Raw genomic sequence first — 437533 nt, forward strand, 5'->3', positions numbered from 1 at the left:
TCGGTGGTCTCGTACTTCTGGCGATCGATCCACCACAGGCCGCCGCCCACGGCGACGACCACCGCGGCCACGCCGCCCGCCGCGATCGGAACCAGACGGCCCTTCGGAATACCGGCCATGACATGCCCCCACTCGGGAAAATTGGACGCAACCGTCCATCGTCAAACTCGAAATAGGCGCAGGTCCCGTTACCGGCAAGTGAAGAGTGGACGACTTCGTCCATTTTATATCCGGTCGCCCGTCATCGCGCTGGACGGCGCGCCGGGTTCGTGGCCTATCCGCCGCATGAGCCAGGACGTTGACGTCATCATCGCCGGCGCGGGCGTGGCAGGCGCCACGCTGGCGCTCTCGCTCTCCCGGGCCGGGCTGACGCCCGTGCTGGTCGACCCGATGCCCTTCGAGGCCCAGCTGGCCCCCACGTTCGACGGCCGCGCCTGGGCGATCGCCTACGCCGCCTTCCGCCAGTGGAATGCGCTGGGCCTGGCGGAGGCCCTGGAGCCGCACGCCCAGCGGATCGAGCAGATCCTGGTCACCGACAACTCCACGCCGGGCGCCGCCACCGGCGGCGCGCCGCCGTTCTTCCTGCGCTTCGATTCCGAAGAGATCGCCGATCGCTCCGATGGCGAGCCGCTGGGCTACCTTCTGGAGAACCGGCACGTCCGCGCGGCCCTGGCGACGGCCATCGCCGAGGCGGGGATCGAGGTGCTGGCGCCCGCCCGGGTGGCCAAGGCCGCCTTCACCCCGCGCGAGGCCCAGGTGACGCTGGAAGACGGCCGGGTGCTCCGCGCGCCGCTAGCCGTCGGCGCCGAGGGCCGCGGCTCGGTGATCCGCGAGGCCGCCGGGATCGGAGCGATCGGCTGGGACTATCCGCAGGTGGGCGTGGTGGCGACCGTGCGCCTGGAGCAGAGCCACCAGGGCGTCGCTTACGAGCACTTCCTGCCCGACGGCCCGTTCGCCATCCTGCCGCTGACCGACAACCGCGCCAGCCTGGTCTGGACCGAGAGCCCGGCGAACGGCGCGGCGCTGAAGACAGCGCGGCCGCAGATCTTCCAGGCCCACCTCGAGCGCCGGTTCGGCGACTTCCTGGGCGAGATCCGCGTCGAGGGACCGATCTTCACCTATCCGCTGAGCCTGCAGCTGGCCGAACGCTTCATCGCGCCCCGCGCGGCCCTGCTGGGCGACGCCGCCCATGGCGTCCACCCGATCGCGGGGCAGGGGCTGAACCTGGGCCTCAAGGGCGCGGCAGCCCTGGCGGAGGTGCTGGTCGACGCCCTGCGCGTGGGCGAGGACATCGGCTCGGAGGTGGTGCTGGAGCGCTACGCAGCCTGGCGGCGGTTCGACACCGTGACGCTTTCGGCCGGCATGGACCTCTTCGTCCGCCTGTTCTCCAACGACCATCCGCTGCTGCGCACGGTCCGCGGCATGGGCATGGCGGCGGTCAACCGCATCGGCCCGGCCCGGCGGTTCTTCATGCACGAGGCCGGCGGCGCGGTCGGCGACCTGCCCCGGCTGCTGCGAGGCGAGGCGCTTTAGTCTCCCTGCCCAGAACGGAGGGGAAAGGGCTCGGCCCTACTCCCCTTCGCCCAGCTCGCGGGCTTCCTCGGGCAGCATGATCGGCACGCCGTCGCGGATGGGGTAGGCGAGGCGGGCGCCCTTGCTGACCAGTTCGGCCTTGTCGCGGTCGTAGGTCAGCGGCCCGTGGGTCACCGGGCAGATCAGGACTTCCAGCAGGCGCGGGTCGACGTCGGCCAGCAGAGGTGCGGGTTCGCTCATGGGGTCCCTCTACTGCAGAGAGGTGTGCTCGTCATCCGGATCGGACGCGTCGATCTCGAGCAGGGTGGTCAGCACCTCGAAGCGGCCGGCCAGGTCGGGCGCCTCCAGGAACGCCTGTTTCTCGGCCGGCTCGAACGGCAGGCCCATGCACAGGCTGTTGACCAGCGCCTCCAGAGGCGCGTCGTTGGCCGTCGCCCAGTCGATGTCGAGCTCGCGGTGGTTGAGGTATCGCTTGAGGGCCGTGGCGAAGCGGCTGCGGGCTGCGGCGCTCACCTCGGCCTCTTCATCCTCGCCCAGATCGTCGCCGAACCGCTCGTACTTCGCCCGCACCTGGCGATAGGGCAGGCGAAGATCCAGCTCCTCACCCGTATCGAAACGGCAGAGGCCGGTCAGGGTGATCAGGTAGCGGCCGTCCGAGGTCTCGGCATAGCTGGTGATCCGGCCCAGGCACCCAACGGGCGACAGGATCGGCCGCGCGCGCGAACCGCCGCGGGTCTGCAGCATGCCGATCACCCGGTCGCCCGCCATCGCGTCATCGACCATGTTGAGGTAGCGCGGCTCGAAGATCTGCAGCGGCAGCTCGCCGCCCGGCAGCAGCAGGGCGCCGTCCAGCGGGAAGACCGGGATCAACTGCGGCAGTTCGGAAACTGTGCGGTAGGACGCCATGCAGCCCCTTCTTAAAGGCCTAACTGAACAGGATGGATGACAGCTTGCGTCGACCTTGCTTGGCGACCTCCGACATGTGCCCGGCCGCCTCGAAAATAGTCAGCAGCTGCTTGCGGGCAGCCTGATCGTTCCACTCGCGGTCGCGCCCGATGCTCTCGATGAGTTCGTCGACGGCTTCATGCATCTTGCCGGAAGCGGCCAAGGCCTTGGCGAGTTCCAGGCGAGCCTCATGGTCGTCAGGGTCGCGAGCCAGCCGCTGCTCGAACTCGGCCGTCTCGGAGGGCGCCTCGGCGGCCAGCGCCAGGGCTGCGCGCACCGCGTCGATGTCGGGATCCTTGGCGTCCGGGGGGGCCAGCTCCAGCACCTCGCGGGCCTGCTCCAGGTCGCCGGCCTGCTGCAGCACCCGCGCCATGCCGCCGATGGCCTTCACGTTCGTGGGGTCCATCTGCAGCACCTGGGCGTAGGCCTGGGCCGCGCCGCCGGGATCGCCCAGCTCCAGCGACTCCTTGGCCATGGCCAGCAGCTCATCGGCGGGCGAGACACCGGCGCCCGACTTCGCCAGGCGGTCGACGAACTGCTTCACCTGGCTGTCGGGCAGGGCGCCCATGAATCCATCGACCGGCCGGCCGTCCACGAAGGCGAACACCGCCGGGATGGACTGCACCCGCAGCTGGCCCGCATAGGCGGGGTTCTTGTCGATATCGATCTTCACCAGCTTCACCGCGCCCTTGGCGGCGGTGACGGCCTTTTCCAGCGCCGGGCCCAGCTGGCGGCACGGGCCGCACCAGGGAGCCCAGAAGTCCACGATGACCGGGACCTCCTTCGACGCCTCGACCACGTCGGCCATGAAGCTGGCGTCGGTGGTGTCCTTGATGAGGTCGCCGGCTTGGGTTGCGGCCAGCTGGCCTTGGGTTCCCCCGATCAGGGTCATGCCCGGAATTCCTTGTGTCGAAGCGTTCAATCTACTCGCGCCAAAAATGGGCGCCGTCGAGGCCTGGCGCTAGTTCACGACCTGCATTGCGGCGAAATCGACCACCATCGGCGTCACGCCGATCCCCGAGAGGAACGTCCGGAACCCCTCGCGGGTGACCGTGGTGGTGGCGGTGTTGGTCAGCGGGTGGAAGTTCACCAGCTCGGCCTCCGCGAGGGTCCGATCCAGGATAAAGCGCACCCGCCGGTCAGTGTCGTTGATCAGGCCGAACGCCGTCACGGACCCCGGCGTCACGCCCAGGGTCTCGGCCATCAGCTCGGCGTTGCCAAACGACAGCCGCGCCGAGCCGATGACGGTGTGCAGCCGCTTCAGGTCGATCTGCGCGTGGCCCTCGGCCGAGATCAGCCAGAGCTGGCCCTTGGCGTCCTTGAGGAACAGGTTCTTGGTGTGAGCGCCCGGGATCCGGGCCTTGATGTCCTCGCCCTCGCCCACCGTGAACACGGCCGGGTGGTCCATCGTCTGGTGGGACACGCCCAGGCGGTCGAACAGGGCGAAGAGGTCGGTGCGGGTCTGCATGCCTCGCCATACTCAACATGGTGACCAGAGCGAAGAGCCCACGACCGCGAGGGCGACTCAACGAAACTCAAGTCCCTGTGTTTTCGTCAGAAATCTCAAAAAAACGCGTTCTGGGCGAATCCGGTTCGGTGACCCATAGTGGTGAAAGTATGATTAACGTTGATGAACGGGAAGGCTCCCGGGGTATGGGGCCTGTTTTACCATTGGGGATGCCTATGAAACTTCGTTCGCTCATGGCGGCGTCGGCCGCTGTTGGCCTCCTGGCAGCCGCCTCGGCCGCCAATGCCGCCATTGTGGTCTCGTCGGCCGTGAGCAATCAGCTCTACACGACCAACGAGGGCGTGATCCTCGAGGACTTCGACGCCATCGACAGCCCGCTCACCACGTTCACCGGCAATGTCGTGGGCCCGTTCACCGAGAACGGTGATGGCGACTTCGACGTCTCCAACAGCGCGCCGCCTCCGTACACCGGCGACGGCTCGATCACCGTCTGCTGCCAGGGCGGCAACACCTACGAAGGCGACCCGACCCGCTACGCGTCCGTGCAGGGGTCCGGGCTGTCCACGTTCTCGGTTGCGCCCGGGTACGTGCTGAAGAGCTTCAACTTCTACATGGGCTCGCCCGACAGCTACAATAAGGTGACCTTCAACCTCCTCAACGGCGGTTCGCAGGTGTTCTCCGGCGATGCGATCTGGGGCGGCAACGGCGTGCTCGGCAACGGCGACCGCACCAAGGGCTTCCGCGTCTACTACGACTTCAACGGCGCCAAGGTGTCTTCGATCACCTTCCAATCCGGCTCGGACGCGTTCGAGTTCGACGGTCTGGCGGGCAACGTGGCCGCCGTTCCCGAACCCGCGACCTGGGCCATGATGATCCTGGGCTTCGGCGCAGCCGGCGCGATGCTGCGCTCGCGCCGCCGGATGGTCGCCGCCTAGTTCTGCGACCGATCACTTGCGGAAGGGCCCCGGCTGCAAACGCAGGCGGGGCCTTTTCATGTCTGGGGGCGGGCGCGTAAGGGTCTTGGCGCAGAGGCCAGCCGAGCGAGACCCGATGGAACTGGAGTGCTACCCGACCGTCAGCCGCGACGTGACGCCGCCCGAGATCGTTCCGGGCCGCCAGCCGCGCGCGTGGATGGACAACTTCCTGGCCCGCCACCCCTATCGGTGCCTGCCGCTGAACATGGCCAACACCTCGGGCTGGGAGATCCTCTGCCCCGTCAGCTTCACCGCCGAGTGGAACGGCGGGCTGATGCAGGAAGATATCAAGCTCACGCCCGACCGCCCGCACCCGCACTTCCACCACTATGTCTCCAGCCACTTCAGCCACGGCGTGGTGACGTTCCACGTGGGCTACATGTTCCGCACCCCGCCGGGCTGGTCGATGATGGCCATGGGCACGCCCAACCACGTCAAGGACGGCATCCAGCCCCTGGCCGGCGTGGTCGAGACCGACTGGCTGCCGTTCCCCTTCACGATGAACTGGCTCTTCACCCGCCCCGGCAAGGTGCGGTTCGAGAAGGGCGAGCCCTTCTGCTTCATCACGCTGCTGCAGGACCACCCGCTGCACGAGATCCAGCCGGTGATCCGCCAGCTCGATTCCAACCCCGAGCTTCGCCACCAGTACGACGTCTGGGAGAAGCATCGCTCGGAGTTCAACAAGAAGATTTTCCGCGGCGATCCCGAGGCCACCAAGGAGGCCTGGCAGCGCTACTACTTCAAGGGCGAGTTCCCCGAAGAGGCCGGCGCCGCCGCCCCCGAAGGCCACGTCAACAAGCGCCGTCTGAAGGCCCCGCGCATCGGCCGCTGAATCAGCTGTCGCAGCCCGCTTGCAAAGCCGAAAGCGGTCTGCCATAAGGCCGCCTCTCGCATTTGGGGGCGTCAAAAACCCCTACGGAGCGCGGGCGTAGCTCAGTGGTAGAGCACAACCTTGCCAAGGTTGGGGTCGAGAGTTCGAATCTCTTCGCCCGCTCCAATTTTCCAGACCGTCGAAGCGTCTAACGGCCCTCCCGGGGGCCGCGCTCGCGCGTCTGAGGCGCGACGGACTGTAACAATCCGATGCTAGGCGGGCGGGTCGCAAACGGATCCCCGCGCCATGGGCTACGACTGGTTCTACTTCGCCAAGAAGGCCTACGCCCTCTATCCGGGCGTCGTCGCGCCCACGTCGGGCCCCTTTCTCGCCGCCCACTATGCGCGGCGGCGGGCGCGGCGCGGACCGCTGCGGGCGGCGCTGGATGCGCTCGTGGGCCTGGGCTTCCAGGCCTGGGTCCCGTTTCGCGCCGCCAAGGTGCAGCGCAAGTTCGGGCTGGATGAGGCGTGGCGGCGGCAGGCTGTGGCCATCGCCCGGGCCCGCTTCGCCGACCCGCAGGACATCGCGCTGTTCCGGATCGAGCGCGCGGACGAGCTCGGCGCCTACATCCGGCGCTTCGAGGACGCGGCCCTGAACAAGCGGATCAACCCGCGGGGCTGGACCCGCGGCTGCGCCCTTGCCGACAAGGCCGCGTTCTATGACCGCTGCGCCGCCGCCGGCCTGCCCCACCCCCAGACCTTGGCGATGTTCGCCGACGGCCGGCTGACGTCCTACGCGGAGCCGGCCGGGCGCGAGTTGGTGGCCAAGCCTGTCGATGGCGAAGGCGGCGACGGCGTCCTCCTGCTGGGCGCGTGCGGCGATGGTCCGGCCATCGCCCGCGCCCTGGCCGGTCGGCGTGGGACATTGGTGGTGCAGCCGCGCATCGCCACCCACCCGGATCTCGCCGACCTGGCGCTGAACGCCCTGCCCACGGTGCGCGTGGTGACCATCCTGGACGAGGTTGGCCGGCCCGAGGTGGTGAGCGCGACCTTCCGCTTCGCCTCGGTCGCGCACGCCACGGTCGACAACATGAAGGCGGGTGGACTGATCGCCGCCGTCGACCTGGCGACGGGCGCCCTCGGCGTCGCGTGCAAGGGGTATGGCGGGGAGGATCACGCTGCCCATCCCGTCACCGGCGCGACGATCGTCGGCCGCGAACTGCCGGACTGGCCCCAGGTGAAGGCGCTGGCCGAGCGCGCGCACGCCGAAGCCTTCGGCGACTACGCGCTGATCGGCTGGGACATCGCCATGACGCCCGAGGGGCCCGTGCTGATCGAGGGCAACGGCAAGCCGGGCGTGCTGATGCCCCAGCGGGCCGCGCGGCGCGGACTGGGCGACGGCCGCTATGGCCAGCTGCTGGCTCATCATCTTGCCACCAAAGCGTATCGGGGCCGTCACGCGACGCAGCTAACTCTCCGACCCGGCTCAAGGGGAGAGACCACCATGGCCGGTTCCAAGGCCCCGCGTCGGCTGTCCGCCGCCGCCCGCCGCGCGCTGCGCATCCTGTTCATCGCCAAGCACGCGCGATGGGAGGGCGGGGTCCATCCCGAGGATGGCACCCATGCTGTATACCACCGCGAGATGCGGGGCGTTCTGGAGGAGATCGGCCTCAACCTCGAGATCGCCAACGACTATCGTGTGCTGTTCGAGCGTCCCTGCGCGGACTTCGTGTTTCCGCTGCTGAACCGAGGCGGGTTCCTGAATTCCGAGATGCTGCTGCCGCTGCTCTGCAACCGGCTGGGGCTGCCCTACCTGGGCGCCTCGCCCATCCTGCGGGGCCTGGCCGACGACAAGCACCTGGCCAAGCTCGCGGCCGCCGCCCGCGGCGTGCCGACGGCGCCCTGGACGGTCTATCGCCGCGGCGCGGCGCTCGATGCCGCCCTGTGCCCGAAGGCGGCTCAATACGTGATCAAGCCCAACGCCAGTTCGGCCAGCTGGGGCGTCAGCGAGGCCGGCGACTGGGCCGGCGTGCGCAACGCCGTGATCCAGCTGCACGACGAGGGCCACGACGCGATCGTCGAGCCGTTCATCGTGGGCCACGACATCGAGGTCTCGGTGGTGACCCTGCGCGGCGAGCCCTTGATCCTGCCCACCCAGATCGTCGAGCAGGCCGATCCCGGCAGCCTGCGCACCTACGCCGAGAAGCGAAACCTCATCACCGCCCAGGGCTACGAGATCCGGCCGATGGCGGCGGGCCGCGAACTGGCCCTGGCCGAAGCGCGCGCCCGCGAGGTAATGCGCGAGTATATGCCCTTCGACTACGGCCGCTTCGAGTTCCGCCTCGACGTGCGGACGGGCGAGATCCTGTTCCTCGAGGTGAACCTCAACTGCAATCTGTGGTCCCGCAAGACGATCGCCATGGCCGCCGCCCAGATCGGCTGGAGCCACCGCGACCTCATCGAGACCATCCTGGCCGAGAGCCTGGCCCGCCAGGGCCTCCTGACCCGCGAGGAGGTCGACGTTGCGGCCTGACCGTCCCTTCTGCGCCATCGTGCTGGCCGCCCAGCGCGCCGGCCGCACCGATCCGCTGGCCGACGCGCACGGCGTCGCCAACAAGAGCCTGGTCCAGATCGGCGGCTTCCCGCTGATCCGCCACGTGACGGACGCCCTGGCGGCGACGCCGGGCCTCACCCGCCTGCGCATCGTGGCCGAGCCCGAGGCCGAGGCGGCGCTTCGCGGGGTGCTGCGCGCGCCCTTCGAGTTCGTCCCGGCCGCCGACAATCTGGCCGACAGCGTCTACGCGGCGGCGCAGGGCGTGGCCGAGCCGATGCTGATCACCACGTCGGACAATGTCCTGCTGACGCCGGGCGCGGTCGTCGAGACCCTTCAGGCCCTGGCCGACGGGGCGGACGTCGCCCTGGCCCTGGCCACCGAGGCCTCGGTGAAGGCGGCCCATCCCGACGGCCAGCGGCGCTTCTACCGCTTCGTCGACGACGCCTATTCGAACTGCAATCTCTATGCGCTGTCGGGCGCGGCGGCGACGCGGGCGGCCGAAAGCTTCCGCAGCGGGGGCCAGTTCGCCAAGAAGCCGCTGCGCATGATCGTCCACCTGGGCCCGATCAACCTGGCGCTCCTGCTGCTGGGCAAGCTGACCCTGCGCGGCGCCCTGACACGGCTGGGCCGGCGGTTCCGTCTGACGGTCGCGCCGGTGATCCTGGCCGACGGCGCCCACGCCATCGACGTGGACAATACCCGCACCTACGCCTGCGCCGCCGAGCTGCTGCGCCGCCGGCGCGACCAGGAGCGGGCGGCCGCCTAGAGCCTGTTTCCATCAGGCGGAATCGCCTGATGGGAGCAAACAGGCTCTAAATCAAAAGCTTGAGCGCGTTTCGGCGCGGAAAACCGGTACCCACTTTTCCGCAACGCGCTCTAGAAGCGCCCGGAGACCTGGAAGCCGACGGTTCGCACGCCCTCGGGCCCGCCCCGGGCGTCGCGCACCTCGACCCGCTGGACGACGCCCGACGCCCGGCTGCCCTGGTAGAAGGTCCGCGTGCGGGTCTCGTCGGGCGACAGCAGATTGTTGACGAACAGGCGCGCCGTCACCGGCTTGATCTGCGTGGTCTCGACGAACAGGTCCAGGCGCGGGGCCGGGCGGCGGTAGGTGATCGCCTCGATCCGGCGATACTCCTCACGGCCCGACCATCCGACCACGCTGGCGCCCCACGACGCCTTCAGCTCCGGCAGGTTGTGGCGGTAGGTGACGACGTAGGCCCAGTCCTTGTTGCCGGTGTTGAAGGTGGGCGAGCCGCCCGGCGTGCCCTGGCGTTCGAGCGGCACGGAGAAGCTGCGCTTGTCGCCGGTGATCGGATCGGTCACCTGGGTCTGCTGCCAGAGCGCGGTCACCCGCAGTTCGGCGTTCGGCAGGCCCACAACGGTCAGCGGCGTGGCGCCCCGCACCTCCACGCCGATGCGCCGGCCGCGGCCGATGTTGCCGAAGGCGTCCTGGCCGGCGATCTCGACCAGGTCGTGCACGTCGTCCACCCGGTCGGCGAAGGCGGCCACCGTCAGCGCCGTGCGCGGCGCCAGGCGCTGCTCCCACTCGGCGCGCGCCTTCCAGGCCTTTTCCGGCACGAGGTTCGGATTGCCCTGGGTTGTGGCGGCGTTGATGAAATCGACCGTGCTCGAGAACTCGGCGAAGTCCAGCTGGGCGACGTCGCGGGTCAGGCTGAAGCGCAGGGTGCTGTTGGGGTTCAGCACGTGGGTGGCCGTGGCGCGGGGTTTCACATAGCGGAAGCTGCGCTCCTTTCGCTGGTCGCCCGACTGGGTGATGCGCGAGGCCTCGACGTTCAGGCCGTACTCCAGGGTCCAGGCCGGCGAGAGCGTCCAGATGTCGGTGGCGAACACCTCGCCGCGCGTCTCTTCCACGCGCGCGTTCGACACCGCCAGCGGGACGCGGACGGGCGCGCCGCCCCGGGGCTGGTTCACGATGTCCAGGGTGGTGTCACGATAGTTGAAGGCGCCCTCGGCCCCGAACTCCAGGGTATGCGCGGAACTGGCGGTCCATTTCAGCCGCGCCCGCACGATGCGTTCGCCATTCCGGGTCTCGCGGGACTGGGTGCGGGTGAGGAAGCTGGACGGGAAGGTCTGGATCTCGAAGACGTCGCGCTGGTCGATGCTGCCGTTCGACAGCAGGCCCACCAGCTTGAGCGACAGCGTGCTTGAGATCTGGTGATCCCAGTCGGCGCCCAGCTCGGCGGTGTAGTTGTTGTCGTAGTCGGTGTCTCCGACCAGCAGGCTGCGCGGCGCGCCCGCGCCGGTCACCTCGGCCTGGATGGTCTCCAGCACGTTGAAGTTGGGCGCTGCCTGGATGTTGGCGTTGACCCTGTCGTTGGGGCCGGGCCGCCAGCGCAGGCTGGCCGAGCCCTGGACGCCGATGTTCTGCGGCTTGCCCAGCACGCGCCGCGCGCCTGTGACCGCGCCCGTGTTGCTGAGCAGCACGTCGCGACTGTCGCCGCGGCCCAGCAGGTTCGGGAACTGTATGTCCACGGCCAGGTCGGCGTTGGGCGCGAGCTGGAAGTTGCGCGACGCCTGCACCAGCCAGCCCACGCGGTTCGAGTACTGCAGGTGGCGCAGGCCCAGCGAATAGGTGGTGGCCGCCGTCCGCTGCGTCGAGCGGGCGACGATCACGTTGACCAGCTGCGACTGCCCCCGCACGTCGAGGCCGGCCTGGGCGCCCGAGAGCAGCTCGATGCGGGTGACGGTGTTGGCCGGAATCCGCTTCAGGAGCTCAGCGGCGGACGTCTTGGAGCTGGGGCGCTCGCCGTTGATCAGCAGGTTGCCGGCCGAGGCGAACCCGCGCCGCTCGTCGCCGTCGCGCAGCTCGAAGCCCGGCACGCGGGCCACCATGTCGGCGGCGGTGACGGGGTTGTAGGGGGCGAAGAAGGCGGCCGGAAAGGTCGTGGCGCCGTCAGACCGGGCCGCCGCCGGGGCCTCCTGGGCCCATGCCGCGCCGGTCGCCGCCCAGGCCATCACCAGTCCGGAGGCCGCATATCGCGCCCAGTTCGCCATGTTTCATCCCCCTGGACCTCTTGCGCGAGTCCACTTTATGGACCCACTATCGACGCCCGTTCTAGGGACGTCAACGAACGAAGGCGGCGCAGGCCAACCGATGCGGTGGAACGAGCTGGAGAGCGACGATTGTCCGGTGGCGCGGGCCCAGGCGGTCCTGGGCGACCGCTGGACGATCCTGATCCTGCGCGACGCGCTGCGCGGCGTGAGCCGGTTCGACGTCTTCCATGAGCGGCTGGGATGCAGCCGAACGCTGATCGCACGGCGCCTCGCGCACCTGGTCGAAGAGGGCGTGCTGCAGGCCGAGCCCTATCAGGCGCGGCCGCCGCGCCACGACTACCGCCTCACCGATCAGGGTCGGGCTCTGGGCCTCGTCGTGATGCTGATGGCCCAGTGGGGCGAGACCTGGCGGCCGAAGGCGGGCGCCAAGCCCCTGCGCCGCCGCCACAAGGCCTGCGGCCACGAGTTCCAGCCGAGGGTGGTCTGCTCGGAATGCGGCGACCCCGTCGGCAAGGACGGGGTCGAGTATCCTGGCTACCCGAGACCCACGCGTTCCAGCAGCGCATAGAAGATGGTCTCCTTGCGCTGCGCCGCCTGGATGTCGGTCATCAGGGCCGAGAGGCGGCCCTTGCCGTTGTCGCGGGCAGCGATGACCGACTGGTTGTAGGCGCGGATATTGGTGGGACCCTGGACGGCCGGCGGCGGGGGCGCGGCCTTGGCCGGGGCGCCCTTGCCGCGTCCGGCGGCGGCGGCCTTGCCGGTCGGCGCGGGGGCGGCGGGGGCCGATCCGGGCGGGCCCAGGTCGGCGGCGCGGACGTAGCCGGTGGTGGCGCCCACTTCCACTTCGTACCAGCCGCCGTCCGGCCCCGACTTGGGCGTGATCGCGCGGCCTACCGGCAGATTCGTCACCGCCGCGGCCGACGCCACGGGCGCCGAGCGCACGGCGGTGGCGCGGATCGCGACCATATTGCTGGGCGGCGGGGCGGCCTGCGGCTGCGGGTTGTTGACCTGTTGCACCTGGGCCTGCTGGCCCGCCTGGGGCATGGCCAGCCTGGTCGTGTTGGCGGCCGTGGCGTAGGCCGGGGCCTGGTTGCCCAGCACCTCGGCCTCCGAAGAGCCGTCAGTCATGGCGCGGCCCTGCGTGAAGGTCTTGGACATCCCCGTGTGCTGGTCGACCACGCCGCCGGTGACGTCGATGTCCTTCTTCAGGGCTCCCAGAAGGTCGGTGCGCTCGCGACGGATCGCCTTGCGGTCCTTGTCGGTGCTGGCGCTGGCCAGGCGGGTGTTGATGTCGGTGAGCTGGGCGGCCCGGCATTCCACAAGCGCGTTGCCGTTGTCGACGATCGAACGGGTGACGGCGAGCTGGCGGCCCGCGTCCTGGTCGATGTTGAACGAGGCCTTCTTCAGGTCGCCGCCGGCTTCCTGTTCCTTGAGCTTCGCATAGGCGTCGGCCGTCGCCACGATGGCCACCAGCACCGCCAGGGCGGCATAGGCCTTCATGTTGTCGCCGCCGCCGAAGCCGACGTTGCTGACGCCCGGCACGTTGAGGCCCATCGCGCCCGACAGCATGTCGGGTCCGAACAGCGTGGCCGACGGGGCGGGCTGGGCGCCGCCGTTCTGCGCCGTCTGCTGCTGGGCCGCGCTCTGCATGGCCATGTTGGCGACGCCGCCCATCAGGCTGCTCATGCCGCCCATGCCGCCGAACCCGCCGCCGCCGCGGCCGCCGATGCCGCCGCTCATCACGCCCTTGGCCAGCACCATGGCGCCGGTCTTGAGGCCTTCGCCAATCGCGGCGCTCATCTTCGACTTCTTGAGGTCGTCGTATTCCTTGTCCAGCTTCACCAGCGGCGCGCGCTGGGCCTCGCAGGCGTTCAGGATCGCGTCCTTGCCGCCCTTGCTCTGGGCCCAGAGCGGCTGAACGCTGAGGCCGAGCAGCGCGATGGCGCTGACCGTTGCGCGGAATTGTCGAGACTTGAGCATCCTAACCCCCATCGCCTACTGCGCTCCGAGCCGCGCCAGCTCGTCACGCGAAGCTTCATCGCCGCCCTGTGCGGCCTTGCGGTACCATTCGATCGCTTTCTTGCGGTCGGCCCGAACACCCTGACCGCTCTCGTACATGATGGCCAGATTGCGCATGGCCAGCGGGCTGCCGCGGTCGGCGGCGGCCTGGAAGAGACGAACGGCCTCGGCCGGGTTCTGGCGCACGCCCGCGCCGCGCGCGGTCATGCTGCCCAGGCCGAGATAGCCGCGGGCGTCGCCGGCGTTGGCCGCGGCCCGGTAGTATTCCGCGGCCCGCGCATAGTCCTGCGGCAGGCCGGTCCCGGTCTCCAGCATCACCGCCAGGCTGGACATGCCCTCGGAATTCCCGAGTTCGGCGGCGCGCTGGTACCAGGTGGCGGCCTGGACCTCGTCCTTCATCACCGCCTCGCCGTCCTCGTAGGCATAGCCCAGGCGGACCATGGCATCGGTGTCGCCGGCCGTGGCGGCGCGCTGGTAGAGGCTGAACGCGCGGCGCGGGTCGCGCGGCACGCCCTGGCCCTGTTCATAGAGATCGGCCAGCTGAGCGATCGACGGCCCGTCGCCCGCATCCACCGCCTTCTGCAGCCAGCCGGCCGCCTGGCGGGCGTCGGCGGCGGCGCCGCGGCCCCGCAGGTAGGCCTCGGCCAGCATCCCCATGGCGGTGGCCGAGCCTTTGTTGGCCGCCTGCTGCAGGATGCGGAAGCCGTCGGCCTCGTCCTTGGCGGTCCCGAAGCCGTTCAGGCGGCAGAGCGCCCAGTTGACCATCCCGCCCGAGTGGCCGGCGTCGGCCGACGCCTTGAACCAGCGCGCGGCGGCGGCCACGTCCCTGGGCGCGCCCTTGCCGGTCAGCGACATGACGCCGAGGTTGTACATGGCCGCGCCGTTGCCCAGTTTCGCCGCCGCGTTCCAGTCGCGCGCGGCGCTGGCGTAGTCGGCGCGGGAGAAGGCGTCGCGCGCCGAGGTGACCAGCTCCTGGCCGGGCGTGGCCGAGCGCGAGGCCACCTGGAACGAGCCGGCCGGCAGCTTCTCGAGCGCCTTGATCCGGTTGAACGCCAGCTTGCGGAACGAGCCGGTGATCTCGCCCCGGTCCTGGGCCTCCATGTAGGCCCGGAAGTCGGCCGGATCGTCCGAGTCCTTGATCGACGTCCAGAAGACCTGGTCCTTCTCCCACTTGATCTTCGTGGGGTCGGCGCCCGGCGCGGCGGCGGCGACCTGCTTGGGCGGGCCGTTGGGATCGAATGTCCAGTTCACATTGCGCCAGATGCCCTGCAGGTCGGGCGTCTGCTCGCCCTCGGTCATCCGCTCGACCTCGGCCTGCACGTAGCCGGGCAGCTCGCCGACGGTGGCGCCCGGGCGCGTCATGCCCTGGGTCAGGGCGATGGCGAAGGGACTGTTGGCGGCGCCTGCGACGCCGTCCTGCGCCACCTGTCCGGGGGCGGCGGCCATCAGCGTGACCACCGAGACGCTGGTCGGGCCGGTCTCGCGCGCCAGGCCGCGGGTGTTGCCGCCCAGGCTGCGGGTGGCGGTCGGGTTGTTGCGGCAGGCGTCCAGGATGATCAGACGCACCGACTTCGCGCCCGACAGGGCCTGGCCCAGACTGGCGGATTCCAGCGAACTGGCCGTCAGGGTCGTCTTGCTGGTGGAGACCGCGTCCTTGGGCAGCAGGTAGTTCACGCCGTCGATCATCGCGCCGTGCCCGGCGTAGTAGATCACCGCAGCTTCCGAGCCCTTCGCGGCCTCTTCGAACGCGCCCAGACCTTCGAGCAGCTGCATGCGGTTGGGGTCGGTGAGCGTGGTCACCTGGAAGCCCAGCTTCTGCAGCGTCGCCTGCACCAGCTTGGCGTCCTTTGCCGGGTTCACCAGCGCCGGGACCTTGTCGTATTTCGAGACGCCGATGATCAGGGCGACGCGCTGGGCCGCCCACGCGCCGCCGGCGAACGACACGTTGACCGCCACGGCGACCGCGATCGCCGTCCAGCCCTTCTGACATCGGTGGGTCCGATCCACCCGACGCATGCGCACACCCTCCAGCACCTGCACCGCATGATACTCCAAAAACGCCAGACGACACCGCAAAGGTCGGATCAGGCAAAGCTCCGACACATACCTATTCGTCGCCCGCCACGGCTTGGACGCGCATCCACGCAAGTTCCCGGCGCGGCCGCGGAACGCCCGAGCCACTCGCGGAATAGTCAAGCTTCGTCCGCGCGTTAACTCTACATTGTACCGGCTGCATCTACCGTAGCGGAAAGAAGAATACAGGGGGGCGTCGTCGTCGTGCTGGGGCGACTGTTCGACGAGAGGTTCAAGGCGGCCGCGGCGGGCATCTTCGCCTATGCGCCCGTGCGCCTGCTCATGTGCGCCTTTGTCTTTGGCTTCGTGGGCCTGGGCGTCGGCTGGCTGCCCGCAATCTTCTGGGCGTCTGCGGCCCTGTTCAGCGAAGCGGTGATGCTGATGGTCACCCGCAGCGTGGCCCGCGCCCAGACGCTGTCGCCGGGTCAGATCGCCGCCTGTGTCGCCGTCTACGCCGTCGCCGTGCCGATCTGGAGCCTGGCCGGGGTGCTGCTCTGGGCCGACAGCAGCGCGGCGTGCCAGCTGGCCGGCGCCGGATTCTTCGCGGGCCACCTGCTCTACATCCAGGCCCTGCACGCCCACTCGCCGGGCGCGGCGCTGCCCACCCTGCCGTCGGTGGTGGTCCCGATGGTCATGCCGATCGTGACGCCGCACTTTACCGGGACCGACCAGCTGATCGTCTGCATTGCGATGGCGGCGGTCTCCAGCCACGCGCTGCTCTGCATGTGGGTCAGCCTGACGAAGTCGCGGGCGCTGCAGGAGGCGCAGTTCGCCATGCAGGCCGCCAGCCTGGCCAAGAGCGAGTTCCTGGCGCGGATGAGCCACGAGATCCGTACGCCGCTGAACGGGGTGCTGGGCATGGCCCAGGCGCTGTCGGCCGAGCCCGACCTGAAGCCCGGCCATCGCCAGAGCCTGTCGGTGATCCGCCAGTCGGGCCAGAGCCTGCTGACCATCCTCAACGACGTGCTCGACCTGTCCAAGGTCGAGGCCGGGCGGCTGGAGCTGGAGGAGATCGCCTTCGACCTCGAGGCCACCGTGCGCGGCGCCCAGGAGGCCTTCGCGCCTCAGGCCGCCGCCAAGGGCCTGGCCTTCCGTCTGCACCTGGATCCTACGGCGCGCGGCGGGTTCCGGGGCGATCCCACACGGGTGCGCCAGATCCTCTACAACCTCCTGTCCAACGCCGTGAAGTTCACCGAGGCGGGCGAGATCGGCCTGACGGTGGCCGCGCCCAACGATGTGCTGACCGTGGTCGTGACCGACAGCGGCATCGGCATCGCGCCCGCCGACCTCGCGCGCCTGTTCAGCCGCTTCCAGCAGGTGGATTCCTCCACCACCCGCCGCTACGGCGGCAGCGGCCTGGGCTTGTCGATCTGTCGAGAACTGGCCGAACTGATGGGCGGGTCGGTCACGGTGGAGAGCCAGCCGGGGCAGGGCAGCCGCTTCGTCGTCACTCTGCCGCTGCCACGCGTCGAGCAGGCGGCCGCGGCCCCGGCGGCCGACACGCTGGACGCCGGCCTGGCGGACAGCGACGTCTCGCTTCGGGTGCTCGCCGCGGAAGACAATGCGGTGAACCAGCTGGTGCTCACCACCCTGCTGGGCCAGGTGGGCGTGGCGCCGGACGTGGTGGGCGATGGGGCCGCGGCGGTCGCCGCCTGGCGGGACGGCGAGTGGGACGTGATCCTGATGGACGTCCAGATGCCGATCATGGACGGCGTCGAGGCGGTCCGCGCCATCCGCGCCGCGGAGCTCGCGCAGGGCCGCCCGCGCACGCCCATCCTGGCGTTGACCGCCAACGCCATGGCCCATCAGGTGTCAGAGTACCTGGACGCGGGCTTCGACGGCCACGTGGCCAAGCCCATCGACGCCGGGCGGCTGTACCAGGCGATCGCCGAGGCGGTGAGCGTGGACGACGCTGGGGCCAAGACGGCGGCGGCTTAGCATTCGCAGATCCGGGCGCGGCTAGTCGTACACGCGCGCCAACCGTCGCGCCGCCTCCGCCATCGCCAGGCGCAGCTCCGGCGGCTCCAGCACCTCGACCTGGTCGCCCAGCCGCAGAAGCGTGGCGACGGCTTCGCTGCCGGTCTCGATGGGGATGGTGATGTCCCGGCGCCCGCGGTCGTCGGGCGCGCCGGCGTCGCGGACCGCCAGCGCGATGGCGGCGCTTTCGCGCGCGAGACGGCGCAGCGCGCTGTCGGTGGCCAGGAGGCGCGCATGGCCGGTCTGCATGCGGGCCTCGTATTCTCGGCAGAAGGCGGCCCAGAACGCGGCGAGGTCGAACCCCGCGACTGGCTGGGCGGGTTGGTCCAGCACCTCCAGGGCCTGGATGCTCGCGACGCGATAGGTCCGAGGCGCCCCGCCCACCGCGGCCACCAGGTACCAGACGCCCGCCTTGAGCACGACGCCCAGCGGGTCGACCTCGCGATCGACCACCTTGGCCCAGCTGTCGTAGCGCAGCCGCACGCGCCGGCCGCTCCAGACCGCCACGGCCAGCTCGGGCAGCAGGGCCTGCTCGTCGGCGCCCCTGAACCAGGAGACCGGATCGACATGAAAGCGCGCGCCGACCCGCTCGGCGTCGCCACGGGTCTGGTCGGGCAGCGCGGCCAGCAGCTTGAGCCGCATCCGCTGCAGCGCCTCGCCCAGCCCCAGCTGCGCCGCCGCGCCCGGCAGGCCGGCCAGGAACAGGACCTCGGCCTCGTCGCGGTTCAGGCCGGTCAGGCGGGTGCGATAGCCATCCAACAGCCGGAAGCCGCCGTTCCGCCCCTTCTCGGCGTAGATCGGCACGCCGGCGGCCGAGAGCTCGTCCACGTCGCGATAGATCGTGCGCACCGACACCTCGAAGCGCTCGGCCAGCTCTCGGGCGGTGGCCTGCCCCTTGGCCTGTAGGGTCAGCAGGATCGAGAGGAGACGGCTGGCGAGCATCTTTCCGACAATGCCAGAAAATAGCTGACAGCGGATGGCGCCTTTTCTGGCGCACCCTCGTCCCGCACGGCTTGGAGTAACGGCCATGAAGACTCTCGGGATGGCGTTGGGCGCGCTGGCGCTGAGCGCGAGCATCGCGTCGGCCCAGGTGCTGGAGCTGCGGCAATACCGTCTGACGCCGGGCGGCCGCGATGGCTTCGTGGCGCTGTTCGACCGCGAGTTCGTCGAGACCCAGGAGGCGGTGGGGATCACGCTGCTGGGTCAGTTCCGCGACCTGGACGACCCGAACCGCTTCACCTGGATCCGCGCCTTTCCGGACATGCGGTCGCGGGAGCAGGCGCTGACGGCCTTCTATTCGGGCGACCATTGGAAGGCGAAGCGCAACGAGGCCAACAGCTTCATCCTCGACAGCGACAACGTGCTGCTTCTCAGGCCGGCCGGGCACGGTTTCGCGGCCCCGCCGCCAAGGGCGAAACCCGGCGCGGCGTCGCCGTCGGGTGGCCTCCTGATCGCCAACCTCTGGCCGCTGTGGGCCGAGCCGGACGCAGAGTTCACGGCCTTCTTCGAGACCACCGTAAAGCCCGAACTCGAGGCCTCCGGGTTGCCCGTCACGGCGACGTTCCTGCCGGTGCGCGAGGCCAACAGCTATCCGCGCCTTCCGGTTCGCGAGGGCGAAAAGCTGTTCGTCTGGTTCACCAGGGCCGAAAGCCCCGAGGCCTACAGCCAGGCGTTACGCCGCCTCGAGGCGCGCCCCGGCTGGAAGACCGGGGTCGCACCCGAGCTGGCGGAACGTCTGGAAAGCCGGCCCGTGGTGCGCCGGCTCTCACCGACGCCCCGCTCGGCGCTGCGTTAGATCAGCTCTTCGGCTGCGGGTACTGGACCCGGGGCCTGAGGTTGTCGATCACCGCGCGGGCGTCGAAGGCCTTGGGGTCGGCTTCGGGCTTGGGGCCCTTCTGCATGACGATCTCGGCTGAGGCCTCGTAGCGCTCGATGGTGCGCACATCGACGCGGTCGGCCCAGAAGGGGTCGCCCCAGAAGGGATCCCAGCCGCGCCAGCCGTAGAGGCGGCCGTAGTAGCGCCACGACGGGCGCCAGAAGCCGTAAGAGCCGTACCACGGGCGATAGAACGGGTCGGGCTCGACATAGGTGCGGCTCTGCTTGTCGGTGTCGCGATCCACGACGGCGAACCAGTCGTAGCCGTTCTGCACGGTCAGCTCTGCCGCCCGGAACAGCAGGTAGCCCTCGACGGTCTCGCGGGTGGTCAGCGAGTTGCCGGCGAAGTTGACCCGGAAGCGGTTGGGCTCGACGCGGATCTCGGAATAGCCGCCCGACGCGCTCTGGCCCTTCAGGTTGGGCTGGTACGGCGTGGGCGTCGCGCACGCGGCGAGACCCGCGCTGAGCGAGGCTGCCGCGGCGAAGGTCATGAACTTCCTGAACATCTGACGGTCTCGAACTCGAGGTCCCCTGCTGGGAACGTATGTTTCACAACACTTCGCCGCAATTGTGGTTGCCGCGTGTCAGGCCCCGGTGACGGCCAGCACATAGATCAGCCGGCCCAGGGACCCGAACAGAAGTACGGCCACGGCCAGCGCCTGGATCAGGAAGCCCGCCTCCCGCTTCTTGGGATCGGCCACATAGCCCAGCTGGTAGAGCACCCGCCCGACGATCCAGACCAGCCCCACGATGGCGGCGATCAGATCGCTCCAGTAGATCGCGAACAGCCACAGCGGGACCAGGAACAGCGGCAGCCATTCCAGGGTGTTGTAGTGAGCGCGGATGGTGCGCTCGAGCACGGGATCGCCCGTCATGGCCGGCGCCGCGATGCCGCTCTTGGCGCGCGCCCGGCCCACCTGCAGGCCCATCCAGAAGTAGGTCAGCAGCGCCAGCAGCGTGACAATGGCGACGTAGGCGTGAGATGGCATCTTGTGGTTCCCCCGATCGGCCGTTCGACAACCGCGGCCTTAGTACGGGTGACCTTGGCGCCATCCGCGCCGAAGGGGAACCGGCCGACTTCCCTCCCTTGATGGGGAGGGACAGGCCGCGCCAGCGGCCAGGGTAAGGGCGTGAAGGCCAGAACTCAGAGGGTGGCGAGGATCGCGACTCCCTCACCCTGGCGGCTTCGCCGCCTGTCCCTCCCCACAAGGGGGAGGGGCGGGGCGTGAACCTACCCCCGCTTGTCGCGCTTGGCCGCCACGCGCAGGCGCAGCGCGTTGAGCTTGATGAAGCCCGCCGCGTCGCGGTGGTCGTAAGCGACCTTGCCTTCCTCGAAGGTGACCAGCTCCTGGTCGTACAGCGAGTAGGGCGAGGTGCGGCCGATGACGGTGACGTTGCCCTTGTAGAGCTTCACCCGGACTTGGCCGGTCACCTTCTTCTGGCTGTAGTCGATCGCCGCCTGCAGCATCTCGCGCTCTGGTGCGAACCAGAAGCCGTTGTAGATGAGCGACGCGTACTTCGGCATCAGCTCGTCCTTCAGGTGCATGGCCCCGCGGTCCAGCGTGATCGACTCCATCCCTCGGTGGGCGTGCAGCAGGATCGTGCCGCCGGGGGTCTCGTAGACGCCGCGCGACTTCATGCCGACGTAGCGGTTCTCGACGAGGTCGAGGCGGCCGACGCCGTTGTCGTGGCCCAACTGGTTCAGCTTGGTCAGCAGCGCCGCCGGCGACAGCTTCTGGCCGTCGATGGCCACGGGGTCGCCGTTCTCGAAGTCCATGGTGAAGACGGTCGGCGTGTCGGGCGCGGCCTCGGGGCTGATCGTGCGCATGTGCACGAACTCGGGGGCCTCCACCGCCGGGTCTTCCAGCACCTTCCCCTCGGACGAGGAGTGCAGCAGGTTGGCGTCGACGCTGAAGGGGGCCTCGCCGCGCTTGTCCTTGGTGATCGGGATCTGGTGCTTCTCGGCGAAGTCCAGCAGGGCCTCGCGGCTCTTGAAGTCCCACTCGCGCCAGGGGGCCACGACGCGGATGTCGGGCTCCAGCGCATAGTAGGCGATCTCGAACCGGACCTGGTCGTTGCCCTTGCCGGTCGCGCCGTGGGCGACGGCGTCCGCGCCGATCTTGCGGGCGATCTCGATCTGCTTCTTGGCGATCAGCGGCCGCGCGATCGAGGTGCCCAGCAGGTACTGGCCCTCATACACCGTGTTGGCGCGGAACATCGGGAAGACGTAGTCGCGCACGAACTCCTCGCGCACGTCCTCGACGAAGGCGTACTCCTCCTTCACGCCCAGGGTCATGGCCTTGCGGCGCGCGGGCTCGATCTCCTCGCCCTGGCCCAGGTCGGCCGTGAAGGTCGCCACTTCGGCGCCCAACTCGGTCTGCAGCCACTTCACGATGGTGGAGCTGTCGAGGCCGCCGGAATAGGCGAGGACGACCTTCTTGGGCTTGTCGGCCATGTCGATGGGAGCCTTCAGGTAGGAGTGTCGGAAGTCGCGCGCCTTAAAGGGCACGCGGGGCCCCCGTTCAAGAAGAAAGGGCGGTTCAGGCGCGAACCGCGCCTTCGTCCTCGAGCGTTCGCAGGCTGCCTCGGAGCCAGGTCAGGCAGACGGTCGCGAAGGCTCCCGCCAGGGTAACCCGCAGCAGGAACAGGATCAGCGCACTCTGGCCGTCCAGCCCGCCCGCCGACGAGGTGGCCGAGAGGCCCAGCCCGATCAGCAGCGGGGCGCCGAACATGATGCCCAGCGCCAGGTTGCGGGCCAAGCGCACGCCGCCCCACATCGGCATCTTCACCGTCGCCGGCACGCGCTTCAGCGCCCCGTGGCTGGTGGAGGCGATCAGGGCCATCGCCAGGATCCACATGGCGTCGGCGACGTAATGCAGGACGGTCAGCATGTCAGACGGTGACCTGCGTCCCCATCTCGACCACGCGGCCGGGCGGGATCTTGTAGAAGTCGGTGGGGTTGGCGGCGTTCTTCATAAGGAAGATGAACAGCTTGTCCTGCCACAGCGGCATGCCCGACTGCGCCGAGGGCACGACCGAACGGCGACCCAGGAAGAACGACGTCGCCATGATGTCGAACTTCAGGCCCAGCTTGCGGCACAGCCCCAGCGCCTTCGGCACGTTCGGGCTCTCCATGAAGCCGTAGCCGATGATCACTTTCTTGAAGTCGTCGTTCACCGGCTCGATCCGCACCCGGTCCTCCTCGCGGACCCGCGGCGTTTCGGCGGTGTGGATCGTCAGGATGATGTTCTTCTCGTGCAGCACCTTGTTGTGCTTGAGGTTGTGCATCAGCGCGACGGGGGCGGTGTCGGGATCCGAGGTCAGGAAGATCGCCGTGCCGGGCGCCCTGTGCGGAGCGCGGGCCTTGAGGATGTCGGCGAGCTCCAGCAGCGAGACCGAGTCCCGGCGGGTCTTCTCCGACAGGATCTGCGCGCCCCGGTTCCAGGTCCACATCATGACCACCAGGGCCGCCCCCAGCACCAGCGGCAGCCAGGCGCCCTGCGGGATCTTCAGCAGGTTGGACGAGATGAACACCATGTCGAGGAAGCCAAAGGCGGTACAGGCGCACACCGCCTGCCACAGCGGCCGCTTCCACATGTAGCGGATGATGTAGAAGAACAGCAGCGTGTCGACGAACATCGCCCCGGTGACCGCGATGCCGTAGGCGGCGGCCAGATTCGACGAGGTGCGGAACATCACCAGCAGCACCAGCACGCCGACCAGCAGCACGGTGTTGACCATCGGCACATAGATCTGCCCGGCCTGGGTCTCCGAGGTGCGGCGGATGTCGATGCGCGGGAACAGGCCCAGCTGGACCGCCTGCTGGGTCATCGAGAAGGCGCCGGTGATCACCGCCTGGCTGGCGATCACGGTGGCGGCGATCGACAGCAGCCAGACCGGCCAATAGGCGATCTCCGGGATCATCAGGAAGAAGGGGTTGGCTCGCGCTTCGGGATTGGCCAGCACCAGCGCGCCCTGGCCCAGGTAATTCAGCACCAGCGAGGGCAGGACCAGCGCCACCCAGGCCATCCGGATCGGCTTTTTCCCAAAGTGACCCATGTCGGCATACAACGCCTCGGCCCCGGTGACGGCGAGGAACACGCTGCCCAGGATGATGAAGCCCAGGAACCCGTTGTCGATCAGGAACGCCACGCCGTAGTGGGGCAGAAGAGCGCGGAAGATCGACAGGTCGTCGCCAATGTGGATCAGGCCCAGGACGCCCAGGGTCACGAACCAGAGCGCGGTGATGGGCCCGAACAGCCGGGCCACGCTGGCGGTGCCCCGCGACTGGATCAGGAACAGGGCCACCAGGATGGCCGCCGCGCCGGGCAGCACGAACTTGCCCAGCTGATCCCCGATGCCCGGGATTTCCTTCATCCCTTCCATGGAGCCCAGAACCGAGACGGCCGGGGTGATGATGCCGTCGGCGTAGAACAGGGCGGCGCCGAACATCCCCAGCAGGAAGATGACCAGCGAACGGCCGCCGGGGCTGACCCGCTGGGCCAGCGCCATCAGGGCCAGCGTGCCGCCTTCGCCCTTGTTGTCGGCCCGCATGAGGAAGACGACGTACTTGACGGTGACGATCAGGATCAGCGCCCAGGTCACCAGCGACACGACGCCCAGGACGGCGGCCTCGCCGCCCCCGCCGCCGCGGGCATGCCCCAGCGCCTCGCGCATCGCGTACAGCGGACTGGTGCCGATATCGCCGAACACGACGCCCACCGAACCCAGCGCGAGGGCCCAGAATCCCTCCTTGCCATGTCCGTTGGCGTGCCCGTTGGCGTGCGACGTGTCTTCGGACGCCTTGGCGTCGACGGCCGGATCAGCCATCAAAATTCTCCGGGAGGCCGATAGGCTCCCAAGGCGGCCCGATGCCGTCGCGGCGGGCGCCAATACACCCGATCCCGACGGCGTTCAACGTTGCGGTCCTTGTCGCGGGAGCGGCATGCAACCGCAGCTTTGAACAGATCTCTACGGGCCCCAGTTTCGAGGCGAACGCAAGGACCGGGAATGGAACGCAGGCTGGCTTTGGTGACAGGCGCCTCGGCGGGCATCGGCGCCGCCTTCGCGCGCAGTCTGGCCCGCCGCGGCTACGACCTCGCCCTGACAGCCCGGCGGATCCCGCGCCTGGACACGCTCGCCGCCGAATTGAGAGCCGCCTATGGCGTGGATGTGCTGACGATCGCCGCCGACCTCGCCCTGCCCGAGGCCCCCAAAGCCCTGCTCGACGCGATCGCCGACCAGGGCCGTCACGTGGACGTCCTGATCAACAATGCCGGCTACGGGCTGCCCGGCGTCTATGCCGAGACGACCTGGGCCGATCAGGCCGCGTTCGTGCAGGTGATGGTGACGGCCCCCTGCGAGCTGGCGCACGGTGTGCTGGGCGGGATGCGGGCGCGGCGGTTCGGCCGGATCGTCAATGTCGCCTCGGTGGCGGGTCTCGTGCCGCCAGCCGCGGGGCACACCTTGTACGGGGCGTCGAAAGCCTTCCTGGTCCGCTTCTCCCAGAGCCTGCACCTGGAAGCCGCCCCGGACGGCGTCCACGTCAGCGCGCTTTGCCCCGGCTTCACCTATACCGAGTTCCACGATGCGAACGGCACGCGCGAGCGCGCCGCCAGCTCGACGCCGAAGTGGATCTGGATGTCGGCCGACGACGTCGTGGAGGCCGGATGGCGCGCGGTCGAGGCCAACCGCCTGGTCTGTGTCCCGGGCGCGACCTACAAGATCGTCACCAGCCTCGCCCGCCTGGTGCCCGAGAATCTGGCCCTCAAGCTGATGGCCAGCCAGGGCGGACGGGTGCGGAAGACGTAGTCAGTGCCCGTAGGGGTTGGCGACGCCGGGGCGGATGAAGCCCGTGGTGCTGTCAGCGAACCCGGCCAGGATGAACTGCACGGCCAGGGCGCAGAGGATCAGGCCCAGCACGCGGACCACGATGGTCAGGCCGATACGGCCCAGGATGCGGCTGATGATCGGCGTCGCCAGGAACGACAGCAGGGTCGCCAGCGCCACTGCGCCGATCACGCCCACGCCCACCGCCGCCCCCTGCAGGCCGAAGGCGCGCGCCTGGCTGGCGTAGATGACCACCGTCGAGATCGCGCCCGGCCCGATCAGCAGCGGCATGGCGAACGGCACGATCATCCGCTCGAACCGCTTGCGCGCGAAGGCGCGGCCCGAGCCCACGGGGGCGTCGGCCGCCTCCGCGTAGGTGGCGGTGAAGTCGTCGCGGGCCATCTCGAGGCCCAAAAGGAACAGGATGACCCCACCCGCGATCCGGAACGCCGGCAGCGAGATGCCGAAGAACTCCAGCAGGCTGAGGCCCGAGAAGTAGAAGAACGTCAGGAAGCCCAGGACGAAGAGCGAGATGTACAGCGCGATCCAGGCCCGGTCCCGCGACTTCGCGCCCGCGGTCGAGGCGGCGAACAGGGGCACGTTGCCGATCGGATCGATCAGGGCAAACAGCGCGACGAAGAAGTTGACCGCGAACTCGGCCTGGCTCATTCCCCGGTCTTAGCCCAGATTCATTAAGGCGGAACACCCCGCCCCGAGGCCTTCCGGCCATGACGCCGTCATGGGCGGGCGAAAGGCCTCGGAATCCAAACTGCGAGCACGTTCCCCCGGCCTGCCGGCCGGGACGGGCTCTAGCCGGAGCCCCTCGCCATGGCCGCCGAAGCCGCGCTCGCGCACCCCGCCGTCAAGCCCGACCCGCGTCTGATCGTGCCGCTCGACCTGCCCACGGTCGACGAGGCCCGGGCGATGGTCGAGACGCTCGGGGACTCGATCAGCTTCTACAAGGTCGGCCTGGAACTCTTCGCGTCGGACGGGATGACGCTGGCGCACGAGCTGAAGGCGGCCGGCAAGCAGGTGTTCCTGGACTGGAAGCTGCACGACATCGGCACGACGGTGCAGCGCGCGACCTCGGTCTTGGCGCAGTCGGGCTGCGACTTCCTGACGGTGCACGGCGAGCCGCAGGTGATGGCGGCGGCGGTGCGCGGCAAGGGCGGCTCGAACCTGAAGGTCCTGGCCGTGACGGTGCTGACCAGCTTGTCGGACGAGGACCTCATCGAGACAGGTTACCACGAGACCGCCCGCGCGCTGGTCGAGCGGCGCATCCATCAGGCGATCGCGGCCGGCTGCGACGGGGTGATCTCCAGCCCGCACGAGGCCGCGCTGGCCCGGGCCCTGGGCGGCAGGGACTTCCTGGTGGTGACGCCCGGCGTGCGGCCCGACTGGTCGGCCAAGAACGACCAGGCCCGCGCCGCCACGCCGCTCGACGCCCTGAAGGCCGGGGCCAGCCACATCGTCTGCGGCCGCCCGATCACCGCCGCCAACGACCCCCACGCCGCCGCCCGCCGGGTCGCCAACGAGATGAGCGGCGCCTGACACGGGTCGATTGCCTCGTTTGACGAACGGCCTAAGGTCGCGCCAGGGGTCGGGGGAGATCTTCATGGCGCATCGACGGACGCGGCGGCTGGCGGCGCTTTCACTCGCGGCGAGCTTGATGGCGGGCGCGGCGGCGGCGCACGAAGGTCACGACTGTACCAGCGCCCCGGGCGGCGCCGCGCCGGCGCACGCCGCGGCCAAGGCTTTTCTCGACAGCCTGGGACCGATCCAGGGCATGACCGCCGTGCGCACCCACAGCAAGCAGGCCGCCACCCGCTGGTCGAACCTGCCGCTGGCCCTCGCGCCTCGGGTGGGCGTGCGCCTCGGCGACCTGAACGAGGCGCAGACCAAGACGGCCAATGCGCTGCTGAAGACGGCGCTCAGCAGCTGCGGGATTCAGCTGCTGGACGACATCCGCGCTGCCGACGCCGCGCTGAAGCCCCTCGACCGGGACGCGATCGGCTGGGATGCGGCCAACTACTTCGTCGCCTTCATCGGGGAGCCGTCGGCCGATAAGCCGTGGAGCCTCAAGGTCGACGGTCACCACATCGCGCTGAACATCACCTTCAACGCCCCCCACGTCAGCGCCACGCCGCTGTTCGACGGGGTCGAGCCTGTGGAGTTCAAGTTAAGCGACCGCGCCTACGAGCCCCTGGCGCCCCAGGCCGGCGCCATGCGCGCCGTGGCGACGGCGCTGGTGGGGACCCCGGCGGCGAAGCTGGACGGCGAGTTCCGGGACGTAACGCGCGGCTCCACGCCGGACGGCGACACGGACTTCCCGATCACCTATCCGCAGGGGGCCAAGGGTCGCGGGGTCGCCTATAGGGCCCTGCCGCCCGCCCAGCAGGCCCTGGTCCGCGCGGCGATGGGGCGATGGGTCGAGCTGCCGAACGATGCGATCGCGAAGCCGCTGATGGAGGACTACACCTCGCCCTCGGCGCTGGCCCAGACCTATGTGGGCGTCGCCGGCGCGGCCGACCTGTCGAAGCCCGGCTCGTACGTCCGCATCGACGGGCCACGCGTCTGGATCGAGTTCATCGTCCAGCCCGCCGTCGCCGACGAGACCAAGGTTCACTACCATACAATCTGGCGCGACAAGCTGGCCGACTACGGCGGCGCGTTCGCCCGCTGATGCGGCGGCGAGGCCTGCTCGGGCTGCTCTGTACGAGCGCCTTCGCACCGACCGGCATCTGGGCTCACGCCATGCCCCATTCGACGGTCGTGGCGCAGGTGAGCCCCGGCGGGGTCCAGCTCGTCGCGGACCTGCCGATCTCGGAACTCAAGGCTGCAACCGACGACCGGCCCGCCGCCGATGCCGGCGACTATATCCTGCGGCACGCCGACATCGTGGGGGCGGACGGCCGGACCTGGCGCAAGCGGGCGTCAGCGGCGGAGGCTGGGGCCCGCGACGGCGTCGCGGTGATGACGGTGACCGTGACGTTCACCGCCCCGCCGGGCGGCGCTGTCCAGGCGCGGCGGTTGCGCTACGACGCGATCCTGCACCGGATCGCCAGCCATGTGGTTCGGGTCTATCGCCGCGAGGGCGAGGCGTTGATCCCGATGTCGAGGCTGCAATCGCCGACTATCGAGCTTGATCTGCCCTAGAAGTCGATCGCCAGGCCCTTGCGCTCCCAGTCGCCGAAGCGGGTGGGCTCAGGGCCCTTGGGGCCACCCTCCTCAGGTTCCCGGGCGGCGGCGTCCGCCTCGGCGGCCTGACGGGCGGCGGCCTCCTCCAGGGCGCGGCGGGCGGCGGGCGAGAGCTCTTTGCCGGGGGCGGCGTTGGGCGGAAGATCGTCCATGCGCCTGATCTAATCCCTTGCGCCGCCGGCTCCAAGCGGGCACGCCGCCCGCCGTGAGCGAAACCGACGACATCCGCGGCCTTCCGGCCCGCGCCGCCGCCCTAGATCTGCTCGGAACGGCGCTGTCGCGCCGCGCCGGCCTGGACGAGGGCCTGAACCATCCCGCCATGGCGGCGCTGGAGCCGCGCGACCGCGCGTTCGCCCGCGCCCTGGTCATGGCGACCCTGCGCCATCTGGGCCCCATCGACACCGCGCTGCAGTCGCGGATCAAGAAGGCCCCGCCCGAGCGGATCGTGAACGTGCTGCGTCTGGGCGCCGCCCAGCTGCTGGTGCTGAAGACCCCGGCCCACGCCGCGGTGGGCGCCACTGTCGACCTGGCCGCGGCCCAGAAGGGCGGCGAAGTCTTCAAGGGGCTGGTCAACGCCGTGCTGCGCGGCTTCACCCGCGAGCCGGTGGACCTGGACGAGCCAGAGCTGATGCTGCCCACCTGGCTGGCCGCCCGCTGGCGCGCCGCCTATGGGCCCGAGGCCGCGCGCGCCATCGCCGCCATGGTCGCCGCCGAGCCCGCGACCGACGTCACGTTGCAGGACCCCGCCGACGCCGCCGAGGCGGCCGCCGAGCTGGAGGCGACCGTTCTGCCCGAGGGCCAGCTGCGCGCCGGCCTTAAGGGCGAGATCTCGACCTGGCCCGGCTTCGACGCCGGCCGCTGGTGGGTGCAGGACGCCTCGGCCGCCGTCCCCGCCCGCCTGCTCAAGGTCCAGCGCGGCGAGACCGCGCTCGACATGTGCGCCGCCCCCGGCGGCAAGACGCTGCAGCTCGCGGCGGCCGGCGCCAAGGTGGTCGCCCTCGACCGCTCGGCCGGCCGCATCAAGCGGGTCTCGGAGAACCTCAGCCGCACGGGCCTGGGCGCCGAGGTGGCCGTGGCCGACGCCGCCGAGTGGCGCGACACCCGCGAATTCGACGCGGTGCTGCTGGACGCGCCCTGTTCGGCCACCGGCACCTTTCGCCGCCACCCCGACGTGCTGTGGGTGGCCAGCCCCGCCGACATCCCCAAGCTGGCCCAGGTGCAGATGAAGCTGCTGGACTCGGCGGCGCGCCGGGTAAAGCCGGGCGGACGCCTCGTCTACTGCGTCTGCTCGCTGGAACACGAAGAGGGCGAGGGGCAGGTCGCCCACTTCCTGGCGCGCCACAAGGCCTTCACGCTGGACCCGATCGCCGCCGGCGAGGGCGGCTCGCCCGAGGCCTCGCGGCGCGACGACGGGACGCTCCGGATCCTGCCCCATCATCGCGAGGGCGGGACCGACGGCTTCTACGTGGCGCGTCTGCGCAAGGCCTGACGCCCGTCGAGCTTAGCGCCCCCTCCACCGCTACGCGGTCCCCCTCCCCCGCAAGCTACTCCGATCACGAGCCGAGATTGGCAGTCGGCCCCGCATCGCGGTAAGCGGGGACATGGCCAAGCCTGTGATCATCGCCCCGTCCATCCTCGCCTCGGATTTCGCAAAGCTGGGCGAGGAGGTCGCCGCCATCGAGGCGGCCGGCGCCGACTGGGTCCACGTCGACGTGATGGACGGCCACTTCGTGCCGAACATCACCCTGGGCCCCGACATCGTGAAGGCGCTGCGCCCGCATGCGAAGATTCCCTTCGACGTCCACCTGATGATCAGCCCCGCCGACCCCTACCTCGAGGCCTTCCGGGCCGCGGGCGCCGACTACATCAGCGTGCACCCCGAAGCCGGGCCCCACCTGAACCGCACGCTGAAGCAGATCCGCAAGCTCGGGGCCAAGGCGGGCGTGGTGTTCAACCCCTCGACCGACCCCGGCGTGATCCAGTGGATGATGGACGAGATCGACCTGATCCTCGTCATGTCGATCAACCCCGGCTTCGGCGGCCAGACCTTCATGCATTCCCAGCTCCGCAAGATCGAGGCGCTGCGCAAGATGATCGACGCCGAGGGGCGCGACATCCCGCTGGAGGTGGACGGCGGGGTCACGCCGGAGACCGCGCCTCTGTGCATCGCCGCCGGGGCCACAGCCCTGGTCGCCGGCACGGCGGTGTTCCGCGGCGGCCCGGAGCGTTACGCCGCCAACATCGCCGCCCTCCGGGGCTGACCGTCGCGATGGCCGGGCTCCCAGCGCCGCGCCTGCCCGGCCGCCATCTGGCCCTGGCGCTCGCCGTCGCGACCGGCCGCGCCCTGTCCGAGGAATGGCGCGCCTCGCGCCCCTATCGCTGGGCGACCACCGGCCCGCGCCCAGACGGCTTCGGCATCCAGGCCCGCGACTACCGCCCGGTCGACCGCGACGCCGGCGAGGCGATCCTGGCCGGCGCGTTCGTGCTCGCGGGCCAGTCGCTGGCGGTCGGCGTGCGCGGCGACCCCTGGGACCGCCCCAGTCCCAGCCGCGGCTTCGCCGAGGCGCTGCACCGGTTCGACTGGCTGCCGCACCTGATCGCCACGGGCCCCGAGGGCGCCGCCGAGGCGCTGCGGCTGGTGCTGGAATGGCGTCGCCTCTTCGGCAAGTGGAACAGCTTCGCCTGGGCGCCACAGGTGATGGCGCGGCGGGTCTACAACCTGGCCTGCGCCGGGCCGCTGCTGGCGGCCCGGGCGTCGGAGGCCGAGACGGCCCAGCTGGCGGCGGACCTCGCCCGCCAGGCCCGCGACCTTCTGTTCCCCGGCGACGTCGCCGAGAGCGCGCAGCGCAGCGTCGCCGCCGCCGTGGCCGGCGCGGCCCTGCGCGGCCCGGCCGGCCGCAAGCTGCTGGCCCGCGCCCTGGCGCGCCTGCCGCGAGCGCTGGATCTCACCGTACGTCCCGACGGCGGCCACGCCACGCGGCGCGCCGACCTGGCGCTGGACCTCCTGTTCGACCTGCAGACCCTGGACGACGCGCTGATCCAGAAGGGCCAGGCGGCGCCCGACGCGGTCCAGCGGGCCATCGACCGGCTGGCCGTCGGCGTCCGGTTCGCCACCCTGGCGGACGGCGCCCTAGCCGCTTTCCACGGCGGCCGACCGCGCACCGCCCCTTATGTCGCCGCCGCCCGCGCCCAGGACGAGACCGGCGATCGCCCGACGCCCACCGAACTGGGCGGCGTCCAGCGGCTGGACTCGCGCGGGCTGCAGGTGATGGTCGATGTCGCGCCGCCGCCCGCCGGGCCCTGGTCACTGACCGCCGCCGCCCAGCCGCTCGGGCTCGAGGTTCTGGTGGGCGGCCACCGCCTGATCAGCGGGACGGGCCGTGCGTTGGCCGGCGGGGCGACGGTCGAGGTGGGCGAGACCGGGCTGGGTCGTGTCCTCGGCGGCTTTGCGGCCCGCGCGCTGGGGGCGCGGCTGGTGGACTGCGACGCCGCGGTCGATGTCCAGCGCCACGAGGCGCCCGATGCCCTGTGGATCGACCTCGCCCACCACGGCTGGATGCGCGGCCACGGTCTGATGCACCAGCGCCGGCTCTATCTCGACCTCCGCGCCGGCGAGCTGCGGGGCGAGGACCGGCTGACGCCGACTGCCAAGGCGCAGGGCCCCGACGGCCGCCACTTCGTGCCCTATGTCCTGCGCTTCCCGCTGGCGCCCGGCGTGCGCGCCCTGGTCAGCCAGGACCGGCGCAGCGTCCTGCTGCGGGTCGAGGGCGTGAGCGACGGCTGGATCCTGCGCAACGACGTGCTCGACATCAGCCTGGAGCCCCTGGCGCGGCGCGGCCGGCCAGGGTCGCAGCTGGTGCTGACCGGCCAGCGCCGCGCCGATTCCGGGGCCCGGGTGCGGTGGAAGCTCGCGCCGGCGAGCCAACCGATTGACCCGCCGCCCCGGGCGGCGTAGCACCCGCCCATCCCGCGTGACTGGCGACTAAAGGTGGGCGACCACCGGGGAGCGCTGGGACCACATCCGCCGCGCGCCTGGGCATTTCTTCCTTCGTTTCCTTAAGGAGAATGCCGTGCCCGCCGCCCCTGATTTCCCGCCCGCCCCCGACAAGGTCACCGTCCGCCGCGCCTTGCTGTCGGTCTCGGACAAGACCGGTCTCGTCGACGCCGCCAGGCAGCTGGCCGCCCTGGGCGTCGAGCTGGTCTCGACCGGCGGCACCCGCAAGGCCATCGCCGACGCCGGCCTGCCGGTGAAGGACGTCTCCGACCTGACCGGCTTCCCCGAAATGATGGACGGCCGGGTGAAGACCCTGCACCCCGTCGTCCACGGCGGCCTCCTGGGCGTGCGGGACGCGCCGGCCCACAAGCAGGCGATGGACGCGCACGGCATCGGTGCGATCGACCTGGTCTACGTGAACCTCTACCCGTTCGAGGCCACCGTGGCCGCGGGCGGCGACTACGCTGCCTGCGTCGAGAACATCGACATCGGCGGCCCGGCGATGATCCGCTCGGCGGCCAAGAACCACGGCTATGTCGCCATCTGCACCGATCCGGCCGACATGGCCGAGGTGCTGGCCGAACTGGCTGACGGCGGCGCCACCTCGCTCGACCTTCGCAAGCGCCTCGCCGCCCGCGCCTACGGGCGGACGGCCTCTTACGACTCGGCCATCTCGGCCTGGTTCGCCCAGCAGCTGGGCGAGACCGCGCCGGCCCGCAAGTCCATCGCCGGCGAGCTGGCGCAGACGATGCGCTACGGCGAGAACCCGCATCAGGCGGCCAGCTTCTACCGCTTCCCCAACCCGCGGATCGGCGTGGCCACCGCCACCCAGCTGCAGGGCAAGGAGCTCAGCTACAACAACATCAACGACACCGACGCGGCCTTCGAGTTGATCGCCGAGTTCGATCCCGCCGCCGGGCCGGCCTGCGCGATCATCAAGCACGCCAACCCGTGCGGCGTGGCCACCGGCGCCTCGTTACTGGAGGCGTATGAGCGGGCCCTGGCCTGCGATCCCACCAGCGCGTTCGGCGGCATCGTGGCGCTGAACAGCCGCCTCGACGCGGCGACCGCGGCCAAGGCGCTGGAAATCTTCACCGAGGTGGTGATCGCCCCCGAGGCCGACGAGGACGCCATTGCCCTCTTCCGCAAGAAGAAGAACGTGCGATTGCTGGTGACCGGCGGCCTGCCCGACCCCTTGGCCCCCGGCGAGACGTTCAAGTCTGTCTCGGGCGGCTTTCTGGTTCAGAGCCGCGACACCGCGCGCCTGACCGCGGCCGACCTCAAGGTCGTCACCCAGCGCGCGCCCACCGAGGCCGAGGTCCGCGACATGCTGTTCGCCTTCACGATCGCCAAGCACGTGAAGTCGAACGCCATCGTCTACGCCCGTGACGGGCAGACGTTGGGCGTCGGCGCGGGCCAGATGAACCGTAAGGACTCGGCGCGGATCGCCGCGCTGCGGGCCGCGGACTTCGGGCTCGACCTGAAAGGCTCGGCCTGCGCGTCGGAGGCCTTCTTCCCGTTCCCGGACGGGCTGATCCAGGCGGCCGACGCCGGTTGCACGGCGGTGATCCAGCCGGGCGGATCGATCGGCGACGACAAGGTGATCGAGGCGGCCGACGAACGCGGTCTCGCCATGGTCTTCACCGGCGTCCGCGTCTTCCGCCACTAGGCGCCGCAGGCAATAGCGAGAAGACCACGGAAAGCACGGAATGACACGGAAGGGGCCTGGGCTGCCTTCCGTGTATTCCGTGTCGTCCGTGGTTCAGGTCTTCAGGGCGCCGACGCGCCTCAGGCTTGCGCCGTCACGCCCAGGCGGCGCGGGGCCGACGGGGCGGCGGGGGCCGACTTGAACTCGGTGAGCGCCTGGTCCAGGCGGCTCATCTCGGCGGCCAGCGCCTCGCGGCGGGCCTCCAGCTTGCGCATGGCGCAGTCGCGGCCGCTGGCGCCTTCGTCCTCGGCGTGCAGCACTTCCTCGATATCGGGCAGCGAGACACCGGCCTTGCGTAGGCGCGAGATCCACTCAAGCCGACGGCGCGCCGCCGGGTCGTAGAAGCGGGCGTTCAGCCGGTCGCGGCGAGCTTCGACCAGGCCCTTCTCCTCATAGAAGCGCAGGGCGCGGGCCGTCAGGCCGAAGAGACGCATGGCGCCGGCCATGCCGAGGCGGGGCAGATGATGGATGTTCTCGACAGTCATGGGTCCTGTCCGTTGGAGCGTTCCTCACGCCTTCGCCGGGCGATCCGTCCACAGGTCCGCAAAGTTGCGTTGTGGAGCTGAGGAGGATCACGTTCCGTGAGGCGCGACCGGGAGGGAGCCTCGTTTTCCTTCGCGCGACAAGGAAAAGCGTGCGAAGAATTGGCCTCCTGCGGACCCCCGTTTGTGAAATTGCAAAATGCGCTACAAGCTTTTTGTGGGACCGAAGGTGCGGGCGCTGCGGGCGCGGCACGGGTGGCGGCTGGAGTCCTGCGCGCGTCGGCTGGGCATCTCGGTCAGCTATCTCTCGCAGATCGAGGCCAACCAGCGGCCCGTCACCGACCGTGTGCTGATGGGGCTGATCGAGACGTTCGGCGTTCCCGCGTCGACCTTCGAAGCCGATGACGACCAGCGCCTGATCGCCGACTTGCGCGAGGCGGTGGCCGACGTGGCCGGGGATGACCCGATCCCCCTGTCCGAGCTGCGCCAGGTGGCCCAGCAGTCGCCGGCCTTGGCCCGGCGGTTCCTCGACCTGCACCGCGCCAATCACCGGCTGGGCGAACGCCTGAAGCTGACCGAGGAGGCGGTGTCGCTGGACGAGGCCACGGCCGCCAGCTCGCTGCTGCCCTACGAGGAAGTCCGCGACTTCTTCCACTTCAAGGACAACTACGTCGACAGCCTGGACCACGCGGCCGAGGACCTGGCCCAGGAGATCGGCCTCGACGCGTCCGGTTCGCCCGACATGCTGATGGAGATGTACCTGCGCGAGCGCCTGGGCGTGCGGGTGCGCTATGCGGCGCTGGGCGACGTGATGCGCCGCTACGATCCGGCCACCCACGAGCTGTGGATCAACGCCAGCCAGCCGGCCGCCACGCGGGCGTTCCAGATGGCCTTCCACGTGACGGTGGCCAACCTGTCGGACGTCATCGAGAACGAGCTCAGCCAGGCGCGGTTCAAGAGCCGCGAGGCGGTGGATGTCTGTCGCGTGGGGCTGGGCAACTACGCGGCTGGCGCGCTTCTCACCCCCTATCGGCGCTTCTCGGCCTCGGCGCGCGAGCTGCGCCACGACGTGGAACAGCTCGCGGCCCTGTTCGGGGCCAGCCTCGAGCAGGTGTGCCACCGGCTCTCCACCCTTCAGCGGCCCGGCCAGCGGGGCGTGCCGATGTACTTCGTGCGGCTGGACTACGCCGGCAACATCACCAAGCGCCACAGCGCCACCCGCTTCCGCTTCGCCCGCTTCGGGGGCGCCTGCCCGCTGTGGAACGTCCACGACGCGGTGGCCTCGCCCGACCGGTTCCTGGTGCAGGTGGCCGCCATGCCCGACAACGTCCGCTACCTGTGCGTGGCGCGCGCGGTGGTAAAGCGGTCAGAGAGCTACCTGACGCCCGACCGGCGCTACGTCCTGGGCTTCGGCTGCGAGATCGAGCACGCCCACGAGCTGGTCTATTCCGAAGGCCTGGACCTGAAGGGCCCGGCGGCCCCCATCGGCACCAGCTGCCGCATCTGCGAACGCGACAACTGCGCCCAGCGCGCCTTCCCCCCGGTGGACCGCCGTCTCAGCGTGCCGCAGCACGAACGGCGCACGGTACCGTTCCGATTGGGATCGTAGACGAGCTGGGGGCGGAACTTCCTGCGCCCCTCCCCCTTGCGGGGAGGGGTCGGGGGTGGGGGTGCGAACTTTCGGGCTCAGAGCCGACAACCCCCACTCCCAACCCTCTCCCCGCAAGGGGGAGAGGGTTTTGAGCAACGACCACGGCCCTGGCTAACGCTTCCGCAGGTCCGCGATGATCGCCGTCACCTGCTCTCGGGCGTGCTCCAGCCCCTGGCCGGTATCGACGACATAGTCGGCCCGCGCCCGCTTCTCGGCATCGGGGGTCTGCTGGGCCAGGATCGCCTCCAGGCGTTCGGGCGTCATGCCCTCCCGCGCCAGCACACGGGCCCGCTGCATTTCGGCCGGGGCGGACACCACGATCACCTTGTGCATGTTCTTCTCGCCGCCGGTCTCGAAGATCAGGGGCACATCCAGGACCACCATGTCGGCCCCAGCCTTCTCGGCCTCTTCGAACACCGCCGCACGCGCCCGGCCCACGATAGGATGGACGATGCCGTTCAGCACCTTCAGCGCCTCAGGATTGCCCAGCACGCGCTTGCGCAGTTCCTCGCGGTCGACCTTGCCGTCCTTCACGACGCCCGGAAACGCCGCGCCCACCGGCTCGACCGCGGCTCCGCCCACGTCGTAGGCCTTATGCACCTCGGCGTCGGCGTCATAGACCGGGATCCCGGCCTCGCGGAACATCGCCGCCGTGGTCGACTTGCCCATGCCGATCGAGCCGGTCAGGCCGATGATCTTCATTGCCCTATAGCCTCCAGCGCCAGCGCGCGCACATCCACATCTGCCGGCGGCCACGCCCCGAAGAACGCCTCGAACGAGGGCTCGGCCTGGCCGATCAGCATCTGCAGCCCGTCGACGATCGGCCGGCCCAGGCCCTGAGCCTGCTCCAGGAACGGCGTCACCACCGGCTTGTAGAACATGTCCATGACCACGCAGCCGTCGGGCGTCGCCTCCAGCGGCAGGTCCAGCCCGGTCCCGGCGCCCACGCCGGCCGAGGTCGCGTTGATCACCGCGGTCGAATCCCGCAGCGCGCCCACCGCATGCAGCAACGGCAGCGGCTTCACCTGCGGCCCCAGCGCCTGGGCGATCGCCTCGGCCTTTTCGAGCGTCCGGTTGACCACGAACACCTTGGGCGCCCCGGCCGCGAGCAAAGCCGCCACCGCGCCCCGGGCCGCGCCGCCCGCGCCCACCACGGTCACCGGTCCCCGGTCGGCGCTCCACTTCGGCGCCTGGACCGCGAAAGCCCGCATGAGGCCCACGCCATCGGTGTTGTCGGCCAGGATGCGGCCGTCCGGTTCGAACACCAGCAGGTTCGCCGCCGCCGCCCGCTCGGCCAGGTCGGTCCGCCGGTCAGCCAGTTTCAGCGCCTGTTCCTTGAAGGGCAGGGTGACGTTCAGCCCACGGATGGCCCCGCCGCGGAAGCCCTCGACCAGCCGCTGAAACCCGTGAGCCCCCGGCGAGAACGGCACATAGACCCCATCGATCCCCGCGGCCGCGAGCCAGGCGTTGTGCAGGCGCGGCGACATGGAGTGGCTGACCGGGTGCCCGACGACGCCCGCGACCACCGTCTTCCCGGTGATCATGCCGTCAGCTCCCCATGGCGCCGCAGCAGGTCCAGCAGGCCCATCAGCGGCAGGCCGAGGATCGCGAAGTAGTCGCCCTCGATCTTGGAGAACAGCTGCGCGCCCGGACCCTCCAGGCGGTAACAGCCCACCGATCCCAGCGCCTGCTCGCCCTCCTGCGCCAGATAGTCCTCGAGAAATGCGTCCGAGAAGTCGCGCATCGTCAGGCTGGCCGTGACGATCTCGCGCCAGATCGGCGTCCCTTCCTTCGCCACCACCACCGCCGAGTGCAGCTTGTGGGTCCGGCCGCGGAGCAGCCTCAGGCGCTCGCGGGCCGCCTCCACGCTCTCGGCCTTGTCATAGAGCCGGCCGTCCAGGTCCAGAGTCTGGTCCGAACCGATCACGAAGTCAGGCCGCCCCGCCGATACCCGGATCGCCTTCAACTCCGCCAGCGCGTCAGCGATCTCCCGCGGGCCCGCCCCCTCGGCCAGCAGCGAAGCCTTCGCCGCGTCCTCGTCGACGCCGGCGACGCGCGCCTCGTAGCGGACGCCCGCGCCGTCCAGCACCGCGCGTCGGGCCGCGCTCTTCGACGCCAGGATCAGGCTCACCCCAGCACCTCGACCTGGCCGTGGCCCTTGTGCAGCAGGTTCAGCACCGCGGCCGCCGTCTCCTCGACCGAGCGGCGGGTCACGTCGATGGTGGGCCAGTTGTTGCGCTCGTACAGCCGCCGCGCCGCGATGATCTCTTCCCGCACCGCTTCCTGCTCGGTGTAGCTGGTGTCGCGGTTTTCCTTCAGGCTCAGCAGGCGGTTGCGGCGGATCTGGATCAGCCGGTCGGGCGAGATCAGCAGGCCCACGATCAGCGCGTTCTTCAGCGTCATCAGCTTTTCCGGCAGCGGCCGGCCCGGCACCAGGGGCACGTTCGCCGCCCGGATGCCGCGGTGCGCCAGATAGATGCAGGTCGGTGTCTTCGACGTCCGCGACACGCCCAGCAGCACTACGTCGGCCTGGTCCAGATCCTGCCCGCCCTGGCCGTCGTCGTGGCCGATGGCGTAGTTCAGGGCGTCCATGCGGTTGAAGTAGTCGTTGTCCAGCCGCAGGTGCGCGCCCACCCGCGTGGTCGTCGCCGCCCCCAGGTAGCGCTGCATCGCCGCCACCAGCGGGTCCAGCGCCGGTAGGCACGGCATGTCCATCCGCCGGCACCCTTCCTCCAGCGCCGCACGCAGCTGGTCGTCGACGATGGTATGCAGGACGATGCCCGGCGCCTCCTCGATGTCGCCCAGCGCCCGGTCCAGCTGACGCTGGGATCGCACCAGGGCGTAGATGTGCTCGATGGGCAGCACGTTCTCGAACCGTGCGCAGACGGCGCGCGCCATGGCGTTCAGCGTCTCACCGGTCGAGTCCGACACCAGGTGGACATGGAAGTAGGTGGCGAGCCTGGGCGGGGCTGAGTTCGGCAAGCGGACGGGCTCCGAAAATAACCTTGGGGACGAAACCTGTGGACGTCTGTTTAGCGGCTGTGTCTCGCGATGGGGATAGAGAGCGCCGCGCCGGCCGTCGAGCGCGACGCAAAGGAAACACGAGGACAGTTCGTGGCGTTAACCTCTCATTAACCCCCAGCCTGATCCGCCGGGGCGCCGTTTTCGAGCCGCGCTCGGGGAAGGCCGGGACATCGCCGGCGGCGCCCGGGACTGTTCCCGGCCCCGCGCTGCCAAAATCCAATCGCTTCAAGCCGAGCGGCCGTCAGTCCCCGGGACTCACAGGCGTTTCACACCTGCGTCGCAAATCTGGGACGGCCTGTGGGCGAGCTGTTGGCCGTCAAGGGATTGTCAATCTTTTCCCCACTGTCGGCAGGCCTAACCTCTCCTGCTTCCATCCTTTCAAGATTCCTTTTGATTAGAAGAGAAGAAGGTCTGGCTGGCCGGGCTTGAGCCTTGCGGGCCAAGGGGCTTTAAGGGGCCGATGACGACCGAGACGCCCCGCCTCCTGCGCACCCTGGCCGGAGAGACCCTGGATCGCCCGCCGGTGTGGTTCATGCGCCAGGCCGGCCGGTCCCTGCCCGAGTACCGGGCGTTGCGGGCGACGACCAGCGACTTCATCTCGTTCTGCTTCGATCCCGAGAAGGCGGCCGAGGCGACGCTGCAGCCCATGCGCCGCTTCCCGATGGACGCGGCCATCGTCTTTGCCGACATCCTGCTGATCCCCCAAGCCCTGGGCCAGGAGGTCTGGTTCGAGGCGGGCGAGGGCCCCCGCCTGGGCCCGCTGCCCCGCATCGGAGACCTGCAGGACGCCATCGACGGCTCGACCGCCAAGCTGGCCAACATCGGCGAGACGTTGAGCCGGGTCCGCGCCGAGCTGGAGCCCGAGCGCGCCCTGATCGGATTCGCCGGCGCCCCCTGGACCGTGGCCACCTACATGCTGGAGGGCCGCGGCTCCCAGCGCGAGGCGGCCCGCACCTACGCCTACCGTCACGCCGACGAGCTCGACGCCCTGCTGGACGTTCTGGTCGAGGCCACTGCCCGCTACCTGGTCATGCAGTCGAAGTCCGGCGCCCAGGTGCTGAAGCTGTTCGAGAGCTGGGCCGACAACCTGGCCGAGGACGTCTTCGAGCGGATCGTGATCGGCCCCCACCGGCGCATCATCGAGAAGGTCCGCGCCGCCGGGGTCGACACCCCCTTCATCGGCTTCCCCCGCAGCGCCGGCGCCCTGGTGGAACGCTACGCCGCCGAGGTCCCGGTCCAGGCCGTCGCCCTCGACACCCAGGCCAGCGCCGCGCTGGGTCGCCGGATCCAGGCCGGGGGCCAGGCGATCCAGGGCGCGCTCGACAACCTGCTGCTGCTCTCCGGCGGGCCGGCGCTCGACGCCCGCGTCGACACCCTGCTCGAGCAATGGACCGGCGGCCCCTACATCTTCAACCTGGGCCACGGCGTCATGCCCGACACCCCGATCGAGCACATCGCCCGCGTCGTCGAACGGGTGACGGGAAAGAAAGCCACAGCGATGGCCGCCGCGTGAAACTCGCTGTCGTTCTCTTCAACCTGGGCGGACCCGACAGCCTGAAGGCCGTGCGGCCGTTCCTGTTCAACCTGTTCCGCGACCCGGCGATCATCCAGTTGCCCGCGCTGGCCCGCTACCCGCTGGCCGCCCTGATCTCGACCACGCGCAACAAGCCGGCCCAGGCCAACTACGCCATCATGGGCGGCCGCTCGCCGTTGCTCCCCGAGACCGAGGCCCAAGCGAAGGCGCTGGAGGCGGTGCTCAAGGCGCAGGGCCACGAGGCCCGCGTCTTCATCGCCATGCGCTACTGGAAGCCGTTCGCGGCCGAGACGGCCCGCGAGGTCGCCGCCTACGGGCCGGACGAGATCGTCCTGCTGCCGCTCTATCCGCAGTTCTCCACCACCACGACCGGCTCGTCGGTGAAGGACTGGGAGAAGGTCTACGCCGGCCCCGGCCGCACCCGCACTGTCTGCTGCTACCCCACCTCGGACGGGGTCGCCGAGGCCCACGCCGCCGAGATCCGCAAGGTCTGGGAAGCGGCCGGCAAGCCCGCCAACGTGCGCCTGCTGTTCTCGGCCCACGGCCTGCCGCAGCAGGTGGTCGACGGCGGCGACCCCTACCAGGCGCAGATCGAGGCCACGGCCGCCGCGGTCGCCGCCCGCCTGCCCGAACTCACCGACTGGCAGGTCTGCTTCCAGAGCCGGGTGGGGCGCCTCAAGTGGCTGGAGCCGTCCACCGAGACCGCGATCCTGGCGGCGGGCCGCGACGGCAAGGGGGTGATCGTCTCGCCCATCGCCTTCGTATCCGAGCACGTCGAGACCCTGGTCGAGCTGGACCACGAGTACGCTGAGCTCGCCCAGACCCACAACGTCGCGCCCTACCTCCGCGCCCGCACTCCGGGCGTGCAGCCGGCCTTCATCGGCGAACTGGCCAACGCCGTGACCGCCGCCCTGCCGCGTGAGGGCGTTCAGCCTCACGGGGCTTGGCGCTGTCCGGCGGCGCATGGCAAATGCCCGTGCAAAGGGGGCGCGAAATGAGCTGGCCGGAATCCTTGAGCTTCGACCTGCTGCGCGGGCTGCACATCATCGCGGTGATCGCCTGGATGGCGGGGATGATGTACCTGCCCCGGCTCTACGCCTACCACACCGAGACGGCGCCGGCCGGCAGCGAGTTCGACGCCCACTTCCTGGTCTGGGAGCGCAAGCTCCTGAAGATCATCATCAATCCGGCGATGATCCTCACCTGGATCCTCGGCGTCAGCCTGATCGTCTGGCACGTCTACGGCGCCAGTGAAGGCTGGGCGTTCCTGGGCCAGCCCTGGATGTCGGTGAAGCTTGCGGCGGTGATCTTCCTGTCAGGCTGGCACGGCTTCCTGGCCGGCTCGTACAAGAAGTTCCTGGCGGGCCAGCGCCCCAGGACCTCGAAGTTCTGGCGCGCCACCAACGAACTGCCGTTCCTGGCCGCCGTCGTGGCGGTCCTGGCCGTAACCCTTCAATTCTGGGCCCGCTGATCCCACATCAAGATTGACCGCGGCCCATGTTCCGTGGTTCCCCTCACCCACGCGTCGGACTCCGGCGCGCCCCGCCTTTCACCGGTCCTGCCAGCCCTGGCCCGCAGATCCACCGGTCTCCACGAAACCAAATCGGCGCTCCCCAGCGCCCACATCGCTTCCAGACCGCGCCCGGACTCCGTCCTGGCGTGCGTCAATCTCAAGTGAAATCAAATGACTGACCAAATCGAAGACAACGAACCGACCGGCGAAGACGAGGTGGTGGCGGACACCGCCGAAGCCGTCGAAGCCGACGTCGACACCCTTGAAGCCGGCGCGGAAGCCGAAGCCGAGGGCGATGACGAACCGGAAGAGCCTAGCCAGGCCGCCAAGGCGATCGCCGCCATGGGCCTTACCCGCATGTCGCTGCAGGAGCTGAAGGACAAGTCGTCCGCCGACCTGCTGGCCTTCGCCGAGCAGATGGAGGTCGAATCCGCGAACTCCATGCGCAAGCAGGACATGATGTTCGCGATCCTCAAGACCCTCGCCGAAGAGGGTGTCGAGATCGAGGGCTCGGGCACCCTGGAAGTGGTGCAGGACGGCTTCGGCTTCCTGCGCTCGCCCGAAGCCAACTACCTGCCGGGCCCCGACGACGTCTACGTCAGCCCCTCGCAGATCCGAAAGTTCGGCCTGCGCACTGGCGACACCGTGGTCGGCGCCGTGCGCGCACCGCGCGAAGGTGAGCGCTATTTCGCCCTGGTGAACGTGCGCCAGATCAACTTCGAGGCGCCCGAGAACGTCCGCCACAAGGTGATGTTCGACAACCTCACGCCGCTTTATCCCGACCAGCGCCTGACGATGGAAATTCAGGACCCGACCCTGAAGGACCGCTCGGGCCGGGTCATCGACATCGTGGCGCCGCTGGGCAAGGGCCAACGCTGCCTGATCACCGCCCCGCCGCGCGTCGGTAAGACGGTGATGCTGCAGAACATCGCCAAGTCGATCGAGACCAACCACCCCGAGTGCTACCTGATCGTGCTGCTGATCGACGAGCGCCCGGAAGAAGTCACCGACATGCAGCGCACGGTGAAGGGCGAGGTGATCTCCTCCACCTTCGACGAGCCCGCGACCCGTCACGTGCAGGTGGCCGAGATGGTGATCGAAAAGGCCAAGCGCCTGGTCGAGCACAAGCGCGACGTCGTGATCCTGCTGGACTCGGTCACCCGCCTGGGCCGCGCCTACAACACCGTGGTCCCGTCGTCGGGCAAGGTGCTGACCGGCGGTGTCGACGCCAACGCCCTGCAGCGCCCCAAGCGCTTCTTCGGCGCGGCGCGGAACATCGAGGAAGGCGGCTCGCTGACCATCATCGCCACGGCCCTGATCGATACGGGCTCGCGGATGGACGAAGTGATCTTCGAAGAGTTCAAGGGCACCGGTAACTCGGAAATCGTCCTCGACCGGAAGGTGGCCGACAAGCGCATCTACCCGGCCATCGACGTCCTGAAGTCCGGCACCCGGAAGGACGAACTGATCACCGACAAGGTCAACCTGCAGAAGACCTACATCCTGCGGCGGATCCTCTCGCCGATGGGCGCCCAGGACGCGATCGAGTTCCTGCTCGACAAGCTGCGCCAGTCGAAGAACAACGACGACTTCTTCCAGTCCATGAACACCTAGGAGCGCCTCGGCTCCTCCCTCCCCTTCATGGGGAGGGTGGCTGGAGCCGAAGGCGACAGTCGGTTGGGGAAGTGTCGGGCGGAGCGCGGCGACGGAAGGTGACCGACCTTTTGGCGCCGCTGTCGCAGCATAGCGGCCCCAAAAACCCCAACTAAATCAAAGGCCCGCGACCAAAATTGCCCCTGTGGCGAATTGAGCGCCGCCGGTCGTATCTGTGGCCGCCTCGCTGCGCGACAGAGCCAAACTGCGACGCCGGGCCGCAGGCCTGACTGGCCATACCCTGGGGACGAATCAACGGCCCTACCGGTATGGCTAGCTTCACTGTTTCACGTGAAACACCCGCTTGCGGGCGCTACCCTCTGCGTGCCGATGTTCCAGTTCCTCCCCCGTAGGGGGAGGGGGACCGCGAAGCGGTGGAGGGGGCTTCCGCCCAAGCGGTGGATGAAGCCCCTCAGTCAGCTTCGCTGCCAGCTCCCCCAGAGGGGGAGCAACTAAGGCTACGGGATCAACAGGCTCGCCCCGACCGTCGCGCGGCTCTCGAGCGCCTCGTGGGCCTTGCGGGCGTCGGTCAGTGCAAAGGTCTGGCCGATCTCGATCTTCACCTTGCCCGACGTCACGACGTCGAACACCGCGGCGGCCGAGGCGTCCAGCTCCTCGGGCGTGACGATGTAGTCGAAGAGAGTGGGGCGGGTCAGGTACAGCGAACCCCCCGCGGCCAGCCGGGCCGGCGGGAACGGCGGAACCGGGCCCGAGGCGTTGCCGAAGCTGACGAACAGGCCACGCCGCGCCAGGCTGCCCAAGGTGCCCTCGAAGGTGTCCTTGCCCACGGAGTCGTACGCCACCGGCACGCCCTTGCCGCCCGTGATCCGCCGGACCTCGGCGGCCACGTCCTGTTCGCGGTAGAGGATGACGTGGTCGGCGCCCAGCTCGCGAGCTTTCGCCGCCTTCTCCTCGGATCCCACCGTGGCGATCACCTCGGCGCCCAGGGCCTTCAGCCACTGGGTCATGATCTGGCCCACGCCGCCCACGGCCGCATGCACCAGCACCGTCTCGCCGGCCTTCACGGGATAGGTCCGGCGGATGAAGGCCTCGGTGGTCATGCCCTTCAGCAGGATCGCCGCGGCGGTCCGGGTGTCGATGCCCTCGGGCAGCTTCACGGCCCGGTCGGCCTGGACCACGTTGGCGTCGGCATAGGCGCCGAACCCGCCGGAATAGGCGACGCGATCGCCTGCCTTCAGCCGCGTGACACCTTCCCCCACCGCATCGACCACGCCCGCCGCTTCCCCGCCCGGGATGCAGGGCAGCTTCACGGGGTAGAGGCCGGTGCGGTGGTAGGTGTCGATGAAGTTGATGCCGATCGCCTCATGGCGCACCCGCACCTGGCCGGCCTTGGGCTCAGGGGTCTCGACCTCGACGACTTCGAAGACCTCAGGCCCACCCGTCTTCTCAAACCGAACCGCGCGCATCAGCCGATCGTCCTCTGGAAGAATTGCAGGGTGCGGCCGCCGGCGAGCTTGGCGTCGGCCTCATGATAGTGCTCGCCCCCCTCGCGGGCGAAGGCGTGGTCGCGGCCGGGATAGGTGTGGATCTCGATCTGCGGGTGGTCCTTCAGCGCCTGCTGGATGATGGCCTGCGCCTCCTTCGGCACGAAGGCGTCCTCCTCGGCGATGTGCATGAGGAGGGGCCGCGTCAGCTTCTCGGCCTCGGCGACCAGCGTCTCGATGCCCACACCATAGTACGAGACCGCCGCGTCGGCGTCGGTCCGCGTCGCCGTCAGGTAGGCCAGCTTGCCGCCCAGGCAGAAGCCGACCGCGCCCACCTTGCCGTTGCCCTGGTGATCGGCGCGGGCCGCCTTGATCGTCGCCTGGATGTCCTTGACGCCAAGGTCGGTATCAAACGCGTTGAACAGCTCGAACGCCCGCTTCCATTCGGCTTCGGACTGGTCGGTGATGTCGATGTCGGGCTCGATCCGCCAGAACAGGTCGGGGCAGATGGCCAGGTAGCCCTGGGCGCCGAGCCAATCGGTGATGTCGCGCATCACCTGGTTCACGCCGAAGATCTCCTGGATGACGATGACCGCGGGAGCTTTCTCCGCCTTGGGCCGCGCCACATAGGCCGAGAAATCGCCGTCCGGCGTCTGGATCCTGATACGCTCACCCATCATCGTGTCCTTTCGTTGTGGCCGCGCCACGCCTTGACCGCTTCAGGGTCCTCACCCGCTTGCGGGGAAGGGGAGCGCGAAGCGGCGGCGGGGCGCTGTCGCCGATGTCGGTCACTGAACGCTCTAGCGCAACGGACCGGCTCACGGCCATATGAGGGGCCACTATAGAAAGGGCCAGTTGTCATGAAGATGACCATCGAGGTGGACTGCACCCCGGAGGAAGCCCGGCGGTTCATGGGCCTGCCAGACGTCAGCGGGTTGAACGATCACCTGGTCAGCGAGATGACCAAGCGCATCGACGCCAACATCAACATGCTGAATCCGGAGGACTTCATGAAGAACTGGATGTCCTTCGGCACCGGCGCCCAGGAACAGTTCCGCAAGTTCATGGAAGTCGCCACGACACCCCGAAAATGACCGACACCATCTACGCCCCGGCCACGGCGGCGGGCCGGGCGGCGGTGGCGGTGGTGCGCGTGTCGGGGCCCAAGACCCGCGACGTCCTGGACGCCCTGTGCGGCGGCGTTCCGCCCGCGCGGCGCGCCACCCTGCGGGCCCTGCAGGACGAAACCGGCGAGGAGATAGACCGGGCGCTGCTCCTCTTCTTCGAGGGGCCCGAGAGCTACACCGGCGAGGACGTGGTCGAGTTTCACGTGCACGGCGGCGCAGCCGTGATGACGGCGCTGCTGAACGCGCTGGCCGGGCAGGGGCTGCGACTGGCCGAACCCGGGGAATTCACCCGTCGCGCCTTCGAGAACGGCAAGCTCGACCTCGCCCAGGCCGAAGGCGTCGCCGATCTGGTCGACGCCGAGACCGACGCCCAGCGCCGCCAGGCCCTGGACCAGCTGGGCGGGCGCCTGTCTCAGGTCCATGCCCGCTGGAGCGACATGCTGGTCGAGGCGCTGGCCATGCTGGAGGCCGCCGTCGACTTTCCGGACGAAGAGGTGCCCCAGGACGTGGCGGCCCGCGCACGGCCCGCCCTGGAGCGCCTCGTGGCCCAGCTGGAGCAGGCCGCGGCCGACGCCGAGAGGGGGGAGCGCGTGCGGGAAGGCTATCGGATCGCGCTGATCGGCGCACCGAACGCCGGCAAGAGCACGCTGCTGAACGCGCTCGCCGGTCGCGAGGCGGCCATCGTCACCGCCACGCCGGGCACCACGCGCGACATCATCGAGGTTCCGATGGTGTTGGCCGGCTACAAGGCGCTGCTCGCCGACACCGCGGGCCTGCGCGAGACCGGTGACGAGATCGAGGCCGAAGGCGTGCGCCGCGCGCGCGCCTGGGCCGCCGGCGCTGACCTGCGGCTCTGGCTGGTCGACGGATCCAGCGACGCGGCCATCCAGGCGCCGATGGAGCTGCGCGCCGGGGATCTCTGCCTCATCACCAAGCGCGACCTGCCGTCCGGCCCGATGGGCGCCTGGGCCGCCCAGCAGGCGAGGCGCCTGGGTCTGGGGACGGCCGAGATGACGTCCAAGGGTCCCGGCGACCTGGCGTGGCTGAAGTCGACCCTGGAGGAGCGCATCGTCGACGCCCTGGCCGGCGCCGAGCCCCCGGCCGCCACCCGCCTGCGGCACCAGGAACTCCTCAGCGAGGCCGCCGACCGCCTTCGCCACGCCTTGGGGCAGGACGAACACCTGGAACTCGCCGCCGAAGACGTCCGCCTCGCCGCCCGCGCCCTCGACCGCATCACCGGCCGCATCGACCCCGAACAGGTCCTCGGCCGCATCTTCTCCACCTTCTGCATCGGCAAGTGAGCCGATGGAGATTGTCGCGAGCGGGCTTGCTCTGGGTCTTGTCGCGGCCTTCCTGTGGGGGCGACGGCCGGCGCTGGGGATCGTGCTGTGGCTGCCCGCCATTGTCTTCGCGGTCCTCGTAGCCCTTTCGCTGGCCGCGGACTTGAGAGATGGGCTGCTGCTCGGCAGCCTTCTTGTCTCGGCGGGCATCTGCCTCCTTATGCTCGTCAGCGGATGCGGTGGCGTTGCGGCGGGGCTCCTGCTGCGGTTTGTCCTCAGGATCCCGATGAGCGGGAGCATATGGAAGCTCTACTTCCCCGCGCGACGCTGACTTATCCCAGTTCCTCCCCCGCAGGGGGAGGGGGACCGCGAAGCGGTGGAGGGGGCTTCCATCCCCCCAACTGTTTCACGTGAAACCGCGGGCCTTTTCCCCTATATGCCGCGCACCATGACCACCTGGGACGTCATCGTCATCGGCGGCGGACACGCCGGATGTGAAGCCGCCGCGGCCTCGGCCCGCTTCGGCGCGCGCACCCTGCTGCTCACCCACAAGGTCGAGACCATCGGGGAGATGAGCTGCAACCCGGCCATCGGCGGCCTGGGCAAGGGCCACCTGGTCCGAGAGATCGACGCCCTGGACGGCGTCATGGGCCGCCTGGCCGACGTGTCGGGCATCCAGTTCCGGATGCTGAACCGCTCGAAGGGCGCCGCGGTCCGAGGGCCACGCAGCCAGATCGACCGCAGGCTCTACCGCGAGGCCATGCAGGCCGAGCTCGCCGCCACCCCGAACCTCACGATCAAGGCCGAGGCGGTCGAGGACCTCAACGTCACAAACGGCCGGGTCACCGGCGTCGTGGGGGCCAGCGGCGAGACCTATGCCGCCGGCCGCGTCGTCCTGACCACCGGTACCTTCCTCAAGGGCGTGATCCACCAGGGCGAGCTGCGCATCCCGGCCGGCCGAATCGGCGACGCCCCCGCCATCGGCCTCTCCGACCGTCTCTACGCCCTGGGCGCCAAGATGGGCCGCCTCAAGACCGGCACTCCGGCCCGCCTCGATGGTGCGACCATCGCCTGGGACCGCCTGGAGATGCAGGACGCCGACGCCGAGCCCATCCCGTTCTCGTTCCTGACCGACCGCATCACGGTTCCGCAGATCGCCTGCGGCATCACCTACACGACCGCTGAGACCCACCGGATCATCGCCGAGCGCCTGGGCGAGAGCGCCGTGTACGGCGGCCGCGCCACCGGCCGGGGTCCGCGCTACTGCCCATCGATCGAGGACAAGGTCGTCCGCTTCGCCGACAAGACCAGCCACCAGATCTTCCTCGAGCCCGAGGGCCTCGACGACACGACGGTCTATCCGAACGGCATCTCCACTTCGGTCTCGGCCGAGACCCAGGATCTGTTCCTGCGGACGATCCCGGGGCTCGAGACCGTCCACGTGAAACGCCACGGCTACGCGATCGAGTACGACTACGTCGATCCCCGCGAGCTCTATCCCACCCTCGAGGTCAAGCGCCTGGCGGGCCTCTACCTCGCCGGCCAAATCAACGGCACCACGGGCTACGAGGAAGCCGCCGCGCAGGGGCTGGTCGCCGGCCTCAACGCCGCCCGCGCGGCCTCCGGCGCTGAGCCGGCCCAGTTCGCCCGCGACGAAGCCTACATCGGCGTGCTCATCGACGACCTCGTCACCCGAGGCGTCACCGAGCCCTATCGCATGTTCACCAGCCGCGCCGAGTTCCGCCTCACCCTGCGCGCCGACAACGCCGATCAACGCCTCACCGCCAAAGGCGTCGACCTCGGCGTGGTGGGCTCAAAACGCCGGGACGTGTGGCAAGTCAAACATGGCCAGCTCGCCGACGCCCGCACCACGGCGCGCGCGCTGACCCTGACGCCCGCCGCCGCCGCCAAGGCCGGACTGCCCGTGAAGGCCGACGGCCAGCGCCGCAATGTGCTTGAGCTGCTGGCCTACCCCACGATCAGCTTCGAAAACCTCGCCCGCATCTGGCCCCCGATCGGCGACTGGGCCCCGGCCGTGCGCGAGCAGATCGAGATCGACGCCTCCTACGCCGGCTACCTCGACCGCCAGGCCGCCGACGCCGAGGCCTTCCGCCGCGACGAAGATCTGCGGCTGCCGGCCGAACTCGACTACGCCGCCATCGGCGGGCTCTCGAACGAGGTCCGCGAGAAGCTGGCGACCGTTCGCCCGCTCACCCTGGGCCAGGCCGCCCGCATCGAGGGCGTGACCCCCGGCGCGCTCACGGCCCTTCTCGCCCACGTCCGTCGGCGCGCGGCCTGAGCGTGGCCGTCACCGACGCCCAGAGCTTCGCGAAAGCCGCCAAGGCCACGCCCCAGCAGACGGCCGATCTCGGCCGCTTCCTCGAGATGCTGACGGCCGGCAACGAGGTCATGAACCTCGTCGGCCCGGCCACCATCCCCGACTTCTGGAACCGCCACGCCTGGGACTCGGCCCAACTCCTGCGCCTCGCCCCCGACGCCTTGACCTGGGCCGACCTGGGCGCCGGCGCCGGCTTCCCCGGCCTGGTGCTGGCGATCCTCGGCAAGGGCCGCGACGGCGTCCACATCCACCTCGTCGAGAGCATGGCCAAGCGCTGCCGCTTCCTGGCCGACGTGGTCGCCGAACTCGACTTGCCGGCCACGGTTCACAACGAAAGGGCGGAGAACCTCTCGCTCATTGTGGACATCGTCACCGCGCGGGCTTGCGCGCCCCTTCACAGACTGTTGGGGTATGCCCGGCCATACTTGTTGGCGGGTGCACAAGGCTTGTTCCTCAAGGGACAAGATGTAGTAGCTGACATGTCTGAGGCCGCAAGATATTGGGAGTATGAGGCGGACGTCATTCCGTCTCTCAGCGACGAGCGAGGTCGCATCGTGCGTGTGAGGAGGCTGGGGCGTGCCCGTAAAGTCTGACCGCGGACTACGCGTGCTCGTCGTCGCCAACCAGAAGGGCGGGGTCGGCAAGACGACGACGGCCATCAACCTGGGCACCGCGCTCGCGGCGGTCGGCGAGAAGGTGCTCCTGATCGACTCCGATCCGCAGGGCAATGCCTCCACCGGTCTGGGCGTCGGCCGGGCCCTACGCAAGAACACCCTCTATGACGTGCTGATGGGCGAGAAGCCGCTGCTGGACGCAGTGGTGAAGACGTCGGTGCCGGGTCTCGACCTGACGCCGTCCGACCCCGACCTCTCGGGCGTGGAACTCGAGCTGGGCCAACAGGCCCGCCGGTCGTTCAAGCTGCGCGACGCGTTGAGTCCCCTGCGTGATGCCCGGAGCTACACCTACGTCCTCATCGACTGCCCGCCGTCGCTGAACCTGCTCACCGTCAACGCCATGGCCGCGGCCGATGCGGTGCTGGTCCCGCTGCAGTGCGAGTTCTTTGCCCTGGAAGGCCTCAGCCAGCTGATGCGCACGATCGACCTGGTGCGCGGCAGCCTGAACCCGGCGCTGGAGCTGCAGGGCGTGGTGCTGACGATGTACGACCGGCGCAATGCGCTCTCGGGCCAGGTGGCCACCGACGTGCGCGGCCATTTCGGCGAGGCCGTGTACGAGACAGTCATTCCCCGTAACGTCCGCGTCTCCGAGGCGCCGTCCTTCGGCAAGCCGGCGCTGGTCTACGATCTGAAGTGCGCGGGCAGTCAGGCGTACCTGAAGCTGGCCCGTGAGGTGGTGCTACGCGAACGCAAACGCCGCGCCGCAGCGCCCGAGGCGGCGCTGCTATGATGTTTGAACAAAAGCGTGCGTCGGGCGCGGAGTCGCGTCCTGCTCCGGCGGCGCGCGGCCAGTTGGAATTGAACTGATGGCGGAGAATCGCAGAGGACTGGGGCGCGGTCTGTCGGCCCTGCTGGGCGAGGCCGAGGAAATCACCCATGCGGGCGATCCGGCGACAGGTGTCCGCGAGATCCCGATCGAGCTGATCCATGCCAACCCCGACCAGCCGCGCCGCAATTTCGCCGAAGCGGAGCTCGCCGAGCTGGCCGAGTCGATCCGCGACAAGGGCGTGCTCCAGCCCGTGCTGCTGCGCCCGTCCCGGCACGAGGGGCAGTACGAGATCGTGGCGGGCGAGCGCCGCTGGCGCGCCTCGCAACTGGCCGGGCTCAAGGCGCTGCCGGCGCTGGTGCGCGAACTTGAAGACGCCGAGGCGTTCGAGATCGCGATCATCGAGAACGTCCAGCGCGAGGACCTGAACGCCATCGAAGAGGCGCGTGCCTACGCTTCGCTGATGAGCGTGATGAAGATCACCCAGGACGAGGCAGCCAAGCGGGTCGGCAAGTCGCGCAGCCACGTCGCCAACACGATGCGCCTCACCCAGCTGCCCGAGAGCGTGCAGGAGCACCTGATCGCGGGCCGGCTGACCGCCGGTCACGCCCGCGCGCTGCTGTCGACCGACGACGCCGGCGCCCTGGCCGACCGCGTCGTGTCCGAGGGCCTGTCGGTGCGTGAGACGGAAGCTCTGGCCCGCGACAATCCCGGCAAGCCATCGAAGAAGGCGCCCGGTCCGCGCAAACCGCCCAAGGACGCCGACACCGCCGCCCTCGAAGGCGATCTGGAAGAGGCGCTGGGCATGAGCGTCGAGGTCGTCGACCGCGGCGGCGTCGGCGAGGTGAAGATCAAGTACGCCACACTGGAACAGCTGGACGAGATCTGCCGGCGCCTGACCCGTCTGTGATCGTCGCCCAGGGTGAGCGAGTCGCGCTTCGCCGCATCGAGGCCAGCGATCTGCCGCAGTGCGCACCTCACATCTATACGCTGTCGATCCAGGAGCCGTTGACCGACCTGACGCGGGTGGAGGCGGTCTTCGCTGAAACCGGGTTCTGGACGGAGGACGCCGGCGCGGTTGGCATAGCGGTGGACGTCCGGCTTGTTGGCACCCTGCAGTTCTACCGGGGCGGACCAGGCTTCCACGGCTACGAGATTGGCTACCTGATCCACACCGAGGCCGATCGCGGACGCGGCTATGCGTCAGAAGCCCTCCGGCTGTTCGGCGACCTGATCCTCCGTGAGCGGCCGACGTGCCATCGCCTGCAGCTGATCATCGAGACCTGGAACAACGCCTCGGCCCGCCTGGCCGAGGCCTGTGGCTACGTCCGGGAGGGCGTCATGCGCCGCGCCGGCTACAGCGCCGAGCTGCCCGAGGACTGCTGGCTTTATAGCCGAATCCGACCTTAATTCTACATACGTGGATGAGCGACCCTGATCCGTGGACGGGGTCGACTCGAGTCCGGATCGGAGCCTAGCTGCCCTCTTCCTCTTCCTCGCCGCCCTGCGCCGCGCGCTGGTCGATGTTGGTGGGCGCTGTCTTCACGCCCGAGCGCTCCTCCTCGCGAGCCCCGGAGAGGATGTTGGCCAGCCCGTAGTTGCCTTCGTGGCAGGCGTATTCGTACAGCTGGCCGCTGATCCGGCTGAACTCGTATTCGCCGCCCCAGGGCTGGGAGAAGACCGTCGGATCCTCGACCCAGAAGCCATAGTGCATGCGCTCCGGCCCTACCCGGGTGAACCGTTCGGTGACCTTGAGGTGTTCCGAGGCGCCGCGGAAGACCTGCTGCGGGTGATACCCCGTCGTCTCGACCACCAGCGTGTCGCCGTCCCACCAGCCGATCGAGTCGCCCAGCCACGGCCGCACGCCGTCGGTCCGGTGCTGCGCGTTGAGCCGGACGATGCGGGCGTCGTGGACCATCTCGACCACGATCGCCACGTGGTCGGCCGTCTGAACGAACTGATAGGTGTTGTTGTAGAGGCCCGGGATCATGACCGGCCCTGACGAGTTGCCGAACGAGAGCAGGCAGCGTTCGCCGGGCGAGCGGCTCTCGGGGTTGTCGTTGATTTCCAAACCTGGCGGCAGGCGTCGCCCGAAGGGGCTGACCTGAATGTCCTTGCGCATCGGCACGCGGCCATCGAGCGTGGAGGTTATGTACCCGCTGCGGGGTTGGCCCGCGACGCGCATCACCGTCGAGCCGGGATCTGTCCAGGCGGCGTTGTAGTTGCAGTCGACGCCGCGGCCGCCGGAACAGTCGGCCGGCAGATCGGTGACCTTGGCGTTGGGATCGGTGGGTTTGTCGCCCAGTTCGATCAGCTTCCTGTTACGGCCTTCGATCCTGGCGACATCGGCCTCGGTCAGCACCAGGTCCTTGCCGAAGCGGGGGTTGCGCTCCAGCCGGGTCATCGAGCTGTTGGTCCAGACGCCCTCAAGGCTGGCGCGGCCGTCGCCAGCGCGCGGCGCCTTGTAGGACGTGACCGGGCGTGGGGCCTGATCGGCAGCAAGCGCCGGCGACCCGACCAGCGCCGCAGCCGCTAGGATAGCCCTGAGCATACAACGCCTCCCACCACTTCGCGTCTGCGCGCGAATTCAAAGCTAGGGTATGGAGCGTAGCGTAAAGCGTCAGGCTGTCACCCCTACCGCCAACGGCGCGGGCTAAAGCCCCAACCGCCTCGCGCGGCCCGCGATGGTCAGCGCCAGCCGCTCCGCGATCAGGCGATCCGGCGACCCCGCGGTCTTGCAGGCGCGGTCGGCGTCGAGCACCTGGGGCTGGATGCGGTCGAGCTCCTCCAGGCTCCAGCTGCGGATCTGGCGCAGGAACTCGCGCTCCTGTTTCCAGAAGACGCCCGACGCCTTGGCCGCTTCCTGCGGTCCGGCGCCGGCCTTGATGAGGGTCAGCGTACGGCGGAGCTTGCCCAGGTGCATGCCGATGGCGCGCACGGCGGCGGGTCCGCTTTCGCCCTCCTGGGCCGCGCGCCGCAACCCGGCCTGGGCCTCGCCCAGCTTGCCCCCGAAAGCGTCGGAGGCCGCGTCGAACAGCGAAGACTCAGGCTCGACGCCCAGGAAGGGCTCCAGGTCGGCCGGCGTGGCGGTCGCGCCGCTGCCCGGGCCCAGGTAGAGCGCCAGCCGCTCGATCTCCTGGCGCGCGACACCGCGCTCCTTGGGCAGGCGCTGGACGAACACCTGCAGGGCGTCGGCGTTCAGCGAGACGCCGTCCCTCGCCAGCAGGTCGCGCACCAGCCGCGCCACGTCGCCGGGTTCGTCCTCGTAGCAGGCGATGGCGGCGGCGGCGTTGGCCTTCTCGGCCACTTTCCGCATGGCCGACTCGCGGCCCAGGTTGCCGGCCTCGATGAGGAAGAAAGCGTCCGGGTTGAGCTCGCCCTTGGCGTGGCGATCCAGCGCCTCGGCGGCCAGCTTGTCGGCCGCGGGCTTCTCGGCGGTCATCCGCAGCCGGACCAAGCGACGGCCGCCCACCAGGGACTGGGCCGCGAGCTCGCCCTCAAGGCGTCCCCCATCGTCGGCCAGGTCCTGTTCGGTCAGCAGGGCCACGTCGAAGGGATCGTCGGGATTGGCGACGATCTTGGCGGCGAGCTGGTGGCCGCGGTCACGCACCACCCCGATGTCGCGGCCATAGATCAGCACGGCGCGGATCGCGGGATCAGGCCGGCCCAGGAAGCGCTCGATGTCGGGGCGCTTGCTGAGGATCATCTAACGCTGGGCGACCTTGGCCCCGTTCGCGAGCCAGACGGCGAGCTCCAGCTCGATGCGGCGGGCCGCCTCGTCGGCGGCGCGATCCTGAGCGTCCTGCTGGGCAGAGATCGAAGCGTAGGGCTGGTCGGCGCTGTCGTAGGTGAGCTCGACCCGCACCGAGCCCCGCTTGGCCAGCGCGCCCGACGGCAGGGACTTCAGGATGTAGTTGGCGGTCAGAACGTACTCGTAGCGGGTCGCCACGTTGTCGATCCGAACACCACGGGGATAGCGCGCCTCGCCCAGCTGCAGGTCCATGGCGTAGGCCGGCGCTACCGCGTGGTCCTTGGCGAAGGCGTCGTCCAGGTGCTGGCGGATCAGGTAGCCGGTGCGTCCCGACGGCGCGTTCACCTGGATCGAGGCCAGGTTCTTCACGACCTCGGGCTGGGCATAGAGGGGCTGGAAGCCCGTGCAGCCGCCGAGGGCCAGGGCGGTCGCTGCCGCCGCGAGGATCACCAGACGCTTCATGCGGCCACGATATTCACGATCCGGTCCTTGACCACAATGATCTTGCGGATCGTCAGGCCTTCCAGTTTCGCGGCGATCTCGGGATCGGCCATCACCAGCTTCTCCACGTCGGCCGGTTCGGCGCCTGCTGGGGCAGAGATCTCGCCGCGACGCTTGCCATTGACCTGAACGGGCAGGACCTTGGTCGCATCCTCGGTCAGGGCGGGATCGAAGTCGGGCCAGGGCGCCGCCACGCACATGCCTTCGCCGCCGATCCGCGCCCAGCACTCCTCGGCCAGGTGGGGCGTGAAGGGGGCGACCAGCCGCGCGAACGCCGACAGCGCTTCCTGACGGGCGGCCAGGATCGCCGGGCCGGCGTCCTTGGCCGGGTTGGCCTTCAGCAGGTTCAGGAACTCGTACAGCCGCGCGATACCCGAGTTGAACCGGAAGCCGTCGATGGCCTCGGTCACCTGCTTGATCAGCTTGTGGGTGGCGCGCCGCAGTTCGGCGTCGGGCTCGGCCGCGCTCGCCGTCTCGGGCTGGCTGTCGAACTCGTCCCAGACACGGTTCACGAACCGCCACGAACCTTGCACGCCGCCGGTCGTCCACTGCACGTCGCGCTCGGCCGGGCTGTCGCTCAGCACGAACAGGCGGGCGGCGTCGACACCGTAGACGTCGAAGATCTCCTCGGGGGCCACGGTGTTCTTCCTGGACTTCGACATCTTCTCGATGTCGCCGATCACCAGAGGTTCGCCGCTGCCGCTCAGCGTCGCGCGGCGGGTGCTCCCCTCGGCGACGATCTCCACGTCCTTGGGCTCGACCCATTCGCCGCTCTGCCGGCGATAGGTCTCGTGCGTGACCATACCCTGCGTGAACAGGCCCGCGAACGGCTCGCGCACGCTCAGCTGGCCGGTGTCGGCCAAGGCCTTGGTGATGAAGCGGGCGTACAGCAGATGCAGCACCGCATGCTCGATGCCGCCGATGTACTGGTCGACCGGCAGCCAGTAGTCGGCGTCGGCCTTGTCGATCGGCTCGGCCGCCCACGGATTGGCGAAGCGGGCGAAGTACCAGCTGGAGTCCACGAAGGTGTCCAGCGTGTCGGTCTCGCGCGTCGCCGGGCCGCCGCACGTCGGACAGGTGGTGTGCTTCCAGGTCGGGTGGCGCTCCAGCGCGTTACCCGATTTGCCGAACTCGATGTCGGCGGGGTGAGCGACCGGCAGGGCGGACTTGGGCAACGGCACGACGCCGTCCGTCGGGCAGTGGACCACCGGGATGGGGCAGCCCCAAGCGCGCTGGCGCGAGACGCCCCAGTCGCGCAGGCGGAACACGGTCGCGCCCTCGCCATCACCCTGGCCCTCGATCTTCTCGATCGCTGCGGCCTTCGCCGCCTCGATATCCAGGCCGTCCAGGAACTGCGAATTGTAGATGACGCCAGGACCGGTGTAGGCCTCGTCGCCCACCTCAAAGGTCGCCTGATCGGCCCCGGGCGGCAGAACCACTGGCTTCACTGGCAGATCGTACTTGCGGCAGAAGTCGAGATCGCGCTGGTCGTGGGCGGGGCAGGCGAATATCGCGCCCGTGCCGTATTCCATCAGGACGAAGTTCGCGATCCAGACCGGCAGCTCCCAGCTGGGATCGAACGGGTGCTTCACCCGCAGGCCGGTGTCGTACCCCTTCTTCTCCGCCGTCTCGATCTCCGCCTCGGTCGCAGCGCCGCGGCGGCACTCTTCGATAAAGGCGGCCGCGGCCGGATCCTTGGCGGCGACGGCCTGGGCCAGCGGGTGGTCCGCCGCCACGCCCACGAAGCTCGCGCCATACAGAGTGTCTGGGCGCGTCGTGTAGACTTCCAGGCCCTCGGAGAAACCGGCGGGCCCGCCCGCCCGGGCGTCCTCGACCTCTTCACCCGCCCGCGTATTGGCGAAATGGAACCGGAACTTCAGCCCCTTGGAGCGGCCGATCCAGTTCTCCTGCATCACGCGGACCTTGTCGGGCCAACGGTCCAGGGTGGCCAGGTCGTCAGTCAGCTGGTCGGCATAGTCGGTGATGCGCATCGACCACTGGTTCAGCTTGCGCTTCTCGACCAGGGCGCCCGAGCGCCAGCCGCGGCCGTCCACCACCTGCTCATTCGCCAGGACGGTCTGGTCGACCGGGTCCCAGTTGACGGTGCTTTCCTTGCGGTAGATCAGCCCGCGCTCGAACAGGTCCAGGAACCAGGCCTGCTGCTTGCCGTAGTACTCGACGTCGCAGGTGGCGAACTCTCTGGACCAGTCGATCGACAGGCCCAGCTGCTTCAGCTCGTCCCGCATGCGGGCGATGTTCTCGTAGGTCCACGCCTTGGGATCGACCCCGCGCTCCATGGCGGCGTTCTCGGCGGGCAGGCCGAACGCGTCCCAGCCCATCGGATGCAGGACGGAAAAGCCGCGGGCGCGCTTGTAGCGGGCGATGACGTCGCCCATCGAGTAGTTGCGCACGTGGCCCATGTGCAGGCGTCCCGACGGGTACGGGAACATCTCCAGCACGTAGTATTTGGGCTTCGACCGGTCGGCGACGGCGCGGAACGCCTCGGCGTCAGTCCACGCCTTGCGCCACTTGGGTTCGGTCTCTTTGGGATTGTAGCGGGCCATAATTGGGGGCCTTTGACGGGGGATTGAGTTCCGGTCAACGGCCCCGAGACTTTCTCGGCCTCCCGGCCGAGGAAGTCTCAGCCCTTTTGAGGAGGGATTCTGACATCGCGGTAGCGATGTCAGGGGGCAATCACGGCGCGTCGACAGTCGAAGTCGAGAGCTGAAATCAGCCCTTGATGTTCGAAAGTCGAAGCTGGCGCGCGCGGGTCAGGATCGAGTTCTCGATATCGGTCTCGGTCTGGCCGGCGGTGGGCGCATCCACCCAGTTCCCGGAGCCGTCGCGGTTCTGCTTGAAGACGGCCACGTTCAGGCCGTCAGCGCGCAGGCGCGAATCCAGGATGTAGACGGTGCACTTGAAGCGCTCGTCGGGCTTTTCCGGATTGGTGTACCAGTCGGTGACGATGACGCCGCCGTAGGGGTCGGCCGACTGCAGCGGCATGAACGACAGGGTGTCCAGCGTCGCACGCCACAGGTAGCCGTTGACGCCGATGGCCGCGGCGTTGTCGCCCGAGGCCCGCACCTTGGCGTTGTCTCCGCCGCCCAGAGGGTTGGGGATGCTCCCACAGGCCGACAGGCCCATGACGCTGACCGCCGTGGCCGCGAGGATCAGGCCACGCATCCGGTTACCGCGCAAAAACGGCATCTACACCCTCTCAAATCGTTATCCGCGACACGAGCACGCGCCACGGCGCCGCCCCGCGCCGGTTGCCTCTATAACAACGCCGTGTTGGTCGCCAAACAGGAATCGCGTGGCCGGCGGGTCACACCCGTCACGCAACTTGTCACAACGTGAACCCGTATCCCTAGAGTCCCGTTGACCCGGGAGGTTTGCGGGCCTTAATCGGCTGGCAATCGCGATCACGTTTACTCACGCTTGGTCGCAATTGGTGACCGTTGGGGCCATATAGGGCTGAGATGTCCACTCGTCGCATCAGCGTCGCTCTCCTGGTGACCGCGCTTTTCAGCGCGGCGGCCGGCAGCGCCTGGGCGGCTGACAAGCCCGCGAAGCCCGTCGACTTCACTGTTCGCTCCGAGCCTGCCGCCGCCGCGCCCAACTCGGGCCGGTCGGTGAAATTGGACGCGAGCCGGGGCCGCTTCGGCCTCACCCTCGACGTCCAGCAGCCCGACAGCCGCGCCGTCATGCCGAATGACGTCTCGGCGGGCGCCTACTTCCGGATCACGCCGTCTGTTCGGGTCGGCGGGGCCGTCTCTCTGGGCGAGCAGGACCTGACCCTTCAGCGCAACGCCGCGCGCCCGGCCGACCAGCCGAAGGTGCGGCTCGAGACCCGCTTCAAGTTCTAAGGCCGTCCACGGCCGCCAGACCGATCAGGCCCGCGTCGATGAGACGGCGGGCTTTTTTGTTGTCCACGCCTCCCAGCGCATAGGCAGGCCGTCCCGCCGCGCGGACCAGCGCGGCCAGGCGCACCGGACCCAGCGCCCTGGACCCGGCGGCTGAGGTGCTTCTCGACGGAAACACCACGGAGATCACGACGGCGTCCGCTTCGCCCCGCCGCGCCGCGGCGAAAGAGTGGGCTGCGCTGGTGACGATCCAGCCAGGACGGATTTGCTTTAGGCGCCTCGCCTGGTAGGCGTGGCGTTCGGGCAGGTGCACGCCGTGTGCGCCGATCCTCGCGGCCAGGGTGGCGTCGGCGCCGATCAGCAGCTGCAACTTCCGCAGGCCCGCGATGGCCAGCAGGCGTCTGGCCCGGGCCTCCGCGTCGGGCGCCCCGAAGTGGCGATAGACGATGGCCGATCCCGCTGGCAGCCTCGCGGCGATCGCTTCTGGATCGGGCGTCCGGACCGGGTCGGTGAAGAACAACAGCGCCGGCAGGGCCTTCCGCAGGCGCCGCCGCGCCGGTAAGAGCCGGGCTGTCCGTTCCAGGGTCCAGAAAGCCGAGATGTCCGCCGCTCCCACCGCCGAAGGTTATCTCGACGTCGTGGCCCGGATCGCCCGCGCCGCGCAAGCCGCCGGTCGGGATCCGGCCCATGTGACCCTGGTTGCGGTCTCGAAGACCCAGCCCTGGGCGGCGATCGAGCCCGTGCTGGCCGCGGGTCAGCGGGTGTTCGGCGAGAACCGAGTGCAGGAGGCGATGGCGCGCTGGGAGGGCAAGGCTGACGCCCTCGAACTGCACCTGATCGGGCCATTGCAGAGCAACAAGTCTCGCGAGGCGGTGGCCTTCTTCGACGTCATCGAGACCCTGGATCGCGAGAAGCTGGCCCGCAGCCTGGCCGATGAGGTGCAGAAGCAGGGCCGGACGCCCCGCCTCTACGTCCAGGTGAACACCGGCGAAGAGGAACAGAAGGCCGGAATCCTGCCCGCCGACGCCGACGCCTTTATCGCGGCGGCCCGCTCGACGTACGGCCTGACCCTGGAGGGCCTGATGTGCATCCCGCCCGCCGACGAGCCGCCGGGTCCGCATTTCGCCCTGCTGCGGAAGATCGCCGAGCGCAACGGGCTTTCGAAGCTCTCGATGGGCATGAGCGGCGACTTCGAGACCGCCATCCGCTTCGGCGCCACCAGCGTGCGGGTGGGCTCTGCTGTGTTCGGGGCGCGCCACTGAGGCGTCCGGCCCACATGCGCCTGGCGCGATCTCACGGCGGTCGAGAGCTTGATCAGGCTGCGGGCCTGACCCACAGTCGATCGACGGGCTTGCCCAACACCTTTGCGGCGGCGGGGTGCAGGCGCGCGGGTGAGAGCTTGCCGGTCTTGGCCGCCTCGCCCAGCCAGCGCTCCAGATTGCCGCCGGTCTTGTCGTAGCCCTCGGCCTTGAGGGTTTCGTACAGCCCGGCCGCCAGAACGTGCATCCCACCGTCCGCCAGAAACCAGCGCTTGCTGGCCGGCTGCGCCACGCCCAGGCGTTCCGAGACGATCTGGTCCAAGGCCTGGCAGATGTCCTCGTTCAGGAGCCCCTCCAGCGAGTTGTAGCCGAACGACTTGTCGTGCTCGGCGACGATGCGCGCGAAGAGCTCATCGCGGCCCAGCACGTTCAGGACCGCCTTCGCCACGCGACCGTCCATGGGGATCGGCGGGTGCAGCACCTCGTGGGCGGCGATGCTGACGACGTTGCCGTCCGGATAGTCCACGTGGCTGAGGAAGCGCTGTCCCTGGACCCGAACGCCGTGGGGCTTCGAGAACCACATCAGGACGATGTCGATGGTGCGCGACATCAGCGGCCGGCCTAGCAGGCGTTCCTGTTCGGCGACCACGTCGTATCGGGCGAGGTAGGTGGTCAGGGTCGCGATCCGAGGCTCCAGCCGGCCCGCCAGCAGTTTCTGGCGGAAGGCCACAAAGCCCCCGTCGCGCAGACCGCCCAGCACCACGCGCAGGTCCGATCGTTCCGCCATGAACGTGTCCCAGGATTCCTGATCCCAGTGTTCCGACCCCTTGTACGGCGCCTTCAGCCTGGCGTCGGCCTGGTCTATGGCGTCGATCAGTTCGTCGAGGGTATCGATCTTCGCGCCGGAAACGATTGTCGAGAGCGCCGGCCACAACAGGTTGCCACGCGCCTCCGAGTTCGACTGCAGCCGATCGAGCGCCGCCTGGGCGGGCGCTGGGAACACCGGCCGGAACTCGGCCAGCTCCTTGGCGTAGAAGCGGGCGTACAAAACCTTGCCCGAGAGCGGGCCCAGGAAGCCAATGGCGTCGAAACCCTCTGAACCCGTGACGTTCCAGCGGGTGCGGACGGCGGCGAGCGCGGGCGGCGGGGCAGCAACGGCTAGAGAGGCGAGGAGGAGCTGGCGTCGGTTCATGAGAAATCAGATGGGCCAACCTCGCCGTCAGGTCTTGAACGGAATTGACCTCAGGGATCCTGGCGCGCGGCCGGTGAGGGCACGCACGCTGCGCGTCATGTGCGCCTGATCGGCGAAGCCGTGCGCGGCGGCCACCTCGGCCAGGGAAGCCGGTCCAGCGATGTCGCCCACGGCGGCGCGGGTGCGCGCTTCCAGGCGATAGCGTTGGGGCGTGACTCCGAAGACCTTGCCGAAGCCGCGGGAGAGGTGCTCGGGCGAGATTCTGAAGGCGAGGGCCCAGTCGGCGAGCGGCGTCGCGTCACCCTGCGCCAGGGCCGCGGCCAGCAAATCGGGCCAGTCGGCGCGCCCGGGGGCGAGGGGCTGGAAGCTCTGGGCCAGGAGGTGTGTCGCCTCGTCGGCGTCGCGCGATGCGGCGCGAATGAGGCCGTCCACGTCCTCGATCCGCCCGAAGGCCGAAAGCGTGCAGGCAGGCAGCCTCAGGTTGAGAACCTGGGCGCCCCTGAACGGGGTGCGATTGAGGTGGGCCTCCCAGGCCTGGTGCACGACCACATCGCCCGGGACGACTTGCCGCCGGCCCGCGTCCCCCGCCTCCTCGTAGGCGCCGGCGATCACCACTGCGGCGTAGCCCTCAGCGTGACGGTGGCGGTGCAGCCGTCCGGGCTCTACGGTCTGGCGGGCCGGCGGATGGGTCACGGGACCGGTCGGATCTCCACCGCGTCGCCGGGGCGGACGCGGTCGAGCAGTTCTTCTAGGTCGGCCCGCGCGATGGCGACGCAGCCCTCGGTCGGCGGGAAGCCGGGGCGGCAGATGTGCAGGAAGATGGCTGAGCCCATGCCCGGAACCGGTGGATCGTCATTGTGACCCAGGACGACCACGATGTCGTAGACCCCATCCTCGCGCCACAGCCGCTCATGGCTGGCGGGGTAGGGCAGCGTGACGTGGGTGTTGTAGGCTGGGTCGGCCGGGTCGTCGCACCAGCCGTCCTCCGGCGTCATGGCGTGGACGCGGACCTCGCAGGCCGGCGGCGGGCCGCGATCGGGCCGGTACCAGACCTCGCGGATCGGCCAGACGCCGGCGGGCGAGGCGCCGTCGCCTTCACGCTTCGCCGACGCCGGGATTACGCCCGCGGGCCCGAGCGCGCAGCGGACGCGGCGCTCGCCGATATCCAGCCAGCCGTCCGACGTCGCCAGGTAGTTCACGTTCCAACGAACCGCATTTTGGCGAAACCTTTTGCCGCGAACCCAACAGATGGTGTTTGTTGCCGCTTATGGCTCAACGCAAGACCCTCCTCATCGTCGACGACGACCAGGACCTTCGCGGCGCGATCGCCGAGCAACTGCAGGCCGAGAACTTCGACACGGTGGAGGCCGAGACCGCCGGCGAGGGCGTACGCATGGCGCGCGAGGCCAAGCCCGACCTGATCCTGCTGGACGTCGACCTGCCCGACATGGACGGCCGCGAGGCCTGCAAGCGCATGCGCCAGGACGGCGTGGCGACCCCGGTGATCATGCTGACGGCGGCCGACACCGACGCCGACGAGATCAAGGGCTTCGACAGCGGCGCAAACGACTACGTGACCAAGCCCTACAAGTTCGCCGTGCTGCTGGCCCGCATCCGCGCCCTGCTGCGCGACTACGAACACTCCGAAGGCGCCGTCTTCCGCCTGGGCGCCTATGAGTTCCGGCCCGCCGCCAAGCTGCTGGTGGACGAGAAGGCCAAGAAGATCCGTCTCACCGAGAAAGAGACCAACATCCTGAAGTACCTCTACCGCGCCGGCGAGAAGGCCGTGTCGCGCGAGGAGCTGCTGGCCGAGGTCTGGGGCTACAACGCCGGCGTCACCACCCACACGCTCGAGACCCACGTCTACCGCCTGCGCCAGAAGATCGAGCCGGACCCGGCGAATGCCCGCCTGCTGCTGACCGAGGCGGGCGGGTACAGGCTGGCGCCTTGAGCTTGCGACACACCTCCACCGTCCTGCGTGCCGAACCCGAGATCGCTGCTCGTGTTGGATACTTCTTTGCGGAGTTTGCCGCGCTAGAATGGGAGATGGATGCTGCCTTCGGCGCGGTGCTAGCCATCCACGAGCCTGTGAAGGACCTCTTCTTCCGCGACCGGGATGGAGCCACGCAGAAGGTCAACGTCATCCGAAGGGTCGTTGAGGAGCTCGCTCCAGCCTCTGAAGTTGCGCTCACCCTGAAGTCTCAGAAGGCGGAACTCGAGGCTGTCGTAACTTTCCGAAACTCGCTAGCCCACGGAATCTACGGAGCCTTTGGGCGCGATCTGCGGCTGACGACGCCTGATCATAAGCGTCAGTACCCACTGACCGTTCAGGAGATGGACAAGTGGCTCGACCGGCTGGAGGCGGTGGCTGACGAGTTCAATTTCGCGCGCAAGCGAGAGTGGGCGAAGCGGGGCTCCTAGAGAATCAGGTCGGCGCTGACCGGCGCGTGGTCGCTCGGCCGTTCCCAGCCTCGTACATCCTCATATACGCGGCTCATCGGCGCGCCGAGGCGCCAGGCCGCCTCCCGAAGGCCGGGAGACACCAGAATGTGATCCAGCCGCAGGCCGCGATTCGACTGGCGAAAGTCCTTGGCGCGGTAGCTCCACCACGAGGCGATCTTGGTGGGCTCGGGAGCCGTAGCCCGGGTCAGGTCGATCAGGCCGATGGAGGCTTCCATCGCCCGGAACGCCTCGACCTCGGCGGGTGTGTGGCTGACCACTTTCGACATGTACCTGTGGTTCCAGACGTCGAACTCGCCGGGCGCCACGTTCAGGTCGCCCACGATCGCTAGAGGCGCTTTCGGGTCGCGCGTCTTCAGTCCGGACGTCAGCTTCTCGTAGAAATCGAGCTTGTGGTCGAACTTGGGGTTGGTCTCACGGTCGGGGATGTCGCCGCCGGCCGGGATGTAGAAGTTGTGGATGTCGACGCCGGCCACCTTCGCCGCCACGCAGCGGGCGTGGCCCTCGCGGCAGGCGTCCAGGGGCTGGGCGTCCTCGATCGGCAGGCGGGAGGCGATCGCCACGCCGTGCCAGCCCTTTTGCCCCGCGATCCGGATGTGGGGGAGGCCCATCTCCTTGAACGCGTTCACCGGAAACTCATGCTCGCGGCACTTGATCTCCTGGAGGCACAGGACGTCAGGCGCCTGTTCCGCCACGAAGCGGGCGGCTTGTTCGGCGCGCAGACGGACGGAGTTGACGTTCCAGGTGCAGATTCGAAGGCGCATCGCCGGTCTTTAGACGAAAGAAGGTTCGGGCGCTCTGCTGCGCCCGGCCAGACACCAAACGAAAGAAGGCCCGGGCGCTTGGCGTGCGCCCGGGCCGTAAGAGTTGTCTCTCATGCCGCCGCCGGGAGGGGATAGGTTCCGGCACGGACTCGTCGACATAACCGGTATACCGACGACTAGTGGCAATATCGCAACACTAAGACGGTTTGTCAAAGGAAATTCGCAAAGACTATTGCGTGTGTTTCGAAAGCCACACCGTGCGGGCGTCAGACTTTTCCGCGGCCGGGGTTCTTCGGGCGGGGGTCCTTCAGGACGAACAGCGACTTGTCGAGGCCGGCGGCGCGCTCCAGGCCCTGGAGCTGCACACGTGTAGGTCGTCCTTGCGCATCAGTAACCGTCCAGCCTGTAAGCGCAAGAGGCGTGTTGCTGAACGTCAATGCGATCTGGCCGGCCGTCTCTCTTTTGGCGTCGCGGGCGGTGATCGTGAAGCCGTCGGCGAGGCGCTGGACCCGACTGATGCTGACGCCGCGGTCGAGGCGGATGGTGCGCGCCAGGAACAGCGACAGCGGCGTCGCGCCCAGCGGGTACTGGTCGAACGTCTTCAGGCGCGTGTCCTGCACTGAAACCACCCCGCCGTCAGACACCACCAGCAGGCCCGATGGCGCGTCATAGGCGAAGCGCGCCTTGCCGGGGCGCTTCATGTAGAGCGCGCCGGTGGTGGCGCGGCCGCGGTGGTCGGTCTGAATGAACCGCCCCTTGGCCTCGGTCAGGCCTTCGAGGTAGGCCACAGCGCGGTCGACCAGGGCCTTGTCGGCGGCGCTCAGCGGCGCCTGCGCAAGCGCAGACGTGACCAGGCCCATCTGGGCGAAGGGCGCGGCGGCGAGGGCGAGGGTAAGGCGGCGTCGGGACAGGGTCATGTGGGCTCCGTAGCTTGCACATACCCTACCGCACGTGAACGGCGGCAATAGGGCTGGGACAGGGCGGGGCAACGCCGAAGCTTCAGGAGACGTTCCGATGTCCATGATCGACGATCTGGAGCGCCGCATGCGCGAAGCCGCCGAAGCCGGCGACTTCGAAACCGCCGCCCTGCTGCGTGATTCCATCGCTCGCATCCGCTCGGGCGAGAGCGGCCTGACCGAGCAGCGGCCGGGGAAGATGGGCCTGGGCTCGAGCCAGGAGCGCTACAAAGGCTCGGGCAAACCGCTCCCGAAGAAGCCCGACCCGATGACCAGCGGGTACAAGCCGGGCGGGCGCCGGTCGAGGTAGAGCGTCAGGGCGCCGCGCTCACCAGGATCTCGCGCTTGCCCGCGTGGTTGGCGGGACCCACCACGCCCTCCTGCTCCATCCGCTCCATCAGTGAAGCGGCGCGGTTGTAGCCGATCTGCAGGCGGCGCTGGATGTAGCTGGTCGAAGCCTTGCCGTCGCGGGTGACCACGGCCACCGCGCGATCATAGAGGTCGTTGCTCTCGTCGCCGCCGCCGAAGCCGCCGTCATCGCCGCCGCCGTCCTCATCATCGCCGCCGGCGGTGACTTCCTCGAGGTAGCTGGGCGTGCCCTGGTCGCGCAGGAACTTGGCCACCGCCTCGACCTCGCCGTCGCTGACGAACGGGCCATGGAGGCGGGTGATGCGGCCGCCGCCGGCCATGTAGAGCATGTCGCCCTGGCCCAGCAGCTGCTCGGCGCCCTGCTCGCCCAGGATGGTGCGGCTGTCGATCTTGGAGGTGACCTGGAAGCTGATCCGGGTCGGGAAGTTGGCCTTGATGGTGCCGGTGATCACGTCCACCGACGGCCGCTGGGTGGCCATGATCAGGTGGATGCCGGCGGCCCGCGCCATCTGGGCCAGCCGCTGCACGGCGCCTTCGATGTCCTTGCCGGCCACCATCATCAGGTCGGCGACCTCGTCGATGATCACGACCAGGTAGGGCATCGGCTCGGGCCGGATCTTCTCGCTCTCGTAGGTGGCGCGGCCGGCTTCATCGAACCCCGTCTGCACCGTGCGTTCAAAGTGCTCGCCCTTGGCCAGCGCCTCGCGGGCGCGCTCGTTGAAGGAGGCGACGTTGCGCACGCCGATCTTCGACATGCGGCGATAGCGGTCCTCCATCTCGCGCACGGTCCACTTGAGCGCGACGATCGCCTTCTTCGGATCGGTGACGACGGGCGCCAGCAGGTGCGGGATGCCGTCGTAGACGCTGAGCTCCAGCATCTTCGGGTCGATCATGATCATCCGGCACTGCTCGGGCGGCAGGCGGTAGAGGATCGACAGTATCATGGCGTTGACCCCCACCGACTTGCCCGAGCCGGTGGTGCCGGCGATCAGCAGGTGGGGCATCTTGGCCAGGTCGGCGATGTAGGGCTCGCCGCCGATGCTTTCGCCCAGGGCCATGGGCAGGGTCTGGCCGCCGCGCTCATATTCTGAGGCCGCCAGCAGGTCGCGCAGGTAGACAGTCTCGCGACGCTGGTTGGGCAGCTCGATCCCGATGGCGTTGCGGCCGGGCACCACCGAGACGCGGGCCGAGGCCACGCTCATGGAGCGCGCAATGTCGTCGGCCAGGGCCACGACCCGCGCCGACTTCACCCCGGCCGCGGGCACCAGCTCGTAGAGAGTGACCACCGGGCCTGGCCGGATCTGGTCCACCTGGCCGCGGACACCGAACTCGGCCAGGACGCTTTCCAGCAGCTGGGCGTTCTGGCGCAGCGCGCCCTCGTCGTACTGGGCCGCCCGGGGCGGCGCCTTGGTCAACATCGCCAGTTCGGGCAGCTGGAAACCGCCCTCCTGGGCGAAGGCGAATGCGCCCTGCTTTTCCTTGGCCTCGCGGGCGCTCTCCTTGGGCGCCGCCTTGGGCGCCTTGACCTGCAGTGTCGGGGCCTCGGCTGAAATGACGGGCGCCGGCGCGGTGGCGGGGGCGTCAGCGTCGAGGGCGGCGTCCGGGATCACCGGATCCGCCGTCTTGCTGCGGCGCGCCACCTTGGGGGCTTTGGGCTCAGGCTTGGCGGCCTTCAGCTTGGGCTTGGGAGCCAGCGCGTGGGTCAGGCCGTCGCCCAGCCCGCGGAAGTCGACCCGGCTCAGGCCCAGCCCGTAGCCAAAGGCGATCACGCCGGCCACGGCGAAGACGGCGCCGGCGATCGGCGTGCCGCTGGGCAGCCGGGCGTATTCGATCAGCCCGGCGAACCCGCTCAGCAGCGCGTCGCCCCAGAAGCCGCCCAGGCCCTTGGCCAGCGGCCAGGCGGCGGGTGTCGGCGCCCAGGCCAGTGCGCCGGCGAGCGCCAGCAGGCCCAGCGTGCCGATGGCGGCCCGCAGGCGCAGGCGGCCGCGGCTCTGATCCGGCTCGGGATCGGCCACGCGCGCCAGGCCGCAGGTCACCACCAGCAGCGCGGCCAGCCCGGCCACGACGCCCAGCGATTGGACCCCGATATCGGCCATCACCGCGCCGGCCCCGCCCAGGGCGTTGGCGGGCGCCGCCGGGCCGGCGGCGTTCAGGCTGGGATCGGCGGCGTTGTAGGTCGCGAAGGCGGCGGCGAGCGCGACACCAAATGCGGCCGTCACACCGCCGCGCAGCCGGGCCGTCGCCGGGTGGTCCCAGGTCAGCCTGGCGATGTGGAGAAACAGTTCCCCACCCGTTTTCCGCGCCACCCGCGCCATACCCAAATCACCTCAAGCCGGTCGAACCCGACATGTCTGGCCCGGGGATCGTTAATCCCGCGTTTACCGTGATTTTTTCCCCGCCCCATCAAGGGCGGGACGTCTTCCTTGCGCCGCGATAGGCGACTAGGTTCCGTCCATGAACTGGTCCATGCCCCGTCCCGTCCTGCAGGTCGTCGCCACCGGCTTGGGCGCGGTGTGGCTGGGCGCCTTCGCCCTCGCGGCCTTCACGGCTCCGCCCCGCGGCAAACTGCCCGGCGAAGGTCCGCAGGCCGCCAGCGCCGCGGTGCTTGAGGCCACTGAGGCCAAGCCGCTGGTGGATGAGCGTCTGAGCGGCGCGCCCGAGCCTGAGGAACTGACCGAGGAAGAGAAGGCCGCGCTGGAAGCCGAGAAAAAGGCCAAGGCCGAGGCGGATGCGCTGGCCAAGGCCGAGGCGGCCAAGGGCGCGCCGGCCGGCCCAGAGGCCCTGGTTCCGGTCGCGCCGCCCGCCGCCGCCAAGGTCGAACCCGCCGCACCGGCGCCTCCGCCGCCGAAGGTGGAAGAGCCGGTGTTCTAAGGAATCCGCTTCCCACTCGGGGGGGGGGGCGGGATCAGACCCCGTTGGCCTTGAAGAAGGCGAGCATCTTGGCCCAGGCGTCGGTCGCGGCCTCCTTGTTGTAGGAGGGGCGATAGTCGGCATGGAAACCGTGCTGGGCGCCGGGATAGACCGTGATGCTGCTGGTCGTCTTTCCGGCCGCCTTCAGCGCCGCCTGCATCTTCTCGACGTCGCTCAGCGGGATGCCGCTGTCCTTCTCGGCATACAGGCCCAGCACGGGCGCCTTGAGCTCGCCCACCAGATCCAGCGGGTTCTTGTTGCTGGCGTCATTGGGCGACATGCCGCCGGACAGGCGGCCGTACCAAGCCACGCCGCACTTGAATTCCGAGAAGCGGGCGACGCCCTCCCACGTCACCGCTCCGCCCCAGCAGTAGCCGGTGATCGCGATGCGCTTGGCGTCGGCGAACTTCTGGGCCTTCAGCCAGCTCAGCGCCGCGGCCACGTCGCCGGTCACCTGGGCGTCGGTCGAGGTGGCCACGATCTTCATGATCGCCGGGAAGTCCGTCATCGTGGACGGATCGCCGGCGCGCACGAAGAAATCCGGGGCGATGGTGACGTAGCCTGCTTTGGCAAGGCGTCGCGCGGTGTCGCGGATGTACTCGTGCAGGCCGAAGATCTCGGAGATCAGGACTACGCAGGGGTGCTTCCCGGCCTTGGCGGGGCGGGCCACGAAGGCCGGGATTTCGCGGTCGGGCGCCTTGATCTGCACGGTCTCGGTCACGAGGCCGGCGTCGTCGGTCTTCACCGGCTGGGCCTCGGCCGACCAGGCCGCCAAGGCATAGCCGCCGGTCAGCGCCAGGGTCAGCCCGCGTCGCGACAGGTGCAGGTCTTGCGGCTGGGTGCCATCGGGGCGGGTCAGGGTGACCATGGGTGGTTTCCTCGGACGTCGGTTGCGGTGATGTTGCGGGCCTCAACCGAAGCACAGCGCCGCTGGACGTCAACCGCCGATGGCCTCCGATCCGCAGAAACCGCGCCGCATGAAGCCCTTGGCGCTGCGATGGCTGACGGTGGGCGAGCAGGCGCTGGTGCGGGAGGTTTTCGGCGCGGGGATCCGGTCGGAACGGGTGCGGATCTTCGCCCAGCCGGTCTTTCCGCGCCCCTTCACGCCGGGCTCGGCGGGGATCGTCTATCCGGTGGCCGAGTCGCTGACCGACTTCTCGCAGGGCGACCTGTCGGATCAGGCCACCTTCGTCCACGAGATGACCCACGTCTGGCAGGCCCAGCACGGCGTCATACTGCCTCTGGCCAAGCTGCGCGCCGGCGACAGCGATGCGGCCTATCGCTACGACCTGGACCGCCAGGCTTTCCCGCAGATGAACATCGAACAGCAGGCCAGCCTGGTGGAGCACCACTTCGTGCTGCAGCGGCGGGATACGCTTTTGACAGGGCGCAAACCGCCCTTCGCCGCCCCGCGCTACGAAGCGCTCAGGGGCTGGTGGTTCACGCCGTGACCGTTTGTCCACACCGGGATTACGGACATTCGCCCTTGCAGCGGGGCCAACTTCTCCCATATCGGCACTCGACTGCTGGGTTCCGCGAACGGAAAGCGGAACTGCAGCGGGACCTTAATCGAACCGGGGCCGTCGCTTTTCCTCGGGCGCTTCTCTAGAAGGCCCACCCGCGGCGTCCGCCAACATGGAGCGAGCAAGACTTAGGCTATGAGCAAGATCATCGGCATTGACCTCGGCACGACCAACTCGTGCGTGGCCATCATGGACGGCAAGACGCCGAAAGTGATCGAGAACGCCGAAGGCGCGCGGACTACGCCTTCGGTCGTGGCTTTCATGGATGACGGCGAAAAGCTGGTGGGCCAGCCCGCCAAGCGCCAGGCCGTCACGAACCCGACCAACACCCTCTTCGCGATCAAGCGCCTTATCGGCCGCAACTTCGCCGACCCTGTCGTGGCGAAGGACAAGGGCATGGTGCCCTATGAGATCGTCAAGGGCGGCAACGGCGACGCCTGGGTTCGCGCCCACGGCAAGGATTACTCGCCCCAGCAGGTCTCGGCCTTCATCCTTCAGAAGATGAAGGAAGCCGCCGAGCAGCACCTCGGCGAGAAGGTCGACAAGGCGGTCATCACCGTTCCGGCCTACTTCAACGACGCCCAGCGCCAGGCCACCAAGGACGCCGGCAAGATCGCCGGCCTGGAAGTCCTGCGCATCATCAACGAGCCGACCGCGGCCGCGCTGGCCTATGGTCTCGAGAAGAACGACGGCAAGAAGATCGTCGTCTACGACCTGGGCGGCGGCACGTTCGACGTCTCGGTGCTCGAGATCGGCGACGGCGTGTTCGAGGTGAAGTCGACGAACGGGGACACGTTCCTGGGCGGCGAAGACTTCGACATGCGCATCGTCGACTACCTGGCCGATGAGTTCAAAAAGGAAAACAGCGTCGATCTGCGCAAGGACAAGCTGGCCCTGCAGCGCCTCAAGGAAGAGGGCGAGAAGGCCAAGAAGGAACTGTCCTTCACCACGCAATACGAAGTGAACCTGCCCTTCATCTCGATGAACGCGTCGGGCCCGCTGCACCTGAACATCAAGCTGTCGCGCGCCAAGCTGGAAGCCCTGGTCGAGGATCTGATCGCCAAGACGGTCGGCCCCTGCGAACAGGCGCTGAAGGACGCCGGCCTGAAGAAGGGCGACATCGACGAGGTGATCCTGGTCGGCGGCATGACCCGCATGCCCAAGGTCGTCGAGACGGTGAAGGCGTTCTTCGGCCGTGAGCCGCACACCGGCGTGAACCCGGACGAGGTCGTGGCGCTGGGCGCCGCGGTCCAGGCCGGCGTGCTGGGCGGCGAGGTGAAGGACGTGCTGCTGCTCGACGTGACCCCGCTGACGCTGGGCATCGAGACGCTGGGCGGCGTGTTCACCCCGCTGATCGAGCGCAACACCACGATCCCGACCAAGCGCAGCCAGACCTTCTCGACCGCCGACGACAACCAGTCGGCCGTGACGATCCGGGTCTTCCAGGGCGAGCGCCCGATGGCGGCCGACAACAAGATGCTGGGCCAGTTCGACCTGGTCGGCATCCCGCCGGCGCCGCGCGGCGTGCCGCAGGTCGAGGTGACCTTCGACATCGACGCCAACGGCATCGTCAACGTCGCGGCGCGCGACAAGGCGACGTCAAAGGAGCAGTCGATCCGCATCCAGGCCAACGGCGGCCTCTCGGACGCGGACATCGAGGCGATGGTCAAGGAAGCCGAGTCCAACAAGGCCGACGACGAAAAGCGGAAGGCTGCGGTCGAAGCCAAGAACCAGGCCGACGCCGTGATCCACTCGTCCGAGAAGGCCCTGGCCGAACACGGCGACAAGGTCTCCGAGGCTGAACGGTCCGCCATCCAGACGGCGCTGGACGACCTGAAGGGGTCGCTGGAGTCGGGCGACGCCGAGACGATCTCGGCCAAGACCCAGACCCTCATCCAGGCTTCGATGAAGCTGGGCGAGGCGATGTACAAGGCTCAGCAGGGCGACGACGGCGCTGCCGACGCTGCCGGGCCTGACGCCGGAAGCTCTTCCGACGACGTCGTTGACGCCGAGTTCGAGGAAGTCGACGGAGACGGCAAGAAGCCCAACTAAGGCGACCTGGCGTGACAACGCGCCCTATGGATTTGGACCGCACCCGATGCGATTCAGGTCCATGGGGACGTCGCCGCCGCCTTCGCGGGACGGAGCGCACCGGGCAAAAGTGGAGTCCGGTTTTGCCGCTGGGTGCGCTCTTTCGCAGGGAATGGACGATCTTCGTCCGAAGATCGTCTGGAGGCCTCCGTCCGCTCGGTGTAAGCCTTGCAGCCGGGCGGGGGCCCACCCACTTCAATCACAACAGATTTTTGAGCGCCTGACGTATTCATGCGGGACTATTACGAGATCCTGGGCGTGGACCGCGGCTGCGATGACAGCGCGCTGAAAGCCGCCTTCCGCAAGATGGCCATGGAGCACCATCCTGACCGCAATGGCGGTTGCGAGGAGGCGTCCGGCCGCTTCAAGGAAGTCAACGAAGCCTATTCGATCCTGTCGGATCCGCAGAAGCGCGCCGCCTACGACCGCTTTGGCCACGCCGGCGTGAACGGCCAGGGCCCCGGCGCGGGCAACGGCCAGTTCCACGACGTGCACGACATCTTCAACGAGGTGTTCGGCGACGTCTTCGGCGACATGTTCGGCGGCCGTGGCGGTCGCCAGCAACGCGGCGGCCCGGCCCGCGGCAACGACCTCCGCTATGACCTGGAGATCACCCTCGAGCAGGCCTACGCCGGCGCCGAGGTCGAGCTCACGGTGCCCGCGACCCTGACCTGCGAGACCTGCGAAGGCTCGGGCGCCAAGCCCGGCACCAGCCCCACGCAATGCACCACCTGCCATGGCGCGGGCCGCGTGCGCGCCAGCCAGGGCTTCTTCTCGATCGAGCGCGCCTGCCCCCGCTGCGGCGGTTCGGGTCGCATGGTCATGGATCCCTGCAGCGATTGCCGGGGCCAGGGCCAGATCCGCAAGAACCGCACGCTGGCGGTCCGCATCCCGGCCGGCGTCGACGACGGCGCGCGCATCCGTCTTGCCGGCGAAGGCGACGCGGGCCAGCGCGGCGGTCCGCGCGGCGACCTCTACATCTTCATCTCGGTGGCCCCGCACGAGCTGTTCGAGCGCGATGGCCTCGACCTGCTCTGCACCGTGCCCGTGCCCATGTGCGCCGCCGCGCTCGGCGGCCAGATCGAGGCGCCCTGCCTGATGGGCGGCGAAAACTGCGACGGCGAGTGCAAGATCGAGGTCCAGGTGCCCGAAGGCGCCCAGACCGGCCGCACCGTGCGCGTGAAGGGCCGCGGCATGCCGTCCCTGCGCGGGCGCGAGCGCGGCGACCTGGTGGTCGAGCTGTTCGTGGAAACGCCCACCAAGCTCACGGCCCGCCAGAAGGAGCTGATGCGCGAGATCGCCGATCTCTGCAGCGAGCAACAGCACCCGAAGGCCGCCGGCTTCATGGGCAAGGCCAAGCGCTTCTGGGGCGCGGCGACAAAGTCGGCGTAACTTCCTCCCCCTGATGGGGAGGGACATATCGCGAAGCGATCAGGGCGAGGGAGTCGCGATCCTCCCCGCCCTCTGAGTCCTGGCCCTTACTCCCTCACCCTGGCGGCATTCGCCGCCTGTCCCTCCCGATAAAAGGGAGGGGTAGTCACCGCTTCGGCCGGAGCGCCACCAGCACGTTCCCCCCGGCCTGGCCGAAGCTGGCGTAGCCCGAGTTCACGAATACCATGCCGTCGCCGGCGAACAGGCCGGCCGCGTCGATCGAGCCGCCGGCCCCGGGGATCTTGTTGACCGGCTGATAGGCCGTGGCCGCGGTGTCGACCATGTGCAGCACCTTGCCGGTGGCCGCCTCGAACACCCATAGCCGCCCGTCCAGCGAGCCCGCCAGCAGCGCCCCGTCGATCACCAGCGGCGCCGCCGAAAGGCCGTGCCGGCCGCCGCAGACCGTGGTGAGCCGGGCCCGGGCGCCTGTGCAGTCCGGCGCAGACCGCCACTGCCAGGCGACCTTGCCGGTGGCTACGTCGACCGCGTGCATGCCGGCGGCGGACTGCTCCTTCGGCACATTGGGGTCGCTGATCGGGGCGAAGACGCGCACGCCATCGGTGGCGATGCCCCAGTGGACGCCGCCCAGGGGCGAGCCCTTGCCGAACTGCTGGCGCCACAGGACCTTGCCCGTGGCCGGGTCCAGCGCCCAGACGTCGCCCGACTTCTGGCCGCCCAGGATGACGTCCTTCCCCATTTTCCCGCGGAAGATCAGCGGCCCGGCGCCGAAGTCGTGGTCGAGCAGCACGCTGCCCTCCGCCGCAAAATAGCAGTTCGGACCCACCGGCCGGCCTTGCGCCGTCGGCGAGCCCACCGGGCAGCTCATGTTCCAGACGTCATTGGCCAGCGCCTGGAAGACCCACTTCTCCTTGCCGGTCGCCAGGTCCATGGCGACGATGGCGTCCGACGTCTTGGTGGCCGGCGGCGAGGTGTTCTCGCCGGTCGAGGCGTAGACGATCCCACGCTTCACATCGACCGACGGCGACGACCACACCGGCGCGCCCGACGGCCCGTACGCCGCGGCGCCCGCGCTGGTCTTGCGGCCCAGCGGCTTGGCGTCTTCCATGGTGTGCCACGTCCACAGCACCTTGCCGTCGCGGGCGTCCACGGCCGCCACCGCGCCATGCCCCTTGCAGCACTCGTAGACCGGTCGCATCGCCGCGCCGACGTCGCTGCCCGAGATCGGCACGATGATCTTGCCGTCGTGGATCAGCGGCGAGCCCGACAGGGGCGCGGTCTTGTCGTGGCGCGGGTCGGCCCGCCACAGGATCTTGCCGGTGGCGGCGTCCAGGGCGATCAGGTTTCCGCTGGCCTCGCCGCCCACCAGGCCCATCGGCCCGCCCTTGCCCAGCTGGCCATACGCCAGGCTGTTCCGCACCTGCGACGGCGTGGGGGTCGCCCACTTCACGCAGCCGGTCTTGGTGTCGAGCGCCACGATGTGCCCGGCCTGTCCGGCGGGGTAGAAGACCGTCGAGCCCACCACCACGCCCGAACCCCGCAGGCCCGAAGTGCGCGGCATGGCGAAGGTCCACGCCACCTCCAGCTTCGCCAGGTCGGCTGTCTTCAGCCCCGCCTGGGCGGCGCTCATCCGGCGGCTGTTGTCGTGATCGACGCCGAAACCGGTCTGGGCGGCCTTGGCCGACAGGTCGACGGTCTTGTCGGCGCAGCGGTTGTCGTCGAGCCAGGCCGTGCCGACCGGCGCCTCGGGCTTGGCCAGATACGCGACCACCGCGCGCAGCTGCTCGCGGTCCAGCCCGTCGCCGACAGGTTTCATCACGCCCGTGGTCAGCGCGGCGCTCAGCGTCTGGGCGCTCATCGTCCGCAGAGAGGCCACAGGCGCGGCCCGACTGCCGGCCTCCGGGGCGTTGTGGCAGGCGGCGCAGAAGGTGTCGTACACCGCCCTGCCGGGATGCGGCGGCTCATCGGGCGCCTGCGCCTGGGCCAGGCCGCCCAGCCCGAAGCCTGTGATGGCCAGGACGGCCACGACCGCGCCGCCGCCCGCCAGCTGCTTCCAGAGACCCATGCGCTTCCCCCGCGACCGTACCGGTCCTTCGACCGTGTTCTGGTGCGGAACCTAACCCTTTCGGGCCCGCGCGCGAATTGCCTTGCTGAAATCCGCCGCGCGCCTTCAGGCGAAGTGGATTCCGGTTCGCCGCCCGGAAGGCGCGCTCTTCCTGTCGAGCGCCGCCCGGGCGCAAAATCGGACCCACTTTTGCTGGCGGCGCTTTGCCGGTTTGCGGCCGGCCGTCCTTTCCGCTAGAGACACCGCTCCGCTGAAGACGCACCCGTAGCTCAGCTGGATAGAGCGTTGCCCTCCGAAGGCAAAGGTCACACGTTCGAATCGTGTCGGGTGCGCCAGCCGGTCTTTCCGGTTTTCATTGATTGACGCGCGCGGCGCTTGGCTAACCTCGTTCCAGCGTCGAGGGGAGTCGCGCATGCCCGGGACGAAGGTCGCCTATTCGGCGGAAGGGATTGAGTTCATCGGCACGGTGTTCGCGCCGCCCGGATCGGGGCCCGCGCCGGGCGTGCTGGTGGCCCATGAGTCGCCCGGCGTCACCGCGCACACGCTGGAGGCGGCGCGCCGGCTGGCCGGATTGGGATTCGTGGCGATGGCGACGGACTACCAGGGCGGCGGTCAGGTGGTGTCCGACCGGGCCGAGATGGGGCGGCGCTTCCAGGCGTTCCTGGCCGACCCCGGCTCGATCCGGGCCCGGATGGAGGCGGCGCTCGAGGCGCTGAAGGCTCAGCCGCGGGTGGATGCGGGTCGGCTCGCGGCGGTGGGCTATTGCTATGGCGGCGCGGCGGCGATCGAGCTGGCGCGCGGCGGGGCCGACCTCAAGGCGGCGGTGGGCTATCACTCGACGCTGACGACCGTCCGGCCGCAGGACGCGACGCAGATCCGTTGCCCGGTGCTGGTCCATATCGGCGCCGACGACCCGGCGGTGCCCGTCGAACAGCGCACCGCCTTCCAGGCCGAAATGACGGCGGCGGGCGTCGACTGGCGGCTGATGCTGTATGGCCGGACCGGCCACAGCTTCACCAATCCCGAGGCCGACGGTTGGGGCATGCCGGGATTCGCCTACTCGGCGGCCGCCGACCGGCGATCGTGGGCGGCGACGCAAGATCTCTTCGCGGAAGTCGGGTTGCTCTAGTTTCTGTTGCCATCGGGCAACAATGTTCGCTCGTCGCGCGACGAGCGGCACGCGCGGCCTGCCCTTGTGACGCTTTTTTGAATACCCCTGCCTCCGAACCAAGCAGCGCAACAAGCTGCGGTTGCGGAAGGAGTCCTCCCTATGACTAACCGGAAGTTCGTGCTCACGGCACGAGCCAGCGCTCTCGCCTTGCTTATCGGCGCTCCCATGCCGGCCTTTGCCGCCGAGGCGGAAACCTCGGTGGAGGAACTGGTCGTCACGGCGCGGAAGCGCGACGAGCAGCTGATCGACGTGCCGTTCTCGGTGGCGGCGCAGAGCGAGTCGGTGATGCGCAATCGCGGCATCACCAACGTCGAGGAGCTGTCGCGCACGGTCGCCAGCTTCACCGTCCAGAACCTGGGCCCCGGCCAGAGCCAGGTCGCCATCCGCGGCATCTCGGCCGGCCAGATCGTCCGCGACCAGCCGGGCGTGAAGGAACAGGTCGGCGTCTATCTCGACGAATCGGTGATATCGCTGTCGCTGTTCACCCCCGACCTCGACCTGTTCGACCTGAACCGCGTCGAAGTGCTTCGCGGCCCGCAGGGCACGCTGTTCGGCTCGGGTTCGCTGTCGGGCACGGTGCGCTACATCACCAACCAGCCTGACCTCGGCGCCTTCCAGGGCGTGGTCGAGGCGACTGGTTCGAAGGTCCAGGGCGGCGATGTGGGCTGGGACCTGAAGGGCTCGATCAACGTGCCCCTCAACGACCAGATGGCGCTGCGCGTCACGGCCTACAACACCCAGTACGCCGGCTTCATCGACGCCGTTCAGCCGACGGGCGTGAAGAGCGACGTCAACGACGGCTACCGTCGCGGCGTCCGCGCGTCGCTGCTGATCCAGCCCACCGAGGACCTGACGATCACGCCCCGCGTGCTCTACCAGAAGATTGACGTGGACGGGTTCAACCGCGTCGACATCTACAACATCCTGGGCAACCAGTTCTCGACCACGCGTCCGCGCGTGCAGCTGGGCGGGCTGAAGCAGTACACCCAGCTGAAGGAGAAGTTCGAGGACGAGTTCTTCCTCGCCGACCTGTCGCTGAACTACGACCTGGACGGGGTGCGCGTCACCTCGATCTCGTCGTTCACCGACCGCGAAGTGCTGGTGCTGCGTGACGCGACGGCCCTGACGGCCTCGATCACGGGCGGCTCCATCGGCCTGCCGCCGGCGGTCTACAACATCGACTCGCCGCTGGCCGACACCACCGACCTGCAGACCTTCACCCAGGAGCTGCGCCTCACCTCGACGGGCGAAGGCCCGCTGCAGTGGGTGGCCGGTGCGTTCTACTCGCACATCGACCGCGACTACGCGCAGGACCTGTTCGTGAACGGCTTCTCGCGGCTCTCGGGCATCCCCTCGGCCAGCGACGTTGCCCCCACCGACCACCTTTACTTCTCGACGGTGCCCTACAAGCAGAAGCAGTTCGCGGTGTTCGGCGAGGCGACTTATTCGGTCGCCGATCGCCTGGACATCACGGCCGGCCTGCGCTGGGCCGACTACAAGGAAAACCGCACGCTCACCTTCGACGGGATCTTCGCCGACAAGACCATTGCGGTCCCCGGCAAGACCAAGGCCGATGCGTGGGCGCCGCGGGTGATCGTGGCCTATGAGGCGACCGACGACATCACCCTGAACGCCCAGGTGTCGAAGGGCTTCCGTCTCGGCGGCATCAACGACCCGCTGAACCGTCCGCTCTGCACGCCCGCCGACTTCGCGACCTTCAACGCGCTGTCGCAGCCCAGCTTCAAGAACGAGACGGTGTGGAACTATGAAGCCGGCGCCAAGGCCCGGTTCGCCGGCGGCGCGGGTTCGCTGACGGTGGCCGGCTTCTATGCCGACATCAAGAATCTGCAGGCCACGATCGACGCGGGCAGCTGCTCGTCGCGGATCATCGCCAACGTGGATTCGGCCAAGTCGGCCGGTTTCGACGCCGAGCTGTCCTACCGCCTGACCGAGAACTTCGACATCTCGGCGGCCGCCTCGTACAACGACGCCAAGCTCACCTCGAGCCTGGTCGACGCCCGCGGCGCGCCGATCCAGGGCCTGCGCGACGGCAACCGCCTGCCAACCGTGCCCAAGTTCCAGGGCTCGATCAGCGTGGGCTACGAGCGTGAGATGGAAAACGGTCTGGAGGCGTTCGCCAACGTGACCGCCCAGCACGTCGGCAAGCGCTACACGCAGGTCTCCGACCAGGAGAACAACCCGCGCACCGTGGCCACCTTCCCGAACCTGGGCGGCCAGACGGCGGCGTCGCTGATCTTCCCGCTGGAGCTGCCGTCGTACGAGATCGTCAACCTGCGCCTCGGCGTCCGGGGCGACGGCTTCGAGGTCGCGGCTTTCGTCAACAACCTGGGCGACGAACGCGCCAAGCTCGCCATCGACCGCGAGCGGGGCCTGCGCGCCCGCTACGGCTTCCTGACCAACGCGCCGCGCACCTACGGCGCGACTCTCCGGAAGGAATTCTAGGACTGCGGATGAGGCGCGGCAGCCTGCCGTCGCGCCTCGCCACGACTTCAAAGCCGCGGTATGCCGGGCCCATGGGGAACGGCGTATCGCGGCTTTCTTGTTTCGGGCTGCCGGCCCTGGTCCTGGCGCTGGCCTGGGCCGGAACGGCTTTGGCCCACAACATCGGCGGGACCGACGCGGCCTTCGTGGCGGCGGCCCATCGGCCCGACCCGATCCCCTTCGCCTACCTCGGCGCCAAGCACATGGTCACCGGCTACGACCACCTGCTGTTCCTGGTAGGTGTGATCTTCTTCCTGTTCCGGCTGCGCCAGATCGCGCTGTACGTCAGCCTGTTCTCGCTGGGCCACTCGATCACGCTGTTGGCCGGGGTGTTCTTCGACCTGCATGTCGATCCGCACCTTGTGGACGCGGTCATCGGCCTGTCCGTCGCCTACAAGGCCTTCGAGAACCTGGGCGGGTTCCGTTCGGTGTTCGGCGTTCAGCCCGACCCGCGCATCGTGGTCCTCGGCTTCGGCCTGATCCACGGCTTTGGGCTGGCCACCAAGCTGCAGGCGCTGAACCTCAATCCCGAGGGGCTGCTGGTGAACCTGGTGGCGTTCAACGTCGGCGTCGAGATCGGGCAGGTGCTGGCGCTGAGCCTGATCCTGGCGGCCATGACGCTGTGGCGGCGGACGCCGGCCTTCGAGCGCACGGCGGCGGGTGCGAACATCCTCCTGATGCTGGCCGGCTTCGTCCTCGCGGGCGAACAGCTGGCCGGCTACCTTTTCGGCGGAGCGGTCTCATGAGCGCGAACAAGCAACCCACCCGCCCGATGGCCAAGGGCCGTCTGATCCTGGCGACTCTGGGAGCCGCCGCCCTCGCGGCGCTGATCGTGCTCGGCGCCATCCTGCCGGCCGAATTCAACCGCGACCCGCTAGGGCTCGGCCAGCTCTCGGGGCTATCGCGGTTGTGGGCCCCAGAGGACCAGAAGGTCGACACGACCGCCGGAGCCGCGCGGGCGCGGGAGTACGACACCCCGTTCCGCGCCGATGTGATCGAGATCCCGCTGGGCGACTTCCTGGCCGGGGCCGACCGGTCCGAGCTCGAGTACAAGGTGCGGATGAAGAAGGACGCCACGCTGATCTACTCGTGGGAGGTGATCGGAACGACCGAACCGCGCGACGTCCATTTCGACCAGCACGGCCACACCACGCCGAAGCCGGGTGAGCCCATGGCGGTCTCGACCTGGAAGCAGGCCTTCGGGTTGAAGCAGCAGGGGGCGCTGACGTCGCCGTTCGACGGCATCCAGGGCTGGCAGTTCTCGAACTCGAGCGAGAAGCCGGTGGTGGTGCGGCTGCGGCTGGCGGGGTTCTACGAGCTGATCCCGGCGGGCCAGCCCGGCAATGAGGCCGGCATCGTCGCCAATGTGCCGGCCGCCCAGGCGCGCCCGGGGCCATGAGCCTGCAATACGTTCGCCGCATTTGCCGCGCCTGATGTCGGGACAAGGAGTTCCGCATGCGTGTTGCTTTCGCCCCCGTCCTCGCCCTTGCCGCCGCGGCACTGATCGCCTCGCCCGCCCTTGCGGCCGATGAGCCCGTCGCGACCGCCTCGCAGACCCCGGCCCCCGCGGCGGCCACCACGTCAGAGCAGATCGACGCCTTCATCCGCAGCTCGCCGGCCGCCTCGGTGGCCGAGCCCGGCGAGGTGAACGGCGTGGTGTCGCGCGACGACCGAAAGGTGCACGGCGAGGTGTCGGTGGGCGTGGGCACGGGCGGCTATCGCAGCGTCTATGTGCGCACCGACATGCCGGTGGGCGAGACGGGGCGTGTCAGCCTGGCGTTCGAGGATACCCGGTATGGCCGCGGCGGCGGGCCTTATGGCCGCCACCCCTCCGCCCACGGGGCGGGCGCGCTCGCAGGTTCGATCGATCGCCAGCGCTGCGACCTGGAAGAGATGAGCGCGGGCCGCCCCCTCGACAGGATCGGCGGGCCCCACGGCCGCTGCGTCGGCCGCGGGCGCTAGGGTCGATTAGTTCTTCTCCTTAACCTCAGGCAGCGGATCACCCTTCGCCGGGCCGTTCGCCTTGAGGTCGGGCTGGATGACGAACTGCTCGTGGCAGGCCACGCAGACTTCGTAGACCTTTGCGCCTTCCTCGAAGACGGCGGCCTTGTCGTGCTTCTCCGCCGCGGCGCGGGCGATCAACGCCCGGTCGCTCAGCATCTGGGCGTACTTGTTCCAGTCGGCCTCCGGTGCGCGGACGCGGCCCGGGAGTTGCAGCACGTTGCCGGCTTCCACCAGCATGGTCGCGCCGGTGACCAGGACGTCCCAACCCTCGTCGGTGGTGGGCGTCAGGTCGTGCTCGCCCTTCTCATCGACGACGGTCCCCGAGTTCTTCCAGTACATGAAGGCCGCCGGATCGACGAAGTGGCCCATGAACTCGCTCATGGGGATATCGCTGTTGAACTTGGCGTCGGCCAGCGCCTTGGCGCCCGGCTTCTGCTGTTGGCAGCCGACGAGGGCGACAGCGCAGGCGGCGAGGACGAGATACTGTTTCAAGGGCCGGACTCCGAACCACTGACGAAGAGCGGCGCCATACTAGCCGCGCGAAAGCGCCACGCTACGTACGGAACGGTTACAGAGAGCCTTCAGCACGGCGTGCGCCGTCATCGCCGCGCCGGACGCGCGCAACGCGTCGGCGGTCGACGGCGTTCTTATCGGGCTGGACCGCCCGCCCCGAATCTCGCCCGACTCGCCGTGGCGAAAGGTGGGCCGACGGTGTGAAACTGGACTGATCTTGCTCGACTGAACCGGGAAACGGGTTGTCCGTTTCCCTTTCGGCCGGTGAGGCGCAATATGCGTTCCGTCTGAATCAGGATGCTCGCTTGACCACGCTGCCTCTCCCGCCCCCGGCGGACACCACCCTGGACCTCATCGGCCGCACGCCGATGGTGGAGCTGATGGGCTTCGACACGGGCCCCTGCCGCCTCTTCGTGAAGCTGGAGAGCGCCAACCCCGGCGGATCGATCAAGGACCGCATCGCGCTGTCGATGATCGAAGCGGCCGAGCAGGACGGGTCGCTGAAGCCGGGCGGGACCATCGTCGAGGCTACCGCCGGCAATACCGGCCTGGGCCTGGCCCAGGTGGGGGTCCTGAAGGGCTACAAGCTGCTGCTGGTGGTGCCCGACAAGATGGCGCGGGAGAAGATCCAGCACCTGCGCGCCATGGGGGTCGACGTGCGGATCACTCGCAGCGACGTCGGCAAGGGTCATCCCGAGTACTACCAGGACATGGCCGCCGCGATCGCCGCCAAGATGAACAACGCTGTCTACATCAACCAGTTCTCGAACCCCGCGAACCCCCGCGCGCACGAGACCACCACGGGCCACGAGATCCTCGAGCAGATGGGCGGTGACCTCGACGCGGTGGTCGTGGGCGTGGGATCCGGCGGCACGCTGACCGGGCTGGGCCGGTTCTTCGCCAAGGCCTCTCCGAAGACGAAGATGGTTCTCGCCGACCCCGTTGGCTCGATCCTGGCCCCCCTTGTGGAGCGGGGAGAGAAGATTGAACCCGGCTCGTGGGTCGTGGAAGGCATCGGCGAGGACTTCATTCCAGACAATTGCGACCTGGCGCTGGTGGCCAAGGCCTATGAGATCCCCGACAGCGAGAGCATCGCCACCGCGCGGATGCTGCTGACCAAGGCGGGCATCCTGGGGGGCTCGTCATCGGGCACGCTGCTGGCCGCCGCCCTGCGGTATTGCCGCGACCAGACCGAGCCCAAGCGCGTCGTGACCCTCGTCTGCGACACCGGCAGCCGCTACCTGTCGAAGGTCTACAACGACAGCTGGGTCGTGGAGCAAGGGCTGGTCGACCGCAAGCTGCACGGCGACCTGCGCGACCTGATCGCGCGCGCCGGCGACACCGTGACGGTCGGGCCGGAGGACGCGCTGCTGACCGCCTACAACCGCATGCGCGCCGCCGACGTCAGCCAGCTTCCGGTGTTGGACGACGGCCGCCTGATTGGCCTGATCGACGAGAGCGACCTTCTGGAAGCCGTCGAGGACCGCAACCAGAACCAGCGGTTCAAGCAGCCGGTCTCCACCGCCATGACCGCGAAGCTGCACACCCTGCAGGTCGGCGAGCAGTTGGACGCTCTGCTCCCCATATTCGAACGTGACGAGGTCGCGATCGTGATGGAGGGCAAGGAGTTCCTGGGCCTGATCACCCGCATCGACCTGATCAACTATCTGAGGCGCGCGGCGTGAAAGACGACAACTCCCATGGAAAGAACCGGCTGGAGTTCGCCACGCGGGCGATCCACGGCGGCCAGGAGCACGACCCCACCACCGGCGCGGTGATGGTGCCGATCTATGCGACCTCGACCTACGCCCAGACGTCGCCCGGGGTGCACAGCGGCTTCGAGTATTCGCGCAGCCAGAATCCCACCCGGTTCGCGCTGGAACGCGGCCTCGCCGACCTGGAGAGCGGGACCAAGGGCTATGCCTTCGCCTCGGGCCTGGCGGCGATCGCCACCCTTCTGGAGGTGTTGGACGCCGGCGACCACATCATCGCCAGCGAAGACCTCTACGGCGGCTCGTTCCGGCTGTTCGACAAGGTACGCACCCGGACCCAGAACCTGCAGGTGACCTACGTCGACCTGTCGGACCTAGCGGCGATCGAGGCGGCGATCCAGCCGCGGACGAAGATGGTGTGGGTGGAGACGCCCACCAACCCGATGCTGCGGCTGGCCGATCTGGAAGCCATCGCGGCGCTCTGCCGAAAGCGCGGCCTGATCGCGGCCGCCGACAACACCTTCGCCAGCCCCTACGTGCAGCGCCCGCTCGAGCTGGGCTTTGACGTGGTGATGCATTCGACCACCAAGTACATCGGCGGCCACTCCGACGTGGTCGGCGGCGCCCTGGTGGTCGGCGACAATGCGGAGCTCCGCGACCAGCTGACGTTCCTGCAGAACGCCATCGGCTCGGTGGCCTCGCCGTTCGACAGCTACCTGACCCTGCGCGGCATGAAGACGCTGGCGCTGCGGATGGAGCGGCACTGCCAGAACGCCCAGGCGGTCGCCGAATGGCTGGAGGCCCGCGGGGGCGTGGCCACGGTCATCTATCCAGGGCTCAAGAGCCATCCGCAGCACGCCCTGGCGAAGAAGCAGATGGCGGCGCCCGGCGGCATGATCACCGCCGTGCTCGACCGGAACCTGGCCGGCACGCGCGAAATGCTGGAGCGGACACAGCTGTTCACCCTGGCCGAGAGCCTGGGCGGCGTGGAAAGCCTGATCGAGCACCCGGCGATCATGACCCACGCCTCGATCCCCGCCGAAACCCGCGCCCGCATCGGCATCGCCGACGGGCTGATCCGGTTGTCGGTCGGGGTGGAGAACGTCGACGACCTGATCGCGGATCTTGATCGGGCGCTGGGGTAAGCCCAACGCCCCCTCCACCACTTCGTGGTCCCCCTCCCCCATCTTGATGGGGGAGGAACAGACAGGCCGGATCGCCCCAGTTCCTCCCCCGCTGGCGGGGGAGGGGGACCACGAAGTGGTGGAGGGGGCGTTGCCACGGCGCGGCCCTACAGAAACAGCTCCGCGCAGGCGTCGACGATGGCGTCCACGTCCAGGCCGTAGTGGCGGTAGAGGTCCGGCAGGTCGCCGACCTGGCCGAAGCTGTCGAGGCCGAGGGATGACACCCGCTGGCCCTTCACCCCGCCCAGCCAGGACAGGGTCGCGGGCGAGCCGTCCACCACGGTGACAAGGCCGGCGCCGGCGCCGAGCCGGCCCAGCAGGGCCTCGGCGTGGCTCTCGCGGCGGCCCTGGCCATTCCAGCGGGCGCGGCGGCTGGCCATCCAGTCGCGGTGGAGCAGGCCGGGCGAGACCACGTTCAGGACGCCCAGGTCGGGGATGTCGTCGGCCAGCGCTTCGGCGGCGGCCAGGACCTCGGGGGCGACGGCGCCGCAGAAGGCGATCGCGGCGTCGGCGCCCGGGCCGGGGGCCTTCAGCCAGTAGGCGCCCTTCAGCGCGTCGTCGCGCCAGGCGTCATCGGTCCGCTCGACCTGAGCCAGGGCGCGTGTGGTGAGTCGCAGGTAGACCGAGCCGCCGTCGTCGGCCTGCATGTGCTGGAACGACCAGCGCATGACCTCGCTGAGCTCGTCCACGAAGGCCGGTTCGAAGTAGGTCAGGCCCGGCTGGCCGATGCCGATCAGCGGCGTGTAGATCGACTGGTGTGCGCCCCCTTCGGGCCCGAGCGTCAGGCCGGACGGCGTGGCCACCAGCATGAAGCGGGCATCCTGGTAGCAGGCATAGTTCAGCGCATCGAGGCCACGGCTGATGAAGGGGTCGTAGACGGTGCCGATCGGCAGCAGGCGCTCGCCATACAGGGGCGCCGACAGGCCGAAGGCCGCGAGGTTCAGGAACAGGTTGTGCTCGGCGATGCCCAGCTCGACGTGCTGGCCCGCCGCCTTGCCCGCCCAGCGCTGCGGCGAGGGAATCTTGGCGTCGCGGAACACGTCGGCGGTCTCGCGGCGGCGAAACAGGCCGCGCTGGTTCACGAAGCCGCCCAGGTTGGTGGAGACCGTGACGTCCGGGCTGGTGGTGACGATGCGGTCGGCGATCGGGTGGCCGCTCTTGGCGAGATCCAGCAGGATGCGGCCGAAGGCCTGTTGCGTGGACTGCTCTGCGCCGTCCGGGCTGGGGAACTCGGCGCGCGAGGGCACGGGCACAGCCGGCGCGGCATGGCGGCGCTTCGTGGGGTGGGCGAACGGCGCGGCGTCGACAAAGGCGCGGACCTCGGCGGCATCTTCGGCGGACAGGCCGGCCAGCGGCTCCCATTCCTGGCCCTCGGCCACACCCATCGCGACGCGCAGGGTCTCGACCTGGGTGGGGGTCATCAGGCCGGCGTGGTTGTCCTTGTGGCCCTGCAGCGGCAGGCCGAAGCCCTTGACTGTGTAGGCGATGAACAGGGTCGGCGTGTCGTCCTGGGCAGCGTCGAACGCCTCGGTCAGCGTCTCGATGCAGTGGCCGCCCAGGCCGATCATCAGCTGGTGCAGGTCGTCGTCGGAGAAGCTCTCCAGCAGCGCGCGGACGCCGGCGCCCCGGCCGATGTCGGCCATCAACCGCGCCCGCCACGCGGCGCCGCCCTGGTAGGTGAGGGCGGCAAAATCGGCGTTGGGGCAGGCCTCGATCCAGTCGCGCAGCGCCTTGCCGCCGGGCCGGGCGAAGGCGCGCATCTGGGCCTTGCCCCACTTGAGCGTCACCACCCGCCAGCCGGCGGTTTCGAAGATGTCGTCGAAGCGGTCGAACATCCGGTCGGCGGTCGTGGCGTCGAGGCTCTGACGGTTGTAGTCGACGATCCACCAGCAGTTCCGGATGTCGTGCTTGTAGGCCTCGATCAGGCACTCGTAGATGTTGCCCTCATCCAGCTCGGCGTCGCCCAGCGTGGCCACGAACCGACCGCGCAGCTCGTCCGCCAGCCAGCCGTGGCCCGACAGGTAGTCCTGCATCAGCGAGGCGAAGGCGGTGATCGCCACGCCCAGGCCGACCGAGCCGGTGGAGAAGTCGACGTCGTCCTTGTCCTTGGTCCGCGACGGATACGACTGGGCGCCCCCAAAGCTGCGGAACGCTTCCAGCTGCTCGCGGGTCTGGCGGCCCATCAGGTACTGGGCGGCGTGGAAGACCGGGCTGGCGTGCGGCTTCACCGCCACGCGGTCTTCCGGCTTCAGCGCATGGAAGTAGAGCGCCGTCATGATCGACGTCATCGAGGCGCACGACGCCTGGTGGCCCCCCACCTTCAGGCCGTCGCGGCTGTCGCGGTTGTGGTTGGCGTTGTGGATCATCCACGTCGCCAGCCAGCGGAGGCGCGTGTCGATTCGGTCGAGGATCTCGATCTGGCGACGGGCGCCGCGATTGTGACCGGCGGGAGAAGCCGTCTGGGGCTGAGGCATGGAAATCTCGACTTTCCGGCATCTCGGGGGAAGACGTAGCGCCGCAGTGACGGCGCCGGGGTAAGCGGCGCCCGCATTTAACAGACTTTGGAGTTGGGCGTCAGGGCGGCATCCGGTCGCTACAAGTCACGACTCGCTCTCGAAGGCACGGTACGCTCGGATTGACGCGTGCTTCTATCTCGGTTCAGTCTGATCGCTTCAGCGCGCCACCTAGAGCGCGCCGGGAGGACACGGCGATGACCCACACCGCGCCCGGCGAGGCCGAGCGGCTGCCGCTCAGGACCAAGCTCGCATTCGGCATCGGCAGTGCGGCGGAGTCGATCGCGCTCTACTCGGTCTCGGCGTTCGGCCTCCTGTTCTACAATCAAGTTCTGGGGGTGCCGGCGCATCTTGCGGGCTTGGCGATCTCGGCGAGCCTGTTCCTCGACGCCCTGTCGGACCCCATCGTCGGTTCATGGTCGGACCGGACCCGTTCCAAGCTGGGCCGCCGCCACCCCTACATGTACGCGGCCCCGATCCCGATCGCGCTGAGCGTCTATGCGATCTTCAACCCACCCGTCGGGATGGACCAGACCGGCCTGCTGATCTGGTTCGCGGTCTCGGTGATCATGCTGCGACAGGCGATGACCTTCTTCCATACGCCGCACCTGGCGCTCGGCGCGGAGCTCTCGACCCACTACATCGAGCGTTCGAAGGTGATGGCCTACAACAGCTTCTTTGCGTGGGCCGGCGCAGCCTTCACCACCACGCTGGCGCTGCGGATCTTTTTCCCGTCGACGCCGGAATTCCCGCGCGGCGTGCTGAACCCGGAACCCTGGTCGGTGTTCGCCATGTCGCTCGCCATCGCCACGCTCCTGATCTTGTTCGCGTCGGCGTGGTTCACGCGGGACCGGATTCCGTTCCTGCCGCCGCCGGCCAAGGACGAGACCGGCTTCAGTCCCGCAGCCTTCATCAAGGACGTCGGACGGGCGCTGACCAACATCAACTACGTCTGGCTGCTCGTAGCCTACTTCTTCCTGGCGCTGATGCTGGGCCTGCGCGAGTCGCTCAGGATGTACACCAACACCTTCTACTGGGGCCTCAACTCCGAGCAGCTCAGCCTGTTCATCATCGGGAGTTTCCTGGGTTACGCGGCGGCCTTCGTGATCGCGCCGCGCCTCCACGGAAGGACCGACAAGCGCCGCACCATCATCGTCGCCTGCCTCATCTACGCGCTCGTGCCCCCCATTCCGCTTGTGCTGGGACTTATGGGCGTGTTGGGCCCTGGCGACCCCTTCCTGCTTCCGATCCTGATCGCATTCGCGGGGATCGGGTATCTGACCGTGAGCATCCTGCAGATCAGCGTCATGTCGGCCTTGGCCGATATCGCCGACGAGAACGAGCTCAAGCACGGGGTGCGCCAGGAGGGTGTGCTGTATTCCACCCGCGCGCTGGCTGCCAAGCTGGACCAGGCGATCGGCGCGGCGCTGGGCGGCTTCGTGATCACGGCCATCCAGTTCCCGATCAAGGCAACGCCTGGCGAGGTCGCGCCGACGGTTCTCAACAAACTGGCGTTCGCAGACGGCGTGCTGGCGGCGATCCCCGGCCTGATCGCGGTCGGCTTCTATGCCCAGTACAGGATCAATCGGGCGAAGTTCGACGAGACGCGCGCGGCGCTTAACGCGCGAAAGGCCGCCGCCGCGCCAGCGCTCGCCGAGTGACTACTTGGGCAGCGGCGGCGGCATCCCGGCGATCAGCGCCTCCATGAGGCTGCCGGTGTAGGCGGCGTGGCCCACATGGGTCAGGCGCGCCTCGAAGTCGGCCCAGATCTCGCCGCCCAGGTCCCGCCAGCGGCGGCAGAAAGCGTAGTCTTCCGACAAATACTGTCCGGTTTCCGGCTCGACCATGGTGTCGAACACCATCACCGCCTCGGGCGCCAGCCTATCGCCCATGTCGCCCATCTTGGCGCGCAACTCGGGGTGGGCGTCGCAGATCCGCTGCATGGCGGCCCGCTCGATCATCAGGAAGCCGGTGCCGCCGTAGGCCACCTTCGCGAAGCCGTTCTCCACCTGCACGCTCTTGTCGGCGGTCGGCAGGAAGCGGACGACATAGCCGATCGAGGCGGCCTGCAGGTCGGCCACGCCGCGCTGGACGGCGGCGCGGGTCTTCTCCCAGTCGATGCTCTTGAGCGGACAGACGGCGGCGATCACCTCCTTCTTCGCCTCGAGCAGGCGGAACACGTTCTGCGGCAGGAAGCCGATGTCGGCGTCGATGAACAGCAGGTGGGTGGCCTCGCCGTGCGCCAGGAACTGGGCGGCCAGGCGCGAGCGGGCGCGGGTAATCAGGGCGTCGCCGCCCATCAGGTCGATGTGGAGGCCGATGCCCTTCTCGCGGCAGGCCTCCTGCAACGCCAGCATCGAGCGGACGAAGAACAGATTCAGGTTGCCGCCGTAGCAGGGCACGGCGAGATACAGATACGGCTTGGGCGCTTCGGACATGGCGCGGACCATAATCGGCTGCCTAGATGGCGTCGATGACCCTCGCCGACACCCTGCGAACCAGCGGGAAGACGAGCACGGCCAGCGCCACGCCCAGGGCGTCGGCGACGAAGTCCTGCCACTCGCCGTGGCGACCGGTGGGGGTCAGCCGCTGGACGACTTCAACCAGCACGCCGTAGGCCAGGGCGAAGGCCGGAATGGCGATCCGGCGGTTGGGCGCGAGGACGTAGCCGGTCAGGGTCAGCACGAACCAGGCGACCAGGTGATGCACGCGATCGCCGGCCGGGGCGTCGGGCAGGTCCTGTTGCGGCACGACGCACAGCACCATCAGGATGGCGGCGGCGAGGGCGAACAGGGCGAGGCGCGCGGGGCGCGGAAACCGGTAAGGCATCATCGGCCTTACTTGCACGTCCGATTGCGTCTCTCTAGCGTCCGGCGGCTCAAGAACATGTGCAGGAGCGGCGTAGTGGGCATCGAGGCGGTGATCTGGGATTTCGGCGGGGTGTTCACCTCCTCGCCCTTCGAGGCCTTCAACCGGCTCGAGGCCGAACGGGGCGTGCCAAAGGACCTGATCCGAACGGTGAACGCCACAAACCCCGACACCAACGCCTGGGCCCTGTTCGAGCGCAACGAGATCAACGCCGCCGAGTTCGATCGGCTGTTCCTCGAGGAATCCACCGCCCTCGGTCACCCGATCCGAGGCGCCGACGTGCTGCCGCGCCTGTCGGGCGAACTGCGGCCGCGGATGGTGTCGGCGCTGAAGGCGTGCAAGGCGGCCGGCTTCAAGGTGGGCTGCATCACCAACAACGTGGTCTCGGAGCATTCGCCCGGCCAGGACGGCGCCCAGAAGGCCGCCGGCGCCATGGGCCAGGTGATGCCGCTGTTCGACGCGATCATCGAGAGCAGCAAGGCCGGCGTGCGCAAGCCCGACCCCCGCATCTACCTGATGATGTGCGATATTCTGGCCGTGCAGCCCGACGTCTGTGTCTACCTCGATGACCTGGGCATCAACTGCAAGCCGGCGGCGGGCCTGGGCATGAAGGCGATCAAGGTGATCGGCGTCGACCAGACCCTGGGCGAGCTGGCCGCGATCACGGGCCTGACGTTCGATGCCGAGGCGTCCGCGTGACCCGGCCGACCCGGATCGGCGCCGAGGCGGCGCTGGCCCGGCTCTCGGGCTGGAGCCGGCCCGAGGGCGAGCGCGACGCCATCCAGAAGACCTTCCGCTTCAAGGACTTCAACGCGGCGTTCGGGTTCATGACCCGCGTCGCCATCCGGGCCGAACAGCTGGACCATCACCCGGAGTGGTTCAACGTCTACAACCGCGTCGAGGTTCTCCTGGCCACCCACGACGCTGATGGCGTCACCGAGCTGGACGTGACGCTTGCCGCGTTCATGGACGAAGCCGCCGGCGTCTAGCCCGCGTTCTTCGTCTGGAAGGGGACGACCACGGCGGCGTCCTCCGCGAGGCGCTGGCGGCCGCGTTCCTCCGTCTGGCGGACGATCTGCTGAATGTGGGGCGCCATGAAGTCGATGAAGGCGCGCACCCGCGGGGTGTCCTTGAGATCGCGGCGGGTGACGATCCACGAGCTGGCGCGGGCCTCTTCGATGCAGTCCGAGCAGCGCAGCAGGTCGCGGTCGGGATCGGCGATCGTGCAGGGAAGGGCCCCGATGCCAAGGCCCGCCTTCACCGCATGCACCAGGCTGCCCATGCTGTTGGAGCGGGTGATCGGCGGCTTGCCGCCGGAGTGCCGCATCATCCACGTAGCGCCCGGGATCTCGCCCATGTCCATCGAGACGTCGATGAGGTCGTGGTCGGCCAGATCGTCGGGCGACGACGGCACGCCACGGCGCGCGGCATAGTCGCGGCTGCAGTACAGGGCCATGTCATGGTCGGCGACCTTGCGGGCCACAAGGTCGGACTCGGCCAGCGCCTTGCCCGTGCGGATCGCCAGGTCGGCCTCGCCGCTCTGCAGGTCGAGCGCGCGGTCGGTAATCACCAGATCCACCTGGACGTCCGGATGCACTTTCCGGAACTCGACCAGGGCCGGGATCACCATGGTGTTGGCCACGAGCTCATTGGTGGTGAGCCGCAGGGCGCCTGAGACGCCGCGCATCTGGATCGCGGCCTGGTTGGCGAAGCGTATCGCCGCGCGCTCGACGTTCTCGGCCTCGGGGATCAGTCCTTCGCCGGCCTCGGTCAGCCGGCTGCCGGTCTGGCCACGCTCGAACAGCTTGAAGCCCAGGTCGTTCTCCAGGCTCTCGATCCGCCGCGCCACCGTCGTCTGGTTGACGCCCAGCGCCTTGGACGCCGCGAGCGTCGAGCCGCCGCGCGCCACCGCCAGGAACGCCTTCAGGTCATTCCAATCGAACATGCCCTCATTCTGCGGTTGCGCAGAGCCAACCTGCAAGAGCGCTGATGACCCCGCGGCGCCTTTCGCCCGTATCTCCGCCGTCCCCCGAGGAAGAGGGCCGCCCCAACGGCCCCGAACCGCGAAGAAGGTGTGTGTCTATGAAGCTTTACTGCGACCCGATCTCGACGACCTCCCGGCCCGTGCTGATGTTCATCGCCGACCAGGGCCTGGATGTGGAGATCGTGAAGGTCGACCTGATGGCGGGCGGCCACCAGGATCCGGAGTTCCTGGCGCTGAACCCGAACGGCATCGTGCCCTTCCTGGTCGACGGTGACTTCAGGCTGGGCGAGTCGATCGCGATCCTGAAGTACCTCGCCATCCGCGCCCACTCGACGGCCTACCCCGAGAGCCTGAAAGGCCAGATGAAGGTGGACGAGGCGCTGTCGTGGTTCGCGACCCAGTTCCACGAGACCTTCTGCGTGATGGTCTGCTACCCCCACATCGGCGTGCCGCACGACATGACGCCGGGCCAGTACGCCGACCTGATGGCCTATGGCCGCGAGCACTGCCCGCGCTGGCTGAAGGTGCTGGACCGCTGGATGCTGGCCGGCCAGCCCTATGTCTGCGGCGACCAGGTGACCCTCGCCGACTATCTCGGCCTGTCGTTCGTCCTGCTGGGCGGCCTCGCAGACTACGACTTCTCGCCCTACCCGAACATCCGGGCCTGGGTGGCGCGGATGCAGGCGCGGCCGTCCTACGTCCCCACCTACGCCGCCTTCGACACCATGGTCGCCTTCATGCGCCAGCAGAAGGCGGCCTGACGTTCCTCTCCCCGGTCCCCCTACGGGGCTGAGGAACGAATGCTTGCGAGGTTCCCCAGATGACAGCCTCGTAAGCTTCCCGTGTCCCGGTTGGGTGCTATGGACTCCCCTACCTAGCCCCAATCGGGATGCCCCATGCTTCGTACCGTTCGCGCCGCCGGCCTGGCGCTGCTCTTTGCGACCTCCGCACTCGCCCCTGTCGTCATTGCGCGCCCCGCGGCGGCCGCCGAGGTGCCGCCCATCAAGTTCACGCAGCGCACGCTGTCCAACGGCCTGAAGGTGTTCGCCTCGGTCGACCGCTCGACGCCCAACGTCTCGGTGCAGGTCTGGTACGGGGTCGGTTCGAAGGACGACCCCCAGGGCCGCTCCGGTTTCGCCCACCTGTTCGAACACCTGATGTTCAAGGCCACGCGGAACATGCCGGCCGAGACGTTCGACCGGATGACCGAGGACGTGGGCGGCTTCAACAACGCGTCCACCGCCGACGACTTCACCGACTACTATCAGGTCGTTCCGGCCAATCACCTCGAGCGGCTGATCTGGGCCGAGGCCGATCGGATGAGCACGCTGGTCGTCGACGAGGCTGGGTTCAAGTCCGAGCGTGACGTGGTCAAGGAAGAGCTGCGCCAGCGCGTCCTGGCCTCGCCGTACGGCCGGCTGATGGCGCTGTACCTGCCCCAGGCCAGCTACACGGTCCACCCGTACAAGCGCCCCGGCATCGGCTCGATCGAGGAGCTGGACGCGGCCACGGTCGACGACGTGCGCGCCTTCCACCGCACCTACTACCGCCCCGACAACGCCGCGCTGGTGGTCGTGGGCAACTTCGACGAGGCCCAGCTGAATGCCTGGGTCGACAAGTACTTCGGCCCCCTCAAGAAGCCCGACCAGCCGCTGCCCAGGGTGTCGGTGAAGGAGCCGCCGCGCACCGAGCCCGGCGTGTTCGACGGCTACGGCCCCAACGTGCCCCTGCCGGCGGTGGTGCTGTCGTGGCAGGGCGCGGCGGCGTCTGATCCCGACGCGCCGGCGCTGAAGGTGCTGGACGCCATCCTGTCGGCCGGCAAGTCGTCGCGGCTCTACAACAGCCTCGTCTACGACAAGCAGATCGCGGTCGAGGCCTTCAGCCAGGCCGACCTGCCGCAGGACCCGGGCATGGTGCTGGTGGGCGCCATCATGTCGAACGGCAAGACCCTGGCTGAGGGCGAGGCGGCCCTGCTGGCCGAGGTGAAGCGCCTGCGCGACGCCCCGCCGTCGGCGGCCGAGCTCAATGAAGCCAAGAATGAACTGCTGGCCTCGGCGCTGCGCGAGCGCGAGACCATCGAGGGCCGGGGCAGCGCCCTGGGCTACGCGCTGATCGTCGACGGCGATGCGGCTGCGGTGAACACCGAACTGGCCGAACTGCAGGCGGTGACCGCCGCCGACGTCCAGCGGGTGGCCCGCAAGTACATGGCCGAGGACCGGCGGATGACCATCCGCTACCGCCCCGAAAGCGAGCGGCCCAAGGGCGAGGCCCAGGCCGCCCAGCCCGCGCCCCCGAAGCAGGTGGCCACCTACGACGGGCCGGTCTTCACCCTGGCCCCGGAGGCCGAGCGGGTGAAGCCGCCGGGCATCGGCGAGCCGGTACAGCCCGTGCTGCCCAAGCCCGCCGAGACCACGCTGCCGAACGGCCTGCGGGTGATCGTGGCGCGCTCGTCCGACCTGCCGCTGGTGACCGCCGACCTGACCGTGAAAGCCGGCGCCTGGGCCGATCCGCAGGGATTGGCCGGCGCCGCCAACATGATGGCCGGCATGCTGACCGAGGGCACCAAGACCCGTTCGGCGCAGCAGATCGCCAGCCAGATCGAGAGCCTGGGCGGCTCGCTGAGTTCAGGCGGCGGCCTGGAGAGTTCGTCGGTGACACTCAACGTCATGCCCGACAAGCTGAAGGCCGCCATGGCGATCATGGCCGACGTGGCCAGGAACCCCGCCTTCGCCGGCGAGGAGCTGGACCGCCAGCGCGAGCAGGCCCTGGACGGCCTGCGCGTGGCCTACCAGCAACCGGGCTCGGTCGCGGGCTTCGCCGCAGCGCCGGTGGTGTACGGCGGCACGCCGTTCGGGCACGTGGCGGCGGGCACGCCGGCGTCGCTCGCGCGGCTCAAGCCGGCCGATCTGGCCAAGCTTCACGCCACCTGGTTCCGACCCGACAATGCGGTGCTGGTGCTGACCGGCGACATCTCGGCCGAGGATGGCTTTGCCTTGGCGCGGCAGGCGTTCGGCGACTGGAAGAAGCCCGCCGGCCCGCTCGCCCCCGCACCCACGATCTCGCCGTCGGGCAAGCCGCGGGCGGTGGCCATCGACATCCCCGGCACCGGACAGGCCTCGGTCAACGTCATGAAGCCCGCGATCGCGCGCAATGACCCCGACTACTATCCGGGCATCGTGGCGGCGACCGTGCTGGGCGGCGGCTACTCGGCGCGCCTCAACCTGGAGATCCGCGTCAAGCGCGGTCTGTCCTACGGCGCCCGAGCCACGCTCTCGACGGCGCGGACTACAGGTTCGTTCCGGGCCAGCGCCCAGACCAAGAACGAGTCCGCGGTCGAGGTGCTGGACCTGATCAACGCAGAGATCGCCAAGCTGGCGTCCGCGCCGGCCGGGCCGGACGAACTTAAGGCCCGCAAGTCGGTGCTAGTGGGCGACTACGGCCGCGACCTGGCGACATCGGGCGGCCTCGCCGACATCCTGGGCGACTATGCGCTGTACGGCGTGCCCCTGGACGAGGTGGGCCAGTACACCGCGAAGGTCGAGGCGGTGGACGCCGGCCAAGTGCAGGCCTTCACCAAGCGGGTCTTCGATCCGGCGCAGATGAGCGTGGTGGTCGCCGGCGACGGCAAGACCTTCGCCCCGGCCCTGAAAGCCAAGCTGCCGGCGCTGGAAGTGATCCCGGCCGACCAGCTCGACTTCGACAGCCCGACGCTCAGGAAGAAGTAGGCTGCCCTTCCCTCCCCTGCGGGGAGGGAAATGTTCATCCTGCCCGCATCGTCCAGCGTGACAGGTCGCGTTCCCGCGCCATAAGGGCCAACCCCGCGGCGATGGACTCCAGCTCGGCGCCGGTCTCGATGCGGTCGCTGGCGAAGCGACGGTGGAAGATGGCGCGGACCGCCGGCACCAGCGACGAGCCGCCGGTGAGGAAGATGCGGTCGATGCCCTCGGCCGGCAGGTTGGCGTCGGCCAGCGCGGCGTCGACGGCCGTCTCGATCTGGGTGAGCTCGGGCGTGATCCAGCCTTCGAAGGTGGCGCGCGGCACGTCGCGGACGATGGAGATCGACCCGGCCTCGAAGCGGAACTCGGCGGACGTGTCGCGCGACAGGGCCTCCTTCAGCTTGGAGACGGCGCGGTAGAGGCGGTAGCCGTAGTTCTCGTCCAGCACCTCGATGAGGCGGCGGATCTTCTCGGGGTCCTTGGCCTCGCGCTCGAGGGCGCGGATCTCGCGCATGTCGCGGCTGGCGCGCAGCAGGGCCAGCTGATCCCAGCGGGCGAAGGCGGCGTAGTACTTGTAGGGAATGGGCAGGGTCTTGCCGAACGAGCCGTAGTCGCCGCCCTTCCCCAGTTCGGGCGAGACCAGGTTGTCGATGATCCGGTAGTCGAAGGCGTCGCCCGCCACGCCCACGCCGGCGCGGCCCAGCGGAATGGCGCGCACGTCGCCGGCATGACGCTCGAAGCGGATGATCGAGAAGTCGGATGTGCCGCCGCCGAAGTCGCCGACCAGGACGGTGGCGTCCTGCTTCAGTTCGCGGGCGAAGAAGAACGCCGCGCCGACGGGCTCGTAGGCGTACAGCACCTCCTTCACGCCCATGCGGTGGAAGGCGGTCTCGTAGCGGCGCAAAGCCAGGGCCTCGTTCGGCGAGGCTCCGACGAACTTCACGGGCCGCCCCACGATCACCCGCTCGGGCAGGCTGGCGAGCTCGGCGCCCGCGTAGTCGCGCACCTTCAGCAGGAAGGTCGAGAGCAGGTCTTCGAAGCGGTAGCGGCGGCCCAGGATCTGGGTCTCGGAGAAACTCTCCTGCGCCGAGAAGCTCTTGAAACTCTGGATGAACCGCGTCTCGGCGGGGTCTTCCACATAGGCCTCGATCGCCCACGGCCCGGCCGCGATCGAGCGCTCCTGCGGCAGATCGGGCGGCGCGTAGAACGACAGGCAGGAGCGGAAAGCGAAGAGTTCGCCGTCCTGAGCCGGGAACTTCACCAGGTGGGCCGGGCCGGATTCGTCGGCCAGGGAGAGGACCGTGTTGGTGGTCCCGAAGTCGATACCGAGACTGTAACTTCGACCGTTCATGGCCGCTGCGCCTTCTGCCGGGGAGGGACGACGGATCGCCCGCTCCCCGAAAGGCGCGCGACCCTAGTGGCTGAGCATCGCGCCCCGCGTCATTCGGCCAGCTCCACCAGCGGGCGGTCGTAGGCGCAGACGGTGGCCATCTGCAGGATCCGCGACACCGACGCGCCCAGCGGGCAGATCTGCACCGGGCGGTCGAGGCCCAGCAGGATCGGGCCGATCACCTCGGCGCCGCCCAGGGACTGGATCAGCTGGGTGGAGATCGCCGCCGAGTGGATGGCCGGCATGACCAGGACGTTGGCCGGGCCAGTGAGGCGCATGAACGGATAGGCGCCGCGCGAGGTGGGATCCAGCGCCAGCTCGGGCGGCATCTCGCCCTCGTACTCGAAGTCGATGCCGTCCATCTCGTCCAGCATGGCCACGGCCTGGCGGACGCGTTCCGAGCGCTCGCCCATCGGGTTGCCGAAGGTGGAGTAGCTCATGAAGGCGACCTTCGGCTCGTAGCCGAGGGTCTTCACGGCGCGCGCCGCCTCGATGGCGATCTCGACCAGCTCCTCGGCCACCGGCATCTCGGTGACGTTGGTGTCGGCGATGAACAGCGTGCGGCCCTTGGCCATCACGATGCTCATGCCGATGACCCGGCCGTCCGGCGCGGGGTCGATGACGTTGAGCACCTCTTCCAGCACCTGGTCGAAGTTGCGGGTGACCCCGGTGACCATCCCGTCGGCATGGCCCAGGGCGACCATCGCCGAGGCGAAGGCGTTGCGGTCCTGGTTGATCAGGCGCTGGACGTCGCGGCGCAGGAAGCCCTCGCGCTGAAGGCGCCCGTACAGGTAGTCGACCGCGGCCTCGTTCCAGTGGGACACCCGCGCGTTCAGCACCTCGATGCCCGCCTCGGCCGGGTCGAGGCCGGCGGCGCGCATGTTCTCGTGGACCAGGTCCTCGCGGCCCACCAGCACGGCCTGACCCAGCCCCTGGGTCTGGAAGGCGTAGGCCGCGCGGATGACGCTCTGCTCCTCGCCCTCGGCGAAGACGATCTTTTTGCGGGGGCCGGTCAGCACGGCGCCCTGCAGCTTCTGCAGGAAGGCGGCGGTGGGATCGAGGCGACGCGCCAGCGAAGCGCGGTAGGCGTCCATGTCCTCGATGGGCTTGCGCGCGACGCCGGTGTCCATGGCCGCCTGGGCGATGAACGGCGGAACGTACGACAGCAGGCGCGGATCGAACGGCGTCGGAATGATGTACTTCGGCCCGAACTTCAGCGCGGCCCCACCGTAGGCGGCGATCACCTCGTCGGGCACGTCTTCGCGCGCCAGGGCCGCCAGCGCGCGGGCGCAGGCGATCTTCATTTCCATGTTGATCCGCCGGGCGCGCACGTCGAGCGCGCCGCGGAACAGGTAGGGGAAGGCCAGGACGTTGTTGACCTGGTTCGGATAGTCCGAGCGCCCGGTGGCCACGATGGCGTCGGGGCGGACCTCGTAGACTTCCTCCGGCGTGATCTCGGGGTCTGGGTTGGCCATGGCGAAGATGATGGGCTGCGGCGCCATCGTCTTGATGTGCTCCTGGCTCAGCGCGCCCTTGGCCGACACCCCGATGAACACGTCGGCGCCGTCCAGCGCCTCGGCCAGGGTGCGCTTGTCGGTGTCGATGGCGTGGGCCGACTTCCACTGGTTCATGTCTTCGGGACGGCCACGCCACAGCACGCCCTTACGGTCGACGGCGATGACGTTCTCGTGGCGGACGCCCATGGCCTTCATGAGGCCCAGGGTGGCGATGCCGGCGGCGCCGGGTCCGTTCAGGACGACCTTCACCTCCTCGATCTTGCGGCCGGTCATCTCGCAGGCGTTGATCAGCCCGGCGGTGCAGATGATCGCGGTGCCGTGCTGGTCGTCGTGGAAGACCGGGATGTCGAGCAGCTCCTGCAGCTCGGTCTCGATGCGGAAGCAGTCGGGGCTCTTGATGTCCTCGAGGTTGATGCCGCCGTAGGTGACGCCGATGTTCTTGACGACGGTGATGACCTCGTCGGGATCGGTGCAGCTCATCTCGACGTCCAGCGCATCGACGTCGGCGAAGCGCTTGAACAGCACGCCCTTGCCTTCCATCACCGGCTTGGACGCCAGGGCGCCCAGGTTGCCCAGGCCCAGGATGGCGGTGCCGTTCGAGATGACGGCCACCAGGTTGCCCTTCGACGTGTATTCGTAGGCGAGCTCAGGGTCCTTCGCGATCGCCAGAACCGGCACCGCCACGCCCGGCGAATAGGCCAGGCTGAGGTCGCGCTGGGTGCTCATCGGCTTGGTGGCCGTGATCCCGATCTTCCCGGGCGTGGGATACCGGTGGAAGCTCAGCGCCTCCTCGTCCGTGAAGGTGCGTTTCTCGACCTGGTCCATGCGTGCGCCGCCCGTCCCCCAAAGTGGGCCACAACGTGCCCAACCCGTATTGAAGGGGGCCAACCTACAGAGACCCATCGGTAGGGACAACGTCCCGCGGTGACAGCCTGTCGCAGGGGGACCCGGCGGGGCCGTAGGAACAATGAAAACGGTGGTGGGTTGTCTCGTGCCGGGCGCGGGGGCGCGCATATCGGAGGCTGCATGCCCATGACACAACACTTCGCCCTCGCCGCTGCGGCGATCCTGGCCCTTTCCGCCGCTCCCGCCCTGGCCCAGCCGGGCCGAGCCGCCGCTGATCCGGCCAGCCCGCCGACCTCCTCGGCGGCCACTCCGCCGGCCGCCACCACGCCGTCTACGGGGGCGCCGGCTACGGCGCCTGCCGACGGGCCGGCCGACACGCAGGCCAGCACGAGCGGTGCGGCCAGCGCCTCTGCGGCCGGCGCGGACGTGGCCGTGAGGACGGGCATGTCGGTGAAGGACAACACCGGCGCCACGATCGGTCAGATCAGCGACGTCAAGACCGGCGCCGACGGCAAGATGACGGCCACCATCAAGATGGGCGCCGACACCTTCGCGGTCGACACCGCCAGCCTGGCGGTTTCGGGCGAGGCGGCGACCGTCAACGCCACCCAGGCCGACATCAAGAAGATGCTCAAGAAGTAGCGTCGAGAGACGCAGGGGCGGCCCCGCAACGGCCGCCCTTTCTGCGGCCTGACGCGCGCGCGTTCAGGCGCCGCAGATCATCGTCACCGCGGCGTGGGCGATCGCCTTCAGGTCGGCCTCTCTGGCGCCTGTCCGCGCCCGCACCGCCAGGGTGTGGAACGTGCCGCTCGCCATCGGCGCGGCCCCAGCCGGCGTCACCCCTGGCGCGAGCGACGCGGCGTCCCGCTCGAACCGGGCGCGGAACAGCCCATCGGTTTCGGAGATGAACGCGGCCAGCAGCGCCCGCGCCTGGGGGTCGTCAACCGCCTGCGTCACCGCCGTCCCGACCAGGAAGCAGCCGCGCTGGCCCTCTTCCCCGCGGCGATAGATGTCGACGGTGCGGTCGAAGATCGTCTGCAGCACCGCGCGCAGCGGCGCCTCGGTGGCCAGCGCCGCGCCCAGGGCCGTCGTGGCCTCGGTTCGCGAACGGTCCAGGGCGGCCATGTACAGCGCGTGCTTGTCGCCGAACGCGGCATAGAGGCTGGGGCGGTTCAATCCGGTCGCCGTCGCCAGGTCGTCCAGCGAGGTCGCCGCATAGCCCAGGTTCCAGAATACCGCCCTGGCTTTGTCGAGCACCTCGTCCGGGTCGAACGACCGCGGTCTCCCCCGTGGCCTAGGCTCTTTTTGTACCATTTCGCAAGAAATCCTTGACCGCCGCCATTCTGTGCGAAACGGTATGAATATCAATCCAACCCCGGGAGGTTCCCATGGACGTCTACTTCTCGCCGCTTGCCTGCTCTCTGGCCAGCCGGATCACGCTGTACGAGGCCGGCCTGGAGGCCACGTTCCACCGCGTCGACACCAAGACCGGCAAAACCGCCTCCGGCGAGGACTACCGCGCGATCAATCCGAAGAATCTGGTGCCGGCGCTGCGCACCGATGACGGCGCGGTCCTGACCGAGAACGCGGCGATCCTCCCCTATCTCGCCGACCGTCGGCCCGACGCCGGCCTCGCGCCGACGGGCTTCGCCCGCTACCAGCTGCAGCAGTGGCTGAGCTTCATCGGCTCGGAGCTGCACAAGTGGGTGTTCACGCCGCTGCTGTCGCCCACCCTGTCGGCCGAGAGCAAGGCGGTGGCCAAGGAGGCGGCGGCCTCGCGGCTGGCCTACCTCAACGACCATCTGACCGGCCGCGACTGGCTGCTCGACGACTTCAGCGTCGCCGACGCCTACCTGGCCGCGGTGCTGAACTGGAACCAGGCCGTGAAACTGGATTTCAGCCCCTACCCCGCCATCCAGGCCTATCAGGCTCGCCTCATGACGCGGCCTGCCGTGCAGAAGGCGATGGGCGAGGAGTTCGCGCTGTACCAGGCGGCATGAAAAAGGCGGCGCTGAGCGCCGCCTGATTGAACCACGGAAGGCACGGAAAACACGGAAGCGGCTGGGACACCCGGGTCTCTTCCGTATCCTTCCGTGTTTTCCGCGGCGTCTCGCCTTCGGCTTAGCCCAGCATGTCCTTCACGGTGTCGCGCTCGCCGACGAGTTCGTCGTTGGTGATCTTGATCTTCGACTTGGCGAAGTCGTCCATCTCGTAAGACGTCAGAACCTCGTAGGCGCCCGGCGCGGTGGTCTTCACGGGCATGCCGGCCCAGACGCCGTCGGCGAAGCCGTAGCGGCCCTCGCTGGGCACGGCGACCGAGTGGATCGCGCCGACGGTAGACAGGTCGCGCACGTGGTCGATCAGCGCGCCGGCCGCCGAGGCCGCCGAGCTGGCAGCCGCGGGCCTCGATGATCGCCGCGCCGCGCTTGCCCACCGCCGGAAGGTACTCGTTGTCGAGCCAGGCGCGGTCGGTGATCACGTCGGTGACGGCCTTGCCGCCGATCTTGGCGTGGGTGAAGTCGGCGAACATCGTCGGGCTGTGGTTGCCGTAGATGAACAGGTCGGTGACGTCGGTCACCGGCACGCCGGCCTTCTTGGCCAGCTGGTTGCGGCCGCGGTTCTCGTCCAGGCGCACCATGGCGGTGAAGCGGTCGGGCGTCAGGCGCTTGGCCTGGCTGGCGGCGATCATGCAGTTGGTGTTGCAGGGGTTGCCGACCACGGCGATGCGCGCGTCGTCAGCGGCGACGCGATCGATCGACTGGCCCTGGGCGATGAAGATCTTGCCGTTGTCCTTCAGCAGGTCGGCGCGCTCCATGCCGGGGCCGCGGGGCTTGGAGCCCACGAGCAGGCACCAGTTGGCGTCCTTGAACGCCACGTCGGCGTCGCCGGTGAGCACCATGTCCTGCAGCAGCGGGAAGGCGCAGTCTTCCAGTTCCATGGCGACGCCCTTGAGCGCCTTCTGCGGGCCTTCCACCGGAATCTCCAGCAGTTGCAGGATCACCGGCTGATCCTTGCCCAGCATTTCGCCCGAGGCGATGCGGAACAGGAGCGCGTAGCCGATGTTGCCGGCCGCGCCGGTGACCGCCACGCGGATGGGCTTCTTCGCCATGGGAACTGCTCCGTCGATTGTATGATGTCGCGGGCGCTCTAGCGCGTCGTCAGGCGAAGTGGAAGTCGGTTCGGCGTTCGGACGAAAATCTCGCGCTGCCGATGAGCTGTTGGCGCCGCGCCGTTGACGGCCATCCTGCAATGCCGCAGGCGCTAGGGGCGATGTTCGAGCTGCACCCCGCCTTTCTTCCGACCTCCGTGGCGCTCGGCGATCTGGCGCTCTGCCATGCCCGCCTGCAGCTGGATTCCCGCTATGCCTGGATCGTGCTGATCCCCCGGATCGCGGGCGCCGTGGAGCTCGAGGACCTGACGGGCGCGGACCGGGGCGCGCTCATGGCCGAGGTGGTGCAGGCCGGCGTCGCCGTGCGGGCCGTCGGCATGGCGCTGGGCCGGCCGGTCGCCAAGCTGAATGTCGGCCAGCTGGGCAACGTCACCCCGCAGCTCCACGTCCACGTGGTGGGCCGCCGTCCCGACGACGCGGCCTGGCCAGGTCCGGTCTGGGGCGTCGGGACGGCGCAAGCCTATGAGGCCGACGCGCTGGACCACGCCGTGGCCGCGGCGCGTACGGCGCTGGCTCTCTAAGGCGCCCGCCGCGCCAGGGTCGCCGTTTCGCTCCTTCCGCCCTCGGTGAGCTTTCCGGTCCAGCGCCCGTCGGCGGCGCGCAGCACGGCGACGATCCCCGTGGTCAGGCGGATGGTCATGTCGCCGGCTGTCCGCTGCACGTCGTCGATATATCCCGAGCCCTCCAGCGCGCCGGGCCGCCGCAGGTCGCGCCACGATCCGTCGATGAAGCCGCCACGATCGACCAGTTGCAGCGCATAGAGGGCCCGCCCGTCCGCCGAGAGGGTCCAGGCGCCTTCCATCGGCCCCTGGAACCCCCGCACTGCCGCGGCCGACGCCCGCAGGCGCGAGTCGTAGGCCTGGTCCGCCGCGGTGGGCGGACCGTCGGGGCTCTTGTTCGTCTCGTGGATGAAGACCGGCTCGGTCAGCAGGGGCCGCGGCGGGACGTAGGGCTGAGGCTGGGTCGGCAGGACGGGGTCTGGATCGACCCGTGAGCCGTTGGAGGCGGTGTCGGGCTCGTCCGGGTCGACCGCCTTCTGGCGCAGCAGGGCGTCGATGACGTCGGCGGGCGGCGCGGGCTGGGCGAGCGCCGGCGCGACGCCCAGCGCCCAAAGCACCGCCGCGATCCGCCCGCTCCGCCGCATCAGGCCGACTCGCGCGCGGCGATGGCCTCGGCCACGCCGATCAGGCGTTGGGCTTCGGAATAGTGCAGGCGTTCCACCATCCGTCCGTCCACCTTCAGCACGCCCTTGCCGGCGCTCTCGGGCTGTTCGAAAGCGCTCACCACGGTACGCGCCCAGGCGACCGCGGACGCATCGGGCGTGAAGGCGGCGTTGGCGGCGGCGATCTGGCTGGGGTGGATCAGGCTCTTGCCGTCGAAGCCGAAGGCGGCGGCCTGGGCGCACTGGCGCGCCAGCCCGCCCTCGTCGCCGATGTCGTTGAACACGCCGTCGATGATCGTCAGCCTGTGCGCGCGGGCGGCCATCAGGCTGAGGCTGAGCGCCGTGATCAGGGGCTCGCGGTCGACGGTGAGCTGGCAGCGCATCTCCTTGGCCAGGTCGTTCGAGCCGATCACCCAGGCCTCGACGCCCACGTTGACCGACTCTGCCCCCAGCGCGTCCAGACGGAACATCGCCGCGCAGGTCTCGATCATCGCCCAGATCGGCAGCTCGCCGCCCAGGGTGGTGCGGATCACCGCCAGGTCCTCGGGATGCGAGACCTTGGGGATGAGTACGGCGTCCGGCCGGACCTTCGCCGCCGCCGCAAGGTCGTCGGCGCCCCAGGGCGTATCAAGGCCGTTGGCGCGGATCACCACTTCGCGGTCGCCGAACCCGCCGGCCCGCACGGCGGCGATCGCGCTCTCGCGCGCCTCGGCCTTGGCGTCGGGGGCGACGGCGTCCTCGAGGTCCAGGATGACCGTGTCGCAGGCCAGAGACCGGGCCTTTTCCAGCGCCCGGGCATTGGACGCCGGCAGATAGAGAACGCTGCGGCGGGGTCGGGACGCGCGAGACATGTGGACGACGGCTCCTCGGCGCATTGGCCAGGCCCGAGTCTTAGCGTTTAGGATGGGGGCATGGCCACACGTCCGATCCGCTACGACGCCGACGCCCGCAATGTCCTGGGCGAGGAGCTGGTTCCGTGCTCGCTGGACCCCGTCACCGGCTTCTTCCGGAACGGGTGCTGCGAGACCGGCCCTCACGACGTCGGCATGCACACGGTCTGCGCCGTCATGACCGCCGAGTTCCTCAGCTATTCGAAGAGCGTCGGCAACGACCTGTCGACCCCGCGCCCCGACCTGGGCTTCGACGGCCTGAAGCCCGGCGACCGCTGGTGCCTCTGCGCGCCCCGCTGGAAAGAGGCTCTCGACGCCGGCGCCGCGCCCCAGGTGGTGCTGGAGGCCACCCACGAGGAGACCCTCGCCATTGTGCCCCTGGGCGTGCTGAAGGACTACGCCGTGCGGGCCTAGTCCCTTCTTCTGCCACTGCGTGGGAAAGGAAGCCTCTCAGAGCCGGTACTCCGCCTCCAGGCGGTAGTGGGATCCGTCACGGCCCATGTGGCTGGAGTAGAGGCCGAAGCGGTCCACCGTGATCGGCGGCGAGCGCAGCAGGTTGTTGCCCTGGATCCAGGCCGCGACCTCCGCGGGGTCCGGACGGCGCAGGTAGGCCAGGGTGACGTGCGGCCGGTAGTTGCGCTTCTCGGGCTTCATCCCCACGCGCCGGGCCGCGGTCTCGCAGGCTTCGGCCAGCCGTCGCAGCTCGGCGTTCTCGGCCACGCCCGCCCAGACGGCGTTGATGTCGTCGCCGTCGGCGAACGAGCCTGCGCCCGCCAATTCGATCTCGAACGGCCGCCCGGTGATGGTCATCAGTTCGGCGTCCAGGTCGCGCGCCACGTCCTGGCGGATCTCGCCGTAGAACCGCAGCGTGACGTGCAGCGCCTCGAGGGTGCGCCAGCGGGCGCCCTCGATTCCCGTCTGGCGAGTCTGCAGCGCGCGGCCGATTTCAGGGGGTATGGCCAGGGCGGCGAAAAGGCGAATCATACATGTATCTCGACGCGTTCACCGTATCGTGGCTCGGAAGGCCTTGCTAACGGCACGGTCTGACACGATATTTCTCTCGCGTCCGCTTTGCGACGCGCATCTTAGGGTCTTGCTCAAATGAGCGACTACAACCGCGACTTCGCGCGCACGATCCCCGTGGATCGCGCCGACATGTCGGTGGACGCGGGCCTGCGGAGCTTCATGCTCGGCGTCTACAACAAGATGGCGCTGGGCCTCGTTCTGTCGGCCGCTCTGGCCTACCTGACCAGCTCGGTCCCGGTCGTCCGCGACATGATGTTCACCGTGGCCAACGGCCGCGTGGGCTACAGCATCCTGGGCATGGTCGTGGCCTTTGCGCCGCTCGGCGTGCTGCTGTTCTCCGGCTTCGCGCTGAAGAACCAGAGCCCGAAGACGGCCTCGATCGTCTACTGGACGGTCGTCAGCCTGATCGGCGCGTCGATGGGCGTGCTCGCCCTGCGCTACACCGGCACGTCGATCGCTTCGACGTTCCTGATCACGGCGACCGCCTTCGGCGGCCTCAGCCTATTTGGCTACTCGACCAAGAAGGATCTGTCCGGCATGGGCAGCTTCCTGATCATGGGTGTGATCGGCCTGCTGATCGCGGGCCTGGTGAACATCTTCCTGCAGAGCTCGATGATGCAGTTCATCATCAGCGTCCTGGGCGTCCTGATCTTCGCGGGCCTCACCGCCTACGACACCCAGCGCCTGAAGATGACTTACTACGAGCTGGGTGGGAACCAGGCGGCGATGGGCGTGGCCACCAGCTATGGCGCGCTCAGCCTCTACCTGGACTTCATCAACATGTTCCAGTTCCTCCTCGCGCTGTTCGGCGACCGCCGCTAACCGCAAGACGAGCGACAGACTCGAGACCCCGGCGGGCGACCGCCGGGGTTTTTCGTATGCGCCTGTTTCGCATCGGACGACGGGCAGGCTAGCTTCCCGGACCATGTTCGACACCAACCTGGCCTTCATCGCACGGACCCGCCCGCGCGCTCTTGCGGTGCTGACGTCGCGTCGGCGCGCGACCTACGCCGAGTTCAATGCCGACATCGACCGCTATGCGGCGGGCCTGCGCGATCTGGGCGTGGGCCCCGAACGCGGGATCGTCTCGATCGCCACGGCGGTCACGTATCGCCGGTTGGTGATTCTGGTGGCGCTGGCCAGGCTGGGTGTGGCCACGACGGCCGGAAGCGACGCGCGCGCCGATCTGCGGATCACCGACCGGGCGGGCGGCGAGGAGCCGGGCCTGCTGCGCCTCAGCGCGGATTGGCTGCAGGCGGTGGAAGCCTCGGTCCCCAACCCCGTCGACTCCGCGCCACGCGACCCGGACGCCATCGCTCGCGTCACCCTGACTTCGGGCTCCACCCGCACGCCGCATCGCGTTGGGATGACGTGGCGGCGGATCGAAACCGGCAGCCTGAACGCGCTCACCGCCTACGCCGGAGGCAAGCTGGGCGTCTATGTGCTGCGGACCAGCATCGAGTCGTCGCTGGGCTTCAATATGGCCGCTCTCGCCTGGTCGACCGGCGCGGCCGTGGCCTGCGACTACGCCAGCGCCGACATCCCCCACGTCATGGAGCGGCATCCCGAAGGCATGATCGGCCTGAATCCGTTGATGCTGCGCGAGCTGATGCGCCGCCTGCCCCCTGGGTTCGAGATCAAGCCGGGCTGGCGGCTCCTCGTGACCGGCGGCGTGCTGCCGCCGGCCTATGCGCGCGAGGCTCGCCAGAGGATCACGCCCGACATCCACATCATCTACGGCTCCACCGAGGCCGGCCGCGCTACGGTGGGTCCCGCCCGCGACGTCGAGGCCCATCCGGGCGCGGTGGGCTATGCCGTGCCGGGCGCGACCGTCGAGGTGGTGGGGCCGGACGGCGCGCCTGTCCCCGATGGCGAAGTGGGCGAGATCCGCATACACGGCGAGCGCAACGCGGGCCGCTATCTGGACGACCCGGACGCCAGCGCGAAGATCTTCCGGGACGGCTGGTTCTACCCCGGCGATCTGGGCCGCCGGCTACCCAGCGGGCTATTCATCATCGAAGGCCGGACCGACGAGCGCCTCAACATCGCCGGGTTCAAGCTGATGCCGGCCGTGCTGGAGAACGCGCTGCTGGAACACCCTCAGGTGCTCGAGTCGGCCGCCTTCGCGGTGCCGGGCCCCGAAGGCATCGATCAATGCTGGGTCGCCGTCGTGGTGGAGGGAGAAGTGAGTCGCGAGAGCCTGCTGGAGCGTATCCGCCAGGCCGGATTGCCCAAAGTGCCGGTCCGCTTCGCCTGGGCCGAGGAGATTCCGCGCACCGAGGCGGGCAAGGTGGATCGCAAGGCCCTGCGCGCGCAGACCCAGGCGGCCCTGGAGAAGAACTCGTTCTGAGGGGCTTACTCGACCACCGAGAAGCGGCCCTTGTCGAAGAAGCGCAGCACCTGATCCAGGTCATGGCCGCGTCGCAGGACCTGGCCCGCCTGTCCCACGATCGCCCAGGCGCCCTGCTTGCGGGCCAGGGCCGGGTTCTTCTCGATGCGATAGAGCGGAGCCTCGGACGAGCGCCGAAACACGGAGAACACGGCGCGGTCGTGCAGGCCGTCCATCCCGTAGTCGCGCCATTCGCCGGAGGCGACCATGCGGCCATACAGGCGCAGGAGACGCTCGAGTTCGCGCCGCTCGAAGAACACTCCGGCCTGGCGCGGGGCCGAATAGCTCGGGTCGAATGCCATCGACACGAAGCCTGTATGAAATTTTTGAGTCACGCCACCCCCCAAGAGCTCGTCCGTGCTCGTTGGTTCATGGTCGGAGGGATGCGCTCGGCGGCCCCGCATCTTGTGGGGTCACGCCGCAAAAGGACCTTATTTCGGTCCAGCGCCCGCCTGATAGGGCGCCGATATTGGCATTGTCGGTTGGTCGAAGACCTCTGGTTCCAGACCCTGAACAGCCCCCCCAGCCCCCTGGGATCGGCGGTTGGCCAACCGACACTCCAATCCCCAGCCTAGCTTTGGCCCGCGCAGACCCTCTCCAGCTGCGCGGGCTTTCGCATGCCTATTTCGCAGGCGCGCCGTTTGGCTGCTGGGCCACGCCCAGGACGCGGCCGCCGCGCGGAACCTGGACGATGACGGCGGTCCGTAGGCCGTCATCTGCGGCCGCCGGCACGCGATAGGCCTGGGGCCGCCCGCGCCATACGCCCAGCCGCGCGATCTGACGCACGACGTTGCGCTGGACGACCGTCTCGCCGCGATTGTCGCCGGCCCGCACGGCCACCTCGACGGCGCGTGGATCATAGCGCACCAGCCAGACCTCGGCCCCGCCGCGGGGCGCGCGCCCGGAACCCACGTCGACGCGACGCCGGCCGACGAAGCGCATATCCGGCGCATTGCGAGGGGCTGCGGCCGCGGCGCGGATCAGGCGGTCCACTTCAGGCGCCTTCAGCCCCTGGGCCTCCTCCTGGCCGTCCACGACGACCTGAGGCGTGTAGGGCTCGCGCAGCTTGAGGCGGGTGACATAGGCCTTCTGGCGCTCGGCGTACTCGGGCCGGGCGAAGGTGTCGGTCCAGCCGAGGTAGTCCCAATAGTCGACCGAGAACGTGAGGACCAACACGCCAGGGCGCTCGGCCAGCCGGTTGAGATGTTCGTTCGCGTCGGTGCACGAGCGGCAGCCCTGCGCCGTGTACAGTTCCACGAGGACGGGGGGCTTGGCCGCCGCCGCGCTCGCCGGCATGGCAAGCAGGATCAGGCTGATGAGCGCGGCCGTCCGCATCGCCTCCGACTTAAGGGGTGTTCCGAAGACTGACAATCACAAGAAGGCGTGAGCTACAGACGGGCGGCCCCCAGGATGGCGCCGCCGTCCTTGCCTTGCACCAGCACGACCGCCCGCAGGCCGGGCGCAGCCGAGGGCGCCGCGAACGTCGCCGCCTGGCCCCGCCAGTCGCCAAGGCGCTTCAAGGCGCGGACCACGTTGCGCTGTGGCAGGGTCTTGCCGGTGTTCTCGCCGGCCTTCACCGGCACCTGGATCGTGCGCGGGTCGTAGTGGAGGAGCCAGACGTCGGCGCCGCGGCGGGGCGCGACGCCGGCGGCCACGGTGACCCTGCCGTCCGCGGCCGTGACCGAGGTGGTGGGCTGGGCGCGCCCTTTGGCGATCAGGGCGTCCACCCGGCCCGGCGTGTTGGCGACGGCGTCGACGCGGCCGCCGGCGACGACCTCCGGTGTGAAGGGCGCGTCGTGACCCAGCGCCTTGGCGTAGGCCACCTGCCTGGCCGTGAACTCGGGCCGCGAGAAGGTGTCCTTCCAGCCCAGGTGGTTCCAGTAGGTGACGTTGAAGCTGAGCGCGATCACGTCAGGCCGGTCGGCGACCCCCGCCACGGCCAGGTCGGCCGGCGGGCAGGACGAACAGCCCTGGCTAGTGAACAGCTCCACCACCACAGGCTGGGTGGGGGCGGGCGCGGCGGCCATCAGCGGCAGGGAAAGGGCGACGGCGAGGGGGGCTAGTAAGATCTGGCGCATGATGAGCCTGAACATGGGGGCGCTTGGTCCCGGTGTCCATACTATCAGTATGATGCCGCTTCGGCATCGTCGCCACGGTGCTGATCGCACGAAAAAGGCCCTCGCTTTCGCGAGGGCCTCTGTCGTCTTCGATGATGCGAAGGCTATTCCGCCGCGAGGGTCTCGGGCTTGGCCAGGCTGCGCAGGACGTAGTTCAGCACGCCGCCGTGCTTGAAGTACTCCAGCTCCATCGGCGTATCGATGCGGCAGCGGACCGGGAAGCGGGCGATGCGGCCGTCCGACGGACGGTACATCTCGACGATCAGCTGCTTGCGGGGCGCAAGCTCGGTCAGGCCGCGGATGGTGACGATCTCTTCGCCCGTCAGGCCCAGCTTGTGCCAGCCTTCCTGCAGGAACTGCAGCGGCAGCACGCCCATGCCCACCAGGTTGGACCGGTGGATCCGCTCGAAGCTCTCGGCCACCACGGCGCGGACGCCCAGCAGCTTCGTGCCCTTGGCGGCCCAGTCGCGCGACGAGCCGGTGCCGTATTCCTTGCCCGCGAACACCACCAGCGGGCGGCCTTCGCCCTGGTAGCGCATGGCCGCGTCATAGATCGACATCTGCTCGCCGGACGGGAAGTGCTTCGTCACGCCGCCTTCGACTTCGGGCGTGATGCGGTTGCGGATGCGGATGTTGGCGAAGGTGCCGCGCATCATCACCTGGTGGTTGCCGCGACGGGCACCGTAGCCATTGAACTCGGACGGCGGCACCTGGCGGTCGACCAGGTACTTGCCGGCCGGGGTGGCCGCGCGGAACGAGCCGGCAGGCGAGATGTGGTCGGTGGTGATCGAGTCGCCGAAGACGCCCAGGATGCGGGCCTCGACGATGTCGGTGACCGCCTTGGGCTCCATCTCGAGCCCTTCGAAGTAGGGCGGGTTCTGGACGTAGGTCGAGCCCATGTCCCAGTCATAGGTCTGGCCGCCCTTCACCTTGATGGCCTGCCAGTTCTTGTCGCCCTTGAAGACGTCGCCGTAGCGGCTGGCGAACATCTTGCTGGTCACGTGCTTGCGCTGGAGGTCGGCGACCTCTTTGTTCGTGGGCCAGATGTCCTTGAGGTAGACGGGCTTGCCGTCCTTGCCCTCGCCCAGCGGCTCGGTGGTGATGTCGATCTGCATCGAGCCGGCCAGGGCGTAGGCCACCACGAGCGGCGGCGAGGCCAGGTAGTTGGCCCGCACGTCCGGGTTCACGCGGCCTTCGAAGTTGCGGTTGCCCGAGAGCACCGAGGTGGCGACGACGTCGTTCTTCTGGATCGATTCCGAGATCGCCTCGGGCAGCGGGCCCGAGTTGCCGATGCAGGTGGTGCAGCCGTAGCCCACCAGGTTGAAGCCCAGCGCGTCGAGGCTCTTATCCAGCTTGGCCGACTTCAGGTAGTCGGTGACCACCTGCGACCCGGGGGCCAGCGAGGTCTTCACCCAAGGCTTTACCTTGAGGCCCTTTTCGACGGCCTTCTTGGCCACCAGGCCCGCGGCGATCAGCACGCCGGGGTTCGACGTGTTGGTGCACGAGGTGATCGCGGCGATCACCACGTCGCCGTTGCCGATGTCGAAGTTCTCGCCTTCCACCTTGAAGCGGTCGCCCAGCGTGCCCGGCTTGGCGAAGACGTCGCCTTCCATGGCGGCCTTGAACTCGGCGGCGGCGTTGTTCAGCTCGACGCGGTCCTGCGGACGCTTCGGGCCGGCCAGCGACGGCACCACCGTCGACATGTCGAGGTGCAGCGTGTCGGTGAACACCGGATCCGGATCGGTCGGCTCGCGCCACATGCCCTGGGCCTTGGCGTACGCTTCGACCAGCGCCACGCGCTCAGGGGCGCGGTTGGTGGCGGCCAGATAGTCGATGGTGGCCTGGGTGACCGGGAAGAAGCCGCAGGTGGCGCCGTATTCCGGAGCCATGTTGGCGATCGTCGCCTGGTCTTCCAGGGTCATGTTGGCGAGGCCGGGGCCGTAGAACTCGACGAACTTGCCGACCACGCCCTTCTTGCGCAGCATCTGGGTGACGGTGAGCACAAGGTCGGTGGCCGTCGTGCCTTCGGACAGCGCGCCCTCCAGCTTGAAGCCGATGACCTCGGGGATCAGCATCGGGATCGGCTGGCCCAGCATGGCCGCCTCGGCCTCGATGCCGCCCACGCCCCAGCCCAGCACCGCCAGGCCGTTGATCATGGTGGTGTGGCTGTCGGTGCCGACGACGGTGTCGGGATAGGCCACTTCCGGGCCCTCGTCCGAGTTCGTCCAGACGGTCTGGGCGAGGTACTCGAGGTTCACCTGGTGGCAGATGCCGGTGCCCGGGGGCACGACGCGGAAGTTGTTGAACGCCGACGAACCCCAGCGGAGGAAGTTGTAGCGCTCGATGTTGCGCTGATACTCGCGCTCGACGTTGTCGCCGAAGGCCTTGGCGTTGCCGAAGTGGTCCACCATCACCGAGTGGTCGATGACCAGGTCGACGGGGTTCAGCGGGTTGATCTTGTCGGGGTTGCCGCCCAGGGCGGTCATCGCATCGCGCATGGCCGCCAGGTCGACGACGGCGGGCACGCCGGTGAAGTCCTGCATCAGCACGCGCGCGGGGCGGAAGCTGATCTCGTGCTCGACAGAGCCGCGGTTCTGGGCCCAGGCCGCGATGGCCTTCAGGTCGTCAGGCTGGACGGTGTCGCCGTCTTCGTTCCGCAGCAGGTTCTCCAGAAGCACCTTCATGGAGATCGGCAGGGTCGAAATGCCGGAAAGTCCCGCTTCCTCCGCCGCCGGGAGGCTGTAGTAAGCGTAGGTCTTGTCGCCGACAGTGAGTTGCCGGCGCGTCTTCAGGGTGTCCACGGACGCCATATTCGGGAGATCCTTCTCTGTTCGCCGCCGCCCTGACACCGGAGAAGGTTCGCGCGCTCTCTCAGAGACGGACACACAGCGTTCGTCCCCGCGCGGCGTTGCTCTCCCCAAGCGTCGGCGGCCGGGGTTACATAGACCCGACATTTCGCGCCGTCCATGCACTGCACGGCGACGGTTCCGCAAAGCGGCGTTTTGCGGCGTGCTCTTCGGTTGTCACCGAGGCGTTGGGTTGATCTCGCAGCTGGTCATCAGGGACGCGGCGATCCGGCGGGGCGGGCGACTGCTGTTCGAGGGGGTTTCGCTGGACCTTGCGGCAGGCGAGGCCTGCGCGCTGACGGGGCCGAACGGGTCCGGGAAAACCAGCCTGCTCAGGGCTGTGGCCGGTCTGGTGCGGCTCGAGGCCGGTGACATCGGCTTCGGCGGCGTCGATCCGGCCGATGCGCGCGGCGGGGCCATTCACCTTCAGGGGCACGCCGACGGCCTGAAGGCGTCGCGCACGGCCCGCGAAGAACTCACCTTCTGGACCGTGTGGGGCGGCGGCTCGGAGGCCGCGGTGCGGGAAGCGGCCCGCGACCTAGAGCTGACCGGCCTGCTCGACCTGGAAGTTCGCCGGCTCTCGGCCGGTCAGAGGCGCCGTCTGGCGCTGGCGCGGCTGGTGGCGGCGCCCCGGGCGCTCTGGCTGCTGGACGAGCCGCTCTCGCCCCTCGACGCCCGCTGGCGCGACGGCTTCTCGGCGATCATGCGCCGCCACCTGGACGGCGGCGGCCTGATCGTGGCGGCCATGCACGACCCCCTCCCGGTCGCGACCCGCAGCCTGGAGCTGACCGCATGAGCCGGATCGGCGCCCTCATCGCGCGCGAGACCACCCTGGCCTGGGGCCGGGGCGGCGGGCCGCTGGTGGCCGTGGGCTTCTACGCCGGGGTCGCCACGTTCCTGCCGCTGGCCATCGGCCCCGAGCCCGAACGTCTGCGCGCCATCGCCCCGGGCGCGGCCTGGGTGGCGCTGGCGCTGGCCTCACTGCTGTCGCTGGAGCGGATGTTCGAGCGCGACTACGAGGATGGGGCGCTGGATCTGCTCGCGCTCTCGCAGACGCCGCTCGAGATCACCTGCCTGATCAAGTGCCTGGGCCAGTGGCTGGCCACGGGGGCGCCGCTGGCGCTGGCGGCGCCTGTCGCGGCGATCGCCCTGGGGGCCAGCCCCTCGCTCGCCCCGATGATCTTCGCCTGCGCGCTGATGGGCGGGATCGCGTTTTCGTTCATGGGCGGGATCGGCGCAGCGCTCAGCCTGGGCGCGCGGCGGGGGGGATTGCTCACCGCCGTGATCGTGCTGCCGCTCTTCGTCCCGCCGGTGATCTTCGGCGGCGGCGCGCTGGACGCCTTCGCCAACGGCCTGCCGTGGACCAGCGGCTTCGCCTTCCTGGGCGCCTACGCCGCCTCAGCCCTGGCGTTTGGGCCGCTCGCAATGGCGGCCGCCTGCCGCAACGCGCTCAGCTAGCTTTTCGGCTTCGGATACCAGAGCGCGTTGACGATCACCCAGCGGTCGCCGAAGCGGCCCAGGTGGAAGTAGTCGACGAACCAGGGGGTCTCGACGCGGGCCACAGCGGCGTTGCCGGCGATGTCCAGCACGCGGACCGAACGGCTCCACTGGTCCTTCGGCGTCTTGAGCGCGCCTTCCCGTGTCAGCTGGACCAACTCGGCCTTCGACATGCGGCGCAGCGCCAGCTTCTCGTCGGGGTCGGTCGTGACCGCCCGCTTGGCGAGGTCCGGGTGCAGCGAACGGGCGACGCGCGCCGGATCGCCCTCCAGCTGGCCGTCGACGTAGTCGTAGGCCACGGCCTCGATGGCCTTCACTTGCGCGGGGTCCAGGTCAGCGGGCGCGGGCGTGGCGGCGAGGGCCGCGGCAGCGAAGAAAGCGGCGAACATCGGAGCAGTCTCCCAGGGGCTGAAGCGCCGCCGTATGGCGCGGCCAACCCGCGGACGCACATGAAGAAAGCTTAATCCCCTCCGCCGCTTTTCCGCCCCAAGCTGAGCCTGAGCTTCTCTTCGAAGGGAACACTCAAGCGGGAGACAGACGATGTCGAAAACCCTGACCCAGTTGCTGGCCGGCGCCGCTGCGCTCACGCTCTTCGCCGGCGGGGGCGTCGCCGTCGCCCAGGCCCCTGAGGACGCAGCCCGCCAGGCCGCGGAAGACGCCCGCGCCGCCGCCATGCATGCGCGAGATACCGAGCGCGAAGCTCGTGACACGGCTCGCGAAGCCCGGGACGCAGCCCGCGAGGCCCGAGAGCGTGCGCGAGACGCCGACGACGTCCGCCGCGAGGTCCGCATCTATCGTGGCGGCGACAACGACAAGCAGGTCTTCGTCTTCAGAGGCGGCGACCGCGAGGAGCACCTGCGCACGATGCTGCAGCTGCGCGCCGACCAGGAGCCGGCGCTGAAGGCCTATTTCGAGGCCGTCGGCCGCGGCGGGCCGCACGGCGATCACATGGTGCGCTTCGATCGTCGCAGCGACAGCCCCCTGACCACGCCCGAGCGGCTGGCCGCGATGGAAGCGAGACTGGCCGAGCAGCAGGCCGCTACCCGCCGGCGCATCGAAGCCACCAAGGCCTTCTATGGCCAGCTCGACGAGAAACAGAAGAAGGTCTTCGACAGCCTGCCGATGCTGATGTTCGCCGGGCACGGCGTCGGCCCGATGCTGCTGCCCGCCGACCACCGCCCGCCCAAGCCGCCCGCCCCGTCGTCTCCGCCCAAGGCGCCGATGCTCTAGTCTTGCCGCGCGGGCGCTCGAACTCTATGCGGACTGTATGAGCTGGGCGCCCGCCTTCCTGTCGAATCCCGAACGCTTCATGGCGTTCTCCCGCTGGGCCGCGCCGATGTTCGGCGTCATCGCGGCCCTCCTCGCCGTGGCCGGTCTCTACCTGGGCTTCACGGCCCCCGAGGACTACCAGCAGGGCCAGACCGTCCGGATCATGTTCATCCACGTGCCGGCGGCGCAGATGAGCATGTTCGCCTACGTCTGCCTCGCGATCGCCAGCTTCCTGGCCCTGATCTTCCGCCACACCCTGGCCGACGCGGCCGCCCAGGCCGCAGCGCCGATCGGGGCGGCCTTCACGTTCCTGGCCCTGGTCACGGGCTCGTTCTGGGGCCGGCCCATGTGGGGCACCTGGTGGGAGTGGGATGGCCGGCTGACCTCGGTGCTGGTGATGTTCCTGCTCTACATCGCCTACATCGCGCTGCGGGCCTCGATGGACGACGAGCAGAAGGCGGCCCGCGCCGCCGCGATCCTCGCCCTGGTCGGTTCGATCAACCTGCCGATCATCCACTTCAGCGTCGAATGGTGGAACTCGATCCACCAGGGCAGCTCGCTGTTCCGCAAGGGCGGGCCGGCCATGCCGCCGGTCTTCTGGGTTCCGCTGCTGCTGATGGCCCTTGCCTATATGTCGGCGTTCGGCTCGCTGTGGCTGGTGGGCATCCGGGGTGAGCTCTGGCGCCGGCGCGCCGAGGCCGCGGCGCTTCGTCTGGCGAGAGGCTGATGTTCGACTTCAAGTACGCCGAATTCATCATTCCGGCCTTCGTCATCACCGGGGTCGTATTCGCCGGGCTGACCTGGTTCACCCTGAGCCGCGCCCGCCACTGGAAGAAGCGCTTCGAGGAACTGTCGGACCAGAGCCCCAAGTGAACCGTGGGCTGGCCTTCCTGCCCCTGATCGCGCTCGTCGCGCTGGGCGGCCTCTTCTACTTCTATGCCCTGCGCCGAGACCCCCAGGTGCAGCCCCAGGCGATGGTGGGCAAGCCGATGCCCGACCTCACCTTGCCCACCCTGCGCGGCGGCCAGCCCGTGCGCCTCCGAGCGATCGCCGCCGAGGGGCCGATGGTGGTGAACTTCTTCGCCTCGTGGTGCGCGCCCTGTGAGATCGAGCACCCGGTGCTGATGGGTCTGAAGGGCCGCGGCGTGCGGGTGATCGGCGTGGCCTACAAGGACGCGCCGTCCAACACCGAGGCCTTCCTCACGCGGATGGGCGACCCGTTTGTCAACGCTGTGGTCGACCGCGACGGCGCCGCCGGGGTCGAGTTCGGTGTCACGGGCGTGCCGGAGACCTATGTGGTGGGCCGCGATGGCCAGATCCGGGCCAAACATACGGGACCCCTAGGCGACGCCGACGCCGAACGGCTGGTCAAGGCGCTGCGTTAACCGCTCGTTGAGGACGAACGGGCAGTTTGGACCCGTCCGTTAACCATATTCGGCCCGCATCCCTTGTCGACGATCCGTCCCAATCCCTTCCCGCAACAGGCGCCCCTGGGCGGCCAACGTGACGACGCGGGCCGGGCGGCGGCGCAGCGGGCCTTCTTCAACGCCGCCATGGGTCAGACCCAGGCGACGCAGGCCCCGGCGGCCTCGACCGTCGCCGCGCCCCAGACCGTCAACCGCATCGCCGAGGCCACCGCCGCCGAGGCGCCGCAAAAGATCCTGCGACCGGGGTCATTGCTGGACATTCGCGTCTGATCACTTCGGACTCTGCGTCTAAATCTCCGGATTAACTGTAGTTTATCCGGGAACGCAGTACCGCGCCCATGGGTTTCTGGCGGTGAAGGACAGCGCCATGCCGGGTCGAGACGACAAGATCTACGAGGAAGCCGCCGCGCTCTGGCGCGCGCTCTACAACGAGCCGCCGCCTGCGGTTGCCGACGGCAAGATCATCCTCGACCTGATATTCGACAGCCAGTCGCCGACGGACTACGACCGCCTGGCGACCCCGCACCTGCGGCGCACCAACATCACGTTCCCGAAGTACTAGAGCGCATCCCGCCGAGGATGAGGCGCCGCAGGCGATAAGGATGCGCTCCAGCAGGAAGACGACGAGCCCGTTTCTCCCGGTTGGCTTGATTCAAGCCAACCGGGACGGGCTCTAGGCGCCGTCCGTCCGGGGCGGCGGCGGGACTTCGGCGTCTTTCAGGTGCTTCATCAGCAAGGGCATCTGGGCCAGGCCAAAGGCGGCGCTCAACACCCGGATGCCGATCGTGTCCCAGGTGACCCACGTGGCCTCGGTCTGGGTCATCCAGACGATCAGGTTCAGGGTGCCCAGCACCACCGAGAAGATCGCGTAGCGCAGCTCCAGGGTGCGCCACACCTCGACCGGCAGAGAGAACGCCCAGCCCAGCACCGCCTTGATCGGGTTCTTCTTCAGGATCAGGCCGCCGAAGAAGATCAGCGCGAAGGCGTAGTTCACGAAGGTGGGCCGCAGCTTCAGGATCCAGTCGGCCTGAAAGATCAGGGTGAGGCCGCCGAAGATGATCCCCAGAACGCCCACGATCAGCGGCATCCAGGCCAGCCGCCGCTCGACCAGGAAGCCGAACGCCAGCGCGATGATCGCCACGACCACCGACACGCCAGTCGCCAGCATGAAGTCGCGGCCGAAGAAGAAGTAACTGATCAGCAGCGAGAGCGGCGCCGAGAAGTCGATGACATACCGGACCCAGCCGCGACGGTTCTGTTCGTTCACGCCGCCGACTCCTCGAGCCCCACCAGGGTGCGGGCAAAGGCCCGCGCATTGAACGGCTGGAGATCGTCCACGCCCTCACCGACGCCGATCAGCTTGATCGGGCTGTCCGACGCCTGGGCCACCGGCACCAGAACACCGCCGCGCGCGGTGCCGTCCAGCTTGGTCATCACAATCCCGGACACGCCGATCTGGTTGCCGAAGATGTTCTCCTGGGCCAGCGCGTTGCGGCCCACGGTGGCGTCCAGCACCAGAAGGGTCTCGTGCGGGGCGTCGGGATCGATCTTCTTCACCACGCGGATGATCTTCAACAGCTCGTCCATCAGGCCCTGCTTGTTCTGCAGGCGGCCGGCGGTGTCGACCAGGACGACGTCGTAGCCTTCGTCCTTGGCCTTCTGCACCGCGTCGAACGTCAGGCCGGCCGCGTCCGAGCCGGTCGGGCGGCCCATGAAGTCGGCGTTCGCGCGCTCGGCCCAGATCTTCAGCTGTTCGACCGCGGCGGCGCGGAAGGTGTCGCCGGCCACCACCAGCACCTTGGCGCCCTGCCGCGTCAGGTCGGTGGCGATCTTACCCAGGGTGGTGGTCTTGCCCGAGCCGTTCACGCCGATGAACAGCACGATGTAGGGCTTGGGCCCCGACAGCGGGTCGAACGCGCCGGCGCGGGTCGCCAGTTCGTCGCCGATCGCCACGCTGAGGGCTTCGCGGATCTCGCGCTCGTCGACGTCCTTGCCGAATTTTTCGGACGCAAAGCGCTCGGTGATGCGCGCAGCCGAGTGCGGACCGAGGTCGGCCTCGATCAACATCTCCTCAAGCTCGTCGAGCTTGGCCTGAGTAAGCGGCTCCTTGGCGACGAAGACCTGGGCGATCTGCTCGCCCATCTGCTTCGAAGATTTGGTGAGCCCCTCGGTGAGGCGGGCGAACCAGCCGCGTTTGGGTTCTGACATGAAGCCCGCTTCTAGCCGGAGGCTTGCGGCGCGTCACGCCCCACCGCATCAAGGGGACGATGCCGCCCATTGAAACCGCCCTCACCGTGCTGGACTACGCCGCCGTGGCGGTCTTCGGCGCGTCGGGGGCGCTGGCGGCGGCGCGGGCCCGGCACGACATCATCACGTTCGGCTTCTTCGCGGCCGTGACCGGCGTCGGCGGCGGCACGCTGCGCGACTTGCTGATCGACGCGCCGGTCTTCTGGGTGGCGCGGCCGCAGTACATCGTCGTTTGCGTGGCCGCGGCCGTGGCGGTCTGGATGCTGGGGTGGGGGCGCAGCCGCGACCGCCTGCTCCTCTGGTCGGACGCCCTGGGCATGGCCGCCTACGCCAGCGTGGGCGCGCTGAAGGCCACGTCGCTGGGCGTGCCACCCGTCTCGGCGGTGATCATGGGGGTGCTGACGGCCACCTTCGGCGGCGTGATCCGCGATGTCCTGGCCAACCAGCCCTCGGTGCTGCTGCGTCGTGAACTCTACGTGACGCCGGCGCTGCTGGGCGCGGCCGTGTTCGTGGGGCTGCACGCGATGAGCCTGCCGCTGGCGGTGAGCGGCGGCCTGGGTTTCCTGGCGGCGTTCAGCGTGCGCGCCGGGGCCATCCTGTTCGGCTGGCAGATGCCGGGGTTCCCGGGGCGGGCCTGACCGTCAGGTATCGTGGTCGGGGTGCTGCAGGCTCTCGATGCTGGCCAGGTGGGCGGCCGCGCGAGGTTCGGTCGGTTCATGCACCGGCAGGCCCGGCAGGTCGTCGACCCACGGCAGCTTGCTGGCGCTGCCCAGCTGTTCGGTAACCCGCACGGCGGCCGGATCGTCCAGCACGCCGATCGCCAGCGCCACCGGCCCGGCCACGTGCTCCCAGGTCAGCGGCGTGCCGCACGCCTCGCAGAAGCCGCGCCAGACCTTGTTCGAGCTCTGGAAGCGGCGGCGCTCGCCGCGGGTCCAGGTCAGGCCCTCCGCACCCACATAGGGGCCGAACAGCCCGCCGGTGGCCTTCTGGCACATCCGGCAATGGCAGATGCTGGCCTCGCCCAGGGCCTCAGCCCGGAAGCGGATCGCGCCGCACTGGCAGCCGCCGGTGATGCTCATGCCGCTTCGGCCTCCAGCACGGTCGCCAGGACGCGGCGGCCGTCGTGGCTCGTGACGCGCAGGGCCGCCACCTCGCCCACCGTCGCCTCGCCCGAGAAGGCGATTTCGGTGAAGTCTTCGGCGCGGGCCACGCCGGGCCGTTCGACCAGCCCGTTCAGGGTGCGGCCGACCTGGGCGGCCAGATGCCGGGCCAGGGCCGCGTCGCCGGCGGCGCGCAGGCGCGCGGCGCGGGCCTTCACGGCGTCGCCCTTCACCTTGGGCATCCGCGCGGCCGGGGTCCCTGGCCGGGCGCTGAACGGGAAGACGTGCAGGAAGGCCAGTCCGGCCTCCTCGACGAGCCTGAGCGTGTTCTCGAACATCGCCTCGGTCTCGGTGGGGAAGCCCGCGATCAGGTCGGCGCCGAAGGCGGTGTCAGGCCGCACGGCGCGCACCTCGGCCACCAGCTTCAGCGCGTCGGCGCGCAGGTGGCGGCGTTTCATGCGCTTGAGGATCATGTCGTCGCCGGCCTGCAGCGACAGGTGCAGGTAGGGCATCAGCCGTGGCTCTTCGGCCAGGCAGCGCAGCAGGTCGGCGTCGATCTCGGCCGCATCGATGGACGACAGGCGCAGGCGCGGCAGGTCGGGGACCAGTTTCAGGATCCGCGCCACCAGCTGGCCCAGGGTGGGCTGACCGGGCAGGTCAGCGCCCCAACTGGTCACGTCCACGCCGGTCAGCACGATCTCGCGATAGCCCTCGGCGGTCAGGCGGCGCACCTGCTCCACCACCTCGCCGGCCGGCGCCGAGCGCGAGTTCCCGCGGCCGTAGGGGATGATGCAGAAGGTGCAGCGGTGGTCGCAGCCGTTCTGGACCTCGACATAGGCCCGCGCCCGATCCTTGAGGCCGTCGATCAGGTGCCCCGCTGTCTCGCGCACACTCATGATGTCGTTGACGCGGACCCTCAGGGGTTCCGCCCCTGGAGGCATAACCTGAGGCGCGTAGGAACCCGCCTGACTCTTCTCGGCATTGCCCAGGATCAGGTCCACCTCGGGCATGGCGGCGAAGGCGGCGGGGTCGATCTGGGCCGCGCAGCCGGTGACGATCAGCCTGGCGCCGGGCCGCTCGCGCCGCGCCTTGCGGATCGCCTGGCGCGCCTGGCGCACCGCCTCGTTGGTGACGGCGCAGGTGTTGAACACGACCGCGTCGCTGAGCCCGTCCTCGGCCGCGCGCTTGCGGATGACCTCGCTCTCGTAGGCGTTCAGTCGGCAACCGAAGGTAACGATGCGCACGTCCCCGTCGCCAGTTGAGGCGTCGCCGGCCGTGGCGTCGGCGGCGAAGTCGGGATCGAGGGCGTCGGGCGTCACGTCCTTCATGGCTGACGGCTCAGGTCCTGGCCGACAGCCGTGGGCGCGCTGCCGGTGGCCGGATGCGGACCATAGGTGCGCACCACCATGTTGAACATCGTGAGCAGGATCCACGGCACGATGTAGACGATCGCCCGCGAGGCGCCTGTGCGGGGCGGGGCCTTGGTGGCGAGCCACGCGGCGTGTGCGCCGACCGCCAGGGCCAGGACGGCCGCGCCGATCAGCAGTCCGTTCTGGCCGAGGTCGTCGGCGACCGCCGGCCACCGATGAAGCGCCTCGGGCAGGGCGAACGCGCCCAAGGCCATGAGGGCGCAGAAGGCGGCGAGGGTGCGCCAGGCGCCCACGTAGGCATAGCCGGTGGGCGCGAAGAGCGCGTTCAGGATCAGCGCCAGCCACCAGCGCCGCGGCCGTCCCTCCGCCGGGGCCTGACTCACGGCAGCTCGCCCGCGAAGTCCACGGCCGCGGGGCCGGTCATCACGACGTGGCCGTCCCCCCGCCACTCGATGAACAGCTCGCCGCCGTCCAGCACCATCGTCGCGTGACGACCGACCAGGTCGCGGCGCGAGGCGGCCACCAGGGCGGCGCAGGCGCCGGTGCCGCAGGCCTTCGTGAGGCCGGCGCCGCGTTCCCAGACGCGCAGGCGGATACGGTCGCGCTCCAGGATCTGAGCGAAGCCGACATTCACGTGCTCGGGGAACAGCGGATGTGTCTCGACCGCGGGGCCGATCTTTGCGATCGGCGTCGCCTCGACGTCAGGGACGAAGAACACGACGTGCGGATTGCCCATCGAGACGCAGCCCGGAGGCGCCATGACATCGGCGTGGTGGTAGAGCGCCACGTCGAGGGACGCAGTGTCCTGCGCCGAGGCCAGCGGAATCTCCTGCCAGTCCAGTCGCGGCGGGCCCATGTCGACGCTGACCAGCCGATCGCCCGCGCGAGTGGCCACCAGCCGGCCCGCCTGGGTGTCGATCACCGCCTGGTCCTTGCCGGTGGACTGCATCAAGAGCCAGCCGACGCAGCGGGTCCCGTTCCCACAGGCGCCGACCTCTTCGCCGTCGGCGTTCCAGAAGCGCACGCGTGCATCGGCGTCGGCCTCAGATTTCTCGATCACGATCAGCTGGTCGCAGCCGACGCCGGTCTTGCGGTCGGCGATCGCGCGCACCTCGTCCGCCGTCGGATCGAAGGGACCGGACCGAGTCTCGATCACGACGAAGTCGTTGCCGAGGCCATTCATCTTGAGAAAGGGGCGCGTCATGGGCCGCGGTATATAGGCGAAACCGAGCGGCGCCGCACCTGCGGGGGTCTGGAAGCACGAAGCGGCCCAACACCCCGGCCCGCGCAGCGGCTATTCGATCCTTGGAAGGATAGAACCACGGAAGGACACGGAAAACACGGAAGGTGAAGCCGCGCTTCCGTGTCCTTCCGTGTTTTCCGTGGTTCTCAAACCCGTACGGCGCCGCTTCGCGGCCTCTGAGGCGAACCGCCTCTTCGTTCCGTGGTTCCCAAAGAGAAGGGCCCCCGCGCGAACGCGGAGGCCCAGGGCGAAGAGCGTCGGGGAGGATCAGCTCTTTTCGATTTCGGCGGCGGTGTCGTCGATCATCTGGACGATGCGGTCGAGCTGCTCGGCGGTCACAGGGCGTTGCATGCGGTTCTTGAGCGCCATGCCCAGGTTCATCATCGCGCGGCCCACGCGGGGGCGGCCGGGTCCGGCGTGGCGGGCCGCCTCCTCCATCCGGGCGAACAGGCCCTCGACGGCGGTGCGGTGCTTGTCGAGTTCGGCCTTACCCGCATCGTTGATCTGGTAGAGCTTGCGTCCGGTCTCGCCGCCGGCCTGAACGACGAAGCCTTCGTCCTCCAGCAGCGACAGCGTCGGATAGACAACGCCGGGCGAGGGGCGGTAGGCGCCGCCGGTGCGCTCCTCCAGTTCCTTGATCAACTCATAGCCGTGGCGCGGCTGCTCCTCGAGCAGCGCCAGCACGACGAAGCGCAGGTCTCCATGCTCGAAGAACCGGCCGAACCGGCGATGGCGACGCTCGCCACGCTCGCCGTGACCCTCACCATGGCGGCCCATGCGGCCGCCCCAGCCGTGCCGGCTGCGATGAAGTCCGCGCTCGTGGAAGAAGTGTCGGTGCATGTGTGTTTTAGACTCCTTTAGATATGTCTAAATTTTAGATACATCGAAATCGGTTTCGGCCGCAAGCGGTTTTTAGATACAGTCGAAATCGTATCGAAGACGGGCTCTCAGCCGAGCCGCATCGACAGTTCGACGTCCTCGCCGAAGGGGATCGACAGGTAGCCGTTCGACGGCAAGCGCACGCGCGCCAGGTACTCCGGGCAATGGTCGGCGTTGTCGGCCACGATCAGCGCGCCGGGCCGCAGACGGCTTTCCAGCAGGCTGAGGATGTCGCTGTAGAGCGCCTTGGCCCCGTCCAGCAGGACGAGGTCGATGGCCTCGGGCAGATCGGCCGCCAGGGTCTGCAGCGCGTCGCCCTCACGGATCTCCACGAGGTCGGCGACCCCGCCGTCGGCCAGGTTCAGACGCGCCCGGGCCGCCTTCGACGGCTCGAACTCAGTGGTGATCAGCCGCCCGCCGCCGTTGTCGCGCAGCGCGGCGGCCAGGTGCAGGGTCGACAGGCCGAACGACGTCCCGAACTCGACGATCGACCGCGCGCCGCCGCTTCGGGCCAGCATGTAGAGCAGGGTCCCGGTCTCCCGCGAGACGGGCAGCGGATAGTCCTTCAGGGCCGCGTACAGGACGGCGTAGTCGGCCTTGCTCTGCATCAGGCGCGCGCGTTCCTCGGGCGGCACGGACGCGAAGGCCGGGCTGTCGGCCGGCGAGGCGGCGTCGGCCTCTTTGAACAGGCGCGCCAGCAGCGGCGCGACCGGGACGGTGGTCAGGGTGGTCATGGGCAAACTCCGGTCCAGGCGCGTCCTTGCGCCGACCGGAAAAATGCGACTAATTCGTCGCGTTCGATATTCGCATTGCCCGCGAGCGCCATGACCGGCCGCCCAAGCCCCCGAATTTCCTCGCGAAAGACGCCGAAGCAGGCGCGCTCAACGGAGCTGGTCGCCGCGATCCTGGAGGCCGCGGCTCAGGTTCTCGCGAAGGAGGGCGCCCAGCGCTTCACGACCGCGCGGGTCGCGGAGAAGGCCGGCGTCAGCGTGGGGTCGGTCTACCAGTACTTCCCGAACAAGGCGGCGATCCTGTTCCGGCTGCAGACCGACGAGTGGCGCGAGACCACTGACCTGCTGCGCGAGATCCTGGGCGACCGCAGCCGAACGCCCCCCGAACGCCTTCGCGCGCTGGTCCACGCGTTCATACGCTCCGAATGCGAGGAGGCCGACATGCGCGTGGCCCTGAGCGACGCCGCCCCGCTCTACCGCGACGCGCCTGAGGCGAAGTCGGTTCGCCTGGCGGGCCACGAGACGGCCCAGGCCTTCACGCTTGAGGCCCTGCCACAGGCCGACGCGGCGACCCGCGCGCTGGCCAGCGACCTCATCACCACAACGCTCAGCGCAGCGGGCAAGGCCTTCTCCGAAATCCCGCGGACGCCAGACGAGATCACCGCCTACGCCGACGCGATGGCCGACATGTTCTGCGCCTACCTGGAGACGCTTGGGCGACCCTGAGCTCAGACGTCCTTGAGCACCTCGGCCAGCAGGCGGCCCTCGGCGCGGCGGTTCGAGCCGGCGCGCCAGGCCACGACGATCTCCCGCGAAGGATGCTCGGCGTCGATGGGGCGGATCGCGACGTCGGCCGCCTTGGCGAGGCCCGCGCTCACCGCCATGCGCGGCAGGAACGTCACGCCCAGGCCCGAGCCCACCATCTGGACCAGCGTGGGCAGCGAGGTGGCGGTGAACGGCTCCTCGCCGTTGCTGGTCTTGGGCGGCCCCAGCTTGCAGGCTGACAGCGCGTGCTCGCGCAGGCAGTGGCCGTCTTCCAGCAGGATCAGGTTTTCGCGCTCCATCGCCTCGGGCGACGCCGACGCCAGCTTGGCCAGGGGATGGTCGGCCGGCAGCGCGGCCAAAAGCTCGTCGTCGGCCACGTGCGCCCACTCCAGTCCTCCCATATCGAACGGCAGGGCGATCAGGGCCGCATCGAGCCGCCCGGCCTTCAGCTGGGCGATCAGGCGCTGGGTCAGGTCCTCGCGCAGGAACAGCTTCAGCTTGGGAAACTTCTGCCGCAGCAGGGGCAGGGCGCCGGGCAGCAGGAACGGCGCGATGGTGGGAATCACGCCCAGCCGGAAGCGGCCGGTCAGCGGCTGGCCGGCGTTCTTGGCCGCCTCCAGCAGTTCCTCGGCCTCGTTGAGGATGACCGTTGCGCGGCGCAGCGCCTCCTCGCCCACCGGCGTCAGGATCACCCCGGTCCGCGCGCGATCCACCACCGGCGCGCCCAGCGTCCGCTCCAGCTCCTGGATGCCGGCCGACAGAGTGGGCTGGGTGACGTGCGCCGCCTCGGCCGCCTTGCCGAACGCGCCGTGCTCGGCGAGCAGCTTGAGGTACTGGAGCTGGCGGATGGTCGGCAGCATGGCTCACTCGGGTGTCTGCCGTCGACTATAGACGCGTTCTATTCGAATCTCAAAAACTATCAATTGGGACTCTGGGCCGTGACCCCCTATCTCCGCGCCTCGGCAGTCACTCCTCCCCGACCCGCCGACCACAAATCACTAGGAGAGTTTCAGTATGCTGGGTGTTGGCCAGACGCTTCCCGACTTCAAGATCGTGGGTGTGAAGCCCAAGTTCATGCGCCACGAAGAGAACGGCGAGAGCGCGTTCGAGACCCTGACCAAGGACAGCTTCAAGGGTCAGTGGAAGGTCATCTTCTTCTACCCGAAGGACTTCACCTTCGTATGCCCCACCGAGATCGCCGAGTTCGCCCGCCTCAACCGCGAGTTCGCCGACCGTGACGCCGTCGTCCTCGGCGGCTCGACCGACAACGAGCATTCCAAGCTGGGCTGGCGCCGGGAACACCCCGACCTGCACAACCTGGCCATCTGGAACTTCGCCGACAACGGCGGCCAGTTCGCCCGCGACCTGGGCGTCCTGAACCTCGAAGAAGGCGTCGCCCAGCGCGCCACCTTCATCGTCGATCCGGAAAACGTCGTGCAGCACGTCTACGTGACGAACCTCAACGTCGGCCGTAACCCGCAGGACACCCTGCGCGTGCTGGACGCGCTGCAGACCGACGAGCTGTGCCCGTGCAACCGCTCGGTCGGCGGCGAAACGCTGAAGGCCGCCTAACCCGCAAGGCGACGCCGGCCACGCGCCGGCCCTCGCCGCCGCCGGACCCGGCGAGCGCTCTGGCGGCCGCGCTCACACCCGCGGACTGCCAGCTTTGCCCAGGGGCGCGCACGCATCTCCCTCCCCGCTGCGCCCCTGGGCATTTTCTTTCCTTTCCCGGAGACCGACATGTCCCTCGACACCCTGCGCGACGCGCTGCCCGCCTACGCCAAGGACATCAGCCTGAACCTCGGCAGCCTGGCCTCCGAGACGGTGCTGAACGACCAACAGAAGTGGGGCGCCTTCGTCGCCTCGGCTCACGCCCTCGGCGTGCCGGCGGTCGTCACGGCGATCGAGGCCGCCGCCGATGCGGCCGGCCTCTCAGCCGACGCCAAGACCGCCGCCAAGGCCGCAGCGGCGATCATGGGCATGAACAACGTCTACTACCGCTCGCTGCACCTGCTCTCGAACGGCGAGTACAAGACCCTCCCGGCCCGCCTGCGCATGAACATCCTGGCCAATCCGGGCGTCGACAAGGTGGACTTCGAGCTGTGGTCGACCGCGGTCTCGGCCGTGAACGGCTGCGGCATGTGCCTCGACGCCCACGAAGCCGAACTGAAGAAGCACGGCGTTCCGGCCCAGCAGATCCAGGCCGCCCTGCGCATCGCCGCGGTGGTGAATGCGGCCAGCCGGATTATCGCCTCGGAAGCGGCGCTGGCGGCCTAGGTCCCCAGCGCCGAAGCCAGGCGCGCGACGCCCGCGTCCATCCCCTTCGCCGGAAACCCGGTAAAGCCTAGGAGCAGGCCCTGGCGGGGCGGCGAGCCTCGGTACAGCGGGCTGATCGCGCGCGCCATCAGGCCCTTGGCCGCCGCCCGGGCCTCGGCGTCCAGATCCGAGCGGCCGTCCTTCAGATAGGCGATCAGGTGCATCCCCTGGTCAGGGACATCGACGTCCAGGACGTGCCCCAGCCGGCGCGTCAGAGCCTCGGCCAAGGCGTCGCGCTGCCCACGATAGGCCAGCCGGCGGCGGCGGATGTGGGCGGCGAACTGGCCGCTCTCCAGGAAGTCCAGCGTGATGGCCTGGGTCAACGTCGGCGGCTGGCGGTCGGCCAGGCGGCGCAGCGCCGACAGCGGCTGCACCAGCGGACGCGGGGCGACCATGTAGCCCAGGCGGATGCCGGGGAAGAGCGACTTGTTGAAGGTGCCGACATAGATCACCCGCTCGCCGCCATCCAGGCCCTGCAGCGAAGCCAGGGGCGCGCCCTCGTAGCGGAACTCCGAGGCGTAATCGTCCTCGACGATCCAGGCGCCGGCCTGCCGCGCCCAGGCGATCAGCTCCAGCCGCCGACCCATCGACATCGCCAGGCCCAGCGGGAACTGGTGGGACGGGGTCACGAAGGCGGCGCGCGCGTCGGGCGCCGCCTGCACGCCCGCCTGGACGACGAGGCCCGCGCGATCCACGGGCACGAAGCAGGTCGCCGCGCCGGCCGCGTCCAGCGCTTGGCGGGTCTGCAGGTAGCCCGGGTCCTCGAGCCATACCTTGTCGCCGTCCCGCAGCAGCAGCCGCACCGCCAGGTCGACCGCGTGCTGGGCGCCGGCGGTCACGATCACCTGCTCAGGGTCGCAGACCACCCCCCGGGCGGCGCGGACATAGTCGGCGATGGCGCTGCGCAGACGCAGGTCGCCCGCCGGCTCGGCATAGCCGAAATGTTCCGGGCCCAGCGTGCGCAGCGCCCGGCGCGTGGAAACCGACCAGGCGTCCAGCGCGCGGACGTCCATGAGCGTGCGGCCGTTGGAAAACATCTGCGGCGCGGCCGGCTGGGCGGCCACGGGCACGTCGGCCAACTCCAGCGCGCGCGCCGGCAGCCTGGGCGCCGCGGCCGGTTCGGCGCTGCGGCGCGGCGCCTTGAGGTCCAGCACGCCCGACAGATCTTCGGAGACATAGGTGCCCGAACCGGTGCGCCCCTCGGCGTAGCCTTCGGCCAGCAGCTGGTCATAGGCCGCCACCACCGAGGCCCGCGCCACGCCCAGGCGCACCGCGAGGTCGCGGCTGGACGGCAGGCGGCCGCCAGGCTTGAGCGCCCCTGCGTGAATAGCGCCGCGCACCTGGTCGTAGACCTGCCGGATCACGGGGCGGCCCGCCTCCGGCGCGGCCCAGGGGTAGACGTCGGCCCAGCTCATGGCTCCCTCAAGTGGTCTGTCCACAGCGTTTCAAGTGGACCTATTCAGCAGACCACATACGGCGTAGCTCGCCAACCCGAAAGGAGGCGGACCCCATGCCCATGACCCCGAACCTGACGATCGAGACCCTGCGCCGCCTCCTGGTGGCGGCCCTGGCCTATGCGGTGGCGGTCGCCGTCGTCGCGGGCGGCGTGCTGCCGACCGTCCTCAACTCGGACCCGGTGGCGAGGCTCCTCCCCAAGCCGCCGCCGACCGTGGCGCGCAGTCCCCACGCTGCGCCGCTCGTGAGGGCCGCGCTGTGACCCCGCCCCCAGAGGGGTCCGGCGCGGCCTTCACCCCCACCGCCCGTGCGCAGGTGCGGCGCAGGCCGCAGCGCGCGGCTTACGACGAGGCGACCGTCTACGGCATCCTCGACGCCGGAATCATGGCGCACATCGGCTATGTCATCGACGGCCAGCCGTTCGTCACGCCCACGGCCTACTGGCGCGAGGGCCGCAAGCTGTATTGGCACGGCGCGGCCGCCAGCCGGATGCTGGCCACCGTCGCCGAGGGCGCGCCGGTCTGCGTCACGGTCAGCTTCCTCGACGGCTTCGTCGTGGGCCGTTCGGGCATCACGCACTCGCTCAACTATCGCTCGGTGATGGCCTACGGCCGCGCGCGGCTCGTGTCGGACCTGGCGGTGAAGCGTGCGGCCATGGACGCCTTCATCGACCGGCTCTACGCCGGGCGGCCGGTGAAGCTGCGGCCCACGACCGACCAGGAGCTGATGCAGATCGCCGTCGTCGAGATGGAGATCGAGGAGGCCTCGGCGAAGGTGAAGAACACCGGCGTCACCGAAATGGCCGCGGACGAAGGCTGGGCCGGTTGGTTCGGGGTGTTCCCGGTGGAGACCCGGATCGGCGCGGCCCTGCCCGACCCCCGTGTCGATGTCCCGATCTCCGACGACCTGTCGCCCTATGCGCCCGGACGCCGGCTGGATGAGGCGCTGGCCTACGGCGCGGGCTTGCCGGTCTCGACGTAGCGTTTCAGCCGGCCGACCGCTTCACCCAGCACGCCGTCGATGGCCGGGGCCGCCGAGACGACGAAGTCGCGCGCGCCGCCGACATGGTAGGTGACGGTCAGTTCGGTCCCGCCGTCCCTGGCCTTCAGGTTGAACGCCAGCGCCGCGCCGACGCCCTCGTCCTGCAGCGGCCCCAGCGCGGCGTCCACGCGCACCAGCGTGTTGGGCATCACGGCTTCGACCACGCCGTGACGCACGCCGCCGCCGGGCAGCGCCTCGCAGAAGCAGGCGTCGGGGCGGAGCGGCATCGTCATGTTGGCGGCCTTGCCCGAGTACGTGTGGGCGTCGCTCCACCAGCGCCCGATCTCGCCGATGGCCTTGAACACCCGGTCGGGCGGGGCGGTCACCTGCTGGGCGAATTTCAGGCGAAAGCCATACGCGCCCTTGTCGACGACCTCGGCCCGCGCGGCGCCGGACAGGGAAAGCGCGGCCAGCGCCGCCAGCGTCCAGACCCGCATGTTTCGCCTCCCGCTAGACCGGCTCGAAGCTTAGCGGTCCGCCCCAGAAGGTCTCAACCAGGCTGTTCTGCGCGCCGGGCTGACCGGTGGTGAGAAAGCGACGAACGGCGCCGGTTCCCGGCTGGAACTCGGGATGCCGGGCGAAATAGCGCTCCAGAGCGTCGGCGGTGGCGTCGGGCTGGCGGATCAGAGGCGTGCCCGGCGGCAGCGCGGCCTGGAACAGGTCGGCCACGATCTCGTAGTGGGTGCAGCCCAGGATGGCGCGGTCCGGCGGCCGTCCGATGCGGGTGGTCAGCGCCTTGACGTGGCCCGCGATCACCTTTGCTAGCTCGTCGCGCGGCGCGTTCTGCTCGATCATCCGCGCCAGGTCCGGGCAGGGCTCGGAGAACACCGCCACATCCTGTCGGCGCTTGTCGATCTCGATCTCGTAGACCCGGCTCTTCGCGGTCGCCGGGGTGGAGAAGACGCCCAGGATCTCCAGCTTCTCGGCCTTCTCTTCCTTCCACTGGGCCTCGTGCTCCCAGGGCAGCCCAGTGGCCGCCTCGATGGTGGGCACCACGATCCCCAGAACGTTCAGGGGCCGCCCCACCTCGCGTCTGTAGCCGGGCAGCCACGTCTGCTGCAGGCGACGGAGCGCCACGGAGGCTGCGGTGTTGCAGGCGAGGACCACGATATCGCAGCCCGCCTCGAACAGGCGAACGCAGCCGGCCTTGGTCAGTTCGACGATCTCCTCGCCTGGCCGTCCGCCATAGGGCGCATTGGCCTGGTCGGCGAGATAGATGAAGTCGGCCTGGGGAAACCGGTCCACAAGGCGGTGGTGGACAGTCAGGCCGCCCACGCCGGAGTCGAACACACCGATGCTCATGCCCCGGTGTTAGCGAGCGCCGCGGGGCCTGTCGACGGCGGGTCCGTGGAAGGCGCCGGACCCTGGCGCCGCCTGCGTCGAAACTGCACGGCGGCTCGCTAGGCCTGTGCGGACATTCCGAAGGCGGGGAGGGATGATTGTCGCCGATCGATGGGGTTCTGCTGGCGGGCCTGCTCGCCGCCGCCGCCTGGCGGCTGGCCTGGCCCGGACGCTGGCGACCGACAGGACCGTGGGTCTGTCTCGCGCTCATGGTTCTGGCGTTCGCTCAGGCGTTCTGGCTGGGCTTTACCTGGCAGTTCGTCGGCGGCTATGCGCTGCTCATCGCGCTCGTCCTGCCATGGCGCGCCAGGCGCCGCGGGAGCCGGCTGATCGGCGCCGTCGGACTGGCGGGGCTGATGCTGGCCGCCCTGGGACCTTGGGCGATCCTGCCGTCGCCTGATCTTCCCGCCCCACGAGGACCTCACCCGGTCGGCTCGACGATCTATCGCTGGGTCGATGGCGGTCGCGCCGAACTCGCGACCCCTGACGCCGCCGATCGACGCCACGTGATCGCCCAGGCCTGGTATCCGGTCGCCTCGGCGCGCGGGCGGAAGGTCGCCTACATGGACGGGCTGGGCCGGCTGCCGGGTTCGGTCTACGGCCTGCCGCGCTTCATCTTCCGGCGGTTCGGCGAGACCGACACCCATGCCGCCCTCGACGCCCCGGTCTCCGCGGCCCAGGCCCGCTGGCCGGTGGCGATCTTCTCGCCCGGCTATGGCGCCCCGCGCGCTGTCTACGCCGGCCTCCTGGCCGACCTCGCCAGCCGGGGCTACGTCGTGATCGCCCTCGACCACCCGTATGAATCAGCGATCGTCCAGCTAGCCGACGGCCGCGTCGTCGGCCCGGCGTCTTTCAGGGCTCGCGGCGACACCGGCGTTCCGCACATGGAGCGTCAGGTTGTCGTGCGGGCGGCCGACGTCCGCTTCGTCCTGGATCGCCTCGTCCGTGGCGACAGCCTCGGACCGCTGTCCGGGCGCCTCGACCTGACCCGTGTCGCCGCGATCGGCCACTCGTTCGGCGGCGCCACCGCCGTGCTGACGGCCAGTCAGGACGCCCGGATCCGCGCCGCCGCCGACATCGACGGCATGCTGTACGGCGACGTGCGCGGCGCCGGCCTCAGAGGCCCGCTCCTTCTCCTCGAGAGCGGCGGCACGCAGCAGATGCCGCGCTATGCCCGGGCGACCCGCGCGGTCATGGCCGAGGTTCCCGCCGGCGGATGGCGCTTTGCGATCGGCGGCTCGAACCACCTGAGCTTCACCGACACCGAGCGGTTCCTCAGCCCGCCCTCGCGTTGGCTCGCCGCCCGCATGATTCACGGCCCGCGCGGCGCGGCCGACACCCAGGCCGTCACGGTGGATATCCTGGACGCTTTCCTGAGCGGTCCGCTGAAGGGCGAGCCAACCGACGCGTCCGCCGCCGCCGCCCGCGCGCGAGACGTCCGGAGCGGTCGCGAACGCTAGGCGAGGCCCTTCCTAGCCGAACAGGTCGGCCTGGGCGGCGGCCTTCGCGCCCTCGATGGCCAGCAGCTTCATCTTGGTGTTGACGCCGCCGCGGGCCGAAAAGCCGCCGGGCTTGCCGCCCGCCGCCGTCACGCGGTGGCAGGGTACGACGATGGGCCAAGGGTTCTTGCCCAGCGCCTGGCCCACGTCGCGCGCCAGCAGCTTGTCGCCCAGCTGCACGGCGATCTCGCCATAGGTCAGGGTCTCGCCGGGCGGGATGGCGCGGGCGATATCATAGACCTTCGCGTGGAACTCGGGCGTCCGCGACAGGTCCAGCGGCGCCCCGGACAGATCGGCCTTCTCGCCGCGCATCAGGGCGCGGATGCCTTCGACGGTGGCGGCGATCCGGTCGGGAACCTGGGCTTCTGTCGCCTCGGGGAAGCGACGCAGGAAACCGCGCCGCGCGGTGTCGGCCTCGGGCTCAGGCAGATGGCAGGCCACGAGACCGGCGTCGTTCCAGGCGACGCCGGCGACGCCGATGGCGGTGTCGAACAGGGCGAACTGGGTCATGCTCCGCAAGATAGGTCAGTTCGCCGGCGAGCGCTGGCGGCTTTCGGACATCGTTGAAGGAGGGCAGATGCCCCGCCTCGCCTACGTGAACGAGCAGGCCGGGGAGGCCAGGGTGGTCATCCAACCCTGGGCGCACGCCACCCGCGTCGCGCCGGGCGGACGGATCGACATCGTCTTCGATACGAAGGGCGTCGCCGACCCGGAGATCCGGATCGCGCACCGGGCCGAGGGCGAGGTCGAGATCGTGCTGCGCGTGAACCTGGTGTCGATCTCGGGCGACGGCGTCGAGGGGTTCAAGCTGGCGAGCGATGGCGTTCGACCCCCACTTCCTTGACCTAACAGCGTCTTTCGCCCATAAGCCCGCGCTTCCGGCGCCAACCTCGGTCAGCGCCCTCTACCGCCACGACCCCCACACCTTATGTGGGACGAGGGCGGCGAGGCCCCCCGTCCACGCAATCGTGCACGGGGGTCGACTGCGTTTGGGCTAAAGGAGTTTTGCGTTGTTTGACGCGCTGACAGATCGGCTTTCGGGCGTATTTGACCGGCTCTCCGGCAAGGGCGTGCTGTCCGAGAAGGACGTCGCCGAGGTGATGCGCGAGATCCGCGTCGCCCTGCTCGAGGCCGACGTCGCGCTGCCGGTCGTCCGCGACTTCATCGCCAAGGCCACCGAGGCCGCGACGGGCGAGGCGGTGATCCGCTCGGTGCGTCCCGCCGATCAGGTGGTGAAGATCACCTACGACGGCCTGGTCGATATGCTGGGCGGCGGGAAGGAGCCTGAGGGGCTCAACATCTCGCTGAACCCGCCCACCGTGATCCTGATGGCCGGCCTGCAGGGCTCGGGCAAGACCACCACCGCCGGCAAGCTGGCCCTGCGGCTGGTCAAGGACCGTAAGAAGGTCCTGCTGGCCTCGCTCGACACCCGCCGTCCCGCCGCCATGGAGCAGCTGGGCATGCTGGCCGAGCAGGCGGGCGCCAACTTCCTGCCGATCGTCCAGGGCCAGGCTGCCCCGGACATCGCGCGCCGCGCCATGCAGGCGGCGAAGCTGCAGGGCTTCGACATCCTGATCCTCGACACCGCCGGCCGCACGACGGTCGACGAGGCGATGATGTCCGAGGCGGCCGAGATCGCGAAGATCTCCAACCCCTCCGAAACGCTGCTGGTCGCCGACGCCCTGACCGGTCAGGACGCGGTGCGCACGGCCAAGGCCTTCCATGAGCGTCTGCCGCTGACCGGCCTCGTGCTCACGCGGGCCGACGGCGATGGCCGCGGCGGCGCGGCGCTGTCGATGCGGGCCGTCACCGGCCTGCCGATCAAGTTCCTGGGCGTGTCGGAAAAGATCGACGGCCTGGACGCCTTCGACGCCGAACGCGTGGCCGGCCGCATCCTGGGTCGCGGCGACGTCGTCGCCCTGGTCGAGAAGGCCGCCCAAGAACTCGACATGGCCCAGGCCGAGGCCACGGCGCGCAAGCTCGCCAAGGGCCAGTTCGACCTCGACATGATGGCCGACCAGCTCAAGCAGATGAAGCGCATGGGCGGCATGGAAGGCATGATGGGCCTGCTGCCCGGCGTGCAGAAGATGAAGAAGCAGATCGCCGAGAGCGGTCTGAACGACAGGATGTTCGACCGCCAGGTGGCGATCATCTCGTCGATGACCAAGCAGGAGCGGAAGAAGCCCGACATCCTGGCCGCCTCGCGCAAGCGCCGCATCGCCGCCGGCGCGGGCGTCGACGTGGCCGAGGTGAACCGCCTGCTGAAACAGCACCGCCAGATGGCCGACGCCTTCAAGGCGCTGTCGAAGAACGGCGGCAAGGGCTTCGGCCAGATGGCCAAGATGCTGGGCGGCGGCAACATGGACATGGGCAAGATCGCCCAGATGACCGGCCAGCCCGCGCCCACGCCCGAGCAGATCGAAGAGATGCAGTCGAAGCTGAAAGGCCTCGGCGGTCCCGGCGGAGCCGGCGGTTTCAAACTCCCCGGACTGGGCGGCGGCGGCCTCCCACCCGGATTCAATCCCTTCAAGAAATAGCTTTCAGACCAAGGACTTAAGACAAATGCTGAAGATTCGTCTCGCCCGTGGCGGCGCCAAGAAGCGCCCCTACTACTCGATCGTCGTCGCCGACAGCCACTCGCCCCGCGACGGCCGTTTCATCGAGAAGGTGGGCTCGTACAACCCGCTCCTGAAGAAGGACGACCCGAACCGCGTCGTGCTCAAGCAGGAGCGCATCGCCGAGTGGATCGCCAAGGGCGCCCAGCCGACCGACCGCGTAGCCCGTGAACTGGGCAAGCTCGGCATCGTGAAGTGGGAAGCCGGCAACAACCCGACGAAGGCCGAGCCGGGCAAGAAGGCCAAGGAACGCGCCGAGGAGAAGGCCCAGAAGGAAGCCGACCGCGCCGCCGCCGCCGCCGAAGCCGCCGCCAACCCGCCGCCGGTCGAAGAGCCCGTCGCCGAGGAAGCCCCGGCTGCCGAAGCCGCGGCTGAAGAGGCCCCGGCCGCTGAAGCCCCCGCCGCCGAAGGCGAAGCGCAGGCCTGAGGCTGACGACGGATGGGCGCTGACTCCGACAACACGGGCGGCCTCATCCAGGTGGGTCGCGTCGCGGGCGCCTTCGGGGTCCGCGGCGAGGTCCGCATCACCAGCTTCACGGCCGAGCCGCTGGCGCTGGTGGACTACAAGACCCTGGTGCGTGAGGACGGCTCGCCCGGCCTCACGCTCACCTCGGGACGCGCGACCAAGGGCGGCGTCGTCGTCCGCGCGAAGGAAATCGAGACCCGCGAGCAGGCCGAAGCCCTGCGCGGCCTCAAGCTGTTCATTCCGAGAGACCGCCTCCCCGAGCCCGAGGAGGACGAGTTCTACGTCACCGACCTGGTCGGCCTGACCGTGCAGACGGCTGAGGGCGAGGTGCTGGGCGTCGTGAAGGCCGTCCAGGACTTCGGCGCCGGCGATCTGCTGGAGATCGCCCCCGCCGCCGGCGGCGCAAGCTGGTACCTCCCCTTCACCCGCGAGGCCGTGCCCGAGGTCCGGATCGCCGACGGCGTGGTTGTTGCGGTGCCGCCGGAAGAGGTGGAGTAGCTTTCCCTCCCTTAATGGGGAGGGACAGATCGCCGAAGGCGATCAGGGTGGGGAAGTGTGAGCCAAGCGCTGCGCTGCGCGTCTGGCGCCCTCCGTCATCGACGCAGCTTCCAGCGTCCCGACAATCTGATCCATCACCCAATCGAGTTCGTACCGCACGTCGCTGGCCCAGACTCGAAGCACCCGAAAGCCGTGTCGCTCCAGGACGCGGTCTCGAACGGCGTCGTGATCAGCCTGCCGGTCTTCGCCGTGCTGATACCCGTCGACCTCAATGACGACGCGGCGGGCGTAGCAGACGAAGTCCAGGTAGTAGCCCTTGAACGGCGCCTGACGTCGGATGTGGAAGCCCCGCTCGCGCAACCGCTTGAGCCGGCTCCAGAGGATGACCTCCGGCTCGCTCATGGCGCTGCGCATCTGCCGAGCGCGGTCGTGTTCGGGCCTCATGACCTATCATGTTCTTTATTTGTTCCGACCACAAGCGCTGAGATTGTGCCCGGACTTCCCCACCCTGCTCGCCTTCGGCGAGCTGTCCCTCCCCATTAAGGGAGGGAAATCAGGCCTTAAGCTTTCTCATACGCATCAGGCCTTCCTGGGCGCAGCTGGCCACCAGCGCGCCGTCCGAGGCGCGGTAGATGTAGCCCAGGTTGAAGCCGCGGCCGCCCGACGCCGAAGGGCTTTCCTGGGCGTACAGGTGCCACTCGTTGAAGTCGGTCGGGCGGTGGAACCACATCGCGTGGTCCAGGCTGGCCGACTGGAAGCCGGGGGTGCGCCAGGACACGCCGTGCGGGCGGATGGCGGTGCCCAGCAGACTCATGTCTGACGCATAGGCCAAGATCACCTGATGCATGTGCTGGTCCGCGCCGATCGGGTGGCGGGCCCGGAACCAGACCTGCTGGTTGGGCTCGCGCGGGTCGGGGGCGGCGCTGTCGAAACGGCCGCCGACGGTGCGCATCTCGATGGGCTGCTCCCGGTCGATCCAGTCCTCGTCGTCAGGGGCGAGGGCGGCCAGGCGCTTCCGCACCGCCGAGTCGTCCTCGACCTCGTCCCAGGGCGGCACGACGGGCTGGTCGGACTGGTGCTCATAGCCGTCCTCGGCCACCTGGAACGACGCGGCCAGGTTGAAGATCTGCTGGCCGTGCTGGACGGCGATGACCCGCCGGGTGGTGAAGCTGCCACCGTCGCGCGAACGGTCCACCTCGAAGACGATCGGCACCTTCGGGTCGCCGGGCCGGATGAAGTAGCAGTGCAGCGAGTGGCAGATGCGGTCCTCGACCGTCTCGTAGGCCGCCAGCAGCGATTGCGCGATCACCTGGCCGCCATAGATGCGGTGCCGCTGCTCCTTGTCGGGCGTCGTGCCGCGGAAGAGGTTCACCTCGAGACGCTCCAGCCCGAGCGTCTCGGCGAGTGTCACTTGGTCCATGGGGCGCCCGTAATGCTGCAACTGCGAAGGCGTTGCGCTTACGCCTGTGCCGGAAGCGGAGCAACCCTTCCCTCCCCACAAGGGGGAGGGGAATCACTTCGCCGGCTTCATCCGCATCAGGCCTTCCTGCGCGACGCTGGCGACCAGCGTGCCGTCCTCCGCGAAGATCTGCCCACGGATCAGGCCGCGGCCGTCCGAGGCCGAGGGGCTGTCGTGGACGTAGAGGTGCCACTGGTTGAAGTCGGTCGGTTTGTGGAACCACATCGCATGATCCAGCGAAGCCGACTGGAAGCCCGGGGTCTGCCAGTGGACGCCGTAAGGGCGCATCGCCGTCGACAGCAGGTTCATGTCGGACGCGTAGGCCAGGATCACCTGGTGCATGTGGGCGTCGTCGCCGATCGGCGTGCGGCAACGGAACCAGTTCTGCGACACCGGCTCCTTGGGCTTGCCGTCCAGCCAGTAGGTGCGCGCGTCCTGCGAGCGCATCTCGATCGGCGGCATCCGCGACAGCCACTTCTTCGCTTCGGGCGGCGCGTTCTTCATCATCTCGCGCATGACGTCCATCTGGTCGGGGAGCTTCGACCAGTGGGGCCCCTTGGGCATCCCGGCCTGATGGAAGAAGCCCTCCTCCGGATCCTTGAACGAGGCGGCCAGGTTGAAGATCTGCTTGCCCCGCTGCACAGCCACCACGCGTCTTGTCGTGAAGCTGCCACCATCGCGGCTACGATCGACCTCGAACACGATCGGGACGGTCGGGTCGCCGGGGCGGATAAAATAGCAATGCAGCGAGTGGCAGACACGCGCCTCGACGGTCTCATAGGCCGCGAGCAGCGACTGGGCGATCACCTGGCCGCCGAAGATGCGCCCGGGCGAGTTGTCGGGCGTGGTGCCGCGGAACAGGTTCTCCTCGATCCGCTCCAGCTGCAGCGTTTCGACCAGGGTGTCGTCCTGGCCCTCGGTCTCGGGAACTTCCGTCTGGCTCATGGCCGCCGCTTACGCGGCGGCCCGGCGCGGGGCAAGATGTTGCTTCCGCGGACGAAGCCGCCACATCCTGCGGCATGGGGGAGATGAGCGTCACCGACAGGCCGATCTGGCGCACGCCGCTCGCCGTGGCGATCGTCGCCTGGATGGTCATGGCCCTGTCCGTGACCCTTGCGGCCGCGCGCCTGATGGAGGTGACCCCCGAGGGTTCGGCGCCCATCGTCATCGCCGCCATCTACATCGTCCCGCCGCCGCTGCTGCTGGGCTGGAGCTTCTGGGCGATGCTGCGCGAACCGGTGACGGGCTGGCTGGCGCCCACCGTGCTGATGACGTTCGTCGGCGGCTTCGTGCCGCTGTTCCAGCCGCTCTTCCAGACGGGCGTTCGGCTGAACTTCGAGCAGCGTCGTCCGGCCTACGAGGCGATCGTGGCCGATGCTCAGGCCGGTCGGCTGGTGGGTGTGGGCAATCCGCAGGGCTGGGTGACCGGCGAACGCGGCGACATCCGCTTCCGCTATCGCCCGACCGACCCCGGATTCATCGACTTCGTCTGGACTCGCGCCTACGGCTTCCGCGCCGGCGTCCTCTACGACGACACCCCCTGCGTGGCCCGCAAGGGCTACAGTTGCCTCTCCCGCGGCGACCCTCTGGACGCCCGGTATTCGTACTACGCGCGGGTGTTCTGAGACTTGACGCCGGGACCTTGAGCAGCGCTCAAGACCGCCATGTCGTTCGACTGCACAGTCCTCACCATGTTCCCGGACGCGTTTCCGGGGCCGCTGGGCGTCTCCCTGATCGGGACGGCGTGGCGAGAGGCCGCGCTTTGGACGTTGGAAACAGTGGACATTCGGGCCTTTTCCACAGATAAGCGCGGCTTCCTCGACGACACCCCTGCGGGTGGCGGTCCGGGACAGGTGATGCGGGCGGATGTGATCGCCTCTGCGCTCGATAGCGTGGAGCGGCGCGGACGCGCGCTTTTGTACATGAGCGCCCGGGGTCGCCCCCTGACCCAGGCGCGCGTGAAAGAGTGGGCCCAGGCGCCTGGGCTGATCGTCCTCTGCGGGCGGTTCGAGGGGGTGGACCAGCGGGTGCTCGACGCCCGGGGGTTCGAGGAGGTCTCCGTCGGAGACGCGGTGCTCGCCGGTGGCGAGGCGGCGGCGATGGTGGCGATCGAGGCGTGCGTACGGCTGGTCCCGGGTGTGCTGGGGCAGGCCGAGAGCTTGAGTGAAGAAAGCTTCGAGGACGGGCTCCTCGAGCATCCGCAGTACACGCGACCGCGGGCGTTCGAAGGCCACGACATCCCCGAGGTGCTGCTGTCCGGGAACCACGCGCATGTTCGCAAGTGGCGCCAGGATCAGCGGGAACAGACCACGCGCGAGCGGCGACCCGATCTCTGGGCCGCCAGGACCGCCAATCAACAGGCAAAGGGCGCCCCTCCGGGAAAAGAGGGCAAGCCCAGTAAGGATGAAGACCGATGAACGTGATCGAACAGCTCCGTAAGGAAGAAGCCGACCGCCTCCTGGCCGCCCGCAAGGTTCCCGAGTTCCGTCCGGGCGACACCGTGCGCGTCAACGTGAAGATCAAGGAAGGCGAGCGCGAGCGCGTCCAGGCCTACGAGGGCGTCTGCATCGCCCGCGCCGGCCAAGGCGTCGATGAGAATTTCACCGTCCGCAAGATCTCGTTCGGCGAGGGCGTGGAGCGGGTGTTCCCGATCCTGTCGCCGATGATCGAGTCGATCGAAGTGAAGCGCCGCGGCGTCGTGCGTCGCGCCAAGCTGTACTACCTGCGCGACCGTCGCGGGAAGTCGGCCCGGATCGCCGAGCGCCAGATGTCGGCCCGTCCGACGGCCGAAGCGGCCGCCGAGCCCGCCGAAGGCTAAGCCCGAAACCAGGCTACGAAATTCAGGCGGCGGCTGGAGCGATCCAGCCGCCGCTTTGCGTTCGGGGTATTCCCGCGTCCCCTAAGGGCGGGGCACATAGCTCTCGACGTCCTGGTCGAGGCCGTCGTCCAGGCTGAGCCAGGCCACCTTCGCCGACGTCCAGATGTGGACCGTAGGCGTCAGCGCATCGCGGTCGTCACAGGTGGCGACGCCCACGCCGATCCGCGCCGGCGCGTCGTTCGGGCAGCTGAACAGCGGCGTGCCGCAACGGGCGCAGCTGCGGCGCACGACCCGCGGCGACGTCTGCGCGCGGGTGGTCTCGCCGGACCATTCGAACGCCTCGGCCAGGAAGATCGCGCGGGCGAAGAACGGCGCGCCGGTCCAGCGCTGGCACAGCCGGCAGTGGCAGACCCGAACATTGGCCGGCTCCGACGTCGCCCGCCACCGAACCTGGCCGCACAGGCAGCCGCCCTCGTAGGGCGCGCTCACGCCACATCGCCGGCGTAGGCGGCGAACTCTTTCGCCAGATGGTCGAACATCAGGCGCATGCGCGGCGACCCGCGCAGCGTCTCGTGCATGCAGATCCAGATGGGCAGGGTGAACCCGAACAGCTCCGGGGCGACGGGGACGAGGCCCGATCGGCGCGCGATCTGGATCTGGCACACCCCGATGCCGACGCCGGCGCGCATCGCGGCCAGCTGGGCCACATCGTTGTCGGTGCGATACGAGAAGAGATCGCGGGTCACGGGCCGGTCCAGGCCGCCGCCGATGGCCAGGCCATCGACGATCTCGGGGAAGGCCCGGTCGAAGCCGATCAGGGTGTGCTTCTGAAGGTCTTCGAAACTGGTCGGGACGCCGTGCGCCTCCAGGTACTCCGGCGTCGCGTGGAACCCCAGCCGTAGGTCGCCCACCTTCTTGGCGACGAGGCTGTTCTGGGTGGGACGCGCCATCCGCACGGCCACGTCGGCGTCGCGACGGGTCAGGTCGGCGTTCTTGTTGTCCAGCGCCAGTTCGACGTCGATGCCGGGGTGGGCCCTGCGGAAGCTGGCCATCATCGGCGGGATGACCTCGATGCCCACGATCTCGCTGACCGTGACGCGCACCACCCCGCCCTCGCCGCTGACCAGCCCATCGATGTCGCGCGCGGCGGTCGCGGCGGCGGCGGCCATGTCGCCCAGGTGCTGGCGGAAGGCCAGGGCCAGGTCGGTGGGTTGCAGGCCGCGCGGGCTGCGCAGGAACAGCGGCGCCCCCAGCTGGCGCTCCAGCTGGTCGATGTGTCGGCCCAGGGTGGGCTGGGTCAGCCTTCGGATACGCGCGGCGGCCGAGAAGCTGCCCGCTTCCAGCACCGCGTGAAGGCTTTGCAGAAGGTCCCAGTCGGGCGTTGCGGCCATACGAGAACGAATATCTGTTCTGCGGGCAAAGGCAATTCCGTCGGGCCGTGTCCGGGCGCACCTCTGATCGACAAGAGGAGCCCGCCATGACCACACCCCGCCAAGCTCTCGTCATCGGCGCCACCGGCGGCGTCGGCGGCGCGATCGCCGATCGCCTGCTGGCGGACGGCTGGCAGGTGCGCGCCATCAATCGCGATCCCGCCACCGCCGCGCAGCGTTCGGGTCGTTCGGGCCTGGAGTGGGTCCGCGGCGACGCCATGGTCCAGGCCGACGTCGTGGCGGCCGCCCAGGGCTGCGAGATCATCGTCCACGGCGCCAACCCGCCCGGCTACAAGAACTGGGCCGGCCTCCAGATGCCGATGATCCGCAGCACCATTGCCGCGGCTCAGGCCACGGGCGCGCGCATCCTCTTCCCGGGCACGGTCTACAACTATGGTCCCGACGCTTTCCCGCGCATCGACGAGCGCTCGCCCCAGACTCCGCGCTCGCGGAAGGGCGCGATCCGGGTGCGGATGGAGCAGGCGCTGCGCGATGCCGGCGTCCCGGTCCTGATCGTCCGCTGCGGCGACTTCTTCGGCCCCCGGCCCGGCAACAACTGGCTGAGCCAGGGGATCGTGCGTGCGGGGCGCCCGATCACCTCGGTGATGGCGCCGGGGCCGATGGATGTCGCCCATACCTGGGCCTATCTGCCCGACGTGGCCGAGACCTTCGTGCGCCTGCTGGACACCGACCTCGGCGCCGTCGAGGTGGTCCAGATGAAAGGCCATGAGATCACCGGGCGGGAACTGGTCGCGGGCCTCGAGGCCGCTGCGGGCCGCAAGCTCAAGGTCAACCGGCTGCCCTGGCCGGCGCTGATGCTGGCGGCCCCGTTCAACGAGAGCCTCCGCGAGATGCTGGAGATGCGCTACCTCTGGAACGAGCCCGTGCTGCTGGACGACACCGCCCTGGTCGCCCGCCTGGGCGCCGAGCCCCGCACGCCCCTGGTCGAGGCCCTGCGCACCGCGCTGGCCGGTCAGTCTTCCCTCCCCGTCGGGGAGGGACAGCTCGCCGGAGGCGAGCAGGGTGGGGGAGTGTCGATCCTCCCCGCCATCTGAGTCGGGACCACACTTCCCCACCCGGGCGGCTGCGCCGCCTGCCCCTCCCCGACAGGGAGGGAAGGGCGCGGCGCTTGGGGAAGAATTTTGCGCCGATCTCAACCCCGATGCGGCGCCGCAGCACTAGACTTGCGCCCGGGGGCCGACCTACATGCGGCCCATGCCCGGCAAGACCCTTTACGACAAGATCTGGGACGCTCACGTCGTCGACACGCCTGAAAGCAAGGGCGGGGGGGACGGCGAGGCGATCCTCTACATCGACCTGCACCTGATCCACGAGGTGACCACCCCGCAGGCGTTCGCGGGCCTTCGCGCCAACCGCCGCGCGGTGCGCCGCCCCGACCGTACGCTGGCGGTGGCTGACCACAATGTGCCGACCGAGGGCCAGGCCCTGGGCGTCGACGCCGTCGCCGACGAGGAGGCCCGCCTGCAGCTGCAGACGCTGGGCAAGAACGTCGAGGACTACGGGATCGAGTACTTTCCGATGGGCGATATCCGCAACGGCATCGTCCACGTGGTGGGGCCCGAACAGGGCCGCACCCAGCCGGGCATGACCATCGTCTGCGGCGACAGCCACACCTCGACCCACGGCGCGTTCGGCGCCCTCGCGCACGGGATCGGCACGTCCGAGGTCGAGCACGTTCTGGCCACCCAGACGCTGCGCCAGAAGAAGGCGAAGAACTTCCGCGTCCGCATCGAGGGCGAGGCGGCGGCGGGCGTCGGCGCCAAGGACTTCGCCCTGGCCGTGATCGGCGAGATCGGCACCGCCGGCGGCACCGGCTATGTCATCGAGTACGCCGGCTCGGCCGTGCGGGCGCTGTCGATGGAAGGCCGCATGACGCTGTGCAACCTCACCATCGAGGGCGGCGCGCGGGCGGGCCTGGTCGCGCCCGACGAGACCACCTTCGAATACCTCAAGGGCCGCCCCGCCACGCCCAAGGGCGGCGGCTGGGAGATGGCCCTCAGCTACTGGAAGACCCTGTTCACCGATGACGACGCGGTGTTCGACCGGGAGGTCGTCATCGACGCCGCCGCCATCGCGCCGACCGTCACCTGGGGCACCAGCCCCGAGGACGTGGTCGCGGTGACCGGCAAGGTGCCCTCGCCCGACAGCTTCGCTACGCCCGACAAGCGCGCCTCGGCCGTCCGGGCGCTCGAGTACATGGGCCTGGAAGCCGGCCAGCCGATCACGGAGGCGAAGATCGACGTGGTCTTCATCGGCTCGTGCACCAACAGCCGCATCGAGGACCTGCGCATCGCCGCGAAGATCGCCGCCAAAGCCTTGGAGGGTGGCCGCCAGGTCGCCCCGGGCGTCCGCGCCATGGTCGTTCCGGGCTCCGGCCTCGTGTCGGCCCAGGCCGAGCAAGAGGGCCTGGACGAGATCTTCCGGGCCGCCGGCTTCGAATGGCGCGAACCGGGCTGCTCGATGTGCTTAGGGATGAACCCCGACCGTCTGACGCCCGGCCAGCGCTGCGCGTCGACGTCCAACCGCAACTTCGAAGGCCGCCAGGGCCGCGGCGGCCGCACCCACCTGATGAGCCCCGCCATGGCCGCCGCCGCCGCCATCGCCGGCCACATCGTGGACGTGCGCGACTATCTCTGAGGAGCTGCGAATGATCACCGCTCTCGACCACGTCGCCCTCGTCGTCCGCGACCTCGACGCCGCCGTCGACGGCTACACGCGCATGCTGGGCGTCGCGCCGAACTGGATCGGCCGCGGCGGCGGCGTGCGCCAGGCCTGGTTCCAGTTTCCGAACATGGCCCTGGACGTGATCGCGCCTGAGGGCGAGGGCGCGTTCGCCGACGGCATGCGCGCCCATCTGGACGCCAGGGGCGAGGGGCAATGGGCGGTGGCGTTCACAGCCGAGAACATTGAGGCGTTCGCCACCCTGCTGACCCGCCGCGGTCTTCCGACCACGACGCCGGCGCCCGTCAGCACCACGGCCGACGACGGCCGCACGCGCACCTGGCTGGGCGCCAACATCTCGGCCAAGTCCACGGGGGGCCTGCAGTATCTGCTGATTGCTCCGCCCACCGACGGCGCGTGGCCGCTGTCGGAACCGACCGGCCCCGGTCCGATCGCCAAGCTGGACCACGTGGTCGTCACCAGCGGCAACGTCGACCGCGCGCTGGGCGTCTACGGCGCCAAGCTGGGCCTCGACCTGCGCCTCGACCGCGAGAACCCGCAGTGGAACGCGCGCCAGCTGTTCTTCCGCTGCGGCGACGCCGTCTTCGAGATGGCCGCCAAGGTGGGCGAGCCCGACCTGGAGGCGCTTGCCAAGCCCGACCGCTGGGGCGGCCTGGCCTGGCGAGTCACCGATCCCGACGCCGCCCAGGCCCGCATCGCCGCCGCCGGCTTCAACGTCTCGGAAGTCCGCGCGGGCCGAAAGCCGGGCACCAAGGTCTTCACCGTCCGCGACGCGCCCGCCGGCGTGCCCACGATCATGATGAGCGCCGAACCCAGGCTGGAAACCGCGTGAAGGCTCTGGGCCTCGCCATTGCGCTGGCCGTCGCGCCCGCTGCCGCCTGGGCGGTCGACCTTCCGGTGAAGCTCGGGGGCGGCGCGACCTGGATCCAGACCAGCATCCACACGCGGACGGACGTCCGTGACGGCGCCACCCGCGCCACGACCGCCACCAGCGTGATCAAGGCCACCTACCGCAAGGACGGCGACGCCGGCACGCTGCGCCAGGAGTTCGTGTCGTTTGATATCGAGGGTATCGGCGGCGAGCAGCGCAAGGCGCTCACGACGCAGGCCGGGATGATCTATCCGGCGGTGCTGGACGTGGACGAGGCGTTGCTGCCGACGCGGGTGCGCGACTGGGATCGGATACGCGAACTGATCTTCAAGGCCGCTGCGGCCGCAGGCCCGCAGGATCCCCGCGTGGTCGAGGGCATGCGGGCGATGTTCGGCGGCATGACGGATGCGCAGGCCGCCACGCTGTTCCGCGAGCAGGGCCTCGTCGCCCTGGGCCAGGGCACAGACCTGGAGATCGGGACGGCGCGCACCTACGACAGCGAGGTCCCCAACACCATGGGTGGTCCGCCGATCAAGGCGTCGGGCGCCTTCCGCCTCGAGTCGATCGACAAGGCCAAGGGCGTGGCGCGGGTGACATGGTCGCAGACGCCCGATCCGGCCTCGCTGGCCGCCAGCCTCAAGATCTCGATCGACGCGATGCTCGCCCGGGTGGCGCCGGACAAGCAGGAAGAGGCCAGGGCGCAGTTCGCGACCATGACGATGCAGCGCGAGGAGGGCTGCCGCTACGAGATCGACATCAAGACCGGTCTCGCCACGACGACCGACTGCACCGTCGAGATCAAGACCGGCCTCAAAGGCCAACTGGCGCAGCGCACGGAGCGCTGGGTCATCACCCAAACCCCGCCGGAATACCCCTGATGGAAGCCTTCACCCGTCTCGACGCCGCCGCGGCCCCGCTGCCGCTGGCCAACATCGACACCGACCAGATCATCCCGAAGCAGTTCCTCAAGACGGTGGAGCGGGCGGGGCTGGCCAAGGGCCTGTTCTACGACTTCCGCTTCGACGAGCAGGGCGTGGAGAAGCCCGACTTCGTGCTGAACCAGCCGGCCTACAAGAACGCGGGCGTCCTGATCACCGGCGACAACTTCGGCTGCGGATCGTCGCGCGAGCATGCGCCGTGGGCGCTGATGGACTTCGGCATCAAGGCGGTGGTGGCGACCAGCTTCGCCGACATCTTCTACAACAACTGCTTCCAGAACGGCCTGCTGCCCGTGGTGCTCAAGGCCGAGCAGGTGGCCCAGCTGATGGACGAGGCCCGCGGCGGCAATCACGTGGTCTCGATCGACCTGGAGACCCAGACCGTGACCTCGCCTTCGGGCGCCGTGTTCAGCTTCGAGATCGACCCCCAGCGCAAGCAGAAGATGCTCCAGGGCCTGGACGCCATCGGCGAGACGCTGCAGGCCGCCGGCTCCATCGACACCTACGAGATGAAGCGCGCGCTGAGCCAGCCGTGGCTGGAGGGCGCGTGACCATCATCATCGCCGGCACGGTCCGCGTCCCGCCCGAGAATGCCCAGGCGCTGCTGCCGCACATGGAACGCCAGCTGGCGGCCAGCCGGGCCGAGGACGGCTGCGTCACCTATTCCTACGGCTTCGATGTCGAGGACCCCGGCCTGATCCGAGTGTTCGAGGTCTGGCGCGACCAGGCCGCCGTGGACGCCCACTTCAAGGCGCCGCATCTGCCCGTCTGGCGGGCCGCCGGCGCCGAGCTTGGGGTTTTCGATCGCAGGCTCAGCCTGTACGAGGTCGCCTCCGAGCGCGCCCTCTAGCTTCAGGACTTCCCATGACCGACCTCCTCCTCCTGCCCGGCGACGGGATCGGGCCGGAAGTGACCGCGCAGGTGCGCCGCGTGGCCGAGGCGCTGACGCCAGATCTGACCCTGGACGAGCGCCCCTTCGGCGGGACCAGCTACGACCAGCTGGGGACGCCGCTGGCCGATGGGACGCTGGCCGCCGCGAAGGCGTCGCGCGCGGTGCTGATGGGCGCCGTCGGCGGGCCGCAGTGGGCCGGGGTTCCGCGCGACAAGCGCCCCGAGGCGGGGCTCCTGAACCTGCGCGCCGGCATGAACGTCTTCGCCAACCTGCGCCCGGCGCTGTGCTTCGGCCCGCTGGCCGACGCCTCCAGCCTGAAGCGGGAGCTGGTGGAAGGCCTCGACTTCATGTTCGTCCGCGAGCTGACGGGCGGCATCTACTTCGGCAAGCCGCGCTACATCGAGGACCTGCCCGGGGGCGGCAAGCGGGCCGTGGACACCCAGGTCTACACCACCGCCGAGATCGAGCGCGTGTCGCGCGTGGCCTTCGAGCTGGCCCGCGGCCGGCGCAACAAGGTGGCCAGCGCCGAGAAGTCGAACGTGATGGATTCCGGCCTGCTCTGGCGCGAGGTCGTCACCGACCTGCACAAGCGCGAGTACGCCGACGTCGAGCTGACCCACATCCTGGCCGACAACGCCGCGATGCAGATCGTGAAGGCGCCCAAGCAGTTCGACGTGCTGCTGACGGACAACCTGTTCGGCGACATCCTGTCGGACGCCGCGGCCCAGCTGACCGGCTCGCTGGGCATGCTGCCCTCGGCGGCGCTGGGCGAGCCGGGGACGCCGGGCCTCTACGAGCCAATCCACGGCTCGGCGCCCGACATCGCGGGCCAGGGCGTGGCCAATCCCCTGGCGGCGATCCTGTCGTTCGAGATGGCGCTGCGCTGGTCGCTGGATCGCGCTGCCGACGCGGACCGGCTGTTCGCGGCGGTGAACACGGCGCTGGAGGCCGGCGCCCGCACGCGCGACCTGGGCGGGACGCTGTCGACCGTGGAAATGGGCGACGCGGTGCTGAAGGCGCTCTCCCTCCCTTGATGGGGAGGGACAGGCCGCTGTCCTGCCCGGATAGAGAGGTGACAGACCAGCCCGGATAGAGGGGTAACAGTTCTCGCTTTGGGGGCTGTGCGATGCCGTGGCTTGAGGCGTTCGCGATGGATCAGCGTCTTCGGTTTGTGGGTGAGTGTCTGGCGGGCGAGGCTTCGATGACGGAGCTTTGCGAGGCGTACGGGATTAGCCGGCGCGTGGGCTACAAGTGGCTGGGTCGGTATGCGGCGGAGGGTCCGGCGGGGCTGGCGGATCGCTCGCATGCGCCGTTGAGGCATGGCCGCTCGACGTCGCCGGAGTTGGCTGAGAAGATCGTGGAGTTGCGGCGGGCGCGGCCGCACTGGGGGCCGCGCAAGATCGTGGCGCGGCTGGAAGCGCTGCATCCGGACCTGGCGTGGCCTTCGCACTCGACGGCCGACGAGATCCTGCGCAAGGCGGGGCTGGTGAAGGGCCGGCGGCTTCGGCGGCGGGCGCCGGTGCGGGCTGGAGCGCTGGTGACGCCGGAGCGGCCCAATCAGGTGTGGGCGGTGGATCACAAGGGTTGGGTGCGACTGGGCGACGGGTCGCGCTGCGAGCCGCTGACGCTGGCGGACGCCTACAGCCGCTTCCTGCTGACGGTCTCGGCCGGCGGCGGGACGTCGGCGGCCGAGGCGCGGCCGGTGATGGAGCGGGCCTTCCGCACCTATGGTCTGCCGCAGGTGATCCGCTCCGACAACGGCCCGCCCTTCGCCACCGCCAGCCCCACGGGCCTCTCGGCGCTGTCGGTCTGGTGGATCAAGCTGGGCATCCAGCCCGAGCGCATCCTTCCTGGCCGGCCGCAGGAGAACGGTCGCCTGGAGCGCCTGCATCTCACCCTGCTCGAGACGCTCTCGCCGCCGGCCGCCGATCGAAAGGCTCAGGCCCGGCGCTTCGCCGCCTTCCGCGCGGAGTACAATCACGACCGGCCTCATCAGGCGCTCGACCAGCTCACCCCCGCCCGGTTCTACAGCCCCTCGCCCCGGCCCATGCCCCGCCGCCTTCCGGAGCCCGAGTACGGATCAGACCTCGCGGTCCGCAAGGTGCGCACCACCGGCGAGATCAAGTGGCGCGGCGAACTCGTCCAGATCAGCCACGCCCTCGCCGGCGAGGGCGTGGCTATCGAGGAGATCGACCACGGCTGGCGCGTCTGGTTCTACCGCCAACCCATCGGCCTCATCGATCCACACGGCCGCAAACTGTTACCTATCCAACCGGGCTAATCTGTTACCCATCAATCCGCTAGACACCGCGAAGCGGCCAGGGTGAGGGAGTGTCGATCCTCCCCACCCTCTGAGTTCTGGCCCCGACTTCCTCACCCTGGCCGCTGGCGCGGCCTGTCCCTCCCCATCAAGGGAGGGATAGCCGCCAGGTCTCGGACACCTCGGGCTTGCCGAAGTCGTCGTGCACCCAGGTCTTCTCCAGTTCGAAGCCCCGGGCCGCGTAGATCGCCCGCGCGGCGGTCAGCACCTCGTGGGTCCAGAGCACGATCTCGCGGTAGCCCGTCTCGCGGGCAAAGCTGATGCATTCGTCCACCAGCCGCTGGCCCAGCTTCTCGCCGCGCGCGGCAGCCTCGACCATCAGCAGGCGCAGGCGCGCCACGCCCGGCTCGGCGTCCTTGACGATGAACACCGATCCCACGCGCTCGCCGCCGCGCTCGGCGATCCAGCAGCGCTCCATCTCGGGGTCGAAGTTGTCGAGGAAGTCGGCGCAGATCCGCGCCGTCACCGCCTCGATCTTCGGCGCCCAGCCGTAGGTGACGCCGTAGAACACGCCATGGCGCTCGGTGACCCAGCCCATGTCGCCGGTCTGGTGGCCGCGCAGCACGATCGGCGGCTTGTCTGTTCGTGGCTGCATCAGGGTCTGGGCGGTGTCGAGCGCGCCCGCCAGCCGCGCCTTGTCGGGCGCCGAAAGCCCGCCGATCAACTCGTGGACGCGGTCGATGGTCCGGGCGTTCAGGTCGGCGAAGTAGGCCTGGCCGCGCGGTGTCAGGCGGAGCGTGACGCTGCGCCCGTCGCTGTTCGAGCGCCGACGTTCCAGCATCCCGTCGCGCTCCAGCTTCGACATCATCCGGCTCAGATAGCCGGCGTCCAGGTCCAGCGCGGCGGCGATGGCGGACGGCGTGACCATCTCGCCGTGGCTGATCTCGTACATCACCCGGTTCTCGGCCAGGGTGTAGGGCCCACCGAGATAGCCGCGCTCCAGCACGCCGATGGCGCGCGTGTAGAAGCGGCTGAAGCGCCGGACGGCGGCGACGGTGTCGAGGGCTTCGCTCATGTCTCCAATGCACGGCAATTGATTGACTGAGTCAACTATATCCAGATCTGGCCGGGTAGGCTGGCGTTAAGCGACTTGCGGCAGACTGGGGCCGTGATCGAGGATCAGGACGAGTCCGCGCCCAAGAAGCCGCACCGCCGCGCCGGCGACGCGGACGTGCTGGCGCTCGCCGAAAGCCTGCTGCTCACCATCCAGAACACCTTCGACCGCGGCGACCTCGAGGTCTTCAAGACGGTGGTCGAGAGCTATCCCGACGTGGGCCGCGATGGCGCGGGCGACGTGGTGGCCAGCCTGATCGGCCTGCTGGACGATTTCCTCGACCAGGAGACCTGCGATCGCATGGCCATCGCGGTGCATATGCGCGCCTGGCGCTTCATGGTCAGCCGCAAGCCCGACAAGGCCGAGCGGACGCGCATCCTCAAAGGCCTGAGCGATGTGCGCGACGTCTACGCGACGGCCGGCGCCGCCTGACCCGTTGACGCCCGTGCGCCGGGCCCCACATCGTGGGGCCAAGCCCGGAGGAAGCCCCGTGTCGTCATCGTACTGGCTCGTGAAGTCCGAGCCGTCCACCTACAGCTACGCCGACCTGGAACGCGACGGGAAGACCGTATGGGACGGCGTGCGCAACTTCACGGCCCGTGGCCACCTCAACGAGATGAAGGTGGGCGACCCGGTGTTCTTCTACCATTCACAGGACGGCAAGGCGGTCGTCGCCATCGCCGAGGTGTCCCGGGAGGCCTTCCCCGACGCCAGCGATGAAACCGGCCGCTTCGTGGCGGTCGAACTGAAGCCCAAGCGGGCCTTGAAGTCCCAGGTCACGCTGGAGGCCATGAAAGCCAACCCGGCGCTGGCCGACCTGAAGATGATCCGCCAGGGCCGCCTGTCGGTCTCGCCGGTCACGCCGGACGAGTGGCGGGCGATCCTGAAGATGGCCGGGGAATAGGCTCAGCCCGGGAAGATCGTCATCTGGGTCTGGATCACCAGGGCCAGCAGCTTGCCGTCGGCGTTGGTGATGCGGGTCTGCCAGACCGACGAGCGGCGGCCCACGTGCAGCGGCGTGGCCTCGCCCTCGAGGGTCGAGCCCACCGGGGCGCCGCCCAGGAAGTTGGTCTTGCTTTCCAGGGTCGTCGTTCGCGCGCCGTCGGCCAGGTTCATCACCGCGCCGGTCGCGCCCAGGGCGTCGGCGAAGGCCATGTACGCGCCGCCGTGGCAGATGCCGCCCGCGGTGCAGAGGTCCTCGCGCACGACCATGCGGCCGCGCACGCGGTCCTTCGTCCGCTCCAGAACCTCGACGCCCATCAGGTCGGAAAACGGCATGCCGGTGGTCATGGATGAATCCTCCTCGCGTCGCGGACGGTTTAGGCGCCGCGCCCGCACATGGCCATGACCCCATAGGTCATAGACGTCATGCAGCCGGCGTCCGCGAGCCGTTCGAGAGCCAATCTGATGAGGTCTTGAGGATCGCTCGGTTGCACTGCGGGACGGCAGGGCGTAACGGGACGCTCCCCAAGTTTTAGGAGACGACCGATGGGTTATCGGGTCGCCGTCGTGGGCGCCACGGGCAACGTGGGCCGCGAGATGCTGAACATCCTCGAGGAAGTGAACTTCCCCGTCGACAAGATCCACGCGATCGCGTCGCGCCGCTCCATCGGCGTCGAGGTCTCGTTCGGCGAGAAGATCATCAAGTGCGAGGACGTGGAGCAGTTCGACTTCTCCACCGTCGATCTCGTGCTGATGAGCGTGTCCGGCAGCTTCTCCAAGGAATGGTCGCCGAAGATCGGCGCCGCCGGCCCCATCGTCATCGACAACTCGTCGGCCTGGCGGATGGACCCCGACGTGCCGCTGGTGGTGCCGGAAGTGAACCCCGACGACGTCGAGTGGGCCAACAAGAAGAACATCATCGCCAACCCCAACTGCTCGACCGCCCAACTGGTGGTGGCGCTGAAGCCGCTGCACGACCTGGCCAAGATCAAGCGCGTGGTTGTGTCGACCTACCAGTCGGTGTCGGGCGCCGGCAAAGAGGGCATGGACGAGCTGTGGGACCAGACCAAGGGCGTCTTCGTACTGGGCGCCCCGCCGCCCAAGAAGTTCCCCAAGCAGATCGCCTTCAACGTCATCCCCTTCATCGGCGCGTTCAACGAGGACGGCTACACCGACGAAGAAGCCAAGATGTGGAACGAGACCCACAAGATGATCGACCCGGCGATCAAGCTGACGGTCACATGCGTGCGCGTGCCCGTCATGGTGGGCCACTCCGAGTCGGTGAACATCGAGTTCCACAATCCGATCGACGAAGACGAGGCCCGCGACCTCCTGCGCGAGAGCCCCGGCCTGAACGTGATCGATAAGCGCGACTCCACCGGCTACATCACGCCGAAGGAGGCCCAGGGCGAGTTCCCGGTCTACGTCAGCCGCATCCGCAAGGACCCGACGGTCGACCACGGCCTGAACCTCTGGGTGGTCGCCGACAACCTGCGCAAGGGCGCGGCCCTCAACGCCGTCCAGATCGCCGAGCTGCTCCACGCCCGCGGCCTGATCAAGCAAAAGGCGCTCGCCTAGGATGTCTCCGGTGTCGGCGCCCGGCGGAGACAACCGCCTGGCGCTCGGCGCGGGGCTCTCCTGCTATCTCATCTGGGGCTTCGTGCCCCTGGTCTTCCAGGCCATCGGCGCGCTGGGCGTCGGGCCATGGGAGATCCTGGCCCACCGCATCGTCTGGAGCATCCCGACGGCGGCGCTGTTCGTCTGGCTGGCCCGGCAGGGCCCGCAGGCGATGGCGGTGCTGCGCCAGCCCAGGACTCTGGCCTGGCTGTTTCTGTCGTCGCTGCTGATCGCCACGAACTGGGTGGTCTTCATCTGGGCCGTGACGTCGGGCCGGCTGCTGGAGAGCAGCCTCGGCTACTACATCAACCCGCTGGTCAGCATGGCCGCCGGCGCGCTGCTCTTCCGCGAGCGGATCGACCGGATCGGCATGGCCGCCATCGCGCTGGCCCTGGTCGGCGTGACCGTCCAGGCCATTGCCCTCGGGCATCTGCCCTGGGTGTCGCTGGTGCTGGCCTTCAGCTTCGGCGGCTATGGCGTGGTGCGCAAACAGGTCGCGGCCGACGCCCAGACCGGCTTCCTGGTCGAGACCCTGCTCGTGGGGCTGGTGGCCGCAGGCTACATCGCCTGGCAGGCGGGCCAGCCGGGCGCGAGCCACTTCTCCGATCCGGTCACCGCGGCCTGGCTGATCGCCTGCGGCCCGATCACGGCGATCCCGCTGGTGCTGTTCTCCTGGGCCGCGCGTCGCGTGCCGCTGTCGGTGATGGGCTTCATGCAGTTCCTCTCGCCCACCATCAGCTTCTTCATCGGCCTGTTGCAGGGCGAAGCCTTCACGCCGTTGCGCGCCCTGTCGTTCGCCTTCATCTGGGGCGGGGCGGCCGTATTCCTGTACGGCGCATGGCGCCGGTCGCGGGTCATCCAGGCGCAGATCGACGCGGCGACCCAGTAGAACCTCTTCCCTCCCTTGATGGGGAGGGACGAGCCGCGTCAGCGGCCAGGGTGAGGGAGTGTCGATCCTCCCCGACCCCACAGTTCTGACCTCTACCGCCTCACCCTGATCGCTCCGCGATCTGTCCCTCCCCATCAAGGGAGGGAGGGGCCATGCGCAAACGCATAGCGATCAGGCGAATTCGCTGATCTGTGCAGTGTTCAGATGCTGGTAGATAGAGGTTGTCCACACGGACGGCCCCGCTCCCCCGGGGCTCCCCACCAGAACCTGAAGGACCACGCTCATGACCCTCTCGCAAATCGAACGCCAAGCCGACCGCCTCGCCCCCGTCGCCCTGCTGGTCATCGGCCTGTTCACGGCCTTCGCGACCGCCGGCCTCGGCATCTGAACCCCGTCCGATCTCGACCTTCGGACAAGGGCCCTTCGGGGCCCTTTTTCGTTTTCCCTCCCCGCCGTGGAAGGAGATGCGCAAACGCATAGCCGTCAGGCGAAATCGCTGATCTATGCAGTGTTCAGATAGTGCTAGAACCAGCTTGTCCAAACGGACACCCCCGCTCCCCCGGGGGCCACCAAGACCAAGGACCACACCAATGACCTTCGCCCGCTTCGAAGCCTCCTTCGACCGTTTCGCCCCGATGTTCCTGATGGCGCTGGGCCTGTTCGCCGCCGTCTCGACCGCCGGCCTCGGCATCTGATCTCACGTCCGACCCAGACCATTCGGACGAGGGCCCTTCGGGGCCCTTTTTCGTTTTCCCTCCCTTGATGGGGAGGGACAGGCCGCGCCAGCGGCCAGGGTGAGGGAGTGGCGATCCTCACCGACCTCAGCACTTAGGCCCACACCGCCTCACCCTGATCGCTTCGCGATCTGTCCCTCCCCATCAAGGGAGGGAAGCGTAGGCCGCTTCGATCAGCCGCTTCGGCCGCGTGTCACCCATCAGGGCCACGCCCTGTTTGTTCATTGTGTAGGCCCCGCCCAGCCGCCGCTCGGGATCGGCGAAGGCGCACGATCCGCCCCATCCCGAATGACCGAAGCTCTGCGTCCCCGGCCCCCAGGGGAAGTTGATCTCATTCCTCATGAACCCCGCGGCCCAGCTCATCACATAGGGCAGAACCAGATCCTGGCCGCGGATGCGCTCGCGGCTGGCCTCGGCGATCAGGGCCGGCGACAGGATCTCGCCGCCGTCCAGCCAGCCGTCGTTGGCCAGCGCGCCCATCAGCTTGGCGAAAGCCTCGGCGGTGGCGTAGCCGTTGGTGGACGGCACCTCCATGCGCCGGTAGTCGGCCCCCGCCTTGCCGGCCGCCGACGACCAGGGCGCCAGGAAGGCTGCCCGCGTCGCGTCGTTGATCTCGCCGAAGTCGGGCAGCGCGCTGGGCCGCACCAGTTCCGCCACGCGATGTTCGTGTTCGGCGGGCAGCCCCACCCAGAGGTCCAGGCCGAATGGGCCGCCGATGTCCTCGCGGAACGCCGTGCCGATGGTGCGTCCGTCGACGCGGCGGAAGATCTCGCCGGCGACATAGCCCACCGTCACGGGGTGATACCCACTGGCGCTGCCCGGCGGCCACATCGGCGCCATGGCGGCCAGACGCGTGCAGATCGCGTCCCAGTCGACCCAGAGGCCGGGGTCCATCGGCTCGGGGAAGCCCGGCAGGCCCGCCTGATGCGAGATCGCCTGCTCGATGGTCACCGCGCTCTTCCCGGCCTGGGCGAACTCGGGCCAGACGCTGGCGACGGTCTGGCCGTAGTCCAGCCGCCCAGCGTCCACCAGCCGCGCGATCATCAGGGCCGACACCGACTTGGTGGTCGAGAACACCGGGACCAGCGTGTCCTCGCCGAAGGGGACGGTCCGCTTGCGATCGGACCAGCCGCCCATCAGGTCCAGCACCACCTCGCCGTCCTCGACGAGGGTGAAGCGGGCGCCCAGCTCGTCTCCGGCCTCGAACGCCCGGGCGAAGACGTCCTTGACGCCCGCGAACCGGGCGGGCGCGAAACCTGTGATGTCGACCATGAACCTGGACCGTGGGCCGTTCTGCGAAGCCGCGTTGTCCCGGCATATACCGTTCCACGGCCGACACGACAGCCGCCGATGCGCGGCGCCGTCAGAGGACCAGGGTCCGGACCTCGACGTCGGGGTTCGCCAGCCGGTCGGCGATGCCGACGATGGGCAACTCGGTGGCGCGCCAGGCGCGGGCGGCTTCGACCGCCATCCGGGCCGCACGCGCCGCGCGGTGGGCGGCGTCGCGAGGCGCCAGGCCCTCGACGAGGCCGGCGCCGAAGCTGGCCGTGACCAGGTCTCCGGTGCCGTTGGGGGCGCTCTCCTGACGTGGATGCGCGAACAGCACCGCCTGGTCGGCGTCGACATACAGCAGGCCGATCTCGCCGGGATCGGCCGGCGCCGAGGTGATCAGCGCCGGCCGGCCCAACGCGCGGGCGGCGTCTCTCGCCTGGGCCAGCGTCTCGACCGGCCTGTCGGTCAGGAAGCCCAGCTCCCACAGGTTGGGCGTGATCCAGTCGGCGAGGGGCACGAGCCGCTCCTCGACCTGCTCGGCCACCTCGTATTTCACGTAGAGGCCCTTGGGTGCGTCGCCCAGGATCGGATCGACGATGACCAGCGGGCGCTTGGCCCCGCCGTTCTGGCCCGTCCGCTCGGCGTCCCGGACCCGCTCGATGACCCCGGCGGCGATCTCCACCTGCTCGGGGTCGGAGAAGTGCCCGGTGATGATCAGGTCGACCATGCCGAACAGCGCGTCGGCCTCGATGTCGCCCAGCATGCGCCGGAAGACGTCGGGCTGTGTGATCTCGCCCTTGCCGCCCCGGGCCGGCGTGCGGCCGAACATCACCGTGGGCGCCAGCACCGGATCGATCTTGTGCGCGGCCAGCACATACTGCTGCGCCGCCCCGCCGATCCGCGAGGCCGCGACGAACGATGAGAGGATCAGGGCGAGCGGCACAGCCTTCGGCCCTAGCTCAGATAACATGGCGCTGCCAGAAGATTTCTACTGGGGATGGTAAACGTGGCCGCGATTTCCACCACCAGTGGTGGCGTCGCGAGACGCAAAAAGGGGCGGGCCTTGCGGCGCCGCCCCTCGTCGTTCCGGCGATGCGGTTCGCCTAGTAGCGATAGTGCTCGGGCTTGAACGGGCCCTGCTGGGTCACGCCGATGTAGTCGGCCTGCTCCTTGGACAGCGTCGTCAGCTGGGCGCCCAGCTTCTCGAGGTGGAGCATCGCCACCTTCTCGTCGAGGTGCTTGGGCAGCGTGTAGACGCGCTTCTCGTACTTCGCGCCGTTCACCCACAGCTCGATCTGGGCCAGCGTCTGGTTGGTGAAGGACGCGCTCATCACGAACGACGGGTGGCCCGTGGCGTTGCCCAGGTTCACCAGACGGCCTTCCGACAGCACGATGATCTTCTTGCCGTCCGGGAATTCCACGTGGTGGACCTGCGGCTTGATCTCGTCCCACTTGAAGTTGCGCAGGCCGGCGATCTGAATTTCCGAGTCGAAGTGGCCGATGTTGCAGACGATGGCGTTGTTCTTCATCGCCCGCATGTGGTCGACGGTGAGCACGTCCTTGTTGCCGGTGGCCGTGCAGAAGATGTCGCCCTTGTCGGCGGCATAGTCCATCGTCACGACCTCATAGCCTTCCATCGCCGCCTGCAGGGCGCAGATCGGGTCGATTTCCGTGACCATGACGCGCGCGCCGCCGTTGCGGAGCGAGGCGGCCGAGCCCTTGCCCACGTCGCCGTAGCCCAGGACCACGGCCACCTTGCCGGCCAGCATCACGTCGGTGCCGCGGCGGATGGCGTCCACCAGGCTCTCGCGGCAGCCGTAGAGGTTGTCGAACTTCGACTTGGTGACGCTGTCATTGACGTTGATGGCCGTGAACGGCAGCTCGCCGCGCTCGTGCATCTGGTACAGGCGGTGCACGCCCGTGGTGGTCTCTTCCGACACGCCCTTACAGGCGTCGCGGATGGCCGAGTAGAAGCCGGGCTTTTCCTTGAGGTAGCGCTTCATCACCGCATAGAGCGCTTCTTCTTCCTCGTTCTGCGGGTTGTTCAGGACCGACGGGTCCTTCTCGGCCTTGGGGCCCAGCACGCAGAGCAGGGTGGCGTCGCCGCCGTCGTCCAGGATCAGGTTCGGATAGCCGCCGTCGTGCCACTCGAAGATCTTGTGGGCGTACTCCCAGTACTCGACCAGCGTCTCGCCCTTGATGGCGAACACCGGCGTGCCCTTGGCCGCGATGGCGGCGGCGGCGTGGTCCTGGGTCGAGAAGATGTTGCACGACGCCCAGCGGACCTCGGCGCCCAGCGCCTGCAGGGTCTCGATGAGCACGGCGGTCTGGATGGTCATGTGAAGCGAGCCGGCGATGCGGGCGCCCTTCAGAGGCTGGGCCTTGCCGAACTCGGCGCGCGTGGCCATCAGGCCCGGCATCTCGGTTTCGGCGATCTCGATCTCTTTGCGGCCCCAGTCGGCCAGCGAGAGGTCTTTCACGACAAAGTCGGTCATTTCATTTCCTGCGATCGGCGGAATTCGTTGGCGGCCCTATAGCCGGAGGCGACCTCTGTAGCAACCAACACATAAAGAAATCCTTATGCGACCATTAACGCCGCGGTGGTGACGTAAGGGAAAGGCGGATTGCCCGCCCCGGCGTGACCGTCGTATCCGGGCGCCCCCAAAAAGCTCCCCCAAGTCCCCCGGAGTCCCGCATGAACGCCCCCGTCCGCATCGCCGATCTGGCGACCCCCCGACATGACTGGACGCGGGAGGAGGTGGAGGCGCTGTTCGAGCTGCCGTTCACCGAACTGGTGTTCCGCGCCGCCGAGGTCCACCGGCGCTGGTTCGACCCCACCGAGCTGCAGCTTTCTCAGCTGTTGTCGGTGAAGACCGGCGGCTGTCCCGAGAACTGCGGCTATTGCAGCCAGTCGCAGCACTTCAAGACCGCCACGACGGCCTCGAAGCTGATGGACGCCGACGCCGTGATCGCCCAGGCCGCCGAGGCCAAGGCGGGCGGCGCGCAGCGCTTCTGCATGGGCGCCGCCTGGCGCGACCTGAAGGACCGCGATCTGCCGAAGGTCGCCGCCATGATCTCGGGCGTGAAGGCGCTGGGGCTCGAGACCTGCGCCACGCTGGGCATGCTGACCCCCGATCAGGCCCGGGCGCTCAAGGCCGCGGGCCTCGACTACTACAACCACAACCTCGACACCGGCCCGGACTACTACGACCAGGTGGTCACCACGCGGACCTACCAGGACCGCCTCGACACCCTGGCCGCCGTCCGCGACGCCGGCATGTCCACCTGCTGCGGCGGCATCGTCGGCATGGGCGAGAGCCGCCGCGACCGCGCGGGCCTGCTGCACCAGCTGGCCATCCTGCCCAGCCACCCCGAGAGCCTGCCGATCAACGACCTGATGCCCATACCTGGCACGCCGCTCGGCGCGTCGGACCCGGTCGACCCGCTGGAGTTCGTCCGCATGATCGCCGTGGCCCGGCTGGTCTGCCCCAAGTCGATGGTTCGCATCGCCGCCGGCCGCGAGCACATGAGCAACGAGCTGCAGGCCCTGTGCTTCCTCGCCGGCGCGAACTCGATCTTCGTCGGCGCCCGCCTGCTCACCACCGACAACCCCGGCCGCAACAAGGACGACGCTCTGCTGGCCGACCTGAAGATGAAGCCGATGGCGTCCCGCCCTATCGCGGGGCGCGACGCGCCCTGCTGACAAAGGCGGGCAATGTGGTGCGATAGATCGTCCGTTGTCGGACGGTGACTAGCTCCGCCGTCCTCCGGGCCCTATCTGGTTGGCCCCAAGGGAGAGCGCGTGCAGCCGATCATTTCCATCCAGGGCCTGGCGAAGACCTACGCCGGCGGTTTCCAGGCCCTGAAGGGCGTCGACCTCGAGATCCGGAAGGGCGAGATCTTCGCCCTCCTCGGGCCGAACGGCGCCGGCAAGACCACTCTGATCGGCATCGTCTGCGGCCTGGTCCGGATGACCGACGGGCGCGTGATCGCCGACGGACACGACATCCAGAAGGACTACCGCGCCGCGCGGATGAAGATCGGCCTGGTCCCGCAGGAGATCTCCACCGACGCCTTCGAGAAGGTCTGGGACACGGTCAAGTTCAGCCGCGGCCTGTTCGGCAAGGCCCCGAATGACGCCCACCTGGAGAAGGTGCTGAAGGACCTCAGCCTCTGGGACAAGCGCAACGAGAAGATCATGGCGCTCTCGGGCGGCATGAAGCGCCGGGTGATGATCGCCAAGGCGCTGAGCCACGAGCCCACGATCCTGTTCCTGGACGAACCCACCGCCGGCGTCGACGTCGAGCTGCGGCGCGACATGTGGGAGATGGTCCGGGGCCTGCGCGAGCAGGGCGTCACCATCATCCTGACCACCCACTACATCGAGGAAGCCGAGGAGATGGCCGACCGGATCGGGGTGATCTCGAACGGCGAGCTGATCCTGGTCGAGGACAAGGACGTCCTCATGCGCAAGCTGGGCAAGAAGCAGCTGACCCTGCAACTGCAGGAGCCGCTGACGGCCATCCCCGCGGGCCTGGAAGCCTATCCGCTGGAGCTGGCCGCCGAGGGCGCCGAGCTGGTCTACACCTTCGACGCCCAGGCCGAGACCACCGGCATCGCCGAGCTGATGAAGCGCCTCGCCGAACGCGGCGTCGACTTCAAGGACCTCCGCACCCAGGAGAGCTCGCTGGAAGACATCTTCGTCAGCCTGGTGAGGGCCCGCGCATGAACCTGCACGCCGTCCGCGCCATCTACCTCTTCGAGATGCACCGCTGGGTCCGGACCATCGTCCAGAGCGTGGCCGCCCCGGTGATCACCACCTCGCTCTACTTCATCGTCTTCGGCGCCGCGATCGGCAGCCGGATGCCAGAGATCAACGGGGTCAGCTACGGCGCCTTCATCGTGCCGGGCCTGCTGATGCTGTCGATCCTGACCGAGAGCATCTCCAACGGCTCGTTCGGCATCTACATGCCGAAGTTCGCAGGGACGATTTACGAGGTGCTGAGCGCGCCCGTCTCGGCCGGGGAAGTGGTGATCGGCTATGTGGGCGCGGCCGCCACCAAGTCGGTGATCCTGGGCCTGATCATCCTGGCCACGGCGCGGATCTTCGTGCCGTTCGAGATCAACCATCCGTTCGTCATGGCGGCGTTCCTCGTGCTGACCTCGGTCACCTTCGCCCTGTTCGGCTTCCTGACCGGCATCTGGGCCGACGGGTGGGAGAAGCTCTCGATCATGCCGACGCTGGTGGTGACGCCGCTCGCGTTCCTGGGCGGCAGCTTCTACTCTATCGACATGCTGCCGGGGACCTGGCGCACGATCGCCCTGTTCAACCCCGTGGTCTATCTGGTCTCAGGCTTCCGCTGGAGCTTCTACGGCGTGTCGGATGTGGGCGTGGGCGTCAGCCTGGCGGCGACGCTGGGCTTCCTGGCCCTGTGCCTGGCCGCGGTCACGGTGATCTTCCGGACCGGCTGGCGGCTGAAGACCTGACCTGTGAAGAACGTTCTCTTCGTCTGCAGCCAGAACCGCCTGCGCAGCCCAACGGCCGAGCAGGTGTTCGCGGACCGGGAAGGCGTCGAAGTGCTGTCCGCAGGGCTCGACAACAGCTGTGGCAACCCCGTTACGCCTGAGCTCGTCGAGTGGGCCGACATCATCTTCGTGATGGAGCAGTCTCACCGGAACAAGCTCGGGAAGAGATTTCGCGAGTCGCTGTCGTCGCAGCGCGTCATCGTGCTGGGGATCCCGGACGACTACGAGTTCATGGACCCGGAGTTGGTGCGCCTCCTGGAGGCGCGCGTACCGCGCTTCCTGCCCTAGGCGTCCCCCGCTTCAGACGTCGGGTCTGGTCGTGACTTCCCCACCCTGACCGCTTCGCGGTCTGTCCCTCCCCGGCGGGCAGGGAAAAGGGTGCGCCCCTACTCGTCTTCCTCGAATCGGGCCTGGACCAGTTCGACCAGCGCCTGGACGGCTTCCTCGGCCTGATCGCCCTCGGCCTCGATGGCGATGGAGCACCCTGGCGAGGCGGCCAGCATCATCAGGCCCATGATCGAGCGGGCGTCGACGGTCTGCCCGTCCTTCGAGACCCTCACCTCGGCGTCGAAGGTGGCGGCGAGTTTCACGAACTTGGCGGACGCCCGCGCATGCAGGCCGCGCTTGTTGATGATCTCGACGGTCTGGTTGGCGGGGGTCAGCTATTTTTCTCCGGCCAGGACGTAGGAGGCCACGGAGATGTACTTTCGCCCGGCTTCCTGCGCCGCGGCAACCGCCTCTTCGAGGGTGAAGCGCGTGCGCACGCTGGCCAGCTTGATGAGCATGGGCAGGTTCAGGCCGGCGATCACCTCGGCCTTGGTCTGCTCCATGACCGAGATCGCCAGGTTGGACGGGGTGCCGCCGAACATGTCGGTGAGCAGGACGACGCCCGAGCCGGTCTCGACGCGGCCACACGCGGCCAGGATATCCTGACGGCGCCGCTCCATGTCGTCTTCGGGACCGATGCAGATCGCTTCGACCGCAGCCTGCGGCCCCACGACGTGCTCCATCGCGTAGACGAACTCTTGCGCCAGCCGGCCGTGCGTGACGATCACGAGGCCGATCATGCCTGACAATCCAAGGGGTATCCCCACCCGCGAACACACGCCTGATCAGGGGCGCGAGCGGAGCTAGATACGCCTCTTGTGCGCCGCGTCAAAGGACTCCATCGCGCGGCTTAGTTTCGCAGGCGCGGAGGTTTCGAATGGGTCTACCGACAGTAGTGGCACGTCGAGCCCAAGGATCGCTTCGGTTGCGGAATCGGGCATCCGTTCGGGCGCGGCCAGCCGAGCCAGCATCGTGATCTCGCAGAACGCCAGGGCCGCCACCGGCGTCACGCCCACCCCCCGCACCTCGAGCAGGCCATGCAGCACCTCGGGGGCGCGGCCATACAGCCGGCCGGCGTCGACCCAGACCTGCACACGGTCGTCGGCTACGAGGCGGAAGCCGTGGTCCAGCGCCCGCAGCGCCAGGTCGCTCTTGCCCGCGCCGGACGGGCCCTCGATCAGCACGCCGCGCCAGAGACCCCCGACGCGCCGCGCGATCAGCCCGGCGTGCCGGATCACGGCAGCGCCGGCAGCGTCAGCGTGAACATGGCGCCCAGCACCTTGCCCTCGGCGCCCGTGCGGTTCTCGGCGCGCAACGTGCCGTCGTGGGCGGCGGCGATCTGGCGGGCGATCGACAGTCCGAGGCCCGAGTTGCCCCCGAACGCCGCGCCCTTGGGCCGCGAGGTGTAGAAGCGCTCGAACACGGTCTCGAGATTCTCGGGCGGGATGCCGGGGCCGTCGTCCGAAACGGTCACGATCGCCTCGCCCTTCATCCGCACGAGTCCGACCGTAACCACGCCGCCCGGCGGGCTGAACGAGCGGGCGTTGTCGATCAGGTTGCGCACGATCTGGCTCAGCGGCCCTTCGCGGCCCAACACCCGCGAGGCCTCGACCCCCTGGTGCGGGACGAAGGCCACCTGGACCTCACCGTCGCGCGCGGTGGCCTGGTAGAGGCTGACGATGTCGCTGATCAGCCGTCCCAGGTCGATCGGCTTGGGCTGGTCGCGCGACAGCTCGGCGTCCAGGCGCGAGGCGTTCGAGATATCGGTGACCAGCCGGTCCAGCCTCTGGACGTCGTTCTTCAGCACGTTCATCAGCCGCTCGCGCGCCGTCGGATCGCTGACGATGTCCAGGGTCTCGACCGCCGAGCGCAGCGACGTCAGCGGATTGCGGATTTCGTGCGCGACGTCGGCGGCAAAGGCCTCGATGGCGTCCATCCGCTCGCTCAGCGCCTGGGTCATGTCCTCGAGGCTGCGGGTCAGGTCGCCCACCTCGTCGTCGCGCTTGGCCAGATCGGGCAGCGAGATGGCCCGCGCCCGGGCCTGGCGCACCCGGTCGGCCGCGCGGGCCAGCCGCAGGACAGGCTGGGCCACCAGGCTGTTCAGCAGCAGCGACGAGGCCACCGTGACCAGAACGGCGATCAGGATGAACGGGATCAGCGCCCGGCGCTCCTGGCCGATGATGGCGTCGACGTCGCTGGCCTCCAGCGTCACCACGCCCAGCACCGCGCGCACGTGCTGGATCGGGATCGAGACCGAGACCACGCGCTTGCCGCGGTCGCCGCGGCGCATGCCCGACTGGGGGCGTCCCTGCAGCGCGGCCTTCACCTCGCTCTGCAGCGCCGCCTGCACCTCGTGACGCGTGGGGGGCGTGGCCCGGGGCATCAGCTGGAATCCGGGACCGTTGTCGGCGCGGTCGCGGGCGGGCGGCAGGTCGCGCTGCTCGACCTCGTCGGCCATCCACTCGCTGTCGGCGACCAGCCGGCCCTCGGCGTCGAACAGGCGCGCCCGCTGGGCCCGCGGGTTGGACAGGGTCTGCAGCAGTTCGGTCGCCAGGGCGGCGTCCATCTGCGGCGTGGGTTCCCCCACCGTTGCGGCCTGGTTCAGGATCGAGGCGATCAGCTCGCCCTGCGTCGACAGGCTGTCGATGCGGGCGTTGACCAGCCCCTGGCGCACCTCGTTCAGGACCAGCGCGCCCACGACGAGGATCGCCAGGCCCAGCAGGTTGAGGGCCAGGATCAGCCGCCCCAGCCGCGACCCCGGCAGACCCCGATAGCGGCGACGGGCCGCGCGCTTTTCCAGCGCGACCCGCTCCAAGCTTGGCCGATCAGGGCTCAGCCGGTCCGGCGCCTGCGGATCAGGACTCGCGGTATCGGTAGCCGACGCCATAGAGGGTTTCGATCGCGTCGAACTCAGGATCCACCTCGCGGAACTTCTTCCGCATGCGCTTGATGTGGCTGTCGATGGTGCGGTCATCGACATAGACCTGATCGTCGTAGGCCGCGTCCATCAGGTTGTCGCGGCTCTTCACGAACCCCGGCCGCTGGGCCAGCGACTGCAGCAGCAGGAACTCGGTGACGGTCAGCTTGACCGGCTTGCCTTCCCACAGGCTTTCGTGGCGGGCCGGGTCCAGGGTCAGCTTGCCGCGCTTCAGGGCGCGGGCCGCGACGTCGGCGGCCGCCAGCGAGGGCCCGGCCACATCGTCGGTCTCGCCGCGGCCGGAGCGGCGCAGCACGGCCTTCACCCGCTCGATCAGCAGGCGCTGACTGAAGGGCTTGTGCATGTAGTCGTCGGCCCCGAGATTGAAGCCGAGGATCTCGTCGATCTCTTCGTCCTTCGACGTCAGGATGATTACCGGGATGTCCGAGGTGCGGCGCAGGCGGCGCAGCACTTCCATGCCGTCCATGCGCGGCATCTTCACGTCCAGGATCGCCACGTCCGGCGGGTCGTTCTCCAGCGCCGCCAGGCCCGAGGCCCCATCGTAGTAGGCCTTCACGGTGTGGCCGTGGCTCTCGAGGGCCAGGCTGACCGACGTGACGATGTTTTCGTCATCGTCGACGAGGGTGATCTTCGCCATCTGAGGTCGGGTTCTCCTTGGAGCGTTATGCGCGAGCGTATTGAGCCTTCACCGTGGCCTCAATGGGGCCGCTGCGCCGCCAAACAAAGTCAACTTAGCCTTAAGCTTATTCATCGAACGTCGCTCTCTTCTCGCGGGGGTGAGACAATGGACGGCTACCGGGTGCATTTCGAGGTCTACATCCGCAAGATTCCGGGCGGACCGTGGGTGCTCGATCTTGCCACCGAGAATCGCGCCGCGGCCATCCAGCATGCTGAGGAACTGATGAAGGAGGGCCGGGTTGCGGCCGCCCGTATCAGCAAGGAAACGTTCGACGAAGAAACCCGCGAGTTCCAGACGGTCATCATCCAGAAGTTCGGCCAGGCCGACACCGTCGCCAAGGCGCGTCCGAAGGAGGAGCCGCAGCCGCTCTGCGTAACGCCGCAGGACCTTTATACGCTCCACGCCCGCGAGCGGATCGGGCGGCTGCTGGAGGGCTGGCTCGAGCGCAACAACGCAACGCCCTTCGAACTGCTGCACCGGCCCGACCTGGTCGAAAAGCTTGAGGCGTCGGGCATCGACCTGCAGCACGCGATCCAGAAGATCGCCGTGCCCGAGGCGCACGCCCGCAACATGTCGGTGCATGAGCTGATCCGGGTGTTCCAGGCCCTGATCGAACGCGCCGTCGAGCGTCTCATGAAGGACTCGCGAAAGGGCAACCTGCCCAACCTCGACAAGGAAGGCTTCGCGGCCGCGGCCGAGCGGCTCGCCGGGGACCCCGAGCGCGGTTACCTCCTGGGCGCCGGCGTCGCGGCGTCGATCGCGCCCGCCGGCACGTGGTCCGACAAGGTGGACCGGCTGCTCGACCTCGCGGACGCGGCGCCGGCCAAGGGGCCTGGCCGAGGCGCGGCCCTGTCCACCATTCAGCAGCCCCTGGCCGAGATCCTAGAAGCCAAGCCGGGCATGACCGACGTTCTCGGGAAGGGCGAGGACCTCGGGGCCAATCTGGCCGCCATGACCCGCCTCGCAGCCTACGACTCGGTCGAGGCGCTCATGCGCGTCGAGAAGTCGGTGCAGAAGATCATGCCCGAGCTGTCCGAGCTGGCGATGCGCCTGGCGCATTGGCTGTCGGGCGACACCTTCCAGGACACCCGCGCCGCCATCGGTCGCCGCATCCTGAGGGAACTTGCCGGCCCCCGGCGGCTGTGCCCTGGCGACGCCGAACGCGAGATCGACGTGCTGCGCGCTCTGGCCATGTCTCTGACCGCCGCCGCAGGCAAGCTGCTGCCTCTGGAAGAGGTCCAGTCGGTCTTCACCGTCCGCTCCAAGATGCTGGTGACCGGCGACTTCGTCGAAGCCTATCTGGGCCAGGGCCAGACCGCGCACGCCGAGGCCGAGGCCCTGATCTGGCTGACCGAGAACATCATCGGCGCGGCGAACAAGCGTCAGGCCGCCGGTTGGATCAAGGCCATCGTGGCGTCGCTGCGCTTCGAAAAGGAAATGACCAACGGCGACGAGAACCCCGCGGCCCGGCTGGCGCAACTGGCTGCCCTGCATCGGTCGATCGGGCGTTGCGGCCTGGTGCCCGGCGACTTCGAGCCGATCCAGGAGAAGCTGGGCGACATCGGCGGCGAGGTCGAGAGCCGCTCCAAGTTCACCGCCCTCGTGGCGCGTGCGAACGCGCCGCTGATGCACCGGCTGGTGATGCTGCTGAGGCTGGCCGCCGGCGAGGCGGCCCCGATCGGCCCGGCCGCCAATCGCGCCCGGAACGAGGCCATCCGCCTCTTCCGTCAGGACGAAACGCGCGCCGCGCTCGCCGCGTCCCCCGAGCACATGGCTCAGGTCCGCACCCTGATCCAGCAGGCGGGGATGGCGGCTTAGGGGCTCCTACAGCCCCAGTACATCCTTCAACGCCGCCGCGACCGTCGCCACGTCGCCGTCTTCCATCCCGGGATACAGAGGCAGCGACAGGCAGCGCGCGTACCAGGCCTCGGCGCCGGGCAGGTCCAGCTCGCCATAGAGCTTGCGATAGTAGGGTTGGCGGTGGACCGGGATGTAGTGGACCTGGGTTCCGACCCCGCGGGCCTTCAGCGCCTCGACCACGTCGCGGCGGCTCTTGCCGACGGCTTCGAAGTCGATCAGCGCCACCATCAGGTGCAGGACCGGGTCGCTCCAGGCCGGCTGGTCGGCGATGCGCACCACAGGCGCCAGCGGCGCCAGGGCCTCCGCATAGGCCGCGCCCAGCGCGCGGCGCCGCGCGGCGAACCGCGGCAGCTTCTTCAGCTGCGACAGGCCCAGGGCGCAGAGGATGTCGGGCAGGCGATAGTTGAAGCCTGGCTCGGGCATCTCGTACCACCACGGCTCACAGCCCTCGGGTCGAACCATGCCGTGCGAGCGCAGGACCTTCAGCCGCGCCGCGATGGCCGGGTCGTTGGTGGTGATCATGCCGCCTTCGCCGGTGGCGATGGTCTTCACGGGGTGGAACGAGAAGGTGGCCATGGCCGAGTGACGCACGTCGCCCACGTTCTCCGCCGTGTTGCCGAACGTCATGGTCGTGCCCAGCGCATGCGGCGCGTCCTCGACCAGCACGGCGCCGGCGTCCCGCGCCAGCGCCTCGAGCCCCGGCAGGTCGCACGCATCGCCGCGCAGGTGCACGGGCAGGACGGCCCGCAGCCGGCGCTCGCCGACCCGCGCGATCGCCTGCGCCAGGGTCTCCGGCGTCATCAGGCCGGTGTCGGGATCGACGTCGGCGAACACCACGTCGGCGCCGACGTAGCGGGCGCAGTTGGCGGTCGCCAGGAAGGTGATCGAGGGCGCAATGACTGCCTCGCGCGGCTTCACGTCCAACGCCATCATCGCCAGGTGCAGCGCCGCGGTGCCGTTGGAGCAGGCCACGGCGTGACGCGCGCCCACGGTCTCGGCGAACGCGACTTCGAAGGCCTCGACGGTGGGGCCCGTCGTCAGGAAATCGGCCTTCAGCGCCTCGGCGACCGCGGCGATGTCGTCGTCCTCGATGGTCTGTCGGCCGTAGGGCAGCATGGCCAAGTCCTTGCCCTCAGTCGCCCGCCCGCCGGCGGCGCTCCTTCGGCTTGTCCTCGTCCAGCATCTTCAACAGGCCCGGGCCGTCCAGCCATTCCGGGTTGGTGTCGCTGACATAGCTGAATTCGTCGTTCAGTCGCCCGCCCTTCAGGGGCTCGCGGGTGTATTCCACGAAGGCCGGCTCGATGGCGTAGCGGTCGCCCAGGTCGACGGTGTTCCGCGCGTCGTCCGCCGAGATCATCATCTCATGCAGCTTCTCGCCCGGACGGATCCCGACCACCTTCTGGGCCATGCCGGGCGCCAGCACCTCGGCCATCTCGGTGATCTTCATGGACGGGATCTTCGGCACGAAGATCTCGCCGCCGTGCATGGTGCTGAGCGACGACAGCACGAAGTCGACGCCCTCGCCCAGGGTGATCAGGAACCGCGTCATCCGCGGGTCGGTGATCGGCAGCTCGGTAGCGCCGCGCTGGATCAGGCGGTTGAAGAACGGGATCACCGAACCGCGGCTGCCCACGACGTTGCCATAGCGCACCACGGCGAAGCGCGTCCCGATGTCGCCCGACAGGTTATTGGCCGCGACGAACGTCTTGTCCGACGCCAGCTTGGTCGCGCCATACAGGTTGATGGGGTTGCAGGCCTTGTCCGTCGACAGCGCCACCACCTGTTTCACCCGGTTGGCGAGGCACGCCCGCACGACGTTCTCGGCGCCCATGATGTTGGTGTGGATGCATTCCGACGGGTTGTACTCGGCGGCCGGCACCTGCTTCAGCGCCGCGGCGTGGATCACGATGTCGACGCCGCGGAACGCCAGACTGAGTCGCTCCCGGTCGCGCACGTCGCCCAGGAAGAACCTCATCGCCAGCATCTGGTCAGGGCTGAAGCGCTCGGCGAAGTCGATCTGCATCTCGCTCTGCTTCAGCTCATCGCGGGAATAGACGATGAGTTTCCGAGGCTTGGCGCGCGTCAGCACCGTCTCGATGAAGCGGCGACCGAACGAGCCGGTGCCGCCGGTGACGAGAATGACCTTGCCGTCGAGGTCGAGGTTGGTCGGCTCAAATCGGCCCAAGGGGCTCTCCGCATCCATGCGAGGTTCACCCTGTCTTCGCAGGCGCACGTAAATGGAGCGCTAACCATAATGTGTGATCTTGCCGCACGTGATGGATCGCCGCCGCTTCCTCAGTCTCGCCCCGCTCGCCGGCCTGTTGGCCGGGCCGGTGGTCGCCCATGCGGCCGGCGCCGAGAAGAAGAAGTCGGGCGGCGGCAGCTACGTGCCGGTTCAGACCCTGCTGGGCACGACCATGCGTGGCGTGGGGCGGCGCGGCGTGATGTCGGTCGACTGCGGCCTGGATGTGCCTGACGAGGCGCTGCGCACCCGCGCCGAGCAGTCGGTGCCGCGTTTGCGCGCCGCCTATCTCCAGGTCGTCCAGGGCTACGCCAGCGGGCTGGCCCCCGGGGCCCTGCCCAACGCCGACTACATCGCCCAGAGTCTGCAGCGGCAGACCGACTTTATCCTGGGCCGCCCCGGCGCCCGCGTCCTGCTGGGCGCCATCATCGTCAACTGATCGCCCCGCGACCCAGGGGCCGCGAGGGGATCAGGAACGGACGCTAGGCGACGCTGAGCTTCACGTCGGCGCCGGCGCGGGTCAGCTGCGAGTAGGGGCAGACCACGTGGGCCTTGGCCACGATGTCCTCGGCCGCGGCCTTGTCGAGGCCCGGGATCGCCACGTTGATCGCCAGCGTCAGCTCGAAGCCGCCGCCGTCGGCGCGCGGGCCGATGCCCACGTCGGCTGTGACCGTCGTATCCGCCGGGATCGCCACCTTCTCGCGGCCGCCCACGAACTTCAGGGCGCCCAGGAAACAGGCCGCGTAGCCGGCGGCGAACAGCTGCTCGGGATTGGTGCCCGCGCCGCCGGCCCCGCCGAGCTCCTTCACGGTGTCGAGCGCGACGTCGAGGTGGCCGTCCGAGGACTTGGCGCTGCCGGTGCGGCCGCCCGTGGCGGTGGCTTGAGCGGTGTAGAGAACGGGCATGAGGGGTCTCCTGTGATTGGCGAGCGATAATGTTTATCGCGATAAGTAATAGCTAGGCGCGGCCCTGACCCTTGTCAAGATATCTTTTATCGCGATATCTATCTGCATGACCCAGACCCGCCAGCAGCCGCTCGATCGCCAGCTCTGCTTCTCGATCTACGGCGCGGACCTCGCCATCAACCGGACCTACAAGCCCCTGCTCGACCAGCTGGGCCTGACCTATCCGCAGTACCTGGTGCTGCACGCGCTCTGGGAGACAGACGGTCTCACGATCACCGGCATCGCCGACCGTCTGGCGCTGGAGCCCAGCACGATCACACCGCTGGTGAAGCGCCTTGAGCTGGCGGGCTTCCTGACCCGGCTGCGCAATCCCAGCGACGAGCGGCAGGTCCAGGTCAGCCTGACCGACAAGGGCCGCGACATGCGCGAGGAGAGCGCGTGCCTCGGCGAGGCGCTGCTGAAGAAGGCCGGCATGAGCCTGCAGGAGTTGGGCGACCTCAACCGGCAGATCCAGCGCCTCAGGGACGCGCTGAGCGGCGGCTAGAGCGCATCCCGCCGAGGATGAGGCGCCGCAGGCGATCAGGATGCGCTCCAGCAGGAAGACGACGAGCCCGTTTCTCCCGGTTGCCTTGATTCAAGCCAACCGGGACGGGCTCAAGTGTCCCGATTCCGAGGTTCGCAGGCGCAGGCGGCGAACTCGGACGAACTTCGGAATCGATCAGGACACTAGCAAGCCTATGCTTCTCGTGTGCTTCTTGGGTCTGAAGTTCGCTCCGAGCCCGATCCAACAAGACGGCGAACTTCAGATCCAGCCCACTAGGTCCTGTGGACACTTATCGTAGCCACAAGACGATGGCGGCGAGGGTGACGATGGCGAGGTAGTTGCGGGCGGTCTTCTCGAAGCGGGTGGCGACGCGGCGGAACTGCTTGAGCCTTGAGAAGCAGCACTCGACCAGGTGGCGCTGAGCATAGAGCTGGGCGTCGAGGGGGTGCTTGATCGCGCGGGATGGGTTGTTCGGTATGACGGCGATCGCGCCCTTCTCAGCGATCTTCTGGCGCAGGCGATCTGAGTCGTAGGCGGTATCGGCCATCACTACGTCGGCGGCCAAGCCTTCGATCAAGGGTTCGGCCTGGGGTGCGTCGCCACGATGGCCGGCGGTGAGGCTGAACCGGACAGGACAGCCCAGGCCTCTGACCGCCATGTGGATCTTGGTGCTCAGGCCGCCGCGGGAGCGGCCAAGGGCCTGATCTTCAGACCCCCCTTTTTCGCGCCCGCCGCATGCTGGTGGGCGCGCACGATGGTCGAGTCGACGATCAGGTACTCGAAGTCCGGATCGTCCGAGAGCGCCTCGAAGATGCGCCACCAGACCCCTTTGGCGCTCCAGCGGCTGAAGCGCCGAAAGACCGTGTTCCAGTCCCCGAACACCTCGTGCAGGTCACGCCAGGGCGAACCCGTCCTGACGATCCAGAGCACGCCCTCGACGAACATCCGGTTGTCCCGACCCGTCGAGCCCTTCTGATCCGGCCGCCCGATGATCAGCGGCGCGATCCGCTCCCACTGCTCATCGCTCAGCACCAGTCGATCCATCACACCCAAGACCGCCTCCAAAAAGCAGTCTTGAATCACGCTTCGGACCCAGCGTGAATCCTAAGAGTCCACAGCTCCTAGAGCGCGTCGCCCCAGTCCAGGCGCCGCGCCACGGCGTGGGCGGGCTTGTCGCGGCGGGCGACGAAGCGGCGTTCCAGGGCGCCGGCTTCGGTGCACAGCTTGAGGTCGATGCCGGGCTTGCCGACCTTGGGGCGCGCCAGCACGCGGGGCGTCCGGGCCGGCGACGCCACCCCCGGCCGGGCGGCCAGCAGATAGGCGTACTTCTCGTCCTCGAACGGCGCGTCGGCGCCCTTGGCCAGTCTGTGATCGCGCGAGCGGGGCAGGCGGACGCTGAAGTGACACCAGTCGGGCGCGGCCAGCGGGCAGCCCTGTTGGTGCGGACAGGGCGCCAGGATCTCCGCCCCCTCGGCGATCAGCGTGTCGCGGGCGCTCAGCAGCCGCTCGTAGCCGGCCGGCGTGCCGGGCTCGACGATGGCCAGGACGCCTTCGGCGGCCGCCCACAGCTGGGTCACGACCTGCCCCTGCGCCGCCGCCGGAATCTCGGCCAAAGCGTAGCTGGCCAGGACGAGGTCGGCCGTCGAGAACGGGCCCGCGGTCAGGTCGCCGCGGATCGCCGTCGCCGCGAGGTCGTCGCCGGCGAGGCGCCTGGCCAGCTCCAGGAATGGCGCGCTGGCGTCGAGCCAGGTGATGTCGGTCAGCGAGCTCCACGTCTCGCGGGCCGCCCAACTGCCGGTGCCCGGGCCGCAGCCGGCGTCCAGCAACGTGCGTGGCGCGAAGCCGGGGGCCATGCGGGCGGCCTCATCGAACACCGCCACGCAGGCGGCATAGGTCGCCGGCATCCGGGCCAGCGCATAGGCCAGGGCGTCGTCGCGCCCCTTGATCACCGACGCCGAGCCAAGGCCCGCGCGATAAGCCTGGCTCGTCGCCGCCGTGCGCTCCGCCAGATCGCGGCGCGAGGCGCCCGCCAGCTCACGCGCGATGGCGGCCTGGAGCGCCGCGGGCAGCATCAGGTTCCTTCCGCGCTCAAGAGAGCGCTTCGGCCCGCCGCTGCACCAGCGCCGCCGGAACTGCGGGATCCTCGAGGCCGGTCGTGTCGCCGGGCTCTCCGGTCTCGGCGATGCGCCGCAGGACCGGGCGCAGCACTTCGCCGGCCGGGGTCTTGGGCAGGGGTCCGAAGATCACCATCGACGGCGCGGCATGGTCGCCCACTTCGCGGCGCATGAAGCCCTTGATGTCGGCGGCCAGCACGTCCGAGGCCAGGATCGCGGGGTCGGGGGTGACGAAGGCCCAGAGCGCCTCGCCGCGGCCGTCGGGCGCATCGATCGCCACGATGACGCCTTCCGAGACCGCGTTGTGGTCGGCCAGCGCGCCTTCCAGCTGCAGGCACGAGACCACCTTGCCGCCGATGTGCGCCTCGTCGTCGCCGCGGCCCGCGCGGTTCTTCACCAGGTCGTCGACCACGGCGGGCTCGGCCAGGGTGGAAGTGTCGCCCAGGTTCGTGAGGTCGTCCTCGGCGATCTTGCGCAGGATGCGGCGCATGATCTTGCCCGACCGGGTCTTGGGCAGGCCGGGGGCGAACTGGATGACGTCGGGCGCCGCGAACGGCCCGATCTCGCGCCGCACCCAGCCGCGCAGATCGGCCTGCAAGGCCTCGGTGGGCTCGATCCCGATTTTGAGCGTGACGTAGCAGTAGATGCCCTGGCCCTTGATGTCGTGCGGGTAGCCCACGACGGCGGCCTCGGCCACGGCGGTGTGACCCACCAGCGCGCTCTCGATCTCGGCGGTGCCCAGGCGGTGGCCGGACACGTTGATCACGTCGTCCACCCGGCCGGTGATCCAGTAGTAGCCGTCGGCGTCGCGCCGGGCGCCGTCGCCGGTGAAGTACTTGCCGGGATAGGTGGTGAAGTAGGTGTCGATGAAGCGCTGGTGGTCGCCATAGACCGTGCGCATCTGGCCAGGCCAGCTGTCGGTCAGGCAGAGGTTGCCGTTGATGGCGCCGTCCAGCACCAGGCCCTCGGCGTCCACCAGCTGCGGCTTCACGCCCGGCAGCGGCAGGGCGCACGAGCCGGGCTTCAGCGCATGCGCGCCGGGCAGCGGCGTCATCAGGCAGGCGCCGGTCTCGGTCTGCCACCAGGTGTCGATGATCGGGCAGCGGCCCTCGCCGACCACGCGGTGATACCAGAGCCAGGCCTCGGGATTGATCGGCTCGCCCACGGTGCCCAGCAGGCGGATCGACTTGCGGCTGGTCTTCAGCACGGGGCCGTCGCCCTCGCGCATCAGGGCCCGGAGCGCCGTGGGCGCGGTGTAGAAGATCTCGACCTTGTGCTTGTCGCAGACCTCCCAGAACCGCGAGTGGCTCGGATAGTTGGGCACACCCTCGAACATCAGGCTGGTCGCGCCGTTGGCCAGCGGGCCATAGACCACATAGCTGTGGCCCGTGACCCAGCCCACGTCGGCCGTGCACCAGAACACCTCGCCCGGGCGGTAGTCGAAGATGATCTCGTGGGTCCAGCTGGCCCAGGCCAGATAGCCGCCCGTGGTGTGCAGCACGCCCTTGGGCTTCCCTGTCGAGCCCGACGTGTAGAGGATGAACAGCGGGTCCTCGGCGCCCATCGGCTCGGCCGGGCATTCGGCCGACACGGTCTGCTTCAGGTCCGAGAAGTACTCGTCGCGGCCGGCCGTCATCGGCACGTTCCCGCCGGTGCGCTTCACCACGATGACGTTCGACACCCCGGGGCACGACTTCAGCGCCTCGTCGACGTTCAGCTTCAGCGGCACGATCTTGCCGCCGCGCAGCCCCTCGTCGGCGGTGATCACCACCTTGGAATCGCAATCCTGGATCCGTCCGGCGATGCTGTCGGGCGAGAAGCCGCCGAACACCACCGAGTGGATGGCGCCGATGCGCGAGCAGGCCAGCATCGAGGCCGCCGCCGCCGGGATCATCGGCAGGTAGATGGTGACCCGGTCGCCCTTCTGGACGCCCTTGGCCTTGAGCACATTGGCCCAGCGGCAGACGTCGGCGTGGAGCTGGGCGTAGGTCAGGGCGTCACTGGTCTTGCCGTCGTCGCTCTCCCAGATGAGCGCCACCTGGTCGCCGCGCTCGGCGAGATGACGGTCCAGGCAGTTGGCGCTGACGTTCAGGACGCCGTCGGCGAACCAGTTGATGTGGAAATCGGCCTTGTCGAACGACACGTCCTTCACCTGGGTGAAGGGCTTGATCCAGGTCAGCCGCTGGCCCAGCTCGCGCCAATAGCCCTCGGGGTCGCTCTCGACCCGCTGCACCGCCGCCGCATAGGCCTCGGCGTTCATGTGCGCCGTCTTGGCCCACTCGTCGGGAACCGGGAAAACCTCGCCGTCGGACACCAATCACCTCCCGATGGATTTCCCTGACGCAGTAGGCGTTGAGCGGAGCGCGCGCAACACGCGCCCCGCCTGTCGCAAGGGAAGAGTCGGCCCTTCTATTGAAAGCTGGCGCGCTGCGCCGACATGCGCGCTTGATGCGACTCACCGAGCGGAACAGGTTCCCGGCATGTTGCGAGTCGTCCCCGTCCTCCTGGTCGCCGCCATCGGCCTCAACGGCTGCGGCGCGGCTGCGCCGAAGGGCGCGATCGACAGCGCCGCCCGCTTGTTGGCTGCGGCGCTCAGCGGCGACAAACAGGCCTTCGAGGCCCAGATCGACCGCGCCGCCGTCCGCGAGGATGTCCGCCGCCAGGTGACCCAGCTGGCCAAGGCCGCCGCGCTGGACGTGGAGGGCGGCCCGTCCGAGTTCGCCCTGGACCGCATGATCAGCCCCGCCGCCGTGCGCGTGGTCGACCGCTCGGGCGCTGCGCTGACCGCCGCGCCCTCGCCCAAGCAGGTGGCGCCCCTGATGCGCAAGGTCGACGGCCAGCGCGCCTGCCTGAAGGACGCCGACGGCCAGGACTGCGTGCTCACCTTCGCCAAGCGCAAGGACCACTGGCGCCTGGTCGGCATGCGCGCCATGGACCCGACGGTCCACGTCGCCGGGGTTTGAGTCCACACCCCTGACGGTCCGCAGAGTTTCGAATACTGTCGCTGGCGATACCCCCCAAGCTCTTGAGGACGCTGCCCGGATGCTGCTGCACCTTTCCACCTGGCCCGAGGTCGAAGGCTTCCTGAAGCGGTCCAAGACGGTGGTCATTCCCATCGGGTCGAACGAGCAGCACGGCCCCACGGGGCTGCTGGGCACCGACTGGCTCTGTCCGGAGATCATCGCCCACGAGGCGGAGAAGACCGGCGACATCATCGTGGCGCCGACGTTCAACATCGGCATGGCGCAGCATCACCTGGACTTCCCGGGCACCATCGCGCTGCGCCCGTCCACCTTCATGCTGGCCATCGGCGACTGGTGCCGCAGCCTGAGCCATGCGGGCTTCGAGAAGCTGTACTTCCTGAACGGCCACGGCGGGAACGTCGCCACGATCGAGGCCGCTTTCTCGGAACTCTACGCCGAGGCCAGCTACGCGGGCCGCAACCGCGGCTTCGCCTGCAAACTGAAGAACTGGTGGGACCTTTCGGGCGTCACCGCGCTGGCCAACCGCCAGTTCCCCGTGGGCCACGGCAGCCACGCCACCCCGTCCGAGATCGCGGTGACCCAGTGGGGCTATCCCGACAGCATCAAGTCGGCCAACTACGCGCCCCAGATCGCGCCGACCGGCCCCATCCGCGAGGCCCACGACTTCCGCGCCCGCTACGCCGACGGCCGCATGGGCTCGGACCCGGGCCTGGCCACGCCCGAGAAGGGCGGCGAACTGGTGAAGACCGCGGCGGCGGCGCTGCTGGAGGATGTCGCCGCCTTCGGGCGCGAAGCTAAGCCGTAAACACCTCGCCGTCGCGCACCTCGACCGGCCACGCCGCGATGCGCTCGCCATGGCATGGGCCGGCGAGGCACAGCCCCTCCAGGTCGAACAGCGCCCCGTGGCCCGCGCAGAGGATGTGGGCCTTGTCGCGCGTCAGGTAGCGGTCGTCGAGCGGGGCCAGAGGCCAGCCGGCATGGGGGCAGGAATCGACGAATCCGGTCGCCGTCTCGCCGCGACGCAGGACGAAGCCTGCGAACATCCGGCTCCCTTCCCGGAAGCGGAAGCTTTTGCCGCCGGGATCCTCGATCTCGGCCAGGGCGCAAAGCCGAACGCCCGGCGCCGGGCGGGCCGGGTTGTCGGGTTCAGAGACTGCCAATCGAGGCCTTGAACGGCTTGATGTCCACGCGCTCCCAAAGGCCCGCCTTGGTGTAGGGATCCTCGGCGTTGAAGGCCTTGGCCTCCTCGATGTCGTCGCACTCCATGACGATCAGCGATCCGGCCATGTCGCCCTTGGCGTCCAGCAGCGGGCCGCCCAGCTTCATCTTGCCGCCGAAGCCGCCGGCATAGGCCAGGTGGGCCTGACGCGCGCCCATCCGGACCTCCAGCGCGTTCGGCTTGTCGACGCAGAACAGGACGAAGAGCGGCATCTTTATTCCTCACGCAGGGGTCGGGAGAGCAGGCCTCGGATGGCGTCGTCGACGCCGACCTGACCGGCCAGGATGGCGGCCACGGCCTCGCAGATGGGGGTCTCGACGCCCAGGCTGGCGGCGAGTTCGCGCACGGCGGGCGCGGAGGCCACGCCCTCGGCCACCGAGAGCTTGCCGGCCAACGCCTGGTCCAGCGTCTGGCCCTGGCCCAGCGCCAGGCCCACGCTCATGTTGCGCGACTGGGGGCTGGAGCAGGTGAGCACCAGGTCGCCCAGCCCACAGAGCCCGGCGACGGTCTCGGCCTCGCCGCCCAGGGCGATGGCCAGCCGGGTCAGCTCGGCGAAGCCGCGGGTGATCAGCGCCGCGTGCGCCGAACGGCCCAGGCCGCGGCCCTCGACGATGCCGCAGGCGATGGCCAGGACATTCTTCACCGCCCCGCCGGCCTCGGCGCCGATCATGTCGGTGGCGAAGTAGGGCCGGAACGTCGGCGTGGCGATCGCCTCGGCCAGGCTCTCGGCGCAGCCGGGGTCGGGGCAGGCCAGGGTGACCGCGGTGGGCAGGCCGCGGGCCACCTCGCCGGCGAAGCTGGGGCCCGACAGCACGGCGGGCGCCGCCTGCGGCACGGTCTCGGCCAGCACCTGGGTCATCAGCTTCAGCGAGCCCTGCTCGACGCCCTTGGAGCACAGGAGGATCGGGACGCCGTCGCGGGCGTGGGGGGCGAAGGCGGCCAGCGCGGCGCGGGTGTGCTGCGCGGGCGCGACGGCCAGGACCAGGTCGCTCTCGGCAAGGTCGCCGAGATTGCCCGTGGCGCGGATCAGCGGATCCAGCGGCACGCCCTTCAGGAAGATGGCGTTCTCGTGGGTGGTGTTGATCGCCTCGACCACGTCGGGCTCGCGCGCCCACAGCGTCACCTGGCGTCCGGCCCGCGCGCAGACCTGGGCCAGGGCCGTGCCCCAAGCGCCGCCGCCGATGATGCCTGCCTTACTCATGCCTTCGCGCCCTTGCGGCCGGCCTTGTGAGTGGGGGCCGCCGCCGCCGCCGCGGCGTCCAGCGGCCAGCGCGGCCGCGCCACGGCGTCCAGCGGATCGGAGATCCCGGCCGCCAATCGCTCGGCCCCAGCCAGCGCGATCATGGCGGCGTTGTCGGTGCAATAGGCCAGGGGCGGGGCCGCGAAGCTGAAGCCGTGCTTCGTCGCCGTCGCCTCCAGCCGGTCGCGGACCGCGCGGTTGGCCGCCACCCCGCCCGCGACGACGAAGCGCAGGCCCCGGCCGGGATGCGCCTGCGCGTAGGCCTTCATCGCGCGGTCCGACTTCTCGGCCAGTTGCCCGGCGATGGCGGCCTGGACGGCGGCGGCCAGGTTGCGGCGCTGATCGTCGGTGGTGACGCCTTCGGCCAGCCGGGCGGCGGCGGTCTTCAGGCCCGAGAACGAGAAGTCGCAGTCCTTCCGGCCCAGCAGCATCCGTGGCAGCTCATAGGCCGTCGCGTCGCCGCCCTGGGCCAGTTTTTCCAGGGCCGGGCCGCCGGGATAGGGCAGGCCCATCGCCTTGGCGATCTTGTCGAAGGCTTCGCCCGCGGCGTCGTCGATGGTCGAGCCCAGTCGTGTGCAGGCGCCGATGCCCTCGACGCTCAGCAGCTGGCAGTGCCCGCCCGACACCAGAAGCAGAAGGAAGGGATAGGCCAGCTCCGCGCCCAGGCGGGCCGACACGGCGTGGCCCTCCAGGTGATTGACCGCCACCAGCGGCAGGCCGCGGGCCAGGGCCACCGCCTTGCCAAAGCTCAGGCCCACCATGACCCCGCCCACCAGCCCGGGCCCCGCGGTGGCGGCGACGCCGGTCAGGTCCTCGTAGCCCAGCACCGCCTCCTCCAGCGCCGCCTCGGCGATCGCCTCGATCGTCTCGACGTGGGCGCGGGCGGCGATTTCCGGGACCACGCCGCCGAACGGCGCATGGGCGGCGATCTGGCTGCCGACGATCGAACTCAGCACCTCGGCGCGGCCGTCGGCATGCAGCCGCACGACCGCCGCGGCGGTCTCGTCGCAGCTGGTCTCCAGGCCTAGAACGGTTTGAGTGATGGTCATCCGGTTGCCGGGGGCGGCCCGCTCCTGTAGCAGGCCTCACGTTTCCGCTCCCGAGGTAGACCGCCCACCGTGCCTTCGCAACCGCCCGCCAACCCCGGCCAGGTGCGTATCGGCGCCCGCGGCTCCAAGCTCAGCCTGGCCCAGGCCGGCCATATGCAGCGCCGCATCGCCGCGGCGCTGGGGGCCGATCCGTCGAATCCGGCGGACGTCGAGCGTGTCGCGCCGCTGATCGTCATCACCACCACGGGCGACCGGATCCAGGATCGCCGCCTGCTGGAGATCGGCGGCAAGGGCCTCTTCACCAAGGAAATCGAGGAGGCGCTCATCGAGGGCCGCATCGATTGCGCGATCCACTCGATGAAGGACATGCCGGCGCTCTTGCCCGACGGCCTCTGCATCGCCGCCGTCCCCGAGCGCGAGGACCCGCGCGACGCCTTCCTGAGCCGCGGCGCCGAGCAGCTGGAAGACCTGCCGCTGGGCGCGAAGCTGGGCACCGCCAGCCTGCGGCGTCAGGCCCAGTCGCTGCACCGCCGCCCCGACCTGGACGTCCAGATGCTGCGCGGCAACGTCGACACCCGGCTGGCGAAGCTGGCGGCGGGCGAGGCCGATGCGATCCTTCTGGCCTATGCCGGCCTGCGCCGCCTGGGCCTCGGCCACGAAGTGAAGAGCCTGATCGACCCCAAGGCGGTCCCGCCGGCGCCCGGCCAGGGCGCGCTGGCCATCGAGACCCGCGAGGCCGACCGCGACCTGCCCTGGGTCGTCTCCCTGCGCTGCGAGCCTACGACCCTGTGCGTGGCCGCCGAGCGGGGCGCGCTGACGGCCCTGGAAGGATCGTGCAAGACGCCCATCGGGGCGCACGCCTGGTTCGAGAACGGGTCGATGCAGCTGATCGTCGAGGCCCTGTCGCCGGACGGCAAGCAGCGGTTCCGGAAGGAGGGCTCGGCCGAGCTTTCGCAGGCTTCGGATCCCCGCGCGGCGGCCCACGACCTGGGCGTCTCGCTGGGCGTGGCGATCAAGGCGGAGGCGGGCGACGCCATCGTGCTCTGAGCCGTAAGGCCAAGCCGCACTTTCGCTCCCCCAATCGCCCCGGTTCAGCTAACAGCATCCCGCATGGCGACCCGTCGGCAGAGGATCTGGATCACCCGCGCGCAGCCCGGGGCGGACGTCACCGCCGAGCGGGTGCGGGCGCTGGGGCATGACGCCATCGTGGCGCCGCTGCTGCAGGTGAGCGTGCTGTCCGACGTGGCGGTCGATCTGCAGGGCGTCGCGGCGCTCGCCTTCACCAGCGCCAACGGCGTGCGCGCCTTCGCCGACGCCAGCGGCGAACGCAGCCTCAAGGTGTTCGCGGTCGGCGCGGCCACCGCCCAGGCGGCGCGACAGGCCGGGTTCAAGTCGGTTCTCTCGGCCGACGGCGACGTCGAGGCGCTGGCCGAAGGGATCGCGGCGCGGCGCGGCGAGCTGCGCGGCGCGGTGCTGCATCCGGGCGCGGCCGAACCTGCCGGCGACCTGGCCGGGTCGCTGGAGAAACACGGGGTCGAGGCGCGCCGGCTCATTCTTTACGAGACCGCGCCGGTCGAACTGGGCGCCGCCCAGGCCGAGACCCTGGCCCGGAGCGACGCGGTCCTGCTGCATTCGCCGCGCGCGGCCCAGGTGCTGGCCCAACTGCTGAAAACCCACCCGGCGCCGGAGCTGCGGGCGCTGGGTCTGTCGAAGGCGGTGGTGAAGCCTCTGGCGCGGACGAAGCTGGCGGCCAGGGCCTTCCCGCCCTTCCCGCTGGAGGCGGCGCTCCTCAATCTTATCGATCGCCGGCCATGAGCGAGCCCGACGACGACGGCTATAGGCCCAAACCGCTGATGGGGCGCTCATTCTGGATCATGATGGCGATCAGCATCATCTGCGTCGTCGCCGGCGCGGCGGTGGCGTGGCTGCTGCCGGCGCTGCTGGGCTAGGCTGCTAGGGCGATGACCGCGCCGCGGGCGTAAAGGGGGGACGGTGCCGAAGCTGGTTTTCCTCATGCCGTCGCCCACCGCGCAGACAGGCGGCAACCGCACGACGTGCCGACACGTGCAGGCCCTGGTCGAACTGGGCTACGACGCGGTCGTACGGCTCCCGCCGGGTCAGGTTCTCCCGCAGTGGTTCGACCATGCGACGCCGAGCGAGGTCTCGACCTGGCCGCCGGCGGCGGACGAGATCCTGGTGATCCCTGAGGATGCGATACGTGTGCTCGCGGCCTGTGCGGAGCTGCCCAACCGCAAGGTCATCCACTGCAAGAACCCGTACAACGCCGCCGCCGTCGCGCTGTCGCGCCTATCGCCGGCCGCGCGCGGCGCCTATCGCGACTTCATCGCCTGCAGTGACGGCGTCGCCGCCTGGATCGCCCGCTTCTTCGACCACGACGTCGTCGCCGCCATACCGTGCTTCGTCGACGCCAACCGGTTCCAGCCGGCCGAGAAATCCCGCGTCATCGCCTGCATGCCGCGCAAGCGGCCGATGGAGATGGCGGCCATCCACGGCATGTTCCGCCGGCTGACGGGCGATCGCGACGACTGGACGTGGGACGCGATCGAGGGGCGCACCGAAGCCGAGACCATCACCGCGCTCTCGCGCGCCGCCGTGTTCCTCAGCCTCGCCCGCTTCGAGGGCATGTGCACCTCGATCCTCGAGGGCATGGCAAGCGGCTGTCTGGTGGCGGGATTCACCGGGCTCGGCGCGCGGGAATACACCACATCGCTGAACGGCCTCTGGGTGGAGGAAGACGACTGCGAGGCGGCGGCGCGCGCCCTCGTGCGGGCGGTCGAGATCCATGACGCGGCCGGCGTCGAGGCCGCGCTCATGCGCGAGGCCGGGCGCTGGACGGCGGAGAGCTGGAACGAGGGGGTCTTCCGCGACGCGCTCGCCCGGTTCTGGCGCGATCAGATGGGCGTGACGCCCTGAACCCTGCGGCAGACAGGGCGCTTTGCAAATCGAGGCTGTTCGCGTAAAAGCCGCCGTCCCCGGACAGGAGCCGCCTTAGCTCAGCCGGTAGAGCGGCGCATTCGTAATGCGTAGGTCAGGTGTTCGAGTCACCTAGGCGGCACCATTCTTCCCCAATGTGAGTTTTCTCGACGCCTCTGCGCCCGGCCTGCGGCCATAGGGCGCTTGGCGTTTCGGCGCGAGTGTTCATAGAGTCATGTTCTGTGAGCGATGTTGTCGGCGCTCGCGACGGCGGGGTGTGCTTCTCAGCCCCGGAGGGACGACGAATGCGGTGGTGGCCGCGGCTGTGGGTGTCGCCAGTTCGCAAGGAACTGGAGCGGCTGCGCGAAAGCGAGGCGCGCTACCGACTCATGGCGGAGCACGCCCACGATATCTTGCTGCAGTACGATCCTGCAGGGGTGGTGCAGTATGTCTCGCCTTCGGTCGCCCGCCTCGGGTTGCGGCCCGACGACCTCATCGGCAAGACCCTGGCGCAGCTGACGCCCCCCGACGACCCGGCGCTGGCGTCGGCGGAGGGGAAGGCGGGGCCGGACGACCCGCCGCTTCGGCGGGACGACAGCCTCCTTCTGCGGTTGCGGTGCGGCGACGGCTCGTGGCGGTGGCTGCAGGGCAATCCGGCCGCGATGCTCGGCGACGACGGGCGGATGCTCGGTTCGGTCTCGATCATGCGCGACGTGACCGACCAGCGACGGGTGGAAGATCAGCTGCGCGAGAGCGAGACGAGTTATCGGCAGCTCGCCGAGTCCGCCGGCGACATCATCGCCCGCGTCGACCTGAAGGGAATCATCGAGTTCATCTCGCCCTCGGTCGCCGCCCTTGGCTATCGCCCCGAACAGATGATCGGGCGCAGCACGAACGACTTCGTCCATCCCGACGAGCAGACCGGCGCCGTGCTCGCTGCGATCCGCGCCGGCAGGCCGCCGCCGAGTGGTCGCGACAACGAGTTCCGGCTCCGCCGCGCCGATGGCGGCTGGGTCTGGATGGAAGGACGTCCCGCCGCGATCTGCGATGCGGTGGGCGAGCCGGTGGCGATGGTCACGGTGCTCCGCGACATCACCGAGCAGCGACGTCTGGAGGACGAGCTGCGGCGGAAGGAGGCCGAGGCGCAGGGGGCGGCCATCGCCAAGTCCGAGTTCCTGGCCACGATGAGCCACGAGATTCGCACGCCGCTGACCGCGGTGGTGGGCTTCGCGGGTCTGCTGGGCAAGATGCAGGGTCTGCCCGAAAAGGCCCTGACCTACGTCGACCGTATCGCCCGTAGCGGCGAGGCGCTGACGTCGATCGTCAACAATGTGCTCGACTTCTCGAAGATCGAAGCCGGCCAGGTCGAGTTGCGGCCAGAACCGCTGGAACTGCGGGCGTTCGTCGATGACGTGCTCGGCGTTTTGCAGGACAGCGCCGAGGCCAAGGGCTTGAGGCTGTCAGGCGAGGTCGTTGGGCCTCACCCCAGCGCGGTGTTGGCGGATGCGGGACGGCTGCGCCAGGTGGTGCTCAACCTCCTGACCAACGCCATCAAGTTCACACATCAGGGCGAGGTGTCGCTGGAGGTGCGCTGGCGGCAGGGCGCGCTTCTGGTTTCGGTGCGCGATACCGGCATCGGCATCGCGCCCGAGGCGGCGACGCGCCTCTTCCAGCGCTTCTCGCAGGTCGACAGTTCGAACGCCCGACGCTTCGGCGGCGCCGGGCTGGGTCTGGCCATCTCGCGCGGACTGGTCGAGCTGATGGGCGGCGAGATCGCGGTGGAAAGCGTCGAGGGCCGCGGCTCGCAGTTCTGGTTTCGAGTCCCGGCCAAGTCGGCGGGCGCCAGCCGGCGGGCGGCCGAGCCCGAGGCGGCCAAGCCCCCCGCGGGCGCGCGGGTTCTGGTGGTCGATGACGCGCGCGCCAACCGTGAGCTCATCATGGCCCTGCTCGGCCCCTTCGACCTGCAGCTGACCGAGGCCGCCGACGGGCTCGAGGCGCTGGAGGCCGCCCGGCAGACCACGTTCGACCTGGTGCTGATGGACCTGCAGATGCCGGGGCTGGACGGCATCGCGGCGACGCGAGCGATCCGTGGCGGCTCGGACCTGAACCGCGACACGCCGATCCTGGCCGTCAGCGCCAGCGTGCAGCCGGCGGACGTCGATGCGTGCCGCCAGGCCGGCATGGACGACCACATCGCCAAGCCCATCAACGCTCGGGAGCTGGTCGGAAAGGTCGCACACTGGATCGGCGCCCCGAGAGGTCCTGGATCGCAACGCGCGACGGGTTGACGTGACTTCCGGCTATGCCGCGACGAGCCCGCCGCGGACGGTCACCTGGGCCTGGAAGAGATAGCCGCCGCCGCGCAGCGTCTTGATGAATTCGCCGGCCCCGTCGCAGGCCGACAAGGTGCGCCGCAGCCGGGCCACCCGCGCGTCGATCGAGCGTCCGCCGGCCACGCCGACGCCGCCGTGCAGCAGACCCACCAGCACCTCGCGGGGAAGCACCACGCCGGGGCGGTCGACCAGCGCGCGCAGCAAGGCGGCGTCGGCGGGGCTGAGCCGGACCGTGCGGCCCGAGGGCGATGTCACGTAGCCGAGCTCGGCGTCGAACCGCCAGGTCGCGAGCGCGGCCGCTGCGGCCTGCCGCGTGTGACGGGCCGCCCGGCGGAGCAGCGCGCGCACCCGCGCCAGCAGCTCCAGCGGATGGATCGTCTTGGGCAGAACGTCGTCGGCGCCGAACTCCAGGCCCGCGACGCGGTCCAGCGTATCGGCGGCGCGGGCCACGACCAGCACGGGGGCGGCGTCGGCTTCGGAGAGCCGGCGGCAGAGGGCCAGGCCGTCGGCGTCCGACAGCGCGGTCTCCAGGATCACCAGGTCGGCGGCGGCCGCGTCCAGCATCGGCTGGGCCTCGGCGGCGGTGTCGGCGCGGGCCACCTGGAAGCCGTGGCGGCGCAGCATGTCTATGCCCGGCTCGATGGCGCCTGAGTCGGAGTCGATCCAGAGCACGCGGGGCGATCCGGGCGCTTGACCCGGCCGGGAGGGGGCGGTTCCGGCGGCGAATTCGAAGGCGACGGCGGTCATGGCGATCCTCGCTGAGCGCCGTCGGCCTGAAGCGGCCATGACGCAGGCCTGATCTTACATATGCGCGCCGATTATTCGTGACGACTTCTTGTCATACTTCACATGAAGCGTGTTCATGTATCAGAGTGCGGCGACAATTGTGACGCATGTCGACGGATGTCTTCTTTTTGCAACATTATTCCGCGAACGACTTTCCCCCGGATTGATCTCGGCGCATCGGGCGTTGCCCGAGAGCCTTGCCGAGTTGTCTAATAAGCGAATGTATTTATTGCAATAATGTGCTGACCACGGCGCTGGGAGCCTTCCCAGGAAGGGGCGCTTCATGAGATATGTTCATGATTGTCACAAGACAAATTCAGTAAAGACGCACTGCACGCGACAATAGTTTTTCTCCAGCGGCGCTCAGGCGCGTGGCCGGTTCGCCCGGCGGCGCGTGGGCCGGCTTTTCATTGTGGGGATCGGCCCCTGCGACGCGCGCGTCGCGGGCCGTTGGAGGACTTAGACCTTGAACACCAAGCATACGCGGACGCGCCTTCTGGCGTCGTCGATGATCTGTGGCGCGGCCCTTGTCGGGCTGGCCGGCCCCGCCGTCGCCCAGACGGCCGACGACGAAGTGGCCGAGGTGGTCGTCACCGGCACCCGCATTCCCTCGCCCAACCTGGAAAGCGTGAGCCCGGTGCAGGTGGTGGGCGCGCAGGAAGTGGTGCTGGGCGGCCGCCCGGTGACCGCCGACATCCTGAACCAGCTGCCGCAGGTGAGCCAGAACGGCCAGACCGGCTTCTCGACGACCTCCAACCCGCTCTCCAACCCGGGCGGCACGGCGACGGTCGACCTCCGCGGCCTGGGCCAGCAGCGCACCCTGGTGCTGGTGGACGGTCGCCGCCTCGGCATCGGCGACCCCGATACCGGCAACCCCAATCCCTCGCCCGACCTGAACCAGATCCCGTCGCAGCTGATCCAGCGGGTCGACGTGCTGACCGGCGGCGCGTCGGCGACCTACGGCTCGGACGCCGTGGCCGGCGTGGTCAACTTCATCATGAAGCGCGACTTCGAAGGCGTTGAGATCGACGCCCAGTGGGGCGTCTACCAGCACGAACAGCACAACGAGTTCGTCCAGGGCCTGCTGCCGGCCCGCCGCGTGACGCCGCCCAAGAAGAACGTCTGGGACGGTGAGTCCAAGGACATCTCGATCATCATGGGCGCGAACTTCGAGGAAGGCCGCGGCAACGTCACCGGCTACTTCACCTATCACGACCAGAAGCCGGTCACGCAGTCCAAGCGCGACTACTCGGCCTGCCAGGTGGTGCTGAACGCGAACGGCACGGTCAGCTGCGCCGGCTCGACCAACTCGAACCAGTTCGTGCTGGCCGCTGGCGGCGGCTTCAACCTGCCGGGCGCGCCGACGCAGGTCGCGGTGGTCGGCAACACGTTCGCCCCCTGGAGCGGCACGGCCAACACCACGCCGCCGCCCTTCTTCAACTCGAACGACTACGCCTACCTGATCCACCAGGGCACCCGGTACACGGCCGGCTTCCTGGCCCGCTACGAGGTGAACAAGCACCTCGAGTTCTACGGCGACTTCGGCTTCATGCAGGATCGCTCGAACGTGCAGATCGCGCCCACCGGCCTGTTCCAGGGCTCGGGCGCCTCGCCCAACGGCGGCTTCCTGGTCAACTGCAACAACCCCTTCCTCAGCGCCCAGCAGCGCGGCGTGATCGGCTGTTCGGCGGCCGACATCGCCTCGGGCGCCAGCAAGGACCTGCTGATCGGGCGGCGGAACATCGAAGGCGGGGGCCGCAACCAGGCCTACAACCACACCAACTACCGCGCCGTGTTCGGCGGCCGCGGCGAGATCGCGGGATCGTGGAAGTACGACCTCTATGGCTCGTACTACTACACCGAGCTGAACAACGCCGCGCAGAACTACCTGTCGATCTCCCGGCTGCAGAATGCGCTGCAGGTCGTGCAGACGCCGACGGGGCCGCAGTGCATCTCGGGCGGCGGCTGCGTGCCCTACAACATCTTCCAGGACGGCCAGGTCTCGGCCGCGGCGCTGGCCTACCTGGATATCGAGGGGACGTCGCGGGGCTCAATCGCCGAGCGGATCGTCGAAGGCACGATCACCGGCGACCTCGGCGACTATGGCGTGAAGTCGCCCTGGGCCACCGACGGAGTGGGCGTGGCGTTCGGCTTCCACAATCGCCGCGACCACCTGGAGTACCAGCCCGACGCGGCCCGGCTGTCGGGCGACCTGTCGGGGTCCGGCGGAGCGTCCACCCCGATCGACAACAGCCTGCGGGTGAACGAGGGCTTTGCCGAAGCCCGCGTGCCGCTGGTGCAGGACAGGCCTTTCGCCGACGACATCACGGCCGAGCTGGGCTTCCGGTACTCCGACTACTCGACGGGCATCAACGCCGAGACCTGGAAGATCGGCCTGTCGTGGGCGCCGACCCCGGACTTCAAGTTCCGCGGCTCGTACAACAAGGCCATCCGGGCCCCGTCGATCCTCGAGCTCTACACGCCGCAGGCGGTGACCAACACCAGCCAGGTGTCGGAAGACCCCTGCGCCGCCGGCGCCGTGGCCCCCGCCTCGCTGGCCGCCTGCCAGAACACCGGCGTCACGGCGGCCCAGTACCGCAACATCCCGCAGTGCCCGTCCGGCCAGTGCGCGGTGCTGAACGGCGGCAACACCAACCTCGGCCCCGAGACGGCGAAGACCTTCACCATCGGCGCCACGGCCCGCCCGGCGTTCATCCGCGGCTTCACCGCCAGCGTCGACTACTTCCGCGTCGACCTGAAGGACATCGTCGGGGCCATCCCGCTGGGCGTGATCCTGACCCGCTGCCTGAACACCGGCGACCCGACCTTCTGCTCGCAGGTGGTCCGCGCCCAGAACGGCATCCTGTTCGGCACCACCGCGGGCGCCGGCGGCTACATCAACGGGACCAACACCAACATCGGCGCCGGCGTGACGTCGGGCGTCGACCTGCAGGCGAACTACGTCCTGCCGATCGAGGACTGGGGCCTGGAGGACTGGGGCAGCGTCTCGGTGAGCCTAACCGGTTCGTACCTGCTCAAGGCCACGGTCACGCCACTTCCGGGCGTCGCCGCCTATGACTGCGCCGGCCTGTTCGGCGCGCAATGCCAGACGCTGAACCCGCGCTGGCGTCACACGATGCGGGTGACCTGGGCCACGCCGTGGGACGTCACCACCTCGCTGACGTGGCGCTACATCCACGACATGACCTACGAACAGGACACCAACGAGCCCACGATCGGCCGCGGCACGCGCAACGCCTTCAACCACAAGCTGCCCCAGCGCAGCTATCTGGACCTGTCGGCGCAGTGGGTGATCAACGACATGTTCGCGGTGCGCGGCGGCATCAACAACATCCTCGACCAGGATCCGCCGCTGGTGAACAACCGGATCTCCCAGACCGGCTCGCCCAACTCCTACCCCACCTACGACCTGCTGGGTCGCCGGATGTTCGTGGGCGTGACCGCGAAGTTCTAGCGCTCGCTCTCACCAGAGAGGCCGTGCCGTCAGGGGCTCCCGCGCAAGCGGGGGCCCCTTTCTTCGTGTTGGCGAGCGACAATCTTAGCGGAACCCCGCAGCCGTCCGGCTGGTCGCGATGCTCCGGTCTAAACATCCCGCCAAGAACCGGACCTCGTGAACTTCAGCGAGGGGTGGAAAGGGGACCTCGCACGGCTAAGCTCCCCGCATGGAAAAGTTAAATCTCAGGCCTGCGTTACAGCGCATGGAGCGCTTCATTGGCTTCACGATCCCTCGAAACGGGACCTTCTATGTCTGCGACCATGACGAGGTTGTGCGGATATCCTTCGACGGCTCGATCTCCGCCGAGGTGACTGACGAACACCCCTACAGGTTCGTTGAGAACAACGCCGATTTCCTAGGTCTCGTCTTCGACGGCTTGTCGGCGAACGAGCCCGTCTTGCGGGTAGGATCGACAATCGTCTCCTACAACCTTGATCCCACGAAGGACTTCGTCAGCGTGAATTGCGAAATCGCAGGCCAGAAGGAAGTGTTAGAGTTCCGCACATTGTCTGGCGATTGGTTCGTGGCCTCACTTTCTGAGGGTGGAAGGCACCTTGTTCTGGCGGAACCATACGAGGTCGCGCTGTATCAATTGAGGTGACTGGAAGATTTCGACAATCCCATCTGGCTCGGGGAATGTCTGAGGAGGGTCGATCTCCGGTGTCGCGACCACGCCGCGTAGCGGACGTTCGCGAGTCGCGCCCAGAGGGGACCTCCTGAAGGTCGGAGACGGGTCGGTTGCGGGCTTTACCTCCTCCGCGAAGCGGCGGGAGGTAAGGGTCATCTAAGGGTGCGATCAGGCGGCGTGCAGCGTCGGCGCGGGGGCGGGCGGCTCCAGGGCGCCGGCCAGCCAGTCGACGAACGGGCGGATCAGGTCCGCGCGCGGCGAGGCGGGGTTCCAGACGGCCGTGTAGTCTTCGCGCAGGGTCGCCTCGGCCTCGAACAGGCGGACCAGGCGGCCGGCCTTGAGGTCGTCGCGCACCAGCAGGCCCCGGGCCAGGCAGACCCCCGCGCCGCTGCGGGCCAGTTCCAGCGCCGCCAGCGGGCTGTCGGCGGTGAGCGTGGCGTGCACCGGCAGGTCGGACAGGCCCACCTGTTCCAGCCAAAGCCGCCACGGATGCTCGGGCTGGGCGATCAGCGGCGCGCGGACCAGGTCCTCGGGCCGGCGTGGGAGGTCGACCCCCGGGGCGGCCACCGGAAACAGCGCCTCGCCGGCCAGGCGGCGCTGGGTCAGGCCCGCGCAGGCGCCGGCGCCATAGAGGATCGCCACGTCGGCCTCGCCGGCCGAAACCTCGCCGACGCCGGTCACCGTGCGCAGCTCCAGCTCGCGGTCCGGCTGGGCGGCCATGAAGCCCGAGAGCCGGGCCGACAGCACGCGCTCGGCGATGCCGGCGGTGGACGCGACCACCAGCCGCGCCCGGCCCGGCCGCGACGGCGCCTCGAAGGCCTCCGAGATGAGATTGAGCGACAGGCGCAGGCGGCTCACGAACGCGCGGCCTGCCTCGGTGAGGGCCACGGTGCGGCCATAGCGCTCGAACAGGTCGACGCCCAGACGCAGTTCCAGGGAGCGGATGGCGTGGCTGATGGCGCTCTGGGTCAGGTTCAGCTCGTCGGCGGCCTTGGTGAAGCTCTCATGGCGCGCGGCGGCCTCGAACGCAGCGATGGCCCTCAAGGATGGCGGTCGCACCGGCACGGCAAAGCTCCCTCACGCACACTTCGCGAGCCAGGATGCCGCAGCCTCGACGGTCTTCATGGAAAATGCGGCGAAGGGCCGCAGCGGCGGCGCTCAGCGGCAGGTTTTGCGGCGAACGGCCGCGATGCGTCGACAAGCGGCCTTGGACCGGCGACGCTTTTCACGAGAATGTCCGAACATCCCGGTGAACGGCGCGTCGCCGTTTGCCCAAGCTTTTGCAAGGATCTGACCGTTCGGCGTTGCGCCTTGGCCCGCTCCGGGCCCGAACGATCAGGGAGAGGCCCCTGGTGCGCCTACCGCGTCCGAACAACTATCTCGTCGCGAACTTCGTCCTCTGGACGCTGACCTACGTCATCGTCACAGCGCGGATGCTCGCCGAGCCGATCCCCCATGCCGGCGACATGGCGCTTCGCCGACTGGGCATGGCGGTGTTCGGCTTCCTCGCCTGCCTCGTGATCGGGCGACTGCTGTCGGCCATCGCCGAACAGCCGATGTGGCGGCGCATCGTGGCGGCGGTGGCGATGTCGGTCGTCGGCGGTTTCGCCTATTCGATCCTCAACTATGCGGTTTTCTACCTGGTCAATCCGCTCTGGAAGGTGGAGCCGCTCAGCCCGATCTCGGCGGCCTTCACCGCCTCGATGTTCTTCTGGACCTTCATCAGCTGGTGCGCGCTCTACTTCGCCATCCGCTATGAGGAGGAACTCAAGGAGAAGAACCTGCGGTTGGTGGCCAGCCAGGCCCTGGCGATGGACGCGCAGAACCGGATGCTGCGCTACCAGATCAATCCGCACTTCCTCTTCAACACCCTCAACGCGCTGTCCTCGCTGATCCTGGCCAAGGAGAACGAACGGGCCGAACGGGTGGTCCTCTCGCTCTCCAGCTTCCTGCGCCACACGCTGGAAAAGGAGCTGCCCGACAAGGCGCCGCTCTCCGATGAGATCGAGGCCCAGCGCCAGTACCTGCTGATCGAGCAGGCGCGTTTCGAGGACCGGCTGAACTATGTCGAGAACATCCCGGCCGAACTGCGCGACGCCCTGGCGCCCAGCCTGATCCTGCAGCCGCTGGTCGAGAACGCGGTGAAGTACGGTGTGGCGCGGTCGAACGCGCCGGTGACCATCGAGATCACCGCCACGGCCGACGCCGGCCGCCTGCGGCTCACCGTGTCGGACGACGGCGGCGACGGAGCCGGCTCGCAGGCGCCGCCCAAGCTGGGCCTGGGCCTGGAAAACGTGCGTCGGCGACTGGACCTCATCTACGGCCGGGCCGCCGAGCTCACGGTCGGCCCGCGCCGCCCCAACGGCTTCCTGGCCTCCGTCGAGATTCCCCTGGAGCGCGCATGAGCGACGGAACGTCCACCCTCACCCGCCCCCTCCGCATCGCCATCGTCGATGACGAGCCGCCGGCGCTGCGCCGGCTGCAGATGGCGATCGACAAGGCCGGCGACGCCGCGGTGGTGGCCCAGGCCACCAATGGGGAAGAGGCGCTCGCGCTGATCCGCGAGGGCGGGCTGGACGTGGTGCTGCTGGATATCCGCATGCCCGGCATCTCCGGCCTGGACCTGGCGCGCGCCATCGATCCCAAAGAGGCGCCGGTTTTCATCTTCGTCACCGCCTTCAGCCGTTTCGCCGCCGATGCGTTCGAACTGGCGGCCGTGGACTATCTGCTGAAGCCGGTGGAGTTCGAGCGCCTGCACGAGGCGCTGGAACGCGCGCGGCGGGTGCTGGAGGGCCGTGAGGCCCGGCTTCGGATCGCCGCGCTGGAACAGGTGGTGCAGGCGCTGCGCGCCGTCGACGCCGAGGCGCCCGAGTCCGGATTCGCCGAGGAGATCTGGGTGCCCGACCGCGGCGACCGCCTGCGGCTGCCGGTCAGCCTGATCGACTGGGTCGAGGCCGAGCGCGACTACGTGCGCATCCACAGCCGGGGCCGCAGCTTCCTGGTCCGGAAGGCGATCTGCAAGCTCCAGGCCGAGCTCGACCCCGAAGACTTCCTGCGCGTCCACCGCGGCGCCCTGGTCCGCCGCGACCGCATCGTGCGGCTGGCCCGCCGTCCGGGCGGCCCCTCGGCTGTGGTGCTGCAGTCCGGCGCCGAAGTCCCCGTCGCCCGCCGCCAGGCCGCCCAAGTCCGCCGCATCGTCGGCGTCCGGGTTGCCGGTTGAGAGCGCCTAGAGCGGGGCGCAGCTCGACATGTTGACGGGCTTGGACTCGGTGCGGGTCCAGCCGTTGGCGTCCTTCGAGAAGAGCATGAACGAGGAGCCGGACTTGCCGGTGGAGCCGTCGGGGTTGCGTCCGGCGAAGGTCATGGCCGCGACCACCTGGGTGACGACGCCCTTGGCCTTCTCGGCGGCGTCGATCTCCTGGTAGGCCTTGCACATCACCTGGAAGTCCTGGCAGCCCTTGCCCTCGACCTTGCTGGCGCACGCGGGGTGCTCGGCCTCGACGGCGGTGCGCCACGCCAGGATCTCCGAGTCGAGACCCGCGGTCGGGTTGCTGGCGTCCGCTTTTTCGCCCGAACTGCAGGCGGAGACGAGAAGGGCGGCGAGCGCGGCCACGGCGGCAGGTCTGATCACTGAAGGCTCCGAACGAGAATCCGGGCAGCGCATAGCCCAATGATCGCGGCAGGTATGTGACCAAATCGCCGCGGCGGAGCCTGTCGCGGAAATTAGTTGGGCCCCGCCTGGTTGGCAGGCGCCGCTTGCGTCATCACCGGCCCGATCTCGTCGTGTAGCACCAGGTCGGCATACTCATCGATCTCGGTGGGCTCGCGGTTGACGATGGCCAGGCGCGCGCCGTTGCGCTTCGCCACGAGGGGGAAGCTCGCCGCCGGATAGACCACCAGCGACGACCCCAGCACCAGGAACAGGTCGCAGGCCAGGGTCTGCGCCTGCGCCCGCGCCATGGGCTCGGCGGGCATCGCCTGGCCGAACGAGATGGTGGCGGTCTTGACGATGCCGTCGCATGCGCGACAGGCGGGCAGGTCGCCGGTGGCCTCGTACAGCGCCTTCAGGTCGTCCAGCTCATGGCGCAGGCTGCATTCCAGGCAGGTGGCGTAGCTGGCGTTGCCGTGCAGCTCGATTACCTTCTCGGCCGGCACGCCCGAGGCCTGGTGCAGATTGTCGACGTTCTGCGTGATCACCGCGCTGGCCTTGCCCGAGTGGATCAGCCGGGCGACGCCCATGTGCCCGGCGTTGGGCTCGCGGCCCACCCAGCCCGCGCGGCCCGAGAACGCGCGGGTCCAGGCCTCGCGGCGCTTGTCCTCGCTGCCCACGAACTCCTGGAAGTAGATCGGCTTCATCTTGCTCCAGACGCCGCCGGGGCTGCGGAAGTCGGGAATGCCGCTTTCGGTCGAAATGCCTGCGCCCGTAAAGACGACCACCCGGCGGGCGTCGGCGATCATCCGGGCGAGGTCGGCCCGCGTGGGCTCAGGGCGACTGGGCATGTCGCGAGCTTACCCGAGCGTTGAGACGTGATGAAGGGCGGGGGAGCGGATCGGCCCGGCCGTTGGACGGGGGGATGCCAGGGGGCCGGGCCGATCGCGACCGCTCGTTGAGCGGTCGCGGAAGGTAACAGCCAAGCGAGTCTAAGGTTCCGTCCCGAACGCGCGCGCGATGTCGGAATCTTCGACGCCGTCCAGCTCCAGGCGCTTCACCCGCGAGGTCTCGCCGGATGCGATGCGCACCGCAGACTTCGGGACGCCCAGCGCCTTGGCCAACAGGGCGATGACGGCGGCGTTGGCCTGGCCGTCGGACGGGGCCGAGGACACGCGCAGCTTCAGGACCGGCTGGCCGGCCTCGTCGCGGGCCCACCCGTCCACAGCATCGCGGCCGCCCTTGGGCGTGACGCGGACGGTCAACCGATGAGGCCGAAGAGCGGGCGGAACAGCCATGGCAGCAGGTATCCTCGCACGCCTTGCAGCAGCAGGATCACGATGATGGGGCTGATATCGACGCCACCCAGCGGCGGAATGAACCGCTGCACCGGCCGCATGACCGGCGTCGTCACCGCGTCGAGAAAGCGGGCCACGCCGTACACGAACGGATTGCGCAGGTTGATGACGTTGAACGCCACCAGCCACGAAAGCACTGCGCTCACGATGATGGCGAGGATCAGAAGCCCGATCAGGGCGTCGATGATGTAGTAGAGAAAGCCGGCCATAGCCCCGGTTCTACCGGCCTTTGTGGCCGTGACAAGGTGAAGCGTCGGACCCGCCTGACGCAGGGCGCCTTGACAGAGGGCCGTCCAATCGAGTTATTCCGCGCCTTCCTGGGGCCGTAGCTCAGTTGGTAGAGCGCCTCGTTCGCAATGAGGAGGTCAGGGGTTCGACTCCCCTCGGCTCCACCAGGAACCTTTCGCCATGACCGGACCCGCGCGAATCCACGCCCCTTCGACGGGCGGGCGGCTGGTCTACGCCGTCGGCGACATTCACGGCCATGTGGACCAGCTCGACAGCCTCCTGGCGCAGATCGCGGCTGATGCCGTGGCGTCGGCGACGCGCGAGCCGCCGCTGCTGGTGTTTCTGGGCGACTACGTCGACCGCGGCCCGCACAGCCGTGCGGTCATCGACCGAATCATCGCCGTGGCCGCCGACGACCGTTTCGAGGTGGTCGCGCTCAAGGGCAATCACGAGGACGCCATGGTTCGCTTCCTGTCGGACCCCGGCTTCGCCCCGGCATGGATCGCCAATTGGGGCCAGGCGACGCTGGCGTCATATGGCGTGGCGCCGCCCTCGGCATTCGATCCGGCGGCCTGCGAGGCGGTTCAGGCCCAGCTGGCCGCGGTGCTGCCCGACAGCCACCGCGCCTTCATGGCCGGACTGCGCCTCAGCTTCGAGGTCGGCGACTACCTCTTCGTGCATGCCGGCGTGCGGCCCGGCGTGCCCCTGGACGCCCAGGCCGAACGCGACCTGATCTGGATCCGATACGACTTTCTGGAGTCGGACGCGGCGTTCGGAAAGGTGGTGGTGCACGGTCATACCCCGTCCGATCGTCCGGAGCGCAAGCCCAACCGCATCAATGTCGACACCGGCGTCTACTTCAGCGGCGTTTTGACGGCAGTTCGCCTGGAAGGCGAGCAACAAGGATTTATGCAATCTTACGCCTAGCTGCGACCTCGCGTCATACGCGAATCTCCTGCGACACCATTGCGCCTTTAGACTGACGCAACTCATGTCGTACCAAAGAACAATCGGGACGGACTAAAGTCTCCGACAGCAGGGGATACATAAGAACATCATCAAGCTTGACCATTGGCTCGCTCCGAGCACTTCTGGTCATGGCCGCAGTTTGACCGAAATGTGTCAGGTTGTTGATGTTCGCGTGTGCGACCGACGGCGGAAGCCGTTGGCCGGGCGCCCCGGTCGGGACGGCGGTCATGTTCGAGTAAGAACAACGGGACGCTCTCATGGCCACCATCAACGTCAGCACGACCGCCGCGCTCAGCACGGCGCTCAAGGCCGCCAAGGCCGGAGACACGATAGTCCTGTCGCAGGGGAGCTATACGCTCAGCGCTTCGAACCTGAAGTTCGCAAGCGAGGTCGTCGTCACCTCGGCCGACGCCGGCCGGCCGGCCGTGATCACCAACCTGTCGATTACAGGCTCGTCGGGCCTCACCCTGCGCGACCTGGACCTCAGCGCCTCGCCGACCGGCATGGAAAGCCCTTTCCAGATCAAGGCCAGCGAGAACATCCGCCTTGAACGTCTGGACGTGCACGGCACGGTCAACAACGATCCCTCTGACGACGTCTCCGGAATGCTGATCCGCGGCTCCAGGAACGTCACCGTCGTCGATTCTGAGTTCCACGACCTGGCCGACGCACTGACGCACGTGGATTCCTTCGGCCTGACGATCGCCCGCAACACCTTCCACCACCTTCAGTATGACGGCGTCCGTGGAGGCGGAACGTCGAACATCACCATCAGCGGAAACCTGTTCCGCGACTTCTTCCCGAAGGCGACGGACCATCCCGACGCCATCCAGTTCTGGACGACCAACACGACGGCGTCGGCCAGCAATATCGTCATCACGGACAATGCCTTCCTCCGCGGTGAGGGCGGGGCCGCGCAGGGCATTTTCATGCGCGACCAGGTGGGCAACCTGCCCTACGAAAACGTCACGGTGACGGGCAATGTGATCGCGGGCGCCACGTATCACGGAATCTCGGTCACGGCGGCCCGGAACGTCACGATCGACAACAACATCGTGCAGGGCTTCACGGGCATGAAGTCCTGGATCCTGCTCTCGAAGGTCCAGGGCGCGACCGTCACCAACAACGGCGCCAACGAAGTCATCGTCCAGCTCTCCGGGAACGTCTCTCAGACCGGCAATCAGGTGATCGGCCTGGCCACCGACAGCGGAGCCTGGGCCTTCGGGCAGTGGCAGCCACCCGCCAACGACGGCGCCGGCGGCGCGGGTCCGGGCGCCGGCGCCGTGTTGGGCCAGGTGCTGACGGGCGACGCGGGCGCAAACACCCTCAGCGGCGACGCCGGCGCCGATACGATCGACGGCCGGGGCGGCGCCGACCTGCTGACGGGCGGCCCGGGTGACGACGTCTTCATCGTGACGCCCAGCGCCAAGGTCGTCGAGCTTGCCGGGGGCGGCGTCGATCTTATCCGGACCGGAGAGTCGCTGAGCCTGCCCGCCAATATCGAGAATCTCGAGATCCTCGGCACGAAGACCGCGTCGGCGGGCGGCAACGAACTCGACAACACCATCATCGGCAACGCTGGCGGCAATTACATGCGGGGCTATGCGGGGAACGACACCCTGGATGGCCGGGCGGGCAGCGACATGCTCCTGGGCGAAGCTGGCGACGACCGGCTGATCGGCGGCGCCGGGAAGGACACCTTCGTCTTCAAGCCGGGCGGCGGCTCCGACACCGTCGCCGACTTCTCGGCGGGCGACACCCTCGACGCCTCGGCGCTGTTGCTGGCCGGCGCGCGCGCCACGCTCACCGCGGGCGCCGGCGGCGTCACGATCAGCTTCAGCACCGGCGAAAAGATCATACTGTCGGGGCTGGGTCTCGATGACCTCACCGCCACCCCCACCGGCTGGATCTTCGGGTAGCGTTTTCCTAGTGCGCGTCGTCCCAGTTGGGGGCGGCGCGCGCCTCCACCACCAGCGGCACGCTGATCTGGAGCGCCGGCTCGGCCGCGCGCTCCATGATGCGCTTGGCCACGGCGATGACCGCGTCGGCCTCGGCCTCTGGGGCTTCGAAGACCAGTTCGTCGTGCACCTGCAGCAGCATCTTGGCCTTCAGGCCCGCGTCCGCCAGCGCCTGGGGCATGCGGATCATCGCGCGGCGCATCACGTCGGCCGCCGCGCCCTGGATCGGGGCGTTGATGGCGGCGCGGTCGGCGAAGCTGCGTTCGGCCTGGCTCTTCCCGCGGGCGGCCGGGATATGCACCTTGCGGCCGAAGATGGTGGTCACGAACGCCTCTGAGCGCACCTGCTGCTGCATGCGGTCCATGTAGGTCCGGATGCCGGGGAAGCGCTCGAAGTAGGTCTTGATGTAGGCCCCGGCCTCTTCCCTGGGGATGCCCAGCTGGTTGGCCAGCCCGAACGCCGAGATGCCGTAGACGATGCCGAAATTGATCGCCTTGGCGCGGCGGCGCGTGTCGGCCGGCATGCCCTCGATCGGCACGCCGAACATCTCGGACGCCGTCATGGCGTGGATGTCGAGGTTCTCGGCGAAGGCCTTCTTCAGCTGCGGGATGTCGCCGATGTGGGCCAGCAGGCGCAGCTCGATCTGCGAATAGTCGGCGCTGATCAGCACGTGGCCGGGCTCGGCGATGAACGCCTTGCGGATCTTGCGGCCTTCTTCCGTCCGGATCGGGATGTTCTGCAGGTTGGGATCGGTGGACGCCAGGCGGCCCGTGGTGGCGGCGGCCAGGCTGTAGCTGGTATGAACCCGCTGGGTCCTGGGGTCGATCGCGGCCACCAGATTGTCGGTGTACGTACCTTTCAGTTTCGACAGCTGCCGCCAGTCCAGCAGGATGCGCGGCAGCTCGTGGCCCTTGGCGGCCAGATCTTCCAGCAGCGACGCGTCGGTCGCCTGGGCGCCGGTGGCGGTCTTCTTGCCCGACTCCAGGCCCATCTCGCCGAAGAGGATGTCGCCGATCTGCTTGGGACTGCCCAGGTTGAACGGCCGGCCCGCGACGCGGTGCGCCTCGGCCTCCAACTCGACCATGCGCACCGAGAAGTCGTGGCTGAGCTGCTGCAGGATCTGCGTGTCGACCTTGATGCCTTCCAGCTCCATGCCCACCAGCGTCTGCGGCATCGGGCGCTCCAGGCGCTCGTAGACCGTGGACATGCGCTCGTGCGCCAGGCGCGGCTTCAGGTGTTCCCAGATGCGCAGCGTGACGTCGGCGTCCTCGGCGGCGTAGGCGGTCGCGGCGCTCAGCTCGACGTGCTTGAAGCTCTTCTGCGACTTCCCCGTGCCGGCGACCGTCTTGTAGGCGATCGGCTCGTGGTCGAGGACGCGCTTGGACAGCTCGTCCATCCCGTACTTGTTGTGGAGCCCGCCTTCGAGCGCGAAGGCCAGCAGCATGGTGTCGTCGATCGGCGCCACGGTGATGCCGTGCCGGGCCAGCACCGCGATGTCGTACTTGGCGTTGTGCGCCACCTTCAGGACCGAGGGATCCTCGAGCAGCGGCTTCAGCTTCGCCATTGCCACATCGAGCGGGATCTGCTCGAGGCCGGCTGTAGGTTCGCCGAACAGGCCGCCCTCGTCCTCGCCGGCGTGGCCCACCGGGATGTAGCAGGCATGTCCGGGCGCGGTGGCCAGCGAGACCCCGCACAGGTTCGAGCTGAGCGCGCCCAGCGCGTCGGTTTCGGTGTCGAACGCGACGACGCCGGTGGCGTAGGCCCGCGCGATCCAGGCCTCCAACGTGGCGACGTCGCGCACGCAGGCGTAGGCGGTGGTGTCGATGGCGCCATGCGCCGGCGCGGCCGGCCCGGACGCCTTGGTTTCCGCCATGACCGACTGCACGGCCGCCTCGCGGCCGGGGGCGGTGGCGTCGCCCACGCGGCGCGCCAGGGTGCGGAACTCCATCAGCTCCAGGAAGGCCTGCAGCGCGCCGTGGTCGGGCTCGCGCACGGCGAGGTCGTCGACGGGTTCCGGCAGGGGCGTATCGCAGTCCAGCCGCACCAGCTGGCGCGACAGGCGGATCTGGTCGGCGAACTCGATCAGGGTCTGGCGGCGCTTCTCCTGCTTGATCTCGGAGGCCCGGGCCAGGAGCGTATCGAGGTCGCCATACTCATTGATCAGCGCCGAGGCGGTCTTGATGCCGATGCCGGGCGCACCCGGCACGTTATCGACCGAATCGCCGCAGAGCGCCTGCACATCGACGACCTTGTCGGGCGTTACGCCGAACTTCTCGGCGACCTGATCAATTCCGATCTTCACGTTCTTCATGGTGTCGAGCATCGACACCCGCGGACCGACCAGCTGCATCAGGTCCTTGTCGGACGAGACGATCACCACCTCGCCGCCCATGTCGCGGACCTTGCAGGCATAGGCGGCGATGATGTCGTCGGCCTCGTAGCCGGGCAGCTCCAGCGAGGGTACGCCGAACGCGCGGGTGGCCTCGCGGACCAGCGGGAACTGCGGGCGCAGGTCCTCCGGCGGCGGCGGGCGGTGGGCCTTGTACTGGTCGTAGAGCTTGTTGCGGAACGTGTCCTCGGAGTGGTCGAAAACGACGGCCAGGTGGGTGGGCGCGTCGGCCTGGGCCTTCATGTCGACCAGCAGCTTCCAGATCATGTTGCAGAAGCCGGCGACGGCCCCGACCGGCAGGCCGTCGCTCTTCCGCGTCAGCGGCGGCAGGGCGTGGAAGGCGCGGAAGATGAAGCCCGAGCCGTCGACAAGGTAGAGCCGTATCGCCGGGCCGTCCTGGGTCGGCGGGCGGTCGGTGTCGGGGAGCGGCGGCGCTTCGGCGTCGAGCGTATCGGTCATGGCGGCAAGATAGGGGCTGGGCGTCGCAAGGTCATCTGCGGAGACGGTCAACATCCGCAGCTCAGGCGCCGGCTGCGTGGCGCGCCACCGTTCGTCATGCCACGGTCGGGGCGCTGGCGATTTGGGGGTGCGCTGTGATTCGAGGGATGCTGGCCGTCCTGGCTTGGCTGCTGGTAGTCAGTGGCGTCGCGGCGGCGGACCTGCCGGCCGACAAGATCAACAGCTTCCGGAAGGGCGTGACCACCCGCGAGCAGGTGCGTGCCGAATTGGGTCCACCCGTCATGGAGCGGAGTGTTCCCGGTGGCCGCTTGATCGACCGGTATGACTTCGACGTTCCCGTCAGCGACAAGGTCGAGAAGGCCCACAAGCTGATCGTGCTGTTCATCTTCGATCGGAAGGGGCTTCTCCTCGGCGCCGACTTCTTCGCCAACAACGATGCACCTGCATCGGGAGCGCGACCCGCCACCGAACCCCTTCGCGACGAGAACCTGCTCACCCCTTTGGAGGAAGGCTTCAAGGTCGCTTACCAAGCTCGACAGGGTCAGGTCGGCATTAGCGAGATGACGCCGAAGGACGAGACGGTCGAGGCGTGGTCGCGGATGGTGACCGCGCACACCTACTTCGGGCGCCGCCATGCCGATCCCGACTTGATCCCGAAGGGGATGGTGAAGTCGTGGGCGGAGGCATGCCCCGGCGGCACAGGCGAGCGCATTCAGAGCGGCACGGAGAACGGTTATCCAATGTCGCTCTGGGCCTTCCGTTGCTCGCACAATCCGCAGACGGGCAAGCCTGAGACCATGTGGATGAAGACGATCAGCGGCGCCGACGCGCTGTACGGGGTGCAGTACGCCTACCGCCGCGCCTATGGCGAAGACATCGCACAGGCCGCTCAGTCGTTCCTCGCCCGCGTCAGCGCCTGCGACACGCGGGATACAGACCATCCCTGCCCGCAACTGACGCCAGGCCGCTAGGCGGCGTTCGTCCGCTACACAGAGAACCGCTTCTGCAGCGCGGGCGCGCCTTCCGAGGCGGCGAAGACGGCGCCCGAGTCGCCCTGGGCCAGGAAATCGGCGGCGGCCTTAGCGAGGGCGGCGAAAGCGATGTTGAACGTGCCCGTCCCGGCGCTCAGCCGGCGCACGCCCAGCGCCTTCAGCCCCGCGGCGTCGGGCGCGCCCGGCCAGGCCAGGATGTTGAGCGGGGCGGGGATCGCCGCCGCCAGCCGGCCGATCAGCCCCGCGTCGGCGGCGCCGGGCACGAACACCCCGTCGGCCCCCGCCGAGACATAGAGCCTGCCGCGCCGGATCGCCTCGGCCTCGGCGGCGTCCCCGGTCGCCAGCTGCCGCAGGTAGATGTCGGTGCGCGCGTTGATGAACAGCGGCACGTCGGCCTTCTCCGCCGCCTGGCGCGCGGCGGCGATCTTTCGGGCATGGAGGTTCGGATCACGCGACCCGTCCTCGAAGTTGATGCCCACCGCGCCGGCCTCGATCACCCTGGTGATGTTGCGGGCCAGCTGGTCCAGGTCGTCGGTGAAGCCGCCCTCGAAGTCGCAACTCACCGGCAGGTCGGTCACCCGGCCGATCGCCGCCACCACCGCGCAGGTGTTCTCCACCGCCAGGATGTCGCCGTCCGCCTGCCCGAACGTCCAGGCCACCGCGGCCGACGAGGTGGCCACAGCCTTGGCCCCCGCATCGGCGACCACGGCGGCCGAGGCCGCGTCCCAGGCGTTGGGCAGGATCAGGACCTCGGGGCCCTGATGCAGCTGGTGGAACAGGTCGGCTTTCGCAGTCTGGCTCATGGGTCCCTCACGACATGTGCGGGTCCGCATATGGGGTCACTGCTGACAGCGTGCTGGCGGTATCCGGACACGAACGGATAATGGTGAGGCTCTGAGTCATGCTTCCCGGCCGCGCCATTGTCGGACCCCGTCGGCGCGCCTATGTCGGGCCCGTGGCCGCCCCTCTCTCCGTTCCGCGCGTGACCGTCTGGTACGACGGCGACTGTCCGCTGTGCCGGCGGGAGATCGCGGTGCTGCGGCGGCTCGACCGCCGGGGCGCGGTGGCGTTCGTCGAGGCGCACACCGCCGACTCCTGCCCCATCGATCGCGCCGAACTGCTCGCCCGGTTCCACGCCCAGGAGGGCGACGGGCCGGTCGTGACGGGCGCCGCCGCCTTCGCGGCCATGTGGCGCGCGCTGCCGCTGCTTCGCCCGCTGGGGCTGGCGGCGCGGTCGCCGACGATCCTGCGATGTCTCGAGGCCGCCTATCTCCTTTTCCTGCGCATCAGGCCCCGCCTTCAGCGTCTGGCGGGCGGCCGCGCATGACGCCGCGCCCGGCCATTCCCCGCGTCGTCCTCGGCTACGGCCTCGCCGGCCTCATTCCCTTCTGGGCGCCCGCCGCGGCCGGCCTCGCCTGGCCTGAAACCCGCGAGATCGGGGGCCTGCTGCTGGCGGCCTATGCCGCCCTGATCCTGTCGTTCCTGGGCGGCGCACGCTTCGGCCGCGCAGTGCTGGGCGAGCCGCCCTCTGTCGCCACCATCTCGCTGTCGATGCTGCCGACGATCGCAGGCCTGGCGCTCCTGGCCCTGCCGTCGTCCCTGCGCACCGTCCAGCTCCTGGCGCTGGCCGCGGCGCTGGCGCTCCACTGGCTCTGGGACCTGCGCGACACGGGCGCGCCGGCCTGGATGCCGCGGCTGCGGACGATCCTGACGGCCGGCGCCGTCGCGGGCCTGGCGGTCGGGGCGGTGGTCCTTGGCGTCTGACACACCCCTGGGCGTCGTGGTCGGCGCCGGCGGAATCGGCCGCGCGCTCGCCCAGGCCATGGCGGCCGACCCGGCCTACGACCGCGTGCTGGTCATCGCGCGCCGCCCCGTCGAGACGCCGGGGGCGGAGCTCATCCTGGCTGACCTGCTGGACGACGACGCCATGGATCGCGCCGCCCAGGCCATCGCCGACGCCGGCCGCCCCAGCCGCGTGATCGTCGCCACCGGCGTGCTGCACGGCCCCGGCCTCTCGCCCGAGAAGACCATGCGCGCGCTCACCGCCGAGGCCCTGACCGAGGTGCTGCGGGTCAACGCCGTGGGTCCCGCCCTGGTCGCCCGCCGCCTGCTGCCCCTGATGCCGCGCGACCGGCCCAGCGCCTTCGCGGCGATCTCGGCGCGGGTGGGGTCGATCGGCGACAACCACCTGGGCGGCTGGTACGGCTACCGGGCCTCGAAGGCGGCGCTGAACATGCTGATCCGCACCCTGGCGGTCGAGCATCGCCGCACCCACCCCCTCGGCCTCTGCGTCGCCCTGCATCCCGGCACGGTCGACACGGCCCTCAGCGCCCCGTTCCAGCGCGGGGTCGCGCCCGAGCGCCTGTTCACGCCCGAGGTTTCGGCGGCCGCGCTGATGCAGGTGCTGGACGGCCTGGGCCCGGACGCGAGCGGCGGCTTCTACGCCTGGGACGGCGCCGAGATCCCCTGGTGAGCCGGGGCGGGAAAGCCGCTAAACCCCCTAAGTGACCGCTTCGGCCCTGACCCGCATCGCGCTGCGCGACTTCCGATCCTACGCCGACGCCGAGGTGAGCCTCGACGGCCGCCCCGTCTGGCTGGCCGGCGCGAACGGGGCGGGCAAGACCAACCTGCTGGAGGCGGTCAGCTTCCTGATCCCGGGCCGCGGCCTGCGCGGTTCGGCCCTGGCCGAGGTGGGCCGCCGGATGCCGGGCGAGACCGCCGGCCGCGCCTGGGCCGTCGCGGTGACTGTCCGCGCGGGCGACGACGAAACGCGGCTGGGCACGGGGGTCGAACAGGCCGGCGCCGCGCGCCGCGTCGTCCGCGTCGAGGGCGAGCCCACGCCCCCCGGCCGTCTCGCCGAACACGTCCGTCAGGTCTGGCTGACCCCCGCCCAGGACCGGCTGTTCCTGGAGGGCGCCGCCGACCGTCGCCGCTTCTTCGACCGGCTGGTGTTCGCCGCCGAGCCGATGCACGCCGCCCACGTCCAGGCCTACGAGAAGGCCCAGCGCGAGCGGATGCGCCTCCTGACCGATGGTCCCGCCGACCCCGCCTGGCTGGACGCGCTGGAGGCCCAGCTGGCCGAAGCCGGGACGCTGATGGCCGAGGCCCGCGCCCGCACGCTGGCCGCCCTGGCCGACGAGATCGCCACCCGCGGCGAGCGCCCGTTCCCGCAGGCCCGCCTGTCGCTGACCGGCGACTGGGAGCGGATGGCCGCCGAGGGCCGGGCCTCCGCCGCGATCCAGGCGCTGCTGGCCCAGGCGCTGAAGCAGGCCCGCGACCGCGACGCCGCCGCCGGCCGCGCGCTGACCGGCCCGCACCGCGGCGACCTCTCCGTCATCCACGCGGAAAAGGACCGCCCCGCCGCCGAATGCTCCACCGGGGAACAGAAGGCCCTGATCCTCAACCTGGTGCTGGCCCAGGCGGCCCGGCTGGCGCGCGCCGATGCGCCGTCGCCGATCCTGCTGCTGGACGAAGTGGCCGCCCACCTCGACGCGCGCCGCCGCGCCGCCCTGTTCGACGAGATCGAGGCCCTGGGTCTCCAGGCCTTCCTCACCGGGACCGACGAGATGCTGTTCGACGGCCTGGCCGGCCGGGCCCAGGGCTTCCGGGTGGATGGCTCGGGCCTGACGCGCGTGGGCTGAACCGGCGGATCGCCCACCAGACGGGCGGAATGCGAATGCGCCGCACGGCCGGCCCCTGAGTCGTTGACGCCCCCGCCTGCCGCCTCCAGCGTCAGGAAAAGACGCCGGGGAGGGGTCGCGATGCGGATGCTGCTGGTCTCGGACCTGCACTACGCGCTGAAGCAGTACGACTGGACGGCGGCCGCGGCCCCGGCGTTCGACCTGGTCGTCATCGCGGGCGACCAGCTCGACATCTCGAGCAGCCTCGACGGCGGCGTGCAGGTGCTGGTGATCCTCAAATACCTGCAGCGGCTGGCCCGCTCGACCCGGCTGGTCGTCTCGTCGGGCAACCACGACCTGGATCGCCGCGACGACGACGGCGAGCGAGTCGCGACCTGGATGGAGCGGGTCCGGCGATTGGGCGTGCCCACCGACGGCGACAGCCTGACGCTCGGCGACACCCTGGTCACCATCTGCCCCTGGTGGGACGGCCCGAAAGCCCGCGAGGCCATCGCCCGCCAGCTCGCCCGCGACGCGGCTGCGCCCAAGCGCCTCTGGATCTGGGTGTACCACGCCCCGCCCGAGGGCTCGCCCACCGCCTGGGACGGCCGCCGCTGCTGGGGCGACGCCGAACTCTCGGCCTGGATCGATCTCTATCGCCCCGACATGGTCCTGGCCGGCCACATCCACCAGGCGCCGTTCAAGCGCGACGGCTCGTGGGTGGACCGCATCGGCGACACCTGGGTCTTCAACTCGGGCCAGCAGATCGGGCCCGAACCGCCGCACATCGTGATCGACACAGACGAGCCGGCGGCCGCCTGGTTCTCGCTGGCGGGTGTGGAGATGGTGCGCCTGGACGAGCCGCTCGTCCGCCCTGTCGATTCCCTGTCGCGTCTGCCCGACTGGGTGCCGTCTATCCCGGGTCCCGATCCGATCCCGGCGTGAACGCCGGCCCCTGCGAATGGACGAGGCTCTCCAGGATCTCGTCGACGAACCCCAGGTGGCTCTGGTCGTCGGCGAACTGGCGCTTCAGGTCGACGAGGTAGCTGGTCACGCCGTTCAGCCGCTGCGCCAGGGTGCGGGCCAGGTGATGGGCGATCTGCGGGTGCTCCCGCAGGAAGGCCTCGCCGTCGTCGCAGCGGTGGGCCCGGCAGGCGGTGAGCGCGCGCACCGTGGCCATGTGCGGCATGCCCAGCAGCACCGACATCTCGCCGAAGATGGCGCCCGCGTCGCCCACGACGTTGATCTGGAAGTCGCCCTTCAAGATCTCGACCTCGCCCGCGACCAGCACGTAGAGGCGACCCGTCGTCAGGCCCTCGTCGAGCAGGACCCCGCCCGGCTCGAAGTCTGCGATCGGCAGGTCGCGGCAGAGGGCCAGCAGTTCGGCGGACATCGACGCCACCGTTAGCCGATCCCAGTCGTCGGAGGCGCGCTGTTTTCAGCTCGCAGGCGCATCCCGGAGACCGGCGCCTAAAAAGTAGGCGCAACAAGATGAAGCCCCGTGGGCGCCGGACTTGCGCACCCGCGTGGCGCGGCGGTCAGCCTGTCGGGCTCAGGGCGTCCGGGCGGATGGCGCGGGCGAATCCCTTCCCGTCCCGGGCGGAGGAGGAGCCGTGCAATCGTGCGCCCCGCAGTAGATCGTACGAGCGTCGGCCGCCACCTGACTGGACAGCCGCGCCATGGCAGGCGACTCGCCCGTAGGCCGGGGCTTCATCAACGCTTGCGTGGTCGGATTCGCAAGGAATCGCGTCACCTCCGCGATCTGGGCCTGGGAGTACTTCGTCGCGAGAGCGTCAGCGATCTCGTCGACGACCCGATCGACGGTGCGACGCATCGCGACGCGCACGCCGTCCTCGATCGCCCTGGCCGTGGCGGCGTCGTATTGCGCCGCCAGACCAGCGGCCATCTGGCTCAGCTGCGGTTCGAGCTGCTCGGTCATCTGCTGCATCGGCTGGAAGGTCATGACGAGGTCTCTCGCCGCGGCAGACGCCGCCGGGGGAGCTGACCGGGGTTTGGTCGCGACCGGCGTGATGGGGGCCGCGGGAAACGAGACTCGCACCGTGACAGAGGCGTCGACCCCTGCCGGCGCCTCGTAGGCCGTCGCGAGTTGCAGCGCCGCCTTGCCGAACGTCCAGCCTGCCGGCGCCTCGGCGTCCACGCTGCACCCGGTAAGCTTGCCCTCGGCGGTGGTCCGGCACGTTAGCCGGGCAGAGCCGGGGACCCCAAGGGCCCCGGCCAGGCGAGGCGTGACGCGCGCAAGCCTGGCCTCAGACGGTGTCACCGTCCACGTCGTCACCTCTTCCGCCGCGGCGTTGCGGCTCGCGACGAGCTGCGTCTCCTCCGGTGTGGCCTGGCAACGCAAGCGCTCGCAGATCGCCGTCCGCAGCTCGGCCAATACGATCTGCCCCATCCGCGCGTCGGAAAAATCCATGCTGGCTCCGACATCCTCTCCACCCCGAAGCAGCGCCGCTGCCGGGGACTCCGCGAACGCGACGATCCACGACAGGTCCGCCGCGCTGTAGACTTCCGCCAGGGAGGTTGCGAGGGCGAGCCGGACCTCGGCGCGCCGCTCGCCGATCGCGGTGCGCACGGCGGTCGCGGCAGCTGTCCGCGGGGCTTGGGGCACGCTGGGCGTTGCGCTGCGTTCCGCCGCGCTCAATTCCGCTTCATGGGCGGCAAGGAACGACTCCGTCAGGCCCATGGAGTCCACGATCCGCTCGGCGATAGTCACCGAAGCGGCCGGCGGCGGGGCGCCTTGTGGAAGCGGGGGGAGCACGAAGCGAAGAGGAATGCACACAACCCCCTCGACGGGCTTCCCGTCCACGGTCTGGGGACGCATCCGGAATGCCCGGCTCATTCGGATCGCCGCCGCGCCGAAGCCCATCTCCGACGGCGTCTCGGAGTCGACAGTGCAGTCCTTCAGACGCCCTTCCGCCGTGACCGCGCAGGTGATTACCGCTCGCCCACCCTGGTCGAGGAACGCCGCCAGCTTTGGATAGTTTTCAGTGAGCATGTCGGCGGTCGGCATCTCGGCCCAGTCCGGCGCCGTGATCGTGGGCGTTCTCGATTGGGCAAGCGCCATGCCCGGCGCCAACCACAGGACCGCGAACAGCAACCAACCCCGCATTGCGCCCCCGCGATCCACCCTTGAAGCGTGAGCTTAGCCGTTCGGCGGCTCGAACCAAGCCCCCCCCCGCAACCCGCGCCGAACAATGTCGGTGTCGATCGGCGACACCCCATGCGACCGCTTTTGTCGTAGGCGCGTGTTTCCCTCCCGATCATGTCCGATGGCCCCACCCGCGATGAGGAGATTCTCGCCCGCCTGGCGGAGCGCGACCTCGCGGCCGTGGAGCGGACGCACGACAAGCTCATGGCGGCGGAGGACGCCGCCGAGATCGCCGAACTGGGCCGCACCTACACGCGGATGGCGCGTTCGCTGCGCCAGACCCTGGCGCTCAAGGCCAGGCTCGCCCGCGAGCGGGAAGCGGCGGCCGTCAAACGGCCCAGGCCGCCCGAACCCGAACTGGTCCATGAGGGTCTGCGCACCGTCAACGCGGACCAGCGCGTCCAGATCGAGCGCGCTCGCGACGCCGTCCTTCTCCGCTTCGACGTCGAGCGGCCCGACTGGGACGAGCTCGACGAGGCCATGGTCTACGACATCCTGATCACCCTGGCCGAGGAGGACGAGGACTTCCTCGAGGCGCCCGTCGAGACCCTCGTCGCCCAGGTCATGGAACTCATCGCCGGCCTGGAGGACGACGCCGAGCCGGGCGACCGTCCCGATGAAGACCGCGCCCCCCACGACTCCGCCTGACCGCCGGAGTCGGCCTGAAATGTCCCTCGCCTGTCATGGATAGGTCCTGACCCGCCCGCCGCCTTCGCTGCGGCGCCGAAACGCGTGCAGAATCAGCCGCGAACCCTATATAGGGAGGCATGGATTTGTAGGCTCCGCGCCTGGCGCGCGGGGCTTCGAGAAGGCGCTCCGGATCCACGGGGTCCGAACCCACCTGCAGGCGCCTCAACTGGACGCGACATGAGCGAAGACAACATCGAGACCAACGGCCCCGATTCCAATGGCCCCGACTCCACCGGGGCGGCCGAGTACGGCGCGGATTCCATCAAGGTGCTGAAGGGCCTGGACGCGGTGCGCAAGCGCCCGGGCATGTACATCGGCGACACCGACGACGGGTCGGGTCTGCACCACATGGTCTACGAGGTGGTCGACAACGCCATCGACGAAACCCTGGCCGGCTGGGCCACCCGCGTCGAGGTGATCCTCAACGCCGACGGGTCGTGCACGGTCACCGACGACGGCCGCGGCATTCCCACCGATATCCACGAGGGCGAAGGCGTCTCGGCGGCCGAGGTCATCATGACCCAGCTGCACGCCGGCGGTAAGTTCGACCAGAACTCGTACAAGGTCTCGGGCGGCCTGCACGGCGTGGGCGTCTCGGTGGTGAACGCGCTCTCCGACTTCCTGAAGCTGAAGATCCATCGGGGCGGCGACGTCCACGAGATGGAGTTCAATCTGGGCGACGCGGTCTCGCCGCTGGTGGTCACCGGCAAGTCGCCGCTGCGCGAGAACGGCGAGCCGCTGACCGGCACCGAGGTGACGTTCCTGCCGTCGCTGGCCACCTTCAAGTTCATCGAGTTCGACCTGAAGACGCTGGAGCACCGCCTGCGCGAGCTGGCGTTCCTGAACTCGGGCGTGACCATCTGGCTGAAGGACCATCGCGGGGCCGAGCCCTACGAGGAGGTCATGCACTACGAGGGCGGCATCGAGGCCTTCGTGCGCCACCTCGACAAGGCCAAGACGCCGCTGATCAAGACGCCGATCGTGGTGCGCGGGAAGCGCGAGAACGTCGAGCTGGACCTGTCGCTCTGGTGGAACGACGGCTACCACGAGAACGTCCTCTGCTTCACGAACAACATCCCGCAGCGCGACGGCGGCACCCACCTGGCGGCCTTCCGCTCGGCGCTGACGCGGATCATCACCAACTACGCCGAGAGCTCGGGCGCGGCGAAGCGCGAGAAGGTCTCGGTCAGCGGCGAGGACGCCCGCGAGGGCCTGACCTGCGTGCTGTCGGTGAAGGTGCCCGACCCCAAGTTCTCGTCCCAGACCAAGGACAAGCTGGTCAGCTCCGAGGTGCGTCCGGCGGTCGAGAATCTGGTCAGCGAAGGTCTCGCCACCTGGTTCGAGGAGCATCCCGTCGAGGCGCGGATGATCGTCACCAAGATCGCCGAGGCCGCCGCCGCGCGCGAGGCGGCCCGCAAGGCCCGCGAACTCACCCGCCGTAAGTCGGCGCTGGATATCACCTCGCTGCCCGGCAAGCTGGCCGACTGCGCCGAGAAGGACCCGGCCAAGTCCGAGATCTTCCTGGTCGAGGGCGACTCGGCCGGCGGCTCGGCCAAGCAGGCGCGCAACCGTGACAACCAGGCGATCCTGCCCCTGCGCGGCAAGATCCTGAACGTCGAGCGCGCGCGGTTCGACAAGATGCTGTCGTCGGAACAGATCGGCACGCTGATCATGGCGCTGGGCGCCGGGATCGGCCGCGACGAGTTCAACATCGAGAAGCTGCGCTACCACAAGATCGTCATCATGACGGACGCCGACGTCGACGGCGCCCACATCCGGACCCTGCTGCTCACCTTCTTCTACCGGCAGATGCCCGAGGTGATCGAGAAGGGGTACCTCTATATCGCCCAGCCGCCGCTCTATAAGGCGTCGAAGGGCAAGTCGGTCCGCTACCTCAAGGACGATCCCGAACTCGAGATCTACCTGATCGACGAGGGCGTGGATCAGGCTGCCCTGGACCTGCCGTCGGGCGAGCGCCTCACGGGCGCCGACCTGCTGGCTCTGGTCCAGACCGCGCGCGGCGCCAAGGCCAACATCGAGCGGCTGGCGGCCCGCGCCCCGGCGTTCGCGATCGAGCAGGCGGCCCTGGCCGGACTGCTGGGCGAGGATGGCGATCCGGCCGCGGCCGCGGCGCGCCTCAACCTCTATGCCGAGGAAGGCGACGGGCCCTGGACCGGCGAGAAGGCGGCCGGCGGCGGCTATGCCTTCAGCCGCATCAAACGGGGCGTGTCGGAAAAGGTGGTGCTGGACGACCTGCTGCTGCACGCCGCCGACGCGCGCCGCCTGTCGGAACGGTCGAAGGACCTGGCCCAGGTGTTCTCGGGCCTCGCCACCTTCACCCGCAAGGACCGCACGGCCAAGGTGCGCGGCCCCCTCGACCTGGTGGCCGCCGTCATGGACAACGGCCGCCGCGGCCTCTCCATCCAGCGCTACAAGGGCCTGGGCGAGATGAACGCCGAGCAGCTGTGGGAGACCACGCTCGACGTCGAGGCCCGCACGCTGCTCCAGGTCAAGGTCAACCACCTGGAAGACGCCGACGACCTGTTCGCCCGCCTCATGGGCGACGTGGTCGAACCGCGCCGCGAGTTCATCCAGGAAAACGCCCTGGACGCCGAGGTCGACGTCTAAATCGGCGCCGCTGGTCGCAAAACGAACGGTGTTTTCTACACCTGGTAGAATCGACACAACCAGCGGGTGAACTCGTTAGGTCGGTGTTTACGGTTCAGCAACTCTGTTGGCGGGCCGCGCGGACGGATTCGCGCCACTGGGGGCAGTTGTATGATGGGTATCCGCAAGTTTCTGGCCGTGGGCGCCGCGGCGATGGCCCTTCTGACGGCCGGCGCCGCCAACGCCGCCATCGTTTTCGTGGGCAGCTGGGAGCTGAACAGCGGTGTCGACGACAGCCCGCTGACCGGCCAGCAGGCCGCCGCGCTGATCTTCGGCGGCGACGCGTCCGACTACATGATCTCGACCAACGGGTCGGACGTGAGCCAGATCAACTTCCGCGCCTGGTACGCCTTCATCGGCCTGCCCGACACCGTGGGCGTGGACGCCCAGGACGTGAACAGCGCATTCGGCTTCGACCTGTCGGCCTACGTCAACGACGGCTCGCTGGGCAGCTACGTGAACTACGCCTTCAAGGACGACGGCCGGGTGGGCGGCGTGCCCGAGCCCGCCACGTGGGCGCTGATGATCGCAGGCTTCGGCCTGGCCGGCGCAGGCCTGCGCCGCCGCGTCATCGTGACCTGAACAACGTCGGCCGTCCCTGGACTGTTGCGCTTCGATCACGCGCGAGCGCATTAATGTGACAGCGTTCTTGGAGTGTGACCGTTCGGCGACGTCATGGTGTAGCCATTCCCCCGCAGGGCGACTCCCACGCCTGCTGCAATGAGGGATTCCACATGATGACGTCCGCGTCGCTTCGCGCCCTGTTGGCCGCCAGTGTCTCTGTGACCGCGTTCGCCCTGGCCGCTCCGGCCATGGCTCAGACCGCAACCGCCGATACCGAAGTGGGCGAGGTGCTGGTCACCGCCCAGAAGCGCTCGGAAAACATCAACGACGTCCCGCTGGCCGTGACCGCGGTGAGCGGCGAGAAGCTGGACGCCATCCGCTCGTCGGGCGGCGACATCCGGGTGTTCTCGGCCCGCGTGCCCAGCCTGACCCTGGAAAGTTCGTTCGGCCGGACCTTCCCGCGCCCCTACATCCGCGGCTTGGGCAACACCGACTTCGACCTCAACGCCAGCCAGCCCGTGTCGTTCGTCTACGACGAAGTGGTCATGGAAACCCCGGTCCTGAAGGGCTTTCCGCTCTTCGACATCGACCAGGTGGAAGTGCTGAAGGGCCCGCAGGGCACCCTGTTCGGCCGCAACACCCCGGCCGGCGTGCTGAAGTTCGACAGCGCCAAGCCGACCCAGACGTTCGAGGGCTACGCCCAGGGCTCGTACGCGACCTACGACACCATCAACCTCGAGGGCGCGGTCTCGGGCCCGATCGTCGAGGGCGTGCTGGCTGGCCGCCTGTCGGCGCTGTACCAGCGCCGCAGCGACTGGGTCGATAACCTGCGGGGCGGCGATAAGAACGACAGCGAGGGCTACAAGCAGTTCGCCATCCGCGGCCAGCTGCTCTGGACGCCCACCGAGAACCTCGATGCGCTGCTGAACCTGCACTACCAGCACCTGAACGGCACGCCGCGCGTCTTCCGCGCCAACATCATCCAGAAGGGCACGAACAACTTCGTCCCCGGCTTCAAGCGCGACGAAATCAGCCAGGACGCCCAATCGCGCGCCGTCCAGAAGATCGAGTCCTCGGGCGCCAACCTCAAGATCACCTACGACTTCGGCGAAGGCCTGCCCGAGCTCACGTCGGTCACCGCCTATGAGCGGGTCGACGCCTACTCGCGCGGCGACATCGACGGCGGCTTCGGCGCCTCGTTCGCCCCGCCGTTCGGCCCCGGCTTCATCCCGTTCCCGGCCGAGAGCGCCGACGGCATCCCGTTCCACCGTCAGTTCACCCAGGAGCTGCGCTTGGCCGGAAACAGCGGGCCGGTGGGCTACACGGTGGGCGCCTACTACTTCAACGAAAGCATCAAGATCGACAGCTTTGACTACAACACCCTGGGGGGCGGGGCTCTGCAGGGCTACGCCTACCAGAACCAGAAGTCCGAGAGCTGGGCGCTGTTCGCCAACGTCGACTATGACGTCTCGGAGCAGCTGAACATCGGCGGCGGCATCCGCTACTCCGACGACAAGAAGGACTTCCTGGCCCAGCGCACGCGCTCGCCGTTCGGCGCGCCGGCCACGGCGATCCTGCGGGCCAACCCCGACACGAGCGAGGTCAGCTTCAACCTGAACGCCACCTATGCGGCGACCGACGACGTGAACCTCTACGCCCGCGTCTCGCGCGGTTATCGCGCCCCCTCGATCCAGGGCCGCCTGGTGTTCGGCGACACGCTTTCGATCGCCAACAAGGAAACCGTGATGTCCTACGAGGCGGGCATCAAGGGCAAGGTTCCCGAGATGCGGCTCCGCTACGACGCGGCGGTCTTCTACTACGACGCCAACGACCTGCAGATCACCGCGGTGGGCGGCGGCGCGAACTTCAACCGCCTGCTCAACGCCGACAAGGCGGTGGGCTACGGCTTCGAGTTCAACGCCGAGCTCGAGCCCGTCGACCGCCTGCTGATCACCGCCGGCCTCTCGTACAACAACACCGAGATCAAGGACTCGGCGCTGTTCACCCAGCCCTGCGGCGGCGGCTGCACGGTGCTGGATCCGGCCGGCCCGATCGCCGGCACGGTGCGGATCGACGGCAACAGCCTGCCCAACGCGCCCAAGTGGATCGCCAACGTCACGGCGGGTTACTCCTGGCCGATGGGCGAAGGCGAGCTGTTCGTCTTCACCGACTGGGCCTACCGCTCGAAGGTCAACTTCTTCCTCTACCAGTCGGCCGAGTTCAACGACTCCAAGCTGCTGGAAGGCGGCCTGCGCCTGGGCTACCGCGCCCCCGAGGCCCGTTGGGAAGTGGCCGCCTTCGGCCGCAACATCACCAACGACAAGTCGCTGGAAGGCGGCATCGACTTCAACAACCTGACCGGCTTCGTCAACGACCCCCGCATCCTGGGCGTCGAGGTGAAGACCAAGTTCTAAGTCGCACCTGAAACGGGGCCGCGCCGAGTGATCTGCGCGGCCCTTTTCGTCAGGCGAAGCCGCCCACCACTTCCAGAACCGCCTCGCCGTAGTGGGCGAGCTTTGCTTCGCCGACGCCGTTCAGGCTGGCCAGCATGGCCCGGGTGCCCGGCTTCACCACGGCGATCTCGGCCAGGGTGCGGTCGTGGAAGATCACATAGGGCGGCACGTGCTGGGCCTTGGCCGCCGCGGCGCGCCAGGACCGCAGAGCTTCGAACAGCGGCCGGTCGGTCTCGCTGACCGCCATGGCCTCCTTGCTGCGCTTGCCGCGCCCGCGGGTGGAGCGGGCGGCCTCCGCGCCCTCGGGATGCTTGCGCATGGTCACGGCGCGCTCGCCCCGGAAGACCGCCCGCACGGCTTCCGCGTCGCCCAGGCCGACCAGCGGGCGCCCGTCGTTGGGATCCTCCCGGAGCAGCCCCTCGAACAACAGCTGCTCGGTGAGGTCGCGCCACTGGGTCGCCGACAGCTCGGGCCCGATGCCCCAGGTGGACAGCGACGACTCCCACTCGCTGACGTCCTTGGTCTTGCCCAGCAGGTGGTCGACCACGCGGCCCCGACCGAAGCGGCCGCCCAGCCGGTGGACCGCCGACAGCGCCTTCTGGGCCGCCTGGGTGGCGTCGGTGGTCTCGACGGTCCCGAGGCAGAGGTCGCACTGGCCGCAGGCCTCGACGCCCTCCTCGCCGAAGTAGCGACGCACGGTGGCGGCGCGACAGCCCGCGCCGTCCAGCAGGGTGTAGAGCTGGCGGACCTTGCGGGCCTGGACCTGCTTGGCCGCCTCGTCCATGTCGCGCTCGGCCACGCGCTTCAGCGCCCAGGCCATGTCGGCGGCGCCATAGAGGGTGATGCCTTCGGCCGGCTCCCCGTCGCGCCCGGCGCGGCCGATCTCCTGCCAGTAGGCCTCGATGGACCCCGGCGGATCGGCGTGGATCACGAAGCGGACGTCCGGCTTGTCCACGCCCATGCCGAAGGCGATGGTCGCCACCATCACCGCATGGTCGGCCTCGAGGAACTCCTCCAGCCGCGTCTCGCGCAGCCGCTTGTCGAGGCCGGCATGATAGGCGACCGCGGGCACGCCGGCGCCTCGCAGCGCCTCGGCCAGCTTCTCGGTCTTGTCGCGCGAGCCGGCGTAGACGACCCCCGATCGGTCGGGCCGTGCGGTCACCAGCTCGACGACCCGCTTCTCCGCGCTGCCGCGCTTGCGCTCGGCCGACAGGATCAGCTCAGGACGGGCGAAGCTGGCCACGAACTCGGCGGAGTCGGTCAGCCGCAACTCGGCGCGGATGTCGTCGCGGGTCCGGGCGTCGGCGGTCGCCGTGACGGCCAGACGCGGAACACGGGGGAACAGCTCCGCCAGCCGGCCCAGCATCCGATACTCGGGCCGGAAGTCGTGGCCCCACTGGCTCACACAGTGGGCCTCGTCGATGGCGATCAGCGCCAGAGGCGTCCGGCCGAGGCGGTCCAGCATCCAGGGCTGCATCAGCCCTTCGGGCGAGACATAGAGGATGTCGAGCTCGCCCGCTTCGATCCGCCGCCAGGTCTCGGCCTTGGCCTCGGGCTCGATATTGGAGTCCAGCCGCGCCGCCGCCACGCCGGACTGCACGAGCCCGGCCACCTGGTCGGTCATCAGCGCGATGAGCGGCGAGACGACGAGACCCAGGCCGGGCCGAACCAGGCTCGGGATCTGGTAGCAGAGGCTCTTGCCGCCGCCGGTGGGCAGCACGGCGAGCGCGTTGCGTCCGGCCAGGACTTCTTCGATCACGTCGGCCTGCAGGCCCCGGAACTCGGCGTGCCCGAACGTGCGCCGCAGGATCTCGCGCGCGGCGTCCAGGGGCGAGAGCTCGGCCTCGGCGAGTGCGGCGGGAAGCATCCGGCCCTTATGCCGTGGGTCGGCGCTTGGCGTCCACCCGGCGTTCCGGATTTGATCCGCGGGCGACGCGAGGTTCCTGTTGAGGACCTGGCTTTTCGCAGCCCTGGAGCGCTGTGCGGAGCTTGAGACCGGTGTTCCGCGCCGGCTCTAGGCCGGCGTGAGGCGCGGCGCGGGGAGCTTGATGGCCCTGTCCGCGGCGTGGGCGACCATGCGGCCGGCCACATCGCAGACGGGCTCGACGACGTCCAGCTGTCGGACCCATTCGTGCGGGACGCTGTCGAGCCCGTGGATCACGCCCCAGAGCTGGGCCGCGATCGAGGCGGTGGTGTCGCTGTCGCCGTCGTGGATGGCGGCGATGCGGATGGTCTCTTCCAGGCTCCGGCCGCGGAGCACGGCGTAAACGCCGATGGCCAGCGCCTCCTCGCCCACCCAGCCCTCGCCGAGTGACGCGAGCGCGGCCAGCGGCGGGGCGCCGGCGTCGGCGAGACCGCGAGCCAGGCGCACGGCCGTCAGCGTTTCCTCGGACCCGGGCGCGGCTTCGAGCCGGGTCTCCATCCGGGCCAGCGCCGTGGGCATCGGGATTTCGTCCAGCAGGTCGCGCAGCAGGCTGGCGAAGGCCGCCGCGGACAGGCGGCCGGACGGATGGCCGTGAGTCAGCGCGGCGGCGGCATGGGCCAGGCGGAACGCTTCGTCGGCGTCGATGGACGGGACCAAGCCCAAGGGGGCCACCCGCATCACCGCGCCACTGCCTTTGGAGTCGTTGATCGGCTTGGCGATCGTGCCGCGGGCGCCGGCGTGCAGGGCGGCCAGGCAGGTGCTGCCGGGCGCGCGCACGGCCCACAGCTCGCGGTGCTGGCTGAGTCCGGTGGCGTTGGGCGTCCAGTCGTCACGCTGGGTGCGGAACCAGGCGAGATAGGCGTAGCGGATGCGCGCCAGGACCTGCTCGGATCGCTTCGAACCCTCGCCCGTCAGGGCGGTCATCAGGCCGTCGGCGGTGAAGAGAGTCATCTGGGTATCGTCGCTGGCGACCAGCCGACCCTTCGGTTGGGTCAGGCCGGTCTCCCCATACTGCTTCTGGATCGCGGCCCGGGTCTTGAACTCGACCTGGTAGCCCAGGGCGTCGCCCACGGCGCCGGCGAACAGGCCGCCCAGAATGCGGCTGGCCACGTGATGGTCGGCCATGGGCCGTCGCGGGATCACCGGCGGTGGGGTCGCCAGCGGTCGCAGACGGGCCTTCGCCACCGCCTCGCCGGGCGCGACGCCCAGTTCGGTCAGCAGGCGGGCCGCAGCCCATCGGGCGCGGGCGCTCCCGTCGTCGCAGTGGATCAGCACCATGCCACCACGACGAAGGAGCGCCCGCAGCCGATGCCCTGTGTAGGTCCAGAGGCGCTCGAACCGCGCATCTGGCGCGCCAGATGCGCGCAGGGGGACGTGATGCCATTGCGGCGCCAGGCCCGGCAGGAGGTCGGAAAGATCGGATCGCCCGAGGGTCTTAAGCTCGTGCGCTGACAACAGCGTGACGACCGCGTCCGGGCGGAACGCGGTGATCGCCGCCAGGTCCTGCGCCAGCGTCGTGGCTCCGGCGCCCGGGCACGCGGCGACCCCGATCGCGCCACGGCCGTGGGCGATCACGTCGATGCGGAACGGAACAGGCGCGCAAGCGAGCCCCATGGCGAAACCCTCGTTGACACAGGGGGGAACTAACTTAGTGTCGAATTAACACTTAGCAGGGGCGACTTAGTGTCGTCAATACACGAACATGCCCTTCACGTACGAATATCCGCACCCCGCCGTGGCGACCGACATCGCGGTGTTCACCCTACGCCGCGGCGCTCTGAACGTTCTCCTGATCGAGCGGGCGGCCGAGCCGTTCCGGGGCGCCTGGGCGCTGCCGGGGGGGTTCCTGCAACCCGACGAGGAACTGGACGCCTGCGCGCGGCGCGAACTGATGGAGGAGACCAGCGTCGACGCCGACCTGCTGGTCCACTTCGGCAACTTCAGCGCGCCGGGGCGCGATCCGCGCGAGCGGGTGATCTCGGTGGCCTATCTGGCGCTCCTGGCCTCGGACGAGCTGCGGATCGCGGCCGACACCGACGCGGCCCAGGCGCGGTGGTTCCCGATCGACGGACTGCCGGAGCTGGCCTTCGATCACGCCATGATCCTGCGCCGGGCGCTGGAGGCGCTGGGCTCACGGGCGCGACAGATCTCGCCCCTGTTCGCGCTCTTGCCGCCCCGCTTCACTCTCAGCCAGCTGCAGGGCGCCTATGAAGCGGTGATCGGCGAGGAGGCCGAGAAGCGCAATTTCCGCAAGATGGTGGCCAGCCTGGAGTGCGTGCGAGAAACAGACGACTTCGTCCACGGCGCGCACCGGCCGGCTCGGCTCTACGAGCCGACCCAACCCCAGCACGAGCCCGACGCCCTCACGCCTGCTTGACGGCCTTGCTCTGAAAGCCGGCGATGCGGTCGGCCATGTCGGGGCCGCGGCCCTCGCCGCGGTAGATCTCGTGGCTGAGTCCGGCGCCGATCGGGAGGCCGTCGGTCTCGCGAACCAGGCGCTTGTTGGCGCGGTGGCTGAACCAGGAGTTGGCCAGGATCTGGTCGGCCAGGGCCTCCAGCTTGGCGTCGAACTCGGCGTCCGGCACGCAGAAGTCGGCCAGGCCCAGGTGGGCGGCTTCCGGCCCCATCACGGTGCGACAGGTGAACATCATCTCGCGCGCCCGATAGGTCCCGACCCGGCGCGGCAGCCGCTGCGACAGGCCCCAGACCGGGGTCAGCGCCCACTTGGCGTGGGTGTCGGCGAAGCGTGCGCCCTCCGCGGCAAAGACGATGTCGCCGGCCAACGCCAGCTCGAGCGCGCCGGTGTAGCAGTGGCCGTGCACCGCGCTGATCACCGGCTGCGGCAGGTCGGCCAGCCGCTCGATCACCCGCGACTGGAAGAACGGCTCGGGCAGCTTCTCGCCCGCGGCGATGTCCGAAAGGTCATGGCCGGCCGAGAAACAGCGGCCCGCGCCGCGCACGATCACCAGGCCCACCGTCTCGGTCTCGGTCGCGAGCTTGCGGGTGTGCGCGTCCAGCTCCTTGAAGAGATCGACGTTCAGCGCGTTCAGCTTGTCGGGCCGGTTGAGCGTCAGGGTCGCGGCGCCGTTGCGGTCCGAGCGGGTGACGAGGGTCATTGGGTCTTGGCCTCTCCGGGGGCGTCCATGCGGCTGATGGTGAGCTTGCTGGCCCAGTGCGTGCCCATGCGGTTGACGAACTGCGCCGGGCGTTCGGCCAGCACCTCGGTCTCGAGCCACAGGCGCTTCAGGTGGCGGACTTTCCCCGCGGCGCGGTCGTCCTCGTAGGACGTGCGGCCATGCAGGACGTGGAAGTTGTTGATGAACTGCATGTCGCCGGGCTGGAAGTCCATGATCACCGAATACTCGCCGCCCTCGGCCATGTCCTGCATCCAGGCCAGCGCCTCGATGGCCTTGTCGGTCAGGCGCGGGGCGTCGGCGTGGCGCTGGCTCGCCAGGATGTAGGGCCGGATCAGGCGGGTGAAGAGCCGGCCTCCCAGGCGGTTGAACACCGGCATCAGGTACCAGCCCGGCTTCCCGGGCGCCTGTTCGCCGCGATAGTCGAACGGCTGCGGCTTGTAGAGCTCGGCGGCCAGGTCGGGCCGTTCGCGGACCAGGCGGTTATGCAGGGCAACGGAGTTGCAGACCGCCGACTGCCCGCCCGAGACGCCGGTCTGCAGGCACATCAGGCCGACGAGGTCGCTGCCATCGCAGTGGAAGTCGAGGCCGACCAGCCCGATCTCGTTGCCGCGGCTGGTGGGATCGCCCGGCGCCTTTCCGTGGTCGGTGACGTCGCCCAGCAGGTGGCCCTTGGCGTTCTGTGGCCACGGCCTGCCCAAGTGCATGCCGACGCCCCAATAGGCCAGGCTCATCTGGTCGTTGGTCCAGCGCTCGCGGGGCAGGCCGCGCAGCAGCACGAAGCCGCGGCCGTCGATCAGCTCGCGCTCGATCTGCTTCAGGCGAGGCCCGAGCGTCGGTAGCGGAAACTGCGCCTTCCCGATCGCCAGGAAGTTCTCCGAGACGCCCTGGGCGTGGGCGACCGCGGCCTCCAGCTCGGCCACCTCGGCCGGCGACAGGCGTTCGGTCCAGCGTGCGGGGTCGGCGACCTCGGCCGCCGTCCATTCGCAGGCCGTTTCCAGCACCTCGGGGACAAAGTCCGGCGTGACCGCGTTCATGGCCGCGTTCTCCTGTTCGTCTTCCGCTACTCCGCCGCCATCCGCTGCGGCGCGCTCTGCGCCCCGCGCAGCAGCCGTCCGGGCAGGGCGTCGGTGGGCGCGCCGTCGCGATAGGTGGTCTGGCCCGCGACGATGGTGGCGGTGTAGCCCTGGGCCCGCTGGATCAGCCGGCGCCCGCCGGTGGGCAGGTCATAGGCCACCTGCGGCGCCATCAGGGTCAGCCGGTCGTAGTCGATGACATTGAGATCGGCGCGATAGCCGGCCTGCACCAGGCCGCGGTCGAACAGGCCGACCGTCTCGGCGGTGTCGCGGCACTGGCCCTTGATCATCCGCTCCAGGCTGAGCCTGGGGCCACGGGTGCGGTCGCGGGTCCAGTGGACGATGTTGGTGGTGGGGAACGACCCGTCGCAGATCATGCCCACATGCGCCCCGCCGTCCGACAGGCCGGGCACCACGCAGTCGTGGCCTAGCATGGTGTGAACGTGATCCAGGTTGCCGTCCGCATAGTTCAGCAGCGGCAGGTAGAGGATCCCGCGCCCGTCTCCGGCCCCGCCGTCCAGCATGTGGTCCAGGGCGACCGCCCGGGGATCGACCGCGCGGCCGGCGGCGATGGCGGCGATCGAGCGGTCCTGCGTGATCTCGTAGTCCGGGCTTTCCAGGCCCATCGGATAGATGCGGTCCCAGGCCCGGGCCGGCGACAGGCCGGGCGCGCGGCCGCTGTCGGGCTCCTGGGCCAGCAGGGTGGCGCGGAAGTCCGGGTCGCGCAGGCGGGCGACCCGCTCGCTGAGCGGCAGCTTGGCGATCTCGCGATAGGCCGGGTAGGTGCTGAACGGATTGGCCGTCAGCTCCAGCCCGAACAAAACGCCCACCGGCCGGGTCGCCACCTGGGCCCGCATCTGCAGCCCCGCGGCCTTGGCGTCGCTCATGTAGCGCAGCATGTCCTGCCACTGGGTCGGGTCGCGCGGGCTCTGCAGCAGCGAGAACGACAGCGGCCGGCCCGAGCGCTCGACCACGCGGCGCAGCATGGCGAACTCTTCGGCCGGGTCGTTGAAGTCGGAGACCACCTGCAGGACGCCCCTACCCGCCCCGTTGTTGGCGGCGGCCATGCCCAGGGCGATGCCGGTCAGCTCGTCCTCGCCGGCGGTCAGGGTGGCGATCGGCGAGCCGTCGGAACTGCGGTGGTTCAGCGTGCGCGAGGTGCCGAAGCCCAGGGCGCCGGCCTCCATCGAGCGCTTGGCGATGGCGGCCATGGCGTGGATGTCGGCCTCGGTCGCCGGCTCGCGGTCGACCCCGCGCTGGCCCATGACGTAGACGCGCAGCGCCGCGTGGGGCAGCTGGCTGCCGATGTCGACGTCGAAGCGCCGCGCGGCCAGCGCGTCGAGGTACTCTGGATAGCTTTCCCAGTTCCACGGCAGGCCTTCGGACAGCACGGGGAAGGGGATGTCCTCTACGCCTTCCATCAGCTGGATCAGCCGGTCGTGATCCTCGGGGCGGCAGGGCGCGAAGCCGACGCCGCAGTTGCCCATCACCACAGTGGTCACGCCATGCCACGACGAGGGCTGCATGCGTCCGTCCCAGGTCGCCTGGCCGTCGTAGTGGGTGTGGATGTCGACGAAGCCCGGGGTGACCATCTGGCCCCGCGCGTCGATCTCCTCGACGCCCGATCCGGCGATCCTGCCCACCGCGGCGATGACGCCGTCCTTGACCGCCACATCGGCGTCGAAGGCCTGTGCGCCTGTGCCGTCGATCACGGTTCCGCCCCGGATCACGAGGTCCCAGGCCTTCTCTTTGTTAGGGGCCTTCTCCATGGAGCGTCTCCCGTACCGTGTTTTCCGGGAGAGTAGCGCGCTGCCGCAACGTCCGTGAATGAAATTAACCCTGACGTTTCCAGCAGGCTTAACCGTCGAGGCGGCTTCTGGCGGGCGAAAGCTTGGCCTTGGAGCACCCCATGTTCGTCGCAATGGACCTGACGATCAGCCTCGAGAGCGAACTGGCCGCCCTGCTGGCGGACTACGACGCCTTCGTCGCGGCCGAAGACACCCTGCTCGCGACCGACCCGGGCCTGGATGGCTCAGTCGTCGCCGATCCTGCCTCGGTCGATCCGGTCGACCCGCTGACCGAAGAGCCGCCGGCCCCGGAGGTCACGGCCACCGTTCCTACCGCGACCGACCCCGTCGATCCGGCTCCTGTCGAAGGCGGCTCCGATCCGGCGGAGAGCTTCAGCGATCCGGGCTTCGATCCCGCCCCGTTCGACTTCGTCCTGATCTCCGATGAACTGGCCTTCGACCTCAACGAAGCCGCTCTCGTCGGCCGTCGGTTCGGCGGTGAATTCTTCGACTTCGCCTAGGTCTCTCAGCGCCGACAAGATTGACCACGAACCACGCGAACCACACGAACGGAGTCCGCTGCTCGCAAGGCCTCGAAAGCGCAGGCGCGTTCGTGTGGTTCGTGTGGTTCGTGGTTCAACAAGACAGCGGCCTGCGGCGCGCTGAGCCTTAACTCCCCTCGCGAGGCAGTTCGGCGGTCTTCGCGGCGCAGCCCGTCAGGACCTGGTTCGGCAGCACGACCTGCGCGCTCATCGGGTACTTGAGGTCGCTCATCCCGTCCGAGCAGGCCGCCATCTTCAGGCTGATGGTCAGCTGTTCGCCCTTGGGGCTCTTGGCGACCCAGGTCGCGCCGCCGGGCGAGATCGCCGCGCCCGGCGCCTCGGCCAGCAGGTCGGGCTGATCGGGGCGGGTCAGACGGAACTTTACGCCATCGGTGATCTCGACGGCCCAGAAGGGTTCGGTCCCGCGCGCGGTGATCGGCTGGCCGATGTCCATGCCGCCCGAGGACGCCGCGGGCGTGGCGGCCGCGCTCGCGGCCGGCGCATCCGCGGGCGGGGCGGCGGGATGGCCCTCGGGGTCCTGCGGCTGGCAGGCGGCCAGGGCCAGGAGCGCGAGGGCGCTGGCGGACAGAAGGGCGATACGCGACATCGGGTCTTCCTGCACTGGATCGGCGGCAAATCAGGCTAGCGTCGCGACGTGGCAGCGTCGCTCACCTTCTACGAGTTCTTCGCCGGGGGCGGCATGGCCCGCCTGGGTCTCGGCGACGGCTGGTCCTGCGGTTTCGCCAACGATTTCGACGCCACCAAGGCGGCCGCCTATCGCGCCAACTTTTCCGACGCCGAGGCGCACTTCCGCCAGGGCGACGTCTGGGCGCTGTCGGCCGAAGATCTGCCCGGCCGCGCCGATCTGGCCTGGGCCTCCAGCCCCTGCCAGGATTTCAGTCTCGCCGGCGGACGGGCGGGTCTGAAGGGCGGTCGCTCGTCGGCGTTCTTCGGCTTCTGGCGGTTGATGGAGGCGCTGGACGACGCCGGCCGCTCACCCCGGCTGATCGTGGTCGAGAACGTGGTGGGCCTGCTCACCAGCCACGGCGGCGCCGACTTCGCCGCCCTGGGGGCCGCGCTCAGCGCCCGCGGCTACCGGTTCGGCGCGCTCGAGATCGACGCGGCGACCGTGTTGCCGCAGAGCCGGCCGCGGGTCTTCGTCATCGCCGCCCGCGACGTCCCCGCCGGCCTCACCGGCGACAGTCAGTTCCACACCCGCGCGGTGAAGGCGGCGCATGCCGGCCTGCCGCCCGAGGTGGCCCAGCACTGGGTCTGGTGGCGTCTCGCCGCGCCGCCCGCGCGCAACACCCACCTGGCCGCGGTGCTGGAGCCCGACGACGCCGTGGCCTGGCACACGCCGGCCCAGACGGCGCGCCTGCTGGACCTGATGGGGCCGCTGCACCGCGCGCGGGTCGAGAGCCGCAGCGGCCGGTCCGTGGGCGCCGTCTTCCGCCGCAGCCGGCCGGAGGATGGCCGCACGGTCCAGCGGGCCGAGGTGCGCTTCGACGGTCTGGCCGGCTGCCTGCGCACGCCGCGTGGGGGCTCGTCGCGCCAGTCGATCGTGATCGTCGAGAACGGCCGCGTCCGCTCGCGCCTGATAAGCCCGCGCGAGGCCGCCCGCCTGATGGGCCTCCCCGACAGCTATGTCCTGCCGAAGACCACGACGGGCGCCCTGCACGTAGCTGGCGACGGCGTCGCGGTCCCGGTCGTGCGCTGGCTGGCGCAGGAGCTGCTGGAGCCGCTTCTAGGTGGGCGCCTTCCCTCCCTTGATGGGGAGGGACAGCTCGCCGTCAGGCGAGCCGGGTGAGGGAGTGACGATCCTCCCCGGCCTCTGAGTTCTGGCCTGCACTCCCTCACCTTGGCCGAGGAAATCTATAAGCGTCGCAAGGGCTGACCGCTTCCAATCGTCGTGGGAAGGCTTAGGGTCTGGGGCCTGATCCAGACCTGGGACCACGACCATGGACGCCACCCCCGACAAGACCTACGACGCCGAGCGCTACCGCCGCTCGGGCCGGGGCAAGATCTTCGACTCCGTGCTGGACCTGATCGGCGACACGCCGCTGGTGCGCCTGCCGCACCTGACCCAGGCGCTGAAGCCCAAGGGCGAGGTGCTGGCCAAGCTCGAGTTCTTCAATCCGCTGGCCTCGGTCAAGGACCGGATCGGCGTGGCGATGGTCGAGTACCTTGAGGCCAAGGGCCTGCTGAAGGAAGGCGGCACCGTCGTCGAGCCCACGTCGGGCAACACCGGCATCGCGCTGGCCTTCGTCTGCGCGGCCAAGGGCTACAAGTGCATCCTGGTCATGCCCGAGAGCATGTCGATCGAGCGCCGCAAGATGCTGGCGATCCTGGGCGCCAAGCTGGAGCTGACGCCGCGCGAGAAGGGCATGTCGGGCGCGGTCGCCCGCGCCGCCGAGATCGTCGAGGCCACGCCAGGCGCGGTGATGCCGCAGCAGTTCGACAACGTCGCCAATCCGCTGATCCACCGGGTCTCGACGGCGGAAGAGATCTGGAACGACACGGCCGGCGCGGTCGACGCCGTCATCGCCGGCGTGGGCACGGGCGGCTCGATCACCGGCATCGGCCAGGTGCTCAAGGCCCGCAAGCCGTCGGTGAAGATGATCGCCGTCGAGCCCACCGCCTCGCCCGTGCTGTCGGGCGGCCCGCCCGGGCCGCACCCGATCCAGGGCATCGGCGCGGGCTTCGTGCCCTCCATCCTGGACCGCGGCATCATCGACGAGGTGGTGCAGGTGGCCGCCGACGACGCCATGCAGATGGCCCGCCGCGTCGCCCGCGACGAGGGCATTCCGGTGGGCATCTCGTCGGGCGCGGCCCTGGTCGCCGCCTTCGACGTGGCCAGCCGCGATGACATGGCGGGCAAGACCATCGTCGCCATCATCCCCAGCTTCGCCGAACGCTACATCTCGACCGCGCTGTTCGAAGGGCTGTGACAAAGCCCTCTCCCCCTTGCGGGGAGAGGGTTGGGAGAGGGGGTGTCGACGCCGCGTCTCCTGGTCCAGCACCCCCACCCCCGACCCCTCCCCGCAAGGGGGAGGGGAGTGATGTGTTCGACGCCGCCAAGCGCTCGGCGGTCATGCGCCAGGTGAAGGGCCGCGACACCACGCCCGAGATGAAGGTCCGCAAGGCGCTGACCCGCCTGGGCGCCCGCTACCGCCTCCACCGCAAGGACCTGCCCGGCAATCCGGACATCGTCATGCCGGGCCGCAAGCTGGCGATCTTCGTCCACGGCTGCTTCTGGCACGGCCACGACTGCGCGAGAGGCTCCCGCGTGCCCCAACAGAACCGCGACTACTGGGTCGCCAAGGTGGGTCGGAACGTGGCGCGGGATGCCCGGAGCGCCGAGGCGCTGGCGGCGCTGGGCTGGCGCGTCGAGGTGATCTGGGAGTGCGAGCTTAGGGACGGCCTCGAAGCCCGCCTTCAAGATCTCCTCTCCCCCGAGACGAAGTCCGAGGGGAGAGGGTAGGGAGAGGGGCGGCGATGGGCTCTCAGCGGGCAAGCTGGTCCAGCCATGATCCTCGGGGAGCTCCCCTCCCACTTCGTGTGGGGGAAAGGAGGTCTAAGCCGGCACGACCTCTTCCACCACCACCTCGGTCTTCACCGAATTGGCGATGAAGCACTCCTCGTGGGCTTCGTGGTGCATCGCATCACGTTCGGCGTCGGTGGGGCGCTTGCCGGCGTAGGTGATCTCCGGCCGCAGGGTGACGCGGGTGACGGCCATCCGTCCCTCGGCGTTCTTCTCCATCACGCCCTCGGCCGCATCGCGGTAGCGGGTGATGACGAAGCCCTTCAGGCGCGCGACGTGCAGGAAGGTCAGCATGTGGCAGTTGGACAGCGAGGCGACCAGCATTTCCTCGGGATCGACCGCGCCGGGCGCCGCCCACTTGCCGACCACGTGCTTCGAGGCCGTCGCCGGCACCACGTGCTCGGCGAAGCTGACGGTGTGGCCACGACTGTAACGGCCGTTCGTGAAGTCCTCGCCGTCGTTCAGGCGCCACTCGATGGTCGCGCGATAGGTGGCCATGGCGAGGGCTCCTCTAGAAGGCGTCGGCGGGCAGCTTCATCAGCAGATCGGAGCCGGTCTTCAGCTTCGCAAGGCGGCTGGAGGTCTCGGGCAGCACGCGTTCGATGTAGTAGCGGCCGATGGTGAGCTTGGTCTCGCAAAAGCTGTCGGTGTCGCCCCCGGCGATCCGCGCCAGCGCCGCCTTGGCCTGCAGCGCCCACATGTAGGCCAGCGCCGTCAGGCCGAAGAGGTGCAGGTAGTCTGTGGAGGCGGCGCCCGCGTTGTCGGGGTTGGCCAGGCCGTTCTGCATCAGCCACATGGTGGCCTCCTGCAGCTCGGCCTTCGCGGTGGCCAGGCCGGTCACGAACGGCTTCATGTCGGCCGAGGTCTCGGCGTCGATGAAGGCGTCCAGCTCGGCGAAGAAGCTCATCACGCCGCGCCCGCCGTCGGCCGCGAGTTTCCGCCCGACGAGGTCCAGGGCCTGCACCCCGTTGGTGCCCTCGTAGATCAGCGCGATGCGCACGTCGCGCAGGTACTGGCTGGCCGGGAAATGCTCGGTGAAGCCCGAGCCGCCGTGCACCTGCATGGCGTCGGAGCAGACGTTGAAGCCGCGGTCGGTGAGGAACGCCTTCACCACCGGGGTCATCAGGGCCATGTAGTCGCGACCCTTCTGCCGGACGGCCTCGTCGGGGCTCGCGTGGCTGAGATCGCCATGCAGGGCGGTCCAGGCCATGAAGGCGCGGCCGCCCTCGACGATGGCGCGGGCGTCCATCAGCATCCGGCGCACGTCGGGATGGACGATGATCGGGTCGGCCGGACCGTCGGCGTTCTTGGGGCCCGTAAGAGAGCGGCCCTGCAGCCGGTCCTTCGCGAACGCGGCGGCGGCCTGATAGGCGGCCTCGGCCTGGGCGATGCCCTGCAGGCCCACGCCGAGGCGGGCTTCGTTCATCATCACGAACATCAGGGCGAGACCCCGGTTTTCCTCGCCGATCAGCCAGCCGGTGGCCTCCTCGTGGCTGATCACGCAGGTGGCGTTGCCGTGGATGCCCATCTTCTCTTCGAGACCCAGGCACTTCACCGAGTTGCGGACGCCCGGATTGCCGTCGGCGTCGGGGATGTACTTCGGCACGATGAACAGGCTGATGCCGCGGGTGCCCTGCGGCGCGCCCTCGATCCGGGCCAGAACCAGGTGGACGATGTTTTCGGTCAGGTCCTGCTCACCGCCGCTGATCCAGATCTTCTGGCCGGAAATCTTGTACGTGCCGTCCGCCTGTGGGACCGCCTTGGTGCGCAACAGGCCGAGGTCGGTGCCGCAATGCGGCTCGGTCAGGTTCATGGTGCCGGCCCACTGGAACGAGCACAGCTTGGGCAGGTAGAGGTCCTTCTGCTCCTGGGACCCACCCGTGTGGATCGCCGAGTAGCAGCCGTGCGTCAGGCCCGGGTACATCGAGAAGGCCATGTTGGCCGAGCTGCTCATCTCGGAGAACGCCACGTTCACGACGTGGGGCAGGCCCTGGCCGCCATAGGCGGGGTCCGAGCCCAGGGCGGGCCAACCGCCCTCGACCAGCTTGGCGTAGGCGTCCTTGAAGCCGTCGGGCGTCTTGACGGTGTGGTCCGGGCTCCAGACGCAGCCCTGCTTGTCGCCGACCGTGTTCAGGGGGGCCAGCACCTCGGAGGTGAACTTGCCGGCTTCCTCCAGGATCGCCTCGACGGTGTCCATCGAGGCGTCGGCGAAGGCGGGCAGGTTGGCGTAACGCTCGAGCTGCAGCACGTCGCGCAGCAGGAACGTGTAGTCCCGCACGGGGGCCTGGTAGGTCATGGGTGCTCCGCGGTCACGCGTTAGGACGATCAGACTCGCCTAAGCCGTTCGCGATGAGCTGTCATCCCCCACCGAGGGCAGGGGACGAAGGCAGACGCCCTAAGCCTCGGCTCCGTCCAGTCGGTGACGGAGCACCTGGTCGTAGGCGTCGGCGCGCGGCAACAGGTCGGGGCGCGTCTCGGTGAGGCGCTTTTCCATCGCCGACACGCCCGTCTGCAGCTGGGCGATGGCGTCGTCGATGTCCTTCTTCTGCTGTTCCAGTGCGACGATGCGCTCCTGGAACTTCTTGAGGCTCTTGGCGGCCTGGGCGGCGCCGCTCTCATCGGCCTCGTAGAGGTCGAGGATCTCGCCGATTTCGGAAAGCGACAGGCCGACGCGCTTGCCGCGCAGGATCAGCACCAGCCGGCCGCGATCCTGATACGAATAGACGCGGTTCATCCCGTCGCGCGCGGGGTTCAGCAGGCCCTTGTCTTCATAGAAGCGCAGGGCGCGCGGGGTGCATTTGAACTCAAGGCACAACTGACGGATCGTGTAGGTCCGGGCCGGACGACGCAGGTCGTGGGGCATGGTGCATCCTCCTTGTCTTATCGTTGATAACAAACGTGCTCCCCGTTTCCGTTTACGTCAATGCCGGTAACCCAACGTCATCTGCACGCGGCGGGGTGTTTTTTTCAGCCTCCGCCCGGATTGCGACAGCATCAGGACAGTGGCGCTGGAGAACGCCGCCGGTCGCCTCTAGGCTCGCGCAAGTGCAGTCGCGGGGGTGTCAAGTGAAGACGAGATTGTGGGTCGGCGCGGCCGGGGCGGCGCTGCTGGCGATAACGCCTGTCGCAGCCATGGCGGCCAAGCCCGCGCCGTCGGCCACCGCGGGGCTGACGCTCAAGGAAGGTCTGGTTCCCGTCTATGTGGACGCGGCCAAGGGCCGGATCCTGGTCTCGCTGCCGGCGCCCGACCGCGACGGCGTCGCCGGACGCTATCTCTACGTCTCGGCGCTGAAGACCGGCCTGGGCTCGGCGCCCGTGGGGCTGGACCGTGCGCGGCTGGGCGACACCCAGGTGCTGGCCTTCCGGAGGGTTGGCGGCAAGGTGGTGGCCGAGTTCGAGAACCCGCGGTTCCGCGCCGTTGGGGCGCCCGCCGCCGAGCAGACCGCCGCGCGCGAGGCCTTCGCCACCTCGGTGGTCTGGGCCGGCAAGATCGAGGAGGTGACCGCCGACGGCCGCCTCCTGGTCGACCTGTCGGGCTTCCTGGCGCGCGACGTCATCGGCATCGCCGACGCGCTGAAGCAGGCGGGCGAGGCGGGCTACAAGCCCGTGGCGGACCTGACCCTGGCCGATCCTGCGGCCGTAAAGGTGTTCCCCGAGAACGTCGAGTTCGAAGCCCTGCAGACCTATGCCTCGGACACGCCGGGTCCGGAGACGCGCAACATCGCCCCCGACCCGAAGCTGATCACGCTCACGGTGCGCCATAGCCTGGTGAAGCTGCCCGAACCCGGCTTCCAGCCGCGGACGTTCGACAACCGCTCGGGCGCGTTCGACCGCGTGGTGCTGGACTACGCCGCCCCGCTCGACCGCGACATCGTCCAGCGGCTGGCCGTGCGCTTCCGCCTCGAGAAGACTGACCCTTCCGCCGCCGTCTCGACGGTGAAGAAACCGATCGTCTTCTATGTGGACCGCGCGGCGCCCGAGCCGATCCGCACAGCGCTGCAGGAAGGCGCCCAGTGGTGGGCGAAGGCGTTCGAGGCGGCGGGCCTCAAGGACGCCTACCGGGTGGAAATCCTGCCCGAGGGCGCCGACCCCCTCGACGTCCGCTACAACGTCATCAACTGGGTCAACCGCGCCACCCGGGGCTGGTCCTACGGTCAGGTGGTGGCCGACCCGCGCACCGGCGAGATCGTGAAGGGCTCGGTGCTGCTGGGATCGTTGCGAGTGCGCCAGGACATGCTGATCTTCGAGGGCCTCGTCGGCGCCGACGAGAGCGGCAAGGGCGGTCCGAACGATCCCATCCAGGTGGCGCTGGCGCGCATCCGCCAGCTTTCGGCGCACGAGGTCGGCCATTCCCTGGGCTTCGCGCACAACTTCGCCGCCTCGAGTCAGGATCGCGCCTCGGTCATGGATTATCCCGCCCCGCGGGTGAAGCTGACCGACGGCCGGATCGACCTCTCGGACGCCTATGGCGTGGGCGTGGGCAAGTGGGACAACTTCATCGTCGACTGGCTGTACGGCGACGGCGATCCGACGGCCAAGGCGAAGGCCGGGCTGGCGACCCTGCGCTACATCGCCGACTCCGACGCGCGGCCCGTGGGCTCGGGCCAGCCGCATGGCGCGATCTGGGACGATGGCGCCGACCCGGTGGCCGAACTGGCGCGGGTGCTGGCCGTGCGCCGCGTGGCCATCGACCGGTTCGGGCCCCATGCGCTGCGGCCCGGCGAGGCGGCCCAGGCGCTGAAGCGCAAGTACGTGCCGATCTACCTGCTGCACCGCTACCAGCTCGAGGCGGCCGCCAAGGTCCTGGGCGGCGTGGACTTCAGCTATGCGGTGAAGGGCGATGCGGCGATGAAGGCCGAGGTGGTTCCCGCCGCGCAGCAGCGCGCCGCGCTGGCCGGCCTGCTGGCGGCGATGACGCCCGAGGCGCTGGACACGCCGGACGCGCTCATCCCGCTGATGTCGTCGGGCCAGTCGGGCGACAACGACCGTCAGTACGACATCGAGGTGTTCGACGGCGCGGGCGGTCCGGTGTTCGACGCGCTGAACGCCGCCGACGTCGGCGCCGGCATGGTGCTGGACAATCTGCTGGCCCCGGCGCGCCTGGCGCGGCTGACCGAGCAGCACCGCCGCGACGCCGCCCAGCCCGGTGTGGGCGAGGTGGCGGACAAGCTGATCGCCCAGGCCTTCTCGCCGGCGACCGGCCGCTACGCCGAAGTCGCGCGCCGCATCCAGACCCGCACGGCGCTGGAGCTGGCCGCGGCGGCGCGTCGGCCCGACGTGTCGCCCGCGGCCAAGGCCGAGATCGCCCAGCGGCTGACCGACCTCGCTATCCGATTGAAGGCTCAACCCGGCGCTGACCCCTCCGACCGCGCGCACCGGCTCACTCTGGCGGCGCTGCTGCAGGACAAGGAAGAGCTCGTGCGCGTGCTGGGTCAGCCCAAGCGCCGCCCAGAGGCGCCTCCGGGCATGCCGATCGGAAGCGACGAGGACTGAGCTGCACCTTTAAGCCATCATCCCACGGGCAGCCGAAGGCTGAACCGGGGGACCCAAGCCGACTCAAGACAGACTAGACTCAGTTTGGGTCCCCCGGATCGCCCTTCAGGCGACCGTGGGATGACGAACGTTTTTGGCTATGCGACCAGCTCGCCGGCCAGCGCGCGTTCGATCAGCGCCACGGTGCGGTCGACGCCGAAGATGGCGACGAAGCTGCCGAAGCGAGGCCCCTGGCTCTGGCCCAGCAGCACCTCGTAGAGGGCCGAGAACCACGCGCGCAGGGGTTCGAAGCCGGCGGCCTTGCCCACCTCGAACACCTCGTTCTGGATCGCCTCGGCATCGGCGCCCGCGGGCAGGGCTTTCAGCTTGGCGACGAGGTCCAGCATCGCGGCGCGTTCCTGGTCCGTGGGCGCGCGGAACCGCTTCGCGGGCTTCACGAAGTCCTCGTAGTAGTTGATCGCGAACCCGGCCAGGCGGTCGAGCAGCGGCTCGCTCTGCGGCGTCGCGCCCGGCAGGTAGCGGGCGATGAAGGCCCACAGCAGGTCCTTGGTCGAGGCGTCGGCCGCCGAGACCAGGTTCAGGAGCAGCGAGAAGCTGACCGGCGAGCCCTTCTCGGGCGGGTGGCCCCGGTGGACGTGCCAGGCCGGGTTGTCCAGCTGGGCGGCGTTGTCGCCCTCGGCCTTCTTGCGGATCAGGGCGTCCAGCTGCTGGAGATACTCGTCGGTCGCCTTGGGGATGACGTCGAAGTAGAGCCGCTTCGCCGACTTGGGCGACTGGTACATGTAGTAGGTCAGGCTCTCGGGCGCGCCGTAGCGCAGCCACTCCTCGATGGTCAGGCCGTTGCCCTTGGACTTCGAGATCTTCTGGTTGTTCTCGTCCATGAAGAGTTCGAAGTGGAAGGCCTCCGGCGGCTCGGCGCCTAGGGCCTTCACGATGCGGTTCGAGACGCGGACCGAGTCCACCAGGTCCTTGCCCGAGGCCTCGAAGTCGACTTCCAGCGCCGTCCAGCGGGCCGCCCAGTCGGGGCGCCATTGCAGCTTCACGTGGCCGCCGGTGACCGGGACCTCGGTGAGTTCGCCATCCTCGTCCGGGAAGGTGATCGTGCCCTTCTCCACGTCCCGGCCGACGGTCGGGGCCTGCAGCACGCGGCCGGTCTTGGGGCTGATCGGCAGGAACGGCGAATAGGTGGCGCGGCGTTCCTCGCCCAAGGTCGGCAGCATGATCGCCTGGACGGCGTCGAACCGCGCCAGGATGCGCAGCAGCACCTCGTCGAAGCGGCCGGACTTGTAGGTCTCGGTCGAGCTCATGAACGTGTACTCGAAGCCGAAGCCATCGAGGAACGCGCGCAGGCGGGCGTTGTTGTGGGCGCCGAAGCTCTCGTACTCGCCGAAGGGATCGCGGACAGACGTGACCGGCTTGTCGCGGTCCTCCTCCAGCATCGCCTTGTTGGGCACGTTGTCGGGGATCTTCCGCAGGCCGTCCATGTCGTCGGAGAAGACGATCAGCTGAGTCGGGATCGCGTCCTCGGTCAGCGCGCGGAAGGCGTTGCGCACGATCGTGGGCCGGGTGGCCTCGCCGAAGGTGCCCAGGTGGGGCAGGCCCGAGGCGCCGTAGCCGCACTGGAAGACGACGGGCTTCGCCAGCGCGGGCAGCGTCTGCACCGCCTCGGCGAACTTGCCCTGGGCGAACAGCGTGGCGGCCAGATCGCGCTCGGCGTCGGTGAGGCGCAGACGGGTGATGCGGTCGAGCAGCAGGCGCGCCTGCTCGAACGGCCAGCTCTTGGCGTCGCGCGCCTGTTGGGAAAGTCCTTGAAGGGTCGGGCCTTGGGGCATGGCGGGCGGCCTAGCGCTCATGGCCGCTGCGCTCAAGTGCTATCCGCCGCGTCGCCGCGTCTCAGACGGGCGCCCCTGCGCGGGTGTTGGGCGCCGGCGGCAGGCCTCCGGGACAATAATCCGCAGTGTCACAGGGCGTTCGCGGAGTCGTCGCGGCCCTGTCATCCAGCCTGCTTAAGCGCGCCCTCAAATCCAACTGGGGGACTCCATGACGCTGCCCAACCCGAGCCGCCTGCCACGGCCTGACGTTCTGATGTCGGCCTCCATCCTGGCTCTTGCCGCCGCCATCGCCGGGCCGGCGTTCGCGGCCGAGGCCGATGCGCCGGACGGGCCGGCGGTCGAGGAAGTGGTGGTCACCGGACAGCGTGAAGCCCAGCGCGCCGCCATCGCGGTCAAGCGGGACGAGTTCGTCGTCTCCGACGTCGTCTCGGCCGACGACATCGGCAAGCTGCCGGACCACAACACCGCCGCCGCGCTGCGCCGCATCCCCGGCGTCTCGATCATGGAAGACCAGGGCGAGCCGCGTTTCCCGACCATCCGCGGCCTGCGTTCCACCTACAACCGCACAACCGTCGACGGCGCCGTCGTGGGTTCGGTCGACGAGAGCGGCCGCACCGTGCCGCTGGATATTGTCCCCTCGGTGATGGCGGGCCGCCTCGAGGTCATCAAGACGGTGACGCCGGAGAACGACGGCAACGCCATCGGCGGCGTCGTCAACGTCACGACCCGCAGCGCCTTCGACGCCGGCCGCCCGTTCCTCAACGCCATGGCCTCCTACGGCCACTACGAGCGCCACGGCGACGTGCGCAATGACAAGCCCTCGTTCCGCCTCGCGGCCGCCGCCGGCCGCACCTTCGGCGCCGAGGACGAATGGGGCGTGGTGCTGGGCGTTTCGTTCGAACAGCTGGACTACGACATTCCGCAGGTCGAGAGCCAGGACCCCTCGGTTCGCGAGTACACCGCCGCCGGCGCGCCGGTGAGTTCGGGCGCCCCCACCGGCAACGGCATCCAGGTGCCGGCCTTCCAGCGCCTGTTCTGGTACAACAACACCAAGCAGCGGAAGGGCGTGAACGGCAAGGTCGAGTACCGCCCCACCGACGACTTTCGCGCCGAGATCTCGGGCCTCTACGCCAAGATGGAGGACGACGAAGAGCGCATCGAGAACCGCATAGAGCCGCTCGGAAACGTCGCCAACCAGACGCCGACCTCGGGCGCCTTCGCGCGCGGGCGCGGCGTCATCCAGCTGAACCAGCCGATCACGACCCGCGAAGTGGATATCGGCCGCGCCGGGTTCACCTGGCTGTTCGCCCCGGCCTGGACCGCCGACGGCGACCTGATCGTCTCGGAAGCCGCCCTGGACGTGCCGAACCACTCGGTGGAGTTCCGCACCGTGGACGCGCAGGGCGCCAACTACGCGTTCAATTACGACACGACGAATCCGCTCTTCCCGGTGTTCCGGCCGATCAACGATGCGGCCTTCCGCACCCCGGCCAACTACAACCTGCAACAGCACCGGGACGCCCTGACGGCCACGAACGAGCAGTCGTACCAGGGCCGGTTCAACCTCGCCTTCGACCAGGACCAGGGCGACAACAACCTGAAGGCCAAGGTCGGCGGCGTGGCCCGCTCGACCCTGCGCAAGTTCATCTCTCGCCAGACCAACTACACGGTCAACCAGGCGACCTTCCCCTACACCCTGGCCGCTGTCGCCGGCCAAGGTCCCCGCCAGTTGATCGCCGACCGCTATCTGCTGACTCCGCGCATCGACGCCGATCTGGCGAGGACCTTCTTCGACACCAACCGTGCGCGCTTCAACACCGCGGTCAACGCGCCCACCGGCGACTACAAGGTCAAGGAAGACGTCCTGGCCGGCTATGCCCAGGCCAGCTACGAGTTCGGCCCCTTCACCGTGCTGGGCGGGGTCCGCTACGAGCACACGGACATCCGCGCCAACGTGAAACGTGTGGCCGCCGGCGTGCTGACGCCGGTGACCAATGACGGCGGCTATTCCAACTGGATGCCCAGCGCCCACCTGCAGTGGAAGCTGCGCGACGACCTCATCGTCCGCGCCGCCTGGACCAACACGATCGGCCGCCCCGATTTCGGGCAGCTGGCCGGCGCGGAAAACGTCACCTTCGACGGCGCCCAGGCGATCCTGACCCGAGGCAACCCCGACCTGAAGCCGCGCGAGAGCGAAGGCTTCGACCTTTCGGTCGAGTTCTATCCGCCGGACGGCCTGATCTCGCTGGCCGTGTTCCACAAGGACATCAAGAACGAGATCTTCACGCTGACCTCGACCGAGCAGCTGAACGTCGGCCGTGGCGTCGAGTCCGTGCAGGTGCGCACCGCGCGCAACGTCGAGAGCGTCAAGCTGAAGGGCCTGGAGTTCGGCGTCCAGCAGGCGTTCACCTTCCTGCCCGCGCCCTTCGACGGCTTCGGCTTCAACGGCAACGTCACGCTCGTCGACAGCGACGCGACGTACATCACCAGCGCCGGCCGCCGGAAGCGGGGACTGTTCCAGCAGCCCGAGATCACCACCAACGAGTCGGTCTACTATCAGCGCGGCCCCTTCGAGGCCCGTGTCTCGCACAACTATATCGGCGGCTTCCTGGAGACGATCGTCGACGCCGTCCCGAACTCCGACCAGTACTGGAAGGGCCGTCACAGCTTCGACGCCTCGGTCAGCTGGCGCGTCCGCGAGAACTTCACGATCTTCGCCGAAGGCCAGAACCTGTCCAACACAGGCCGCCAGGAAGTCACGGGCCCCAACCAGCGGAACCTGCAGGAGTGGGCGAACTACGGCCGCACCTACTGGATCGGCCTGGCGGCGTCGTTCTGATGCTCCGCCTGGCCGGCTTCCTGACGGCGGTCTTCGTGCTCAATGCCGGCGCGGCGGCGGCCCAGCCGTCGGCCGCGCCTGAGGCCGCTGCGGCTCCGATGCTGCAGGCCGAGGTCGTCCGGCGCTGGAAGGCGCCGGAGGCGACGCAAGGAGTGGCGGTCGACGCGCGCCACTTCTACGCCGTCGCGAACTCGCGGATCGCGAAGTACGACAAGGCGACGGGGCGCAAGCTGGCCGAGTGGGTCGGCGACCGCGCCCGCTTTCCCCACATCAACTCGTGCGAGATCATCGGCCGCGAGCTGGTCTGCGCCAACTCGAACTTCCCCGAGACGCCGATGACCAGCTCGGTGGAGATCTTCGATCCGTCGAAGATGGTCCACCTGCGGACCATCTCGCTGGGCCAGCAGGTCGGCTCGCTGACCTGGGTGGACCGCAAGGACGGCGTCTGGTGGGCGGCCTTCGCCAACTATGACGGCAAGGGCGGGGAGCCGGGCCGTGGCCACCAGTACACTCAGCTGGTGCAGTTCGACGATCAGTGGCGCCGCCTGCAGGGTTGGTCGTTCCCGCTGTCGGTGACCGAGCGGTTCCGGCCGATGAGTTCGTCCGGCGGCGGCTTCGGCCCCGACGGGCGCCTGTATGTCACCGGCCACGACCATCCTGAACTCTATGTGCTGGAGCTGCCGAAGGGCGGGTCGAAGCTGGACCACGTGGCGACTATCGCCGCAGCCATCGAGGGCCAGGCGGTGACCTTCGACCGGAGCGAGCCGGGCGTCCTCTACGGGATCAGCCGGCCGAACCGCGAGGTCGTGGTCCTGCGCCTGCCGTCCCTGCCGAAGAGATGAACCTGCGAACGGCGCTTGCCGGCGCCGGCCCGCCAAAGCCAAGGTAGCGCATGCACACTCCCTCGCGACGCCACCTCCTGGGCCTGACCGCCGCAGCGGCGAGCGTCGGCCTCGCGCCCGCGATCTGGACGCGCGCCGCCGCGCAGGCGCAGATCGGCGAATACCCCTTCAAGCTGGGCGTCGCGTCCGGCGAGCCGCTGCCCGACGGCGTGGTGCTGTGGACCCGTCTCTCCACAGACCCCCGAGCGCTATCGGGTCTGGGCCCGCGGTCGTTCGACGTCGCTTGGGAGATCGCCGAGGACGACGGGTTCCGGCGCGTGGTCGGCAAGGGCGAGACCAAGGCGCGTGCGGCGGACGGCCACGCCGTCCATGTCGAGGTCGCCGGCCTGAAGCCCGGCCGCGAGTACTGGTACCGCTTCAACAGCGGCGGCCACGCCAGCCCGGTCGGGCGCACCCGCACGACGCCCGAGCGCGGCGCACAGGTCGACCATCTGCGCCTCGCCTATGGCTCGTGCCAGAAGTGGGAGACCGGCTACTACGCCGCCCACCGCCACCTGGCCGCGGACAACCCCGATCTCGTCCTGTTCCTCGGCGACTACATCTACGAGGGCGCCCTGGGGCGTGACGAGGTGCTGCGGCCGCATCCCGACGTCGTCGCCCGCGACCTCGACAGCTATCGCCAGCGCTACGCCTGGTACAAGCAGGACGCCGACCTCCAGGCGGCCCACGCCGCCGCGCCCTGGGTGGTCATGTGGGACGACCACGAGGTCTCCAACGATTACGGCGGCGACGCCGACCGTACGCCCGCGACACCCGAGCAGTTCCTGCGCCGCCGCGCCGACGCCTACCGCGCCTACTGGGAGAACATGCCGCTGCGCCGCGCCGCGCACCCGGACGGGCCGAAGATGCGCCTCTACAGCAGCCTCGACTGGGGCCGCCTCGCCCGGCTCGCCGTCGTGGACGACCGGCAGTACCGCGGCGCCCGCACCTGCAAGGCGGTCGAGGAGAAGAAGCGTATCCCCTACGACTGCCCCGAGCGCCTGGACCCGAAGCGCTCGCTGCTGGGCGCGGACCAGGAGAAATGGCTGGCCGGCCGGATCGCCGACAGCCAGGCCCAGTGGAACCTGCTGGGTCAGCAGACCCTGATGGGTGAGCTGCGGCTGCAGGAGGGCAAGGTCAGCAACGACGGCTGGGACGGCTATCCCGCCACACGCCGCCGCATCCTGGAGACGTGGCGCGACGCCAAGGTCGCGAACCCCATCGCGCTGGGCGGCGACGTCCACTGCTTCTTCGCGGGGGATCTCTCGGTCGAGCGCGGCCAGCCGCCGGTCGCCACCGAGTTCGTCGGCGGCTCGATCAGCTCGCTGGGCGAGACCAACGCCAACCTGAACGCCGCCCGGTTCGTGAACCCGCACCTGAAGTACGCCGAGGGCGAAGTCCGGGGCTACGGTCGGGTCGACCTGACGCCCAAGGGCGCCACGGTCACGTTCCGGGGCGTGAACGGGCTCGACAAGGGCTCGCCGGTCCGAGACCTGGCCAAATTCGTGGTCGAGAACGGCAAGGCCGGGGTCGTCCGTGCTTGAGGCGCTGATCGGGTTCGCCGCGCTGGTGCAGGCCGAGACGCTGTCGCGCCTGCCGGCGCCCGAGGCGAACCAGGGCGTCGCGGCCGACGGGGCCTATGTCTATGCGGTCGGCAACTCCGAGATCGGCAAGTACGACCGCGCCACCGGCCAGCGCGTGGCGCTGTGGACCGGCGACCCGGCGACGTTCCCCCATCTGAACTCCTGCGCCGTGATCGGTCCCGAGCTGGTCTGCGCCAGCTCCAACTATCCCGCTGTGCCGATGACCAGCACGGTCGAGGTGTTCGATCCGGTCAACATGGTCCACCTGCGATCGGTCGCGCTCGGCAGGCAACCGGGGTCGCTGACGTGGATCGACCGCAAGGACGGCGCCTGGTGGGCCTGCTTCGCCAACTACGACGATCGCGGCGGCGAGCCGGGTCGTGACCACCGCTTCACCACGTTGCTGCGGTTCGACGACAAGTGGCGGGTGACGGGAGCCTGGACGTTCCCCAGGTCGGTATTGGACCGCTTCAAGCCGCGCAGTTCCTCGGGCGGCGCCTGGGGCGCGGACGGGCGGCTGTACGTCACCGGGCACGATCTGCCGGAAGTCTATGTCCTGGAAATCCCGCGGCTGGGGAACGAACTGCGCCACGTCGCCACGCTCGAGGTCCCCATCGAGGGCCAGGCGATCGCGTTCGACCGCACCCGGCCCGGCGTGCTCTACGGGATCAGCCGCGCGAAACGCGAGGTGGTCGAGATGCAGCTGCCGCCCGTGGAGGGGAAATGAACCGCCGAGTGATTCTGGGCCTGGCCGCCGCGCTGGCTCTGGCCGGCTGCGGGCAGCCGAAGGGCGGGGAGCCCGAGCGCAAGGAGCTGGTGTTCTCGATCCTGTCGGCCGAGAGCCAGTCCAGCGCCGAAAAGGACTGGCAGCCGTTCCTCGACGATATGGCCGAGGCCGTGGGCCGGCCGGTGAAGGCCTACTATGGCTCGAACTACACCGCGCTCGTCGAGGCCATGCGCTTCAAGCAGACCGACCTGGGCTGGTTCACCAACCAGTCGGGGCTGGAAGCCGTGCGGCGGGCGAACGGCGAGGTCTTCGCCCGCTCGGTGAACCCCACGGGCGTCGACGGCTACGAGGCGGTGATCATCGTGCCGAAGGGCTCGGGCCTGACGCTCGACAAGCTCCTGAGCTGCGACAAGTCGCTGAACGTCGGCATGGGCGATCCCAAGTCGACGTCAGGCACCCTGGCGCCGATGACCTACCTGTTCGCGCCCCGCAACATCATGCCGGACGCATGCTTCAAGACCGTGCGCTCCGCCAACCACGAGACCAATCTGTTCTCGGTGTCGGGCAAGCTGCTGGACGCGGCCACCAACAACACCGCCTCTATGGACCGCCTGAAGCTGCTGGACACCGACGTGGCGCGCCGGACCCTGGAGAATGTCGAGATCATATGGCGCTCGCCGCGGATCCCCGAAGACCCGCTGATCGTGCGCAAGGACCTGGATCCCGAGCTGCGCAAGAAGGTGATGAACTTCATCTTCAGCTACGGGGTCGGCGACACGCCCGAGGCGGCCCGGCAGCGCAAGATCCTGGAGCAGATCCAGACCAAACCCTTCATCCCCGCCGACGCCAGCCACTTGATCCCGGTGCGCGAGATGGAGGCCACCGGCCAGCTGCTCGAGGCGAAGAACCGCAACGACACCGCCGCGATCGCCAAGGCGGAAGCGGCGCTGGCGCAGATCGCCAAGGACAAGGCGCCGGTCGCGAGGTAGGGGGCTACGCCTCGTCGCTCCGCAGCAGGAAGTGGCCGGTCATGCCGGCGACGGGCTTGGCGCGGCTTTCCTGCCAGGCCTCGACCTGCACGTTCGCGACGCGGCGGCCCACCTTGCGCAGGATGGCGCGGGCATAGACGTCCCGCGGGCCGGCCGAGCGCAGGTACTCGATCGTGATGTCGATCGTCTTCGGCACCCGGCGCGCCGGCTCCACCAGGGACAGCTGGGCCAGCGCCGTCAGCTCCAGGAACGCGCCGATCGCGCCGCCGTGGATCGCGGGCAGCATCGGGTTGCCGATCAGATGCTGGCTGAACGGCAGCACCGTCGTCATCTCGTCGCCGGCGAGCTCCACCCGCATGCCGAGGAAGCGGACGTAGGGCACGCGCTGGAAGAAGGTGTCGAGGCCGTGGATCTCGCTCACGACTTGGCTCCCAGCGGTTGCGCGCGGGTGTTGAGCATGAAGGCGGCCTGGGCCGTCGCGACCAGGTCGCCGCGCTCGACGTCCCAGGCCTCGGCCCGCACGAACCCCACCGTGCGGGTCAGGCGATACGCGTGCGCCTCGGCGGTCAGCCCGGTGCGGGGCGCAGCCGGCCGCAGGTAGTCGATGCGCAGGTCCAGGGTCGCGATGGGGACCATCTCATCCATGGCGGAATTGATCGCCAGTCCGCATGTGTGATCGATCAAAGCCGTCACCACGCCCGAGGCGATGACACCGGACTCGGGGTCGCCCACGAACTCCTCGCGCCAGGGGACCGACATGATCCCACGCCCCTTCTCGATGGAGACCAGGTCCATCCCGAGCGCGGCGGCGTGCGGCGACATGTTCATCTTCAGGTTCAGGGGCGCGTTGTCGAAGTCGGACATTTGCCTTGGTAGACGCCCTGCCGCTCGCGGAAGTCAATCGTGCGGAGCCTTCGTCGCGCGCCTACATTGAACAGGCATGATCCGTCCCCAGGACCTTCTCTGCCCCCGCCCCGAGGGGCTCTATTGCGCGCCGGGCGACTTCTATATCGACCCCGTTCGTCCGGTGGACCGGGCGGTGATCACCCACGGCCACTCCGATCACGCGCGGGCCGGCCACTACAATGTGCTGGCGACGCCCCAGACCCTCGACATCATGAGGGAGCGCTACGGCGCCGAATTCGCCCACACCACCGAGGCGGCGGCCTATGGCCAGACGGTGACGCGCAACGCGGTGGAGGTGACGCTGGTCCCGGCCGGACACGTGCTGGGCTCGGCCCAGGCGGTGGTGCGGTGGAAGGGCCTGACCATGGTGGTGTCGGGAGACTACAAGCGCCGGCGCGATCCCACGTGCCCGCCGTTCGAGCCCACGCCCTGCGACGTGTTCATTACCGAGGCGACCTTCGGCCTGCCGGTGTTCCGCCATCCCGACGACAGGGGCGAAATCGCCCGGCTGCTGCGCTCGGCGGCGCAGTTCCCGGAACGCAGCCACATCGTCGGGGCTTACGCCCTGGGGAAGGCGCAGCGGATCATCCGGCTGCTGCGTGAGGCGGGCTGGAACGAGGTGATCTACGTCCACGGCGCGCTGGAGCGGCTGAACGCCCTCTATGAGCGGCACGGCGTCGATCTCGGGCCTTTGGCGCCCGCCACCACCGAGAGGAAGGGCGACTTCGCGGGCGCCATCATCGTGGCCCCGCCCTCGGCCATGCAGGACCGCTGGAGCCGCCGGTTCCCCGAGCCCGTCGCCGCCTTCGCCTCGGGCTGGATGCAGATACGCGCCAGGGCCAAGCAGCGCGGCGTCGAGCTGCCGCTGGTGATCTCGGATCACGCCGACTGGGACGAACTGACCGCCACCGTGGACGAGCTGCGCCCCGGCGAACTCTGGATCACCCACGGCCGCGAGGAGGCCCTGGCGCGCTGGGCGACCCTCAATGGCATCGAGGCAAAGGCCCTGGCTCTGATCGGCTACGAGGACGACGACGACTGAGCGGAAGCCGGGCGGCATCTGCGCCAGCGCTGCACATGCCGATCACGAAGTCGTGATCACGAACGCGTTACCGTCACCTCGCGCCACACAGGAGGTGATCCATGCGCAAGACCCTGACTGCCCTCGTTGTTTTCCTGGCCGCCGGCTCGCTCGCGGCCTGCAACATGCCCTGGGACAAGGCCGAGACCCCGCCGCCCGCGGCGGTCGCGACCACCGACACGCCGACGCCGGACGCCACGGCGAGCGTCGATCCGGCGAAGCCCGTCGAGCAGACGGCCTCGGTCGATCCGGCCAAGCCCGCGACGCCGGAAGCCACCACGGCTCAGCCGGCGACTCCCGCGACAAAGTAGCCCCGTCAGCCTCCGGCGTGGTCTCGCGCCGCGCCGGAGCAGGCGGCCGAAAGCTCTGCCGCAATTCAGCCTACAAATGTAATCTTTGTTCGCACGGGGATGCGGGGCAAGGGAGAGACTGGCTTGACGACACGCCTTTTCATGCTCGCCGCCACCGCGCTCGTGGCCTCGGGATGCGCCCGCAACGAGCCCGCCTATCAAGAGATGGCGGAGGTGCAAATTCGGACGCCCCCGGGGGTGAAGTCCAAGGCCTACTCCGACGTCGCCGACGCTGCCGCAGCGCCCGCTGCCGATGCGGAGGCCCCGCCCTCCGGCGAGAGCGCTGTGCGGGTCCCGGCCGGCCTCCCGATGCTGGCCTACAGCTACGCCTACGGCATTTCGGCCCCGCACCAACAGGTGGACGCCCTGCGCCGCCGTCACGAACAGGCCTGCGCCAAGGCAGGTCACACCGTGTGCCAGGTAGTCTCGAGCGCCATCGCCGACCGCGGCAATGGCGCGATCGACGGCGAACTTGCGATGCGGGCGACGCCGCTGTGGCTGAAGGGCTTCCGCGACGGACTGGAGGGCGACGCTCGCGGCGTGGGCGGCCGGGTCGACACCAGCGACGTCACCTCCGAGGACCTGTCCCGCGAGATCGTCGACACCGTGGCGCAACTGCGGGCCAAGACCACGCTGCGCGACCGCCTGCAGGGTCTGCTCGCAGGGCGACCGGGCCGACTGTCGGACCTGCTCGCCGTTGAGCGCGAGTTGGCCCGCGTGCAGGCCGAGATCGACTCGGCGCAGTCGCAGCTGACGATGATGCGCGGCCGGGTGGCGATGTCAGACGTCGCCATCCAGTATAGTGCGCGCGACGTGGTCGGTGCGTCGGTCCGCTCGCCGCTCAGTCGATCCTTGGGCGCCTTCTTCTCGGCCATGGCGGCGAGCCTGGCGACGATGATCGACATCGTCGCGGTGACGGCGCCTTGGGCCGTGGTCGTCGGTGGGTTGCTGTGGCTGTTCCGCCGGCGACTGCCGAAGCTGCGCTGGCCCTTTGCCCGCAAGCCGCGAGCGGCCTGACAGAGTTGCGGTCTTGGCGCCGGAGCGCGTCCATCCGAGCTCTGTCGCGTTGGGCTCTTCGCGTCCTATGTGTTGGACGTCATTGAGACGGGAGCCCGATGCGCGCCTTCGCCGAACTGTTGGACCGCCTGTCGCTGACGGCCTCGCGCAACGCCAAGCTGACGATGGTGCGCGACTACCTGCGCGAGACGCCGGATCCCGACCGCGGCTGGGCGCTGGCGGCGCTGACCGGCGACCTGACCTTCGATGCGGCCAAGCCGGCGTTCATCCGCAAGGCGGTCGAGAGCCGGATGGACCCCCAGCTCTTCCGGTGGAGCTACGACTATGTGGGCGACCTGGCCGAGGCGGTGTCGCTGGTCTGGCCGGCGCGGCCGGGCGCCAATCGCGAGCCCCAGCTCTCGGAAGTGATCGACGCCCTGCGCGGCGCGTCGCGCGCCGAGGTCCAGCGGCTGATCGAGGGCTGGCTGGACGCCATGCGCGAGCCGCGCGAGCGGTGGGCGTTGCTGAAGCTGATGACCGGCGCGCTGCGGGTCGGCCTGACCGCGCGGCTGGCCAAGCGGGCGGCGGCCGAGATGGCTCATCCTGACCTTGGCGGCGTCGATCCGGCCGAGATCGAGGAGCTGTGGCACGCGCTGACGCCGCCCTATGGCGACCTGTTCGCCTGGCTGGAGGGGCGCAGCGAGAAGCCGTCCTCCGCCAACCCGGCCCGCTTCCGGCCGGTGATGCTGGCCCAGGCGATCGACGAGGCCGTCGATTTCGGCAAGCTGGACCCGGCCGACTATGCCGCCGAGTGGAAGTGGGACGGCATCCGCGTGCAGGCCGCGCACGAGGGTGGCGTCCGCAGGCTCTACACGCGAACCGGCGACGACATCTCGAAGACGTTCCCCGACGTGCTGGAGGCGCTGGAGGACGAGGGCGTCCTCGACGGCGAGCTGCTGGTGATCCGCGACGGCAAGGTCGCCCCGTTCGCCGACCTGCAGCAGCGGCTGAACCGCAAGACTGTCGACGCCAGACTGATGGCCGCCCATCCCGCCGCAATCCGGGCCTACGACGTCCTGCAGATCGGCGCCGAGGACACCCGCAGCCTGCCGTTCGCCGAGCGCCGCCGACGCCTGGAAGCCTTCGTGTCGAAGGAGGGCCGTCCCCGCATCGACCTGTCGCCGATTCAGCCGTTTGGCGACTGGGCCGAACTCGCCGCGCTCCGCGCCGCCCCGCCCGAGGGCGACCCGCAGGTGGCCGAGGGGCTGATGCTGAAGCGCCTGGATTCCGTCTACGAGGCCGGCCGCCCCAAGGGGCCCTGGTTCAAGTGGAAGCGCGATCCGTTCCTGGTGGACGCGGTGCTGATGTACGCCCAGCGCGGCCACGGGAAGCGGTCCAGCTACTATTCCGACTACACCTTCGGGGTCTGGACACAGAACGATATGGGGCAGCGGACGCTCACCCCGGTGGGCAAGGCCTACTTCGGCTTCACCGACCAAGAGCTGCTGCAGATCGACAAGTTCGTCCGCGACAACACGATCGAGCGGTTCGGCCCGGTGCGGTCCGTGCGCGCCGAGCCGCACCATGGGCTGGTGCTCGAGGTGGCGTTCGAGGGGCTCCAGCGATCCACCCGCCACAAGTCGGGCGTCGCCATGCGCTTTCCCAGGATCAGCCGCCTGCGTTGGGACAAGCCGCCGGGCGAGGCCGATGAGTTGGAGACGCTGGAGCGGATGCTTCCCTCCCTTGATGGGGAGGGATAGGCGGCGCAGCCGCCAGGGTGAGGGAGAGACGACCCTCACCGACCTCAGCACCCGATCCACAACCCCCCACCCTGACCGCTCCGCGGTCTGTCCCTTCCCATCAAGGGAGGGAATGGCCCTCGAGGAACGCCCGCAGGTTCCCGCCCTTGAACAACACGCTCCGGACCCCCGCGCGCGTCGCCGCCTCCAGGTCGGACGGCTTGTCGCCCACCAGGAACGAGGCGTCGCGGTCGATGGGCCAGTCGGCGAGGGCCTGCAGGATCATGCCGGGATTGGGCTTGCGCAGCGGCGGGTCGGGGTGGCGGTAGGCCTCCACCGGCGCTTCGGGATGCTGGGGGGCGTGGTAGAAGGCGTCGATGTGGGCGCCCGCCTTGGCCAGGTCCTCGCGCATGCGGTCGTGCAGGGCGAAGACGTCGGCCTCGGGATAGTAGCCGCGCCCCACCCCCGACTGGTTCGTGACCACGATCACCAGCCAGCCGGCCCGGTTGAACGTCGCCACCGTCTCGATCGCACCCTCGATCCAGACGAAGTCCTCCCAGCGATGCACGAAGCCGCGATCCTCGTTCAGCACCCCGTCGCGGTCGAGGAACAGGGCCGGCTTCAGCGGGGGTACGGACACGGGCGCTCTTTGCGGTTGGACCGACACGCCTCTACGGTCCTCGGGCGAGAGATCAAGAGGCGGTGTTGGCCGACGTCCTAACGATCAAAGACCTTCGGGTCGACTTCGAGACGCACGACCGCGTCGTGAACGCCGTCCGTGGCGTGTCGCTCAGCGTGGCGCGCGGCGAGACGCTGGGCGTGGTGGGCGAGAGCGGCTCGGGCAAGAGCCAGACGGTCATGGCGGTCATGGGCCTCCTGGCGCGCAACGGCCGGGCCTCGGGCTCTGCGACGCTGCACGGCCAGGAGCTGCTGGGGCTGAAGCCGCGCGACCTGAACAAGGTGCGCGGATCGAAGATGACCATGATCTTCCAGGACCCGCTGACCGCACTGACACCGCACGTGAAGATCGGCGAGCAGATCGCCGAGCCGCTGCGGCTGCACCTGGGGCTCTCGCACGCCGAGGCCGACAGGCGGGCGCGCGAGTGGCTGGGCAGGGTGAGGATTCCCGACGCCGCGCGGCGCATGGGCCAGTATCCGCACGAGCTGTCGGGCGGCATGCGCCAGCGGGTGATGATCGCCGCGGCCATGGCGCCGGGGCCGGAGCTGCTGATCGCCGACGAGCCCACCACGGCGCTGGACGTCACCGTGCAGGCCGAAATCCTGGACCTGATGGCCGAGCTGCAGCGCGAGACGGGGACCGCGCTGGTGCTGATCACCCACGACATGGGCGTGATCGCCCGGCTGGCCGACCGGGTGTGCGTCATGAAGGACGGCGCCTACGTCGAGGCCGGCGCGGTGGCCGATGTCTTCCATGCGCCCCGGAGCGACTACACCCGCGCCCTGCTGGCCGCGATCCCGCGGCTGGACCGGGCCGACCGGGGCGGGCGCCCGCAGATCGCGCCGACGCCTGAGGCCGCGCCGGTGCTGGTCGAGGGGCGCGACGTGACAGTGCACTTCCCGATCCGGCAGGAGGTTTTCGGCCCGCCCAAGGTGCTGCGTGCCGTGGACGGCGTGTCGTTCTCGGTGCGAGAGGGCGAGACGCTGGGCATCGTGGGCGAAAGCGGCTCGGGCAAGTCGACCCTGGCGCGGGCGGTGCTCAACCTGCTGCCGGCGACCGGCGGCGCCGTCACCCTGATGGGCCGCGAGATCACCCACGCCGACCGCGCGGCAATGCAGGCGGCCCGCCGCGATCTCCAGATCGTCTTCCAGGATCCGCTGGCCAGCCTGGACCCCAGGATGACCATCGGCACATCCATCGCCGAGCCGCTCACGGCCTTCCGCCCCGACCTGAACGGCGCGGCCCGCGAGGCCGAGGTGCGGGCGATGATGGCCAGGGTCGAGCTGGATCCGGCCCTCATCAACCGCTACCCGCACGAGCTGTCGGGCGGCCAGAACCAGCGGGTGGGCATCGCCCGTGCGATGATCCTGAAGCCGAAGCTGGTGATCTGCGACGAGGCGGTGTCGGCCCTGGACGTGTCGATCCGCGCCCAGATCATCGACCTTTTGATCCAGCTCCAGAAGGACATGGGGCTCGCGATGATCTTCATCAGCCACGACCTGGCGGTGGTGCGCGAGATCAGCCACCGGGTGCTGGTGCTTTACATGGGCCGGGTCATGGAACTGGCCGACCGCGACTGCATCTGGCAGGCGCCGCAGCATCCCTATACGCGCGCCCTGCTTTCGGCCGCCCCGATCCCCGATCCCGATATGGAGCGCACGCGACGTCGCCTCAAGCTGGATGGCGAGCCTCCGAGCCCCATGGACCCGGCCGCGGCCTTCCGCTTCGCCCCCTCGAAGCTGGCTTCCGGCGAGACGCCGAAGTTGGTGGAGGTATCGGTGGGGCACTTTGTCGCAGAATTCGATCCCATAACCTGAATTCGCGCGACAAGTGATCTTGAACATCGGACTTGCCGTGGGAATTCCCACAGTTACATACTCAAATCCGGGAATTAATAGTTAACGTTGCAGATGCGTTAAGCACGAGCGGGGATAGGACAGGGCGTCCTGGAGCCCCCTCGGCATGCCTGAAAAAGCCTTTGGCCGCGGAGCGGCGATCATCATCGCCATCGTCGCAGTCCTTCTGATGACGACGCTCCTTGGCGCGCGTGTCCTGACGGCGACCATCTCTGACAAGCGGGTCGCCGAGCGCGAGGAGGCGCTGGTTCGACACGGCATAGATGGTTGGATCGAGGAGGTGGCGGCGCGGGTCGTCCCGCAGACGACCTGGGATGCGGCCGTGCAGAATCTGGGGCTCAGCTTCAATCGCGAGTGGGCCGGCGAGAACATCGGGAAATACCTGCACGAGCTGGGTGGCTTCGAGCGATCCTTCGTTCTGGATCGCCGGGATCGCTTGGTCTACGCGATGGAGGGCGGGAAGGACGCGGCGCTCTCGAGCTATGAGCCGATCCGTGGCGTCGCAACTTCGCTGATTGCGCGCGTCCGGGCCTCCGAGCCGCAGGTTTTGCCGAAGACCTCGACGCCGCCGCCGATCCAGGCCAGCGATGTCGCCTGGGTCTACAACGAACCGGCGATCGTCACGGTGACTCTGGTGCAGCCCGACTTCGGCCGTGCGCGGATCGTGGGGCGAAGCCCGCTCGTGGTCACCGTCATGCCGCTGGACGAGCGGTTCGAGCAGACGTTCGCCAGCCGCTTCCTTCTGGAGGCGTTTCACATCCATCCCGGCCTCTACGCGTTCGACGAGCCGGGCGAGGCCTCGATGGCGCTGACGGACAGCGCGGGCCGGCTGGTCGCCCGGATGGACTGGCAGCCGCAGCGCCCGGCGCGCGTCCTCCTCAAGAAGACTCTGCCGGCCGTCTTGCTCGCCATGGCCATCTTCTCGCTGATCACGGCCGCGATCTTTCTGCGCGGGCGAAGGGCGGCCCAGGCCCTGATCGCCAGCGAAAGCCATTCCAAGCACATGGCCTATCACGATCACCTGACGGGCCTGCCCAACCGCGCCCTGCTGGGCGAGCACCTCTCGCAGCAGCTGCTCAGCGGACAGGGTCAACGCAGCGTTGGCGTGCTCGTGCTCGACATCGACCGGTTCAAGGAGGTGAACGACACTCACGGCCACGCCGCCGGCGATGAAGTCATCGTGCGCGTCGCCGCCCGTCTGAAGGCCCTGGTGGCGGAACGCGGCATGGTCGCGCGCCTGGGGGGCGACGAATTCGCGATCATCGTAAGTGGCGCCGCCCGCGCCGACCTCATCAAGCTCGCGGGCGACATCGTCGTGGACGTGGGCGATCCCTGCGATCTGTCCTTCGGTCGTCTCTATCCCAGCGCGTCGGTAGGCGTGGCCGAGATCTCAGACGCGTGGGTCGATGCGATCGAGGCGCTGAGGCGCGCCGACGTCGCCCTCTACCGCGCCAAGGAGGCGGGGCGCGACCGGTTCCAGGTCTATGACGCGGAGATGGACGCGGCGATCCAGGCGCGGCGGGCGCTCGAAGCCGACCTGCGTACGGCGCTGCGGGAGGATCAGCTGACGATGGTCTACCAGCCACAGGTGCAGGGCGACAGCAAGGTGGTGGGGGTCGAGGCCCTTGTCCGTTGGCGCCACCCCACGAAGGGGCCGATCTCCCCCAGTCAGTTCGTGCCCCTCGCCGAGGAGTGCGGCCTGATCGACGCCCTCGGGGAGTACACGGTGCGGCGGGCGATGCTCGACAGCCGACAATGGCCGCACCTGACCGTCGGAATCAACATTTCCCCTGTTCAGCTCCGTGGCGCCGACTTCGTCGACCGCGTTGCGGCGCTGGTGGCGGAGACCGGAGCCAATCCGGCGCGCATCGAGCTTGAGATCACCGAAAGCATCCTCCTGGAGCACGACCAGAGGATCACCCGAACGCTGGCCCGCCTGCGGGAGCTGGGGTTCAGCCTGGCGCTGGACGACTTCGGCACCGGCTACTCCAGCCTGGCCTATCTGCGGCGCTATCCTGTGGACCGGATCAAGATCGACCGCTCGTTCATCACCAATCTCGGCGCCGAGAAGGCGTCGGAGGCTGTTGTCGCCGCGATCGTCAATCTGGCCCGGGCTCTCAGCCTGGAGGTCATCGCCGAAGGCGTGGAGACGGAAATGCAGCGGCTGGGCCTGCGGCGCGCCGGCTGTTCCCAGATCCAGGGGTTCCTCTACGCCGAGCCGATGAGCGCGCCGGATGTGGACGAGTACATCCTTGGGTTTGGGGCTGTTCGCCCTCAACGCGCCAGGCGGTGACGCCGGGCGCCGTCGCCGTTGCTCTATGGGGTCCCCGTCGTTAGGTTGCGCGCCTTTCCAGACCCCGGCCGCACCCATGACCCTCGCCTTCGACGATCTCCTTGCCGCGCAAGAGCGGTTGAAGGGTCATATCGAGCGCACGCCCTGCCGCTTCTCGAAGACGCTCAGCGAGATCACCGGCGCGCAGGTGTGGGTGAAGTTTGAGAACCTGCAGTTCACGGCGGCCTACAAGGAGCGCGGCGCGCTCAACAAGCTGCTGCAGCTGGGCGAGAATGTCCGGTCGCGCGGCGTGATCGCCGCCTCGGCCGGCAACCACAGCCAGGGCTTGGCCTATCACGCCGCCCGGCTGGGCATCCCCGTGACCATCGTGATGCCCAAGGCCACGCCGTTCATGAAGGTCCAGCAGACCCGCGCCCACGGCGCCGAGGTGGTGATCGACGGCGACGGCTTCGACGAGGCCGCGGCCACGGCCGACCGGCTCTGCGCCGAGCGCGAGCTGACCTACGTCCATCCGTTCAATGATGCCGACGTGATGGCCGGCCAGGGCACGGTGGCGCTGGAGATGCTGGAAGACGTGCCGGACCTGGAAGTCCTGCCGATCCCGATCGGCGGCGGCGGACTCATCGCCGGCATGGCCACGGCGGCCAAGCACCTGCAGCCGGACATTCAGGTGATCGGCGTCGAGCCGGCCATGTTCCCCTCGTTCACCGCCAAGATGCGCGGCGTCAACACGACACGACACGGCGCGGCCTCGACCATCGCCGAGGGTATTGCTGTCAAGGAAGTCGGCGACCTGAGCTACGCCGTCGCCCGGCCGCTGATCGACGACGTGCTGCTGATCGAGGAGCCGTACTTCGAGCGCGGCATCGCGCTCTACTGCAACGTCGAGAAGACGGTTGTGGAAGGCGCCGGCGCGGCCTCCCTGGCCGCCCTCCTGGCCTATCCTGAGCGGTTCCGCGGCAAGAAGTGCGGCCTGGTGATCACCGGCGGAAACATCGACACGCGCCTGCTGGCCTCGGTGCTGACCCGCGAGCTGGTGCGCGAAAGCCGGATCGTCAGCCTGCGGATCATCGGCGACGACCGGCCCGGCCTGCTGGCGAACGTCTCGGCGACCATCGGGCAGATGGGCGCCAACATCATCGAGGTGGCCCACAACCGCCTGGCGCTGGACGTGCCGGCCAAGGGCGCCGAGTTCGACGTGATGATCGAGACCCGCGACGCCCAGCACACGCAGGAAGTCATGGACGCGCTGCGCGACCGCGGCTACCCGCCCAGGGTCGTTTAGGGCCCTGTGGTCTAGAGAGACAGCCATGAAGCGTATCCTCATCGTCGCGGCCGCCGCCCTGGCGCTCGCCGCCTGCCAGCAGAAGACCAAGTCGGCAGAGCCCGGCGCGCCGGTGGCGCAGTCCGAGGTCTCGAAGACCTTCATGGCCAAGATCGGCAAGGAGGCGGGCGTGGTCGTCCTGCCCTCGGGCCTGGCCTACAAGATCACCAAGTCCGGCCCCGCCACCGGCCTGAAGCCCGGTCCGAAGGACGAGGTGAAGGTCCACTACGAGGGCAAGCTGGAGGACGGCACGGTCTTCGACTCGAGCTACGAGCGCGGCGCCCCGGCGGCCATGCCGCTCGACCGGCTGATCCCCGCCTGGCAGGAGGCGCTGCAGCTGATGCGGCCTGGCGACGAGTGGACGCTCTACGTGCCCTCCAACCTGGGCTACGGCGAAGAGGGCGCGGGCCAGATCCCGCCCGGCGCGCCGCTGATCTTCCGCATCGAGCTGATCGACGTGCTGCCGGCCCCGGGCCGGATCCAGCAGGGGTAATGCCGGCCGAGCGGCCGCGCGTCTTCCTGGTCACCTTGCAGGCGGTGGAAGCGCCGGGCGCGCCCGCGCTTACCGTGCTGGCCTTCGCCCGCGCCGACGACGAGGACGCGGCCCGCGCGGTGGCGATCGCCGACCTCGAAGGCCTGGGCTGGTCCGACATCGCCGTGGCCCGGGTGGGCGAGTTGGTCGACTGGGACGCCCTGCCCAACGACTTCCGCAGCGCCGTCGACACGGCCGTGCGTTTCGGCTGCGGCCTGATCATCTACGACGAGCCCTGAACCGCCATTGGGTTGTTGGCGGGCGCTCCGCGGGTCTAAGTCTTCGGCATGACCCCCGACCTCTATCCCTCCGCCCGCGATCTCCTCGCCAAGCTCGTCAGCTTCGACACCACCTCGCGGAGCTCGAACCTCGAACTGGTGGAATGGGTCGAGGGCTATCTCGACGCCCTTTCGGTGCCGCACCGCCGCGTGCCCAACGCCGACGGTACGAAGTCGAACCTGATGGCCACCATCGGGCCGGCCGTCGAAGGCGGCGTCGTGCTGTCGGGCCACACCGATGTGGTGCCGGTCGACGGCCAGCCCTGGACCACCGATCCCTGGACCCTGACCGAACAGGGCGGCCGGCTCTATGGCCGTGGGACCTGCGACATGAAGGCCTTTCTGGCCCTGTCCCTGGCGGCCGCCCCCGAATTGGCGAAGACGGCAAGGAAGCCGGTGCATCTCGCCTTCTCCTACGACGAGGAGATCGGGTGCCTCGGCGCGCCCCACATGATCGACGTCATCCGCCGTGAGCTGCCCGCCCCGGCGGTCGTCGTGGTGGGCGAGCCCACGAACATGGAGGCGGTGAACGGCCACAAGGGCATCGCCACCTTCCACGTCACCGTCACCGGCCGCGAGTGCCACTCCAGCCAGCCGCACCTGGGCGTGTCGGCGGTGATGGAGGCGGTCAAGCTGATGGGCTCGCTGAATGCGCTGTCGGCCAGGCTTCAGGACGAAGCCGACCCCGCCTCGCCCTTCACGCCCAAGGGGCCGACGCTCACCATCGGCATGGTCAGCGGCGGGACGGCGCACAACATCATCGCCCGAGAATGCCACTTCGTGTTCGACGTCCGCTCGCCGGGCCCGCGGACGCCGAAGGAGATCGTCGCGCCGTTCCTCGCCGAGGCCGAGGCGATGGACCGGGCGCTTAAGGCGCGGTTCCCCGAATGCGGCGTGTTGGTCGAGATGCGCACCGACGTGCCCCCGTTCGTGCCCGAGCGCGACGGCGCGGCCGAGGCCTTCGCCCGCCGCATGGCCGGCGACAACGGCCCGCCCCGCGTGGTGGCCTTCGCCGCCGAGGCCGGTCAGTTCCAGCAGGCGGGCTTCTCCACCGTCATCTGCGGCCCGGGCTCCATCGACCAGGCCCACCAGCCCAACGAGTTCATCGAGATCGCCCAGCTGCAACGCGGCGCGACGTTCATGCGCCGCCTGATCGAATGGGCGGCGGAGGGCTGATCCAGCGCCCCCTCCACCGCTTCGCGGTCCCCCCTCCCCCGTGGGCATGGGGGAGGAACTATGGCGGATTGATCGACTCCAGTTCCTCACCCGCTCGCGGGGGAGGGGGACCCCGAAGGGGTGGAGGGGGCGCTAGAGCCGCCGCAGCGGCCGGATCACCGGACGGCGTCCCGAGAGGTCCCTGGGGTTCCAGGTCATGGCGCCGGCGATCTGCCAGATCGAGGCGCGCCGCAGCTTTTGCACCTCGCGTCGCGTGCGGAAGACCTTGGGGGCGCCTGCGAACGCCGCCTTCACCGCGCGCAGGATCAGGCCGATGTGGGGGCGGTTGTCGCGCTTCAGGTAGACAAACACCAGCACCGCCAGGTGCAGCGGCACGACCAGCGGCATCAGCGGCCAGGGCGTGTTCTTGAACAGCACCCAGAAGCGGTTGCGCGACCCATGGAAGACGGCGAACTCCGACTTGGCGCCGCCGGTCGAGGCCGAGCCCACGTGGTGGATGACGGCGTCGGGGACCAGCAGGGTCGGCTCGCCCGCCAGCTGCAGCCGGTAGCCCAGGTCGACATCCTCGCCGTAGCAGAAGAAGTCCTCATCGAACCCGCCCAGCGCCAGGAAGAGCGCCCGGTCGATCATCATCGCCGCGCCACAGGGGCTGAACACCACGCCTTCCCGCGCCTGGCCGTCGTCGCGGCTGAGATAGCCGCCGCGATAGGGGATGCCCGTGATGCTCATCACATCGCCCAGGCCGTCCAGCACGCCGGGCTGTTCGGCCACCATCTGGCGCGAGGTGAACGACCGAACCTGCGGATGGCGTCCGGCCGCGGCGACCAGTGTCGCCAGCCAGTCCGGCTCTGCGAAGGCGTCGGGGTTGAGCAGCACGTACCAGCGGCCACGGCCCTCGCGGGCGCCCTGGTTACCGGCCCCGGTGAAGCCCAGGTTCTCGGTGTTGCGGATCAGTCGGACCCAGGGGAACTCGGCGGCGATGGCCGCATCGCCGGGATCGGGCGAGGCGTTATCGATGACGATCGCCTCGAAGTCGCGGAAGGTCTGGGCGCCCAGCCGCTCCAGACAGGTGCGCAGGGTCGGGCCCGAATTGTAGGCGATGACGCAGACGGTGAGCTGCGGGACGCCTGACGAGTGTTCGGTCTTGTCATCGCTCCCGCGCTGCGCCATGCGACAGCATCACTCCGACAGCTGGTGCCCATGACGACGATCACGCCGCTCGCCATTCCCGACGTGCTGCTTATCACGCCCAAGCGCCATGGCGATGCGCGCGGCTGGTTCGCCGAGACCTGGAGCGAGAAAGCCTTGGCCGGCACCTCGGCCCAGACCACCTTCGTGCAGGACAACCAGGCCTTCAGCGCCGCCAAGGGCACGCTGCGAGGCCTGCACTTCCAGAAGGGCGAATTCGCCCAGGGCAAGCTGATCCGGGCGCTGCGGGGCTCGATCTTCGACGTGGCCGTCGACCTGCGCGCCGGCTCGGCCACCTACGGCCAGTGGGTCAGCGCCGAGCTCACCGCCGAAGGCGGCGAGCAGCTGTGGGTGCCCAAGGGCTTTGCCCACGCCTACTGCACGATCACCCCGGACTGCGAGATCTTCTACAAGGTCGACGCGCCGTACGCCCCGCAGAGCGAAGGCGGCGTCATCTGGAACGACCCCGACCTGGCGATCCCGTGGCCGGTGGACGGGGAACCCCTGCTGTCGGCCAAGGACCAGGTGCTGCCGCGCGTGAAGGACCTGGGCGACATCGGCTTCTAGTAGGTCAGCCTGGGGTACCAGTCCGGTTGGCGGCCGTTGGGCGTCATGTCCAGCACGCTCCACAGCGGGGACAGGTCGGGCGCCCCGCGCGGGTCCTGACCGGGATCGGCCATCTCGCCGCTCATCTCGCCCGAGTAGAAGTGACGGATGACGCCGTCGCGGCGCGTGAAGACATTGACGCCCGGATAGTCGCTCTTGCCCTCGGCGTCGGTCGCACGGAAGTCACGGCTGAAGGCGTCGTCGAGATCGGCGTACAGCGGAAGGTTCTTCCAGCCTCGCTCGACCTTGAAGGCCACGAGGCGCGCGATGGGCGACCGGGCGACCACGGCCAGCGCAACCTGCTGGCGGATGTCGGCGCCCACCGCGTCCCAGGCGTTCAGGACGTTGGCGCACATGGGGCAGGAGCGCTCCCGCTCGGGTCCGAACATCCAGCTGTAGAGCACCAGGGTGTCCTTGTCGCCGAACATGTCCGCGAGGCTGGCCGCCCCGTTTTCGCCCATGAACCGGTAGCCGGCCGTCACTTCGCCGCCGGGTGGCAGAGCGCGCCGCTGGGCCGCCACCCGCTCCAGATGGCGGCGCAGCTCGATCTCCTCGGCGAGCAGAGCATTTCGCGCGGCGCGGTAGGCGGCGCTTTCGTTCGGATAGCGGGCGGTGTTGGCGGCCGCGAGCGTGGCGGCGTCGGTGAGGCGTGACCCGTTGGCCATGGCGTGGTCTCCCGTGTGCGTCTGCCGGCGACCGCGAACTCAGACTTCCGCCGCGATCGCCCATTCCTCCAGGACGGCCGGGTCAGCTTCGTTCCGACAATTTTTCTGGCGCAGGGTCTCGAAGGTTGCGCTCGGCATCAGCCGCGACAGGGCCCAGACCGCCGCGCCTCTCACCAGGGGCGACGGATCGGCCAGCAGTCGCTGTGCGTCGTCCGCCAGGACGGCTTCGTCGGAGTTTCCGATGGCGTAGAGGACGTTGCGGACGAAGCGGTCCCGGCCGATGCGCTTCACCGGATTCTTCGCGAAGAGCGCGCGGAACGCCGCATCGTCCAGTCGCACGAGTTCGGCGAGGGACGGCCCGATCAGCGCCTCCCGCGCCGCCAGCTTCTGCTCCCGGCCGGCCCGGGCGAACTTGTTCCAGGGACAGACGGCCAGGCAGTCGTCGCAGCCGTAGATCCGGTTGCCCAGCATCGGCCGGAATTCGCGCGGGATCGGCCCCTTCAGTTCGATGGTCAGGTACGAGATGCAGCGCCGGGCATCCAGCTGGAAGGGAGCCGGGAAGGCGTTGGTCGGGCAGACGTCCAGGCACGCGTGACAGCTTCCGCAGTTCATCGCCTCGGCTGCATCGGGGGCGAGCTCCAGCGTCGTCAGGATCGAGCCGAGGAACAGCCACGAGCCGAACTCGCGGCTGACGAGGTTGGTGTGCTTACCCTGCCATCCCAGGCCTGCCCGCTCGGCCAGCGGCTTCTCCAGCAACGGCGCAGTGTCGACGAACACCTTCAGCTCGCCGCCCAGGGTGGCCACCATCCAGCGGGCCAGCGCCTTCAGCCGGCTCTTGATGACCTCGTGATAGTCGTCGCCCTGGGCGTAGACGCTGATCGCGCCCTTCGAGCGGTCGCCGAGGATCGCCATCGGGTCGTGGCCGGGCCCGTAGTTCAAGCCCAGCACGATGGCCGAGCGGGCGCCGTCCCACATGGCGCGGGGATGCTTCCGCCGCTCGATGGTCTCGGCCATCCAGCCCATCTCGCCATGGCGGCCGGCGTCGACGAACTCGAGTAGTCGCGCGGCGGCCGGCCACGCCTCGTCGATGTCGGTGAAGCGGCAAAGGTCGAAGCCGAGCCTTTCGGCCTCGGCCCGGATCAGCCCTTCGCGCTCAGAAGTCGAGATCGTCATAGTGGCCGGCTGGAGCCAGCCCCGGCCAGCGATCCGCCAGCAGCGGCCGGAAGCACGGCCGGGACTTCATCTTCATGTACCAGGTCTTCACCGCCGGCGCCTCCCGCCAGGGCACGTCGCCGAAGTAGTCGATGACCGACAGGTACGAGGCCGCGGTGAAATCGGCCAGCGACAGCCGCTTGCCGGCCAGCCACTCGCGGGCCTGCAGCAGGTCGTCCAGCATGAAGAGGTGGCTCTTCAGAGCGTCCTTGCCCTGGCGCAGATTGGCCAGCTCTGGCGCGCCCAGGCCCAGCAGCCGCTTCTCGATCTTCTCGTGCAGGATGTAGCTGGACGCCTCGAACTCGAACTTGCGCTCGAACCAGGTGATCAGCCGGCGCGCCTCGGCCCGCTCGGCGGGATCGGGACCGAACAGGCTGGGCTCGCGGCAGGTCTCTTCCAGGTGGTCGATGATGGCCCGGGTCTCGCACAGCACCAGCGGCGGCGCATCGCCGTCGGTCTCGACCAGGATCGGGACCATGCCCGACGGGTTCATCTTGGTCAGCTCGCGCGGACGCTCCCAGTAGCGGACCGAGTTGTCGACGAACGGCAGGCGCTTCTCGCCCAGCACCAGGCGAACCTGGCGCGAGGCCGGGTCGAGCGGAAAGTGATGAAGGGTGCGTTCGACGGTCATCTGGGTAAGGGCGCGCTCATACGCGAATCAACAAAGCCCCAACAGACGCCGCACGCCTTAAGAGGGCGTTTACTTTGTCGCGCCGGCTTCGGCGAACGCGCCGCCGTGCGGTTCGGCCCGGCCCCGGGGGTCGGCGTGGATGATGATGTCGGCGGCGGGGAACGCGGTCAGGATCCGCTTTTCGGCCGCCACGATCACCTGGTGCGCGGCCTCCAGAGTCAGCTGCGGGTCGAGGTCGGCGTGCATCTGGATGTGGATGTAGGGGCCCGAGGCGCGGGTGCGCAGCTGATGGACATCGGTCATGCGGGGATCTTCGGTGGCGAGGCGGATGATCTGCGCGCGATCGTCCTCGGGCAGTTCCCGGTCCATCAGCTGGCTGGCGGCCTCGCGAAAGACGCCGATGGCGCCCCACAGCAGCAGCGCGGCGATCACCAGGGCCGCCGCGGCGTCCAGTCCGTTGAGCCCCAGCAGGGCCGAGGCGGCGATGCCCGCCAGCGCGATCATGTTGGAGGCGAGGTCGGTGGCGTAGTGGGCCCGGTCGCCCGAGACGGCCACCGAGGCCGTCTGCTTCAGCACGCGGGTCTGGGCGGCGACCAGGGCGAGCGTCAGCACGGTGGAAATCGCCATCACGGCGATCGCCCAGCCCTCCTGGCGAAGGGGGTGGGGGTCGAGGAGATCGGTCGCGGCCTCGCGGGCGATCAGGGCCGCGGAGGCGAACACCAGTCCGGCCTGCATCAGGCTGGCGAACGCCTCGGCCTTGCCGTGGCCGAAGCGGTGCTCGGCGTCGGGCGGGGCCACGGCGTAGCGGACGGCGAAGGCGGTGGCGATGGAGGCGACGAGGTCGAGGCCCGAGTCGGCCATGGAGGCCAAGAGCGCCGTCGAGCCCGACGCCAGCCAGGCCGCCAGCTTGATGGCCACCAGCACCGCCGCGGTCCCGACCGACAGCAGCGTGACCCTCCGGGTGAGGGCGGCGGTCTCGGCGGAGGTCAGGCGAGGCGCGCTCATGGCCCATTGGTAGCGGCTGGCGCAACGCGCCGCACGTCCTGCGTGGCGCTTCGCCGCGGGCGGAGACCCGGAGGACGCGTGCGTGCGTCTCTTTGGACGTTTTCTTGCCGCCTTCCTTGGTATATTGCACTGCAACATGACGCTTCGCCTCGCCATTGCGGCCTTCGCCGCCGCCCTGACGTTCGCACCGGTCGCGGCCGGCGCCATGACCGTCGAGCCCACCGGCCGCATCGAGCTCTCCAAGATGATGGGGCGCTGGTACGAGGTGGCCCGGGTGCCGAACCAGCTGCAGAACGGCTGCACCGCCGGCGCCTCGGACTGGACCGCGCAGGCTTCGGGCTTCGCTGTCGTCCAGACCTGCAAGAAGGAAGGCCCTTCGGGGCAGCTGAAGGTGTGGAAGGCCAAGGCCACCGTCGCCGACCCGCGCACCAACGCGAAGATCAAGATGAGCTTCTTCGGCGGCGTGGTCAGCCAGGACTATGTCGTCGTCGAGCATCGCCCCGAGCAGGGCTGGCTGGTGCTGGCCACCGCCAACGGCAAGTACCTCTGGCTCATGTCGCAGAAGCCGGTGCTGCCGGCCGCGGTGAAGAACCAGGCGATCAGCCGCATCCGCCAGCTGGGCTTCGACGTCGGCCGCCTCGAGTTTCCGCTGCCGCGCAGCTGAGCTCTTGAATTCAGAACGAAGGCGGAACAGGGTGGCGTGATGGACGTCACGCTCGTCACCGTCTCGCGGCCCGAGACCACCGCCACCGTCACGCGCGGCGCCGCGCGCCTGCTGACCGCCCTGGGCTATGCGCCGCTCAGCGAGGTGACCCTGCCCAACGGCCGGCGCGCCGACCTGATGGCGCTGGGGCCCAAGGGACAGATCTTCATCGTCGAGGTGAAGTCGGGCATCGAGGACTTTCGTGTCGATCTGAAGTGGCCTGAGTACCGCCCCTACTGCGACGCCTTCGCCTTCGCCGTCGCGCCCGAATTCCCCCGCGAGATCCTGCCGGAAGCGCCCGGCCTCATCGTCGCCGACGGCTTCGGCGGGGCGATCCTGCGTGAGGCGCCGGTCGAGCCCCTGGCCGGCGCGCGGCGCAAGGCCCTGACCCTGGCCTTCGCCCGCCTGGCCGCGATGCGGGCCGCGGGGGTGGTGGTCAGCGAGTTGTGAGGCCCCCCGCGAAGCGGGCAACCGTCAAGCAGGCTCGACGACTGCGCCAAAGCGCACCGGCGACGGAGCGCGCGCTCTGCAGGTTGCTGCGCGATCGCCGCCTTGAGGGCATCAAGTTCCGAAGGCAGTTTCCGATCGGGCCCTTCGTTGTGGACTTCGTTTGCCTCCGTCACCGCTTGGTCGTTGAGGCGGATGGGCCCTTCCATGATGCGGTGCGAGATTCCCAGCGCGACGCATGGCTCGTCAGTCAGGGCTTTCGCGTCCTGCGGTTCCCCAATGGCGCGATCAATGGTCCGCACGACTGGCGCGTCATTGCGCAAGTCTCGAGGGCGGCGGGACGTCCCTTCAACGGCGACATCTGAGCGACCCCTCATCCGGCCGCTTCGCGTCCACCTCCTCCCGCAAGGGGAGAAGGAGATACCTAGTCTACTTCGGCGCGCGCTTGGCCAGGATCCGCTGGAGGGTGCGGCGGTGCATGTTCAGGCGGCGGGCGGTTTCCGAGACGTTGTGGTTGCACAACTCGTAGACGCGCTGGATGTGCTCCCAACGGACGCGGTCGGCGCTCATCGGGTTGTCCGGCGGGGCCGGCGCGGCGTCGCCCCGGGCCAGCAGGGCGCGGACCACGTCGTCGGCGTCGGCCGGCTTGGACAGGTAGTCCACCGCCCCGGCCTTCACCGCCTGCACGGCCGTGGCGATGTTGCCATAGCCGGTCAGCATGATGATCTTGGCGTCGGGGCGGGCGTCACGCACCGCCTCCACCACCTTCAGCCCCGAACCGTCCTCGAGGCGCATGTCGAGCACCGCGTAGGCCGGCGCCCGGACCTTCACGGCGGCGATGGCTTCCTGAACACTGCCCACCAGGGTCGGCTCGAATCCCCGCTGTTCCAGCGCTCGACCCAGGCGCGTCCTGAGCGGCGCGTCGTCGTCGAGGACGAGCAGACTCTTGTCGGCGAGTGCGGTGACTTCGGCGGACAGGTCGGTCATGTGTGTTCCCTCGTCGGGGCGCTAGGACGGAATGTCGCACCTAAACGCAAATCTGCAAGCTTTTCTGCGTGTAGGTCATACGGCTTCAACCAGTGAGCGAGGCCAGCGCGCGGCTACAACGGCGCCGCGAGGTCGCGCATTGTGAAAGGTCACGACGGCCCCGGTCCGTTCCAGGAGCGTCTTCGAAATGAAGAAGCCCAGCCCCATGCCGATGTGGCCGGTCCGCGAGCCTTCGGCGCCCGGGCGGCTGGTGACATAGGGTTCGCCCAGCTTCGCCAGGATCTCGGGCGCGAAGCCCGGGCCGTCGTCGCGCACCTCGATCGAGATGGAGTCGGCGTCGAAGCGGGCTGAAACCAGGATCTCCGAGCGCGCGAAATCGACGGCGTTCTCCACGAAGGTGGTGAAGGCGTGGGTGATCTCGGGCAGGCGGCGGATGTCGGGGGTCTTCACGTCCTTGGCGCCGGTGACGATGGCCTCGACGCGCACCTCCTTCGAGGCGTTGGCGTGGGGCTCGATCACTTCCTGCACCAGTTGGCGGAGCGACAGGCGCTCATGCACGGCGTCGGTGGCCTTGTCGGGGGTGGCGGCCAGGCGCTGCAGGATCTCGCGGCATCGGTCGGCCTGGCTCATCAGCAGCTCGGCGTCCTCCTTGACCTGTGGATTGACGGCCTCGCGGGCCATTTCCTTGGAGACGATCGAGATGGTGGCCAGCGGGGTGCCCAGCTCGTGCGCCGCCGCCGCGGCCAGCGCGCCCAGGGCCGAGAGGCGCTGCTCGCGCGCCAGCACCTTCTGGGTGACGTCCAGCGCCAGCGCCATTCGGGCGGCCTCTTCCACCGATTGGCGCACGTAGCTCGCGATCAGCGCGATGCCGGCCACGTTGGCGAGGCCCGACACCAGCCGGAACTCCAGCGACACCGTCGTCTCGCCCAGCGAGGGATAGGGGAGGTTGACCACTGCCAGCAGTAGAGAGGCGACGGAGGCCATGACTCCCAGCACCCACACCGGCCGCAGCGGCAGGGTGGCCGCCGCCAGCGTGGGCGGCGCGAGCAGGATCAGGACGAAGGGATTGGCCGTACCGCCGACCAAGGCCAGCAGGGCCGACATCTGGACGATGTCCAGCGACAGCTGCAGCACCGCCTCGCGGTCGCCCATCACCCGCTGGGGCTGGGCGGCGATGGCCGTCACCACATTGATGATCGCGCCGATCACCACCACCACAGCGCACGCGAGGTAGGGCGCGTCGAACCCCAACCCGAAGGCCATAAGCAACAGCAGGGCCACCTCGCCGGCCACGACTACCCAGCGCAGCCGCACCAGGGTGCGCAGCCGCAGGTGGCCCCGGCGGATGTCGGCCGAATCCCAGACGTCTTGCGCGTCGTCGGAGCCCGCCGTATCGAGGCCGGCCGGCATTGAGGCGTGGGGCGCGACGGCGTCGGCCATGCTCAGCCCCCACCGGCGGCGTGAAGGTCGAGGAATACACCCATGTCCAGGCGGATCCTGGCCCTCATCGCGGTCCTGGCGCTAGCACTCGCCATCCTCACCGGTCTTGCCGTCCGCAAGGGTGTCCTCGGACCCCAACCCCAAACCGCCGCCGTGGGCGGACCGTTCCAGCTGGTGGACACCAACGGACGCACGGTTGACCAGTCCGTGCTCAAGGGCAAGTGGAGCGTGGTGTTCTTCGGCTTCACCCATTGCCCGGACATCTGTCCGACCACCCTGTTCGAACTGGCCCAGGTCGAGACCCTGCTCGGTCCTGCGGCGGGGGAATTCCAGTCGGTGTTGATCAGCGTCGACCCGCAGCGCGACACGGTGGCGCAGATGAAGGCTTATATGGCCAACCCGGCCTTTCCGAAGCGGTCGCTGGGGCTGACGGGCACGCCGGCCCAGACCGATGCGGCGGCCAGGGCCTACAAGGTCTACTACCAGAAGTCCGGCGAAGGCCCCGACTACACGGTCAACCACGCCGCCTACAGCTACCTGATGAACCCCAAGGGCCGCTTCGCCTGCGTCCTGCCGTACGAGCTGACCCCGGAACAGACCGCCGCGAAGATCCAGGCGGCAATGAAGCAGGGCGCGAACGCGGAGAGCTGCTGAGGGGAGTCACGGGGCCGACGTCGAAGACCTCGAAAGCGTCGATGCTACGGAAGCGGTTGGGCCACGCTTAAGGCGCTGCACCACAAGGGCGGCGTGGTTCTAGGCGGGGATATTGCCGGCCTGATTGGGTGGCGGCTGAGCGACTAAAACCCGTTACCCGAAGTGGACATTCTGAAGAATGTGCGCGGGAACCTGCGACTGCGCATCATCTTCCTTGTAGCGCGACGACACGCTCCCGCCTTGCGACTTCTGATAGTCGTACTTGGGCATCGGCAGTTCTTGCGGGGGAGTCGGCTTCTTCATCGGCTTTTGGTCCTTAGGCATGATCCGTCTCCAGCGGGTTCAATGCGGCGGGATAGAAGTACTTACGCCGTATCCACTTAAAGCCTTCGTATTTGGTTACGACGGCTACGTCTGTCTCCCCTCCGACAGTGTCGGCACCAGGGAGGAAACGTACGAATCGCTTCGTCGTTTCTACGAGGAACTCGGCCAAGTCAATCGCGTCCTGCGTGGGCATCGTCGGCATCACGATGCCAACTTCCGAGTGCGCGCGGATTACGCCCATAGTCGCGCTAACGCCCGCGTCCGCCATTCCGGCAGTTGTTAGAGCCTGCGGCAGGTTCTGGTCGTATCCCAGCAGGAGCCGCACGATGGCGTTGGGTTGTCCGCCCGCGAACCAGCCGAAGCCGCCTTCAAGTTCGCGCACCGGCGCTTCGCAGACGCCGTTGATGATCGACACTTTCCATACTTCGTGGCCGGCGTCGAAATCGGACGAGTACCCGCCGACCCAAAACTCGAACGAGTGCGGGGCCGGAGGCGGTGGCTGAAGAGCGGCGTAACGCTCCTCGAAAAGGAAACGACGCGCCTTAGTGGCGATCTCCTCCACCGTGTAGGCCTCAGGATTCACGAACCAGTCGCCCTGCTCCGCGGACGAGAGCCGCCGCCGAAGCTCCTTCACGAGCGTCGCGATAGAGGCGGTGCCAATGTTGCCCATGCCGCACGTCATCGCGCAGATCGGGTGCCCCTTGAGGAGGTTGAAGACCTTATCGCCGTTGGCGTAGACGTTGATGATCTCGCTGGCGCCCGTCGCCGGGTTAGTACGTACCAGTGACGAGGCGCTGTCGGCGGCAAAGACGATGCAGTCGTTCACGGCGATGCCGACACAGACAGTCATCCAGTCTCCCCCAGAGGACGAATCGTGCCGCGATTGCGGTCAAATGGCAACGCTATGCCGCGGGCTGCCGGTGCCAGTATCCCTTCCACACGCGCGAAGCCGGGTGAGCAGCACTGGCGACGTGCCAGCAGAATCTGTCCGCCGGCGGATGTCCTCGCCCAAATCTCCCCGACCTTCTAATTCTTGCACAAGCCATGTTTCAGGTCAAGAACAAAACAGGAACAATTGCCCTGATGCCGCGGCGCGGCACCGCACGCTAGACCGCCACTTCGACGATTCCCCTCGACTCCACGCATCCTTGGCCTTGCGTCAGTCGTTAAGGTTCAACATGCTATGTTGCGACGCACAAAAGGCAGGCCCGTATGCTCTATACCCTCTATGAAGCCGGCTATTACGCCGCCTCGCCGATGCGGTGGGCCGCGCTCGCTGCGCGCGACTTCTGGGGCTCGACGCTGAATCCGGCCGCCGAAAGCCCCGTGGGCCGGCGGATCTACGCGACGGGCGACCTCTTCGCGAACCTGACGCGGCGTTACGGCAAGCCGGACTGGAAGCTCGACAAGATCAAGATCAGCGGCCGCGAGGTGCGGGTTCGCACCCAGGAGGTCTGGTCGACGCCCTGGTGCAAGCTGACCCACTTCGCCCGCGACACGAGCGACCTGCGCCGCGCCGGGAAGACCGAGTTGGAGCCGGCGGTGCTGATCGCCGCCCCGCTGTCGGGCCACTACGCCACCCTGCTGCGCGGCACGGTCGAGGCCTTCCTGCAGGACCACGAGGTGTTCATCACCGAATGGACCAACGCCCGCGACGTGCCCTTCCTGGAAGGGCGCTTCGATTTCCACGACTACATCGACCACATCCGCGAGATGCTGCGCCAGATGGGCCCGCGCCCGCACGTGGTGGCGGTCTGCCAGCCCGGGCCGCCCGTGCTGGCGGCGGCGGCATTGATGGCCGACGACCGCGAGGAGAGCCGTCCGGCCTCGATGACCTTCATGGGCTCGCCGATCGACGCTCGCCTGTCGCCGACCGTGACCAACAAGCTGGCCGAAGACCGCCCGTTCGCCTGGTTCGAGTCGAACATGATCTACAACGTGCCGCCGCCCTATCTGGGCGCGGGCCGGCGCGTCTATCCGGGCTTCGTGCAGCTGGCCAGCTTCATGTCGATGAACCTGGAGAAGCACCAGGAGGCGCACCGTCAGTATCTCGCCGACCTGATGAAGGGCGACGGCGACGAGACCGACAAGCACCTGGAATTCTACGACGAGTACCTGTCGGTGCTGGATCTGACCGAGGAATTCTATCTCCAGACGGTCGACGTGGTGTTCCAGCGCCACCTGCTGCCCAAGGGTGAGCTCGAGCACCGCGGCCGCAAGGTGCGGCCCGAACGGATCACCGACATCGGCCTGCTGACGGTCGAGGGCGAGAACGACGACATCTCGGGCATCGGCCAGACCCAGGCGGCGCACAAGCTGTGCCTGAGCCTGCCGGTCGAGCTGAAGGAAGACTACATCCAGCCGCACGTGGGCCACTACGGCGTGTTCAACGGCCGGCGCTTCCGCGAGGAGATCTATCCCCGCGTGCGCGCCTTCATCCGCCGGATGGAAGCCGAGATCCCCCACCTGCGCGCCCGCCCGGCCTCAGCCGAAGTCGTGCCGCTGCGGTCTGCGCAGAGCTAGGTTCGCGCCTAAATCCAATAAACTGGAACGTCATCCCCGGCCTTGTGCCGGGGATCCATGCCTCCGCCGCGCTGATGTCGTGCGGCGGGTCGCGTCCTCGCGACCCGCTCCCGAAGCCCGGCCGCCGACCGATGGATCCCCGGGACGGGGCCCGGGGATGACGAGCAAAAAGGGGGCTTGGCGCTGTAGCGCTGCCCTTCTGAAACCGCCCGGCGCACCTTAGATTTCCGGGCGATGAGTCTGCTGGGGCGCTCCCAATTCTCCGATGGTGACCGGCTGGATGTGGCCGGCGCGGCCGTGCGGCTGAAGGTCAACGGCCGTGCGCGGCGCGTGTCGCTGCGGCTGGACCGGACCCGGCGCGAGATCGTGGCCACCGCGCCGTCGCAGCGGCGGCTCCCGGAAGCCGCCGCCTTCGCCCGCGAGCGCGCGGGCTGGATCGCCGCGCGTCTGGCCGAGCTGCCCGCCGCCGCGCCGCTGTCGCCCGGCATGCTGATCGAGGTGTTCGGCCGTCCGGTGCGCCTGGAGCAGAGCGCCGGACGCGCGCGCTGGATCGAGCCGGTCGACGGCTCGACGCCGCGCATCACCGCCATGGGCGAAGGCGAAGGCTTCAGCCGCGCCGTGATCCTGGTGATCCGCAAGCGGGCGCTGGAGGTGCTGACCGAACGCACCCGCCACTACGCGCTGAAACTGGGCGCCCCGATGCCCAAGGTCAGCGTGGCCGACGCCAAGTCGCGCTGGGGCTCGTGCAAGCCGGGGCCGCGCGGGACGGCCGGCGTGATCCGCTATTCGTGGCGCCTGGCGCTGGCGCCGTTCGAGGTGGCCGACTACGTGGCCGCCCACGAATGCGCCCACCTGCTGGAGCTGAACCACGGCCCGCGGTTCTGGGCCCACGTCCGCGATCTGGTGGGCGACGAACGCCGCTTCCGCGCCTGGCTGCGCGCCGAGGGCGCCCGCCTGCACGCCTTCGGGAAATAGCCCCTTCTAGGGCCTGTTGAGATTCAGCGCGAGTGAATGACGGCGGCGGTGAGGTGGATCATGGCTGAGAAGCTGCGGTCGGTCTTGTCGCTGCGCATGGCGATGCGTTTGAACTCCTTGAGCTTGCAGAAGAAGTTTTCGATCAGGTGACGCCATTTGTAGACCTCGGTGTCGATGTCGAGGGGGATGGCGCGGCGAGGATGCTGAGAGATCACGGCCTTGGCGCCGCGCTCATCCAACTCGGCGATGATGGCGTTGCTGTCGAATGCCTTGTCGCCGAGCAAAGCGTCGAACTCGAGGCCCTGGATCAACGGCGCGACGCCCACGGTGTCGAAGCGGTGACCGGGCAGCAGGACGAAACGGACCAGGTTTCCGAGCGCGTCGGTGAGCGCCAGTATTTTGGTGGTCATGCCGCCCTTGGAGCGCCCGATGGCCTGGCTCGAAGTCCCCCTTTTGCGCCCTGCCCGTGGCGATGGACCTTCACGATGGTGGCGTCGACCATGGCGTACTCCATGTCCGGCTCGTCCGAGCAGGCGTCGAAAAGCCGTGTGAAAACATCGGCGTCACGCCAGTCGCGGAAACGCGTGTAGACCGTGTTCCACTTGCCGAACGAGGGCGGAAGATCCCTCCATGGGCTTCCGGTCCGGGCGATCCACAGGACGGCTTCGATGAAGAGCCGGTTGTCCGCGCCGCTACGCCCGGGATCGCTCGGCTTCCCCAGGCAGTGCGGCTCCATCTTCGCCCACTGGGCGTCGGTCAAAACGAATCGTTCCATCCGCAGCTTGAATCACACCACGCCGCCTTCGAGAATCTTGAATCTCAACAGGCCCTAGTACGGCGGCTCTTCCTTCCGGCGCGGCTCGGACTTCTCCCTGTCGCCCCGGAAGAAGTCGGTGACGCCCTCGATGATCTTGCCGATCGGGTTGCCCTGCTCGTCGGTCTCCTCGATCGGCGGCGGGGGCGGCTGGCCCCCGGGGATGGGCTGCACCTTCAGGCGGGGCAGGGCGGCGGTCATGTAGTCGCGCCAGATGCCGGCCGGAGCCCCGCCGCCGGTGACCCGGCTCATCGGCCTGTTGTTATCCTTGCCGACCCAGACGGCGGTCACGAAGCCGCCCGTGTAGCCCACGAACCAGGCGTCTCGGTAGTCGCTGGTGGTGCCCGTCTTGCCCGCCAGGTCATAGCCCGGGACGTTGGCCCGTGTGCCCGTGCCGCTGGTCACCACGCCCCGCATCATCGAGACGATCTCGCTGAGCGCCGGCTGGCCGATCACCGGCGAGCGGGTGGGGCGGTATTCGTAAAGGACCCGGCCGCCACGCGCGGTGCGGATCCGTTCGATGCCGTAGGCCTTGGCCGCCGAGCCGCCGTTCGAGAACGGCACATAGGCCTGGGCCATCTCCAGCGGACTGACCTCGACGGCGCCCAGGGCCATCGATGGGTCCAGCTGGATCGGCGAGGTGATGCCCATGCGGTGGGCCGTCGCGGCCACGTTCTGGGTGCCCACCTTGCTGGCCAGGTCGGCGGCCACCGTATTCACCGACTGCGCCATGGCGGTGCGCAGCTCGATCTCGCCCAGATACTCGCCGGTGTAGTTCCGAGGCTCCCAGTTCCCGATCTTGATCGGCTGGTCGACCACCGCGCTGAAGGGCGTGTAGCCGGCCTGCAGCGCGGTCAGATAAACGAACGGCTTGAAGGCCGAACCGGCCTGGCGCCTGGCCATGGCCGCGCGGTCGAACTGGCTCTGCAGATAGCCGGTCCCGCCGACGTAGGCGCGCACCCGGCCTTCGCCGTCCAGCGACACCAGCGCGCCCTGTTCCACGCCCTGGCCCTTGGCGGCGGCGACGCCGCGGGTGAGCGCCTGCTCGGCGCTGGCCTGCAGCGGCAGGTCGAGGGTTGTCTCGACCACGAGGTCCTCGGGCGGCTCTTCGCCCACCAGCGCGCCGACCTGATCGTCGACCCAGTCCACGAAGTACTGCGCCCGCTGGTTGGCGAGAGTGGAGTTCACGCGCACGGGCGTGCGTACGGCCTCGGCGCGCTGGGCCTCGGTGATGAAGCCCGCGTCGACCATGGCGTAGAGGACGATGTTGGCCCGCTCGGCGGCGTTCTTGGTGGAGGCGGCCGGCGAATAGCGCGACGGGCCCTTCATGATGCCGGCCAGCATGGCGCTCTCGCCGAGAGTCAGCTGCGAGGCCGGCTTGGAGAAATAGCGCTGAGAGGCCGCCTCGATCCCGTAGGCCCCGCCGCCGAAATAGACCCGGTTCAGATAGGTCTCGAGGATCTGCTTCTTGGAGTACTGCACCTCCAGCTTCACCGCGAGCACCAGCTCCTGGGCCTTGCGGCGATACGTCTGGGTGGTGTCGAGGAAGAGGTTGCGGGCCAGCTGCTGGGTGATGGTCGAGCCGCCCCGCAGGGGCCGCCCTTCGCCTCTGTGCTGCATATTGTAGATCTGGCTGCGCGCGATGCCCCACGGGTTGAACCCTGGATGCCAATAGAACCAGCGGTCCTCGACGGCGATGAACGCCTGGGGCACGTGCTTCGGCAGCTTGTCCAGCGAGACCGCCGGCGCGGCCTGGCTGCCGCGCACCGAGAGCAGGGCGCCCGACCGGTCGAGGTACGAGATCGACGGCGCGCGCTTGGCCTCGTCCAGCGACGAGATGTCGGGCAGGCCCGGCGCGAACACCGCGAAGAACGCGACCGTGAAGGTCACGCCCCAGACGGCGAGCACCAGCGTCCAGTAGATCAGGCCCTGCAGGGGGGTGCGCTTCGGGCGCCCGCGTCCCGGCGGCTGCGCGTTGGCCATGGAGTTAGGGTGTCCTACCGATCAAACGCCGCCCGCAACGGGCGCTATAGCCCACGTCAACGGAACGCCAAACATGATTGACGAGAGGTGAACGACGGTTGCCCGGCGGCGACGCGCCGGGCGGGAACGCCGAACTGGTCTGCATCTATGCATAGCGGCGTTGCGGTTTTGGGGGTTGCGGAGTCGATCTTAACACCGTTATCTTAGCAATGCTCAGTTCGAAGCGCGCCGAGGGAGGGGATACCCGAGGCGACCAAACGCGGCGGGCCGGGCCGGTACTCAAATCCTTGACGCCGACAACTCCCCGAACGCTGGAGGGCTCCTTGAAGCTCCAAATTCTTGCGGCCTGCGCCGCCCTCGTCACCCTGTCCGCGGGTCAGGCCTTCGCCGCCGACTCCATCACCGCCAAGCTCTCGGCTCCGGTCGAGAAGACCAAGTTCATCGCCGGCGGCGCCATGTTCAACTGCGAAGGCGACACCTGCATCGCCCTCGCCCCGACCTCGCAGACTTTCGCGACCTCGACCTGCAAGACCATCGCCGACAAAGTCGGCGTGGTGCAGGCGTTCGCCGGTCGCAAGGCCCTCGCCGAGGACAAGCTCGCCGACTGCAACGCCAAGGCCATCGCGAAGGCCAACGGCGGCACCCAGCTCGCCAAAGAGCAGTAGGCGTTTCAAGTCTCCCAGCAGCTCTGTCGAGCTTCTGTCATGCCTGGGCCGTCGGGAAACCGACGGCCCTCTTTTTTGCACAGGGCGCTGAACATCAGGATTGCGCGGGGCACGGGCTCCCCGGGTCCCAGCGCGAACGACACCAGGGGGCCCTCCACGTGCCCGGTTCCCTAGCGGAACCCCCGTCCCACTCGGTTGCGGCGCACAACATCGCGTGCTAGTAGGCGCGCGGCTTTGGCCGGGGGTCTATTTCGAGCCCTCGGACCGATGTGCTTTTTTCAAGCGCTTTCAAGCCTTTAGTCGCAGCGGAGCGCTCCGTTTGCGGCACGTGAAACGCGACCCGGGCGGATAAGAGTGGCAGACGATTCATCTGTAGCGAATGTGGCCTCCCGATACGCACAGGCCCTGTTTGATCTGGCGACGGATCAGAACCAGATGGCGGCGGTCGAGAAGGACCTGAAGTCCCTGAAATCCGCGATCGCGGATTCCAAGGATCTGCGCACCCTGCTGGGCTCGCCGACCTTCAGCGCGGAAGACAAGGCCAAGGGCCTGGTCGGCATCGGCGCCAAGGGCAAGTTCAACATGACGACGCTGAAGTTCCTGGGCCTGCTGGCTGAGAACGGTCGCGCTGGTGCTCTGCCGCAAGTCATCGAAGCCTTCGCCAAGCTGTCGGCCGCCGCCCGCGGCGCCGTCTCGGCCGAGGTGACCACCGCGATGCCGCTGTCCGCGGCCCAGACCAAGGGTGTCGCCGCGGCGCTCCGTCAGGCCCTGGGCAAGGACCCCGAAATCACGACCCGCGTCGATCCGGCCCTCCTGGGCGGGATCAAGGTGAAGGTCGGCTCCCGCCTCTTCGATGCTTCGCTGAAGTCGAAGCTCGACTCCCTGAAATTCGCCCTCAAGAGAGCGTAAGAATATGGACATCCGCGCCGCCGAGATCTCGGCCATCCTCAAGTCGCAGATCGCCAATTTCGGCGAAGAGGCCGACGTTTCCGACGTCGGTTCGGTTCTGAGCGTCGGCGACGGCATCGCCCGCGTCTACGGCCTGGACAACGTGCAAGCCGGTGAAATGGTGGAGTTCCCCTCTGCCGGCGTGAAGGGCATGGCCCTGAACCTCGAGCGCGACAACGTCGGCGTCGTGATCTTCGGCGAAGACCGCGCCATCTCGGAGGGCGACGAAGTCCGCCGCCTGGGCGAGATCGTGGACGTGCCGGTCGGCAAGGGCCTGCTGGGCCGGGTGGTGAACCCCCTGGGCGAGCCGATCGACGGGAAGGGTCCGATCCAGAACGTGGCCGAGCGCCGTCGCGTGGACGTGAAGGCGCCGGGCATCATTCCGCGGAAGTCGGTGCACGAGCCGGTGCAGACCGGTCTGAAGGCCATCGACAGCCTGATCCCCGTCGGCCGCGGCCAGCGCGAACTGATCATCGGCGACCGCCAGACCGGCAAGACCGCCGTGGCGATCGACACCATTCTGAACCAGAAGGCGATCAACGCCGGCGATGACGAGAGCGCCAAGCTCTACTGCATCTACGTCGCCATCGGCCAGAAGCGCTCGACCGTGGCCCAGATCGTCAAGACGCTCGAAGAGCGCGGCGCCCTGGACTACACGATCGTCGTGTCGGCCACCGCCTCCGAGCCGGCCCCGCTGCAGTTCCTGGCCCCGTTCGCGGGTTGCGCCATGGGCGAGTGGTTCCGCGACAACGGCATGCACGCCGTCATCATCTACGACGACCTTTCCAAACAGGCCGTCGCCTACCGCCAGATGTCGCTGCTGCTGCGCCGCCCGCCGGGTCGCGAAGCCTACCCGGGCGACGTGTTCTACCTGCATAGCCGCCTGCTGGAGCGCGCGGCGAAGCTGAACGAAGACAACGGCTCGGGCTCGCTGACGGCCCTGCCGCTCATCGAAACCCAGGCCAACGACGTGTCGGCCTACATCCCGACCAACGTGATCTCGATCACCGACGGCCAGATCTTCCTCGAGACCGACCTGTTCTTCCAGGGCATCCGCCCCGCCGTGAACGTGGGTATCTCGGTGAGCCGCGTGGGCTCGTCGGCCCAGATCAAGGCGATGAAGGCCGCGTCTGGCCCGATCAAGGGCGAACTGGCCCAGTACCGGGAAATGGCCGCCTTCGCGAAGTTCGGCTCGGACCTCGACGCCGCGACCCAACGCATGCTGGCCCGCGGCGAGCGCCTGACCGAGCTGCTGAAGCAGCCCCAGTACTCGCCGCTGTCGGTCGAAGAGCAGGTGGCTGTGATCTACGCGGGCACCCGCGGCTACCTCGACAAGGTCCCGACCAATCAGGTCGGCCGCTTCGAGCGCGAGCTGCTGGCCAACCTGCACAGCAAGCACCAGGCGATCCTGGACAAGATCCGCATCGAGAAGGACCTGAAGAACGTCGAAGACGATCTGAAGGCGGCTCTGGCGGCGTTCGCGGAAACCTTCGCCTAGGCGAAAGAGTGATGGCCGCGGATCAACCCAAAGCACTGGACGCCTGGTCGGGCGAGTTCGGTGATCGGTACACGGAGCGCAACGCCCGTACGACCGACGCCGTCCGCGGCCGCACGCGTGTCTGGGGCGAGGTGTTCCGCACCATCGTGGGCGACATGCCCAAGTCCGCGCTGGAGGTGGGTCCGAACCTGGGCCTCAATCTCCAAGGCATCCAGGCGCTGGCGCCGATGGACCTGTGGGGCATCGAGCCGAACCCGGCCGCGCGCAAGCGCCTGGTCGAGGACGGCATCCTGCCCCAGGACCGCGTGATCGAGGGCTTCGGCCACAAGATCCCGCTGGCGGACGGGGCCGTCGAGATGGCCTTCACCTCGGGCGTGCTGATCCACGTGGACCCCAGCCTGCTCGACCAGACGATGCGCGAGATCCACCGGGTCTCGTCCAAGTACGTCTTCTGCGCGGAGTACTTCTCGCCCAAGGCCGAGACGATCACCTACCGCGGTGAGACGGACCTGCTCTTCAAGAACGACTTCGGGTCGCTCTACCTCGACAATTTCCCCGACCTTGTGCTCGTCGACTACGGGTTCTTCTGGAGAAGGACGACCGTGATGGACGACAGCACCTGGTGGCTCTTCAGGAAGGCTTGACGGCGTATGGCTAGCGTCAAGGAGATGCGCAATCGGATCGCTGCGGTGAAATCCACCCAGAAGATCACGAAGGCGATGCAGATGGTGGCCGCGGCGAAGCTGCGCCGCGCGCAGAACGCCGCTCAGGACTCGCGTCCCTACGCCCAGCGCATGGCGTCGGTGATCGCCAATCTGGCGGCAGGCGTCTCCGGCGACGGCGCGCCGAAGCTGCTGGTCGGCACCGGCTCGGACCAGCGTCATCTGGTGGTGGTCGCCACCTCGGACCGCGGCCTGGCCGGCGGCTTCAACTCCTCGATCGTCCGGGCCGCCCGCGCGCGCATCGACCAGCTGCTGGCCGAGGGCAAGGACGTCAAGATCATCACGGCCGGTCGTAAGGCCCGCGACCAGCTGCGTCGCGGCCACGCCAGCCGCCTGGTCGAATCCTTCGAAGTCGGCGGCAACCCGTCGCTGGCGGTGGCCGAAGAGGTGTCGGCCAAGATCCAGGCGATGTTCGAAGCCGGCGACGTCGACGTGGTCACGCTGTTCTTCAGCGAGTTCAAGTCCGTGGTCACCCAGACCCCCACCGCGCGCCAGCTGATTCCGGCCGAGGTGGCCGCCGGCGGCGCCAGCATCGACCTCAAGGGCGCGGCCTACGAGTACGAGCCCGACGAGGCCACCATCCTGGGCGACCTCCTGCCCCGCAACATCACGACCCAGATCTTCTCGGCCATGCTCGAGAACCAGGCCGGGTTCTTCGCCGCCCAGATGACGGCGATGGACAACGCCACCCGCAACGCCGGCGACATGATCGCCAGCCTCACCCTGCAGATGAACCGTGCACGCCAGGCGCAGATTACCAAGGAGCTGATCGAGATCATCTCCGGCGCCGAAGCGATCTAGCCTTACGAGAGAGTTGGACATGGCCACCACCACCGCCAAGAAGCCCGCCGCCAAGGCCCCCGCGAAGGCTCCGGTCAAGCGCGCTCCCGCCAAGGCCTCCGCCGCCCCGAAGGCGACCGCCACGCAAGGCGTCGCCACCGGCAAGCTGGTGCAGATCATCGGCGCCGTCGTCGACGTCGAGTTCGAGGGCCATCTGCCCGCGATCCTGAACGCGCTCGAAACCACGAACACCGACCAGCGGACGGGTCAGCCCTTCCGCCTGGTGCTGGAAGTGGCCCAGCACCTGGGCGAAAACACCGTGCGCGCCATCGCGATGGACACCACGGAGGGCCTGACCCGCGGCCAGCCCGTCGTCGACACCGGCAAGCCGATCGTGGTGCCCGTGGGCCCCGGCACGCTGGGCCGCATCATGAACGTGATCGGCGAGCCGATCGACGAAGCCGGTCCGATCCAGTCGCCGCTGACCTCCCCGATCCACCGGGAAGCGCCGTCGTTTGCCGAACAATCGACGTCGGCCGAGGTGCTTGTCACCGGGATCAAGGTCATCGACCTGCTCTGCCCCTACACCAAGGGCGGCAAGATCGGCCTGTTCGGCGGCGCCGGCGTGGGCAAGACCGTGACCATGCAGGAGCTGATCAACAACATCGCCAAGGCCTACGGCGGTTACTCCGTGCTGGCCGGCGTGGGTGAGCGGACCCGTGAGGGGAACGACCTCTACCACGAGATGATCGAGTCCAAGGTCAACATCGACCCGAAGGAAAACAACGGCTCGACCGAGGGCTCCAAATGCGCCCTGGTCTACGGCCAAATGAACGAACCCCCGGGCGCCCGCGCCCGCGTGGCCCTGACCGGCCTGGCTCAGGCGGAATACTTCCGCGACCAGGAAGGCAAGGACGTGCTGCTGTTCATCGACAACATCTTCCGCTTCACGCAAGCCGGCTCGGAAGTGTCGGCGCTGCTGGGCCGCATCCCCTCGGCCGTGGGCTATCAGCCGACGCTGGCCACCGAGATGGGCAACCTGCAGGAGCGCATCACGTCGACCTCGAAGGGCTCGATCACCTCGGTGCAGGCCATCTACGTGCCCGCCGATGACCTGACCGACCCGGCGCCGGCCGCCTCGTTCGCCCACTTGGACGCGACCACCGTGCTGAGCCGCGACATCGCCGCCCAGGCCATCTTCCCCGCCGTGGACCCGCTGGACTCCACCTCGCGGATCATGGATCCGCTGGTGATCGGCGAAGAGCACTACCAGGTGGCCCGTCGCGTCCAGGAGACGCTGCAGACCTACAAGCAGCTCAAGGACATCATCGCGATCCTGGGCATGGATGAGCTGTCCGAAGAGGACAAGCTGATCGTGGCCCGCGCCCGGAAGATCCAACGCTTCCTGTCGCAGCCCTTCCACGTCGCCGAACAATTCACCAACACCCCGGGCGTGCTGGTCAGCCTCGAAGACACCATCCGCTCGTTCAAGGCGCTGGTGGACGGCGAGTACGACCACCTGCCCGAGCCGGCCTTCTACAACGTCGGCAACATCGAAGATGCGGTCGCCAAGGCCGAAAAGCTGGCGCAGGAAGCCTAGGAACAATGGCCGAAAAGCTGCACTTCTCCCTGGTCTCGCCGGAACGGGAACTGTTCTCGGGTCCGGTCGACCAGGTGGACGCGCCGGGGTCCGAAGGCGACTTCGGCGTCCTGGCCGGCCACGCGCCGTTCATGACGACGCTGAAGGAAGGGCCGCTGCGCGTGCACAATGGCGGGACCCTCAAGACCTATGAGGTCCGGGGCGGTTTCGCCGACGTGACGCCGGAAGGGCTCACAATCCTGGCAGAACATGCGGTGGAAGCCGTCTAGACAAGCAACGAAATCACCGCCGTAAATTGGGCGCCTGAAGGCCTTGCCTAGGGCGCCGTGCTCAAGTTCTATGCCCGGCCGATATCAGGGGATTTCCATATGCGCTTCGCTCTCACCAGCCTGATCCTCGCCGCCGGTCTGGCGACCGGGGCCCAAGCCCAGGAAACCGCCGCGCAGCCGGCGCCTCCGGCGGCCGAAGCGCCGCCGCCCGCGCCGACCCTGCCGACATCGGGCTATGGCTTCGAGGCGATCCAGGTCATCGAAAAGGTCTGCATGCCGGCCGTACGCGGCCAGACGCTCGACGTCCTGGCCAAGGCGAATGGCTTCAAGCTGAACCGCCGCGACCAGACCTGGAGCAAGCCGTTCGGGGCCGAGGGCAAGGCCTATCAGGTCGTCCTCTATCCGTCGGGCTCGAACAAGACGGTCTGCATGGCCGACTTGCGCTTCCCGACCGGCCAGGAAGCCGAGATCGCCAAGGCGCTGAACGTCTGGGCCTTCGTGCAACAGCCGCCGCTGGACCCCACCGCCAACTACACCCAGCCCCAGGATCCGGACGGCCTGAAGCGTGTCCGCCGTTCGTGGGAGTACCTGACCGCAACCCAGTCGATCGGGCTCAACTTCTCGACGGTCCGCAAGCCTGACGACACCCAGGTGAACAAGGCCTACGATCTGGCCACGATGCAGTATCAGGAACGCAAGTTCTGATTGGGCTGACGGACGCCGCAGGCCTCCTCGGCGTCCTGCTCATCCTGCTGGCGTACGCCGGGGCCGCCCTCGGGAAGCTCGACTCCGAAAAGCCGATCTCGCTGGCGTGCAACCTCGTCGGCGCCTGCCTGATCCTGTGGGGCCTGCTGACCCAGGACTTCAACCTCTCGGCTACCGTCATGGAAGGCGCCTGGGCGCTGGTGGCGGCCGTCGGCCTGATCCGCTGGGCCGTGCGACGCGGGCGGGCCTAGGCCACCACGCTGGCTTCGGTCTCAAGCCAGCTGAGCGTCGCCGCGGCCACGTCTTCCCAGCCTTCCTCGCCGATCAGCCAGTGGCTCATGCCGGGCATGATCCGCAAGGTGCCGCCGATGCGCTCGGCCGTCTGGCGCACGGTGGCCACCGGGTGGACCACGTCGCGCTCGCCCGCGAACACCAGCGACGGCGCCGGCAGCGGCCCCGCGCCCACGCTGGTGGTCATGAACGGGTCCATCCACCAGTTCAGCACCTCGCGCACCGCCCGCCCGCTCTCGGGGCGCAGGCGGTCCAGGATCGCGTCGCGGCGGGCCTTGGGCGTGCGGTCCAGGCTGTGATGGCGCATCAGGTGGCGGTCAGGGCTGACCGCCGATGCCCAGAACGGATCCACCATGTGGACGCCGAACGCCGTGATCGCTTCCTCGATCGAAGAACCGCTGACGCCCCACGGCGCCGACGGGGCGATCAGGACCAGCGCCCGCGGCGAGACCCGCCGGGCCGCCATCTGGCTCACAAGCCCGCCCATGGAATGGCCCAGCAGCACCGGCCGCTCGGGCAGGTCTTCGCAGAGGCTGACCAGGCTCTTGGCGTAGTCGGTCATCGACAGGCCCGCCACGCTGCCGCGCTCGCCGTGGCCCGGCAGGTCAGGGGCCAGCACGGTCCAGCCCCGCGCCTCGAACGGGACGCGGAAGGCCTCGAAGGCCCAGCCGGCGCAGAACGCGCCGTGCGTCATCACGATCGTCGGCATTCGGTATCGGATCCCCTCTGCGTCATCCTACAGCGAAGCTGCAGTCGCCGCCGCCCAAATCAGGCGCTTGGACCGTTCGACGCCGCGAAGGCGGCGAAGGCGTGCGCGACCATCTCATACGCCGCGCGCTTGAACGGCACGATAAGATCGGGCGTCTCGGCGAGATAGCCCCAGCGCCAGGTCTCGAACTCGGGCTCGTGGTGGGCGTCGAGATCGAACTCGGTCTCGTCGCCGTCGAAGCGGAACGCGAACCACGCCTGCTTCTGGCCCTTGAACCCGCGGCCGCGCTTGGCGCTCAGGACGTCGGCCGGGTAGTCGTAGGTGATCCATCCCTCCGTGCGGCCCAGGTAGCTGGCGGTCGTGGCGCCGGTCTCCTCGGCCAGCTCGCGCCGCGCGGCGGTCTCCAGATCCTCGCCGGGATCGACGCCGCCCTGCGGGAACTGCCAGTTGTAAGGGCCCGGGGTGCCGGCGCGCTTGCCCAACCAGACGCGGCCGTCCGGGTGGAACAGCACGACGCCCACGTTCGGCCGATAGTCCGCAAGGTCGGTCATTTCACGCGCGTCAGAGCCGAAGCGGGCGCCAGCTGATAGCCTCTCGCTTCCACCTCATTGGCCCACTGCGCCACCTTCTCCAGGGTGACGGGGTAGGAGAAGCCCGAACCCAGAGCCTGGCCCCGTTGGAGCGCGCCGGCTTCCAGCGCCAGCAGCTGTTGGTCGATGCCGGCCAGGGTCCGGTCGTCGTCGATCACGCGTTCTGCCGTGGCGCGTGGCATGCCCCCGCCCCGCCGCGCGGCCGTCCCGTCGTCGATGAACGCCAGGCCGCGACCCTTCAGCGACGCGGCGAAGGCGTTGTAGGCCGGATCGGTGGCCAGGAACCGCGAGCCCAGGTAGTTCGTCAGCCCGAAGTAGCCGGTCGCCCGCGACAGAATCCACTCCAGCCGCTTCACGGTCTCGGGCGGCTGGCCTCCCGCCATCAGGGTGTAGGGGCCGCTGTCGTTGTCCGGATAGTCCACCGGCTCCATCGGCGCCTCGATCAGCACCTCGTGGCCGCGCGCGCGGGCCATGTCGATCCAGCCCTGCAGGCCTTCGGAATAGACGCTGAACGATAGCGTGATCTCGGGCCGCAGCGTGTCGATCGCCTGGCGGGTGGAGCGGGCGTTCAGACCCAGACCGCCGATCACCAGCGCGACCTTGGGCCGACCGTTGGCCGTGAACGGGCGAGCATAGGCCTGGGCCGGCGTGCGGCCGTCCTGGGCGATGATCGGGAGCGGGCCGCTGGGGCCGGGCGCGTAGAAGCCCGTGATCGGCGCGGCGGGCAGCGCGCTGCCGGCCATGGTGACTGGGCCGCCGCCGACCATGCGGCTGGGGGTGTGTCCTGCGCCGGGGGCCAGGGGCCGCTCCGACAGCTGGACCACGTCCTTGTAGAGCGGCGGCGCGCCACGGTTGGCCTTCAGCGCCTCGCGCCAGCCGGCCGGGGCGGCGCGCAGGCTCTCCTCCAGCGGGATGGTCACGCTGGTGGCGCCCCCGACCGGACCCAGCAGGTGGGCCAGCGCGATCACCGCGCCCGCGAACAGCACCGCCGCGCCGGTCAGGCCCACCGCGGGGCTCTTCGGGATGGCGCCCACATCGACCTTGGGCAGCTTCGGCATCTTGAACTGGGGCAGGGCGATCGCGGCCAAGGCAGGGCACTCCTCAGCCTGGAAAGTCGGCGAACATGGTTAACGCCGCATCAATCCCCTCCCCACGAGGGGGAGGGAACGAAAAAGGGCGGCCCTCTGGGGCCGCCCTCTCCAATTCCGTTTACCGGCGGCCCTACTTCGGCGTGGGCGCCGCGACCGGCTTGGCTTCGGCGACCTTGGCCTTGTTGACGATCTCGGCCATGCGGGCCGTCGGCTTGGGCAGCTTGGGCGTGGCGGCGACCGAACCGTACTTCAGAACGTCGCTGGCGCGGGCGATCTGGAAGTCCTTCTTCTCGTCGAAGCCCTCGGGCGGCGCTTCGGCCGGCTCGTGGGCGCCCTTGCGGACCTTGCCCTCGTCGGCGTTCAGCGCGTTGCGGAACGAGGCCTCCGAGAACTGGTAGGCGCGGTTGGCGATGGTCTGGGCCTCGTCGCGGGTCAGCGCGACTTCCAGGTCGGGCTCGATGCCCGTCTTCTGGATCGAGCGGCCGGCCGGCGTGTAGTAGCGCGCCGTCGTCAGCTTCAGGGCGCCGTCGATGCCGCCCCGGAGCGGGATCACCGTCTGCACCGAGCCCTTGCCAAAGCTGGTGGTGCCGACGAGCTCGGCGCGCTTGCGGTCCTGCAGGGCGCCGGCGACGATCTCGGCGGCCGAGGCCGAACCCGAGTTGATCAGCACCACGATCGGCATGCCGCCGGTCATGTCGCCCGTGCGGGCGTTGTAGCGCTCCACGTCACGCGGATCGCGGCCGCGCTGGCTGACGATCTCGCCGCCTTCCAGGAACAGGTCCGACACGCCGACCGCCTGGTCGAGCAGGCCGCCCGGGTTGTTGCGCAGGTCGAGGATCAGACCCTTGGCCTTGGGGTTCTTGGCGCGCATCTCGGCGAAGGCCTCTTCGGCCTCGTCGGTCGTCTTCTCGTTGAAGGAGGCGATACGCAGGACGATGTTGTCGCCTTCCAGGCGCGCCGTCGCCGACTTCGGCTTGATGACCTCGCGGATCAGCTTCACGTCGAACGGGTCGGACTTCTCGCGCGCGATGGTCAGGCTGACCGCCTCGCCCGGCTTGCCGCGCATCTGCTTGACCGCTTCGGTGACCGTGAGGCCCAGCACGCTCTCGCCGTTCACGGCGGTGATGTAGTCGCCGGCCTTGATCCCGGCCTTGAAGGCGGGGGTGCCGTCCATCGGCGAGATCACCTTGACCACGCCGTCTTCGCTGGTGACCTCGATGCCCAGGCCGCCGTACTCGCCGCGCGTCTGGTCGCGCATGTCGTCGAAGTCTTCGGGGTCGAGGTAGCCCGAGTGCGGGTCGAGGCTGGTCAGCATGCCGTCGATGGCCGACTGGATCAGCTTGGTGTCGTCCACCTCGGTCACGTACTGGTTCTCGACCGTGTTCAGCACGTCGCCGAACAGGCCCAGCATGCGGTAGGTCTTCGCCCGGGGTTGCGAGGACGCGAGAGCCTGCTGGCTCACGTAGGCCATGGATCCAGCGCCCAGGACAAACGCCGACGCGCCGATCAGGAGATACTTCTTCATTGCCGGGTTCAGGCTCCCTTGGCCGGGTGTTTCAGCGCTATACGTCCCGACTGACGCGACGGATTTGAGGCCGCATCAGCCCGCTTTGTTGTTCATCCGCCGGTCTTCCTATCCAACCATTGGATCGGATCGACGGGTGAACCCTGATCGCGGACCTCCAGGTAGAGCTCCGACGATGATTGTCGATCATCGGGGGTCCATCCGACAGGCTGACTCTCCGCGACGGATTGTCCGACCTGAACCGACGTTTTCTCCAGACCAGCAAGCACGAGATGATATCCGCCCGCTAGTCTTAATATCACGATGACGCCCCAGCCCTTTACGGGGCCCACGTACTGAACAAGCCCCGCCGCGGGACTGACGACGCGTCCGCCGCGGGCCGCCGACAGCGTCAGGCCGTTCGATCGGCCGCCACCGGTCAGCGGCGCGCCGAACCGCCGGATGATCGTTCCCTGCGTCGGCAGGACCAGGCGCGCGGGGGGCGTCAGGGCCGGCGCATCGCCCGAAACCGTGCCGCGGAGCCGCAGATCCACCGAGGTGTCGGGCTCCGGCAGGGCCTCGGCGGCCAGGCTGTCGCGCTCGAACAGCGCCTCGCTCTGCACGGCCGCGAGCCGGCGCTGGCGCATCACCTCGCTCGCCCCTAGCGCATAGCTCTGCGCGCGGCCCTGCAGTTGGGGCGTCAGCGCCTTGACCAGGATGGCGGCGCGGACCGCGTCCTTGGCGTCCTGCGGCGACACCAGCAGGGCTGGCGGCGGGTCGCGCTTCAGCTGTTCCAGCACCGACAACAGGCGCGACAGCCGGTGCATGTTGACGCCCTGATCGACCGAAAGCTCGGTCTCCGCGGCGTTCAGCCGCTCCAGACTGCCTGCGGTCTGGGTCGCCGCCAGCGCCGCCGCGCCCAGGGCCAGGGCGGCGAGGGCTCCAACGGCCAGAACGGGGGCGAGAACGCGGGGCATCAGTCCCTATGATACGGTGATCCGGCCAGAATCGAGACCGCGCGATAGACCTGTTCGCACAGCATCGCCCGCGCCAGGGCATGCGGCCAGGTCTGGGGTCCGAACGCCAGCGTGCCTTGGACGGTCTTCACCAGTTCGGGGTCGAGCCCGTCGGCGCCGCCGATCAGGAACACCAGCCGCCGCACGCCGCGGTCGCGCAGCGTTCCGATCTCCTCGGCGAAGGCGCGGCTGGCCCGGGCCCTGCCGCGCTCGTCGCAGGCGATGACGTGGCTGTCGGCCAGATAGGCCCGCAGCGCCTCGGCCTCGGCCGCCTTGCCGGGTTTGCGGCTCTCGACCTCGACCACCTCCACGGGCCCCAGGCCCAGCGACCGCCCGGCCGCGGTCGCCCGCTCGAGATAGAGCTTCACGAGTTCGGTCTCGGGCGAGCGGGCCAGGCGACCGATGGCGACGATGCTGATCTTCATGTGAACGGCCAGGAACCACGGATTTCACGGATTTACACGGATTTGGCTCGGATCGGCCGCGAAGCGGCGCCTGGCCGGCCCCATCGCGGTTCGTCGCCGCTTCGCGGAACGCCGTCCGTGAAATCGGTGAAATCCGTGGTTCCGAAGCTCCTGGCTTCGACTACGCCACCAGCAGCTGTTCGGCGATCTGCACCGCGTTGAGGGCGGCGCCCTTCAGCAGCTGGTCGCCCGCCAGCAGCATCGCCACCGAGCGGCCCGACGGGTCGCCCAGGTCGCGGCGGATGCGGCCCACCAGCACGTCGCCCTGGCCCTGCGCCTCGATCGGCATCGGGAAGTAGTTGCGCTCGCGGTCGTCGACGATGCGCACGCCCAGCGCCTCTTCCAGGCACTCCCGCACGGCGGCCGGCGGCACGGGGGCGTCCAGCTCGGCGGTGACGGCGATGGTGTGGGCGCGCAGCACGGGCACGCGCACGCAGGTGACGCCGATCGGCAGGGCGCCGCTGGACAGGATCCGCCGCGTCTCGGCGATCACCTTCAGCTCCTCGCCGTTGTAGCCGCTCTGCAGGTCGACGGTGTCGTTGTGGCTGAAGACGTTGAAGGCATAGGGGTGCGGCAGCACCTGGGGCTTGTACTCGCGGCCTTCCAGATAGGCCTGGGTCGAGGCGACCAGTTCGTCCATCGCCGGCTGACCGGCGCCCGAGGCGGCCTGATAGGTGGCCACCTGCAGGCGGCGCAGGCCGAAGCGGCGCTGCAGCGGGGCGACGGCCATGCAGAGGATGACGGCGGTGCAGTTGGGGTTGGCGATGACGCCGCGATGGTTGGCCAGGGTCTCCAGGTTCACCTCAGGCACCACCAGCGGGCAGTCCAGGTCCATCCGGAAGGCCGAGGAGTTGTCGACGACCACGGCCCCGGCGGCCTGGGCGATAGGGGCGTACTTGCGCGAGGTGTCCGAGTCGGCGGCGAACAGGGCCAGCTGCACGCCGCGGAAGCTGTCGGGGCCCACCTCGCCCACCATCAGGTCCTGGCCGCGATACTGCAGCACCTTGCCCGCCGAGCGGGCCGAGGCCAGCAGGCGCAGGCCCGCGACCGGGAAGTCGCGGTCTTCCAGGCAGCGGATCAGTTCCGCGCCCACGGCGCCGGTCGCGCCCACGATGGCGACGACGGGATTTCGCAGGGATCGGTAGGAAGGCTGGGTCAGCATCGTCGGTGTCCTCTTGAATTTGAGGCCCGAAGTGCGAGGTGGCTTTGCTTTGGAAGAGCGCGCCCCGCACATCGGGCGGAGCGCTTTGGGAGCGTGCTGCTAGTCGCGCGCACCCGCAAACGCCCCGCCGGAGCGGGTCGTCATTTTGCGGGTAATTTTTTGCGCGGACGCGAACATCGCGCCGCGTCTACGGAAAAGCTGTGCCGCTGTAAAGCCCCTATGCCGCCGCTCTTCGCGCCTGCGGCGCTCGGGGGAGAGGAGGTCTCAGTATCCCGGGGGCGCCTTGAACCCGCCGATCTCGCGCTCCACCAGGCCGGCGAAGGCGATGGTCGTGCGGTCCTCGAGGTACGGCCCGATCGCCTGGACGCCGACCGGCAGGCCCTGCGCCGTCTGGCCGATCGGGAGACACGTGGCGGGCAGGTTGGGCAGCAATGCCAGGCCCGGCCAGCCCAGCTGACTGAAGTACGGCGTGTCCTGGCCGTTGATCTTCAAGGTCCGCTTGTCGTTGTCGGGTTCGTCCACATGCGGGAACGCGACAGTCCCGAAGGTCGGCGCCAGCACGATGTCGAAGTCGCGGAAGAACGCATGCCACTGACGGCGGAAGGCGGTCTGGGCGTCGCGCATGTTCATCCACTCATGCGCATTGATCGGCTCGGCCCCCGGCACGCCGCGCGACATCGCCGCCCCCAGCAGCGCCATGTAGACGCCATGCTGCGCGGCCAGGTCAGGCAGCTGGGCGCTGGCGCGGGCCACATGTGCGCCCAGGGCGTCCAGCTTGTCGGCCAGGGCGTTCAGGGGCCCTCGGATCTCGTCGCTGGTCGCCACCAGGGAATGCTGGTCCAGCACCAGGATGCGGTAGTCGGCAAGCCGGGCGTGGCGCGGCGCCGGCAGGCGCAGGTCCCAGCCCACGGCCTCCTCCGGCTCGGGGCCGGCCAGTACGTCCATCGCCAGGTCGAGGTCGGCCGCGGTGCGGGCCAGCGGGCCCACCACGGCCAGCGCGAGCGGGCCGCCGTCCAGTCCGGGCGGGGAATGCCCCCGAAGCGGGATGACGCCATACGACGGCTTGTGGCCGTAGACGCCGCAGAACGCGGCCGGGACGCGGATCGAGCCGCCGATGTCCGATCCCATCTCCAGTGGAGTCATGCCCGTCGCCAGCGCCGCGGCGCTGCCGCCCGACGACCCGCCGGGGGACCGGCCGAGGTCCCAGGGGTTCTTCGTCTGACCGTAGACCGGGTTGTTGCTTTGCCAGTCCGCCAGGAACGGCGGCACGTTGGTCTTGCCCAGGATGATCGCGCCGGCCGCCTTCAGGCGCGCGACGGCGACCGCATCCTTCTCCGCGGTCCAGCCTGTGAAGGCCGGGCTGCCCCAGGTCGACGGCAGCCCGTCCACCTCGTGGCTCTCCTTGACCGTCATCGGCAGGCCCAGCAGCGGACCCCGTTCGCCGCGGGCCAGCGCCGCGGCCGCGGCCCTGGCCGCCTGGCGCGCGCGGTCGAAATCGCGGACGACGACGGCGTTGATCGGACGGTCGCGGGCCTCGATGCGGGCGATAGCCGCGTCGGTGAGCTCCAGCGCGCCCACCTTGCGGCCGGCGAGCGCCGCGACGATCTCGCCCGCGGATTGGTCCAGCAGGTCGCGGCTCAGCGTCTCGGACATGTTCTGTTTCTCCCTCCGGTTACCGTGCCGATACGCACTGGAGGAAGTCCAGCCGCTTGCGACGCGACCAACCTAGGCGGCGATCCGAGAGGGGCGTTTAGTCAGGGTTGCTCGCGCCGACCTATTGGGCTCCTTGCGCGCCGCAGGCGTGGTCACTTGGAACCACGAAATACACGAAAGGGCCGGAGCCAGCTCCGCAGAGGGAGGGCCCTCAGGCGCTTTCGTGTATTTCGTGTATTTCGTGGTTCAATATCTAACGGCGCTGACGCACCAGGCGCGCCTGAAAGGCTCGTGCGACCGCTCATCCAACCGGCTCCGCCGGCCACCTTCTCCCGCTGGGGAGAAGGAGCGGGGAGTAAGCGTTAGACGGCCTGGCGGTGGCCGCCGGTCTCGACCGACCAGATCTTCTCGATGTTGTAGAAGCTGCGGACTTCGGGGCGGAACAGGTGAACGATCACGTCGCCCGCGTCGATCAGCACCCAGTCGGCGCTGGGCATGCCTTCGACCCGGCACTTTCCGTAGCCGGCGTCCTTCAGCGACCGCAGCAGGTGATCGGCCATGGCGCCCACATGCCGCTGCGAACGCCCAGACGCGACGATGAGGCCGTCGGCGACGGGGCTTTTTCCCTTGAGGTCGATGAAGACGACGTCCTGGGCCTGATCGTCGTCCAGCCGGTTGAGGATCAAGTCCTCGAGGCCGCCGGGGGCCGGGTCAGTATGGGAGGCTTCGGCGTCGGCCGGGGCCTCGTGCGCAGATTGCGCAATCTCACGGTTCAGCGGGGTTGCTCCTTATGATGTCCACGCTCCTCGGACTCTATCACAGGACGCGGCCCGGGTCAGGCGCCGTCGCATGACATCAAGCCGCGGGCCGTTTGGCGCGTTCCCCGGCGGTGACGAAGGGCCCGCTGCCGGCCCTCGCCCCTATCCCTTGCCTGAGGTTCGCGAGCGCTGCTGGCGCTCGCGAAGGGCGGTCGAGGACTGGAAATTGAAGCGGCCAAACAGGAAGGCCCAGGCCGGCGTTTTGCTGCCGGCCAGGCTGACAGCGGCGTGGCTGGGCAAGCGGAAGCGAGCGAACCGCAGGGCCGCGGGCGAGAAGCGGCTCTTCAGCGAGATCCACGGGCGGGAAACCACGGCGACCGGGACCTCGTGCATGATCTGGGTCCAGCCTTTCCAGCGATGGAAGGTGGCCAGGCTGTCGGCGCCCATGATCCAGACGAAGTGGACGCCCGGATAGCGGGCCTTGAGGCTGCGGATGGTGTCGATGGTGTAGGTCGAGCCCAGCTTGGTCTCGGCTCCGACCACGATCATGTCGATGCCCTGGGTCAGGGCCCGCGCGCCGGCGATGCGCTCGTCCAGATCGGCGGTCTCGTGTCGCGACTTCAGCGGATTCTGCGGCGACACCAGCCAGATCACCCGGTCCAGTCCCAGGCGGCGCTTGGCGGTCTCGGCCACGTGGGCATGACCATCGTGGGCCGGATTGAATGAGCCGCCGTACAGGCCGACCTTCATCCCGCGCGTCAGGCTGAATCCCAGGCGCAGCGCCTGAGGGCGACCGGCGACGGGCGCGCGGCGCGCCGGGCCTGCGAACCACATGCGCCCGGTCAGCTCTGACGGGGCGGGGTGGGCGCGCCCCCGCGGTCGAGGTCGAGATCGGTCTGCCGCACGCGGGCTCGAACCGTGAAGACGCCGTCGCCGGCCAGCACGCCGCCGCGCGCGAACAGCCGGCCATTCTCCCAGTTGGACAGGCCCAGCTCGGGCTTGTTCAGTGCGTACTGGCCATCCACCCAGCGGGTGAAGCCGTCGCCCACGAAGGGGGCGTCGATGGTCTCGTAGAAGCGCGCGTGCGCCGCCGGATCCTGCGAGATCAGCGCGGCGGCGAAGCGGGGGCTGAGCGCGTTGAACAGCGCCACGGCCTCGGCGACGTCGTCGACGATCTTCAGGCTGACCTCAGGGGTCTCCTCCCACTCCCACTCATGGCCCAGGTCGGCGTCGGACATGGGCTCGGCCAGAGCCTCGTCCACCGGGCCGTGGGCGCGGATGACAGTCGTCCGCGCGGTGCGCCACGCCTGCGGGAGCCGGTCAAAGTCGGCCTCGGCCACGTGCAGCTTGCAGCCCGTGCGGCGCTCGCCGGCGCGGGCCAGGGCGTCCAGGAACACCGGGACCAGTTCGTCGGCGCGCGCGCGCACGATGCAGCAGACGTTCAGCGTGTTGCAGACCTTGCGGTCCAGCGAGTGGTAGACGGCCGCATAGAACCGCTCGGCGTCGGCGGTGGCGTCGGCGACCATCCAGGCGCCGCCCGTGCCGTGCAGGCTGACGGGCGTGCCGGCCTGCCGGGCGATCGCGCCCAGTTGCGACACCGCCGGCCCCGAGCCGCGGGCGACGGCCAGCGCCAGCCGGCTGTCGGCGAACATGGCCCAACCGGCCGCATGGGCGGCGGAATCCACCAGCACGGCGGCGCCCTCCGGCAGTCCGGCCTCGGCCAGCGCCGGGTCGAGGGCGTTCGCGACGATGGCCCGCGCCGTCCCCAGGGCGTCCGAACCGATGCGGAAGACCACCGTGTTGCCCGCGCGGATCACGCCGGTGGCGTCGGCGAAGACGTTGGGCCGGCCCTCGAAGACGAAACCCACGGGCCCCAGCGGCGCCATGACCTGGGTCACCGACCAGCCGGGATGCTCGACGCATTCCAGCACCCGGCCGCGCGGCGCCTCGGCGTCGCGCCAGGCCTGCAGGCCCGCGATCATGTCGCGCCGCATGGCGTCCGAGGCGGCCAGGCGGGTGGTGGACCGTCCCCGGGCCCTGGCGCTCTCCACGTCGGCGGCGTTGGCGGCCGCGATGGCGGCCCACACGGCGTCGTCCGCCAGCCGCGCGGCGAAGGCGTCGAAGAAGGCGGTGATGGCCGCGTCGGTCACCTCGCCCATGCGGGCGAACGCGGCCACAGCGCGGCTGACAGCGCCCTGGGCGGCGGCGTGCTCGGCGGCGGGAATGTGCAGCAGGTCGCCAGTGTCCTGCACCACGACGAGCCTGTCGCCGGCGCGGAACGTGGCCGCCAGCTCGGGGCTCACATGGGCGACGCGATCACCGCCGAACGGGATCGCCTGGCCGGGCGCGAGTGCCTCCAGTCGTCCGTTCGTCCGCGCTGCGCCGCTGTCGTCCACCCCGGACCCCATATGCTCAACTTGAGCCTTACTACGCCCCCGACGCGGCGGCTGCTACCCCGGGTGTCCCAGCGTGAGTGGCCACCGACAGGTCATCGGCATGCACCAGCGGGCCGGACGAGTAGCCCAGCGCCGCCTCGATGGCGTCGGACTTGAGCCCGCAGAGGCGAGCTGCATGTTCGGCCGGGTAGCGCACAAGACCACGCGCGATCTCCCGCCCGGCCTCGTCGCGGATGACCACGGCGTCGCCCTTGTCGAAGCGACCCTCGACCGACCGCACGCCCGCCGGCAGCAGGCTCTTGCCCCGCCGCACCGCCGCGGCCGCGCCGGCGTCGACGGTCAGCGCGCCGGCGGGAGCCAGCGATCCCGCGATCCAGGCCTTGTAGGCGGCGCGGGGATTGGTCTCGGCCTCGATGACCGTGGCGTTGGCGCCGCCCTCGATCGCGTTCAGCGGCGACAGGCGCGTGCCCAGAGTGATGATCGTGGCGCAACCGGCCTGACTGGCGATCCGCGCCGCCTCCAGCTTGGTCGCCATGCCGCCGGTGCCGACGCCGGCCTGGGCGTTCGCGCCCCCGGCCATGGCCTCGATCTCGGGCGTCAGGTGGGTCACGCGCGGGATCAGCGTCGCCGACGGATCGCGCCGCGGGTCGGCGGTGTAGAGCCCCTCGACGTCCGACAGCAGCACCAGCGCCTCGGCGCCCACCAGCTGGGCCACCCGGGCCGACAGCCGGTCGTTGTCGCCGACCCGGATCTCCTCCGTAACGACGGTGTCGTTCTCGTTGATGACCGGAATGACGCCCAGCCCGAGCAGCGTCTCGACGGTGGCGCGCGCGTTCAGCCAGCGGCGCCGCACCTCGGTGTCGTCGCGGGTCAGCAGCACCTGGGCGCAGGTGAAACCCAGTGGGGCCAGCGCCTCTTCCCAGGCCCGCATCAGCGCCGATTGTCCTGCGGCGGCCGAGGCCTGCTTCTCCGGCAGCGACAGCGCCCGCTTGCCCAGGCCCAGCCGCCGGCGGCCCAGCGCCACGGCGCCGGACGACACCACCAGCACCTGCTGGCCTCGGGCCCGCAGGCGCGCCACGTCGGCGGCGAAGTCGGCAAGCCACGCGCCGTGCGCCGCGCCGTCGGGGCCGACGAGCAGGGCCGACCCAACCTTGACGACCACCCGTCTTGCGGCGGCCAACTCGCTCAAGGCGCCCAGTCCTCTGGGCCGGCCTCTTCGGCGGCGATCTCGCCCTTGCGCGCCTGCACCAGAGCGTAGGCCTCGCGTAGCAGCTCGGTCACGCCGATTTTCGCGAAGCCCGACACCCGCCGCACCTTCACCCCTGCCGCGGCCTCGAGCTCTGCGGCCTTCTCGGCGATGGTCTCCTCGTCCAGCGCGTCGATCTTGTTCAGCGCCAGGATCTCGGTCTTGTCCTCGAGGCCCTCGCCGTAGGCCTCGAGCTCATGGCGCACGGTCCGCCAGGCCTGGGCAACGTCCTCTTGCGTCCCGTCGACCAGGTGGATCAGCACCGCAGTGCGCTCCACATGTCCCAGGAACCGCGTGCCGATCCCCGCGCCCTCGCTGGCGCCTTCGATCAGCCCCGGAATGTCGGCCAGGATGAACCGCTCGCCCACCGAAAGGTCGACCATTCCGAGATTTGGCGCGAGAGTCGTGAAGGGATAGTCAGCAATCTTCGGGCGCGCTGCGCTGGCCGCGGCCAGAAAAGTGCTCTTCCCGGCGTTGGGGAGTCCAACAAGACCAACGTCCGCAATAAGTTTAAGTCGCAGCCAGATGGCAAGTTCCTGGCCCTCAAGGCCGGGATTTGCATGGCGTGGGGCCTGATTGACGGGGCCCTTGAAGTGCACATTCCCCCAGCCACCATTTCCGCCTGCCGCCAGGAGGACGCGTTGGCCGGCGTGGTCCATATCGACGATGAGGTTCTTGTCCTCGTCGAGGACCTCGGTGCCGACGGGGACCTTCAGGATGACGTCCTCGCCGGCGGCGCCGTGGCGGTTGCGGCCCATGCCGTGGACGCCGGTGCCGGCCTTGAAGTGCTGGGTGTAGCGGAAGTCGATGAGGGTGTTCAGGCCCTCGACCGCCTCGATCCAGACGTCGCCGCCGCGGCCGCCGTCGCCGCCGTCGGGGCCGCCGTACTCGATGTACTTTTCGCGCCGGAACGACACGGCGCCGCCCCCCCCGTTGCCGGAGCGGACATAGATCTTGACCTGGTCGAGGAACTTCATCGGGCGAGCATTCGGACGGTGAGGGCGGCGGCCAGCGACTTGACGGCCGCGCCGGGGAGGAGGGGCAGGATGCCGCTTTCGAACGCGTTGGCCGGGCTGAGGAAGCTGGCCAGCCCCGCCCAGCCGACGGCCAGCACGATGGCGTGGCCGGCCACGAACAGGGCGGTCAGCGACACCCAGCTCTTACACTTGGCCGCGCCCTCGCCGCAGACCCAGGCCGCGGCGGCCATCCCGGCGAGGAACCCGGCGGTGTGCCCGACCACGGCCTTCCAGCCGCCCGCGCCGCCGGCCAGCACCGGCAGCCCGAAGGCCGCCGCCGCCAGCCACGCCAGCACGATGCCCAGGCCCAGCCGCCCGCCGAACAGCCCGGCCAGCACGAACAGCGCATAGGTCTGCAGCGTGATCGGGACCGGCCCGATGTCGAACGCCACCCGCGACGCCGCCGCCATGCCGACAACGCCCGCCACCACGATCGCCGCCTGGACGGGCAGCGGGTGGCCGGCGGGGGCGCGGCGTCGGGATGCGGCGGCGGTCATGAGCGAGCCGATACCATATCAGGCCAGCCAGACCATCATGCGGGTGGCCACGGGCTCGGCGCGGGCGACGCTCATGCGCCATTCGACGTCGCCGGTGTAGAGGAAGCCCGCCTTCACCAGCACCTGGCCCGAGGCGCGGTTATCGGCGAAGTGGCCGGCCCACACGACGCTCTTGCGCCAGTCGAACTTCACCCAGCGCAGCGCCGCGGTCAGGGCCTCGGTCGCATAGCCCCGGTTCCAGAACGGCCGGCCCAGCCAGTAGCCCACCTCGCTCCGACCCGCCTCGTTCCGGTCGAACGCCAGCACGCCCATCAGCCCGAACTGGCGATGCTCGATGGCGAAGGTCGCCTCATGGCGCGGATCGGCCCGCTCGGCGGCGGCCGCGAAGGCCTCGGCGTCGGCCGGACGATAGGGGTAGGGCATCTGCGAGGTGTTCCCCACGACGCCCAGGTCGCCCGCCAGTTCGGCCACGGCGGCCGCATCGGCGCGGGTGACGCCCCGCAGGATCAGGCGGTCGGTCCCTATGCAGGGTCTGACATCGACGGCGCACATTCCACTACCTCCCGGCCTTCTGATGAGGCCCTGAAACGACTGCGGGGAGCCCGGCGACACCGGACTCCCCGCGAAGGTCGTCTGTCCGGTCCGCCCATTCTGGTGAGGCGGACCCGGAGAAAGGCAGGGTCCGCCTATTCGGCTGCGATCACCTTCTCGGCCGGCACCACCGTCGCGTAGGTACGGTTCTTGGCCTTGGTCACGAACTTCACCGCGCCGGTGACGAGCGCGAAGAGGGTATGGTCCTTGCCCATGCCGACGTTTTCGCCCGGCCAGAACTTGGTGCCGCGCTGACGCACGATGATCGAGCCGGCGTTGATCGCCTCGCCGCCGAACTTCTTCACGCCGAGACGGCGGCCCGCGGAATCGCGACCGTTGCGCGACGAACCACCGGATTTCTTGTGAGCCATTGTGTGCTCCTGTCCTTACTGAGGGCGCGTCCGAGGATTACTCGGCCGCGTCGTCCTTCTTGGCGGCGGCCTTCTTGGCCGCGGGCTTTTTGGCGGGCTTGGATTCGGCGGCCGCTTCCGGCGCCTCGGCTTCGGCCTTCGCGGCGGCGGTCTTCTTCGGCGCGGCCTTCAGGGCCTTGGCCAGCGGGGCTTCGGCCTGAACCTTGGCGGCCTTCTTCGGCACGTTCAGGGTGGCGAAGTCCAGGCCGCGGGCCCGGGCGTCCAGCTCGGCCTTGGTGGTCAGCGACACTTCGCCGTCCCACTTGGTCTCCTTGCCGCCGGCCGTGATGCCGGTGACGCGCAGGACCGTTTCGGCCTGGCGGTGGCCGCGGGTGCGGCGATAGCCCTGGCGGCGGATCTTCTTGAAGATCTTCACCTTCTCGCCCTTGCGGGTCTCGATCAGGGTGGCGGCCACGGAGGCGCCGGCCACAGTGGGCTCGCCCACCGTCACAGCCTCGCCGTCGCCCAGCAACAGAACGTCGCCGAACGCCACGGCCGCGCCGGGTTCGCCATCGAGCTTTTCGACCACAAGGATGTCGCCGGGCTGAACCCGGTACTGCTTGCCGCCGGTCTTAATCACCGCGTACATCGTTCGCGCCTTTGTATTTCTTCTTGATTGAAAGCGTGTTCGCGCCCCCGAGACGGGCCCGGGGACGAGGAGGCGCGGTTATACAGAGGGATGGGCGGGAGTCAATTGGGGGGTGGGAGTGACGGGCCGATCCCTACCCTCGGTCCGCAGAGGCATGTTACTCTGTCGCCGTGAAACCTGAACCGTCCCTGCTGGATGAGATCGACGACGAGGCCGAGGCCGCTGCCGACGCCGAGGGCCTGGCCGATATCGAGGCCGGGCGCGTCGTGCCACATGAGGAGGTCGCCCGGTGGCTCGACACGTGGGGCACGCCTGACGAAACGCCCCCGCCCGCATCGTGGCGCAACTAATCTGGTCGCGCCGGGCGCTGGCCGATCTCGCGGCGATCCAGGGACACATCCACCAGTTCCGACCGCTGGCGGCCCAGCGCATGGCGCAGCGGCTGAAGCTGGCTGCGGAGAGCCTGTCGGAGCACCCGGAGCGTGGCAGACCCAGTGGAGGGCTGCGTGAACTGGCGATCGTGCCGCCATACCTGATCCGCGACCGAGTCGGGGCGGGGGTGGTGCAGATCGTGCGGATCAGGCACGGGGCGCAACTGCGGTAGGGCGGAGCGCCTTGGCGGTTGCCTGGAGAACTGTCGGCCGTTTTCTGTCTCGTTCCAGGGAACGGGCTTCGGTGGCAGGAAATGGTGCTCCTGTCACCGCATTCGCCGCATTCGGAAGGCCATTGCCGAGCTGACCGTTGCGCACGGCGTGCCTGATATCGCCGATCATGTGGTGGCGGTGCATCGGGCCGTCGGCGGAATGTTCGAGCTTCTCTGGGAGCGGGGCGGGCATTTGGGCTGAAGCCCTGGGGCTGGCCCTGCCCGCAGCCGCGCGGCGACGCTGAAGGCGCATCCTTGACACGGCTCAGCTGTGGCGCTCGCATCAACCTTGGATTTCGGGGCGGGGATCATCCCGTTTTGGGCGCGGATCGGGGCGGCGCCTGATGCGTCGGGGGAGAGGGCGAGGTTGGGGGCGATCTACGTTCTGGCGCTGGCGGCGGGTGGCCTTGTGCTCGCCGTCGAGGCGCTCATGCGCCGCCGGGGGCATGAACATCCGTGGATCTATGGGTGGGCCAGTTCCTGCCTGTTCCTGGCGACCGGCGTGGCTCTTCTCGCCATGACGGCGGGCCTTCGGCCGGGGTTGAGCCTCGGTCTGGCGCTGCTGGCGGGCGCGACGAGCTATCCCGTGCTGCGCAACGCTGTCGAACTGCTCCGCACGGGACCCCGGAAGGTCTACGTCGAGGAGGAGGGCGCCGATCCGCCGTTGCATGAGACCTCGTATCGGGCGACCGGGTTCGGGAGTACGTCGCAGCCGATCCGTCCGGAACGGCCTCGGCCGACGGCGCCGAGTCCGCCGCCCAAGGTCTTCCGCTGGCAGGACGCCAATATCCCCGAAGCGCGACGGGCGGCGCTGGTCACCCTGGCGCTGCTGGCGGTCACGCTGGGCGGGGTCACGTGGCTGGTCAGTCCGTCATGGGCCAGCGACGCCAGCGACGTGGCGATGGTGCTGGCCGACGAGGGCTTTCCGGCGGCGCGGGTGCGGTCGTCGGATGTCAGTGACCTTTGCGTGGCCGGCCGGGAGGCGCCGTTCCGCTGGTCGGCGCCGGGGGTCGAGGGCGAAGCCTGTCGCAGCCCCAGCGGCCGCGTTAGGTATCTGGTGACCCGACGCTGGACGCGGGGCGGCATGGGCAGGGGCGTGTCGCCGCGGGCGGCCGAGTGACGGGGCGCGGGTTATTGGCGCGCGGCGGGCGGTTGCCTTCCGGCTCCTTCGCGGGGACGACCGCCCTAGGCCATCACTGATCCAGGAAGTTCGACCCGTAGCCGAACCCTTGGTCACACTTGGCCGTGGCCGGATCGCCGACCCAGATCCCCTGGAAGATCGCTTTCCGGTGCGCGCGAGCCAGCGCGGGGCCGGACAGCCAGATCAGAAGGCGCCGCTCGTCGGGGCTGAAGCTGGTGGCGGCGAAGACCGCGTAGCGCTGCCCGTCGCGGCGAATGTGGAATATCGGGGTCCTGTAGACCGTCAGTCCCATGCCGCGGGGCGTCGCGAAGATTTCGCCTTCCGTGACCGTGTAGCCGCCGTGCGGGCCGCTCACGGTGACGCTCGCGGCGTGGATACCTCCGGAGACGTCCGTGATGCGTTCGTCGGCGGCCAACTCGAACCCGCTTTCGTGGAAGCATATCCGGGCCGGGCCTTCCACCGGCGCGGCGAGCGGTTCAGCGCGGGTCGGGGCGGCGGCCACGAGGGCCGCGGTGAGGCTCAAGGCTGCGCTGGCGCGATGCATGTCCAAGCTTAGCCGCCGGTCTGAGCCATTCAATCCATCGACGGAGTCTGCCTTGGGGCCGAGCCGCGTCAAGGACGGCCCGCAGGGCCGCCGCGGGGCGGCGCGCCGGAGGCGCGTCCTTGACACGGCTCAGCCCCAAGGCTCGCATCGACCATGGATTTCAGGGCGGGGAGTATCCCCGGTGGGGATGCTGTTTCGGAGGGGACGTGAGGCGGCCGACAGCGTCCGATATTGTCGCAAGGGCCAGCGAGGCGGCGTTCGGCAGGCCGCTGGTGAGCAACACCCTGCGCTCGATGGTGGTCGAGGCGATGGTAGACCTGGCCCTCGGGGACGGGTGGACCTGGTGCTCGGCGGACTTCGCCGGGTGGGACTTCGAGCATGCCGACGGGACGCGCCTGGAGGTGAAACAGTCGGCGGCGCGTCAGACCTGGGCCGCGCCTGCGCGGCAAGCGCCGCCAAGGTTCGACATCGCGCCCCGCACCGGCCATTGGGCCGGACCCACCTGGATCGAGGGCGCGGGACGCCAGGCGCACATCTATGTGCTGGCGCACCATCCGCTGACGGACGAGACGGCGGATCATCGCGACCCTCAGCAGTGGGTGTTCTATGTCGTCGCGGCGGACATGCTGCCCGCGGCCAAGTCGCTGTCGCTGAAGGGCGCCGAGGCTCTGACGATCGCGGTGGACTACGTCGGACTTCGGGACATGGTCGAGCGGGTCCGGATCGTCTGCCGGGGCGGAAGCCCCCTCCACCGCCTTCGGCGGTCCCCTGAGGGCGCGGATCATCGCCCCCTTCAGCGCCCCCGCCGCGCCCGCCGCTCGCCCGGGTAGGGGTTGAGCTGGCCCAGGCGTTTGTTGATGGCGCCGACGAGGGGCCTGGCGGCCGGGCCGTGGCGATTGATGTGGTCCAAAGCCTCGTCGTGGAGCAGGAAGCTGCGGAAATCGCAGGCGTCGGCGACCTTGGCGGCGAAGTCGGGGCGGTCGCGGATCCATTTGTAGAGGGCGTAGGGGCTCGGCATGTCGGGCTCCTGCGACAGGCTGTGCAGCGAGGCCCCGGCGGCGATGCGGCGGCCGATCTCATCCATCAGGTCGGGCGAGCAGTGGCGGTCGACGCGGGCCTTGCCGCGGGCGCGATGGCCAGCCTTGGCGGCGGCGCGCAACACGCGCTCGAACTCGGGGTTTGTCCGACGCCAGCGGCGCAGGCCCAGTCGCGTGGGGAACGCCCGCTCGCGGTAGAGAGAGGGCAGGGTCGCGCCGCGGCTGACCGCCAGCACGATGCGGTCGGCCACGTCCTGATCGAACGGCATGCGTGAGCGGCGATAGCCGCGCGATGTGGCGCCGTGCCGGCGTCGGCTGGCGTCGGCAAAGGCCTTGGCCTCATCGAGGGCCTTGGCGAAGGCGCGGTCCTGCAGCTTCCAGGCGTTGAGCTCGCGGCGGTGGGGCATGCCGGGCTCGCGGATGATGTCGCCGATCGGGAAGCCCAGGCGGATGCGGATCAGCAGGCGGTCGGCGCGTGCGGGGTCGAAAGGGAAGCGCGGTCGCGGGTCGTGGACGTGGGCGTGTCGGCCGGCGGCGATGAGGCCGGCGAGACGGGGGTCCTGGCGGGCCCATTTGCGCAGGGTGGGGCGGCTGGGCCAGTCGGTGCGGCTGCAGATCAACTCGAGGCTCTCGCCGGCGGCGCGTCGGTCGAAGATGGCGGCCTTGAAGGCGGCGATCTGATCGGGGGTATAGCTGGGCATGGCGCGAGTTTGGACGGCGGGTGCGTCAGAAGCGGTCGGATGGGGGCGGACGGGGCCAGGCGGAAGCCCCCTCCACCGCCTTTGGCGGTCCCCCTCCCCCTGAGGGGGAGGACCTGGGCCGTGTCGGCGGTGGCTCGCCGCAGCCGCTCCGCCTAAGCTTTCTGTGGCGCCGCGGAATCGTTCGCGCGGGCGCCGCGTACGGGGGAGTATCCGATGGTGAGGATGAGAAGGGCTGCGGGCTCGGCGGGGGCGGCGGCGGCGGTGGCCGCCGCTCTGATAGGGGCCGTCCTGGCGGTCGGCGCGCCGGGGTCGGCGCGGGCCCAGGGGGCGGGCGACCATTTCCGGGGGCCGGAGTGTGTGGACACCGGCTGCGTCAACGCCCCGCCCGAGGTCTATGCCTGCCTGTCGCGCCAGTTCGTGGCCGATCCCGTCTTCCACAGCCGGGTCAGCGCGGGCCTGGACGCGCTGGAAAAGCGCCGCACGCCGGAGGCGGCCGAGCGCATGCTGAGCGCCCTGAAGCGCTCGACCTGCAATGCCGAGATGTACCGGCTGTCGATCACCACCTTCCGTCGCCTGCTGACGGAGACGCCGTTCGTCGGGCGCCGCATCGAGACCGTGGGGCGGCTGACCCGCGACGATTCCGGCAACGTGCGCGTCCAGCCGGCGGACGGCGCCTTTCCATGGATCCTCGAGCCCGGCTCGTTCGACGAAGCCCTCGTGGGCAAGACCGTCCGCGTTCAGGGTCTCGGCGCCGGGGCGGGCCGGCTGCGCGCCGCCGCCGTCACTGTCCGGAACTGAGGCGGGGAGCGCGCGCAAATTGGCTTGCCCGGCGGCGGCGGGGCCGTAAAGTCGAGCGACTTTCATAACGGAACGCAGTGGGGGACCCCGTGGCGGACTGGACCCGAATGGACAGGCGGACGCTCGTGACGCTGGCCGCCGCCGCCCTGGCGCCGCCGGCCCTGGCGCAGGAGAAGACGCCCATGGAGAGGCCCAGCCGCATTCGTCACTATGTGATCGCCGCCAAGGACATGGACGCGGTCTGCCGGCAGCTCTACGACCTGCTGGAGGTGGAGCCGGTGGCCAAGCCGCCGGGACCCGAGCCGACGCTGGCGTTCGGGTTCCGCACGCGGATGATCCGAGTGGGGACGACCCTGCTGGAGGTGGTGTCGCCGATCCGGGAGAAGCACCAGCTGCAGGACTTCTTCGTCCAGCGCGGCGGGGACGGCGGCTTCATGGTGGTGATGCAGACCTATGACGACGACGCCCTGCTGGCGCGGGCGGCGGCCAACGGCCACAAGCTGGCGTTCGAGATCCCGGACTTCCGCGGCCAGCACCTGATGCAGTTCGACTATCGGACGTTCGGCTCGCGGTTCGAGTTCTACAAGTACACGCCCGAGGACAACTGGTGGGGGAACCCGCTGCACGGCGACTACAACGATCCCAAGGCCGCCGAGGACATCATGGGCGGCGCGGTGGCCGTGCCCGACCCGGCGGCGATCGCCAAGACCGCCGCGGCGACCTTCCTGGGCCGGCTGGAGGGATCCAGCGTGCATTTCGGCGACCGGCGGATCGACTTCGTGGCGAGCGGCGAGGGTCCGCGGGGGCTGACGACGCTCTATCTGAAGGCGCGCGACCGGCGCCGGGTGGGCCACGCCGCGACAGTGGCCAACGTCGCGTTCCGCTTCGTGTGACGCGCGGCGCGGCGGCTCACGAGAGGAACTTCGCGCGGCTCCAGATCATGCGGTAGACCTCGTCGGTGATCTCCAGGCCGTCGCGCTGGAAGCGCCAGAGGCGGGCGACGAGGTGGATCGGTACGTCGGCCACGCAGGCGACGAAGCGGTCGGTGGCGAGGTCGCGGTAGAAGAGCGCCGCGCAGGCCCCCGGGAAGGCGTCCATCAGGATGCTGCAGAGCCAGATCGCGACCTCGGGCTTCTCGCGCTCGAGCCGCGGGTGCTCCTCGAAGATGGCCTTGACCGTCGGGACCACGGCGTCCTTGGGCAGACGTCGGAACGCCTCGAAGCCTTCCGGCGTCGAGACGTCGGCCGGAACGGAGATCACGTCGGTGTTCAGAAGGAACAGCATGTGGTTGACGACGGCGTCCTAACCCCGACTTCGTTGTCGATCGGTTAGTGGCAGGTCGTCGGCGTCGCCCCTGCGGCGGGGTGACGCATGTCAGAGCTGTGTTCGCGCCCCTGCCGCCCGCCGGGATGCGGGGGCGGCAGGGATCGCGAGGAGTCCGGGGCTCAGGCCCCGGCGAAGGCCGCGCGGCGGCGCAGCATGGCGCCGGCGGCGCCGAAGCCCAGGATCATCAGCGCCCAGGTCTCGGGTTCGGGCACGGCGCCGCCCTGGTTCAGCTGGAGGCTCGACCCCTGGAACCACAGCGACGGGCCATTGTAGCTGCGGGTGGTGAGGACGCCGTCGTAGGCATCGACGACGCCGGTGTAGCGGAAGCCCGCGAAGGTCAGCAGCGCCGGGTTGCCGAAGTCATCGCCGCTGAAGAACTGAGCGATGTGGATCGCGCTGTTCGTGTCGGACTTGGAGGCGCTGGCCACCACGGAGCCGTTCAGCGCGAGCAGCTCCAGCATGCCCGTCATCTGGATGTCGGACGGCTGATCGTAGTTGGTGGTGATCACCAGCGGCCAGGCCACCGACAGGTCGGCGATCGTCAGCGTCTGGTCGCCCAGGAAGTCGATGTCCACGATGAAGGTGTCGCCGACGGCGACATCGACCGGCGTGGTCAGCGGCAGGGCGTCGGCCTGGCTGAAGTAGTCCCCGGCCTGTACGGAACTCGCGGTGATGTCGGCCTTCGTCAGATCGGCGGTGGCGGTCATGGTGACGGTGGCCGCCGAGGCGCCGCCGGCGATGGCGAAGGCCGCCGCGGTCGCCGCGAGAAGCGGCTTGAAGGTCAGGCTCATTCTTGGAATCCCCCAGATGTTCGAGGAACCTTGTTATGTTGCGGTGCGGCGCACAAGGCCGCTCCCCTGGGAGGCGAGTGGCGCGCGCGTCTACGGGATCACGAGCACCGGCGTGGGGCTGTGCGCCAGGACCTCGGCCGTCTGACTGCCGAGCAGGAGGCGCTTCACGCCGCGGTGGCCGTGGGAGGCCATGACGATCAGGTCGCACCCCTGGCCCTGGGCGGTCGCCAGGATCGCCTCGGCGGGCTGGGAGCGGGAGACGTGATGGGTGGTGGCCGCGACCCCGGCGGCGTCGGCCATCTGCTTCGCCGCGGCCAGCACGGCGGCGGCCCGCTCGGCCTGGGAGGTGTCGAAGTCGGAGAAGGCGACCGAGAACGCGGCCCCGTCGAGGCCGGCGTAGGTGGGGATGTCTTCGGTCACCATGAGGAGCGCGGCCTTGGCGCCCAGGGCGGCGGCGAGCGCGAGGCCTGCCTCGACGCCCTTGGTGGCGAAGGCCGACCCGTCGGTGGGAATGAGAATGGACTTGTACATGCGGTCCTCCCGTTGCGCCCGCTCATGCCGGCGACGTCGCAAGGGTACACTGGCGTCGTGCGGGACGCGCGCCTTGATCTGGCGCAAGCGCGGTCAGGCGCGCAGGCGCAGGGTGCGCCTCACCCCCGGGCGAACCGGGCCAGGTCGGCGGCGGTGTCGCGGCTGATCTCGGGGCAGGCGATGGAGAAGATCTCGGCGCCGTGGGTGGTGCCCATGATCTGGCGGCAGCGGGCGGGCTGTCCGGCACGCAGCAGCAGGCGGTAGAAGTTCACGCCCTCGTCGCGCAGCGGATCGCACTCGTTGACGCTGATGATCACCGGCGGCAGGCCGCGCACGTCGGCCTCGGTGGCGAAGGCGGGCCAGGCCAGCGGGTTCTTCGCGTTGAAGGCCTCGATGCCGTAGGCCACCGCGCCGCGGTTGTCGTGCAGCTCGAGCAGGATGCCGTTGTTCTCGACCGACGACGGGCAGTCGGGATGCGGCCACTGGCCGGCGATATAGGGGCACAGCGCATAGAGGCCCTGGATCAGGCCGATGTCGCCGTCCTTCAGCAGCTTGAGCCCGGTGGCGAGGGTCAGGTTGCCGCCGCCGCTCTCGCCCGCCACCACGATGCGGGAGGCGTCGATGTTGAGAGACTGGGCGTTGGCATGGACCCACTTCACCGCCGAGACGCAGTCGTTCAGGCCCGCCGGGAAGGGCAGCACCTGGGGCGCCGACGAGGGCCGCAGCGCGTTGCGGAAGTCGGGCATGACGACGGCCACGCCCTGGGCGGCGATGATCCGGCCCCAGGCGCTGTACATGCCGTTGAAGGCGCTCATCGTCTGCATGCCGCCGCCGTGGAGGTAGACCACGCAGGGCAGCTTCTGGTCCGTGTCGGGGCGGATCACGGCGGCCTGGATCGTGTTGCCGTCAGGCGCCGACACATAGGTCTCGGTGCGGATCGAGAGGCCGGCCCGGGGCGCGTTCTCCTCGGTGTCGCAGGCGCTGAACAGCATGACCATAGCGGCTTCAGCGGCCAGCGCCTCGGGCGTGTTGGCCTGGGCCAGCAGGGTCTCGCGGTCCTTCACGTCGCCCGCCGGCGGCCGGTCGGGCCAGGCGAACAGCGCCTTCAGCCGCGGATCGATGCGCGGGTCGCGGACAAGCTTGGAGACGGGAACGTCGTTCATGGCGGCAGGCTCCGGCGAGACGGTCGCGTGGACGGTGGCAGGGCGCCGTAGGGGAGGGGAAGTTACTCCGCGCAGGCCTCCAGCATGTCGCGCAGGTGAGCTTCGCCGGCCAGGGCGAGGTCCGAGGTCGGCTGGGTCGCGAGCACGGTGATGATGTCGGAGCCGGTCTCGAGCGTGCGGTGAACGGGGCACTTCTCGGCGATCTCGAGCAGGCGCCGGGTCTGGGCGTCGCTCAGCGGGCCCTTCAGCACGATCTCGCGGGCGAAACGGTCGCGGCCCTTGAGGCCGTCGCGGGCGTGAACGACGCGGACCAGAGCGCGCTCCAGCGGCCAGCCCTTGCGCTCGGCGTAGAGACGCATGGTCATGGTGGTGCAGGCGCCCAGCGCGGCGGCCAGCAGATCGTAGGGATTGGGGCCCGAGCCCAGGCCGCCGGCCCCCTCGGGCTCATCGGCCAGGAAGGTTGCGCCGGCGGCGGTCACCTCGACCTGGAAGCGGCCGACGCCGGTCTCGGCGACGGTGACGGCGTCGGGGTCGTCTTGCGGGGGGCTCATGGGCGGGTCCTGACGGGGATCGGTCAGGGCGATTGAGGGGCGTTTGCCGCGGATTGGCTAGTCCCGCCGTCGGCGGAGGCCGCTCTACCCCGCCATCGCCGGTCGGGCGGTGTGGGGCTCGGCGGTGAGGGCGGCGACGAAGGCGTCGCGCCAGGCGGTGACATCCTCACGCTGGACGCCGTCGTAGAGGGCCTCCCAACGGCGGATACGCTCGGGCTTTTCCATGTGGATGGCGCGCTTCAGGGCGTCGGCGACCTCCTCGGGGCTGTTGGGATTGACCAGCAGGGCGTCGCCCATCTGCCGCGCGGCGCCGGCGAAGCGGGAGAGGACCAGGACCCCGGGATCCTCGGGGTCCTGCGCGGCCACGAATTCCTTGGCCACGAGGTTCATCCCGTCGCGAAGGGGCGTGACCAGACCGACGCGGGCGGCGCCGTAGATGCCGGCCAGCTCGTCGCGGCGGTAGTTCTTGTTCACATAGCGGAACGGCGCCCAGTCGACGTCCGAATACTCGCCGTTGATCCGGCCCGAGAGCGCATCGAGGCGGCCGCGGATCTCCTGGTAGGCCTCGACCGACTCCCGGCTGACCGGAGCGATCTGCAGCATCAGCACCTCGCGGCGCAGATCCGGGTTCTGGGCCAGGAAGTGCTCGAAGCCCAGGAACCGCTCCTCCAGCCCTTTTGAGTAGTCCAGCCGGTCGACGCCCACGATCAGGTGGCGGAATACGGTGGCGGCGGTCATCAGGTTGCGCATCCGCCGGGCGCGGCTGGAGTGGGTCATACGCGCGAAGTCCTCGGCGTCGATCCCGATCGAAAAGGCGCCGGTCTCGAGCACGCGGCCGAAGCCCTTGAGACAGCCGGGCCGCAGGACCTCGCCGTCGGCCTCGTTCAAGACATACTCCTCGAACGCCTGCTGGTGCTCGGCGGTCTGGAAGCCGGCCAGGTCGTAGTCGAACATCGCCTCCACCAGCTGGCGGTGGCGGGGCAGGTTGATCATCACCTGGTGGGCCGGCCAGGGGATGTGGAGGAAGAAGCCGATGCGGTTCTTGACCCCCAGCGCCCGCAGCTCCTTGGCCAGCGGGATCAGGTGGTAGTCGTGCACCCAGATCACGTCGTCCGGACGGATCAGGGGGGCCAGCGTGGCGGCGAACCGGCGGTTGACCCGCGTGTAGCCCTTGTCGAAGGCGCGATCGAAGGCGGCCAGGTCGATGCGGTAGTGGAACAATGGCCACAGCGTCTTGTTGGCGTAGCCGTTGTAGTACTCGTCGAGATCGACCTCTTCGAGGTCGATGGTGGCGGCCGTGACGCCGCCGACGGTTTCGGTGTGCAGGTCGCCGGTGAACGTCTCGGTCGTCCGCCCGCTCCAGCCGAACCACAGGCCGGAATAAGCCTTCAGCGCCGCGGCCAGCGCCATCGCCAGGCCGCCCACGCTTTCCTCGCCGTCGCCCGACGGCAGGTTCACGCGGTTCGAGACGACGATCAGCCGGCCTTGGGGACTCATCGCGCGGCCTCCAGCCAGGCGATCACGTCCTCGACGTTGCGCAGCCCGAAGCGGGCGTGGGTGGCGCGCGGACGGCCGACCAGCACCCCGAACCCTCCGAGTTGCTCCACCGCCGCGAAGCCGTTCTCGTCGGTGACGTCGTCGCCCACGAAAGCAGGCGTGCGGCCCTGGAAGGGCGCGGTCTGCATGAATTCGCGGATGGAGTCGCCCTTGGACGCGCCGGGCGTGCGGAGCTCCTCGACCATGTCGCCATGCTGCAGGAAGAGGCCGGTCTCGCGGGCGGTGCGAAGGGCCACCACCCGGGCCTCGGCGGCATAGGTCGGGGCCTGACGGAAATGGAGCGCGACGCTGGCGCCCTTCTCCTCGACGATGATCCCCCGGTCGCGGACCGCGAAGCGGCGGAGCGTATCGCGAGCGGCTTCCAGCCCTGGGTGCGGCTCGGGCTCGTGCAGCGCGCCGTCGGCGCCGCGCCGGACCAGGCCGTGGACGGCGGCGACGCATGTGATGCGGCCCTCGAGGATGCGGTCGACGTCATCCAGCGTGCGGCCGGTGACCACGGCCAAGCGGCCTTCGAGGCCTTGGTTCAGGCGCTCCAGCAGTTGGGTTCGGCGAGGGTCGGGACGCACGTCCTGCGGCCGCGGCGCGAAGGGCGCCAGCGTGCCGTCGATGTCGAGGAACAGCGCCGCCTCCGACAGCCTGAGGGGCTTCGGCGGAGGCAAAGCGACCGTAAGCGAATCCAGTGACATGGCGCTCCCACCCGGAACATCGACCTAACGCCGGCGGCGCGGTTTCGATCCCCCCGCGCGCGGGATTGTGAAAAGCCTCGCCCGGCCCTTGACCCGCGCGCGGACTGGGGCCTTTCTCCGGCCTCCGCGAAGAGCGCGTGGGCGACAGTGCGCGCGGTTTCGCGCTCGAGAGCGCACTTCATTAAAAGGTTCTCGAGCACGATTCAGCGGCCGAGCGAGATCGACCGCATCGGGCTCCAGGAGAGGAAGACGAGATGCCGGCCACGGCTGACGCCATCGTGCTGTTCGGCGCCACGGGCGACCTGGCGCGGCGCATGCTGCTGCCGTCCCTGTACTTCCTGGACGCCGACGGGTTCCTGCCGGACGGCTTCCGGCTGGTGTTCACGGCCCGCGCCGATCTTTCGACCGAAGCCTTCGTCGAACAGACCCGGCAGGCGCTGAGCGCGCGGCCCGAGGGGCTGGACGACGCCGTTTGGGCGCGCTTCGCCGGCCGCATCACCTATGTGGGGGCCGACGCCACCACGCCCGAAGGGGCCGAGGCGCTGAAGCCCGCCCTGGACGGCTGCAAGGCGCCGCTGTGCTTCCTGGCCGTGTCGCCCAGCCTGTTCGAGAAGATCTGCTGCTCGCTGGCGGCGGCCGGCGTGACGACCCCGGACGCCCGGATCGTTCTGGAGAAGCCGATCGGCCGCGACCTGGAGACCTCGCACCACGTCAACGCCGCCCTGGGCGAGGTGTTCGCCGAGGAGCAGATCTTCCGGATCGACCACTACCTGGGCAAGGAGACGGTCCAGAACCTGATCGCGCTGCGCTTCGCCAATACCTTCTTCGAGCCGCTCTGGAACAACCTGACGATCGACCACGTGCAGATCACCGTGGCCGAGACCGAGGGGGTAGGCGCGCGCTGGCCGTACTACGACGAGTACGGGGCGCTGCGCGACATGCTGCAGAATCACATGCTGCAGCTGTTGTGCCTGGTGGCGATGGAGCCGCCCGCCGACATGGAGCCGGACTCGGTGCGCAACGAGAAGGTGAAGGTGCTGCGCAGTCTGCGCCGCTTCACCCGGATGGACGCGGCCGAGAAGTCGGTGCGCGGGCAGTACACGGCCGGCGTCGTCAGCGGAAAGACCGCCGAAGGCTACGAGACCGAGCGGGGCCAGAAGAGCGGCACCGAGACCTTCGTGGCGCTGCGGGCCGACATCGACAACTGGCGCTGGGCCGGCGTGCCGTTCTTCCTGCGCACGGGCAAGCGGATGCCCGAGAAGCGCACGACGGTGGTGATCCAGTTCAAGCCGGTGCCGCACTCGATCTTCGGCGCGGCCTCGCTGATGGACATGTCGCCCAACCGGCTGGTCATCGACCTGCAACCGGACGAGGACATCAGCCTGACCCTGATGAACAAGGCGCCGGGGCTGACCCAGGGCGGGATGCGGCTGCAGTCCCTGCCGCTGTCGCTGTCGCTGCTCAAGACCTACGAGGGCCCTGGGGCGCGGCGGCGGATCGCCTACGAGCGGCTGCTGCTGGACGCGATCCACGGGGACGCGACGCTGTTCGTGCGGCGCGACGAGGTGGAGGAGGCGTGGCGCTGGGTCGACGGCGTGGCCGACGCCTGGTCGGAAGCGGGCCTGCATCCCCGGCCGTACGCCGCCGGCAGCTGGGGCCCGTCGGGCGCGTTCGCGCTCATCGAGCGCTTCGGCAAGGCCTGGTCGGACTGATCTGCCCGTACCGTTCACGGGCGATCCCCCTCTCCCACTTCGTGAGAAAGGCAGGGACTTCTACCCCGCCTTGCGGACCCGCTTGGCGGCGAACATCCGGGCGTCGGCGTCGGCGATGAGGGCTTCGGGGTCGGTGTCGGGGTCGAGTTCGCGGACGCCGTAGCTGACCTTCAGCCCCTGGCCGACCGCCTCGATGGCCTGGGCCAGGGTGGCGGCCTTGGCCTCGGCGGTCGCCTGATCGGCCTGGACCAGCACGACGGCGAACTCGTCGCCGCCCATGCGGCCCACCAGGTCGCTCTCGCGGACATTGGCCACCAGCTTGTCGGCGACCGCCATGAGCGCCGCATCGCCGGCGGCGTGCCCGTGGCCGTCGTTCAGCGCCTTGAAGCCGTCGAGGTCGAAGTAGACCAGGCTGGCGGGGAAGCCGTAGCGGCCCGCGAAGGTGCGGGCGCGGGAAAGCTCGCGGACGAAGGCGCGGCGGTTGAGCAGCGGGGTCAGCGTGTCGCGGTCAGCCAGGCCCTCGGCGTCCGAGAGGCGGGCGCGCAGCTGGGCGACCTCGCGCTTGAGCTGGTCGAGCTCGCCGATCAGGGCCTCGATCGCGGCCTGGACGGCGGGGGTCATCTCGGCGCGCGGAATGCCCAGGAAAGTCACCTGATCGACCGCGCCGGCCGCGCCCGACGACGCAACGCCGCCCGGCGCGAGGACGCGGCGTCGCTCGGTTCGGATCGGTTCGTTGCGGGCGCCGGTGATCTTCATCGGGTATCCGGAATGGTTAACGCCATTCGACGTCACCGCGGTTAAGGGAATCTAACCGCACAGCATTGTGCGGGCAAAGGCGGCGCCTATACTCCGCGCCCTTCCGGGGACGCCCTAAGGACTCAGCATACATGAGCGCGCCTGTCGCCATTATCATGGGCAGTCGGTCGGACTGGCCCGTGCTGCGCCATGCGGCCGAGATGCTGGACGGCCTGGGCGTGCCCTATGAGGCCAAGGTGGTCTCGGCCCACCGCACGCCCGAGCGGATGTTCACGTTCGCCAAGGGCGCAAAGGCGGCGGGGTTCAAGGTGATCATCGCCGGGGCCGGCGGCGCCGCCCACCTGCCGGGGATGACCGCGTCGCTGACCGACCTGCCGGTGCTGGGCGTGCCGATCGAATCCAAGGCGCTGAAGGGCATGGATAGCCTGCTGTCGATCGTCCAGATGCCCGGCGGCATTCCGGTGGGCACGCTGGCCATCGGCGAGGCGGGCGCCAAGAACGCGGGCCTGATGGCGGCGCGGATCCTGGCGCTGTCCGACCCCAAGGTGGCCGCGCGCATCGCCGCGTTCGCCGCCGACCAGACCGCCAGCGTCTCCGAGGCCGTCGAGTAGCATCATGGTGAACCTGCCGCTCCCGCCCGGCTCCACCCTCGGCATCCTGGGGGGCGGGCAACTGGGCCGCATGCTGGCGCTGGCCGCGGCGCGCCTGGGTTTCGACGTGGCCGTGCTGGAGCGCGACGCGGATTCGCCGGCCGGCCAGGTCTCGAACCACACGATCGTGGGCGCCTACGACGATCCCAAGGCGCTGGCCGAGCTGGCGGCGGTGGCCAAGGTGGTGACCTTCGAGTTCGAGAACGTCCCGGCCCGGGCGGTGCTGACCCTGCAGCAGCTGGGGGTCGAGGTGGCGCCCGGGGCCGAGGCCCTGGCGGTGGCGCAGGATCGGGTGGCCGAAAAGCAGTTCCTGAACGCCAGCGGCGCGCCGACGGTGGCCTTCGCCGCGGCCGACAGCGGCGAGGAGGCGGCGTCGGTGGCGGCGGTCATGGGCTGCCCGCTGCTGATGAAGACGCGGCGCGAGGGCTATGACGGCAAGGGCCAGCGCTGGATCGAGCATGTGGGCGACGCCGCCGCCACCTTCGAGGCGCTGGGCGGGGTGCCGGTGATCCTGGAGGCGCCGGCCGATTTCGTGCGCGAGCTGTCGATCATCGCCGCGCGCGGCCGCGATGGGGCCACCGCGATCTATCCGCTGGCCGAGAACCACCACGAAGGCGGCATCCTGCGCCGCAGCCTGGCGCCGGCCAATGTCTCGAAGGCGATCGCGCTGGAGGCCGAGAAGATCGCCGCGCGCGTGCTGAAGGGCCTGAACTATGTGGGCGTGGTGGGCATCGAGCTGTTCGAGCTGAAGGACGGCCGCCTGCTGGTCAACGAGATCGCGCCGCGCGTGCACAACACCGGCCATTGGACCCAGGACGGCTGTTCCGTGGACCAGTTCGAGCAGCACATCCGCGCCGTGGCCGGTTGGCCTTTGGGCCCGACGATCCCGCACGCGCGGGTCGAGATGCTGAACCTGCTGGGCGACGAGGTGGAGACCTGGGCGAAGCTGGCGCACGAGCCGGACACCCGCATCCACCTCTACGGCAAGCGCCAGGCCAAACCTGGCCGCAAGATGGGCCACGTGAACAAGGTCCGGATGCTGTAGGGGCGTTCAGCGTGGAACCTGGGGCCCCGCGCACCCTATCCAGGCGAACGGGGTATCCAAGGGCCGCTCGCTCGACTTAGAGTCGAGTCTTCATGGGTGGGGGGTCCTTGGCAGCGGTGAGCGACACCGGAAGCGAGATCGCGCGGCGGCACGGGACCAGTACGCCTGGCCGCCGGGTGATGTTCGCGGTCATGGTCCTGAGCCTGCTCTGCCTGTTCATCTCGCCGTTCTTCGTGGACGTCATCGATCGCAACGGCCCGGTCGCCAAGGGCGGGGTGCTGAGCTACGCCGGGTGGGGCCCGCTGGACCGTCCGGTCGAGATGGAAGGGGGCTGGGCGCTGACCTGGCGCGGCGGCGCGGGCGGCCCGCCGCCCACCCAGAAGGTCGTCGTCGAGGTCCCTGGCCGCTGGTCGAACACCGCGCCGCAGCTCCCGCCGGTGGGCGCCGTCAGCTACCACCTGCAGATCCGCGACCTGCCGCCCGGCCGCTACATCCTGCACTTCCCGGCGGTGTTCGCCGCCAGCGAGATCGCCGTCGACGGCGAGGTGGTGTCGCGGCGCGGCCGGGCGGGGCTGGAGAAGGCCACGACGAGCTACCTCGTCCGCTCGCAGGACGTCTTCCTGATCGCCGACGGGCGGCCTATCGACCTGCGCATCGACCAGTCGACCTTCCTGCACCGCGACAACGGGCTCGAGGCGCCGCCGCTGATCGGGCTGGCCGAGCCGATGCAGAACTGGATCACCCTCGACTGGATCCGCAGCCTCCTTCTGCTGAGCGCGCTGCTGCTGCTGGCCTGCTACGGCGGCGTCGTCTTCCTGTTCCGGCGCAACGACCGCGCGTCGCTGTACCTCGCGCTGGGCTCGGTGCTGCTGGCGCCGATGATCGGCGCGTTCAGCCACGACAACCTGATCATGGTCGCCCTGCCGCAGCTCAGTTTCCTGCAGATGCTGGCGCTGCAGTACATCACCGGCACCGTCGCCGTGGCTCTGGTCCTGGCCTACACCCGCGCCCTGTTCCCGAAGGAGAGCCTGGGCCCCCTCTTCTGGGTGATCATGGGGTTGTACGCCCTGTTCGTGACGGCCTACGCCGGCCTGGCGCTGATGGGCGACACCTTCGCCATGTCGCTCGTGTCGGGCATGGCGCTGTGGGTCCGCATCGCCAGCTTCCTCTACATGATCGCCGTCGTCGGGTTCGCCGCGGTCCGACGCCGCGACGGCGCGCCGGTCTTCCTGCTGGGCGTCGTCGTCGTCGTCGCCACGGCGATCTACTCCGACCTGGTGACCAACGCCGTGATCGTCGGCGTGCTCAACGGGCTGGACCTGCTGCCTCTGGGCATCCTGGTGATGCTGTTCTCCCACCTCGTGGTCCTGGCCGAGCGGTGGTCGATCTCGATGGGCGTGGCCGAGCAGCGCTCGGACGACCTGGCGCAGCTGCTGGACGTGAACAGCTCCATCACCGCCGAGATCCGGCTCGAGGCGCTGCTGACCCGGATCGTGGAGGCGGTCAGCCGCTTCATCGGCGCCGACCGGGCCACGCTGTTCCTCTACGACGCCAAGACCGACGAGCTGTGGTCGATCGCCGCCGAGGGCGTGGCCGGTCAGCAGATCCGCTTCCCCTCGGACGGTGGGCTGGCCGGTGCCTGCTTCACGTCCGGCGAGGCCATCAACATCGCCGACGCCTACGCCGACCCGCGCTTCAACCGACAGGTCGACGTGGCCACCGGCTACCGCACGACCAGCGTGCTGACGATCCCGGTGAAGGCGCGCGACGGCCGCAAGCTGGGGGTCATGCAGGCGCTGAACGCCAAGACCGGCAAGGGCTTCACCGACGCCGACATCGCCCGGATGAACGCCCTCAGCGCGCAGGCCGCCATCGCCATCGACAACGCCAAGCTCTTCGCGGAAGTGGCGTCCGAGCGGAACTACAACGAGAGCATCCTGCGCTCGATGTCGGCCGGCGTGGTCACCCTGGATCCCGAGGCCAAGGTCGCCAAGCTGAACGACACCGCCTGCCGCATCCTGGGCGTCACCCGCGAGATGCTGGAGGGGGCCGACGCGCGCACCGCGCTGGCCGTCAGCAATCCGTGGTTCATCCCCGAGTTCGAGGCCGTGGCGGCCAGCGGCCAGCCTAAGCTGCTGCTCGAGGCCGAGATCACCACCGCTCAGGGCGACAAGGTCTCGGCCAACATGAACATCGTGCCCCTGATGGCCGACGACGCGGCCGCCGGGGTGCTGGTCCTCATCGACGACATCACCGACAGCAAGCGGATGCAGGGCGCGATGCGCCGGTTCATGACGCAGAAGGTGGTGGACCAGGTGATGGGCCGCGGCGACGAGCTGCTGTTCGGCGCCGCCGTGCCCGCCAGCGTGCTGTTCGCCGACATCCGCAGCTTCACCAGCCTGGCCGAGCGCCTCGCCGCCCGCGAGGTCGTGGAGATGCTGAACGAGATCTTCACCGAGCTGTTCGAGGCCGTGGCCGGCCACGAGGGTGTGCTCGACAAGTTCATGGGCGACGGCCTGATGGCCGTCTACGGCGCCCCGCTGCCGACCGGCCAGGACCCGCTGCACGCCGTGGATTCGGCCGTGCAGATGATCCGCATGATCGGGGTGCTGAACGTCGGTCGGCCCGAGCGGGGCCTGCCGAACCTGCGCCTGGGGATCGGGATCACCTCGGGCGAGGTGATCGCCGGCACGATCGGCAGCCCCAAGCGCATGGACTATACGGTGATCGGCGACAGCGTGAACCTGGCCGCCCGCCTGCAGAGCGCCACCAAGACCTACGGGGTCGACATCATCATCGACGAGGCCACCGCCGGGCACGTCAAGGACATCCACATCCTGCGCGAGCTGGACACCATCCGGGTGCGGGGCCGCGAGCAGCCGGTCACGATCTTCCAGGTGCTGGCGGACGCCGCGGCCTGTCCGGGGCTGGAGGCCTACCGTCGCGGCCGGGCCTACCTGGCCGCCCGGCAGTGGGACGCCGCCGCAGCCGCTTTCGCCGAGGCCGTCGCCCTCGACCCGGGCGACAAGTCCGCCATGCTGATGATGGAGCGCGCCCACGCGCTGCGCGCCAATCCGCCCGCCGAGTCCTGGGACGGAGTCTGGAGCGCCGCCGACGCGGCCTGACCGATCGCCAGTGCGACGGCGCGGTTGATGTAAGGTTGACCTTACACGAGTTCGGTGTCAGGTTTACCTGACATTCGAGGAGTTCCCCATGGCTATGGATCTCGCCCATCGGCGCTATGTCACCCGCACGCTCGCCTTCATGGTTCCCTATGTCGCGATAAACATGGCCGCGATCGGGGGCGCCTTCGACGACCGGACGGCGCCCGGATCCTATCTTCTGGGTCTGGCGGTCGCCGCTCCGGTGATCGGCCAGCTGTGGGCGACCCTGGCGCTGATGCGCGACGCCGACGAGTTCGTGCGGGCCCTCACCGCCAAGCGCTTCATCCTCGCCTCCGGCGGGGCCATGGCGATCTTCACGGCCTGGGGCTTCGTCGAGGAATACGCGCGCGCCCCGCATGTGGGCGGCTATATGGTCTATCCGCTGTTCTGGCTCTGCTACGGCCTCGTCACGCCCTTCGTGCGGACCACCCGGTGAAGAACCGACTGAAGGAACTGCGCAGCGCCCGCGGCTGGACGCAGGAGGACCTGGGCAAGCGCCTGGGGGTCTCGCGTCAGGCGATCATCGCGCTGGAGAGCGACAAGCACGACCCGTCGCTGGACCTGGCCTACCGGATCGCGGCGCTGTTCGGCGAGCCCGTGGAGACGATCTTCGAGAACCCGCACGCGTAGTGGCGGGTGGATCAGTCGCCGTAGCGGGCGCGGCCCAGGGTGTGCGCCAGGGCCGAGACCCATTCGCTGGGCCGCACCTTGGTGGTGGCCTTCCACTTCTCGAAGGCCATGACGTTGTCGATCCGGCGGTCGACGAAGGCGAGCGCGGCGCCCCGGCCTGACGCCAGCCAGATCGCCAGCGCGCCGCTGACGATGCCCGAGAGGATGACGCGCTTGGTGTAGTGGTTCTCGTCGGTCGCCTCGTCGCCGGCCCAGCGCCAGAGCGCGTCGGCGGTCTCCCAGGCCAGACGCGCGGCCAATGGCGCCTGCGTCGGCAGGGCCATGAATCCCATCCAGCGGCGCACGGCCGCCTCGTCCTGGATCGCGGCGTCCAGGCGCGCCTCGACCGCGCGGCGGATCCGCTCGCGGATCTTCATGTTGTGGGGATCGCCCAGCGCGGCCAGCGCGCGCTGATCATGGCGATGCGACAGCAGGGCGGCCAGGTCGGCGGGGCCATGCGGGACCAGCAGGCCGGTCTCGCCCTCGGACATGCCCAGGGCCTGGCCGGCCTGAGCGAGCGTGCGGCGGGTCCAGCCCTGGGCCGGCGCCAGCCTCAGCATGTGGTCGAGCAGCGCCTGCTCGGTCTCTTCGGCCCATTGCTGTGCGGCGGTGGTCATAGAGCGCATTCTAACCTGCCTTTCCCACGAAGTGGGAGAGGGGGACCGCGGGCCGAGGCCGAAGGCCGTAGAGCGCGTGGTGGATAGGGCGAGCGGCCGGCAGGCGGGATAGATTCTCAACCTGCGCGGTTCAGCGGGTCGGCCCAAGATGTCGTGGAAGAGGCCTGCCCTCTCCACCGCTCGCTCTGCGGCGAGCGGTCCCCCTCTCCCACTGCGTGGGAAAGGAAGATCGTAGCGTGGACAGGCCAACCCTCTTCTGCTAATTGCCCGCCCTCAAACCCGAAGGGTAACACCTTCGGGCGATCCATTTTTGCACGCTCGCCGCCTTTTGGTGCTGTCGAGGCGGGCGGCTAGCGTAGGCAGGAGAGGCTCCTCTGGTTCAGATTTTCGTCCGCGACAACAACGTCGACCAAGCCCTTAAGGCGCTGAAGAAGAAGATGCAGCGCGAAGGCTCGTTCCGCGAAATGAAGCGGCACGTCCACTATGAAAAGCCGTCGGAAAAGCGCGCTCGCCAGAAGGCTGAAGCCGTCCGTCGCGCCCGCAAGCTGGCCCGCAAGCGCGCCCAGCGCGAAGGCCTGATCGCGGCGCCGAAGAAGCCCGCGCGCTAAAAAGGCGGCTGTCCGGGCCTAAAAGCTGGCACGGATGATGCTTATTTGAAGGGTCGCGCCACCGGTGCGGCCCTTTTTGCGTATACAGTCCAGGCGCTATCTTTCGTCGCGCCCGGCCCGCGTAAAGTGGTCCGTAAGCGGTTGGCGTCCTATCTTCGGTCCTTTCGCGCCGCCTTCATGGGAACGGTCTGCACATGAATCTCCGCAATCTGGTCATCTGGGGCGTCATCGTCGTCGTCCTGATCGGACTTTATTCCATGATGACGGGCGCCCGTGGCGGCGCCGCGGCCAACCAGGAAATCCCCTATTCGCAGATGATCGCGAAGGTGAACGCCGGCGAGGTGAAGGCCGCGATCATCGAGGGCCCGCGCGTCACGGTCACCGACCAGTCGAACCGCGACTTCCACACCACCACGCCCAACAACCAGGAAGACCTGGTCAAGCGCCTCGAGGCGCAGGGCGCGTCGATCTCGGTGAAGCCCGCCGGCGGCGGCCTGCTGACCGGCCTGCTGCTGAACGCGCTGCCGATCCTGCTGCTGATCGGCGTGTGGATCTTCTTCATGCGCCAGATGCAGGGCGGCGCGCGCGGCGCCATGGGCTTCGGCAAGTCGAAGGCCCGCCTGCTGACCGAAAACAAGAACCGCGTGACGTTCGACGACGTCGCCGGCGTGGACGAGGCCAAGGAAGAGCTGACGGAGATCGTCGACTTCCTGAAGGACCCGCAGAAGTTCCAGCGCCTGGGCGGCAAGATCCCGAAGGGCGCCCTGCTCATCGGCCCCCCGGGCACCGGCAAGACGCTGATCGCGCGCGCCGTCGCGGGCGAGGCGGGCGTGCCGTTCTTCACCATCTCGGGCTCGGACTTCGTGGAAATGTTCGTGGGCGTCGGCGCGAGCCGCGTCCGCGACATGTTCGAACAGGCGAAGAAGAACGCGCCCTGCATCATCTTCATCGACGAAATCGACGCTGTCGGTCGACATCGTGGGGCCGGACTCGGGGGCGGCAACGACGAGCGAGAGCAGACCCTGAACCAGCTGCTGGTCGAGATGGACGGCTTCGAGGCGAACGAGGGCATCATCCTGATCGCCGCCACCAACCGTCCCGACGTGCTGGACCCCGCGCTGCTGCGTCCGGGCCGCTTCGACCGCCAGGTGGTGGTGCCGAACCCCGACATCAACGGCCGCGAGCGGATCCTGCGCGTGCACATGAAGAATGTGCCGCTGGCCGCCGACGTGGACGTGAAGGTCATCGCGCGCGGCACCCCGGGGTTCTCAGGCGCCGACCTGGCCAACCTGGTCAACGAAGCCGCCCTGATGGCCGCCCGCAAGAACCGCCGCATGGTCACCATGCGCGACTTCGAGGACGCCAAGGACAAGGTCATGATGGGCGCCGAGCGACGCTCCATGGTCATGACCGAAGAGGAAAAGAAGCTGACGGCCTATCACGAGGGCGGCCACGCCCTGGTGACGCTGAACGTCCCCAACACCGACCCGGTGCACAAGGCGACGATCATCCCGCGCGGCCGCGCGCTGGGCATGGTCATGCAGCTGCCGGAACGCGACAAGTACTCGATGAGCTACCAGCAGATGACGTCGCGGCTGGCGATCCTGTTCGGCGGCCGCGTGGCCGAGGAACTGATCTTCGGCAAGGAGCACATCACCTCGGGCGCCTCGTCCGACATCAGCCAGGCCACCAAGCTGGCCCGCGCGATGGTGACGAAGTGGGGCTTCTCGGATCGCCTGGGCGCCGTGGAATACGGCGAGAACCAGGAGGAGGTGTTCCTGGGCCACTCGGTGGCGCGCAACCAGAACGTCTCGGAAGAGACCTCGAAGATCATCGACGAGGAAGTCCGCCGGCTGGTGGAGGGCGGCGAGTCCGAGGCCCGCCGCATCCTGACCGAGAAAATCGACGATCTGCACACCCTCGCCAAGGCGCTGCTGGAGTACGAAACCCTGACCGGCGACGAGATCGTGAATGCGCTGAAGGGGGTGGCCCCCAACCGCGACGAGTCGGAGTCCAAGCGCCCGACCGGCCCCGCGGTCGCGGTCCCCATCTCGCCCAAGCCCAGCGCCGAACCGGCGTAAGGCGCAGAGCCGGAACGAACGAAGGGCGGTCGCTGATGAAGCGGCCGCCCTTTTTCTTTGAACCTCGAGATCCACGAAAGGGCCCGCGCGTCCCAGTCCCGCGCAGCGGGCGACCTAACCGGAGAGGCAAGGAACCACGGACCATCACAGACCATCACGGACAGTGAAGCCGAGTGTCCGTGTTGGTCCGAGATGGTCCGTGGCCGATCCAATCAGGAGGGCGCCGCTTCGCGGCATCGGAGGCAGCCCGCCCATTCGTGTACTTCGTGGTTCTTAGCCCACGAAGATCCAGCCGTCGGTGAGGGACGACAGGGTGACCCCGACCAAGATCACCTTCCCGCCGCCGGCGATGTCGACGACGGTGTCTGCGCCGACCTGGCTGACGGTCCAGGCGCTGCCGGGTTCGAGGCGGACGCGGTCGCCTTCGGCCAGGTTGAAGTCGGTGACGCGGTCGGTTCCGGCCTCGCCGAAGCTGTTGAAGGTATCGGCGCCCGTCCCGCCCGTGGCGGTGTCGTCGCCACGGTCGCCCGACATGAAGTCATTCCCGGCGCCGCCCAGCATGAGGTCGTTCCCCTGGCCGCCGCGGACCAGGTCGGCGCCCGCGCCCCCGTCGAGCGTGTCGTCGCCCAGGTTGCCGAAGACGATGTCGTTTCCCGCGTCGCCGGCCAGCCAGTCCTGGTCTTTGCCGCCCACGACCCAGTCGTCGCCCGCGCCGCCCGCGGCGGTGTCGTCGCCCATGTTGCCGTTGATGTCGTCGAAGCCGATCCCGCCCAGGATGGTGTCGTTGCCGTCGTCGCCGCGCAGATAGTCCATGCCGTCGCCGGCCGCATCGCCGAAGTCGAGGCGGTGGATGTCGCCGTCCTGACCCACGGCGTAGAGACGGCCGCGTCCGTCGACCCCGAACGAGGTGATCTGGTCCAGGTCGCCGCCGACCACAGTGATCTGACTGTTGCGATTGAGGAAGTCGGTGGCCTGACCGCCGACCACGCGCGTGGTCCAGACGTTGCCGGTGATGTAGTCCGCGAAGACGTACAGCCCCTGGCCGCCCCCCGGGCCGTGGTAGACATAGCCGCCGGTGACGGCGAAGCCTCGGTAGAGCGGGGTCACCCGGTCGTAGTCGAGCACCGGGTTGGTCAGACCGCCCGGGTCGCTGGAGCGGACCGCGAAGCCCTCCTTGAGCGGCCAGCCGAAATTGAACCCGGAGGTCCCGGCGGGGATGACGTCGATCTCCTCGCGCAGGTTGCCGCCGACGTCGCCGATGTAGAGATCGCCCGTGGCGGCGTCGAAGCTGGGTCGCCACGGGTTGCGCAGGCCGTAGGCGAAGATCTCGTCGGCGCCGTCGCGGCCGACGAACGGGTTGCCGGCGGGGATGCCGTAGTTCTTCGCGAAGTCGGCCGGGAAGTCGTCGCGATCGACGTCGATGCGCAGGATCTTGCCCAGCAGGTTGTTGATGTCCTGGGCGTCCAAGGTCACGCCGCTCGCGGAGGAGTGGCCGTCGCCCGAGGCGATGTAGAGCATCCCGTCCGGACCGAAGCCGATCCAGCCGCCGACGTGATTGATCGAGTTGCGGTCGATGACCAGCAGAGTGTCGGTCTGAGCGCCGGCGCGATCGGCGCTCTGCCGGACATACTCCTGGATCTCGGTGTCGCCCGAAAGGTTGGTCAGATAGACGTAGAACAGGCCGTTCGCCTGGTAGTTGGGATGGAAGGCGAGGCCCAGGAGCCCCTGCTCGATCCCTGTCGCGATCGTGCCGTCCGGGAGGTCGAGGAACGGCTGGGACTGCACCGCGCCCGTGCGCGTGTCGAAGATCATGATCCGGCCGGTGTACTGCTCGACGATGAACAGCCGGTCCGGATCGCCGGGCGGCGAGACGGCGAACAGGGGGCGTGAGAGGCCGAAGGCGACCCGGACCGCGGTGATCGCGCCCGCGCCGTCGGGGTCCGCGTCGCCCGCCCCGAAGCCGTAGATCAGGTCGCCGCCCGCGCCGCCGCTGATGCTGTCTGAGCCGTCGCGTCCAAACAGCGTGTCGGCGCCGGCGGTCCCCGCCAGCGTATCGCGCGCGCCGCTTCCGACGATCTCGGGCATCCCCAACCCCCTACGCGGGCCCAACCTCGCCCCGGCGCTACCTTAGCCGCGGCGCTCCGGGGGAAACCACGAAATACACGAAATACGCGAGTGCGGCCGAGCGCTCGGAGCGCGCAGCGGGCGACCGATCCCCAGAAAGACGAGAACCACGGAACAACACGGAAAAACGGAAGGTGGGGCCGCGCTTCCGCGCCTTCCGTGTATTCCGTGGTTCTGCAATCGGGCGAGCCGCTTCGCGGCGTCGGGCCTCTACCCGGCGAAGATCCAGTCGCCGGTGAGGGTGGACATCGAGACGCCGACCAGGATGACGCGGCCGCCGCCGGTGATGTCGATGACGGTGTCGGCGCCGACCTGGCTGACCGTCCAGGCGCTGCCGGGTTCGAGGCGGACGCGGTCGCCCTCGGCCCGGCTGAAGTCGGTGATGCGGTCGGTCCCGGCGGTCCCGAAGCTGTTGAAGATGTCGGCGCCCGCGCCGCCCGACATCGTGTCCTCGCCCAGGTCGCCGGAGAGGAAGTCGTTTCCGGCGCCGCCGGCCAGCAGGTCGTCGCCCTGGCCGCCGCGGACGAGGTCGGCGCCGGTCCCGCCGTCGCAGGTGTCGGCGCCGAGGTTGCCGTAGACGATGTCGTCGCCCTCGTCGCCGGTGAGGCGGTCGTTGTCCTTGCCGCCCACCACCCAGTCGCCGCCCTGGCCGCCCGAGACGGTGTCGTTGCCCATGTTGCCGTGGACGTCGTCGAAGCCGAACCCGCCATGGATGACGTCGTCGCCATCCTCCCCGCGCAGGTAGTCCATGCCGTCGCCGGCGGTGGCGCGGGGGCTGAGGCGATGGATGTCGCCGTCCAGGCCGATCAGGTAGAGCCGGCCCTGGCCGTCGACGGCGAACGAGGCGATCTGGTCGATGTCGCCGCCGCCCGAGACCGCCAGCTGGGCGTTGCGGTTCAGGAAGTCCTGCGCCTGGCCGCCCGGCGCGTACGACACGCTCCACAGATTGGCGCTGCCGAAGTCGCCGAAGACGTACAGCCCGTCCATGCCGCCGGGGCCGTGATAGACATAGCCGCCGGTCACCGAGACGCCGCTGAATTGGGGCGTGGCGCGGTCGTACTCCAGGATCGGATCGGTCAGGCCGGCGGGCGGATTGCCGGAGAACGTCTGGAACCCTTCCTTGAACTTCCAGCCCAGGTTCAGGCCGCCCACGCCGGCGGGGATCACGTCGATCTCCTCGCGCGCGCCCTGGCCGACGTCGCCGATCCAGAGATTGCCGGTGGCCGTGTCGAAGCTCATCCGCCAGGGATTGCGCAGGCCGACGAGCCAGACCTCATCCGCGCCCGGCGCAGCCCCGGCGAAGGGGTTGTTCGCCGGAATGGCGTAGTTGCGCGCCGGGTCGTTCGGGAAACCGTCCGAATTGACGTCGATGCGCAGGACCTTGCCCAGCAGGCTGCTCGTGTTCTGGGCGTTGTTCTGAGGGTCGCCGCCCGAGCCGCCGTCGCCCGAGGCGATGTAGAGGAAGCCGTCGGGGCCGAAGCCGATCCAGCCGCCGTTGTGATTGGCGAACGGCTGGTCGAAGCCGAGGATCAGTCGGCCTGATGCGGCGTCGGCGTGGTCGGCGTCGGCGCGGCGGTACTCGCGCACCTCGGTGTCGCCGGCGGCGTTGGTGAGGTTGACGTAGAAGAGGCCGTTCGTGGCGTAGTTGGGGTGGAAGGCTAGGCCCAGCAGACCCTGTTCGCCACCTGCGGCCAGGCTGTTGTCGGGCAGGTCGAGGAAGCTGTCGCCGTTCAGCTGGCCCGAGTTCAGGTCGAGAATACGGATGCGCCCAGTGTGCTGCTCCACGATGAACAGGCGGTCCGGGTCGCCGGGCGGGCTGGCGGCGAACAGGGGGCTGGAGAGGCCCGAGGCCACCCGGACCGCGTCGATCAGCTCCGAGCCGGCGCTCAGGTCGCCGGTGGAGTGGCCGTAGATCGTGTCGTTCCCCGCGCCGCCGAACACGCTGTCCGAGCCGTCGCGGCCGGACAGCACATCGGCGCCGGCCGATCCGTTCAGCGTGTCGCGCGCGCTTGTGCCGATGACGTCCGCCATGATCCCTCCCGACGTTTCCAACCGCTACGGTCGCAACTATGACTTCGGCGAGGCCCCATGAGTTCCACAACGCTGCAACGCCCGCGAGTCATGGGGATCGTGAATGCGACCCCCGACAGCTTTTCCGACGGCGGCCGGTTCCTGGACCCGGCGGCGGCGCTGGCCCATGCGCGGCGGTTGATCGCCGAGGGCGCCGACATCCTGGATGTGGGCGCGGAGTCGACCCGGCCGGGGGCCGAGCCGGTGGACGCCGAGGTCGAGATCCAGCGGCTGGTTCCGCTAATCACGGCGATCCGCGCCGAGAGCGTCATCCCGATCTCGGTAGACACGATGAAGCCCGACGTGGCCCGGGCGGCGGTGGCGGCCGGGGCCTCGATCTGGAACGACGTGACGGCGCTGCGGCACGCGGCCGACAGCCTGCAGACCGCGGCGGAGCTGGGCTGCGAGGTGGTGCTGATGCACATGCAGGGCGAGCCGCGGACCATGCAGGCCGAGCCCCACTATGACGACGTGGTGGCCGAGGTCGCGGCGTTCCTCGCGGCGCGGGCCGAGGCGGCGATGGCGGCGGGTGTGGCGCGCGATTTGATCTGGCTGGATCCGGGCATCGGCTTCGGCAAGCACATGCTGCGCCACAACCTGCCGCTGATGGCCGGGCTGGACCGGATCGTGGCGCTGGGCTTCCCGGTGCTGCTGGGGGCCAGCCGCAAGGCGTTCATCGGGGCGCTGTCAAGCGGCGCGGACGCCGACCATCGCCTGGGCGGCTCGATCGCGGCGGCGCTGGCGGGAGCGTCGGCGGGCGTCGCAGCGGTACGGGTCCACGACGTCGCCGAGACGGTCCAGGCGTTGAACGTGCAGGCGGCGATCGCAGGCGCGCGCGGCTAGCTCCCCTTCACCCGCGGGTGGTCGCGCCAGGCGGGCAGGGTCGCCATGTAGGCCAGGGTGTCGCGTTCGGCGGCGGCGCGGTCGCCGCCGTTCTCGCCAAGCTGCCAGTCGACCATGCGGGAAAAGCGGGTGTCGAAGTCCTGGAGCCTGCCGGTCTCGTCCACGCAGTACTGGCAGTAGCGGCCGTTCTCGATGGGCATGCCGCAGCTTTCGCAGTCGTGCATCAGGGTCTCTCCGTCTTGAGGGCGGCGACCAGGTCGCCGAGCAGGTCGATGAGGAGCGCCTGGCGATCGGGCGGCAGGCGGGTGGCGACGCGGGCCAGGTGGTCGCGGTCCAGCGCGTACATCTCGCGGGCCTGGACCTGGCGGCCGTGGGGCGTGAGCCAGATCAGGGCGCGGCGGCCGTCGGCGGGATCGGCCTCGCGGCGGACCAGGTCCTTGGCCTCCAGGTGGTCGACCATCTCGCTGAGGGTCGAGGGCGCGCGGTCCAGGTGGCGGCTGAGTTCGGTGAGCGTCATCGGCCCGGCCTCGGCCAGGTGCAGCAGGAAGGCCGCGGTCTCACGGGTGAGCTGCTCGCGCTTGTCGCGCACCCGGCGCACGGCGTGCAGGTAGATGTCCTGATGCGCCTGAGCCAGCGCCGTGGCGAAGGTGTCTGCGTCCATGGGCCGGACGTTGGCGGTGAAGCGATCCTTCGTAAATCCCGATGCAATCGGCGGACGGAGGCGGTACGTCAGGGGCATGACAGCCCTGGGTCGAGTCCTGATCATCGCCGGTTCCGACAGCGGGGGCGGCGCCGGTATCCAGGCCGACATCAAGACCGTCACCGCGCTGGGCGGCTATGCGGCCACGGCGCTCACGGCGGTCACGGTGCAGAACACGCTGGGCGTCACGGGCGTCCACACAGTTCCGCGCAACGTCATCGCCGCCCAGGCGCACGCGGTGCTGTCCGACATCGGCGCCGACGCCATCAAGACGGGTATGTTGGGCGACGTGGCGACGGTCGAGCTGGTGGCCGAGATCCTGGACGAGACGGTCGCGCCGGCGGTGATCGACCCGGTGATGGTGGCCAAGGGCGGCGCGTCGCTGCTGGCTCAGGCGGCGGTGGCGGCGGTGCGCGATCGGCTGGTGCGGCGCGCGGCCCTGCTCACCCCCAACGCGCCCGAGGCCGAGGCGCTGACCGGACTGGAGGTGGCGACGACCGACGACCTGCGCCGGGCGGGTGAAGCGCTGCTGGAGGCGGGGGCTCGGGCGGTGCTCATGAAGGGCGGCCACGTGCCCGGCGACCGGGTGGTCGACATCCTCATGACGCACGACGGCGAGACGGTGTTCGAAGGCGAACGGATCGACAGTCGCCATACGCACGGCACCGGCTGCACCCTGGCCTCGGCCTGCGCGGTCGGGTTGGCGCAGGGGCTGCCGCTGACGGCGGCGGTGGCGCGGGCCTGGGACTATGTGCACGAGGCGATGCTGCGGGCGCCGGGCTTCGGCGCGGGCCATGGGCCCCTGGACCACGGCTGGCCGCTGCGAGGCAAGGCATGAGCGAAGCGCGGCTGGAGGCGATCCTGCGGCGGTCCGAACCGCTGATGCAGGTGCTGCGCACGCTGGTCCGGCTGGACCCGCCCGACTGGCTGGTCTTCTCGGGCGCGGTCTACCAGCGGGTGCTGAACGACCTCACCGGCCGGCCGCTGGACTACGGCATCAAGGACTATGACGTCGGCTACTTCGATGGCTCGGATATCTCGTACGAGGCCGAGGACGTGGTCATCCAACGGGTGGCCGCCGCCTTCGACCCGCCGCTTCGCGAGATGGTCGAGGTGCGCAACCAGGCCCGGGTGCACGTCTGGTTCCAGGACCATTTCAACGAGCCCTACGACCCGCTGTCCTGCAGCGCCGAGGCGCTGGGCCGGTTCGTGAGTCCGCTGTTCGCGGTGGGTGTGAAGCTGGACGCCGCCGACCGGATGACCGTCCACGCGCCGTTCGGGCTGGACGACCTGTTCGCCATGACCCTGCGGCCGAACCCCGACCGCCGCAGCCCGAACTACGAAAAGATCGCCGCCGCCGCCAAGGCCCGCTGGCCCGAGATCACGGTGCTGGGTTAGCGGCTGTAGACGTCGGGGTCGCGGATCTCCATCCAGTTCTCGACCTTGGTGAGTTCGGTGAAGCCGAACTGGCGATAGAGACCATGGGCGTCGCGGGTGGCCAGGTGCAGGCGGCGAAAGCCCTGCAGATCGGGATGGGCCCGGATGTAAGCCATCATCATCTTGCCCAGGCCCGCGCCGCGATAGGCCGGGTCGACGAAGACGTCGCAGACCCAGCCGAAGGTGGCCCGGTCGGTCACCACGCGCGCCATGGCCGCCATCTGCCCGTCCGGAGCGAAGGCGCCGACCGTCAGGCTGCCCGCGCAGGCCCTGGCGAACGTCTCGAACGGGATGCCCTGGGCCCAATAGCTCTGGCCGCCGATCCAGCCGTGGGCGCGGACGAGGTCGAAGCGGGCCGGGTCGTCGCTGAGCGTGAAGCCGGCTTCGGTGGTCTGGTGGGGCATGGTCGTGGGTCCGTGTCGCGGGAACTGGCCCTTGCCGCCCGGCGCCTGCGGCCGCAAGGACCACTTCGCTGAACCGGGACCGATCCAATGCGCCAGTGGACCATCGACGCCTTCGCCGCCCAACCATTCCGCGGCAATCCTGCCTGCGTGGTCGAGCCCCTTGCGGCCTGGCCGCAGGACGCCTGGATGCAGGCGTTGGCCGCTGAGAACAACCAGGCGGAAACGGCCTTCCTGCTGCGGACGGCCGATCCGGCGCGGTTCGGGCTGCGCTGGTTCACGCCGATGCTGGAAGTGCCCCTGTGCGGGCACGCGACGCTGGCCAGCGCGCACGTGCTGTTCGCGGAGCTGGGGGTCGCGGCCGGCGAGATCACCTTCGACACGAAGTCGGGCCCGCTGGTCGTGCGGCGCCGGGGCGAAGGCTACGAGATGAACTTCCCGTCCCAGCCGCCGGTTCGCATCGACGTCCCGGCGGGGCTGGCCGAGGCGCTGGGCGCCGCACCCGACGAGGTGTGGGCGTCGGCCTACCTCGTGGCGCTCTACAACGATCCCGCCGTCATCCGCAGCCTCAAGCCCGACCTGGTCGCCCTGAACACGGTCTCCAGCGGGGCGACGGGCGGGCGGGGCAATGTGGGCGTGGCCGCGATCGCCGCGGCAGGGGCAGGCCACGATGTGGTCGACCGGTTCTTCGCGCCGGGCTCGGGCATCCCGGAGGACCCGACGACAGGGTCGCTCCATTGCATTCTGGCGCCGCTCTACGCCGACAAGCTGGGGCGGCCGGCGGTGACCTTCCATCAGGCCTATCCCGGCCGGGGCGGCGACCTGGAGTGCGAGGTGCAGGGCGACCGGGTGCTGATCCGGGGCCGGGCTCTCACGGTCGTCGAGAGCATCCTTCGCCTCTGAACACGGAAACGCCCCCGAAGCCGGGGCTCCGGGGGCGTCCCATACTCAGCCGAACGTCGGCTGGGCTCGGTTAGCGCCGATAGGCGTAGTCGTTGTCGCGCGCCTGGGCGTAGACCCGCTGTTCCAGGCCGTCGAGGCGACGGTCGAGGTCGACGACTTCCCAGCGGGTCAGACCGTTCCGCTCATAGCGGTTCTGCAGCCGCTCGATGTCGTTCAGCTGTTCGCTGAGACGAATGGCTTCGCGGCGCGTCAGGGCGCCCGTCTGCGCGTTGCGCTCGATGCGGCGGTCGATGCGGTGACGACGCTGGTCGAAGTTGACCTGGCCGCCGCGTTCCCACCGGTCGCGCTGGTCGTAGCGCCCATCGCCGCGATGTTCATAGCGATCCCCGCGGTCATAGTCGCGGTAGGGCTGGGCGGCGACAGGGGCGGCGGCCGTCACGGCGGCGACGGCGGCCAGGGTGGCCATCAGAGTCTTCATATCTGGTCCTCCAGAACCGTGTCGGCCTTTCCCAGAGAGTTGGGGTTCGGCCTTCAGTGAGGGCAGAAGAACACTTTCAGGCTGAAACGGTTCTGAGCCCCGCGGTCGGGCGAGGTTCATCTACGTGACGCGATTGTCAGGACGCGCGGAGCGCGCTCAGGCCGCCGAGGAGGTTTGCGCGGCGGGGGCGACGCCGTCGGTGGCGGCGGCGTTCAGGACCGCCGAGATCGCGTCGTACAGCTTGGCGATCTCGATCGGCTTGGCCACGTGGGCGTCCATGCCGACGGCCAGGTACTCCTCGACCTGATGGGTCAGGGCGTTGGCGGTCAGCGCCACGATCGGTGTGCGGCGGCGCCCGATGGTCCGCTCCTGCTCGCGGATCGTCGAGGCGGCGGTGATGCCGTCCATCACCGGCATCTGGATGTCCATCAGGATCAGGTCGTAGGCGCCGGTGCGCCAGGCTTCGACCGCTTCCTTGCCGTCGGGAACGATGTCGACCTCGATCCCGAGCGACCCCAGGACGGCGGCCAGCACCTGCTGATTGGTGGGATTGTCTTCGGCGGCCAGGATGCGCAGGTCGCCGTCGTCCGCGGCCTGGGCGGTCTCGGCCGCCTGCACCGAGGCGGGCCGGCCGCGCGGCAGGGGCAGTTCGACGATGAAGGTCGAGCCGACGCCTTCCAGGCTCTCCACGTCGATGGAGCCGCCCATCATCTGGGTGAGCTCGCGGCAGATCGCGAGCCCCAGGCCCGTGCCGCCGAAGCGACGGGTGGCCGAGTTGTCGGCCTGGGTGAACTTCTCGAACAGGGTGGGCAGCTTTTCCGGCGAGATGCCGACGCCCGAGTCGCGGACCACGATCTTGAGGGCCCCTGCGGTCCCGACATCGACCAGCGCGCTGACCTCGCCGTGCGGGGTGAACTTGACCGCGTTGGACAGCAGGTTTCCGACGATCTGGCGCAGGCGGTCGGCGTCGCCGCGCCACCAGCCCCGGGCCTGATCGGTGACCTGGACGTCGAAGGTGAGCCCTTTGGCGCGGGCCATGATCTCGAAATTCTCGCGCGCCTGGGCGACGGCGAGTTCGACGTCGAAGTCCTCTTCGAAGAGGGTGAGCTTGCCGGCCTCGATCTTCGACAGGTCGAGCACGTCGTTCAGCACGGCCAGCAGAAGGCCGCCGGAGCGTCGGATGACGTCCAGGCGGTCGCGCTGCACCTGGTCCAGCTGGCCCAGCGCCATCACCTCGGCCATCGCCAGGACGCCGTTCAGCGGCGTGCGGATTTCGTGGCTCATGTTGGCGAGGAACTGGGTCTTCAGGACGTTGGCGGCGTTGGCCTCGTCGCGCGCCACTTCCAGGTCGCGCATGGCCAGGATCAGGTCGTCCTCGCGCTCGGCCAGCTTGGCCAGCAGGTGGTTGAAGCTTTCGGTCAGGCTCTTGAACAGGTCGTCCGAGGCGTCGACCGCGACGGGGGTGAAGCTGCCGCCGGCCGCGACCTCATGCATCGCCTGTGAAAGGCTCTGGACCGGCTTGATCACCCGGTGCGCCAGGCTGCGCGCCAGGAACAACGCCACGCCCACGCCGCCGAACAGCAGCACGAAGGTGAGCGCGATGAACTGCGGCAGCATCGGCGTCAGCGACGGCTGCTCGACCGTGATCACGAGGTGACCGATGGTCTTGCCCTGGTGGACGACCGGCTGGTCGATGGTCTCGACCGAGGCGCTCGGCCGGTCGGTGAGGCGGAAGCCTGCCAGCTGGCGGCCGTTCGCGTCGATGAGACGGACGGTGCGCACATCCTTGCTGATCTTTACGGCCTCGAGGTCCCGGGCGAGGTCGCTCGTGCGCGCGGAGGTCATTGAGGGCGCCGCGATCTGGGCGGCGATCACCGCCAGTTCCTCGTGGAACCGGTGCGACTGGGTGCGGGCGACGGCCCACTGCTGCAGCATGAAGGTGAGACAGGCGGCCACCAGGACCACGACGGTCGTCACAAGGCCGACGCCGGCCACGCGAGCGTGGAACGTCGCCGTCGGCGCAGACGCCCTCGGCGCCTCGTCTTCGAGGTGGTCCCCCAATAGGCCCATGCGCAAACCGATAGCGCCGAAGTTGCTAACGCTTCGCTTCCAAGACCGATCTCAACCCTGAATGGTCCCCCTACAACTGTGGCTTTGGCGCCACGATACAACCCGCCACGGGAAGAAATATGGTTAACAACTCATGAGTCAGTTGCGTGCGCGGTAACCTTTGCTTTACCTTAACGGGTGTCGGGTTCTCTCAAGGGGTGTATCCACATGGACAAGATTTTTGTGGCCAAGCGCGTGGCCAAGAAGCTCTTCGAAACCGAAGCGGCGGTCGACAGCGCGATGGTCGAAGCGTCCGAGCTGATGAGCGAAATGCTCAAGGCTCGTAAGGACGTGAATACCTCGCTGGTGTTCGCCGACGACGTGCAAGTGAAGATGATGGAAGCTCTCAAGGCGCTGAGCGAAGCTCGCACCGCCATGGTGGCTGTCCACACCGAGCTCAACGACGCGAAGCTCCGCCTTGGCATCCGCACGAAGATGGACTTCGAGAACAAGCCGGCCGAAGGCGCCGCGCGCGAGCAGACGGTGATGCGGGACGTCGGCTGACCGACCGCTGATCGGTCAGTTTCTGACTGATCGTTGCAATAGATTAACTGGTTGGGCGCCTCTAATCCTGATTAGGGGCGCTCAATCATGTTTGATCTGCGGCTGATCCTGAATACGTTTGCGATCCTGTGCTGCCTCTTCGCATTGTGGAAGGGCGGCCGGGCCGAACGCATGGGCGCGCTCGCCGTGCTCGCGAACGTCGTGATCGGCCAGACCGGCCATCTGGTCGCGCCCGCCCTCAATGACCAGATCCGCCTCGTCAACGACGGCCTGACCGCGCTGCTGCTGCTGGGCGTCACGGTGCGCTACGGCGCGCTCTGGATGGGCGGCGTGATGCTGTTCTATGCGGCGCAGTTCGCCATGCACTCGTTCTACATCGTGACCGAGCGGAAGCCGGACTTCCTGCGCGCCCTGATCAACAACGTGGACTACCTGGGCATTGTCTCGTGCCTGATCATCGGCACGATCGTGGCCTGGCGTCGGCGCGTCGTGAACCGTCGGAAGAGCGCCAGCCTGTCATCCACAGCACCCTGAGTTCTCAGGTCGCCGGGACGCGTCGCGGCGACATCGTCGCCAGCCCGACGCCGACGAGGATCAGCCCCAGCGCCACGAACGCCGGCCACCCCGGCCGCTCGCCCAGGGCGGCCATCCCGAGGCCGGTGGCGATGCAAGGCGCCAGGTAGATCGACATCGACATGAACAGCGGTCCCCGCCGCTGGACCAGGAACACGTAGCCGATGTTGGACAGGCCGGTGGAGATCGCGCCCAGGGTCAGCACGGCGATCAGCGACGGCGCCGGGATCGGCCAGGCCGGCGGCGGCTCGAATGCGACCGCAAGGCCCAGCGCGGTGACGAAGGCCCAGGCGCACATCAGGAACGCGCCGACCGTCGGGGTGACGTAGGGCGCCGTGCGGGTGGCCACGTTCGCGATCGCATAGAGGAACGCGCCGAAGAGCGCCGCCGCCAGGGCCATCGCCTCCACCGACGCGCCCTCGACCAGGCGGGGAGCGACCAGGGTCGTGAGGCCGGCGAAGCCGACGGCGATCCCCAGCGTCTTGCGCACGGTCAGCCGGTCGCCCGCCAGGAACATGTGGGCCAGCAGGCCGGTGAAGATGGGCGAGGCGCCGTTGCAGATAGCCACCACGGCGCTGGGCGTGCGCTGGGACGCGAAGGCGAAGAAGCCCAGCGGGATGGCCATGCCGACCGCGCCCAGGAACAGATAGGTCCGCCAGGCCGGATGGCGCAGCGGCGGCGGTCGCTGGCCCTGCAGCAGCATGGCGGCCGCCAGGGTAAGCGTCGCCACGCCGGTTCGAATCGCCGAGGTCCACAGCGGGTCGATGTGCTGGGTCGCGACCTTCAGGAAGGCGAAGCCGGAGCCCCAGATGGCCACCAGCAGGGCCATCACCACCCAGTCGAACGCCCGCGATTGCATAGCGGCGCTTGGATCACATCGTCGCAGCGAGGGCCACCCCGCGCCCTCGGCGACAGGCCCTCGACTAGCCCAGCTTCAGGCCTCGTTAGGAAAGTTTTTCTTGCGCCGCAGCGCAAACCGAGGCTCTTGGCCCGCGGGCCACGCCCCCCCAACGGGGCGCTGCTCATCTGCAAGGATGGGAGACATCGCTATGAATACCCCGCCGAAGCCGGCCATGCGCCCGGCTCGTCCCGAGTTCTCTTCCGGCCCATGCGCCAAGAGACCCGGCTGGACCCCCGAAAACCTCAGCAACGCCGTCCTTGGCCGCTCGCATCGCTCGAAGCTGGGCAAGGCGCGCCTCAAGGACGCCATCGACCGCACGCGCGCCGTGCTGCAGGTCCCGGACGACTTCCACGTCGGCATCGTGGCCGGCTCGGACACCGGCGCCGTCGAGATGGCGCTGTGGTCGATGCTGGGTCCCAAGCCGGTCCAGCTGCTGGCGTTCGAAAGCTTCGGCAAGGACTGGGTGACCGACGTCACCAAGCAACTGAAGATCGACGCCGAGGTGCTCTCGGCGCCCTACGGCCAGCTGCCCGACCTGACCAAGGTGCGCAAGGATGCGGACCTGGTCTTCACCTGGAACGGCACGACGTCGGGCGTCCGCGTCCCGAACGCCGACTTCATCGCGGCCGACCGCGAGGGAATCACGATCTGCGACGCCACCTCGGCGGCGTTCGCCCAACAGCTCGACTGGGCCAAGCTCGATGTGGTGACCTTCTCCTGGCAGAAGGCCCTCGGCGGCGAAGGCGCGCACGGTGTCCTGATCCTGGGTCCCCGCGCGGTGGCCCGGCTCGAAAGCCACACACCGGCCTGGCCGATGCCGAAGCTGTTCCGCATGACCAAGAACGGCAAGGTGGACCTCGAGATCTTCGCGGGCGCCACCATCAACACGCCGTCCATGCTGTGCGTGGAAGACGCCATCGACGCGCTGCGCTGGGCCGACACCATCGGCGGCCTGCCGGAAATGCAGCGTCGGGCCGACGCCAACCTGGCGGTCCTCGCCGACTGGGTCGCCAAGACCCCGTGGGTGGACTTCCTGGCCCAAGACCCGGCCACCCGCTCGAACACCTCGGTGTGCCTGAAGGTGGTCGACGCCCAGGTCGCCGCGCTTCCGGACGACGCCCAGGCCGACTTCGCCAAGAAGCTGGCCGCGCTGTTGGAGAAGGAGGGCGTCGCCCTCGACATCGGCGGCTACCGCGACGCCCCTCCGGGCCTGCGGATCTGGTGCGGCGCCACGGTGGAGACGTCCGACGTGGACGCGCTCACGCCCTGGCTCGACTGGGCCTTCGCCTCGGTCCTCGCCGACCTGCAAGCCGCCTGACCCATTGCTCCCTTCCCCCTTGCGGGGAAGGGCTGGGGATGGGGGTGAAACACCCGCCTGTCCCCGCTCGCACCCCCACCCCCAACCCCTCCCCGCAAGGGGGAGGGGAGATGGAGCCCCGATATGCCCCGCGTTCTCATCGCTGACAGCCTCAGCCCCGCCGCCGTCGACATCTTCAAGCAGCGCGGCATCGACACCGACATCAAGACCGGCCTCTCGAAGGACGAGCTGATCGCCGTCATCGGCGACTACGACGGCCTGGTCGTCCGCTCGGACACCAAGCCCAACAAGGACGTCATCGCCGCGGCCAAGAAGCTGAAAGTGATCGGCCGCGCCGGCATCGGCGTCGACAACATCGACATTCCGGCCGCCACCGCCGCCGGCGTGGTGGTGATGAACACCCCGTTCGGCAACTCGATCACCACGGCCGAGCACGCCATCGCCATGATGTTCGCCCTGGCCCGCCAGATGCCCGCGGCCGACGCCTCCACCCAGGCCGGCAAGTGGGAAAAGAGCCGCTTCATGGGCGTCGAGCTCTACGCCAAGACCCTGGGCCTGATCGGCGCCGGCAACATCGGCGGCATCGTCGCCGACCGGGCGTTGGGCCTGAAAATGAAGGTGGTGGCCTACGACCCGTTCCTGTCGCCCGAGCGCGCGGTGGAGATGGGCGTGGAGAAGGTCGAGCTGGACGAGCTGCTGGCCCGCGCCGACTTCATCACCCTGCACACGCCGCTGACCGACAAGACCCGCAACATCCTGTCGGGCGAGAACCTGGCCAAGACGAAGAAGGGCGTGATGATCGTCAACTGCGCCCGCGGCGGCCTGGTGGACGAGGCGGCCCTGCGCGCCGGCCTGGAGAGCGGCCATATCGGGGCTGCGGGCTTCGACGTGTTCTCGTCGGAACCGGCCAAGGAGAACGTGCTGTTCGGCGCGCCCAACTTCGTGGCCACGCCCCACCTGGGCGCCTCGACCAACGAGGCCCAGGAGAACGTGGCGTTGCAGGTGGCCGAGCAGATCAGCGACTACCTGCTGACCGGCGCGGTGACGAACGCGCTGAACAGCCCCTCGGTCACCGCCGAGGAAGCCCCGCGCCTGAAGCCCTTCGTGGCCCTGGCCGAGAAGCTGGGCGCCCTGGCCGGCCAGATGCTGGACTATGGGATCAAGGCCGTGGACATCGCCTTCGAGGGCGAGGTCTCGAAGCTCAACACCAAGCCGATGAGCGCCGCGGCGCTGGCCGGCGTGATGCGGCCCATGCTGGCCGAGATCAACATGGTCTCGGCGCCGGCGGTGGCGAAGGAGCGGGGCATCACCGTCTCGGAGAGCCGCCAGGAGAGCTCGCCGATCTATGACAGCCTGATGCGGATCACGGTCACCACCGAAAAGGGCAAGCGCTCGTTCGCCGGCACGGTGATGGCGGGCGCCCCGCGCATCGTCGAGGTCAAGGGCATGGAGCTCGACGCCCCGTTCCTGCCGCGGATGCTCTACGTCAACAACCTGGACAAGCCGGGCTTCATCGGCGCGCTGGGTGGCCTGCTGGGCGAGGCGGGCGTGAACATCGCCACGTTCAACCTGGGCCGCATCGACGCCGGCGACGACGCGATCGCGCTGGTGGGTATCGACCACGAGCCGGACGCCAAGCTGCTGGCCAAGATCCAGGCCCTGCCGCACGTGAAGGAAGCGCGCGCGCTGAGCTTCTGACCCGGATAGCCGGCGTGAGCCTCGCGCTTGCGCCGGCTACCTCAAGCGGCGGCTTCCGCCCCGTCGCTGTCGCGGCCGACCCATCGGGAGAGGCACGCGTGCAGCGCCTCCAGGCTGATCGGCTTCTCCACGCTGTCGACCATGCCCGCGGCTTGCATCCGCGCCACCTGCTCGGGCAGCACGTCGGCGCTCATGGCGATGATCGGCGTGCGGCCGACCGGTCCGTCGAGAGCCCGGATCGCCCGCGTGGCCGCCAGACCGTCCAGGCCCGGCATGTGCACGTCCATCAGGATGGCGTCGTAGCGCTTCAGGCGCGCGGCATCGACGGCCTCGAGTCCGTCGCAGGCGACATCGACCGCGCACCCCAGCATGGTCAGGACGGCGACCCCCAGGTCGCGGTTCATGGGGTGGTCGTCGACCAGCAGGATCTGGGCCGCGGGCAGGACGTCGCCGGGCTGTTCGGCTTCGGACAACGCCGGGGCCTGCGCGCGCGGCAGACTGACGTCCATCCAGAACTCGGAGCCTTCGCCGGGCGCGGAGATGACGCCGACCCGGCCGCCCATCGCCTCGACCAACCCCTTGCAGATGGCGAGGCCCAGGCCGGTGCCGCCGTGCGTCCGGCTGATCGAACTGTCCACCTGCTGGAAGCGGTCGAACAGGGTGGGCTGCGCGGCGGGGGCGATCCCCACCCCGGTGTCCACGACCGCGATGCGGACGCGATCGGACGGCCCTTCGGGCTGGATGTCGAGCTTCAGGGTGACGCCGCCGCGGTCGGTGAACTTCACCGCGTTGTTGAGGAAGTTGAGCAGCACCTGACACAGGCGGTGGTCGTCGCAGACATGCGCCCCATCCGCCGGGCCGGTGACCACCATGTCGAGCGCCAGGCCCTTCCGCTCGGCCGACTCGGCCACGATGGCCAAGGCGTCGCGGCACACGGTCGCCAGGTGGGTCGGCTTGGGATCCAGTGAGATGCGGCCGGCCTCGACCTTGGAGAAGTCCAGGATGTCGTTGACGACCGTCAGCAGCGCGTCGCCCGAACGGCGGATCACGCCCACCTGCTGGCGGGCGGTCTCGGGCAGGTCGGCGCGCTCGAGCACCTGGGCGAAGCCGATGATCGAGTTCAGGGGCGTGCGGATCTCGTGGCTCATGGTGGCCAGGAAATCGGTCTTGGACACCGAGGCGGCCTGGGCCCGGTCGCGCGCGCGGCGGTCGCTGCGGGCGCGGTAGGTGAGAATGGCGCGCAGGCGTTGCTGATGGGTGGCCATCAGGCCGGTGATGAGGCCGGTGGCGAACACCATGGCCAGGTAGAGCTGGATCATGTTGATCCGTCCACCGAGGGTCTGGTTCCCGCTGATCAGCGCGGGCGCGCCCAGAACGACGGTGGACAGCACGATGGTGGCGATCAGGACCATCGCCAGGGTGACGGCGCGGGGACCGAGGCGCAGCCCCACAACCGTGATGATCGGGAACATCCCCAGCAACGCCAGCCCGGCGAATTGCGTCGAGATCAGGCCGCCCACGCCAACCATCAGGATGATCGCGGCGAACGGTTCCCACGACCCGGCCCGGACGTTGGCCGGCGCGGCGCGCTGGCCCAGCAGCAGTATGGCCGGCAGCATGAGCGACATGCCCAGGAATTTGGCCGCAAGGCGGCTCAGGGCCATGGCCAGCGGAAACTCGCCGCTCATCGCCATGACGACCAGGCTCAGGACCAGCGTGCCCGCCACCAGCATCGGCAAGAGAGCTATGAAGATCAGGCGCGCGAAGCGCCCCGGCGTGGTGAGGCGCACGGCATTGAGACGGCGCGCCAGTGTGACCACGACGACGGCCTCGATGGTGTTCAGCAACGAGAAGGCCAACGCCTCGAAGGCGGAATAGGAGAAGGCGAACACGATCGCGGACTGGATCGCGAACCCCGCGGCGAGGCACGCGGGCGTCCAGCGGCGGGGCAACAGCAGGACGGCGCCGATAACGAAGGCGTTCGCCGTCCAGATCGTGTCGACGCCGCCCGCCTGCTCGCGCAGTACGTTCGTGAGCCACAGGTTCAGCACGTAGCCGAGGCAGAGGACAGCCGCGACCAGGACCGGCGCCGGGCGCCTGTCTGCCTGTCGCACCTGTTCTGCCGCGACGCTTTGCATGGCGTAACGCTAGTCGCCGAGGGCGAATTAAGCCTTAAGGCGGCGACATCCCGTCGGTCCGGCCGCCGGCGGCGTTGCAGCGGTCAGGCGACGATCGGTGCGGATGGCGATGGCCATGGATCCTCCCGGCCAGTTCAGTCGCCCGACGAGGATGCGCGTCTGGCCCCGCTGCTCCCCTTGTCAGGAGCTTAGGATCATACCGAGCTTTCGGTCAATTGCCCTGGGGTCAATGGAAATCCCGGCTGCGAATGAGCCGGCCCGTGACGTTCGAACGGGCGCTGATTTCGGCGCCGTCCTCGCGCAGTTTCGAGAGCCGGCCCGAGAGGTCCTCGAACCGTTCGGCCACCACGTGGACCACGCCCTCGACGCTCTGCACCTGACCATGGACGACCAGGAACGACGAGGTCATCACCAGCCGCCGGTTGGCCTCGAAGACGTCGCGCCAGACGACGATGTTGGCGATGCCGGTCTCGTCCTCCAGGGTCATGAAGGTGACCCCCTTGGCGGTGCCCGGCCGCTGGCGCACCAGCACCAGCCCCGCCACCGCCAGCCTGCGCTTGTCGCGCGCCGTCTTCAGCGCCACGCAGGGCACGACCCCCTGTTGCGCCAGGGCCTCGCGGAAGAAGTCCACGGGATGGGCCCGCAGCGACAGGCTGGTGGTGCGGTAGTCCTCGGCCACGCCTTGCGACGCGCTCATGAACGGCAGCTGGACCTGGGTCTCCTTCGTCTTCTGGCGCAGCAGCAGGGGCGCCTCCTTCTGGGCGTTCCATTCGCCGGCCAGGCCTTTCACCGCCCACAGCGCCTCGCGCCGGGTGACGCCCAGGCTGCGGAAGGCGTCGGCCTCGGCCAGCAGCTCCAGTGAGCGGCGGCTGAACCCGCCCAGCCGCGCGAAGTCCTGGACGCTCTGGGCGCCGGCCGCCCGGGCCCGGACGAGCGCGGCGCCGTCGGCCTTTTCCTTGAGGCCCTTGATCTGATGCAAGCCCAGGCGGACGGGGCGCAGCCGCTCGCGGGGATCGTCCTTTTCTTCGAGCGTGCTGTCCCAGTCGCTGAACATCACGTCGGGCGGCCGCACCTCGACGCCGTGTTCGCGGGCGTCGCGCACCAACTGGGCCGGCTGATAGAAGCCCATCGGCTGGCTGTTGAGCAGGCCCACCAGGAAGGCGTCGGGCCAGTGGTGCTTCACCCAGGCCGATACGTAGACCAGGATCGCGAAGCTGATCGCATGGCTCTCGGGGAAGCCGTACGAGCCGAAGCCCTCGATCTGTTGGAAGCAGCGCTCGGCGAACTCGCGGTCGTAGCCACGGTCGACCATGCCCTTCACGAACTTCAGCCCGTGCTCGCCGATGGTGCCGATATTGCGGAAGGTCGCCATCGAGCGCCGCAGCCGGTCAGCCTCGTCGTCGGTGAACTTGGCCGCCACGATGGCCACGCGCATGGCCTGTTCCTGGAAGAGCGGCACGCCCTTGGTCTTCTCCAGGATCGCGCGCAACTCGTCCTTGGGGCCGTGGTCGGGGTGCGGCTCGGGATAGGTGACCGGCTCCTCGCCGTTGCGACGCTTGAGGTAGGGATGGACCATGTTGCCCTGGATCGGTCCGGGGCGGACGATCGCCACCTCGATCACCAGGTCGTAGAACTTGCGTGGTTTCAGGCGGGGCAGCATCGACATCTGGGCCCGGCTTTCCACCTGGAAGACGCCCACCGAGTCGGCCCTGCAGAGCATCTCGTAGACGGCGGGATCTTCCTGCGGGATGTGGGCGACGTCGGTGACTTCGCGGCCGTCAATGGGCGGCAGCAGGGCGAAGCTCTTGCGCAGCGCGGTCAGCATGCCCAGCGCCAGGACGTCGACCTTCATCAGCTTGAGCGCGTCGATGTCGTCCTTGTCCCACTCGATGAAGGTGCGGTCCTCCATGGCGGCGTTGCCGATCGGCGCCGTCTCGTCCAGCCGCCGCTTGGTCAGCACATAGCCGCCCACGTGCTGCGACAGGTGGCGCGGGAAGCCGATCAGCTCCTGGGCCAGCGCGGTGGCGCGACGGATTTCGGGGGAGTCGGGATCGAGGCCCGTCTGGCGGATATGGTCCTCGGGGATCTCGTCGCCCCAGCTGCCCCAGACGGTGTTGGCCAACGCCGCGGTGATGTCCTCGGTGAGGCCCAGCGCCTTGCCCACTTGGCGGATCGCCATGCGCGGGCGGTAGTGGATGACGGTGGCCACGATGGCGGCGCGGTCGCGGCCATAGCGGCGGTAGACGTACTGCATCACCTCCTCGCGTCGCTCGTGCTCGAAGTCGACGTCGATGTCGGGCGGCTCGTTGCGGTTCTCGGAGATGAAGCGCGAGAACAGGAGGTCCTGGTCCTCCTTGGTCGGGTCGACCGAGGTGATCCCCAGGCAGAAGCAGACGCATGAGTTCGCCGCCGAACCCCGGCCCTGGCAGAGGATGCCCTGCTCGCGCGCCCAGCGGACGATGTCGTGCACGGTCAGGAAGTAGTTGGGGTAGTCCAGCTTCTCGATGAGCGCGAGTTCGTGGGCGACGAGGCGTTTCACCTTGTCGGGCACGCCCTTGGGATAGCGCCACGCGGCCCCGGCCCAGCTCAGGTCGCTCAGGTGCTGGATCGCCGTCTTGCCGGGCGGCACCGGCTCGTCAGGATATTCGTAGCGCAGCTGGTCCAGGTCGAAGCCGACGCGCTGGGCTATCTCGATCGTGCGCTCGATGGCGCCGGGGAAGCGGGCGAAGAGACGGGCCATCTCGGCCGCGGGCTTCAGGTGGCGCTCGCCGTTGGCGGCCAGGCGCAGGCCCGCCTCGTGGATGGTGCAGGTCTCGCGGATGCAGGTGAGCACATCCTGCAAGGGGCGCCGTTCGGGGCCGTGGTAGTGGACGTCGTTGGTGGCGACCATCGCCATCCCGCTGCGTTCGCAGAGCGCGCCCAGCCGGCTCAGGCGGTGCAGGTCGCGGGGGCCATAGCGGCGCGAGGCCGCCAGCCAGACGTCGGGCAGCTCGTGGGTCAACCGGCGTAGCTCGCCCTCGAACGCCTCGTCCAGCCGGTCGGGCGGGACCACCAGCGTGAGCTGGCCCTCGGCGTGAGCGGCGAAGTCCTCCCAGTGCAGCTCGCACTCGCCCTTCTGCGAACGCATCTGGCCGGCGGTGAGCAGCTTGGTGAGCCGGCCGTAGGCCTCGCGGTCGGAGGGATAGACGACCAGGCTGGGCGTGCCGTCGACGAAGTCGAGCCGGCAGCCGGTGAGCGCGCGGATCTTCGAGCCGCTCTCGCGCAGCTCCTGCATCTGGCGCCACGCGCGCACCACCCCGGCCAGGCTGTTGCGGTCGCAGATGCCGATGGCCTCCAGCCCCAGCGCATCGGCCCCGGTGACCAGCTCCCAGGGATGCGAGGCCCCGCGCAGGAACGAGAAGTTCGTGGTGGTCTGGAGTTCGGCGTAGCGGATCATGTGACCCTCAGGCGAACAGGCCGTGCAGCCACCACTTGGCGGGGGCGTCGGGGTCGCCGTAGAGGCCGGCGCGGAACAGCCAGAAGCGGCCGCCGTCCTGATCCTCCACGCGGTAGTAATCGCGGACGTGGGTGATCGAGACGTCGCCGATCTCGCGCCGCCACCACTCCTCGCCGATCCGTTCGGGGCCCTCGGCGCGGCGCACCTGATGCACGCGGCCGCGCCAGCGGAACTGCCGCGGGGGGTCGTCGGGCAGGAGCGCGAATACCTGCTCCAGCGGCTCGGGCCGGCGGAACAGGCGGATCGGGCGCGGCGTCTCGCGGTCCCACGGGCGGGCTTCGGAGGGCGTCGCGCCCAGGGCCGGCTGGCGGCCTACCGCTTGCTCGGGGACATGGCTTTCCACGGGCGCCGCGCGCCACACCCGCTCTGGCCCCAGGCGGTTCACCAGCCGGTCGACCAGGGGGGCCAGGCCCTCCTCCACCGCCGCCTCCGGGCCGGTTTCGATGCGGACCTGCCGGCCCGACACGGCCTCGACGGCGTAGGCGCAGATCGTCACCGACTCGATGCCGAAGCCGGGGTCGACGGTCTCCAGCTTGGGCTGGAACAGCCGCGCAATGCGGCGCGCGTCGCGGCCGGCCAGCGACAGGCCGATGGTGAGCGGCAGCGTCTTGCCATCCACGCGGTGGAAGGCGATCTCGAACCGGCGCGCGCCATGGCCGCCGGCCTCCAGCCGGGCGCAGAGCTTGGCGGACACGTCTTCGGTGACGCGGGCCATGTCCTCGGGCGCGCTGATCGGCTCGAAGAAGGCCAGCCGGTCGACCCAGGGCGTCGGCGGGCGGCGATACCGCAGCGCCTCGGCGCTGCGGCCCAGGGCCTGGTCCAGCCGCTCGAGAGTGCGGGCTCCGAACCGGCGGCCCAGGGGGCCACGGGGAATCTCCATCAGCTGACCCACCCGGCGCAGCCCCAGCCGTTCGATCTGGGCGGCGGCCTCGGGGTCGAGGCGCAGGGCCGCGGGCGGCATCGGCTTCAACAGGTCGCCCTGACCGCCGGGCGGCGCGATCGTCCCGTCCCGACCGAAATGGGCCAGGGCCCAGGCCGCGCCGGGAGTGTCGGCGATGGCGGCGCGGAACGGCAGCGCGTTCTGGGCCAGCCGCCCCTGGAAGTCGGCCAGCATCTCGGCTTCGCCGCCCCACAGGTGGGCGACGCCGGTGATGTCGAGGAACAGGCCGTCCGGCGCATCGGCCGCCACGGCGGGCGAGAAGCGCACGCACCAGTCGACCAGGGCGGTGAGGGCGGCGGCGTCCGCCTCAGGCTCGACGTCGGCGGTCACCAGCTCGGGGACCAGGGCCATGGCGTCGGTGGCCTTCTGCCCGACGTGCAGCCGGAGGCGAGAGGCCTCCACGCTGACCGCGGCCAGCCGCCGGACCTGCCGCACCGTCTCGATCAGCGCGAACGCGGCAGCGCCCCCTCCACCACTTCGTGGTCCCCCTCCCCCGCACGCGGGGGAGGAACTTGGCGCGAACGGCCGGGCTCCAGTTCCTTCCCCGTGCCAACGGGGGAGGGGGACCGCGAAGCGGTGGAGGGGGCGCTAGGCGGCGCGTCGGACGGCGGGGGATTGCGACGGCGCCAGTTCGCGATCGCCCAGGTCGGCGACCAGGCGCAGAGGATGCGCGACATCGCCTGCCTCCCAGGAATAGGCCTGATCGGCCTCAAGGATCCATGCGCCGGAGCGACCGCCCCGGCTGCGTTCGAGGGCCACGGAGAACCGCGGGTTCCCCAGGCCGAATTCGCCGGCCGGCGGCTCGGACGGCGCGGAGACCACCCGCCACCGCGTGGCCGCGACCGAGCCGGCGGCCTCCTTGCGGCCGACCCCGCCGAAGGGCCGGCGCTTGATCACGAAACCCGTGGCGCCGCGCCTCTCGCAGGCCAGCTGCAGCCGACGCCCTGCGGTCAGGTCCACCGCCTCGACCTCGCCGAACACCGCCGAGACCCCGACCGTGGCCAGCGCGTCCTCCATGACCGCCAGCGCCTCGGTCTCATCGCGGACGCACACCTGGATCAGCCGCTCGACGGGGAAGCCCAGCCCGGCCAGCCCAGGCGCCCAGAGGTCGTCGCGGCGCAGCACCCATACCGCCTCGCCTCTGAGCGCCAGCGGCGCCGCCATCAGCGCCGCAAAGGCCGCCGGGGCGGCGGAGGTCTCGGCCTCCAGCCCCGCGCCGGTGATCTCATGCCAGCGTCCCAGCGGCAGCCCGCCGCCCGACAGCTTGCCGTCCAGGGCCGCGTCCCCGAACGACAGCACGCCCGCGTCCGCCCGCCCGCCGCTCTCGATCGCGGCGACCTTCGCAACCAGCGCGGCGATCCGCTTGGCGCGAAAATCGGACATGGCTTTGGGACTCCTTTTGTTCCATTTTTGTTCTAGACCGGGAACAAGCAGAGTCAACATCCGGATTCCGCCAAATTCGGACGTAGGTTGGGAGGCGAGGAGTCTAGATGGTCAGCCGCCGGGCCCGCCGAAGTCGAAGCCCGGGTCGCGCTGTCGGCCGCCGAAGGTGTAGGTGACACCCAACAGGACGGCGCGGTTCTTGGCCTCCGCGCGGTTCCGCTCGCGGTAGAGCGGCGTATCTACCACCGACGTGAATCCCGCCGTGGACAGCACGTCCTGCACCGTGACCACGCCCGACACCTGGTCGTTGAACTTGTGGCGGTACCCGAGGTTTACCCCGACCTGCGGCTTGCGGTAGCCCTGCGACAGCAGCTGCTTGCCGTTCACGAACCCCTGCACCTGCAGGAAGTCCTTGTCCGACACCTGCCAGCCCAGCGAGGCGCGGCCGAAGGCGGTGTAGGCCGAGCGAACGCCCGAGCCGAAACCGAGATCGCGGGCGTCGATCTCGTTCCAGACCGCGTTGCCGCTGATGTTGTAGGTGACCTTCCCCGGCAGCCGCCCGTTGGCCACCAGCTCCACGCCGGCGCTCTGCGAGCGGCCAATGTTCTCTTTGCTCTGCAGGATCACGCCACCGCCCAGGTCGCGGAAGACGTCGTTCACCGAGTCGCGGGTCCGGCGATAGTAGCCCGTGGCGAGCAGGATCACGCCCTGCTTGCGGTACTGGTAGCCGGCCTCGAACGAGTCGGTGACCTGAGGCTTGAGGTTCGAGTTCCCCTGGAACCGGTTCGTCGGATTCACATAGACGCGGAACGGGTTGTAGTCCTGCGCCTGCGGCCGCTGCACACGCCGCGAATAGCTGGCCTTGAGCTGCTGGATGTCGCTCAGTTTGTAGGTGAGGTGCAGGCTCGGATAGAGCCGGACGTAGTCGTTCGAGGCCTTCAGGCCCTGGGTCACCTGATCGAGATCGATCTGGGTCGCCTCGGCCCGCAGCCCCGCCAGCGCCGTCAGCTCGCCCAGCGGCCGCTCGTAGGTGACGTAGGCGGCGTGCACCTGCTGGTCGAACTGGAAAAGATTGGAGCGCACGGGGTCGATGGCGTAGGGACCCGCGCCCGGTCCCCGGATGAAGATAACCTCGTAGTCGTTGTCGTCGGCGTCCCAGGCATAGCCCAGCTTCAGCTTGGCCTCGTCGGGCAGGGGCTGCGAATAGTCGACCTTCAGCCGCGTGGCCCAGAAGTGGTTGCGGTTGTCGCTGAGCTCGAACACCGGGCCGCTGGCCGGGAACAGGAAGCTGCGCAGGATCGGCCGCGTGCGGTCCTCGTCGTTCAGCTCGCGCGACAGGCTGGCCGTGAACTCGTGGTCGTCGGCCCATTTGTAGCGATAGCTGAGCTGGGCCTCGAGGCTGTCGCGGTCCTGGCGCAGCGCGGTCGCGTTGTCGTAGGCCGTCCGGGTCGCGCCGGCCGCCATGGTCTGGCGCAGTGACTCGATCTGCACGCTGTCAAAGGTCACGCCGTTGTAGTCCAGCTCCAGGCTGATCCTCGTCTTGGCGTCCGGGTCGTAGTCGACGCCCCCGCGCAGGCCCATGACGTCAAACGCGCCGCTGTTGGCCGAACGGAGCGCCTGGCTGATGAAACCGGGGCCGAGCGGGTCCTGGAACTCGCGGTCGCTCCTGAACGCCTGCTTGAGGGAGTCGTGGCGCAGGTAGACGTCGCCGCTCAGCGTCAGGTCACCGTCCTTGCGCGAGACGCTGAGGCTCCCGTTCTGGCGGCCTGCCGAGCCTACGTTCGCGCGCACGCTGCCGCCGAAGCCGGGCTTCGACGTCTTCTTGGTGATCAGGTTGATGATGCCCGCGCTGCCCTCGGGATTGAAGGCGGCCGAGGGGTTGGTGATCACCTCCACGCGCTCGATCTGGGTGGCCGGCAGGCTTTGCAGCGCCTGGCCCTTGTTCTCGCCCTTGAAGCGGCCGCTGGGCTTCCCGTCGATCAGGATGGTGACGTTGGAATCGCCGCGCAGGCTGACGTTGCCGTTCACATCCACCTCGACCGAGGGGACGTTGCGCAGGGCGTCGCTGATCGAGCCGGTGGTGGCCTGGAGATCGTTGGCGACGGTGTAGCTCTGACGGTCGATCGAGGTGCGCACGGGCGGCGCCGTGCCCTCGACGACGACCTCGCCGACGGCCGGGCCGGGTGCGGCGGACGTCGCGGGGCGTGCGGGGGCCGGGGCCGGCGTCTGGGCGAACGCGGCGGACCCCGTGATCGCGAAGGCCGCGGTCGCGAGCCAGAACGAACGCTGAAACAATGTCTGTCCCCCGACGCGCCGCCCCCGCAGCACGCTCACAAGCTGAAGTTCAAGGGTGCAGTAGCGGCAACTTTGTGACGAAGGAACTTCCGCGCCGAGGCCTGCGGTTGCGGGCGAGGCGAAAACCTCGGCTAATCCGCCCCGCAAGACGGGAGGCGAACGATGCGGCGTGTGATGGCGATGGCGGCGGCCTGGCTCCTGACCGCAGGCGCGGCCATGGCGCAGACCCCCACGACGGCGAAGGTCGAGGGCGGCGTGATCGTGGGCGAGATCACCGAGCGCGCCCGGGTGTTCCGCAATGTGCCCTACGCCGCCCCGCCGGTCGGGCCGCTGCGCTGGGCGCCGCCGCAGCGGGTGGCGACGTGGACGGGCGAGCGTGACGCCACGAAGAACGGCCCGTCCTGCCCGCAGCCGATGAACGCCGACGGCACGCCCAACGCCTTCGGCGGCGCCAACGGGCCGGTGTCGGAGGACTGCCTGCAGCTCTACGTCTTCGCACCGAAGACCGTGAAGAAGGCGCCGGTGATGGTGTGGATCCACGGCGGCGGCCACCGGGTGGGCGCGGGCTGGGTCTACGACGGCCAGAACTTCGCCCGCGACGGCGTGGTGCTGGTCTCGATCAACTACCGGCTGGGGGCGCTGGGCTATCTGGCCCATCCGGCGCTGACGAAGGCGGCGGGCGGCCAGCCCACCGGGAACTTCGGGCTGATGGACCAGATCGCGGCGCTGAAATGGGTCCAGCGCAACATCGCCGCGTTCGGGGGCGACCCCGCCAACGTCACGGTCTTCGGCGAGAGCGCCGGCGGGGCCAGCGTGCTGGCGCTGCTGGCGACGCCCAGCGCGCGCGGTCTGTTCAAGGGCGCGATCGTGCAATCGGGGGGCGGGTGGTCCGACGGGCGGTCGCTGGCGCAGGCCGAGGCGGCGGGGGCCGAGGCGCTGGCCAAGGCCGGCGCGCCCGCCGACGCCACAGCGGCCCAGCTGCGCGAGATCCCCTTCGAAAAGCTCGTGCCGCTGGCCAGCGACTACGGGCCGTTCCAGGACGGGCGGTTGACGACCCTGACAGCCGGGCAGGCGTTCGCCCGGGGCCGGGCGATCGACGTCCCGCTGATGATCGGCTGGAACTCGGGCGAGGACACCGTGGCCTTTGGGGGCCTGGTCGGGCCCGCCGAACAGTTGCGCACCAACGACGACCGCGACCGCTTCACCGACAAGGTGTTCGGCGCCCCGGCCCGCTGGATCGCGGCGAAGGCGGCGGGCGGGAAACCTTCGTACCTCTACCACTTCAGCTACATCGGAAACCGCTTCCGGCCGGGGATGACCCGGGCGGCCCACGCCGCCGAGATCCAGTACGTGTTCGAGTACTGGGGCCGCCGGACGCCGATGAGCGTCGTCAGCGACGAGGACCGCGCCATGGCGACCCGCATGCACGGCTGCTGGGTCGCCTTCGCGAAGACTCAGGCGCCCTGCGCGGACTGGCCGGCCTACACGCCGCAGAGCGACCGCCTGATGGAGTTCGGCTCGCCCAGTGGCGTGCGTGAGGGCTTCCGAAAATCGCAGCTCGACGCGCAGGCTGCGGGCGCCCCGAAGTAGAGCTCGCGGTTGCGCGACGGTGTCGGCTGCTCCTAGCCTCGGCGCATGGTCGCCTATGTCATCAACGAAATCGTGGTCACCGAGCCCGAGCGGTTCCTGACCTATTCCAGCCAGGTGCCGGCGATCCTCGCCCAGTACGGGGGCGCCTACGTCGTGCGGGGCGGGGCGCCCGAGCGGGTTGACGGGCCCGAGCCGCCCGAGCGGCTGGTGGTTCTGCGCTTCGAGAGCCGCGAGGCGGCGATGGCCTGGCGCACCTCGCCCGAGTACCTGGCCATCCTGCCGATCCGAGAGGCGACCTCGACCAGCCGCGTCTACATCGTCGACGGCTACGAAGGCTGAGGCGCCCGGAAAGACCGCACCGCCCCCCGCCGGAGCGTTTTTTGCCCGGCGCGGCCATGTGGTGGGTGGACCGTTTACGAAAGCCGGTGTTCCATACCCTCAACACAGCAACCGCCGAGGCCGCAAAGGCCCAAACCATAAGGCGGAGCTCTGGGAGGAACTGCGATGGCTTGGAAGGCGAAGGCCTTTGGTCTCGCGCTGGCGATCGGCGCAGTGGCGAGCACGGCTGGGGCCGCGCCGCCGGTGTTCGATCTGGGCCGGGCGCGGGCTGCGTTCACGGTGGATCTGCCTGAGGGCTGCAAGCTCGAGGATGGCCAGGTCCGGGCGTCGTTCGCGATCTTCTACGTGGCCTGCGACGGCAAGGTGATGGCCGGGATCTACGCCGGCAACGCCGCCGACCGGCAGATGCCGCGCAGCCGGGTGATGATTACCGAGACCCGCTGGCCGTCCGAGGTCCAGGCCTGGGCCGCCGAAGTGGGCGACGATCAGGCCCGCGCCGACGCCATCGCCGCCTCGGTCCGCGTGCGCCGGGTGAAGGTCGCCTGGGGCTGACACACGACGCCAAGGCCGCGCCGTCTCCTTCACGGATCCACATCGCCTGCTGACGGCGTAAGCGAAAACCGATTGCCCTCGCCTAGGGGCAAGCGCTTACCCTTGGGGCAAAGGATCAGGAGGACATCCCATGGCCGACAGCGCCCCCGCAAACGCCCCGCAAGCCGCAGCTGAAACCGCCGGACCCGAGGTGTTGTACGAGGTAAGCGAACACATCGCGACGCTCACCCTGAACCGGCCTGAGCGGATGAACACCATCTCGGGGCCGATGCTGAACCAGCTGACCGAGCTGCTGCTGAAGGCCGACCGCGACCGAGACGTCCGCTGCATCATCCTGACGGGCACGGGCCGGGCGTTCTGCGCCGGCCTGAACCTGGGCGGGGCCACCAAGGGCAGCACAGGCCTGGAAGGCGCGTCGACCTCGACCAACCTGGACCTGCGGTTCACGCCGCCGACCGTGCTGTTCAACCTGGACACGCCCACCATCTGCGCCCTGAACGGCTCGGCCGCCGGCTACGGCATGGATACGGCGCTGGGCTGCGACATCCGGATCATGGCCAACGGCGCCAAGATGGCCGCGGCCTTCGTCAAGCGCGGCATCGTGCCCGAGAGCGGCGGCACCTGGCTGCTGCCGCGCCTGCTGGGCTGGTCGAAGGCCTCCGAGATCATCTTCACCGGCCGGACCCTGACGGCCGCCGAGTGCGTCGAGCTGGGCCTGGCGTCCAAGGCGGTGCCCGAGGCCGAGGTGGCCGCCACCGCCCGGGCCCTGGCGCTGGAGATCGCCGCCAATGCGCCGCTGGCCGTCCAGGCCTCGAAGCGGATGATGCGGATGGGCCTGTCCGAGGGCTTCGACGAGCACGTGCATCACGTCTTCCTGCAGCTGTTGCCGCTGTTGAGGACGGAAGACGCGCTGGAGGGTATGAAGGCGTTCATGGAGAAGCGGACGCCGCAATTCTCCAGCAAGTAGGGAGTTGGCCGTGGATGTCAGGGGCGCGGTGATCGGGTTGGCCTTGCTGGCCGCCGCCTGCGAGGGCAAGCGCGCCGACGTCGCCTCGATGCCGGATGCTTCGACCAAGGCCGCCGCGCCCGCCGTGGCGGTCGCCCCGGCGGCGCCCGCTGATGCGCCGCCGCCCGAAGGCGCCGAGCCCGTCGACACGGCTTTGGCGGCGGCGAAGGCCTTCAACGAAGCGGTGGCGCCTGCGTTGACCACGGTCGGCGAGCAGGAAGCGAAGATCCGCGCCGCGGCGGCCCGGGCGCTGGCGGCGGCCCGCGGCGCCGAATCGGCCGGCGAGGGGCAACGTACGGGTCTCACGGCCAGGGTCAGCGCCGCGCGGCGCGAGGCGGATGCGGCGCGCAAGTCCCTGCTGGACGGACAGGCGAAGTGGAAGGCCGAGGGCGAGACCCAGGCCGCGGCGGTCCAGGCGGCGATCGAAGCCTGTAATGCCGATGAGGTGCTGGCGGCCTATGCCGGGTGCGTGGCGCTGGCGGCCGAGGAGACCCTGATGACGAGCAATATCGAGGCGCTGACGGCGCGCTACCAAGCGGCGGATGCGGCCTATGCCGCCGAGCGGGCCAAGCTGGAGGAGGCGGCCGCGTCGCTGGCGCTGGCCGCGCTGCGCTAGCCGGTCTTGAACGGGGCGAACGGTCCCCTACATGAGCGAACGATCGCGCTTCTGGTCCCTGCCCCTTGGGACCTGGGAGCGACGGGTGTGCGGCCCTGGCGCCTTAGATGGCTGCGGGGGCCGCCTTCGTTTCGGGCCCGCGACGCCGCCCCGCTGAGGGGCGGCGTGCGGCGTCGAACGACTAGCGGTTCTGATCGCCTTGACCCTGTTGGCCCTGGCGGCCCTCCTGGCCGGCTTCGTCCGACCTTGCGCCGTCCTGGCCGCCCTGCGGGTTCTGGCGGTCACGCTGCTGCTGCTGCTGGTCGGGCTGCTGCTGCGTGGCCGAGTTGTCCTGCTGCTGCGGACGGCGGGTGGGGTCGTTCGGGTTCATGTTGTTTTCGTTGCCCATGGGATGTTCCTTCCGGTTGTGAGAACGCGGCCCACCGGACCGCCCAGCCAGAAGCGCTGAACGGCCAATGGGTTCGGCTTGGCCATGGGTAACGTTTTCGCGTTGTCGGCGAGCCGACAGTGCTGCGGCCGGCCGCTGATCGGCCCCGCGACCGATCAGGCGGGGTCGGCGTCCGTCGGCGGATGGGCCGTGAACCAGGCCTCCAGCGCTTCGCTCGCCGAGGTGGGGCAGCCGGCCCGGTAGACCTCGACGATGACGTCCAGGGTCTTCAGCTGATCCGGCGCGGGGCATACGCCCGAACGGGTCTTGCGCAGCGCCATGCCGCCGGTCGCCTGACGGCCGGGCGGGGCCACGATGACCTTCAGGATCGCCAGTCGGTCGGCGTCGCCCTGGCTGGCGGCGCGCCGCGGCAGCACCACGCCGCCTGCTGCGCCCTTAAGCCGAAGAAGGTCGCCGGTCGCGTGCATGAGGACGACCGAGCTGCCGGCCGCAAGCGGGATCCGCGCGCCCGCATCGAAGGCCTGGCCACGCGCCACGGACGGGTCGGTGGAGCTGACCACCACATAGTCGCGCGCCGAGGCGGAGGCTGCGAAGGTCGCAAGCGCCAAGCCGGCAAGGATGGAAACGCCACGAAACTGAAAGGCCATGACCAAGCATCGCCCGCGACACCGCACGCTGCAAGCGCGCCGATCCCGAATAGCGCGTCCGACGAACGTCGGTCGGTTAACCGCGGGTTAAGAGGTTGCGCCATATGGTCGCACCCATGAATTCCGAGGCAACGCTATGGTCAGCGTCCAGCTGCGAAATTCCGGTCAGGGGCTTTGGACGGCCCTGAGCCTGCCCACGTCGGTGCAGGCGGCGCAGACCCTTGCCGCGGTGGCGAGGTCGATGAACCTCGCTGATCAGGTGAGGATCACGCCCTCTGCAGGCGGAAAACGGGTGGACCTTACGGTCTAGCGTCGCCTCACCGCGACAGGTCGCCGGGAACATCCACGTCGAACAACACCCCGGCATCGGGGGTGGGAACCTGCGCCACCCGTGCGCCCAGGGCCTGCAGCAGCGGGCGCGCGCCCGTATCGCCCGTCAGCTCCGTCACCGCCGGAAACAGCGACCGCGACAGCACCACCGGATGACCACGCCGTCCGTCGAACACCGGGACGGCCGCCGACGCCCCCGTCGCCACGGCCTTGGCCAGCGGCTCGAGCACGCCCGTGGGAATGCGCGGCATGTCGCCCAGAAACACGAAGACGCCCCGCGTCTTGGGCGGCAGCGACGCCACGCCGGCGCGCAGCGACGCGGCCATGCCCTCGGCGTGTCCGGCCGCATGGACGACGCGAATGGTGGTGTCGAAGGCCCGCGCGCAGGCGGCGACCGCCTCGGCGTCGGCGCCGGTCACCAGCGTGATCGACGACACCGGCGCGGCCTGGGCCGCCGCCATCGCATGATGCAGGATAGGCCGGCCCTCGAAGGGCGTGGTGAGCTTGCCGCCGCCGAACCGGCGGGCCTGGCCGGCGGCCAGGATCAGGGCGGCGAAGCTTTCACCAGCGGCCGGCACTGTCGTCACGCGCGGTTCCCCCTTATCTTGCACGCCAATGACGCCCTACGACGACATGGCGCCCCCGGCCAAGGGTAGCGCATCGACCACGCCGCTGGTCGACGGCTTTGGCCGGACGGTGACCTATCTGCGCCTGTCCGTCACCGACCGCTGCGACCTGCGCTGCGTCTATTGCATGGCCGAGCACATGACCTTCCTGCCGAAGGCGCAGGTGCTGAGCCTGGAGGAGCTGGACCGCATCGCCACGGCCTTCATCGGCCTGGGGACCCGCAAGATCCGGCTGACCGGCGGCGAGCCGCTGGTGCGCAAGGGCATGATGGACCTGATCGCCAGCCTGTCGCGCCACCTGCGCAGCGGGGCCCTGGACGAGCTGACGCTCACCACCAACGGCACCCGGCTGGCCGAGTTCGCGCCGCAGCTGGCGGCGGCGGGCATCCGGCGGGTCAACGTCTCGCTGGATACGCTGAAGCCCGAGCTGTTCCGCACCCTGACCCGCGGCGGGCAGGTGGCGAAGGTGCTGGAGGGCGTCGCGGCGGCCAAGACGGCGGGGCTGGCGGTCAAGATCAACACCGTGGCCCTGAAGCAGGACAACGCCGCAGAGATCCCCGACCTGATCCGCTGGGCGCATGGCGAGGGCCATGACCTGACGCTGATCGAGACCATGCCCATGGGCGAGATCGAGGCCGACCGGACCGACCAGTACCTGTCGCTGGGCGAGGTTCGGCGCGAGCTGGAGAGCTTCTGGACGCTGGACGAGATCGCGCACCGCACCGGCGGCCCGGCCCGCTATGTGCGGATCGCCGAGACGGGCGGGCGCCTCGGCCTGATCACGCCGCTCAGCCACAACTTCTGTGAAAGCTGCAATCGCGTGCGGCTGACCTGCACCGGCACGCTGCACACCTGCCTGGGGCAGGAGGACGCCACCGACCTGCGGGCCGTGCTGCGGGCCGGCGCCACTGACGCCGAGCTGATGGCCGCCATCCGGGGCGGCGTCGACGCCAAGCCCAAGGGCCACGACTTCGAGATCGCGCGTCGGCAGCCGGCCGTCGCGCGGCACATGTCCACGACGGGCGGCTGACCCCGTGGCCCGCGTGCTGCTGTTCGGCCCCTTGCGCGACCTCGCCGGCTGGCGGGAGCGGCAGATCGAGGCGGACTCGCTCTCGGCGCTGCGCCTCGCGCTGGCGGCCGAGGACGCCGACCTGGGTGAGGCGATCGGCGGACCCGGCGTACAGGTGGCGATCGACCAGGCGGTGGTGCGCGGCGACGCGGCGCTGACCGCCGGCAGCGAAGTCGCCTTCCTGCCGCCGATGAGCGGCGGATGACCATCTCGCTCACCGAGGCGCCCTTCGATCCGGGCGCGCTGCTCACGGAATTCACGCGTGGGCGCAGCGAGACCGGCGCCGTGGCCACCTTCACCGGCCTCGCCCGAGCCGAACAGGGCGCGACGACCGTGCTGGAGCTGGAGGCCTATCCGGGCTTCACCGAGGCCGCGATCGGCAAGATCGCCGACGAGGCGCGGGCCCGCTGGGCGCTGCACGACGTGGCGATCCTGCACCGCGTGGGCAGGATCGGCCCGGGCGAACCCATTGTCTTCGTGGCGACCGCCGCCGGCCATCGCCGCGCCGCCTTCGAGGCCTGTGACTTCCTGATGGACTACCTCAAGTCCCGCGCCCCCTTCTGGAAGAAGGAACACGGCCCCGAGGGCGAACGCTGGATCGAACCCACCGCCCAGGACCACGCTGACCGCGAGCGGTGGGGCTAGTCTGCTGAGACACCCTTGCGCAGACGCTCGTCGCCGGCGCTGAAGTTGGGATCGACCAGCCAGAGGCGCAGCAGGTGGCGCTTCTGCGCCGGGTCGTCCCAATCCTCGTACTCGGTGCGTTTGTGCAGCACGGCGGCGTTCTTCAGGAACTGCATGTCGCCGGGCTGGAAATCCATGTCGAGGTAGAGGCTGGGGTCGTTGGCCGTGCGCTCGATGAACGCCACCGCCTCTTCCTGGGCGCGGGTCAGCCGGGGCGCCTCGGCGTGTTGCTGGCTCTCGCGAATGTACCAGGGGATGAAGAAGGTGCGCAGGCGATCGTCGGCGTAGCGGCATAGCGGCAGGTCGAACCACGGGCGGGCGCCGGGCTTGTGCTGGCCCTGGGTGTCGAAGGGAAACGGGCCGAAGAGCACGGGCGCGAGGTCAGGGCGTTCGGCCAGCAGCCGGTTGTAGATGGCGGGCGAGCTGACGATCCGGCTGACGCCGCCGGACTTGGCGGCCTGTAGGCAGAAGAGCCCGATCACGTCGGCGCCGTCGGTGTGGAAGTCCTGTTCGGCGCGGGTCTTGTAGAGCCGAACGCCATAGGCCGCCGGGTCGGCGCCGGTGTCGCGGATGTGGCCGATGAGGTCGCCGTCGGTGTTCTGCGAGATCGCGCGGCCCATGTGCCGCCCCAGCGCCCAGTAGACGCGCGTGCAGGTGTCTTCCGAATGATCCTGGACCGGGAAGCCCCGCAAGAGCAGGAAGCCGCGACCGCGATCCAGCTCGGCCATCCATTCCGCGATCCTGGGCGCGAGCATCGGCAGCGGCAGGTCGTCCCGGGTCCAATCGTGCATCGGCTTGTCGCCGGTGTGGGCGATCGCGGACAGGAGTTCGTCGATGTCAGTCGGGGTGAACACGTACTGCCAGTCGGTCCGCGACTGCAGATCGCAGCCCCGCCAGGCGTCCGGCGACGTGAGGGGGGCGGGGATGTCGGAATGCGGTCGGGAGACCTGGTCCATGAACGGCGGTCCTTCTATACATTTCTATATTTCTGGAAATATAAATCCAACTTCGACGCGGTGACAAGCCGGATCGAGACCGGCGCCAGTAGGAACCGGGCGACAGCGTCGCTAGATTGGGTCTGCAAGGAGTTCCGCCCCATGAACGCACCCGTCTTCACCCCCGGTGGGAAGATCGACACCGCCAAGACGCTGAAGCCCGTGAAGGTCGCGGTGCTGACCATCTCGGACACCCGCGACGAGGAAAGCGACACCTCGGGTGATCTGCTGGCCAGCCGGGTGACCGGCGCGGGCCACGACCTGGTGGCGCGCGGCATCGTGAAGGACGATGTCGAGGCGATCCGGGCCCAGATCCTGGCCTGGGTGGGCGACGGCGTCGAAGCCATCGTCTCGACGGGCGGCACCGGCATCACCGGGCGCGACGTGACGCCCGAGGCCGTGCGGCCACTGTTCGACAAGGAGATCGACGGCTTCTCGGTGGTCTTCCACATGGTGAGCTACGCGTCGGTCGGCCTCTCCACGCTGCAGAGCCGCGCGCTGGCCGGCATCGTGAAGGGCTGCTTCGTGTTTTGCCTTCCCGGTTCGAACGGCGCGGTGAAGGACGGCTGGGACAAGGTGATCTCGGCCCAGCTGGATAGCCGCCACGGCCCCTGCAACATGGTCGAGCTCATGCCCCGGCTGATGGAGTCTTGAGCAAGCTCACCCACATCGACGAGACCGGCCGCGCGCGGATGGTCGACGTGTCGGACAAGGCCGTCACCACGCGCGAGGCCGTGGCCGAGGGGTTCCTGCGCATGGCGCCGCAGACCCTGGCGCTAGCGCTCTCGGGCAAGGGCCGGAAGGGCGACGTGCGCGCGGTGGCCGAGATCGCCGGCGTGATGGCGGCGAAGAAGACGTCCGACCTGATCCCCATGTGCCACCCCCTGCCGATCTCGAAGGCCGAGGTGCGGGTCGAGCCGGGCGACGGGGGGCTGAGCGTGACGGCGCGGGTGAAGACCACGGGCCAGACGGGCGTGGAGATGGAGGCGCTGACGGCGGCCTCGGTCGCCCTGCTGACGCTCTACGACATGCTGAAGGCGGCCGAGAAAGGCATGGTCATCGAGGCCGTGCGGCTGGTGAGCAAGACCGGCGGTAAGTCTGGGGACTTTTCCCTCTCTTAATGGGGAGGGACAGCTCGCCGAAGGCGAGCAGGGTGGGGAAGTCGGGCTTTCCTGAGAGTTCGGGGAGGATCGACGCTTCCCCACCCGTCTCGCTTCGCTCGCCACCCTCCCCATAAAGGGGAGGGAACGGCCTTCCACTCAAGCCGCAGCCCAGCTCAGGGCTTCGGGATCGTCGATGGCCATCTCGTCCCAGTCGAGGTCCGGGGGCGGGCTCATGGCGGCGGCGGCCACGGCGCTCATCTCGGCGGCCGAGGTGACGCCGACCAGGACGGCCGAGGCCTCGGGGCGCGAGAGCGCGAAGCCCAGGGCCGCCTGCAGGGGATCGGACTTGCCCTCGGCGATCAGGCGACGCGCACGGCTGATGCGGCCGGCGGCGGCCTTCAGGTGGCTGGGCGCCCGGTCGGGCGGCAGGAACAGGACGCCGTTCAGGAAGATCGAGCGCAGGTGCACCTCGATGCCCAGCTCGGCGATGGCGGCGAGCGAGCCGTCCAGCAGAAGGCGCTGGTCGAGCAGCGAGGCCGGCGCCTGGACCACGTCGGGCTTGAAGCGGCGCGCCACGCCCACCGGATCGTCCGAGGCGTAGACCGGCACGCCGATGCGCTGGCAGACACCCTCGTCCTTCAGCGCCCGCATCCGGTCCCACATGGCGGGTCCCTGGGGCGAGAACAGATCGGTGGCCGAAGGGGCCATGACGGCGTCCACCCGTTCGACGCCCAGGCGCAGCATCTGGGCGCGCAGCTCGGCTTCCACGGCGTCGGGGCCGCGGTCGGGGCGGATGGTGGTGAGGCTCAGACGGAACGGCTGCGGTTGGGGCAGGGCGCCGCGCAGCAGAGTGTCGGCGTTCGACGGCTGCCGCGGGACTTCCAGGACGGACAGGCCTGAACGACCGGCGATCGAAAGGATATCGCGCGCCTCAGCGTCGCGCGGCCGACCCCGGGGGCCCGGGGGCTGGTCGAGGCCGAACTGGGCGGTCCCGAGGCCGAGTTTGCTGAGCGAAACGGTCATGCAGCCTGAAATGCTTGGTCAAATCGGAACGAGGGGCCAATTTGACGCAGGAAGACTAAGAAGCTGTATCCCACCGAAGGTTAAGGCGTGATTGACTCTATTTTCGAGCTTCCGGAGTGGGCGCAGTTCGGCCTGGCCGAGGACGTGCGCCCCGCGCTGAAGGCGGCGCGGGATGGGGGCTCGGCCCTGGTGCTGGCCACGCTGGTCTCGGTGGAAGGCGGCGGGCCGCGGCCCGAGGGCACGCAGATGGTCTTCGCGCCGGGCATCGTGTCCGGCTACTTCTCGGGCGGCTGCGTCGAGGGCGACATCGCCGGCCATGCCGCCGCCTGCCTGTCGGACGGCGAGCCCCGGACGCTGGTCTATGGCGAGGGCAGCCCCTGGCCCGACATCCGGCTGCTCTGCGGCGCGCGGATCGAGATTTTCCTGGAGCGGCTGTCGGCGGACGATGCGGCGCTGTCGGCGCTGCTCGACGCCTGGGGCGGGCGGCGGCCGGTGGTCTACGTCAGCGACGGCCGAGCCAGGGCCTGCGCGCCCGCTCTCTCGCCCTGGCCCGAGGCGGCGGTGATCAAGGCCTATGAGCCGACGCCGCGGCTGGTGATCGTGGGCGGCGACCCGACGGCCCTGGCCATCGCCGAGCTGGGCGTGAAGTCCGGCTTCGAGACCACGCTGGTGCGTCCCAAGGGCCCTGAGACCCCGCCGCCTGTGGCCGGCGTCGCCTATCGCCGCGAGGACCCGGAGACGGCGCTGGCGATCATCGGGTTGGACGCCTGGACGGCGGTGGCGGTGGCGACCCACGATCTCGACACCGATCGTGCGGCGCTGAAGGCGGCGCTGCCGTCGGCGGCGTCCTATGTGGGCCTGCTGGGCGCGCGGCGCCGGCTGGCCGGGCGGCTGGCCGAACTGCAGGCCGAGGGGATGCCCGAGGCGGCGATCGCCCGCCTGCACGCCCCCATCGGCCTGGATATCGGCGGCAAGGCGCCGTTCGAAGTGGCGGTGTCGGTGATCGGCGAGATCACCGCGATGCGCTACGCGCGCGCCAGCGACAGTATGTCGACGACATCGCCCTCGGCGACGGCGGGAGCGTTGGGCGCACGGCGCAACAGCGCGTCCGAGGCCGCGAAGACGCTGACCAGCGAAGAGTCCTGATCGCGATAGGGTCGGGCGGTGACCACGCCGCCGTCGTAGGCCAGCTGGGCGCGCATCCAGTGCTCGCGCGGGCCATTGGCCGGCAGGGGCTGGGCGGCCTTCGCGGTCCGCAGTTCGGGCCCGGGCGTCGCGCCCTGATAGGCGTTGAGGATCGGCCGCAGGAAAAGCTCAGCGCAGACCAGGGCCGAGGCCGGATTGCCGGGCAGGCCCAGCAGGCGACGGCCGTCGGCCAGAACGCCGAAGAAGGTGGGCTTTCCCGGTCGCACCGCCACGCTGGCCACCGTCATCTCCAGGCCCAGCGCGTCGGCCGCCGCGCGCACCAAGTCGTGGTCGCCGACCGAGGCGCCGCCCACGGTCACGACCAGATCGCCCTCGGCGTGGCGCAGGGCCTCGATGGTGGCCTCCAGGGAGTCCTTCACGGGCCGGGCGCGATGAGCCTCGGCGCCCCAGCCGGTGATAAGCGCCTCCAGGGCGCGCGAGCCGCTGTCGTAGATCTGGAAGGGGCCTGGCGTAGCAGGCGCCTCGACGATCTCCTCGCCGGTGGAGAACAGCGCCACCTTCGGGCGCCGCGTCGCCGACAGCTCGGCGCGTCCGGCTGCGGCGGCCAGCGACAGGCGCCACGGATCGATCCGGGTCCCGCGCGCGAGCAGCGCAGCTCCGGCCCGGAAGTCGCCGCCCGCCGGGCGCAGGTGGTTGCCGGACGCGGTCGCGGGGACCGTCACTGTTTCGCCGTCGCGGCTGGCGTCCTCCTGGATCACGATGGCGTCGCAGCCGGCCGGCAGGGCGGCGCCGGTGAAGATGCGCACCGCCTCGCCCGGTTGCACTGCGCCTTCGTAGCCATGGCCGGCGGCGCTCTCGCCCACGATCCGAAGCGTCCCCGGCGTGTCGCCGCTGCGCACCGCCCAGCCGTCCATGGCCGAGGCGGCGAACGGCGGCTGGTCGCGGACGGCGGTCACGTCCTCGGCCAGCACACGGCCGATGGACGCCTGGATCGCGACGGCCTCGGGCGCGAGCGCGGAAATCTCGGCCAGCATCCGGGCGCGGGCGTCATCGACGGCGAGGAGCTTCATGGGCGTCAGCCATAGCGACCCACCCGATGAACGTCATCCCCGGCCTTGTGCCGGGGATATGCGTCAGCCACGCCGACGCCCCTCGGCCCGCTCCGACGGCCTCGCCGCCGACCTGTGGATCCCCGGGACGGCGCCCGGGGATGACGTTCAAAGTAAGTGGGACTACGCCTTGAACGGCCGCTCCAGATCCGGCTGCGGTTCGGTGAACCAGGCGGCGCCGTCTTCGGTCACGTGGAAATGGTCTTCCAGCCGCACGCCGAACGCGCCGGGGATGACGATCATCGGCTCGTTGGAAAAGCACATGCCCGGGGCCAGCGGGGTCTTGTCGCCGCGGACCAGATAGGGCGCCTCGTGGATCGACAGGCCGATGCCGTGGCCGGTGCGGTGGGGCAGGCCCGGCAGGTCGTAGCCCGGGCTGAAGCCCTCGGCGGCCAGGACGCCGCGGGCCACGGCGTCGATCTCCTCGCACGGTACGCCCGGCTTCACGGCGGCGAAGGCGGCGGCCTGGGCCTTCTTCTCGATGTCCCAGACGCGACGCTGCTCGGGGGTGGGCGTGCCGAAGGCGTAGGTGCGGGTGATGTCGGAGTTGTAGCCCTGGACCCGGCAGCCGGTGTCGATCAGCACGAGGTCGCCGTCCTGAAGCTGCTGTTCGCCCGGCAGGCCGTGCGGATAGGCCGAGGCCTCGCCGAACTGCACGGCGCAGAACGTGCTGCCGTCATCGGCGCCCAGCGCCCGATGCGCCTGATCGATGAAGCGGCGGACGGCGCCGGTGGTGATCCCCGGGGCCAGGATGCGGGCGGCGCGACGGTGGACCTCCAGCGTCATGGCCTTGGCCTGGGACATCAGGGCCAGTTCCGCCGGCGACTTGATCGACCGGCAGCCGTCGACGACCGGGGCGGCGCTGGGCATGACCACGTCGGGCGCCGCCTGGCGCAGGCCGTCGAACATCGCGAACGCGAGGGCCGGGCCGATGGCGAGGGACGTCGCGCCCCATTCCTGCAGCACCTGCGCCGCGAGCTCGGAGGGGTTCTCGTGTTCTTCCCAAAGCCGTAGGGACGCCTCGATCCCTAGCGAGGCGTTGAGCGAGCCCTCTTCGAAGCGCGGGCAGATCATCACGGGGGCGCCCGACTTCGGCAGCAGCATCGCCACCAGCCGCTCGGTCGCGCCCCAGCCGACGCCCGTGAAATAGCCCAGCGAGGCGCCGGCGCCGATGATCAGGGCGTCGGTGGTCATCAGCGACTGCGCCTTGGCCAGCCGGGCCAGGCGTTCGTCGCGGGTGATGGCAGGCGCGGGGTTGGGCCACGGCGTCAGGTCCGCCAGTTCCCGTTCCGCCGTCGATCCGCCGATTTGGCTCATGGGACGCTCCTTGCTGTTGGAGACCTAGCGCGGCGGCGCACTTCTTTTCCACCCCTGCCTGTGAGGGGGTTGAGTGGAGACACGGCGCCGCTAGGGTCCGCCCCATGGCAGGCAGTCAGGATTTCGCGGCGGACCCCAGGAACGCCGATCTCAAGGTCTATGTGAGCGGCGAGCTCGTGCCCAAGGATCAGGCGCGGGTGTCGGTGTTCGACGCGGGCTTCGTGCTGGGGGACGGCGTCTGGGAGGGGCTGCGGCTGCACCATGGACGGCTGCTATTCCTGGAGACCCACCTGGAGCGGCTCTACGCGGGGCTGAAGGATATCGCGCTCGATATCGGCCTGACCCAGGCCGAGCTGACCGCGGAGATCCATCGCACCCTGGCCGCCAACGGCATGGAGCACGGCGCCCACCTGCGGCTGATGGTGACGCGCGGCGAGAAGAAGGCGGTGAACCAGGACCCGCGAAACTGGCTGGGCAAGCCCACCATCGTGATCACCGCCGAGTACAAGGAACCCAGTCCGGAGATCCTGACCCGTGGGCTGGCGCTGGCCACCTCGTCGATCCTCTGCACGCCGGCCGAGATGTTCGACATGCGGCTGAACTCGCACAGCCGGCTGGCGCTGATCCGCGCGCTGCTGGACGCCATCGAGAAGGGCGGCGACGAGGCGCTGATGCTGGACCCGAACGGCTTCGTCTCCAGCTGCAACGCGACCAACTTCTTCTGGGTGAAGGACGGCCGGGTGATGACCTCGACCGGCGACTACTGCTTCAACGGCGTGACGCGGGCGAACGTCATCGCCCTGTGCCGCCGGCACGGCATCCCGATCACGCTGGGCGACTTCGACCTTGGCGACGTGGCCGAGGCGGACGAGGCGTTCGTCACGGGCACGTTCGGCGGGCTGACGCCGGTGCGATCCATCGACGGCCACGCGCTGCCCGAGGCGCTGCCGGGGCCGATGACCCAGCGCCTGCGGGCGGCGTACGAAGCGCTCAAGGACGAGGACGCGGGCCGGTGACGATCCGGATCGCCATGTGGTCGGGGCCACGCAACATCTCGACGGCGATGATGCGCAGCTTCGAGAATCGAGCCGACTGCACGGTCGTGGATGAGCCGTTCTACGCCGCCTACCTGGCCGAGACCGGCCTGGACCATCCGATGCGCGACGAGGTGCTGGCGGCCCAGCCGACCGACTGGCGGGCGGTGGCCGATGGTCTGGCGGCGGCTGGCGGCGACCTGGTCTACGAGAAGCACATGGCCCACCACATGCTACCGGGCTTCGGCCTGGACTGGGTGCGGGACTGCCGCAACGCCTTCCTGATCCGCGACCCGGCGGAGGTGCTGGCCTCCTATGTGGCCAAGCGGGGAGAGGTCAGGCTCGACGACATCGGCGTCGTCCAGCAGCGGGCGATCTTCGAACGCGAGGCTGATCGGCTGGGCAAGGCGCCGCCGGTGGTGCGCGGCGCCGACGTCACCGCCGATCCGCGCGGAACTCTGTCCAGGTTATGCGATGCGCTGGAGATCGAATTCTCGGAGGCGATGCTGAACTGGCCCGCCGGCGCCCGCGACAGCGACGGCGTCTGGGCGCCGGCCTGGTACGACTCGGTGTGGAAATCGACCGGCTTCTCCACGCCCGAACGCACGGCCTATCCGCCGCTGCCGGACGACCTGCGCAGGATTGCTGACGCCGCCCGCCCCCACTATGAGGCGATGCTCGCGCACCGCCTCTGAGGCCGCAGCCTTACAGGCTCGTCTTGTACAGCTTCAGCAGCTCGCCCCAGGCGCGCTCGGCCTCGGATTCCTTGTAGACGGGCCCGCCCTTCACGCACCAGCCGTGGTCGGCCGCATAGACCTCGACCGTGGCCTTCAGCTTGTTGTCGGCGAACAGCTTCTTCAGCTCGTCCTTTTCCGTCGGGCGCTGCTTGTCGTCGTTCTCCGCCGTGGCGATCAGGTAGGCGGCCTTGGTCCTGGTGATCAGCAGGTGTGGGCTGTCGGGCTGCGGTCCGACCAGACCGCCGGAGTGGAAGGTCGCCGCGGCGCCGACCCGGGCCGGACGGGCGCCGGCGGTGCGCACGGTCAGCGGCCCGCCCATGCAGTAGCCCTGGACGCCGATCTTCTTCTTCTTGTTGGTCTGAGGCTGGGCGTCGAGGAAGTCGATGTAGGCGCCGGCGTCGCGGGTCGCCGCCTCGTTGGTCAGAGCCGCACGGAACGGCGCGATCTTGGCGCGGTCTTCCTGGCTCGCGAAGTTGAACGTCCCCTCGAACACCGGGGCCTTCTTCGAGCGGTAGTAGAAGTTGGGCACCAGCACGACATAGCCCTCGGCCGCCAGCCGCCGACCCATCTCGCGGAACACCGGGCGCAGCGAGAGGAAGTCGCACCAGATCAGCACGCCGGGCCACGTGCCCTTGCCGGCGGGATAGTAGAGCGCCGCGTCGGCCTCGCCGTCGGGCGTCTTCACCATCACGTCCTTCTCGACCACGTCGGCGGCATAGGCGTTGGTGGCCAGGCCGCCGGCCGCGGCGGCCGTCAGGATGCCGAACGTGCGGCGCGAGACCGTGGGGTCGTGGATCAGGCCGTCATGGATGTCGTCGCACATGGGGTGAGCCTCTGGTGGGGGACGGGTTTAGAGCTTGGCCTTGTAGAGTTTGCTGAGCTCGGCCCAGGCGCGTTCGGCCTCAGCCTCGTTGTAGACCTGACTGCCCTTCACGCACCAACCGTGGGCGGCGGGGTAGACCTCGACCGTGGCGGTCTTCTTCGCCTCGGCGAAGGCCGCCTTCAGGATGTCCTTCGAGTCGGGTTGGGCCTTGTCGTCGTTCTGGGCGACGGCCACGAGGTAGCCCGCGTTGGTCTTGGGGATCAGCAGGTGCGGGCTGTCGGGATTCTTCGTGGTGAGTCCGCCGCCGTGGAAGCTGCCCACCGCGCCGATTCGGCCGGGGACCGCCGCGGCCGTGCGGAACGAGAGCGGCCCGCCCATGCAATAGCCCTGGACGCCCACCTTCTTCTTCTTGCTGGTCTGCGGCTGGGCGTCGAGGAAGGCCACGTAGGCCTGGGCGTCGCTGTCGATGCCGGCGTTGGTCATCGCGCCGCGATAGCCCATGACCCGGGCGCGGTCCGTGGGGTTAGAGAAGTCGAAGCCCGGGGTGGCCACCACGCCCTTCACCGAGCGGTAGAAGGGGTTCGGCACGAGCACGACATAGCCCTGGCCGGCCAGCCGGCGGCCCATCTCGCGGAAGGCCGGGCGCAGGCCGGCGATGTCGGTCCAGATCAGGACGGCGGGCCAGGTCCCCTTGCCGGCGGGATGGAACAGGACCGAGTCGGCGATCCCGTCGGCGGTCTTCACCTCGACGTCCTTCTCCACCACGTCGGCGGCATAGGCGCCGGTGGCGACCCCGCCCGCCGCGGCGGCGGTCAGCACGCCGAACATGCGGCGCGACACCTTGGGGTCATAGACAAGGCCGACGTGGATATCGTCGTCGCACATGGGAGCCTCCCGCTCGCTGTCCGCCGTTCGCAGGCGTCTTCTTCGGCGCGTATGCGTCGCCGGGAATGTTGCGGCGGTATTGCGGCGGGAGGCAAGCGTGGCGGTCAGGCGAGAACCAGATCAGTGTGCCGGCGCCTTTCGGCCTCCGGACGGCCGGGCGCAAACGGGGGGTGAGCGGGGCGATGGACATGAGCCGAGCGGCGCGGGCCGAACGCCTGGGACCCTATTTCGAGATTCAGCTGCGGTTCGCCGCCCGGATGGCGGAGGTGACCGGGCTGAGCCTCGGCGAGGCGGCGTACCGGCACACCAACCTCTGCCGCCGGTTCGGCCAGGGCATCCCGATCATGACCGCGCCGACCGAGGCCTGGCTGTCGTTTGTGGAACGGCTGGAAGCGACAGCGTCGATGGCCGATCAGGTCGCGCTGTGCCAGGCGACGTTCCGCGATGTCGTAGACGAGGCGCTGCCGCTCGCCGGCCAGGAGGGCTTCGGCTGCTTCGCCTTCGAGGCCCCCAAGGATGGGGTGGTGAAGATCCACTTCAACAACCGCGACACCGACGAGGCGGGCGGCCCACTGGCCTCGGCAAAGATCGGGCGGCGCCGGGACGAACTGGCCGCCATGACGCGCCGGATCGCTGAAAAGCATCCCGACGCGACCCAGATCGCCGGCCGCTCCTGGCTCTACAATCTCGAGGCCTACCGCCGCCTGTTCCCGCCGCCGTACGTGGCGACGCGGGCGCTGGCGCCCGGCCCGGTGCACCTGACCGGCACGTCCAGCTGGGGCCAGATGATCGACAGCCGCGAGGCGATCCGCGCGGACGTCCGAGACGCATTCCTCGCCAATCTCGAAGGCCTGGACGCGGACGCGCCCTGGACCGCCTTCCCGCTGCGGGTCCTGGCGGTCCAGGCGCCGCTGGAGACGTTCGCCCGATTCTACGACGCCCCTCCTCACCCGTAGGGGGAGGGGGACCATGCGCAGCATGGTGGAGGGGGTGCGCCGGGAGCGCCGATCTTGGAGTGTTCCCCTCCACCCCCCTTCGGGCGGTCCCCCTCCCCCTACGGGTGAGGAGGGCGCGCGGCTTACCTCAGCGGATCGCGATCGGGTTGATCACCACCTGGACGGTGCCCTGGAAGCGGGGCTGGCCCAGGACGAACAGGAACTCGGTGACCCCGTCGGCGGCCAGTGGCCCGACGTTGATGTTCTCCAGCACGTGGACGCCGCGCTTGGCCAGCATGTGCTGATGCACCACGAACGGGCGGTTCGGGTTCTCGAACGGGATGGCCTCCAGCGCGATGGTGTCGGCGCCGATGGCGACGACGCCCTGGTCGCAGAGCCAGGTCGCCGCCTCCAGGCCCAGGCCCGGTTCGTTGGCCTGGAAGGCCGCCTTGTCGCTCGCCAGCTTGTCGGCCATCCATCCGGTGTGCAGCAGCACCACGTCGCCCTTGCCGATCGTGATCCTCTGGCTCTTCAGAGCGGCCTGAATGTCGGCGGCGGTGAAGGCGTGGCCGGCGGCCAGCGGCCTGCCGAAATGCTTGCGCATGTCGATCACCACGCCGCGCGTGACGATGGGCGGGATCTTGGACATGTCGAGCTTGGCGAACCTGGTCGCCGCCAGCTCGTCGGCCTTGATGCCGTTGTAGTGCCGGTGATCGATGCCCAGGTGCGCCAGGCCGTCCATCTGGGTGCCGATGCCCATGCTGGTGGTGACCTTCTCGTCGAAGGCCGTCACCTTGCTCTCGCCGATCGGCGGCTGGCCGGGCGGCGGCGTGGGAATGCCCTCGGCGGTATATTTGCGCTCGCCGTAGACCGGCGCGTCAGGGCCGGTGGGGATGCCCAGGGCATAGACCTTGCCGGTCTTCACCAGCGCAGCGGCCCGTTTCACGCCCTCGGGCGAGAGGTTGTTGACGGCGCCCAGGGTGTCGGCCGCGCCATACTTAGATGGATACCAGTCGTCCTGCGCCTGCGCGGCGCCGGCGACGCACGACACGGCCAGTGTCGCGCCCAGCAGCTTCCCGATCATGACCTCTCCCTCCGCCTCTTGTTATGGCGGCGAGCGTGTCACGGCGCGGGCGGAGTGGCCAGCTTGGCGGCGGCCTGCTCGGTGGCGGTGCGCGCGCCGATGGCGCGAGAGGTGCGGCGGTCGGCGGCCCGGATCTCGGCGAAGGTCTGATGCGGGTGCAGGCGCGACAGCTCGCGCAGTCGGGTGATGGCGATGGGCGCATAGGCCGCCGCCACGCCCACGCTGTCGCCGGCAAAATCGTGGAACGACATCGACCGGCCGAACACCGACTGGACCACCTCGCTCATCCCGGCCAGCAGGATCGCGATCATCGCCACCTCGTTGGCCCGGGCTTTGGGCAGCGAGCTGAGCATCGCCAGGGTCACACCGTAGAAGAGCACCGCATGCGCCACGGTGTCGGGGAACGGCAGTCCCAGGTCCTCGTACTTGAACGGCCCCGCCAGCGCGATCACCGCCGCCACGCCGGCCGAGATGCCGCCCACGCGCAACGCCTGCATCAGTCGGTGGGGCGTAAGCCGCATGGGGTCCTTCTGGGCCGGGAAGGTCCTCGAGAGACCTGGGCCCAGGGTGACCGGACGCGGTGAAATTGCCCTGAAGAGGCGTGGTTTACGCGGGTTAAGCGTGCGGTTGCTTCGCGGTCCTCAACCCCCGCACCACCCCCACGGCGATCAGGGCTTGGCCGGCGAAGTAGAGGCCCCAGACGGCGAGGCCCATGGGGAGGATGTCGAGGGTGGGGCGGCCGGTGCGCAGGAAGATCAGCAGGTCGGAGACGGCGAACATCATCGCGCCGGCGGCGACGAGCGGGCGGGGGAAGCGGCTGAGCCAGGCGCAGGCGGCCATGATCGCCAGGCCCAGGGCGTAGAGGGCGATCAGGCCCGCGCCGGCGCGTTCGGGCGGCAAGAGGTAGGCCGTCACCGTGACCCCGATGACGATGGCGGTGGCGACCGCCCAGTCCGCGGCGCTGGCCGGGCGGCGGTTGCGCAGGTAGAGGCCCGTGGCGGTGATGTGGCCGGCGAGGAAGGCCAGGGCGCCCACGACCAGGCCATGGGTCTCCAGCAGCATGTCGCCCAGGGCGCCGAAGGCCAGGACGACGGCCAGCAGCCAGCCGTCCAGCGACTTCGCATTCAAGGCTGCGTAGAGCGCCAGCAAGCTGACGCCCGCGCCCTTCCAGGCGACGTTGGCCCAGGGCGGGATCGGCAGGAACCAGCCCGCGACATAGCTGCACCCGGCCAGCACGGCGGCGGCGAGCACCCAGACGGTGATACGCATCGGACTCCCCCGAACCCCAAACTCAGGACGAGAGATAGTCCAGGGTGGCGCGGGAGGGCACGAAGAAATAGCCGCCGCCGCGCACGCGCACGACGTCGGCCAGCCCCTTCACCTGCAGCGGGCCCGAGGCGGTGGGGATGGTCAGGCGGCCGGTGGTCTTGCCGCGGCCCAGGATCGCGTCGACCTCGTTCTCCAGGCCGTGGAACTGGGGCGCCATGGCCCAGGTCTGCTGGACGAACTCGAACTGCCGCTCGAGGTCGGCGTTGAAACACATGAACATCAGGCCGCCGTCTTCCTTCCTCGCGCCCTTGGCGGGGACGTAGCCTTCATAGCGGCGGCCGGCGCGCAGGATTCGGTGGCGGTTGACGATGGCCAGCTGCTCCATCGATCCCGGCTCGAAGCTCTCGCGCGGATTGGTGCGGCGGATGTGCGACCCGAACGGACAGCGCAGGCCCACCGGGTCTTCGGCCCCCAGCAGGAAGTCGTTGTCGGGCGCGATGTGCGGGTGCTCGTTGTTCCAGCCCGTGCCCGGCCGGTTTGGATAGCGGACCAGCGAGGTGCCGTCCTTCCAGCGGCCCACCATCTTGGCGGCGATCCAGTGCTGGAGCTGGTCCGGCGTCAGGCCCGGAGGCGCGCCGGGGTGGTCCTTGGCGGCGTCGGCCAGCACCTTCAGAGAGGCGTCGAAGGCCTTGGTGTCCTGCGCCAGCTGGCGGACCACCAGGAACGTGCCGTTGCGGCCCAGGTCGCGGTCGAGGTTGGCGTGGCTGTTGCTGAGATCGGGCGCATAGCCGGCGGCCGGCGGCGGGGCCACCGTGGCCAAGAGGTTCTTCGGGTCGGTCTCGGACGGGACGACGGGCGTCAGGGGCAGGAAGCCCCGGTTGTCGGGATAGCCCAGGATGAACTCGCCGGGCTCGACCTCGTGGATCGCGTCGCGGGCGGCCTTCCAGCGCCGGGCGCCCTTGATCAGCGGCTGGGACACGCCGTCGGCGAACCCGAACGCCTCGTGTTCCTGGTTCTTCAGACCGTGGCCCGAGGCCTGAGCGGCCGAGTCGAGGTCGCGCAGGGCCACGCGGTGGACGAGGCGGCCGCCGTGGGCGGCGAGCACGGTCATGGCTTCGGCTTCCACGGCCTTCAGCACCGCGGGCGTCGCGCCATAGATCACCAGCACGGCGTCGGCGTCGCGGTCGCCCGCGCCCCAGAGCCATTCGGCGGGCTTGTCGTCGCCGGTGTCGCTCAGGATCTTCGAGCGCGCGGCGCTGGCCATCCCATCGCGGAAGGCGAACGGGAAGCTGGCGAGGCCCGCCTGCGACAGGCCGGTCTTGGCCAGCGCGCCGGCGCCCAGGGCCAGCATGGCGACGGCGTTGGGATCGGGCATATCGCCATAGCCGATCAGCGGCTTCACGGCGGTGAGCAGCGCCTTCGCCGAGGCGGCGTCGGATGGCGCCGAGATCGCCAGCAGCACGGCGTGCGGATGATGCTTCAGCCCGCCGAACAGCAGGGTCTGGACCTCGCGGGTCTCCAGCAGGGTGGAGGGCGGGGTGCGCGAGTTCAGCTGGGCCAGCCACAGCTCGGCCTCCTCACGGGTCGAGGCGGAGGTCAGGCCTTGGCGGATCGAGGCGTTGGCGCGGATGCGCGCGGTCGTGACGTGCGGATAGGCCGAGTACCAGAACGGCGTCGGCTGTTGCTGGCGGCGCGCCCAGCGCTTGAAGCGGTCGCCGTCGGTGGCGCCGTCGCCGAACAGGTTGTTGGCGCGGGGATAGCCTTCGGTATTGCTCCAGACACCCGTCAGCCCGGCGTGGGCCTTGGTGATGAAGTCCTCGAGATAGCTCTCCCAGCTGCCGCCGTAGTTGGAGAAGAACACCAGCTTGTCCGTGCCGGGGAGCAGGATCCACCGGGCGAAGTGGATGGTGCCCAGCTGGCCCAGGAAGCCCGGCCGGTACTGCAGGCGCGCGACGTTGCCGATGAACCAGAAGGCGAGCCGCAGGGTCAGCCGGCGCAGGTGGCCGGGCTTCATCCGCGAGACGCCCGTCATGTGGTTCTGGGCGGCCTGGTTCTCGTCGGCGTAGATCTCGGACAGCACGGCATCGTCGGGCAGGCTGTCGTCAGGCTGATCGGCGAGTTCGCGCTTGCGCAGGCCCCCGTAGATCGCGGCCGCCGCGCCCAGGGTCGCCAGCCCGCTGAGCGACAGCCCGGTCAGCAGCACCAGCAGGGTCACCGAGGCGCCGGCGCCGCCCTGCCAGGTCAGCCAGGTGGCCAGCACGGCGAGCAGCAGCGCCGGGATCACCACAGGCCACAGGAAGGTCGCGATCGCCGGGAATACCAGTCCCGCGATCAGCGCGCCCACCGGCCGCTGCGGCGGCGGCGCCAGGAGGCAGGGCGTGGCTTCGGGCTGGAGCAGGTGCTGCAGGCCCTTGAAGGCGTCGCCCGTGCGGACGTCGGCGCGGACCTGCTCCAGGATCTGCAGCGGCGTGCCGGTGTAGGACTTCGTATCGAACAGGTCGCGGATGCCGCGCGCCAAGTCCCACTCATCCCGGATGCGCTGGACGCTCATGCCGGGCGAGCCGGTGTGGTCGAGGCCTGGATGATCCAGCAGGCCCTGGCCGGTTTTCACGTGGTGCGCCTGCATCGCCGCGGCGAGCTCGCCCTTGATCCCCGCGGCCGCGAACACGGGCCCCATCCACGGGGCCAGCACCCGTGCGACCAGGGCGATGGTCTCGGGCGGCGCCAGGTCGGAGGATATCTCCATCACCAAGTGTGACGGCTGGCCCGGATCGCCGGCGATGACGCCCGTGCTCATGAAGTGGATCTTCAGGTCCTGGCGCAGCGCATCGCGCACCTCGCGTCGGGCCGGATTGTCCATCTTGCGCAGCTCGGCGCGCGTGTCGGCCGTGCGGGCCGACTCCATCGGGATGACGATCGTGACCCAGCTGTGGCTCATGCCGGCCTCTTGAGCTTGACGACGAGCCGCCCCGGCTCCGGGAGGGTGCGGGGGACGAACGCGACAGGCCGGCGCCGGCGCTCACGTGGCCGACGCGACAGCTCGACGGGCGGCGCCATCGGCGGCCCCATCCGTTTCGTTCTCGGCGTTTCGCCCAGCCCCACGCGCGCCCCCACAGCGGTTGCAACGCCCATACCGTTCTAGTTTTAGCTGCAAGAACTCAACCGGGGGAAGGGGCAAAGCGCAACCGTCAGTCGAAACCGTGCAACTCTGACCAGACTTCGGGGGCGTCCCGTGCGGATCGCCAGCCGTTGATTGGGTGCTGGGCGTCGCGATAGCCCAGCGCCATGCCCGAGAAGACCATGTGGTCCTCAGGCAGGCCGACCGTCTTGGCCACCGACAGCGGATAGCGGGCCCAGAACTCCTGGGCGCAGGTGTCGAGCCCGGCCTCCACCGCCAGCAGCATCACGTTCTGCATGTACATGCCGAGGTCCGCCCACTGCGGCGGGCCCAGCTTGCGGTCGAGGCAGAAGAAGAGGCCCACCGGAGCCCCGAAGAGCTCGGCGTTGCGGGCGAACCAGCGCAGGCGCGCGGCCTTGTCCTCGCGCGGCACGCTGACGCTGGCGTAGAGCTGCTCGCCATTGACGAACCGCCGCGTGCGGAAGGGCTCCCACAGGTCGGGCGGGTAGACGGCGTATTCCATGGGCTCGCCGCCGGGGTTTGCGGCGACCGCCGCCTTGAACGCCGCAAGCGGCTCGCCCGCCAGCGCGTAGACCCGCCAGGGCTGCAGATTCCCGCCCGATGGCGCGCGGGCCGCCTTGGTGATGATCTCGGCGACGACGTCCTTGGCCACCGGCCGGTCCAGGAAAGCGCGTACGGATATCCGGTGTTCGATCGCGTCGGAGACGTTCATGCGCAAGCTCGCCCGTTGACCCCAGCCTTACGAATCGCGCCTACCATCCCGTCCTAAGGTGAGGGCAAGGACCAGTGGCCAAGCGGGGCGGCGGATTCTGGGGGTTCGTGCGGGCGGTCCTCATCGCCGGCCTCATCGTGTTCTTCATCGGGCCGGTGGTGATGGTGGCGATCTACCGCTTCGTGCCGCCGCCGGTGACCTTCCTGATGGTCCAGCGCGCTATCGAGGGGCGCGGCTTCGAGCGCCAATGGGTGCCGATGGAGCAGATCTCGCCCAGCCTGGTGCGCGCCGTGATCGCCGCCGAGGACGCCCGGTTCTGCGAGCATCATGGCTTCGATCTCGAGGCCATCGAGAAGGCCATGGCGGCCAACGCCGCAGGCAAGAAGCTGCGCGGCGGCTCCACCATCAGCCAGCAGACCGCCAAGAACATCTTCCTCTGGCCGGGCCGCGACTGGGTCCGCAAGGGCCTGGAGGCCTGGTTCACCGTCCTGATCGAGGTGGGCTGGGGCAAGCAAAGGATCATGGAGGTCTACCTGAACTCCATCGAGTGGGGTCCGGGCGTCTACGGCGCCGAGGCCGCGGCGCAGCGCAACTTCAGGATCCCCGCCAGCAGGCTCAACGCCACCCAGTCGGCCCGCCTGGCGGCCATCGTGCCCAAGCCGCTGTCCTGGAAAGCCGCCAAGCCCGGCCCGTACATGAAGCGCCGCGCCGGCAGCATCAACCGCAACGCCAAGGCCGTGCGGCGTGAGGGCCTGACGTCCTGCGTCCTGTAGGCCTCGTGGCGTGGCGGAATCTCTCGCCGCAGTAAGCGATCCTTAGCCTCACGTGGCTAACGTCCTCGCAAGAGGAACGAGATGCGTAAACTCAGTCTCATCGCCGCCGCCGCCATCGCCACGGTCATCCTGGCCCCGCGGACCAGCACGGCCGAGCATATCGAGCCGCCGTCGCAGGTCTTCGCCCGCTAGGAGCTGTGGACTCTTAGGATTCACGCTGGGTCCGAAGCGTGATTCAAGACTGCTTTTTGGAGGCGGTCTTGGGTGTGATGGATCGACTGGTGCTGAGCGATGAGCAGTGGGAGCGGATCGCGCCGCTGATCATCGGGCGGCCGGATCAGAAGGGCTCGACGGGTCGGGACAACCGGATGTTCGTCGAGGGCGTGCTCTGGATCGTCAGGACGGGTTCGCCCTGGCGTGACCTGCACGAGGTGTTCGGGGACTGGAACACGGTCTTTCGGCGCTTCAGCCGCTGGAGCGCCAAAGGGGTCTGGTGGCGCATCTTCGAGGCGCTCTCGGACGATCCGGACTTCGAGTACCTGATCGTCGACTCGACCATCGTGCGCGCCCACCAGCATGCGGCGGGCGCGAAAAAGGGGGGTCTGAAGATCAGGCCCTTGGCCGCTCCCGCGGCGGCCTGAGCACCAAGATCCACATGGCGGTCAGAGGCCTGGGCTGTCCTGTCCGGTTCAGCCTCACCGCCGGCCATCGTGGCGACGCACCCCAGGCCGAACCCTTGATCGAAGGCTTGGCCGCCGACGTAGTGATGGCCGATACCGCCTACGACTCAGATCGCCTGCGCCAGAAGATCGCTGAGAAGGGCGCGATCGCCGTCATACCGAACAACCCATCCCGCGCGATCAAGCACCCCCTCGACGCCCAGCTCTATGCTCAGCGCCACCTGGTCGAGTGCTGCTTCTCCAGGCTCAAGCAGTTCCGCCGCGTCGCCACCCGCTTCGAGAAGACCGCCCGCAACTACCTCGCCATCGTCACCCTCGCCGCCATCGTCTTGTGGCTACGATAAGTGTCCACAGGACCTAGGACGCCGCCTGCGGCACACATGGCCTTGGCGCAGCGCGCGCAGAAATCGTTCGATATTAAACGAATTTCGAAGAGCTGGCTTTGGCGAGCCGCGGTTGCGGCCCGCTCGCTTTCCTGCGGTCAGGCGGCGGAACGCTGTGGCGCCCAGGGGGTTTAGGGCGCCGAGACAAAGGAGCCCCCCATGAACGTCAGCGAAGTCATGACCGCCCAGGTCGCCACCGCCACGCCGCGCACCACTGTCGCCGAGGTCGCCCGCACGATGGCCGAGGTCGAGAGCGGCGCCGTGCCGGTCACCGACGACGGCAAGGTCGTGGGCCTGATCACCGACCGCGACATCGTCCTGCGGGTCGTCGCGGAAGGCATGGGCCTGGACACGCCGGTCGCCGATGTGATGACCGAAGGCGTCGAGACCTGCCTCGAGGACGACAACGTCGCCGACGCCACGGCCAAGATGGGCGCGAAGCAGATCCGCCGTCTGGTCGTGCTGAACGCCGACGGCAAGCTGGCCGGCATCCTGTCGCTGGGCGACGTGGCGGTCGACTACGGCGCCAAGGCGGTCGGGAAGACCCTGGGCGAGATCAGCGAGAACTCGCCCGCGGCGCACTAACGCCAGCGACAAGACCCCGGAGGGAAGCTGTATCGGAACCCGATCGGCGCCTTCCGGCGGTCCAGCGGAATACGGTCACCGACCTGGCAGACCCGCAGAGTCGCCGATCTGAGGATGGCCCTGTGACCGTCCACACTGACCGTCGCGCACGGGCATCCGCGCGAGATCAGCTGCATCGACTCAATGACCCCGGATGTGCGAGTCGGCGGACCGATGGGGGCGTTCAGCCAGGCGGCCAGTGCGACGCCGGCGACCAACAGCAGCCCCAAGAGGAATCCGACCAAGTCGGCGCGGCGGCGCCCGCGCATCTCCCGTTGGCCTCTCAGCAGCTCAAGCTTGAACCGCAGCGCCTGAGTTGGCGTCGCTCGCCGCCTTGCCATTCGTCCTTGCTGTAGCCCCCTCGGCTGTGACCCTAGCCCACGTCAGCCACACCTGCGCCGCCGTCCTCATCGCCCCAGGCGACGCGCTTGGCGTCGGAGCTGATGGCCAGCGCCGTGATTGCGGCGTCCTTGTCCGATTTCAGCGGGACCAGCTTCTCGCCGGTGACGTCGCAGGCCCAGACGCGGCCGTCGTCGAGGCCGGCGGCCAGCCAGCTCTTGTCGGGCGTGGCCGCGATGCGGGTGGTGACCGCGCTCTCGTCCCAGCCGATCTCGGCGGCCTGCTTGCCCATCGGCCCCGTCGCGCCCGCGAACGGCCAGCAGACCGCCCCGTTCGCACCCGAGGTGGCCAGCAGGTTCCCCTTCGACATGAACGCCAGGCTCTTCACCTTCGAGGGATAGCCGCCCATCCGCATGTTCTTCTCGTCGGCCACGCGCCAGCCGTGCAGCTGGTTTTCCTGCATGGCGCTGACCAGGAACTTGCCGTCCGGGCTCCAGGCCAGGGCGATGTGGCTGCCGGCCCACTTGAGCGTCACCGGCTTCTGGTCGGCGATCCGGGCATACCAGAGCCACACGCCGCCATAGGTCGCTACGGCCAGGCGCCGGCCCTTGGGGTCGAACGCCACGTCGGCCACCGACTTCTCATGCTGGAACACCCGCGCGAACGCCGGGTCGGCCGGGTCGCGCACGTGCAACTCGCGGCCGGCCCCAAAGGCGATCAGTTTCGAGTCGGGGCTGGCGGCGACCGTGTCGATCCAGCGGCCCGGAACCTTGGCCAGTTCGGTCGCGCCGGCGGGGGTGGTAAGCACGACGCGCCCGTCGTCGCCGCCGGTGATCACGCCCTCGCCCGTGGGGGGCAGGCAGGCCGACAGGACCGCGCCGTCGTGCGCCTCGAGCGACTCGCCGCCCTCGAAGCGGACGCTGCCGTCCCCCAGGGCGAAGCTTGCGCGGCCGGTGCGATCGAACAGGGCGGCGGTGACATAGGCGTCGAAGTCGAAATTCATGCCTTGGGCTTTAGGGCTTCGAGGCTGCGCGGGGCAAGCGTTGGGCGTTCCTCGCCTTCGAACGCCGTTCAGCGCATTCGCGCTTTACAAGGGCTTGGCGGCTTGCCAATGGTCGGCCCGAACAAGTGCGGACTGCGCGCGCAAAGGGTAAGGGACCAGGACGTATGGGCAGTAAGGTTGGCGGTGGCGGCGGAGGTAAGTTCGCCCTCGGCCAGAACGCGGACATGAACGTGACGCCCTTCGTGGACGTCATGCTCGTGCTTCTCATCATCTTCATGGTGTCGATCCCGGCCGCGACCGTGTCGATCAAGCTCGACCTGCCGCCCGCGATCCCGCCGCCCCCCGGCACCAAGGTGAAGGAGCCGATCCTCATCAACCTGCAGGCCGGCCAACGCATCTTCATCGGCGAGCAAGCCACGGGCCTGGATCGCCTGACGGGTGACCTGTCGGTCGTGCTGACCCGCGAAGACCCCACCATCCCGCCGACCGAGCAGCGCGTGTACATCCGCGCCGATCGCGATGTGCGCTACGGGGACTTCATGGCCGTCATGAACACCCTGCAGGGCAACGGCTTCTATCAGGTGGCCCTGATCAACGAAGAGCTCTAGGCCCTTCGCACAGCCTATTCGGAAGAGCCCGCCCGGGGAGACCCGGGCGGGCTTTTCTATGTCCAGTCCTTCCCGCCCAGTGGGAAAGGCGGTTGCGTGATTGCACGATTGTAATATCTTACATTCGTAACTCACAGGAGCTGCACATGGCCGCATCCCTTTCCGCCCATTCCAACACCGCCTGGAACATCCGCCAGAACGCCGACATCAACGTGACGCCCTTCGTCGACGTTATGCTGGTGCTGCTGATCATCTTCATGGTCGCGCTGCCCGTCTCGACCGTCTCCGTGAACGTCGACCTGCCGGACGCCGTCTCGGACCCCGCGCCGTCCCAGCCGGTGATCGTGAGCCTGACCCTCGACGGCCGCGTCTACGTGGGCGACCGTGCGACGACCCTGGAAGGGCTGCCCGCCGCCGCCGCCGCCGCCCTGGGCCGCGACGACCGCAAGCAGCGCATCTACCTGCGCGCCGACGAGGGCGTCCGCTACGGCGCGCTCATGAACCTAATGAACACTCTGCGCCGCGCGGGCTACGGCAACGTCGGGCTGGTAGGCGAGGCCCTCTAGGCCGATGACGGCAGGCGGCTCCCATGGTGAGCCGCCTGTTCATCATTAATCGGCAGGTAAATGCCTTCGTTTATGACTGAGCGCACAGGTGGGGTCAGAATGACCTCGTTAAGAGAGCGCGAAGGCGCGGAACGACCATGTGGCAGATCGTCGAAGTTTCGGTGGGCCCTCAGATCCACCGCGGGCGCTTCCGGACGGAAGGCAAGCAAATCACGTTGGAATGGCGCGGCGGACGGACCGTCGAATGGTGCGGCATGCTGCGCCCCGAAGTGGTCGCCACAACTCGCCTGCGTCAACTGGTCGGCCGACCCATCGCAGCCTAGGCCGCGATACAGCTCTCGAAGCCGGCCCGCAGCGCGTCCTCGTTGAGATTGCGGCCGATGAAGACCAGGCGCGAATAGCGGTTGTCCTTCGACGTCCAGGGCTGCTGGAAGTCGCCCTCCAGGATCATGTGCACCGCCTGGAACACCAGGCGGCGCTCCTCGCCCTTCACGTCCAGGATCCCCTTGGCGCGCAGGATGTCGACGCCCTGAGTCTGCAGCACGTTGTTGAGCCAGGCGGTGACGCGGTTGCCGTCGATCGGCTTGTCCGAAGTCAGTGAAATCGAGGTGATGCCGCTCTCGGCCACGTGGTCGTGGATGTGGGCGTGATCATGATGGTGGTCGTGGCCGCAGTGCTCGTCATGCACGTGGCCATGATCGTGTCCGTGGTGATCATGGTCGTGATGATCGCAGTGCTCGTCGTGCACATGCCCGGCCTCGCCGTGGGCCGGGTTCAGGAAGTCGGGCTGCAGCTCGGTCACGCGCGCCAGGTCGAAGGCGTGGCGGCCCAGGACAACGTCCAGCGGCACGTTCGAGCGCTCGGCGCGGCGGATCGGCGCCATCGGGTTCAGCGTGCGGATCGCCTTTTCCACCTCGGCCAGCTCGGCCTCGGTGACCAGGTCGGTCTTGTTCAGGATGATCTGGTCGGCGAACGCGATCTGCTCGGCGGCCTCGCGGCTGTCCTTGAGGCGCAGCGGCAGGTGCAGGGCGTCGACCACGGTGACGACGCTGTCCAGCTCGGTGCGGGCGCGCACGTCGTCGTCGACGAAGAACGTCTGGGCCACCGGGGCCGGGTCGGCCAGACCGGTGGTCTCGACGATGATGCCGTCGAACTTGCCCTTGCGCTTCATCAGGCCGGCGAGCACCCGGATCAGGTCGCCGCGCACCGTGCAGCAGACGCAGCCGTTGTTCATCTCGAAGACCTCTTCGTCGGCGCCGACGATCAGGTCGTTGTCGATGCCCACTTCCCCGAACTCGTTGACGATCACGGCGTACTTCTTGCCGTGGTCCTCGGAGAGGATGCGGTTCAGCAGGGTCGTCTTGCCGGCGCCGAGGTAGCCGGTGAGCACGGTGACGGGCGTCTTGGTGAGGGTCTCGCTCATGGGCCGACATGTAGTGCGCTGAGCGCGCAATGAGAACCTTCCTTTCGGAGGGGTGGCTTGAACAGCGTGGTCCGCGCGTCGCCCTCGACCCTCAAGGGCTTTCCGGTCAGGGTGAACCCGATGGCCTGCCGCACGAACGCGCCTTCTGGATCGAGCCGCAGCGAAATCGTATCCATCCCGCCGAGGCGCCCGCGCCTTGACCGACCCCATATGTTACAACATAACACTTTCCCGCTCCGGACCCCACGAGACCGCGCTTGACCTCGACCACCTCCGCTCCCGACCGGCTGGACCAGGCCGAGGCGCTCGACGCCTTCCGGGCCGACCGCGTCTATCTGGGCGCGGACCATCGGCGGAACGAGCGACGCACCTGGATCGTCACCGCGATCTGCGTGGCCACGCTGGTGGCGCTGGTCGCCGGCGGACTCGCCACGCGCTCGATGGCGCTGATGGCCAGCGGCCTGCACATGGCCGCCCACGTGGTGGCGCTGGTGGTGGCCGCCGCGGCCTATGCCCTGGCGCGGCGTCACGCCGGCAATCCGGCCTTCAGCTTCGGGACCGGCAAGGTGGGCTATCTGGCGGGCTTCGCCAACGCGGTGGTCCTGGCGGTCACCGCCGTTCTGATCGGGGTCGAGAGCGTCAGCCGGCTGATCCGCCCGGGCGAGGTGCACTACGACAGCGCGCTGCCTATCGCGACGGGCGGCCTGGTGGTGACGCTGGTCTGCATGTGGCTGCTGAAGCCCACGACGGCCGCCTCCGACCGGTACGATCCGCAGGGCGACCTGAACCTGTCGGCCGCCCACCTGCACCTGACCGCAGACGCCGCCGTCTCGGTGCTGGCGCTCGCGGCCATCGCGGCCGGCGAGTTCCTCGGCCTGGGCTTTGCCGACCCGCTGGCCGGCCTGCTGGCCGCGCTCCTCGTGGCGCAGTTCGCCTGGACGCTGCTGAAGCGCGCGGGCGCGGCGCTGCTCGACATCAACCCGTCCCCCGAACTGACCGCCGAGGTGCGCCGGCGCCTATCGGACGGGGGCGAGCGGGTGATCGACCTCCACCTCTGGCGCCTGGGTCCGGGGCACCATGCCGTCATCGCCGTCATCGCCGCGGCGCACCCCGAGCCTGTGGCGACGTACCGCGCGCGGCTGGCTGGACTGGCGGGCCTCAGCCATGTGACCGTCGAGGTAAGGGGCGACTCCCACGGCCACGACGATCACAGCGGCCACGAGCACGGTTGAGGTCGCGAAGCGTTTCTGACGGATGACACGGCTGCGACGACGATATCTGCCGCGCAGACGGGTCCTGGTCTTTGGCGTCCTGGTGGTCGCCGCAGCCGTGGCCGCGGGCATGGTCTCGACCGACCGCGCGACCCGCCAGGCCGCCACCGCCAAGCTGACCGCCACCCGCCTTTCGATCTTCCAGGACAAGGCGCCCGAAGCGCCGAGCGCCCTGCAGTCGCGGCTGGACGTCCTGGCCGCCGGCTACGGCGAGGACGTGGGGATCGCGGTGACCGACGTCGCATCGGGGTGGACCGCCGGCGTCGGCCAGCACCGGCTCTACCCGCAGCAGAGCGTCTCGAAGCTCTGGGTCGCCATCGCGCTGATGCGGGCGGTGGACGAGGGCCGGATCGACCTCAACGCCTGGGTGACAATGGACGACGCCGACCGTTCGGTGTTCTTCCAGCCCGTCGTCGCCGAGTACCGGCAGGGCCGCTATGTGACGCCGGTGTCGGACCTGCTGCGCCGTGCGCTGGTCGAGAGCGACAATGCCGCCAACGATCGGCTGATGCGCGAGCTGGGCGGCCCCGAGGGCGTGCGCGCGGCGCTCGAGGACATGGGCCTGACCGACGTGAAGGTGGGCGCGTACGAACGCGACCTGCAGGCGCAGACGGCGGGGCTCTCCTGGCGCCACGAGTACGGCTTCGGCCGCAACTTCCAGAACGCGCGCGAGGCGCTGCCGATGGCGGTGCGCGAGGCCGCCGCCGACGCTTATGTCTCCGACCCGCTGGACGGCGCCTCGCCCGCCGCCATCACCGCGGCGCTGGCGGCCCTGTCGCGTGGCGCCCTCTTGTCGGAAGAGTCCACCCTGCGGATCACCAGCCTGATGACGGCGGCGCGGACGGGGCCCCGCCGGCTGAAGGGCGGCCTGCCCCCGGGCTGGTCGATCGCGCACAAGACCGGCACCGGTCAGGACTTCCAGGGCGCGTCGCTGGGCATCAACGATGTGGGCCTGCTGACCGCGCCCGACGGCCGGACCTATGCGGTGGCGGTCATGCTGCCCCGCACCCGCCACCCGGTGACCGCGCGCCTGGCCTTCATGCAGTCGGTCTCGGGGGCCGTGGTCGAGCAGTGGATGCGCGACACCGGGACGACGGTCGCGGACTAGCAGAGGCTAGCGCGCCGCCGCCGCCGGCCGCTGGATGCCCTTCACGACGGTGACCTTAATCGGCTCGCCTTCCAGGGATTTCGACGTCCAAACGGCGCCGACGCCGCCGGTCGCCGGGAAGGCGGTGCAGTAGTTCAGCGGGATGGGGATCGGCTTGGACTGCTTCAGGCACACCTGGCCCGCGTCCTTCTGGGCCCACTTGCCCGACGACCATTTGCCACGGCGGCCAAACGCCTCCCAGGAGCCGTCGGCGTTGAACCAGAGCCACTGGTAGCGGCCGTCCGGGTACAGGGCCTTGACGGTGTTGCCGAAGGCGGCCGCGACGCCGCCCTGGCGGGCGGGTTCGGCGGCGCCGGCCGCGTCGGCGGCAAGGAGAAGCGACAGCGTGGCCGCGAAAAGCTGGGAGTGACGCATAGGCTCGGGAATACGCTTAGGGTCGGTTCACGGATGAGAGGCCGCTCTATGCCGGCCGCCGCCTGAACGGAAAATGACAGCCTTTGCCGTTCGCTCTCCACCCCCCGGACCGACTCCGCCTCTGGATCAGCGCACTTCGACTACGGTTTTGGCGCCCAGCGCCGTGCGGCCCACGCCGTCCACCTCGTACAGCGCTTCCAGCGGCCCGCCGGCCTGCAGCTTGAGGGCGTCGATGGCGGCGGGATCGGCGGCGATCTCGGCGGTCTGCATGACCCCGATGTCGCGGTTGCCGGCGATGATGACGAAGCGGTTGCCCGCCGGGCCCTTGAAGCTGGCCAGGTAGCCGTAGTCGCGGTTGGGCCGGTCGCCCTGGGCCTTGCCGGCGCCCGAGACGTAGGCCGCGCCTGTCTTGCGGTCGATCAGCTCGTCGTAGGTCGAGCCGATGGTGAAGCGCGAGCGGGCGAACACCGGCTCCTGCAGCACCCGAAGGGCGGAGAGGTAGCCCACGTAGACGATGTCGGACGTCTTCAGGAGCTCGGGCGTCAGGTGTGAGGCGGTGACCACCTGCACGCGGTCGTGCCCACCGGCGGCCTGACGGACCAACGGCATGATCTCGCGCAGCGCCAGGGTGGCGCCCACCGGCGTGTAGTAGGTGTCGAGGTCGATGTAGCGGCCCTGGAACTCGGGGTTGTCCATCAGCCAGGCGTCGAGATCGGCGGGCGAGTTGATCTCGAAGGCGCGGATCATCCGCTTGGGCCCTTCGCCGTGCTCGGTGTCGCCGAAGATGTAGTAGTCGCCGACCACCACCACGACCGGCCGCTCGCGCCCCACGTCGGCCCACAGCGGCGAGGCGGCCACCTGCGCCAGCTCGTGACCGGGGCCGGAGTCGCGAGCGAACCAGACCCAGCCGCCGATATTGGCCGCGACCGTCACCGCGACGGCGGCCGCCAGCGGCAGGATCCATTTCGGCCGCCTCACGGCGCCCGGCGCGGCGGTGGCTGCGGCCTCGGCCGGGATGACGTCCAGTCGGTACTCGCCCACGGGGATCACCAGCCGGTGGGGCTGATCGACCCCCGGGCCTGCGTAGAACGCCTCCAGCTTCTTGCGGAGGCGATGGACGTAGACGCGAACTGAGGCGTCGCCCGACAGGTCGACCTCGCGACCGAATACGTCCTGGGCCATCTCGGTTTCGCGCAGGGTGCGGCCGGCGTGCGCCGGATCGGCCAGGTAGTCGAACAGCCGCGCGAGGCCGTGGCTGCGGCCCAGCACGCCCGCGTTGCGGATGCGCGCGACCTGTTCCGCCAGCGCCTTTGCCCGTTCCTCGTCCATACCCGACTTTCGATACCCTGAGGCCGCTGTAACCCCCTGTAACGGTCCTGGAAACCGTAAAGTACGGGCGCGCGCCTTGCACGCGCCTTTACGCCCCGATCCGACGCGGCGCGAAGACCGCGCGCACTTCGACATGGGGGGACCAAGATGCGGATGAACAGCCTGACGGCGCTGCTGGCGGCGTGCGCGGCCTCAGCGCTGGCGACCGGAGCCTGCGCGGCCGACGCAGAGGTGGACGAAGTGGTGGTGCGCGGCGCCCGGCTGGACGAGACCCTGCCTCAGGATCTGGCGCGCTACGGCAGCGACCTGGCGGTGATCACCCCGACCGTCCTGCGGGACAACGTCTATGTCGATGTGTCCCAGGCCCTGCAGATGCAGACGCCGGGCGTCTTCGTCTCGCCGCGGAACGGCCCGTTCAGCTATGTCGACATTTCCGTCCAGGGGGCGCGGACCGGCGACGTTCTGTGGCTGGTCGACGGCGTGCGGATCAACAACCGACTCTACACGTCCACAAGTCCCGCCGACACGCTGCCGGCCAGCATGGTCGAGCGCATCGAGGTGCTGAAGGGCGGCCAGAGCCTGTTTTACGGCACCCAGGCCGTGGCCGGCGCGATCAACGTGGTGACCAAGCCCTACGTCGACGAACTGGAGGGCACGGTCACCCTGGGCGGCCACACCCACCAGGGCGTCCACGCCGACCTGCTGGTTCGCGGCCCGGCCGGACCGGCGCGGTTCGTGGCCTGGGTGTCGAAGGACGAGGCCGAGGGCTACCGCACGTTCAACGTCTTCCAGCCCAGCGCCACCGCCCGCAAGCGCGGCTACGACGTGGTCAGCTTCGGCGGCAAGCTGGGCCTCGACCTGTCGGACGACCTGGCGCTGAACCTCTACTACCAGCACACCGACGCCCACCTGGACTATCCCGGCCCGCGCCTCACCCGCCTGTCGTTCAACGACCGCGACGAGGAGATCGGCAGCCTCAGCCTGGACTGGACCGCCGGCGACCAAGTGCAGCTGTCGGTGAAGGGCTACTACCACGACTGGGACAGCGTCTATTCGACGGTCAACAACGTGCCGTCCAACATCGCAGGGCCGGGCGTCATCATCGATGACCTGACCTACTGGGGCTACGAGGACTACGGTGTCTCTGTGCTGGCCAAGCTCAACCTGCATCGCGGGTTCGAGTACCAACTGGGTTACGACTACCAGAACTTCAACGGCCGCGACGACGTCCTGCTGATCGCCCAGCAGACCGAGACCGTGCACGCCCTCGTCGCCCAGGTCCGCACGACCGACGACCTGATCGAGAACGCCCACTTCGCCGCCGGCGTCCGCTACAACAGGACCGACGAGAGCGAGAAGGCGATCTGGAACCTCTCGGGCCGCTGGGACGTCATGCCGGACCTCTACCTCGAGGGCATGGTGGGCACGTCGTTCATCCTGCCCAGCGCCGAGCAGCTGTTCGGGATCGACCCTTGCTGCGCCGTCGGCAACCCCGACCTGAAGCCCGAGGAGAGCGTCAACGCAAACGTCTCGGTGGGCGGCCAGAGCGATCGCTTCACCTGGCAGGTGACCGGGTTCGCGCGGAAGATCGATGACCTGATCGTCGACGTTTACGACCTTCCGGCCTTCCCGGAGGGGATCTACGCCAATGTCGCTGACGCGGTGAAGACCCGTGGACTTGAGCTCAGCGGCACCGCCCAGATCACGGATGCGATATCGGCGAGCGCCTCCTACGCGTACTCGCGTACGCGCGTCTCAGGCGCGGGGCAGTTGTTCGACCGCATTCCTGAGCAACAGGCAAAAGCGGCGATCGTCTATGAGCCTCCGGGCAGCCCATTCGGCGCGTCGGTTAGCGCGCTCTGGGTGGGTGACGTCTATTCAGGGGTCAACGGCTTCGGCCGGGTGAACTACGGAAACTACGCCGTCGTCGACCTGGCCGCCCACGTCTACATCGACGGCGACAAGCGCAAACACCGCGTCACAGCCCGGCTTGAGAACGCCCTGGACGAGGACTACGCCACCCGCGTGAACTCGGCGCTGATCGACCTGTCGACCCAGCGGTTCTTCTACCGGTTCCGAGGCGTGCCCCGGACCCTGCACGTGAGCTACGCCTATTCCTTCTGACGCAAACTCCGTCCGCAAACCGTGGGCGCCGAAGTGGCTGGTGGTGACACACCGCTACCTGGGCGTCGTCATGGGGCTGCTGATGCTGCTGTGGTTCGCGAGCGGCATCGTGATGCTGTTTGTCCACTGGCCCGAGGTCTCGGATGTGGAGCGGGCCAAGGGGCTGGCGCCGATCTCCTGGGCGCAGTGCTGCCGGTTCGGCGAGACCCAGAACGTCCAGCAGGTCGACCACGCCACGGTCGAGGATCTCGCGGGTCGGCCTGTGCTGCGCTTCGACGGCGGGGTGATCGACCTGGCGACCGGGCAGGCGATCCATCGGATCTCGTCGGTCGAAGCCACCGCCGTCGCCACGACCTACGCCCGCGCTCACGGGATCGCGGGACGTCCGGGCGCGCCGGAGGCGGTCGAGCGCGACCAGTGGACGGTCACCGGCTATTTCAACAAGCGCCGCCCCTTCTACCTCTTCCATTTCGACGACCCGGCCCGCACCGACGTCTACGTCTCGGCCCATACGGGCGCGGTGAGCCAGGTGGTGACGGCGCGCGAGAAGGTGCTGAACTGGCTGGGGCCGATCCCGCACTGGCTCTATTTCGAGGGGCTTCGCGCCGACACGCGGCTCTGGGCCCAGGTGGTCATCTGGACCTCGATCGTCGGCGTCTTCCTGACGGTCACCGGGCTCTATCTGGGCGTCGTCGCCTGGCGGCCATGGCGCGACGCGCGGCTCACGCCGTTCCGCGGCTGGATGGCCTGGCATCACCTGACGGGCCTGGCGGCCGGCGTGCTGACCCTGACCTGGGTGGCCAGCGGCCTGGTCTCGATGAACCCCTGGGGCTTCCTGGAAAGCGCGCCCGACGAACGGCCCGAGCAGATGACGGGGTTCGTCGCGTTCGGCGACGTGCGGCAGGCCATCAGGGCGGCGAGGGCCGAGGGTGTCGTCGCGCGGCGGATCACCATCGCTCCCCTCGCGGGGACGCTCTTCCTGATGGCCGACGGTCGACGTCTCGATGCGGCGGCCAAACTGGCGCCGCTGGACCAACGCGCGCTGGCCGAGGCGTCGCAGCGGATGGGCGCCGTAGGCAGCCAGGGCCTCATCACCGAGGAGGACGCGTACTACTTCGGCCACCATGAGACGGTCACGCTGCCGGTCTGGCGCGTGCAGATGGCGGATGGCGTGCGGTTCTATCTCGACCCGGCGTCGGGCCAGGTGCTCGCGCGCGCCGACGCCGCAAGGCGCGGGTTCCGCTGGCTGTTCGAGGCCCCGCACCGCATGGACTTCATCCGAGGGTTCGACCGCGGCGGTGGCTGGGCGGCGGCCATGACGGCCCTGCTGGTCCTGGCCGGCGCGGGCGTCGCCACGGGGGTCTGGCTGGGCTGGCGCAGAGCCCGGTCCGACCTGACCCGACTCACGAAGAAGGCCCCGAAGCTCGGCTGAGCCCGGGGCCTCCTCCAGTCGGAAGAGTAGCCGCTAGTGCTTCTCTTCCATCTTCGTCTCGACCTCGTCGGCCTTCTTCTCACCCGCCTCCTTTACAGCCTCGGCCTTGGCCTCGAGCTGTTCGGCGGTCTCCGCCGCGGCGGTCTGTGCAGCATCCGAACCCGCTTCCGCGGCGGCCTTCGCCGCGTCGGCGGCCGCCTGCATCTGGGCGGCGGTGGCGTTGGCCTGGGCCTCGACCGCCTCACCCGCCGACTTGGCGGCCTCGTCCTGCTTACTGCACGCGCCCAGGCTGAGAAGCCCGATGGCGGACACGGCGGTGATCAGAAGACGCATAGGATTTAGTCCTTCTTGCCTGCTTGTTGCTCGATGGCGTCAGCCTTGGCGTCGGCGGCCTGCTCGACCGCGTCGGCCTGCTTGTTCAGTTGGGTCTCAGCGGCCTCGTTCGAGGTGGCGGCGGCTTGGCTTTCCAGGGCGTCGGCCTTGGCTTCGCCCGTCGCTTCGACGGCGTCGGCCTGCTTCTCAGCGGCTTTGTCGGCGGGGCTTTCGCAAGCGGCCAGGCTCAGGGCGCCGAGGGCGGCGACGATGGCAGTCATGGTGCGCATAGGTCTCTCCAGAATGAGTTGCCAAGCGAGAGCGCACGAAAGCGTGATTGGTTCACGAGAACGCGATCACAATCCACCGGAGAGTCACCAGGCGGGTCGAGATCCAGGCTTCAGCTTAAGCGCCGGACGCTCGACAAGGAACCAGCTCATCAGCGCGAACGGCACGACGGCCAGGACAGCCGTTGCGACATTGAGTTGGCCGTAGGCCGCCAGCAGTTGCTGGAGCGGGAACGCGTAGATGTAGACCCCATAGCTGAGGTCGGCCGGCAGCTTCCCGGGCCGCGCCAGGCCCAGCACCGCGGTCGGCAGCGCCAGCGGACCCACGAACGGAAACGCGACCGCCGAGCCGGCGCCCAGCCACACCGGGATGCGCCATCCCAGCAACTGCACGGCCGCGCCCGCGAAGAACAGGAGGCCGTTGCGGGCCGCCAGGAACGCGATGCGCGTCACCCGGTCGTCGGCCCAGTGGGGATGGGTGAAGCTCATCACGACGAACACGGCCGTGCAGGCGCCCAGCAGCGCCAGCACCAGCGGCAGCCGCGCCCGGATCGCCCACAGCACCAGGTAGAAGGTGAACTCCAGCCGCAGGGTCCAGAGCACGCCGTTGACGACTCCGGCCATCGCCAAGCCTTGGAACACGCCAGGAAGCTCGTAGGTGGCGGGATAGAGCAGCGCGTTGCGCACGATGTAGAGGGCGCCCGCCCGCCAGTACTCGGCCTGCGGCGCGGTTGTGACGAACGACAACAGGCCGACCGTCACCACCAGCGAGGCGATCAGCCCAGGCTCGATTCGCAGCACGCGCTTGAGCAGATACGATTTCGGGTCGCGGACGTAGCTCGCCGCCACCAGATAGCCGCTGATCACGAAGAACACCGAGACGCCCAGCGCGCCCAGGTCCTCGACCCCGCGGATCGTGAGAGCCGGCTGGCCGGCGAGCGGAAACGTGTGGCTCACCACCACAAGCAGCGCCGCGATCAGCCGCATGACGTCGAAGTTCATGCGGGGGTGGTTAGCACGCGTCGGGGATTCTGCCTTTCCCGCTGAGCGGGAAAGGCAGGGCTCTACGCCTTCACGAACGGCTGGCTGAGCGTGGGCTGGCCGGTGATCGCCAGCAGGGCGTTCGCTACGGCCGGGCCGATCACCGGCGTGCCAGGTTCACCGACGCCCGAGGGCTTGTTGGCCGAGGGCACGATATAGGTCTCGACCGTCGGGGCTTCCGAGTTGCGCAGCACGCGGTAGCTGTCGAAGTTGGCCTGGTCGACCGCGCCGCCGGTGAGGGTGATGTTGCCGAACAGCGCCGCCGACAGGCCGTAACAGGTTCCGCCCTCCATCTGGGCCGCGACCTGGTCGGGCGAGATGGCCGTGCCGCAGTCGATGGCCGTGACGACGCGGCCCACCTTCGGAATCCCGTTCTCGACCTTCACCTCGGCGACCTGGGCCACCACCGAGCCGAAGCTTTCGTGGACGGCCACGCCGCGGGTCCAGCCGGCGGGCGCCGGAGTGGTCCAGCCGGCCTTCTCCGCGGCCAGGTTCAGCACCGCCAGGTGACGGTTGGCGCCGGCCTTCGTGTAGAGCGCGCGGCGATACTCCACCGGGTCCTTGCCCGCACGCTTCGCGAGTTGGTCGACGGTGTGCTCCATGACATAGGCCGTATGGGTTGCGCCCACCGAGCGCCACCAGAGCACCGGCACGCCCACGTCGGGGGTCAGCAGCTGGGCGTCCACGACCGGCGTCGCCTTCAGGTAGGGCGAGCCCATCACGCCTTCGACCGCCGTGAAGTCGACCCCCTTGCCGCCCGGCGAGCCGGGAGGCGCCCCCTTCAGGATCGACTGGGTGACGATCCGGTGGCGCCAGGTGGCCGGGAAGCCGTCCTTGTCGGTGGTGATGCGCACGGTGTGGTGGGTCAGGGGCCGGAAGTACCCGCTGCGCTGATCGTCCTCGCGGGTCCAGACCAACTTCACGGGCCGGCCCTTACCCACCTTCTTGGCGATGTGGACGCACTCCACCACGTAGTCGGACTGGAAGTTCGAGCGCCGCCCGAACGATCCGCCGGCGAACAGGGTCTCGATCTCCACCGAACCCGGCAGGGCCAGGGCGATGCGCGCGGTGTTCATCTGGTCCAGCGTCGGAGACTGCGACCCGAAGATCAGCTTGGGCGGACCCTTGCCGATCATCGCCACGCAGTTCATCGGCTCCATCGTGGCGTGCGACAGGTAGGGGAAGTCGTAGGCGATCTCGAGCGCGTTCGCGCCCGCGGCGGCCTGCGCGGCGTCGCCTTTCGAGTCGAACCCACCCCACTTCACCTTCTCGGGCGCCGCCGTCTTGCCGGAGGCGTAGTCCTTGAACTCGGCGAGGATCTGGGCCGAGCCGCGCTTCTCGGCCTTGGCCTCGTCCCACTCCACCTTCAGCGCGTCGCGCCCCAGCTTGGCGGCGTAGGTGGAGTTGGCCACCACGGCGACGCCGCTGGGGATCTTGAAGACGTCGGTCACGCCCGGGACCTTCTTGGCCTCGGCCGCATCGAACGACTTCACGGTCGCGCCGAACTTCGGCGGATGGGCCACCATGGCGATCAGCATGTCGGGCAGCTGGACGTCCTGGGTGTACTTCGCCGTGCCGTTGCTCTTGGCCCGGCTGTCCTTGCGGCGCACCCGATCCTGGCCGATCAGGGTGAAGGTCTTGGGATCCTTCAGCTTGGGTTCGGCCGGCGGCGCCACCTTGGCCGCCTCCTCGATCAGCTCGCCGAAGCCGGCCTGCTTGCCCGAGGTATGGCTGAGCACGCCGTTCAGCACGGTGATCTCGCCCGCCGGCACGCCCCACTTGGCCGCCGCCGCCGACACGAACATCGCCCGCGCCGCCGCGCCGGCCGTGCGCAGCTGCATCCACGAGTTCGAAATCGCCGATGAGCCGCCGGTCCCCTGCGTCCCGCCCATCAGCCGGTTGCCGTACAGCTTGGCGTTGGCCGGCGCCTGCTCGACCTCCACCTTGGTCCAGTCGGCGTCCAGCTCCTCGGCGGCGATGGCGGCCAAGCCGGCGTGGTTTCCCTGGCCGAATTCGATGTGCTTGGAGACGACGGTGACCGTGCCGTCCTGGGCGAACTTCAGGAAGGGGCCAAACGCGCCGGGCTCCACCTTGGAGCCGGCCGACAGCACTTCGGGAAGCGAGCAGCCGACCAGCAGGCTCGAGCCGGCCAGCGTGGCGCCGACGACGAGGACTTCGCGCCGGGTCGCAGCGGTGGCGATGGTCTTGAGGGGCTTGTTCATGTGGGGGCTCCTCAGACCGACGGCGTCGCGGGGGCCGTTGCGGGGGCCGCGGGCGCCGAGACAGCAGGCGCCGCTGCCGCTTCCTTGATCGCCGCGCGAATCCGCTGATACGCGCCGCAGCGGCAGATGTTGCCGTCCATGGCCGCGCTGATCGCCGCGTCGTCCGGCTTGGGCGTGGCCTTCAGAAGAGCCACCGCGCTCATGATCTGGCCCGACTGACAGTAGCCGCACTGAGGCACATCCAGCTTCACCCAGGCTTCCTGCAGGGGGTGCGAGCCCCCCAGGCCCTCGATGGTGGTGACCTTGGCGGCGCCGATCGCCGAGACCGGCAGCTGGCACGAGCGCATCGCATTGCCGTCCACCAGCACCGTACAGGCGCCGCACTGGGCCACACCGCAGCCGTATTTCGTGCCAGTCAGCCCCAGTTCATCTCGCAGCACCCATAGCAACGGGGTCTCGGGCGGCGAGTTGACGTTCACTGGCCGTCCGTTCACATCCACCGTGGTCGCCATCGGGCGTCTCCATACTGATTTGGCCGCGATCCTAACGTTGTTTAGACAGCGCCGTAAGTCCGAGGTTGGGTCAAGGCGGTGTTGAAGGCTATTGCGTACCGGATTTACGAATCTCGCCGATTTCCAGGAGTGACTATGCTTCGCACGACTGCCGCCGCTATCGCCCTCACCCTCGCGGCGGGCCCCGCCCTGGCTCAGGACGGCGCGCAACTCTTCAACATGCAGTGCAAGATGTGCCACGGCGGCTCGCCGATGGGCCCGGCGCTGAGCGGCGTGGCCGGCGGCCCGGTCGCGGCGAAGGCCTTCGCCTATTCGCCTGGCCTGAAGAACAAGGGCGGGACCTGGACCGACGCCAACCTCGACGCCTTCCTGAAGGCGCCGTCGGCGTTCGCGCCCGGTACGAAGATGCTGATCTCGGTGCCGGCGGACGCCAACCGCGCGGCGATCATCGGCTATCTGAAGACGTTGAAGTAGCCGCGATGGACTCGTTCCCCGCCTTCTACCCGCTGGCCGGCCGTTCGGTCGTGATCGCGGGCGAAGGCGAGGCGGCCGAGGCCAAGGCGCGCCTGTTCGCGGGTTCGCCGGCCAGGCTCGTGCGGTTGACCGACGCGGCGGCGCTCGACGCTCGGTCCTACGCCGGGATGGCGCTGGCCTTCATCGCCGGCCCCGACGACGATTGGGCCGCCGCCGCCGCTCAGGCCGCGCGGGCCGCCCATGTGCCCGTGAACGTCGTCGATCGACCGGCGCTGTGCGACTTCACCACGCCATCTGTGATCGATCGCGGCGAGGTGGTGGCGGCCATCGGCACCGGCGGCGCGTCGCCCATGCTGGCCGCGATGCTGCGCCACGATCTCGAGGCCCGGGTGCCCGAGGGGACCGGCCGGGTGGCGGCCCTGTTCCGCGCGATGCAGGACGAGGTGCGCGCGGCCCTACCCGAGGCCATGGCGCGCCGCCGTTTCCTGCGCGCCGCGCTTACCGGACCCGCCGCCGAGGCCGCCATGGACGGCGACATGGAGGGCGCGAAGGAACGTCTGCGCGCGGCCTTGTCGGACTCGTTCCTGCTGCTGGGCGCGGTGCAGTACATCGACGCCCGCGGCCCTGCCGACCTGCTGACCCTGCGCGCCGCCCGCGCGCTGTCGGCGGCCGATGTGCTGGTCTGCGATGAGGGCGCCCACGCCGACGTCGTGGCCCTGGCGCGACGCGACGCCGAGCGGCTGGACGGACGCACTCTCGAGCAACTGGTCGAGCTCGCGGCCGAAGGCATGACGGTCGCCCGCCTGGTCACCGGCCCGGCCTGGCGCACCGAACAGGCCGCCCTCGACGCCCGCGGCGTCAGCACCGTGGTTCTGCCGATCGCGAGCTGACGCTTGCCTGATCGCCGATCATGTAACTGATCAGTATCCCGGCGGCCTGACCTCGAACCTGTGCAATCCCTGATCGCTCAAAGGAATGAGCCCGCCTGCGCCCCCCCACCGCTTGCGCCACCCGACGGCGCTCCCGACCCCTCGCATCCCAGGGCCGTCACAAAAAGGATACGGGGATGCAAAAGACGACTTGGTTCGCCACCGTGGCAGGCGTGGGCGTGCTGTTGGGGGCGGTCGCCGGCGAGGCTGCGGCGCAGGCCAGGGGGCCGGAAGTCGAGGAACTGGTCGTCACAGGCAGCCGCGTGTCGGAGGCGAAGGTGGCCATCGGCACGGACGAGCCCACGGCCACGGTCTCCATCACCAGCGACGCCCTGCTCTCGGCGCCGGCCGGCATCACCGGCCTGAAGATGCTGGAGAGCCTGCCGGGCTTCAACGTCCAGGCCAACGACGCCCTGGGCATGTATGAGTTCGGCAACTCGGTCTCGGTGCGGGCCTTCAACTTCCAACAGATCGGGTTCCTGCTGGACGACGTGCCGATGGGCCGGTCCGACCAGTTCGGGGGCTCGCCCATCTATCGCTACGTCGACAACGAGAACCTGGCGCGGGTCACGGCCTCGTCGGGCGCAGGCGACGTCGCGCTGGCCAGCTACGCCTCGCTGGGGCCGATCGTCAGCTACATCAGCCGCGGGCCGGCCGAGACGTTCGGGGGCCGGGTCAGCTACAGCCGCGGCTCGGACGAGCTGCTGCGCGCCTTCGGGCGGATCGACACCGGCGAGCACAACGGCTTCTCGGCCTTCGTCAGCGCCTCGACCGTTTCGGGCGAGCTGTGGCGCGGGCCCGGCACCATCGACCGTGATCACTACGAGGGCCAGGCGCGCTACCGCTGGAGCACGGGCGGCTCGCTGACTTTCCAGACCGTCCACAACAAGTACTTCGACTACGACAGCCCCTCGATCACCAAGGCCCAGTACGCCGGAACGGCCGGCGACATCTTCGGGCGCAGCGGGCGTGACTTCGCCTACATCGGCTATGTGCCGGTCCCCGGCGCGGCCGGGACGCCGGCCACGGCGACGTCGCTGCCGATCACGGCGGCCGGGATCCCGTATTCGAACACGGCCTACAACCAGTACTACAAGTTCGCGGTGAACAGCCGGGAGGACCATCTCTACGCGCTGACGCTGAAGACCCCGATCGGCGAGAACATCGACGTCTCGCTGACCGGCTACTACGAGGACAAGAAGGGCTACGGCGTCTCGCCCGAGGCCTACGCCACCTCGCTGGCCAGCCACAACGCCGAGCGTCTGATCGTGCCGGGCCTGTTCGCGCCGCGCGGCATCCAGTACGGCCTGTCCACCATCGACGGGAAGCGCAAGGGCCTGACCGGCAATGCCGTCTGGCGCTGGACCATCCACACCGTCCAGGCCGGGGCCTGGTACGAGGACGACGACTATCACCGCACCCAGCAGCGCTACAACGTGGCGAACGGCAATCCCGACGGAGCGCCCCTGCTCAACGAGCCGGTCCACCTGCAGCGCAACTACACGTCCAATCGCAAGACGACGCAGATCTTCCTGAAGGACACGATCAGCCTGCTGGACGGCCAGCTGAAGGTGGATGTGGGCTTCAAGGGTCTCGACATCGACTACGAGATTTCGGGCTATCGGAACCCCGGGGACTTCATCAACCGGCGTACGCCCACCATCACCGACAAATGGAAGGACCTGTTCCTGCCGCAGGTCGGCGCGGTGTGGTCGGTGACCAGCCGCGACCAGGTGTTCGTGTCGTACTCCGAGAACATGGCCCTGCCGCGCGGCGCCGATGACATCTTCTCGGCGGCGAGTCCCCTGGCGCCCGGACCGGACGCCGAGAAGGCGAAGAACTACGAGTTGGGCGTGCGCACCAACCGGCCGACGTTCAACGCCTCGCTGGTGGCCTACTTCACCAAGTTCGACAACCGGCTGCAGTCGTTCGCTTCGCCGGTGCCCGGCAGCACGACGACCGAGACCTTCTTCCAGAACGTGGGGGCGGTGGAAGCCCACGGCGCCGAGTTCAGCGGCCAGTGGAAGCCCGAGTTCCTGGGCGGCAAGGTCTATTTCAACACCAACCTGTCCTACAACATCTCGGAATTTAAGGACAATTTCGCCACCTTCGCGATCGCCGGCAACCGTGTGCCCGACTTCCCGAAGTGGCTCTTCCAGGGCGGCGTCACCTTCGAGCCGACCCCCGGCGCGATCCTGAACCTGTCGGCGCGCACGATCTCCAAGCGCTACACCAACTTCCTCAACACCGAGACGACCGGCGGCTACACGATCCTGGCGGCCTACCTCGATCTGGGTGACGGGGTGGACTGGGGCTACCTCAAGAACGTCAAGGCGCGGATCAACGTCGACAACCTGCTGGACGAGGACTACCTCGGCACGATCTCGACCACGATCAATACCCCGGCGAGTTTCCGGCCGGGCCCGCGGCGCACGGTGCAGGTCACACTGTCCACCGAGTTCTAGAGCGCATCCCGCGAGGATGAGGCTCCACAGGCGATGAGGATGCGCTCCAGCAAGAAGACGACGAGCCCGGTTCTCCCGGTTGGCTTGATTCAAGCCAACCGGGACGGGCTCTTGGACGCGAGCGCCGCGGCGTTGACGCGCCGCGGCGGCTCTGCAAGCTCAGGCTCTCCTGGGGAAGGCGATACGATGAAGCGTGGAATTCTGGCGGGCTGCACCGCGTTGGCCCTGGCGCTTGGCGGCGCCGCTCACGCCCAGCCTGACGACGCGAAGATCAAGGCGCGCGTCGACAAGGTGCTGGCGAAGACTCCCCTGATCGACGGCCACAACGACGTGCCCTGGGGCCTGCGCCAGCGCGTGGGGATCAATCCCGGCAAGCTGGATCTGTCGGTCGACACCACCGGCCTCAAGGAAGAGGGCGGCCCGGGCATGATGACCGACATCCCGCGCCTGAAGGCGGGCAAGGTGGGCGGCCAGTTCTGGAGCGTCTTCATCCCGTCGACGTTCGACGGCCCGGTCGCCGTGCAGATGACGCTGGAGCAGATCGACATCGTGAAGGGGCTGGCCCAGCGCTATCCCGCGACGTTCGAGATGGCCTACACCGCCGACGACGTGGTCCGCATCCACAAGGCGGGCAAGGTCGCCTCGCTGGTGGGGATCGAGGGCGGTCACCAGATCAACGACAGCCTGCCGGTGCTGCGCCAGATGTACGCCGCCGGCGCGCGCTACATGACGTTGACCCACGCCATCAACACCCGCTGGGCCGACAGCGCCACGGCCAACCCGGCGCACGATGGACTCACGCCCTTCGGCCGCGCGGTGGTGGTCGAGATGAACCGGCTGGGCATGCTGGTCGATCTCAGCCACGTGTCGGAAGGCACGATGCTGGACGCGCTGGAAGCCGCCCAGGCGCCGGTGATCTTCTCGCACTCGGGCGCCGACGGCGTCGCCGACCACGCCCGCAACGTGTCCGACGCGGTGCTGGAGAAGGTGAAGGCCAACCGCGGCGTGGTGATGGTCAACTTCCTGCCCAACTACGTCAGCCGCGCGCGCATGGAGTGGGCGGCCAACCGCTCCGCCGAGCAGGCCCGCTACAACGCCCCGCCGTTCGGCGGCCTCTACATCGGCCAGCCCGACCGGGCGAAGGCGGCGCTCGCCGCCTGGGACAAGGCCAATCCGAAGCCGCCGGTAACGTTGGCGATGGTGGCCGACCACGTGGACCACCTGGCCAAGGTCTGCGGCGTGGACTGTGTCGGCATCGGCTCGGACTTCGACGGAATCGGCGACACGCCCACCGGCCTCGAGGGCGTCGACAAGTTCCCCGACCTCCTGGCCGAACTGGCCCGCCGCGGCTGGAGCGACGAGGACCTGGGCAAGGTGGCCGGCGGCAACGTCCTGCGCGCGCTGCGCGAGGCCGAGGCGGTCGCGAAGAAGCTCCAGGCCACGACGGCGCCGAGCTATGCGACGCTGGTCGAGTTGGACGGGGCGAAGGCTAAGTAGCGGGATCGCCCTGGATCTTGCGGCCTTCGGCCGTCAGGGCCTCGCCGATCTCTTTGGTTTCGCGTCCCCAGGCTTGCATGTCCGCGCCACAGCGAATGGCCTCCGCCTTCAGCCGATCCGGGTTGGCGACCAACGCCCGGGTTTCCGCCAGCAGGCGCGCCTTCAGATCGATGCCGGGGTCCCGTCCCTTGAGCCGGCCCATGTAGTACCCGAAGCCGACCATCACGCCTTGCTTCGAGTTGGCGTCGGTCGTGCGCGTCGCCGCCAGCATGGTCACGACCATGCAGGCCAGATCGGACGTGGCGCCGTCCGGCCTTGGGCCTTGGCGTCTTCCGCCGCGGACAGAGCGACAGTCAGCGCTATGGCTATGACCCAACGCATGCGGATGCTCCTGAGGCCTAAGCGTCCAGCCGCTTGCCCTTGGTCTCAGGCAGCAGCAGGAAGCACACCACGACCGACAGCGCCGTGAATGCGAACGGGTACCAGAGGCCCGAATAAAGCTCCCCGGTGGCGGTCACGATCGCGAAGGCGGTGAAGGGCACGAAGCCACCCACCCAGCCGGTGCCGATGTGATAGGGCAGCGACAGCGCCGTATAGCGCACCCGCGTCGGGAACAGCTCGACCAGGCAGGCGGCGATCGGGCCGTAGAGGGCGGTCGCGGCCACCACGAACACCAGCAGCACGCCGAATGCGCCCAGCAGGTTCATTCGCGCGGGGTCGGCCTTGGTCGGGTAGCCCGCCTGGGTCAGCGCGGTCTTGATCCGGGTCTCGACGCTGGCCTTCACCGCCTTGGCGACCTCGGGCGACAGGCCTTCGGCGGTGGTGGACGGGATCGTCTGGCTGCCCACGCGCACCAGGGCCGGGCGGCCGGGCACGCCCGCCTCGCTGGAGTACGACACCCCGGCGTTGGCCAGGGTCGACTTGGCGATGTCGCACGAGGACAGGAATGCGGCCTTGCCCACGGGATCGAACTGCAGCGAGCAGTCGGCCGGGTCGGCGATCACGACCACCGGGGTCGCGGCGGCCGCCTCGGCCATGGCCGGGTTCAGCGTGCGCGACAGCATGTGGAAGCCGGGGAAGTAGGCCGCCAGCATCAGCACCATGCCGAACAGCATCACCGTCTTGCGGCCGATGCGGTCCGAGAGCCACCCGAAGACGACGTACAACACCGCGCTGGCCGCGGTGGCTGACAGCATCAGGATGTTGATGGTCTCAGGGCTGACCTTCAGGAACCGCTCCATGAAGGTCTGCACGTAGAAGAACGCCGTGTACCAGACCGCCCCCTGGGCGAACATGATGCCCACCAGTGCAATCAGCACCAGCTTGAGGTTGGGCCACTCGCCGAACGCTTCCTTGAAGGGGGCCTGGCTCTGCCTGCCCTCGGCCTTCAGCTTGGCAAATTCGGGGCTCTCGGTGAGCTTCAGGCGCATCCAGATCGAGATCGCCAGCAGCACGCCCGAGAACAGGAACGGAATGCGCCAGCCCCAGGCGTCGAAGGCCTCGTTGCCGACCGCCAGGCGGGTCAGCAGGATCACGATCAGGGCGCCGAACAGGCCGAACGCTGCAGAGCTCTGGATCCAGCTGGTGGCCTTGCCGCGGCCGTTGGCCGGGGCATGCTCGGCGACATAGATCGCGGCGCCGCCATACTCGCCGCCCAACGCAAACCCCTGGATGATGCGCATGAGGATCAGCAGGATCGGGCCGATGATGCCGGCCTGCGTGTAGCTGGGCAGCAGGCCGATCGCGACGGTGGCGCCGCCCATCAGCAGAACGGTGGCCAGGAACGCGCCCTTGCGCCCCGCCTGGTCGCCGATGCGGCCGAACACCAGCGCGCCCAGCGGGCGGAACAGGAAGCCCGTCCCGAACAGCGCCAGCGCCGCCGCCAGCGCCGCCGTCTCGGGCAGGCCGGTGAAGAAGGTCTTGGAGATGACGCCTGTCAGGCTGCCGAAGACAAAGAAGTCATACCACTCGAAGGTGGTCCCGGCGGACGAAGCGGCCACCACAGTGCGAAGAGACGTGCCCTCCTTCTCCGGCGCGTCCGATGCGGCGACTTCCGCCATGCCCGATCTCTCCCCAACTCGTCTTTGTCTCGATTTAGCCGAATTCTCGCGGCGGGCCATGGCCCTTCGAGACTGCGGCTTGGCGGCGCACCTTCTCGTGTTGGAGGGGTCGCCCTACTTCGCCCCGACGTAGGCCTTCACGAGGTCGAACAGGTAGTCGCGGCCGGCGTAGAGCGAGCTCACGCGGATGCGCTCGTTCAGGCCGTGGGCGCCGTTGCCGTCCGGGTCGCCGAAGATGCCGGGCACGCCGTAGACGTACATCTTGGCCGGGCCGAAGTAGCGGCCGTCGGTGGCGCCCGACGACATCGACGGGATCATCGGCACGCCGGGGAAATGCTTGGCGGCGACGGCCTTCATCGGCCCGACCACCTTGGGGTCCAGCGGCGGGTTGATGGCGATGGGCCGCACGGGCGGGATCACCTCGATCTTCACGCCCGGATCGCCGACCACCTTGTTCAAGGTCTCCAGCGTGCCTTCCACGGTCTCGCCGGGGAAGATGCGGCAGTTGATCACCGCCGTCGCCCGCTGGGGCAGGGCGTTGTTGGCGTGGCCGGCGTCCAGGCGCGTGGTCACGCAGTTGGTGTGCAGGATCGAATTCACGTTGACGTCGGTCGCCGCAACGCGCGCGGCCTCGGCGTCGTTCGGGTTGGCCAGCAGGGTCTTCAGCGCCGCGCCGACCGCATCGGCCCGCTGGGCGCGCAGTTCCAGTCCCACCCGCGTCGTGTCGGTCATCTTCGCCGGGAAGACGTACGCCCTCACCTTCAGCAGCGCCTCGGCCAACTGGTAGATGGCATTGTCGGGCCGCGGCCGCGACGAGTGGCCGCCGGGGTTGCTCACCGTCACCAGATAGCTCTGCGCCGCCTTCTCGCCCACCTGGATCGACAGCGACTCGCGCTTGCCGTCGGCGCTGAGCCGCCCGCCGCCGCCTTCGTTCAGCACGAAGTCGGCCGCGATCAGCGGGCCGTGGTTCTTCACCAGATAGTCGGCGCCGTTGAACGCCTCGGCCGTCTCCTCGCCGCAGGTCAGCGCCATCTTGAGCGTGGCCTTGGGCGGGGTCTTGGCCTGCTTCAACCGGATCAGGGTGTCGACCCAGATGGCGTCCAGGCCCTTCATGTCGGCTGTGCCGCGGCCGTAGAAGTAGCCGTCCTCCTCGATCAGCGTGAAGGGATCGCGGGTCCAGTCCTCGCGCCGCGCCTCGACCACGTCGATGTGGCCCAGCAGCAGCACCGCGCCGGCTTTGGGGTCGGACCCCTTCAGCACGGCGACCAGGCTGCCTTCCTTCGGATTGGACGGCGCGGTGATGTGGTGCACGTCGGCGTCGGCGAAGCCCGCCGCCTTGAGCCGCGCGCCCATCTTGGCGGCCGCCGTGGTGCAGCTGCCGACCGACAGCGCGGTGTTGGTCTCGACCAGCTCTTCGAAGATCTCGCGGAAGGCCAGCTGATCGGGCCGCGGCGCCTGGGCCTGCGCCGTCGTCGCGCCTCCCATCATCAGAAGACCGATCAGACCCGCGGCGACCTTGCGCATGCACTCTCTCCAAACCCGGAAGCGGCGCACTCAAGCACGCGAAATCCGGACTCGGAATAGCCCGCGCGGTCAGAGACGCAGCAATACGCGTCCCTGCTTCCCCCGTGTCTCGAAGCGGTCGAACGCCGCGTCGGCCTCTTCCAGGGGAAAGACCCTGTCGATGACCGGCCGCAGCGCGCCCTCGTCGGCGAGGGCTGCCAGCCGTCCGAGGCGGCCGGGATCGGTCTTCAGCATCATCAGATAGCCCGCTCGCCGGGACGACAGGGCCGCCCGCGCGAAGCCCGCCACGTCGGCGGTGGGATTGCTGGACACGTACATCCCGCGCCGGGCCAGGAACGGCTCGGCCTCGCGGAACGAGAGCCGGGCCGGGGCGTCGACAATCAGGTCGAAGGCGTCGCCGGATTGGATCGCGGGTCCGGCCTCATAGGGCCGCACCGTCGCAGCGCCCTGGGCCAGCACCCAGGCCACGTTCGCGGCCGATGCGACGGCGGTGACCTCAAGGCCGCGGTTGGCCGCCAGCTGCACCGCATAGGCGCCGAAGCCGCCAGCCGCTCCGACAACGAGACAGCGCTGGCCGGCGGTTACCGGGCAGATGTGCTCCAGCACCTCGATCGCCGTCAGCCCCATGACGGTGAGCGCCGCGCCGGCTTCGTCGCTGAGCGTGTCCGGGATCGCCAGCAGCGCTCGCTCGTCGATGACGGCGAACTCCGCGTGGCAGCGGGGCCCGTTCAGCACCGGAGAATAACCGATCACGCGCTGACCGGCCCGAATGCGGCGTCCGTCGGTGCGCGCGATCCCCGCCAGTTCGAACCCGGTCAGGACGGGCCCGTCCTTGCGGAACCGCTTTACCTGGCCGGCCCAGCCGCCCTTGCGCACCTGGACGTCCATCTCGTTGACGCCGGCAACCTTGACCTCGACCAGGATCTGTCCGGGCCGAGGCGTCGGGATCGGCGCCTCGACGACGAACGACGCCTGCCGGGCCGGGTCGACCGCCAGCGCGCGCATCATCCTCACGCCGCGCCCTCGATCCTCACGCCGAACGCGGCGAGACGGGCCAGCGCGCGGTCGATGTCGAGCACCGACTCAGGGAAGTGCAGTCCGGCGGCCGGCGGCGGCGCGCCGTCCAGCCCCAGGACGCGCTCCGCGGCGATCAGCACGCCCAAGGCCGTCAGGTGCGCCTGGCCCGCGGGATCGCTGACGATGGTCCGCCTCGCAGACGCCGCGCCGCTCGCGTCGCGGCCGGTGACGTCGATGTAGATGTCGTGAGAGGCCCCACCGCCCGCCGCCGTTCCTCGCGACTCGCCGGTCCCGAGGTCGAAGCGAACATCCGGCGCTCCGGTCACCGCCGCCACGGCCGGCGTATCGAGAACGCTCATCGGCAGGGCGTCGAACACAGGCTGCCCCGGCCGGGCGACCGAGCGTCCGTGCTGGGTCGCGTCGAGATAGGTCCAGGCGCCGCCCCGCCGGATCTGCGCCTGGCCCACGAAGCCGCCGGCGTCGGCCATAGTCATCGGGCCAATGGGGTCGGCGTAGTCGTAGAGGGCCGCCATCTCGACCCGCTCGACCTCCGCGAACGCCCGCGCCGTCGCCAGCGCCGCCACCGTCATCACGCCGGCCTGCCAGTGCCCGAGCATCAGCGCCGGCCGCCTCGCCAGCGCCGCCGCGGCGATGGCGGTCGAGGCCATGGTGCCCGGGCCCCGCACGATGCCGATGTGGCCGGCGCCGGCGCGCAGGGCGGCCATCAGCAGGTTGTCGCCCGGGTCCTGCAGCGCGGCGATCACCAGGTCGACCGGTCCCGCCGCGGCGAGTCCGGGCGCTGGGTCGTTCACGCCCAGGCGGACGGTGTGCGCACCTAACGTCTTGGCCAGCTCGGCGCCGCTTTCGGGATTGCGGCCGCCCAGCACCAGCTCGATGTCGTGTCCGGCCTCCCGGATCAGGCGGGCGACCGCGCCGCCGACCACGCCCCAGCCGCCGGCGATCAGGATGCGCGGGCTCACAGGGCCACCGCCATGCGGTACTCGGCCGGGAAGCCGTGGTCGCGAGTGAGCTCGGGCGAGCGGATCTCGGCCACGACCTGCAGCCCATGGGCCTGGTAGAAGCTCACCGCCGGATTGTCGGCCAGGACGTCCAGCTGCAGCTCGCGATAGCCCGCCGTCTTCGCCCGCGCGATCGCGGCCGCCAGCAGCCCCTTGCCGACGCCCTTTCCGCGATGCTGCGGGAACGCCGAGAGGGCATGCAGGTAGTAGACATCCTCGGGGACGTGGGCGTTGAGGTAGCTCGCCTTGGCCGCCCGCTGCGTCAGTCCGACCAGCTCCTCGTAGCTGACCTCGCCGCGTTCGATCAGGCCGGGGGCCAGCGCCGCCAGGTTGGTCTTGAAAGCGTAGAACTTCGGCCCCTCGAACCCCAGCTCGATCCCCAGCAGCTCGCCGTCGGCGCCCACCGCCGCCGTCGTGCAAGCTGCGCAGAACAGGGTGTGGGGCGCGGTCCACGACGCGGTCACCAGGCGCTCCAGCAGGCCGTCGGTCCCGAACTGGTAGTCGTAGCTGACCGGACCCGTCGCCCGGATCAAGCCGGCAATCAGCGGGGCGAACCGCTCGATCCCGGAGGCGTCCAGCGCCCCCAGTTGCATGGTGTCGGCCGCCATGATCATCTCCTCGCGTTCTTACTGTTCGTAAGTTACGATAGGTAAGTTACGTATCGTAGGTTCGGAGTCAAGGAGGACCCGTGTCCGGCAAGCGGCTGCCGCGCGATCAGCGCCGGCTCCAGCTCCTGGAGACCGCGGCGGCCATTGTGCGCGCCGAGGGCACGGATGCGCTGACCCTGGCCCGCGTAGCCGAGCAGGCGGGCGTGACGAAGCCCATCGCCTACGAGCACTTCGAGACCCGCGCCGGCCTGCTGGTGGCGCTCTACCGGCAATTCGACGCGCGTCAGGCCGATGCGGCGCGCGCGGCTCTGGAGAGCCGGGCGCGTACGCTGGAGGACGCCGTGGCGATCCTGGCGGCGGCCTATGTGGACTGCACGCTGGACGCGGGCCGCGAGTTCGGCGCGATCACCGCGGCGCTCTCGGCCACCGAGGAGATGGACGACTTCTGCCACGCTCAGCGTGAGGCCTACGCCGAACTCTACCGCCAGGCGTTGGTCCGCTTCACGCCCCTGCCGGCCAAGGGCGGCGAGGCGCTGTTTCTCGGCCTGATCGGCGCTGCCGACACCCTCGCCAACGCCGCCGCCGCCGGTCGGATGTCGCGCAAGGACGCCATCGATGCGCTCGTGCGCATCATGTTCGGCGCACTCAAGGTCTAGCGCGCCAGCATCAGCGCGCCGCCGGCGATCAGGCCGACGCCGGCCCAGTGGCGCAGGCTCAGGTGTTCGCCAAGGAAGGCCACGCCGAAGATCGCCACCAGCACGATGCTGAGCTTGTCCAGCGGGGCCACGCGGGACGCGTCGCCCATCTGCAGGGCCCGATAGTAGCAGACCCAGGAGGCTCCGGTGGCCACGCCCGAGAGGCCCAGGAACAGCCAGGTCCGCGGGCCGATCCCCTCGAGCGGCTGGAACTGCCGCGTCGCCGCCAGGAAGGCGCCCAGGACGACCAGGATCACCACGGTTCGGATCAGGGTGGCGAAATCGCTGTTCACCCCCTCGACCCCCACCTTGCCGAAGGTGGCGGTCAGCGCGGCGAACGCCGCGGACAGCAGGGCCCAGGCCTGCCAGGGCAGAACGGCTTGCATCGGTGGTCCTCGCCTCGCGGTAGAAGGCGGGCAGACTAGGTCCGATCGCGGCCCAGGGGTCAATCGCGCGGTCGCGTGAATCCTTCAGCCGCCGTCGCGCGCCGGCGCGGGGAAAGTCGAGCCACGGAACACACGGAAGAGCACGGAACGCAGCTCCAGGCTCGAAGCCCTTTCCGTGTCATTCCGTGCTTTCCGTGGTTTCAGATGACAGCGCTTGCGGCGCGCGCTCCAGCTAAGCCGCGGCCGCTTCGGCTTCCATGGCCTCGGCGCGGCGGTTGGCGGCGGCGATGATCTCGGCCACCAGGGCGCCTGGCGCGATCGGCTTGCCGACCACCCCGTCCATGCCGGCGTCGAGGTAGGATGCGCGCTGGTGGGCCAGCACGTTGGCGGTCAGGGCCACGATGGGGGTCGCCGCGGCGAGGCCGCCCAGGGCGCGGATGCGGCGCGCGGCTTCGACGCCGTCGATGCCCGGCATCTGGATGTCCATCAGGATCAGGTCGAACCCGCCCCGCGCGGCGGCCTCTACGCCGGCGTAGCCGTCGTCGGCGGTCTCGACATCGGCGCCCAGATTCTCGAGCAGCTTGGTGGCGATCAGGCGGTTGGTGGCGTTGTCCTCGACCACCAGAACCCGGACGCCCTCCAGCACGCTGGCGGCGGCCTCGACCGGTTCGGCCGGCGCCACGGTCGCCTCGGCGCGCACCTCGATCCAGAACGTCGATCCCTGCCCCTCGACCGAGGTGAAGCCGACGTCACCCTGCATCAGCTCGGCCAGCCGCCGCGTGATCGCCAGGCCCAGCCCGGAGCCGCCGAACCGGCGCGTCGTGGACACATCAGCCTGGTTGAACCGCTCGAACAGCCGCGCCTGCGCCGCCGCCGGGATGCCGACGCCGCTGTCCTCGACCTCGAAGCGCAGCACGCCCGGCCGGGGCTGCAGCGTGCGGACCAGGACGTGGCCGGTCTCGGTGAACTTCACCGCGTTGCCGATCAGGTTGAACAACGCCTGGCGCAGCCGGACCGGATCCGACGTCACCCAGCCGACACCGGGGTCGCACTGGACGACGATCTTCAGATCCTTGACCTGCGCCTGTGGCTCCAGCAGGCGCACGACGCCCGTCACCAGCGCCCCCGGTTCAACCGGCTCACAGGCCATCTCCAGACGGCCGGCCTCGATCTTCGAGAAGTCGATGACGTCGTTCAGCAGCTCCGACAGCATGGCGCCGCACGACAGCGCCTCAGACAGCAGCGCACGGCCGTCCTCGCTCAGGTTCTCGTTTTTCAGGAGGTGCAGCACGCCCATCACGCCGTTCATCGGCGTGCGGATCTCGTGGCTCATGTTGGCCAGGAAGGCGGCCTTGGCCTCGGCCCCTGCCTCGGCGGCGCGCTGGGCCTCCTTCAGCGCCAGTTCCTGACGCTTGAGCATGTCGCAGTCCTGCACCAGCCCCACGGCCTTCAGCCAGCGGCCGTTCTTGGTGACCTGCAGGTGGTGGAAGACGCGCACCCAGCGCTCGGACCCATCCGGCCGGATGATGCGGGCTTCGAAGCTTTCGCCCGACTGCTTGTCGCCGCGATGCAGCGCCCGGAACGAGGCCCGCACGTGCGGCAGGTCGTCCGGATGGAAGCCGGGATAGCGAAGGTCGACAGCCTCTTCATAGTCCGAATTCTTTTGCCCGGTGATCCGCTCGAACTCGGGCGAGCACCAGAAGGTCTTCCGGACGTGGTCGATCTCGTAGACGCCGGCCTCGGCCGCCTCGAGAGCGAGGTTCAGGCGCGCGGCGTTCAGCGCGATGTCGCGCTGGGCCTTCTTCATCTGCTGCTCGCCCTTGCGCGCGGCGTCGCGGGCGGCGGCCAGTTCGGTGATGTCCTCGGACATGCCTTTGAGGAGGTAGACCCCCTCGGACTGACGCTCGGGCTGGACCGTGACGCGCATGGTCAGCCAAACATCGCGGGCCCGAATGCGATGCTCGAACTTCTGAGGCTCGCCCCGCACGACGGCGCGGCTGAGCTGCTTCTCCAGCCGGGCGCGGTCTCGGGGGTGGACGACCTCGTAGAAGCGTTCAGGCGTCCAGGTCTCGTCCTCGAAGCCGAGCAGATGGCGGATCTCGTCTGACCACCAGATCGAGTTGGCGAGCGGATCAAACTCCCAGATGCCCAGACCCGCCGAGGCGCCCAGCAGCTTGCGGGTGCGCCGGGCTTCCTCGGCCTCTTCGCGGTGGAGGCGTTCGGCCGTGGCGTCGCGCAGGGTGACGATGAAGGCGCCGTCGGGCATCCGCTGGCTGCGCGCCGCGAACCACTGCCACAGGCCATAGGTGTTACGGATCCGACACTCGGTTTCGGACGCCTGGCCGGGCTGCATGGTCGCCACGCGGTGGCGGACGCCGGCGTGATCGTCGGGGTGGTAGAAGTCGATGATCGGGCGGCCGATCAGCTCCTGCTCGCTAAGGCCGGTCAGCTCGCACCACGCCGGATTGACCAGCTGGAAGACGCCATCCTTGCCCACGTGCATGAGGTCGCGGCTGTTCTCGAACAGCCACTGGATCATCTCGGACTTGTCGGCGGCGCGTGTCGCGCTCTTCCGAGCCATCGGTTTCCCCCGCACGCCTCACGTCCAGGTAAGCAGGAGGTGAGGCGAACGAAGGCTTAGGTTGTAAGGGTAAATTTTGGGTTGTGCGTCAGAATGCTGTTCGCGTTTCGCGACGCAGCGCCCTGCGACCCGATGTCTTGCCCTAGGGCCTGTTGAGATTCAGCGCGAGTGAATGACGGCGGCGGTGAGGTGGATCATGGCTGAGAAGCTGCGGTCGGTCTTGTCGCTGCGCATGGCGATGCGTTTGAACTCCTTGAGCTTGCAGAAGAAGTTTTCGATCAGGTGACGCCATTTGTAGACCTCGGTGTCGATGTCGAGGGGGATGGCGCGGCGAGGATGCTGAGAGATCACGGCCTTGGCGCCGCGCTCATCCAACTCGGCGATGATGGCGTTGCTGTCGAATGCCTTGTCGCCGAGCAAAGCGTCGAACTCGAGGCCCTGGATCAACGGCGCGACGCCCACGGTGTCGAAGCGGTGACCGGGCAGCAGGACGAAACGGACCAGGTTTCCGAGCGCGTCGGTGAGCGCCAGTATTTTGGTGGTCATGCCGCCCTTGGAGCGCCCGATGGCCTGGCTCGAAGTCCCCCTTTTGCGCCCTGCCCGTGGCGATGGACCTTCACGATGGTGGCGTCGACCATGGCGTACTCCATGTCCGGCTCGTCCGAGCAGGCGTCGAAAAGCCGTGTGAAAACATCGGCGTCACGCCAGTCGCGGAAACGCGTGTAGACCGTGTTCCACTTGCCGAACGAGGGCGGAAGATCCCTCCATGGGCTTCCGGTCCGGGCGATCCACAGGACGGCTTCGATGAAGAGCCGGTTGTCCGCGCCGCTACGCCCGGGATCGCTCGGCTTCCCCAGGCAGTGCGGCTCCATCTTCGCCCACTGGGCGTCGGTCAAAACGAATCGTTCCATCCGCAGCTTGAATCACACCACGCCGCCTTCGAGAATCTTGAATCTCAACAGGCCCTAGAGCGTGACCGCGCTTAGCTGAATCGGGATTCCGGGTTTGGGCGGATCATGATTCAAGATGTGGGCTGGATGGGAGGCCAGCTCGCATGGGTCGACCCTACTCGCTTGATCTGCGGGATCGAGTGGCGCGCTTCGTGGTGGCGGGCGGGACGTGCCGTGAGGCGGCGGAGCGGTTCGGGGTCGGGGTGGCGACGGCGGTGCGCTGGTCGCAGCGTCTGCGGAGCGAAGGCAGCGCCGCAGCGCGGCGGATGGGCGGTCATCGGCCGCTGGTGCTGGCGGGCGAGCGGGACTGGCTGCTGGCGCGGATCGCGGAGCAGCCGGACCTGACGCTCCGGGCGATCCAGGCCGAGCTCGCCGACCGCGGCGTGGTTGTGAGCTACGACGCGGTGTGGCGTTTCTACCTGCGCCAGGGCGTGACCTTCAAAAAAAAGCCTGCACGCCATCGAGCAGGACCGACCGGACGTGGCCAGGAAGCGGGACCGCTGGCGACGCCATCAGGGCCGGCTTGATCCGCGCCGCCTGGTCTTCATCGACGAGACTTGGGCGAAGACCAACATGACCCGCACCCACGGCCGCTGCGCGCGTGGCCAGCGGCTGGTCGGCAAGGTTCCTCACGGCCACTGGAAGACCCTGACCTTCCTGGCCGCACTGCGATGCGATCGGATCGACGCGCCCTTCGTCCTGGATGGGCCGATCAACGGCGAGTGGTTCCGGGCCTACGTCGAACAGGTCCTCGTCCCGACGCTCGCCCCCGGCGATGTGGTGATCATGGACAACCTCGGCAGCCACAAGGGCAAGGCCGTCCGCCAGGCCATCCGGCGCGCCGGCGCGCACCTGATTTTCCTGCCGCCCTACAGCCCCGACCTGAACCCCATCGAACAGGTCTTCGCCAAGCTGAAGACCCTCCTGCGCAAAGCCGCCGAGCGCACCGTCGAAGCCACCTGGCGACGCATCGGCCTCCTCCTCGACCACTTCTCAGCCGCCGAGTGCGCCAACTACCTCGTCAACTCCGGATACGCTCCATGCTGAAGCGGTCACGCTCTAGAACGCGCTCTCGCCCGTGATCGCCCGGCCCAGGATCAGCGCGTGCACGTCGTGGGCGCCTTCATAGGTGTTCACGGTCTCAAGGTTCGAGGCGTGGCGCATCACGTGGTACTCGCCGGAAATCCCGTTGCCGCCGTGCATGTCGCGCGCGACCCGGGCGATATCCAGCGCCTTGCCGCAGTTGTTGCGCTTCAGCATCGAGATGGCCTCGGGCACCCACGCGCCTTCATCGATCAGCCGGCCCAACGCCAGCGCGCCTTCGAAGCCCAACGCGATCTCGGTGGACATGTCGGCCAGCTTCTTCTGCACCAGCTGGCGCGAGGCCAGCGTGCGGCCGAACAGGCTGCGGCTCGACACATAGTCGCGGCTGGCGTGCAGGCAGAACTCGGCCGCGCCCATGGCGCCCCAGGCGATGCCGTAGCGCGCCTTGTTGAGGCACGAGAACGGACCGCGCAGCCCCTCGACGCCCGGCAGCATGGCGTCTTCCGGCACGTGCACGTCGGTCAGCGAGATCTCGCCGGTCACCGAGGCGCGCAGGCTGAGCTTATTCAGGATCTTCGGCGTCTCGAAGCCTTTCGTTCCCCGCTCGACCAGGAAGCCGCGGATCTTGCCGTCCAGCTTGGCCCAAACCAGCGCCACGTCGCTCACCGGCGAGTTCGTGATCCACATCTTGGCGCCGTTCAGGACGTAGCCGTCCGAGACCTTCTTCGCGACCGTGCGCATCGAGGCCGGGTCCGAGCCGCCGTCGGGCTCGGTCAGGCCGAAGCAACCGATGATGCGGCCGGCGGCCATGCCGGGCAGGTACTTGCGCTTCTGCTCTTCCGAGCCGAACGCGTAGATCGGGTACATGACCAGCGAGGACTGCACGCTCATGGCCGAGCGATAGCCGCTGTCAATCGCCTCGATCTCGCGGGCGATCAGCCCGTAGGCCACGTGGTTCACCCCGGCGCAGCCGTACTCCTCCGGCAGCGTCGGGCCCAGGAAGCCCAGCTCGCCCATCTCGGTCATGATCTCGCGATCGAACCGCTCCTCAGCATAGGCCGAGACCACGCGGGGCAACAGCTTCTCGCGGGCGTACTGCCGCGCGGCGTCCCACACCATGCGCTCCTCCTCCGAGAGGCGCGAAGACATGTCGAGGGGGTCGTCCCAGCGGTAGGTCTTCTGGGGCGCGCCAGCGTCGAGCGGCATGGGAAACTCCTTCAAGTTCAGTCGCAGGCGAGAATGGGCGCCGCGGGGCATACCGGGTTTTCAGGACCCCGTGTAGACGCCTTTGCGTTTCTCGCGGAAGGCGGCCTGGGATTCCTGCACGTCGTTGCGGGCCCGGCGGGAGAACTCCAGGCCCAGGGTCTCGTAGCGCAGGGCGTCGTCGAGGCCGGCGTCCTGGTTGTGCTGCAGCACCCGCTTGGACATGCGCAGCGCCAGCGGCGGCCATCCGGCCATCTCCTCGGCATAGGCCACCGCCGCGTCGACCAGCGTATCGGCGGCCACCACGCGATTGAGCAGGCCCAGGCGCAGCGCCTCGTCGGCGCTCACCGCGCGGCTGGTGAAGATCATGTCGGCCGCCGCGGCATAGCCCACCACCCGCGGCAGGAAGAACGACAGTCCGCTGTCGGGGGACAGGTTTCGCTCGATGAAGACGCTCTTGAACCGGGCGTGCTCGGAGCCGATCCGCACGTCGCAGGCCAGGGCGGTCGACAGGCCCGCGCCGGCCGCCACGCCGTTGATGGCGCCGATGACCGGCTTGTCGAAATGAGCCCACATCGACGCCCAGCGACCGACCCAGCCCATGCCGTCGATGCGCTCGTTCTGGTTCTTCCGCACGATGCCGCCCTCGGCCATCACGGCGGCGCCCGCCTGCAGATCGGCGCCCGAGCAGAAGCCCCGGCCCGCGCCCGTCAGCACCAGGCAGCGCAGGTCATCGTCGGCATGGGCCGCCTCCAGCACGCCCGCCACCTCGTCGCGCATGGCCTGCGACAGCGCATTCAGCCGGTCGGGCTTGTTGAGCGTCAGCACGCCCACCTGGCCTCGCCGCTCCCAAAGGATGTGCTCCAACACCTGCGTCCCTTCGGCCATGAGCGTCTTCCCTTGATCTCTTTGGGCGAACACTCGCGCCGATCCGCGTTCATGGAAAGCTCAGAGCTCGGCCCACATCCGCAGCAGGTTGTGATAGCCGCCCGTCAGGCTGACGATGGCGGGGGCGTCCTGGCCGGCGCCGCGGGCCAGGGTCTGGATCGCGAGGTCCATATCGAAGAGCAGCGCGCGCCGAGCGTCGTCGCGGATCAGGCTCTGAATCCAGAAGAAGCTGGCGACCCGTTCGCCGGCCGTGACGGCCTGGACCCGATGCAGGCTCGAGGCCGGATAGAGGATCAGGTCGCCCGCCGGCAGCTTCACCTCATGGACCCCATACGTGTCTTCGACCACCAGCTCGCCGCCCTCGTATTCGGACGGATCGCAGAGGAAGAGCGTCGCCGACAGGTCGGTGCGGATGCGGACGTTCTGATGCCGCTGGAAGCGCAGAGCGTTGTCGATGTGATCGCCGAAGCCGTGGCCTGGGCCATAGCGATTGAACAGAGGCGGATAGACGGTGTGCGGCAGCGCCGCCGACATGAACAGGGGGTTGCGCGTCAGCGCCTCGCGGATCGCCGCGCCCGCCTGGACGGCAGCTTCCGAGTTCTCGGGCAGCTGGCGGTTGAACTTCGCCAAGGCGGACTGCGCGCCCGAGGTTGCGTTTCCGTCCTCCCACGGCGCGGCGTCGATCTGGGCGCGCAACTCGGCCACCTGGGCGGCCGTCAGTACGCCGGGAACATGGAGCATCATGGGCGGGACCCTAGAATGAATTGCGCCCCGCCTGCGAGCAGCTGCGGCGGGGCGCGACTATCCGGAACTGACGAATGGGGGAGTTCAGAACCGGTAGTTGGCGGTGAGCGTCGCGTTTCGGCGATCGCCCGGGGTGGCCCAGCCGGCGGCGTTGGTGCGCGCACGGCTGTAGTAGACCTTGTCGAAGATGTTGTTGACGTTCAGCCGCAGCTCGAGGTTCTCGACCGGGCTCCAGGCCACCGTCGCGCGGTGGACCCAGTAGTCGTCGGCGCGGGCGCGCGGGATCGTCGTGCGTTGCGGCGGCGTCGAACCCGTGATCGCCGCGTGCTGGGTGACATAGTACCTGCCCTGGTAGGTGACCCCGTATCCGACCTGGATCTCGTGGGGCAGGTCGTAGGTCGTGAAGACGCTGAAGGCGTGGTCGGGCACGCCCAGCAGGTCATCACCCTTGGTGAAGTCCTGGCCCAGCGCGGAAAGGAACTGTGAAGAGCCGCGCAGCACCTTGCTGTCCAGGTACGAGTAGTTCGCGAAGATCGCCCATGCCTCCGTGATGGAACCCGAGGCGCCGAGGGCGACGCCGTCGACGCGCGCGCTGCCGTCCAACGTCATGACGCCTGTGGGTTGGGCCGGATCGCCCGAGGCCACGCGATAGTTGGTGCGGTCGTTGCGGAAGATCGCGGCGGTCAGCGACAGGCGGCCGGCGACATCCCACTTGGCGCCCACCTCGAAGCTCTCGGCCTTCTCGGGGTCGAGGTTGCAGGTGAAGGCCGTGCAGGTGCCAGAGACCGCCGCCTGGGAAGGTGTCTCGGCGTTTCCGTACGCTGCATAGAAGCTGGCGTTGGGGACCGGCTTGTAGACCACGCCGATCCGCCAGGTGAGCAGATCGTCCGAGTTGCGGAACGTCGGGCCGGGCGTGATGACGCCCAGGCTCGGGCCCGGCGTGATGTTGTAGGCGTCCGTCCGGTTCGCGGCCTTGTTGTGCTCCCAACGGATCCCGCCGTTGAGCGACCACTGCTCGTTGATGACGATGTTGTCGAAGACGTAGATCGCCTGGTTGCTGCGCGAGCCGTCCTGGGCGCTGGTCTGGATGTAGTTGACCGGGCCCGCGTAGACGTTGTTGGGGTCGGCGATGCTCATGGGCGCCAGGGTGACGACGGCGCCGGTGGCCGTGCGCAGCACCTCGCCGGTGTCGAGGTGATAGTCCTCCTCGAACGCGGCCACGCCCACCACCACGGTGTGTTGCAGGCCGCCCAACTCGCCGTCCCAGGTCAGGTCGATCTGGCTGTGCAGCAGCTTGTTGTTGGCGTCGCGTGAGCGACCGCGCGGCCCGCTGGGCTGATAGAAACCCGGAGCCGGGTCAGTGGCCAGGCATGGCGAGAAGCCGGTGGTGTTGGTCGCGGTCGTCGACTGGCTCCAGGCCGCCGCCTTCTGGCCGTTGGCGAGGCAGTAGACGCCCTGCGGGGCGTCGACGATCGTGAGCGCATCCACCTTCTGGTAGCGGGTCAGCGCCCGGAGCTTCAGGCCGTCGCCGAAGTCATGATCCAGGATACCCGTCAGGATATCGACGTCCTGATCCGCCGCGTCGATGTTCGAATAGCCGTAGTAGCGCTTGGGTGAGACACCGGGCAGGGGGCGACCGTTGTAGAAGGGCACGCCGTACTGCGGGGTGTTGCGATCCTCCTGGTGGACGTACATCGCCGTGAACTGGGTCGGGCCGTTCATGCCGATGACCAGCGAGGGCGCGATTCCCCAGCGCTTGAACGTCTCGACGTCCCGGCCGGGCGCGTCGTTGCGGTGGACCATGGCGTTCAGGCGGACGGCGACGCTGTCGTTGATCTTGTGGTTCGCGTCGATCGTGCCGCGCCAGTAGTCCTCGGTCCCCACGCCCGCGCTGACTGTGGTCGCGTTGCGGGCGGTGGGGCGCTTGGAAACGATGTTGATCGTGCCGCCGACCGAGCCCGCGCCCGAATAGACGCCGTTGGCCCCGTTGGTGATCTCGATCTGCTCGATGTTGAACGGGTCCGAGCGGCTGTACTGGGCGCCGTCGCGGACGTTGTCGAGCGTGACGTCGTTGGTCGCGGTGTAGCCGCGCAGATTGATCGAGTCGCCGAAACCGCCGCCGCCTTCGCCCGCACCGAAGGTGATGCCCGGGACGGTCGAGAGGATGTCCCGCAGCGACAGCAGATTCTGGGCCTTGATCGTCCCCTGCGAGATGACGGTGACCGTCTGAGGGTTGTTGAGCGCGTCGGCCGTGACCTTCGGATTGTTCTGCTTGGTCAGCCGTCCCTCGACCTCGATGCCGGAGACGGTTCCGGCCTGGTCGGCCTCGGCGGTGGCCAAGGCGGCGTCCACCGCCGCGTCGGCAGCTTGCGCCGCGCCTCCGATCGACAGGCCGGCCAGGCCCGCCGCCGCGCAGGTGAGTGCGCGCTTCTTCCGCGACGCGACGCCGTTAATCACTTTCACTAGGTCCCCCGGGGCTTTCCCGATTGTTGCAACTAAGAATGCGAGTCGTTCTTAGTCCTGCAACACAGTCGTCGCAATGAGAATCATTCGCAACAAAACCCCAATCTGTCGGTTCAGGCTGGGCCGTGCTGGATCGCACGCTTGCGGGCGCGGCGGCGCAGCCACATCACCACGCCGCTGACGCCCAGGAGTGCCGGCGCCAAGCCGGACACGAAGATTACCGACTGCCAGACGATGCCCATGTCGTTGCCGTCATGCACCTTGCGCATCAGGGGCGAGATCTCGTCGGGCGGTCCTGCCGCGCGCTCGGGGCCGCTTCCACCACGCCCGGCCTTCACCTCGCCGGTGGCGTCGACCACCTGGATCGTCTTGGGGCGTTCCTGGCCGGGGACCTTGAGGCCGACACGCCAGGCCGACTCCTTGCCCTTGGTCGGGACGTTGACCTCGGCGACCGAGGCGTCGGGCGCCTTGGCCTGAGCGGCCGCGACGGCTTGGGCCAGGGTCAGGTTCGTCGTTTCCAGCGGTGGTGCGAAGCGGCCGGGCGCGTTGCGCGGCGGCGGCTGGGGCAGGCCGAATACCGCCCGGCTGGTCTGCGGGAACGAGATGTAGACGCCGGTCAGCGACAGCACCGCCAGGGGAATGCAGACCCAGAAGCCGACCAGGTGGTGCAGGTTGAAGAGGGTCGACGCGCCGCGATTCCAGCGCAGGCCTTTGAGGAAGCCACCGTGCCGGGGCCACCACAGCCAGAGGCCCGTGGCGCAAGAGACGAACATCGCCCAGCCCAGCCAGCCCACGACCTTGCGGCCCACCTCGGGGATCATGAGCGAGCCATGCACCCGATGCAGGATCATGGTCGGCTCCCGGGCCACCTCGGCCGTGTCCAGCACCCTGGCGGTCGGCGGGTCGATCCAGGCGTTCAACGTGCGCGGGCGGCCGCCGGGGCCCGGGTCTCCGGGGATGCGGCCGACCGCCACCACCGGATCGCCGGCGTTCTGCGGCAGGCGCACCTGGGTCAGCCGGGCGCGGTCGCCAAACGCGGCCTGCGCGGCGCGCGCATAGTCATCGACCGGTCGTGAAGCCGATGGCCCGGATGTTGCGTACCTGTGGGCATAGAGGGTGCGATCGATCGGATCGTGCCAGACCAGGAGTGACCCGGTGACGCTCAACGGTATCAGCGCGATCAGCAGCCCCGCGCCGATCCAGAGGTGCACGTCGAGCCAGAGCCGGCGAAGCCTCGTGAGCAGGGTCATGGCAGGGGGTCGCTCCAAGCGCGGCCACGTCGCCGCTCCTCCTGCTAATGCGAACCATTCGCGAAAACAAGCGTCGACCTTGGGGCAACCGGTCTCGGTGACGTCCGTTGACTATCCGGTAACCGGCGCAATCCAGCCTCAGCTCTCGAACATGGACATCCTCAAGCCCTACCTGCTCCTGGCCTGCGTGGCCTTCACGATTGGGTTCGTGGGCTATTGGGCGTTGGGCCGGGCGCTGGCGCCGACCTACGAGACCGTCCAGGACAGCTACAGCGCCCCGCAGGCGCCGATCGCGACCTCGGCTCCCGAGCCGCCGCTGGCCGACGGCAAGCACATCTAGAGCCCCCGAGCCCAGCGACGGAGCATACGCTCAGGAGAGGCCTCAGACCGCCGGGCCGCCTCGCGCCACGAACCAGCCGTTCCGGAATCCGTCCTGTGCCTTGCCGTACACGAACGGCTTCCCTTCGGGCGTCAGCACCGTGCCGCCGGCCGCCTCGAGCACAGCGTGACCGGCGCAGATGTCCCACTCCATCGTGGGTCCATGGCGGGGATAGATGTCGCAGCCGCCCTCGGCGATGCGGCAGAACTTGATCGACGAATCCATCGGCTCGGGCACGTCGAAGCCGTACTCGGCCATCAGCTTCTGCTTGGTCTCGTCCTTCATGGTGTGGCTGATCAGGGCGATGGCGCCGCTCTCGGGCCACGGCCGCACGTGCACCGGAGAGGCCGAACCGCGCTTGGTGCGCTTCAGCGTCCTGCCGCCGCTGGTGAACCAGGTCTCGCCCGTCGGGGGCGCGCAGACCGCGCCGGCGACCGGCCGGCCGTTCTCGACCAGGCCGATGTTGACGGTCCAGTTCGGGTCGCCCCGGACAAACGCCTTGGTGCCGTCCACGGGGTCCACCAGGAAGAAGCGGGGGCCGATGGCGTCTGGCGTGCCGAACTCGCTGGCGTGCTCTTCCGAGATCACCGGAATGTTCGGGAAGTGGCGCGCGAGGTGTTCCAGGATCAGCTTCTCGCCGCGCTGATCGGCGACGGTCACCGGGCTCTCGTCGGCCTTGGTCAGCACTTCCAGGCCCGACTTCCACAGCGGCAGGACCAGCTCGGCGGCGATTTCGCAGATGTCGGCCAGCGTCGCGCCGATGTCGTTGTCGTTGCTCAATTCACCCTCGCGGATCGTCACCCGCGAACACCAAATTCACGACGCTCATGTCGATCGTCTGCTTGCCCGCATTCTCGAAGTTCACGGTGACCTTCCGTCCCGCCACCGACTGCACCTGGCCCAGGCCCCAGTCGATCTCGGTGGGGTGACGCACCAGGACGCCCGGCTCCAGGAACGGATCCCACGACTCCATGGCGCCTCTTTAGAGAGAGGTCCTTGAGGGGGCAAAGCCGTTTCGCGAGCGCAAAGCCGATTCCACTTTGGAGGGATGTGCTCTAGTCATGCCCGGCATGACTGAGACCGTCACGGCCGCGCCCGTCCGTCCCGCCGAGATCGCCGCCTATCTGGCCGCGCGCATGTGTCACGACTTCATCAGCCCCGCGAGTGCGATCTCGTCAGGCCTCGACCTGCTGGACGACCCCTCGGCGCAGGATATGCGCGAAGAGGCGATGGGCCTGATCACGTCGTCGGCGCGCAAGCTGGCCGACCTGCTGTCGTTCTGCCGCGTGGCCTTCGGCGCCTCGGCCTCGGCCGAGACCTTCGATGTGCGCGACCTGGAGAAACTGTCCCGCGGCGTGTTCGAACATATGCGCGCCACGCTCGAGTGGGCCGTCGACGCGCCCGCCGTGAACAAGCCCGCCGCCCGTGCGCTCCTCAACTTGGCCCAGATGGCCGGCGCGGCCTTGCCCACCGGCGGCGTGGCCAAGGTGCGCGCCGTGGACGAGGGTGGCTCGCTCGCCATTGCCATCGAGGCCACCGGCCCCCGCGCCCGCCTGCGGCCCGAGGTGCTCGCCGGCCTGCAAGGCCAGCCGCTGGGCGAAGGCCTGCACGGCCACTGGGTCCAGGCGTACTACACCCACCTCTTCGTCACTGACGCCGGCGGCCGCGTGTTCGCCGACGTGCAGGAAGAGAAAGTCGTCTTCGCCGCGACGATTCCGTCGGCATAGCCCGGCGACATCCGACGCGCGGGAGCGTTTGACGCCCGCCGCCTGACGCCTAAGCTCTGCCGATGTTGCGTCTTCTCAAGTCCGTGGCGGCTGCGGTCGCCAGCCTCGTCCTGATCACTGGCCTCGTCGGGGGCGCCGCCGAGGCGCGGCCGTTCACGGCCCGGGATCTCGCGATGCTGGACCGGGTCAGCGACCCGCAGCTTTCGCCGGACGGCCGCTATCTCGCCTACACGGTCCGCGCCACCGACTGGGCCAACAACCGGGGCCTGGCCACGTTGTGGCTTCTGGACCGCCGCAGCCCGAGCCTGCCGCGCGTCCTGGCGGTCTCTGAGAAGATCGCGAGCTCGCCGCGCTGGTCGGCGGATGGCCGCAGCCTCTACTTTCTTTCGGCGCGAACCGGACTGCAGCAGGTCTGGCGCACCGACCCTGACGGCGCGATCGCGATCCAGGTGACCAACCTGCCGATCCACGTCACTAGCTACCGCTTCTCGCCTGACGGCCGCTCGCTGGTGGTGGCCGCCCATGCCGATCCCAGCTGCGATACGCTGGCCTGCAGCAAACAAAAAGCCGACGCGCGCCGCACCAACCCGGTCTCGGCCCAGGTCTATGACAAGCTGCCGATGTTCATCTGGGACGACTGGCAGGACGCGGAGCGGGCCCAGTTGTTCGCGTTTCGGCTGGACGACGCGGGCGCCGCCTCGGGCGAGCCCGTGCGACTGCTCAAGGGCTTCGACGCCGAGGCGCCCGACAAGCCGTTCGGCGACGACAGCGACTATGCGGTGTCGAACGACCGGGTGTTCTTCTCGGCGCTGGAGCCCGGCGCCTCGTGGGGCGTCTCGGCGCGCTACAAGCTCTACGCCGTCCCGCTGGACGGCGCGTCTGCGCCGGTCGCTCTGGAACCCCGGGACCCGGCCTCCGCCACCAAGCCCACGCTGTCGTCCGACGGCGCCCGCCTGGCCTACCTGCGGCGCAAGGCGGCGCGCGAGGACCAGCGGCCGGAGGTCCTGGTGCGTGACCTGGCCACAGGTGCGCAGGTCGATGTTTCGTCAGGCTTTGACCGCTCGGCCGAGGCGATCCGCTGGAGCGGCGACGGACGCAGGCTTTACGCCACCATGGCCGACACTGGCCGCACCCGCCTGTTCGCCATCGATGTCGCGGCGAGACGCGTCACGCCGCTGACCCGCGACGGCACGGTGACCGCCTTTTCGGCCGCCGCCGATCGCCTGGTGGTCGTCCGCGACAGCCTGGCGGGGCCGGGGCAGCTTTACGAGGTGAGCCGCAACGGCGCCGAGACGCTGCTGGCCCGCCACAACGTCGCCGCGATGCGGGACTTCGAGCTGTCGCGCGCCGAGCAGTTTTCGTTCAAGGGCTGGAACGACGAGACGGTCCACGGCTGGGTGCTGCCGCCGCAAGGCCACCAGCCGGGGCGCAAGTACCCGGTCGCCTTCCTGATCCATGGCGGCCCGCACGGCAGCTTCGGCGACGCCTGGAGCTATCGCTGGAACCCGCAGGTGTGGACCGGCATGGGCTACGCCGTGGTGATGATCGATTTCCATGGATCGAACGGCTACGGCGAGGCCTTCGCCCAATCGATCGTCGGCCACTGGGGCGACCGACCGCTGGAGGACCTGCAGAAGGGCTGGGCCGCGGCGTTGGCGCGCTATTCCTACCTCGACGGCGGCAAGGCCTGCGCCCTGGGCGGCAGCTACGGCGGCTACATGGTGGCCTGGATCGCGGGGGCCTGGAACACGCCCTGGAAGTGCCTAGTGAACCACGACGGCATCGTCGAGACGCGCACCATGGCGCTGACCACCGACATCCCCAGCTTCTCCGAGTACGAGACCGGCGGACGCGTCTGGGAGGTGGGCGAGGCTTACGAGCGCTTCAACCCGCTGAACAAGGTGGCCGACTGGAAGGTCCCCATGCTGGTGGTCCACGGGGGGCGCGACTACCGCGTGCCGCTGTCACAGGGCATCGCGGCGTTCACGGCGGCACAGCGCAAGGGCGTGCCCTCGCGGATGGTCTATTACCCGGACGAGAATCACTGGGTGCTCAAGCCCCAGAACTCGGTGGAATGGTACCGCCAGGTCGAGGCCTGGATGCGCCAGTGGGTGGATGATCCGTCGCCGAAGTGAGGCGTCCACAGGCGGGGTGGAGCAGAAGTTCGCAAACCTTCGTTATGTTGGTCGGGCGTTAACCAACGGGGCGCGAGAGATAGGTCGCAAGTTCCCGGAGCGCCCTTGAAAACCTGCCTCGTCGTTGATGACAGCCGAGTGATCCGCAAGGTCTCGCGCCGCATCCTCGAGGACCTCGGATTCGAGGTCGCCGAGGCGGCGGACGGCGTCGAGGCGATGGCGTGGTGCACGGCGGTCATGCCCGACGTCATCCTGCTGGACTGGCAGATGCCGGTGATGGACGGGCTCCAGTTCGTGAAGCGGTTGCGCAACGAGCCGGGCGGCGATCGGCCCAAGGTCGTGTTCTGCACCGTCGAGAACAGCCTTGAGCGTATCAGCGAGGCGCTGGACGCCGGCGCCGACGAATACATCATGAAGCCGTTCGACGGTTCGATCGTGGCGGGCAAGCTGGAGTATCTGGGGCTCTGCGCATGATCGACGAGGTCGACCGCGAGTTCCTGAGCGCCCTTTGCCTGGCCCGTGCGGGCCTGCGGCTGGACGCCGATAAGTCGTACCTGATCGAAAGCCGTCTGGGGCCGGTGGCGCGGCGCGAGGGCTACATGTCGCCCGAAGCCTTCATCGGGGCGCTTCGCGAGGGGGCGGATGAGCGCCTGTCGTGGGCGGCCGTCGAGGCGATGGCCTTGCCCGAGTCCGAGTTCTTCCGCGACCGCGACGTCTTTCACCACGTGGTCGAGGCTGTACTGCCGGCGCTGGCGACGGCGCGGCGCGACCAGCCGGTCCGCGTCTGGTGCAACGCCTGCGGAACCGGGCAGGAGGTCTATTCCCTGGCCATGCTGCTGGCCGACGCGCCGGGGCTCGCCGGCCAGGTCGAGATCTATGCGTCAGACCTGTCGGCGCGCTGCCTGGAGAAGGCGCAGGCCGGCGTCTACTCGCAGTTCGAGGTCCAGCGTGGCCTGCCGGCCCGGATGCTGGTCCGTCACTTCGAGAAGCGCGGCGAATCCTTCCAGCTGTCGCCCCGCATCCGGCAGATGCTGCGCTGGCGCCGCGTGAACCTGATGGACGACCTCAGCGCCTTCGGCCAGTTCGACCTGGTGCTCTGCCGCAGCCTTCTGGGCCAGCTTGCGCCTGATGCGCTGTCGCACGTCCTGGGCCAGCTGAAGGGGGCGCTGGCGCCCGGCGGTCGGCTCGTGCTGGGGCTCAAGGACCCGACCGGCGACCTAGCCCCGGTGGGCGCCGCGCCCGGCGTGTTCGCGCTCGCCGCCTAAAGAAAAGGCCCCGTCGAAACGGGGCCTCGTCAACCTTGCGGAACGCGAAGGCTACTTCTTGGCGTCTTCCGCCGTGTCGGTGACGGCGGCGCCGGCGGAGGCGACGTCCTTGCCGGCGCCGGAGACGGTGTTGCAGGCCGCGGTCGCCATGCTGGCGGCCAGAACGGCAAACAGGAAAACTTTGCGCATCAGAGAAACTCCCGAGGTTCGATAGGGCCCCGTCGCAACGGCTCAGGCTGCCGCCCGGTTCCCTCGCGGCTCGGGTTCCGCCCGGTCGATCGCCGGGGTCGGGAAGATCAGCTTGGCGGTGACCCCCCCGGCGGCGTTGCGGGTGATCTCGGCGCGGCCGCGCAACTGACGTGCGAAGGCGGTCATCAGCGTGCGACCGACCCCCGAAGAGACCAGGGCGCTCTCCTCGGCCTCGCCATCGTCCGAGATTTCGAGCTCGGCCTCTTCCCCGCGGACACTGAAGTTCAGTTTCAGGGTGCCGCCCCGGCCGGCGAACGCATGCTTCTGCGCGTTGGTGATGGCCTCCACGGCGAACAGGGCCAGGGGCGCGAGCCGGTCGGGGTCGATGACCAGCGGATCCACCTTCAGCTCGGTGCGCACGGACTGGCCATGGGCCAGCTCGCCGTTGATCAGTTGCGCTGTCAGCTCTTCCAGGAACGGCCGCAGATCGACCCGTTTGAGGTCGGGGCCCTGGTAGAGGGCGCGATAGATGAGGGCGAGCGCCGTGATCCGCTGCCGCGTATCGCTCATCGCCGAGCGCGCCGCCGGGTCGGACAGCGCCCGCTGCTGCATGTTCAAGAGGCTGGAGATGACCTGGAGGTTGTTCTTCACCCGGTGGTGGATCTCGCGCATCAGCGCGTCCTTCTGGGCCAGGCTGTCGCGCAGGGAGGCGTCGCGGCCGACGATGGCGTCGGCCATGTCCTCAAGGGTTTCGGCCAGCTCACGAATCTCGGGCGGCATCTGCTCGGCCTGGACCGGACGCACCGACAGTCGTCCGCGGGCGTACAGCGCCGCGATCCGCTGCAGGTAGACGATCCAGCGGATCACCACGCGCTCGGCCATCGCCGTCACCGCGATGAGCGCCAGCACGAACGTCAGAAGCGGGAAGACGATGCCGGTCAGGGGGTTCAGCCGGGCCCAGGACAGAATGCCCGGCGACTGCGCCGAGAGCACGACATAGACCTCGTCGCCGATCACCGGGGCGGCCGAATAGACGCGCCGCCGCTCCTTACCGTCGCGGCCGTACCAGACCAGGGTGCCTCTCGCCTCGACCTTGGCCCGCCAGTCCGCCGGCAGGCTCGGGAAGGCGCCGGGATCGGTGGTGGTGATGTAACGGCCGGCCTTGTCGACCAGGCCGACCTCGGCGCCTTTCGGCAGCGTGGGGTCGCTGACCCGGGGCTGCAGGCTGCTGAGCGAAATCACCGCGGCGAACGCTCCGTCGAAGGCGCCGTCGGGGCCGGTCGCCCGGGCTGCGGTCAGCAGCGTAGGCTCGTTGGCGTAGGCGAGACCCGGCTCGCGGGTGATGGTGAAGTTGCGGCCTCCGGCCAGATCGCTGAACCAGGGTCGCTGCGCCCGCTGCGGATCGCCCGGCACCGTGCCGGCCGCGCAGACCACCCGACCCGCCCGGTCGAAGCGCACGAGGTTCAGGTAGCCTGGGATGCGCGACACCACGTCGCCCAGACGCTGGGCGCACTGATAACCCACGGCGCCCGGCGCCAGCGTCTGCAGCAGGACGTCGGCGCTTTCCATGCGTGCGCGCGCCGTGGCGGCGCTGCGTTCGGCGGCGAAGCCCAGGTTCTGGCGCAGGACCTGACCTTCGCGCTGGAAGCCGATGGCCGACTGCAGCGCGCCCAGGAGCAGCACTGGGAGCAGCGCGACCGCGAGGGCCGCGATCAGGCGCACCCGGATCGTGCTTAGAGAACTCCCGGGCACCGGCCCTCCTAGGCCCGAGCCTTCAGCGATTCTCGTAGAACCGCTGACGGATCAGACGCTTGCGTTACGGTCGATCGACGTGCTGGCGAGAATGATCCATCCGCGCTGAGCAATGGTCTAGCGGATGCTCGCAAGGCGCTCCGCATCGGCCAGGATGGACCTCATGGCGTCGCCCGCCGAGCCGCCGTCTCGCGCATAGTCGCCCGCCTCCAGGATGGCGTGCAGGGCGCGCCGCGCGCGGCTGACACGGCTCTTCACCGTTCCGACCGCACAGTTGCAGATGTCGGCCGCCTCTTCGTAGGCGAAGCCGCCGGCTCCGACGAGGATCAGCGCTTCACGCTGCTCAGGCGGCAGCATCGCCAGCCCCAGTCGCAGCTCGTCCAGGGCCACGGGGGCCTCGGGATCGTCGACGGCGACCAGAGTCCGTTCGGCGGCCTCCTGATCGAGCTGGCTCTGCCGCCAGGACCGCCGCTTCTCGGAGTAGAACTGGTTGCGCAGGATCATGAAGGTCCAGGCCTTCATGTTGGTGCCCATCTGGAAGCTGGCCCGGGCGTCCCAGGCCTTCATCATCGCGTCCTGCGCCAAATCGTCGGCGGCGGTCGCGTCACCGCACAGGGTGCGCGCGAAGGCGCGGAGATGAGGGATGAGCTGGACAAGGTCGCGCTTGAACACGGCGTCGTCGGCGGCGGTGCGCTCCTGACGCGGCTTGATCTCGACGGGTTCCATCAGGACTTCCCCGAGCCACGTTCGTCGGCGCGACGGAGGATCTCGAGAAACTCCGCCGGAACCTCCTCGTTCACCACCTCGTCGAACATCTGACGTAGGCGCACGCCGATCGCCTGCTGACGCAGGCGGGCTTCATCCAGAGCTGCGGAGGCCTTGCGGCGCTCCGGTAACGGACGCTGTTCGATCATTTCATCGGCGCTCCGCTCGCGCGGAGTCCGCCCCCTCTCGTGATCCTCGTCGCCGCTCAACGTGCTCGCCCTGTCCCGGGTTCCATCGATTTGCGGAGGAGGATGATGAAAACTTGGCCTTAAGGGAACCGGTTCCCTGAAAAGACGTTTTCAGGTCATCATGGGGACCTGTGGGGGTGCGATCCGCCCTGCGGGTTTTCAGGTTTGATGAAAAAACGGGAGGGGTCACCCTTGAGTCTTCTAGCCCGACTGGCGCCGCACTTGCCCTATGTGCGCCGATACGCGCGCGCCCTGACTGGCGATCAGTCTACCGGCGATCACTACGTGCGCGTGGCCCTCGAGGCCCTGGCCGCCGGTGAACGGACACTTGCCGACAACCTGACGCCACGCGTCGCGCTCTATCACGTCTTCCACGCCATCTGGTGCACCTCGGGCGCCCAGCTGGAAGGCCCCGCCGACGACGACTATTCGGACGACGCCACCCGTCGCCTGATGCGGATCGCCCCGCGCTCGCGGCAGGCGTTCCTGCTGACGGCCCTGGAAGGCTTTACGCCGACCGAGGCGGCCCAGATCCTGGGATCCGACTTCTCCGAGGTGGAAAAGCTGATCGCCGAGGCTCAGTCTGAGATCGACGCGGAACTGGCGACCGACGTGCTGATCATCGAGGACGAGCCGGTCATCGCCGCCGACATCGAGGCGCTGGTCACCGAACTCGGCCACGCCGTGGTCGATATCGCCGCCACCCGCACCGAAGCGGTGGACGCCGTCGCCCGCAAGACGCCCGGCTTGGTGCTGGCCGACATCCAGCTGGCCGACGGCTCGTCGGGAATCGACGCGGTGAAGGACATTCTCCAGCGCTACGACGTGCCGGTCATCTTCATCACGGCGTTCCCCGAGCGACTGCTCACCGGCGAGCGGCCCGAGCCCACCTTCCTGATCACCAAGCCCTTCCAGCCGGAGACGGTGAAGGCGGCGATCGGCCAGGCGTTGTTCTTCCATCCTCGCAAGTCGGCCAAGCAGGCCGCCTGATCCACACCTACGCCGACAAAGCAGGAGGGCGCCGCTGAAACGCGGCGCCCTTTCTCGTTGTGGCTTTACAGCTGCCTAGGGCGCCTGGCGTGTCACTGACGGCGGCGCCGGCGTGTCGAACGTCTCGGCCTCCACCTTCTTCTCTTGGCGCGTCGGCTCACTGGCGGCCAGATCGGGGGCTCTCCAGCCCCAGGCCGCGAACAGGCCCAGAGCGGCCAGCACGGTGCCGAACACCAGAACCCAGAAGATGTGACGACCCCACCGCCCCTGGCGGGCGCGGGTGGCGTTCAGGGTGGGCGACGGTTGATCGGTGTCTCGCGACAACCTCATGAGCTCTCCTATTCGGATGGGAAATAGCTGAACGGGCTGGTACGCAAGTTCGCGGGGCCGGCGGGCGCGGTGAGGTAGCCCATCAGGCTGCTGACCAGCGCAAAGCCTGCGATGGCGCCCACGACAGCCCACCTTCGTCGTGCAGCGTCGCCGCGGACGCTGGGCCCGCGGACAAGCTTTTGCCCCGTCGTGGAAACGAGGGAACTGCGCATGGCAGGAAGCCCTTTCTCGGCCGGCGCGGAGGCGTCGGCCACGCTGAGTTAACGCGCAGGGCCAAGGCGCCGTTCCTGCCAGTTGGGCGCCCGCGCGGGCTGAGACGCCCTCCGAAAAAATTTGGGCGACGCCCGGAACGCCTGTCAGGGGCGCGTGTTTTATCTCTGCGGAGGCGGCGACGCCCCCCCCGACTTGAGACTGGCGCACATGCCAGTCTGCCGTCTCCGCACCCTTTTCTCGATGATGCACACTCGGCGGGCCGCAATGGCCCGCCGTTTTCTTTGCGGCCGTCGCCGCGCTGATTCCGGCGTGACGCCTACTTGATCTCCGAGAGCTTGATGGTGACGTCCGCCCGCCGGCGCACAGGCGCCCGGCCCGCGGCGGTGACCGAGCCCGCCTGTCCAACGGCAGACATCTCGAACTCAGCGTCAGGCAGGCCGGCTCGCCGAATCGCCGCCGCCACCGAGGCTGCGCGCTTCCTCGACAGTTCGAGATTCGCGGCGGGATCGCCGGCGGCGTCCGCCAGACCCAGCACCCGCACCTCGTCCACCTTGCAGCCCTTCGCCTGCGCGGCGCCGGCCACGATGGCGCGGCGGCCATCGCGGGTGATCTCAGCGTCGTTGGGCTCGAAGTAGACGGGCAGGGTCATGTCCTCGCAGAGCCGGGGCGCGCGCACCACGCTCTCGCGTCGGAGCGCCGTGCTGCAGGCCGAGAGGCCAACCGCCAGCATCACGCCGGCTGCGATCAAGGTCCTGGTGGTCATTAGCCCCTCCAACGAAAAGGGCGGTCGGATCTGGTCCAACCGCCCTTGTTCTACCAATTCAGCGCGCCGCCTCAGCGGGGCGTGCCGTTCTCCCAGTAGTACCGGCCCGCGCCCGGATCGTAGTAGTAATAGCGACCCGCGCGCTCGTCATAATACTGTCTGCGGTTGGGCGAGGACGCGCCGCAGCCGCCGTCTTCGCGACAGCCCTTCACCGAGCCCGCGACCGCGCCGACACCGGCGCCAATGGCCGCGCCCGTGCCTACGCCCACGTCGCCCGAGACTGCGCCGATGGCCGCCCCAGTCAGCGCGCCGAGAGCGGCGCCGCCCACGGCGTTCCGTTCGGTGTTGCCGGTGGTGGTGCAGGCGCTGGCCAGCAGACCGGCGCCCACGATGGCGATGATTGGCTTGAACATGCCGATGGCTCTCCTTTGGGATGTCACCAGTTTCAGGGTCCCTTGCGCCAACCAACGCGCTTGGCTCGGGCCCAGTTCCGATCCGGAACCAAGGGCCCCCCGCACCGTTGCATGGGCGGCACATCATCCGGAGACCTCAGCCGTGACCTCTTTAAGCGACCGCGAGCACGAGAGCAGTGACCTGCGTCAGGCCTACGAGATGGGCCGCCAGGACGCCCGCCGCGCCCGCAAGCGCCACCCGGTCCTGATGACGTTCACGATCATCGCCGCCGCGATCGGCGTTATCGTCCTGGCGCTTGCGGCGGTGAACGGCTCGTTCAGCACCGCGGGCGTGGTGGTCGATCAGAACCTTGCCACAGCGGCCGACCAGGCCGAGCCTGTGGTCCGCGGCGCCGCGACCGGCGCCGGCGACGCCCTGCGCGACGCCACCACCACCGACCGGACCGAAACGCCTGCCGTCAACTAGGGTTAAATCCACCGTGAAAGACCGCCCCCGCCTCGGCAACATCGAGGTGGTGATCAACGTCGCCTCGGGCAGCGTCGGCCCCGCCGCGCCCGACGAGATGGCGCGCCTGCTGGCGGAGTGCGGCGTGAAAGCACAGGTCCACGCCTGCCAGCCCGCAGAGCTCATGGACCAGCTCAAGGCCAGCGTGGACGCTGCGCCAGACCTTCTGATCACGCTGGCCGGTGACGGCACCGTGCGCGCCGCGGCGGAACTGTGCGGTCGCGACGGCCCGGTGATCGCGCCTTTGCCGGGCGGGACCATGAACATGTTGCCCCATGCCGTCTACGGCGTGCGGCCGTGGCCCGAGGCGTTGAAGCTGGCGCTGGAGGCGGGCAGCGTCCGCGACCTGGGCGGGGGCTGCATCGACGGACATCGCTTCCTCTGCGCCGCGATCCTGGGCTCGCCGGCCCGTCTGGCCAAGGTGCGGGAGTCGGCGCGCCAGGGACAGTTCCGCGTGGCCTTCGATCAGCTGCGCAACGCCGTCCAGAAGGCGTTTACCGGACGCCTCCGCTACCAGCTCGACGGCCGGGCGCGCGAGAAGGCCGAGGCCCTGATCCTCATCTGCCCCATCGCCTCGAAGGTGATGGACGCCCAGGAGCCGCAGCTGGAAGCCGCAGCGCTCAATCCCACCGGCGTGGTGGAAGTGCTGCGGCTGGGCCTGAACGCCGTGGTCCGGGACTGGCGTGTCGATCCCGCCGTCGACAGCCAGTTCTGCAAGCGTGTGCGGGTCTGGTCGGCCCGACGCATTCCGGCGCTGCTGGACGGCGAAACCGTGGCGCTGAAGGCCAACACGCTGGTCCGCTACGATCCCAGGATCTGCCGGGTGCTCATGCCGGCCCCGGAGGCTTGATGAAGATTCGGCTGGCGCATCTGTCGGACATCCACTTCGGCGGTGAGAACGTGGCCGCGGTGGCCGCCGCCGCCGATCGCATCCGGGAGGGTGGCTTCGACCTCACCATCGTGTCGGGCGACCTGACCCGCTACGCCGAAAAGCCTGAGTTCGAGTCGGCGAAGGCCTGGCTCGAGGCTCTGCCCGGCCCGCGGCTGGTGACGCCGGGCAATCACGATGCGCCCTATCTCGCCTGGGCCGAACGGATCTTCGCGCCCTTCCGCCGCTACGAGCACTATATCGGTCCGGCGCCGTACCAGGCCTGGCGCGGCCCGGGGGTGGCGGTTCGCGGCATCAATACCGCCCGCGGCGCCCAGCCTCGGCTCAACTGGTCGAAGGGTCAGATCTCGGTGAGCCAGGCCAAGGCCGCGGCCGAATGGTTCGAGCCCGCCGACCATCTGCGGATCGTCGTCGTGCACCACCCCCTGATCGAAATGATCGGCGGGCCCATGACGGCGCGCGTCTGGGGCGGGCCACGCGCGGCAGAGGTGCTGACCGAGGCGCAGGTCGACCTGGTGCTGTCGGGGCACATCCACGCCCCCTTCACCTGGCCCTATCCGCACGGCGACGGCCGCACCTATGCCGTGGGGTGCGGGACCCTGTCGGTGCGCGAGCGGGGCGTGCCGCCCAGCTTCAACGAGGTCGAGGTCGAGGGCGCCTGTATCCGCGTGACCGCCCTCGCCTGGACGGGTTCGCACTACGAGCCCTACCGGACTTGGGCGCTCGATCGGCGGGCCGACCCCGTCACCGCCTGAGCCGCCGGATTCCGGCTATTTTCCAGGCGGCGGAGGCTTGGCGGCGTTGCCGGCGATCATGCCGCTGAGCAGCGCCGAGACCAGGGCCGGGTTGCGGGCCAGTACGAAGGCCGCCACGGCGCCGATGCCCAGGGCCATCATCGGCCGTTCCTTGGCCAGGCCGATCACCTTCTCAACCGGGGTCTCGGGCGGCGGGGCGCCCTTGACCGGCTTGGGAACGACCTTGCGGGTGGCGATCCAGGCGACCAACACGGCGATCAGGGCGAACACCGCCGCCACCACGGCCGCGGCGCCGGCCGGCGTCAGCCACAGGTCGGCCAGCGCATAGACCGCATACGAGGCCGCGACGATGCAGACGGCCACGGCGGCCGCCACCGCGGCGATCGCCGCGGTCAGGTTCAGGACGCGCCCGATCACTTAGACGATCAACGCCGCGAGGCGAGCAGCATGCCGATCAGGACGCCCACGCCCAGCGCCACGCCCGTGGCGGCCAGCGGCCGCGCGCGGATCTGTTCGCTGGCCGCGCGAGCGGCTTCGTCGAGCTGTTCACCGGCGACGTCGGCATAGACGCGGCTCTGGGCGCGCAGCTGCTCCAGGCCCTGCTGGACCGTGGCCTCGATCCGCTTGGCGGCGTCGGCGACAGCCTTCTGCGCGTCGGCAGCGATCTTGGCGGCGGTGTCAGCCGCAGCGACCGCATCCTGGGTCGTCACGGGGCTGGCCTTGGGGGGCATGTGTCGTCTCCGAACGGGTGGCGGTTCCCCAACTTGGGGACCTGGACTGTAAGGCGCTCAACATAGGGCCTTGAACGCGCCGCCGCAAAGAGGCCCGCTAAGGAGAACGAAAGATTGCCCCTCTTGTCGGTCGCATGACCCGAAGCATTTCCATATGTTGACCCAATGACTCGCGATCTGGGCGACAGCTCGAGCCGAGAGCGCCTTGGACTCGCCCTCCAGGTCGCGGGCCTAGGCGAATTTCAGTGGGACTACGACCGCGACGTCTTCATCGTGAGCCCGCGGATGTCGGCCATCACGGGCATTCCCGCCGGCGAGAGGCCGGCCCGCGGCGGGGCGGCGCTGGACGAGTACGCCCATCCTGACGACATCGAGGCTTTTCGCGCCAAGCGGGCTGCGGACCTTGCGGCGTCGAACAGCTTCACGACCGTCTTCCGCAATATCCGCCCTGACGATGGCCGCACCATCTGGGTTCGCGCCAGCGCCAGCATCGAACGCGACGCCACGGGGCGCCCCAAGGTCCTCATGGGGATCGTCCAGGATGTCTCGGAGCTTCGACGCGAGGACGAGCAGCGCCATCACCTGATGGCCGAGCTGGACCACCGGGTGAAGAACGTGCTGGCCGCTGTGCAGGCCCTGGCTCAGCAGACCGCCAAGCGCACCACCTCGCTCGACGCGTTCCTGACCACCTTCAGCGGCCGGCTGAAGTCGATGGCCAGCGCCAACGAACTGCTGACCGCCGCCCGTTGGCGCGGCGCCGCCATCGACCATCTGGCCTCGGCCGAGCTGGGCGCGATCGCGCCGGGGCAGACGCGCTGGGAGGGGCCCGAGCTGTTCCTGACGCCGCGCGCGGCCAACGCCCTGTCGCTGGCGCTGCACGAACTGGCGACCAACGCAGTGAAGTTCGGCGCGCTGTCGGTCGAGACGGGCCACGTCGACGTACGCTGGACCGCCAAGCCTTCGGGCGGGTTCGAGCTCACCTGGACCGAGAGCGGCGGCCCCACGGTCAGCGCGCCGGTCCGCCGGGGCTTCGGCTCGACCCTGCTGGAACAGGTGACGCCGCGCGAATTGAACGGCGAGGTCAAGGTCGACTACCGTCCGGCCGGGGTCACGGTGAACCTCACCGCCGGCCCGCAGGCGGTCGCCGAGCGCCCCGAGGTGGTGCCCGAGGTCAGCGCCAACCGCGTCACCGAGACCGTGCCCACGTCGCGCGGCCCCACCAGCCTGAAGGGGGCGCGGGTGCTGATCGTCGAGGACGCCGTGCTGCTGGCGCTGGAACTCGAGACCGGGCTGTCCGACGCCGGCGCCGTGGTCGTGGGTCCGGCCTACGAACTCGAGGAGGCGATGGCGCTGCTGGACCGCCAGATCGACGCGGCGGTGCTGGACGCCAACCTGAACGGCCACTCGGTGACGCCCGTCGCCGAGGTGCTCTTCCAGCGCAAGATCCCCTTCGTCTTCGCCACCGGCTATGGCGAGACGGGCGGCGCGCCGGGGGGTTTCGACGCGCCGGTGATCCGCAAGCCGTACGACGTCACCCAGGTGGCCGCCGCCGTCGCCGAGCTTCTCGCACAACGTTGATTTTGTTTACTATACGCTGCGCCGCAATGCCGCGCGGCGAGAGCGCGCTGAGACAAGGCGTCACCTGCGCAAGCGTGAAGCCGGCCCCTAACAGTCCCGCCAAGAGGTCCCGCGGAGTGCTCGCGGGGGTCAGTCCGGTGACCTTGGGAACTCGCCCGGAACAGGCGACCTGAACCTCGGCGTTCGGTCCGCGGCAGAGGTCGCGGGCCGGTCGCTTCAGATCACGCCCTTCGCCCGCAGCGCGGCCAGGTCCTCGGCCGTGCAGCCCGCGCGGGCGGCCAGCACCTCGTCCGTATGCTGTCCCAGCGTCGGCCCTGGCCAGCGCACCTGGCCCGGGGTGGCCGACAGCTTCGGGAAGGCGTTCTGCATCTTCACCGGTCCGAACACCGGGTGCTCCACCGAAACGATGGCGTCGCGGGCGGCGAACTGCGGGTCCTCCAGCATGTCGGGGGCGCGGAACACCCGGCTGGCCGGGATGCCCTTGCCTTCCAGCAGCGCCAGCAGGTCGTTGAGGACGAATCCCGAGGTCCATTCGGCGATGATCGCATCCAGCTCGTTCTGGTTCTCGCCGCGCGCCGCGTGGCTGACGAACTTGGGGTCCGTCTTCAGGTCGTCGCGGCCCATGGCCTCGGTCAGGCGCGCGTAGACGTTGTCGCCGTTCCCCCCGATCAGGATCATCTCGCCGTTCCGGCACGGATAGGCGTTCGACGGCGCGATGCCGGGCAGGATCGAGCCCGAGCGCTCGCGGACATAGCCGGTCAGGTCGTACTCGGTGACCAGGTTCTCCATCACCGCCAGCACGCTCTCGTACAACGCCGCGTCGATCACCTGGCCCTGGCCGGTCCGGGCCCGGTGGTGCAGCGCCATGGTGATCCCCATCACCGCGTGCATGGCCGCCAGGCTGTCCCCGATCGAGATGCCCGCCCGCGCCGGCGGCCGGTCGGGCTCGCCCGTCACGTGGCGCAGGCCGCCCATCGCCTCGCCGATCAGGCCATAGCCGGCCCGCTGCGAGTACGGCCCCGTCTGTCCGAAGCCCGAGACGCGCGCCATGATCAGCCGGGGGTTCTCGGCGGCCAGGGACTCGTAGCTCAGGCCCCACTTCTCCATCGCGCCGGGCCGGAAGTTCTCGATCAGCACGTCGGCTTGTGAAATCAGCCGGCGCGCCAGCGCCTGGCCCTCCTTCTGGCGCAGGTCGATGCCCACCGACTTCTTGTTGCGCCCGATCACCGGCCACCAGGGCGACAGACCCTGCGGCAGGCTGCGGCCCCACTGGCGCATGGGATCGCCCACCCGGGGGTCTTCCACCTTGATCACCTCGGCGCCGAAGTCGCCCAGGATCTGGCCGCAGAACGGGCCGGCGATGAGGGTGCCCAGCTCGACGACGACGAGGTCTGAAAGCGGGCCGGTGGCGGTCTCGGTCATGCCTCAGGCTTAGCGGGGATGACGTAGGGCGGGGAAGGCTGGAATAGCGTCGATCAACCCAACCCGCCCGAAGAGCCTAGCTCTTGGGGGGCCGCCGGCGCCGCGGCACGCGGACGGTCGCCTCGCCGTCCATCACCAGCTCGTCATTCACATGGATCGTACAGCTGAGGATCACCCGCGCGGCCGCCTCGTCGATCGAGGCCACGGTCGCCCGAGCTACGGCGACGTCGCCGATCCGCACCGGCTTGTGAAAGTTGAGGGTCTGGCTCAGGTAGATGGCTCCGGCCCCCGGCAGGATCGTGCCCACGACCGCCGAGCCGAACGACGCCGACAAGAGCCCGTGCGCGATCCGCCCGCGGTAGGCCGTGCGCGCCGCGAACGCCTCGTCCATGTGCACGGGATTGAAGTCGTCCGACGCCTCGGCGAACTGGGCGATCCGATCTTCGGTGACGGTCACACGCTTCTCGGCGCTCATGCCGACCGAGAGTTCTTCCAGGATGTAGCCGCCGGACGGGTGGGGTTCGACCATGGGATGGGCAGTAGTCCGCGCGCCGCCGCGTCGCCAGCAGAAAAGCGAAAGGACGGTGACACCAGCCAATGCCGCTCGCCAGCCGCCCATGCCGCGGCCACAATGGGTCATGGCGACCGACCGCAAGACCGTGGACTACCTTGTCGATCAGATGGCCGGGGCCGGCGCGATCACGGCGCGGCCGATGTTCGGCGAGTACGGCGTCTATTGCGACGGCAAGATGGTGGCGATCATCGGCGACGAGCAGCTGTTCCTCAAGCCGACCGCCGGAGGTCGCGCCGCGGCTGGGGACGCCGCGGAGGTCCCACCCTATCCCGGCGCGAAGCCCTACCTTCTGATCGCGGCCGATCGCTGGGAGGATCGCGAGTGGCTGGCCGATCTGGTGCGGGTCACCGCCGCCGAGCTCCCTGCGCCGAAGCCGAAACCGGCCAAGAAGAGCCGTTAGCCGGCTAAGCGGGACGCGCCAGCACGAAGTCCAGAGCCGCGCACACCGCCGCCACCTGGGCGTCGTTGCACTGCTGCGGCGTCGCGCGCGGGCTGTCCGGATAGACCTCGGTGGTGGTCGTGTATGGCGCGCCGGTGATCGAGGGGCACATGCCGTACGCCCGCTGTGGGTATTCGATGATCCCGTGCCCCACGACCGGACAACCGATAATCTCGCCGGCCGTGTCCGGCGGCGCGGTGTGCGTCACCGCTTCCACCGCGGTGATGATCGCCTGCTGGAACGCCAGCTGCGGGGCCTCAGCGTCGGCCACCAGATAGAACCCGTCGGGTATGAGACCGGGCTCGAACGGCTTGCCGTCCCGCGCCGCCAGCGCCGGGCGGAACTCGCTCTCGTCGCTGTCGGTGGTTTCGTGCAGGTCGATGTGCAGCACGAACTGTCCCAGCCGCGGCTGCACCAGCGCTATCAGGCTGGTCGCCTCGCGGGACGGCCCGTCGAGGCGGAAATTGCGGTTGGGATCGACGGCGTCAAAGTTCCACCGGTTGATGCGCTCATAGCCCCACGGGCTCACACAGGGCGCGACCAGCAGATTGACCCGCCCGGCATAGCCCGCCGCCCGCGTCTCCAGGAACGCCAGCGCCCCCATCACCCCGCTGGTCTCATACCCATGGACCCCGCCGGTCACGAGCGCGGCGGGCAGGGCTGGGTCCCAGGCCCGCGTGCTCAGCGCCCACAGGTCGTAGGCCTCGCCCGCATAGTCGAGCCGGCCGTAGCAGACCCGCTCGAACCGGTCCGCCAGCCGCTCAATCCGGGGCAGCACATCCTCGTCGTATCGCCGACGGCGCGCCTGCCGCGCCCGCCACTGCGCCAGCTCCGCCTCGCCCCAAGCGCGGCCGGGGGTTCCCACGGGGTAAGCTACGGTATCGGTCATCGGGGTATCATAGGACGATTGGCGGGCGTCGTCAGCGCCATCGGCGAGCCGCAAAGCTCCCCCGCCCCGACCCTCACCCAGCGCGGGGGTTCACAGCATGGGCCAGGGGGCCTAAAGGGCGGCGATGGTCGAGTTCGCGCTTGCTCCGTCGCCCGTTCCCGTCGTGCCCGTCGAGGGCGAGGTGGGTGGCTTCCCGGTCCGCCGCATTCTCTGCGTCGGGCGCAACTATGCCGCCCACCGGCGCGAGATGGGGGGCGATGACCGCGATCCGCCGTTCTTCTTCGCCAAGCCGGCCGACGCCGTGGTCCCGCCGGGTCGCGACCCGGCCTATCCGCCGCGCACCGCCAACCTGCACCATGAGATCGAGCTGGTAGTGGCCATCGGCGGCGGCGGCCGGGACGTGGCGGTGGGCGACGCGCTGGGGCTGGTCTACGGCTATGCGGTGGGCGTCGACCTGACACGCCGCGATCTGCAGAACGCCGCCAAGGACAAGGGCCACCCCTGGGACGCGTCCAAGGGCTTCGACGACAGCGCGCCCATCTCGGCGATCCGCCGCTGGACCGGCGACCCGCCGCAGGGCCGCATCTCCATCTCGGTCAACGGGGCCGTGAAGCAGGACGCCACGGTCGCCGACATGATCTGGAACGTGGCCGAGATCATCTCCGAGGCCTCGAAGTTGTGGGCGCTGGCCCCCGGTGACCTGATCTATACCGGCACGCCCGAGGGCGTCGGGCCCCTGGTCAAGGGCGACGCGGTCGAGGGCGAGGTCGAGGGCGTGGGCCGGCTGGCCTTCCGGGTGGCCTGATGGCGCTGACCCTGCACTCGGCGTGGCGGGCGACCGCGCCCTATCGCGTGCGTATCGGCCTGGCGCTCAAGGGCGTCGAGTATGGCTATCACGCCATCGACCTGATCGCCGGTCAGCAGCGTGAGCCGGCGTACAAGGCCGTGAACCCCCAGGGGCTGACGCCGGCGTTGGACCTGGGCGATGGCACCGTCCTGGCCCAGAGCCTGGCGATCCTGGAGTGGCTGGAGGAGACGCGGCCGCAGCCGCCGATCCTGCCGCGTTCGGCCTTGGACCGGGCCATGGTGCGCCGCATGGCAGGGATCATCGCCTGCGATATCCATCCCCTGAACAACACGCGCGTAGGTCGGAAACTGAAGAATCTGGGCGTGCCGGACGAGGTGGTCGCGACCGACTGGATCCAGGGCTGGATCCGCGACGGCTTCGACGCGCTGGAGCCTCTGGTCGCCCAGCACGGCGGCCGTTTCGCATTCGGCGATACGCCCACCATCGCCGACTGCTGTCTCGTGCCTCAGGTCTATTCCGCCCGCCGCTTCAAGCTGGACGTGACGCCCTGGCCGGCCCTCATCGGCGCCGCCGACCGCGCCGCCGAGCATCCGGCCTTCCAGGCGGCGCACCCAGACCGGCAACCCGACGCTCCGATCCCAGCAGGGGGGCCGCGATGACCCGCAAGACGCTCGACGATCTCAAGGCCAAGAACCGCGCCTGGGCCGCCGGCAAGGTCGCGGCCGATCCGGGCTTCTTCAAGCGCCTGGAGGGCCAGCAGGCGCCCGAGTACCTGTGGATCGGCTGCGCCGACAGCCGCGTGCCGGCCAACGAGATCGTGGGGCTGGATCCGGGCGAGCTGTTCGTGCACCGCAACGTGGCCAACCTGGCCCCGCCGCAAGACGCCAACTACCTGTCCGTGCTGCAGTTCGCGGTCGACGTGATCCGGGTGAAGCACATCCTGGTGGTGGGCCACTACGGCTGCGGGGGCGTCGCCGCCGCCGTCGACGGCCAGCGCCGCGGCCTGGTGGACCACTGGCTCCACCCCATTCGCGAAGTCCACCACGAACACCGCCACGAGCTGTCGGAACTGCCCGACGAGAAGGCCAAGTGGGACCGCCTCGTGGAACTGAATGTCATGCGCCAGGTCAAGAACGTGGCCTCGGACGTCTTCGTCATGGACGCGTGGCGGCGGGGACAGCCACTCAGTGTCCATGGCTGGGTCTACACGCTGGGCACGGGGCTGGTGACCGACATGGGCGTGACCATCTCGGGCCCTGACGACCTGTCCGAATTCGTGGGCTGACGCTCGCTTGACGCGCCCGGCCGGCGGTCCTCTTTTCGCCGCCAGCGGGTGGCAGAGAGCCGCCCAAGGAAACGTCTAGGAACCGCTTATGAAACTGAAGCTTATGGCGGCCGCCGCGGCGGCCGTCCTGGCGTGCGCCGGGCCTGCCATGGCCCAGCCGACGCCCGCCGAGGCCAAGGCCTTCGTCGACAGCGCCGAGGCCCAGCTCGACAAGGCCAACGCCTTCGCCAACCGGGCCCAGTGGGTCCGCGCCAACTTCATCACCGAAGACACCCAGTGGCTCGAGGCCAAGGCCAACGCCGAGCAGAACGGCCTCCTGGCCCGACTGGCCGTCGAGGCGGCGAAGTTCAACGGCGTGGCGGCCGACGCGGTCACGGCCCGCAAGCTGAAGCTGCTCAAGCTCTACGCGGTGGCGCCGGCGCCGAACCGGCCCGGCGCGGCTGAGGAACTGGCCGGTCTGCTGACCAGGCTCGACAGCACCTATTCGACCGGCAAGTTCGCCTACAAGGGCAAGACGATCACCCTGAATGACGCCGAGGACGTCCTGGCCCAGAGCCGCGACCCGGCCGAGCTGAAGGCCGCCTGGGAAGGCTGGCACGACACCGCCAGGGTGATGAAGCCGGACTACGCCAAGTTCGCGGCGCTCTCGAACGACGGCGCTCGGGGCCTGGGCTTCAAGGACACCGGCGCGCTCTGGCGCTCGAACTACGACATGGACCCCGACGCCTTCGCCGCCGAGACTGATCGGTTGTGGAAGCAGGTCGAGCCGTTCTACCGCAACCTGCACTGCTACGTCCGTGCGCGCCTTTCGGAGAAATACGGCGAAGCGGTGCAACCAAAGACCGGCCCGATCCGCGCCGACCTCCTGGGCAACATGTGGGCCCAGCAGTGGGGCAACATCTATGACGTGGTCGCGCCCAAGACCGCCGCCTCCAGCTACGACCTCGACAAGCTGTTGCTCGAGAAGGGGTATGACCCGCAACGGATGGTGAAGACCGGCGAGGCCTTCTACTCGTCGCTGGGCTATGCGCCCCTGCCGGAGACGTTCTGGGCGCGCTCGCTGATCACGCGGCCGGCCGACCGCGAAGTCGTCTGCCACGCCAGCGCGTGGAACCTGGACGACAAGGACGACATCCGCATCAAGATGTGCACGAAGGTGAACGCCGACGACTTCCGGACCGTCCACCATGAGCTGGGCCACAACTACTACCAGCGCGCCTACCAGAACCAGCCGACGCTGTTCCGCAACGGGGCCAACGACGGCTTCCACGAAGCCATCGGCGATTTCGCCGCCCTGTCGGCCTCGACGCCTACCTACCTGAACCAGATCGGCCTGCTGGGCGCCGTCCCGGGGGCCGAGGAGGACATCCCGTTTCTCCTGAAGATGGCGCTCGACAAGATCGCCTTCCTGCCGTTCGGCCTGCTGGTCGACCGGTGGCGCTGGGGCGTCTTCTCGGGGGAGACGACGGTCGACGAGTACAACGCCGACTGGTGGGCGCTGCGGCTCAAGTACCAGGGCCTGAAGCCGCCGGGCGACCGTCCGGCCGACGCCTTCGATCCGGGGGCGAAGTACCACGTTCCCGGCAACACGCCCTACACGCGCTACTTCCTGGCCCACATCTATCAGTTCCAGTTCCACCGGGCCGCCTGCCAGCAGGCCGGCTGGAAGGGCCCGCTGCATCGCTGCTCGGTCTATGGCCAGAAGGCGGTGGGTGAGAAGTTCAACAGGATGATGGAGCTGGGCATGTCGCAGCCTTGGCCGCAGACGCTGGCCGTATTCTCGGGCGAGACCCGGACGGACGCCAGCGCGGTGACCGCCTACTTCAAGCCGCTCGACGCCTGGCTGACCCAACAGAACAAGGGCCAGCAGTGCGGGTGGTAGGCCAGCCGAAGCCGCGGGAGAAAGTGGCCTGCGAAGCAGGTCGGATGAGGGGTCGCACCGGCCTCTCAAACTGAAACGAAGAAGGGGTCGCCGGATTGCTCCGCGCGACCCCTGATCCGTCAGCCTGTGGCTGACACCTTCTCCCGCAAGGGGAGAAGGGAATACGCGCCGCCCCTAAGCCAGCTTGATCTCCCTCAACCGCTCCTGGAGGTACTCGTCGGCCGTGATGGGCTGCGGGTACCGGTCGGGGTTGGCGGCGTCGACGCAGCTCGGCAGCGTCCGGATCAGGTAGTCCGAATTGAAGTGCAGGAAGAATGGCGTCGAGTAGCGCGGGAAGCCGCGGCGCTCGGGGGCCGGGTTCACCACGCGGTGGGTCGTGGACGGCAGGCGGTGGTTCACCAGCCGCTGCAGCATGTCGCCGATATTGCACACCAGACTGCCGGCCGGCGGATTGATGGCGATCCAGCGGCCGTCGTGATCCTTCACCTCCAGCCCGGCTTCTTCGGCGCCGAGCAGCAGCGTGATGACGTTGATGTCCTCATGCGCGCCGGCGCGGATGTGCGGGCCGTCCTTGGGGACCGGCGGATAGTGCAGCAGGCGCAGGATCGAATTTCCCACGTCGACCTTGTTGTCGAAGAAGTGCCGATCGAGGCCGAGGTACGTCGAGATCGCCTCCAGGACCTTCAGGCCCATGGCGTCCAGCGCGTTGTAGAGCCACTGCACCTTCGCGTGGAACTCGGGCAGCTCCAGATCGGGCCAGACGTTGTCGATCATGTGATCGCGGAACCGGTGGCCGGGCGGCAGGTCGCGGCCCACGTGCCAGAATTCCTTGAGGTCGTAGTGGGTGTGGCCCTTGGCGGTCTCGACGCCGAAGGGCGTGTAGCCGCGCTGGCCGGCGACGGGCAGCTTGTACTTCATCTTCGCCGCCTCAGGCAGGGCGAAGAACTGCTTCATCTGGTCGATGGCCGCGTCGACCTTATCCTGCGGCATGCCGTGATCGGAGATCACCGCGAAGCCCCAGCGGGCGTAGCTGTCGCCCAGCGCCTGGGTGAAGGCGTTGAAGTCTTTGGCGAAGAGGTCGAACGAGACCGGCTCGATACGATCCTGGAGGGCAGTGGCTTGGCTCATTCCGGCGTTTTACACCTCCGCGCGCCGCCGCGCATCCCGGCAAGCGACCCCCAGGCTGGCCAAGGTCAAGCTGCGTGGTAAGGAGGCTCCGTGACCTGGGCCGCCTTCGCCACCGCGATCGTCAAAGATCATCAATTGGCGCGCCGTCTCGGATCGGCGCCCCTGCGCGACGCCGCGCTCGAGCGCCACCTGACCGGCGTCCGGCGACAGCTGCTGCTCCAGGGCGCCGGGCCCCAGCATACGCCGCTCCTGGCGCATCTGGCTTTGCAGGGGTTCATCAACGAGTACGCCTGGTGGGAAGCGCCCGACGAGACCGCGCGCCTCGCCGAGATCGCCTCCCGCAACGACGACGTCAGCCTGCTGCTCTACGCCGCCTATAGGCCCCTGAGCGGCCGGCCCGACGCCTCCACGCTGCTCGCCCGCGAGGCCGGCCCCCATCTTGCGGCGATCATCGGCCAGATCGCCAGTGCGCGGGACGAGGCGGAGCTGGCCGCCCGGATCGAGACCATCACCCCGATCTCCGACGAGGTCTCGCGGGCCGTCCAGGCGCAGTACGAAGCCAATCCCTATCCACGCTGGGTGGAGCTTCACGCCGCCGCGCCGATGGACGAAGAGTCCGACATCCTGATCGCCGGCTGCGGGACGGGCCGAAACGCTCTGAGCATCGCCAAGCCCAGAGCTCGCAGCCGCGTCCTGGCGGTGGACCTGAGCCGCGCCAGCCTCGCCTACGCCATGCGCGCCGCCCGGACCCTGGGCATCGACAACGTCACCTTCGCCCAGGCCGACCTGCTGGCGCTGGGCGCGCTGGGCCGCACGTTCGATGTGATCGACTGCAGTGGGGTGCTGCACCATATGGCCGATCCCTTCGCCGGGGCTCGGGTCCTGGCCGGCCTGTTGCGGCCCGGCGGCCGGATGGATATCGGCGTCTACAGCACCGTCGCCCGCGCCTATCTTGCGCCGGCGAAGGCGCTGGCGGCCGCCTATCCGTCGACCACCGAGGGGATCCGGGCGCTGCGCCGGGCCATTCTGGACGCGCCCGCCGGTTCGCCCGTGCGAGAGGTCGCGACGTCGGGGGATTTCTACTCGGTCAGCGCCTGCCTGGACCTGCTGATGCACGTCCAGGAACACACGCTCACGCCCGGTGACCTGCAGCGGATGCTCGATGAGAACGGGCTGGAGCTGGAAGCCGTCAAGCTCCCGCTGCCCATCCTGGACATCTACCGCGGCATGTTCCCCGGCGCGCCGCTGAACGATCTCGCCCGGTGGGCGGCGTTCGAGGAGCGCCATCCTGCCACCTTCCGAGGCATGTACCAGATCTCGGCGCGCAAGCGGCTCTAGGAGCTGTGGACTCTTAGGATTCACGCTGGGTCCGAAGCGTGATTCAAGACTGCTTTTTGGAGGCGGTCTTGG

At 69.3% G+C, this 437533-nt stretch carries 441 protein-coding genes, 4 tRNA genes, 4 pseudogenes and 1 riboswitch (1 of these 450 cut by a window edge); of the genes and pseudogenes, 229 read left to right on the plus strand and 220 right to left on the minus strand.

The window, feature by feature from the left end; translation table 11 throughout:
• Positions 1-119, minus strand: partial view of an HlyD family secretion protein gene (locus ACQ66R_RS12660; protein ID WP_430422464.1) — the start only. Its footprint begins 994 nt before the window's first position; 119 of the gene's 1113 nt are visible here — the first part of the coding sequence; its start codon is at positions 117-119; the stop codon falls past the left edge of the window.
• 166 nt (positions 120-285) lie between these two features.
• Here ACQ66R_RS12660 and ACQ66R_RS12665 point away from each other — a divergent pair, with 166 nt between their 5' ends.
• On the plus strand, positions 286-1533 hold the full coding sequence (locus ACQ66R_RS12665; RefSeq protein ID WP_430422466.1) for a UbiH/UbiF/VisC/COQ6 family ubiquinone biosynthesis hydroxylase: 1248 nt from the start codon (positions 286-288) through the stop codon (positions 1531-1533).
• Between the two features lie 36 nt (positions 1534-1569).
• On the opposite strand, the gene ACQ66R_RS12670 is transcribed toward ACQ66R_RS12665, so the two are convergent.
• From ACQ66R_RS12670 to ACQ66R_RS12685, 4 genes are all read right to left on the minus strand, one after another.
• The gene (locus tag ACQ66R_RS12670; protein WP_293361077.1) at positions 1570-1773 is read right to left on the minus strand and encodes a Trm112 family protein; all 204 of its coding nucleotides are present in this window, start codon (positions 1771-1773) and stop codon (positions 1570-1572) included.
• A gap of 9 nt (positions 1774-1782) precedes the next feature.
• A complete protein-coding gene (locus ACQ66R_RS12675) occupies positions 1783-2439 on the minus strand; it encodes an LON peptidase substrate-binding domain-containing protein (protein ID WP_430422468.1) in 657 nt (218 codons plus the stop codon).
• A 19-nt stretch (positions 2440-2458) separates the two neighbouring features.
• Positions 2459-3370: a tetratricopeptide repeat protein gene (locus tag ACQ66R_RS12680; protein WP_430422470.1), complete on the minus strand. Its 912-nt coding sequence runs from the start codon at positions 3368-3370 to the stop codon at positions 2459-2461.
• 69 nt (positions 3371-3439) lie between these two features.
• On the minus strand, positions 3440-3946 hold the full coding sequence (locus ACQ66R_RS12685) for a prolyl-tRNA synthetase associated domain-containing protein (RefSeq protein ID WP_430422471.1): 507 nt from the start codon (positions 3944-3946) through the stop codon (positions 3440-3442).
• Positions 3947-4161: 215 nt separating this feature from the next.
• Between ACQ66R_RS12685 and ACQ66R_RS12690 the strand changes: the two genes are divergently transcribed.
• The 5 genes from ACQ66R_RS12690 (at position 4162) to ACQ66R_RS12710 (ending at position 9050) form a co-directional block, all read left to right on the plus strand.
• Positions 4162-4881 (plus strand): PEPxxWA-CTERM sorting domain-containing protein, encoded by a 720-nt coding sequence (locus tag ACQ66R_RS12690; RefSeq protein WP_430422473.1) that lies wholly within the window; start codon positions 4162-4164, stop codon positions 4879-4881.
• Positions 4882-4996: 115 nt separating this feature from the next.
• Complete coding sequence (locus ACQ66R_RS12695) at positions 4997-5752, plus strand: DUF6065 family protein (protein ID WP_430422475.1); 756 nt, start codon at positions 4997-4999, stop codon at positions 5750-5752.
• 90 nt (positions 5753-5842) lie between these two features.
• Positions 5843-5917 (plus strand) — tRNA-Gly (locus tag ACQ66R_RS12700).
• A gap of 120 nt (positions 5918-6037) precedes the next feature.
• On the plus strand, positions 6038-8263 hold the full coding sequence (locus ACQ66R_RS12705; protein WP_430422477.1) for a sugar-transfer associated ATP-grasp domain-containing protein: 2226 nt from the start codon (positions 6038-6040) through the stop codon (positions 8261-8263).
• Entirely contained in the window at positions 8253-9050 is a 798-nt protein-coding gene (locus ACQ66R_RS12710; protein ID WP_430422479.1) for an NTP transferase domain-containing protein, read from the plus strand. Before ACQ66R_RS12705 ends, ACQ66R_RS12710 begins: the two co-directional genes overlap by 11 nt.
• Positions 9051-9160: 110 nt before the next feature.
• On the opposite strand, the gene ACQ66R_RS12715 is transcribed toward ACQ66R_RS12710, so the two are convergent.
• Positions 9161-11299: a TonB-dependent receptor plug domain-containing protein gene (locus ACQ66R_RS12715; RefSeq protein ID WP_430422480.1), complete on the minus strand. Its 2139-nt coding sequence runs from the start codon at positions 11297-11299 to the stop codon at positions 9161-9163.
• A gap of 100 nt (positions 11300-11399) precedes the next feature.
• On the opposite strand from ACQ66R_RS12715, the gene ACQ66R_RS12720 reads away from it, so the two are divergent.
• Positions 11400-11867 (plus strand): winged helix-turn-helix transcriptional regulator, encoded by a 468-nt coding sequence (locus tag ACQ66R_RS12720; protein WP_430422482.1) that lies wholly within the window; start codon positions 11400-11402, stop codon positions 11865-11867.
• Here the strand turns inward: ACQ66R_RS12720 and ACQ66R_RS12725 are convergent.
• Together ACQ66R_RS12725 and ACQ66R_RS12730 are read right to left on the minus strand one after the other, a co-directional pair.
• On the minus strand, positions 11834-13279 hold the full coding sequence (locus ACQ66R_RS12725; RefSeq protein ID WP_430422484.1) for an SH3 domain-containing protein: 1446 nt from the start codon (positions 13277-13279) through the stop codon (positions 11834-11836). The genes ACQ66R_RS12720 and ACQ66R_RS12725 overlap by 34 nt on opposite strands.
• A 15-nt stretch (positions 13280-13294) precedes the next feature.
• Entirely contained in the window at positions 13295-15334 is a 2040-nt protein-coding gene (locus ACQ66R_RS12730) for a caspase family protein (RefSeq protein WP_430422485.1), read from the minus strand.
• Positions 15335-15595: 261 nt separating this feature from the next.
• Here ACQ66R_RS12730 and ACQ66R_RS12735 point away from each other — a divergent pair, with 261 nt between their 5' ends.
• Positions 15596-17329, plus strand: coding sequence for an ATP-binding protein (locus ACQ66R_RS12735; RefSeq protein WP_430422487.1), 1734 nt, complete (start codon positions 15596-15598; stop codon positions 17327-17329).
• Positions 17330-17350: 21 nt separating this feature from the next.
• On the opposite strand, the gene ACQ66R_RS12740 is transcribed toward ACQ66R_RS12735, so the two are convergent.
• On the minus strand, positions 17351-18310 hold the full coding sequence (locus tag ACQ66R_RS12740) for a helix-turn-helix transcriptional regulator (RefSeq protein ID WP_430422489.1): 960 nt from the start codon (positions 18308-18310) through the stop codon (positions 17351-17353).
• A gap of 85 nt (positions 18311-18395) precedes the next feature.
• On the opposite strand from ACQ66R_RS12740, the gene ACQ66R_RS12745 reads away from it, so the two are divergent.
• Positions 18396-19163: an NIPSNAP family protein gene (locus ACQ66R_RS12745; protein ID WP_430422491.1), complete on the plus strand. Its 768-nt coding sequence runs from the start codon at positions 18396-18398 to the stop codon at positions 19161-19163.
• A 1-nt stretch (position 19164) separates the two neighbouring features.
• On the opposite strand, the gene ACQ66R_RS12750 is transcribed toward ACQ66R_RS12745, so the two are convergent.
• From ACQ66R_RS12750 to ACQ66R_RS12770, 5 genes are all read right to left on the minus strand, one after another.
• Entirely contained in the window at positions 19165-19749 is a 585-nt protein-coding gene (locus ACQ66R_RS12750) for a CC0125/CC1285 family lipoprotein (protein WP_430422493.1), read from the minus strand.
• Positions 19750-19827: 78 nt separating this feature from the next.
• A complete protein-coding gene (locus tag ACQ66R_RS12755) occupies positions 19828-20232 on the minus strand; it encodes an MAPEG family protein (RefSeq protein ID WP_430422495.1) in 405 nt (134 codons plus the stop codon).
• 242 nt (positions 20233-20474) lie between these two features.
• Positions 20475-21698, minus strand: coding sequence for an argininosuccinate synthase (locus tag ACQ66R_RS12760; RefSeq protein ID WP_430426293.1), 1224 nt, complete (start codon positions 21696-21698; stop codon positions 20475-20477).
• An 85-nt stretch (positions 21699-21783) separates the two neighbouring features.
• A complete protein-coding gene (locus tag ACQ66R_RS12765; RefSeq protein ID WP_430422497.1) occupies positions 21784-22134 on the minus strand; it encodes a hypothetical protein in 351 nt (116 codons plus the stop codon).
• A 1-nt stretch (position 22135) separates the two neighbouring features.
• Positions 22136-24073, minus strand: coding sequence for a potassium transporter Kup (locus tag ACQ66R_RS12770; protein ID WP_430422499.1), 1938 nt, complete (start codon positions 24071-24073; stop codon positions 22136-22138).
• A gap of 180 nt (positions 24074-24253) precedes the next feature.
• On the opposite strand from ACQ66R_RS12770, the gene ACQ66R_RS12775 reads away from it, so the two are divergent.
• Positions 24254-25054, plus strand: a complete 801-nt coding sequence (locus ACQ66R_RS12775) for an SDR family NAD(P)-dependent oxidoreductase (protein ID WP_430422501.1) — start codon at positions 24254-24256, stop codon at positions 25052-25054.
• On the opposite strand, the gene ACQ66R_RS12780 is transcribed toward ACQ66R_RS12775, so the two are convergent.
• Entirely contained in the window at positions 25055-25741 is a 687-nt protein-coding gene (locus ACQ66R_RS12780; RefSeq protein WP_430422503.1) for a MarC family protein, read from the minus strand.
• 159 nt (positions 25742-25900) lie between these two features.
• Here ACQ66R_RS12780 and pyrF point away from each other — a divergent pair, with 159 nt between their 5' ends.
• From pyrF to ACQ66R_RS12795, 3 genes are all read left to right on the plus strand, one after another.
• The gene (gene pyrF / locus ACQ66R_RS12785) at positions 25901-26623 is read left to right on the plus strand and encodes an orotidine-5'-phosphate decarboxylase (RefSeq protein WP_430422504.1); all 723 of its coding nucleotides are present in this window, start codon (positions 25901-25903) and stop codon (positions 26621-26623) included.
• 64 nt (positions 26624-26687) lie between these two features.
• On the plus strand, positions 26688-27755 hold the full coding sequence (locus tag ACQ66R_RS12790) for a DUF3500 domain-containing protein (protein ID WP_430422506.1): 1068 nt from the start codon (positions 26688-26690) through the stop codon (positions 27753-27755).
• Between the two features lie 71 nt (positions 27756-27826).
• Entirely contained in the window at positions 27827-28228 is a 402-nt protein-coding gene (locus tag ACQ66R_RS12795; protein WP_430422507.1) for a hypothetical protein, read from the plus strand.
• Here the strand turns inward: ACQ66R_RS12795 and ACQ66R_RS12800 are convergent.
• Positions 28225-28422: a DUF1674 domain-containing protein gene (locus ACQ66R_RS12800; protein WP_430422509.1), complete on the minus strand. Its 198-nt coding sequence runs from the start codon at positions 28420-28422 to the stop codon at positions 28225-28227. The two genes, ACQ66R_RS12795 and ACQ66R_RS12800, sit on opposite strands and share 4 nt — an antisense overlap.
• A gap of 53 nt (positions 28423-28475) precedes the next feature.
• On the opposite strand from ACQ66R_RS12800, the gene ACQ66R_RS12805 reads away from it, so the two are divergent.
• From ACQ66R_RS12805 to purH, 4 genes are all read left to right on the plus strand, one after another.
• A complete protein-coding gene (locus ACQ66R_RS12805) occupies positions 28476-29759 on the plus strand; it encodes an RsmB/NOP family class I SAM-dependent RNA methyltransferase (protein WP_430422511.1) in 1284 nt (427 codons plus the stop codon).
• Positions 29760-29871: 112 nt separating this feature from the next.
• The gene (gene rpe / locus ACQ66R_RS12810) at positions 29872-30531 is read left to right on the plus strand and encodes a ribulose-phosphate 3-epimerase (protein ID WP_430422513.1); all 660 of its coding nucleotides are present in this window, start codon (positions 29872-29874) and stop codon (positions 30529-30531) included.
• 8 nt (positions 30532-30539) lie between these two features.
• Positions 30540-32225 (plus strand): heparinase II/III family protein, encoded by a 1686-nt coding sequence (locus ACQ66R_RS12815; protein ID WP_430422515.1) that lies wholly within the window; start codon positions 30540-30542, stop codon positions 32223-32225.
• Between the two features lie 6 nt (positions 32226-32231).
• Positions 32232-32315, plus strand: a riboswitch (ZMP/ZTP riboswitch).
• A 25-nt stretch (positions 32316-32340) separates the two neighbouring features.
• Positions 32341-33933: a bifunctional phosphoribosylaminoimidazolecarboxamide formyltransferase/IMP cyclohydrolase gene (purH, locus tag ACQ66R_RS12820; RefSeq protein WP_430422516.1), complete on the plus strand. Its 1593-nt coding sequence runs from the start codon at positions 32341-32343 to the stop codon at positions 33931-33933.
• 119 nt (positions 33934-34052) lie between these two features.
• On the opposite strand, the gene ACQ66R_RS12825 is transcribed toward purH, so the two are convergent.
• Complete coding sequence (locus ACQ66R_RS12825; protein ID WP_430422518.1) at positions 34053-34457, minus strand: MerR family transcriptional regulator; 405 nt, start codon at positions 34455-34457, stop codon at positions 34053-34055.
• A 196-nt stretch (positions 34458-34653) separates the two neighbouring features.
• Here ACQ66R_RS12825 and ACQ66R_RS12830 point away from each other — a divergent pair, with 196 nt between their 5' ends.
• On the plus strand, positions 34654-36063 hold the full coding sequence (locus ACQ66R_RS12830; protein WP_430422520.1) for a helix-turn-helix domain-containing protein: 1410 nt from the start codon (positions 34654-34656) through the stop codon (positions 36061-36063).
• Between the two features lie 153 nt (positions 36064-36216).
• Here ACQ66R_RS12830 and coaE read toward each other — a convergent pair whose 3' ends face one another.
• The 4 genes from coaE to ACQ66R_RS12850 are packed head-to-tail and all read right to left on the minus strand — an operon-like array spanning position 36217 to position 39087.
• Positions 36217-36807, minus strand: coding sequence for a dephospho-CoA kinase (gene coaE, locus ACQ66R_RS12835; RefSeq protein WP_430422522.1), 591 nt, complete (start codon positions 36805-36807; stop codon positions 36217-36219).
• Complete coding sequence (locus tag ACQ66R_RS12840) at positions 36804-37649, minus strand: shikimate dehydrogenase family protein (RefSeq protein WP_430422523.1); 846 nt, start codon at positions 37647-37649, stop codon at positions 36804-36806. Before ACQ66R_RS12840 ends, coaE begins: the two co-directional genes overlap by 4 nt.
• Positions 37646-38236 carry a Maf family protein gene (locus ACQ66R_RS12845; RefSeq protein WP_430422525.1) on the minus strand — a complete coding sequence of 197 codons (591 nt, stop codon included), beginning with the start codon at positions 38234-38236 and terminating at the stop codon, positions 37646-37648. The genes ACQ66R_RS12840 and ACQ66R_RS12845 overlap by 4 nt, the downstream gene beginning before the upstream one ends.
• Positions 38233-39087 carry a pyruvate, water dikinase regulatory protein gene (locus tag ACQ66R_RS12850; protein ID WP_421936873.1) on the minus strand — a complete coding sequence of 285 codons (855 nt, stop codon included), beginning with the start codon at positions 39085-39087 and terminating at the stop codon, positions 38233-38235. The genes ACQ66R_RS12845 and ACQ66R_RS12850 overlap by 4 nt, the downstream gene beginning before the upstream one ends.
• A gap of 502 nt (positions 39088-39589) precedes the next feature.
• Here ACQ66R_RS12850 and hemE point away from each other — a divergent pair.
• The 4 genes from hemE (at position 39590) to rho (ending at position 43790) form a co-directional block, all read left to right on the plus strand.
• Positions 39590-40642: a uroporphyrinogen decarboxylase gene (hemE, locus tag ACQ66R_RS12855; RefSeq protein ID WP_430422527.1), complete on the plus strand. Its 1053-nt coding sequence runs from the start codon at positions 39590-39592 to the stop codon at positions 40640-40642.
• Entirely contained in the window at positions 40639-41661 is a 1023-nt protein-coding gene (gene hemH / locus ACQ66R_RS12860) for a ferrochelatase (protein ID WP_430422528.1), read from the plus strand. Before hemE ends, hemH begins: the two co-directional genes overlap by 4 nt.
• Complete coding sequence (locus ACQ66R_RS12865; protein ID WP_430422530.1) at positions 41658-42134, plus strand: CopD family protein; 477 nt, start codon at positions 41658-41660, stop codon at positions 42132-42134. The genes hemH and ACQ66R_RS12865 overlap by 4 nt, the downstream gene beginning before the upstream one ends.
• Before the next feature lie 213 nt (positions 42135-42347).
• Positions 42348-43790 carry a transcription termination factor Rho gene (gene rho / locus ACQ66R_RS12870; protein ID WP_430422532.1) on the plus strand — a complete coding sequence of 481 codons (1443 nt, stop codon included), beginning with the start codon at positions 42348-42350 and terminating at the stop codon, positions 43788-43790.
• 497 nt (positions 43791-44287) lie between these two features.
• On the opposite strand, the gene ACQ66R_RS12875 is transcribed toward rho, so the two are convergent.
• Both ACQ66R_RS12875 and ACQ66R_RS12880 read right to left on the minus strand, forming a co-directional pair.
• Positions 44288-45256, minus strand: coding sequence for a quinone oxidoreductase family protein (locus ACQ66R_RS12875; protein WP_430422534.1), 969 nt, complete (start codon positions 45254-45256; stop codon positions 44288-44290).
• Entirely contained in the window at positions 45256-45951 is a 696-nt protein-coding gene (locus tag ACQ66R_RS12880) for a dienelactone hydrolase family protein (RefSeq protein ID WP_430422536.1), read from the minus strand. Before ACQ66R_RS12880 ends, ACQ66R_RS12875 begins: the two co-directional genes overlap by 1 nt.
• Positions 45952-46134: 183 nt before the next feature.
• Between ACQ66R_RS12880 and ACQ66R_RS12885 the strand changes: the two genes are divergently transcribed.
• From ACQ66R_RS12885 to ACQ66R_RS12920, 8 genes are all read left to right on the plus strand, one after another.
• Positions 46135-46368: a DUF6489 family protein gene (locus tag ACQ66R_RS12885; protein WP_430422538.1), complete on the plus strand. Its 234-nt coding sequence runs from the start codon at positions 46135-46137 to the stop codon at positions 46366-46368.
• A complete protein-coding gene (gene mnmE, locus ACQ66R_RS12890; protein WP_430422540.1) occupies positions 46365-47702 on the plus strand; it encodes a tRNA uridine-5-carboxymethylaminomethyl(34) synthesis GTPase MnmE in 1338 nt (445 codons plus the stop codon). Before ACQ66R_RS12885 ends, mnmE begins: the two co-directional genes overlap by 4 nt.
• A 4-nt stretch (positions 47703-47706) precedes the next feature.
• Positions 47707-48012: a hypothetical protein gene (locus ACQ66R_RS12895; RefSeq protein ID WP_430422542.1), complete on the plus strand. Its 306-nt coding sequence runs from the start codon at positions 47707-47709 to the stop codon at positions 48010-48012.
• A 117-nt stretch (positions 48013-48129) separates the two neighbouring features.
• The gene (mnmG, locus tag ACQ66R_RS12900) at positions 48130-49980 is read left to right on the plus strand and encodes a tRNA uridine-5-carboxymethylaminomethyl(34) synthesis enzyme MnmG (protein WP_430422544.1); all 1851 of its coding nucleotides are present in this window, start codon (positions 48130-48132) and stop codon (positions 49978-49980) included.
• A 2-nt stretch (positions 49981-49982) separates the two neighbouring features.
• The gene (rsmG, locus tag ACQ66R_RS12905; protein ID WP_430422545.1) at positions 49983-50612 is read left to right on the plus strand and encodes a 16S rRNA (guanine(527)-N(7))-methyltransferase RsmG; all 630 of its coding nucleotides are present in this window, start codon (positions 49983-49985) and stop codon (positions 50610-50612) included.
• Entirely contained in the window at positions 50596-51423 is an 828-nt protein-coding gene (locus ACQ66R_RS12910) for a ParA family protein (protein ID WP_430422546.1), read from the plus strand. The genes rsmG and ACQ66R_RS12910 overlap by 17 nt, the downstream gene beginning before the upstream one ends.
• A 76-nt stretch (positions 51424-51499) precedes the next feature.
• On the plus strand, positions 51500-52369 hold the full coding sequence (locus ACQ66R_RS12915) for a ParB/RepB/Spo0J family partition protein (protein WP_430422548.1): 870 nt from the start codon (positions 51500-51502) through the stop codon (positions 52367-52369).
• Positions 52366-52869, plus strand: coding sequence for a GNAT family N-acetyltransferase (locus tag ACQ66R_RS12920; RefSeq protein WP_430422550.1), 504 nt, complete (start codon positions 52366-52368; stop codon positions 52867-52869). The genes ACQ66R_RS12915 and ACQ66R_RS12920 overlap by 4 nt, the downstream gene beginning before the upstream one ends.
• Positions 52870-52933: 64 nt before the next feature.
• On the opposite strand, the gene ACQ66R_RS12925 is transcribed toward ACQ66R_RS12920, so the two are convergent.
• The 5 genes from ACQ66R_RS12925 to ACQ66R_RS12945 all read right to left on the minus strand — a co-directional run bounded on the left by ACQ66R_RS12925 (position 52934) and on the right by ACQ66R_RS12945 (position 58918).
• Positions 52934-54010, minus strand: coding sequence for a hypothetical protein (locus tag ACQ66R_RS12925; RefSeq protein ID WP_430422552.1), 1077 nt, complete (start codon positions 54008-54010; stop codon positions 52934-52936).
• A 102-nt stretch (positions 54011-54112) separates the two neighbouring features.
• Entirely contained in the window at positions 54113-55165 is a 1053-nt protein-coding gene (holA, locus tag ACQ66R_RS12930; protein WP_430422554.1) for a DNA polymerase III subunit delta, read from the minus strand.
• A complete protein-coding gene (gene lptE / locus ACQ66R_RS12935) occupies positions 55166-55672 on the minus strand; it encodes an LPS assembly lipoprotein LptE (RefSeq protein ID WP_430422556.1) in 507 nt (168 codons plus the stop codon).
• Complete coding sequence (gene leuS, locus ACQ66R_RS12940; RefSeq protein WP_430422558.1) at positions 55669-58275, minus strand: leucine--tRNA ligase; 2607 nt, start codon at positions 58273-58275, stop codon at positions 55669-55671. The genes lptE and leuS overlap by 4 nt, the downstream gene beginning before the upstream one ends.
• Before the next feature lie 166 nt (positions 58276-58441).
• Positions 58442-58918 (minus strand): DUF3576 domain-containing protein, encoded by a 477-nt coding sequence (locus tag ACQ66R_RS12945; protein WP_430422560.1) that lies wholly within the window; start codon positions 58916-58918, stop codon positions 58442-58444.
• Between the two features lie 272 nt (positions 58919-59190).
• On the opposite strand from ACQ66R_RS12945, the gene ACQ66R_RS12950 reads away from it, so the two are divergent.
• On the plus strand, positions 59191-59577 hold the full coding sequence (locus tag ACQ66R_RS12950) for an NtrZ family periplasmic regulatory protein (RefSeq protein ID WP_430422562.1): 387 nt from the start codon (positions 59191-59193) through the stop codon (positions 59575-59577).
• Here ACQ66R_RS12950 and ACQ66R_RS12955 read toward each other — a convergent pair.
• Positions 59567-60094: a thiamine phosphate synthase gene (locus tag ACQ66R_RS12955; protein ID WP_430422564.1), complete on the minus strand. Its 528-nt coding sequence runs from the start codon at positions 60092-60094 to the stop codon at positions 59567-59569. The genes ACQ66R_RS12950 and ACQ66R_RS12955 overlap by 11 nt on opposite strands.
• A 79-nt stretch (positions 60095-60173) precedes the next feature.
• Between ACQ66R_RS12955 and ACQ66R_RS12960 the strand changes: the two genes are divergently transcribed.
• Positions 60174-60836, plus strand: a complete 663-nt coding sequence (locus tag ACQ66R_RS12960) for a YggS family pyridoxal phosphate-dependent enzyme (protein ID WP_430422566.1) — start codon at positions 60174-60176, stop codon at positions 60834-60836.
• A gap of 52 nt (positions 60837-60888) precedes the next feature.
• Here ACQ66R_RS12960 and ACQ66R_RS12965 read toward each other — a convergent pair whose 3' ends face one another.
• The 3 genes from ACQ66R_RS12965 to ACQ66R_RS12975 are packed head-to-tail and all read right to left on the minus strand — an operon-like array spanning position 60889 to position 63224.
• Positions 60889-62025, minus strand: a complete 1137-nt coding sequence (locus ACQ66R_RS12965; RefSeq protein WP_430422568.1) for a hypothetical protein — start codon at positions 62023-62025, stop codon at positions 60889-60891.
• A 27-nt stretch (positions 62026-62052) separates the two neighbouring features.
• Complete coding sequence (locus tag ACQ66R_RS12970; protein ID WP_430422570.1) at positions 62053-62718, minus strand: helix-turn-helix transcriptional regulator; 666 nt, start codon at positions 62716-62718, stop codon at positions 62053-62055.
• Complete coding sequence (locus ACQ66R_RS12975) at positions 62715-63224, minus strand: L,D-transpeptidase family protein (RefSeq protein WP_430422572.1); 510 nt, start codon at positions 63222-63224, stop codon at positions 62715-62717. The genes ACQ66R_RS12970 and ACQ66R_RS12975 overlap by 4 nt, the downstream gene beginning before the upstream one ends.
• A 68-nt stretch (positions 63225-63292) precedes the next feature.
• Here ACQ66R_RS12975 and ACQ66R_RS12980 point away from each other — a divergent pair, with 68 nt between their 5' ends.
• Positions 63293-63976, plus strand: coding sequence for a response regulator transcription factor (locus tag ACQ66R_RS12980; protein WP_430422574.1), 684 nt, complete (start codon positions 63293-63295; stop codon positions 63974-63976).
• Entirely contained in the window at positions 63973-64446 is a 474-nt protein-coding gene (locus ACQ66R_RS12985) for a hypothetical protein (protein ID WP_430422576.1), read from the plus strand. Before ACQ66R_RS12980 ends, ACQ66R_RS12985 begins: the two co-directional genes overlap by 4 nt.
• On the opposite strand, the gene xth is transcribed toward ACQ66R_RS12985, so the two are convergent.
• Together xth and ACQ66R_RS12995 are read right to left on the minus strand one after the other, a co-directional pair.
• The gene (gene xth / locus ACQ66R_RS12990) at positions 64443-65249 is read right to left on the minus strand and encodes an exodeoxyribonuclease III (protein WP_430422578.1); all 807 of its coding nucleotides are present in this window, start codon (positions 65247-65249) and stop codon (positions 64443-64445) included. The two genes, ACQ66R_RS12985 and xth, sit on opposite strands and share 4 nt — an antisense overlap.
• A 266-nt stretch (positions 65250-65515) precedes the next feature.
• Entirely contained in the window at positions 65516-66166 is a 651-nt protein-coding gene (locus tag ACQ66R_RS12995) for a LolA family protein (protein ID WP_430422580.1), read from the minus strand.
• A 97-nt stretch (positions 66167-66263) separates the two neighbouring features.
• Here ACQ66R_RS12995 and ACQ66R_RS13000 point away from each other — a divergent pair, with 97 nt between their 5' ends.
• Positions 66264-66515 carry a UvrB/UvrC motif-containing protein gene (locus ACQ66R_RS13000; RefSeq protein ID WP_430422582.1) on the plus strand — a complete coding sequence of 84 codons (252 nt, stop codon included), beginning with the start codon at positions 66264-66266 and terminating at the stop codon, positions 66513-66515.
• Positions 66516-66519: 4 nt separating this feature from the next.
• Here the strand turns inward: ACQ66R_RS13000 and ACQ66R_RS13005 are convergent, their stop codons facing one another.
• Positions 66520-68889, minus strand: coding sequence for a DNA translocase FtsK (locus ACQ66R_RS13005; protein WP_430422584.1), 2370 nt, complete (start codon positions 68887-68889; stop codon positions 66520-66522).
• A 151-nt stretch (positions 68890-69040) separates the two neighbouring features.
• On the opposite strand from ACQ66R_RS13005, the gene ACQ66R_RS13010 reads away from it, so the two are divergent.
• On the plus strand, positions 69041-69445 hold the full coding sequence (locus ACQ66R_RS13010) for a hypothetical protein (protein WP_430422586.1): 405 nt from the start codon (positions 69041-69043) through the stop codon (positions 69443-69445).
• A 34-nt stretch (positions 69446-69479) separates the two neighbouring features.
• On the opposite strand, the gene ACQ66R_RS13015 is transcribed toward ACQ66R_RS13010, so the two are convergent.
• Positions 69480-70352 carry a dienelactone hydrolase family protein gene (locus ACQ66R_RS13015; protein ID WP_430422588.1) on the minus strand — a complete coding sequence of 291 codons (873 nt, stop codon included), beginning with the start codon at positions 70350-70352 and terminating at the stop codon, positions 69480-69482.
• 109 nt (positions 70353-70461) lie between these two features.
• Between ACQ66R_RS13015 and ACQ66R_RS13020 the strand changes: the two genes are divergently transcribed.
• The 3 genes from ACQ66R_RS13020 (at position 70462) to dnaJ (ending at position 74490) form a co-directional block, all read left to right on the plus strand.
• Positions 70462-70935, plus strand: coding sequence for a hypothetical protein (locus tag ACQ66R_RS13020; protein ID WP_430422590.1), 474 nt, complete (start codon positions 70462-70464; stop codon positions 70933-70935).
• A 207-nt stretch (positions 70936-71142) separates the two neighbouring features.
• Positions 71143-73059 (plus strand): molecular chaperone DnaK, encoded by a 1917-nt coding sequence (dnaK, locus tag ACQ66R_RS13025; protein WP_430422592.1) that lies wholly within the window; start codon positions 71143-71145, stop codon positions 73057-73059.
• Positions 73060-73329: 270 nt separating this feature from the next.
• Positions 73330-74490, plus strand: coding sequence for a molecular chaperone DnaJ (dnaJ, locus tag ACQ66R_RS13030; protein ID WP_430422594.1), 1161 nt, complete (start codon positions 73330-73332; stop codon positions 74488-74490).
• Between the two features lie 145 nt (positions 74491-74635).
• Here dnaJ and ACQ66R_RS13035 read toward each other — a convergent pair whose 3' ends face one another.
• A complete protein-coding gene (locus tag ACQ66R_RS13035; protein ID WP_430422596.1) occupies positions 74636-76552 on the minus strand; it encodes a PQQ-binding-like beta-propeller repeat protein in 1917 nt (638 codons plus the stop codon).
• Positions 76553-76810: 258 nt separating this feature from the next.
• Here ACQ66R_RS13035 and ACQ66R_RS13040 point away from each other — a divergent pair.
• The 6 genes from ACQ66R_RS13040 to ACQ66R_RS13065 all read left to right on the plus strand — a co-directional run bounded on the left by ACQ66R_RS13040 (position 76811) and on the right by ACQ66R_RS13065 (position 82187).
• Positions 76811-76887 (plus strand) — tRNA-Arg (locus ACQ66R_RS13040).
• A 77-nt stretch (positions 76888-76964) separates the two neighbouring features.
• Positions 76965-77681 carry a dienelactone hydrolase family protein gene (locus ACQ66R_RS13045; RefSeq protein WP_430422598.1) on the plus strand — a complete coding sequence of 239 codons (717 nt, stop codon included), beginning with the start codon at positions 76965-76967 and terminating at the stop codon, positions 77679-77681.
• Positions 77682-77888: 207 nt separating this feature from the next.
• Positions 77889-80186 (plus strand): TonB-dependent receptor, encoded by a 2298-nt coding sequence (locus ACQ66R_RS13050; protein WP_430422600.1) that lies wholly within the window; start codon positions 77889-77891, stop codon positions 80184-80186.
• 8 nt (positions 80187-80194) lie between these two features.
• Positions 80195-80971, plus strand: coding sequence for a HupE/UreJ family protein (locus ACQ66R_RS13055; protein ID WP_430422601.1), 777 nt, complete (start codon positions 80195-80197; stop codon positions 80969-80971).
• Positions 80968-81624 (plus strand): hypothetical protein, encoded by a 657-nt coding sequence (locus ACQ66R_RS13060; RefSeq protein WP_430422603.1) that lies wholly within the window; start codon positions 80968-80970, stop codon positions 81622-81624. The genes ACQ66R_RS13055 and ACQ66R_RS13060 overlap by 4 nt, the downstream gene beginning before the upstream one ends.
• 56 nt (positions 81625-81680) lie before the next feature.
• A complete protein-coding gene (locus ACQ66R_RS13065; RefSeq protein ID WP_430422605.1) occupies positions 81681-82187 on the plus strand; it encodes a hypothetical protein in 507 nt (168 codons plus the stop codon).
• A gap of 6 nt (positions 82188-82193) precedes the next feature.
• On the opposite strand, the gene ACQ66R_RS13070 is transcribed toward ACQ66R_RS13065, so the two are convergent.
• The gene (locus ACQ66R_RS13070) at positions 82194-82721 is read right to left on the minus strand and encodes a hypothetical protein (RefSeq protein ID WP_430422607.1); all 528 of its coding nucleotides are present in this window, start codon (positions 82719-82721) and stop codon (positions 82194-82196) included.
• A 326-nt stretch (positions 82722-83047) separates the two neighbouring features.
• On the opposite strand from ACQ66R_RS13070, the gene ACQ66R_RS13075 reads away from it, so the two are divergent.
• Positions 83048-84427, plus strand: coding sequence for a pyridoxal-phosphate dependent enzyme (locus ACQ66R_RS13075; protein ID WP_430422608.1), 1380 nt, complete (start codon positions 83048-83050; stop codon positions 84425-84427).
• Positions 84424-85599, plus strand: a complete 1176-nt coding sequence (locus tag ACQ66R_RS13080; protein WP_430422610.1) for a cystathionine gamma-synthase — start codon at positions 84424-84426, stop codon at positions 85597-85599. Before ACQ66R_RS13075 ends, ACQ66R_RS13080 begins: the two co-directional genes overlap by 4 nt.
• Before the next feature lie 146 nt (positions 85600-85745).
• Here the strand turns inward: ACQ66R_RS13080 and ACQ66R_RS13085 are convergent, their stop codons facing one another.
• Entirely contained in the window at positions 85746-88112 is a 2367-nt protein-coding gene (locus ACQ66R_RS13085) for a transketolase (RefSeq protein ID WP_430422612.1), read from the minus strand.
• Positions 88113-88348: 236 nt separating this feature from the next.
• On the opposite strand from ACQ66R_RS13085, the gene ACQ66R_RS13090 reads away from it, so the two are divergent.
• Positions 88349-89812, plus strand: a complete 1464-nt coding sequence (locus tag ACQ66R_RS13090) for an MFS transporter (RefSeq protein ID WP_430422613.1) — start codon at positions 88349-88351, stop codon at positions 89810-89812.
• On the opposite strand, the gene ACQ66R_RS13095 is transcribed toward ACQ66R_RS13090, so the two are convergent.
• Together ACQ66R_RS13095 and ACQ66R_RS13100 are read right to left on the minus strand one after the other, a co-directional pair.
• Positions 89813-90589: a hypothetical protein gene (locus tag ACQ66R_RS13095; RefSeq protein ID WP_430422615.1), complete on the minus strand. Its 777-nt coding sequence runs from the start codon at positions 90587-90589 to the stop codon at positions 89813-89815.
• Positions 90590-90611: 22 nt separating this feature from the next.
• Positions 90612-90983, minus strand: coding sequence for a VanZ family protein (locus ACQ66R_RS13100; RefSeq protein ID WP_430422617.1), 372 nt, complete (start codon positions 90981-90983; stop codon positions 90612-90614).
• Positions 90984-91055: 72 nt separating this feature from the next.
• Here ACQ66R_RS13100 and ACQ66R_RS13105 point away from each other — a divergent pair, with 72 nt between their 5' ends.
• Positions 91056-91718, plus strand: coding sequence for an HAD-IA family hydrolase (locus tag ACQ66R_RS13105; RefSeq protein WP_430422619.1), 663 nt, complete (start codon positions 91056-91058; stop codon positions 91716-91718).
• Positions 91715-92008, plus strand: a complete 294-nt coding sequence (locus ACQ66R_RS13110) for a 4a-hydroxytetrahydrobiopterin dehydratase (protein ID WP_430422621.1) — start codon at positions 91715-91717, stop codon at positions 92006-92008. Before ACQ66R_RS13105 ends, ACQ66R_RS13110 begins: the two co-directional genes overlap by 4 nt.
• Here ACQ66R_RS13110 and ACQ66R_RS13115 read toward each other — a convergent pair.
• Complete coding sequence (locus ACQ66R_RS13115) at positions 92005-92964, minus strand: LysR family transcriptional regulator (RefSeq protein WP_430422623.1); 960 nt, start codon at positions 92962-92964, stop codon at positions 92005-92007. The two genes, ACQ66R_RS13110 and ACQ66R_RS13115, sit on opposite strands and share 4 nt — an antisense overlap.
• 137 nt (positions 92965-93101) lie before the next feature.
• Here ACQ66R_RS13115 and ACQ66R_RS13120 point away from each other — a divergent pair, with 137 nt between their 5' ends.
• Entirely contained in the window at positions 93102-93764 is a 663-nt protein-coding gene (locus tag ACQ66R_RS13120; RefSeq protein WP_430422625.1) for a glutathione S-transferase family protein, read from the plus strand.
• Positions 93765-93899: 135 nt separating this feature from the next.
• Positions 93900-96728, plus strand: coding sequence for a M16 family metallopeptidase (locus ACQ66R_RS13125; protein WP_430422627.1), 2829 nt, complete (start codon positions 93900-93902; stop codon positions 96726-96728).
• A 34-nt stretch (positions 96729-96762) separates the two neighbouring features.
• On the opposite strand, the gene ACQ66R_RS13130 is transcribed toward ACQ66R_RS13125, so the two are convergent.
• Both ACQ66R_RS13130 and ACQ66R_RS13135 read right to left on the minus strand, forming a co-directional pair.
• Positions 96763-98070, minus strand: a complete 1308-nt coding sequence (locus tag ACQ66R_RS13130; RefSeq protein WP_430422629.1) for an Hsp70 family protein — start codon at positions 98068-98070, stop codon at positions 96763-96765.
• An 89-nt stretch (positions 98071-98159) separates the two neighbouring features.
• Positions 98160-100451 (minus strand): NADP-dependent malic enzyme, encoded by a 2292-nt coding sequence (locus ACQ66R_RS13135; RefSeq protein ID WP_430422631.1) that lies wholly within the window; start codon positions 100449-100451, stop codon positions 98160-98162.
• 201 nt (positions 100452-100652) lie between these two features.
• Between ACQ66R_RS13135 and ACQ66R_RS13140 the strand changes: the two genes are divergently transcribed.
• Positions 100653-101114 (plus strand): hypothetical protein, encoded by a 462-nt coding sequence (locus ACQ66R_RS13140; protein WP_430422633.1) that lies wholly within the window; start codon positions 100653-100655, stop codon positions 101112-101114.
• Positions 101115-101177: 63 nt separating this feature from the next.
• Here ACQ66R_RS13140 and ACQ66R_RS13145 read toward each other — a convergent pair whose 3' ends face one another.
• Entirely contained in the window at positions 101178-101729 is a 552-nt protein-coding gene (locus tag ACQ66R_RS13145) for a TetR/AcrR family transcriptional regulator (protein WP_430422635.1), read from the minus strand.
• 131 nt (positions 101730-101860) lie between these two features.
• Here ACQ66R_RS13145 and ACQ66R_RS13150 point away from each other — a divergent pair, with 131 nt between their 5' ends.
• Positions 101861-102472 (plus strand): glutathione binding-like protein, encoded by a 612-nt coding sequence (locus ACQ66R_RS13150; RefSeq protein WP_430422637.1) that lies wholly within the window; start codon positions 101861-101863, stop codon positions 102470-102472.
• On the opposite strand, the gene ACQ66R_RS13155 is transcribed toward ACQ66R_RS13150, so the two are convergent.
• Positions 102397-103581 carry a malate dehydrogenase gene (locus ACQ66R_RS13155; RefSeq protein ID WP_430422639.1) on the minus strand — a complete coding sequence of 395 codons (1185 nt, stop codon included), beginning with the start codon at positions 103579-103581 and terminating at the stop codon, positions 102397-102399. The genes ACQ66R_RS13150 and ACQ66R_RS13155 overlap by 76 nt on opposite strands.
• A 161-nt stretch (positions 103582-103742) precedes the next feature.
• Between ACQ66R_RS13155 and ACQ66R_RS13160 the strand changes: the two genes are divergently transcribed.
• Positions 103743-104162, plus strand: coding sequence for an HIT domain-containing protein (locus tag ACQ66R_RS13160; RefSeq protein WP_430422641.1), 420 nt, complete (start codon positions 103743-103745; stop codon positions 104160-104162).
• Here ACQ66R_RS13160 and ACQ66R_RS13165 read toward each other — a convergent pair.
• Positions 104159-104785 carry a hypothetical protein gene (locus tag ACQ66R_RS13165; protein ID WP_430422643.1) on the minus strand — a complete coding sequence of 209 codons (627 nt, stop codon included), beginning with the start codon at positions 104783-104785 and terminating at the stop codon, positions 104159-104161. The two genes, ACQ66R_RS13160 and ACQ66R_RS13165, sit on opposite strands and share 4 nt — an antisense overlap.
• Positions 104785-105654, minus strand: coding sequence for an HpcH/HpaI aldolase/citrate lyase family protein (locus ACQ66R_RS13170; RefSeq protein WP_430422645.1), 870 nt, complete (start codon positions 105652-105654; stop codon positions 104785-104787). The genes ACQ66R_RS13165 and ACQ66R_RS13170 overlap by 1 nt, the downstream gene beginning before the upstream one ends.
• Before the next feature lie 60 nt (positions 105655-105714).
• On the opposite strand from ACQ66R_RS13170, the gene ACQ66R_RS13175 reads away from it, so the two are divergent.
• A complete protein-coding gene (locus ACQ66R_RS13175; protein WP_430422647.1) occupies positions 105715-106107 on the plus strand; it encodes a DUF2237 family protein in 393 nt (130 codons plus the stop codon).
• Positions 106108-106143: 36 nt separating this feature from the next.
• Here ACQ66R_RS13175 and thpR read toward each other — a convergent pair whose 3' ends face one another.
• Complete coding sequence (gene thpR, locus ACQ66R_RS13180; protein WP_430422649.1) at positions 106144-106677, minus strand: RNA 2',3'-cyclic phosphodiesterase; 534 nt, start codon at positions 106675-106677, stop codon at positions 106144-106146.
• A gap of 117 nt (positions 106678-106794) precedes the next feature.
• On the opposite strand from thpR, the gene ACQ66R_RS13185 reads away from it, so the two are divergent.
• On the plus strand, positions 106795-107541 hold the full coding sequence (locus ACQ66R_RS13185; RefSeq protein ID WP_430422650.1) for a Bax inhibitor-1/YccA family protein: 747 nt from the start codon (positions 106795-106797) through the stop codon (positions 107539-107541).
• Between the two features lie 103 nt (positions 107542-107644).
• Positions 107645-109069 carry a class I adenylate-forming enzyme family protein gene (locus ACQ66R_RS13190; protein WP_430422651.1) on the plus strand — a complete coding sequence of 475 codons (1425 nt, stop codon included), beginning with the start codon at positions 107645-107647 and terminating at the stop codon, positions 109067-109069.
• A gap of 5 nt (positions 109070-109074) precedes the next feature.
• On the opposite strand, the gene ACQ66R_RS13195 is transcribed toward ACQ66R_RS13190, so the two are convergent.
• The 4 genes from ACQ66R_RS13195 to acnA all read right to left on the minus strand — a co-directional run bounded on the left by ACQ66R_RS13195 (position 109075) and on the right by acnA (position 114035).
• Positions 109075-109410, minus strand: a complete 336-nt coding sequence (locus ACQ66R_RS13195; protein ID WP_430422653.1) for a DUF2794 domain-containing protein — start codon at positions 109408-109410, stop codon at positions 109075-109077.
• Between the two features lie 319 nt (positions 109411-109729).
• Complete coding sequence (locus ACQ66R_RS13200; protein WP_430422655.1) at positions 109730-110443, minus strand: DUF1223 domain-containing protein; 714 nt, start codon at positions 110441-110443, stop codon at positions 109730-109732.
• A gap of 53 nt (positions 110444-110496) precedes the next feature.
• The gene (locus ACQ66R_RS13205) at positions 110497-111201 is read right to left on the minus strand and encodes a DUF1223 domain-containing protein (protein ID WP_430422657.1); all 705 of its coding nucleotides are present in this window, start codon (positions 111199-111201) and stop codon (positions 110497-110499) included.
• 128 nt (positions 111202-111329) lie between these two features.
• Positions 111330-114035, minus strand: coding sequence for an aconitate hydratase AcnA (gene acnA / locus ACQ66R_RS13210; protein ID WP_430422659.1), 2706 nt, complete (start codon positions 114033-114035; stop codon positions 111330-111332).
• A gap of 229 nt (positions 114036-114264) precedes the next feature.
• On the opposite strand from acnA, the gene ccmA reads away from it, so the two are divergent.
• Positions 114265-114867 carry a heme ABC exporter ATP-binding protein CcmA gene (gene ccmA / locus ACQ66R_RS13215; protein WP_430422661.1) on the plus strand — a complete coding sequence of 201 codons (603 nt, stop codon included), beginning with the start codon at positions 114265-114267 and terminating at the stop codon, positions 114865-114867.
• Positions 114864-115529: a heme exporter protein CcmB gene (ccmB, locus tag ACQ66R_RS13220; protein WP_430422663.1), complete on the plus strand. Its 666-nt coding sequence runs from the start codon at positions 114864-114866 to the stop codon at positions 115527-115529. Before ccmA ends, ccmB begins: the two co-directional genes overlap by 4 nt.
• Here the strand turns inward: ccmB and ACQ66R_RS13225 are convergent.
• Positions 115526-115957 (minus strand): nuclear transport factor 2 family protein, encoded by a 432-nt coding sequence (locus ACQ66R_RS13225; RefSeq protein WP_430422665.1) that lies wholly within the window; start codon positions 115955-115957, stop codon positions 115526-115528. The two genes, ccmB and ACQ66R_RS13225, sit on opposite strands and share 4 nt — an antisense overlap.
• 151 nt (positions 115958-116108) lie before the next feature.
• Here ACQ66R_RS13225 and ACQ66R_RS13230 point away from each other — a divergent pair, with 151 nt between their 5' ends.
• The 6 genes and pseudogenes from ACQ66R_RS13230 to ACQ66R_RS13255 all read left to right on the plus strand — a co-directional run bounded on the left by ACQ66R_RS13230 (position 116109) and on the right by ACQ66R_RS13255 (position 118826).
• Positions 116109-116798 carry a Spy/CpxP family protein refolding chaperone gene (locus ACQ66R_RS13230; RefSeq protein ID WP_430422667.1) on the plus strand — a complete coding sequence of 230 codons (690 nt, stop codon included), beginning with the start codon at positions 116109-116111 and terminating at the stop codon, positions 116796-116798.
• A gap of 25 nt (positions 116799-116823) precedes the next feature.
• Positions 116824-117564 (plus strand): annotated as a pseudogene (ccmC, locus tag ACQ66R_RS13235) (heme ABC transporter permease CcmC); the annotation flags it as partial.
• The gene (ccmD, locus tag ACQ66R_RS13240) at positions 117564-117710 is read left to right on the plus strand and encodes a heme exporter protein CcmD (RefSeq protein ID WP_430422669.1); all 147 of its coding nucleotides are present in this window, start codon (positions 117564-117566) and stop codon (positions 117708-117710) included. The pseudogene ccmC and the gene ccmD, both read left to right, overlap by 1 nt.
• Complete coding sequence (locus ACQ66R_RS13245) at positions 117707-118222, plus strand: DsbE family thiol:disulfide interchange protein (RefSeq protein ID WP_430422671.1); 516 nt, start codon at positions 117707-117709, stop codon at positions 118220-118222. Before ccmD ends, ACQ66R_RS13245 begins: the two co-directional genes overlap by 4 nt.
• A 63-nt stretch (positions 118223-118285) precedes the next feature.
• The gene (locus ACQ66R_RS13250; RefSeq protein ID WP_430422673.1) at positions 118286-118534 is read left to right on the plus strand and encodes a hypothetical protein; all 249 of its coding nucleotides are present in this window, start codon (positions 118286-118288) and stop codon (positions 118532-118534) included.
• 97 nt (positions 118535-118631) lie between these two features.
• Positions 118632-118826, plus strand: a complete 195-nt coding sequence (locus ACQ66R_RS13255; RefSeq protein WP_430422675.1) for a hypothetical protein — start codon at positions 118632-118634, stop codon at positions 118824-118826.
• A 111-nt stretch (positions 118827-118937) separates the two neighbouring features.
• On the opposite strand, the gene ACQ66R_RS13260 is transcribed toward ACQ66R_RS13255, so the two are convergent.
• Positions 118938-119531 carry an inner membrane-spanning protein YciB gene (locus ACQ66R_RS13260; protein WP_430422677.1) on the minus strand — a complete coding sequence of 198 codons (594 nt, stop codon included), beginning with the start codon at positions 119529-119531 and terminating at the stop codon, positions 118938-118940.
• Positions 119528-120472: a signal recognition particle-docking protein FtsY gene (gene ftsY, locus ACQ66R_RS13265; protein ID WP_430422678.1), complete on the minus strand. Its 945-nt coding sequence runs from the start codon at positions 120470-120472 to the stop codon at positions 119528-119530. Before ftsY ends, ACQ66R_RS13260 begins: the two co-directional genes overlap by 4 nt.
• 59 nt (positions 120473-120531) lie before the next feature.
• Here ftsY and ACQ66R_RS13270 point away from each other — a divergent pair, with 59 nt between their 5' ends.
• Positions 120532-121149 carry a trimeric intracellular cation channel family protein gene (locus ACQ66R_RS13270; protein WP_430422680.1) on the plus strand — a complete coding sequence of 206 codons (618 nt, stop codon included), beginning with the start codon at positions 120532-120534 and terminating at the stop codon, positions 121147-121149.
• 3 nt (positions 121150-121152) lie between these two features.
• Here ACQ66R_RS13270 and ACQ66R_RS13275 read toward each other — a convergent pair whose 3' ends face one another.
• From ACQ66R_RS13275 to ACQ66R_RS13300, 6 genes are all read right to left on the minus strand, one after another.
• Positions 121153-121590, minus strand: a complete 438-nt coding sequence (locus tag ACQ66R_RS13275; RefSeq protein WP_430422682.1) for a GFA family protein — start codon at positions 121588-121590, stop codon at positions 121153-121155.
• Positions 121587-122939 (minus strand): tRNA (N(6)-L-threonylcarbamoyladenosine(37)-C(2))-methylthiotransferase MtaB, encoded by a 1353-nt coding sequence (gene mtaB / locus ACQ66R_RS13280; RefSeq protein ID WP_430422684.1) that lies wholly within the window; start codon positions 122937-122939, stop codon positions 121587-121589. Before mtaB ends, ACQ66R_RS13275 begins: the two co-directional genes overlap by 4 nt.
• Entirely contained in the window at positions 122936-123364 is a 429-nt protein-coding gene (locus tag ACQ66R_RS13285) for a hypothetical protein (RefSeq protein ID WP_430422686.1), read from the minus strand. Before ACQ66R_RS13285 ends, mtaB begins: the two co-directional genes overlap by 4 nt.
• On the minus strand, positions 123361-124185 hold the full coding sequence (gene dapF / locus ACQ66R_RS13290) for a diaminopimelate epimerase (RefSeq protein ID WP_430422688.1): 825 nt from the start codon (positions 124183-124185) through the stop codon (positions 123361-123363). The genes ACQ66R_RS13285 and dapF overlap by 4 nt, the downstream gene beginning before the upstream one ends.
• Before the next feature lie 306 nt (positions 124186-124491).
• Entirely contained in the window at positions 124492-125064 is a 573-nt protein-coding gene (locus ACQ66R_RS13295) for a PadR family transcriptional regulator (RefSeq protein WP_430422690.1), read from the minus strand.
• A 107-nt stretch (positions 125065-125171) separates the two neighbouring features.
• On the minus strand, positions 125172-125837 hold the full coding sequence (locus ACQ66R_RS13300) for an O-methyltransferase (RefSeq protein ID WP_430422691.1): 666 nt from the start codon (positions 125835-125837) through the stop codon (positions 125172-125174).
• A gap of 90 nt (positions 125838-125927) precedes the next feature.
• Between ACQ66R_RS13300 and ACQ66R_RS13305 the strand changes: the two genes are divergently transcribed.
• Complete coding sequence (locus ACQ66R_RS13305; RefSeq protein WP_430422693.1) at positions 125928-126560, plus strand: TetR family transcriptional regulator; 633 nt, start codon at positions 125928-125930, stop codon at positions 126558-126560.
• Between the two features lie 2 nt (positions 126561-126562).
• Here ACQ66R_RS13305 and ACQ66R_RS13310 read toward each other — a convergent pair whose 3' ends face one another.
• Positions 126563-127459: a LysR substrate-binding domain-containing protein gene (locus tag ACQ66R_RS13310; RefSeq protein WP_430422694.1), complete on the minus strand. Its 897-nt coding sequence runs from the start codon at positions 127457-127459 to the stop codon at positions 126563-126565.
• Positions 127460-127613: 154 nt separating this feature from the next.
• Here ACQ66R_RS13310 and ACQ66R_RS13315 point away from each other — a divergent pair, with 154 nt between their 5' ends.
• Together ACQ66R_RS13315 and ACQ66R_RS13320 are read left to right on the plus strand one after the other, a co-directional pair.
• On the plus strand, positions 127614-128171 hold the full coding sequence (locus ACQ66R_RS13315) for a peroxiredoxin (RefSeq protein WP_430422696.1): 558 nt from the start codon (positions 127614-127616) through the stop codon (positions 128169-128171).
• Between the two features lie 168 nt (positions 128172-128339).
• Positions 128340-128876 (plus strand): carboxymuconolactone decarboxylase family protein, encoded by a 537-nt coding sequence (locus tag ACQ66R_RS13320; protein ID WP_430422698.1) that lies wholly within the window; start codon positions 128340-128342, stop codon positions 128874-128876.
• Here the strand turns inward: ACQ66R_RS13320 and ACQ66R_RS13325 are convergent.
• Positions 128873-130330, minus strand: a complete 1458-nt coding sequence (locus tag ACQ66R_RS13325; RefSeq protein WP_430422700.1) for a PLP-dependent aminotransferase family protein — start codon at positions 130328-130330, stop codon at positions 128873-128875. The two genes, ACQ66R_RS13320 and ACQ66R_RS13325, sit on opposite strands and share 4 nt — an antisense overlap.
• 95 nt (positions 130331-130425) lie before the next feature.
• On the opposite strand from ACQ66R_RS13325, the gene ACQ66R_RS13330 reads away from it, so the two are divergent.
• Positions 130426-130632, plus strand: coding sequence for a hypothetical protein (locus tag ACQ66R_RS13330; protein ID WP_430422702.1), 207 nt, complete (start codon positions 130426-130428; stop codon positions 130630-130632).
• Positions 130629-131351, plus strand: a complete 723-nt coding sequence (locus tag ACQ66R_RS13335; protein WP_430422704.1) for a pyridoxamine 5'-phosphate oxidase family protein — start codon at positions 130629-130631, stop codon at positions 131349-131351. Before ACQ66R_RS13330 ends, ACQ66R_RS13335 begins: the two co-directional genes overlap by 4 nt.
• Here ACQ66R_RS13335 and ACQ66R_RS13340 read toward each other — a convergent pair.
• Both ACQ66R_RS13340 and ACQ66R_RS13345 read right to left on the minus strand, forming a co-directional pair.
• Positions 131321-131848 (minus strand): SRPBCC family protein, encoded by a 528-nt coding sequence (locus ACQ66R_RS13340; RefSeq protein ID WP_430422706.1) that lies wholly within the window; start codon positions 131846-131848, stop codon positions 131321-131323. The genes ACQ66R_RS13335 and ACQ66R_RS13340 overlap by 31 nt on opposite strands.
• 13 nt (positions 131849-131861) lie before the next feature.
• Positions 131862-132713: a glutamate racemase gene (locus ACQ66R_RS13345; protein ID WP_430422707.1), complete on the minus strand. Its 852-nt coding sequence runs from the start codon at positions 132711-132713 to the stop codon at positions 131862-131864.
• A gap of 137 nt (positions 132714-132850) precedes the next feature.
• Here ACQ66R_RS13345 and ACQ66R_RS13350 point away from each other — a divergent pair, with 137 nt between their 5' ends.
• Entirely contained in the window at positions 132851-134212 is a 1362-nt protein-coding gene (locus tag ACQ66R_RS13350) for an alpha/beta hydrolase family protein (protein WP_430422709.1), read from the plus strand.
• A gap of 12 nt (positions 134213-134224) precedes the next feature.
• Here the strand turns inward: ACQ66R_RS13350 and ACQ66R_RS13355 are convergent, their stop codons facing one another.
• Positions 134225-134761 carry a methylated-DNA--[protein]-cysteine S-methyltransferase gene (locus tag ACQ66R_RS13355; RefSeq protein ID WP_430422711.1) on the minus strand — a complete coding sequence of 179 codons (537 nt, stop codon included), beginning with the start codon at positions 134759-134761 and terminating at the stop codon, positions 134225-134227.
• Here ACQ66R_RS13355 and ACQ66R_RS13360 point away from each other — a divergent pair.
• The 4 genes from ACQ66R_RS13360 (at position 134760) to rimM (ending at position 137830) form a co-directional block, all read left to right on the plus strand.
• Entirely contained in the window at positions 134760-135095 is a 336-nt protein-coding gene (locus ACQ66R_RS13360; RefSeq protein WP_430422713.1) for a hypothetical protein, read from the plus strand. The genes ACQ66R_RS13355 and ACQ66R_RS13360 overlap by 2 nt on opposite strands.
• A gap of 166 nt (positions 135096-135261) precedes the next feature.
• On the plus strand, positions 135262-136788 hold the full coding sequence (gene ffh, locus ACQ66R_RS13365) for a signal recognition particle protein (RefSeq protein WP_430422715.1): 1527 nt from the start codon (positions 135262-135264) through the stop codon (positions 136786-136788).
• A 25-nt stretch (positions 136789-136813) separates the two neighbouring features.
• The gene (gene rpsP, locus ACQ66R_RS13370; RefSeq protein WP_430422717.1) at positions 136814-137293 is read left to right on the plus strand and encodes a 30S ribosomal protein S16; all 480 of its coding nucleotides are present in this window, start codon (positions 136814-136816) and stop codon (positions 137291-137293) included.
• 12 nt (positions 137294-137305) lie between these two features.
• Positions 137306-137830, plus strand: a complete 525-nt coding sequence (gene rimM / locus ACQ66R_RS13375) for a ribosome maturation factor RimM (RefSeq protein ID WP_430422719.1) — start codon at positions 137306-137308, stop codon at positions 137828-137830.
• A 42-nt stretch (positions 137831-137872) separates the two neighbouring features.
• Here the strand turns inward: rimM and ACQ66R_RS13380 are convergent, their stop codons facing one another.
• From ACQ66R_RS13380 to ACQ66R_RS13390, 3 genes are all read right to left on the minus strand, one after another.
• The gene (locus ACQ66R_RS13380; protein WP_430422721.1) at positions 137873-138274 is read right to left on the minus strand and encodes an endonuclease domain-containing protein; all 402 of its coding nucleotides are present in this window, start codon (positions 138272-138274) and stop codon (positions 137873-137875) included.
• Between the two features lie 109 nt (positions 138275-138383).
• Positions 138384-139250 carry an acyl-CoA thioesterase gene (locus tag ACQ66R_RS13385; RefSeq protein ID WP_430422723.1) on the minus strand — a complete coding sequence of 289 codons (867 nt, stop codon included), beginning with the start codon at positions 139248-139250 and terminating at the stop codon, positions 138384-138386.
• Between the two features lie 93 nt (positions 139251-139343).
• Positions 139344-140234 carry an acyl-CoA thioesterase gene (locus tag ACQ66R_RS13390; RefSeq protein ID WP_430422725.1) on the minus strand — a complete coding sequence of 297 codons (891 nt, stop codon included), beginning with the start codon at positions 140232-140234 and terminating at the stop codon, positions 139344-139346.
• 83 nt (positions 140235-140317) lie between these two features.
• Between ACQ66R_RS13390 and ACQ66R_RS13395 the strand changes: the two genes are divergently transcribed.
• From ACQ66R_RS13395 to rplS, 3 genes are read left to right on the plus strand one after another with little or no spacing between them, the layout of a single operon-like run.
• The gene (locus ACQ66R_RS13395) at positions 140318-140914 is read left to right on the plus strand and encodes a hypothetical protein (RefSeq protein ID WP_430422727.1); all 597 of its coding nucleotides are present in this window, start codon (positions 140318-140320) and stop codon (positions 140912-140914) included.
• 39 nt (positions 140915-140953) lie between these two features.
• Positions 140954-141706, plus strand: a complete 753-nt coding sequence (gene trmD, locus ACQ66R_RS13400) for a tRNA (guanosine(37)-N1)-methyltransferase TrmD (RefSeq protein ID WP_430422729.1) — start codon at positions 140954-140956, stop codon at positions 141704-141706.
• Complete coding sequence (gene rplS / locus ACQ66R_RS13405) at positions 141703-142107, plus strand: 50S ribosomal protein L19 (RefSeq protein ID WP_430422731.1); 405 nt, start codon at positions 141703-141705, stop codon at positions 142105-142107. Before trmD ends, rplS begins: the two co-directional genes overlap by 4 nt.
• A gap of 81 nt (positions 142108-142188) precedes the next feature.
• Here rplS and ACQ66R_RS13410 read toward each other — a convergent pair whose 3' ends face one another.
• Together ACQ66R_RS13410 and ACQ66R_RS13415 are read right to left on the minus strand one after the other, a co-directional pair.
• Complete coding sequence (locus tag ACQ66R_RS13410; RefSeq protein WP_430422733.1) at positions 142189-142596, minus strand: GFA family protein; 408 nt, start codon at positions 142594-142596, stop codon at positions 142189-142191.
• Positions 142593-143498, minus strand: coding sequence for a LysR family transcriptional regulator (locus ACQ66R_RS13415; protein ID WP_430422735.1), 906 nt, complete (start codon positions 143496-143498; stop codon positions 142593-142595). The genes ACQ66R_RS13410 and ACQ66R_RS13415 overlap by 4 nt, the downstream gene beginning before the upstream one ends.
• Before the next feature lie 86 nt (positions 143499-143584).
• Between ACQ66R_RS13415 and ACQ66R_RS13420 the strand changes: the two genes are divergently transcribed.
• The 8 genes from ACQ66R_RS13420 to ACQ66R_RS13455 all read left to right on the plus strand — a co-directional run bounded on the left by ACQ66R_RS13420 (position 143585) and on the right by ACQ66R_RS13455 (position 151222).
• A complete protein-coding gene (locus ACQ66R_RS13420) occupies positions 143585-144592 on the plus strand; it encodes an NAD-dependent epimerase/dehydratase family protein (RefSeq protein WP_430422737.1) in 1008 nt (335 codons plus the stop codon).
• Positions 144593-144752: 160 nt separating this feature from the next.
• Positions 144753-146195, plus strand: coding sequence for a 3-isopropylmalate dehydratase large subunit (gene leuC, locus ACQ66R_RS13425; RefSeq protein WP_430426295.1), 1443 nt, complete (start codon positions 144753-144755; stop codon positions 146193-146195).
• A 10-nt stretch (positions 146196-146205) separates the two neighbouring features.
• Positions 146206-147072 carry a VOC family protein gene (locus ACQ66R_RS13430; protein ID WP_430422739.1) on the plus strand — a complete coding sequence of 289 codons (867 nt, stop codon included), beginning with the start codon at positions 146206-146208 and terminating at the stop codon, positions 147070-147072.
• Positions 147069-147989, plus strand: a complete 921-nt coding sequence (locus ACQ66R_RS13435; protein WP_430422741.1) for a hypothetical protein — start codon at positions 147069-147071, stop codon at positions 147987-147989. The genes ACQ66R_RS13430 and ACQ66R_RS13435 overlap by 4 nt, the downstream gene beginning before the upstream one ends.
• Positions 147989-148600, plus strand: coding sequence for a 3-isopropylmalate dehydratase small subunit (gene leuD / locus ACQ66R_RS13440; RefSeq protein WP_430422743.1), 612 nt, complete (start codon positions 147989-147991; stop codon positions 148598-148600). Before ACQ66R_RS13435 ends, leuD begins: the two co-directional genes overlap by 1 nt.
• On the plus strand, positions 148597-148899 hold the full coding sequence (locus ACQ66R_RS13445; protein WP_430422745.1) for a putative quinol monooxygenase: 303 nt from the start codon (positions 148597-148599) through the stop codon (positions 148897-148899). The genes leuD and ACQ66R_RS13445 overlap by 4 nt, the downstream gene beginning before the upstream one ends.
• A gap of 14 nt (positions 148900-148913) precedes the next feature.
• The gene (gene leuB, locus ACQ66R_RS13450) at positions 148914-149975 is read left to right on the plus strand and encodes a 3-isopropylmalate dehydrogenase (protein ID WP_430422747.1); all 1062 of its coding nucleotides are present in this window, start codon (positions 148914-148916) and stop codon (positions 149973-149975) included.
• A gap of 116 nt (positions 149976-150091) precedes the next feature.
• Positions 150092-151222 (plus strand): helix-turn-helix domain-containing protein, encoded by a 1131-nt coding sequence (locus ACQ66R_RS13455; protein WP_430421526.1) that lies wholly within the window; start codon positions 150092-150094, stop codon positions 151220-151222.
• Between the two features lie 127 nt (positions 151223-151349).
• On the opposite strand, the gene ACQ66R_RS13460 is transcribed toward ACQ66R_RS13455, so the two are convergent.
• Positions 151350-152276, minus strand: coding sequence for a bifunctional helix-turn-helix transcriptional regulator/GNAT family N-acetyltransferase (locus tag ACQ66R_RS13460; protein ID WP_430422749.1), 927 nt, complete (start codon positions 152274-152276; stop codon positions 151350-151352).
• A 93-nt stretch (positions 152277-152369) separates the two neighbouring features.
• On the opposite strand from ACQ66R_RS13460, the gene ACQ66R_RS13465 reads away from it, so the two are divergent.
• Both ACQ66R_RS13465 and ACQ66R_RS13470 read left to right on the plus strand, forming a co-directional pair.
• Positions 152370-152747: a hypothetical protein gene (locus tag ACQ66R_RS13465; RefSeq protein WP_293364838.1), complete on the plus strand. Its 378-nt coding sequence runs from the start codon at positions 152370-152372 to the stop codon at positions 152745-152747.
• A gap of 58 nt (positions 152748-152805) precedes the next feature.
• A complete protein-coding gene (locus tag ACQ66R_RS13470) occupies positions 152806-153219 on the plus strand; it encodes an EVE domain-containing protein (protein WP_430422751.1) in 414 nt (137 codons plus the stop codon).
• Between the two features lie 2 nt (positions 153220-153221).
• On the opposite strand, the gene ACQ66R_RS13475 is transcribed toward ACQ66R_RS13470, so the two are convergent.
• Positions 153222-153605, minus strand: a complete 384-nt coding sequence (locus ACQ66R_RS13475; protein ID WP_430422753.1) for a PaaI family thioesterase — start codon at positions 153603-153605, stop codon at positions 153222-153224.
• 198 nt (positions 153606-153803) lie between these two features.
• On the opposite strand from ACQ66R_RS13475, the gene ACQ66R_RS13480 reads away from it, so the two are divergent.
• Both ACQ66R_RS13480 and rarD read left to right on the plus strand, forming a co-directional pair.
• Positions 153804-154835 carry an aspartate-semialdehyde dehydrogenase gene (locus tag ACQ66R_RS13480; RefSeq protein ID WP_430422755.1) on the plus strand — a complete coding sequence of 344 codons (1032 nt, stop codon included), beginning with the start codon at positions 153804-153806 and terminating at the stop codon, positions 154833-154835.
• 1 nt (position 154836) lies between these two features.
• Positions 154837-155763 carry an EamA family transporter RarD gene (gene rarD, locus ACQ66R_RS13485; protein WP_430422757.1) on the plus strand — a complete coding sequence of 309 codons (927 nt, stop codon included), beginning with the start codon at positions 154837-154839 and terminating at the stop codon, positions 155761-155763.
• Positions 155764-156641: 878 nt separating this feature from the next.
• Here the strand turns inward: rarD and ACQ66R_RS13490 are convergent.
• The 3 genes from ACQ66R_RS13490 to ahcY all read right to left on the minus strand — a co-directional run bounded on the left by ACQ66R_RS13490 (position 156642) and on the right by ahcY (position 160264).
• Entirely contained in the window at positions 156642-157769 is a 1128-nt protein-coding gene (locus ACQ66R_RS13490) for a serine hydrolase domain-containing protein (RefSeq protein WP_430422759.1), read from the minus strand.
• 91 nt (positions 157770-157860) lie between these two features.
• Entirely contained in the window at positions 157861-158739 is an 879-nt protein-coding gene (locus tag ACQ66R_RS13495; protein ID WP_430422761.1) for a PfkB family carbohydrate kinase, read from the minus strand.
• Positions 158740-158872: 133 nt separating this feature from the next.
• On the minus strand, positions 158873-160264 hold the full coding sequence (gene ahcY, locus ACQ66R_RS13500) for an adenosylhomocysteinase (protein ID WP_430422763.1): 1392 nt from the start codon (positions 160262-160264) through the stop codon (positions 158873-158875).
• A 200-nt stretch (positions 160265-160464) separates the two neighbouring features.
• Between ahcY and bioB the strand changes: the two genes are divergently transcribed.
• From bioB to ACQ66R_RS13520, 4 genes are all read left to right on the plus strand, one after another.
• Complete coding sequence (bioB, locus tag ACQ66R_RS13505) at positions 160465-161472, plus strand: biotin synthase BioB (protein WP_430422765.1); 1008 nt, start codon at positions 160465-160467, stop codon at positions 161470-161472.
• 99 nt (positions 161473-161571) lie between these two features.
• Positions 161572-162498, plus strand: a complete 927-nt coding sequence (locus tag ACQ66R_RS13510) for an ABC transporter ATP-binding protein (protein WP_430422767.1) — start codon at positions 161572-161574, stop codon at positions 162496-162498.
• The gene (locus tag ACQ66R_RS13515; protein ID WP_430422768.1) at positions 162495-163256 is read left to right on the plus strand and encodes an ABC transporter permease; all 762 of its coding nucleotides are present in this window, start codon (positions 162495-162497) and stop codon (positions 163254-163256) included. The genes ACQ66R_RS13510 and ACQ66R_RS13515 overlap by 4 nt, the downstream gene beginning before the upstream one ends.
• Positions 163257-163259: 3 nt before the next feature.
• Positions 163260-163583, plus strand: a complete 324-nt coding sequence (locus tag ACQ66R_RS13520; RefSeq protein ID WP_430422769.1) for a low molecular weight protein tyrosine phosphatase family protein — start codon at positions 163260-163262, stop codon at positions 163581-163583.
• Between the two features lie 98 nt (positions 163584-163681).
• Here the strand turns inward: ACQ66R_RS13520 and ACQ66R_RS13525 are convergent, their stop codons facing one another.
• The 5 genes from ACQ66R_RS13525 to ACQ66R_RS13545 form a co-directional block, all read right to left on the minus strand.
• Positions 163682-163957, minus strand: a complete 276-nt coding sequence (locus ACQ66R_RS13525) for an HPr family phosphocarrier protein (protein ID WP_430426297.1) — start codon at positions 163955-163957, stop codon at positions 163682-163684.
• Positions 163958-164362, minus strand: a complete 405-nt coding sequence (locus tag ACQ66R_RS13530) for a PTS sugar transporter subunit IIA (protein ID WP_430422771.1) — start codon at positions 164360-164362, stop codon at positions 163958-163960.
• Between the two features lie 63 nt (positions 164363-164425).
• Complete coding sequence (locus tag ACQ66R_RS13535; protein ID WP_430422772.1) at positions 164426-164860, minus strand: HPr kinase/phosphorylase; 435 nt, start codon at positions 164858-164860, stop codon at positions 164426-164428.
• Entirely contained in the window at positions 164857-166509 is a 1653-nt protein-coding gene (locus ACQ66R_RS13540; protein ID WP_430422773.1) for a stimulus-sensing domain-containing protein, read from the minus strand. Before ACQ66R_RS13540 ends, ACQ66R_RS13535 begins: the two co-directional genes overlap by 4 nt.
• The gene (locus tag ACQ66R_RS13545) at positions 166478-167197 is read right to left on the minus strand and encodes a response regulator transcription factor (protein WP_293364853.1); all 720 of its coding nucleotides are present in this window, start codon (positions 167195-167197) and stop codon (positions 166478-166480) included. The genes ACQ66R_RS13540 and ACQ66R_RS13545 overlap by 32 nt, the downstream gene beginning before the upstream one ends.
• A gap of 147 nt (positions 167198-167344) precedes the next feature.
• On the opposite strand from ACQ66R_RS13545, the gene ACQ66R_RS13550 reads away from it, so the two are divergent.
• Positions 167345-169057 (plus strand): hypothetical protein, encoded by a 1713-nt coding sequence (locus tag ACQ66R_RS13550; protein ID WP_430422776.1) that lies wholly within the window; start codon positions 167345-167347, stop codon positions 169055-169057.
• A gap of 6 nt (positions 169058-169063) precedes the next feature.
• Here ACQ66R_RS13550 and pseC read toward each other — a convergent pair whose 3' ends face one another.
• Both pseC and pseB read right to left on the minus strand, forming a co-directional pair.
• Positions 169064-170215: a UDP-4-amino-4,6-dideoxy-N-acetyl-beta-L-altrosamine transaminase gene (pseC, locus tag ACQ66R_RS13555; protein ID WP_430422778.1), complete on the minus strand. Its 1152-nt coding sequence runs from the start codon at positions 170213-170215 to the stop codon at positions 169064-169066.
• Between the two features lie 16 nt (positions 170216-170231).
• Positions 170232-171284, minus strand: a complete 1053-nt coding sequence (gene pseB / locus ACQ66R_RS13560) for a UDP-N-acetylglucosamine 4,6-dehydratase (inverting) (RefSeq protein ID WP_430422780.1) — start codon at positions 171282-171284, stop codon at positions 170232-170234.
• Between the two features lie 73 nt (positions 171285-171357).
• On the opposite strand from pseB, the gene ACQ66R_RS13565 reads away from it, so the two are divergent.
• Positions 171358-171780, plus strand: coding sequence for a Tat pathway signal protein (locus tag ACQ66R_RS13565; protein ID WP_430422782.1), 423 nt, complete (start codon positions 171358-171360; stop codon positions 171778-171780).
• 43 nt (positions 171781-171823) lie between these two features.
• Here the strand turns inward: ACQ66R_RS13565 and ACQ66R_RS13570 are convergent, their stop codons facing one another.
• Positions 171824-172246 (minus strand): organic hydroperoxide resistance protein, encoded by a 423-nt coding sequence (locus tag ACQ66R_RS13570; RefSeq protein WP_430422784.1) that lies wholly within the window; start codon positions 172244-172246, stop codon positions 171824-171826.
• 106 nt (positions 172247-172352) lie between these two features.
• On the opposite strand from ACQ66R_RS13570, the gene ACQ66R_RS13575 reads away from it, so the two are divergent.
• Positions 172353-172790, plus strand: coding sequence for a MarR family winged helix-turn-helix transcriptional regulator (locus ACQ66R_RS13575; protein WP_430422786.1), 438 nt, complete (start codon positions 172353-172355; stop codon positions 172788-172790).
• A 289-nt stretch (positions 172791-173079) separates the two neighbouring features.
• Here the strand turns inward: ACQ66R_RS13575 and ACQ66R_RS13580 are convergent.
• From ACQ66R_RS13580 to acs, 4 genes and pseudogenes are all read right to left on the minus strand, one after another.
• A protein-coding gene (locus ACQ66R_RS13580; protein WP_430419018.1) for an IS5 family transposase occupies positions 173080-173834 on the minus strand; the annotation gives its coding sequence in 2 pieces (ribosomal slippage) (positions 173080-173501 and positions 173501-173834; 756 coding nt in all).
• Between the two features lie 77 nt (positions 173835-173911).
• Positions 173912-174862, minus strand: coding sequence for a small ribosomal subunit Rsm22 family protein (locus ACQ66R_RS13585; protein WP_430422788.1), 951 nt, complete (start codon positions 174860-174862; stop codon positions 173912-173914).
• 16 nt (positions 174863-174878) lie between these two features.
• Positions 174879-175301 carry an AMP-binding enzyme gene (locus ACQ66R_RS13590; RefSeq protein ID WP_430426299.1) on the minus strand — a complete coding sequence of 141 codons (423 nt, stop codon included), beginning with the start codon at positions 175299-175301 and terminating at the stop codon, positions 174879-174881.
• Positions 175284-177221, minus strand: a pseudogene (gene acs, locus ACQ66R_RS13595) (acetate--CoA ligase); the annotation flags it as partial. The gene ACQ66R_RS13590 and the pseudogene acs, both read right to left, overlap by 18 nt.
• A 163-nt stretch (positions 177222-177384) precedes the next feature.
• On the opposite strand from acs, the gene ACQ66R_RS13600 reads away from it, so the two are divergent.
• Together ACQ66R_RS13600 and ACQ66R_RS13605 are read left to right on the plus strand one after the other, a co-directional pair.
• Complete coding sequence (locus ACQ66R_RS13600; protein ID WP_430422790.1) at positions 177385-177867, plus strand: hypothetical protein; 483 nt, start codon at positions 177385-177387, stop codon at positions 177865-177867.
• A 79-nt stretch (positions 177868-177946) separates the two neighbouring features.
• Entirely contained in the window at positions 177947-178693 is a 747-nt protein-coding gene (locus ACQ66R_RS13605; protein WP_430422792.1) for a creatininase family protein, read from the plus strand.
• Here ACQ66R_RS13605 and ACQ66R_RS13610 read toward each other — a convergent pair.
• The 4 genes from ACQ66R_RS13610 to tsaD are packed head-to-tail and all read right to left on the minus strand — an operon-like array spanning position 178683 to position 181396.
• Positions 178683-179048 (minus strand): Rieske (2Fe-2S) protein, encoded by a 366-nt coding sequence (locus ACQ66R_RS13610; protein WP_430422794.1) that lies wholly within the window; start codon positions 179046-179048, stop codon positions 178683-178685. The genes ACQ66R_RS13605 and ACQ66R_RS13610 overlap by 11 nt on opposite strands.
• Entirely contained in the window at positions 179035-179319 is a 285-nt protein-coding gene (locus ACQ66R_RS13615) for a YciI family protein (protein ID WP_430422796.1), read from the minus strand. Before ACQ66R_RS13615 ends, ACQ66R_RS13610 begins: the two co-directional genes overlap by 14 nt.
• Positions 179320-179321: 2 nt before the next feature.
• Complete coding sequence (locus tag ACQ66R_RS13620; protein ID WP_430422798.1) at positions 179322-180308, minus strand: NAD(P)H-dependent glycerol-3-phosphate dehydrogenase; 987 nt, start codon at positions 180306-180308, stop codon at positions 179322-179324.
• The gene (gene tsaD, locus ACQ66R_RS13625; RefSeq protein ID WP_430422800.1) at positions 180305-181396 is read right to left on the minus strand and encodes a tRNA (adenosine(37)-N6)-threonylcarbamoyltransferase complex transferase subunit TsaD; all 1092 of its coding nucleotides are present in this window, start codon (positions 181394-181396) and stop codon (positions 180305-180307) included. Before tsaD ends, ACQ66R_RS13620 begins: the two co-directional genes overlap by 4 nt.
• Before the next feature lie 69 nt (positions 181397-181465).
• On the opposite strand from tsaD, the gene hemC reads away from it, so the two are divergent.
• The 6 genes from hemC (at position 181466) to ACQ66R_RS13655 (ending at position 186618) form a co-directional block, all read left to right on the plus strand.
• Positions 181466-182443: a hydroxymethylbilane synthase gene (gene hemC, locus ACQ66R_RS13630; protein WP_430422802.1), complete on the plus strand. Its 978-nt coding sequence runs from the start codon at positions 181466-181468 to the stop codon at positions 182441-182443.
• A gap of 63 nt (positions 182444-182506) precedes the next feature.
• On the plus strand, positions 182507-183211 hold the full coding sequence (locus ACQ66R_RS13635) for a uroporphyrinogen-III synthase (RefSeq protein WP_430422804.1): 705 nt from the start codon (positions 182507-182509) through the stop codon (positions 183209-183211).
• The gene (locus ACQ66R_RS13640; protein WP_430422806.1) at positions 183208-183345 is read left to right on the plus strand and encodes a hypothetical protein; all 138 of its coding nucleotides are present in this window, start codon (positions 183208-183210) and stop codon (positions 183343-183345) included. Before ACQ66R_RS13635 ends, ACQ66R_RS13640 begins: the two co-directional genes overlap by 4 nt.
• Before the next feature lie 43 nt (positions 183346-183388).
• On the plus strand, positions 183389-184330 hold the full coding sequence (locus tag ACQ66R_RS13645; RefSeq protein WP_430422808.1) for a glycosyltransferase: 942 nt from the start codon (positions 183389-183391) through the stop codon (positions 184328-184330).
• Positions 184331-184399: 69 nt separating this feature from the next.
• A tRNA-Thr gene (locus ACQ66R_RS13650) sits at positions 184400-184475 on the plus strand.
• A 160-nt stretch (positions 184476-184635) separates the two neighbouring features.
• Positions 184636-186618: a PAS domain S-box protein gene (locus ACQ66R_RS13655; RefSeq protein ID WP_430422810.1), complete on the plus strand. Its 1983-nt coding sequence runs from the start codon at positions 184636-184638 to the stop codon at positions 186616-186618.
• Positions 186619-186630: 12 nt separating this feature from the next.
• Here the strand turns inward: ACQ66R_RS13655 and ACQ66R_RS13660 are convergent, their stop codons facing one another.
• Complete coding sequence (locus tag ACQ66R_RS13660) at positions 186631-187410, minus strand: response regulator transcription factor (RefSeq protein WP_430422812.1); 780 nt, start codon at positions 187408-187410, stop codon at positions 186631-186633.
• Positions 187411-187915: 505 nt separating this feature from the next.
• Between ACQ66R_RS13660 and ACQ66R_RS13665 the strand changes: the two genes are divergently transcribed.
• Both ACQ66R_RS13665 and ACQ66R_RS13670 read left to right on the plus strand, forming a co-directional pair.
• Positions 187916-190924, plus strand: a complete 3009-nt coding sequence (locus tag ACQ66R_RS13665; protein WP_430422814.1) for a TonB-dependent receptor plug domain-containing protein — start codon at positions 187916-187918, stop codon at positions 190922-190924.
• Between the two features lie 244 nt (positions 190925-191168).
• A complete protein-coding gene (locus tag ACQ66R_RS13670; RefSeq protein WP_430422816.1) occupies positions 191169-191567 on the plus strand; it encodes a hypothetical protein in 399 nt (132 codons plus the stop codon).
• Positions 191568-191762: 195 nt separating this feature from the next.
• Here the strand turns inward: ACQ66R_RS13670 and ACQ66R_RS13675 are convergent, their stop codons facing one another.
• On the minus strand, positions 191763-192638 hold the full coding sequence (locus ACQ66R_RS13675) for a LysR substrate-binding domain-containing protein (RefSeq protein ID WP_430422818.1): 876 nt from the start codon (positions 192636-192638) through the stop codon (positions 191763-191765).
• A gap of 308 nt (positions 192639-192946) precedes the next feature.
• On the opposite strand from ACQ66R_RS13675, the gene ACQ66R_RS13680 reads away from it, so the two are divergent.
• The gene (locus ACQ66R_RS13680) at positions 192947-193999 is read left to right on the plus strand and encodes a sensor histidine kinase (protein WP_430422819.1); all 1053 of its coding nucleotides are present in this window, start codon (positions 192947-192949) and stop codon (positions 193997-193999) included.
• On the plus strand, positions 193996-194814 hold the full coding sequence (locus tag ACQ66R_RS13685) for a LytR/AlgR family response regulator transcription factor (RefSeq protein WP_430422821.1): 819 nt from the start codon (positions 193996-193998) through the stop codon (positions 194812-194814). The genes ACQ66R_RS13680 and ACQ66R_RS13685 overlap by 4 nt, the downstream gene beginning before the upstream one ends.
• A 6-nt stretch (positions 194815-194820) precedes the next feature.
• Here the strand turns inward: ACQ66R_RS13685 and ACQ66R_RS13690 are convergent, their stop codons facing one another.
• The 4 genes from ACQ66R_RS13690 to ACQ66R_RS13705 all read right to left on the minus strand — a co-directional run bounded on the left by ACQ66R_RS13690 (position 194821) and on the right by ACQ66R_RS13705 (position 196810).
• Positions 194821-195225, minus strand: a complete 405-nt coding sequence (locus ACQ66R_RS13690; RefSeq protein WP_430422823.1) for a hypothetical protein — start codon at positions 195223-195225, stop codon at positions 194821-194823.
• A gap of 92 nt (positions 195226-195317) precedes the next feature.
• Positions 195318-196094, minus strand: a complete 777-nt coding sequence (locus ACQ66R_RS13695) for an SIR2 family NAD-dependent protein deacylase (protein ID WP_430422825.1) — start codon at positions 196092-196094, stop codon at positions 195318-195320.
• A gap of 141 nt (positions 196095-196235) precedes the next feature.
• Positions 196236-196508, minus strand: coding sequence for a DUF167 domain-containing protein (locus tag ACQ66R_RS13700; protein ID WP_430422827.1), 273 nt, complete (start codon positions 196506-196508; stop codon positions 196236-196238).
• Positions 196505-196810, minus strand: coding sequence for a YggT family protein (locus ACQ66R_RS13705; protein ID WP_293360184.1), 306 nt, complete (start codon positions 196808-196810; stop codon positions 196505-196507). The genes ACQ66R_RS13700 and ACQ66R_RS13705 overlap by 4 nt, the downstream gene beginning before the upstream one ends.
• Before the next feature lie 110 nt (positions 196811-196920).
• Between ACQ66R_RS13705 and ACQ66R_RS13710 the strand changes: the two genes are divergently transcribed.
• The 3 genes from ACQ66R_RS13710 (at position 196921) to ACQ66R_RS13720 (ending at position 199717) form a co-directional block, all read left to right on the plus strand.
• Positions 196921-196996 (plus strand) — tRNA-Ala (locus ACQ66R_RS13710).
• A 13-nt stretch (positions 196997-197009) separates the two neighbouring features.
• Entirely contained in the window at positions 197010-197756 is a 747-nt protein-coding gene (locus tag ACQ66R_RS13715) for a metallophosphoesterase family protein (protein WP_430422829.1), read from the plus strand.
• Between the two features lie 299 nt (positions 197757-198055).
• Complete coding sequence (locus tag ACQ66R_RS13720) at positions 198056-199717, plus strand: right-handed parallel beta-helix repeat-containing protein (RefSeq protein WP_430422831.1); 1662 nt, start codon at positions 198056-198058, stop codon at positions 199715-199717.
• A 7-nt stretch (positions 199718-199724) separates the two neighbouring features.
• Here the strand turns inward: ACQ66R_RS13720 and polA are convergent, their stop codons facing one another.
• Entirely contained in the window at positions 199725-202604 is a 2880-nt protein-coding gene (gene polA, locus ACQ66R_RS13725; protein WP_430426301.1) for a DNA polymerase I, read from the minus strand.
• A 146-nt stretch (positions 202605-202750) separates the two neighbouring features.
• Between polA and ACQ66R_RS13730 the strand changes: the two genes are divergently transcribed.
• Positions 202751-203575, plus strand: coding sequence for a hypothetical protein (locus ACQ66R_RS13730; protein ID WP_430422832.1), 825 nt, complete (start codon positions 202751-202753; stop codon positions 203573-203575).
• A gap of 14 nt (positions 203576-203589) precedes the next feature.
• On the opposite strand, the gene ACQ66R_RS13735 is transcribed toward ACQ66R_RS13730, so the two are convergent.
• Positions 203590-204399, minus strand: coding sequence for an isocitrate lyase/PEP mutase family protein (locus tag ACQ66R_RS13735; protein WP_430422834.1), 810 nt, complete (start codon positions 204397-204399; stop codon positions 203590-203592).
• Between the two features lie 98 nt (positions 204400-204497).
• On the opposite strand from ACQ66R_RS13735, the gene ACQ66R_RS13740 reads away from it, so the two are divergent.
• The 5 genes from ACQ66R_RS13740 to ACQ66R_RS13760 all read left to right on the plus strand — a co-directional run bounded on the left by ACQ66R_RS13740 (position 204498) and on the right by ACQ66R_RS13760 (position 208161).
• Positions 204498-204923, plus strand: coding sequence for a thiol-disulfide oxidoreductase DCC family protein (locus ACQ66R_RS13740; RefSeq protein WP_430422836.1), 426 nt, complete (start codon positions 204498-204500; stop codon positions 204921-204923).
• On the plus strand, positions 204920-205360 hold the full coding sequence (locus ACQ66R_RS13745; RefSeq protein ID WP_430422837.1) for a DUF3429 domain-containing protein: 441 nt from the start codon (positions 204920-204922) through the stop codon (positions 205358-205360). The genes ACQ66R_RS13740 and ACQ66R_RS13745 overlap by 4 nt, the downstream gene beginning before the upstream one ends.
• On the plus strand, positions 205350-206069 hold the full coding sequence (locus ACQ66R_RS13750) for an SDR family NAD(P)-dependent oxidoreductase (protein ID WP_430422839.1): 720 nt from the start codon (positions 205350-205352) through the stop codon (positions 206067-206069). Before ACQ66R_RS13745 ends, ACQ66R_RS13750 begins: the two co-directional genes overlap by 11 nt.
• 31 nt (positions 206070-206100) lie before the next feature.
• Positions 206101-207237, plus strand: coding sequence for a DNA replication/repair protein RecF (recF, locus tag ACQ66R_RS13755; RefSeq protein ID WP_430422841.1), 1137 nt, complete (start codon positions 206101-206103; stop codon positions 207235-207237).
• Positions 207238-207357: 120 nt separating this feature from the next.
• On the plus strand, positions 207358-208161 hold the full coding sequence (locus ACQ66R_RS13760) for a metallophosphoesterase family protein (protein WP_430422843.1): 804 nt from the start codon (positions 207358-207360) through the stop codon (positions 208159-208161).
• Here ACQ66R_RS13760 and ACQ66R_RS13765 read toward each other — a convergent pair.
• Both ACQ66R_RS13765 and ACQ66R_RS13770 read right to left on the minus strand, forming a co-directional pair.
• On the minus strand, positions 208130-208609 hold the full coding sequence (locus tag ACQ66R_RS13765; RefSeq protein WP_430426303.1) for a Crp/Fnr family transcriptional regulator: 480 nt from the start codon (positions 208607-208609) through the stop codon (positions 208130-208132). The genes ACQ66R_RS13760 and ACQ66R_RS13765 overlap by 32 nt on opposite strands.
• Before the next feature lie 159 nt (positions 208610-208768).
• The gene (locus ACQ66R_RS13770; protein WP_430422845.1) at positions 208769-210331 is read right to left on the minus strand and encodes an energy transducer TonB; all 1563 of its coding nucleotides are present in this window, start codon (positions 210329-210331) and stop codon (positions 208769-208771) included.
• A 165-nt stretch (positions 210332-210496) separates the two neighbouring features.
• On the opposite strand from ACQ66R_RS13770, the gene ACQ66R_RS13775 reads away from it, so the two are divergent.
• From ACQ66R_RS13775 to ACQ66R_RS13790, 4 genes are all read left to right on the plus strand, one after another.
• Positions 210497-211030: a hypothetical protein gene (locus tag ACQ66R_RS13775; protein ID WP_430422847.1), complete on the plus strand. Its 534-nt coding sequence runs from the start codon at positions 210497-210499 to the stop codon at positions 211028-211030.
• A gap of 219 nt (positions 211031-211249) precedes the next feature.
• The gene (gene gyrB, locus ACQ66R_RS13780; RefSeq protein WP_430422849.1) at positions 211250-213700 is read left to right on the plus strand and encodes a DNA topoisomerase (ATP-hydrolyzing) subunit B; all 2451 of its coding nucleotides are present in this window, start codon (positions 211250-211252) and stop codon (positions 213698-213700) included.
• Between the two features lie 153 nt (positions 213701-213853).
• Positions 213854-214321: a PEPxxWA-CTERM sorting domain-containing protein gene (locus ACQ66R_RS13785; protein ID WP_430422851.1), complete on the plus strand. Its 468-nt coding sequence runs from the start codon at positions 213854-213856 to the stop codon at positions 214319-214321.
• Between the two features lie 152 nt (positions 214322-214473).
• Complete coding sequence (locus ACQ66R_RS13790; protein WP_430422852.1) at positions 214474-216717, plus strand: TonB-dependent receptor; 2244 nt, start codon at positions 214474-214476, stop codon at positions 216715-216717.
• 49 nt (positions 216718-216766) lie between these two features.
• On the opposite strand, the gene recQ is transcribed toward ACQ66R_RS13790, so the two are convergent.
• Positions 216767-218623: a DNA helicase RecQ gene (gene recQ / locus ACQ66R_RS13795; RefSeq protein ID WP_430422854.1), complete on the minus strand. Its 1857-nt coding sequence runs from the start codon at positions 218621-218623 to the stop codon at positions 216767-216769.
• 147 nt (positions 218624-218770) lie between these two features.
• Positions 218771-220294 carry an ADP-ribosylglycohydrolase family protein gene (locus ACQ66R_RS13800; protein WP_430422856.1) on the minus strand — a complete coding sequence of 508 codons (1524 nt, stop codon included), beginning with the start codon at positions 220292-220294 and terminating at the stop codon, positions 218771-218773.
• An 88-nt stretch (positions 220295-220382) separates the two neighbouring features.
• Here ACQ66R_RS13800 and ACQ66R_RS13805 point away from each other — a divergent pair, with 88 nt between their 5' ends.
• Positions 220383-221057 (plus strand): NUDIX hydrolase, encoded by a 675-nt coding sequence (locus tag ACQ66R_RS13805; protein ID WP_430422858.1) that lies wholly within the window; start codon positions 220383-220385, stop codon positions 221055-221057.
• On the opposite strand, the gene ACQ66R_RS13810 is transcribed toward ACQ66R_RS13805, so the two are convergent.
• From ACQ66R_RS13810 to ACQ66R_RS13820, 3 genes are read right to left on the minus strand one after another with little or no spacing between them, the layout of a single operon-like run.
• Positions 221044-221796, minus strand: coding sequence for an enoyl-CoA hydratase/isomerase family protein (locus ACQ66R_RS13810; RefSeq protein ID WP_430422860.1), 753 nt, complete (start codon positions 221794-221796; stop codon positions 221044-221046). The genes ACQ66R_RS13805 and ACQ66R_RS13810 overlap by 14 nt on opposite strands.
• On the minus strand, positions 221793-222851 hold the full coding sequence (locus ACQ66R_RS13815) for a TauD/TfdA family dioxygenase (RefSeq protein WP_430422862.1): 1059 nt from the start codon (positions 222849-222851) through the stop codon (positions 221793-221795). Before ACQ66R_RS13815 ends, ACQ66R_RS13810 begins: the two co-directional genes overlap by 4 nt.
• Positions 222852-222877: 26 nt before the next feature.
• Positions 222878-224659, minus strand: a complete 1782-nt coding sequence (locus tag ACQ66R_RS13820) for an N-acyl-D-amino-acid deacylase family protein (protein WP_430422864.1) — start codon at positions 224657-224659, stop codon at positions 222878-222880.
• 140 nt (positions 224660-224799) lie between these two features.
• Here ACQ66R_RS13820 and ACQ66R_RS13825 point away from each other — a divergent pair, with 140 nt between their 5' ends.
• Positions 224800-225198, plus strand: a complete 399-nt coding sequence (locus tag ACQ66R_RS13825; protein ID WP_430422866.1) for a hypothetical protein — start codon at positions 224800-224802, stop codon at positions 225196-225198.
• Positions 225199-225346: 148 nt separating this feature from the next.
• Here the strand turns inward: ACQ66R_RS13825 and ACQ66R_RS13830 are convergent, their stop codons facing one another.
• Positions 225347-225826, minus strand: coding sequence for a COG3650 family protein (locus tag ACQ66R_RS13830; protein WP_430422868.1), 480 nt, complete (start codon positions 225824-225826; stop codon positions 225347-225349).
• A 48-nt stretch (positions 225827-225874) separates the two neighbouring features.
• Here ACQ66R_RS13830 and ACQ66R_RS13835 point away from each other — a divergent pair, with 48 nt between their 5' ends.
• The 3 genes from ACQ66R_RS13835 to ACQ66R_RS13845 all read left to right on the plus strand — a co-directional run bounded on the left by ACQ66R_RS13835 (position 225875) and on the right by ACQ66R_RS13845 (position 228700).
• Positions 225875-227026: a DNA cytosine methyltransferase gene (locus tag ACQ66R_RS13835; protein ID WP_430422870.1), complete on the plus strand. Its 1152-nt coding sequence runs from the start codon at positions 225875-225877 to the stop codon at positions 227024-227026.
• A gap of 151 nt (positions 227027-227177) precedes the next feature.
• Positions 227178-228167: a cysteine synthase A gene (gene cysK, locus ACQ66R_RS13840; protein WP_430422872.1), complete on the plus strand. Its 990-nt coding sequence runs from the start codon at positions 227178-227180 to the stop codon at positions 228165-228167.
• Between the two features lie 143 nt (positions 228168-228310).
• Positions 228311-228700, plus strand: coding sequence for a very short patch repair endonuclease (locus tag ACQ66R_RS13845; protein WP_430426305.1), 390 nt, complete (start codon positions 228311-228313; stop codon positions 228698-228700).
• Between the two features lie 93 nt (positions 228701-228793).
• Here the strand turns inward: ACQ66R_RS13845 and ACQ66R_RS13850 are convergent, their stop codons facing one another.
• The 3 genes from ACQ66R_RS13850 to ACQ66R_RS13860 all read right to left on the minus strand — a co-directional run bounded on the left by ACQ66R_RS13850 (position 228794) and on the right by ACQ66R_RS13860 (position 231623).
• Positions 228794-229258: an OsmC family protein gene (locus ACQ66R_RS13850; RefSeq protein ID WP_430422874.1), complete on the minus strand. Its 465-nt coding sequence runs from the start codon at positions 229256-229258 to the stop codon at positions 228794-228796.
• Positions 229259-229271: 13 nt separating this feature from the next.
• A complete protein-coding gene (locus ACQ66R_RS13855; protein ID WP_430422876.1) occupies positions 229272-231056 on the minus strand; it encodes an acyl-CoA dehydrogenase C-terminal domain-containing protein in 1785 nt (594 codons plus the stop codon).
• A gap of 99 nt (positions 231057-231155) precedes the next feature.
• Positions 231156-231623, minus strand: coding sequence for a MerR family transcriptional regulator (locus tag ACQ66R_RS13860; RefSeq protein WP_293360101.1), 468 nt, complete (start codon positions 231621-231623; stop codon positions 231156-231158).
• Positions 231624-231826: 203 nt separating this feature from the next.
• On the opposite strand from ACQ66R_RS13860, the gene ACQ66R_RS13865 reads away from it, so the two are divergent.
• Complete coding sequence (locus ACQ66R_RS13865) at positions 231827-234253, plus strand: zinc-dependent metalloprotease (protein ID WP_430422878.1); 2427 nt, start codon at positions 231827-231829, stop codon at positions 234251-234253.
• Positions 234254-234390: 137 nt separating this feature from the next.
• On the opposite strand, the gene ACQ66R_RS13870 is transcribed toward ACQ66R_RS13865, so the two are convergent.
• Entirely contained in the window at positions 234391-236085 is a 1695-nt protein-coding gene (locus tag ACQ66R_RS13870) for a lysine--tRNA ligase (protein WP_430422880.1), read from the minus strand.
• Positions 236086-236293: 208 nt separating this feature from the next.
• Between ACQ66R_RS13870 and ACQ66R_RS13875 the strand changes: the two genes are divergently transcribed.
• Genes ACQ66R_RS13875 through phnD form a run of 5 tightly spaced genes read left to right on the plus strand, consistent with a single transcriptional unit; the run spans position 236294 to position 243104 of the window.
• Positions 236294-238924 (plus strand): TonB-dependent receptor, encoded by a 2631-nt coding sequence (locus tag ACQ66R_RS13875; protein ID WP_430422882.1) that lies wholly within the window; start codon positions 236294-236296, stop codon positions 238922-238924.
• Positions 238924-239766 carry a hypothetical protein gene (locus tag ACQ66R_RS13880; protein ID WP_430422884.1) on the plus strand — a complete coding sequence of 281 codons (843 nt, stop codon included), beginning with the start codon at positions 238924-238926 and terminating at the stop codon, positions 239764-239766. Before ACQ66R_RS13875 ends, ACQ66R_RS13880 begins: the two co-directional genes overlap by 1 nt.
• Before the next feature lie 50 nt (positions 239767-239816).
• Positions 239817-241349: an alkaline phosphatase D family protein gene (locus tag ACQ66R_RS13885; protein ID WP_430422886.1), complete on the plus strand. Its 1533-nt coding sequence runs from the start codon at positions 239817-239819 to the stop codon at positions 241347-241349.
• Entirely contained in the window at positions 241342-242115 is a 774-nt protein-coding gene (locus ACQ66R_RS13890) for a hypothetical protein (RefSeq protein ID WP_430422888.1), read from the plus strand. Before ACQ66R_RS13885 ends, ACQ66R_RS13890 begins: the two co-directional genes overlap by 8 nt.
• Complete coding sequence (gene phnD / locus ACQ66R_RS13895; protein WP_430422890.1) at positions 242112-243104, plus strand: phosphate/phosphite/phosphonate ABC transporter substrate-binding protein; 993 nt, start codon at positions 242112-242114, stop codon at positions 243102-243104. Before ACQ66R_RS13890 ends, phnD begins: the two co-directional genes overlap by 4 nt.
• 4 nt (positions 243105-243108) lie before the next feature.
• Here phnD and ACQ66R_RS13900 read toward each other — a convergent pair whose 3' ends face one another.
• A complete protein-coding gene (locus ACQ66R_RS13900) occupies positions 243109-243525 on the minus strand; it encodes a PaaI family thioesterase (RefSeq protein WP_430422892.1) in 417 nt (138 codons plus the stop codon).
• Entirely contained in the window at positions 243522-243968 is a 447-nt protein-coding gene (locus ACQ66R_RS13905) for a PaaI family thioesterase (RefSeq protein ID WP_430422893.1), read from the minus strand. The genes ACQ66R_RS13900 and ACQ66R_RS13905 overlap by 4 nt, the downstream gene beginning before the upstream one ends.
• A gap of 76 nt (positions 243969-244044) precedes the next feature.
• Between ACQ66R_RS13905 and ACQ66R_RS13910 the strand changes: the two genes are divergently transcribed.
• The 4 genes from ACQ66R_RS13910 to ACQ66R_RS13925 all read left to right on the plus strand — a co-directional run bounded on the left by ACQ66R_RS13910 (position 244045) and on the right by ACQ66R_RS13925 (position 248197).
• Positions 244045-245052: a ligase-associated DNA damage response exonuclease gene (locus tag ACQ66R_RS13910; RefSeq protein WP_430422895.1), complete on the plus strand. Its 1008-nt coding sequence runs from the start codon at positions 244045-244047 to the stop codon at positions 245050-245052.
• Between the two features lie 101 nt (positions 245053-245153).
• Positions 245154-245402: a hypothetical protein gene (locus tag ACQ66R_RS13915; RefSeq protein ID WP_430422897.1), complete on the plus strand. Its 249-nt coding sequence runs from the start codon at positions 245154-245156 to the stop codon at positions 245400-245402.
• A gap of 123 nt (positions 245403-245525) precedes the next feature.
• A complete protein-coding gene (locus ACQ66R_RS13920; RefSeq protein WP_430422899.1) occupies positions 245526-246458 on the plus strand; it encodes a DUF4349 domain-containing protein in 933 nt (310 codons plus the stop codon).
• 98 nt (positions 246459-246556) lie between these two features.
• A complete protein-coding gene (locus ACQ66R_RS13925) occupies positions 246557-248197 on the plus strand; it encodes a cisplatin damage response ATP-dependent DNA ligase (RefSeq protein ID WP_430422901.1) in 1641 nt (546 codons plus the stop codon).
• Positions 248198-248297: 100 nt separating this feature from the next.
• On the opposite strand, the gene ACQ66R_RS13930 is transcribed toward ACQ66R_RS13925, so the two are convergent.
• On the minus strand, positions 248298-248816 hold the full coding sequence (locus tag ACQ66R_RS13930; RefSeq protein ID WP_430422903.1) for a D-glycero-alpha-D-manno-heptose-1,7-bisphosphate 7-phosphatase: 519 nt from the start codon (positions 248814-248816) through the stop codon (positions 248298-248300).
• Positions 248817-248881: 65 nt separating this feature from the next.
• On the opposite strand from ACQ66R_RS13930, the gene ACQ66R_RS13935 reads away from it, so the two are divergent.
• The 6 genes from ACQ66R_RS13935 (at position 248882) to argE (ending at position 256314) form a co-directional block, all read left to right on the plus strand.
• Entirely contained in the window at positions 248882-250672 is a 1791-nt protein-coding gene (locus tag ACQ66R_RS13935; RefSeq protein ID WP_430422905.1) for a dipeptide ABC transporter ATP-binding protein, read from the plus strand.
• A 145-nt stretch (positions 250673-250817) separates the two neighbouring features.
• Positions 250818-253004 (plus strand): putative bifunctional diguanylate cyclase/phosphodiesterase, encoded by a 2187-nt coding sequence (locus ACQ66R_RS13940; RefSeq protein WP_430422906.1) that lies wholly within the window; start codon positions 250818-250820, stop codon positions 253002-253004.
• Positions 253005-253080: 76 nt separating this feature from the next.
• Positions 253081-254289 carry a threonine ammonia-lyase gene (locus ACQ66R_RS13945; protein WP_430422908.1) on the plus strand — a complete coding sequence of 403 codons (1209 nt, stop codon included), beginning with the start codon at positions 253081-253083 and terminating at the stop codon, positions 254287-254289.
• Between the two features lie 25 nt (positions 254290-254314).
• Positions 254315-254821 carry an FKBP-type peptidyl-prolyl cis-trans isomerase gene (locus tag ACQ66R_RS13950; RefSeq protein WP_430422910.1) on the plus strand — a complete coding sequence of 169 codons (507 nt, stop codon included), beginning with the start codon at positions 254315-254317 and terminating at the stop codon, positions 254819-254821.
• Positions 254821-255099 (plus strand): hypothetical protein, encoded by a 279-nt coding sequence (locus ACQ66R_RS13955; protein WP_430422912.1) that lies wholly within the window; start codon positions 254821-254823, stop codon positions 255097-255099. Before ACQ66R_RS13950 ends, ACQ66R_RS13955 begins: the two co-directional genes overlap by 1 nt.
• Positions 255100-255147: 48 nt before the next feature.
• Complete coding sequence (argE, locus tag ACQ66R_RS13960) at positions 255148-256314, plus strand: acetylornithine deacetylase (protein WP_430422914.1); 1167 nt, start codon at positions 255148-255150, stop codon at positions 256312-256314.
• Positions 256315-256446: 132 nt separating this feature from the next.
• On the opposite strand, the gene ACQ66R_RS13965 is transcribed toward argE, so the two are convergent.
• Entirely contained in the window at positions 256447-257484 is a 1038-nt protein-coding gene (locus ACQ66R_RS13965) for a glycosyltransferase family 2 protein (protein WP_430422916.1), read from the minus strand.
• Between the two features lie 30 nt (positions 257485-257514).
• On the opposite strand from ACQ66R_RS13965, the gene rfbC reads away from it, so the two are divergent.
• Positions 257515-258069, plus strand: a complete 555-nt coding sequence (rfbC, locus tag ACQ66R_RS13970) for a dTDP-4-dehydrorhamnose 3,5-epimerase (protein ID WP_430422918.1) — start codon at positions 257515-257517, stop codon at positions 258067-258069.
• On the opposite strand, the gene ACQ66R_RS13975 is transcribed toward rfbC, so the two are convergent.
• The 4 genes from ACQ66R_RS13975 to ACQ66R_RS13990 all read right to left on the minus strand — a co-directional run bounded on the left by ACQ66R_RS13975 (position 258066) and on the right by ACQ66R_RS13990 (position 261621).
• A complete protein-coding gene (locus ACQ66R_RS13975) occupies positions 258066-258773 on the minus strand; it encodes a DUF899 family protein (protein ID WP_430422920.1) in 708 nt (235 codons plus the stop codon). The two genes, rfbC and ACQ66R_RS13975, sit on opposite strands and share 4 nt — an antisense overlap.
• Positions 258774-258812: 39 nt before the next feature.
• Positions 258813-259946, minus strand: coding sequence for a tRNA epoxyqueuosine(34) reductase QueG (gene queG, locus ACQ66R_RS13980; RefSeq protein WP_430422922.1), 1134 nt, complete (start codon positions 259944-259946; stop codon positions 258813-258815).
• Positions 259927-260616, minus strand: coding sequence for a glutathione S-transferase family protein (locus ACQ66R_RS13985; protein WP_430422924.1), 690 nt, complete (start codon positions 260614-260616; stop codon positions 259927-259929). The genes queG and ACQ66R_RS13985 overlap by 20 nt, the downstream gene beginning before the upstream one ends.
• A 69-nt stretch (positions 260617-260685) precedes the next feature.
• On the minus strand, positions 260686-261621 hold the full coding sequence (locus tag ACQ66R_RS13990; RefSeq protein ID WP_430422925.1) for a cation diffusion facilitator family transporter: 936 nt from the start codon (positions 261619-261621) through the stop codon (positions 260686-260688).
• A gap of 136 nt (positions 261622-261757) precedes the next feature.
• Here ACQ66R_RS13990 and ACQ66R_RS13995 point away from each other — a divergent pair, with 136 nt between their 5' ends.
• Genes ACQ66R_RS13995 through ACQ66R_RS14005 form a run of 3 tightly spaced genes read left to right on the plus strand, consistent with a single transcriptional unit; the run spans position 261758 to position 263136 of the window.
• Positions 261758-262285, plus strand: coding sequence for a lipocalin family protein (locus ACQ66R_RS13995; protein ID WP_430422927.1), 528 nt, complete (start codon positions 261758-261760; stop codon positions 262283-262285).
• Between the two features lie 39 nt (positions 262286-262324).
• Positions 262325-262774: a DNA repair putative endonuclease MmcB gene (mmcB, locus tag ACQ66R_RS14000; protein WP_430422929.1), complete on the plus strand. Its 450-nt coding sequence runs from the start codon at positions 262325-262327 to the stop codon at positions 262772-262774.
• Positions 262771-263136, plus strand: coding sequence for an endonuclease domain-containing protein (locus ACQ66R_RS14005; RefSeq protein WP_430422931.1), 366 nt, complete (start codon positions 262771-262773; stop codon positions 263134-263136). The genes mmcB and ACQ66R_RS14005 overlap by 4 nt, the downstream gene beginning before the upstream one ends.
• A 64-nt stretch (positions 263137-263200) precedes the next feature.
• Here ACQ66R_RS14005 and ACQ66R_RS14010 read toward each other — a convergent pair whose 3' ends face one another.
• Both ACQ66R_RS14010 and ACQ66R_RS14015 read right to left on the minus strand, forming a co-directional pair.
• The gene (locus tag ACQ66R_RS14010) at positions 263201-263758 is read right to left on the minus strand and encodes an ActR/PrrA/RegA family redox response regulator transcription factor (protein ID WP_430422933.1); all 558 of its coding nucleotides are present in this window, start codon (positions 263756-263758) and stop codon (positions 263201-263203) included.
• A gap of 75 nt (positions 263759-263833) precedes the next feature.
• On the minus strand, positions 263834-265198 hold the full coding sequence (locus ACQ66R_RS14015) for an ActS/PrrB/RegB family redox-sensitive histidine kinase (RefSeq protein WP_430422935.1): 1365 nt from the start codon (positions 265196-265198) through the stop codon (positions 263834-263836).
• Between the two features lie 42 nt (positions 265199-265240).
• On the opposite strand from ACQ66R_RS14015, the gene ACQ66R_RS14020 reads away from it, so the two are divergent.
• Positions 265241-265852 (plus strand): SCO family protein, encoded by a 612-nt coding sequence (locus tag ACQ66R_RS14020; RefSeq protein ID WP_430422937.1) that lies wholly within the window; start codon positions 265241-265243, stop codon positions 265850-265852.
• A gap of 153 nt (positions 265853-266005) precedes the next feature.
• Here the strand turns inward: ACQ66R_RS14020 and ACQ66R_RS14025 are convergent, their stop codons facing one another.
• Both ACQ66R_RS14025 and ACQ66R_RS14030 read right to left on the minus strand, forming a co-directional pair.
• Positions 266006-266176, minus strand: a complete 171-nt coding sequence (locus ACQ66R_RS14025; protein WP_430422939.1) for a hypothetical protein — start codon at positions 266174-266176, stop codon at positions 266006-266008.
• Positions 266169-267026 (minus strand): hypothetical protein, encoded by an 858-nt coding sequence (locus ACQ66R_RS14030; RefSeq protein ID WP_430422941.1) that lies wholly within the window; start codon positions 267024-267026, stop codon positions 266169-266171. The genes ACQ66R_RS14025 and ACQ66R_RS14030 overlap by 8 nt, the downstream gene beginning before the upstream one ends.
• 362 nt (positions 267027-267388) lie before the next feature.
• Here ACQ66R_RS14030 and ACQ66R_RS14035 point away from each other — a divergent pair, with 362 nt between their 5' ends.
• Together ACQ66R_RS14035 and ACQ66R_RS14040 are read left to right on the plus strand one after the other, a co-directional pair.
• Complete coding sequence (locus ACQ66R_RS14035; protein ID WP_430422943.1) at positions 267389-268699, plus strand: polyhydroxyalkanoate depolymerase; 1311 nt, start codon at positions 267389-267391, stop codon at positions 268697-268699.
• Positions 268700-268933: 234 nt separating this feature from the next.
• A complete protein-coding gene (locus ACQ66R_RS14040) occupies positions 268934-269674 on the plus strand; it encodes a M48 family metallopeptidase (RefSeq protein ID WP_430422945.1) in 741 nt (246 codons plus the stop codon).
• A gap of 23 nt (positions 269675-269697) precedes the next feature.
• Here ACQ66R_RS14040 and ACQ66R_RS14045 read toward each other — a convergent pair.
• Positions 269698-270449, minus strand: a protein-coding gene (locus ACQ66R_RS14045; RefSeq protein WP_430420901.1) for an IS5 family transposase whose coding sequence is annotated in 2 segments (ribosomal slippage) — positions 269698-270119 and positions 270119-270449 — 753 coding nt in all. Because the reading frame shifts where the segments join, the coding sequence is not laid out codon by codon here.
• 54 nt (positions 270450-270503) lie between these two features.
• The gene (locus tag ACQ66R_RS14050; RefSeq protein ID WP_430422947.1) at positions 270504-272471 is read right to left on the minus strand and encodes a transglycosylase domain-containing protein; all 1968 of its coding nucleotides are present in this window, start codon (positions 272469-272471) and stop codon (positions 270504-270506) included.
• 323 nt (positions 272472-272794) lie between these two features.
• Between ACQ66R_RS14050 and ACQ66R_RS14055 the strand changes: the two genes are divergently transcribed.
• The 9 genes from ACQ66R_RS14055 (at position 272795) to ACQ66R_RS14095 (ending at position 279909) form a co-directional block, all read left to right on the plus strand.
• Entirely contained in the window at positions 272795-273136 is a 342-nt protein-coding gene (locus ACQ66R_RS14055; RefSeq protein WP_430422949.1) for a CC_3452 family protein, read from the plus strand.
• 354 nt (positions 273137-273490) lie between these two features.
• Positions 273491-274045, plus strand: coding sequence for a F0F1 ATP synthase subunit delta (locus tag ACQ66R_RS14060; RefSeq protein WP_430422951.1), 555 nt, complete (start codon positions 273491-273493; stop codon positions 274043-274045).
• A 4-nt stretch (positions 274046-274049) separates the two neighbouring features.
• Positions 274050-275582, plus strand: a complete 1533-nt coding sequence (gene atpA, locus ACQ66R_RS14065) for a F0F1 ATP synthase subunit alpha (RefSeq protein WP_430422953.1) — start codon at positions 274050-274052, stop codon at positions 275580-275582.
• An 11-nt stretch (positions 275583-275593) separates the two neighbouring features.
• Complete coding sequence (locus tag ACQ66R_RS14070) at positions 275594-276226, plus strand: pseudaminic acid biosynthesis-associated methylase (protein ID WP_430422955.1); 633 nt, start codon at positions 275594-275596, stop codon at positions 276224-276226.
• Between the two features lie 6 nt (positions 276227-276232).
• Positions 276233-277105, plus strand: a complete 873-nt coding sequence (locus ACQ66R_RS14075) for a F0F1 ATP synthase subunit gamma (protein ID WP_430422957.1) — start codon at positions 276233-276235, stop codon at positions 277103-277105.
• A gap of 19 nt (positions 277106-277124) precedes the next feature.
• A complete protein-coding gene (gene atpD, locus ACQ66R_RS14080; protein WP_430422959.1) occupies positions 277125-278684 on the plus strand; it encodes a F0F1 ATP synthase subunit beta in 1560 nt (519 codons plus the stop codon).
• 5 nt (positions 278685-278689) lie between these two features.
• Positions 278690-278953 (plus strand): ATP synthase F1 subunit epsilon, encoded by a 264-nt coding sequence (locus ACQ66R_RS14085; RefSeq protein WP_430422961.1) that lies wholly within the window; start codon positions 278690-278692, stop codon positions 278951-278953.
• Between the two features lie 99 nt (positions 278954-279052).
• Positions 279053-279658 (plus strand): hypothetical protein, encoded by a 606-nt coding sequence (locus ACQ66R_RS14090; RefSeq protein ID WP_430422963.1) that lies wholly within the window; start codon positions 279053-279055, stop codon positions 279656-279658.
• A 5-nt stretch (positions 279659-279663) separates the two neighbouring features.
• Complete coding sequence (locus ACQ66R_RS14095) at positions 279664-279909, plus strand: CBU_0592 family membrane protein (protein WP_430426307.1); 246 nt, start codon at positions 279664-279666, stop codon at positions 279907-279909.
• Here the strand turns inward: ACQ66R_RS14095 and ACQ66R_RS14100 are convergent.
• From ACQ66R_RS14100 to rplU, 17 genes are all read right to left on the minus strand, one after another.
• Positions 279906-280658, minus strand: a complete 753-nt coding sequence (locus ACQ66R_RS14100) for an alpha/beta fold hydrolase (protein WP_430422964.1) — start codon at positions 280656-280658, stop codon at positions 279906-279908. The two genes, ACQ66R_RS14095 and ACQ66R_RS14100, sit on opposite strands and share 4 nt — an antisense overlap.
• 59 nt (positions 280659-280717) lie before the next feature.
• Positions 280718-281209 carry an RNA pyrophosphohydrolase gene (locus ACQ66R_RS14105; RefSeq protein ID WP_430422966.1) on the minus strand — a complete coding sequence of 164 codons (492 nt, stop codon included), beginning with the start codon at positions 281207-281209 and terminating at the stop codon, positions 280718-280720.
• Entirely contained in the window at positions 281206-282336 is a 1131-nt protein-coding gene (locus ACQ66R_RS14110; RefSeq protein ID WP_430422968.1) for a divergent polysaccharide deacetylase family protein, read from the minus strand. The genes ACQ66R_RS14105 and ACQ66R_RS14110 overlap by 4 nt, the downstream gene beginning before the upstream one ends.
• A 133-nt stretch (positions 282337-282469) precedes the next feature.
• The gene (locus ACQ66R_RS14115; protein WP_430422970.1) at positions 282470-283864 is read right to left on the minus strand and encodes a S41 family peptidase; all 1395 of its coding nucleotides are present in this window, start codon (positions 283862-283864) and stop codon (positions 282470-282472) included.
• A 92-nt stretch (positions 283865-283956) separates the two neighbouring features.
• Positions 283957-284820: a murein hydrolase activator EnvC family protein gene (locus tag ACQ66R_RS14120; protein WP_430422972.1), complete on the minus strand. Its 864-nt coding sequence runs from the start codon at positions 284818-284820 to the stop codon at positions 283957-283959.
• Positions 284820-285284 (minus strand): 23S rRNA (pseudouridine(1915)-N(3))-methyltransferase RlmH, encoded by a 465-nt coding sequence (gene rlmH / locus ACQ66R_RS14125; RefSeq protein ID WP_430422974.1) that lies wholly within the window; start codon positions 285282-285284, stop codon positions 284820-284822. Before rlmH ends, ACQ66R_RS14120 begins: the two co-directional genes overlap by 1 nt.
• A 160-nt stretch (positions 285285-285444) precedes the next feature.
• Positions 285445-286485 (minus strand): aspartate-semialdehyde dehydrogenase, encoded by a 1041-nt coding sequence (locus ACQ66R_RS14130; RefSeq protein WP_430422976.1) that lies wholly within the window; start codon positions 286483-286485, stop codon positions 285445-285447.
• A 264-nt stretch (positions 286486-286749) separates the two neighbouring features.
• A complete protein-coding gene (locus tag ACQ66R_RS14135) occupies positions 286750-288138 on the minus strand; it encodes an amidase family protein (RefSeq protein WP_430422978.1) in 1389 nt (462 codons plus the stop codon).
• Positions 288139-288500: 362 nt separating this feature from the next.
• Positions 288501-288824: a ribosome silencing factor gene (gene rsfS / locus ACQ66R_RS14140; RefSeq protein WP_430422980.1), complete on the minus strand. Its 324-nt coding sequence runs from the start codon at positions 288822-288824 to the stop codon at positions 288501-288503.
• A gap of 234 nt (positions 288825-289058) precedes the next feature.
• Positions 289059-289730, minus strand: a complete 672-nt coding sequence (locus tag ACQ66R_RS14145) for a nicotinate-nucleotide adenylyltransferase (protein WP_430422982.1) — start codon at positions 289728-289730, stop codon at positions 289059-289061.
• A gap of 8 nt (positions 289731-289738) precedes the next feature.
• Positions 289739-291292 carry an aldehyde dehydrogenase family protein gene (locus ACQ66R_RS14150; RefSeq protein WP_430422984.1) on the minus strand — a complete coding sequence of 518 codons (1554 nt, stop codon included), beginning with the start codon at positions 291290-291292 and terminating at the stop codon, positions 289739-289741.
• Positions 291293-291323: 31 nt separating this feature from the next.
• Positions 291324-292481, minus strand: a complete 1158-nt coding sequence (gene proB, locus ACQ66R_RS14155) for a glutamate 5-kinase (protein ID WP_430422985.1) — start codon at positions 292479-292481, stop codon at positions 291324-291326.
• Entirely contained in the window at positions 292478-293515 is a 1038-nt protein-coding gene (obgE, locus tag ACQ66R_RS14160; protein ID WP_430422987.1) for a GTPase ObgE, read from the minus strand. The genes proB and obgE overlap by 4 nt, the downstream gene beginning before the upstream one ends.
• Positions 293512-294051 carry a biotin transporter BioY gene (locus ACQ66R_RS14165; RefSeq protein WP_430422989.1) on the minus strand — a complete coding sequence of 180 codons (540 nt, stop codon included), beginning with the start codon at positions 294049-294051 and terminating at the stop codon, positions 293512-293514. The genes obgE and ACQ66R_RS14165 overlap by 4 nt, the downstream gene beginning before the upstream one ends.
• 18 nt (positions 294052-294069) lie before the next feature.
• Positions 294070-294603 carry a GNAT family N-acetyltransferase gene (locus tag ACQ66R_RS14170; RefSeq protein ID WP_430422991.1) on the minus strand — a complete coding sequence of 178 codons (534 nt, stop codon included), beginning with the start codon at positions 294601-294603 and terminating at the stop codon, positions 294070-294072.
• Positions 294604-294737: 134 nt separating this feature from the next.
• Positions 294738-295013 carry a 50S ribosomal protein L27 gene (rpmA, locus tag ACQ66R_RS14175; RefSeq protein WP_293364046.1) on the minus strand — a complete coding sequence of 92 codons (276 nt, stop codon included), beginning with the start codon at positions 295011-295013 and terminating at the stop codon, positions 294738-294740.
• Positions 295014-295050: 37 nt separating this feature from the next.
• Positions 295051-295641: a 50S ribosomal protein L21 gene (gene rplU, locus ACQ66R_RS14180; RefSeq protein ID WP_430422993.1), complete on the minus strand. Its 591-nt coding sequence runs from the start codon at positions 295639-295641 to the stop codon at positions 295051-295053.
• Between the two features lie 170 nt (positions 295642-295811).
• Between rplU and ACQ66R_RS14185 the strand changes: the two genes are divergently transcribed.
• The 3 genes from ACQ66R_RS14185 to ACQ66R_RS14195 all read left to right on the plus strand — a co-directional run bounded on the left by ACQ66R_RS14185 (position 295812) and on the right by ACQ66R_RS14195 (position 297404).
• A complete protein-coding gene (locus ACQ66R_RS14185; RefSeq protein ID WP_430422995.1) occupies positions 295812-295991 on the plus strand; it encodes an antitoxin in 180 nt (59 codons plus the stop codon).
• The gene (locus ACQ66R_RS14190) at positions 295979-296245 is read left to right on the plus strand and encodes a type II toxin-antitoxin system RelE/ParE family toxin (protein WP_430422997.1); all 267 of its coding nucleotides are present in this window, start codon (positions 295979-295981) and stop codon (positions 296243-296245) included. Before ACQ66R_RS14185 ends, ACQ66R_RS14190 begins: the two co-directional genes overlap by 13 nt.
• Before the next feature lie 406 nt (positions 296246-296651).
• A complete protein-coding gene (locus ACQ66R_RS14195) occupies positions 296652-297404 on the plus strand; it encodes a hypothetical protein (protein ID WP_430422999.1) in 753 nt (250 codons plus the stop codon).
• A 73-nt stretch (positions 297405-297477) separates the two neighbouring features.
• Here the strand turns inward: ACQ66R_RS14195 and ACQ66R_RS14200 are convergent, their stop codons facing one another.
• Entirely contained in the window at positions 297478-298041 is a 564-nt protein-coding gene (locus tag ACQ66R_RS14200; protein WP_430423000.1) for a hypothetical protein, read from the minus strand.
• A 134-nt stretch (positions 298042-298175) separates the two neighbouring features.
• Here ACQ66R_RS14200 and ACQ66R_RS14205 point away from each other — a divergent pair, with 134 nt between their 5' ends.
• The gene (locus ACQ66R_RS14205; RefSeq protein WP_430423002.1) at positions 298176-298799 is read left to right on the plus strand and encodes a hypothetical protein; all 624 of its coding nucleotides are present in this window, start codon (positions 298176-298178) and stop codon (positions 298797-298799) included.
• Here ACQ66R_RS14205 and ACQ66R_RS14210 read toward each other — a convergent pair.
• A complete protein-coding gene (locus ACQ66R_RS14210) occupies positions 298763-299707 on the minus strand; it encodes a hypothetical protein (protein WP_430423004.1) in 945 nt (314 codons plus the stop codon). The genes ACQ66R_RS14205 and ACQ66R_RS14210 overlap by 37 nt on opposite strands.
• 222 nt (positions 299708-299929) lie before the next feature.
• Between ACQ66R_RS14210 and ACQ66R_RS14215 the strand changes: the two genes are divergently transcribed.
• A complete protein-coding gene (locus tag ACQ66R_RS14215; RefSeq protein WP_430423006.1) occupies positions 299930-300505 on the plus strand; it encodes a hypothetical protein in 576 nt (191 codons plus the stop codon).
• Between the two features lie 107 nt (positions 300506-300612).
• Positions 300613-301398: a hypothetical protein gene (locus ACQ66R_RS14220; RefSeq protein WP_430423008.1), complete on the plus strand. Its 786-nt coding sequence runs from the start codon at positions 300613-300615 to the stop codon at positions 301396-301398.
• A 16-nt stretch (positions 301399-301414) separates the two neighbouring features.
• Here ACQ66R_RS14220 and ACQ66R_RS14225 read toward each other — a convergent pair whose 3' ends face one another.
• From ACQ66R_RS14225 to otsB, 7 genes are all read right to left on the minus strand, one after another.
• Positions 301415-301789 (minus strand): hypothetical protein, encoded by a 375-nt coding sequence (locus tag ACQ66R_RS14225; RefSeq protein ID WP_430423009.1) that lies wholly within the window; start codon positions 301787-301789, stop codon positions 301415-301417.
• A gap of 161 nt (positions 301790-301950) precedes the next feature.
• Positions 301951-302622 carry a PEPxxWA-CTERM sorting domain-containing protein gene (locus ACQ66R_RS14230; protein WP_430423011.1) on the minus strand — a complete coding sequence of 224 codons (672 nt, stop codon included), beginning with the start codon at positions 302620-302622 and terminating at the stop codon, positions 301951-301953.
• Positions 302623-302712: 90 nt separating this feature from the next.
• Positions 302713-303153 (minus strand): universal stress protein, encoded by a 441-nt coding sequence (locus ACQ66R_RS14235; protein ID WP_430423013.1) that lies wholly within the window; start codon positions 303151-303153, stop codon positions 302713-302715.
• Between the two features lie 119 nt (positions 303154-303272).
• The gene (locus tag ACQ66R_RS14240) at positions 303273-304316 is read right to left on the minus strand and encodes an alpha/beta hydrolase (protein ID WP_430423016.1); all 1044 of its coding nucleotides are present in this window, start codon (positions 304314-304316) and stop codon (positions 303273-303275) included.
• Between the two features lie 62 nt (positions 304317-304378).
• Complete coding sequence (locus ACQ66R_RS14245) at positions 304379-304867, minus strand: OsmC family protein (RefSeq protein ID WP_430423018.1); 489 nt, start codon at positions 304865-304867, stop codon at positions 304379-304381.
• An 84-nt stretch (positions 304868-304951) separates the two neighbouring features.
• On the minus strand, positions 304952-306364 hold the full coding sequence (locus ACQ66R_RS14250) for an alpha,alpha-trehalose-phosphate synthase (UDP-forming) (RefSeq protein WP_430423020.1): 1413 nt from the start codon (positions 306362-306364) through the stop codon (positions 304952-304954).
• Entirely contained in the window at positions 306361-307110 is a 750-nt protein-coding gene (gene otsB, locus ACQ66R_RS14255; RefSeq protein ID WP_430423022.1) for a trehalose-phosphatase, read from the minus strand. Before otsB ends, ACQ66R_RS14250 begins: the two co-directional genes overlap by 4 nt.
• A gap of 254 nt (positions 307111-307364) precedes the next feature.
• Between otsB and zwf the strand changes: the two genes are divergently transcribed.
• Positions 307365-308822: a glucose-6-phosphate dehydrogenase gene (gene zwf, locus ACQ66R_RS14260; protein ID WP_430423025.1), complete on the plus strand. Its 1458-nt coding sequence runs from the start codon at positions 307365-307367 to the stop codon at positions 308820-308822.
• 60 nt (positions 308823-308882) lie between these two features.
• On the opposite strand, the gene ACQ66R_RS14265 is transcribed toward zwf, so the two are convergent.
• The gene (locus tag ACQ66R_RS14265) at positions 308883-309578 is read right to left on the minus strand and encodes a GGDEF domain-containing protein (protein ID WP_430423027.1); all 696 of its coding nucleotides are present in this window, start codon (positions 309576-309578) and stop codon (positions 308883-308885) included.
• 131 nt (positions 309579-309709) lie between these two features.
• On the opposite strand from ACQ66R_RS14265, the gene purE reads away from it, so the two are divergent.
• The 5 genes from purE to ACQ66R_RS14290 all read left to right on the plus strand — a co-directional run bounded on the left by purE (position 309710) and on the right by ACQ66R_RS14290 (position 315067).
• Positions 309710-310189, plus strand: a complete 480-nt coding sequence (gene purE / locus ACQ66R_RS14270) for a 5-(carboxyamino)imidazole ribonucleotide mutase (protein WP_430423029.1) — start codon at positions 309710-309712, stop codon at positions 310187-310189.
• A gap of 4 nt (positions 310190-310193) precedes the next feature.
• Positions 310194-311273: a 5-(carboxyamino)imidazole ribonucleotide synthase gene (locus ACQ66R_RS14275; protein WP_430423031.1), complete on the plus strand. Its 1080-nt coding sequence runs from the start codon at positions 310194-310196 to the stop codon at positions 311271-311273.
• A 116-nt stretch (positions 311274-311389) separates the two neighbouring features.
• Complete coding sequence (locus ACQ66R_RS14280) at positions 311390-314398, plus strand: GAF domain-containing protein (protein WP_430423033.1); 3009 nt, start codon at positions 311390-311392, stop codon at positions 314396-314398.
• A gap of 88 nt (positions 314399-314486) precedes the next feature.
• Positions 314487-314873: a hypothetical protein gene (locus ACQ66R_RS14285; protein WP_430423035.1), complete on the plus strand. Its 387-nt coding sequence runs from the start codon at positions 314487-314489 to the stop codon at positions 314871-314873.
• Entirely contained in the window at positions 314870-315067 is a 198-nt protein-coding gene (locus ACQ66R_RS14290; RefSeq protein WP_293364067.1) for a helix-turn-helix transcriptional regulator, read from the plus strand. Before ACQ66R_RS14285 ends, ACQ66R_RS14290 begins: the two co-directional genes overlap by 4 nt.
• A gap of 11 nt (positions 315068-315078) precedes the next feature.
• On the opposite strand, the gene ACQ66R_RS14295 is transcribed toward ACQ66R_RS14290, so the two are convergent.
• Complete coding sequence (locus ACQ66R_RS14295) at positions 315079-315723, minus strand: COQ9 family protein (protein WP_430423038.1); 645 nt, start codon at positions 315721-315723, stop codon at positions 315079-315081.
• A 374-nt stretch (positions 315724-316097) separates the two neighbouring features.
• Between ACQ66R_RS14295 and rpsU the strand changes: the two genes are divergently transcribed.
• Both rpsU and ftsH read left to right on the plus strand, forming a co-directional pair.
• Positions 316098-316331 (plus strand): 30S ribosomal protein S21, encoded by a 234-nt coding sequence (rpsU, locus tag ACQ66R_RS14300; RefSeq protein ID WP_091735317.1) that lies wholly within the window; start codon positions 316098-316100, stop codon positions 316329-316331.
• 194 nt (positions 316332-316525) lie between these two features.
• Entirely contained in the window at positions 316526-318412 is a 1887-nt protein-coding gene (gene ftsH, locus ACQ66R_RS14305) for an ATP-dependent zinc metalloprotease FtsH (RefSeq protein WP_430423040.1), read from the plus strand.
• Between the two features lie 273 nt (positions 318413-318685).
• Here the strand turns inward: ftsH and ACQ66R_RS14310 are convergent, their stop codons facing one another.
• The gene (locus tag ACQ66R_RS14310; RefSeq protein WP_430423042.1) at positions 318686-320497 is read right to left on the minus strand and encodes a PQQ-dependent sugar dehydrogenase; all 1812 of its coding nucleotides are present in this window, start codon (positions 320495-320497) and stop codon (positions 318686-318688) included.
• 249 nt (positions 320498-320746) lie between these two features.
• Positions 320747-322567, minus strand: a complete 1821-nt coding sequence (locus tag ACQ66R_RS14315) for a PQQ-dependent sugar dehydrogenase (RefSeq protein WP_430423044.1) — start codon at positions 322565-322567, stop codon at positions 320747-320749.
• Between the two features lie 57 nt (positions 322568-322624).
• Here ACQ66R_RS14315 and folP point away from each other — a divergent pair, with 57 nt between their 5' ends.
• Positions 322625-323449, plus strand: a complete 825-nt coding sequence (folP, locus tag ACQ66R_RS14320) for a dihydropteroate synthase (protein ID WP_430423046.1) — start codon at positions 322625-322627, stop codon at positions 323447-323449.
• Here folP and ACQ66R_RS14325 read toward each other — a convergent pair.
• Entirely contained in the window at positions 323446-323673 is a 228-nt protein-coding gene (locus ACQ66R_RS14325) for a hypothetical protein (protein ID WP_430423048.1), read from the minus strand. The genes folP and ACQ66R_RS14325 overlap by 4 nt on opposite strands.
• Positions 323673-324188 carry a MarR family winged helix-turn-helix transcriptional regulator gene (locus ACQ66R_RS14330; RefSeq protein WP_430423050.1) on the minus strand — a complete coding sequence of 172 codons (516 nt, stop codon included), beginning with the start codon at positions 324186-324188 and terminating at the stop codon, positions 323673-323675. Before ACQ66R_RS14330 ends, ACQ66R_RS14325 begins: the two co-directional genes overlap by 1 nt.
• Between ACQ66R_RS14330 and thiD the strand changes: the two genes are divergently transcribed.
• Complete coding sequence (thiD, locus tag ACQ66R_RS14335) at positions 324187-324987, plus strand: bifunctional hydroxymethylpyrimidine kinase/phosphomethylpyrimidine kinase (protein WP_430423052.1); 801 nt, start codon at positions 324187-324189, stop codon at positions 324985-324987. The two genes, ACQ66R_RS14330 and thiD, sit on opposite strands and share 2 nt — an antisense overlap.
• Entirely contained in the window at positions 324984-325547 is a 564-nt protein-coding gene (locus tag ACQ66R_RS14340; protein ID WP_430423054.1) for a nucleotidyltransferase family protein, read from the plus strand. The genes thiD and ACQ66R_RS14340 overlap by 4 nt, the downstream gene beginning before the upstream one ends.
• Here ACQ66R_RS14340 and ACQ66R_RS14345 read toward each other — a convergent pair.
• Positions 325544-325990: a GNAT family N-acetyltransferase gene (locus tag ACQ66R_RS14345; protein ID WP_430423056.1), complete on the minus strand. Its 447-nt coding sequence runs from the start codon at positions 325988-325990 to the stop codon at positions 325544-325546. The two genes, ACQ66R_RS14340 and ACQ66R_RS14345, sit on opposite strands and share 4 nt — an antisense overlap.
• An 87-nt stretch (positions 325991-326077) precedes the next feature.
• On the opposite strand from ACQ66R_RS14345, the gene ACQ66R_RS14350 reads away from it, so the two are divergent.
• Entirely contained in the window at positions 326078-326890 is an 813-nt protein-coding gene (locus ACQ66R_RS14350) for a PhzF family phenazine biosynthesis protein (protein ID WP_430423058.1), read from the plus strand.
• Between the two features lie 70 nt (positions 326891-326960).
• Here the strand turns inward: ACQ66R_RS14350 and ACQ66R_RS14355 are convergent, their stop codons facing one another.
• Together ACQ66R_RS14355 and ACQ66R_RS14360 are read right to left on the minus strand one after the other, a co-directional pair.
• Positions 326961-327368, minus strand: coding sequence for a hypothetical protein (locus tag ACQ66R_RS14355; protein WP_430423060.1), 408 nt, complete (start codon positions 327366-327368; stop codon positions 326961-326963).
• A 156-nt stretch (positions 327369-327524) separates the two neighbouring features.
• Positions 327525-329438, minus strand: a complete 1914-nt coding sequence (locus ACQ66R_RS14360) for an ATP-binding protein (protein WP_430423062.1) — start codon at positions 329436-329438, stop codon at positions 327525-327527.
• 207 nt (positions 329439-329645) lie between these two features.
• Here ACQ66R_RS14360 and ACQ66R_RS14365 point away from each other — a divergent pair, with 207 nt between their 5' ends.
• Both ACQ66R_RS14365 and ACQ66R_RS14370 read left to right on the plus strand, forming a co-directional pair.
• Complete coding sequence (locus tag ACQ66R_RS14365; protein ID WP_430423064.1) at positions 329646-329981, plus strand: hypothetical protein; 336 nt, start codon at positions 329646-329648, stop codon at positions 329979-329981.
• Between the two features lie 87 nt (positions 329982-330068).
• Positions 330069-330515: a hypothetical protein gene (locus tag ACQ66R_RS14370; RefSeq protein ID WP_430423066.1), complete on the plus strand. Its 447-nt coding sequence runs from the start codon at positions 330069-330071 to the stop codon at positions 330513-330515.
• A gap of 4 nt (positions 330516-330519) precedes the next feature.
• Here the strand turns inward: ACQ66R_RS14370 and ACQ66R_RS14375 are convergent, their stop codons facing one another.
• Positions 330520-331413: a DMT family transporter gene (locus ACQ66R_RS14375; protein ID WP_430423068.1), complete on the minus strand. Its 894-nt coding sequence runs from the start codon at positions 331411-331413 to the stop codon at positions 330520-330522.
• Positions 331414-331603: 190 nt separating this feature from the next.
• Between ACQ66R_RS14375 and ACQ66R_RS14380 the strand changes: the two genes are divergently transcribed.
• Both ACQ66R_RS14380 and serA read left to right on the plus strand, forming a co-directional pair.
• Positions 331604-332773 carry a phosphoserine transaminase gene (locus tag ACQ66R_RS14380; RefSeq protein ID WP_430423070.1) on the plus strand — a complete coding sequence of 390 codons (1170 nt, stop codon included), beginning with the start codon at positions 331604-331606 and terminating at the stop codon, positions 332771-332773.
• 123 nt (positions 332774-332896) lie between these two features.
• Positions 332897-334471, plus strand: a complete 1575-nt coding sequence (gene serA / locus ACQ66R_RS14385) for a phosphoglycerate dehydrogenase (protein WP_430423072.1) — start codon at positions 332897-332899, stop codon at positions 334469-334471.
• A 41-nt stretch (positions 334472-334512) separates the two neighbouring features.
• Here serA and ACQ66R_RS14390 read toward each other — a convergent pair whose 3' ends face one another.
• The 5 genes from ACQ66R_RS14390 to ACQ66R_RS14410 all read right to left on the minus strand — a co-directional run bounded on the left by ACQ66R_RS14390 (position 334513) and on the right by ACQ66R_RS14410 (position 344723).
• Positions 334513-336609 carry an ATP-binding protein gene (locus ACQ66R_RS14390; RefSeq protein ID WP_430423074.1) on the minus strand — a complete coding sequence of 699 codons (2097 nt, stop codon included), beginning with the start codon at positions 336607-336609 and terminating at the stop codon, positions 334513-334515.
• 226 nt (positions 336610-336835) lie between these two features.
• A complete protein-coding gene (locus ACQ66R_RS14395) occupies positions 336836-340045 on the minus strand; it encodes an error-prone DNA polymerase (RefSeq protein ID WP_430423076.1) in 3210 nt (1069 codons plus the stop codon).
• A gap of 7 nt (positions 340046-340052) precedes the next feature.
• The gene (locus tag ACQ66R_RS14400) at positions 340053-341426 is read right to left on the minus strand and encodes a DUF6504 family protein (RefSeq protein WP_430426309.1); all 1374 of its coding nucleotides are present in this window, start codon (positions 341424-341426) and stop codon (positions 340053-340055) included.
• Positions 341427-341633: 207 nt separating this feature from the next.
• Positions 341634-342428, minus strand: a complete 795-nt coding sequence (locus ACQ66R_RS14405) for an ImuA family protein (protein ID WP_430423078.1) — start codon at positions 342426-342428, stop codon at positions 341634-341636.
• Positions 342429-342539: 111 nt separating this feature from the next.
• Entirely contained in the window at positions 342540-344723 is a 2184-nt protein-coding gene (locus tag ACQ66R_RS14410) for a TonB-dependent receptor domain-containing protein (protein ID WP_430423080.1), read from the minus strand.
• Between the two features lie 162 nt (positions 344724-344885).
• Here ACQ66R_RS14410 and ACQ66R_RS14415 point away from each other — a divergent pair, with 162 nt between their 5' ends.
• The 5 genes from ACQ66R_RS14415 (at position 344886) to ACQ66R_RS14435 (ending at position 348826) form a co-directional block, all read left to right on the plus strand.
• A complete protein-coding gene (locus ACQ66R_RS14415; protein ID WP_430423082.1) occupies positions 344886-346313 on the plus strand; it encodes a carboxylesterase/lipase family protein in 1428 nt (475 codons plus the stop codon).
• 45 nt (positions 346314-346358) lie between these two features.
• Complete coding sequence (locus ACQ66R_RS14420) at positions 346359-346652, plus strand: DUF1330 domain-containing protein (protein WP_430423084.1); 294 nt, start codon at positions 346359-346361, stop codon at positions 346650-346652.
• A 165-nt stretch (positions 346653-346817) separates the two neighbouring features.
• A complete protein-coding gene (locus tag ACQ66R_RS14425) occupies positions 346818-347204 on the plus strand; it encodes a hypothetical protein (protein ID WP_430423086.1) in 387 nt (128 codons plus the stop codon).
• Positions 347205-347334: 130 nt separating this feature from the next.
• Positions 347335-348171 (plus strand): enoyl-CoA hydratase/isomerase family protein, encoded by an 837-nt coding sequence (locus ACQ66R_RS14430; protein WP_421936712.1) that lies wholly within the window; start codon positions 347335-347337, stop codon positions 348169-348171.
• Between the two features lie 10 nt (positions 348172-348181).
• Complete coding sequence (locus ACQ66R_RS14435; protein WP_430423088.1) at positions 348182-348826, plus strand: hypothetical protein; 645 nt, start codon at positions 348182-348184, stop codon at positions 348824-348826.
• Between the two features lie 181 nt (positions 348827-349007).
• On the opposite strand, the gene ACQ66R_RS14440 is transcribed toward ACQ66R_RS14435, so the two are convergent.
• The 3 genes from ACQ66R_RS14440 to ACQ66R_RS14450 all read right to left on the minus strand — a co-directional run bounded on the left by ACQ66R_RS14440 (position 349008) and on the right by ACQ66R_RS14450 (position 350778).
• Positions 349008-349214 carry a hypothetical protein gene (locus ACQ66R_RS14440; RefSeq protein WP_430423090.1) on the minus strand — a complete coding sequence of 69 codons (207 nt, stop codon included), beginning with the start codon at positions 349212-349214 and terminating at the stop codon, positions 349008-349010.
• A gap of 155 nt (positions 349215-349369) precedes the next feature.
• Complete coding sequence (locus ACQ66R_RS14445) at positions 349370-349861, minus strand: hypothetical protein (RefSeq protein ID WP_430423092.1); 492 nt, start codon at positions 349859-349861, stop codon at positions 349370-349372.
• A gap of 317 nt (positions 349862-350178) precedes the next feature.
• Positions 350179-350778: a nucleotidyltransferase family protein gene (locus ACQ66R_RS14450; protein ID WP_430423094.1), complete on the minus strand. Its 600-nt coding sequence runs from the start codon at positions 350776-350778 to the stop codon at positions 350179-350181.
• A gap of 28 nt (positions 350779-350806) precedes the next feature.
• Between ACQ66R_RS14450 and moaA the strand changes: the two genes are divergently transcribed.
• Genes moaA through ACQ66R_RS14465 form a run of 3 tightly spaced genes read left to right on the plus strand, consistent with a single transcriptional unit; the run spans position 350807 to position 352531 of the window.
• Positions 350807-351847 carry a GTP 3',8-cyclase MoaA gene (moaA, locus tag ACQ66R_RS14455; RefSeq protein WP_430423096.1) on the plus strand — a complete coding sequence of 347 codons (1041 nt, stop codon included), beginning with the start codon at positions 350807-350809 and terminating at the stop codon, positions 351845-351847.
• A gap of 4 nt (positions 351848-351851) precedes the next feature.
• Complete coding sequence (locus ACQ66R_RS14460; protein ID WP_430423098.1) at positions 351852-352091, plus strand: MoaD/ThiS family protein; 240 nt, start codon at positions 351852-351854, stop codon at positions 352089-352091.
• Complete coding sequence (locus tag ACQ66R_RS14465; RefSeq protein ID WP_430423100.1) at positions 352088-352531, plus strand: molybdenum cofactor biosynthesis protein MoaE; 444 nt, start codon at positions 352088-352090, stop codon at positions 352529-352531. The genes ACQ66R_RS14460 and ACQ66R_RS14465 overlap by 4 nt, the downstream gene beginning before the upstream one ends.
• Here ACQ66R_RS14465 and ACQ66R_RS14470 read toward each other — a convergent pair.
• Entirely contained in the window at positions 352528-353526 is a 999-nt protein-coding gene (locus tag ACQ66R_RS14470; RefSeq protein ID WP_430423102.1) for a TauD/TfdA family dioxygenase, read from the minus strand. The genes ACQ66R_RS14465 and ACQ66R_RS14470 overlap by 4 nt on opposite strands.
• A 141-nt stretch (positions 353527-353667) precedes the next feature.
• On the opposite strand from ACQ66R_RS14470, the gene moaB reads away from it, so the two are divergent.
• Positions 353668-354219 carry a molybdenum cofactor biosynthesis protein B gene (moaB, locus tag ACQ66R_RS14475; protein WP_430423104.1) on the plus strand — a complete coding sequence of 184 codons (552 nt, stop codon included), beginning with the start codon at positions 353668-353670 and terminating at the stop codon, positions 354217-354219.
• Complete coding sequence (gene moaC, locus ACQ66R_RS14480; RefSeq protein ID WP_430423106.1) at positions 354216-354686, plus strand: cyclic pyranopterin monophosphate synthase MoaC; 471 nt, start codon at positions 354216-354218, stop codon at positions 354684-354686. Before moaB ends, moaC begins: the two co-directional genes overlap by 4 nt.
• 138 nt (positions 354687-354824) lie before the next feature.
• Here moaC and ACQ66R_RS14485 read toward each other — a convergent pair whose 3' ends face one another.
• Positions 354825-355691, minus strand: a complete 867-nt coding sequence (locus ACQ66R_RS14485) for an aldo/keto reductase (protein WP_430423108.1) — start codon at positions 355689-355691, stop codon at positions 354825-354827.
• Between the two features lie 87 nt (positions 355692-355778).
• Here ACQ66R_RS14485 and ACQ66R_RS14490 point away from each other — a divergent pair, with 87 nt between their 5' ends.
• Positions 355779-356837, plus strand: a complete 1059-nt coding sequence (locus ACQ66R_RS14490) for an XdhC family protein (protein WP_430423110.1) — start codon at positions 355779-355781, stop codon at positions 356835-356837.
• On the opposite strand, the pseudogene ACQ66R_RS14495 reads toward ACQ66R_RS14490, so the two are convergent.
• Positions 356792-357907 (minus strand): annotated as a pseudogene (locus ACQ66R_RS14495) (molybdopterin molybdotransferase MoeA); the annotation flags it as partial. The gene ACQ66R_RS14490 and the pseudogene ACQ66R_RS14495 sit on opposite strands and share 46 nt — an antisense overlap.
• A 162-nt stretch (positions 357908-358069) precedes the next feature.
• Positions 358070-359263 carry a M24 family metallopeptidase gene (locus ACQ66R_RS14500; RefSeq protein ID WP_430423112.1) on the minus strand — a complete coding sequence of 398 codons (1194 nt, stop codon included), beginning with the start codon at positions 359261-359263 and terminating at the stop codon, positions 358070-358072.
• A gap of 104 nt (positions 359264-359367) precedes the next feature.
• Here ACQ66R_RS14500 and ACQ66R_RS14505 point away from each other — a divergent pair, with 104 nt between their 5' ends.
• Positions 359368-360279, plus strand: a complete 912-nt coding sequence (locus tag ACQ66R_RS14505; protein WP_430423114.1) for an aminotransferase class IV — start codon at positions 359368-359370, stop codon at positions 360277-360279.
• Positions 360276-360992: a hypothetical protein gene (locus ACQ66R_RS14510; RefSeq protein ID WP_430423116.1), complete on the plus strand. Its 717-nt coding sequence runs from the start codon at positions 360276-360278 to the stop codon at positions 360990-360992. The genes ACQ66R_RS14505 and ACQ66R_RS14510 overlap by 4 nt, the downstream gene beginning before the upstream one ends.
• Before the next feature lie 10 nt (positions 360993-361002).
• Here the strand turns inward: ACQ66R_RS14510 and ACQ66R_RS14515 are convergent, their stop codons facing one another.
• Positions 361003-361857 (minus strand): dienelactone hydrolase family protein, encoded by an 855-nt coding sequence (locus ACQ66R_RS14515; protein WP_430423118.1) that lies wholly within the window; start codon positions 361855-361857, stop codon positions 361003-361005.
• Between the two features lie 27 nt (positions 361858-361884).
• Positions 361885-362742, minus strand: a complete 858-nt coding sequence (locus ACQ66R_RS14520; RefSeq protein ID WP_430423120.1) for a dienelactone hydrolase family protein — start codon at positions 362740-362742, stop codon at positions 361885-361887.
• A gap of 188 nt (positions 362743-362930) precedes the next feature.
• Here ACQ66R_RS14520 and ACQ66R_RS14525 point away from each other — a divergent pair, with 188 nt between their 5' ends.
• Positions 362931-363698: a hypothetical protein gene (locus tag ACQ66R_RS14525; RefSeq protein ID WP_430423122.1), complete on the plus strand. Its 768-nt coding sequence runs from the start codon at positions 362931-362933 to the stop codon at positions 363696-363698.
• A gap of 127 nt (positions 363699-363825) precedes the next feature.
• Here the strand turns inward: ACQ66R_RS14525 and ACQ66R_RS14530 are convergent, their stop codons facing one another.
• The 5 genes from ACQ66R_RS14530 to ACQ66R_RS14550 form a co-directional block, all read right to left on the minus strand.
• Positions 363826-364761, minus strand: a complete 936-nt coding sequence (locus ACQ66R_RS14530) for a cyclase family protein (RefSeq protein ID WP_430423124.1) — start codon at positions 364759-364761, stop codon at positions 363826-363828.
• A 38-nt stretch (positions 364762-364799) separates the two neighbouring features.
• On the minus strand, positions 364800-365282 hold the full coding sequence (locus ACQ66R_RS14535; RefSeq protein WP_430423126.1) for a hypothetical protein: 483 nt from the start codon (positions 365280-365282) through the stop codon (positions 364800-364802).
• A gap of 94 nt (positions 365283-365376) precedes the next feature.
• A complete protein-coding gene (locus ACQ66R_RS14540; protein WP_430423128.1) occupies positions 365377-366030 on the minus strand; it encodes a lysoplasmalogenase family protein in 654 nt (217 codons plus the stop codon).
• 22 nt (positions 366031-366052) lie between these two features.
• Entirely contained in the window at positions 366053-368968 is a 2916-nt protein-coding gene (locus ACQ66R_RS14545; RefSeq protein ID WP_430423130.1) for a Dyp-type peroxidase, read from the minus strand.
• 250 nt (positions 368969-369218) lie between these two features.
• The gene (locus ACQ66R_RS14550; RefSeq protein WP_430423132.1) at positions 369219-369881 is read right to left on the minus strand and encodes a nitroreductase; all 663 of its coding nucleotides are present in this window, start codon (positions 369879-369881) and stop codon (positions 369219-369221) included.
• A gap of 74 nt (positions 369882-369955) precedes the next feature.
• Between ACQ66R_RS14550 and mtgA the strand changes: the two genes are divergently transcribed.
• From mtgA to ACQ66R_RS14565, 3 genes and pseudogenes are all read left to right on the plus strand, one after another.
• A complete protein-coding gene (gene mtgA / locus ACQ66R_RS14555) occupies positions 369956-370654 on the plus strand; it encodes a monofunctional biosynthetic peptidoglycan transglycosylase (RefSeq protein ID WP_430423134.1) in 699 nt (232 codons plus the stop codon).
• Between the two features lie 269 nt (positions 370655-370923).
• Positions 370924-371678 (plus strand): annotated as a pseudogene (locus tag ACQ66R_RS14560) (IS5 family transposase).
• A 198-nt stretch (positions 371679-371876) separates the two neighbouring features.
• Complete coding sequence (locus ACQ66R_RS14565) at positions 371877-372302, plus strand: CBS domain-containing protein (protein WP_430423136.1); 426 nt, start codon at positions 371877-371879, stop codon at positions 372300-372302.
• A gap of 412 nt (positions 372303-372714) precedes the next feature.
• Here the strand turns inward: ACQ66R_RS14565 and ACQ66R_RS14570 are convergent, their stop codons facing one another.
• A complete protein-coding gene (locus ACQ66R_RS14570) occupies positions 372715-373683 on the minus strand; it encodes a WD40 repeat domain-containing protein (RefSeq protein WP_430423138.1) in 969 nt (322 codons plus the stop codon).
• A 164-nt stretch (positions 373684-373847) separates the two neighbouring features.
• Here ACQ66R_RS14570 and ACQ66R_RS14575 point away from each other — a divergent pair, with 164 nt between their 5' ends.
• The 3 genes from ACQ66R_RS14575 to ACQ66R_RS14585 all read left to right on the plus strand — a co-directional run bounded on the left by ACQ66R_RS14575 (position 373848) and on the right by ACQ66R_RS14585 (position 375180).
• Positions 373848-374291, plus strand: a complete 444-nt coding sequence (locus tag ACQ66R_RS14575; RefSeq protein ID WP_430423140.1) for a biopolymer transporter ExbD — start codon at positions 373848-373850, stop codon at positions 374289-374291.
• A gap of 146 nt (positions 374292-374437) precedes the next feature.
• Positions 374438-374857, plus strand: a complete 420-nt coding sequence (locus ACQ66R_RS14580) for a biopolymer transporter ExbD (RefSeq protein WP_430423142.1) — start codon at positions 374438-374440, stop codon at positions 374855-374857.
• A gap of 137 nt (positions 374858-374994) precedes the next feature.
• Positions 374995-375180, plus strand: coding sequence for a hypothetical protein (locus tag ACQ66R_RS14585; RefSeq protein WP_430423144.1), 186 nt, complete (start codon positions 374995-374997; stop codon positions 375178-375180).
• Here ACQ66R_RS14585 and ACQ66R_RS14590 read toward each other — a convergent pair.
• Positions 375177-376280 carry a CobW family GTP-binding protein gene (locus ACQ66R_RS14590; protein WP_430423146.1) on the minus strand — a complete coding sequence of 368 codons (1104 nt, stop codon included), beginning with the start codon at positions 376278-376280 and terminating at the stop codon, positions 375177-375179. The two genes, ACQ66R_RS14585 and ACQ66R_RS14590, sit on opposite strands and share 4 nt — an antisense overlap.
• Before the next feature lie 257 nt (positions 376281-376537).
• Between ACQ66R_RS14590 and ACQ66R_RS14595 the strand changes: the two genes are divergently transcribed.
• Both ACQ66R_RS14595 and ACQ66R_RS14600 read left to right on the plus strand, forming a co-directional pair.
• Complete coding sequence (locus tag ACQ66R_RS14595) at positions 376538-377512, plus strand: cation diffusion facilitator family transporter (protein WP_430423148.1); 975 nt, start codon at positions 376538-376540, stop codon at positions 377510-377512.
• Positions 377513-377534: 22 nt separating this feature from the next.
• Positions 377535-378659, plus strand: a complete 1125-nt coding sequence (locus tag ACQ66R_RS14600) for a serine hydrolase (protein ID WP_430423150.1) — start codon at positions 377535-377537, stop codon at positions 378657-378659.
• Positions 378660-378665: 6 nt separating this feature from the next.
• Here ACQ66R_RS14600 and ACQ66R_RS14605 read toward each other — a convergent pair whose 3' ends face one another.
• Positions 378666-379073, minus strand: a complete 408-nt coding sequence (locus ACQ66R_RS14605; protein ID WP_430423152.1) for a hypothetical protein — start codon at positions 379071-379073, stop codon at positions 378666-378668.
• Positions 379074-379199: 126 nt separating this feature from the next.
• Positions 379200-380402 (minus strand): helix-turn-helix domain-containing protein, encoded by a 1203-nt coding sequence (locus ACQ66R_RS14610; RefSeq protein WP_430423154.1) that lies wholly within the window; start codon positions 380400-380402, stop codon positions 379200-379202.
• Positions 380403-380549: 147 nt separating this feature from the next.
• Here ACQ66R_RS14610 and ACQ66R_RS14615 point away from each other — a divergent pair, with 147 nt between their 5' ends.
• Both ACQ66R_RS14615 and ACQ66R_RS14620 read left to right on the plus strand, forming a co-directional pair.
• Positions 380550-382526 (plus strand): TonB-dependent receptor plug domain-containing protein, encoded by a 1977-nt coding sequence (locus tag ACQ66R_RS14615; RefSeq protein WP_430423156.1) that lies wholly within the window; start codon positions 380550-380552, stop codon positions 382524-382526.
• Between the two features lie 43 nt (positions 382527-382569).
• On the plus strand, positions 382570-383958 hold the full coding sequence (locus tag ACQ66R_RS14620; protein WP_430423158.1) for a hypothetical protein: 1389 nt from the start codon (positions 382570-382572) through the stop codon (positions 383956-383958).
• 33 nt (positions 383959-383991) lie between these two features.
• Here ACQ66R_RS14620 and ACQ66R_RS14625 read toward each other — a convergent pair whose 3' ends face one another.
• The 5 genes from ACQ66R_RS14625 to ACQ66R_RS14645 all read right to left on the minus strand — a co-directional run bounded on the left by ACQ66R_RS14625 (position 383992) and on the right by ACQ66R_RS14645 (position 388332).
• Positions 383992-384291: a hypothetical protein gene (locus ACQ66R_RS14625; RefSeq protein ID WP_430423160.1), complete on the minus strand. Its 300-nt coding sequence runs from the start codon at positions 384289-384291 to the stop codon at positions 383992-383994.
• A 5-nt stretch (positions 384292-384296) separates the two neighbouring features.
• On the minus strand, positions 384297-384560 hold the full coding sequence (locus tag ACQ66R_RS14630; RefSeq protein WP_430423162.1) for a hypothetical protein: 264 nt from the start codon (positions 384558-384560) through the stop codon (positions 384297-384299).
• Positions 384561-384644: 84 nt separating this feature from the next.
• A complete protein-coding gene (locus tag ACQ66R_RS14635) occupies positions 384645-385559 on the minus strand; it encodes an acyltransferase family protein (protein ID WP_430423164.1) in 915 nt (304 codons plus the stop codon).
• A gap of 62 nt (positions 385560-385621) precedes the next feature.
• On the minus strand, positions 385622-387820 hold the full coding sequence (locus ACQ66R_RS14640; protein ID WP_430423166.1) for a molybdopterin cofactor-binding domain-containing protein: 2199 nt from the start codon (positions 387818-387820) through the stop codon (positions 385622-385624).
• Between the two features lie 11 nt (positions 387821-387831).
• Positions 387832-388332 carry a (2Fe-2S)-binding protein gene (locus ACQ66R_RS14645; protein ID WP_430423168.1) on the minus strand — a complete coding sequence of 167 codons (501 nt, stop codon included), beginning with the start codon at positions 388330-388332 and terminating at the stop codon, positions 387832-387834.
• Positions 388333-388467: 135 nt separating this feature from the next.
• Between ACQ66R_RS14645 and ACQ66R_RS14650 the strand changes: the two genes are divergently transcribed.
• The 4 genes from ACQ66R_RS14650 to ACQ66R_RS14665 all read left to right on the plus strand — a co-directional run bounded on the left by ACQ66R_RS14650 (position 388468) and on the right by ACQ66R_RS14665 (position 393697).
• Positions 388468-388806 carry a c-type cytochrome gene (locus tag ACQ66R_RS14650; protein WP_430423170.1) on the plus strand — a complete coding sequence of 113 codons (339 nt, stop codon included), beginning with the start codon at positions 388468-388470 and terminating at the stop codon, positions 388804-388806.
• Positions 388807-388811: 5 nt separating this feature from the next.
• Positions 388812-389696, plus strand: coding sequence for an NAD(P)-dependent oxidoreductase (locus ACQ66R_RS14655; protein WP_430423172.1), 885 nt, complete (start codon positions 388812-388814; stop codon positions 389694-389696).
• 176 nt (positions 389697-389872) lie between these two features.
• Positions 389873-392200 (plus strand): TonB-dependent receptor, encoded by a 2328-nt coding sequence (locus ACQ66R_RS14660; protein ID WP_430423174.1) that lies wholly within the window; start codon positions 389873-389875, stop codon positions 392198-392200.
• A 186-nt stretch (positions 392201-392386) separates the two neighbouring features.
• On the plus strand, positions 392387-393697 hold the full coding sequence (locus ACQ66R_RS14665) for a dipeptidase (RefSeq protein WP_430423176.1): 1311 nt from the start codon (positions 392387-392389) through the stop codon (positions 393695-393697).
• Here ACQ66R_RS14665 and ACQ66R_RS14670 read toward each other — a convergent pair.
• The 6 genes from ACQ66R_RS14670 to ACQ66R_RS14695 form a co-directional block, all read right to left on the minus strand.
• Positions 393690-393980, minus strand: a complete 291-nt coding sequence (locus ACQ66R_RS14670; protein WP_430423178.1) for a hypothetical protein — start codon at positions 393978-393980, stop codon at positions 393690-393692. The genes ACQ66R_RS14665 and ACQ66R_RS14670 overlap by 8 nt on opposite strands.
• Positions 393981-394095: 115 nt before the next feature.
• A complete protein-coding gene (locus ACQ66R_RS14675; protein ID WP_430423180.1) occupies positions 394096-395757 on the minus strand; it encodes an MFS transporter in 1662 nt (553 codons plus the stop codon).
• Between the two features lie 114 nt (positions 395758-395871).
• Complete coding sequence (locus ACQ66R_RS14680) at positions 395872-397281, minus strand: M20/M25/M40 family metallo-hydrolase (RefSeq protein ID WP_430423182.1); 1410 nt, start codon at positions 397279-397281, stop codon at positions 395872-395874.
• A gap of 69 nt (positions 397282-397350) precedes the next feature.
• Positions 397351-398289: an NAD(P)-dependent alcohol dehydrogenase gene (locus tag ACQ66R_RS14685; protein ID WP_430426311.1), complete on the minus strand. Its 939-nt coding sequence runs from the start codon at positions 398287-398289 to the stop codon at positions 397351-397353.
• 2 nt (positions 398290-398291) lie between these two features.
• Positions 398292-399278, minus strand: a complete 987-nt coding sequence (locus tag ACQ66R_RS14690; protein WP_430423184.1) for a hypothetical protein — start codon at positions 399276-399278, stop codon at positions 398292-398294.
• Positions 399275-399925 carry a GNAT family N-acetyltransferase gene (locus ACQ66R_RS14695; RefSeq protein ID WP_430423186.1) on the minus strand — a complete coding sequence of 217 codons (651 nt, stop codon included), beginning with the start codon at positions 399923-399925 and terminating at the stop codon, positions 399275-399277. The genes ACQ66R_RS14690 and ACQ66R_RS14695 overlap by 4 nt, the downstream gene beginning before the upstream one ends.
• An 80-nt stretch (positions 399926-400005) precedes the next feature.
• Between ACQ66R_RS14695 and ACQ66R_RS14700 the strand changes: the two genes are divergently transcribed.
• Positions 400006-400581, plus strand: a complete 576-nt coding sequence (locus tag ACQ66R_RS14700; RefSeq protein WP_430423188.1) for a TetR/AcrR family transcriptional regulator — start codon at positions 400006-400008, stop codon at positions 400579-400581.
• Here ACQ66R_RS14700 and ACQ66R_RS14705 read toward each other — a convergent pair.
• The 3 genes from ACQ66R_RS14705 to ACQ66R_RS14715 all read right to left on the minus strand — a co-directional run bounded on the left by ACQ66R_RS14705 (position 400578) and on the right by ACQ66R_RS14715 (position 404498).
• On the minus strand, positions 400578-401006 hold the full coding sequence (locus ACQ66R_RS14705) for an EamA family transporter (protein WP_430423190.1): 429 nt from the start codon (positions 401004-401006) through the stop codon (positions 400578-400580). The genes ACQ66R_RS14700 and ACQ66R_RS14705 overlap by 4 nt on opposite strands.
• Positions 401007-401238: 232 nt before the next feature.
• The gene (locus ACQ66R_RS14710; protein ID WP_430423192.1) at positions 401239-403587 is read right to left on the minus strand and encodes a PAS domain-containing protein; all 2349 of its coding nucleotides are present in this window, start codon (positions 403585-403587) and stop codon (positions 401239-401241) included.
• 159 nt (positions 403588-403746) lie between these two features.
• A protein-coding gene (locus tag ACQ66R_RS14715) for an IS5 family transposase (protein WP_430420901.1) occupies positions 403747-404498 on the minus strand; the annotation gives its coding sequence in 2 pieces (ribosomal slippage) (positions 403747-404168 and positions 404168-404498; 753 coding nt in all).
• Between the two features lie 143 nt (positions 404499-404641).
• On the opposite strand from ACQ66R_RS14715, the gene ACQ66R_RS14720 reads away from it, so the two are divergent.
• Positions 404642-405584 (plus strand): IS630 family transposase gene (locus tag ACQ66R_RS14720; protein ID WP_430419033.1). Its coding sequence is split into 2 segments (ribosomal slippage): positions 404642-404977 and positions 404979-405584, totalling 942 coding nucleotides; the frame shifts between segments, so codons are not numbered across the junction.
• Between the two features lie 12 nt (positions 405585-405596).
• On the opposite strand, the gene ACQ66R_RS14725 is transcribed toward ACQ66R_RS14720, so the two are convergent.
• The 5 genes from ACQ66R_RS14725 to ACQ66R_RS14745 all read right to left on the minus strand — a co-directional run bounded on the left by ACQ66R_RS14725 (position 405597) and on the right by ACQ66R_RS14745 (position 412129).
• Positions 405597-406787, minus strand: coding sequence for an acyl-CoA dehydrogenase (locus ACQ66R_RS14725; protein WP_430423194.1), 1191 nt, complete (start codon positions 406785-406787; stop codon positions 405597-405599).
• Positions 406788-406847: 60 nt separating this feature from the next.
• On the minus strand, positions 406848-407672 hold the full coding sequence (locus ACQ66R_RS14730) for an enoyl-CoA hydratase/isomerase family protein (protein WP_430423196.1): 825 nt from the start codon (positions 407670-407672) through the stop codon (positions 406848-406850).
• 60 nt (positions 407673-407732) lie between these two features.
• Complete coding sequence (locus ACQ66R_RS14735; RefSeq protein WP_430423198.1) at positions 407733-408416, minus strand: Fe2+-dependent dioxygenase; 684 nt, start codon at positions 408414-408416, stop codon at positions 407733-407735.
• Between the two features lie 84 nt (positions 408417-408500).
• Positions 408501-410879: a TonB-dependent receptor gene (locus ACQ66R_RS14740; protein WP_430423200.1), complete on the minus strand. Its 2379-nt coding sequence runs from the start codon at positions 410877-410879 to the stop codon at positions 408501-408503.
• A 113-nt stretch (positions 410880-410992) separates the two neighbouring features.
• Positions 410993-412129: a PepSY-associated TM helix domain-containing protein gene (locus ACQ66R_RS14745; RefSeq protein ID WP_430423202.1), complete on the minus strand. Its 1137-nt coding sequence runs from the start codon at positions 412127-412129 to the stop codon at positions 410993-410995.
• Positions 412130-412226: 97 nt separating this feature from the next.
• On the opposite strand from ACQ66R_RS14745, the gene ACQ66R_RS14750 reads away from it, so the two are divergent.
• A complete protein-coding gene (locus tag ACQ66R_RS14750) occupies positions 412227-412469 on the plus strand; it encodes a hypothetical protein (protein ID WP_430423204.1) in 243 nt (80 codons plus the stop codon).
• 42 nt (positions 412470-412511) lie between these two features.
• On the opposite strand, the gene cysQ is transcribed toward ACQ66R_RS14750, so the two are convergent.
• Together cysQ and ACQ66R_RS14760 are read right to left on the minus strand one after the other, a co-directional pair.
• Positions 412512-413288 (minus strand): 3'(2'),5'-bisphosphate nucleotidase CysQ, encoded by a 777-nt coding sequence (gene cysQ / locus ACQ66R_RS14755; protein WP_430423206.1) that lies wholly within the window; start codon positions 413286-413288, stop codon positions 412512-412514.
• A gap of 1 nt (position 413289) precedes the next feature.
• Positions 413290-413481, minus strand: coding sequence for a DUF3553 domain-containing protein (locus tag ACQ66R_RS14760; RefSeq protein WP_430423208.1), 192 nt, complete (start codon positions 413479-413481; stop codon positions 413290-413292).
• Between the two features lie 88 nt (positions 413482-413569).
• Here ACQ66R_RS14760 and chpT point away from each other — a divergent pair, with 88 nt between their 5' ends.
• The 4 genes from chpT (at position 413570) to ACQ66R_RS14780 (ending at position 417635) form a co-directional block, all read left to right on the plus strand.
• On the plus strand, positions 413570-414235 hold the full coding sequence (gene chpT / locus ACQ66R_RS14765; protein WP_430423210.1) for a histidine phosphotransferase ChpT: 666 nt from the start codon (positions 413570-413572) through the stop codon (positions 414233-414235).
• Between the two features lie 62 nt (positions 414236-414297).
• Entirely contained in the window at positions 414298-416370 is a 2073-nt protein-coding gene (locus ACQ66R_RS14770; protein ID WP_430423212.1) for a prolyl oligopeptidase family serine peptidase, read from the plus strand.
• Between the two features lie 105 nt (positions 416371-416475).
• A complete protein-coding gene (locus tag ACQ66R_RS14775) occupies positions 416476-416844 on the plus strand; it encodes a response regulator (RefSeq protein WP_430423214.1) in 369 nt (122 codons plus the stop codon).
• Entirely contained in the window at positions 416841-417635 is a 795-nt protein-coding gene (locus tag ACQ66R_RS14780; RefSeq protein ID WP_430423216.1) for a CheR family methyltransferase, read from the plus strand. Before ACQ66R_RS14775 ends, ACQ66R_RS14780 begins: the two co-directional genes overlap by 4 nt.
• Positions 417636-417686: 51 nt before the next feature.
• Here the strand turns inward: ACQ66R_RS14780 and ACQ66R_RS14785 are convergent, their stop codons facing one another.
• The 4 genes from ACQ66R_RS14785 to ACQ66R_RS14800 form a co-directional block, all read right to left on the minus strand.
• Positions 417687-417824, minus strand: coding sequence for an entericidin A/B family lipoprotein (locus ACQ66R_RS14785; RefSeq protein ID WP_293364157.1), 138 nt, complete (start codon positions 417822-417824; stop codon positions 417687-417689).
• Between the two features lie 42 nt (positions 417825-417866).
• Positions 417867-419576, minus strand: coding sequence for a sensor histidine kinase (locus tag ACQ66R_RS14790; RefSeq protein WP_430423218.1), 1710 nt, complete (start codon positions 419574-419576; stop codon positions 417867-417869).
• 117 nt (positions 419577-419693) lie between these two features.
• Entirely contained in the window at positions 419694-420302 is a 609-nt protein-coding gene (locus ACQ66R_RS14795) for a sigma-70 family RNA polymerase sigma factor (protein WP_430423220.1), read from the minus strand.
• Positions 420302-420550, minus strand: a complete 249-nt coding sequence (locus tag ACQ66R_RS14800; protein WP_430423222.1) for a NepR family anti-sigma factor — start codon at positions 420548-420550, stop codon at positions 420302-420304. Before ACQ66R_RS14800 ends, ACQ66R_RS14795 begins: the two co-directional genes overlap by 1 nt.
• Before the next feature lie 171 nt (positions 420551-420721).
• On the opposite strand from ACQ66R_RS14800, the gene ACQ66R_RS14805 reads away from it, so the two are divergent.
• Positions 420722-421519 (plus strand): response regulator, encoded by a 798-nt coding sequence (locus ACQ66R_RS14805; protein WP_430423224.1) that lies wholly within the window; start codon positions 420722-420724, stop codon positions 421517-421519.
• 75 nt (positions 421520-421594) lie between these two features.
• On the opposite strand, the gene ACQ66R_RS14810 is transcribed toward ACQ66R_RS14805, so the two are convergent.
• The 3 genes from ACQ66R_RS14810 to ACQ66R_RS14820 all read right to left on the minus strand — a co-directional run bounded on the left by ACQ66R_RS14810 (position 421595) and on the right by ACQ66R_RS14820 (position 423238).
• Positions 421595-421849 carry a hypothetical protein gene (locus tag ACQ66R_RS14810; protein ID WP_430423226.1) on the minus strand — a complete coding sequence of 85 codons (255 nt, stop codon included), beginning with the start codon at positions 421847-421849 and terminating at the stop codon, positions 421595-421597.
• A gap of 529 nt (positions 421850-422378) precedes the next feature.
• Entirely contained in the window at positions 422379-422825 is a 447-nt protein-coding gene (locus tag ACQ66R_RS14815; RefSeq protein ID WP_430423228.1) for an OmpA family protein, read from the minus strand.
• Positions 422826-422896: 71 nt separating this feature from the next.
• Positions 422897-423238: a YMGG-like glycine zipper-containing protein gene (locus ACQ66R_RS14820; protein ID WP_293364165.1), complete on the minus strand. Its 342-nt coding sequence runs from the start codon at positions 423236-423238 to the stop codon at positions 422897-422899.
• A 142-nt stretch (positions 423239-423380) separates the two neighbouring features.
• On the opposite strand from ACQ66R_RS14820, the gene ACQ66R_RS14825 reads away from it, so the two are divergent.
• The 3 genes from ACQ66R_RS14825 to ACQ66R_RS14835 are packed head-to-tail and all read left to right on the plus strand — an operon-like array spanning position 423381 to position 425387.
• A complete protein-coding gene (locus tag ACQ66R_RS14825; RefSeq protein WP_430423230.1) occupies positions 423381-423704 on the plus strand; it encodes a hypothetical protein in 324 nt (107 codons plus the stop codon).
• A 13-nt stretch (positions 423705-423717) separates the two neighbouring features.
• Complete coding sequence (locus ACQ66R_RS14830) at positions 423718-424593, plus strand: diacylglycerol/lipid kinase family protein (protein ID WP_430423232.1); 876 nt, start codon at positions 423718-423720, stop codon at positions 424591-424593.
• On the plus strand, positions 424593-425387 hold the full coding sequence (locus ACQ66R_RS14835; RefSeq protein ID WP_430423234.1) for a metallophosphoesterase family protein: 795 nt from the start codon (positions 424593-424595) through the stop codon (positions 425385-425387). The genes ACQ66R_RS14830 and ACQ66R_RS14835 overlap by 1 nt, the downstream gene beginning before the upstream one ends.
• Before the next feature lie 15 nt (positions 425388-425402).
• Here ACQ66R_RS14835 and ACQ66R_RS14840 read toward each other — a convergent pair whose 3' ends face one another.
• Both ACQ66R_RS14840 and ACQ66R_RS14845 read right to left on the minus strand, forming a co-directional pair.
• Positions 425403-425804 carry a hypothetical protein gene (locus ACQ66R_RS14840; protein WP_430423236.1) on the minus strand — a complete coding sequence of 134 codons (402 nt, stop codon included), beginning with the start codon at positions 425802-425804 and terminating at the stop codon, positions 425403-425405.
• A gap of 8 nt (positions 425805-425812) precedes the next feature.
• On the minus strand, positions 425813-426118 hold the full coding sequence (locus ACQ66R_RS14845; protein ID WP_293364170.1) for a DUF883 family protein: 306 nt from the start codon (positions 426116-426118) through the stop codon (positions 425813-425815).
• 165 nt (positions 426119-426283) lie between these two features.
• Between ACQ66R_RS14845 and ACQ66R_RS14850 the strand changes: the two genes are divergently transcribed.
• A complete protein-coding gene (locus ACQ66R_RS14850; RefSeq protein WP_430423239.1) occupies positions 426284-427696 on the plus strand; it encodes an HWE histidine kinase domain-containing protein in 1413 nt (470 codons plus the stop codon).
• 216 nt (positions 427697-427912) lie between these two features.
• On the opposite strand, the gene ACQ66R_RS14855 is transcribed toward ACQ66R_RS14850, so the two are convergent.
• Complete coding sequence (locus ACQ66R_RS14855; RefSeq protein WP_430423241.1) at positions 427913-429118, minus strand: CaiB/BaiF CoA transferase family protein; 1206 nt, start codon at positions 429116-429118, stop codon at positions 427913-427915.
• Positions 429119-429194: 76 nt separating this feature from the next.
• On the minus strand, positions 429195-429647 hold the full coding sequence (locus ACQ66R_RS14860) for a MaoC family dehydratase (RefSeq protein WP_430423243.1): 453 nt from the start codon (positions 429645-429647) through the stop codon (positions 429195-429197).
• A gap of 109 nt (positions 429648-429756) precedes the next feature.
• On the opposite strand from ACQ66R_RS14860, the gene ACQ66R_RS14865 reads away from it, so the two are divergent.
• Positions 429757-430092 (plus strand): TfoX/Sxy family protein, encoded by a 336-nt coding sequence (locus tag ACQ66R_RS14865; protein ID WP_430423245.1) that lies wholly within the window; start codon positions 429757-429759, stop codon positions 430090-430092.
• 4 nt (positions 430093-430096) lie between these two features.
• Here ACQ66R_RS14865 and ACQ66R_RS14870 read toward each other — a convergent pair whose 3' ends face one another.
• Positions 430097-431020 (minus strand): M14 family metallopeptidase, encoded by a 924-nt coding sequence (locus ACQ66R_RS14870; RefSeq protein ID WP_430423247.1) that lies wholly within the window; start codon positions 431018-431020, stop codon positions 430097-430099.
• A 124-nt stretch (positions 431021-431144) separates the two neighbouring features.
• Here ACQ66R_RS14870 and ACQ66R_RS14875 point away from each other — a divergent pair, with 124 nt between their 5' ends.
• The 4 genes from ACQ66R_RS14875 to ACQ66R_RS14890 all read left to right on the plus strand — a co-directional run bounded on the left by ACQ66R_RS14875 (position 431145) and on the right by ACQ66R_RS14890 (position 434995).
• Complete coding sequence (locus ACQ66R_RS14875; RefSeq protein WP_430423249.1) at positions 431145-431825, plus strand: fumarylacetoacetate hydrolase family protein; 681 nt, start codon at positions 431145-431147, stop codon at positions 431823-431825.
• On the plus strand, positions 431825-432487 hold the full coding sequence (maiA, locus tag ACQ66R_RS14880) for a maleylacetoacetate isomerase (protein WP_430423251.1): 663 nt from the start codon (positions 431825-431827) through the stop codon (positions 432485-432487). The genes ACQ66R_RS14875 and maiA overlap by 1 nt, the downstream gene beginning before the upstream one ends.
• The gene (locus ACQ66R_RS14885) at positions 432484-433113 is read left to right on the plus strand and encodes a carbonic anhydrase (RefSeq protein WP_430423253.1); all 630 of its coding nucleotides are present in this window, start codon (positions 432484-432486) and stop codon (positions 433111-433113) included. Before maiA ends, ACQ66R_RS14885 begins: the two co-directional genes overlap by 4 nt.
• An 88-nt stretch (positions 433114-433201) precedes the next feature.
• Positions 433202-434995, plus strand: coding sequence for a M2 family metallopeptidase (locus tag ACQ66R_RS14890; protein WP_430423255.1), 1794 nt, complete (start codon positions 433202-433204; stop codon positions 434993-434995).
• Between the two features lie 174 nt (positions 434996-435169).
• Here the strand turns inward: ACQ66R_RS14890 and ACQ66R_RS14895 are convergent, their stop codons facing one another.
• On the minus strand, positions 435170-436123 hold the full coding sequence (locus ACQ66R_RS14895; RefSeq protein ID WP_430423257.1) for an isopenicillin N synthase family dioxygenase: 954 nt from the start codon (positions 436121-436123) through the stop codon (positions 435170-435172).
• 90 nt (positions 436124-436213) lie between these two features.
• Between ACQ66R_RS14895 and ACQ66R_RS14900 the strand changes: the two genes are divergently transcribed.
• Positions 436214-437461, plus strand: coding sequence for a class I SAM-dependent methyltransferase (locus ACQ66R_RS14900; protein ID WP_430423259.1), 1248 nt, complete (start codon positions 436214-436216; stop codon positions 437459-437461).
• The last annotated feature ends 72 nt before the right edge of the window (positions 437462-437533 follow it).

This window comes from Phenylobacterium sp. (genome assembly GCF_965284355.1).
GTDB lineage: Bacteria > Pseudomonadota > Alphaproteobacteria > Caulobacterales > Caulobacteraceae > Phenylobacterium.

Bases quoted from the DNA above. Each gene is read 5' to 3' on its own strand.
- ACQ66R_RS12665 (WP_430422466.1), top strand. From the start codon at position 286: ATGAGCCAGGACGTTGACGTCATCATCGCCGGCGCGGGCGTGGCAGGC.
- ACQ66R_RS12670 (WP_293361077.1), bottom strand. From the start codon at position 1,773: ATGAGCGAACCCGCACCTCTGCTGGCCGACGTCGACCCGCGCCTGCTG.
- ACQ66R_RS12675 (WP_430422468.1), bottom strand. From the start codon at position 2,439: ATGGCGTCCTACCGCACAGTTTCCGAACTGCCGCAGTTGATCCCGGTC.
- ACQ66R_RS12680 (WP_430422470.1), bottom strand. From the start codon at position 3,370: ATGACCCTGATCGGGGGAACCCAAGGCCAGCTGGCCGCAACCCAAGCC.
- ACQ66R_RS12685 (WP_430422471.1), bottom strand. From the start codon at position 3,946: ATGCAGACCCGCACCGACCTCTTCGCCCTGTTCGACCGCCTGGGCGTG.
- ACQ66R_RS12690 (WP_430422473.1), top strand. From the start codon at position 4,162: ATGAAACTTCGTTCGCTCATGGCGGCGTCGGCCGCTGTTGGCCTCCTG.
- ACQ66R_RS12695 (WP_430422475.1), top strand. From the start codon at position 4,997: ATGGAACTGGAGTGCTACCCGACCGTCAGCCGCGACGTGACGCCGCCC.
- ACQ66R_RS12705 (WP_430422477.1), top strand. From the start codon at position 6,038: ATGGGCTACGACTGGTTCTACTTCGCCAAGAAGGCCTACGCCCTCTAT.
- ACQ66R_RS12715 (WP_430422480.1), bottom strand. From the start codon at position 11,299: ATGGCGAACTGGGCGCGATATGCGGCCTCCGGACTGGTGATGGCCTGG.
- ACQ66R_RS12720 (WP_430422482.1), top strand. From the start codon at position 11,400: ATGCGGTGGAACGAGCTGGAGAGCGACGATTGTCCGGTGGCGCGGGCC.
- ACQ66R_RS12725 (WP_430422484.1), bottom strand. From the start codon at position 13,279: ATGCTCAAGTCTCGACAATTCCGCGCAACGGTCAGCGCCATCGCGCTG.
- ACQ66R_RS12730 (WP_430422485.1), bottom strand. From the start codon at position 15,334: ATGCGTCGGGTGGATCGGACCCACCGATGTCAGAAGGGCTGGACGGCG.
- ACQ66R_RS12740 (WP_430422489.1), bottom strand. From the start codon at position 18,310: ATGCTCGCCAGCCGTCTCCTCTCGATCCTGCTGACCCTACAGGCCAAG.
- ACQ66R_RS12745 (WP_430422491.1), top strand. From the start codon at position 18,396: ATGAAGACTCTCGGGATGGCGTTGGGCGCGCTGGCGCTGAGCGCGAGC.
- ACQ66R_RS12750 (WP_430422493.1), bottom strand. From the start codon at position 19,749: ATGTTCAGGAAGTTCATGACCTTCGCCGCGGCAGCCTCGCTCAGCGCG.
- ACQ66R_RS12755 (WP_430422495.1), bottom strand. From the start codon at position 20,232: ATGCCATCTCACGCCTACGTCGCCATTGTCACGCTGCTGGCGCTGCTG.
- ACQ66R_RS12760 (WP_430426293.1), bottom strand. From the start codon at position 21,698: ATGGCCGACAAGCCCAAGAAGGTCGTCCTCGCCTATTCCGGCGGCCTC.
- ACQ66R_RS12765 (WP_430422497.1), bottom strand. From the start codon at position 22,134: ATGCTGACCGTCCTGCATTACGTCGCCGACGCCATGTGGATCCTGGCG.
- ACQ66R_RS12770 (WP_430422499.1), bottom strand. From the start codon at position 24,073: ATGGCTGATCCGGCCGTCGACGCCAAGGCGTCCGAAGACACGTCGCAC.
- ACQ66R_RS12775 (WP_430422501.1), top strand. From the start codon at position 24,254: ATGGAACGCAGGCTGGCTTTGGTGACAGGCGCCTCGGCGGGCATCGGC.
- ACQ66R_RS12780 (WP_430422503.1), bottom strand. From the start codon at position 25,741: ATGAGCCAGGCCGAGTTCGCGGTCAACTTCTTCGTCGCGCTGTTTGCC.
- pyrF (WP_430422504.1), top strand. From the start codon at position 25,901: ATGGCCGCCGAAGCCGCGCTCGCGCACCCCGCCGTCAAGCCCGACCCG.
- ACQ66R_RS12790 (WP_430422506.1), top strand. From the start codon at position 26,688: ATGGCGCATCGACGGACGCGGCGGCTGGCGGCGCTTTCACTCGCGGCG.
- ACQ66R_RS12795 (WP_430422507.1), top strand. From the start codon at position 27,827: ATGCCCCATTCGACGGTCGTGGCGCAGGTGAGCCCCGGCGGGGTCCAG.
- ACQ66R_RS12800 (WP_430422509.1), bottom strand. From the start codon at position 28,422: ATGGACGATCTTCCGCCCAACGCCGCCCCCGGCAAAGAGCTCTCGCCC.
- rpe (WP_430422513.1), top strand. From the start codon at position 29,872: ATGGCCAAGCCTGTGATCATCGCCCCGTCCATCCTCGCCTCGGATTTC.
- ACQ66R_RS12815 (WP_430422515.1), top strand. From the start codon at position 30,540: ATGGCCGGGCTCCCAGCGCCGCGCCTGCCCGGCCGCCATCTGGCCCTG.
- ACQ66R_RS12825 (WP_430422518.1), bottom strand. From the start codon at position 34,457: ATGACTGTCGAGAACATCCATCATCTGCCCCGCCTCGGCATGGCCGGC.
- ACQ66R_RS12830 (WP_430422520.1), top strand. From the start codon at position 34,654: ATGCGCTACAAGCTTTTTGTGGGACCGAAGGTGCGGGCGCTGCGGGCG.
- coaE (WP_430422522.1), bottom strand. From the start codon at position 36,807: ATGAAGATCATCGGCCTGACCGGCTCGATCGGCATGGGCAAGTCGACC.
- ACQ66R_RS12840 (WP_430422523.1), bottom strand. From the start codon at position 37,649: ATGATCACCGGGAAGACGGTGGTCGCGGGCGTCGTCGGGCACCCGGTC.
- hemE (WP_430422527.1), top strand. From the start codon at position 39,590: ATGACGACCGAGACGCCCCGCCTCCTGCGCACCCTGGCCGGAGAGACC.
- ACQ66R_RS12865 (WP_430422530.1), top strand. From the start codon at position 41,658: ATGAGCTGGCCGGAATCCTTGAGCTTCGACCTGCTGCGCGGGCTGCAC.
- rho (WP_430422532.1), top strand. From the start codon at position 42,348: ATGACTGACCAAATCGAAGACAACGAACCGACCGGCGAAGACGAGGTG.
- ACQ66R_RS12875 (WP_430422534.1), bottom strand. From the start codon at position 45,256: ATGCGCGCGGTTCGGTTTGAGAAGACGGGTGGGCCTGAGGTCTTCGAA.
- ACQ66R_RS12880 (WP_430422536.1), bottom strand. From the start codon at position 45,951: ATGGGTGAGCGTATCAGGATCCAGACGCCGGACGGCGATTTCTCGGCC.
- ACQ66R_RS12885 (WP_430422538.1), top strand. From the start codon at position 46,135: ATGAAGATGACCATCGAGGTGGACTGCACCCCGGAGGAAGCCCGGCGG.
- mnmE (WP_430422540.1), top strand. From the start codon at position 46,365: ATGACCGACACCATCTACGCCCCGGCCACGGCGGCGGGCCGGGCGGCG.
- ACQ66R_RS12895 (WP_430422542.1), top strand. From the start codon at position 47,707: ATGGAGATTGTCGCGAGCGGGCTTGCTCTGGGTCTTGTCGCGGCCTTC.
- mnmG (WP_430422544.1), top strand. From the start codon at position 48,130: ATGACCACCTGGGACGTCATCGTCATCGGCGGCGGACACGCCGGATGT.
- ACQ66R_RS12915 (WP_430422548.1), top strand. From the start codon at position 51,500: ATGGCGGAGAATCGCAGAGGACTGGGGCGCGGTCTGTCGGCCCTGCTG.
- ACQ66R_RS12925 (WP_430422552.1), bottom strand. From the start codon at position 54,010: ATGCTCAGGGCTATCCTAGCGGCTGCGGCGCTGGTCGGGTCGCCGGCG.
- holA (WP_430422554.1), bottom strand. From the start codon at position 55,165: ATGATCCTCAGCAAGCGCCCCGACATCGAGCGCTTCCTGGGCCGGCCT.
- lptE (WP_430422556.1), bottom strand. From the start codon at position 55,672: ATGAAGCGTCTGGTGATCCTCGCGGCGGCAGCGACCGCCCTGGCCCTC.
- leuS (WP_430422558.1), bottom strand. From the start codon at position 58,275: ATGGCCCGCTACAATCCCAAAGAGACCGAACCCAAGTGGCGCAAGGCG.
- ACQ66R_RS12945 (WP_430422560.1), bottom strand. From the start codon at position 58,918: ATGCCGTTTTTGCGCGGTAACCGGATGCGTGGCCTGATCCTCGCGGCC.
- ACQ66R_RS12950 (WP_430422562.1), top strand. From the start codon at position 59,191: ATGTCCACTCGTCGCATCAGCGTCGCTCTCCTGGTGACCGCGCTTTTC.
- ACQ66R_RS12960 (WP_430422566.1), top strand. From the start codon at position 60,174: ATGTCCGCCGCTCCCACCGCCGAAGGTTATCTCGACGTCGTGGCCCGG.
- ACQ66R_RS12965 (WP_430422568.1), bottom strand. From the start codon at position 62,025: ATGAACCGACGCCAGCTCCTCCTCGCCTCTCTAGCCGTTGCTGCCCCG.
- ACQ66R_RS12980 (WP_430422574.1), top strand. From the start codon at position 63,293: ATGGCTCAACGCAAGACCCTCCTCATCGTCGACGACGACCAGGACCTT.
- xth (WP_430422578.1), bottom strand. From the start codon at position 65,249: ATGCGCCTTCGAATCTGCACCTGGAACGTCAACTCCGTCCGTCTGCGC.
- ACQ66R_RS12995 (WP_430422580.1), bottom strand. From the start codon at position 66,166: ATGACCCTGTCCCGACGCCGCCTTACCCTCGCCCTCGCCGCCGCGCCC.
- ACQ66R_RS13000 (WP_430422582.1), top strand. From the start codon at position 66,264: ATGTCCATGATCGACGATCTGGAGCGCCGCATGCGCGAAGCCGCCGAA.
- ACQ66R_RS13005 (WP_430422584.1), bottom strand. From the start codon at position 68,889: ATGGCGCGGGTGGCGCGGAAAACGGGTGGGGAACTGTTTCTCCACATC.
- ACQ66R_RS13010 (WP_430422586.1), top strand. From the start codon at position 69,041: ATGCCCCGTCCCGTCCTGCAGGTCGTCGCCACCGGCTTGGGCGCGGTG.
- ACQ66R_RS13015 (WP_430422588.1), bottom strand. From the start codon at position 70,352: ATGGTCACCCTGACCCGCCCCGATGGCACCCAGCCGCAAGACCTGCAC.
- ACQ66R_RS13020 (WP_430422590.1), top strand. From the start codon at position 70,462: ATGAAGCCCTTGGCGCTGCGATGGCTGACGGTGGGCGAGCAGGCGCTG.
- dnaK (WP_430422592.1), top strand. From the start codon at position 71,143: ATGAGCAAGATCATCGGCATTGACCTCGGCACGACCAACTCGTGCGTG.
- dnaJ (WP_430422594.1), top strand. From the start codon at position 73,330: ATGCGGGACTATTACGAGATCCTGGGCGTGGACCGCGGCTGCGATGAC.
- ACQ66R_RS13035 (WP_430422596.1), bottom strand. From the start codon at position 76,552: ATGGGTCTCTGGAAGCAGCTGGCGGGCGGCGGCGCGGTCGTGGCCGTC.
- ACQ66R_RS13045 (WP_430422598.1), top strand. From the start codon at position 76,965: ATGCCCGGGACGAAGGTCGCCTATTCGGCGGAAGGGATTGAGTTCATC.
- ACQ66R_RS13050 (WP_430422600.1), top strand. From the start codon at position 77,889: ATGCCGGCCTTTGCCGCCGAGGCGGAAACCTCGGTGGAGGAACTGGTC.
- ACQ66R_RS13055 (WP_430422601.1), top strand. From the start codon at position 80,195: ATGAGGCGCGGCAGCCTGCCGTCGCGCCTCGCCACGACTTCAAAGCCG.
- ACQ66R_RS13060 (WP_430422603.1), top strand. From the start codon at position 80,968: ATGAGCGCGAACAAGCAACCCACCCGCCCGATGGCCAAGGGCCGTCTG.
- ACQ66R_RS13065 (WP_430422605.1), top strand. From the start codon at position 81,681: ATGCGTGTTGCTTTCGCCCCCGTCCTCGCCCTTGCCGCCGCGGCACTG.
- ACQ66R_RS13085 (WP_430422612.1), bottom strand. From the start codon at position 88,112: ATGCCTCAGCCCCAGACGGCTTCTCCCGCCGGTCACAATCGCGGCGCC.
- ACQ66R_RS13090 (WP_430422613.1), top strand. From the start codon at position 88,349: ATGACCCACACCGCGCCCGGCGAGGCCGAGCGGCTGCCGCTCAGGACC.
- ACQ66R_RS13095 (WP_430422615.1), bottom strand. From the start codon at position 90,589: ATGTCCGAAGCGCCCAAGCCGTATCTGTATCTCGCCGTGCCCTGCTAC.
- ACQ66R_RS13100 (WP_430422617.1), bottom strand. From the start codon at position 90,983: ATGATGCCTTACCGGTTTCCGCGCCCCGCGCGCCTCGCCCTGTTCGCC.
- ACQ66R_RS13115 (WP_430422623.1), bottom strand. From the start codon at position 92,964: ATGTTCGATTGGAATGACCTGAAGGCGTTCCTGGCGGTGGCGCGCGGC.
- ACQ66R_RS13120 (WP_430422625.1), top strand. From the start codon at position 93,102: ATGAAGCTTTACTGCGACCCGATCTCGACGACCTCCCGGCCCGTGCTG.
- ACQ66R_RS13125 (WP_430422627.1), top strand. From the start codon at position 93,900: ATGCTTCGTACCGTTCGCGCCGCCGGCCTGGCGCTGCTCTTTGCGACC.
- ACQ66R_RS13130 (WP_430422629.1), bottom strand. From the start codon at position 98,070: ATGAACGGTCGAAGTTACAGTCTCGGTATCGACTTCGGGACCACCAAC.
- ACQ66R_RS13135 (WP_430422631.1), bottom strand. From the start codon at position 100,451: ATGGACCAGGTCGAGAAACGCACCTTCACGGACGAGGAGGCGCTGAGC.
- ACQ66R_RS13140 (WP_430422633.1), top strand. From the start codon at position 100,653: ATGCCCATGACACAACACTTCGCCCTCGCCGCTGCGGCGATCCTGGCC.
- ACQ66R_RS13150 (WP_430422637.1), top strand. From the start codon at position 101,861: ATGGACGTCTACTTCTCGCCGCTTGCCTGCTCTCTGGCCAGCCGGATC.
- ACQ66R_RS13155 (WP_430422639.1), bottom strand. From the start codon at position 103,581: ATGGCGAAGAAGCCCATCCGCGTGGCGGTCACCGGCGCGGCCGGCAAC.
- ACQ66R_RS13160 (WP_430422641.1), top strand. From the start codon at position 103,743: ATGTTCGAGCTGCACCCCGCCTTTCTTCCGACCTCCGTGGCGCTCGGC.
- ACQ66R_RS13165 (WP_430422643.1), bottom strand. From the start codon at position 104,785: ATGCGGCGGAGCGGGCGGATCGCGGCGGTGCTTTGGGCGCTGGGCGTC.
- ACQ66R_RS13170 (WP_430422645.1), bottom strand. From the start codon at position 105,654: ATGTCTCGCGCGTCCCGACCCCGCCGCAGCGTTCTCTATCTGCCGGCG.
- ACQ66R_RS13175 (WP_430422647.1), top strand. From the start codon at position 105,715: ATGGCCACACGTCCGATCCGCTACGACGCCGACGCCCGCAATGTCCTG.
- thpR (WP_430422649.1), bottom strand. From the start codon at position 106,677: ATGATTCGCCTTTTCGCCGCCCTGGCCATACCCCCTGAAATCGGCCGC.
- ACQ66R_RS13185 (WP_430422650.1), top strand. From the start codon at position 106,795: ATGAGCGACTACAACCGCGACTTCGCGCGCACGATCCCCGTGGATCGC.
- ACQ66R_RS13190 (WP_430422651.1), top strand. From the start codon at position 107,645: ATGTTCGACACCAACCTGGCCTTCATCGCACGGACCCGCCCGCGCGCT.
- ACQ66R_RS13195 (WP_430422653.1), bottom strand. From the start codon at position 109,410: ATGGCATTCGACCCGAGCTATTCGGCCCCGCGCCAGGCCGGAGTGTTC.
- ACQ66R_RS13200 (WP_430422655.1), bottom strand. From the start codon at position 110,443: ATGCGGACGGCCGCGCTCATCAGCCTGATCCTGCTTGCCATGCCGGCG.
- ACQ66R_RS13205 (WP_430422657.1), bottom strand. From the start codon at position 111,201: ATGTTCAGGCTCATCATGCGCCAGATCTTACTAGCCCCCCTCGCCGTC.
- acnA (WP_430422659.1), bottom strand. From the start codon at position 114,035: ATGGCGTCCGTGGACACCCTGAAGACGCGCCGGCAACTCACTGTCGGC.
- ccmB (WP_430422663.1), top strand. From the start codon at position 114,864: ATGAGCCGGATCGGCGCCCTCATCGCGCGCGAGACCACCCTGGCCTGG.
- ACQ66R_RS13225 (WP_430422665.1), bottom strand. From the start codon at position 115,957: ATGTTCGCCGCTTTCTTCGCTGCCGCGGCCCTCGCCGCCACGCCCGCG.
- ACQ66R_RS13230 (WP_430422667.1), top strand. From the start codon at position 116,109: ATGTCGAAAACCCTGACCCAGTTGCTGGCCGGCGCCGCTGCGCTCACG.
- ccmD (WP_430422669.1), top strand. From the start codon at position 117,564: ATGTTCGACTTCAAGTACGCCGAATTCATCATTCCGGCCTTCGTCATC.
- ACQ66R_RS13255 (WP_430422675.1), top strand. From the start codon at position 118,632: ATGCCGGGTCGAGACGACAAGATCTACGAGGAAGCCGCCGCGCTCTGG.
- ftsY (WP_430422678.1), bottom strand. From the start codon at position 120,472: ATGTCAGAACCCAAACGCGGCTGGTTCGCCCGCCTCACCGAGGGGCTC.
- ACQ66R_RS13270 (WP_430422680.1), top strand. From the start codon at position 120,532: ATGCCGCCCATTGAAACCGCCCTCACCGTGCTGGACTACGCCGCCGTG.
- ACQ66R_RS13275 (WP_430422682.1), bottom strand. From the start codon at position 121,590: ATGAGCATCACCGGCGGCTGCCAGTGCGGCGCGATCCGCTTCCGGGCT.
- mtaB (WP_430422684.1), bottom strand. From the start codon at position 122,939: ATGAAGGACGTGACGCCCGACGCCCTCGATCCCGACTTCGCCGCCGAC.
- dapF (WP_430422688.1), bottom strand. From the start codon at position 124,185: ATGACGCGCCCCTTTCTCAAGATGAATGGCCTCGGCAACGACTTCGTC.
- ACQ66R_RS13295 (WP_430422690.1), bottom strand. From the start codon at position 125,064: ATGCACCGACACTTCTTCCACGAGCGCGGACTTCATCGCAGCCGGCAC.
- ACQ66R_RS13300 (WP_430422691.1), bottom strand. From the start codon at position 125,837: ATGACCACCCTGACCACCGTCCCGGTCGCGCCGCTGCTGGCGCGCCTG.
- ACQ66R_RS13305 (WP_430422693.1), top strand. From the start codon at position 125,928: ATGACCGGCCGCCCAAGCCCCCGAATTTCCTCGCGAAAGACGCCGAAG.
- ACQ66R_RS13310 (WP_430422694.1), bottom strand. From the start codon at position 127,459: ATGCTGCCGACCATCCGCCAGCTCCAGTACCTCAAGCTGCTCGCCGAG.
- ACQ66R_RS13315 (WP_430422696.1), top strand. From the start codon at position 127,614: ATGCTGGGTGTTGGCCAGACGCTTCCCGACTTCAAGATCGTGGGTGTG.
- ACQ66R_RS13320 (WP_430422698.1), top strand. From the start codon at position 128,340: ATGTCCCTCGACACCCTGCGCGACGCGCTGCCCGCCTACGCCAAGGAC.
- ACQ66R_RS13325 (WP_430422700.1), bottom strand. From the start codon at position 130,330: ATGAGCTGGGCCGACGTCTACCCCTGGGCCGCGCCGGAGGCGGGCCGC.
- ACQ66R_RS13330 (WP_430422702.1), top strand. From the start codon at position 130,426: ATGCCCATGACCCCGAACCTGACGATCGAGACCCTGCGCCGCCTCCTG.
- ACQ66R_RS13340 (WP_430422706.1), bottom strand. From the start codon at position 131,848: ATGCGGGTCTGGACGCTGGCGGCGCTGGCCGCGCTTTCCCTGTCCGGC.
- ACQ66R_RS13345 (WP_430422707.1), bottom strand. From the start codon at position 132,713: ATGAGCATCGGTGTGTTCGACTCCGGCGTGGGCGGCCTGACTGTCCAC.
- ACQ66R_RS13360 (WP_430422713.1), top strand. From the start codon at position 134,760: ATGCTCCGCAAGATAGGTCAGTTCGCCGGCGAGCGCTGGCGGCTTTCG.
- ACQ66R_RS13355 (WP_430422711.1), bottom strand. From the start codon at position 134,761: ATGACCCAGTTCGCCCTGTTCGACACCGCCATCGGCGTCGCCGGCGTC.
- rpsP (WP_430422717.1), top strand. From the start codon at position 136,814: ATGCTGAAGATTCGTCTCGCCCGTGGCGGCGCCAAGAAGCGCCCCTAC.
- rimM (WP_430422719.1), top strand. From the start codon at position 137,306: ATGGGCGCTGACTCCGACAACACGGGCGGCCTCATCCAGGTGGGTCGC.
- ACQ66R_RS13380 (WP_430422721.1), bottom strand. From the start codon at position 138,274: ATGAGGCCCGAACACGACCGCGCTCGGCAGATGCGCAGCGCCATGAGC.
- ACQ66R_RS13385 (WP_430422723.1), bottom strand. From the start codon at position 139,250: ATGGACCAAGTGACACTCGCCGAGACGCTCGGGCTGGAGCGTCTCGAG.
- ACQ66R_RS13390 (WP_430422725.1), bottom strand. From the start codon at position 140,234: ATGAGCCAGACGGAAGTTCCCGAGACCGAGGGCCAGGACGACACCCTG.
- ACQ66R_RS13395 (WP_430422727.1), top strand. From the start codon at position 140,318: ATGAGCGTCACCGACAGGCCGATCTGGCGCACGCCGCTCGCCGTGGCG.
- trmD (WP_430422729.1), top strand. From the start codon at position 140,954: ATGTCGTTCGACTGCACAGTCCTCACCATGTTCCCGGACGCGTTTCCG.
- rplS (WP_430422731.1), top strand. From the start codon at position 141,703: ATGAACGTGATCGAACAGCTCCGTAAGGAAGAAGCCGACCGCCTCCTG.
- ACQ66R_RS13415 (WP_430422735.1), bottom strand. From the start codon at position 143,498: ATGGCCGCAACGCCCGACTGGGACCTTCTGCAAAGCCTTCACGCGGTG.
- ACQ66R_RS13420 (WP_430422737.1), top strand. From the start codon at position 143,585: ATGACCACACCCCGCCAAGCTCTCGTCATCGGCGCCACCGGCGGCGTC.
- leuC (WP_430426295.1), top strand. From the start codon at position 144,753: ATGCCCGGCAAGACCCTTTACGACAAGATCTGGGACGCTCACGTCGTC.
- ACQ66R_RS13430 (WP_430422739.1), top strand. From the start codon at position 146,206: ATGATCACCGCTCTCGACCACGTCGCCCTCGTCGTCCGCGACCTCGAC.
- leuD (WP_430422743.1), top strand. From the start codon at position 147,989: ATGGAAGCCTTCACCCGTCTCGACGCCGCCGCGGCCCCGCTGCCGCTG.
- leuB (WP_430422747.1), top strand. From the start codon at position 148,914: ATGACCGACCTCCTCCTCCTGCCCGGCGACGGGATCGGGCCGGAAGTG.
- ACQ66R_RS13455 (WP_430421526.1), top strand. From the start codon at position 150,092: ATGGATCAGCGTCTTCGGTTTGTGGGTGAGTGTCTGGCGGGCGAGGCT.
- ACQ66R_RS13460 (WP_430422749.1), bottom strand. From the start codon at position 152,276: ATGAGCGAAGCCCTCGACACCGTCGCCGCCGTCCGGCGCTTCAGCCGC.
- ACQ66R_RS13475 (WP_430422753.1), bottom strand. From the start codon at position 153,605: ATGACCACCGGCATGCCGTTTTCCGACCTGATGGGCGTCGAGGTTCTG.
- ACQ66R_RS13480 (WP_430422755.1), top strand. From the start codon at position 153,804: ATGGGTTATCGGGTCGCCGTCGTGGGCGCCACGGGCAACGTGGGCCGC.
- rarD (WP_430422757.1), top strand. From the start codon at position 154,837: ATGTCTCCGGTGTCGGCGCCCGGCGGAGACAACCGCCTGGCGCTCGGC.
- ACQ66R_RS13490 (WP_430422759.1), bottom strand. From the start codon at position 157,769: ATGGTCGACATCACAGGTTTCGCGCCCGCCCGGTTCGCGGGCGTCAAG.
- ACQ66R_RS13495 (WP_430422761.1), bottom strand. From the start codon at position 158,739: ATGTTATCTGAGCTAGGGCCGAAGGCTGTGCCGCTCGCCCTGATCCTC.
- ahcY (WP_430422763.1), bottom strand. From the start codon at position 160,264: ATGACCGACTTTGTCGTGAAAGACCTCTCGCTGGCCGACTGGGGCCGC.
- bioB (WP_430422765.1), top strand. From the start codon at position 160,465: ATGAACGCCCCCGTCCGCATCGCCGATCTGGCGACCCCCCGACATGAC.
- ACQ66R_RS13515 (WP_430422768.1), top strand. From the start codon at position 162,495: ATGAACCTGCACGCCGTCCGCGCCATCTACCTCTTCGAGATGCACCGC.
- ACQ66R_RS13530 (WP_430422771.1), bottom strand. From the start codon at position 164,362: ATGATCGGCCTCGTGATCGTCACGCACGGCCGGCTGGCGCAAGAGTTC.
- ACQ66R_RS13540 (WP_430422773.1), bottom strand. From the start codon at position 166,509: ATGGCGTCGGCTACCGATACCGCGAGTCCTGATCCGCAGGCGCCGGAC.
- ACQ66R_RS13545 (WP_293364853.1), bottom strand. From the start codon at position 167,197: ATGGCGAAGATCACCCTCGTCGACGATGACGAAAACATCGTCACGTCG.
- ACQ66R_RS13550 (WP_430422776.1), top strand. From the start codon at position 167,345: ATGGACGGCTACCGGGTGCATTTCGAGGTCTACATCCGCAAGATTCCG.
- pseC (WP_430422778.1), bottom strand. From the start codon at position 170,215: ATGCTGCCCTACGGCCGACAGACCATCGAGGACGACGACATCGCCGCG.
- ACQ66R_RS13570 (WP_430422784.1), bottom strand. From the start codon at position 172,246: ATGCCCGTTCTCTACACCGCTCAAGCCACCGCCACGGGCGGCCGCACC.
- ACQ66R_RS13575 (WP_430422786.1), top strand. From the start codon at position 172,353: ATGACCCAGACCCGCCAGCAGCCGCTCGATCGCCAGCTCTGCTTCTCG.
- ACQ66R_RS13585 (WP_430422788.1), bottom strand. From the start codon at position 174,862: ATGCTGCCCGCGGCGCTCCAGGCCGCCATCGCGCGTGAGCTGGCGGGC.
- ACQ66R_RS13600 (WP_430422790.1), top strand. From the start codon at position 177,385: ATGTTGCGAGTCGTCCCCGTCCTCCTGGTCGCCGCCATCGGCCTCAAC.
- ACQ66R_RS13605 (WP_430422792.1), top strand. From the start codon at position 177,947: ATGCTGCTGCACCTTTCCACCTGGCCCGAGGTCGAAGGCTTCCTGAAG.
- ACQ66R_RS13615 (WP_430422796.1), bottom strand. From the start codon at position 179,319: ATGCCGCTCTTCGTCCTGTTCTGCGTCGACAAGCCGAACGCGCTGGAG.
- ACQ66R_RS13620 (WP_430422798.1), bottom strand. From the start codon at position 180,308: ATGAGTAAGGCAGGCATCATCGGCGGCGGCGCTTGGGGCACGGCCCTG.
- tsaD (WP_430422800.1), bottom strand. From the start codon at position 181,396: ATGACCATCACTCAAACCGTTCTAGGCCTGGAGACCAGCTGCGACGAG.
- ACQ66R_RS13635 (WP_430422804.1), top strand. From the start codon at position 182,507: ATGGCGACCCGTCGGCAGAGGATCTGGATCACCCGCGCGCAGCCCGGG.
- ACQ66R_RS13640 (WP_430422806.1), top strand. From the start codon at position 183,208: ATGAGCGAGCCCGACGACGACGGCTATAGGCCCAAACCGCTGATGGGG.
- ACQ66R_RS13655 (WP_430422810.1), top strand. From the start codon at position 184,636: ATGCGGTGGTGGCCGCGGCTGTGGGTGTCGCCAGTTCGCAAGGAACTG.
- ACQ66R_RS13660 (WP_430422812.1), bottom strand. From the start codon at position 187,410: ATGACCGCCGTCGCCTTCGAATTCGCCGCCGGAACCGCCCCCTCCCGG.
- ACQ66R_RS13670 (WP_430422816.1), top strand. From the start codon at position 191,169: ATGGAGCGCTTCATTGGCTTCACGATCCCTCGAAACGGGACCTTCTAT.
- ACQ66R_RS13685 (WP_430422821.1), top strand. From the start codon at position 193,996: ATGAGCGACGGAACGTCCACCCTCACCCGCCCCCTCCGCATCGCCATC.
- ACQ66R_RS13695 (WP_430422825.1), bottom strand. From the start codon at position 196,094: ATGCCCAGTCGCCCTGAGCCCACGCGGGCCGACCTCGCCCGGATGATC.
- ACQ66R_RS13705 (WP_293360184.1), bottom strand. From the start codon at position 196,810: ATGGCCGGCTTTCTCTACTACATCATCGACGCCCTGATCGGGCTTCTG.
- ACQ66R_RS13715 (WP_430422829.1), top strand. From the start codon at position 197,010: ATGACCGGACCCGCGCGAATCCACGCCCCTTCGACGGGCGGGCGGCTG.
- ACQ66R_RS13720 (WP_430422831.1), top strand. From the start codon at position 198,056: ATGGCCACCATCAACGTCAGCACGACCGCCGCGCTCAGCACGGCGCTC.
- polA (WP_430426301.1), bottom strand. From the start codon at position 202,604: ATGACCGATACGCTCGACGCCGAAGCGCCGCCGCTCCCCGACACCGAC.
- ACQ66R_RS13730 (WP_430422832.1), top strand. From the start codon at position 202,751: ATGCTGGCCGTCCTGGCTTGGCTGCTGGTAGTCAGTGGCGTCGCGGCG.
- ACQ66R_RS13735 (WP_430422834.1), bottom strand. From the start codon at position 204,399: ATGAGCCAGACTGCGAAAGCCGACCTGTTCCACCAGCTGCATCAGGGC.
- ACQ66R_RS13740 (WP_430422836.1), top strand. From the start codon at position 204,498: ATGCTTCCCGGCCGCGCCATTGTCGGACCCCGTCGGCGCGCCTATGTC.
- ACQ66R_RS13745 (WP_430422837.1), top strand. From the start codon at position 204,920: ATGACGCCGCGCCCGGCCATTCCCCGCGTCGTCCTCGGCTACGGCCTC.
- ACQ66R_RS13760 (WP_430422843.1), top strand. From the start codon at position 207,358: ATGCGGATGCTGCTGGTCTCGGACCTGCACTACGCGCTGAAGCAGTAC.
- ACQ66R_RS13765 (WP_430426303.1), bottom strand. From the start codon at position 208,609: ATGTCCGCCGAACTGCTGGCCCTCTGCCGCGACCTGCCGATCGCAGAC.
- ACQ66R_RS13775 (WP_430422847.1), top strand. From the start codon at position 210,497: ATGTCCGATGGCCCCACCCGCGATGAGGAGATTCTCGCCCGCCTGGCG.
- gyrB (WP_430422849.1), top strand. From the start codon at position 211,250: ATGAGCGAAGACAACATCGAGACCAACGGCCCCGATTCCAATGGCCCC.
- ACQ66R_RS13785 (WP_430422851.1), top strand. From the start codon at position 213,854: ATGGGTATCCGCAAGTTTCTGGCCGTGGGCGCCGCGGCGATGGCCCTT.
- ACQ66R_RS13790 (WP_430422852.1), top strand. From the start codon at position 214,474: ATGATGACGTCCGCGTCGCTTCGCGCCCTGTTGGCCGCCAGTGTCTCT.
- recQ (WP_430422854.1), bottom strand. From the start codon at position 218,623: ATGCTTCCCGCCGCACTCGCCGAGGCCGAGCTCTCGCCCCTGGACGCC.
- ACQ66R_RS13800 (WP_430422856.1), bottom strand. From the start codon at position 220,294: ATGGGGCTCGCTTGCGCGCCTGTTCCGTTCCGCATCGACGTGATCGCC.
- ACQ66R_RS13805 (WP_430422858.1), top strand. From the start codon at position 220,383: ATGCCCTTCACGTACGAATATCCGCACCCCGCCGTGGCGACCGACATC.
- ACQ66R_RS13810 (WP_430422860.1), bottom strand. From the start codon at position 221,796: ATGACCCTCGTCACCCGCTCGGACCGCAACGGCGCCGCGACCCTGACG.
- ACQ66R_RS13815 (WP_430422862.1), bottom strand. From the start codon at position 222,851: ATGAACGCGGTCACGCCGGACTTTGTCCCCGAGGTGCTGGAAACGGCC.
- ACQ66R_RS13820 (WP_430422864.1), bottom strand. From the start codon at position 224,659: ATGGAGAAGGCCCCTAACAAAGAGAAGGCCTGGGACCTCGTGATCCGG.
- ACQ66R_RS13825 (WP_430422866.1), top strand. From the start codon at position 224,800: ATGTTCGTCGCAATGGACCTGACGATCAGCCTCGAGAGCGAACTGGCC.
- ACQ66R_RS13830 (WP_430422868.1), bottom strand. From the start codon at position 225,826: ATGTCGCGTATCGCCCTTCTGTCCGCCAGCGCCCTCGCGCTCCTGGCC.
- cysK (WP_430422872.1), top strand. From the start codon at position 227,178: ATGGACGCCACCCCCGACAAGACCTACGACGCCGAGCGCTACCGCCGC.
- ACQ66R_RS13845 (WP_430426305.1), top strand. From the start codon at position 228,311: ATGCGCCAGGTGAAGGGCCGCGACACCACGCCCGAGATGAAGGTCCGC.
- ACQ66R_RS13850 (WP_430422874.1), bottom strand. From the start codon at position 229,258: ATGGCCACCTATCGCGCGACCATCGAGTGGCGCCTGAACGACGGCGAG.
- ACQ66R_RS13855 (WP_430422876.1), bottom strand. From the start codon at position 231,056: ATGACCTACCAGGCCCCCGTGCGGGACTACACGTTCCTGCTGCGCGAC.
- ACQ66R_RS13860 (WP_293360101.1), bottom strand. From the start codon at position 231,623: ATGCCCCACGACCTGCGTCGTCCGGCCCGGACCTACACGATCCGTCAG.
- ACQ66R_RS13870 (WP_430422880.1), bottom strand. From the start codon at position 236,085: ATGCCCCAAGGCCCGACCCTTCAAGGACTTTCCCAACAGGCGCGCGAC.
- ACQ66R_RS13875 (WP_430422882.1), top strand. From the start codon at position 236,294: ATGACGCTGCCCAACCCGAGCCGCCTGCCACGGCCTGACGTTCTGATG.
- ACQ66R_RS13880 (WP_430422884.1), top strand. From the start codon at position 238,924: ATGCTCCGCCTGGCCGGCTTCCTGACGGCGGTCTTCGTGCTCAATGCC.
- ACQ66R_RS13885 (WP_430422886.1), top strand. From the start codon at position 239,817: ATGCACACTCCCTCGCGACGCCACCTCCTGGGCCTGACCGCCGCAGCG.
- phnD (WP_430422890.1), top strand. From the start codon at position 242,112: ATGAACCGCCGAGTGATTCTGGGCCTGGCCGCCGCGCTGGCTCTGGCC.
- ACQ66R_RS13905 (WP_430422893.1), bottom strand. From the start codon at position 243,968: ATGTCCGACTTCGACAACGCGCCCCTGAACCTGAAGATGAACATGTCG.
- ACQ66R_RS13910 (WP_430422895.1), top strand. From the start codon at position 244,045: ATGATCCGTCCCCAGGACCTTCTCTGCCCCCGCCCCGAGGGGCTCTAT.
- ACQ66R_RS13915 (WP_430422897.1), top strand. From the start codon at position 245,154: ATGCGCAAGACCCTGACTGCCCTCGTTGTTTTCCTGGCCGCCGGCTCG.
- ACQ66R_RS13925 (WP_430422901.1), top strand. From the start codon at position 246,557: ATGCGCGCCTTCGCCGAACTGTTGGACCGCCTGTCGCTGACGGCCTCG.
- ACQ66R_RS13940 (WP_430422906.1), top strand. From the start codon at position 250,818: ATGCCTGAAAAAGCCTTTGGCCGCGGAGCGGCGATCATCATCGCCATC.
- ACQ66R_RS13945 (WP_430422908.1), top strand. From the start codon at position 253,081: ATGACCCTCGCCTTCGACGATCTCCTTGCCGCGCAAGAGCGGTTGAAG.
- ACQ66R_RS13950 (WP_430422910.1), top strand. From the start codon at position 254,315: ATGAAGCGTATCCTCATCGTCGCGGCCGCCGCCCTGGCGCTCGCCGCC.
- ACQ66R_RS13955 (WP_430422912.1), top strand. From the start codon at position 254,821: ATGCCGGCCGAGCGGCCGCGCGTCTTCCTGGTCACCTTGCAGGCGGTG.
- argE (WP_430422914.1), top strand. From the start codon at position 255,148: ATGACCCCCGACCTCTATCCCTCCGCCCGCGATCTCCTCGCCAAGCTC.
- ACQ66R_RS13965 (WP_430422916.1), bottom strand. From the start codon at position 257,484: ATGGCGCAGCGCGGGAGCGATGACAAGACCGAACACTCGTCAGGCGTC.
- rfbC (WP_430422918.1), top strand. From the start codon at position 257,515: ATGACGACGATCACGCCGCTCGCCATTCCCGACGTGCTGCTTATCACG.
- ACQ66R_RS13975 (WP_430422920.1), bottom strand. From the start codon at position 258,773: ATGGCCAACGGGTCACGCCTCACCGACGCCGCCACGCTCGCGGCCGCC.
- queG (WP_430422922.1), bottom strand. From the start codon at position 259,946: ATGACGATCTCGACTTCTGAGCGCGAAGGGCTGATCCGGGCCGAGGCC.
- ACQ66R_RS13985 (WP_430422924.1), bottom strand. From the start codon at position 260,616: ATGACCGTCGAACGCACCCTTCATCACTTTCCGCTCGACCCGGCCTCG.
- ACQ66R_RS13990 (WP_430422925.1), bottom strand. From the start codon at position 261,621: ATGAGCGCGCCTCGCCTGACCTCCGCCGAGACCGCCGCCCTCACCCGG.
- ACQ66R_RS13995 (WP_430422927.1), top strand. From the start codon at position 261,758: ATGACGCTTCGCCTCGCCATTGCGGCCTTCGCCGCCGCCCTGACGTTC.
- mmcB (WP_430422929.1), top strand. From the start codon at position 262,325: ATGGACGTCACGCTCGTCACCGTCTCGCGGCCCGAGACCACCGCCACC.
- ACQ66R_RS14010 (WP_430422933.1), bottom strand. From the start codon at position 263,758: ATGACCGACCTGTCCGCCGAAGTCACCGCACTCGCCGACAAGAGTCTG.
- ACQ66R_RS14015 (WP_430422935.1), bottom strand. From the start codon at position 265,198: ATGGCCGACGCCGTCGCGCCCCACGCCTCAATGCCGGCCGGCCTCGAT.
- ACQ66R_RS14020 (WP_430422937.1), top strand. From the start codon at position 265,241: ATGTCCAGGCGGATCCTGGCCCTCATCGCGGTCCTGGCGCTAGCACTC.
- ACQ66R_RS14025 (WP_430422939.1), bottom strand. From the start codon at position 266,176: ATGCCTAAGGACCAAAAGCCGATGAAGAAGCCGACTCCCCCGCAAGAA.
- ACQ66R_RS14030 (WP_430422941.1), bottom strand. From the start codon at position 267,026: ATGACTGTCTGTGTCGGCATCGCCGTGAACGACTGCATCGTCTTTGCC.
- ACQ66R_RS14035 (WP_430422943.1), top strand. From the start codon at position 267,389: ATGCTCTATACCCTCTATGAAGCCGGCTATTACGCCGCCTCGCCGATG.
- ACQ66R_RS14040 (WP_430422945.1), top strand. From the start codon at position 268,934: ATGAGTCTGCTGGGGCGCTCCCAATTCTCCGATGGTGACCGGCTGGAT.
- ACQ66R_RS14050 (WP_430422947.1), bottom strand. From the start codon at position 272,471: ATGGCCAACGCGCAGCCGCCGGGACGCGGGCGCCCGAAGCGCACCCCC.
- atpA (WP_430422953.1), top strand. From the start codon at position 274,050: ATGGACATCCGCGCCGCCGAGATCTCGGCCATCCTCAAGTCGCAGATC.
- ACQ66R_RS14070 (WP_430422955.1), top strand. From the start codon at position 275,594: ATGGCCGCGGATCAACCCAAAGCACTGGACGCCTGGTCGGGCGAGTTC.
- ACQ66R_RS14075 (WP_430422957.1), top strand. From the start codon at position 276,233: ATGGCTAGCGTCAAGGAGATGCGCAATCGGATCGCTGCGGTGAAATCC.
- atpD (WP_430422959.1), top strand. From the start codon at position 277,125: ATGGCCACCACCACCGCCAAGAAGCCCGCCGCCAAGGCCCCCGCGAAG.
- ACQ66R_RS14085 (WP_430422961.1), top strand. From the start codon at position 278,690: ATGGCCGAAAAGCTGCACTTCTCCCTGGTCTCGCCGGAACGGGAACTG.
- ACQ66R_RS14090 (WP_430422963.1), top strand. From the start codon at position 279,053: ATGCGCTTCGCTCTCACCAGCCTGATCCTCGCCGCCGGTCTGGCGACC.
- ACQ66R_RS14100 (WP_430422964.1), bottom strand. From the start codon at position 280,658: ATGCCGACGATCGTGATGACGCACGGCGCGTTCTGCGCCGGCTGGGCC.
- ACQ66R_RS14105 (WP_430422966.1), bottom strand. From the start codon at position 281,209: ATGACCGACCTTGCGGACTATCGGCCGAACGTGGGCGTCGTGCTGTTC.
- ACQ66R_RS14115 (WP_430422970.1), bottom strand. From the start codon at position 283,864: ATGAAGAAGTATCTCCTGATCGGCGCGTCGGCGTTTGTCCTGGGCGCT.
- ACQ66R_RS14120 (WP_430422972.1), bottom strand. From the start codon at position 284,820: ATGCCCCGCGTTCTCGCCCCCGTTCTGGCCGTTGGAGCCCTCGCCGCC.
- rlmH (WP_430422974.1), bottom strand. From the start codon at position 285,284: ATGAAGATCAGCATCGTCGCCATCGGTCGCCTGGCCCGCTCGCCCGAG.
- ACQ66R_RS14130 (WP_430422976.1), bottom strand. From the start codon at position 286,485: ATGCTGACCCAGCCTTCCTACCGATCCCTGCGAAATCCCGTCGTCGCC.
- ACQ66R_RS14135 (WP_430422978.1), bottom strand. From the start codon at position 288,138: ATGTCCGAGACGCTGAGCCGCGACCTGCTGGACCAATCCGCGGGCGAG.
- ACQ66R_RS14145 (WP_430422982.1), bottom strand. From the start codon at position 289,730: ATGTGGTTCGCAGGCCCGGCGCGCCGCGCGCCCGTCGCCGGTCGCCCT.
- obgE (WP_430422987.1), bottom strand. From the start codon at position 293,515: ATGAAGTTCCTCGACCAGGTCAAGATCTATGTCCGCTCCGGCAACGGG.
- ACQ66R_RS14165 (WP_430422989.1), bottom strand. From the start codon at position 294,051: ATGACCGCCGCCGCATCCCGACGCCGCGCCCCCGCCGGCCACCCGCTG.
- ACQ66R_RS14170 (WP_430422991.1), bottom strand. From the start codon at position 294,603: ATGTGCGCCGTCGATGTCAGACCCTGCATAGGGACCGACCGCCTGATC.
- rpmA (WP_293364046.1), bottom strand. From the start codon at position 295,013: ATGGCTCACAAGAAATCCGGTGGTTCGTCGCGCAACGGTCGCGATTCC.
- rplU (WP_430422993.1), bottom strand. From the start codon at position 295,641: ATGTACGCGGTGATTAAGACCGGCGGCAAGCAGTACCGGGTTCAGCCC.
- ACQ66R_RS14210 (WP_430423004.1), bottom strand. From the start codon at position 299,707: ATGCCCAGCTATACCCCCGATCAGATCGCCGCCTTCAAGGCCGCCATC.
- ACQ66R_RS14215 (WP_430423006.1), top strand. From the start codon at position 299,930: ATGAGAAGGGCTGCGGGCTCGGCGGGGGCGGCGGCGGCGGTGGCCGCC.
- ACQ66R_RS14220 (WP_430423008.1), top strand. From the start codon at position 300,613: ATGGACAGGCGGACGCTCGTGACGCTGGCCGCCGCCGCCCTGGCGCCG.
- ACQ66R_RS14225 (WP_430423009.1), bottom strand. From the start codon at position 301,789: ATGCTGTTCCTTCTGAACACCGACGTGATCTCCGTTCCGGCCGACGTC.
- ACQ66R_RS14230 (WP_430423011.1), bottom strand. From the start codon at position 302,622: ATGAGCCTGACCTTCAAGCCGCTTCTCGCGGCGACCGCGGCGGCCTTC.
- ACQ66R_RS14235 (WP_430423013.1), bottom strand. From the start codon at position 303,153: ATGTACAAGTCCATTCTCATTCCCACCGACGGGTCGGCCTTCGCCACC.
- ACQ66R_RS14240 (WP_430423016.1), bottom strand. From the start codon at position 304,316: ATGAACGACGTTCCCGTCTCCAAGCTTGTCCGCGACCCGCGCATCGAT.
- ACQ66R_RS14245 (WP_430423018.1), bottom strand. From the start codon at position 304,867: ATGAGCCCCCCGCAAGACGACCCCGACGCCGTCACCGTCGCCGAGACC.
- ACQ66R_RS14250 (WP_430423020.1), bottom strand. From the start codon at position 306,364: ATGAGTCCCCAAGGCCGGCTGATCGTCGTCTCGAACCGCGTGAACCTG.
- otsB (WP_430423022.1), bottom strand. From the start codon at position 307,110: ATGTCACTGGATTCGCTTACGGTCGCTTTGCCTCCGCCGAAGCCCCTC.
- zwf (WP_430423025.1), top strand. From the start codon at position 307,365: ATGCCGGCCACGGCTGACGCCATCGTGCTGTTCGGCGCCACGGGCGAC.
- ACQ66R_RS14265 (WP_430423027.1), bottom strand. From the start codon at position 309,578: ATGAAGATCACCGGCGCCCGCAACGAACCGATCCGAACCGAGCGACGC.
- purE (WP_430423029.1), top strand. From the start codon at position 309,710: ATGAGCGCGCCTGTCGCCATTATCATGGGCAGTCGGTCGGACTGGCCC.
- ACQ66R_RS14275 (WP_430423031.1), top strand. From the start codon at position 310,194: ATGGTGAACCTGCCGCTCCCGCCCGGCTCCACCCTCGGCATCCTGGGG.
- ACQ66R_RS14285 (WP_430423035.1), top strand. From the start codon at position 314,487: ATGGCTATGGATCTCGCCCATCGGCGCTATGTCACCCGCACGCTCGCC.
- ACQ66R_RS14295 (WP_430423038.1), bottom strand. From the start codon at position 315,723: ATGACCACCGCCGCACAGCAATGGGCCGAAGAGACCGAGCAGGCGCTG.
- ftsH (WP_430423040.1), top strand. From the start codon at position 316,526: ATGAATCTCCGCAATCTGGTCATCTGGGGCGTCATCGTCGTCGTCCTG.
- ACQ66R_RS14310 (WP_430423042.1), bottom strand. From the start codon at position 320,497: ATGCCCGAGATCGTCGGAAGCGGCGCGCGCGATACGCTGGCGGGGACC.
- ACQ66R_RS14315 (WP_430423044.1), bottom strand. From the start codon at position 322,567: ATGGCGGACGTCATCGGCACAAGCGCGCGCGACACGCTGAACGGATCG.
- folP (WP_430423046.1), top strand. From the start codon at position 322,625: ATGAGTTCCACAACGCTGCAACGCCCGCGAGTCATGGGGATCGTGAAT.
- ACQ66R_RS14325 (WP_430423048.1), bottom strand. From the start codon at position 323,673: ATGCACGACTGCGAAAGCTGCGGCATGCCCATCGAGAACGGCCGCTAC.
- thiD (WP_430423052.1), top strand. From the start codon at position 324,187: ATGACAGCCCTGGGTCGAGTCCTGATCATCGCCGGTTCCGACAGCGGG.
- ACQ66R_RS14330 (WP_430423050.1), bottom strand. From the start codon at position 324,188: ATGCCCCTGACGTACCGCCTCCGTCCGCCGATTGCATCGGGATTTACG.
- ACQ66R_RS14340 (WP_430423054.1), top strand. From the start codon at position 324,984: ATGAGCGAAGCGCGGCTGGAGGCGATCCTGCGGCGGTCCGAACCGCTG.
- ACQ66R_RS14345 (WP_430423056.1), bottom strand. From the start codon at position 325,990: ATGCCCCACCAGACCACCGAAGCCGGCTTCACGCTCAGCGACGACCCG.
- ACQ66R_RS14350 (WP_430423058.1), top strand. From the start codon at position 326,078: ATGCGCCAGTGGACCATCGACGCCTTCGCCGCCCAACCATTCCGCGGC.
- ACQ66R_RS14355 (WP_430423060.1), bottom strand. From the start codon at position 327,368: ATGAAGACTCTGATGGCCACCCTGGCCGCCGTCGCCGCCGTGACGGCC.
- ACQ66R_RS14360 (WP_430423062.1), bottom strand. From the start codon at position 329,438: ATGGGCCTATTGGGGGACCACCTCGAAGACGAGGCGCCGAGGGCGTCT.
- ACQ66R_RS14365 (WP_430423064.1), top strand. From the start codon at position 329,646: ATGGACAAGATTTTTGTGGCCAAGCGCGTGGCCAAGAAGCTCTTCGAA.
- ACQ66R_RS14370 (WP_430423066.1), top strand. From the start codon at position 330,069: ATGTTTGATCTGCGGCTGATCCTGAATACGTTTGCGATCCTGTGCTGC.
- ACQ66R_RS14375 (WP_430423068.1), bottom strand. From the start codon at position 331,413: ATGCAATCGCGGGCGTTCGACTGGGTGGTGATGGCCCTGCTGGTGGCC.
- ACQ66R_RS14380 (WP_430423070.1), top strand. From the start codon at position 331,604: ATGAATACCCCGCCGAAGCCGGCCATGCGCCCGGCTCGTCCCGAGTTC.
- serA (WP_430423072.1), top strand. From the start codon at position 332,897: ATGCCCCGCGTTCTCATCGCTGACAGCCTCAGCCCCGCCGCCGTCGAC.
- ACQ66R_RS14390 (WP_430423074.1), bottom strand. From the start codon at position 336,609: ATGCAAAGCGTCGCGGCAGAACAGGTGCGACAGGCAGACAGGCGCCCG.
- ACQ66R_RS14395 (WP_430423076.1), bottom strand. From the start codon at position 340,045: ATGATCCGCTACGCCGAACTCCAGACCACCACGAACTTCTCGTTCCTG.
- ACQ66R_RS14405 (WP_430423078.1), bottom strand. From the start codon at position 342,428: ATGTCCGATTTTCGCGCCAAGCGGATCGCCGCGCTGGTTGCGAAGGTC.
- ACQ66R_RS14415 (WP_430423082.1), top strand. From the start codon at position 344,886: ATGCGGCGTGTGATGGCGATGGCGGCGGCCTGGCTCCTGACCGCAGGC.
- ACQ66R_RS14420 (WP_430423084.1), top strand. From the start codon at position 346,359: ATGGTCGCCTATGTCATCAACGAAATCGTGGTCACCGAGCCCGAGCGG.
- ACQ66R_RS14425 (WP_430423086.1), top strand. From the start codon at position 346,818: ATGGCTTGGAAGGCGAAGGCCTTTGGTCTCGCGCTGGCGATCGGCGCA.
- ACQ66R_RS14430 (WP_421936712.1), top strand. From the start codon at position 347,335: ATGGCCGACAGCGCCCCCGCAAACGCCCCGCAAGCCGCAGCTGAAACC.
- ACQ66R_RS14440 (WP_430423090.1), bottom strand. From the start codon at position 349,214: ATGGGCAACGAAAACAACATGAACCCGAACGACCCCACCCGCCGTCCG.
- ACQ66R_RS14445 (WP_430423092.1), bottom strand. From the start codon at position 349,861: ATGGCCTTTCAGTTTCGTGGCGTTTCCATCCTTGCCGGCTTGGCGCTT.
- moaA (WP_430423096.1), top strand. From the start codon at position 350,807: ATGACGCCCTACGACGACATGGCGCCCCCGGCCAAGGGTAGCGCATCG.
- ACQ66R_RS14465 (WP_430423100.1), top strand. From the start codon at position 352,088: ATGACCATCTCGCTCACCGAGGCGCCCTTCGATCCGGGCGCGCTGCTC.
- ACQ66R_RS14470 (WP_430423102.1), bottom strand. From the start codon at position 353,526: ATGGACCAGGTCTCCCGACCGCATTCCGACATCCCCGCCCCCCTCACG.
- moaB (WP_430423104.1), top strand. From the start codon at position 353,668: ATGAACGCACCCGTCTTCACCCCCGGTGGGAAGATCGACACCGCCAAG.
- ACQ66R_RS14485 (WP_430423108.1), bottom strand. From the start codon at position 355,691: ATGACCGTTTCGCTCAGCAAACTCGGCCTCGGGACCGCCCAGTTCGGC.
- ACQ66R_RS14500 (WP_430423112.1), bottom strand. From the start codon at position 359,263: ATGAGCCAAATCGGCGGATCGACGGCGGAACGGGAACTGGCGGACCTG.
- ACQ66R_RS14505 (WP_430423114.1), top strand. From the start codon at position 359,368: ATGGCAGGCAGTCAGGATTTCGCGGCGGACCCCAGGAACGCCGATCTC.
- ACQ66R_RS14515 (WP_430423118.1), bottom strand. From the start codon at position 361,857: ATGTGCGACGACATCCATGACGGCCTGATCCACGACCCCACGGTCTCG.
- ACQ66R_RS14520 (WP_430423120.1), bottom strand. From the start codon at position 362,742: ATGTGCGACGACGATATCCACGTCGGCCTTGTCTATGACCCCAAGGTG.
- ACQ66R_RS14525 (WP_430423122.1), top strand. From the start codon at position 362,931: ATGAGCCGAGCGGCGCGGGCCGAACGCCTGGGACCCTATTTCGAGATT.
- ACQ66R_RS14530 (WP_430423124.1), bottom strand. From the start codon at position 364,761: ATGATCGGGAAGCTGCTGGGCGCGACACTGGCCGTGTCGTGCGTCGCC.
- ACQ66R_RS14535 (WP_430423126.1), bottom strand. From the start codon at position 365,282: ATGCGGCTTACGCCCCACCGACTGATGCAGGCGTTGCGCGTGGGCGGC.
- ACQ66R_RS14540 (WP_430423128.1), bottom strand. From the start codon at position 366,030: ATGCGTATCACCGTCTGGGTGCTCGCCGCCGCCGTGCTGGCCGGGTGC.
- ACQ66R_RS14545 (WP_430423130.1), bottom strand. From the start codon at position 368,968: ATGAGCCACAGCTGGGTCACGATCGTCATCCCGATGGAGTCGGCCCGC.
- ACQ66R_RS14550 (WP_430423132.1), bottom strand. From the start codon at position 369,881: ATGAACGTCTCCGACGCGATCGAACACCGGATATCCGTACGCGCTTTC.
- ACQ66R_RS14565 (WP_430423136.1), top strand. From the start codon at position 371,877: ATGAACGTCAGCGAAGTCATGACCGCCCAGGTCGCCACCGCCACGCCG.
- ACQ66R_RS14570 (WP_430423138.1), bottom strand. From the start codon at position 373,683: ATGAATTTCGACTTCGACGCCTATGTCACCGCCGCCCTGTTCGATCGC.
- ACQ66R_RS14575 (WP_430423140.1), top strand. From the start codon at position 373,848: ATGGGCAGTAAGGTTGGCGGTGGCGGCGGAGGTAAGTTCGCCCTCGGC.
- ACQ66R_RS14580 (WP_430423142.1), top strand. From the start codon at position 374,438: ATGGCCGCATCCCTTTCCGCCCATTCCAACACCGCCTGGAACATCCGC.
- ACQ66R_RS14585 (WP_430423144.1), top strand. From the start codon at position 374,995: ATGTGGCAGATCGTCGAAGTTTCGGTGGGCCCTCAGATCCACCGCGGG.
- ACQ66R_RS14590 (WP_430423146.1), bottom strand. From the start codon at position 376,280: ATGAGCGAGACCCTCACCAAGACGCCCGTCACCGTGCTCACCGGCTAC.
- ACQ66R_RS14600 (WP_430423150.1), top strand. From the start codon at position 377,535: ATGACACGGCTGCGACGACGATATCTGCCGCGCAGACGGGTCCTGGTC.
- ACQ66R_RS14605 (WP_430423152.1), bottom strand. From the start codon at position 379,073: ATGCGTCACTCCCAGCTTTTCGCGGCCACGCTGTCGCTTCTCCTTGCC.
- ACQ66R_RS14610 (WP_430423154.1), bottom strand. From the start codon at position 380,402: ATGGACGAGGAACGGGCAAAGGCGCTGGCGGAACAGGTCGCGCGCATC.
- ACQ66R_RS14615 (WP_430423156.1), top strand. From the start codon at position 380,550: ATGCGGATGAACAGCCTGACGGCGCTGCTGGCGGCGTGCGCGGCCTCA.
- ACQ66R_RS14625 (WP_430423160.1), bottom strand. From the start codon at position 384,291: ATGCGTCTTCTGATCACCGCCGTGTCCGCCATCGGGCTTCTCAGCCTG.
- ACQ66R_RS14630 (WP_430423162.1), bottom strand. From the start codon at position 384,560: ATGCGCACCATGACTGCCATCGTCGCCGCCCTCGGCGCCCTGAGCCTG.
- ACQ66R_RS14635 (WP_430423164.1), bottom strand. From the start codon at position 385,559: ATGAACTTCGACGTCATGCGGCTGATCGCGGCGCTGCTTGTGGTGGTG.
- ACQ66R_RS14640 (WP_430423166.1), bottom strand. From the start codon at position 387,820: ATGAACAAGCCCCTCAAGACCATCGCCACCGCTGCGACCCGGCGCGAA.
- ACQ66R_RS14645 (WP_430423168.1), bottom strand. From the start codon at position 388,332: ATGGCGACCACGGTGGATGTGAACGGACGGCCAGTGAACGTCAACTCG.
- ACQ66R_RS14650 (WP_430423170.1), top strand. From the start codon at position 388,468: ATGCTTCGCACGACTGCCGCCGCTATCGCCCTCACCCTCGCGGCGGGC.
- ACQ66R_RS14655 (WP_430423172.1), top strand. From the start codon at position 388,812: ATGGACTCGTTCCCCGCCTTCTACCCGCTGGCCGGCCGTTCGGTCGTG.
- ACQ66R_RS14660 (WP_430423174.1), top strand. From the start codon at position 389,873: ATGCAAAAGACGACTTGGTTCGCCACCGTGGCAGGCGTGGGCGTGCTG.
- ACQ66R_RS14665 (WP_430423176.1), top strand. From the start codon at position 392,387: ATGAAGCGTGGAATTCTGGCGGGCTGCACCGCGTTGGCCCTGGCGCTT.
- ACQ66R_RS14670 (WP_430423178.1), bottom strand. From the start codon at position 393,980: ATGGTCGTGACCATGCTGGCGGCGACGCGCACGACCGACGCCAACTCG.
- ACQ66R_RS14675 (WP_430423180.1), bottom strand. From the start codon at position 395,757: ATGGCGGAAGTCGCCGCATCGGACGCGCCGGAGAAGGAGGGCACGTCT.
- ACQ66R_RS14680 (WP_430423182.1), bottom strand. From the start codon at position 397,281: ATGCGCAAGGTCGCCGCGGGTCTGATCGGTCTTCTGATGATGGGAGGC.
- ACQ66R_RS14685 (WP_430426311.1), bottom strand. From the start codon at position 398,289: ATGATGCGCGCGCTGGCGGTCGACCCGGCCCGGCAGGCGTCGTTCGTC.
- ACQ66R_RS14695 (WP_430423186.1), bottom strand. From the start codon at position 399,925: ATGGCGGCCGACACCATGCAACTGGGGGCGCTGGACGCCTCCGGGATC.
- ACQ66R_RS14705 (WP_430423190.1), bottom strand. From the start codon at position 401,006: ATGCAAGCCGTTCTGCCCTGGCAGGCCTGGGCCCTGCTGTCCGCGGCG.
- ACQ66R_RS14710 (WP_430423192.1), bottom strand. From the start codon at position 403,587: ATGGCTCGGAAGAGCGCGACACGCGCCGCCGACAAGTCCGAGATGATC.
- ACQ66R_RS14725 (WP_430423194.1), bottom strand. From the start codon at position 406,787: ATGCCGCTCGACGCTGGCGCGCCCCAGAAGACCTACCGCTGGGACGAC.
- ACQ66R_RS14730 (WP_430423196.1), bottom strand. From the start codon at position 407,672: ATGGCCGAAGGGACGCAGGTGTTGGAGCACATCCTTTGGGAGCGGCGA.
- ACQ66R_RS14735 (WP_430423198.1), bottom strand. From the start codon at position 408,416: ATGATGCTCCATGTTCCCGGCGTACTGACGGCCGCCCAGGTGGCCGAG.
- ACQ66R_RS14745 (WP_430423202.1), bottom strand. From the start codon at position 412,129: ATGACCCTGCTCACGAGGCTTCGCCGGCTCTGGCTCGACGTGCACCTC.
- ACQ66R_RS14760 (WP_430423208.1), bottom strand. From the start codon at position 413,481: ATGGAGTCGTGGGATCCGTTCCTGGAGCCGGGCGTCCTGGTGCGTCAC.
- chpT (WP_430423210.1), top strand. From the start codon at position 413,570: ATGCCCGGCATGACTGAGACCGTCACGGCCGCGCCCGTCCGTCCCGCC.
- ACQ66R_RS14770 (WP_430423212.1), top strand. From the start codon at position 414,298: ATGTTGCGTCTTCTCAAGTCCGTGGCGGCTGCGGTCGCCAGCCTCGTC.
- ACQ66R_RS14780 (WP_430423216.1), top strand. From the start codon at position 416,841: ATGATCGACGAGGTCGACCGCGAGTTCCTGAGCGCCCTTTGCCTGGCC.
- ACQ66R_RS14785 (WP_293364157.1), bottom strand. From the start codon at position 417,824: ATGCGCAAAGTTTTCCTGTTTGCCGTTCTGGCCGCCAGCATGGCGACC.
- ACQ66R_RS14795 (WP_430423220.1), bottom strand. From the start codon at position 420,302: ATGGAACCCGTCGAGATCAAGCCGCGTCAGGAGCGCACCGCCGCCGAC.
- ACQ66R_RS14810 (WP_430423226.1), bottom strand. From the start codon at position 421,849: ATGAGGTTGTCGCGAGACACCGATCAACCGTCGCCCACCCTGAACGCC.
- ACQ66R_RS14815 (WP_430423228.1), bottom strand. From the start codon at position 422,825: ATGACCACCAGGACCTTGATCGCAGCCGGCGTGATGCTGGCGGTTGGC.
- ACQ66R_RS14820 (WP_293364165.1), bottom strand. From the start codon at position 423,238: ATGTTCAAGCCAATCATCGCCATCGTGGGCGCCGGTCTGCTGGCCAGC.
- ACQ66R_RS14835 (WP_430423234.1), top strand. From the start codon at position 424,593: ATGAAGATTCGGCTGGCGCATCTGTCGGACATCCACTTCGGCGGTGAG.
- ACQ66R_RS14845 (WP_293364170.1), bottom strand. From the start codon at position 426,118: ATGCCCCCCAAGGCCAGCCCCGTGACGACCCAGGATGCGGTCGCTGCG.
- ACQ66R_RS14850 (WP_430423239.1), top strand. From the start codon at position 426,284: ATGACTCGCGATCTGGGCGACAGCTCGAGCCGAGAGCGCCTTGGACTC.
- ACQ66R_RS14855 (WP_430423241.1), bottom strand. From the start codon at position 429,118: ATGACCGAGACCGCCACCGGCCCGCTTTCAGACCTCGTCGTCGTCGAG.
- ACQ66R_RS14860 (WP_430423243.1), bottom strand. From the start codon at position 429,647: ATGGTCGAACCCCACCCGTCCGGCGGCTACATCCTGGAAGAACTCTCG.
- ACQ66R_RS14865 (WP_430423245.1), top strand. From the start codon at position 429,757: ATGGCGACCGACCGCAAGACCGTGGACTACCTTGTCGATCAGATGGCC.
- ACQ66R_RS14870 (WP_430423247.1), bottom strand. From the start codon at position 431,020: ATGACCGATACCGTAGCTTACCCCGTGGGAACCCCCGGCCGCGCTTGG.
- ACQ66R_RS14875 (WP_430423249.1), top strand. From the start codon at position 431,145: ATGGTCGAGTTCGCGCTTGCTCCGTCGCCCGTTCCCGTCGTGCCCGTC.
- maiA (WP_430423251.1), top strand. From the start codon at position 431,825: ATGGCGCTGACCCTGCACTCGGCGTGGCGGGCGACCGCGCCCTATCGC.
- ACQ66R_RS14885 (WP_430423253.1), top strand. From the start codon at position 432,484: ATGACCCGCAAGACGCTCGACGATCTCAAGGCCAAGAACCGCGCCTGG.
- ACQ66R_RS14890 (WP_430423255.1), top strand. From the start codon at position 433,202: ATGAAACTGAAGCTTATGGCGGCCGCCGCGGCGGCCGTCCTGGCGTGC.
- ACQ66R_RS14895 (WP_430423257.1), bottom strand. From the start codon at position 436,123: ATGAGCCAAGCCACTGCCCTCCAGGATCGTATCGAGCCGGTCTCGTTC.